Genomic DNA, 461,373 nt, shown 5'->3' with positions numbered 1-461,373 from the left:
CAACCGGGCCACTTCTGATCGGGCCGCGCCAGTGGGCGAGTCTCATGGTCTATCCACTGGTTCTCGGCCCACACAACGTGCCGCTGGTGACCGACGTCAGCGCAGCCATCGAGGACATTCCCCTCGCCACCCTGTCGGCGATCACTCACGCCAACCATCCGGGCATCGGTACGATATTGCATACTCTGGCCACTGCGTTGCAGGGTATCGATCAGGACGATGCGCTTATTTTCGCTGAGCTGACCGAACTCGGTTTGGGTAATAGCTTCGCCGCACCTATCTGGAGGAAGATGATGACCGTGGACCTGTCCTTCTTCCGCTCCGAGACGTCGCAGCGCATGCGCGCTGAAGCCCGTGCCAAAGGTATTGCAGACACGGTCTTCGCGCTTCTCGAATCGCGAGGCATTGAGATGACGCAGGCGGCTCGTGACCGAATCGTTTCCTGCTCCGATCCTGCGGTACTGCAGGTTTGGGCGGTCCGCTCAGCATCGGCCACCAACGTCGATGACCTCTTCGTAGACGAGTAGTGACAGCTGCGGTCGGTTCGTGTGCAGCTGCAGGCAGGTGCTCAGTCTTCGCCGAAGGTGATGGCTTGGGCTTCGGCGGGGGTATGGGCGGCGGGGGCGTGATCGTCCATGTGGGCGAGCAGTTTTCGGCCGGAGAGCAGGACGCCTACCGCGGCGGCGGTGCAGGCTGCGCCTACCCAGAAGGGGAGGGCCATGTGGTGTTCGCCGAGTTTGCCTGCCAGGTAGGGGGCGGCTGCGCCGCCGGCGAAGCGGACGAAGCTGTAGGCGGCGGAGGCGGTGGCGCGTTCCACGGGGGCCGATTCCATGACGGCCTCGGTGATGAGGGTGTTGTTGATGCCGAGGAACAGGCCCGAGACGATGGTGCCGACGACCAGGACGGGCTGGTGGTGGGCGTACGCCGCCATGATTGCCAGATCGGCGGCGAACAGGGCCAGGGACAGAGCCATCATGTGAACGGTTCCGAAGGCGCGCTGCAACTTCGGGGCCAGGAAGACCGAGGAGAAGGCGAGCAGCAGGCCCCAGCCGAAGAAGATGAAGCCGATTTGGTAGGTACCCATGTTCAGCGGGAACGGGGTGTAGGCGAGCAGGGTGAAGAAGCCGTAGTTGTAGAGCAGGGCGGTGATGCTCACCAGCAGAAGGCCGGGGTAGGTGAGCGCCTTGAAGGGTGCGGTGATGGAGGTCGGCTTGGCCGGTTTCGGGGCTTCGGGCAGCAGGACCACCAGGGCGATCATGGCGATGGCCATCAGGACCGAGACGCCGAAGAACGGTGCGCGCCAGCTGAAGTGGCCCAGGAAGCCGCCCACGAGCGGGCCGGTGGCAATGCCGATGCCGAGCGCCGCCTCGTAGAGGATGATGGCGCGGGCAGTGCCGCCGGACGCCGCACCGACAATGGTGGCGAGGGCGGTGGCGATGAACAGCGCATTGCCAAGACCCCAGCCCGCACGGAAGCCGACGATCTGGCTCACGGTGCCGGAACCGCCTGCGAGCGCGGCGAATACGACAATGACGGCCAGACCGGCGAGCAGTGTCTTCTTTGCGCCGAAGCGGCTGGAGATCACACCGGTGATGAGCATGGCAATGCCGGTGACCAGCATGTAGCTCGTGAACAGCAGCGTCACCTGCGACGGCGATGCGTGCAGCTGTTCGCCGATCGGCTTCAGGATCGGATCGACCAAACCGATTCCCATGAAGGCGATTACGGACGCGAAGGCCACGGCCCACACGGATTTCGGTTGCTTGGTACGGGTAGGGGTGCGGGCAAGTCCGTCGACGACGGGCCGGGTGTCCGACAAGGTGCTCACAATCAGTTCCTCATCTACGGGTTCTGTTGATTCGCAGCTGGTTTCGGGGTGAATCGGGTGGCGCGGGGTTTCAGCTCCCGGTCGCCTTCAGGGCCTCGATAGCTTCGCGGGTGATTGCCAGCCGGGCCCTGCCTGCGGATATGAGTTCGTCCGCGAGGCCGGCCCGGCTTCGGCCAGTCGGCCGATCAGCGCCGTTGCTGCCGGCTGTGAGCATCGCGGTGGATCGTCATCCCCGGTGCTCGACTGTACCCATATATTGTTGCATAAGCTAACTATGTATTTACATAGGCTAACGATATTTTCCAGGGTGAGATGGCACACAAAAGGCCGGGACCAGGGCTTGCGCCCCAGATCCCGGCCGCTGTCGTGCGGAGTATTGCCGCCTAGGCCGGGCGGGCCAGGGGGCGGGCGGGGGTGCCGAAGAGCTGGGCGTCGCCGTGTGCGCGTTTGAAGAACAGATGTGCGTCGTGTTCCCAGGTGATGGCGATGCCGCCGTGCATCTGGACCGTCTCCGAGACCACCGAGTTCAAGGTGGTGGTGGCGTGCAGGCGGGCCGAGGCCACATCGACGGGGTCGGCGGTGCCTTCGGCCAGGCCGGAGATGGCGAGATAGGCGATGGAGCGGGTCGACTCGACCAGGACGTACATATCGGCCATGCGGTGCTTCAGGGCTTGGAAGCTGCCTATGGGGCGGCCGAACTGCACGCGGGATTTGCTGTATTCGACGGTCATGTCGAGGCACTGCTCGGCCGCGCCGAGCTGTTCGGCGGTGACTGCGGCCCAGGCGATTTCGCGCAGTCGGCCGAGGTCGACCGCACCCAGGGCGCGGGCGGGAGCCGCGGCGAATTCGATCTTCGTGAGGCGGCGGGTCGGGTCCATGGTCGGCAGCACGGTGCGGGTCACGCCCGCGGCCGCGCCGTCGACCTCGAACAGGCCGTCGGCGGTCAGCACCAGCAGGGTGTTCGCATGTGCGCCGTCGACGACGTAATGCGCGGTGCCGGACACGGTTTCACCCTCGGCGCGGACACCGAAGGAATCCCAGCCCTGCGGCCCGGCCCAGCAGAGGGCGAGCGTGCGCACACCCTCGGCGACCTCCGGCAGCAGCCGCTCATTGGCTTCGGCATTGCCGGCCAGCAGCAGCGCCTGCACACCCAGCACGGCCGAGCCGAGCATGGGCGGCGCGATCAGCGTCCGGCCGAGCTCCTCGACCACCAGCAGGGCCTCGACCAGGCCGACCCCGACCCCGCCGAACTCCTCCGGAATGGCAAGGGCCGCAACGCCGACCTGCTCGCACAGCAGCTTCCACAGCTGCTCGTCATAGCCGCGTTCGGCGTCGAGCCCGCGCCGCATGGCCGCACTGTCACCGTGCTTGGCCAGCACCGCGCGCACGGTGGTCGCGAGTTCCTGCTGCTCGGCCGTAATGCTCATGCCTGCGCTCCCATCGTGCCGACCGGGTCGGTCGAATAGCGGCGCGCACTCGAATTGCCCAGCGCGCCAGCGGTATGAATTGTGTTCGGCACACACGTGGCGTGCCCGGAGCGCGCGGCCCGGTCTGGGCGCTCGCCGATCGAAAGGCGCGGCTGTACCGGTCGGCCCGTTGTTCCGCGGCCACGTGGGTGGTGCCCCCGGACCACCCGACTCGCCCGCTGTGCGGCGGCAATCACGCTGCCGCTCCGGTGCTTCCGGCGCGCAGGGCGGCGGCGATGCGGGCGCGGTGGAAATCCGTTGTGCCCCAGGCGGAACGGAGGGCAGTGACCTTGGTCAGCCAGAGGGACAGGTCGAATTCGGCGGTGTAGCCGATGGCGCCGTGTACCTGCAGGCCGATGCGGGCGGCCTGGTAGGCGGCCTCGCCGCAGGCGAGCTTGGCGGCGGAGATATCGCGGGCGCGGGTGGTGGCGCCGGCCTCGTCCCGGAGGGTGAGGGCGGCGCGGTAGAGCAGGGGCTGCGCCATCTCCAGGCCGATCATGACGTTCGCCAGGTGATGCTTGATCGCCTGGTACTGGCCGATCGGCTTGCCGAACTGCTGGCGCTGCTTCACATAGTCGACGCTGGTGTCCAGCAGCGCGCGGCCCGCGCCGAGCAGCTGGGCGGCGGCGGCCAGGGCCGCGGTGTCGAAGGCCAGATCGATTGCGGCGCCGACACCTTCGCCCTCGGCGAGCACGTTGCCGGTCTCGAGGGTGAACAGGCGGCGCGCGGCGTCGATGGACTTCGCCTGCTCGCCCGCACCGGCGAACGAGACCCGATCGCCCGCGGCGACCAGGATCAGGTCGGTGATATCGGCGTCCAGGGCGACGGGTGCGCCTGCCGCCGACTGCGCGCTGGGTCCGGCCGTGGAACCGGCAGCAGGTGCGTTATCCGTACGGGCAGAACCGGATCCCGATGTGCCGGCGATGGCGAGGGTGCCGAGCTTGGCTCCCTCGGCCAACTGCGGCAGCCATGTGGCAGCCGCGTCCGTATCCGGGAGTGCCTGCAGCAGTGCGGGAATCGCGGCCGCGGTCTCCACCAGCGGTCCGGGCACCGCGGCCCGGCCGATCTCGGTGAAGGCCACGATCAGTTCCACCGGCCCGGCGCCGAAGCCGCCGTTCTCCTCGGAGCTGATCAGGCCGAGTGCGCCCGCCTCACCGAGCTGGCCGATCAGCGCCAGTCCGGCGGCGGAATCGCCGGCACCCCAGGCCCGTACGGTGCCCGGCGTCTTGGCCGCCTCGCCCATCTTGCGCAGGCTGGTGGCGAAATCGAGTTGTTCTGCGGTCAGTGCGAATCGCATGGTCGTCCTCCGGGTGACTAGCGCGGCAGCCCGAGCAGGCGTTCGGCGATGATATTGCGCTGGATCTCATTGGTGCCCGCGTAGATCGGGCCCGCCAGCGAGAACAGGAAGCCGTCGGTCCAGGCCGACTCCTGTTCGGCGGCGGCGCCGTGCAGATCCAGCGCGGTCTCGTGCATGGCAATGTCCAGGTCCGACCAGAACACCTTGTTCACGGACGATTCCGCGCCCAATTGCCCGCCGTCGGCGAGCCGGGTGACGGTGGCCCAGGTGTTGAGCCGGTACGCCTCGGCGCCGACCCAGGCCTGCACCACGCGATTGCGCAGCGCGGTATCGGTGTCGGCCGCGGCGTGCTGCCACAGGTCGATGAGCTTGGTGGCGGTCGCATTGAACCGGCCGGGGGAGCGCAGCGAGAGCCCGCGCTCATTGCTGGAGGTCGCCATCGCGACCTTCCAGCCATTGTTGGCCTCACCGATCACATCGGCATCGGGCACGAACACATTGTCCAGGAAGATCTCCGCGAAACCGGGCTCCCCGTCCAGCTGCGGAATCGGCCGCACCGTAATGCCTGCGGACGTCAGCGGGAACATGAGGTAGGTGAGCCCCTTGTGCCGCTGCGCCTCCGGATCGCTGCGGAACAGGCCGAAGCCCCAATCCGCGAAGGACGCACGGGAACTCCAGGTCTTCTGGCCGTTGAGCAGCCAGCCGCCCTCGGTGCGCTTGGCGGTGGAGCGGATACCGGCGAGATCGCTACCGGCCTCCGGCTCAGACCACGCCTGCGCCCAGATGTCTTCGGCGCGCGCCATTCTCGGCATGAACCGGGCCAGCTGCTCCGGCGAACCGTGCTCGAAGAGCGTCGGGGCCAGCAGGAAGATGCCGTTCTGCGAGACGCGGCCGGGCGCTCCGGAGGCGTAGTACTCCTCTTCGAAGACGACCCATTCGGTCAGCGAGGCATCCCGGCCGCCGTATTCGGCAGGCCATGCGACACAGGACAATCGGGCGTCGGCCAGCTTGGCCTCCCACGCCCGGTGCGCCTCGAACCCCTCCTCGGTGTCCATGGACGGCAGGGGAGTGGCGGGCACATTGGCGGCCAGGAACTCGCGCACCTCGCGGCGGAATTCCTCTGTCTTGGCATCGAATTCGAGGTCCACTTACTTCGCCCCGTCCTTCTGGGTATCGCCCGCGGTGGTAGCGGTGGCTTTCATGGATTTGGCGTTCATCCCGCCCAGCGAGTCGGCGCCGACCTCGGCATTGTGCGCGTGCGCGAAGTGATGCAGCCCGAAGACCGAATCCATCCCCGAGCGCATACCCATGAGGTCCTCGCACTGGTTGACGGCCTTCTTGGCCAGCGCCAGCCCGAATTGCGGCATGGCGGAGATCTTCTCGGCCAGCGCGAAGGTCTCGGTCTCCAGATCGCCGCGCTCGACGACCCTGTTGACCATGCCCCACTCGTACGCCTGCGCGGCGGTGAAGCGGTCACCGGTGAACAGGATCTCCTTGGCCCGGCGTGGTCCGAGCACCCACGGGTGCGCGAAGTACTCGACGCCCGGAATGCCCATGCGGACAACCGGATCGGAGAAGAACGCGTCCTCGGAGGCGACGATCATGTCGCACGACCAGGCCAGCATGAGCGCACCGGCGATGCAGGCCCCCTGCACCATGGCGATGGTCGGCTTGGGGATCTCCCGCCAGCGGCGGCACATGTTCAGGTAGACCTCGGTCTCGCGTGCGAACCGCTGGTCACCGCCCGGCCGATCGGTGTGGTCCCACCACAGCGCGGCCTGGTTCTCGTACTTGATGTGATGGTCGCGGCCCGGTGTGCCGATATCGTGCCCGGCGCTGAAATGCTTTCCGGCGCCGGCCAGCACGATCACCTTGACCTCGGCATCCTCCACGGCTCGCACGAAGGCGGCATCGAGGGCGTAGGTCATGACCGAGTTCTGCGCATTGCGGTAGTCCGGCCGGTTCAGCGTGACGACCGCGATCGCGCCGCGCTTCTCGTAGAGGACGACGTCACCCTCATCGGGAATCGGGCCCAATCGCTGCGCTGAATTTCCACTGTCGTGGGCGCTCACGCCTTCTCCTCACGTAGTTGCCGCTTGAGTACCTTGCCGGCCGCGCTGTACGGCAGTTGGTCGCGGAATTCCACGAACTGCGGCACCTTGAACCGGGCCAGCAGCGTCTTGGCATGTGCCAGCACCTCTTCCGCGGTCAGCGCGGATCCGGGCTTGCGCACCACGAACACCTTGCCGACCTCGCCCATGCGCTCGTCCGGTACACCGATGACCGCGGTCTCGGCGACACCGTCGAGCCGGGCCATGGCCTGCTCCACCTCGGCGGGATACACATTGAAGCCGCCGGAGATGTACATATCCTTGAGCCGGTCGGTGATCTTCACGTAGCCGTGCTCATTGATCACCGCGACATCGCCGGTGTGCAGCCAGCCGTCCCGGTCGATGGTGTCGGCGGTGGCCTGCGGATCGTCCAGATAGCCGATCATGATCTGCGAACTGCGCAGCAGCAGTTCGCCATTGTCGGCGAGCTTGAGTTCGAAGCCCGCGATGGCGCGGCCGCAGGTATTGGCGATGGTCTCGCTGGAGTCCTCCGGACGGCACATGGTGCCGAATCCGCCGGATTCGGTCTGCCCGTAGGCGGTCAGCACCACATCGAAGCGCAGTTCGTCGCGCATTCGCTCGATGAGCACCACCGGCACGGTGGCGGCGCCGGTGACGGCGACCCGCAGCGTCGACAGATCCGCCGCGGCGCGAGCCGGATGCTCGAGCAGGGATTGGAAGATGGTCGGCGGCCCGGTGACCACGGTGATGCGCTCATCGTGAATGAGCCGCATGGATTCCGGCACGTCGAACACGGCCTGCGGGACGATGGTCGCACCGGTGACCAGGCAGGTGAGAATGCCCGCCTTGTAACCGAAGCTGTGGAAGAACGGCGGCACCACCAGAAAGCGGTCGCTGCTGTTCAGGGTCGCGCAGTCGGCCCAGGAGCGGGCGCTGGTCAGGACGCGCCCGTGCGGAATGAGTACGCCCTTGCTGCGCCCGGTGGTGCCGGAGGTGAAGAGAATGTCCGAGAGATCTTCCGGCTGTACGGATTCCGCGCGCGCGATGGCGTCCTCGAGCGAGACCGCCTCGGCCAGCTTCGGCAGCTCGGACCAGGCGATGGCGTCGACGGCCTCCACACCCTCGGCGGGAATGGAGATGACGGTGTCGATCACCAATTCCGGTGCGGTGGCGCGCAGTTCGGCCAGCCGGTCCCGGCCCAGGAAGGAGCCGGTGATGAACAGCGCCTTGGCATCGACCCGGCTCAGCACCTCGGCGACCTCATCGGCCACGTACCGCGTATTCAGCGGAACGATCACCGCGCCGACATAGTGGGTGGCCAGCAGTGCGGTCACCCAGTGGTGCGTATTGGGGGCCCAGATGCCGATCCGGTCGCCCCGCCGCACGCCGCGGGCAAGCAGCGCGCGGGCGGTCTCACGGACCGAATCGAGCAGCTGCTCCCAGCTCAGTGTCACGGCACCGTCGCAGACGGCAGGTGCTGAGCCGAAGGCGCTCGCGGCGTGGTGCAGCGCGAGCGGAGTGGTCTGCGGTGGGGATGTCACGGGGTCTCCGAGCGTCCGGGAATGGGTCTAACAAAGCAAGTGCTTGGTAGGTTACTCTACGGGGGTGAGCATGATCCAGACCCCCGAACCGGCCAGCGGGACCACGGTAAGTCGTGAATCCGGCCCGGATGCTGAATTCCGCGCTGAGGTGCGTGACTGGCTGACGGAGAACCTGAACGGGAAGTTCAGTCACCTGCGCGGTCTGGGCGGCCCGGGCCGTGAGCACGAAGCCTTCGAGGAGCGTCTCGAATGGGATCGCGCCCTCGCCGCCGCCGGACTCACCTGCCTCGGCTGGCCCAAGGAGTGGGGCGGCCGCGACGCCACCCTGCAGCAGCAGGTCATCTTCCACGAGGAGTACGCCAAGGCCGATGCGCCCAGCCGCGTCTCGCACCTCGGTGAGGAACTGCTCGGCCCGACCGTGCTGGCCTTCGGCACCGAGGAGCAGAAGCAGCGCTTCCTGCCCGGCATTCGCAATGTGACCGAGCTGTGGTGCCAGGGGTACTCCGAGCCCGGCGCGGGCTCGGATCTGGCCGCAGTCAGCACTTCTGCGTACCTGGATGGCGAAGAATGGTCGATTTCCGGACAAAAGGTGTGGACTTCGCTCGCGCATCTGTCTGATTGGTGCTTTGTCGTCGCGCGCACCGAGAAGGGCTCGAGCCGTCACCACGGTCTGTCCTATCTGCTGGTGCCGATGAAGCAGCCCGGTGTCGAGGTGCGGCCGATCATCCAGCTCACCGGGACCGCGGAGTTCAACGAGGTCTACTTCGACAATGCCCGCACCGCAGCCGATCTCGTGGTCGGCGCGCCCGGCGACGGGTGGAAGGTCGCGATGGGCACGCTCACCTTCGAGCGCGGCATCTCGACCGTCGGCCAGCAGATTCGGTACGCCGGTGAGCTCGCCGACCTGGAAGCCGTCGCGAAGCAGAACGGCGCACTCGAAAACGCCGTCATCGCAGACCGTTTCGATCAGGCCTGGGTCGGACTGCGGGTACTGCGCGCCCACGTGCTGCGCACCCTGGAAACCGGCCACGAGGGCGCGTCGGTCGATGCCCGCACGGCGGCCGGTCAGGCGTCGGTCACCAAACTGCTCTGGGCCAACTGGCACCGCGATCTCGGCGAGCTGGCCATGGACGTGCTCGGCGCGCCCGGCCTCATCGCCGACGCCGCCGGTGACGATCTGAATGCCTGGCAGCGCATGTTCCTTTTCACTCGCGCGGACACCATTTACGGCGGCTCGAACGAGATTCAGCGCAATATTATCTCCGAGCGTGTGCTCGGACTTCCCCGGGAGGCTCGTCCATGAGTGAGCGAAGCGAACGTCCGTCGAACGCTGTCGATTTGTCCATCGCCCCTGAAATCACGCCCGGCCACAACCTGCTCGCGGGCAAGGTCGCCGTGGTCACCGCCGCGGCCGGTACCGGAATCGGTTCGGCCACCGCGCGCCGGCTGCTGTCCGAGGGTGCGGATGTTGTCGTCTCCGATTGGCACGAGCGTCGCCTCGAGGAGACCGAAGAGGCGCTGCAGGCCGAATTCCCGGACCGCCGTGTGGCTTCCGCGCCCTGCGATGTGAGCTCCACCGAACAGGTGAATCAGCTCATCGCACAGGCGGTTTCGGCGCTGGGCCGCATCGACATCATGGTCAACAATGCCGGTCTGGGCGGTGAGACCCCCGTTGTGGATATGACCGACGAGCAGTGGGACAAGGTCATCGACATCACCCTCAACGGCACCTTCCGCGCGACTCGGGCCGCGCTCGCGTACTTCCGCGAGGCCGGGCACGGCGGCGTGATCGTCAATAACGCGAGCGTGCTCGGCTGGCGTGCCCAGCACGGCCAGGCGCACTATGCCGCCGCCAAGGCCGGCGTCATGGCGCTGACCCGCTGCTCGGCCGTCGAGGCCGCCGAATACGGCGTGCGCATCAATGCGGTGGCCCCGTCCATCGCGCGGCATGCGTTCTTGGACAAGGTGACCTCCGGTGATCTGCTGGATCGCCTGGCCGCGGGCGAGGCCTTCGGCCGGGCCGCCGAGCCGTGGGAGATCGCCGCGACCATCGCCATGCTGGCCAGCGATTACACCAGCTATCTCACCGGGGAGGTCGTCTCCATTTCGAGCCAGCGCGCCTGATTTGGATAGGCGAACCTGATTTCAGTTCAGCGCAGCCGAATTCGGATTGCCGGGTGATGTGGAAAGCCGTGTCACCCGGTCGCAGTATTTCTCACTGCCGCGTCCCGCGGGGGCGCGGCAGTGCTATTTTTCCGGCCCCCTGACGCCGACGAATTTATTCGGGGCGCAAAATGGCTGGCGCGCCGGTGCTGTCCTTGTGTAATCCTGGTTTAAGCCGGTTCCGCATAGTCGAAGGGCGCGACCCATGGGTCCGGATCGCCGACAACAAGCAGCTCCAGAGCAGCCCGATGACGGGCTGGAACTACAGCTGGTGCGTGAGGTCGTTCTCGCGCGCCGAAGGCTCGACAATGTCGTGCTCGCGGCGCTGACGCTGGGCGCCGAATTGCTCGACCACGATTCCGAACGCGCCACCGCCATGCGCGCGGCGCAGATTCTGGAACAGCATGCGGTGGACGAGGTGGAGATTTCCCGCGATCCGCGCGCCGCACTGCGCACCGACATGATTCGCGATCGCGATCGGGCCCGCCGTATCGGCCTGGTGCGCGAGTCCTGGCATCCGGTTTCCGAAGATGAGCGGCGGCGCCGGAAACAGGCGGTACTGCTGCGCGAAGTCCGCGCGGATCTGCTGGAGGTGGTGCGCGATTGCGGGCGGGTCAGCTACGACCGCATCGCGTTCGCGGATGGCATAGCGAAGGGATTGTGCGCGGCCACGGACAAATTGGTGGAGGGGGCCGATATGGAGACATATCGGGCATGGCAGCGGGGGATGGTGTTGAAACTCAGCGAAGTTCCCGCACACGAGGACAGCCCGGCGCATGTCATGGCAACGGTCGATGCCGGACCCGGCCTCGAACCACTGACCGTGGAGTGGGACAGTCCGGAAAGGCGGCTCGCACTGGTGGCCCGCATGGCCCGCGCCGGAATCTCGCCCATAGTCATCTGCGACCGCTTGCTGGCCGACTTATCCGTATCGTCACCCCTGCGCTACTCCGTCCGATAACGTCCGATAACGCGCCTCGAACTCGCCGGAGCGAAGCGTAGGCAAAAGACCCCTCTCGACCAAGCAAATGCTTGGTTGTATATTGGGGTTCGTGACCCCACCATCGGAGCCTTCCAAGTCGGCGCGTCGTAGCGAGCTGCTCGGCCTGGCCGCCAATCTCTTCGCCGAGCGAGGACTGCGCGCCACCACGGTTCGTGACATTGCCGATGCCGCGGGGATTCTATCCGGGAGTCTCTACCACCACTTCGATTCCAAAGAAGCCATGGTGGATGAAATCCTGCGCGGCTTCCTCGACGACCTCTTCGGGCGCTACCGCGAGATCGTCGGCTCGGGGCTCAGTGCCCGCGACACCCTCGAGGCGCTGGTGGTCGCGTCCTACGAATCCTTCGATCAGTGGCACGCCGCGGTAGCCATCTACCAGGCCGAGGCCAAACGGCTCAGCGGCACACCGCGATTCGGCTACATCGACGAATACAACAAAGAGTTCCGCGAGCTGTGGCACCAGGTGCTCGCGAACGGCGTCGAGGAGGGCGGCTTCCGCCCGGAGCTGGATATCGAACTGGCCTACCGCTTCCTGCGCGACACCGTGTGGGTGTCGGTGCGCTGGTATCAGCCCGGTGGCCGGATCACCGTCGACAGCCTCGCCAAGCAGTACCTCACCATCGTGCTCGACGGATTGACCAATCCCGAAGCGCGATAACTGGTTCCAACTCTCGGGACTCTCAGGGGCGCCGCCCCTGAAACCCCAACAGCAGCACCGGAAGCCCAAAGCACCAGCTCAGCCCGCAGCAGTAGGAGTTCACAATGTCAGCACCCTCTCGCCGTCAGTACGCACCCATGCGGGACGCGTATGTGGTCGACTCCGTTCGTACCGCGGTCGGTAAGCGCGGCGGGGCGCTCGCGGCCGTGCACCCGGCCGATCTGGGTGCGGCGGCGCTGCGTGGACTGATGGGCCGCAACGAGATCGACTCCGTGGTCGTCGATGATGTGGTGTTCGGCTGCTGCGACACCATCGGACCGCAGGCCGGAAATATCGCGCGCACCGCCTGGCTCGCGGCCGGCTACCCGGAGTCGGTACCCGGCGTGACCGTCGACCGCCAGTGCGGCTCCTCGCAGCAGGCCATCACCTTCGCCGCGCAGGCCATCATGTCCGGCACCTCCGAGGTCATCGTGGCCGGCGGCGTGCAGAACATGAGCGCCATCCCGATCTCCGCGGCCATGCTCGCGGGTCAGCAGTACGGCTTCGAGGGCCCGTTCGTCGGCGCGCAGGGCTGGGACCACCGCTACGGCACCGCCGAAGTGTCGCAGTTCAATTCGGCCAATATGATCGCCGAGAAGTGGGATATCTCCCGCCGCGATATGGAGGAGTGGGCGCTGCGCAGCCACGACCGCGCGCGCAAGGCCATCGCCGAGGGCAAGTTCGACCGGGAGATCGTGCCGGTCGGCGATTTCTGGATCGACCAGGGCCCGCGCGAGACCACACTGGAGAAGATGGCCGGGCTGCAGCCGCTCGCCGAGGGCAGCCGCATCACCGCCGCGCTCGCCAGCCAGATCTCCGACGGCGCCAGCGCGACCCTGCTCGCCTCGGACTGGGCGGTGCAGGAGTACGGCCTCACCCCGCGGGCCCGCATCCACCACGTGAGCGCGCGCGGCGCCGATCCGATCTACATGCTCACCGCGCCGATTCCGGCCACCAAGTGGGCGCTGGAGAAGACCGGCCTCACCATCGACGATATGGACGTCATCGAGATCAACGAGGCCTTCGCCTCGGTGGTGCTCGCGTGGCTCGAGGAGACCGGCGCGAACCCGGACAAGGTCAATGTCAACGGCGGCGCCATCGCGCTGGGCCACCCGCTCGGCGCCACCGGCGCCAAGCTCTTCGCCTCGCTGCTGAACGAGCTGGAGCGGGTGAACGGCCGCTACGGCATGCTCACCATCTGTGAGGGCGGCGGCACCGCCAACGTCACCATTATCGAGCGCCTCGGCTGAGTTCGACTGGGCCGAAAGGTCTTTCGGAGGTCGCCCACCCAATCCGGGTGGGCGGCCTGCTACCGATAGTCGAGACCCGTTCGGCAGCGGCAGAATTGACCGGCACCTCGGGGATTGATCGGTATCACCGCGATCTACCGGAAATGCGCAGCGGGGTTTCGGGCGGCCGGTATCGGGGCCGAAATCGAATGCGCGGCGTGATCAATTGGCGCGCATATCCTTTCAGAACGAGCTCAGCTCCCGTGTGCTGGCGGCACATGTGTCTCACGCAATGGGCATCACGCGGTTGAACATTCAGACCGGAATTGCCGGAATGTATTACCTGCGAGAGGAATTCGACGCCGGGCGCGGCGGACAACCCGCTCGGACTTCCCAGCGTGAATGCGAGATCGCTCATCGTGCAGACCGGACCGTCAATGCCGACGGCAGCCTGCAACCCATGATGGCCACCTATATTCCGAAGGGCTACAACCAATCCGGCAGTTCGGGGATGTGGGCCTGTGTCGACGGTATGGCGTGGCCGCTGCCCTGACCGGAGAAATGTGGACCGTCCGCGTGTGACTCGGAGCTGAAGGTTTGCTCGCACTACGATGGCCGGGATTGTCTCCGGATCGGTAGAAGGCGGGCTGTCATGGATCTGGGTGTCCGCTGGACCGTGCACGGCGACGGGCGCACGCCGGCGCCGGGCGCGGTGGTCCGGCCTGATGAGCGGCTGTCCTGGCCGCGCACACTGGGTTTGGGCGCCCAGCACGTGGTGGCGCCATGTTCGGTGCGAGTTTTGTCGCACCTGTACTGATGGGTCTGGATCCCAACCTGGCCATCATGATGTCGGGTGTCGCGACGACCATCTTCCTGCTCGCGACTCGTGGCCGGGTGCCCAATTACCTCGGGTGCTCGCTGTCGTTTGTCGGTGTGGCAGCGGTCATCCGCGCGCAGGGCGGCAGTAGCGCGCCGGTAACCGGTGCGTGCCTGGCCGTCGGAGCGGTGCTGTTTCTGATCGGTCTGGCGGTACAGCGGTTCGGGGCCTGGATCATTCACGCCGCCATGCCTCCGGTGGTGACCGGTGCGGTGGTCATGTTGATCGGATTCAACCTCGCGCCGGTGACGGCCTCCACCTATTGGCCGCAGGATCAGTGGACGGCCCTGCTGGTCATGCTTTGCACCGGACTGGCGGTGGTGGCTTTGCGTGGATTCTGGTCGCGCATCGCGATCTTTCTGGGGCTGGTGTTCGGGTACGTCTTCTCGTGGGTGCTCGACCGGGTGTTCGGCAAGATCCACTCGGCCGACGGCAGCGGCGCGGTCACCGACCATTGGCGGCTGGATCTGTCCGGCGTGGGCAGGGCGGATTGGATCTGGTGTGCTCGGCGGCATTCGGACGGAGGAGCCACTGCTCGACGAGGGCACCTCGTCCTATGACGAACCGGCGTAGCTCACTGCGGTTTGGCGAGCCACCGTCGTGAAACATGTTCGGTGCGTGCCTCGGCCAGTGCGACCGGGGGCCGCACCGGGGGCGGTGGGGCGGTGCGCGCATCGTGCGAGATCCGGATGAGCAGCGCGACGATAATGTAGTTGGCCAGCAGTGAAGACCCGCCGTACGACATGAACGGTGTGGTCAGACCGGTCAGCGGAATCAGTTTGGTGACACCGCCCACCACCACGAACAACTGCCAGCCGATGGAGAAGGACAGTCCGCCGCCGAGCAGCTTCCCGAACGCGTCGCGGGTATTGAGCGCGGCGGAGAAACCGCGAATGGTGAGGATCAGGAAGACCACGATCACCGCGGTCAAGCCGACCAGCCCGAGTTCCTCGCCGATGGTGGAGATGATGAAGTCGGTCTTCGCGAACGGCACCTCCTGCGGCCGTCCCGCACCGATGCCCGTGCCCAGCAGACCACCCGTGGCCATGCCGAACAACGCCTGCGAAATCTGGTATCCCGTCGTGTAATAGGTCGCGAACGGGTCGTGCCAGACTTCCACGCGCACCCGCACGTGCGGGAACAGCTGATAGGCCAGGGTGGCGCCGATCGCGAACATGATGAATCCGACGATCAGCCACGACACCCGATCGGTGGCGATATAGATCATGGCCAGCACCGTGCCGAAGACCAGCAGTGAGAAACCCAGGTTCTTCTCGTACATGAGCACCAGTACCGCGGCGACGGTGACCAGCAGCAGTGGACCCAGATCTCGCAGCCGGGGGAAGGTCATGCCGAGGAAGCGGTGGCCCGCCGAGGTGAACAGCTCCCGGTTCGCCACCAGGAACGAGGCGACGAAGATGAGCAGCAGCACCTTGGCGAATTCGCCGGGCTGAATCGAGAAGCCGTGCAGCAGAATCCAGCTCTTACCGCCGTTGACCTCGCTGAACCGGGAGGGCAGCAGGGCCGGGACGAGCAGTGCGCCCAGGCCGGCCAGCCCGCAGGTGTAGCCGAATTTCGCGGGGGTGGTGTGATCGCGGACCACGGCGAGGACCAGTGCGAAGAGCACGATTCCGATTCCGGTCCAGATCAACTGGTGTGCCGCGTCCGAGGATTGGGTGCTCCCGCTGGAGAGCGGATTCTCGTGATCGAGCCGCTCGATGAGCACCAGGCCCAGACCGTTGAGCAGTACCACGCAGGGCAGCAGCACCGGATCCGCGCTCGGCGCCCACCACCGGACCACCAGATGCGCGGCCAATGTGAGCACGGCGAACACCCCGAGCGAGCGCAGGGTGGACACGCCGGTGCCCGCGCCGTCGGCGGCGGACAAGATCATCGCCGCGAATGCCGTGACCGCCAGCGCACCCACGCATAACACCAGCTCAGCGCCACGATAGGTACGTCCGGGCGAGCCGGCCGCGTGCGAACTGTGCCGAAACCTGTTCACGCCCAACAGTAACGCGGGCGGCGAGGTGCGCGCAGCCGAGGCGTTTTTCCGGTGCCCGCCACGCGATTACCGATGCGGTCCGGCGGCGGACCGGGCGCGGTACCGGATGAGCAGCCACAGCAGCAGCGCCTCCGCCAGGTGCTGCCGCCGATTTTCGGATACCCGGACGCCATCAGGTACAGGCGGGTGATGACCACCGTCAACCCGAAGCAGACGGCCATGACGGTCACCAGTCGGCCCGCTTCGGGGCGCCATCTCATCTTTGCCACACGCGTGCCGAACATCCGGACAACGATGGCTCAGAACGAGGCTCGATGGGTCAGCGTCGGCGGAAGCGTTCGCTCAATTGCGGGTCGTTCTCCCACCACAGGCCGGTGGTCTGCGGCGGCACGTCTGCGGTCTCGGTCGAATCGGTCTCGGCCCCAGTGGATTTCGCCTGCTTCGCCGTGCTCGCGGCCGCATCGAGTGCGGCATCGACCTGTCGCGCCTTACGCCGTTCGTCATCGGCCCAGGAGTGCATGACCATGAGTGCGAACGGAATACCGAGCACATCGCCGAGCAACCACAGAATGCCCGCTCCAGCGGTCTGATCCATCCGCAGGCTCGGGCCCCAGGTGCGCCCGACCTCCTGGTAGTAATCGGTGAACAGCACCGGCCCCAGCCACACCACAATGCCCAGCACACCATCGGCCAGCGACTCCACCACCGTGATCAGCAGCGAGACCGACTGCGGGTAGCGCCGTGGTGTCGGATCGGCCTGCAGCCGTGAGTAGAAGTACACGAAGCCGATGACCACGAACCCCACCCGCGACACCGCATCGACCGTGCCGTTGCGCAGCATCGACTCGTACCAGGGCGAGAAGTAGAGCACCCACGGCGTCAACAGCATTGCCGCCGAAGGCACCAGCGGAAACGTCAGCCCGGTGACAATGCGGCTGTTCAGAATTCGATCCAGCCGCCCCTGCCCCTTCGGCCCGAGCGCCGCCCGCAAAACAGTGAACGGCATCCCCGCCGCCAACCCGAACGCCACCAGATACAGCAGCAGCAACGTCTGCAACGCCCGCACCCAGAACAGCGTGTCCGAGTAGACCCCGACCACCCCGACCCCGGTGTACAGCCACACCGCCAGCCCGACCAGCCCGAAACACCAAGCCCGCCCCACCGAAGGAAGATCCGCCCCCCGCCTCCGCCCCACGAACCAGGCCAGCCCATAACCCAACCCGACGACCGGCGTGATCACAACGGTCGGGACGTCCCACCGCCAAGACGTCAGCAAAGAGCCCATTGTCAGTGGTGTGTCGATCCAAGTCACGCCAGCCAGTATCACCCCGCCCCCGATCCGCCTTCCGCTCACCCGTAGCGAAGGCGACAACTGATCTCGTTCCGATCGGGGTAACTCCCCGGGTACCGGCTAACCCCTCCACCGCGTAACCGCCGCCGGCGGCCGACGCGACTGTTCCACCGCCTAGGTCTGGCTCGAAGATTCGGGGAGGCGGGATTGTGACAACTGATTTCGTGCCGATCGGGGGTAACTCCCCGGGTACCGGCGGTCTCCTCTGCCGCGTAACCGCCGGCGGCCGACGCGACTGTTCCACCGCCTAGGTCTGGCTCGAAGATTCGGGGAGGCGGGATTGTGACAACTGATTTCGTGCCGATCGGGGGTAACTCCCGGGGTACCAGCGATCTCCTCTACCGCGTAACCGCCGGCGGCCGACGCGACTGTTCCACCGCCTAGGTCTGGCTCGAAGATTCGGGGAGGCGGGAATGCGACGGTCCGTGGGAGTCTTCGCAGTGGGGGTCGGCGTCGCGGCCCAGGGTGAGGACATCGGATTGCGCGTGGTCGACCTGGAGGGTGGCGTGGTCTATGTGGTGGTCGTGGGCGAGGAAGTGGGCGAGGTCCTCGCGGACGGCGTGGCAGTCGTAGCCGGGTTCGACCAGGACGTGTGCGGAGAGGGCGGGGGAGCCGGAGGTGATTTCCCAGATGTGGAGGTCGTGCACCTCGACGACGTGGTCGCGGCCCGCCATGGCGGCGCCGATGACGGCCGGGTCCAGGTTCTCCGGTGCGGCCTCCAGGAAGATGCGGCCAGAGGCGCGCACCAGGCTGATTCCGGCCTTCACCATGAGCGCGACCACGATCAGGGTGGCGATCACGTCGGCCTGCACGAATCCGGTGAACATGATGACCGCGCCCGCGACGGCCGTGGCGATGAAGCCGTACATATCGGTGAGGATGTGCTGATACGCGCCTTCGACATTGAGGCTGGTCCGATTGGCGCGGCTGATCATGAGCGTCGCGAGCAGGTTGATCACCACACCGATGAGCGCGGTGATCAGCACCAGTCCGCCGGTGACCTCCGGCGGATCGAATAGTCGGCGCACCGCCTCGAAGGTCAGCCAGGCCGCGAGCACCAGCAGTGTCGCGCCATTGGCCATGGCGGAGAGGATCTCCACGCGCTTCCAGCCGAAGGTCATGCGTCCGGCGGCGGGCCGCGCGGCGAGTCGAATCGCCCACAGCGCGAGCACGATCGAGGCCGCATCGGTGAGCATATGCGCCGCATCGGAGAGCAGTGCCAGCGATCCGGACACCACGGCGACCACGACTTCGCCGATCATGTACGCCACGATCAGCGCCAGTGCGCCCGCCAGCCAGCGTTTATCGCTGTCGGCCGAAGCTCCGTGCGCATGCCCGTGACCGTGATCATGGCTGTGCTCGTGTCCTGCACCCACGTCGTTCTCCTCTCAATGCCGACCGCAGGAGATCATATGCACACATCGCTATGTATGCAAGGTTGAGGACGTGTCATCCAGGTCCAACCGTGTGTCTCGCACCGCCTGTTCCCGCTGCAAAGATGCACCGGCGGCGGCACTGCACGCGCTGCCACCCGAGTTCATTCGCCCAGTTCAGCCCGCCGCGGGTGCGGCGTACGCCGCCGGCGCGTGGGGGAGTTGCAGAACCGTCCAGGATTGTTCGACGGTATAGGCGGGGTGGTGTGAGGCGGCCGGATCGGCGGCCAGACCTTCGACGCGAGTCCAGTGGTCGGGCCCGGACGGGATGCTCTCGGTATAGCGGAAGTGCAGATGGCCGTGAAAGTGCAGGGCAGGCCGCAGCTGCTCGACAACCCGCTGGACGCGGTCCTGATTCGGGAAGCACTCTGCCTTGTTCTTGCGATTGAATTTCGGCGCGGAAGCGCGCGGTTTGTCGTGGGTGAGCAGAATGTCCACCGGTGAATCCTGTTCGGCGAGCAGGGTTTCCAACTCGTCATCGGTCATCTCCTCCTCCGGGAACCACAGCATTCCGGCCGTCTTCGGATGCCGCCCGGAGCCGTATCGCCGCCGCTGCGCCGCCTGCTCCTCCTTGCGCGCCTCGCGCGCCAGCCTCCAGCCCTTATCCGTGGACCGGGCCCCGCCGAAGGCCGCGAAGGTGGTGTCCTCCCAGGTCCAGCGATGTCCGCGCGGCGCGAACCGCAGTTGCTTGCGGCAGATGAGGAACCCCTCCGCATCACGCTGCTCGTCGTAGAGCTCGTGCAGCAGCGAGGATTTGTCGTGATTGCCGTCCAGGAAGTACACCGTCACGCCGGCCCGCCGCGCCGCCTTGTTCACCACATCGAAGTACCGCCGCCCCGAATGCATGTGCTCCCACGCGCCGAAATCACCCACCGCGAACACCCGCGAGCACCCGTTGTCCACCGCGACCTGCACCAGCTTCAGCGCATGCGCCGTGTTCCCGTGCACATCACCCACGATCAAGACATTCCCCATCGGGACATGCTCGCAGCTGCGCGTCTGCCCGGCATCACCTATTTGCCCCGGCGCGTCCGGAACGCCCGACCTAGGCTGGCCGTCATGAACTCTGTGTTGGTAACCGGCGCGGGCCGGGGGATCGGTAAGGCCGTCAGCGTGCGCCTGGCGCAGCAGGGCTGGCAGGTCTACGCCGGTGTCCGCAAACTGTCCGACGGCGACGCGCTGGTGGAACTGGACTCCCGCATCACCCCGGTGCTGCTGGACGTCACGAACAGCGAGCACATCGCAGCCCTCGACACCGTCCTCCCCGCCGACCTGACCGCCGTGGTCAACAATGCCGGCGTGGTCGCCGACGGCCCCGTCGAACTCCTCGAACTCGATGCCCTGCGCAATGAATTCGAGATCAACGTCTTCGGCACCCTCGCGGTCACCCAGGCCGTCCTCCCGCGCCTGCGCACCACTCGCGGCCGCATAGTCTTCATCTCCTCCCTCAGCGGCCGCATCTCCACCCCCGGTACCGGCGCCTACAACTCCTCCAAATTCGCCCTCGAGGGCCTGGTCGACGCCCTCCGAATCGAATTGCGCCCCTGGCGAATCCACACCTCCCTCATCGAACCCGGCCCCATCGCCACCGACATGTGGGCGGACGCCGTCGCCATGGTCGACACCACCACCGCCAAACTCACCCCCGCCCAACTCGACCTCTACGGCCCCCACATGTCCGGCATGCGCAAAATGGCCCAGCAGGTCCAGCGCACAGCGGCTTCCCCGGACACCGTCGTAGCCGAGGTGGAAAAAGCTCTCACCGCCCGAAACCCCAAGTCCCGCTACGTAGTAGGCCTAGCAGGCAAAGCCCAGGTAATCGCCACCCAACTAACCCCCACCCCCATCCTCGACGCCCTCCTGGCCATGGCCGCAGGCATCAAAGGCAAGCGTTGACCGCAGCATCGAGACAGGGCGCCGGCGGGAATCCGTTCTGTTCGGTTCGTCGCGGGGGTGACGACTGATTTCGCGCCGGTCGGGGTAACTCCTCGGGTACGGGCTAACCGGGCCGCCGTCTCCCCGCCGGCGGCCGACGCGACCGCAGTACCACCTGGATGGGGCTGAAAGTCCCGGGGAGGCGGAACAGCACGAAGACCGCCCCCGGGCGAGAGGTTCCGGGGACGGTCCTGTGCGCAGGCGGTACGGGTACCGGCCCACGACGGATCCGAGGTCGTTCGGATCCGCAGGTGCGCGGCCGATCGTGTCGGGCCGCGCAGCTGGGGGCACTGCGGGAGTCGGCCGCAGCGCTGGAGGGGGAGGGTCAGGCGGTGGCGGGGTCGGTTACGCGGTACGCGGCCAGGGCGTCGATGCGGGCGATCGCGTCGGTGATGATGCGGTCGATGAGGGCTTCGACGGTGGGGAGGTCGTCGATGATGCCGGCCACCTGGCCGGAGGCGAGGACACCCGCGTGGGTATTGCCTTCCACCAGACCGGCTTTCAGCAGCATGGGGGTGTTGGCGGCCATGATCACCTGGGACCAGGCGAGGTCCTTGTGCTTGCGCATGGCGATGCCGTCCTTGACGATGGTCGACCACTTCATGCCGGTCATGCCCTTGAACTTGAGGGCATTCGAGGCGGCGGCGGCGAATCCGCGGTAGCGGCCGGAGTTCTCCAGCTTCCGCACCAGTTCGGTATTGAGCACCCGGTGCGGCATGCCGTCGACCTTGGTGGAGACGATGGTGTCCTGCAGACCGCGCTGCAGGTACTCCTGCTTGACCGCCTCCGGCACTCTGCTCTCCTGCGTGAGCAGGAAGCGGGTACCCATGGCGACACCGGCCGCACCGTAGGACAGCGCGGCGGCGAGACCACGCCCGTCGAAGAAACCACCGCCGGCGATGACCGGAATATCCACCGCGTCCAGCACGGACGGCAGCAGCAGCGTGGTGGCCACGGAACCGGTGTGGCCACCGCCCTCACCACCCTGCACGATCACCGCGTCGGCGCCCCAGGAGGCCACCTTCACCGCGTGCTTGGCCGCGCCGATGGACGGAACCACCACCACGCCATTGTCTTTCAGCCGCGCGATGAGTTCCTTCTTGGGCGCGAGAGCGAAGGACGCGACCTTCACCTGCTCGCGGATCAGCAGCTCGATGCGCTCGGGAGCGTCGAAACCGTCGGCGCGGATATTCACGCCGAAGGGCTTGTCGGTCTGCGATTTGGTCTTGGCGATGGCCACTTCGAGTTCTTCGAAGGTCATGGTCGCCGAGGCCAGAATGCCCAGGCCGCCCGCATTGGCGGTGGCCGAGACCAGACTCGGTCCGGCGACCCAGCCCATACCGGTCTGCACGATCGGATGCTCGATGCCGACCAGTTCGGTCAGCGGAGTCTTCAGCCGAGCGGTCATGCCTGTACTTCCTTTTCGCGGAAGCCCTTGGGGTCGAGCACGGTTCGGATGATCCGCAGCTCTTCTTCGGTGGGGATGCGGGTTTCGCCGGCGTCGGCGAGGCCCGCGACCTCGAACGTGGTGTTCTCGGCGACCTCGTCGGCGGTCACGCCCGGGTGCAGTGACAGCGCGCGCAGGGTGTGGTCCGGTCCGTTGAAGTCGAACACGCCCAGGTTCGACACCACCCGGTGCAGGTGGTGGAACCGGTAGGCCGGGTTCTCGGGATCGATCTTGTCGTAACCGATTCCGGAGACGATATCGACGGTTTCGACGAACACCCGCTTATTGTGCTTGGGCACGAAGTAGCTGGTGGCGTGGTTGATGGTATTGCCCGGGGCGCCGCGCACACCGAACATCTGCCGCGACGGCTGCTGCAGCGGGCCGAAGGCGGACAGGTTCTGATTGCCGAACTTGTCGATCTGGTTGGCGCCCATGACCACATGGCGACGCCCGGAGGCGACCACGTCGAACACCTTGGAGAACGGAATCCAGCCTTCGACCGGAGCCTTGCCGCCGATGGGCGGGACCTCGGCGAACAACAGCGCCTCACCGTCGGACAGCAGCAGATCCGGCTCGAAGGTGAGCCGCGCCAGCCGGGCGCCGATGGTGGTGACGGTGGACATCGGGCTGGCCATGATCTCGCCCGCGCCGCGGAAGATCTCCGCCGCCGCGACAACGCAGATCTCGGCGCGAGTGATCGTGGTGGTCTCGGTCATTACTTCTGCTCCTCGGCGAAAGCGCGGACGGCAGCCTGGTATTCGTCCTCGGAGACGTCCAGGAAGCGGGCCTTGAACTCGGCCCAGGACTCGGGGGTCTTGGCGGCCTCGACATAGTGGCGCTGGAACTTCTCGTCACGGCCGTAGCTGCCGGAGAAGGTGAAGTGCGCGCCGCCGGGGGCCTCGACCACACCGTCGACCATCATGCGGTTGAGGATGATCGCCTGCTGCGGAACGGCTTTCACCAGCTCGTCGGTGTCGACCAGACGATCGACCGACAGGTAGCGGCGCTCGGCGGCCAAGCTGTAGAGGTCGTCGAAGTACGGGTCGACGCCGGTGTAAGCGGCATTGCCGTGCTTATCGCCCAGATCCAGGTGGACGAACGAGGCATCCAGGTTTAAAGCCGGCATGGCGATGAGGGTTTCGCTGCGGCCGTCGGCATCGGCGTAAGGGGACTGAACAGTCTTCAGCTCACCCTCCCAGAAATCGACGACCGCCGAGCCCAGCCCGGCGCGGATCGGCAGGAACGGCAGTCGCGCGGCGGCAGCCTGCAGACCGCACTTGACCATGCCCTCGTCCATTTCACGCACGGTGATCTCACCGCTGGTGCGCGCCTTGGAGAACCACGGATCGTAGAACGGCGCGGAATCCAGGGAGACGAAGCCGTAGTACGCCTTCTTGACCTTGCCCGCAGAGCACAGCAGACCCAGATCCGGTCCGCCGTAGGTGACAACCGTCAAATCCTTGATGTCCGAACGCAGAATCGCGCGGACGAAGGCCAGCGGCTTGCGGCGCGAACCCCAGCCGCCGATGCCGATGGTCATGCCGCTGCGCAGCTCGCCGACCACGTCGTCGAGGCTCATTCGTTTGTCGCGCATAGTTCTTACGCCCCCTTCTGCTGTGCTGATTTTTTCTGCGCAGCCAGGTCGTCATCGAACCGGGCGCGAATCTCATCGGCCACACCGGCGAGATTGAGCTCCATGGTGAAGCCCTGCTCGAACCGGTAGGACTTGTGCACGTCCTGCACGTCGATGCCGTTGAGCGCCTTCTTGGCGGCGCGAATGACGCGGCCGTCCTTGTTGGCGATGTTCTTGGCGACTTCCATTGCGGCAGCGTCGAGTTCGGGCCGCGGCACGACCTTGAACACCGAACCGTAGTGGTGCAGCTGCTGTGCGGTGAGCGTGCCCGCGGTGTAGAACATGGTCCGCATCAGGTGCTGGGGGACCAGGCGGGACAGGTGGGTGGCCGCACCGAGCGCGCCGCGGTCGACCTCGGGGAGGCCGAAGGTCGCGTCGTCGGAGGCGATGATGACATCGGAATTGCCGACCAGGCCGATGCCGCCGCCGAGGCAGAAGCCGTTGACGGCGGTGACGACCGGTACTTCACAGTCGTAGACCGCGGCGAAGGCGGCGAAGCAGCCGTGGTTCGCGCGAATGAGGGCGGTATGCCCGGTATCCGCGTTCATCTCCTTGATATCCACACCGGCGTTGAAGCCCCGGCCCTCGGCGCGCAGCACGACGACCTTGGTCTCCGGGTTGCGGCCGGCCGCGGTCACGGCATCGGCGAGCGCGAACCATCCGTCGGAGGGCAGAGCGTTGACCGGCGGGTAGTCGACAGTGACGACTTCCACGCCTTCGGTTTCGGTGTGACGGATGATTCCCATCGCGCCTCCTTTGAGTTGGAGCTGCCCATCGTTGGCAAAACAAGCAAGTGCTTGGTAGGTTAGCACGGTGGCAATCGAAGTGAACCTCTCCGGCTCGGTCGTCCTGGTCACCGGCGGCGTCCGCGGAGTCGGGGCCGGTATCAGCCGGGTATTCCTGGACGCCGGCGCGACCGTGGTGGCCTGTGCCCGCCGGCCCGCCGACATCCCCGTCGAGAGCAATGGGCGAGGCATCGACTTCCTGCCCTGCGATGTGCGCGACCCGGATTCGGTGCGCGAACTCGTCGATTCGATCGTGGCGAAGTACGGGCGGCTCGACACCGTGGTCAACAATGCGGGCGGTGCACCGTTCGCCCTGGCAGCCGATGCCAGCCCGAACTTCCACTCCAAGATCATTCAGTTGAATCTGCTCGCTCCGCTGCTGGTCTCGCAGGTCGCCAATGAGGTCATGCAAAAGCAGGACGATGGCGGCTCGATCGTGATGATCTCCAGCGTCTCGGGCCACCGCGCCTCGCCCGGCACCGCCGCCTATGGTGCCGCGAAAGCCGGTGTGGACAGCCTGGTTTCCTCGCTTTCGGTGGAGTGGGCGCCGAAGGTCCGGCTCAACTCGGTCATCGTCGGCCTGGTCAATACCGAGTCCTCGCACCTGCACTACGGCGACGATGACGGCATTGCCGCGGTGAGCAGCACGGTTCCCATGCAGCGCATGGCCGCTCCCGAGGACATCGGCCGTACCGCGGTCTTCCTCGCTTCGCCGCTGGCCTCCTACATCACCGGTGGTTCGCTGCTGGTGCACGGCGGCGGCGAGAAGCCGGCCTTCCTGCAGGCCTCCACCGCCGACGTCCCCGCCGTCTCCGGCCACTAGCCGGACCCCTTCCCCCTTTTCACTCACCCAGCGAGGTAATCGATATGACCGACAACAAGATCTGCGACGGCCGCGTCGTCATCGTGACCGGAGCGGGCCAGGGCATCGGCCGCGCGCACGCGCTGGCGTTCGCCGCCGCCGGAGCCAAGGTCGTGGTGAACGATCTGGGCGCCGAGCTCAACGGTGCACCGAGTGCCGATTCCGGCGCCGCCCGCGTCGTCGAGGAGATCCGTGCCGACGGCGGCGAAGCCGTGGTGAACGGTGACGACGTCTCCGACTGGGAGGGCGCGCGCCGTCTTGTCGCCACCGCGATCGAGACCTTCGGCCGACTGGATGTGCTGGTCAACAATGCCGGTATCGTCCGCGACCGCATGCTGGTCAACCTCGCCGAGGACGAGTGGGACGCCGTGATCAAGGTGCATCTGAAGGGCCACTTCGCCCCGATGCGCCATGCCGCCGACTACTGGCGCAACGAGTCCAAGGCCGGCCGTCAGCCCGAGGCCCGCATCATCAACACCAGCTCGGGCGCCGGCCTGCTCGGCTCGGTCGGCCAGGGCAACTACTCCGCCGCGAAGTCCGGCATCGCGGGCCTGACCCTCACCGCCTCGGCCGAATTCGCGCGTTACGGCATCACCGTGAACGCCATCGCCCCGGCCGCCCGCACCCGCATGACCGAAACGGTCTTCGCCGATATGATGGCCGCCCCCGAGGACGGCTTCGACGCCATGGCCCCGGAAAATGTCTCACCCCTGGTGGTCTGGCTGGGCAGCGCCGATTCCGCCGGTGTCACCGGCCGCATGTTCGAGGTCGAGGGCGGCAAGGTGACGGTCGCCGACGGCTGGCGGCACGGCGTCTCCACCGACCGCGGCGCCCGCTGGGAGCCGGCTGAGCTGGGCTCGGTGGTCCGCGACCTGCTTTCGCAGGCCACCACCCCGGAGCCGGTCTACGGCGCGTAAGAACTAACAAGATCAAATACACGGCAACACCCACATCGCCGGCACTCCCACGGGAGTGCCGGCGATTGTCGTTCAGCGAGGCGACAACTGATCTCGCGCCGATCGGGGTAACTCGTGGGGGACGAGCTAACTTGCCCCCACCTCACCGCCGGCGGCCAACGTAACTGTTGGCCCGCCTGGGTCCGGCCTGAATTTCCGGGGAGGCGGAACGGTAGCTGTCTTATTGGTCTGAAATGTCGCTGTTGGGTGGCTGAGGATGGCTCACCTTGGCCTTGTTCCGGGGGTGAGGCGGGGATTGCAGGTTGGCAGAGTCTGCCAAAAGTGCTGTCCCACTTGCTGATATTCGGTACAGGGGCTATACGGCAGGCGTACGGTTTGTTGAATCCCCTAATGGCGTACGGAGTTGTGCGGGGTGAGGTGGTGGCCGGTACGATGACCGCGTTCCGCAAAGGTCCGGCAATCAGGGCAGTCGGGACCGATGTGAATTGCTCCACACGGTTTGGGGCACGCAGACTGCGCAGTATCGATGAGGGGATGGCTGTCGCATGATCTTTGGTCGTGCATTGCGCTTGGCGGCGGTTGTCGGCGCCGTCACCGGTTCCGCGCTGCTCGGGCCGATCCCCGCCCAGGCGCAGACGGGCATCGATCTCGACCCCGCGCCGGGCACGGGCGCACAGCCCACCGTCGGAGCTCCCGCACCTGTCGCCGTGACCGCACCGGCGAATCCCGTTGCCGGGCCGCCTGATCTGCTGGCCGCGATCCTCGGTCTCGGCACCGGTTCGGCCGCCGTCGGTTCGGCAGGCGCCGGATCCGCCGCGGCCGGCTCGGCCGGAGCGGGCGCGACCGGCCTCGGCATTCTGCTCGGCGGCACCGGTTCGGCTGCGTTGGGCGCAGGTTCGGCCGCGGTCGGCTCCGCGGGCGCGGGCACCGGTTCCGCGGTGCTCGGCACCGGTTCCGCCGGACTGGCGACCGGTTCCGCGGCACTCGGAACAGGTTCCGCGGCAGTCGGATCCGCAGGCGCCGGGACCGGCTCCGCACTCGGCCTCGGTTCCGCGGCGGTAGGTTCCGCCGGTATCGGCACCGGCGCGACGCTGCTCGCCACACTTCTCGGAACAGGCTCCGCCGCAGTCGGTTCGGCGGCCGTTGGCTCCGCCGCCGTCGGCTCCGCCGGTCTGGGCGCGCTCTGCACCGGTTCCGCCGCCGTCGGCTCCGCCGGAATCGGTTCGGCCGCACTGGGCTCCACGGTCGGTGGCAGTTCCGGAGCCGGTTCCGCCGGTGCCGGTTCCGCCGCTGCCGGTTCGGCGGGCGCCGGTTCGGCCGGAATCGGTTCGGCCGGTGCGGGTTCCGCCGGAGCCGGTTCGGTAGGCGGTGGTTCGGCGGCATCGGGTTCCGCCGCCGCCGGTTCTGCCGCAGCGGGTTCCGCGGCGGTCGGCTCGGCCGCGGTCGGTTCCGCCGGAGTCTGTGCCTCACCGCTGCTGCTCCTGCTGATTCCGCCGCCGAGCCCGGCCGCCCCCGCGGTGCCGCCGGTGCCGCTGCAGATCCCGTCGGTGCCGGATGTGCCACTGCCCGCCATCGCGCCGGTGGTCGCGCCCGCGCCGCCGGCCCCCGCTCCCGAGGCCCCGCCGGCGCCCGCGCCGCCGCCTGCGCCGGCTCCGGCACCCGTTCTGGCACAACCGAACCCGGAGGTGCGGCCGACGTCGGCCAATACCCCGCTGCCGCCGGTGAAAATGCTGTCGGTGATCGGCGGATTGATCGCACTCACCCTGGCGGGCGCGGGCTCCGGCGCGGTGAGCTTCCAGGGCGCTTCGGCGGCGCAGGCGCGGGTCGACGCCGCGCGCGCCCTGTTCTTCGGACCGAGGGTATGAGGGGACCGAGATGACGGAGAGCCGGGCACATAGCATCGGGTCCTACCGGCGGGTGGCTGCGGCGGTGGACGCGGTGTGCGCGGTGGCCGCGGATTTCGACGCCACCAGCCTCGACGAGGTGGTACTCGCCATTTCCGCGGAGCGTTGCCGGATGATCGAGATCGCCAGCGCCCAATTGGGTCCCGGCGTCTGCGGTCAGCGCCGTTCCTATCCGGACAAGGATGTGATCGTGCTGGCCTCGGCGCTGCCGAGCCGCGATCACACGCTCGCACACGAGTTGGGGCATATCGTTTTCGACCATCCGGGTGAGGCGGCGACCGAGGTGGTGCTGGAGGCCAGCGACGATCTCATCGCCTACATGCTCAGTCAGCGTGCGCACCAGGCCGTTGATCTCGGCGAGGACGAGCAGTGCGAGTGGGAGGCGGAGACCTTCGCCAGCATGCTCATGACCCGCCTGCGCGTATTCAACAGCCGGGGCGCAGGCGTCTCGGTACTTCGATTCGATGAGGCGCTCGGATGACCGAGTCAGGGCCCGGAGGAGGCAGCTTGCGTAACCACGTAGGGCCCCTCGGGCATCCGAGAGAGGGCACCGCATGACCTTCTGGCTGACTGCCCTGTTGATTTGGATGGCCGCCGGGGCCCGGGTCGGCCGGGTGCTGGTGAAGCCCGCCACCACTTCTCGCGTCGCGATCGTCATCGCCGTCGCGTCGGTGGCGCTCGCCGCCACCGTCTGCATTCCGGAAGTCGCTGTGGCAGTGGATCATCTGCTGCCGAACGGCGTGCACGGCGACTGGTTCTCCGATCGCCTGACCACCGCCTCGTGGATTCTGTTCGGCAATTCCACCTCGGTGGTCGCGGCCGCCGCCTGGCCGGTGGTGTCGCGCCGGAATCTGCGCCATGTCGCATGGGCGATCTATGCGGTCGGCGCGGTCGCCATGGCGCTCACCCTGCTGTGGTCGATCACCTTCGGCTGGATCGCGGTGGCACTGGAATGCCTGTTCATCGTGATCACCGGTGTGCGGAACCTGGATTGGACCGCACTCGGCCGCGGTATCGCGCTCTACACCGCGGGCACCCTGGTGGTCGGCGTGCTCGCCGTACTGTCGGCATTTCGCGGTTTCCGGCACGAAGCGATGGCGAAGCCGGATGCGGGGGACTGGTTCTGGCCGGTCTGGCAGCTCGCGAGCCTGCTCGTGGCCGTCGGCGCGGTCTGGATCGTGATCGAGCTGTGGGCGCGAGCCCGGCTGCTGCTCAAGCAGATTCGCACTTTGCATCGTGTCCTGATCGCCCGTTTTCCCGAGGTGGTCTCGAAGGATCAGAGCGGAACCGCCACACAGCTCAAAGCTTCCGATCAGGTCGCCCAGATCATGGATGCCATGTATCTGCAGTCCGGCGGCGGTATGGAACTGCCCGGCGCCGGAACTCCGCCGGATGCGGTGGCCGAACGCGCGGTCAAGGTGGCCGAGTGGGCCCGAAATCCCTTCGGCGACGTAGTGATCGACGGCCGCTGGATCGCACCGCCGCCGGGAGTCGGTCCGCGGGGCTGGGTCCAGGCCATCGCCCGCGCCTTCGATGCCGGCGCCGCGAATACCGCAGCGCCCGTGGGCCGCAGCGCCGCGCAGCGCTAGCCGGGCTGGATGCTCTACTAGTCGAAGTTCACACTGTCCGGGCTGGAAGTTCACCCGGTGCTGGCCAGGAGTACCGGAGAGCGTCGGCCGGAGTACACACGGCGCGCTAATCGGAGTTACCCGCATTGTGATCGGACCCATGCGATCGCCGGGTCTATGGCTTAGTTGAGCCAATGTCTTATTTGTGTCTACAGAAAGACTTACTTGGGTTGCGCTTTACTTTGGCATGCCTTAGTTGGACGCATTGCCATGGCGGTCGGCACAATGCCGCGACCGATTTGCGCACTTCCTGTGTACTCGACACAACTGACTTTGTGCACGGGACCATATTTATTGTGCACACAGCACAATAGGGCACTTGTCGCAGATGGTGCATTGAGGGCGAAACGCTCACATCACACAAAACGACATAGTGCACATAACGAGGCGATCAAGGTCCGGGTCGAACCGGGTCGAGTAACGCCAGGTTTGTGCATAACGCACCAGCGCAGGGGTCTACGCCACATGGCCTCAGCATGCTGAGACCGGTGCAACACTCTTCATCCGAGCCGCATGGCTCAGCGGTGAGTGGCGCTGCCCTGCAAGCAGCGCCGTTCACCACACCGGGGCCAGGCACCTGCAGTACCTGGTCGGGCAGGGATCAGTCCTGAGACGAACCAGCACGATGCGACCTCCGAGTCGGCCACACCGTGATGCCTCGAATCAGGACCTATTCCGTGCCGTCAGGAGGAATTTCGGGCAGCCCTTCGCTGGCCCGCAACTTCTCCGCCATGGAGGTGAGGAGGTTCTGAGATTCCTCGGAGAGATCGAACGCCCTACTCGACAGACGACGGAGTCCATAGCCCTGCAGCTGGGACAACAGCTCGAGATCATGGTCGATCTTGGCTGCGTAGATGTCGTTGAAGAAGTAGTCCGGTTTGACCTTGAAGAACTTTGCCAGCGCAGCCACCGTCTCATCTGAGGGGTTCGTGCGCTGTCCCGACCGCAACTGCGAGAGATACGGTTTCGAGATCGGATGGCCGGAGGCCGTCAATGCGGCCGCCACCTCTGCGTTGGTGTGCGGCTTTCGCCCCGGGGGATGCACGGTTTCGAACAGCTTGTTCAGCCGCGCCGCGAAATCAGCCATTGTGAGCCGCCCAATTCCCTTCGCTGTACTAACAGTCGTTATCTCGGATACGTATCATTGATATTAGCGGCTCAGTAACTGAAAACCTACGCCTGATCCGCGATTTCCTTGAAGCTTCTAGGCGGTGATCCGGTGAACCGGCCGTGGCTTGGGTGTTTGCGGGCCAGCGCCACCGTTCTTGCGGAGGGCTTAAGAGTCCCGGTTCTGGCCCGTCGCGAAGGTCTTCCCCGACGGGCCGTCGGTAACCCTAAGATAGCTGACGTCTCATCTTCTTGTCTGTAGCGGAGTTTGTGTGGCGTACGCCACGTTTCGCGACAAGTGGGATGAACGTTCAACCTAGGCCGAAAATGATTGAAGTGACCTAGATCCGCTCGATGATGGTGCCCGTCGCGAGCGCGCCGCCGCAGCACATGAGGATCATGGCGGTCTGCTTGCCGGACCTTTCGAGCTCGTGCAAAGCCGTTGTGATGAGCCGGGTTCCGGTGCTGCCCACCGGATGTCCGATGGCGATCGCGCCGCCGTTGACGTTCACGCGATCCAGATCGGGCTTGTGCACCGACGCCCACGACAGCACCACGGACGCGAAAGCTTCATTGATCTCGAACAAGTCGATATCGCCGATGCTCATCCCGCTGCGCTCCAGCAGTCGCTGGCAGGCCTGCACCGGACCGTCCAGGTGGAATTCGGGCTCGCCGCCGACCAGGCACTGCGCCACGATGCGGGCGCGCGGGCGCAAACCCTCACGCAGCGCGGCATTTTCGTCCATGAGCAGCACGGCCGAGGCGCCGTCGGAAATCTGCGAGGAAGTACCGGCGGTGTGAATTCCGCCCTCCAGCACCGGCTTCAGCTTCAGCAGGCCCTCGCGGGTGGTCGCGCGCAGACCCTGATCGCGGCTGATGTCCGCGACCTCGCCGGTGAGATTGCCTTCCTTGTCGACCTGCGGGGCGCCCTTGATGGTCAGCACCTCGCGGTCGAACCGGCCCTGCTCCCACGCCTGCGCGGCCAGCCGCTGCGAGCGCTCGCCCCACTCGTCGACGTCGTCGCGAGTAATGCCGCGCCGCTTGGCAATTCGCTCGGCCGCCTCGAACTGGTTGGGCATATCGATATCCCACGACGCCGGACGGCGCGGCCCGGCGTGCGTTCCGACGTTGGCGCCCAACGGAACATGGCTCATGGACTCCAGGCCGCAGGCCAGTCCGGCCTCGATGGCGCCGGTGGAAATGAGGCCGGCGACCAGACCCGCGGCCTGCTGCGCCGAACCGCACTGATTGTCGATGGTGACCGCACCGGTCTGCCACGGCAGTCCGGCGTGCAGCCACGCGGTGCGGGTGACGTTGTTGGACTGCTCGCCGACCTGCATCACGCAGCCGCCGATGACCTGTTCGACCAGGGCCGGATCCAGCGGGGTCCGCGCGAGCAGTCCCTTCTGTGCTTCGCCCAAGAGCTCCGCGGCGTGCAGTCCGGCCAGCCAGCCGTTGCGCTTGCCGATGGGTGTACGTGCGGCCTCGACGATGACGGGGGTACCCACGATGTCATTCCTTCCGGATCAGAACTGGAACAAGTTCTCTACAGGTAATGTAAGACAATTTTGGTTCCTTCCCTAGTCTTACCGCCTGTGCTTGAATATAGGTAGAACGTGTTTCAGTTAGTCAAAGGAGACAGCTGGTGGTTGACACCCAAGCCCGGCCGAACGTGCCGCACGGTTTCGACGTCACGGACCCGGAAATGTGGCAGAAGGGAGTGCCCGACGCGGAACTCGCCGAACTGCGCGCCGCCGCGCCCATCTGGTGGAACGCCAAGTCCCCCGAAACAGGCGGCTTCCAGGACGACGGCTTCTGGGTGATCAACAAGCATGCCGACGTCAAGACCATCTCGCGCCGCGACGACGTGTTCTCCGTCTGGGAGAACACCGCCATCCCGCGGTTCAACGATGACATCACCCGCGAGCAGATCGAACTGCAGCGGTTCGTGATGCTGAACAAGGACGCCCCCGAGCACACCAAGCTGCGCAAGGTCATCGCCAAGGGTTTCACCCCGCGCGTGATCAACGGCCTGCGCGCCGAACTGACCGCCAGGGCCGAAGCCATCGTCAAGGCGGCCGTGGCCACCGGATCCGGTGATTTCGTCGAGCAGGTGGCCGCCGAGCTGCCGCTGCAGGCGATCGCGGAACTGATCGGTGTGCCGCAGGAAGACCGCATGAAGCTCTTCAAGTGGTCGAACGAGATGACCAGCTACGACGATCCGGACAGTGACGCCGATCCGGTGGTCGCCTCCACCGAGATCCTCGGCTACGCGTACCAGATGGCCGAGGCCCGCCGCGCCTGCCCGGCCGACGATATCGTGACCGAGCTGATCAATGCCGACGTCGACGGCGAATCGCTGCTGCCCGAGGAGTTCGGGTTCTTCGTCATGGTGCTGGCCGTCGCCGGCAACGAGACCACCCGCAATGCCACCACGCACGGCATGGTCGCGTTCCTGGAAAACCCGGACCAGTGGGAGCTTTTCAAGGCGCAGCGGCCGAAGACCATGGCGGACGAGGTCATTCGCTGGGCCACCCCGGTCAGCAGCTTCCAGCGGACCGCACTGGCGGATGTCGAGGTCGGCGGCGTGCTGATCAAGAAGGGCCAGCGGGTCGTGATGTCCTATCGGTCCGCCAATTTCGACGAGGAGGTGTTCGAGGATCCGCACACCTTCAATATCCTGCGCGATCCGAACCCGCACCTGTCCTTCGGCGGCACCGGCGCGCACTACTGCATCGGCGCGAACCTGGCCCGGCTCGAGGTCGAGATCATCTTCAATGCGATCGCCGACTACATGCCCGACATCACCCGACTCGGTGACCCGCAGCGACTGCGCTCCGGTTGGCTGAACGGCGTCAAGTCGTTCCAGGTCGACTACGGCACGAAGGGCGGCGGCTGCCCCGTGCAGCACTGAGCTGTGCCGCCTCTCCGGAACCTTGGGCCTGACCTGGGTGGTGGCGCGGTTGCGTCGGACGCTGGCGGTTGGGGCCGGGGACGGTTCGCCCGTACCCGGTGAGTTACCCCGACCTTACGAAATCAGTTGTCGCCCCTGGCGATAAGAGGAGCGGGAGACTGGATTCCAGTCTCCCGCTCCTCTTTTGTTCGGCCCGGTATGTCGTCCGCGGCTACGCGGGTTTCATTGTCCCCATGGCACGTTCGACTTCCCAGAAGGCGCGCAGCGCCAGAATCTGACCGCTCTCGTTCACCCGGTAGGTGAAAACGCCCTCGGCATCGATGATCTGGCCACCCATGGTGGTGCGGATGCGGCCCGGATAGACCACCTCACTGCCACAGGCGAACGAGTCGTCGAAGAGGAATTCGATGGAGTCGGTCTGCGCGATCGCCTTGTCCCAGAACGCCGCAATGGCTTCCGCGCCGCGGTGACCCTTGCCTTCGGGATCGAAGAACGACGGCCCGACGGGATCCTCGACAATGCCGTCGGCGGCGAACAGCGCCACCCACGCGTCCTTGTCCTTGGCGCGCACCGCGGCCTGCGAGGCGCGCCCGGCTACCCGTGCCGGATGCTGTTCGTCACTCACGGCTGCTCACTCCCGACCACCCACATCGAGAAGTACTGCGAGCCACCGCCGTACGCATGGCCGAAGGCCTTGCGCGCGTTCTCCACCTGGTAGTCGCCGGCCCGGCCCATGACCTGCTTGGCGGCCTCGGCGAAGCGGATCATGCCCGAGGCGCCGATCGGATTGGAGGACAGCACGCCACCGGACGGATTGACGGGAAGCTTTCCGCCGATGGCGGTTTCGCCCGCATCGGTGAGCTTCCAGCCCTCGCCCTCCGGCATGAAGCCGAGGTTCTCCAGCCACATGGGCTCGAACCACGAGAAGGGGACGTAGATTTCGGCCGCGTCGATCTCTTCCAGCGGATTGGTGATCCCGGCCTGCTTCCACAGTGCTGCGGCGGCGGCCTGTCCGGCTTTGGGATTCACCTGATCGCGCCCGGCGTAGGCGAGCGGTTCGGTGCGCATGGCGGTGCCGTGGATCCAGGCCACCTTCTTGCCGGTGGCCTCCACGGCCTTGGCCGCGGCTTCGTCACCGATCACGATGGCGCAGGCGCCGTCCGAGGACGGGCAGGTCTCGTCGAAACGAATGGGGTCCCACAGCATTTGGGACGCCATCACCGATTCCATGGTGATATCGGCCTGCTTGAGATGCGCGTACGGATTGCGCGCGCCATTGCGGCGATCCTTCACCGCGACCATGGCCCCGATGTGCAGGGGCGCGTTGGCGCGGCGGATGTAGGCGCGCACGTGCGGGGCGAAGTAGCCGCCCGCGCCCGCGCCGACCGGCATGGTGAAGGGCACCGGATTCGACAGCGCCCACATGGCGTTCGACTCCGACTGCTTCTCCCAGGAGATGGCGAGCACCTTGCCGTGCACACCGGCCTGCACATGGCTGGCGGCGACCACGGCGGTGGACCCGCCGACCGAACCGGCCGTATGCACGCGCAGCAGCGGTTTTCCGGTGGCGCCCAGCGCATCCGCGAGGAACAGCTCCGGCATCATGGAGCCCTCGAAGAAGTCCGGCGCCTTGCCGATCACCACGGCGTCGATATCGGCCATGGTCAGACCGGAGTCGATGAGCGCCCGGTCGATGGCCTCGCGGCACATCCCCGCCATCGACACATCGGACCGTTTGGTCACGTGATGAGTCTGACCGGTGCCGAGTACGGCGGCAGGGTTAGTCATGAGCGTGCCTCCAGGGTGGCGACCAGGTTCTGCTGCAGCGCGGGACCGCTACTGGCATGTGCCAGTGCGCGATTCGCGGTGCCATTGATGATTTCGGTGGCGGCGAAGCCGATGCGCTCCAGGCCGGCCGAGAACATGGGGTTGCCGGACAGCGGGCCGCCCGACGAGTTGATCCGGGTGGAGCCGCTCAGGCCCAGCGCCTGCGCGAGGATGAGTTCTTCGTGGCTGAACTGCGCATGCAATTCGGCGAGATCGAAATCGCCTGTGCTGCTGCCGATCGCTGCCTTCGCGGCACGAGAGGCGGACTGCGAGACGGTGAGATCGCGCGCACCCAGGATCGGGGTGTCGATGTAGTGCGCGATGCCGGTGAGCCAGGCCGGGCGCTCACACAGTTCGCGCGCCCGGTCGCCGACGGCCAGCACGATCGCGGCCGCGCCATCGGTGATGGGAGCGATGTCATGGGAGCGGAACGGATCGGCCACATACTCTGCGGCCAGCAGCTTTTCGATATCCGACTCGGTGCGCGCGGTGGCGCTGCCGCCACGGGCGGCGGCATTGGCGGCGCTGCGCGCGGCGACCTCGGCCATATCCCGCTCGGTCCAGCGTCCGGCGTCCAGACCGGCACGGGCCTGCAGGCCCGCCATGGACACCGAATCCGGGCCCAGCGGCGCGACCAGGTAGGGATCGGTCTGCAGGGTCAGCACCTGGCGCAGCACACCGGCCGACGCCTTGCCGAAGCCGTAGACCAGCGCGGTCTCGGCCTGCCCGGAGCGCAGCTTGACCCACGCCTCGTACAGCGCCCAGGCCGCGTCCATCTCCACATGCGATTCGTTGATCGGCGGCACCGCGCCGATGGCGTCGATGGCCGAGATGAACGAGAAGGCGCGCCCGGCAAGGTAATCGGAGGAGCCCGAGCACCAGAAGTCGATATCGGTCTGCTTGATGCCGAGCTTGTCGTACAGCTCGTGGAAGCAGGGCGCGAGCATCTCCACGCCATTGGTGGTGCCGAAGGTCTCCGGCACATGCGGTGCGTGGGCGAAACCCACCACCGCGATCTCAGTTGCGTTGCTCAACGTTGTCAGCCTTTACAGGTGGTGCGAGAAGGACTCGTACGTGGCATCGGGCTCGCCGGTGGGCTCGAAGTGGTCGATATTGGCCAGCCCCAGACCCCACTCCTCACGCGGCTTCCAGACGGCCTTGACCTTCATGCCCATCCGCACCTCGCTGGCATCCACGCCGAGCACCAGGTGCAGGAACGGGATATCGGTGCCGTCCAGCAGCACGTACGCGGCGACGTACGGGGGCTTGAGGCGCTGGCCCAGGAACGGCACGTTCACGATGCAGAAGGTGGTGACGATGCCGGTATCGGCGACCTCGACATAGTCCTCGGTCGGCGAACCGTCCCGCGGATCGGCGCCACGCGGCGGGAAGTACACCTTCCCATCGGATTCCGCGCGCGCACCGAGCAGTTTGCCCTCCAGGATCGCCTTCAGGAATTGGGTCTCCTGCGGTGAGGCGGTGTGCTTGAAGGACAGATCGACGGGCGTCACGATGCCGGTCACCGGTGCGTCCGAATCATCGGATTCGGCAGGCGCATCGGATGTTTCGCCCGGTTCGAAGCAGGCGATGTCATGGATGTCGCCGGTGCGCTCGGCGGCCCAGCGGACGCGCACCCGCAGGCCGGTGGAAATATCGGCCGGTGCGGCCACATCCACGGCGTGCAGGATCGCGGTGTCCGCGCCGTCGAGTTTGATGAGCGCGTAGGCGAACGGGCGGTCGAAGGGCTGCCCGGGCAGCGGTTCGGCCACCCAGCTCCACGACTGCACGGTGCCCACATCGGCCACGTCGACGAATTCGGTCAGCGGTTCCGCGGTGATCGGATCGAATTCCGCGGGCGGCACGATCACGCGCCCATCGGAGCCCCGCACCCCGACGACCCGCCCGGAACGCAGCCCGGTGAGGAAGCGTCCGATGGTCGGTCCGGTGGAGCGGGTGTAATCGAACTTCATCCGCAGCGGTGCGGCGAGTACTTCGGTGTTCCCCAGAGTCACGAGATCGAGTAGAACAGGTTCTAAAGAAGGGTGCAAGAGCCCACTTGGGAAGGGAACCGAACATGCGCTTTGGGTTGCAACTCGGATACTGGGGCGCGCAGCCGCCCACGAACACCGCAGAGTTGGTTGCCGCCGCCGAAGAGGCCGGATTCGACGCGGTGTTCACCGCCGAATCCTGGGGTTCGGATGCCTACACACCGCTGGCCTGGCTGGGGTCGAGCACCAGCCGGGTCCGGCTGGGCACCTCGGTGGTGCAGATGTCGGCACGCACGCCGACCGCCACCGCCATGGCGGCGCTGACCCTGGATCACCTCAGCGGCGGGCGGCACATTCTGGGCCTCGGCGTGTCCGGGCCGCAGGTGGTGGAGGGGTGGTACGGGCAGTCGTTTGCCAAGCCATTGCAGCGCACCCGCGAATACGTGTCCGTGATCCGGCAGGTGCTGGCTCGCGAAGGCAAGGTCCAGAACGACGGACCGCACTTCCCGCTGCCCTTCAACGGTCCGACCGCGACGGGATTCGGCAAGCCGCTCAAGTCGATCACCCACCCGCTGCGGTCCGATCTGCCGATCTGGCTGGGCGCGGAGGGTCCGAAGAATGTGGCGCTGACCGCGGAGATCGCCGACGGCTGGCTGGCCATCTACTACACCCCGCGACTCGCGGATATGTACAACCAGTGGCTCGACGAGGGCTTCGCGCGGGCCGGTGCCCGGCGTTCGCGGGCGGACTTCGAAATCGCCGCGACCGCGCAGGTGATCTTGACCGACGATACGAAGGCGGAACTCGACCGGCTGCGGCCCTTCATGGCCCTCTACATCGGCGGTATGGGCGCGGAGGACATGAATTTCCATGCCGAGGTGTACCGCCGGATGGGCTACGGCGAGCAGGTCGACGAGATCACCCGGCTGTTCCGGACCGGCCGCAAGGACGAGGCCGCCGCCGCGGTGCCCGACGAGCTGATCCTGGACACCACGATCATCGGCGACGAGGCGCACGTGCGGGAGCAGCTGGCGGTGTGGGAGAAGGCCGGCGTGACCATGCTGCTGGTCGGCGTGCGGGATGTGCGGCAGTTCGAGCGGCTGAAGCCGCTCATCCAGTCGTAGAACCTGTTTCAGAATTGGGCCCGCTCGGCACCGCCGGGCGGGTTCGTTCCGTTCTTGCTCCGCAGGCATTCGGGGCATTTCGGGCGTATGGTGTGGCGGGGGCCACACCGCATTGTCTGATGAGCGGGAACTCGCACCTTGCGATAAGCGAGAACACGTTCTATTTTCGACCTGTGAGCTACAACATAGCGGACCTTGTCGAGCACGCCATCGATCTGATGCCGGAGCGCGTAGCTCTGGTGGACGACACCCGTTCCTTCACGTACGCGGAGTTCGAGAAGCGGACCAACCAGTTGGCGCATTACCTGCAGGAACAGGGCGTGCAGCCCGGTGACAAGGTAGGCATCTACGCGCGCAACACCATCGAGGCCGTCGAGGCCATGGTCGCGATCTTCAAGATCCGCGCGGTGGTGATCAACGTGAACTACCGGTACGTCGAGAACGAGTTGCAGTACATCTTCGAGAACTCGGACCTGGTCGCCATCATTGCCGAGCGCCGCTACAGCGAGCGCATCGCCAATGTGCTGCCCAAGGTGCCGACCATCGAGACCGTGCTGACGGTCGAGGACGGCACCGATCTGCCGAAGCCTCCCGGCGCTGTCGAGTACGAGGCCGCCCTCGCGGCCAGCTCGGATGTGCGCGACTTCGAAGAGCGTTCCGCCGACGACATCTTCATGCTCTACACCGGCGGCACCACCGGTCTGCCCAAGGGCGTCATGTGGCGGCACGAGGACTGGTGGCGCGTGCTGGGCGGCGGCATCAACTTCGTCACCGGCGTCCGCATCGAGGACGAATGGCAGCAGGCCAAGGTCGGCGCCGGCAACGGCCAGCTGGTGCGCTACCCGATCCCGCCGCTGATCCACGGCGGCTCGCAGACCGCGGTGTTCCACAGCCTCTTCGACGGCGGCAAGGCCATCATGCTGCCCGAGTTCAGCGGGCATGGTGTCTGGCAGGCCATCGACAAGCACAACGTCAACCTGATCTTCATCACCGGTGACGCCATGGCGCGGCCGATGCTGGACGCGCTCAAGACCGGCAATCCGGAAACCGGTGAGCCGTACAAGCATGCGCAGCTATGGGCCATGGCCTCCAGTGCCGCGCTGTTCTCGCCCACGCTCAAGGACGAGTTCATCGAGCTGCTGACCACGACCATGATCACCGACTCCATCGGCTCCTCGGAGACCGGTTTCGGCGGTCTGTCCATCGCCTCCAAGGGCGCCACCCACACCGGCGGCCCGCGCGTGAAGATCGACGCCTCCACCAAGGTGATCGACGACGAGGGCAATGAGATCGAGGCCGGCTCCGGCAAGACCGGCCTGATCGCCCGCACCGGCCACATCCCGCTCGGCTACTACAACGACCCGGTCAAGACCGCGGCGACGTTCAAGGAGTTCAACGGGATTCGCTACTCCATCCCGGGCGACTTCGCCCGCGTGGAGGAGGACGGCAGCGTCACCATGCTCGGCCGCGGCAGCGTCAGCATCAACTCCGGCGGCGAGAAGATCTACCCCGAAGAGGTCGAGGGCGCGCTCAAGGCGCATCCGCAGATCTTCGACGCGCTCGTGGTCGGCGTGCCGGACGAGCGCTGGGGACAGCGTGTGGTCGCGGTGGTGCAGTGCCGCAGCGAGAACCGCCCGACCCTGGATGAGCTGCGCCCCACCCTGGTTCAGGAGATCTCCTCCTACAAGATGCCGCGCAGCATCTGGTACGTGGACGAGATCAAGCGCTCGCCCGCCGGCAAGCCCGACTACAAGTGGGCGCAGGCGCAGACCGAGGCCCGCGAGGCAGATGACCACGCGCACGCACCGACCACCAAGTGATGCTTGAACGTCACTGAGGCTCCCGTGCCCGCCTGCTGAGGCAGGCGGGCACGGTCGTTGCGGGTGATTGCCAACGTGACGACTGATTTCCGCATGGTCGGGTAACTCGTGGGGGACGTCCAGAACCCAGCCACCTCGGCAACGTAAGTCCGCGACGAAACTGGCGGCCCACCTAGTGCTCGGCAAAAGTTCCGGGGAGGCGGAGAGCCTATTTCTTGTCGGTGCCCTGTGCAAGAGTGTTTTGCATGAGCGAGACGGGCGGCCGGTCCACCACCATCACGGATGACGTATTGCGGTCATTCGAGGGACATCGGCGCGAGCTGTGCGCCTACGCGTATCGAATGCTCGGTTCCTCGTTCGAGGCCGAGGACGCGGTGCAGGAGACGTTCACGCGGGCGTGGAAGTCGTACGACTCGTTCGAGGGCCGCTCCAGTGTCCGGTCGTGGCTGTACAAGATCACCACCAATGTCTGCCTGGACATGCTCGACGGTCCGCAGCGGCGGGCCCGTCCGATGGATCTGTCCGGTCCCTCCACCCCGGATTCGCCGCTACCCGCGCCGGAGCCGGATTACGTATGGGTGGAACCGATTCCGAACGCGCTCGCCTTCGGCGCCGATCCGGCCGAGGCGGCCAGCGCCAAGGACACGCTGCGGCTGGCTTTCGTCTCCGCCGTGCAGCACCTGCCCGCCACCCAGCGCGCCATTCTGATCATGCGCGAGGTATTGCGTTTCTCGGCCAATGAGACCGCCGAAATGCTCAATGTCTCACCGGCTTCGGTGAACAGCGCGCTGCAGCGCGCCCGGGCCACCATGACCAAGGCGCAGGAGGTGGCCACCGTCTCCGGCGCCTACGACGAAACCGATGAGCAGCAGCGCAAACTCATCGATGATTTTGTCGCCGCTTTCGAGTCCTACGATATGAACGCGCTCACCCAGCTGCTGAAAGCCGATGTGGCACTGTCCATGCCGCCGCTCTCGCTGTGGATCTCCGGGCCGGAGAATGTGGCCGCCTTCATGCTCGGCACCGGTCAGGAGTGCCGGGATTCCCGCATGGTGCCGCTCGCGGGCGCGAACGGCCTGCCGGCCTTCGGCCACTACAAGCCGAGTGGCGAACCGGGACTGTGGACCCCGTGGTCGATCACCGTGCTCGAGCTCGACGGCGACCGGGTCGCTGGCCTCAATTTCTTTTTGGATACCGACCGCCTGTTCCCGCTTTTCGGACTTCCGGTGGAACTGCGGTAAAACTGGACCCCGTCGTCGCGTAGGTGGCTCTGTGCACCGCACGAGGTACCCGCCGGGGTGGTCCGGCGCAGCGCTGCGACATGCGTGAACGGCCCGCTGGGATACGTCCCGGCGGGCCGTTCGCATCCGGCTCGGCACATGACGAAGGACCGCTGAATCATCAGCGGTGCGTATGTTTTTCGAGCTTCAGTGTGTTTTTCGAGCTTCAGTGGGGTTTTCGAGCCTCAGTTGGCGCCGGGGTAGGCCATGTGGAAGGGCTCCCACTGGTGGCCGTCGGGATCGATGAAGGTGCGGCCGTGCATGCCGACCTGGGTCTCCTGCGCGCGCTTGTCGGCATTGACCTCCTCGGTGCCGCCGGCCGCGACCGCGGCGTCGACGAGCGTGTCCACTTCCGCGGGGCTGGCGAGGGATACGGCGTAGAGGCTGTTCACGGTGGTCCTGGCGTCGCCGATGGCACGGTCGGTGAAGGAGGTGAAGAAATCCTTGGACAGCAGCATCAGGCAGATGTTGTCGTCGACCACGATGCACGCCGCATTGCCGTCGGTGTACTGCTGATTCACCTTCCAGCCCAGGGCCTCGTAGAAGCTCTTGGAGCGTTCCAGTTCGGCGACGGGAAGGTTGATGAAGATCATCTTGCTGGCCATGGCGTTCGTCCTCTCGTGAGTGTCATAGGTGAGGACGGGCCCGCCTCCGAAAACTCATCGGTGTGGTCTGTGACACATCATTCGGTCATCGGGAAGTCGCGGGCCCGCCGACCGTGACAGAGTGGCGGGGGAGGAGGTGCCCGATGAAATACAGCTACCTGGTCGCCCTCACCGGCAGTGGCGGGACCGTGCCGCCGGAGCTGGGCGTGGTGCGCAGGCTCGTGGACCGCGGGCATCGGGTCACCGTGCTCGCCGAGGAGTCCCTGGCCGCGGAGGTGACGGCGACGGGGGCGCGGCTGCGTTCGCGGGCCGGGGCCGGATTCGCCCGCGATACCGTCGCCGAAATCGACGGGGAGCGGCCTGATCTGGTGCTCGCCTCCTATTTCGCCTTCGGGGCGATGGTGGCCGCGCAGGCCCGCGAGCTGCCGTTCATGGTGCTGATTCCGGGTATCTATCCATTGCCCGTGGAGGGCGGTCCGCCGCCGGGCACTGGATTCGGTCGCGCAGACGGCCCGGTCGGCCGCTGGCGGGACCGGGTGGTCGGTTCTATGGTGCAGCGCCGCTGGGATCAGGAACTGCTGCCGCAACTCAACGCGCTACGCGCGGATTTCGGCCTGGAGCGGCTGGCGCACTATCAGGATCAGGTGCAGCTGGCGCACCGGCAGCTCGTATTGTCCAGTGCGGCTTTCGATTTCCCGGCGCAGCGGCCGAACGGCGTGCGCTGTGTCGGCCCGATCCTGGACGATCCGTTCTGGACCCGGGATGCGGAATGGGTCCTGCCGGAAGGCGGCGATCCGCTGGTGCTGGTGTCGCTGTCCACCACCGCGCAGCGGCAGAGCGAATGTCTGCAGCGGATCGCCGATGCGCTCGGCCGGCTCCCGGTGCGTGCCATCGTGACGACCGGGCCCGCCGTCGATCCCGCCGATATCACCGCACCGGTGAATGTGCAGGTGCTGGCCGCGGCCCCGCATCAGGAGCTCATGCGGCACGCCAGTCTGGTGATCACGCACGGCGGGCACGGCACCCTGGTCAAGGCCTTCGCCGCCGACCTGCCGGTGGTACTGCTGCCGCACGGTCGCGACCACGCCGACAATGCCGCCCGGGTGCGGGCGCACCGTGCCGGAATCACGCTGTCCCGCACCGCATCTCCGCAGCAGATCACCGCCGCGGTCCGGCGCGTACTGCGCACGCCCGCGTACTATCGCGCCGCCGCCGAGCTGGGCCGGGTGCTGCGCCGCGATGCCATGAGCGATCTGCTCATGAACGAGTTGGAGCCCTCACCCGATCACCCCGACCCGGTGTTCGAGCGCATCTTCCCGGTCCGCGAGATGGAATCCTGATCTCCCGGGAACACGCGGGGGTTCGCGCCCCGGCGTGTGCCCCGGGCCTGTCCGGTTTACCGTGACAGGCATGGACTACCTGGCTCTGCTCTGCGCGAAGTTGACTGCTTTCGGCGATCTCATCACCGTGGATACCGATCTCGGGGCGCCGGTTCCGTCCTGCGGCGATTGGACCTTCTACGACCTCGCCGACCATGTCGGCAACGGCAATCTGTGGGTGGTGACCGCGGTCAGCGAGCTGCGCGGGGACCGGCAGGTCGAGTCCGCCCCGAAAGAGGCTGCCGCCCTGCGTGAATGGTATGACGAGACCGCCGACGCGATGGTCGCGGTGTTGTCCGGGGAACCGGACCGAGAGGCGTGGACTTTCTCCAGCACCATGCCCCGCACCGTCGCCTTCTGGCGCCGCCGCCGCGCCCACGAGACCCTCATGCACCTGTGGGACGGACAGAATACGTTCGGCCCGGCCGACCCGTTCGACACCGATCTGGCCGTCGACGGCATCACCGAGGTCTTCGAACTCTTCGCCCCCCGCATGATCAAACGCGGCCTGGCCACCGAGCCGGAGGTGGCACTGCACATCCGCGCCACCGATATCGCCGAGAGCTGGATCTACGGCCCCGGCGAACCCGTCGCCGAAATCTCCGGCGCCGCATCGGATCTGCTGCTCGCCCTCTGGCAGCGCAAGCCCCCCACCGGCCCGGCCCTCACCTGGGGCGGCGACCGCACCGCCGGCGAGCGCGTACTGGCGGGCCCGCTGGTGCCCTGAGCCGCCGGGTTCGGCCGCCCATCAGTCCGAGGTGCCTCCCGTAATCCCGGCATGCTCTTGGCCGGGATCTATCGGAACCGGCTGAGTCGCTGTGGATCCCGGTCACAAGCACGCTGGGATGACAGGGTGCTTGTGGTCGGGATGATGGGGTGCCCGTCGTATGTTCTTTTCCGGAGCTCGGAGAAATTCCGCGCGCGGAAGGAAATGCGGACGGCTCTTTCCCACTGTCGAATGTCCGCGCGCGGAATTCATTTCCAGTGACCAGGGTCGACCGACGGCAAAGGCGGCGGCACCGAATGGTGCCGCCGCCCTTGGGTATTCGTCGTGCGGTGCGGTCGCCGGTCAGTTGGCGGCGAGCAGGCCGCCGAGGGCGCGCAGGTGGTCGTGCGCGCCGCCGAGGGCGAATTCGTTGTGCTTGGCGGCGGTGAAGTACTGGTTGACGATGTGATCGCGGTCGATGCCGACGCCGCCGTGCACGTGCACGACGGTGTGGGCGACGCGGTGACCGGCATCGGCGGCCCAGAACTTGGCGGTGTGGACTTCCGCGGTGGCGGGCAGGCCCTCCGACAGCAGCCAGGCGGCCTGCTGGACGGCCAGGCGCACGCCCTGGACGTCGATGTAGGCATCGGCGAGGCGCTGGGCCACGGCCTGGAAGCTGCCGATCTTCCTACTGAACTGCTCGCGCTCGCGGGCGTAGTCCGCGACCAGCTCGAGGCCCTTCTCGAGGGTGCCGAGCTGCAGGGCGGCCAGGCCCAGCCAGGCCCGTTCCAGCAGCCAGTTCAGAATTTCGGCGCCCTGCTCCAGGGTGCCGACCAATTCGGCTGGGGTACCGGCGAATTCGATCTCGGCCTCGGGGGTGCGGTCGGTGACGATCTGGTCCGCGATACGGACCGAGGCGTGCGCCGGGTCGACCAGGAAGACGGCGGGGGAGCCGTCGACGCTGGCGGACACCAGGATTCGCGCCGCCTGCCGGGCGAACGGCACGGTGGTCTTGAGCCCGGTGAGCTGCCAGCCGCCATTGTCCGAGGCGGTGGTGACCGGCTTGGCCGGCTCCCAGTTCCGCTCTTCGGTCAGTGCCGCGGTGAGGATGAGGTCGCCGGTGCCGGCCTGTGCGGCCAGGGCCCGCTGGGCCTCGGTGCCGAACTGCGCCAGCGCGCCCGCGCCGAGCACGATCGACCACAGGTACGGCACGGGGGCGACGGACTTGCCGAGTTCCCGCAGGATCGACGTCTGCTCGAGCACGCCGAAACCGCTGCCGTCCGCCGTTTCCGGCAGGGCCGCTGCCAGCACGCCGGTCTCGGCGAGTGAGCTCCAGAGCGATTCGTCGAAGCGCAGCGTGGTGGTTCCGGCGGCGTCGGTGTTCTTGTCGAGTTCGCGCAGCCGGTCGGCGGTGACGAGCTTGCCGGTGACCTCGGCGGTCAGGCGGGCCAGATCCTGCTGCGCCTCGGTGAGAGTGAAATCCATGATGGTTACCTCGATTTCGCGCGATGTGAGGGTCAGGCCCGGAGGCGGCGGCTTGCGTAACCACGCAGGGCCCGCTCACATCGCTGATGGATGCTGCTAGCGCGCGGCGGCCGGCTGCTTGAGGGCGGTCATGGCGATGATGTCGCGCTGCACCTCGTTGGTGCCGCCGCCGAAGGTGAGGATCAGGCAGGCGCGGTGCATACGCTCCATGCGGCCGCGCAGCTGCGCACCGGCGGAATCCTGGCGCAGGTAGCCCTGCGGCCCGAGCACCTCCATGAGGGCGCGGTATACCTCGGTGGACAGTTCGGTGCCGTACACCTTGCAGGTGGAGGCGTTCCACGGGCGCGGCGCGGCGCCCGCGTCGGCGCCGGAGGCGAGCTCCCAGTTCATCAGCTTCAGGTATTCGACCTTGGCGTGCGTGCGGGCCAGCAAAATCTGTACCCACTCCTGGTCGATGACGCGGGAACCGTTGGAGTTCTTGGTGTTCCGCGCCCATTCGGTGACCTGGTCGACCGCGAGGGTGAGCGGTGCGGCGGAAGTCAGCGCGACCCGCTCGTGGTTGAGCTGATTGGTGATCAGCGACCAGCCGCCGTTTTCCGGCCCGACCATGTCGGAGTGCTTGACCCGCACATCCTGGTAGTAGGTGGCGCTGGTGTCCGGACCGGCCATGGTGTGCACCGGCGTCCAGGAGAAGCCCTCCGCCGTGGTCGGCAGGATGAACATCGAAATGCCCTTGTGCTTCTTGGCATTCGGATCGGTGCGGGCGGCGAGCCAGATGTAATCGGCGTAGGCGATGAGGGAGGTCCACATCTTCTGGCCGTTGATGATCCACTCGTCACCGTCGCGGACCGCGCCGGTGCGCAGTGAGGCGAGGTCGGTGCCCGCGCCCGGCTCCGAATAGCCGATGGCGAAGTGCAGCTGACCTGCGGCGATCTTGGGCAGGAAGAACTTCTTCTGCTCTTCGGTGCCGTAGTGCATGATCGTCGGCGCGACGGAGTTGATGGTCAGGAACGGCACCGGGGCGCCGGCGATGGCGGCCTCGTCGGTGAAGATCAACTGATCCATGGTGGGCCGGTCCTGGCCGCCGTACTCCTTGGGCCAGCCGAGCGCGAGCCAGCCGTCGCGGCCCATCTCTGCGACGACCTCGCGGTAGACGTTGCCTTCGCCGTACTCGCCGGTCTGAGCCGACAGCGCCGCTCGACGTTCCGGGGTGATCAGTTTGGCGAAATACTCACGCAGCTCAGCACGAAGCTGTTCCTGTTGCGGCGTGTATGCGATCCGCATAGCTGTTTCCTTTCTGCCGCGCCTGCGGCACGGCGGGTTCGCGGCCCTGGAGGTCTCGTTCTTCCCTCCCTCCGCTCCTCCGCTTCGCTCCCCCCGCTCCACTCAGTCCAGAACGAGACGGGCCACGAACCTTTGGGCTGGTCCGATCATTGCATATGGACTGAAACATGTTCCAGTATCAGGTGGTTGTAAGGCCGCGCTTGCTATCCCTGTGGGGCTGGTGTTGTTAGGCTCGGCCCACTGTTGTGGCAAAGGAGTTGGCTATGAAGGTCACTGTTGATCTCGACCAGTGCGAGGCGAACGGAATCTGTGTCGGAATCGCTCCCGACGTGTTCGAACTCGATGATGACGACGTCCTGCACATCATCGGCGCCGAGGTGGCCCCGGGTGATGAGGACGATGTGAAGACGGCGGTCGCGCAGTGCCCCAAGGCCGCTTTGAAGCTGGTCTGAACCCGGCCTTGCTCGCTAGGTGTAACACGTTCTAGAGTCGGCCCGGTGAGCGAAACTGATGTGAGTCTTGCCGGCCGAGTGGCCATCGTCACCGGCGCTGGTGCCGGGCTGGGCCGGGCCGAAGCCCTCGAGCTGGCCCGGGCCGGCGCTTCGGTCATTGTGAACGACCTTGCCGAGAACGACGCGGTCAGCGCAACCCTCGCCGATATTCGCGCGCTCGGCGCCAAGGCCGAATTCGTCGCGGGCAGCATTGCCGAGCGGTCCACCGCCGACGCGCTGCTGCAGACCGCCGAGGAAACCTTCGGCGGGCTGGACATCATCGTCAACAATGCCGGTATCACCCGGGACAAGATGCTGTTCAACATGTCCGACGAGGATTTCGACGCCGTCATCGCGGTGCATCTGCGCGGGCACTTCCTGCTCACCCGCAATGCGGGCGCGTACTGGCGGGCCAAGTCGAAGGAGGCGGGCGCGCCGGTCTACGGCCGCATCGTGAACACCTCGTCCGAGGCCGGACTGCTCGGCCCGGCGGGCCAGGCCAATTACGGCGCGGCCAAGGCCGGTATCACCGCACTGACGCTGTCGGCGTCGCGTGCGCTGTCGGCCTTCGGCGTCACCGCCAATGCGATCGCACCGCGCGCCCGGACCTCGATGACCGAAAAGGTCTTCTCGGCAGCTCCCGAAGAGGGGCCGGATCCGCTCTCCCCTGATCACGTGGCACGGCTGGTGGCCTTCCTGGCCGCACCGGCCGCCGCGGCGGTCAGTGGGCAGCTGTTCGTGGTGTACGGCCCCATGGTGGCGCTCATGGCCGCCCCCATCGTGGAGCAGCGTTTCGACGCCGAGGGGGAGTGGACCCGCGAAGGTCTGGCAGCCACCCTGGGCGGGTATTTCGCCGAACGTCCTTCCGGCGCCACATTTTCGGCGTCGGCGCTGATGGATCTCGGCTAGTTCAACCCCTTCTCCCGGTCGCGGGGGGTTTCGCCCCCGCGTCCAGGTTGATCACGCGATCAATCATTGGTAGGAATGGGGATCATCTATGTGTGGCGCCTCACAAAGGCGGCACGGCTGTGGTAGTCCTCACGGGGTGAACATGTTCTCGAAACTGGACAGCAGTTCAGAAAGATGACCTGTTCAAAACCGTCGAACCCTTCCCGGAGGGCACTGGAACGTGTTCTAATCTTCGGGCGGGACCGAGATCACATTCAGATCTCGGGTGCTATAGCTAGGCAGGGGCAGGAGGAATCGCAGGAATGAATGATGTCCTCGCCGTACCGTTGCGGGCAGTGGGTGGGTTCTTCGAACTCGCCGGCGCTGTTGCTCGCGCCTTGGTACGGCCACCATTCCAGCGACGCGAATTCGTCGATCAATCCTGGTTTGTCGCCAGCGTCTCGATGGTCCCAACTCTGTTGGTGGCCATTCCTTTCACCGTCCTGGTGCAGTTCACGCTCAACATCCTGCTTCGCGAAATCGGTGCGGGTGACCTCGCCGGCGCGGGCGCGGCGTTCGGTGCTGTGACCCAGGTCGGTCCCATGGTCACCGTGCTCATCGTGGCCGGTGCCGGCGCGACCGCCATCTGCGCGGATCTCGGCGCCCGAACCATTCGCGAAGAAATCGACGCGATGAAGGTTCTGGGCATCGATCCGATTCAGCGCCTGGTGGTTCCGCGCGTGCTCGCCTCCATGTTCGTGGCCATGCTGCTGAACGGCCTGGTGTGCACCATCGGCATCCTCGGCGGCTTCTTCTTCTCGGTGTACCTGCAGGGGGTCAATCCGGGCGCGTTCGTCAACGGCATCACGCTGCTGACCCATTTGCCCGAGATGGTCATCTCGGAGGTGAAGGCCACCCTGTTCGGTCTCGTCGCCGGACTGGTCGCCTGTTATCTGGGGCTGAATGTCAAAGGCGGGCCGAAGAGTGTGGGCGATGCGGTGAACCAGACCGTCGTCTTCTCCTTCATGGCCCTTTTCGTTATCAACGTGGTGGTAACCGCTGTTGGCATCAAGTTCACGGCAAGGTGATCACATGGCATTCGTGATCAACTCTCGTTTCCCGAAGGTCATGCGGCGCATGCGGCGTACGACCGACGGTCTGGATTCCGTCGGCAATCAAGCGGTCTTCTACGCGCGGTCGCTGGCCTCGGTTCCCAAGGCGCTGGTGCACTATCGAACCGAGACCATCCGGCTCATCGCCGAGATCTCGATGGGCACAGGTGCATTGGCCGTCATCGGCGGCACCGTCATCATCGTCGGCTTCCTGACCCTGGCCGCCGGTGGCACCATCGCGGTGCAGGGCTACAGCTCGCTCGGAAATATCGGTGTCGAGGCGCTCACCGGCTTCTTCGCGGCGTTCATCAATGTTCGCATTGCGGCGCCGGTCATTTCGGGCATCGGCCTGGCGGCCACGCTCGGCGCGGGTACCACCGCACAGCTCGGCGCGATGCGGGTCTCGGAAGAGATCGACGCGCTGGAGGTCATGGCCATCCGGCCGGTGCCGTTCCTCGTCGGTACCCGCCTGCTGGCGGGCATGCTCGCGATCATCCCGCTGTACTCGCTGGCCGTCATCGCATCCTTCATCGCCAGTCGTTTTGCGACAGTGGTGATCTACGGACAGTCCGCCGGTGTGTACGACCACTACTTCGATACATTCCTGATCCCCAGCGATATTCTGTGGTCGTTCGCCCAGGCGATCTTCATGGCCATCGCGGTCATGCTGATCCACACCTACTACGGCTTCCACGCTTCCGGCGGACCCGTCGGTGTGGGCGTCGCGGTGGGTAATGCGGTCCGTTCCTCGCTGGTCGCGGTCGTCATGGTGACGCTGCTGATCTCCCTTGCCATCTATGGCACGTCCGGCAATTTCCACCTCTCCGGGTAGGCAACGACACATGGTGACTCAACATGACGGGGTAGCGAGCCCGATCGGCGCGCCCTTCGTCGAAAAGCCAAGGCCCAAACGGCCTCTCGAACAACCCTGGGTCGTGCGACTGGCAGGGGCCGGCCTGGTGCTGGCTCTGGTCGCGGTGGTGGCCATCTGCATGGTCAGTTTCTCGGGCGGCTTCCTGAACACCGTCAAGGTGACCGTGGCCGCGCCGCGCAGCGGCCTGGTGCTCGATACGGACGCCAAGGTGAAGATCCGGGGCGTCGAGATCGGCCGCGTCACCGGTGTGCACAACTCCGGTGACGATGCGCGCATCGAATTGGCGGTGGACCCGGACAAATTGAAGATGGTGCCCGCCAATGCGGTTGTGGACATTCGCTCCACCACCGTCTTCGGTGCGAAGTACATCAACTTCATTGCTCCGCAGGATCCTTCGGCCGATTCGCTGCGCCCCGGTGCGACCGTGCAGGCGCAGGCGGTGACCGTCGAATTCAATACGATCTTCCAGCACCTCAACGATGTGCTCTCGAAAGTGGCGCCGGAGAAGCTGAATGCCACGCTGACGGCACTGGGCTCGGCGCTGCAGGGACGCGGTCAGAAGCTCGGGCAGCTGCTGTCCGATAGTGACGCCTTCCTGCGCGATATCAACCCCAGCCTGCCGACGCTGCAGGACGACCTGCAGAAGACCACCGCGGTGACCGGTCTCTACGCCGATACCGCGCCGGATCTGCTGAACACCACCAGTAATCTGGTGACCACCAGCGGCACCCTCGTGGACTCCGAGCAGAAGATCGATTCGCTGCTGACCAACCTGATCGGGTTGTCCGGCACCGCGACTCCGATTCTGAACGACACCGTTCCGCCGCTCACGGAGGCGCTGCGACTGCTGCGGCCGACCCTCGGGACGCTGAACGAATACCAGTCCGCGATCGGCTGCGTCATCAACGGCATCGGGCCGATGATGCCCATCTACGGTCAGCTCTTCGGTGGCCGTTATCCGGCGGTCTCCATGAACGCCAGCTTCATGCCCGCCGGCGAGCCCTACAAGTACCCGGAGGATCTGCCGAAGGTGAATGCCACCGGTGGCCCGCACTGTGAGGGCGTACTCGATCACAAGCCCGGTGATCTGCCCAACTACCTGCTCACCGATACCTCGGAGGGCCATATCTGGTCGCCGCCCACCACGCCGAGCATCAACGGCCCGAGCGTCTTCCAGCTGTTGTTCGCCGGACTGCCGGGGGTGAAGTAGGTGAAGTTCGCACCGCGCCCCGTCACGATCAAGCTCGGCATATTCACGCTCGTCATGGTTTTGGTGATGGGCATGCTCGGCGTGGTCCTGAGCCAGATGCGGTTCTCCCGAGAGAACGGTTACCACGCGATCTTCACCAACTCGTCGGGCATTCTGCCCGGCGCCAAGGTGCGCATCGCGGGTGTCCCGGTCGGCTCGATCAGCAAGGTGACCGTCGGCAAGGACAAGCTCGCACACGTCGATTTCGATGTGGACCGCAAGTACCGGCTCTACGCCAGCACGACCGCGACCATCCGCTACGAGAACCTCGTCGGTGACCGGTACCTGGAGCTGCTCGAAGGCCCCGGCACCGCGCAGCTGATGGCCAAGGGCTCGACGATGGGCACCGATCGGACCAAGCCCGCGCTCGATCTGGATATGCTGCTCGGCGGTTTCAAACCGCTGCTGCGCGGCCTGGATCCGACGCAGGTCAACGACCTCACCGAGGCACTGCTGCAGGTCTTCCAGGGCCAGGGAGGCACGCTCGTCTCGCTGCTCAACAGTGGCGGGTCCTTCGCCAAGACGCTCGCCGATCGAGATGCCTTGATCGGCAGTGTGATCAACAATCTGAAGACGGTGCTGGGCACCATCGACCAGCGGGACAAGGCGTTCGGCACCACGCTGGACGAATTGCAGCGCCTGGTCAGCGGTCTCGCGGCCGACAAGGATCCGATCGGTGACGCGATTCCGCGGATCTCCGGCGCCACCGGCGATCTCACCAATCTGCTCACCGAGGCCCGCCCCGATCTGAAGAACACGATCACGCAGCTGGGCCACACGGCGGAGAACGTGGACAACCAGTCCGACGAGATCCAGTGGATCATTCAGAACCTGCCGGACGCCTACAAGAAGCTGGTGCGTATCGGCTCCTACGGCTCCTTCCTGAATATTTACGTCTGTGGTACCGACTTCCTGGTCGACGGTCCCGAAGGCAAGCCGTCGCTGCTCAAGTTGCCCGCTGCGCAGACCAGCGGAAGGTGTGCGAAGTGAACGGAAATCGCCTGATCAATGTGGGCATCATCGGCATCGTGCTCGCGGTGACGATCTCCCTGGCGTCCCTGCAGTTCGACCGGTTGCCGTTCCTGGCCAACGGCGCGCACTACACCGCGTATTTCGGTGATGCGGGCGGCCTGCTGCCGGGTGACAATGTGCAGGTCGCGGGCGTCAAGGTCGGTCGCGTGGAAGATGTGAAGCTGGACGGCGCCAAGGTCGCCGTGCGCTTCGCGCTCGATTCCGCGATCGGCCTGGGCACCAAGTCGACCGCCGCCATCAAGACCAATACGGTGCTCGGCCGGAAGTCGCTGGAGGTGACTCCGGCCGGACCGGGCACGCTGCGCTCGAATGATCCGATTCCGTTGGAGCGCACCACTTCTCCGTACTCGCTCAACGACGCACTCGGTGATCTGTCCACGACCGTCAAGGGTCTGGACATGGGGCAGGTGAATACGACGCTGGACGCGCTGTCCGCGACATTCAAGGACACGCCCGCGCCGCTGCGGTCCGCACTGGACGGCATTACCGCCCTGTCGCGCAGTATCAATACTCGCGACCAGGCGCTGACCGATCTGCTCAGCAAGGCCCAAGGCGTCACCAAGGTGCTCGCCGATCGGGCGGACAAGATCAACGCTTTGCTGGTGGACGGCAACAGCCTGCTCGGCGAGCTCGATGCCCGGCGTACCGCGCTCGGTCAGATGATCACCTACATCAACCAGCTCGCGCAGCAGCTCACCGGCTTCGTCAACGACAACGAGGCGCAGCTCAAACCGACACTGGACAAACTGAATTCGGTGCTCGCCATGCTGCAGAAGAACAAGCAGAGCCTCTCCGACGCGCTCGACGCCCTCGGCCCGTACGCGGGTGCGCTGGGTGAGCAGGTCGGCAGCGGCCCGTACTTCCAGGCCTACATTTCGAACGCGACCAGTAAGGGCCTCCAGCCCCTGATCGACGCGCTGGTGTGGCCCGAGCATCTGCCCAGTGACCTGAAGTCCTACCTGGACAACGGGAATCAGCAGCCTCCGGGCCTTTACCCGGCGCAGACGGAGCCCGGCAAATGAACGCATTCAAGAACGCCGGCAAGCGTGTCGGCACACTGCCCCGCTGGGCGAAGATCGTCGCACTGCTGGCCGTCGTGGCCATTGTGGCCGGCATCGGATACTCGGCGCTGACCCGTATCGGCAAGACGCAGATCACCGCGTATTTCCCGTCAACCAGCGGCTTGTACGCCGGTGACCAGGTGCGGGTGCTCGGAGTGCATGTGGGCCGCATCGATTCGGTCGACCCGGGCAAGGACAAGGTCACGGTCAAGATGACCATCGACCGCGGCATCGACCTGCCCGCCGATGCCAAGGCTGTGATCGTGTCGCCGTCGCTGGTGTCCGCGCGCTTCATCCAGATCGCCCCCGCCTACACCGGTGGACCCAAGATGAAGGACGGTGGGAGTATTCCCATCGAGCACACCGCCGTTCCGGTGGAGTGGGACGACATCAAGGCCGAACTGTCCAAGCTGGCAACCACTCTCGGTCCCGTCGGTGAGGACAAGCAGGGTTCCTTCGGACGCTTCGTCGATACCGCCGCGAACAATCTCGACGGCAATGGCCAGGCGTTCCGCGACACCCTCAAGGAACTGTCCGGCGCGCTGAACACCCTGTCGGACGGGCGTACCGACCTGTTCGGGACCATTCGCAATCTGCAGCAGTTCGTGGACGTGCTCTCCAAGAGCGATGACCAGATCGTGCAGTTCGGCGGACGGCTCGCCTCGGTGTCCTCGGTGCTCGCGGGGGTGTCCGGCGATCTCGGTGCGGGACTGGACAATCTGGACTCCGCGGTGAGCGATGTGCAGCGTTTCATCGATTCGCGCGGCGGCGCGCTGACCGAGGGCGTGCAGCGGCTGTCCGATGTCACCCAGTTGCTCGTGGACAAGCGCCCCGAACTGGAGGAGGTGCTGCACTCCGGTCCCACCGCGCTGCTCAACTTCTATCAGATCTACAAGCCCGCCCTGGGCGCTGTGACCGGTTACCCGGTGCTGACCAACTTCGCCAATCCGCTGAGCTTCCTGTGCGGTTCGGTCGAGGCACTGGGCGCCAACGATTCCGACAAGTCCGCGAGCCTGTGCTCGACGATCCTCGGTCCGGTGCTGCAGAGCTTGGCTTTCAACTATCCGAACTTCATGCTCAGTACCCCCACCACCGCGACCGCCTATCCGGAGCAGATCAAGGCCAGTACTCCGGATGTGGCCGCGCGGGCCGCCAGTCAGGTCGTCGTGCCGAATAACCTTGCTGAGCTGGCTCTTCCGGGAGGCAACTGATGAAGACCATCATCGGACGCAGGCGGGCGGCAGGCCTGGCGATCGGTATCGCCGTTGCCTTGAGCGCCACCGGATGTGAATGGGACGGCCTGAACTCGCTGCCCATGCCGGGCACCCAGGGCACCGGCGACGGCTCCTGGCAGGTCAAGATCCAGATGCCGAATGTCACCACGCTGACCCGTAATTCGCCGGTCCGCGTCAATGACGTCACCGTCGGCTCGGTCACCGATATCGAGGTGGAGGGCTGGCACGCGCTGGTCACCATCGGCCTCAACAAGGGCGTCAAGGTGCCGGCCAACGCACTTGCCAAGATCGGCCAGACCAGTCTGCTCGGCAGCAATCATCTGGAGCTGGACCCGCCGACAGACGTTGCGCCGCAAGGGGAATTGAAGGCCGGTGACGTCATCCCGCTGGAGCGGGCGGGCGCCTACCCGACCACCGAGCAGGTGCTGTCGTCGCTGTCGGTCGTGCTCAACGGCGGCGGTATCAGCCAGCTGGAGAACATCACCGGTGAGCTGAACAAGGCCCTCGACGGCAATACCGACTCCGTGCGCGACCTGCTGCCACAGCTGAATACGCTCGCGACCACCCTGGACGGTCAGACCAAGGACATCATCGCCACCATGGGCGGGCTGGACCGGTTCGCGGGAGTCCTTGCGCAGCAGAAGGATCGGCTGGCGTCGGCCATCGACAATATTCACCCGGCGCTGACCGTCCTCGCCGACCGGCGGCAGAAGATCACCGAGGCACTCACCTCGCTGGGCGGTCTCAGCAATGTCATCTCACAGCTGGTGGACAAGGGCGGCGACAACCTCACCGCCGATCTGCATAATCTGTGGCCCGTGCTGCAAACGATCGGCGATACCGGCGAAAACCTCAGCAAGGCGCTCGGTATGCTGCTCACCTTCCCGTTCTCCATGCACGATATGGACGGCGCGGTGCGCGGCGACTACCTCAATGTGAAGATCACCTTTGACCTCACCTCGGCGCGACTGACGAAGAACTTCCTCATCGGCACTCCGCTCGGACCGCGGTACACCGGCGTGGAGGGCGCGCTCGGACAGCAGGGCGGCACCCCCGGTGATCCCGTTGATCCGAAGGTTGCTCCGCTGCAGCCGAAGCCGGAGTCGCAGCAGCCGAGTATTCCGGGTCTGCCGCCTATTCCGGGTCTGCCCGCGATCCCGGGGATCACCGTGCCGCAAGGGAGTGGAAAGTGAAACTCACCCGGTTCGTCAAGATCCAGCTCGTCATCTTCTCCGTGCTGACCCTCATCGGTCTCTCGGTGATGGGCGGCCAGTACATCAAGATTCCGGCCATGTTCGGCATCGGGCGCTATGACGTGACGGTGCTGCTGCAGGCCACCGGCGGGCTCTACGAGAACGCCAATGTGGCCTATCGCGGCACCAATATCGGCAAGGTGCAGGAGGTTCGGCTCACGCCGGACGGTGTCGCCGCCAAACTGTCCATCGACAGCGACTACAAGATCCCGTCCGATGTGGACGCCTGGGTCAAGAGTGTGTCCGCGATCGGTGAGCAGTACGTGGACCTGGTGCCGGTCGATAATCCCAAGGGCGGCAACCTGAAAGACGGCTCGGTCATTCAGGTCGATCGCACCAAGCTGCCGCAGGATGTCGGCACGCTGCTCGACCAGACCGACCGGTTGCTCAGCAGCGTCGCCGATACCAAGCTGCGCCAGGTCATCGACGACGCCTTCACCGCCTTCGACGGCGCCGGTCCGGATCTGCAGAAGTTCATCGACTCCGCATCGCTGCTGGTGCAGGAGGCGAAGAACAATACCGACGCCACCAAGGATCTGATCGACAAGATCGGCCCGCTGCTGGACACCCAGGTGCAGTCCGACTCGTCCATCCGGGAGTGGACCAAGGACCTGTCCACCGTGACAGATCAACTGCGCCAACATGATCCGGCGCTGCGCAGTGTCCTCAACAAGGCGCCCGGCACGCTCTCGGGTGCCACCAAGCTATTCCAGGACATGAAGCCGACGCTGCCGCTTCTCGCCCGCAATCTGGCGAGCGTCGGTCAGGTCAGCTACATCTACAACCCGAGCATCGAGCAGCTGCTGGTGGTCTTCCCGCCGCTGATCGCCGGACTGCTCGCCGTCGCGACGAACGGCCCGACCGAATACGGCGCCATGGTCGACTTCATGGTCAGCGTCAACGACCCGCAGGGCTGTCAGACCGGCTTCCTGCCGCCCGAGCAGCGGCGCTCGGCCGCCCTGCGCGATCATCCGGACACCCCGTCCGGGCTGTACTGCAAGGTGGCGCAGAACGCGCCGTTCGACGTCCGCGGTATCCGCAATACGCCGTGTATGGAATTCCCGGGCAAGCGCGCGCCCACGCCGGAACTGTGCCGCGACCCGCAGGGCTACCAGCCCGAGGGCGACAACCCGCAGTCCGGCCCGCCGCACCCGGTCGCACCGGCGAGCGACACCACCCCGGGCGCACCCGATGGGACCCAACCGGCCTCGGTGGAAACACGTCCGTACGATCCGAAGAGCGGAACCGTCCTCGATCAGGACGGCCGGTCCTTGCGGATCGCCAATGTCGGAGCCGACGGCTCCGGCGTGGTGCCGGCCAGCCTGACATCTATGGTCCAGGAGCAGTTGAAATGAGTGAAACCAGCGGGGTGAACAAGCGGACCCGACGGCGCGCCATCCGATCGGAGGGCCCGCCGCCGGACGAACCGGGAACCACACGGGTGTTCGTGGCCAAGGTTCCGGCGGCTGACGCCTCGCTGGTCGAGGAAGCCGTGGCCGAGCCGGCCGCGGGCGCGGACACCGCGGCCCTGGTGGAGGACGCGCCCGCCGCCGCAGCGGTGCAGGACGCGCCGCCCGTGGCAGCCGAGGACGCCGCGGAGCCGGTGGACCCGGATACCGAGACGGTGAGCCTGGTCAAGGGCGCCGCCGCCGAATCCACCGCGGGTGAGGCCGCCGAATCCGAAGCGCCCGCAGCTGTTTCGGCCGGAGCGACCAGTCGCTGGCAGTGGATCGTGGCGGCGGCAGCGCTCGTGCTGGCGTTGGCGGTGGGAGCCGGGACCGTGTTCATGGGCATCCAGCGCAACCATCTCGCCGATCAGGAGGCCATGCGCGCGGAGTACGTGCAGACCGCCAAGCAGGCCATGATCAACATTACGAATATCAGCGCGGACACCGCCCAGGACGACATCAAGCGCGTGCTCCAGGTGACCTCGGGTGATTTGGCGACCGAATACACCCAGCGCAAGGACGATTACGCGGCGATCGTGAAGAAGGCCGCGGTGCACGCCAAGGGCGAGGTCGTCGAGGCTGCCCTGCAGAGCGCCGACGATCAGTCCGCGATCGTGCTGGTCGCGGTCAAGCAGGTGCTGACCAATGCCGGCTCGGATGCCCCGCAGCAGCGCCAGTTTCGCTTCAAGGTGACCCTGGCCCGCAATGACAAGGGGATCACCGCGACCGGGATGGAGATGGTGGTATGAGCCCGAAACTGCGTTTCCGCCCGAAACTGCGAATCAGAGTGAGTCTGCGCAATCTGCTGATCGTGGGCGGTGCGCTCACACTGCTGGTCGCCAGCCTCGCCGCCGGGTCGTGGGTCGGCTACGGCTGGTGGCAGGACCGGAGTGTGGCCTCGGCCCGCGACGATTCCACGATCGTCGCCAAGCGCACCGTCGAGGGCATGTTCGGCTACAACTACCACAGCATCGACGATCAGATGAAGAAGGTCACCGGGGATATGACCCCGGACTTCAAGGCGGACTGGATGAAGGTGACCAACTCGGTCCTCGCACCCGGCGCCAAGGACAAGCAACTCGTCGTCGAGGCGACCGTGGTGGAGACCGGCGTGATCAGCGCCAGTGCGGACCACACCGAGATCATGATCTTCCTGAACCAGAAGAGCACCGGCAAGGACGCGAGCAAGGGCACCTACGACGCCAGTCGCCTCCGGGTCAAGATGGATCACAAGGGCGGTCACTGGCTGGTGGCGGACGTCAACCCGATCTAGCTGCCGCACAACATCATAAGCTGCAGCGCGCCGTGACCACGGTGCCCTGCAGCTTTTTCGTGGTACCGCGTAATGGGGCCGGAAGCGCTGTGCGGCAGGCGAAGCCGGGACCTGCCCCGGCGGTGGCCCAGCCTTCGTGCTGAAGGGCTGAGTCACCGCTACAGGTTGGTCAGTGCTGGACGTCCGGGTCCACGTCGTCGTCGGACAGCAGGGCGCTGCCTGCCACCCGATCCTGGGCCAGGGCGTCCAGGAAGGCGCGGGCCCAGCGGTCCACGTCGTGAGTGAGGACCTGCCTGCGCAGGGAGCGCATGCGGCGGCGGCGGGTGTCGCGGTCGTCTTCGATGGCGGAGACGATGGCGTCCTTGACGCTGTCCAGGTCGTGCGGGTTGCACAGGTAGGCCTGGCGCAATTCGGCTGCGGCGCCGGTGAATTCGCTCAGCACCAGGGCGCCGCTGAGGCCGCCCTGGCAGGCCACGTACTCCTTGGCCACCAGATTCATGCCGTCGCGCAGCGGGGTCACCAGCATGACGTCGGCCGCCACGAAGAACGACAGCAGTTCCTCGCGGGGGATCGGGCGGTGCAGGTAGTGCACGACCGGGTAGCCGACGCGGGCGTATTCGCCGTTGATGCGCCCGACCTGGCGTTCGATATCGCCGCGCATCTGGATGTAGGACTCCACCCGTTCGCGGCTCGGGGTGGCCAGCTGCACCACCACCGTGTCGGCGGGATCTATCCGGCCCTCCTGCAGCAGCTCCTCGAGCGCGGCCAGGCGGATATCGATGCCCTTGGTGTAGTCGAGGCGGTCGACGCCCAGCAGGATGGTCTTCGGATTGCCGAGCTCCGCACGGATTTTCGAGGCCCGCTCGCGCACGCTGCGGCGGCGCGACATCTCGTCCAGTTCGGTGGAGGTGATGGAGATGGGGAACGCGCCCACCCGCACGGTGCGGAAACCCACCTGCACCACACCGAGTTTCGAGCGCACACCCACGCTGCCACGTGAAGTCGGTTGCCCGGCAAGCCTTCTCGCCAGGTAGAGGAAGTTCTGCGCGCCCCCGGGCAGGTGGAACCCGATCAGGTCGGCGCCCAGCAGACCTTCGACGATCTCTGTGCGCCAAGGCATTTGCATGAACAGCTCGACCGGCGGGAACGGAATGTGCAGGAAGAAGCCGATGGTCAGATCCGGGCGCAGCATGCGCAGCATCTTCGGGACCAGCTGCAGCTGATAGTCCTGTACCCAGACGGTGGCGCCCTCGGCGGCCACCTTCGCGGTGTACTCGGCGAAACGGCGGTTCACCTGCACGTAGGCCTGCCACCACTTGCGGTCGTAGACCGGGCGCACGATCACATCGTGATACAGCGGCCACAGGGTGCCGTTGGAGAAACCCTCGTAGTAGTCGGCGACCTCATCGGCCGAGAGCGGTACCGGATGCAGTTCCAGCCCGTCTTCGACGATCGGGTCCATCTCGACATCGGGGACGCCCGCCCAGCCCACCCAGGCGCCCTTGTTGTTGCGCAGCACCGGTTCCAGAGCGGTCACCAGGCCACCGGGACTGCGTTTCCAGCGTGTGGTGCCGTCCGGCAGCTTCTCGAGGTCGACCGGTAACCGGTTCGCGACTACGACGAAACCTGAACCGGCGCTATCCGGGTTCACAGGCTCATTCGCCCCGCGTGGCGGGAGCGATGCCGAGCATCGAAAGGAGCATGCGGCATTCGTCTGCGTCGGTGGCGTATGCGGCCACTACGCGCTGGGCCTGACGTGCGGTTTCGTCGGCGAGTGGTTCCAGATCGTCGTCCGCGATGTCTTTGGCGCTGCTGTTCGCGGCCATCATCATGTCCTCTCGGGGATGTCTGCTCAGCTTACGAGGAACCCATCCTATCTGGATGCCTCACAGGAACTGGTCCCTCGGTGGACAGCGAGCTCGAAACGCAATGCTGTGCTGATTTGCCCTCCGCTTCGCTCCGGGCGGGTTCGCGGCCCTGGAGTCTCGTTCTTCCCTCCTTCCGCTCCTCCGCTGCGCTCCCCCGCTCCACTCAGTCCAGAACGAGACGGGCCGCGAACATGGGGTTGGCTATACGGTGGTTTGAGCAAGAGTGGGTTCGATTCGATGAAGGGGTCGCAGTAATGCCGTTGGCCACGGTGCACGGAATCTCGTTGAACTACCAGGTCAAAGGGTCCGGTCCGCTGGTCGTCATGATCATGGGGACGGGGAGCCCGGGACGGGTGTGGGAACTGCACCAGGTGCCCGCGCTGGTGGCGGCCGGATACAAGGTGTGCACGTTCGACAATCGCGGCATCGCACCGTCCTTCGAGGCCGCCCAGGGCATGACCATCGACGATCTGGTGGGCGATACCGCCGGGCTCATCGAATTCCTCGGCGAGGGTCCGGCTCTGGTGGTCGGTCAATCCATGGGCTCGCGGGTGGCGCAGGAATTGGCGCTCGCGCGGCCGGATCTGGTGCGCAAGGCCGTTTTCATGGCCGGGCACGCCCGGCTCGATCAGCTGCAGAAGACGCTCTCGCTCGGCGAGCACGAGCTGGACGTGTCCGGTGTGCGGCTGCCCGCCAAGTACGACGCCGCCATGACCGCGCTCATGAACCTGTCTCCGGCGACCCTGGCGGACCCGCACGCGGGCCGCGATTGGCTGGACCTGTTCGAATTCACCGGTGGCCCGGTGACGCCCGGTGTGCGCGCACAGCGGCGGATGGATCACGACTTCGACCGCACGGCCGCCTACCGCAAGATCACGGTGCCCTGTCTGTCCATGGGATTCGCCGATGACCGGATGATTCCGCCGTATCTGTCCCGCGAGGTCGCGGAGGCTATTCCGGGCGCGCGCTACCAAGAGGTCCCCGATGCCGGGCACTACGGCTACCTGGAACGACCCGAGATCGTGAACAAGATCCTGCTGGAATTCTTCGCGGGCTGAAGGTAACCGCCCAGGCGTAACGTCCGCCTTGCTAGGGTCGAATCAACGTCGGGGGTTCGTCCTAACGCTGCGGTACCCAAACCCAGCGGTCGGATGGTCCTTCAGCGTTCCTGTACACAGCGCCAGTATCCAGTGAGGTGAAATGAGCACCAATCCTTTCGATGACGAAGACGGCCGGTTCTTCGTCCTGGTCAACGACGAGGAACAGCATTCCCTGTGGCCGGCCTTCGCCGAGGTTCCGGCGGGTTGGCGGGTCGTGTTCGGCGAGGACTCGCGCGCCGCATGCGTCGAGTACGTCGAGAAGAATTGGACGGATATGCGTCCCAAGAGCCTTCGCGATGCCATGGCCGCCGATGACGCGGCACGTCAGGCGGCGCAGTCCTGATATTGGCGGTTGACCCGATACTGCGCAGGAACGGTTCCGAACGCGGCAGGTGGCGCCCCAGGCGCCCCTGACGCAGTTCGGCTCGTCTCCTGACGGTTATCGATCGGCCCGGACGTCGGCTTTTCCGCGCAGCCGACTCACCGGGTTATGATCGACACCGCCTTCGCCTCCTTAGCTCAGTGGTAGAGCACCGCTCTTGTAAAGCGAAGGTCGTCAGTTCAATCCTGACAGGGGGCTCTGTACCGCCTCCCCGGATCTTTCACGGTCACCGGGGAGGCGGTTACTTTTTGCGCGGGCCGGCGGTCGGGTGGTGGCGTAGTTCTGGGGGTGCCCCAGGAGTTACCCCGAATCTTGCGAGATCGGTTGTTGCGTTCCAGCGCCTGGTCCAGGTGGTGTGTTCCAGCTGGGATCGGTTGTCGCGGTTTGGATTCATCCCTCTCAGGAAACTCCCAGCGGAGGTCCAGGAACTTTGACGCCCGAGGCAGCAGGATGAGGTCATGACAGGTGTGCCCGCGCCCCGTGAGGCCGAAGCCAAAGTGCTGGTGGTCGATGACGAACCGATGATCGTCGAGTTGTTGTCGGTGAGTTTGCGTTATCAGGGGTTCGAGGTGGCTACGGCCAGTAGTGGGACCGAGGGGCTGGATCGGGCGAAGATGTTCCGGCCGGATGCGCTCATCGTGGATGTGATGATGCCGGGGATGGACGGTTTCGGGCTGCTGCGGCGGCTGCGGGCGGACGGGATCGATGCCCCGGTGCTGTTCCTGACCGCGCGTGACGAGGTCGAGGACAAGATCACCGGATTGACCCTCGGCGCCGACGATTACGTGACCAAGCCGTTCAGCCTCGAGGAAGTGGTGGCCCGGCTGCGGGTGATCCTGCGGCGGGCGGGACGTGCCGCGCCGGAGGAGAAGTCGTCGCGGCTGCGGTTCGCCGATATCGAACTCGACGACGATACGCACGAGGTGTGGAAGGCGGGGGAGCCGATTCCGTTGTCGCCCACCGAATTCACGCTGCTGCGCTACTTCATGGTGAATGCCGGCACGGTGCTGAGCAAGCCGCGCATTCTGGATCACGTGTGGCGCTACGACTTCGGCGGTGAGGTCGGCGTGGTCGAGACCTATGTGTCCTACCTGCGCAAGAAGGTGGACACCGGGCCGGATCGGCTCATTCACACTCTGCGCGGGGTCGGTTACGTCATGAGGGAGCCGCATCGCAGGTCGGCTGCGAAGTGAGCCCACGCGCCCGGCTGTCGGATCGGCTCGCGGCCGTTCCGCTGCGAACCACGCTGGCGCTGGCGCTGGTTTCGCTGGCCGGGCTCGGATTGCTGGTTTCCGGCCTGGCCGTGACCTCACTCATGCGCAATGTGCTGCTGGGTCGGCTCGATCAGTCGCTCTACGATGCCGCGCACGGCTGGGCGCAGCCGGGGCTCACGCGCCCGGAGCCGCTGCCCACGCCGCCCGGGAAGCGGGAACGCCCCGCGCAATTGCTCTATGTGCGCGTGGTGGATTCGTCCGGCAATCTGGTGCTGCACCTCGACGTGGGTTCGACCGAGCCCGATGTGCCCGCCGATCTCGGCCATCACCCGATCACGGTCGGTTCGATCGGTGACGGCGGTGAGCAGTGGCGGATCATGCGCACCACCAACCAATACGGCACCAGCACAGTCGGATTGCGGCTCGATGAGACCAAAGGCATTCTGGACCGGCTGATTCTGCTGCAGGCGGTGATCGGGGCGCTGGTGCTGGCGGCCCTGGCGGTCGTTGCGCGCCTGGTCATCCGGCGCAGTCTGAAACCCCTGGGCGAAGTCGAGAGAACCGCGGCCGCCATTGCCGGCGGCGATCTGCATCAGCGAGTTCCGGTGCGCGGCAACGACACCGAGGTGGATCATCTGTCGCAATCGCTGAACACCATGCTGACCCAGATTCAGCAGGCGTTCGCGGCGACCGAGGCCTCCGAGGAGGGCGCGCGCCGATCCGAGGCCAAGATGCGGCGTTTCATCGCCGATGCCAGTCATGAATTGCGCACGCCGCTGACCACCATCAAGGGGTTTTCGGAGCTGTATCGGCAGGGCGCGATCACCGAGCCCGGCATGCTCATGAATCGCATCGAGAGCGAATCCAAGCGGATGAGCCTGCTGGTGGAGGATCTGCTCATGCTGGCCCGGCTGGACGCGCAGCGGCCCGTCGAGCGGCGGCCGGTGGATCTGCTGGCGCTGGCCAGCGATGCGGTGCACAATGCCCGCGCGCAGGCGGCGGTGCAGAATCCGGATGCGGAACCGCGCCCGATCGATCTGGAGATCCGTTCCGGCGCGGGCACTCTGGAGATCGCGGGGGATGAGGCGCGACTGCGGCAGATCCTCGGCAATCTGGTGAGCAATGCCCTGGTGCACACGCCGCCCGATGCGGCGGTCACGGTGCGGCTCACGCCCTCCGAGCAGGAGGTGCTGATCGAGGTCAGCGATACCGGGCCCGGCCTGGAGCAGGAGCAGGCCGAGCGGGTCTTCGAGCGCTTCTATCGCACCGACAGCTCCCGCAGTCGCGTGAGCGGCGGTACCGGACTGGGACTTTCGATCGTGCAGGCCCTGGTCACCGCGCACGACGGCGCGGTGTCCGTGGCCAGTACGCCGGGCGCGGGCACCACCTTCAGCGTGTGCCTGCCCCGGACGGGTCAGTCGGGGACGTTGGCGCCGTAGCCGAGATCGCGCAGCGCCTGCTTGATCTTGGCCTGCGCCTCGTCCATGGATTCCTTGCTCGGCTCCGGATCGGCGCCGGTGATATCGAAATCACCGAGTTCGAAGGCCGGGAACACGTGCAGGTGCAGATGCGGCACCTCCAGTCCGGCGATGAGCAGACCCGCGCGCGGCGCGTCCCAGGCCGCGCGGACGGCCTTGCCGATGCGCTGGGCGACCGTGGTCATCCGGGAGAAGGTTTCGGGGTCCAGATCCTGCCACTGGTCGATCTCCTTGCGCGGCACGACCAGGGTGTGCCCCTGCGTCACCGGGGCAATGGTCAGGAAGGCGACGAATTCATCGTCCTCCCACACGAATCGGCCCGGCAGCTGACCTTCGATGATCAATGAGAAAACAGAAGCCATGAGCCTTATTTTGCCCCGCTCCGCTCCGCGCGGGGCGGAGCGGGGCATACACAGCCTCTGCCCTGAGAGACATCCGCCCGAAAGTTCGCGGCCCGTCTCGTTCTGGACCGAGTGGAGTGGGGGAGCGCAGCGGAGGCGCGGAGGGAGGGAAGAACGAGACATCAGGGGCCGCGAACCCGCCGCAGCGAAGCGGAGGCAGAAAATACAGTGCTCCGGGCACGCTTTAAGCTGTCTGCCGTGCGCGTACTCGTCATCGGATCCGGAGCCCGTGAACATGCCCTCGCCCTGGCTCTGCGCCGGGACCCGGCGGTGACCGCGGTGGCGGTCGCGCCCGGTAATGCGGGGATTGCTCAACATGTCGACGTGCGAGCGGTCGACCCCAGCTCGGGCGACGAGGTGGTCGCGCTGGCTCGGGAGTTGAAGTCGGACCTGGTCGTGATCGGTCCCGAGGTGCCGCTGGTGCTCGGTGTGGCCGATGCGGTGCGGGCCGCGGGCATCGCGGCCTTCGGGCCGTCGGCGGCCGCCGCGCGCATCGAGGGGTCCAAGGCTTTTGCCAAGGACGTCATGAACGCGGCGGGCGTGCGCACCGCGCACAGTGAGATCGTCGATCATCCGGGTGAGCTGGATGCCGCGCTCGATCGCTTCGGGCCCACCTGGGTCGTGAAGGACGACGGGCTGGCCGCGGGCAAGGGCGTGGTGGTGACCGCCGACCGCCGGATCGCGCGTGACCACGGCGCGGAGCTGCTGGAGAACGGGCATCCGGTGCTGCTGGAGTCCTTCCTCGACGGTCCCGAGGTGTCGCTGTTCTGTCTTGTCGACGGCGAGAATGTGGTGCCGCTGCTGCCCGCCCAGGATCACAAGCGGGTCGGCGACGGCGATACCGGGCCCAATACCGGCGGCATGGGCGCGTATACGCCGCTGCCGTGGCTGACCGACGAAACGCTGCGGGCCATTGTCGATGATGTGGTGAAACCCGTTGCGGCCGAAATGGTCCGGCGCGGCGTGCCGTTCAGCGGCCTGCTGTACGCGGGGCTGGCCATCGGGCAGTCCGGGCCCGCCGTCATCGAATTCAACTGCCGCTTCGGCGATCCCGAGACCCAGGCCGTGCTGGCCATGCTGGAAAGCCCGATCGGCGAGCTGCTGCACGCCACCGCCACCGGCACCCTCGATCAGGTCGCGGCGCCGCGCTGGAAGGACGGCTCGGCCGTCACCGTGGTGCTGGCTGCTGAGAACTACCCGGGCCGGCCGCGCAGCGGCGATGTCATCTCCGGAGCCGAATCCTCCGGCGCCGGAACCGAATCCGAGGTGCTGCACGCCGGTACCGCCCAGCGCGCGGACGGTTCGATCGTCTCCGCGGGCGGGCGTGTGCTGGCCATTGTCGGGCAGGGCGCCGACCTCGCCGAGGCTCGCAAGAACGCCTACGACCGGCTCGCGGGTATCAAACTGCCCGGCGGCCACTACCGCACCGATATCGCGCTCGCGGCCACCGAGGGACGGATCACCATCCCCGCACCGGCGGTCTGACACCGAACCTCTTCGCTCCCTTACGGATTCCGTGAGGGGGCGAAGTCCTGTCCGGGCGGACTACGGGGTCAGCTGGATGCCGCGCTGGGCGAGCCAGGGTTGGGGATCGACGTGCTGGCCGTTGATGATGATCTCGAAATGCAGGTGCGGACCGGTGGAGTCGCCGCGATTGCCGATACGGGCGATCTGCATGCCCGCCGGGACGCGTTCGCCGACCGAGACGAAGAAGTCGTACATGTGGCCGTAGACGGAGATGGTGCCGTCGTCGTGCCGGATGCGCACCCACAGCCCGAAGCCCTGTGCCGGGCCGGCGTCGATGACCGTGCCCGCCGCGACCGCGTAGATGGGCGAACCGATCGGGGCGGCGATGTCGACGCCCGCGTGGAAGGTGCCCCAGCGTGATCCGAATCCCGAGGTGAACGCGCCCTTGGCGGGGAGCGCGAAGCCGCCGATGCCGGGGATCGCGAAGCCGGGCGGCAGGGTGGCGTCGGGAGCGGGTGTCGTGACCATCCACGGTTGCGGCTGACCGGACACCGCCGCGGCCGCTTCGGCCTTGGCTCGATCCAGTGTGTCGCGCGCGGCGGCGGATACCACCGCGGACTCCCGCAGGCGTTCACCATTGCCGATGGCGTCGAGATATCGCTTCGTCGATGCGGGAACGGTATGTATCTGCAGTGGATTCGCCACCGGAACCCGCAGTGCCATACCGGGTTCCACGGTCGCATCGATCGGAATGCCCCCCAGCGCGCTGTCCGCCCCCGCGAACACGAGCACCGCCACCACCCCGCCGATCAGCACACGATGTCTGATCGCCCATGCCCGAGTCACCGGCCACTGCTGCCGCGCTTCGGTCTTCGTTTGCTCGACCAGCGCCCCGAACTCCGCCCGAGACCGTGGCCGCCGCCCCCACATGTCGACGCCCCGGGCGCGCACTATCGGCAGCTGCCGCCGCGCCCGTTCTGCGCCTCGTATCGATGCGTGCCCCGCCCGCGCCGCATATTCGCGCAGCCGTGACGGCGGCTCGTCCGGCCCGGACAGGTGGGCTCTGACCCCCGGGGTATATCTGTCGACCCCTGCCCGGAACCCCTGCGCCTCGGAGTCGCCCTCGATCTCCGATTCCGCGAACTCGAGCTCCGGGAGACTCGCGGCGCCGTCATCGTCCCCGGGTCTCGAGGCGACGGCCGCCGACTCCTCGCGTTCCGAATCCGCCGCGGCGGGAGTTGCCGGTTCGCCGCCGTTCGCGCTGGTCCCGGTGGTGGCGGCTGCCGATAGTCGTGCTGCCGAGTCCTCCTCGGTAGCCGCTGGTCCCCCCTGCATGCGAGCCTCCTCAGGCATTCCGGCGGCCATCTGCGGACAGCCGGGGGAGCGGGTGCTCTACCGTCTGTCGAGTGCGTATCGAATCTCGCCGGTCGACCATTCCACCTTTTTACGTGATGGATGTCTGGAAGGCAGCAGCTGAACGGGCGCGTTCCCATGGTGACGTACTTGTGCTGGCCGCGGGGCAGCCGTCCACGCCGGCCCCGCGGGCGGTATTGCGGGCCACCAAGGCGGCCATGGATTCCGAATTGCTCGGGTACACCGAGACTTTCGGGATCCTGGCGCTACGGGAGGCCATTGCCGAGCATCATCGGAGCACCTACGGGGTTCGGGTGAGCGCTGATGACGTGGTGGTGACGACCGGATCGTCCGGCGCGTTCACGCTGCTGTTCCTGGCCGCTTTCGATCTCGGGGACACCGTGGTGGTGGCGCGGCCGGGGTATCCCGCCTACCGCAATACGCTCACCGCGCTGGGTTGCCGGGTGGTCGAGCTCGATTGCGGCCCGGAGACGCGTTTTCAGCCCACCGTGGCCATGCTGGAGGCGCTGCCGGAGCCGCCCGCGGGCCTGATCGTGGCGAGTCCGGCCAATCCGACCGGGACCATGATCGCGCCCGCGGAGCTGGCGGCCCTGGCCCGCTGGTGCGATGAGCACGGGACACTGCTCATCTCGGACGAGATCTACCACGGCATCGTCTACGACACGGCGCTGTCCACAAGCACCGAGCCGACCTCCTCCGCCTGGGAGACCTCCCGGGAATCGGTGGTCATCGGATCGGTGTCCAAATACTTCTCCATGACGGGCTGGCGGCTCGGCTGGATGCTGGTGCCGGAGACCATGCGCCCGGCGCTGCAGCGGCTCGCCTCGAATATGACCGTCTGCCCGCCGGCTATTTCGCAGTATGCGGCCGTGCACGCCTTCGGTGCGGAGGCCAAGGCCGAACTCGACGGGCATGTGGCCCGCTATGCCGCCAATCGGCAGTTGCTGCTGACCGGTCTGCCGAAATTGGGCATCACCGATCTGGCTCCGGCGGACGGCGCCTTCTACGCATACGCGGATATTGCTCACCTGACCGATGATTCGATGCGATGGTGTACCGAGGTGCTCGACCACACGGGGGTGGCGCTTGCCCCGGGCATCGACTTCGACACGGTCAGCGGCACCCATACGGTGCGCTTCTCGTTCGCCGGAGCGAGCGCCGATATCGAAGAAGCACTGGACCGGTTGGAACGCTATCTGGCCTGAATTCGTCGCCGGAACGCCGTTCGAACCGGAATCACCACAGATCGCACAGATTTGGGTCAGATGAACCGATGATGACTGGCACGATTGCATCCGTGACCACTGCGACGACTCCGAAAGGCGAGAAGCGTCGCCAAGCGCTTGTATGTGCCGCCGCCGAGCTGCTCCTCGAGGGCGGCTTCGAGGCCGTACGACACCGCTCGGTGGCGACGCGCGCGGATCTGCCGCTGGCGTCCACCACCTACTACTTCGAATCGCTGGAGGATTTGATCGCGCGTGCGGTCGAATTCTCTGGTAATGCCGAACTCGATGCCATGCGCCGCCGGGTCGGCGAGGTGACCCACCGCCGGCGCGGCGCCGAGGCGACCGTGGATCTGGTGCTGGATCTGCTCGTCGGCCCGGATATGGCCGACGAGGACGCCCGCGGCCAGCTCATCGCCCGCTACGAGCGTTCGGTGGCCTCCGCCCGCCATCCGGAGCTACGCGAGGTGCAGTTCCGACTACGCGCCCAGCTCGACGAGCTGCTCGCCGACGTGCTGCGCCGCTCCGACCGCGTGGTGCGCCCGGAACAGACCCGCCGGCTCGTGGCCGTGGTCGACGGCGCGGTGGTGACGGCCCTCGGTGAACCCGACCCCCAGCCCCGCCGCATGGCCCGGGGCGCACTGCTGGAAGTGATAGACGTAGTCGCCCCACCTGCCTGAATGCTGATCACGGCGGGGGCGTGCGTTCGAAAGGCTCGACCCCCCAGGACAATCCAGCGCTCGCCCGCCCCGAGTTCGCGGCCCGTCTCGTTCTGGACTGAGTGGAGCGGGGGAGCGCAGCGGAGGAGCGGAGGGAGGGAAGAACGAGACTCCCAGGGCCGCGAACCGCCGGAGCGAAGCGGAGGCAAATTGAACACAGCACGAGACACCAGGGGCCGCGAACCGCCCGGAGCGAAGCGGAGGGCAAAATAAGCACAGTGACCTCTGTGCCGAACGTCCTCGCCACCCGTTATGCCAGCCCCGCGCTGGTTCAGTTGTGGTCGCCCGAGAACAAGATCGTTCTCGAGCGGCGGCTGTGGCTGGAGGTGCTGCGCGCTCAGTCCGAACTCGGTATCGAGGTGCCGGCCGGGGTCGTCGAGGACTACGAGCGGGTTGTCGATCAGGTCGATCTGAAGTCGATCGCCGAGCGGGAGCGCGTGACCCGGCACGATGTGAAGGCGCGCATCGAGGAGTTCAATGCCCTTGCCGGGCATGAGCATGTGCACAAGGGCATGACCTCGCGCGACCTCACCGAGAATGTCGAGCAGTTGCAGATCCGGCTCTCGCTGGAGCATGTGTACGCGCACGGCGTGGCGATCGCCGCCCGGCTGGCCGAGCGGGCAGCCGAATACCAGTCGCTGGTGATGGCCGGCCGCTCGCATAATGTGGCGGCGCAGGCCACCACCCTCGGCAAGCGTTTCGCCTCCGCGGCCGATGAGCTGCTCATCGCGCTCACCCGCGTGCAGGAGCTGATCGACCGCTATCCGCTGCGCGGCATCAAGGGCCCGATGGGCACCGCGCAGGACATGCTCGATCTGCTGGACGGCGATGCGGCCAAGCTGGCGCAGCTGGAGCAGAAGGTGGCGCACCACCTCGGTTTCAAGAATGTCTTCACCAGCGTCGGCCAGGTGTACCCGCGCTCGCTGGATCACGATGTGCTCTCCGCGCTGGTCCAGATCGGTGCGGGCCCTTCGTCTTTCGCGCACACCATTCGCCTGATGGCTGGAAACGAGCTGGTCACCGAGGGCTTCCAGAAGGGGCAGGTCGGTTCCTCGGCCATGCCGCACAAGATGAACTCCCGTTCCGCCGAGCGGGTCAACGGGCTGCAGGTCATTCTGCGCGGCTACGCCTCGATGGGCGCCGAGCTGGCGGGCGCGCAGTGGAACGAGGGCGATGTGTTCTGCTCGGTGGTGCGCCGGGTCGCGCTGCCGGACGCCTTCTTCGCCGTCGACGGCATGATGGAGACCTTCCTGACCATCCTGGCCGAATTCGGCGCCTACCCGGCCGTCATCGGCCGTGAGCTGGATCGGTACCTGCCGTTCCTGGCCACCACCCGCCTGCTGATGGCGGCGGTCCGGGCCGGTGTGGGCCGGGAGACCGCGCACGAGGTCATCAAGGAGCACGCCGTGGCCGTGGCCCTGGACATGCGCGAGCAGGGCCGGGAGCCGGATCTGCTGGATCGCCTGGCCGCCGACGATCGCATGCCGCTGGACCGCGCCGCCCTGGACGCGGCGCTGGCCGACCGCTCCGCCTTCATCGGCGCCGCCGAGGCGCAGACGGCCGCCGTGATCGCGCAGGTGCAGAAGCTGGTCGACGCCAATCCGGAGGCCGCGCGCTACACCCCGGCCCCGATTCTGTAGGCAGCGGCGAACTTTCGACTCTCGACCCCGGCCCATCGGTCCGGGGTCGAGGTGTTTCTGGCAGGCTGCGGGTATGAATCCGTACACGATCTTCTCGGAAATCGTTGCCGGGCAGGCGCCGGCGAGCAAGGTGTACGAGGACGACGATGTGCTGGCGTTCCTTGATATCCGCCCGGTGACGCCGGGGCATCTGCTGGTGATTCCGAAGGTTCCGGCGCGCAGTCTGGCCGAGCTGGATCCGGCCATGGGCGGCAAGCTCTTTCGGGTCGGGCAGCAGCTGGCGGCCGCGCTGCGGGCCTCCGAGGTGCAGTGCGACGGGGTGAATTTCTTCCTCGCCGACGGTGTCACAGCGGGGCAGGAGGTGTTCCATGTGCACCTGCATGTGATCCCGCGCACTCCGGGGGACGGTTTCGGGCTGCGGGCGCGGCCCACCTCTCCGGCCCGTGCGGACCTGGATTACCTGGCCGGATCTATTCGCGGGGTATTGGAGCGCGCCGCTGGCAATTCATAGCTGATTTGCATTAACATATGCGAACCAATTGGTTTGCCAGGGACACGCCATCGACCGAATAGTCCTCGCACCCCACGCGACTCGAGTTACGTTGGAACGCGATCGTGGTGGGCTGATGGAGGTGGGGCATGCGTAGAAGAGTTGTTTCCGCAGCGGTTTTAGCAGTAGCCGCAGGATTGCTCAGTCCGGCGTTAGCGCCACCGGCCACGGGCCACGCGGCCAGCGTCATCCGGGTCGACGACCTGAATGCCAACCGCTCCGCCATGTTCATCGATTCGCCCGCGATGGGCCGGACCATTCAGGTGCAGGTCCTGCATCCGGCCGGGGGCGGCTCCCGCCCCAGCTTCTATCTGCTCGACGGTCTCGATCCGGGCGCCACCCAGAGCACCTGGACCAATGCCACCGATGCCGAGCCCTTCTTCCGGGACAAGAACGTGAATGTGGTGCTGCCCATGGGCGGGCAGGCCAGCTACTACACCGACTGGATCTCCGATGATCCGCGCTTCGGCCGGTACAAGTGGGAAACCTTTCTGACAGAAGAGCTTCCGCCGCTCATCGACGATTATTTCTCCGGTAACGGGGTGAACGCCATCGGCGGTTTGTCCATGGGCGGCAATGCGGCCTTCACTCTCACGGTGCGGCATCCGGACCTGTATCGCGCCGTCGCCGGGTACAGCGCCTGCCCGGACACCACCATCGCGCAGGGCGCGACCATGTTCTCCATCGCCAATCGCGGCGGCAATCCGTTCAATATGTGGGGCGGGCCCACCAGTCCGGCCTGGGCCGAGCACAATCCGGCGCTGATGGCCGATCGGTTGCGCGGTAAGACCATCTACCTGTCCACCGGTACCGGCCTGCCCGGCCCGCACGAGCTGGAGATCAAACCGCAGCTGCCGGAGAACATCTTCTTCGGCGGTCCCATCGAATTCGGTGTGAACGCCTGCGTCGACACCTTCGCGCAGCGGCTGCGGGATCTGAATATCCCTGCGCGCGTGGACTACAGCCCGGTGGGCACGCACTCCTGGTCGTACTGGCAGGACGGACTGCACGATTCCTGGCCGACCATCGCCGGGGCGATCGGCGCCTAGCGCCGATCCGCTCCCCGGCGCGGATCAGGCTCCGGGACGGTTGAATTCGCCGTCCTTGGCGCCTGCCACGAACGCCCGCCACTCCCCGGGGGTGAACACCAGCACCGGCCCGTCCGGGTTGCGGGAATCCCGCAGGCCGATATTTCCGCTGGACAGGAAGGCGATTTCGACGCCCTCCGCATTGTCGTCGCCACGCCGCCAGACGGCGTCGGCCTCGATCTCGCGATTCTTCGCTGTTTCCAACTCCGGACTCCCTGTGCGATGAGCGGCGAGTACTGGACGGTGATGTGGATCGCACTCATAATGCCAGTGTTTGCGCGACCTCCGGATCGGATATTCCATTCTGTGTCGGCGGAAGGAGGTATGTGGTGCGCACGCCATGGTCCCAGCAGCGAGCTGCCCCCATCTCCGACAGCTGCGATGCCGTTCCGGAACGCTTCAACGTGGAACTGGCGGACAGCATTCTGCAGATCCACCGCAGCTGTCCCACCGATCAGTGCGCCCGGCGCAAAGCAGCGGTCTTCTACCTGTACGAGCACTGTCAGCACGTGGCCCCGGCCCGGCGCCGTCGCGCCTGACCGCCGGTTGTCGCGATGAGGTGGCAGGGTCCGCGGCGTGGCGGGGGTTCACACCACTAACCTGGTCGCCATGGCTCTGGACAGCAGTGGTAGCGCGACCTCCAATTCCGGCGCGGTTCTTTCGGCGCCGATCGCCAAGCGGGTGCCGACCGAGCGCGTGCACCACGGCGATGTCTTCGTAGACGACTACGAATGGTTGCGGGAGAAGAAGAATCCCGAGGTCATCTCCTATTTGGAGGAGGAGAACGCCTTTACGGATGCGCAGACGGAGGCGCTGGCCCCGCTGCGCGAGAAGATCTACGAGGAGATCAAGGGGCGCACCCGGGAGACCGATCTGTCGCTGCCCACCCGGATGGGCAAGTACTGGTACTACTCGCGCAGTTTCGAAGGCAAACAGTACGGCGTGTTCTGCCGCTGCCCGATCGCCGATGCGGACGACTGGACGCCGCCGCTGCTGGAGGTCGGTGTCGATATCCCGGGCGAGCAGGTGCTGCTGGATTCGAACGAATTGGCCGAGGGCCACGAATTCTTCTCACTCGGCGCCTCCTCGCTGAGCCAGGCGGGCGATCTGCTGGCCTATTCGGTCGATACGGTCGGCGACGAGCGGTACACCCTGCGCGTCAAGAATGTGGAGACCGGCGAACTGCTGCCCGACGAGATCCCGGGAACCGGCGGCGGCGCGACCTGGTCGCTGGACGGTACGCACGTCTTCTACGTGACCGTCGACGAGTCCTGGCGGCCCGACAGCATCTGGCGGCACCGGCTGGGCACCGAGCCGAGCGCCGATGTCCGGGTCTTCCACGAGGCCGATGAGCGCTTCGGGGTCGGGGTGGGCACCACTCGCTCGGAGAAATTCCTGGTGATCGGGGCCGATTCGAAACTCACCAGTGAGGTCTGGTTCCTGGAGTCCGATAATCCGGAGGGCGAGTTCCGGGTCCTGCTGCCGCGCCGTGAGGGTGTGTCGTACTCGGCCGATCACGCGGTGATCGGCGGCGAGGACAGGCTGCTCATCCTGCACAACGATGTCGTGGACGGGGTGAAGTCGGAGAACTTCCTGCTGTCGGAGGCGCCGCTCGCCGATCCGGCGGATCAGACGATTCTGATCCCGCATCGCGCGGATGTGCGGCTCGAGGATGTCGACGTCTTCTCCGACAAACTGGTACTCAGCTACCGCCGTGAGGCGCTGCCGCGAGTTGCGGTGTGGCCCTTGACCTCCGACGGCTACGGCGAGCTCAAAGAAGTCGATTTCGGGCTCACCCTGTTCTCCGCCGGACTCGGCGGCAATCCGGAGTGGGAGACGCCGACGCTGCGCATGGGACTCACCTCCTTCGTCACGCCGATGCAGATCTTCGACTACGTGCCCGAGACCGGAGAGCTGCTGCTGCGCAAGGAGCAGGTGGTGCTCGGCGAGTACAACGCGGACGATTACGAGCAGCGCCGGGATTGGGCGGTGGCCGCGGACGGCACCCGGATTCCGATCTCCATCGTGCAGCGCAAGGATGCCCCGGCGGGTCCGAAACCGTTGCTGCTCTACGGATACGGCTCCTACGAGGCCAGTATCGATCCGGGCTTCTCGATCGCCCGGCTGTCGGTGCTCGATCGCGGCATGGTGTTCGTGGTCGCGCATGTGCGCGGCGGCGGTGAGATGGGCCGGTTCTGGTACGACCAGGGCAAGATGCTCACCAAGAAGAACACCTTCACCGATTTCCTCTCCTGCGCACGGCATCTCGTCGACACCGGCGTCACCACCCCGGATCGGATGGTCGCCGACGGCGGTAGCGCGGGCGGCTTGCTCGTGGGTGCGGTGGCCAATCTCGCGCCCGAACTCTTCGCGGGCATTCTCACCAATGTGCCGTTCGTGGACCCGCTGACCTCCATGCTGCTTCCGGAGCTGCCGCTCACCACCTCCGAATGGGAGGAGTGGGGAAATCCGTTGGACGACAAGGACGTATACGACTACATGAAGTCGTACTCGCCGTACGAGAACGTCGAGGCCAAGGACTATCCGGCGATCCTGGCCATGACCGGTCTCAATGACACCCGGGTGTACTACGTGGAACCGGCCAAGTGGGTCGCGAAGCTGCGCGCCACCAAGACCGGCGATTCCCAGCTCATCCTCAAGACCGATATGACCTCCGGGCACGGCGGCCCCAGCGGCCGCTACGAGCGGTGGAAGGAAATCGCCTTCGAGTACTCCTGGCTGCTCGGCACCGTCGGCCTGGCCGAGGCCGAACCGGCGAACTGATCCGGCGCGGGGTTCGGGGGAGTACCTCGAACCCCGCCGCTATTCAGGGAGCTCCGCGGAAGGCACTGCCGCAGTGGCACTGTGGGTGAACCCGCCCGCTTCCTTGCGGGTGAGCGAGGTGCTGAGCGGGTGTGCGTTGAGTTGCTGCAGACTGCGCACCACATCGGTGAGCAGCAGATCGGCCATATCGCGGGTGAAGCCGTGCCGCAGCACCGCCCGCATGATGGTCTCGTCGCCGCGGTCGGCGGGCAGCGGATACGCCGCGATCAGCCAGCCGCGGGTGCGCAGCCGGTCGGACAGGTCGTAGAGATTGAAATTGCGGTCCCCGGTCAGCCGCCACGAGACGGCGGTGATGCCGCGCTCCGGATGGCCGTCATGGATCATCTCGAACATGCCCAGTTCGACCAGCCCGGCCGCGAGATGCTGGGCGGCCAGGTAGATCGCCGTCTGTACCTTGCGATAGCCGGTGCGGCCCAGGCGAATGAAGTCGTAGTACTGGGTGATGACCTGCCCGCCGGGCCGGGAGAAATTGAGATTGAAGGTGGCCATGCTGCCGCCGAGGTAATCCACATCGAAGATGAGTTCCTTGGGCAGATCGGCGGCGCTGCGCCACATGGCCCAGCCCGCGCCCAGCGGCGCCAGTCCGGTCTTGTGCCCGGAGGCATTGATCGATTTCACGCGCGGCAGCCGGAAGTCCCACACCAGATCGGGTGCGCAGAACGGGGCGAGGAAGCCGCCGCTGGCCGCGTCCACGTGTATGGGAATGTCGAGTCCGGTCTTCTGCTGTAGATCGTCGAGGGCCTTGCTGATGCCGGCGACATCCTCGAACAGTCCGGTGAAGGTCTGCCCGAAGGTGGGCACCACCATGATGGTGTTCGCATCGCAGTAGGCGGCCACATCGTCCGGGTGCATGGTGAGCCGGTTGCCGCGCAAGGGGATCTGGCGGATCTCCACATCGAAGTAGCGGGCGAATTTCTCCCAGCACACCTGCACCGGTCCGCAGACGAAATTGGGGGTGCCGGTGCCGCCGCGCTTGCGCCAGCGGAATTTCGCGGCCAGCCCGCCCAGCATGGCGGCCTCGCTGGATCCGGTGGTGGAGGTGCCGAGCGTGGTCTCCGGATCGGGCGCGTGCCACAGGTCGGCGATCATGCGGACGCAGCGCCGCTCGAGTTCGGCGGTCTGCGGGTACTCGTCCTTGTCGACGATGTTCTTGCCGATGGCCTCGTCCATGAGCCGCCGGGCCTGATCATCGACCCAGGTGGTGCAGAAGGTGGCCAGGTTCATCCGGGAGACGCCGTCCAGCAGCAATTCGCCGTGCACGATCTCATAGGCCGCGTCGGGCGCCATTTCCACCGCGGGGAAGCCGGCCTTGGGTGCGCCGCGGCTGAGGCCGGGCAGGGAGAATACGTCGTCGTCGGTGTGCGGATTGCCCGTCATCCAGCCTCCAGCGTCGGTACTAGCCATCTATTTGCTGAATGCATTCCGAACGCTCATTGATCAGTGAAAATGGTTGATGTGTGGACCGTTTCGTAATCAATTGATAGTTGCTGGACGGTTACTATTCAGCGCTATGGACTATCAGCATGTCATAGGGCAAGTGATGTCCGCCACGGTGCCACGCGGGGGGCGGACATGGCAACGGTGACCGCGGCGAAGGCCACCACGACCAAGTACATGTCCTGGGTGACGCTGGCCCTGATGACCACCAGTTCGGTGGCCAGCCTGCGGTCCTCGCCGACCATGGCGGTGTACGGCCTGGCATGCGTATTTCTCTACTTGATTCCGGCGCTGTTGTTCCTGCTCCCGACCGCCTTCGTGGCGGCGGAGCTGGCCTCGGGCTGGGCCGGCGGGGTCTACAAATGGGTGGGCGAGGGGCTCTCGCAGCCGATGGGATTTCTCGCGGTGTGGTGCCAGTTCGCCATGACCATTTTCTATTACCCGAGCCTGCTGGCCTATGTGGCAAGCACTTTCGCGTACATCATCAATCCGTCGCTGGCGGCCAATGGCACCTATGTGGCCATAGTCATCATCACCATCTACTGGGTGGCGGTCTTCGTCTCCTCGCAGGGCACCAAAACCGTTGCGGGACTGTCGAGTATGGGGCTCATTATCGGCACGCTGATTCCGGGCGCGCTGCTGGTGGTGCTGGGCCTGGTCTTCCTGGCGCAGGGCAATCCGTCGGCCGCGCCGATGGACGGCGGTCATCTGCTGCCCGCCTGGACCGGTGTGGCCAGCCTGGTGCTCATCGTGAACAACTTCCTGTCCTACGCGGGCATGGAGATGAACGCGGTGCACGTGTCCTCGCTGAAGAATCCGGGCAAGGAGTACCCGAAGGCCATGGCCCTGGCCGTCGGCCTGGTGCTGCTGATCTTCATCGTGCCCGCCGTGGTGATCAGCTGGGTGGTGCCGTCCAAGAACCTGAGCCTCACCGCCGGCGTCATGCAGGCCTTCGACGGCTTCTTCAATCACTTCGACATCGGTTTCCTGACACCGATATTGGGTGTGATGCTGGTGGCGGCGGCGCTGGGCGGCATGCTCACCTGGCTGGCCGGACCCTCCAAGGGGCTGCTGCTCATCGGCCGCCAGGAGGGCTATCTGCCGCCGATCCTGACGCGCCTGAACAAGCATGGCGTGCAACAGAACATGCTCGTCGCACAGGGTGTGGTGACCACACTGCTGGCGCTGCTGTACGCCTTCATCCCCGACGTCTCCAGCGCCTACTGGATTCTGTCGGTGATCACCACCCAGGTGTATCTGATCATGTACGTGCTCATGTTCGCCGCCGCGATTCGCCTGCGCCGCAACCAACCCGACCATCCGCGCGGCTATCGGGCGCCGGCGCTGGTCGCACTGTGCGGGCTGGGCGCGACCTCGTCGGTGGCGGCCTTCCTCATCGGCTTCGTGCCGCCCTCGCAGTACGGCAGCGGCAATGGCCTGAGCTATGTGGTGCTCATCGGGCTGGGCATGGGCATTGTCGGGCTGCTGATTCCCTACCTGTTCATGCGCTTCCGCAAACCCGGCTGGAAGATCGACGCACCCGAGGAGGCCATCGCATGACGACCGTGCATCCGGGGGCGCCCGACGCGACACGACGCCTGGTGTACCTGTCGGTGGCGGTGGTGCTGGTGGTCATCGCCATTGCCGGCGCGATCGCCTTCCACCGCGATCGGGACAGTGAAATCGCATTGCGCCGGGCGCAGGTACTGCAATCACGGTTGATCGCAGCGGGTTTCACCTCGCCGGAGCCGAAGGTCATCGCCGATTCACTCGGTGAGGACGGCGGACTGCTGTGCCAGGATCCGCACTCGCCGCTCATCAAGGCGCAGTATCAGGCGGCGATCACCAATGGCGCCGGCGGTCCCGGCACGCGTCCGGTCATCGCCGATCGCGATGTCTTCACCGCGACCTCGATCGCCATCGAAACCTATTGCCCGGACAAGCTTGCCGCGTATCTGGAGGAGACTGGCAACCTGAAGAAGGCACAGTGACATCGGATACGGAGCACTGATGGAGGAGACGAAATGACCGATACCGAAGCGTTGCGGTCCGCGGTGCGGGAACTCATGCCGCGGGCGAAAAGCGATCTCACCGAACTTGTTTCGTACAGGTCCGTGTACGACGCCCGGCAGTTCCCGGTGGAGGAGTGCCTGAAGACGGCGCAGTGGGTGGCCGATGCCTTTGCCGCCGAGGGACTCACGGATGTGGGGCTGCACGAGACGCCGGACGGCAGCAATGCGGTGGTCGCGCGCTATCCGGCCCCGCCCGGTGCGCCGACGATCATGCTCTACTGCCACTACGACGTGCAGCCGCCGCTCGGTGACGCCGAATGGCAGACTCCCGTCTGGGAGCTCACCGAGAAGGACGGCCGCTGGTACGGCCGTGGCAGCGCCGACTGCAAGGGCAATATCGTCACGCACCTCACCGCCCTGCGCGCACTGCGGAAGGTGTCCGGCGATAGGTTTCCCGTCGGATTGACGCTGGTGGCAGAGGGTTCCGAGGAGCAGGGCACGGGCGGGCTGGAAGCCTTCGTGCCGAAGAATGTGGAGCTGCTGCGCGCGGACACCCTGCTGATCTGCGACTGCGGCAATTTCGCGGTCGGCGTGCCCACCTTCACGCAGACCCTGCGCGGCAATGTGAACGTGGTGGTGACCGTCGAAACCCTCTCCGGTTCCATGCATTCCGGCATGTTCGGCGGTCCCGCCCCGGATGCGCTGGCGGCGCTGATCCAGCTGCTGTCCACCCTGCGCGATGCCGACGGCAATACCACCGTCGAGGGTCTCACCAGTGACCAGAAATGGGACGGCGCACAGTACCCCGAAGACCAATTCCGTTCCGACGCTGGTGTTCTCGAGGGCGTCGACCTGCTCGGCAGCGGCACCGTCTCCGATATGCTGTGGGCGCGACCGGCACTCACCGTGCTCGGTATGGACGTGCCGCCGGTGGTGGGCTCCGCCGCCGCCATCCAGCCCAAGGCCCGGGCCCGCCTGAATCTGCGCATCCCGCCCGGTACCGATCCGCAGCAGGCGCTGAAAGCCCTTACGGCGCACCTGCAATCGAATACGCCCTGGCATGCCAATGTGACCATCGAGACCGAGGCCACCGGCTCCCCGTTCGTCGGCAGCACGCACGGGCCCGCCCGCACCGCCATGGAGGGCGCCTTCGCCGCCGCCTACGGCCGCCCCTCCACCACCTCGGGCCAGGGCGGCTCCATCCCGCTCTGCAATGTCTTCGCCGACACCTACCCCGAGGCCGAGATCATGCTGATGGGCGTCGAAGAGCCCAAATGCCTGATCCACGCACCCAATGAGAGCGTCGACCCCACCGAGATCGAGCATATGGCCCTGGCGGAGGCCCTGTTCCTCGCCTCCTACACGGGGTAGCCGGAACCGGTAACCGCGCCGACGGACACGCGTGCCCGCTGCACAACGCAGCGGGCACGCGTATGTCTGTGGCGCAGCTCAGAACTCGGTGTGGTCCTCGGCCTGGATGACCTGGAATTCGGTGTTGGAGGGCGCCATTTCATTGAGGCGGCCGAAGTAGATGCCCTGTGCGGCCGGTTCGATGATGCCGAAGTGGATGGGGAAGGCGGTGCGCGGATTCACCGCGCGCAGGTAGTCGACCGCCTCGCTGATCCGCATCCACGGCGCGACCGCGGGCAGCGCTAGGACGCCCACCGGAACCGGCGGCACCCAGAGCGAGTCGCCGGGGTGCACCAGCTGGGCCGGATCGTCCGGGGTGCCGAGCTGGAAGACCGTGTTGTCGATGACCGGGATCTCCGGGTGGATGACCGCGTGCCGGCCACCGCCGCCGGTGATCTGCACATCCTTGACCTTCAGCACATTGCCCGCCTGCACGGCCTCCCACGGCTCCCCGCGCTGCTGGGCGGTCTGCGGGTCCGACAGCAGCCGGGCCTGCGGGTTGGCGTCGATGAGCGCCTCGATGCGATTGGGGCAGATGTGATCGGGATGCTGATGCGTGACGGCAATGGCGTCGAGTCCGGTGATGCCCTCGAACCCGTGCGAGAAATTACCGGGATCGAACAGGATCTTCGCGCCGTTCAGCTCCACCAGAATGCATGAGTGTCCGAAATGGGCTATCCGCATGAGGGAAACGGTAGTCCTCGACCCGGCGGAGGGCATCCGGGTCGCGCCAACTACGCTGATCTGCGAAACCCCCGCTCGGCCGCACTGTTGAAGAGCACTGCGCCCGGGCCCGCCCCACCAGCTGAGGAGCAACGCGTGGCACGTGTCGTGGTCGAGGTGATGCCGAAGGCCGAAATCCTGGATCCGCAGGGTCAGGCCATTGTCGGTGCGCTGGGGCGCCTGGGTCACCCCGGCATCTCGGAGGTGCGGCAGGGCAAGCGCTTCGAGCTGGATGTGGCCGAGGACGTGAGCGACGCCGAGCTCGAGCAGATCGCCGAATCGCTGCTCGCCAATACCGTCATCGAGGACTGGAAAGTGGTGCGGCTGTGACTGCGCGCATCGGAGTCATCACCTTCCCGGGCACCCTGGACGATGTCGACGCCGCCCGCGCGGTGAAGCTCGCCGGCGCCGAGGCGGTCAGCCTCTGGCACGGTGACGCCGACCTGAAGGGTGTCGACGCGGTCATCGTGCCCGGCGGCTTCTCCTACGGGGACTACCTGCGCACCGGCGCCATCGCCCGGTTCGCGCCGGTCATGGAGAAGGTCATCGAGGCCGCCGGCCAGGGCCTGCCGGTGCTGGGCATCTGCAACGGCTTCCAGATCCTGTGCGAGGCAGGTCTGCTGCCCGGTGTGCTGACCCGCAACGAGGGCCTGCACTTCATCTGCCGCGACCAGTGGCTGACCGTGGACAATGCGGACACCGCATGGACCTCGCGGTACGAGCCCGGCGCGCAGATCCTGGTCCCGCTCAAGTCCGGTGAGGGCCGCTACCAGGCGTCCCAGGCCACGCTCGACGAGCTCGAAGGCGAAGGCCGCGTGGTGTTCCGCTACTCGGGCGACAATCCGAACGGTTCGCAGCGCGGTATCGCGGGCATCACCTCGGCCAACGGCCGCATCGTGGGCCTCATGCCGCACCCGGAGCACGCCACCGAGGCGCTGACCGGTCCGAGCGATGACGGTCTCGGCATGTTCTTCTCGGTCCTGGACGCCCTCGTCTCGGCCTAGTCCGATACTCACGAGGGCCCGCGACACCATCGGTGTTGCGGGCCTTTCGTTTTCAGGCGCAGATGCGGTCCAGGACGTCGAATCGGATGCCGTCGGCGCGGGCTATGTAGCTCGGGAACAGCAATTGGCTGCCGTCGAAACCGAGCCTGCCCGAAGGTGTTTCGAGCACGGGCCCATTCGCGACCGCATTGTGCAGGCCTCGGACATCCAGGCTGCCCGCCGCATGTGCCATGGCCCGGAGCGCGTGCAGCGCCTCGTATTCGGTATTGCTGAAGTTGGTGAGGGCGGGTGCGAACTCGCCGTGCAGTCGCCGGTAGCGATCCAGCCGTTCCCGGTTGGCCGGACCGTTCACGAAGAAACTCGACGGCACATAGAGATTCCGGTTGGCATTGGCGCCCGCGGCGAGCAGCACATTGTCATCCACGGCCGGACTGACGCGCAGTTGCGACTCATCGCGTCCGATTAGGGCGAATTGTCGGTTAAATCGGGCAACGTCGGCGCCGACCAAGAGCACGATCACCCCATCACAACGGTCCAGTCGCGGATCGGCGAGAAAGTCGCCGAAATCCTCGGTACCGAATGGCACGAACTTCTCCAGCGGCACGAACTTCTCCAGCGCGATGCCCCCGTGCGCACCCAATTCCGCCCGCACCGCCGCGGCCGTACGCCGCGGCCACACATAATCGTTGCCGATGATCGCCCAGCGCCGCGCCCCCAGCTCCCGCCGCAGCCAGCGCAGCGCGGGCAGTAGTTGACGCGCCGGATCCGAGCCGACCAGGAACAGGCCGGGCGGCACCACGTCCAATCCCTCGTGGTCGGTGGCGAAAAGGTAGGGCACTCGCCCGGCGGTCACCCGCGTCACCGCCCGCCGCACCGCCGAGGTGTGCCAGCCGGTAATCGCATGCACCATTCCGGTGGCCAGCAACGCCGACACCTCGCGCGCCACCTCGGCCGGTTCCCGCCCGCCGTCAATGTGGGTGACACGCAATTCACGCCCGAGAATTCCTGTGCCACTGTTGATTTCTTCGGCAGCCAATGAAATGGCGGCCTCGCAGGAAGGGGCGAAGATACCGCCGGGGCCCTGTAGCGGAACTATGTTCAGGATCTCGATACAGTTTTCGGGGCTGCCGCGGAACGGGGTCATCGGATACCCTTCCCCTCGTTCGAGCAATTTGATGGGCGGGCTTATGGCGACAATTCTAGGTGGAATATCCACGTTGCACGGAGCGCTGCGGGCGGCGGAGCGCAGTTGGCTTCGTCACCTCGACGCCGCACTGTGCGCCAGGCGGCTGACCGCCGATCAATGGTGCATGCTGACGAACCTCTCCTGCGATACCGGTATCACCATGAGCGAACTGGCCGTGCGCACGCAACTTCCACCGTCCTCCGCTACCCGGCACGCCGACCATCTGGCCGAGCGCGGTCTCATCTTCCGGGTCGCCGCCGCCGATGACCGCCGCCGCATCCTCATCGGGCTGAGCCGGCGCGGGGCCGACCTGGTGGACGAGGTGCGCATCGAGGAGATGCGCGCCGAGGCCGAGCTGCGCCGCCACTTCGGCGGGGACGACTACGTGGAGCTGTTGCGGCTGCTGGAGCGGGTCTCGGATCTTCCGCTGTCGCATTGATTCCGGGGCAGTATGCGGATTCCGGGGCTACACGCGCGGGCGGGCGGATAGGCCGACCGTCGGCGAAAACTGAACTGTGAATGCTTAGGATCGCAGTCATGCCAGTTGCCGAGACCACCGCGACCGCCGCCGGACTGTGCGAATTCATCGACGCCTCTCCGTCGCCGTTTCATGTATGCCGCACCGTCGCCGCCGAACTCGACGATCACGGCTTCACCCGGCTCTCGGAATCCGCGCCCTGGCCCTCGAGTAGCGCGGGGCGCTACTACGTGGTGCGCAGCGGTTCGCTGGTCGCCTGGTCCGATGGCGGCCCGGGCGCGCCCACCGGATTCCGCACCGGGCAGGCCACCCCGTTCCGCGTGGTCGGCGCGCATACCGACAGCCCGAATCTGCGGGTCAAACAGCATCCCGATACCGCGGTGGCGGGCTGGCAGATGGTCGGCCTCGAACCCTACGGCGGGGCCTGGCTCAATTCGTGGCTGGACCGCGATCTCGGCATCTCCGGACGCCTGTCGATTCGCGACGGAAATATGGTGCGGGAGCGCCTGATTCGCATCGACGAACCGATCCTGCGGGTGCCGCAGCTGGCAATCCACCTGTCCGAGGACCGGCGCGGGGTCACCCTGGATCCGCAGCGGCATGTGAACGCGGTGTGGGGGATCGGCGGGGAGCCGCGCTCATTCCTGGCCTTCATCGCCGAACGCTCCGGCATCGAAGCGAATGCGGTGCTGGGCTGGGAGCTCATGACCCATGATCTGGTGCCGTCCAAGCTCATCGGCCGCGATCTGGATCTGATCAGCGCACCGCGCCTGGACAATCAGGGCACCTGCTACGCCGGATTGCGCGCCTTCCTGGCCGCCGTCGCCGAACCGGGCGCCGCGGTGCCGGTGCTCGCCATGTTCGATCACGAAGAGGTCGGCAGCCAATCCGATCGGGGCGCCCAATCCGGGCTGCTGCCCACGGTTTTGGAGCGCATTGTGCTGACTCGCGGCGGCGGCCGGGCCGAATACCTGGCGGCCATCGCCGGATCCGTCTGCGCCTCCGGCGATATGGCGCATGCGACCCACCCCAACTACCCCGACCGGCACGAGCCCATGCACCGCATCGAGGTCGGCGGCGGTCCGGTGCTGAAGGTCAATCAGAACCTGCGCTACGCGACCGATGCGGCCGGTGCGGGTGCGTTCGCCCTGGCCTGCGCGCAGGCAGGCGTACCGCTGCAGCGCTATGTCCACCGCGCCGATCTGCCCTGTGGTTCCACCATCGGGCCGATGACGGCGGCCGCCACCGGCATGCCGACCGTGGATGTGGGTGCGGCCCAGCTGGCCATGCACTCCGCCCGCGAAATGATGGGCGCCGCAGACGTTCCCGCCTACGCGGCCGCCCTGGCCGCGTTCCTCACGCCCGACGAGGCTCGGTAGAAAAAGATCGCGCCGACCGCAGCAAGCGGTCGGCGCGATCCGGAAGTGTTGTGGCAGTGGCTATGCCGGGCTCTCGGCCTGCTCTTCGAGCGACGCCGAGTCCCGCACCGGGCGGTAGGTCAGGGCGGCGACGATGAAGGCGCCCAGCGTGAACAGCACGTAGCTGCTCCCGATGATCTGCTGCCACCAGGCCCAGGCCAGTTCCCGATCGTGATCGTGCGGCAGCAACCACTGCGGGCCGATGGCGAACATGACGGTCGCCACGAACACCGCGGTGAGGAACGCCGGATTGCGGCGACCGCGGGCGATGGCATCGGCGGCCACCAGCAGCGCCGGCGCGATCCACACCCAGTGGTGTGACCACGACACCGGCGAAACCAGCAGTACGGCACCGGCATTCACCAGCAGTGCGGCGGCGTTCGCGTCCACGGAGAACAGCCGCTTCATCCAGATCGCGGCCAGCGCCACGGCCAGCACCGACAGCGCCAGCCAGATGAGCGTCGCCATCGAATCGGAGACACCCAGCCGGTAGGCGAAACCCTTCAGGGATTGATTGCCCGCGAACCAGGGCGGTCCGATGCGCCCGGTATCGGAGATGGTGTGGAACCAGTACTGCACCGAATCATGCGGGAACAGTGCGAAACCCACGATGACCGCACCGGCGGTGGAGAGCACCAGCGTGGCCGCGCCCTTCCAGTCCTTGCGCAGCAGGAAGTACAGCAGATAGCCCGCGGGCGTCAGCTTCACCGACACCGCGATGCCGATCAGCATGCCGCGCGGCCAGAACGGCTTGCGCACCAGGCAATCCAGGGTGATGGCCGCCATCAGCACCAGATTGATCTGCCCGAACCCGTAGGTCTGGCGAATCGGTTCCAGCAACTGCAGCAGACCGACCCCGCCGGCCACAACGGCCAGCCGGGTCGCCCGCGGCAGGCTCGGCCGCAGCCGATCCAGCACCACCCACAGCGTCACGCCCAGTGCGATGACCGAGGTCGCCAGCACCGCCCACTCGGAAATCACCAGCGGCATGATCGCCAGCGGCGCGAAGAACAGCGCGGCCAGCGGGGGATAGGTGAACGGCAGTCCGAGCCCGTACACCGGCGGCATCGGACCGTAGAGATCCTTGTTGTCGAGCCAGGCCCGCGCACCATTGCGGTACACCTGCAGGTCGATATATCCGTGCCAGAACTTGGCGGCATAACTGATCCCCGCCGACACCGCGAACAGCACCACGGCGATAGCGAGCAGCTGAACCTGCTGCCGCGACAGCGTAGAGCTTCTCGGCGTGGGCGCAGGCTTCTCCGCCGGATCCGCCAGCCCGGATCGTTCGTTCACCGGGACAGACTAGCTGTATCTTTGGCCTCCGCTCCGCTCCGGCGGGGTCGCGGCCCCTGGTCCCTGTCCTTCCCTCCCTCCGCTGCGCTCCCCCGCTCCACTCGGTCCAGAACCGGGACGGCCGCGACCTTGCGGCGGATGTCTTGGGGGTGTACTCCGTTCAGAGGGGACGGCCGCGACCTTTGGGTTGGTGCGGAGGGTGGTTCAGGCGGGGATTTGCCGGCACTTAGACTCTGGGGTATCTCTCGCCGACTTCCAGCTACGGGCTCTCGGTACTGCACCTGCCCGGCCGAAAGGACTCTGGTATTCCCGTGACCAGCCACGTCGATACCGTCAGCAACGCCGCGGCCACCTCGGACAGCCCGCAGCCCTATAAGGAACTCGGCCTCAAGGACGACGAGTACGCCCGCATCAAGGAAATCCTGGGCCGCCGCCCCACGGATGCCGAGCTGGCCATGTACTCGGTGATGTGGTCCGAGCACTGCTCGTACAAGTCCTCGAAGGTGCATCTGCGCTACTTCGGTGAGACCACCACCGAGGAGATGCGCAAGTCCATGCTCGCCGGGATCGGCGAGAACGCCGGTGTGGTGGATATCGGCGACGGCTGGGCGGTCACCTTCAAGGTGGAATCGCACAACCACCCCTCGTACGTGGAGCCCTATCAGGGTGCGGCCACCGGTGTCGGCGGCATCGTCCGCGACATCATGGCCATGGGCGCGCGCCCGATCGCGGTCATGGATCAGCTGCGTTTCGGTGCGGCGGATCACCCGGACACCCGGCGCGTCGTCGACGGTGTGGTGCGCGGTGTCGGCGGTTACGGCAATTCGCTGGGCCTGCCGAATGTGGGCGGCGAGACCGTGTTCGATGCTTCCTACCAGGGCAATCCGCTCGTGAACGCGCTGTGCGCGGGCGTCATGCGGGTCGAGGACCTGAAGCTGGCCTTCGCCTCCGGTGAGGGCAACAAGATCATTCTTTTCGGCGCGCGCACCGGCCTCGACGGCATCGGCGGCGTGTCGGTGCTCGCCTCGGACACCTTCTCCGGTGACGAATCCGGTTCGGGCCGTAAGAAACTGCCGAGCGTGCAGGTCGGCGACCCGTTCACCGAGAAGGTGCTCATCGAGTGCTGTCTCGAGCTGTACCACTCCGGCGTGGTCGTCGGCATCCAGGACCTCGGCGGCGCCGGCCTGTCCTGTGCCACCTCCGAACTGGCCGCGGCCGGTTCCGGCGGTATGCACATCGACCTGGATCAGGTGCCGCTGCGCGCCGCCAATATGACTCCCGCCGAGATTCTTTCGAGCGAATCGCAGGAGCGCATGTGCGCCGTGGTCGCCCCGGAGAATGTGGATCGCTTCATGGCGATCTGCAAGAAGTGGGAGACCAATGCCACCGTCATCGGTGAGGTCACCGACGGCGAGCACCTCGAAATCACCTGGCACGGCGAGGTTGTGGTGGATGTGCCGCCGCGCACCGTCGCCCACCACGGCCCGGTGTACGAGCGCCCCGTGCAGCGCCCGGCCGATCAGGACGCCCTCAACGCGGATTCGACTGCCGCGCTGAACCGCCCGAAGTCCGGCGACGAACTGCGCGCCACCCTGCTGAAGATGATCGCCAGCCCGCAGCTGTGCTCGCGCAAGTGGATCACCGAGCAGTACGACCGCTACGTGCGCGGCAACACCGTGCTGGCCGAGCACGCCGATGCGGGTGTCATTCGCATCGACGAGGAGTCCGGCCGCGGTATCGCGCTGGCCACCGACGCCTCGGGCCGCTACACCAAGCTGGACCCGTACACCGGTGCACAGCTGGCGCTGGCCGAGGCCTTCCGCAATGTGTCGACCACCGGCGCCACCCCGAAGGCCGTCACCAACTGCCTCAACTTCGGTTCGCCGGAGGATCCGGGCGTCATGTGGCAGTTCCAGCAGGCCGTGCGCGGTCTCGCGGACGGCTGTGTGGCGCTGGGCATTCCGGTCACCGGCGGCAATGTGTCCTTCTACAACCAGACCGGCCAGACCGCCATTCTGCCGACCCCCGTGGTCGGCGTGCTCGGCGTCATCGACGATGTGCACCGCCGCATCCCGACCGGCCTGGGCCTGGAGCCCGGCGAGACGCTGATTCTGCTCGGCGAGACCCACGACGAGCTGGACGGCTCCATCTGGGCGCAGGTCGAGCACGATCACCTCGGCGGGCTGCCGCCCAAGGTGGATTTCGCTCGCGAACAGCTGCTTTCGGAGATCCTCACCTCCGGCAGCCGCGACGGCATGATCAGCGCCGCGCACGATCTGTCGGAGGGCGGGCTCATCCAGTCCGTCGTCGAGGCCGCGCTGGCCGGTGAAACCGGTTGCCGCATCATCGTTCCCGAGGGCGAGGACCCGTTCGTCACCCTCTTCTCCGAATCCGCCGGGCGCGTACTGGTCGCTGTCCCGCGCTCGGAGGAGACCCGCTTCACCAAGATGTGCTCCGCGCGCGACCTCCCGTGGGTGCGCATCGGCGTCGTCGACCAGGGCTCGGATTCGGTCGAGGTGCAGGGCCAGTTCACCGCGACCCTGGAAGAACTCCGCACCGCCTTCGAAGGCACCCTCCCCGCCCTCTTCGGCCACTTCGAGCACTAGTAATCGCCGTCCGCCGGGATTTGCCCCGGCGTCCTGCGGGATTCCCCCGTCATACCTGCGTGCATTTGGCCGGGATCTACAGCAACAGCGTGGATCCCGGCCGAAAACATGCCGGGATGACGGGTGGCTTGCCTGGATGACAGGTTATCGAATGGACGCTCACCTCGACTCTCGAGGCCCCGGCCAAACTGCGCTGGACCGCGCAGCCGGCGGCCCCCGGGAATTTGCGGGCCACCACCGATTGGTACAGCCCGGTCGGTACCGGCGGTCGGTTAGCTGGAGCATTGCGTGACTGGCCCGTGCTCGCCTTCGAAGTCACCGAGGAACCCAGCGAAGGCTGTGCCTGGATGACGGGCAGCCTCGTGCAGCAACCACCCCGCCAGGCTCGGACCCCTCGTGCTACCGGGCCTCGGCGGGGTGTGTTCTGTGGGGGTTCGGGGGCGCGGCCCCGGCGCAGGGAGGTGGAGCCGCGAGCTCCCGAGAGTTTGGCTAACCGACGACTTTGAACGGGTCGTGTTCTGCCATCAGCTTTTCCAGGCGGGCTTCGTCGATGCGGCTGTGCACCTTCGAGGATTCGTGTTGGTCGCGGACCACTTTCGCGAGGGTGAAGCAGCTGCTCACCAGGAAAAGCGTGGTCATCAGGAGGAATCCGCGCTGCCAGATGTCCAGGGGCAGGTAGACGATGCCGATGGTGTTGGCGGAGAAGCTGATTCCGAACGCGATGGCAGCCTGGGCCAGAAAGGCGTTGGTGCTCTTGGTCTGTGCGCTGGTGGTGCTCATGCTGTGTGAGTCTGCTGACCGGGGCCGCGGCACGACCGCGTACTACTACTCGAGTGCGATGGGTAGTCTCGACACGCCGTGATCATGGTGCCGCTCACACCCGAGCATCCCCGGATTCCGCGCGCCGCCCTCCATACTTGACGGGTGTTCGACCCCGCCCAGGTTCTGACGCGGCTGCGCGCTCGTGGCGCCGCGTTGGCCCGTCGTGGCTGGGGACGCCGGATTGCGGTGGTGGCCAAGCGCGCCGAGGACGTCGTCGATCTCAATCACACCGGCCTGGTGGTCGCCACCGTCTTCTTCGCCCTGTCGGTCACGCCGTCGCTGCTGCCTCGCGACTGGCTCTTCCAGGGTCTCATCTCCGGTGTGAACGCGGCGCTCGGCTACGGGGTCGGCTGTGTGCTGCAGTGGTTGTTCCGCAAGTGGATTCGGCCCCGGCTGACGATCGGCGGCCCGCCCGAGTGGGTGCGCTACGTGCTGAAGGTCGCGGTGGTGCTGACCTGCGCCCTGGTGGCCGCCTACATGCTGGTGCTGTCCGCGGACTGGCAGCGCGAGATCACCGGCCTGATGGATATGGAGGGCACCACCCGCGCCGCCTATCTGCGCACCGGCGGACTCAGCTTCGCCGTCGGCGCGCTCGTGGTGGCGGTGTTCCGCACCCTGCGAGAACTGGTGCGGTTCATCGCTCGTCAGCTCAGCCGCTGGGTGCGGGTGCCGCCCAAGCTGGCACCGGCCACCGGTGTACTGCTGCTGACGATCCTCATCGTCACGCTCTTCAACGGTGTCGCCAGCCGCGCCTTCTTCGCGGTCGCCAACTCGGCGTTCAGCGTGCGCAACAACCAGACGACCCAGTTCGCGGTGCAACCCACCCTGCCGGAACGCTCGGGCAGCCCGCAATCATTGGCCAAATGGGAGACCCTCGGTTTCGAGGGCCGCTGGTTCGTCTCGCACGGACCCGACCCCATGCTGATCAGCGCGGTCACCGGAAAGCCCGCGCGCCAGCCCATTCGGGTGTACGTGGGCCTGCAGTCCGCGCCCGCGGCCACCACCGAGGAGGACCTGGCCGTCGCCGAACTGCAGCGTACGGGGGCCTTCGACCGCAAGGTGCTGGTCATCACCACGACCACCGGCACCGGCTGGGTGAACTCCATGAGCGCCGCAGCGCTCGAGTACATGTACGGCGGCGACACCGCCATTCTCGCCTCGCAGTACTCGTATCTGCCGAGTGTGCTGTCCTTCCTGGCGGACCGGCAGAAGGTGGCGATCGCGGGCAAGAAGATGTTCGACGCGGTCTACCGGGTGTGGTCGGCGCGCCCGCCGAACGCCCGGCCGAAACTGCTGGTCTACGGCGAGAGCCTGGGTTCGCAGGGCTCCGAAGCCGCTTTCGACGGTCTGGCCGATCTGCGCTCCAAGGTGGACGGCGCGCTGTGGGTGGGCCCGCCCAATTCGAATCGGCTGTGGCAGCAGTTCGTCTCCCGCCGCGATCCCGGCACCCGCGAGGTGGATCCGGTCTACGCGGACGGCCTGGTGGTGCGGTTCGCCGCCACCGCAACCGATCTGGACAAACCCTCGCCCGATTGGCGAAGACCGCGCATCGCCTATCTCATGCACCCGTCCGACCCCATCGTCTGGTGGTCGCCGGATCTGCTTTTCTCCCAACCGGATTGGCTCTCCGAGCCACGCGGCTCCGACGTCTCCCCGCAGATGCGCTGGTCGCCCGTGGTGACGTTCTGGCAGGTCGCCGCCGACCTCACCAACGCACAGGGTGTCAGCGACGGCCACGGGCACAATTACGGTTCCCTGGTGCTGGACGGCTGGGCCGCCGTCGCCGCCCCGCCGGAGTGGACGCCGGAGCTGCGCGAGAAGATCCGCACTCAGATCGAACTGGCCGAAGACTACGAGCGGGTGATCAAGTAGCCGTGCGCGCCGCCGTGATCTCGAAAGCCGCAGCCGCAGTGGCGCTTCCGCTGCTGTGGAGCAATCGCGCGCTGCCCGCGCTACGCCTGGGCATTCGCGGCCGCACAGCCGCGAACACCGCCTTCGCGACCGGCTATGCCCTTGTGTTCCAGGGCAATCCGAATTGGACCTCATCCCACGGCCGCCGCATCGGGGCGGCCACCGCCGGCATGGTGCTCTCAGGTTACGTTGCAGCACTTGCCATTCCGGACATTCGGCGGCACTTCGCCGAACTCGCCGACCGTGGGCCCGAGGTCTCCACAGCGGAGTGGGCGGGTGTGCACATCCCCGTCGGCACCGTCCTGAGCGAGGAGCTCGTCTACCGGGCTACCCTCACCCCGCTGCTCGAGGAAACCTTCGGCAATCGCGGAACCCTGCTGGGCGCACTGACATTCGGCCTCTCGCATATCCGGCCCGCGCGCGCCGCCGGTGACCCCGCTCCCGGAACGGTCGCCGTCACGACCCTGGCGGGCCTGGTGCTGGACCGGCTCTACCGCCGCACCGCCAGCGCTACCGCCCCGGCTCTGCTGCACCTAGCGTTGAATGCCGGCGGAGCCCTGACACCAGTGGCCGCCCGCCGCGTTGCCACAGCCACGCCACCACCGGCCGGAGCGCGACCGCGAGCAGCAGTAGCAGATACGCCCACACGATCACATTGAGCACGGTGCCCACCGGTTCGAATTTGGTGGTCAGCCGGCTCGGGTCCCAGGACCGCCGGATGTTCTCGCGGAACGGGTACGGAAAGCCGCGCATGGTCCGCCACACCACATCGCAGCAGCGATGCTGGGTCGCCACCTTCATGCTGGCGGCGCTCGCGCCGATACCGCCCAGCCCGGCGAGCAGGAATACCGGAATCGGCAGCGGCCGCGTGTAGAGCAGTGCGGCATTGGCGAGGCAGAGTACGAGGGCCGCGCCCAGCATCACTCGCGTGCTGGGCGTCCGCAGATCCGAGGTGACCGTGGGGTAGATCACGAGCGCGATCAGCCATAGCACCATGGAGACCGACCAGCACGCGAGGATCAGTCCGCGATCGCGTCGCGGTGCCTCGGAGTCGGTGGTCGCGATCAGCGGAAGCTGCTCCATCACACCATCATTCCCCGCTCGAAGTAGTCGACCGACCATGCTGTTCGTGGCACCGGCTCGGCGGACCCGATCCGGGACGGCCGTGCGCACACACGATCGCCAAGGTACCGGGCACCGGCGCGGGCCAGGTGACAGACCTCGGCGGTAGCCTCACCGGCATGGCAGGACGAGGTGCGGTGGATCCGGCGGCAGTGCGCGCGGCGCTGCTCGCGGTGCGGGAGTGGCTGCGCGACGAGACGACTCCGGCCCCCGCGCGCGCCGAGCTGGCCGCGGCCGTGCGCGGCACCGCCCGATCGCTGGCCGCCGACGCACCGGGCGGGGCCGTCGAGGTGCGGGTGCCGCCCTTCGTCGCGGTGCAGTGCATCGAGGGATTGCGGCATACCCGGGGCACACCGCCGAATGTCGTCGAAACCGATCCGCGCACCTGGCTGCTGCTCGCGACCGGACTGCTGGATTTCGACGCCGCGGTCGAATCGGGTGCGCTCACCGCATCCGGTTCGCGCGCCGCCGATGTGGCGCGCTGGTTGCCCATCGCCCAATTCTGACTGCCTATGCGACAGCGCCGGCCGGCTTGCGATCCAAACCCCTGCGGTCGTAGAAGCGGGTGATCACCAGGCCCAGCACGAGACCGATGGCCAGGCCCAGTGTGGACATCCACAGGCCCCGCGACAGTCCGGCCGTGCCGCCGCCGGAGAAATACAGAATCGACCGCGTCCCCAGGAACACCTGGTGCATGGGTTCGAAACTCGCCAGCCAGCCGAAATACTTCGGCGTCGCCTCGATCGGCACCGTGCCGCCCGAGGAAGGCAGCCCCAGAATGATGAAGATGATCAGATTGATGATCAGGCCGGCGGTGCCCACCGCCGCGAGCACCGAGGTGCAGGTGACCCCGACCGCGGTGATCACGAACGCGCCGTAGAGGAAAAGCAGCAGCGGCCGATCGATCGGCATGCCCAGCGCGGACCCGATGCCGAGCAGCGCGGCCGATACCGCGACCGCCATCACCACCACCGCCGACCACTTCAACAGCAGCGTGCGCGTCCGGGAAATCGGTGCGCGCGAATTGTGCACGTACCACGGACCCCATTCCGTCGGAATGAAGCCGAGGGCCGAATCGATGAGCTGATGGATGATCATCGCGCCGACCATGCCGGCCAGCAGCAGGAGCAGGCTGTAGAAGAACGCGGTCAGACCTTCACCGGAACCGCCTGGCAGCGGCCGGAATTGGTCGACCACGATATTCAGCGGCTGCGCCAGCGTGATCATCGTGGCCGCCGTCAGCTGCGGCGCGGGCGGACCGCCCGGCGGGGGCGTCAGCGTCGTCTTCACCTGATCGGTCAGCTGCTGCCCGACCTGCGCGTTCACCTGCGTGAGCGCTTGCGCGCCGAACTTCTGCACGATGGTGGTGCCGAAGGCGCCGGTGCGCGGATTGGTCTGCAGGGTGATGACCGGGCGCGTGATGTCCCCGGGGACAACGCTGCCCACCCCGAGAATGCCGAGCCGCTTGGAGAAGTCACTCGGAATGATGATGGTGCCGTACACCTGTGCCGACTGCATCTGCAGCTGCGCCTCGTTGATGCCGAGCACCCGCAGATCGATCTTGTCCGCGGGCACCGCCGTGCGCAGGCCGTCGGTGACCTGATCACCGAAGTTGACGTGCTTGACCGGACCACCCGTGCTGAGATCGTCGCCGACGTCCTGATTCACCAGTGCGATCGGGAAATCGTGCAGGTTCTTCTCGGGATCGACGATGTAATCGAGATACATCACACCCAGCAGCGAGGCCAGCAGCGTGACCACCACAATCGGGAATGCCCACCTGAAAGGGGTCAGACGCCGGGGAGTCGTACTCGATTCCGAAGTGTCGGTGCTCGCCACGGAGGAACGCTAACAGCAAATCCCCTGCCATCGGGGTTATCCCAGCGGTGGGTTGCGCGCCGGTTACCAGTACTATGGGCCTTGCCCCCCGCCCGTCGAACAGGGAGCAAACACGGTGACCCTGCCCCCCGCTGCCACCACCCCCGATCAGCCCGAAAACGAACCCCGCGAAGAGTGTGGAGTTTTCGGTGTCTGGGCCCCGGGCGAGGATGTGGCCAAGCTCACTTACTACGGACTCTATGCGCTGCAGCATCGCGGCCAGGAGGCAGCCGGTATCGCCGTCTCCGACGGTTCCCAGGTGCTGGTATTCAAGGATCTGGGCCTGGTGAGCCAGGTCTTCGATGAACAGACTCTCGCTGCAATGCCCGGCCACGTCGCGGTCGGGCATTGTCGTTATTCCACCACCGGCTCCACGAGCTGGGAGAACGCCCAGCCCATCTTCCGCACCACCACGGTGGGTACCGGAATTGCGCTGGGCCACAATGGAAATCTCGTCAATACCGCCGAATTGGGTTCGCGTGCACGGGAACTCGGTCTGATCAGTGGCCGGCTCGCCGGTCCGATCGCGGCCACCTCCGATTCGGATGTGATCACCGCGCTGCTCGCGCACGCCGCCGCGGACAAGTCCATCGAGCAGGCTGCGATGGAGCTACTACCCACGCTCGAGGGCGCCTTCTGCCTCACCTTCATGGATGAGCACACCCTCTATGCCGCGCGTGATCCGCACGGTGTGCGCCCGCTCTGCCTCGGCCGCCTGGATCGTGGCTGGGTGGTCGCCAGTGAAACCGCGGCGCTCGATATCGTCGGCGCCTCCTTCGTCCGGGAGATCGAGCCCGGCGAACTGCTGGCGATCGATGCCGACGGGGTCCGTTCACTGCGCTTCGCCAACCCGACGCCCAAGGGCTGCGTCTTCGAATTCGTGTACCTGGCCCGCCCGGACAGCACCATTTCCGGTCGTTCCGTGCATGCCACGCGTGTGGATATCGGCCGCCGCCTGGCCATCGAACATCCCGTCGAAGGCGATCTGGTCATCCCGGTCCCCGAATCGGGCACCCCGGCCGCCGTCGGTTACGCCCAGGGTTCGGGTGTGCCGTACGGGCAGGGCCTGATGAAGAACGCCTATGTGGGCCGCACCTTCATCCAGCCCAGCCAGACCATTCGCCAGCTCGGTATCCGGCTCAAGCTGAATCCGCTGCGCGAGGTGATCCGCGGTAAGCGGCTCATCGTGGTCGACGATTCCATCGTGCGCGGCAATACGCAGCGCGCGCTGATCCGGATGCTGCGGGAGGCGGGCGCGCTGGAGATCCACGTCCGCATCGCCTCGCCGCCGGTCAAGTGGCCGTGCTTCTACGGCATCGACTTCGCCTCGCGTGCGGAGTTGGTCGCCAACGGGGCCGGGCCGGACGGCATCGAGGGCACCAGCATCGCCGATATGGTGGAGGGTGTGCGCCGCTCCATCGGCGCCGACACCCTCGGCTACATCTCGCTGGAGAGCATGGTCGCCGCCACCGAACAGCCGCGGTCACGACTGTGCTGCGCCTGCTTCGACGGTGAGTACCCGATCGCGCTGCCGACCGAGATGGCGCTGGGCAAGAACGTGCTGGAAAGCGTCCTCAGCGGCGCCAAGGAGTCGGACCTGTTGGCCGACAATGCGAATGCGAGCGCACTCAGCCGCCCGTAGAACTGTCCCGATCCGTGCCCGTCCGCATCCTGCGGGCGGGCACGGGTCGTTTTCGGGGTCTGTGTGGATCATTTCGAGGTCGTAGGCATCGCCGCAGGTAGTCATGGGTGTGCCGAAATCCCTTGGCGTAGTTGCGCCATGGGCGTCGTCGCGCACGTGACATAAAAATGATCGGTTTGTCCGGAAACGCAACACGGCGGTTATAACCAGCCGATACTGTGCCCAGCCAAACGAAGTCCACCGCGATGCGGCGGGGCCGCGACCCGGCCCGTGCGTCGCGCGTTTCGAGAGTGGGGCAGTATGCGCGGGAAAAGAGTTGCGGCAGCAGGGGTTGCGGGACTCACGGTGCTGGCCATCGCCGGCTGCGGGTCGGGAAAGACCGGGGACGGCGGTGGCGGGGGAGCGGGCCTGGTGGTCGGCACCACCGATAAGGTCACCTCGCTGGACCCGGCCATGGCCTATGACAACGGGTCACTGCTGGCCGAGACCCAGGTGTACCAGTTCCTGCTGAATTTCCCCGCGGGAGAAGCGGCGCCGAAACCCGACGCGGCCGACAAATGCGAATTCACCACACCGACCGTCTACACCTGCACGCTCAAGCCGGGGCTGAAGTTCGCCAATGGCGATCCGCTCACCGCGAAGAGCGTGAAGTTCTCCTTCGACCGGATGGTGGGCATCAAGAACCCGCAGGGCCCGTCCGCGTTGCTGGTCGGCCTGGACCACACCGACGCCCCGGACGACAAGACCGTCGCCTTCACGCTGAAGAACGCGAATGATCAGACCTTCCCGGCGATTCTGCCGACGCAGGCCGCGGCCATCGTCGACGAGAAGGTCTTCCCCGCCGACAAGGTGCTCGCCGACGAGGACATCGTGAAGGCCAAACCCTTCTCCGGTCCGTACACCATCGCCAGCTACGACAAGAACAAGCTGGTGTCTTACCAGTCCAATCCGGATTACAACGGGCTGTTCGGCAAACCGAAGACAGATACCGTGACGGTGAAGTACTACGCCGAGGCCGCCAATCTGAAACTCGATGTGCAGCAGGGCAATGTGGATGTGGCATGGCATACGCTCACGCCCACCGATATCGATTCCCTGCGCAATAGCGACAAGGTGACGGTGCATCAGTCGCCCGGCGGCGACACCCGCTACATCGTGTTCAATCTCAATACCCAGCCCGGGGGCACTCCCGCGCAGAAGCTGGCCGTGCGCAAGGCCGTCGCCACGTCCGTCGACCGCGACGCGCTGTCCGCCGATGTCTTCAAGGGCACCTGGACGCCGCTGTATTCACCGGTGCCGCAGGGGCTTCCGGGCGCGACCGAGGCATTCAAGGATATCTACGGCGCCAAGCCGAACAAGGATGCTGCCACCAAACTCCTGGCCGATGCCGGAGTGGCCACACCGGTGACGCTGAACATCCAGTACAACACCGACCATTACGGCTCCACCAGCTCCGAGGAATACGCGGCCATCAAGAGCCAGTTGGAGTCGACCGGGCTGTTCAAGGTGAATCTGCAATCCACCGAATGGGTTTCGTACCAGAAGGCGCGCTCCACCGACGGATATCCGATCTTCCAGTTCGGCTGGTTCCCGGATTTCCCGGATGCCGACGACTACCTGACCCCGTTCTTCACCGCGGACAATTTCCTGCAGAACCACTTCACCGATCCCAAGATCACCGATGAGCTGAAAGCCGAAGTGACCGAGGCCGATCCGGCGAAGCGAGCGGCGGTGCTCGCGAGCATTCAGCACGATCTGATGGCCGATTTCATGCCCATCGTGCCGCTGCTCACCGGTAATCAGATCGCGGTCGCGGGTAAGAGTGTGCAGGGGGTGGACAAGACGCTCGATCCCTCCTCCAAGTTCCGCTTCGGTGTGCTGAGCAAGTGATCTCCGCGCGCCTGCTGCGCTACCTCGGGGTGCGATTGCTGCTGATCGTGCCCACCGCCTGGATTCTGGTGACCGTCGTGTTCTTCCTGATGCGGGTGGTGGGCGATCCGATCACGGCGGCGCTGGGCGGTCGGCTGCCACCCGACCAGCTCGCCCAGCGCAAGCACGATGCGGGCCTGGACCGGCCGATCCTGAGCCAGTACTGGGACTACATCTCGGGCCTGGCGCGCGGGGATTTCGGCCGCTCCCAGGACAATCGGGCTGTCAGCGACATCATCACCACCTATGGGGCCGCCACCCTGGAGCTGGTGTTCTGGTCGCTGCTGGTGGCCTTCGCCATCGGTGTGCCGCTGGGCCGGTACGCGGCCACCCACCGTGATACCGCCGCCGACGCGGGGCTGCGGCTGTTCGCCATCCTGGCCTACGCCGCACCGGTGTTCTTCGTGGGATTGCTGCTGAAACTGCTGTTCTCGGTGAAACTGGGCTGGCTGCCGGTGTCCGGGCGGGCCGGCACCAATGTGGAACTGGCGCTGCAGCACGTCTCGCCGAAGACGAATATTCTGTTCGTCGACGCAATCCTGTACGGGGACATGGGATATCTCGGCGATGTGCTGAAACACACCGTGCTCCCGGCCTTTTCGCTCGGACTGCTCACGGCGGGCGTCTTTCTTCGACTGGTGCGGATCAACCTGATCCAGACCCTGCGCAGTGATTACGTGGACGCCGCCCGCGCCCGCGGCCTGTCCGCCCGGGTGGTGACGCGGCGACATGCCTTCCGCAATGCGCTGATTCCCATTGTCACCGTCATGGGCATGTACATCGCCACCATGCTCGGCGGTGCGGTGCTCACCGAGCGAACCTTCGAATGGAAGGGGCTCGGGTATCAGCTCACCGAGCTGCTCACGGCCCGCGATTTCATTGCGGTGCAGGGGATTGTCGCCTTCATAGCACTGGTGGTCGCGGTCATGAGCTTCGTCATCGACGTGATCATCGCCTTGATCGACCCGAGGGTGAGGTTCTGATGACAGCACCTGAAGTAGTGACCGAACCGGCAGTCGCGCCGCTCGCAGTGAGGGGCAAGCGGCGCGGCCTGCCGGGGGTGCGGCTACTGGCCATGACGCACGGATTGCAGCGGGCCACACTGCTTTGCGGGCTCTTCCTGATCGCGGTATTCCTGATCTGCGCGGTGTTCGCACCGCTCATCGCGCCATACGGATTCGCCCAGAACCATGCCGACGGCGTGGATTTCGTCCGGCAGCAGGCGCCGTCGGCGCAGCACTGGTTCGGCACCTCGGTGCGCGGCGAGGATGTGTTCTCCCGCGTGGTCTTCGGCGCCCGCACCGCGCTCTACGTGATCGCGGTATCGCTGCTGCTGTCGCTGTTGACCGGTGTCCCACTGGGTTTGGTGTCGGGTTATGCCGGGCGCTGGCTGGACCGGGTGCTGGTGCTGTTCATGGACGCCATGTACGGCTTCCCGACACTGCTGCTGGCCATCGTGGTGTCCATCGTGGTGTCGGGCGGCAGCTCCAGCAAGCTCGGCGGCGTGCTGTCCGCGGCGGTGGCCATCACCGTCATCTTCATTCCGCAGTACTTCCGGGTGGTGCGCAATGCGACGGTGGCGGTGAAGAACGAACCGTACGTGGACGCGGCGCGGGTGAGCGGGGCGTCCACCACGCGAATCCTGTTCCGGCACATCCTCGCCAATGTCACGCAGTCGCTGCCGGTGATCATCACGCTCAATGGCGCGGAGGCCATTCTCACCCTGGCGGGACTCGGCTTCCTCGGCTTCGGCATCGAACCGACCCAGGCGGCGGAGTGGGGTTTCGATCTCAACAAGGCGCTTTCCGATGTGCCCGACGGCATCTGGTGGACCGGCGTCTTCCCGGGCGCGGCCATTGTCACCGTGGTGCTGGGCATGACCCTGGTGGGGGAGAGCCTCAACGAAGTATTCAACCCGCTGCTGCGCACCCGGCGCGGCGTGGAGGCCGGCGACCTCGCGGCGGACGCCGGCACCGATATCGCATCTGACACCGAGGAGGCCACCGATGCCGGGTAAAGCCGAGAACCGCGAAACAGGCGGGCCCGCACTGTCTGTCGATGCCCTGTCGGTCACCTTCGCCACCGATGCCGGACCCGTGTTCGCGGTCAGCGAGGTCTCCTACGAGGTGTTCCCGGGCGAGGTGCTCGCCGTGGTCGGCGAATCCGGCTCCGGCAAATCGGTGAGCTCCCGCACCGCCATGGGCCTGCTGCCCGCCTCCGCGCGGGTGCGGGGGCACATCACCCTCGGCAGCGCCGAGATCACCGCCATGACCGAACGGCAGCTCACCGCGGTGCGCGGCGGCGATATCGCGATGATCTTCCAGGAACCTGGCTCGGCCCTGGACGCCCTCTTCACCGTCGGCTACCAGATCATGGAAGCCCTTCGCGCGCACCGGCGCATGACCCGGATAGCCGCCCGCACCCGCGCCACCGATCTGCTCCGGCTGGTCGGCCTGCCCGAACCGGAACGGCGCGTCGACTACTACCCGCATCAACTCTCCGGCGGGCAGAAGCAGCGCGTCATGATCGCCATCGCCATCGCCTGCGAACCCAAGGTGATCATCGCCGATGAGCCGACCACCGCGCTCGATGTGACGGTGCAGGCCGAAATCCTGGAACTGCTGCGGGATCTGCGCGATCGTATCGGCAGTGCCATCGTCCTCATCACCCACAATATGGGCGTCGTCGCCGACCTCGCCGATCGCGTAGTCGTCATGCGCGCCGGGCGTGTTGTCGAAACAGCCACGGTGGACGACCTTTTCGCGCATCCCGCCCACGAATACACCCGGGCGCTGCTCGCGGCCGTCCCGCACCTCGGGGCATCGACCCGGCCGGACGCGATCGACGGCGCGGCAACCGACCCCGCGCCGGAGGCCGTTCTCGAGATCAGCGATCTGCGTGTCGAGTTCCCGAGTGGCCTGGGGCGGCCCGCATTTCAGGCGGTGCGCGGCGTGAGCCTCACCATCGCCCCGGGCGAAACCCTCGGCCTGGTCGGCGAATCCGGTTCCGGCAAATCGACTATCGGCCGCTGCGTCGCCGGACTGCAGCGCGCCTCGGCCGGATCGGTGCGCGTTCTCGGTTCCGAACTGACCGGACTGTCGGAGCGCCGCCTCCGACCCCTGCGCCGCAGATTGGGATTCGTCTTCCAAGATCCGGCAACCTCCCTGAACCCCCGCCTCACCGTCGGCGACTGCGTGGCCGAACCCTTGATCGTGCATCGCGCCGCCAAGGGCGCGGCCCTGCGCGACCGGGTCTGCCAACTCCTCGACGACGTCCAACTCCCCGCCGGCACCGCACAGCGCTACCCGCACGAATTGTCCGGCGGCCAGCGCCAGCGCGTCAGCCTCGCCCGGGCCCTGGTCCTCAACCCCGACCTGCTCATCGCCGACGAACCCACCAGCGCCCTCGACGTCTCCGTCCAAGCCACCGTCCTGGCCCTCTTCGCCGCCCTCCAGCGCGAACACGGCTGGGCCTGCCTCTTCATCAGCCACGACCTCGCCGTAGTAGACCAACTGGCCGACCGCATAGCCGTCCTCAACCACGGCGAAATAGTCGAACAAGGCAATCGCGACCAAATCCTCCGCCACCCCGCCCACGACTACACCCGCCGCCTGGTCGCCGCGGTCCCCGTCCCGGACCCGGTCGAACAGCGCTGCCGCCGCGCCGAAAGGCGCCAACTGATCTCGTAAGGTCCCGAAGGCGACGACTGATTTCGCAAGGATCGGGGTAACTCCTCGGGAACGTCCAAGATGGTTGGTTTCACCAAACCGCTGGTACGCGTCCCCAACGGTCAACGGCTCCCAGACTGTGCGCTTAAGTTCCGGGAAGGCGGATCGGCTAGTCTCAATAGGCATCTATCCACCCCGATTCGGCTTGGAGCTCTCCCCGACAATGACTGAACAGACACCCAGTGGCGCCGGTGCTTCCTACGCGGCGGCCGGAGTGGATATCGAAGCCGGCGACCGCGCAGTAGCACTGTTCGCACCGCTGGCCAAGAAGGCCAGCCGGCCCGAGGTTCAGGGTGGACTCGGCGGTTTCGCCGGACTGTTCGCGCTGAAGGGTGGATACAAGGAGCCGCTGCTGGCTGCCTCCACCGACGGCGTCGGCACCAAGATCGCGATCGCCCAGGCCATGGACAAGCACGACACCGTCGGCCTGGACCTGGTCGCCATGGTCGTCGACGATCTGGTGGTGTGTGGCGCGGAACCGCTGTTCCTGCAGGACTACATCGCTGTCGGCAAGGTTGTCCCGGAGCGCGTCGCCCAGATCGTCTCCGGCATCGCCGAAGGCTGCATCCTGGCCGGCTGCGCCCTGCTCGGTGGTGAGACCGCGGAGCACCCGGGCCTGATGGGCGCCGACGATTACGACATCTCCGGCACCGGCGTCGGCGTGGTGGAAGCCGACGCGGTCCTCGGTCCCGACCGCGTGCGCCCCGGCGACGTCATCATCGGCATGGGCTCCTCGGGCCTGCACTCCAATGGCTACAGCCTGGCCCGCAAGGTGCTGCTGGATATCGACCGCATGCAGCTGTCCGGGCATGTCGAGGAGTTCGGGCGCACCCTCGGCGAGGAGCTGCTCGAGCCGACCAAGATCTACGCCAAGGACTGCCTGGCCCTGATCGCCGAGACCGATGTGCGGACCTTCTCGCACGTCACCGGCGGCGGCCTGGCCAACAACCTGGCCCGCGTGCTCCCGGCCGGCCTGGTGGCCGAGCTGGACCGCGGCACCTGGAGCCCGGCTCCGGTCTTCAAGCTGATCGCGCAGCGCGGCCGCGTGGAGCGCGACGAGATGGAGAAGACCTTCAATATGGGCGTCGGCATGGTCGCCATCGTGGCGCCCGAGGATGCCGATCGCGCGCTCGCGGTGCTCACCGCCCGCCATATCGACTGCTGGACGCTGGGCACGGTGAAGAAGGCCAAGGACGCCGACGCCCCGCGCGCCGTGCTGCTGGGCGATCACCCGCGCTTCTGACGAACCGACAGCTTCTGACGAACCGACAGCAACGGCCCCGGTCACTCCTAGGAGTGACCGGGGCCGAGCTTTATGTCTGGAATGCCCGATGTCGTTGCAGCCCCGCCACTTTCGGGACCGCCGAGGCCGGAATGCCGAGAGCGCGCAATTCCGGTGTGCGAGTACAGAACACACATCGACGTCCCGTCCATGCGGACGGGACGCTTTGATCAGCAATCCTTCAGATATACCGTCGGAGCCTCGGTGACATCGCAGTGCCGAAGAAGGAGACCACTACGGCCTCCCCTTGGTACGTCGATCAATCCGAGTCAGCGGCGCCAGTCGTCGTAGTCGTCTTCGTCCCAGCTCGACTGCGAGTCCTTCGCGTCGTGCTCGTCGGAAAGCACACCGCTTCGCGGCAAGTCGGAGGGACTCCCCGACAGCTCACTCCCCGACAGCTCGCGCTGAAGGTTCTTGAAGTCGGTGGGCGCTGAGCTGTACTTGAGCTCGCGCGCCACCTTGGTCTGCTTTGCCTTAGCCCGGCCACGGCCCATGGCTGACCCCCTCGCGTCACTGCGGGGCGGCCTGGGGTGGTTTGGCGGCCCCGTTCGAATTAATAATCTTCCTGACAGACACTTTAGCGTGTGTCAGGCGGTCTCGCTTCCAGGAGTGGGGCAGAAACCATGGAAGTGCCTCCCGGCGCCGTCGCGAAGGGCGGCCCGGGGCCGCGTGGGACCGGGTTGTGAACGAGACGGGCGGAGCTACAGCACCCCCGGAACAGCCCGGATGATGCCCACCCGAGCGCCACCCCCGAGCACCGCCGGCGCCGCCAGTTCCGCGTGCTCGCCGGACCATTCGATACCCATACGCTGCAAGAGCGCGAGGGTCAGCGGCAGCCGGGCGCGATCCGCGCCGTCATCGATTTTGTAGGCGAAGGCGCTGCCGTCGGGCAGCGCACCCGCGTGCACGCCGTCCGCGCCGATCTTGCAGACCAGTCCGGGCGTCGCCGTCATCACCCGGAAATCCGGCCCGTCCGTGCCGGAAATCACTCGCGGATACGCGCGAATCGCGTCCGCGATCCGGCGTTCCGGACTACCTTCGGGCGCCGTCGCGAGAGTGGCGTAGGCGCGGGCCAGATTCACCAGGGAGACCGGGACGATCGGCAGCCCGCAGCCGTCGATGCCGAGATCGGTCTCCGGCTCACCGGTGAGCTCGGTGATCGTCTGCAGCACAGCCCGCTGCAGCGGATGCCCGATATCCAGGTAGCCGGTGGTCGGCCAATCGTTGATCTTGCAGGTGGCGAGCATGGCGGCATGCTTGCCGGAGCAGTTCATGAAGATCCGGCGGGCGGCCTTACCGCGGTCCGAGCCCGCGAGGACCTGCGCGCGCGCCTGGTCCTCGAACGGCAGATCGGGCGGGCACTCCAGTTGATCCTCGGTGAAACCGAAGCGGTCCAGCAGCCGCTGCACCAGCTCCACGTGATCGGCCTCGCCGAAATGCGAGGCGGTCGTGATGGCCAGTTCGGCCTCGTCGAACGGCTCGAAACCATTGCGCAGCAGGGTGAGCGCCTGCAGCGGCTTATTGGTGGAGCGCGGGAAGATCGGCAGGTGCACCTCGCCGGCCGAGACCAGCGGCTCACCGCCGGGGCGCAGCACGATCGCGGAACCGCGATGCACGCACTCCCGGAAACCGGAGCGCACCACCTCGACCAGATCTGTGCTCATTTTGCCTCCGCTCCGCTCCGGCTGTTCGCGGCCCCGCAAGCTCGGTTCTTCACTCCTGCACTCAGTCGCTGCGCTCCCTCGCTTCGTCGCTCCAGAACCGAGCCGGGCCGCGAACTGGGTGTATGCGCTTGAAGCGGACTCTCTTTCATCGGCTTGCTCCTACGTGGCGGCGGCGATGGCGGTCGATCTGCATGCGCACATCGTCGGAGATGGTCGGCTCGGTCTCCAGCAGTAGATCCAGGCGTGCCATATCGGCGCCGGCGAACAGTTCGCGCACGGTGACGCCGTGCGCGGGCAGGTGCACCAGCCGCACCTCGTCGCCCGCGCCGATGGTGCCCTCCGTCAGTACCCGGAAATAGGCGCCCGTATTCGCCTGTGCGGTGAACCTTTTCACCCACTGCTGCTCACCGGTCCAGCGCTGGAAGGTGGCGCACGGCACGCGCGGTGCGGACACCTCCAGCACGGTGTCGCCGATGGCCCAGCGACTGCCGAGCACCACATCGCTCACCGGAATGCCGCTGATGCGCAGGTTTTCGCCGAACCAGCCGACCGTGAGCTCGCGGTCCAATTCGGCCGCCCAGCGCTGCGCGTCCTCCTCGGCATAGGCGTAGACGGCCTGATGGACGCCGCCGTGATGTTCGGTATCGCAGACGTGATCACCCTCGAGACCCAGCGCCCGCACCGGAACCCGGTGCGGCACCGGACGTTTGTCGATGGCGGTGCGACCCACTCGCCCGGCGTCCTCGAGTTCCTCGTGCACCACACACACGGCGAGCACTCGGCCGGCGAGTGCGTTCATCGGCCGCGCAGCCTTTCGACGGCGAGCCGGCCGGCCTGCGGTTCATCGTGCGCGGGAACGGAATCCGGATCGATCGAGGCCGCGCACGGGCCCGCCTCGAGCGGGGTGTCCGCGGGGACATTGCGTTTGACCAGCGCCAGCGCGATCGGGCCGAGTTCGTAGTGGTCGATCACGGTGCCCAGCACGCCCACGGCGCGACCGCCGGCCGTCACCGCGTCACCGGGTGCCGGGCGGGAGTCGGCGGAGCCGTCCAGGTGCAGCAGCACCAGATTTCGCGGGGGCTTGCCGAGATTGTGGACGCGGGCCACCGTCTCCTGACCGCGGTAGCAGCCCTTGTTCAGGTGCACGGCTCCGTGCTCGTCGATGCCGCCGACCCAGTTCGCCTCGTGCGGAATGGTGCGGTCATCGGTGTCGATGCCGATGCGCGGGCGTAGTGCCGCCACCCGCAGCGCCTCGAAGGTCCAGCTGCCGGCGGCCTCCACCCCGGCGTCCCGCAGCCGCGTCCACCAGCTGACCAGCTGGGCGCGGGGGACGAGCAGGTCGAAAGAATCGGTCGTGGGCCAGGGCATCCGGCGGACGAAACCGCCGCCGGGCAGCGCCGCCGCCTGATAGACCTCGGGAAGGCTTGGGATGCCCAGGGTTTCAGCGGTCACGCGCGGACCCAGCAGGGTCAGCAGCGCGTGGTCGGGAGCGGCTTCGGGTTTGGCGTCCGCCCAGAAGACCATCTTCTGCAGGAAGCTCAGCAGATCCGGCCCGCGCTCGGCCTCGGTATCGATCCACACCGTGCCGTCCAGCTCGGTGAGCACGAAGTGGTGCAGCACCCGGCCGTTCAGATCCAGGTCCAGATTCTCGGCGGACTGTCCGTCCCGCAGATCGGCCACGGCCTGACTGGAGATGGTGTGCAGCCAGGTCAGGCGCTCTTTACCGGTGATGCTGATGACGAATCGATGCGATCTGTCCACCACTGCCGCGCGCTGAACCGCGGCGCGCTGTTCACCCAGTGGATCCCCGTAATGCCACGCGACCGCCGCATCCGGTGACTCGGGCGGCCCCGCGACAGCCCCTGGAACCTGCAGAATCGGACTGGGTGCTACCTCGAAGGACACCACCCCACCCTAGCGTGACCTACAGACGCCGTCCGCTCGCCCGGTCGCGTGCAGGGCCGTGACCTCGTCGAGTGTGTTAAGCGACACCACCCGAAGGTCGCGGCCGTCCCGGTTCTGGACTGAGTGGAGCGGGGGAGCGAAGCGGAGGAGCGGAGGGAGGGAAGAACCGGGACCAGGGGCCGCGACCCCGCCCGGAGCGAAGCGGAGGGCAAATAGGCACAGTGGCCGGATATCGCTCAATATTGTGGCGGCTGTCCTAGGCTCGCCTGCATGGTGGAACGGGTTTTGGTGACTATCGACGGCGCGATCCGGGATCCGGACGCGCCGCTTCTTTATGCGGACGATATCGGCGCACTGCGTGGTGACGGCATTTTCGAGACGGTGCTGGTCCGGGGTGGTACGCCCTGTGCGCTGGAGTTGCATCTGGCCCGACTACGCCGCTCGGCGGAGGCCTTGGAACTGCCCGCGCCGGATCTCGAGGCGTGGCGGTTCGCGGTGGAACTGGCGGCCGAGGAGTGGGGCGCCGAGCGCGAGGGATTACTGCGGATGGTGCTCACCCGCGGGCGTGACAGCGATCACGCGAAAGCGGATAGCAAATCATCAGCTAATGCGGGTGGCGGTCTTTCCGGTTCCGAACCCGCCACTACCGGTTACGTTTTGGTCGTCCCGGTGCACGCGCGTGTCGAAACCGCTCGCGCCGAAGGCGTTTCGGTCATCACCCTCTCGCGCGGCATCTCCATCGATCTCGCGCAGGCCGCGCCCTGGCAGTTGCTCGGCGCCAAAACCCTCTCGTACGCAACGAATATGGCAGCGCTGCGCTTCGCCCAGCGTATGAACGCCGATGACGTGATCTTCACCAGCACCGAGAACCGGGTGCTGGAGGGTCCGCGCTCGACAGTGGTTGTGGCACGCGGTAATCAGCTGGTCACGCCGCCCGCCCGCAATGGCGTCCTACCCGGCACCACACAGCGCGCGCTGTACGTGCAGGCCGAGAAGGCGGGCTGGGACTGCCGCTACGAGCCGCTGTTCACCGCCGACCTGATCACCGCGGACAGTGTCTGGATGCTGTCGAGCGTGACCCTGGCGGCCCGGGTGAAATCGCTGGACGGACTACGTTTGTCGGCTCCGGAGAATGCCCCCGAGATCGCGGCGCTGGTGGATCGCGGCATCGCGCTGCCCGGCAGCGCTGCCGACTGGTAGACCGTATTCCTCGGTGTTCGAACCCGGTCATCGCCATGTCGGAGGGCGGTGTCCGGGCGCGCAGGGAGCGCGGTATCACATTCCAGCTAATTTGTGGCGTACTGTGGCGCGGCACATGTTGATCTGAAGTCCGTAGGGCGTACTGTCATGTACTACGTCATGTCGTAGATCGGCTGGAGGTCGGATGAGCGTCGTGGATCTAGCGCGCTGGCAGTTCGGAATCACCACCGTCTATCACTTCATCTTCGTGCCGCTCACCATCGGTCTCGCACCACTGGTAGCGGGCATGCAGACCGCATGGGTGATTACGGGCAAAGAACACTGGTACCGCCTCACCAAATTCTTCGGGAAGCTGTTCCTGATCAATTTCGCGCTCGGCGTCGCCACCGGCATCGTGCAGGAATTCCAGTTCGGAATGAGCTGGAGCGAATACTCCCGCTTCGTCGGTGATGTGTTCGGCGCACCGCTCGCCATGGAGGCGCTGGTCGCGTTCTTCATGGAGTCGACCTTCCTCGGCCTGTGGATCTTCGGCTGGACCCGGCTGTCGAAAAAGGTGCACCTGGCCTGCATCTGGCTGGTCGCCATCGGCACCAATGCCTCGGCGTACTTCATCGTCGCGGCCAACTCGTTCATGCAGCACCCGGTCGGTGCGGAATACAACCCGAAGACCGGACGCGCTGAGCTGCACGACATCTGGGCGGTGCTCGGCAACAACACCACGGTCGCCGCCTTCCCGCACGTGATCGCCGGTTCCTTCCTCACCGCGGGCACCTTCGTGGCCGGTGTCGCGGGCTGGTGGATGGTCCGCAAGGCCCGGCAGGTGGAGACCACCGGCAATCTCGCGCCGACCGAAGAGGCCCGCACCATGTGGCGCCCGGCCGCCCGGCTCGGCCTGTACGTTGTCCTGGTCGCCGCTGTCGCACTGGTTTTCACCGGCGATGTCCAGGGCAAGCTCATGTTCAAACAGCAGCCCATGAAGATGGCGTCGGCGGAATCGTTGTGCCACACCGAAACCGATCCGGACTTCTCGGTCCTCACCATCGGCACCCACAACAACTGCGACAGCGTCACCCACCTCATCGAGGTGCCGTACGCGCTGCCGTGGCTGGCCGAGGGCAAATTCACCGGCGTGACGCTCGACGGCGTGAAGGATCTGCAGCTGTCGTACAACGAGAAGTACGGCGTCGGCGACTACCGGCCCAACCTGTTCGTCACCTACTGGACCTTCCGGGCGATGATCGGCCTCATGGCCGGCTCACTCCTGTTGGCGCTGGTCGGATTCTGGGTCACCAGGGGCGGCCGGGTGCCGAATCAACGGTGGTTCTCCTGGCTGTCGCTGCTCTGCATCCTGACGCCGTTCTTCGGCAATATCTCCGGCTGGATCTTCACCGAGATGGGCCGCCAGCCCTGGGTGGTCGCACCCAATCCGACCGGTGACCCGCACATCCGATTGACGGTGCAGCAGGGCGTCTCCGGCGTGACAGCGGGCACCATCGTCACCTCGCTGGTCGTCTTCACGCTGCTCTACGGCCTGCTCGCGGTCGCCTGGTTCTACCTCATGCGCCGCTATGTGATCGAGGGCCCGGAACAGCCGGCCCCGGACACCCCGCGCATGACCGGGGACAACGTCGACAAGCTTTCCTTCGCCTACTAGGAGCCCAGGATGAGTCTCCCCGAATTCTGGTTTCTACTGATCACGGTGCTGTTCACCGGCTACTTCGTGCTGGAGGGCTTCGACTACGGGGTCGGCATGCTCATGCCGATCCTGGGCCGGGGTTCCGAAGTGCGAAAGCGCGTGGTGCTCAACACCATCGGTCCCGTATGGGACGGCAATGAGGTGTGGCTGCTCACCGCCGGCGGCGCGCTGTTCGCGGCCTTCCCCGAGTGGTACGCCAGCCTGTTCTCCGGGTTCTACCTGGCGCTGCTGCTGATCCTGGTCGGCTTGATCGCCCGCGCCTGCGCCATCGAATGGCGCAGCAAGATCGACGACGACCGCTGGCGGCTCGGCTGCGATATCGGCATCGGGCTCGGCTCCTGGATCCCCGCCCTCGCTTGGGGATTGGCCTTCGCCAATATCGTGCGCGGCGTAAAGCTCAACGAGCACAGGCAGATCGGCGGCAATCTGCTCGACCTGCTGAACCCGTACGCACTGCTCGGCGGGCTCACCACACTGCTGCTGTTCCTGCTGCACGGTGCGCTGTTCATCGTGCTGAAGACCGGTAACGAGGTGCGCGACGAGGCACAGGCGCTGGTGCGCAAGCTGTTCGTGCCCACCGCCGTGGTGGTGGCGGCCTTCGGCATCTGGACCCAGCTCGCCTACGGTAAGGGCTGGACCTGGATTCCCTTGGTACTGGCCGTGATCGGGCTGCTGGTCGCGGGATTCGCGGCGACCCAGGGCCGCGACGGCTGGGCTTTCGCCGGTACCGCGCTCACCATCATCGGGGCCACGGTGCTGCTGTTCGGGTCGCTCTTCCCGAATGTGCTGCCCTCCACCATCGATTCGGCCTTCAGCCTCAGTGTGGACGGTCGCGGCGGCACTATCTCGGCGTCCTCCACGCACTACACGCTGGTCGTCATGAGCTGGGTGGCGGTGGCCATGGTTCCGGTGGTGCTGGTCTATCAGGCCTGGTCGTACTGGGTCTTCCGGCAGCGCCTCACCATCGAGCAGATTCCGGCGCCGATCGGACTGCCGATGGGAGCACCGCGCGGCTAGCTCGGCCCGCGGTTATTTCGGCGCGCAGTTATTTCGACACTGAATCCGACAGTACGGAACCGAAGAGATGGCACGACCGGTAGACCCGCGCCTGTGGCGGTACGCTCGCTCGGCACGCACATATCTCACGCTGAGCGTCGGCCTGTCGCTGATGATCACGAGTTGCATCGTGATCGCGGCCCTGGCCCTGGCGCGGGTCCTCGCCGGAGTCGTCACCGATCCGTCCCGGCGCCATATCGGCTCGTGGACAGTCGAACTGGTGATCTTCGCCATCGCGGTGCTGTGCCGGGTCACCGCCACCTGGTGGCAGTCCCGGCTCGCGCACCGGGCCGGGGCGAAGGTGGTCGCCGAGCTGGAGACCGCAGTCCTGCGCGCCGGGGCCGGGCTGCCGCCCCGCGAATTGGAGCGGCGCCGTACGGAATTGGCCGTCGTGGTCGGCTCCGGGCTGAACGGGCTACGCGCCTATCTCGCCGGATACCTGCCCGCACTGCTGCTTTCGGTGCTGGTGCCGCCGATCGTGCTGGCGGTCATCGCCGTTCACGACTGGGTCTCCGGGCTGATCATCGTGATCACCCTGCCGCTGATTCCGGTCTTCATGATCCTCATCGGGCTGCTCACGCAGGGGCGGGCCAAGGAGACCCTGGCGGCCACCACCAGGCTGTCGGATCAACTGCTGGATCTGTTCGCGGGCATGCCGACCCTGCGGGCGCTGGGCCGCGAGAGCGGCCACGCCGATCCGGCGGACGAGGACGCCGCCCGCACCACCATGCGGCACCGTGTTCGCGACCTCGGCGACGACCTGCATCGGCGCACCATGGCCGCACTGCGCATGGCATTCCTGTCCTCGATGGTGCTGGAGGCCCTGGCCACGCTGTCCGTGGCGCTGGTCGCGGTCTCCATCGGCCTGCGCCTGGTGTACGGCGATATGGGCCTGCACGCCGGGCTGCTGGCACTCATCCTCGCACCCGAGGTGTATCTGCCGCTGCGTGCGGTGGGGGAGCGCTTCCACGCGGCTCAGGACGGAATGGCCGCCGCCGAAAAGGCTTTCGCGGTGCTCGACCCACAGGCCGAGACGAACGCCACCGCGGATCGCCCGAAGGCCGGTGTGCGCACCGACCGGGAATTCCACGGCCGCATCGAGATTCGGAACCTGTCCGTCACGGCACGCGAGGGCGCCGCACCCGATTCACTCTCCGCGGTGCTGCGCCCCGGCGCGGTCACCGTGCTCACCGGCCCGAACGGCAGCGGTAAATCCACCGCGCTGCAGGCGATCCTGGGTCTCATCACCCCCGACGCGGGCGAAGCCCTGGTGGACGGCACCCCCGTTCCCGCCCTGGACCCCGAGCAGTGGTGGTCCCGCCTGGCCTGGCTGCCGCAGCGCCCCGTGCTGGTCCCCGGCACCCTCCGCGCCAATCTCGAACTCCTCGGCCCGCCCGCCGACCCCGCCCAACTCGACGAAGCCTGCCGCGCAACCGGATTCGACACCGTCCTGGCGGAAATGCCCGACGGCTGGAACACCCTGGTCGGCACCGGCGGCATCGGCCTCTCCCTCGGCCAGCGCCAGCGCCTGGCCCTCACCCGCACCCTGGCCGCCGACCGCTCCGTCCTCCTCCTCGACGAACCCACCGCCCACCTGGACCCAGCCGCCGAAGCGAGCGTCCTACAGGCACTGATCGCCCGAGCCCGAGCCGGCGTCACCGTAGTGATAGTCGGCCACCGCCCCGCCATCCTCGCCATCGCCGACCACCTTGTCCCTGTCCACGCCACTTCCGCGGCAACACAATCGGAGCCTGCTGCCCTCTCGCAGAAGTCGCTTGTCAGCGCCGCCACGCATCCGAACGACGCAGGCGTACCCGGCGACGAAGCCGGCGGTGATGGCGGCGCTCCAGAACCTGCTGCGGTGGACACAGCCGCGGGTGTGCACCCCGCAGCTCGCGGGGAATCCGCGACGCCCGGCGAACTGGATGCGCCGGCCGCCGCTGATTGTGTGCTGAGCGTGGCCCACTCGCCTCGCCCGGCGGCAGGACCGCCCGACGCGAGTGGCCTGGGGACGTCTGTGGATAAGTCGGAGGTGGGGGCTCGATGAGCGCCGCACCGGCCGGATGCCGACGGATTCGAGGCGTGATCCATGTCATCGCGGCAGCGGCGGCCGTCTCGCTGGGGATCGCTGTGGATAACTCTGAAGTGGGTGTGCGATGAGTGGGGTGCTGGCGGATTTCCGGCGGATTCGGGGGCTGCTCGAGTTGTCGCGGGGGCGGATGGCTTTATCGGTCGCCTGGGGGGTGGCGGCACTGGGGAGTGGGCTCGGGCTGGCCGCGCTGGCGGCGTGGCTGATTGCTCGGGCCTGGGAGATGCCGCCGGTACTGGACTTGAGCATTGCGGTGGTGACGGTGCGGGCGCTGGGTATTTCGCGTGGGCTGTGCCGGTATCTGGAGCGGCTGGCCACGCATGATGTGGCGCTGCGGTCGATGAGTCTGGCGCGCACCACGACCTACGGCACGCTTGCCGCGGCGGATGTCTGGCGGCCGCGGCGGACCGGCGAGAGCGCGGCGTCGAACGCCGCGGCACCGAGCGCCGGAAGCGATTCGCAGGCCGAAGGCACTGTGCGGCAGGGTGATCCGACGCAACTGCGGAGGGGTGAGCTGCTGGGCCGGGTCGGCGCCGATATCGATGATCTCGGCGCCGTGGTGGTGCGGGCGCTTGTTCCCATTGTGGTGGCGCTGGTGATTTCGGTGCTCGCGATTGGGCTGCTGGCGAGCATCTCGGTGCCTGCCGCCGTCATTCTCGCTGCGGCGCTGGCGGTTTCCGGGATCATCGCGCCCTGGATGTCGGCGCGCGCCGCGAGCGAGGCCGAGGTGGCCGTGCGCGCCGACCGCACCGAATTCACCGCCGAGGCATTGACGGTTCTCGATCACGCACCCGAATTGCGGGTCGCCGGACGCCTTTCCGAGGCGGTCGCGACGGCCGGGCGGGCGGGGCAGCGCGCGGTCGCCGCCGAGGACCGGGCCGCCGCGCGCAGCGCCTGGTCGGCCTCGGTGCTGCCGCTCGCCATCGGCGCGAGCGTGCTGGGGTCACTGCTGATCGGAATCGCGCTGTACGGCAACGGTTCCGGCCTCGCCTTCAAGGGGTTCCAGACGATATCGCCCGGCGGCATCACGCCGATGGCCTTCGCGGTCCTGGTGCTGGTCCCGCTGTCCGCCTTCGAAGCGGTCGCGGTGCTCCCGGCCGCCGCGCAGGCCCTCACCACCGGCCGCGCGGCCCTGCACCGCCTGGCCCGCCTCGAACAGTCCGAATCCGCCGATCCCGCACTCGATCTCCCATCGCTCCCGGAGGGGCGCCGCATTGCCGTCACCGGCCCCAGCGGCGCGGGCAAGACCACCCTGCTCATGTCCTGGGCCGGTCTGTTCGACACCCCCCGCCCCGGCATCACCTTCTTCGCCGAGGACGCCCACCTCTTCGGCACCACGGTCCTGGAAAACCTGCGGGTCGCACGCGGCGACATCACCGCGCCGGAGGCCGAAAACGCCCTGCGCGCAGTCGGAGCCGGTGACTGGCTGGACTCGCTTCCGGACGGCGTCGACACCGACTTGGTCGGCGGCGCGGCAGCGGTTTCCGGCGGTCAACGCCGCCGGCTCCTGCTCGCGCGGGCACTGCTCTCGCCGGCCCGCATGCTGCTGCTGGACGAGCCCACCGAACACCTGGAAGCTGAAGCGGGCGCGGATCTGCTGCGCCGCCTGCTCGACGTCTCCAGCGGCCTGGTGGACCCCGGCCGGACCGTTGTGGTTGTCACACACCAGCTTCCCCCGGAGCACCACGCCGACACCCTCGTCCGGGTCGCCGCGAACGGCACCGTCTCCATCGACACTTTTATTCCCGCAAACCAGCATTGACCTGGTATTTCGCGGACCGAGAAAATACGTTGCCGCCGATCCCGCAGACGACTAGTTTCGTCTGTACACAAGGAAGGAGGTGGTTCGAATAATGATTAGTTCGAGGACGCGTGAGGTGGCTGTCCGCTAAGGGCCACCGCTGCAACGGATTCTCGTAGCGCGAGCGCTGAGCGAATCCCAGGCAGTCACCCGGCCCCCGAGTCTCCGGTCTAGTCCGATCGGAATCGCGTGAGTTGCATCCGCGATAAGGCTCGGGGGCTGTGCCGCCTCTCCGGAACTTTTGCCGGCGGGTGAGCGCGGAGAGACTTACGCACCGGACCTGCGGGCCGGTGCATTATTTCGTTCTGGGGGTGCCCCGGGAGTTACCCTCGCCTCGCGAGATCACGAATTACGTTGGGAGAGAGACCTAACCGATGTAGCGTTTCAAGCGCGCAGACAGGCGCGGCTCGAGTGCGCCGTCCGGTCCGATGCGCTCCTCGACGTAACCCAGATCGCCGCCCTCGACAATGCCGTAGAGGCGTTTGGCCCCACCCACGACAATGCCGGACTGGCTGCGAATGACCACATCTGTGGCCAGTTCCCAGGACGACTGGGTCAGGGCCTGGCCGTAGAACAGCTCGACGATTCCGGACGCGTGCGTGAGCAGCAACTCCAGCACCTCGTCGTCACCGTCGATGCCGACCCGCCAGAAACCGCTCTCGCGCAGATCCGGGCCCGCGTAATTGCCCTCGGTGTCGATGACCCAGGAACGCGCTTCCCAGGTGAGATAGTCGCCACCGTCGTGCGACACCATGATCTGCTGACCGAAGCGGTAATCGCCGGTCTCGGGATCGTTGCCCTCGCCCTCACCGCGCCACACGCCCACCAGGGGCAGCAGCGCGAGCATGGAGGAGCTCAGGTCCGGACCCTGCCGCAGATTCGCGGTATCGATGGGTAGCGGAAGGTCGGGGAGCGAGGGGATGTTGGCGGCCGCCGTCACCTTGGCGCGCTCGGCGGCCTCGGCCACGGCCTGGTCGCCACTGCGGCGAGCGGCGAGCTCATCGCGCGCGGCATCGTCACGGCTCGCCGAAGCGTCCCGTGTCGCCGCGTCATCCGTATGTTCGACGTTCTCGCTCGCCGATTCGCTCACGACTCGGTGAACAGCCGGTAGAGAACGTACAGACCGAACCAGGCGATCAGCACGGAGACGAGAACCAGCAGAATCTCGAAGGTAAGCACCACGAATCGGATTCTAATCGCACCGCGTCGGAGACGCGAAAACGGCCCCGCGTCGGAGACGCGAAACGGCCCCGGGTATTGAATCCCGGGGCCGTTTTCGAGTGTTTGGACTTCCCGCCCAACGTAACTCGTGATCTCGCGAGCTACGGGTAACTCACCGGGTACCGGCTAACCCCACCAGCTACGTTGCCGTCAGCGGCCAACGCGACTGTTGTGGCACCTGAGTCCGGCTGAAAGTTCCGGGGAGGCGGGACAGTTACTTGGCGACGACGACATCCAGATTGTGGATGCCGTTGCCCTCCGGCGCGAGCTCGGCGGTGCCGTTGCCCGACGAGGACAGCGCGCGAATGGTCCACGAGCCCGGTGCCGCGAAGAAGCGGAAGTCGCCGGTGCCCGACGCCACGACCTCGGCGGTGAAATCGCCGTTGCCGTCCAGCAGGCGGACGAACGCGCCACCGACGGTCTGGCCGTCAGCGGTCAGGACGCGGCCGGTGATGACCGTCTCCTTCTCGACGTCGACGCCGGCCGGAATGGCCTGGCCCTGGGTAGGTGCTGCACACATATTTATTACGCTCCCAACTCGATCGGTGCACCGACGAGGGAGCCGTACTCGGTCCAGCTCCCGTCGTAGTTCTTGACGTTCTTGTGGCCCAGCAGCTCCTGCAGCACGAACCAGGTGTGCGAGGAACGCTCGCCGATACGGCAGTAGGCGATGGTCTCCTTCTCGCCGTCCAGGCCCGCTTCCTTGTACAGGGCAGCCAGGTCCGCATCGGACTTGAAGGTGCCGTCCTCGTTCGCGGCCTTGGACCACGGCACGTTGATGGCGGTCGGGATGTGGCCGGGACGCTGCGACTGCTCCTGCGGCAGGTGCGCCGGGGCCAGGATCTTGCCGGAGAACTCGTCCGGGGAGCGCACGTCGACCAGGTTCTTGGTGCCGATGGCGTTGATGGCCTCGTCACGGAACGCGCGGATGGTCAGATCCTGCTCGCTCGCCTTGTAGGCGGTGGCCGGGCGGACTACGACATCCTTGACCAGCGGGCGGCCGTCGAGCTCCCACTTCTTGCGGCCACCGTCGAGCAGCTTCACGTCCTGGTGGCCGTACAGCTTGAAGTACCAGTAGGCGTAGGCCGCGAACCAGTTGTTGTTGCCGCCGTACAGCACCACGGTGTCATCGTTGCCGATGCCGCGGGTGGAGAGCAGATCGGAGAACTGCTCGCGGTTGACGAAGTCGCGACGAACCTGATCCTGCAGGTCCTTCTTCCAATCGAGCCGGACAGCACCCTCGATATGGCCCAGGTCGTAAGCCGAGGTGTCCTCGTCGACCTCTACGAGGACGACTCCGGGCGTGTTCAGGTTCTCTTCGACCCAGTCTGCGGAGACCAGGACATCGGAGCGAGCCATGTTGTTCCTTTCGAGGTGGTGCCGGGGTCAGGCGTTGGAATTGGCGGAGGCTGGCACGGTCTTGAACCGTGCGGCGAGGGGGTAGATCTTGCAGCCCAGGCAGATGCCGAAGGCCGCATTGAGGAAGGCCGCGAACAAGGCGAAACCGGTGAAGATCACACCGGCTACCGGGCTGCCGGCCGCGAATCCGATCACGCCGAGCACCGCGAACAGCAGGCCGACGAGCTGCGCGAACCGCAGCGGCGCAACAGGTTCCAGCTCAGCGGGCGGGCCGACGCGCGGCGCTACCAGCGTGGCGTAGATGCGGCCGTACGGACTGCGCCGCGGACCCCGGGCCGCGCCGAGCGCGAACACCACGGCCTGCACGGCCAGCAGCACCGCGGCGGCGGGAACGGAGAAGGTGGCGATGATCAGCACGAGCGCCAGGACGACGGTGGTGATCCAGGCGGCGAAACGCGGGCCGCGGACATCGACCTGCCCGGCGGGCGGCCTGGTGGGATTCGGGTTCGACATGCGTACTCCTGCGCGATGAGGTCTATCGGTCATTTCGCCGGAGGATCGACACGATCTCTCATACGGCGGGACACACCCGGTCGGCGCGAAGAAAAGGGGAACGCGAAAGGCCGACCGGCTAGCGGCACAGGCAGCAACAACCACCGAGCCGGCACAGGTCAACTGTGCGGCGTCGGGTGAGCATCAGCTCGAGGTTGGTTTGCACGAGAGGAAGTTTACCCAATTTTCGGGGGAAATTGGACCCGGGGTCCGTAATACTGGTCACTCGGATCTGCCGGATCCCGTCAATTCGGCCAGTGACCTGCGCAAATCGGGCGCTTTTGGAACGCCGGCAATTCGGAACCTTTCCTGCCCTGTGGCGTCCAGCAGGAAAGTCGTCGGCAGCGACAGCACGTTCAGCTCGCGCGCCAGCGCCGGATTCGCGTCGATATCCACCTCGAGGTCCAGCGGGGGAGCCGCGGCGGTGGACAGTTCGGCCACCGCAGTGGCGACCACCCGGCGCACGGCCGCGCACGGACCGCACCAGTCCGCGGAGAAATGCAGCACCGTGGGACGGCCCGCGATCACACCGGCCTCGGAAAGGAGTGCGGAGCGCCCGCTTTCGGGCACGACCACCGCGGGTGCGCTGTCACGTACACGACCCTCGTTGCGGCGCACCAGGATTCCGATACCCGCGGCGGCCACGAGTACGACGGCGAGCACTCCGAGCGCGATCACGGCTGCTGCAACCTGTCCAGATCGACGGTCACATCGCTGCCCTTGCCCTCCACCACGATCTGGCCGCCACTGGCCTCCACCTTCTGCGGGTGCACGCCGAAGGGCAGATCGCGGGTATCGATGGTCCGGGTGAACAGCGCCAGCACCCGGGCCTTGTCCGATTCCGGAATCACGGTGACGGGCGAGGCGTCGCTGGTCTGGGTGGCGGCGCCGGGCCCACGATAGATATCGGTGGCGGTGATCCGGACCTGATCGTCGACCAGTCGCAGATCCGCCAGCACGCTCACGGTCTCGCCCTTGGTGCCCGGTACCGCGGGAATGTCGGAGTCCGACAAGGGAATTGTGCCGTTCAGGATGATCGCGCCCGCGGTGGTCATGCCGGAACCGCCGGAGCCGCCGGTGCCGTCGGACTTGTCGGCGGGCGGGCCGAACACCTGCAGATTGGGAATCTTGAACAGCCGTCCCAGTTCGACCGGCTCGATCCGCATGCGCGCCTCGACATTGTCCACCGGCACTCCGCGCACCTGGCCGTCGACCAGATTGCGCAGCGAGAGGTGCACACCCTTCAGATTCGCCTCGACCATGATCTCGCCCGGGATATCGGGCCGCATGGCACGCGCGCGAATGTCGACGTTCTTGTACTCGTCGTCGAGCGCCTGGGCCGTGAACGGGAATCCGTGGATGGTGACCTCCGGATCCGCGCTGAGATTCGAACCGTCGCGTAGCAACCGCGACACCCGGTACTCGGAATACGCCGCCACCCCGAAGTCCAGCACCACGGCCAGCCCTGCCAGGCAGAGCAGTGTGATGATCAGCCTCCGGACGGCCATTCCGCGCAGCCCGCCACGCCGTGACTCCGGCCGGCTCACGGCAGCCGCGGCGGTCTCGTCGAGGACCGGCGGCTGGACGCGGGGCTGGGTTTCGGGCGTGCCCGGTGAGTTACCCATACGGGCACATTATCTTCCGCTGCCCCGGGCGACGACAGACGTGCCCGTCGCCGAGCGCCGCGGCGGCCCTTCTCGAGGGCGCGCTGTGTGATCTCTGAATAGCCAGAGGCCGTTGCGCTGCCCGGATTGCGTGGTCGTCGGTCCGGACGCGCTAATGTAGCAACCGACTTACCTGTGATAACCAGCATGGAGTCGTGGCATACAGAGCAGTTGCCACACACATGCCAGATGGGATGGAGGGCCCTCCATGGAGCTGCTCCTGCTGACCTCCGACCCCAACCCCGAGGCGGTGCTGCCGTCGCTCGCGTTGCTGCCGCACCATGTGCGGCCCGCGCCGACCGAGGTGGCGTCCCTGCTCGAGGCCGGTTCCGCCGATGTAGCGCTGGTCGACGCCCGCACCGATCTGGCCGCCGCGCGCGGTCTGTGTCGTTTGCTGGGTAGCACCGGATCGTCGGTGCCGGTGGTAGCGGTGCTCACCGAAGGCGGATTGGTTGCGGTGAACGCGGACTGGGGACTGGATGACATCCTGCTGCCCGGGACGGGTCCGGCCGAACTGGACGCCCGCCTGCGACTGCTGGTCGCACGCAACGGTGGCGCCGCGAGTCCGGAGAACACCGGCAAGATCACCCTCGGTGAGCTGGTGATCGACGAGGGCACCTACACCGCCCGGCTGCGCGGTCGCCCGCTCGACCTCACCTATAAGGAGTTCGAGCTACTCAAATACCTCGCGCAGCATGCAGGCCGGGTGTTCACCCGCGCTCAGCTGCTGCAAGAGGTCTGGGGCTACGACTTCTTCGGTGGCACCCGCACCGTGGACGTCCATGTGCGACGGCTGCGCGCCAAGCTCGGTAGCGAATACGAATCGCTCATCGGCACGGTCCGCAATGTCGGCTACAAGGCCGTGCGCCCGGCGCGTGCCAGCGGTGCGAAGAGCGAGGCGCCCGCGCCCGCCTTCCCCGAGTCCGACGGTACCGACGATTCCGAATTGACCTCGGCGAACGGCATTATCTGATGATCTCCAGCACCGGCCGGCTGTCCTTCGAGACCGCGGCGGAGGTGCGGGGGGTCCTGGAGCGGGCCACTGCCGCGGATGGTGTCGCGCCGGTATCGGAACAGGCGGTGCTGTCCCTGGCCGCCGATGTTCCGGCGGAGCATCTGGTGCAGCAGTGGGACGGTGCGGTCGCCGGGTACGCGAATGTGGCTCCGGCGCACGGGGAACATCCGGCCATGGCGGAGGTCGCGGTCGATCCGCGCTTTCGCCGGCAGGGCCTCGGCGCGGGATTGGTCGCCGCCGCACTGGCGGCCGGCGGCCCGGACGCCCGGGTCTGGGCACACGGGAATCTGCCGCCCGCGCAGGCGGTCGCGGCTCGGCTCGGACTGCGGGTGGCGCGCGAACTCTGGCAGATGCGACGCGATCTGGCTACTCCCGAGCTACCGGAACTGGTCATTCCGGCCGGACTCGAATTGCGTACCTACGCCGGGCCTTCCGATGATGCCGAGATCCTGCGGGTCAATGGCGCCGCCTTCTCCTGGCATCCGGAACAGGGCGCCTGGACCGAGCGCGATATCGAGGCGCGCCGCGCGGAACCCTGGTTCGATCCCAAGGGTCTTTTCCTCGCCTTCGATCCGGCCGATCCCGATCGCATCCTCGGCTTCCATTGGACCAAGGTGCATTTCGACGAGGACCCGCAGATCGGTGAGGTCTACGTCGTCGGCGTCGATCCGCAGGCGCAGGGTCGCGGGCTGGGACGCCTGCTCACGCTGGCCGGGCTGCACTATCTCCGGGACCGCGGACTGGGCGCCGTGCTGCTCTATACCGAGGCCGACAATGCCGCCGCGGTGAATACCTATACGAAGCTCGGGTTCGGACCGGCCCATGTGGACGTGGCCTACGCGGCGGGCTCGTAACCAGTCCCTGTCCCACTCACCGGCACGCTCTGCAACGATGCGGCAAATGTCACATATCGTGCGGTGCAATCGCGCCGGGTTGTTCATCTCCCGTTCACCTTCCCAGGTCCAGTTGGCTACCAGCCGCCCTTACGTTTCTTTTGGGCAGCATTCAGCTGCCTGGTGCGCTAGTTCGCAGCGAACAGCCGCCACATCACGCCCGTCCGACCGTTGAGGGGTCGAACGTGCGACGTGATTCCCGGAGGAATTGGTGAATCTCAAGCGCAGCAGCGCCCTGCTCGGCGTGCTGGCAGTGGCCAGCACCCTTACGTTGTCCGCCTGTGGCAGTGACAACAACGACTCGTCTACGGGTGCCTCGAAGATCGACGTCGCCTGTGGCGGGAAGTCGGCGCTGAAGTCCAGTGGTTCGACCGCCCAGAAGAATGCGATGGACCGTTTCGTCGCCGCTTACGAGGCAAACTGCAGCAGCGCCAAGCTGGACTACACCGGTTCGGGTTCCGGTGCCGGTGTGAACGAGTTCATTGGCGGCCAGACCGATTTCGCGGGCTCCGACTCGCCGCTGGATGCCAAGAAGGGCGAGCCCGACAAGGCTGCCGCCCGCTGCGCCAGCCCGGCCTGGAACCTGCCGACCGTCTTCGGCCCGATCGCGGTTGCCTACAACGTTCCGGGCATCGACGACCTCGTCCTGGATCCGCCGACCATGGCGAAGATCTTCGACGGTGAGATCACCACTTGGGATGACGCCCACATCAAGGCGCTCAACACCGCCAAGGCCGACAAGCTTCCGTCGGACAAGATCGGCGTCGTGTTCCGCTCCGAGGAGTCCGGCACCACCGACAACTTCCAGAAGTACATGGAGTCGGCGGGTGGTTGGACCAAGGGCACCGGCAAGTCGTTCCAGGGTGGCGTCGGCGAGGGTGCCAAGGGGAGCGACGGCGTCACTGCCGCTGTCGCGAACACCAAGTTCACCATCGCTTACACGGAATGGTCCTTCGCCAAGGCGCAGAAGCTGTCGACCGTGCGCGTGCTGACCGCCGCCACCTCGAACGATCCGAAGCCGGTGGACCTGACCTCGGAGACCGCCGCCAAGGCGATCGACGCGGTCAAGGTCTCCGGTCAGGGCAATGACCTGGTGCTGGACAACAGCTCGATCTACAAGCCCACCACCGGCGGCGCTTACCCGATCATGCTGGCCACGTACGAGATCGTCTGCTCGAAGTACAGCGATGCGGACACCGCGAAGGCTGTCAAGGCGTTCCTGACCTCGGCAGTGGGCAACGGCCAGATCGGTCTGGCGGATCAGGGCTATGTGCCGCTGCCGGACTCGTTCAAGGCCAAGCTCACCACCGCGATCAACGCCATTTCCTGATCGACTGATCCGAGAAAAAGACGATGACCGTGCACGATGAAAAATCCACGGCGGGCCTTTCCGACACGATAGGCCCGCCGGAGGATCGTGCCCAGACGCCGGGGGATACTGCGCTCATGTCGACGGAACCCAGCACCAAACCGGCCATAGGGCGCAAAGCCCCGACGAAGTACGGTGCGGAGTTCGCATTCCGCTCGGCAGCCACGGCCGCCGGCGGAATCATCGTCGCCGCAATCGCTCTGATCGCGTTGTTCCTGCTCATCCGGGCCTGGCCCTCGGTGATGGCGAACAAGTCGAACTTCTTCACCAGCACCGAGTTCAACACCTCGGACGGGAACAATCTGCACTTCGGTATCAGGGACCTGTTGATGGTCACCGTGCTGAGTTCATTGTTCGCGCTGGTGATCGCGGTGCCGATCGGAGTGGGTATCGCGTTGTTCCTGACGCAGTATTCGCCGAAGGTGCTGGCGCGGCCTTTCTCGGCAGTCGTCGATCTGCTGGCGGCGGTGCCGTCGATCGTGTTCGGTCTGTGGGGATTTCTGATGCTGGCTCCCAAGCTGGAGCCGCTTCAGACCTTCCTGAACAACAACCTGAGCTGGTTGTTCCTGTTCAAAACCGGCAATGTCAGCATTGCCGGTGGCGGCACCATCTTCACCGCGGGCATTGTGCTGGCGGTGATGATCCTGCCGATCATCACCTCGGTGAGCCGTGAGGTGTTCGGTCTCACACCGCGTTCGCAGATCGAGGCGGCGCAGGCGCTCGGCGCCACCAAGTGGGAGGTCGTGCGGCTGACCGTGCTGCCTTTCGGCCGCTCCGGTGTGATCGCGGGTTCCATGCTCGGCCTCGGCCGTGCGCTCGGTGAGACCATCGCGGTGCTGATCGTGCTGCGCACCTCCTCGCAGGCCGGCAAGTGGTCGCTGTTCGACGGCGGCTATACCTTCGCCTCCAAAATCGCTTCGGCCGCTTCGGAATTCAGCTCGAAGCTGCCGACCGGCGCGTATATCGCCGCTGGCTTCGTGTTGTTCGCGCTGACCTTCGTGGTCAATGCACTGGCCCGGCTGGTGGCCGGCGGGAAGGTGAACGGATGACCGCCACACTGGACAAGCCGGTCAAGGCTCCGACCTTCCGGCACGTCAGCCCCGGCCGCCGTATTCGCAACAACCTCGCCACCGGTGTGGTGTGGGCGTGCTTCCTGCTGGCGCTGGTGCCGCTGCTCTGGGTGCTCTACACCGTCATCGACAACGGCTGGCACGCCATCGCTTCGCTGGACTGGTGGACGAAGTCGCAGAAGGGCGTACTGCCCGAACAGAGTTCGGGTGGCGTGTACCACGCCATCTACGGCACCATCGCGCAGTCCGCGGTGGCCGCGGTGATCGCGGTGCCGCTGGGCATCATGGCCGCGGTCTACCTGGTTGAATACGGTCGCGGCTGGCTGGCCAAGACCACCACCTTCATGGTGGACATTCTGGCCGGTGTGCCGTCGATCGTGGCGGCGCTGTTCATCTTCGCGCTGTGGATCGGCACCTTCGGCTTCCCGCAGAGCGCCTTCGCGGTATCGCTGGCCCTGGTGCTGCTCATGCTGCCGGTGGTGGTGCGCAGCACCGAGGAGATGCTCAAGCTGGTGCCGGACGAGCTGCGCGAGGCCGCGTACGCGCTCGGAGTTCCGAAGTGGAAAACGATCGTGCGCATCGTCATTCCGACCGCCGCGCCTGGCATGATCAGCGGCATGCTGCTGGCCGTGGCGCGCGTCATGGGCGAGACCGCACCGGTGCTGGTGCTGGTCGGCTACTCCAAATCGATCAATTTCGATCTCACCAACGGCAATATGGCTTCGCTCCCGCTGCTCATGTACCAGGAGCTGGCCAATCCGGAGCCGGCCGGCCGGGCCCGGGTCTGGGGCGCGGCGCTGACGCTGATCCTGATCATCGCGCTGCTGTACCTGGCCGCCGCCGGGGTCAACAAGCTGCTCACGCGGAACCGATAGAGCGAACGGATAAGACTGATGGCCAAGCGGATCGATCTCAAAGACATCAACATCTACTACGGCAAGTTCCACGCCGTCTCGGATGTGTCGCTGACCGTGCTGCCGCGTTCCGTGACCGCGTTCATCGGTCCGTCGGGCTGCGGTAAGTCCACGGTGCTGCGCTCGCTGAACCGCATGCACGAGGTGACGCCGGAGGCGCGCGTCGAGGGCGCGGTACTGCTCGACGGTGAGGACATCTACGGCGCGACCGTGGATCCGGTCGGCGTGCGCCGCACCATCGGCATGGTGTTCCAGCGGCCGAACCCGTTCCCCACCATGTCCATTCGCGACAATGTGGTGGCCGGGCTCAAGCTGCAGGGCGTGCGCGGCAAGAAGGAGCTCGACGAGGTCGCCGAGCGCTCGCTGCGCGGCGCCAACCTCTGGAACGAGGTCAAGGACCGGCTGGACAAGCCGGGCGGCGGACTCTCGGGTGGTCAGCAGCAGCGTCTGTGCATCGCGCGTGCCATCGCGGTGTCCCCGGATGTGCTGCTCATGGATGAGCCGTGTTCCGCCCTGGACCCCATCTCCACGCTCGCGATCGAGGATCTGATCTCCGAGCTGAAGAAGGAGTACACGATCGTCATCGTCACGCACAATATGCAGCAGGCTGCCCGCGTGAGTGATCAGACCGCCTTCTTCAACCTCGAGGCACAGGGCAAGCCCGGCCGCCTCATCGAAATCGACGAGACCGAGAAGATCTTCTCCAACCCGTCCACGAAGCAGACCGAGGATTACATCTCCGGTCGTTTCGGCTAGCTGATCCGCCTCCGCGGACCCGCCTCTCCGAACCTGTTGGCTGTTGAGGACGCGTGGTGCGGTGGGGAGCTGAAACGATTTTGGGGTACCCCGGGAGTTACCCGGATCCTTACGAGATCAGTGGCCGCGTTTCATACGTGATTCGCATCAGTGCGGCTCCGACCATTTGGTCGGGGCCGCATTTTGCTTTGGGTGCATGGTGTGGGCTGCGTCATATGGGGCGTGGGGGATTGTGTGCAACTCTCGGTCACAGATAGTCTGCTCGGGTAGGTAAACCGATCGGTCTACTAAGGAGGTGCCGAGATGACGGTGTCAATGGCGAGCCGGGAATCCGGCCGGGCGACAACATCGGGGTTGAGTCAGCGGGGGCGGATTGCCGCTCTGGTGGCGATCTGCCTCGCGGAACTACTTGTGGTGCTGGACAACACGCTGGTGAATGTGGCGCTGCCGTCGATGGCGGTGCAGCTGCAGGCCGATATGAGCGGCCTGCAGTGGATTGTGGACGCATTCACGCTGGCCTTCTCGGGACTGCTGCTCGCCATGGGTCATCTCGGCGACCGGTTCGGGCGGCGGCGGTTCATGGTCATCGGCCTGGCCGGTGTGGCGGTCATGTCGGCGGCGGGCGCGCTCTCCTCCGGGCTGGGGCAGGTCATTGCCGCCCGCGCGGGCATGGGCGTCTTCGCGGCGGTCGTGTTCCCGGCGACCCTGGCCCTGCTGATCAATATCTTCACCGAGCCGCGCCAGCGTGCCGCGGCGGTGGCGGCGTGGACGGCCATGGCCGGTATGGCCGTCGCCATCGGGCCGACCATCGGCGGCTGGCTGCTGGAGTACTTCTCCTGGCATTCGGTGTTCTGGATCAATGTCCCGGTGGCGCTCATCGCCATTGCGGCAGTGCTGATCACGGTTCCGGAATCGCGTGCCGATCATGTGGCCCGGCTGGACCGCATCGGCATCGTGCTGTCGCTGGTGGGTGTGACCGCACTGGTCTGGTCGATCATCGAGGCGCCCAAGCACGGCTGGCTGTCGGCGCAAAGCCTTGCGGGATACCTGCTTTCGATCATCACCCTGGCGGTGTTCGTGGGCTGGGAGCTGCGGGTGGCGTCTCCGGTGCTGAATATGCGGCTGTTCCGCAATCGCCGGTTCGCGCTGCCGTCGCTGGCGATCACCGTCTCCTACTTCGCCGCCTTCGGCTTCCTGTTCCTGATCACCCAGTACTTCCAGGGTGTGAAGGAGCTGACGCCGCTCGAATTCGGCATCCACTCATTGCCTTTCGCGGTTGCGGTGGGATTCGGCGCGCCGATCGCGACCATGATGGCGCAGCGGTTCGGCACCACGGCCATGGTGGTGAGCGGGTTGCTCATTCTCGCGGTGGCCATGTACATCGCCGGGCGCACCACGGTCGACACCGAGTACGTGGGACCGGTGGTCGTGTCCATGATTCTGATGGGCCTGGGCTTCGCGGTGGTGCAGGGCCCGGCGACCGAATCCATCATGGGCTCCGTGCCTTTGGACGAGGCGGGCGCGGGTTCGGCGGTCAACGACACCACGCGCGAGGTCGGTGGCGCGCTTGGCGTGGCCGTACTGGGTTCGATCATGACGTCGATCTACGCCGCGCATGTGAGCGGCCGGATCGCCGGGATTCCCGCGCAGATCATGAATCCGCAGCAGAAGGAATTGGCGGGCAATACGCCGATCAGCGTGCTGGAAATCGTGAAAGCGCCGGTGAATCCGCTACTCGCCCCGGCGAAAGCGGATCTCATCCACGCCATGAAGGTCGCAGCCCTGGAGGGTTCGCAAGCCGCCTCGTACGTCGCGGTGGGCACCCTGGTGGTGGCCGCGATCGTGGTGGCGCTGGCGCTGCCGTGGCGGGCCGAACGACTCCCGTCGGTACTGCTGGGCTGGCGCGAGAACGATACCGCGGCAGCCGATCCGGCAGCTGTGTCGTCCGATCAGGTTGGCGCGGTGGCGGATTCGATCAGCCGGTCTTGATACACCTCCGGCGCCCGCACCGTGTCGTGTGCGAGCGCCGGAGGGCGTTCAGATCTCGTGGTGCTTCAGATGCTTTCCTTCTCCGAATCCGGGTCGGGCGGAAGCACACCCGTGACGAGGAAGACGACGCGACGACCGATCTCCACGGCGTGGTCGGCGAAGCGTTCGTAGTAGCGGCCCAGCAGCGCCACGTCCACGGCCGCCGCGACGCCGAACTGCCAGTCGCGGTCCATGATCAGCGTGAACAGATGCTTGCGCAGATCGTCCATCGCCTCGTCGTCATCGGTGAGCTTGGCCGCGCGATCCGGATCGCGGGTCTCCAGCACCTCTTTGGCGGTGGCGCCCATCTTGACCGCGATGCGGCCCATCTCGGCGAAGTAGCTGTTCACGGCCGCGGGGACGGCGTGATTAGGGAAGCGCCGCCGCGTCATCTTGGCCACGTGCAGCGAGAGCACGCCCATGCGATTCACATCGGAGACGATCTGGATCGCGCTGACCACCTGGCGCAAATCGCCGGCAACGGGAGCCTGCAGCGCCAGCAGCGCGAACGCCTTCTCCTCGGCCAGCTGGATCATCTCGGCGATGCGGTCGTACTCGGTGATCACCTGCTCCGCGAGCTCGAGATCGGCATTGAGCAGCGAATTGGTCGCACGCTCCATAGCCGATCCGGCGAGCCCGGCCATGCCGCCGAGCAGATCGGCGAGCTCGGCCATTTGTTCGTTGTAGATGACACGCATGAAACAAGACATTAGTGGTAGCCGCTGACCAAGTCACCAACGGTGGGTGAATCATCGGTGCCGGTTGGTTGCGGCACAGTCGCCGCACGTCGGCCGGGTGCGACCATCCGCCTACTTGCAGGTGTCGTCCGCCGCGTTCACATGCTCCAGATCGGACGGCAGTGTGACCGGTGCCGCACCGGCGCCACCGGCATCGGTCGGCATATCGGGCAGCGGCTGGCCGAAGGCGGTCGGCGCGCGCACGGTGCCCGCGTAGTCGGTGCCGAGCACCACCTCGACAATGCTGCCCAGCCCGCTCGCCGGTTCCAGGGTCGCGCCCGGGAGGGAGCTGGCGACGGTGGCCGCCGCGGCCTCATGCCCGGTGGAGTAGCGGACGGTGGTCTTGGGTGAGGTGCCGTCCGCGTAATTGCCGGTGCTGTAGATCTGGAAGCTCTGATTCGCGAGTTTGGTTGCGGCGGTGGAGGCGACGCCCGCGACGCCCGAACCGTTGGAGACCTGCAGCGAGACGGTGCTCGGGTCGACGGCCATCAGCTTCGGCGCGGCGACCGGCGCCGCCGAGGTGGTGGTGACCGGATCGGCCTTTTTCTCACCGGGCAGCGGCTGGTCGTCGATGACGGCGCGGAAGATGGCCTTGATATCGGATTCGCGCGGAATCTCATTGCCGTAGGTCGTGGTGCCCGCGGTGGGCGCGGTCAGGAAGGTGATGGCGCCGGCCTGCACCTTCTGCATGGAGCGCCCGAGCATGAGCAGATCCTTGGTGCTCACATTGTCCATGAACGAGTGCTGGGCGAAGGCGTCGATGAATCCGTTCAGCTTGCCCGGATCGAAGAGCACCTTGCTGGAGAGCGCGCTGCGCAGCAGTGAGGACAGGAAGCGCTGCTGCCGGTTGATGCGGTCGTAGTCGCTGCGCTCCTCACCCTGCACGTGCCGGGCGCGCACATAGTCAAGAGCCGTGGAGCCGTTGATGATCTGCTTGCCCGGGGTGGTGAGCACCGTGCCGAGAACGTCGTCGACGAGTGGTTTGGTGGTGCAGACCTCGACGCCGCCGACCACGTCCACCATGGATTCGAAACCGGAGAAGTCGATGCCGACAAAGTGATTGATCTTGAGCCCGGAGAGTTTGGTGATCACCTTGGTCAGGCATTTCGGCCCGCCGAGGGCATAGGTGGCATTGAGTTTGTCGCCGATGGCGGACGGGAAGTTCTCGCCGGTGTAGGCGGCCTTGTCATTGTTCCAGCCTTCGCAGACCGGACGGCTGACATCGAGATCGCGCGGGAACGATACGGCGACCACGCGCGCCCGGTTGGCCGGAATGTTCACCAGCATGACGGTGTCGGACCGGGCGCCCTCGGCATCGGCCTCGGTGCCCGCGCCGAGTTGGGAGTTGGCGCCGGCGCGGGTATCGGTGCCGACGATGAGGAAGTTCTCGTCACCGGTCTGGCCGTCGGCGTCGACCACATCGGGGGAGTCGGGTTCGAGCGCGGACACCTGCTGGAAGTTATTGTCCTTGGCGCGCAGGTAACTCCAGCCGCCTCCGGTGATGAGCATGGCGATCACCGCGAACAGCGCGAGCGCGGAGCGCCCGGCCAGCCGCAGCCGCCGAGATTTGCGCCTGCGTCCGGCGGCCAAGCGGGACAACGGTTTTGCGCCGACGGGGGTCGGCAGTGCGGTGGCAGGCGGCGGTGTGGCCGGTGGTTCCGCGGCCGGCAGCGCGGTGGTCGGATAGTCGGCGGGGGACTCGACCTGCTTGGTGACGCGGAACGGCTTGGGGCGCTTGGCCCGCGGGGGAGCGGCGACCGGGGGTAGCTCTTCGGTGATCGGATCGGCCGTCGGGTCGGTGCGCGGCGGGGCGGGCACCGCGCGGCGCGCACCGGTGGCGGCCGCGGGAGCAGCGTCGGCGGCGGCCGGGTCCGGGACGGCGCGCTGGGATCCGGTGGCGTTCAACGTTTCCGGCGGCAGGGCGCGCTGTGCGCCGGTACCCGACGGCTGTGCGCCGGTACCCGACGGCAGTGCGCCGGTACCCGACGGCTGTGCGCCGGTACCCGACGGCAGTGCGCCGGTACCCGACGGCAGTGCGCCGGTACCCGACGGCAGTGCGCCGATGCCGGGCGGCAGTGCGCCGCTTCCGGACGGCTGGGCGGGCTGTGCACCGGTGCCCTCGTTCGCGTGCCGGGAAGTATTGGGGGCGAAGGGATTCGGCGGCGCTGTCGGTCGCCGCGCACCAGTGGCATCGGGCGGGGCGGCACGGCGGGCGGGGTCGGCGCCGGATTGTGCTGTGCGCCCGCCGGTCTCCGGCGTCTCGTCATCGCGGCGGCGGCGCCGGGTCTTGCGTTCGCTGTCGACGCGTTCGACCAGATCCTGCACCGAGATGGGCGCGGATTCCGGATCGGGATTGTCGGTGTGCCGGGATCGGCGGGAGGTGCGCGGCTGATCTTCGCCGGCATCCGCGGGATAGCGCTCCCACGGGGCGCGACCTCCGGGCCGTGGCGTACGCCCGTACCGATCGTCACCCACCAGCGAACCTCACTTTGCTTTTCGATGCCGACCGTCATGATAACGATTTCGCCACGATGGACCACCCGGAGCGAATTCGCCCGGGCTTGGCTCGCCCTGTTCCCGGTCCCGCCACGCCGAGGCTCGGACGCCGATTCTCGGCGAGTCGAGCGGCAGCGCGGCGGGTTGTTCCGGAGCAGTCTGCCAGGGCGGTGACCCTCGGTCGGGGAACATGGTCGGCGCGGTCACCGGCGGTGGCGCTGACCTGCGATTCTCATGCCGGTCGGCAGCGGCGGCCCGGTGGGCCGGGACGGGTGAATCCTCAGCCGCCGCTGTGCATTACGTCGGCGGCGCAGGGCACGGTGGGATCCTCGGGATCGTCGAGCCAGCCCTCGGGCAGGGCGACCTTGCCGGGCGAGCCCTGGCGGCCGCGCGGGCCCTCGGCATCCTTGGGGAACGGCACGGTGGGGTCGAGCTGCCCGATCAGCTCGATGAGCCGGTCCATGCTGCTGACGGTGGCGAAACTGCGCCGCAGGTCGCCGCCGATCGGGAAGCCCATCAGGTACCAGGCCATGTGCTTGCGGATATCGCGCATGGCCTTGTCCTCGCCGTCGTGCGCGACGAGCAATTCGGTGTGGCGTTGCAGAATCTCGCCGACCCGGCCCAGATTCGGCGCCTCGGGCAGCGGCTCACCGCGCAGTGCGGCCTGCAGTTCGGCGAAAAGCCAAGGGCGGCCGAGGCATCCGCGTCCGACCACAACGCCGTCGCAGCCGGTCTCGGCCATCATGCGCACCCCGTCGGCGGCGCTGAAGATATCGCCGTTGCCGAGTACAGGAATGCTGGTGACGGTCTCCTTGAGCCGCGCGATGGCGGTCCAGTCGGCCTCGCCGGAGTAGCGCTGGGCGGCGGTGCGGGCGTGCAGGGCGACCGCGGCCGCGCCCTCACCCTCGGCAATGCGCCCGGTATCGAGGTAGGTGTGGTGCTCGTCGTCGATGCCGATGCGGAATTTGAAGGTGATCGGCACCCCGGCGGGTTCGGCCGCGGAGACCATGGCCTTGACGATGTCGCGGAAGAGCTGCCGCTTGTAGGGCAGGGCCGCGCCGCCGCCGAGCCGGGTCACCTTGGGGACCGGGCAGCCGAGGTTGAGGTCGATATGGTCGGCCCAGCCCTCGCCGACGATGATGCGCACGGCCTCGCCGACGGTCTTCGGATCCACCGCATACAGCTGCATGGAGCGCGGGCTCTCGTCCGGGCCGAACGACATCATGTGCAACGTCTTCTCATTGCGCTCCACCACGGCGCGCGCGGTGATCATCTCGCACACGTAGATCGAAGTGGCACTGCCGAATTCGCGGCACAGGGTGCGGAAGGCGACATTGGTGATACCGGCCATCGGAGCCAGCACGACGGGCGGATCGACCGGGTACGGTCCGATCCGCAGCGCGGTTCGGGAGGCTTCGAGCGACGTTGTCACGGCATCCATTGTCTCATCGGTACGAAAGTGCCCCGGACCACATACCCGGTCCGGGGCCCTTCGTGCGGAATGCGAGGGTCAGCGAGAGGTGCTGGCGAGCGCCTTCTCGGCCTTGGCGGCCTCGCGGGCCAGCATGCGGTCGCGCTGCTCTTCGAACTTGGTGGCGTCCCGGCCCAGCTTCTCCAGGAAGAGGCCGAGGCGTTCGCGGGTCTGTTCGCCGCGGGCGGTGAAGTCGTCGCGTTCGAAGATGCGCCACTTCTTCAGCACCGGGTTCACGACTTCCTCCAGGTGCTGGCGGGTGTCGTAGATGCCGTGCTTGGCCATGAGCACGCCGTTGCGCCGGAAGTTGGGCATGCCCGCGCCCGGCATCTGGAAGTTCTCCAGGATGAGGGTGATGGCATCGAGGGTCTGGTCCGGCGACAGATCGAGGGCCGCGGAGCACATGTTCCGGTAGAAGATCATGTGCAGGTTCTCGTCGGCGGCGATGCGCTGCAGCATGCGGTCGGCGATGGGGTCGTCGCAGACCCGGCCGGTATTGCGGTGTGCGACACGGGTCGCGAGTTCCTGGAAGGTCACGTAGGCGACCGAGTACAGGAAGCCGGCGTCGATCTCGGATACCTCGGCGGGAGAGGCGAATCCGTTGGTCATATGGATCATGCGCGCCTGCTCGAGCGCGACCGGGTCGACGCCGCGGGTGACCACGAGGTAGTCGCGGATGGCGATACCGTGGCGGTTCTCCTCGGCGGTCCAGCGGCCGACCCAGGTGCCCCAGGCGCCGTCCTGGGAGAAGTTCTCGGCGATCTCACGGTGGTATGAGGGGAGGTTGTCCTCGGTGAGCAGGTTGGTGATCATGGCCGCCTTGGCCAGCTCGCTCAGCCGCGACTGCGACGGATCCCAGTCCACGCCACCCATTTCGGCGAAATTGCGGCCTTCGTCCCACGGCACGTAATCGTGCGGGTGCCATTCCTTGGCCATGGAGAGGTGGCGGTTGACGTTTTCCGCGGCAACCGGCTCCAACTCCGCCAGTAGCTCGAGTTGAGTCAGATCCTTTGCCATAAATAAGCCCTTCGTATATCTGCGATCCAGCTGTCTACCCTCGCCGGCCTGCCGCCGCGGCCCATACCTTACGGCACCGTAGAGTGATGTGAAACTCATCCGTGTGCCATTGCGGGGCTAGTGAGAGATGTCATAAGACGCGGCCCGCGGCGTTGTGTCTATCGCCGCGAGCCGCAGTTCGTTAGCCGCACACCGGCTCTGGGTGCTTTATCACTTCTTGTTGCCGAGCAAACCGCCCAGAACGTTGCCGAGCACGCTGCCGGCGTTCTGACCGACGGCCTTCCCGAGGATGTCCCCGAGACCGCCGCCGCCCTTGCCGCCGGTAGCGCCGCCGAGCAGGCTGCCGAGGATATCGCCGATGCCGCCGCCGCCACTGGCCGCGGCCTCGTTTCCGGCGGCCGCGCCGCCGCCCATTGCCTTCTTACCAAGATAGGCGAGCACGATCGGGGCGAGCATGGGCAGCAGCTTGGCCATCAGGTCCTGGCCGTTGCCGCCACCGACATTACCGAGGGCACTGATGACGGTGTTCTTCTCGGCGCCGAACGTCTGATCGACGATCTTGTCGCCGGAGTCCGTATCCACGTGATCGATATTGACGCCGCCATCGAGGAGGCCGGCGGGCTGGTTGGCGACTTCGCCCTCCAGATTCAGGCCTTCCTCGGGGTTGCCGGCCTGTGCCTGGAATCCGCCCAGGAGCACCGGAATAGCCGCATTGATGGCGCTGGTCGCGGTCGCTTCGTCGACGCCGAGCTTGTCGGCGATCTGTGCGACGGGCACATTGGAGAGCAGGTCATCGAAGGAAGTCATGAACTCCGCCTGTGGTGATGGGTCCCGGGAAAAGCCCTACTCCGGTCACGGTAGGCGAAATCCGGACAGATTGCCACGGATTCGCGGATGTGGCGCGGGGCCCGAATATAGGATCCGGGCCCCCGACAACTGTGCCCCCACCAGGGCTCGAACCTGGGACCTGCGGATTAAAAGTCCGTAGCTCTACCAACTGAGCTATAGGGGCGCGGTCGGTCAGTTTAGTGGTTCACCCGCCCAAGTGTTAAACGAGTATCCGATTGTGTTCCGGCAGGGCGTGTTTGCGCTGGTCATGCCGGTTTGAGCGGGGCGTGTCGGACTGGTCTGCGGGCGTTGCGCGCGTGTCGCGGTCCGCGGGCGGGTGACGCGCCGTGCCGATCGGCTGACGCGCTGTGCCGATCCCTCGCGCTTCGCCGGAATGGCATCGGTCCGCGGGAGGACCATGGGGGGCTGTGAGGGTTCGGACCGGTCGGTGGGGACTGTGACGGCATGGGCTCGCGCGCCGGGGGCGGAGGCGTGGGCCGGACGAGGGGTGCGACCCGCCTCCGTCCGGCGGCCGGCGATGGCCGGGCGCGCGGGCGCGCATGCCGGAACCGCCGCTGTACTGCTCCGGGGCAATCGCCTTGCCACTCAGATTGTTTCGATTCGCCTGATTGTGAATATCATCCAATGGTGATGTGTGGCAAGCATTTTGGTGCGGGGGTTGGGGACCGGGTAGCACCGGCGCCGAGTTGGCGGCGTCGGGCCGGTGGTGATGCCGCGTGGGCCGGGGTGGGTGCCGCGGAGACGTCCGGTATGCCGAACTTCCATGGGATATGGGCGAATTCGTCTTTTCGGACCATTCACCCAGTCGATAGCTGGGGAATTGCGGCTTTCGATAGGGGGCGTGCTGGCTAACTGACTCTCCGGTACACCTCACGCAGGGTGCGCATTCCGGGTACGGTGACCGACTGGTGAATTCCTGAAGAACCGGGATTGCCCCGGCAGCATGGGATTCGGCTTATCGTTGAAGTGCCCGAACGTGTCGCGAGCGGTTCCGGCCGATCGTGGCTCCAATAGATCAGGCTGCGGGAGGCGGATCCAGACGACGAGAACGCCCGGGTGCGCACCCCCTGCGGCGCACCCGGGCGGGAAAAACTATACCAGTTGGTGTGTTTCAAGTTTTTCGCGCTTTTTCGTACCAAAAGTTTGGTAATTCGGGCGAAGCCCGTTTTGAAGTATTTGAAAGACACGTAACTTTGCGTCGAGGGCGCCTTGGGAACTCCAGGGGTAGCCAGCGGCGGTAGCTAGCTTCGGAGGCGTTTCGAGCATGGCACGGCAGCAAGAGCGGGCCCGCCGGACACGCGCGGCGATCATTCGGTCCGCCGCCGTTGAGTTCGGGAAGAGCGGCTATGCCGCTGCATCGCTCAACCGCATATTGGAAGGTTCACGCGCCACCAAGGGCGCCATGTACTTTCACTTCGACTCCAAGGAGGACCTGGCTCGCGCGGTCTTGGAAGCGGCTGTGGACCGCTACCGCGTATCCACTGAAAGATGGCTCGGCAGAGGGGATCTCGGACCCCTGGACGTGCTGCACGGGATGATCGACGAGATCGCCCTGCGGCTCGAGAACGACATCATCATCCAGGCCGAGTTCCGGCTCATCATCGAGCCGGAGTTCTACCGCGACATCCAGGCCGGTGGCGGCCGCATTCTCGGGCGGTCCATCCGGCTGCTCGCGGTGCGTGCCACCGAACATAAACAGTTGCGCGGCGACACCGATGTCGATCGCTTCACCCGCACGCTGGCGGCGGCCCTGGCGGGCCAGCGCTATATCGCCGATGTGCTGGGTGGTCCGACCGATCTGCGTTCCCGGTTCACCGAGGCGCTCGAGATGATCGTGGAAGCCACCGCGACTCCCGAGTGGACCGAGGAGTTCCGGCGGGTCGGCTGGAAGGTCTCCGCTCGGCTGGAAGATCTCAATTTGGCAGTCTGACCAGCAGATTTGGGATTCGAGCGGATGCTGTCATAAGCTATCTCCGCTCCCAACGGAAGCCGTTGAGTGTAACGGTCCGGAGAAATCCGGCGGGCCCCCTTCGTCTAGCGGCCTAGGACGCCGCCCTTTCAAGGCGGTAGCGCGGGTTCGAATCCCGTAGGGGGTACAGCGGTGGAAACACTGTTGTTGTGGAGCAGAGCAAGGCCCTGTAGCGCAGTTGGTTAGCGCGCCGCCCTGTCACGGCGGAGGTCGCGGGTTCGAGTCCCGTCAGGGTCGCAGACCTATATCTTGGCATTCGTTCCGGGTGCTTCGGCCAGGTAGCTCAGTTGGTACGAGCGTCCGCCTGAAAAGCGGAAGGTCGCCGGTTCGATCCCGGCTCTGGCCACCAGTATCGAGAAGGCCGTACCCCAGGGTGCGGCCTTTTTCGTGTGTTCACCGCCGGGCATTCTGATCTTGGTGAGATGCTGGATTCATGGCTGACGAGGATACCCAGTGGTACTACTGCATCGATCATCAGAAGGCGGAGCAGGGCAAGCAGTGCTGGGTGGGCGGGCGGATGGGGCCCTATCCCGATAAGGCCACTGCGGAGCGGGCTTTGGAGATTGCCCGGGCGCGGAACAAGGCGGCTGATGAAGGTGACGACTGATTTCGTGAGTTGGGGGTAACTCCCCGGGTGCCCCTAAAATCGGGTTGACTCCCAACCGCCGGCACGCGTGCATGGCCGGTAACGGCTCTTATCCGGGCGCTAAAGTTCCGGGGAGGCGGGACAGGTAGGGTGCCGTGAGCAGAAAAGCGATGTGCCCGTCCGTACCGACGTGTGTACGGGCGAGAATCGAGCGGGAGGGCGACCCTTGAAGGTGACCGTGGTGGTGCCGACCTACAACGAGCGGGAGAACCTGCCGGTGGCGGTGGAGCGGCTGACCGCGCTACCGGTGGCCGACCTGCATGTGCTGGTTGTGGACGACAATTCGCCGGACGGCACGGGCGAGGTGGCCGACAAGCTGGCCGTCGACCTGCCGAATGTGGTGAGCGTGCTGCATCGCACCGAGAAGGACGGCCTGGGGAGGGCCTACATCGCGGGCATCACCCGGGCGCTCGACGAGGGTGCTGATGTGGTCATCCAGATGGACGCCGATCTCTCGCATCCGGCCGAGGTGATTCCGGCCATGCTGGAGAAGCTGGAGACCACGGACGCGGGCGTCGTGCTCGGATCCCGGTATGTCCCCGGCGGTTCCACGGCCGACGAGTGGAAGTGGCACCGCAAGGCGCTCTCCGCGTGGGCCAACTTCTACGTGAATCTGCTGCTGCGGCTCGGGGTGAAGGATGCCACCGCCGGATTCAAGGCGTGGAAGGCCGATACGCTGCGCGCCATCGATGTGGCCTCCATCAAGAGCAACGGATACTCGTTCCAGGTGGAGATGAACTACCGGACCGTCAAGAAGGGCATCGCGATCGCGGAGGTGCCGATCCGGTTCGAGGAGCGCACCAAGGGCGCGTCCAAGATGAGCCTGAAGGTACAGCTGGAGTCAGCCCTGATGCCCTGGAAGCTGTTGTTCGGCAAGCAGGTTTAGGCTGTCCCGCCGCCCCGAACCTTCAGCGCGCGGCTGAGAGCCGTTGACTGACTGACACGCGTGCCGGTGGTTGAGAGCCGAACCGATTTTTGGGGGTACCCCAGGAGTTACCCTCGTCTCCCGAGATCGGGAGTCGCGTTGGGAGACGGGGTAGTCATTCGTCCCGTGGCCAGTGCAGCAGGGTGTCGACGAACAGCTGACGGACCTGTGAGACTTCATCATCCATGTGGTCCGGGTTCCAGCCGCTGACGTCTATGGGTGGCAGGACGGCCACGTCTACGACGCCCTTGCGGACGACCGGTGAGTTGCGCCAGGAGATTTCGCCGGCATTGCGGATCACCACCGGGATGATCGGGACTCCGGCCTGGATGGCGATGTGGAAGGCCCCCTTCTTGAAGGGGCCGACGCGCGGTGTCATCGAGCGGGTGCCCTCTGGGGCGATCACGACGGACAGTCCGCCGCGCAGGGTGTCGACCACCGGCTCCAGGGCGGCCTTGGCGGCGGCGGTATCGCCCCGGTTGATGAATGTGACCTCCACGAAGCGCATGAGCGGTCCGAAGAGCGGGTTGTTGGCGACCTCGCGTTTGGCGATGCCGGTGAATCCGGCGCCGAGCACCTCGGCGATGACCACGATGTCGAATTGGCTCTGGTGGTTGAACAGGAACACGGCCGGCCGTGGGGCACGGGCATTTTCGGCGCCGACCACCCGGACCCGCACGCCGGTGCCGCGCAGGGTGGAGTCGGCGGCGACGGTCATCATCGAATCCGCCATCTGCCTGCGCTCTTTGGTGTACGCCTTGGCGGCGACGCCGAACAGCGCACCGCCCACCAGCGCCCCGAATCCGGTGAAGGTGCGGGCATAGTCGGTGGCCTTGGGCGCCTGCCTGGGCCGGAAATGCAGGACCGGCCAATCCTTTTCGGCGGCTTCGAGCACCACGCGCGGGTCCGGGTTGACGGCGACCGGATGCCCCGCGACCCCCAGCAGCGGCAGGTCTGCGGCACTGTCGGCGTACACCCAGCTGCTGGTCAGGTCGATATCGTGGGAGGCGGCGAAGCGCCGGACCGCATCGGCTTTGCCGTTGCGCCACAGCGGCTTCCCGTCCACATGCCCGGTGAGCACCCCGTCCTGCACCACCATGGTCGTGCACAGCACATTCGGGATGCCGAGTTCGGCGGCGACCGGCTGCACCTGATACCGGGTGAGCGAGCTCACGAGTACCAGTGTGTGCCCGGCGGTTTCGTGTTCACGAATGAGCCGCCAGGCCTCCGGATACAGGTGCCCGTGCACGGTCTTCACGAAAAGCGTCGCGCCGAGCTGTTCGAGTTCGCTCTCGGGCACTCCGGCCCAGGTCTGCATGGCCTGCTGCAGGAAGCGCTCGTATTCGCCCTCGCTGCGGGCGCCGCGAATACTGCCGAGCATGGTGGCGGCGAGGGCGGTGGAACCGCTGTGCCGCCGCAGGATTCGCCGTACGGCCGCGGGCGGGTTGAAGCCGTGCAGGACGGTGCCACCGAAGTCGAAGATGGCGGCGATCCCCGGCCCCTGCGGTCCGGAGCGGATGGCGGCGACGGCGGTCTCGAGATCGATGGTGTTGACGGGTTGTTCGATGATGCCGACGCCCGGCCGGGGCGGCGGCGACAGTAGCTCACCTGCGGCGCGGTGTGTCACAGCGCATCCCGCCGATTGGACGGGTCCAGCGTGGCGGCCCGGTTGATGCGGGCCCCGATGGCGCGCAGTTCCTCGGCGAAGCGGGTCCGCCGGGCGACCAGGTCTTCCGGATCGTCGGAAGGTTCGAGCAGTGCGTGATTATCGGCGAGTTTGAGTGCGCTGCCGAACAATTCGGAGGATACCGATTCGGGGCTGTGCAGCCGCTGCTGCAGCAGCATCTGCCTGCCGACCTGCAGACATTCGTCGAGGAACGCCTTCTTGTCGACGGCGAGCGCCGGATCGCGGGCGGCCAGGCGCTCGGCGACCACGAGCTGGGCGTCGAAGAAGGATCGCAGCACCCGGTGCGCCATCATGAATCCGGATTCTGCCAGCCTGGCGAGGATTTCGGAGCCGACGGTCCCGGCCGCGGTGCGCCGGTGCCACTCCGGGTCCACGCGCAGCATCTCGGCGGTGAGCTGGGTGGTGAACTCGGCGCGCTCCGGGAAGAAGAATTCGAATTTCAGCAGGTCCCGCAGCCGGTAGGCGGCTTCCCAGCCGACCCGCAGCTGATCGCCCTCGGGCGCCTCGACGGCGGTGAGAATGGCCAGCTCCAGGATGGCGCGATTGGCGAACCAGTGCACCGCGCTGTTGCGGTAGAAGGCGGCCTCCAGGTGCGCGCCCGCACCGATCGAGTAGACGGGCTCCAGCCCGCCGCGGTACACGGTGACCACCTTGGCCACGGCCAGCTGTTCGAGCACGACGGCGAGTCCGTGATCGTCCCGCAGGGTGACGAGTTCACCGCACGGCAGATCCCGGCTCCCGATGTAGTCCAGGACGGGTTCGATGGCGGTGCGCAGCTCACTGCGGGTGAGGGCGCGTTCGTGCACGCCGAGCAGGACCAGTGTGGTGAGTGCGTTGACGGTGATCGGGGTGACGTCGTTGATGCCGACGGCGACCTCGAAGGCGAGGCGCTGCACCGCCAGGTGTTCTCGCTCCACGATCTCCGGTGCGGCTTCGAAGTCGTGCGGGCGCAGCGGATCTCCGAGGGCGGCGAGCCGGTCGCGCGCCGACAGTGGATTCCCGAAGCGCACGTACACATGCCCCGCCGAATGTTGTTGATTGCGCACATAGCGCGCCAGCCAGGCCAATCCCTCGGCTTGTTTACTGCCGCCGGTCTGTTCGTCGGCAATGGCCCCGATTTCATTGAGCCGCTCATAGGTGATGGAGACCGGAACCAGCATGACATCGTCGATACGCGATGAACGCAATGCTGCCGCAAGGTAATTCAACAGACCATAGCGCGGCGGCCGGAGTTTACCGGTGCGGGTGCGCCCGCCTTCGAAATACCATTCGAGATTGAAGCGCTTGGCGAGTAGGTAGGCGAAGTATTCTTCGACAACCGCTTTGTACACTTCGTCATCGCCGAAACTGCGCCGAATGAATACGGTTCCGGTGCGCCGGGCAATGGGTCCGATCGGCCAGAATTTCAGGTTTGCTCCGCCGACCACATGATTGGGCGGAAAGTCATTGCGCGCCAGAATATCTCCGAGTACGAACGCGTCCACATAGGACCGGTGCGAGGGCAGGAATACCAGTGGATAACGGCGATTCAGGGCACGCAGCCGGTCCAGTCCGGCCGGATCGTCGTCGACCTTCCAGGTGGAGGCGTGCACCGGGCGCATGGCCTGGGTGAACAGATCGGACACCAGCCGGCTCTGCGCCGCGACCAGTTCCCGCAGTCCGCGTTCGGCCCGCCGGTACACCTCGCGCGCGGGCGTATCCGTCTGTTCCGCAATGGCATCGAGCCGCCGCAGGAATTCCGGCGAGTCCAGGATCTCCTCGACCACCAGGCGCGGCACCTTGTAGCGGTCGCCGATGACGGCGCGCTCGGCGCGTTCCAGGGCGACGATGCCGGCGCGAACGATGGCGCGCGCGAAGGCTTCCGGCGCTCCGGCCGCGCCCGGATTATTGGCGCGGAGCTCGCTCAGGCGCGCGGGTGCGCCGGTGAGGACCAGGTGCCGGTCGGGCGCGGTGGTGACGAGCCGCCGCTGCATGAGCCGGTTCGGCTTGCGCGGATTGGACAGGGTGAGCAGATCGCCGAAGCTGGTGCGCCGCACCCCATCGCGTTCGGGCGGCAGCCACAGCACCCGCACCGGCACCACCAGCGGGTCGTCATGGCGTCCGACGAGCCGGTCGCCGACGGCGCCGGCGTCCAGATCGAGTTGGGTGACGGGCGCGCTGGTGCCGAACTCCTGCGCGATCCCGCCCTCGGCCAGCCAGCTGCCGATGAGTTCGCGTTCGACCCGCCCGGTGGCATCGACGAGCGCCACCACCGAACCTGGGATGGTGGCGGCTTCCGGGAGCCGACTGTCGTGATCGAGCATCTGTAGTTCCCTCCGCGCGTGAACCGCCGCAACCCATTGAAGCGGAAAGAGGGGCGCCGGCACTGCGGGTCGCTCAATTCCTCGATCGTGGTGCGGGATTCGCGGGGTGACAGAGCTCGCTTTCGTCGCCTTCCTATTCGAACGAAGGTAATGCTAACCTCGCTCAAATAAGTTAGGTAAGCATAACCTTGGAGGACCGGTGGCAGCCACGGACGAACGGTTACGGCTCGACGAGCAGCAGCGGTGGGGCGAACACGTCACCGATCCGGTAGCGGCGGTATCCGCACTCGCGGCGGCCGATCGCTTCGGTGAGTATGTGGTTTACGAGAAGCCGGGCGCCTGGGTGTTCGCGGCCGATCCTCTCGGCGGCGTGGAACTGGACGCGGACGAACTGCGCTCCACCTGGGACGGGCAGACCACCGCCGGCGTCTGGACCGGCAGTCCGGCGCAGGCCGTGGATCGCGCCCTGGCCGAACTGCCGCTCGGGCAGCGGAACGCCTACGGCTGGATCGGTTTCGAGTTCTGCGCCTGGTCCCTCGGCGCGACCGCGCACGTGCACCCCCGCGCGACGCTGGCGCACCTGATGGTTCCGCGCATCGAGGTGCGCATCGACGAGGCCGGAGTCCGGGTTGCCGGGGCCACGCCCGCCGAGACCGCGGATATCCACGAGCTGATCGCCGCCTCGCAGGGCAGCGCGCTACCGGTGGCGCATCCGGTGGATATCACGATCGACCCGACCGCCTACGCCGACCGCGTCGCGACCGGCGTCGCCGAGATCCACGCCGGCAAATATCAGAAGGTGATCCTGTCGCGGAAGGTGGATCTGCCCTTCGCCGTGAACATTCCGGACACCTACCGGCTGGGGCGCATGCACAACACCCCCGCCCGCTCCTTCCTGCTGCGGCTCGGCGGCCTCGAAGCGGCCGGGTTCAGTCCCGAACTGGTGGCCGCCGTGGACGCCGATCGCAGGGTGACCACCGAACCGCTCGCGGGCACCCGGGCCTTCGGCCGCGGTGACGCCGTCGATACGGCGGCCCGCGCCGAGCTGATCGGCGATCCCAAAGAGATTGTCGAGCACGCCATTTCCGTGCAGACCTCGTTCTCGGAGATCGCCGCTGTCGCCGAACCGGAGACCACGGTCGTCTCGGATTTCATGGCGGTGCGCGAGCGCGGCAGCGTGCAGCATCTGGCCTCCACGGTGCAGGGCCTGCTGGCGGCCGGCCGGAGCCCGTGGGATGCGCTGGAAACCCTGTTCCCGTCGGTGACGGCGTCCGGGATTCCCAAGGCGGCCGGGGTGGACGCTGTCTTCCGCCTCGACCATGATCCGCGCGGCCTGTATTCCGGTGCGGTGGTGACGGTTTCACCGGACGGCGCGCTGGAGGCGACGCTGGTGCTGCGCGCCGTCTATCAGACCGGTGCGGGCGCGTGGCTGCGCGCGGGCGCGGGTGTGGTCGGCCAGTCCCGCCCGGAACGCGAATTCGAGGAGACCTGCGAGAAATTGGGCAGCGTCGCACCGTATGTCGTGCGGGCATAAGGCAACGTAGGTCGCACAGGCATGGGGCACTGTGGGTCGTGCAGGCATAGGGCACCGTGGGGTGTTCGGGTCCAAAGACCGTATGTCACACGCGCGCAATGCTGTTCGTCGTGCGTGACTCAGACCGGGAAGTCGACGCCGGTCAGTCGTTCGGCCAGCTCCCAGAGCTGGCGGGCGGTCTTCTCATCGTGCGAGGCGGCGCTGGAACCGACCAGGCCCGGCTGCCCGCGCCAGCCGAACCATTCGGAAGGCCCGTAGTAGCCGCCCGGTTCGGCATCGCCGACGGCGGCGAAAAGCGTCGGCAGCGCACCCGCCTCGGCGCTCTGCGCGATCAGTCGATTGCCCAGGTCGATGATCTGCTCCAGCAGATTCTGCGCCTTCGAATTGATCTCGGTGGCCGCGTATCCCGGATGCGCGGCCACCGCCAGTTTCGGCGACTCCACCGTGAACAGGCGCCGCTGCAGCTCGTAGGTGAACAGCAGCAGCGCCAGCTTCGACTGGGCGTACGCGCCGAAGCGCTGATAGGAGCGATGCTCCCAGTTCAGGTCGTCCAACTCGATGCGGCCGATGTAGTGCGTGACGCTGCTGACATTCACTATGCGAGTCGAGATGCGTTCCAGAAGTAGGCCGCTCAGCGCGAAGTGGCCGAGGAAATTGGTGCCGATCTGCAGTTCGAAGCCGTCGGCGGTGCGACTGTAGGGCACCGCCATCACACCGGCATTGTTGATCAGCACATCCGCGTGGTCCACGGTATCGGCGAAGGCGCGCACCGAGCGCAGATCGGCGAGGTCGAGCGAGCGCACCTGCACCCGGCCCCTGATGGTCTTGGCGACCGCCTGCCCCTTGATCTCATTGCGGCAGGCCATGATCACCAGCCCACCGGCCTCGGCCAGCGCCCGTGCGGTGGCCGCGCCCAACCCGCTGGTCGCTCCGGTGACGATGAAGGTCCGATCGGTCAGATCCGGAATATTCGACGTGCTCCACCCACCCATAGCCGAACTCTATGGTGTGGGTGGCGGCTTGTCTCGCCGAACGCGGTTCAGCTTCCGCGCAAGGCTTTCTTGTCGATCTTGCCCACGGCGGTGATCGGCAGCGTGTCCGCCTGGCGCAGCACATCGGGCAGTTTGTAGGTCGCGAGTCCGCGCTCGGTCAGGAAGGTCTTGATCGCGGCAAGCGCGGGCATCTCGCCGTCGACCACCAGTACCGCGCAGACTCTTTCGCCGAGCGTGGCATCGGGCAGGCCGACCGCGGCGGCGTGCCGGACCACCGGATGCGCCAGCAGGTGCTCCTCGAGTTCATCGCAGGAGATGTTCTCGCCGCCGCGATTGATCACATCCTTGATGCGCCCGGAGACCATGAGGTGCCCGCTCGGCAGGCGGCGCACCAGATCGCCGCTGCGGTAGTAGCCGTCGGGGGTGAAGGCGCGCGAATTATGTTCGGGGGCACGGTAGTAGCCGCGAATCGTGTACGGGCCGCGGGTGAGCAGCTCGCCCTCCTCGCCGTCCGGAACGTCCTTGCCGTCGGCGTCGACCACCCGAACCTCGTCGGCGGGGGAGAGCGGACGGCCCTGGGTGGTGCGGACGAGCTCGTCGGAATCGTCGAGGCGGGTGTAGTTGAGCAGGCCCTCCGCCATGCCGAACACCTGCTGCAACCGCACCTTCAGGGCCGGCTCCACGTCGCGCGCATTGACCTCGGCCAGCCGCGCGCCGCCGACCTGGAGCAGGCGTAGCGACGACAGCTCTGCCTCCTCCCATTCGACTGCGGCGCACCACAATTGCGCCAGCGGCGGGACCACGGCGGTGAGCGTCACGCCATGGCGTTCGATCGCGGCGAAGGCGTTCTCCGGGCTCGGATCGGTGATGAACACCATGCCGCCGCCGGTGGCGATGGTGCCGAGAATGCCGGGGCAGGACAGCGGAAAGTTGTGTGCGACAGGAAGTGTCGCGAGGTAGACGTCCTCGGGGCCGAGTTCGCAGAGCGCGGCGCTGGAGGTCGCGTTGTAGGTGTAGTCGTCGTGGGTGCGGGCGATCAGCTTCGGCAGTCCGGTGGTGCCGCCCGATACCAGCATGAGGGCGATATCGGCGGCGTCGATCTCCGGCAGCGAATCACCTTCCGCGGGAACGGAATGCAGATCGGTGAACGGGCCCGGCTCGCCGAGGACGAGCACATGCCGCAGCGTGGGCACGGCGGTGCGCACCTGTTCGGCCAGGGTGCGGTAGTCGAAGTCGCCGAGGCGATCGGCGATGACATACGCGACCGCGCCGGAGAGCCGGGTGAGGTGCTCGATCTCGGCCCGGCGATGCGCGGGCAGGGTCAGCACCGGAATGATTCCGGCCCGCAGCAGCCCGAACAGCACCGGCACGAACTCCAGCACATTGGGCAGCTGGACGACGACTCGATCGCCGGGGCGCAGGCCCAGCGCCAGCATTCCGTGCGCCATCCGGTCGGCGGCGACGTCCAGCTGGTCGTAGGTCGCACCGGCGCCGGGTGTGCCGGGATCGGCGAGCAGCGCCGGGCGTTCGGGCCACTGCCGTGCGGCCTCGCGCAGCAGTTCGCCCAGCGGGTGTCCGGCCCAGTACCCGGCCTGCCGGTAGCTCGCCGCGAGATCAGCGGGGAAGGGGACGAAGCCGTCACGGTGGTCCCGGACGGCGGACGGATTCGATGTCACAGCGACGACCTCTGGCGAGTAAGGGTTGCTTAGAAAGGTTAGGCAACCCTATCTCACCGTGCCGGCGTCAGTGCGCCACAGGCAGCACGCAGCCGTCTTTCAGCACTCCGATGTCATGGAAGAACTGATAGCAGGCGGGATCATCGGGCAGCTTCGCGTGGAAACCCTCGAGGAGGAACGTCGCGACGAAATTCACCACGATGACCAGCGCGAGGAATCCGATCGCGAATTTCCCGGCCATCCGGTGCGGCACATCGGGAATCGCGGTCGTCGCGGTCAGGTACGAAAACGACAGCACCACACCGATTGTCGTGATGGCGGCGGCGAACAGAATCCACGCCCACACGTACAGGTGCAGCCCGAACACCGCACCCATGTACCCGGGATCGCCCGGCGGGATGTGCAGCATGGTCTGCCGCCAGGCCGTGAATCCGCCACCGAAACAGGCCACGATCGCCAGGCCCCAGCCGACCGCGTAATCGCGCGGCGCGATGGTCCCGTTCATGCCCTTGCGCACGATGTACGCCCCGCCCAGCGCGGCCAGCATCATGAAATAGCGCTGCAGCATGCACAGCGGGCACGGGTACTCCCAATTGACGAACTGGAATCCCAGCCCGCCGCAGATGACGCCGGACCAGCCGGCGACGAAGATGACGGCCAGCCAGTACTGCGCCTGACCGAGTGCGCCGCTGCGGGTTTCGGCGCCCGCGGTCTCGGTCACCATGTCAGTCCCAGGCCGAGGCTGCTGGTGATGTGCAACTTCAGCAGTACGGCGCTCAGCAGGGCCACGATCCACCAGGCGGCCAGAATCGAGCGCCGGGAATTCTGTTGATAGATCAGGATCAAAACCCCCAGCAAACCCAAGAGTATGAGCGTGTCCATGGTTGCGGACGCTACCGCAATTTTCAGGCATTCCACCGTTGTGGGCGAGATCCGACGGTCGCGCCCGCCCGCCCCTAGACTCGATCAGGTGAGTGGTTGGGACATCGCCGACATCCCGGATCAGACCGGTCGAACGGTCATCGTCACGGGCGCCAACAGCGGGCTGGGTGCGGCGACGACGCGCGCGCTCGCCGAAGCCGGGGCGCAGGTGATCATGGCCTGTCGCAATGAGGTCAAGGCGCGGTCCGTCGCGGTCGACATCGGTAAGGGTGTGCAGGTGCGCCGCCTGGATCTCGCCGATCTGGCCTCGGTGCGCGAATTCGCCGACTCCATCGATGCGGTCGATGTGCTGATCAACAATGCGGGCGTCATGGCGGTGCCGCTGAAGCGCACCGCCGACGGCTTCGAAATGCAGATCGGCACAAACTATCTCGGCCATTTCGCGCTGACGGCTCTACTGCTGGACAAGGTGCGCGACCGCATCGTCACGCTGTCCAGCGGATTCCACGCGATGGGCAAGATCGATCTCGAGGATCTGAACTGGGAGCGCCGCCGCTATCAGCGCTGGGCCGCCTACGGGCAGTCCAAGCTGGCGGATCTGATGTTCGCCTATGAGCTGCAGCGCCGCCTGACCGCCGCCGGTTCATCGAAACTGTCACTGGCCGCGCACCCCGGTTATGCGGCCACCGACCTGCAGGCCCACACCGAGTCGGTGTACGACGCGCTGATGTCCGTGGGTAATCGGCTACTCGCGCAGAGTGCCCGGATGGGTGCGCTGCCAACGCTTTTCGCCGCCACCTCCGCCGCTGTGGAGCCGGGGCGGTACTACGGTCCGACCGGGCTGCGCGGGCTGCGCGGCCATCCCGGCCGCAGCGGCTCCAGCGCCGCGTCCCGCGACGAAGTGACCGCGCGCCGCCTGTGGGAGCTGTCGGAACAGCTGACCAAGGTCAGCTTCTCGTTCCCGCGCCGATAGCCGCCGGCAGCCATGAGTGTTCCGTTCGACCGCCGCGATCAGCTGGACAAGATACAAGCCGGATTGCTGCCGGGTGAGGCGATCATCGCCGTATACGACGCGATCGGGGTGGGCACCGGATTTCTGGGGCTCACCGACCGGCGCGTGATCATTCAGGACAATTCGTTCGTGGGGAAGAAGATCGCCATCACGAGCATTCCGTACGCGCGGATCAGCAGCGTCAGCATTCTCACCAACAAATCGTTCGCGGGGCAGTGGTTCTCCTCGGGGCATCTGGCCATCAGCACCGGGCATCACACCTATGAGGTGGAGTTCCGCGGCGATGACAAGACGCGGCACGCGCACGACGTGATCCTGCACTACATCGCCCGGTAGGCGGGGCCGAACGCGCGGCGGTGGCGTCCGAGCGGTGGGATGTGATCCCGGAATGTGGGATGCGTCGGCACGGCTGTGGTCACCGCCACAGGCACCCTTCGCGATTTCTGATACTCTGCCTGGCATGCAGCGCACGTATTTCTGGTTTAGCCAGCCGGCCCCGGGTGGGTCGCGCGGCGTGAACTTGCGCTGACCTCTTCCACCCCGAGCCGGACGAACACAGACCGGCGCCAAGGGGTTTCGCAGTAACTCTCCGTGGGTCGGCCTGAGACAAGGAACCCACGATCATGACTCTCGCAGCCGATATCGATCGGCATGCCGATCTTGATGACCAGCGCACCCTCAGCGTGAGCCCGCTCAACTCACCGCGTGAGGTCCGTACCGCGCACCCGATCGGCGATGTGCTCGCCGACACCGTGCGCGCCGGGCGCAAGGCCACCGTCGAGGTGCTCACCGGTGCCGACGACCGCCTGATGGTGATCGTCGGGCCGTGCTCGGTGCACGACACCGCCGCCGCCATGGAGTACGCGCACAAGCTGGCCGCCAAATCCGCGGAGCTCGGGGACCGGCTGCACGTGGTCATGCGCGTCTACTTCGAGAAGCCGCGCACCACGCTCGGGTGGAAGGGTCTGATCAACGATCCGCACCTCGACGGCAGCTTCGATATCAATACCGGGCTGAATGTCGGCCGTGAGCTGCTGGTGGACATCACCGCGCTCGGCCTGCCCGTGGCGTGTGAATTCCTCGACCCCATCACCCCGCAGTACATCGCGGACCTGGTGTCCTACGGTGCGATCGGCGCGCGGACCGCCGCCAGCCAAGTGCACCGGCAGCTCTCCAGTGCGCTGTCCATGCCGGTCGGCATCAAGAACGGCACCGACGGTGATGTGCAGGTCGCGGTCGACGGCGTGCGCGCCGCGGCGGCCAGCCACGTCTTCCCCGGCACCGACCTGGACGGGCGTTCGGCGCTCATTCGCACCGCGGGCAACCCGGACTGCCACGTCATCCTGCGCGGTGGCAGCAACGGCACCAATTACGATGCCGCCTCCTGCGCGGAAGCCCTTATCCGCCTGGAGAAGTCGTCGCTGCCGCAGCGCCTCGTCGTGGATGCCTCGCACGGCAACAGCAATAAGGACCACAACAAGCAGGTCGACGTCGTCACCGATATCGCCGAGCGCATTGCCGCCGGCGAACGGGGCGTAGTCGGCGTCATGCTGGAGAGCTTCCTCGTCGCCGGCCGCCAGGACCTCACCCTCGGCCACCCCGAAGACCTCACCTACGGCCGGTCCATCACCGACGCCTGCCTCGACTGGGACGTCACCGCAACCCAGCTCGACCGCCTCGCCGACGCCGTCACCGCCCGCCGCGCCCACCGCGCGTAGCGGGTAGCCGACCCGCCATCCCGGCGCGTTCTCGGCCGGGATCCACTGAAACCCGTTGGACCGCTTCGGGTGTGGATCCCGGCTGAAAGCATGCCGGGATGACGGGTGTGTGCCGGGACGGTGGCGGCTGGGTCGTGGTTGTCAGACGTTGGCGGGCCAGTCGGTGGCCGGTGCGGCGGGGTCGGTGTGCAGGCGGGAGGCTATCCAGCTGTCGCGGCGGGTGCCGCGTTGCAGGCAGCCGCCGCGGAGTAGGCCCTCGTAGTGGAAGCCGGCGCGGCGGGCCACGGCGGCGGAGGGGTGGTTGCCGACGATGGCGCGCCATTCGATGCGGGCCAGGGCGAGGAAGTCGCGGTGGAAGCCGGCCGCGCAGACCAGGTGCACGGCCTGGGTCATGAGGCCGCGGCCGCGTACGGCGCGCGAGAGCCAGAAGCCGATCTCGGCGGCGGCGTCCTCGCGGCGGGAATCGATGGGGCCCAGGCCGATCATGCCGATCACCGGTGCGTCCGCGGCCAGGCGCAGGGCCCAGGTGGGGCTGCGTGCGGCCCAGCCGGGAGTGACCATGTCGTAGACGAATTTCTCGGCGTCGGCCCGGATATAGGGCACCGGCATGGTGGTCCACTGCCCGACCGAAGGTTCCTGGCAGCAGGCGGTGATGTCGTCGATATCGCGCACCGTGGGCGGCGACAGCCAGAGGGTTCCGTTCGAGAGCGTCCGCGCATCCATCGAGTCATGCTGTCACGGAACCGGACACGGCTGGTTGTTTCGGGCGACCTGCACACAGTCGATTGCCGCATCGACTTTCCGGGACCGGTGCCCGGCTTGTCGGCATACGACCGTAGGATCGGCTCAATGGTTGCCGCTCTTCTCGCCGACTTGTTCGAAACCCATCGGGCGCACCTGCTCTCGGTGGCCTACCGGTTGACGGGCAGTGTCGCCGATGCCGAGGATGCGGTGCAGGAGAGCTGGTTACGGCTCGCGGTCGCCCGCCAGTACGAGATCGAGGACCTGCGCGCCTGGCTCACCACCGTCGTCTCCCGCATCTGCCTGGACCGCCTGCGCAGCGCCACCGTGCGGCGCGAGCAGTATGTGGGGCAATGGCTTCCGGAGCCCATCGTCACCAGCCCGCTGCCCTCGAGCATGCCCGATCCGCTGGCCGCGGTGGTCCGCAAACAGGATGCGCGCTTCGCCGCCCTGGTCGTGATGGATGCGCTCACCCCGCCGCAGCGGGTGGCCTTCGTGCTGCACGACGGTTTCGCGGTGCCCTTCGACGAGATCGCCGAGCTGCTCGGCGTCTCCGCCGAGGCCGCCCGGGCCCTGGCGACGCGCGCGCGGAAAGCCTTGGCGCACCTGCCGGAACCGGTCACCGACACCGAGCACAACGCGGCCGTGCAGCAGCTGATGGAGGCGCTGGCCCGCGGTGATGTGGACGGTGTGGTCGCCGCGCTGCATCCGGACGTGCGCACCATCGGCGATGCCGGCGGCACCACCGCCACCGCGATGAATGTGGTTGCGGGAGTGGAGAAGAACGCCCGGTTGTGGCTGGGCCTGCGCAGCAGGTACGGCTTCGACGAACCGGTGCAGCCGGAGGCGGGTGCGCTGGAACCGGTGCTCGTCAATGGTCAGCTGGGCCTGCTGGTGCACGAACGCGCCTCGTGGAACGGCCACCCGGGCACGCCGCAGCGGGTGTACGGGTTCACCGTTACCGGCGGAAAGGTCTGGGGCATTTACGATCTCGTCAATCCGGCCAAGCTGAAGGGCATCCGGCTGCCGCGCTGAGACGTCCCGAGCGCGCACTGAGACGTCCCGAGCGCGCGCACTGAGACGTCCCGAGCGCCGCGACGGCGCGGCCACGAAGGTTCGTGACCGCGCCGACGATCACCTCCGGCGGTTGGGCGGCATACCCCCGACTGGCCTGCCGCGCACCGGAAGTCGCTAGTTGTTGGGCGGCACGATGCCGGAGCCGGACGCGCCGCCGCAGGAAACGCCGCCGGACAGGCTCGCCGCCGATCCGGAGCCCATGCAATTGCCGATACCGGATCCGGTGCCGGAGCCGGTGCCCGAACCCGAGCCCGGCAGGCTGGAGCCGAGATCCAGGTTGGGGGTGGACGAACCACCGGTAATGGTGTCGATCAGCTGAATCGAGGCGTGGTGGAAGAGGTTGACGGTGGTCACCGGGTGGAGCAGAAGATCTATGTACGAGGCCATGTTTCGCCCTTTTCGAGAAGCTGCTTATCGGCAGTGTGAGATAAAACACGGGCACCGTAGCCGCCTTTGGGACAATGCACAACGGGCCAGGTAGAGGCTTCGAATTGAAAGTGAAACATAGGCATTCGCTATTGAATCGCAACCCTTTCCGCGGGTGGACTATCCTCCGAACATGCCCCACATTCCGACTGTCGCTCGGCTGCGCCCCTACGCATCGACGATCTTCGCCGAGATGACCGAACTCGCCGTTCGCCACGGCGCCGTCAATCTCGGGCAGGGCTTCCCGGACACCGACGGGCCGGCCGGAATGCTGCAGGTCGCACAGCAGGCGATTGCCGACGGCTTCAACCAATACCCGCCCGGCCGTGGCGTTCCCGCGCTGCGGCAGGCCATCGCCGCCGACCGCGCCCGCCGCTACGGCACCGAGTACGACCCCGATACCCAGGTGCTCGTCACGGTCGGCGCCACCGAGGCCATTGCCGCCACCGTGCTCGGCCTGGTCGAGCCGGGTGACGAGGTGGTGCTCATCGAGCCGTACTACGACTCGTACGCGGCAGCCGTCGCGCTGGCCGGGGCGCAGCGGCGCACCGCCCGCCTCGTTCCCGACGGCGACGGTTTCGCCCTCGACCTGGACAGTCTGCGCGCGGCCATCACCCCCGGAACCCGTCTGCTGCTGGTGAATTCACCGCACAATCCGACCGGCACCGTGCTGTCGCGCGCCGATCTGGCCGCCATCGCCGGGATCGCCATCGAACACGATCTGCTGGTCATGTCCGACGAGGCCTACGAGCACCTCACCTTCGACGGCCACGAGCACATCAGCATCTCCACACTCCCCGGCATGTTCGAGCGCACCATTGTGATCTCCAGCGCCGCAAAGACTTTCAGTGTCACCGGCTGGAAGATCGGCTGGGCCTGCGCCCCCGCGCCGCTGCTGGACGCCGTGCTCGCCGCGAAGCAGTTCCTCACCTTCGTGGGCGGCGGCCCCTTCCAGCCCGCCATCGCCTACGCCCTGAACAATGAGCAGCAGTGGATCTCGGCCCTGCGCGACACCCTCTCGGAGAAGCGCCTGCGCCTCTCCGCGGCGCTCGCCGAAGCCGGATTCGGCGTGAAGCGCAGTGACGGCACCTATTTCGTCTGCGCCGACATCACCCCGCTCGGCGCGACCGACGCCTACGACTTCTGCCGCGAACTCCCCGAACGCCTCGGCGTAGCCGCAGTGCCCGTCAGCGTCTTCGCCGACGACAAGCCCTCCTGGAACCGCCTGGTCCGCTTCACCTTCTGCAAAAAGGAGGAAACCATCGCCGAGGGCATCCGCCGCCTCCGCGCGGGGAAGACCGCCGCCTCGCGCTAGCGCGCCGCCGAGGAGTGCGCCTATGGCCCAGCAGGGCGGGCAGGCGTGTCGGCCTCGTCGTGAGCGGGTCCCCGGAGGGCCCCTCCGCGTCCCGGCGTGAGCAACCCTCGTCGTCTCGGCGCGCTTTGGCCGGGATCTACGTCGATGGGTGGATCCCGGCCGAAGCATGCCGGGATTGCAGGGCGGGGCGTGCCGAGATGACGGATGGGCATGACAGGGCAGGCGTGCCGGGATGACGGGGTGGGCTGCTGGGAGCGGGCCAGTGGGTGCTCAGTGGACCGCGACAGGGGCGGGGCGGTCGCGGAGGATCGGGGGATGATCGGAATGGCGGCGGTGCTGGGGGTTGCGGCGGCGGCGTTGGGGATGGTGCTGACGCCCGGGCCGAACATGATGTATCTGGTGTCGCGCACCGTTTCGCAGGGGCGGCGAGCCGGGTTTGTGTCGTTGACCGGAGTGGCGGCTGGGTTCGCGGTGTATTTGGCGGCGGCCACGGCGGGGATCACGGCCGTGTTCGGGATGGTGCCTGCGCTGTATCTGGCGCTGAAGCTGGCGGGTGCGGGGTATCTGGCCTGGCTGGCGTGGAAGACGGTGCGGCCGGGCGGGGTGTCGGCGTTCGCGCCCGAGGCGCTGCCGGTCGATCCGGCGCGGCGGCTGTTCGCCATGGGGTTCGTGACCAATCTGCTCAATCCCAAGATCGCCATCATGTACATGGCGCTCATTCCGCAGTTCGTCGTGCCGGAACACGGCCGGGTGTGGCTGCAGAGCCTCGGCCTGGGGGCGGTGCAGATCGCCGTGGCGCTGACCGTGAACTCGCTCATTGTGGTGAGTGCGGGTGCGGTGGCCGGTTTCCTTGCGGGACGGCCACTCTGGCTGCGCGCGCAACGCCTCGTCACCGGGACGGTGCTGGGTGCGATGGCGGCTCTGGTCGCCACCGACCGCGCCCGGCCGCTACCTGTGTGACCGCCCTACTGCCTGCGTGAGTGCCGTGCTGCGTGAGTGCGTGTGTCCGAGCGGCGGTCCTAGCCGAGCGGCGTCGCCGAGCGGCTCAGGACCGCAATGAGCCGGGGTAGAGGAACTCATCGGCCGGGCGATCGGTGCGATCGAGCCAGGCGCCGAAGAATCCGTCCAGGTTCACCGGCGTGCGGGACTGCACGAACTGCCGGAACTCCGGCATGGAGGCATTGCCGTACCGATGCGCTCCGGCAAAATCGTGCACGGCCGCGAAGAACGCAGCCTCACCCATGGTGCGGCGCAGCGCGTGCAGGAATAGCGGCCCGCGGTAGTAGACCGAGGTGAATTCGTTTCCGGCGCCGGGGTTTTGCAGCGCGATCTCCCAGAACTTGGGATTGTCGTGGTATTTGGTGACGGTCTCGCGGTACTGCGCGTCGACATCCTTGCCGTCCTTGCGCTCCGGCCACAGATAGTCGGCGGTGTAGCTGGCGAAGCATTCGTTCAGGCAGACATCGGACCAGTGCTGCACCGACATGGAGTCGCCCCACCACTGATGGGCGATCTCGTGCACCACGGTCCCCAGATCGGTCCAGGGCGCGTAGATGGGCCGCGATTGCGTCTCCAGCGAGAACTGCAGATCGGTATCCACATAGATGCCGCCCGCGGTATCGAACGGATACGGCCCGTACAGCTGCTCCTCGAAATCCAGAATCTCCGGCAGCCGCTGCTCGATTCCCTTGGCCTGCAGCGCATCGGGTGCGAAGGCGCTCAGCAGCGGAGTGCCGCCGGCGGTGCGCTGTTCCAGGAATTCGAACCGGTCGATGGCGATGGTGGTCAGATAGCCCGCGACCGGCTGCCGCATCTCCCAATCCACGGTCCGATTCCCGCCCTGCACCACATCGTGGGTCTTCACCCCGTTCGACATGACCTCCCACTCCGCGGGCACCGTCGCGTGCAGCGCGAAAGTCGCCTTGTTCGAAGGCGTGTCGTTGAGCGGATACCAGCTGCTCGCCGAATGTGGTTCGCCCGCAACAAAAGCCCCGCCGCTGGGGGAGAACACCCAGCCCGCGCCATCGGTTCCGGTGACCGCGCCCGCGTACTCCACCTGGACCGCGAAGGGCAGCCCGGGCAGCAGCGGCAGCATGGGCGTCACCACGAGTTCGTGCTCGTCGGTGCGATCGAACCCGGCGGGCAGGCCGTTGACCGTCACCTTCGACACCTGCGGCCCGCTGTAGTCGAGGTCGAATGTGTGCATGGCCTGGGTGGCCACCGCGTCCACCCGGGTCGAGCCCGTCAGCTGATGCCCGGCCGGGTTGTACCCGACGGTGACGTCGTAGTGCTCGGCGCGGTATCCGCCATTGCCGTCCAGCGGATAGTAGGGATCACCGGCCCCGGGCGCCCCCGCGAACGGATCGCCGGTATCCGCCTGCACCGGAGCCGTATTCGTCACCGTCACCAGCGCCGCACCCAGCACCGTGTACCGCACCCACCTGAGCCTCATGCGCTGCGTGACCCCTTTTTTCGACGTCCACCCCCGACCAGCAGAGATGCTAGTCGCCGCCGTGGTCAGCCACTGGTGCCCGACACGGCAACGGTGGCGCCCAGCCCGATGATCATCACCCCGCCCGCCGCGCCTAGGTTCTCCAGCCGCTTGGGGGAGCGGCCGAACCAGTCCCGCGCCAACCCGGCGGCGAGCGCCCAGGTGCTGTCGGAGACCAGCGCGATGGCCACGAAGATGAGGCCCAGAATCAGGATCTGCAACGGCACCCGGCCGGCGGACGGGGATACGAACTGCGGCAGCACCGCGGAGAAGAAGATGATGGCCTTCGGATTGCTGACGCCCACCAGGAAGGCCTGGCGCAGCAGCCGCACGCCCTGCGCCGGTTCGGCCCGCGACTCCCAGGCCTCGCGCAGCGACCGCCGCTCCCGAATCGCCTGTACCCCCAGGTAGATCAGGTATACCGCACCCGCCAGCTTCACCACGGTGAGCGCGATGGCCGAGGCCGCTACCACCGCCCCGAGTCCGGCCGCCACCAGCACCAGCATCGCCAGCACACCCAGGGAATGCCCCAGCACCGAGAGCAGTGCCGCTCGCCGCCCCGAACTGAGTGCGCGCCCGATGACGAAAAGTACACCGGGCCCGGGGATTACGATCAGAATGGTGCCGGCGACCAAAAACGCCAGCAGATTAGCGCCGGGGATCATCGACTCAGTCTACGCAGCGCCGCAAGGGATTTCGTGGAAATGGGGACGAGCAGACCGTCGGCTAACCGCGTAGCTCGTCCGGAAGCTGTTGCGGATCCAGCAGCAGCCGTTTGGCGTCCACATCCCGCACCTTGTCCGCCAGATCCAGATTGTCGGTGAGCAATTCCCACTCGACCTCGCGAATCTCGCCGCGAGCCCGCTCGATGACATTGAGATCGCGTGTTCCCCAGGCAATCGGCATGGCGCTCACCGACTGCCACAGATCGCCGACCGATCCGGGTGCGCGATCGATGCGCACGGTCACCGCGGGGACGCGCTCACCCACGCGAATGCGATGCCCGGGCAGCGCGCGCACGGTGCGGGTGACCAGGGCGTAGCGCGGGCCGTCGGTATTCGGCTTGGCCAGATCCACCAGCGCCAGCAGGGTGGCGCCCGGACCATCGGTCTCGGACACCACCGCGGGCACGAGTTCGCCTGCCGCGTAAAGCTTGTCGACACGGGCGCGATGCGGCGTCCACAGGCCGATGAACAGTGAGGTGGCCGCCCCGAGGACAAAGGCCACCGCCAGCAGATACGACCACGGATGGTTCACCCAGACCAGGAAGGCGGTGCCCAGGCCCAGCACGATGGCCGCGCCGATCCCGAGCACGCGCAACCGCCGCAACTGGGCGACGACTTCGTTGACCGCCCGGGCATGCTCACGGTCCACCGCGAATTCGAAGCGTCGCACGTGCGTTCTCTCCCACCTACCGGAGGTTATTCCTCCAGTTATCCTAACGTCGGCCCCAGCAGGTCGTCTGCATCGGTGATGCGATAGGCATACCCCTGCTCCGCCAGGAAACGCTGCCGGTGCGCGGCGTATTCGGCGTCCAGCGTGTCACGCGCGACCACGGAATAGAAGTGAGCCTGGCCGCCATCGTGTTTCGGCCGCAGCAGGCGCCCGAGCCGCTGCGCCTCCTCCTGCCGGGAACCGAAGGTGCCCGAAACCTGGACGGCCACAGACGCTTCCGGTAGGTCGATGGAGAAGTTGGCCACCTTGCTGACCACCAGCACCGGAATCTCCCCCTGCCGGAAGGCCTCGAACAGCGCCTCGCGCTCCTTGGTCCGGGTGGAGCCCTGGATGATCGGTGCGTTCAGGTGTTCGCCCAGCTCGTCCAGCTGATCCAGGTACGCGCCGATGACCAGCGTCGGGGAACCCCTGTGTTGAGCCAGAATCGATTCCACCACCGGAATCTTGGTGCGCGCGGTGGAGCACAGCTTGTAGCGCTCCTCCGGTTCGGCGGTGGCGTACGCCATCCGCTCGGCATCGGTGAGCGTCACCCGCACCTCGACACAGTCGGCCGGAGCGATCCAGCCCTGCGCCTCGATGTCCTTCCACGGGGCGTCGTAGCGCTTGGGACCTATGAGCGAGAACACATCTCCCTCGCGCCCGTCCTCGCGCACCAGGGTGGCCGTGAGGCCGAGCCGGCGACGCGATTGCAGATCCGCCGTCATGCGGAAGACCGGCGCGGGCAGCAGATGCACCTCGTCGTAGATGACCAGACCCCAGTCGCGGCTGTCGAACAGCTCCAGATGCCGGTATTCACCCTTCGTCTTGCGGGTGACCACCTGATACGTGGCAATGGTGACCGGCCGGATCTCCTTGCGCTCGCCCGAGTACTCGCCGATCTCGTCCTCGGTGAGCGAGGTGCGGGCCAGCAGCTCGCGCCGCCATTGCCGCCCGGCGACGGTATTGGTGACCAGAATCAGGGTGGTGGCCTTGGCTTTTGCCATGGCGGCCGCGCCGACCATGGTCTTGCCCGCGCCACACGGCAGCACGACCACGCCGGAGCCGCCCGCCCAGAACGAGTCGACGGCCATTTCCTGGTAGTCGCGCAGATGCCAGTGCCCGCCCTCGTAATCCAGGTCGATGGCGTGCGCCTCGCCGTCCACATAACCGGCCAGGTCCTCGGCGGGCCAGCCGATCTTCAGCAGCATCTGCTTGATCCGCCCGCGCTCGGACGGATGCACCACCACGGTGTCGTCATCGACGCGCGCGCCCAGCATGGGAGCGATCTTCTTGTGCCGGAGCACCTCCTCGAGCACCGCCCGATCCAGGCTCACCAGGGTCAGGCCGTGTACCGGGCTCTTCACCAGCTGCAGCCGCCCATAGCGGCCCATGGTGTCGACAATGTCCACCAGCAGCGGCTGCGGCACGGCGTACCGGGAGTACTTGACCAGGGCGTCGACCACCTGCTCGGCGTCATGACCGGCCGCGCGGGCGTTCCACAGTGCCAGCGGAGTGATGCGGTAGGTGTGCACATGCTCCGGTGCGCGCTCCAGCTCCGCGAACGGCGCGATGGACTGCCGGGCCGCGTTCGCGGCCTCGTGATCGACCTCGAGCAGCAGTGTCTTGTCGCTTTGAACGATGAGCGGTCCGTCGGTCACGGCACCTCCTGGCTTGTCGGGCCCGATCGGGCCGTTGTCCATTGTCCCTGATGGCACCGACAGTGCTGCGGCCGCCAATTCCGTGAAAACGGTCAAGCCCCGAGTTCCGGTGGCTACGATCACTCGAACTTGGGCATCTGTCCAACTATTTCTTGTTATTCCGAAAGCTGAATCAGAGGTGCCGATGCGCAGGGGAGTACGGGGCAGACAATGGACCGCGAGCCTGGTGGCCGTGGCGCTGGGAGGCGCGCTGCTGGTCACGACGCCGAGCGCGCAGGCCGCGCCGATCGACTCGATACACACCGACGGCACCGCGTTCGTCGATGATTCCGGGCGCGTCGTGGTGCTGCACGGCGTGAACAATGTGGACAAGGAGCCGCCCTATATCGAACCGGGGGACGGGTTCACCCTCACCGCCGACGATGCGGCGCTGCTGGCGGGGCACGGCTTCGATACCGTGCGGCTCGGCGTCTCCTTCGATGGGCTCATGCCTACCAGGGGTGTGGTCGACACCGCGTATCTGGACCGGGTCGCGGGTGTGGTGGATACGTTGGCGCAGTACGGGATTCACACCCTGCTGGACAATCACCAGGACGGCCTCTCGAAGATCTGGGGCGGCAACGGTTTTCCCGAATGGGCGCTGCAATCGCGGCCCGGTCCGCTGGAGCCGAGCCTCGGCTTCCCGCTCTACTACCTCGAACCCAGCATGAACAAGGGCTGGGATGAGGTGTGGAACAACAGCAATGGCGTTCTCGACTATCTGGGCCAGGCGCTAGGCGCACTGGCCGCCCGGGTGGACGGCCATGCCGGCGTGCTCGGCTTCGAGCTGCTGAACGAACCGTGGCCCGGTTCGGCTTTCCTGTCCTGCTATCCCAACGGCTGCCCGGGCTTCGACGTGAAATACCAAGCGGCCATGCAGAAGCTGACCGATGCGGTGCGGGCGCGCAATACCGGGACCATGGTGTTCTGGGAGCCCAATGTGACCTGGAACGAAACCATGCCGACCGATCTCGGCGAGAACCCGCCGATCACCGCGCCCGACATCGCCTTCGCGCCGCACGATTACTGCATTCCCAGTCAGCTCGCCATCTATCTGAATCTGCCGGCCTTCCTGAAGGGTCTGTGCCCGCCGCAGCAGGACAAGACCTGGGGCAATATCGACTCCTTCACCGCGCGTACGCATTTGCCCACCCTGGTCACCGAATTCGGCGACGGCGACCCGGCGGTGCTGAGCAATACCGTGTCGCGGGCCGATGACCGGTTCATCAGCTGGCAGTACTGGCATTACTCCTCCAGTTTCGGCGCGGGCGGTCCGCGACCGGATCCCTTCCTCGGCCCGATCGGGCAGCAATTGGTCCGTACCTATCCGCAGGCCACCGCGGGCACGCCCGGGCGGATGATCTTCGATCCGGCCACCGGCGATTTCGCCTACCGGTACACCCCGCGCCCCGGGCCGAAGCCGACCGAGATCTATGTCTCCGATGTGCATTACCCGGGCGGATATCAGGCCCGGGTGGACGGTGGCACCATTACGTCACCGCCGGGTGCGCGCGTGGTGACGGTGGAGGCGAATTCGTCATTGCCGGTCACCGTTCATATCAATCGGCCCGGTTCGAAGGGCGCCACCGTGCCCACCGGTCCGATCAGCACCGGTTCCGCCGGTTCGGGTTCCTCGGGGCTGTCGTCGGATTCGGGTTCGGGATCGGGCTCGTCGGGTTCCGGATCGGGGACGGGGTCCGGCGGATCAGGATCAGTGGGATGACGCCGCGATTTATCCACCGGAGTGTGTAACGATCCATGGGTGTCTCACGACACCTGACGAGGCGCGAGCACCTGGACATGCGCCCAAATCGAGAGGGAATCATGGCGTTTTACGGAATCGGGCTGTTCACCAGCCTCCTCCCCAGCATTCTCAACTACTCGCTGCTGGCCATGCGCGGCCTGCATATGTACTGATACCCGCTTACCTCTTGAAAGCCCGCTGCGCTGATGCGGCCGCCGCGGGCCCAAAGGTATCCTCACCGCGTTCACGGCAGCCGTGAACTGTTCGGTGAGAAAGGTTTTCACAGGTGAAGTTCACAGGGACGAGACCGCTGCTGCGCCTCGTACTGGCTCTCATGGCCCTGGCCGTGGCCGCACTGGCCGTGACCGGGTGTTCGATGATCAAGGACGCCAGCAAGTCCGATACCGCCAAATCCAAGGTCGGCGACTGTATCAACGTGATCTCGGGGTCGATGGTGGACTCCAAGACCGAGCCGGTCGACTGCTCCTCCGATAAAGCCGTCTACAAGGTCGCACAGGTCTACGACAAGAAGACCGACTGCAAAGACGAGCAGACCTCCTATGAGGAGACCCAGAACGGCGGCACCACCGCCTTTCTGTGCCTGACGCCCAACTTCAAAGAGGGCGCCTGCTACAACGAAAGCTCCACCACCGGATACAAAGCCGTGGACTGCACCGCGCCCGAAGCCTCTTTCAAGGTGACCAAGCGCATCGACGGTCAGGCCGATGAATTCCAGTGCGATGCGAGCACCTCGATCGGATTCCGGACCGTTTCGGATCCGAAGACCACGTTCTGCCTGGGAAATCCCAAGGGTTAAAACAACTCTCGAATCCCGGCAGTTCGCTAGTCGACCAGTGCGACCGTCGCGATCCGGTGCAGTGTGAAGTGCCGGATCGCGCCGGTGACCGGATCCAGCGCGTCCAGCTGACCGCCGCCCACCTTCAGGGGTTCGATCACCCGCTGTGAGGCCACCCCGGAGGCGTCCACATAGCCGATGTGTACCGAACGCCTTGTACGCGCGGCCAATTGGAGCAGATTGATGGTGGCGGTGGTGGTGGTCCGGCTGCCGTCGGAGCGGACCGTCTGACTGGAGCGGGTATGCGCGGCACGCTCGCCCGCGCGTAGTTCCGAGACCAAAGCCTGAAGTTGTTCCGGGCTGGGCGGATTCGGCCGCCAACTGGGTTTGTGATTATTGCGGGACGCGATGCGGGCGCCGCGCGGCCGCAGATCCACGATCGCACCCGACGAATCCTCGCCCGCCGGACTGAAACCCGCGGCCCGCAGCTTCTCCAGTACCTCGCCGAGCGGGGCCTGGGAAATCGCGACCGTCGGCGCCACCGCCCGTAGCGCCAGCAGACCCGAGACCGGTGCGGCCAGCACCTCCGCCAGCAGGGCCGGATCCTCGCTGCGCACAAAGGATTGCGCCATGCCCGCCCGCAAACGGCCGTGGCGGCGGGCCACATCGTCGATGAGATAGGTCAGCGACTGCGGCACCGGCGTGCGCGAGTGCGCGGTGAACAGATTGTGCAGTTCCGCGGCCGTCGCACCCGCGTCCAGGGCGCGGCGCACCGAGGTATCGCTGAGGCGGTACACCGTTGCGGCGCCGGCCGATTCGACATCGGCGACCAGCGATACCCGATCCTGCAGTTCGGGTGTCAGCGGTCCGGGCGCGATGATCGTCAGATCCGCCTGCACCAGTACGTGATCCACCGGTTCCGGCAGGGCCGCCGCCATCTCCGATTCGGCGTCCTCCGGGCGGCCGTGCAGCAGCGCCCGGCCCGCGGACGTCACCGCACCGCGCGCCACCAGTCCCAGCGTCTCCGCCTCGGCGAGCGTGCGTTCCACCGATTCCAGCCGGTAGTGCCGCCGCCAGCGCGGCTGCCGCCAGGCCAGGGCGCGGCCCAGATCCGGGGCCGTCACCGCATTGCCGGCCGGATACTCGGCCAGCAGGCCCAGGATGGCGCGGCGGTCGCGAATGGCGTGCACATTGCGCAGCTCCGCCGAAAGTGCCGCCAGCGGTTTGTCATTGGCGTCACGCAGCCCGATCATCCACGGGAAGCGGTCCAGATCCAGCCAGGCCTGGGCCAGCACCACCCAGCGGCGCGACGGGACCACGGCCAGCCAGGCGTCGGTGGTGGTGGTGGGCGCCCAGAAATCCTCGGTGCCGTCATCGGCGAGCGGTTCGGGGGAACCCTTGTCCAGCAGCCGGGCCGCCGCGAGCACCTCCGCGATCAGGCCGATCCGGGCCTCGTCGATACCGGTCTGCTTGACGATCCGGCGGATCTCCCGCACACCCAGCCCACCCGAGCGCAAGGCGGGCGCGGGCGCCTGGCCGAGGACATCGAGCACGGAAGCGCTGTGCCGCAGCAGTTCTCCGACCTCACCCGCCGCCGCGGCATTCACATCGGTGGTGCCCTGCTTGCGCAGCGCCGGCTGCGGGGCGGTCAGCACATGCGGATCGGTGACCGGCTCATCGCGCAGCAGCTGGCCGACGGAGATCGGCAGATCCACCGTCTCCTCGTCGATCCAGTTCAGCAGTCGCAGCGCCAGCAGCCGTTGCACCGGACGATCCTCCGGCGTGCCGGGCGCCGCATCGCGGGTGCGGCCGCGCGGGCCGGTGGCGGCCAGCTTGTCCAGCAGGCCCCGCTCCTGCGGCGAGAGTCCGATGAGGGCGGCGGTGATCTCGGGTTCGGTGAGCGCGTCCGGCAGTTCGGTGGCGCTGCCCAGCGGCCACGGCAGCGCCTCCTGGGCGGAGGGCGTCAGATGCAGGCCCGCGTCGGAACCCCAGACGAGGGCGCGGCCGAGTAGTCGGGCCACCGACGCGTCGAGGGCGGCGGCGGGCACCCGATCGCCGAGCAGGGTGCGGAGTTTCGCGCGCGGCAATGGATTCGGGCTGCGCTGATCGGCGGCGCCCTGCAGTACCAGGGTTTCGATGACCGCGAAATCGAGCGTGTCCAACTCGTCGGTGGCACGCAGCACCGAGGCGCGCTGTTCGGTCCGGGCGGCCAGCACGGCCATCGAAGCGGGCAGCGGCACAGCCAGATCCGGCCGCAGCTGCAGCAGCGCCACGAGTTCGGTGTCGGTGTGGGCGGCCAGCCATTCGGCGAGCGTCGCCGGGGGCGCGGCCTTCACGGCCCGGCTCTTGCGCGGCTTCGCCGTGGTGCTGGTGCGCGGCTTCGCCGTGGTGCCGGTGCGCGGCTTCGCCGCGGAGTCGGTGCCCAGCGTCGCCGCGGCGTCGCCGGGCGCGGTCTCGGACGCCTTTGCGGCAGCGCCGTTCTCGGCGGGATTGGCGGTATCGGTCACTTCACCCGATCCAGGCGGACGACGGCGGCGCGTGCGCGGCGGCAAAGGCCGCGAGCACGGCGAGAGGGCGGTGCGAGGCGCGGTGCAGCAGCCGCCGCCGCGACCGGAGTCGCATGCACGGCGGCCGCCGGAAAGCGGGCCGCGCCGTTCACCGCATGGTTATCGGTTGGGAGGCGGATCAGCGGTTGATGACCGTGTGCGGGTGCACGTAGGGCAGCTGATCGGCGGGAAGCGGGAACTCGGTCTCGTCGCCGTACGGCGAAAGGCCGCCAGAGCGAGTCGAAGAGAGTTCGGTGACCGCGTGATCGCCATTGGCCGTCTCCGGCCAGCCATTGTCGACGTAGGGCTTCTTCGATTTGTTCACCACGCGCCCATTCTGGCATGAGCGCTCTGTTTATTTTGCGTCGGCACTGTGCTTGTCTGCCTCCGCTTCGCTGCGGCGGGGTCGCGGCCTCTGGTCCCGGTTCTTCCCTCCCTCCGCTTCCCTCCGCTCCTCCGCTCCACTCAGTCCAGAACCGGGACGGCCGCGACCTTGTGGGTGGATGCGTTCGGGGTGGTTGGGCGCGCAACGACAAACGCCCCGCATCGACACTGATGCGGGGCGTATGTGCGCGAACGGGGGAGTGGCTCAGTTGGGGAGCAGACCCTTGTTCGCCTGGAAGAAGTTCACGATGGACGGATCGAGCTGAGTGTTGTTGGCCTTGCTCACATTCAGGAAGTCGAGCACCGGCTGCGGGACCTGGATGCCCTGCTGCTCGACAACCTGCACGGCGCGATCGACAGCCTGGTAGACCTGCTGGCTGCCGTCTGCGGCTTGCTGCGCGGGCGCCTGGCCCGGGTTCCAGCGCGGCGCGTCCTGCGAGGCGACGGCGGGACGGTCGCTGGCCTGGCTGTGGAGGCCGAGGCTCGAGGAGCAGGAGGGCCATGCGCCCCAGCCCTGCGTGGCGAGCACCTTCTCGGCGACGGTGATCTGCTGCTCGCGGGTGGCCTGGTTGGCGCTGGGGGCGTATTCGCCACCGCCGTGCGCGGTCCAGGTGCTCGGCGAGAACTGCAGTCCGCCCTGGAAACCGTTGCCGGTGTTGATGCCCCAGTTACCGCCGGCTTCGCACTGAGCGAGCTTGTCCCAGTCGGAGTCGGGTGCCGCGCTGGCGTTACCGGCCAGGGCCACACCGGCTCCACCGAGGGCGATGCCCGTCAGGGCAACCTTGGCGACCGTGCGACCGGTGTTACTCGGCTTGCGATGGCGTCCACTCATGTTCGGGTTTTCCTCTCGTACGCACTTGCGGGACCGACTACCGGCGACGAACTGAGAGGTCGTCCGTTCCGGCGCGCTAGTGCGCGCTGTCCTCGCCCTCACCCCTGATTCCAGTTGGGGGTCCGTGCCCGCGGGGTGAGGTTTTGTGCGGCGGGCCGGTGGCGCCGGGCTGACCCGACTGGAAGGGAACACTACGACGATCGCCGTGAAAAGTCTCCATTTGGTAACCGCCGTGTCTGTCCGGGTCACTATCCGGCGCAAGGGGTTCCGCATATCGTCTGCGCAGGTGATCGCGGCGAGTCTCACTTTGTAGCGGTCCGTTGCACGCCTGTGACCGTTCCGTTATGTGACCAGGATCACATGCATAGTTGGGTAACGAACGGGGCAATCGGTCGTGTCGCGGCACCCGTGTCGCGCACCGGTGCGTCAGTACGCGCGGCATCGCGGTCAGCGCGCGCGGCGGCCCGACCACAGGGCGAATACGATCGCCAGCAGGAAACCGAGGGGCGCTGCCATGGCGAGCAGATACAGCCACAGCCCCGGCTTGGAATCGGAGAGCAGGCCGACGCCGAAGATTGCCACAATTGCCAGCAATCCCACCGCGAACAAAGCCATGGCGAAATACAGCAGCCAGCTTCCGGACCTGCGCGGAGCCTGCTTCGAGGAAGAGTCGGACACGTGAAGACCGTAAAACTGAGGTGCCCGGCCTATTCACACCGGGGTAGACTCGTAGAGCATCGCGTCCTGCCATAGCTGTGGGGCGCGTTTTTTCGCAGATCCGACAGGTTGCGGACGATTCGGTCCGTTGATCAAGACTGTGCCCGGCGTGCCCGGGCATCGAATGACGAACAGGTGAGCGCAGTGCCGACCGGCAAGGTGAAGTGGTACGACGTCGAAAAGGGCTTCGGCTTCCTTTCCCAGGATGAGGGTGAGGACGTCTATGTTCGATCGTCGGCGTTGCCCGAGGGCGTCGACGCGCTCAAGCCCGGGCAGCGGGTCGAATTCGGAATGGCGGCGGGTCGTCGCGGTCCCCAGGCGCTGAGCCTCAAACTGCTCGAAACTCCCACGGTCCGTGGGCCGGAGCGTGAGCGCGGCGAACGTCGCGGGCGCGGCGGCGAGGCCCCGATCAACCGCAAGACCACCGATGAGCTGCACGGCCTCATCGAGGACATGATCACGCTCCTCGACACCAAGGTGCAGCCCGATCTGCGGGTCGGCCGGTATCCCGACCGCAAGCTCGCCCAGCGCATCGCCGAGGTGGTGCGCGGCGTCGCGCGGGAGCTCGACCACTAGGTCGAAGACCGAAGCGCCGGTAGGCCGAAGACCGAAAAGCCGACGGGCCCCGATGAGCTGATGCTCATCGAGGCCCGCTGCATTTCAGAAGTGTGTGGGCGGCACAGGTTTTCAGGCTGCGGTGTGGATCGCCCAGCGCGCGGAGGTGACGTAGCCCTCCTGGCCGCTCTCGTCCCGGGCCGGAATGGGCAGCTGCAGTTCGATACCCGTCAATTGCAGGCGCGGGTCCGTCGGTGTCGGCACGGTGATGGCGCGGGCGTCCTGCGGGAAATCGCGATGCGTGGCCAGGCGCTGGGCGTCCTGCCCGCCGGGCAACTGGTACACCAGCACCATCTGCCAGGGCGCGTCCGCGATCTCCTTGGGCAGCGACAATTGCAGCGGATAACCGGCCGGCACAGTCAGTTCCGCGATGTGCTGGCTGTTATCGCAATTGCGCAGATCGAGTTTGTTGTCCTCGATATGGACGTCGCAGTACAGGTACGGCGTCACGCTCACCGTCTTACCGTGCGCATAGGCGGTGATCTGCGGCTGCGGCTTGTCGGTATTGCGCGCCAGCACCACGATGACGGCGATATAGGCCACCCCCACCGCGAGCAGGGTCGCTGCCAGCAGAGCGACGATCGTGCGGGTGCTGGGTTTGCTCACCGTTGGTTTCCTGTCCTCACGGGGTGGGCTCCGCGGTGCCGTGAGCACCGGGAATCTCCTGCTGCGCGTGCTGCGGTCGGTTGCCGCCCAAACCGGGCAGCAGCGAATGACCACGGTAGCTGACCACCGTTTGGGCCAGCCCCAGCGCCATGACCGCCGTGACCGCAGCGAAACCGATCCACCAGTCGGTCGGCAGCAGGACGCCCATCGAACCGCCGATCACCCAGGACAGCTGCAGGACCGTTTCGGAGCGGCCGAAGCCCGAGGCGATGGATTCGGCGGGGAGGTCGTCCTGGATGGAGGCGTCCAGTGACACCTTCGCCAAAGCGCTTGCGCCCGAGGCCACCACGGTCGCGATGGCCGCGCCCATCAGGCTGTCCAGGAACGCCGCCATCGCACCCGCCGCGACGCAGGCGAGGGTGCAGACCAGGACGAGCTGGGTCGGGCGGCCCAGCTTCATGCGGGCGCCCGTGGCATTGCCTGCGAAGTTGCCGATGGCCGCACTCGCGCCGACGATGCCGAGCATGACGCCCAGTTGGGCCGGCCGGTGCTCGGTGGATTTGGCGACGAAAGGCACGTAGAAGGTAAGGAATCCGGTCAGTATTCGGACCGTGCCATTGCCCCACAGGCCCGTGACCACGGCCCGGCCCAGTGGCTGGCGGCGGCGGCTCGCCTGTACCTCTGCGGCAAGCTTGGCGTCCAGGACCTCGGTGTGCGAATCATCGCCGTGATAGGTGATGGTTGCCGGAACTTCGCCCTCGGTGACTTCCACCCACGACGGAATCTTCAGGCTCAGATAGCAACCCGCGCCGGCCAGCACCGCGGCAAAGGCCAGCGCGCCCGCCGAATGCGCGACGAAAGCGATGAGACCCGCGATGGCGCCGGCCCCGAGGGTGCCGCCGACCAGGCCGAAGACGGTGAGCCGGGAGTTGGTGCGCACCAGGTCGATTCCCGGCGGTAGTACGCGTGGAGTCACCGCACTCTTCAGCACCGAGAACGACTTACTGAGAATCATCATGCACAACGCGAGTGGATAGAGCGGCCAGCCGCTCACGTTGAAGATCAACAGGATAGCCACCAGCACGCGCACAGCGAATGAACCCGCCAGTGCGAGGCGGCGGCCCCGCTGCAAGCGATCGAGCGCCGGGCCGATCAGCGGTGCGATCACCGCGAACGGAGCAATGGTGATCAGCAGATACAGCGCGACCTTGGTCTTGGATTCCGCGGTGGCACTGGCGAAGAACAGCGTGTTCGCCAGCGCCACCGCGACCGCGGCATCCGTCGCGAAATTGGCCATGGTGGCGTAAACCAGTGCGGTCAGACCGGATTCCTCCGCGCCGTCGGCCTTGGCCGCGCGCTGGAATGTCGCGAAACCGCGCTCGGTGAGCTCCCGGCTGCGCCGCACCGCCACCCGGGTGACGGTCAGCTTCTTCGGTGGGTTGTGCAGGCCCGGAGTCGGCACGTCCGCCTGCTCCGCACCCAGATCATGCGAATGTGTCAGCGGGCGAGTCGTTTCCGGATTGCCGGTATGCCCCGACTCCTCGTACGGAGTAGGCGGCTGCGTGTTAGGCCGCGCGATCGTGTGCGGGTCGGACAGCTCGGGTCGCGGTGTGCCGGAGCGCGCGGGCAGCGGTGCGCCATGTCGGGCTCGCGACGGTGCGTCCGAGGGCGCGGGGGGCGGTGTGTCATACCGGGCGGTCGGCGGACCCGGGCGCGGTCCGGCGGCTCCCGATGGGGGCGGGCCGAGGAACTCGGTGGTCGGCGCGCTCTGCGGCCCGGAGGGGTGGTCAGAGGACACCGGACTGGTGGGCGGAGCCTCGGCGCGGGCCGGTGGCGACGGGTCCGGCCGGCGGCGCCGGGTCCAGCGCGAAGTACGGCTCGGCTCTTGCCCTTCCGAGGCGTGCGGCGGGTCCACCGGATGCGCGGGCTGGTGCCCGGCCAGGAACTCCGGTACCTCCGGCTCCTTGCCCCGGCCCCCGCGCGACGCGGTGTTGGCCGGCGGATATCGGTCGAATCCCGGATGCCGTTCGATGAGCGGAGACTCCTCGTCCCACCACCGACCGGAGTCGGCGCCTGAGTCCCGGGGAGTTGTCACGCCCCCAATTCTTGCAGTGTCGGAGAATGCCGGCTCCACTACCGCAGGTGTGCGCCGCCACATCGCGCGCTGCACCTGGGGGTGAGAGCCGCTTCACGCGCAGGATTTCCCGCCCCGCGCACGAAATCTGCTGCTGTTCGTGCGCGGCGCGGCAGCTGCTCAGGACGGGACGAAGCGGACTTCGAAGGTATACGGCCATTTCTTGCCGGTGAGCAGGAAATAGTCGGTGCCGGGGAGGTGGGTGATGCCGTTGAGGACGTCGGTGTCGGGGGTGCGGGAGCCCTTGGGGAGGAGGCCGGAGGCGTCGATAACGCCCAGTACAGCGCCGGTTTCGGGGTTGATGTGCAGGATGGTGTCGGTCGGCCAGGCGTTGGCGTAGACGGAACCGTCGGGGGCGCAATCCAGTTCGTTGAGGCGAGTGCCCGTGCGGCTGGTGAGGCTGATCGTCCCGGTGGGGGCGAAGGTCTGCGGGTCGCGGAAGGTGAGGGTGCTCGAACCATTGCTCATGAGAATTCGGCTGTCGCGGGTGCACAGGCCCCAGCCCTCGCCGTCGAAACCGGTGCGGCGCAGCTCGGTCAGGGTTTCCGGATCGCGGGCGAAGGCGATGTGGTCCTGATAGGTGATTTGCCAGAGCACGTTTCCGGCGCGGGTGATGCCCTCGCCGAACAGGGGGGCCGGTAGGTCGGCGCGGGCCAGCTCACTGCCGTCGGACAGCTTGCTCGCGCGGACGAAGGACTGTCCGGAAAGTCCGGTGCTCTCGTAGAGCGTGTCGCCGTCCGCCTCCAGGCCCTCGGTGAAGGCGGCGGTGTCGTGCGCGCGCGTCGCGACGACTTCGACACGCAGCTGCGGCGTGTCGTCCGGGCTGCTGCAGGCGGACATTGCGGCGGCCAGGCACACGACAGTGGACAGTGCAAGGGGGACGGCCGCTACCGGTGCACGGCGTTTGCGCTCCATACGGCAAAATGTAGGGCGTGAGCGCGGTTGGAGTTTCGGAGTCCGTTGTACGGCCGATCCTGGCGGAGGCGGTCGACCTGGCTCGCCGTGCGCTCTTGGAGTTGGAGCCGTTCGGCGTCGGCATGCATCTGGGCGTGACCACCGAGGACGATTCGGCGGCCACCCATCACTTCGAGGCCACCCTGCCGGGCTATCGGGGCTGGCAGTGGGCGGTGGTCGTCGCCGCCCCACCCGAGGCCACCCATGTCACGGTGAGCGAATCGGCGCTGCTACCCGGTCCGGACGCACTCGTCGCGCCCGACTTCCTGCCGTGGGATCAGCGCATTCGCCCCGGCGACCTTGGACCCGGCGACCTGCTGGCCCCGCTGCAGGACGATCCGCGCCTGGTGCCCGGGTATCTGATCACCGGCGATCCGGTCGTCGACGAGGTCGCGCTCGAACTCGGTCTGGGCCGCAGCCGGGTGCTGAGCCGCGAAGGCCGGGAGGACGCGGCCGACCGCTGGTTCTCCGAATTCGGGCCCGATACCGATATGGCCCGGGCGGCGCCCGCCGCCTGCGGTGTCTGTGGCTTCTTCGTGCCGCTGGCCGGGGCTCTGCGCGCCGGATTCGGCGTCTGCGCCAATGCCATGGGCGCGGACGGGCATGTGGTGCACCGCGAATACGGTTGCGGCGCGCACTCGGACACCGAACTCCCCACGGGCGCCGGATCCCCGGCCTTCGAGGCCTACGACGACGCCGCGTTCGATATCGTTCCCGAATCGGAATTCCGTACCCGGGAGCAGCTCGCAGCCATCGAAAGCGCTTCCCGCGAAACCGAATCCGCAGCCGAGAGTAATGAAACGTCCACGGCCGACACGAATGTCGGGCTCGTGGCTGATGCGGAAGTCGAGCTCGTGACTGATCTGAACGACGAATCCAAGGTAGACGCCGACGCCGAAACAACGGTCGACGCCAACGGCGAACCGGTGTCCGAGGTGGGTATCGAGCCTGCGGCCGCGGTGAGCATTCCGCCCGGAACCGAGGCGGGCGCCGAGTACGCCGCCGAGGTGAGCATCGAGCCCGCCACCGACCCGAGCGATACGCCCGCCGGTGTGGGAACGGCGTTGAATGATGTTGATGCCGAGGGTGATTCGGCCGGCTACGAGGGTGATGAGGCCGATATCGCCGATGCCGCGGCCGTCGATGTCGTCGCGGACTCCGTCTCCGTGGCCGGTGATGTGAACGCCGATGTGGTACCGGTGGAGTCGGCCGATGGTCCCTCTGCCCTCTTCGAGGTCGCCGATCCGGATGCGGAAGTCGATGACGCCTGGGGCGTCAGCGCGGTCCGCGTCGACTCCGAAACCGGTGCGGCACAGCCGGGCGACGCCGGAGCGCCGGAGTCCCACTGAGGTTCGCGTCCGGGACCTCGAACGTCGCCGCCGTGAGCTCGGCGACTCGTGCCGACCGGGCGAGAGCCGCCGCGCGACCGGGAGTCCGGTCGTTGCCCGGCGGGCGCCGACGGTTCGGAAAACCCGTGGCTGCACGGCGTTCCGAGTCCGGACGCGCCGGTAATCGGTCCAGCTGCAGTGCCCGGAAGCAGACGAGTTCCGCCGATGCGCGGTTTCTTCGGCGTCCGATGCTCTCGAGCAAGTCGGGTCTGGGCACGGTGTGCTGCGGCCGGTGTGGAAAATCTTGCGGTAGCGACGCGATCGGGGTCTGCCCCCGGGTAACGCGCCTACTGTGTGCTGTTCGCGTGCGGTACACGGACGGCGGTGCACGCCGTGCCGGTGTTGATGAGTGGAAGGGGTGCGTGGGTTGAACGGCGGTCTGGGAGTGGGGGATCCGTTCGATACCGCAGCGCTGCGGGCGGGGGTGGTCGCGGCGTGGCGAGGGTCGCCCACCCGGTTGCGGGAGGATGCGGCCACCGAGGCGGATCTGGTGCGGTCCGGATATCGCGACCGGCTGCTGACGGAATTGGCGCAGAATGCGGCGGATGCCGCGGCCAAGGCCGGTGTGGCCGGGCGGATCGCGGTGTGGCTCGAGGGGCGTGCGCTGCATATCGCGAATACCGGTGTGGAGCTGGATATTTCGGGTGTGCACGCGCTGACGGCGCTGCGTGCGTCCGCGAAGGGCGGCGCCGACGCCTCCGTGGGACGGTTCGGCGTGGGGTTCACCGCGGTGCTGGCGGTGGCGGATGAGATCGAATTCCGTTCCCGCGGTGGATCGGTGCGATTCTCACGGGCCGAGACGCGTGCGCTGCTCGGGACGGAGGGGATCGCGATCCCCGATGTCGAAGGCGAATTCGCGCCGCCCGCACTGCGGCTGGCGTGGCCGATCGAGGAGCGACCGGTCGACGGATTCGACAGTGAGGTCGTGCTCACGCTGCGTGCGGATATCGACACCGTCGGACTGCTCACGGCCATGCGGGCGGAGGCGGTGGATCTGCTGCTGGAACTGCCTGCACTGCATCACATTCGAATCGGTGACCAGGAAATATCCAGTGCGGTAACCGAACTCGAGAACGGTATTCAGGAAGTCCGCATCGCCGGCCCCGAGGCCGAGGACCGCCGCTGGTGGCAGTACCGGACCGAGCATGCCCGCTGGCTGCTGCCGGTGCGGGGTGGCCGCCCGGTCGTGACCACCCCCGATGTGCTGCGCGCGCCCACCCGGTCGGACGAGGAGCTGTCGCTGCCTGCGCTGCTCATCGCCGATATCGCCATGCAGCCGGACCGCCGCCGCCTGCTGCCCGGCGCCCGCATCGCCGACCTGGCCGCCGGCTACGCGGATTTCGCCCGCGCCCTGCCGCCGATCGACCGCCTCGTGCTGGTGCCCGCCCCGGCCTTCGCCCGCAGCGAGGCCGACAGCCTGCTGCGCGAGGCCCTGGTCGCCGAACTCCGCGAACATCCTTGGCTCCCGGTCCTGAGCACCTCGGACGAAGCGCCGGCCACCGACCCCGTCCTCGCCGCCGACCTGGCCCTCGCGGCGGATCCCGCGCACGAGCCGGACCCCGCGCACGAGCCCGGCAGTGCCGCCGAATCCGCACCCGACGCCGGCCGCCCGAGTGATTCGGACGATCTGCTCGACGACGACCTGCTGTTCGGTGCGGCGCGTAACGGGGCCGGATCCGCGGTGCGGACCGCCCTCTCGATCGAGCGGCCCAGCCGGGTGAGTGTGTTCCCCGGCGTCACAACGGAATTGGCGGCACTGCTCACCGAAATCGTGGGACCGCTGGTGATTCCGGAGTTGTCCGGGCGCGCGGGTTCCGATGCCCTGGCCGCGCTGGATGTGCATCGGCTCGGGCTGGCCCGGATAGCGGAGTTGTCGAGCAGCCTGGAACGCGCACCGCAGTGGTGGTATTCGCTGTACGACGCCCTGGAGCCGTTCGTCCTCGATCCACTGTCGGTGGAGGAGCTGGGCGCCCTCGCGGTGCCGCTGGCCGACGGCCGGGTGGTGACCGGTCCGCGCACGGTCGTGCTGGACGATCAGCTGCGCTCGCCGATTCCGGTGCACTGGGCGCGGCTGGCCCATCCGGAGGCCGCACACGAGCTGCTGGGGCGGCTGGGAGCGCGCGCTGCCACGCCGGAGGACCTGCTGAACGATCCGGCGCTGCAGGCGCAGCTGGAGGACGACCCGAGCGATCCCGATACCGTCGAGGCGGTACTGGGGCTGGCCGCGTATGCGGTATCCGTGCCGGGCGCGCTGCCGTCCTGGCTCGGTTCGCTCGAATTGCCGGACAGCACGGGCGAATTGCAGCCTGCCGATGAACTCCTGCTCCCGGGCGCGCCGCTGGGCCCGCTGCTGGACGCGGAGTCGCCCCTGGGCACCGTCGCCGCCGAAGAGGTCGAGCAGTACGGCCCGGAAGCCTTGCGCGCCATCGGTGTCGGCTGGAGTTTCACCGTGGTCACCGAATCGGATCCGACGGGCCCGGACCATCATCTCGACGATGAGGAATCCTGGTGGGACCGCCTCGCCGACGATCCGCGCGAGCTGCGCGCCGTCCGCGACCTCGATCTGGTCGACGACGACAAATGGCCGGAAGCCCTGCAGCTCTTGCTGTCCGACGAGAACACCCGCCCGCTGCTCGGCGACCGTGACGGCTACACCGCATGGTGGTTGCGCCGGCACGCGCATATCGACGGCATCGCGCTCGGCCGTATGCGGCATCCCGACGATACGACCTTCGACGGTCTGCTCCCGGTGATACCCGGCTTCGGCGCCCACGACCTGCGGGTGCTGCGCGCGGTCCTGGCCGATCCGGAGGTGATGTCCGCCGAGCTGGCAGAGGAACTCATGGACGCGCTCGCTGATCCAACGAGAATCCCTGTCCCCGAGGCGATTTCACAAACCCACCGCCGCCTCGCCGAGGGCCTCGCCGACGGCATCCTGGAGGTCGCGGACCTGGACGCACCCGACAGGGTCCGCGCCCTGACCGGAGCGGTCATCGACGCCGCCGACGCCCTGGTCCTGGACCAGCCCTGGTTCGGCCCCGCCCTGCCCGCCGACCGCCTGATAGTCGGCGATATCGAAACCGCCCCCTCCCTGGCGGCCCTGCTCGATCTCCCCCTGGCCTCGCAGGCGGTCACCGCCGAGATCCTCAGCAGCGGCCGCCGCACCACCTGGGCCGCCGAACCGCTCGGCGTCCTGCTCCGCCTGCAGTTCGGTTCCCCTACGCGCACAGGCGAACTCGTCATCCACGACGAACTCCGAGTCCGCCTCACCGGCGCAGTCGAAGCCACCGTCGCAGTCGCCTGGTGGCGCGAAGGCGACGTCACCCACGTCCAAGCACACCCGCACATCGCGGTACCGCACGCCTGACCCCGCGACCCCGCCGTAGCCTCCGTCACCCCGGCACGCGCTTGGCCGGAATCCATGGTGACCCATTGGGTCACCATGGATTCCGGCCAAAAACGCGCGGGCCAACGGGAAGTCTGCCGTGCCGGGCCAACGGGAAGTCTGCCGTGCCGGGCTAACGGGTGGTCTGCCGTGCCGGGCGGCCGATTGCTCTGTCGCGCTGGGCCGACGATTGGTCTGTCCCGCGGCGCCGATGGTTGGTCTGTCCCGCCGGGGGAGCACACCGAAATGCGTTCGGCGCGGGCACCCATCGGGGATGCTCGCGCCGAACGTGTTGGTATTGCCGGGAATTGCCGCCGGGTGGATCAGCTGGCGTAGGAGCACACCATGGTGGCGAGAACATCCAATTGCTCACGGACGGCGGCACTGTCGTTGTCGACGAGCCAGCGGAGCACGACGCCGTCGATGGTGGCGAGAATGAAGCGGCTGAGCGTGCCGACGGGGATGGACCACTGCGTCGACGTGGCTTCACGCGCATGCTCGACGATGTCGGCAAGGGTGGAGTCGTTGAACATGTACTGCTCGCGAGCAATCGCGAGTTTTGCCGGAGTTACTTCGCCTTCGCGTAGTGCGTAGGTGGTTGTTTCGTAGGTGAGTAGTTGGCGTTCGGGAGTGGCTTCGACATTGAGCCACATGAGTTCGAGTGCCGCGCGCACCAATCTTTGAAGTGCTTCTTTTCCAGTTCCGACGTCTTGCCATACTGCTTCGTTGGCGTCAACGGAATCTCGCAATTCCATCGAAAGCGCCTTGACCAGCTCTGTCATCAGCTGGTCCTTGTTTTCGAAACAGTAATGCACCACACCGAGCGAAACACCGGCTGCCTGAGCAACATCGCGCGTGGTAACTCCTGCCACGCCCTTTTTTTCGGCAAGGCCGATGGCCGCCTCGATAAGGTGGGCCCGTCGTTCTTCGACGCTCAATCGGGAGGACACTCCAGGGAGTTAAGCGTCCGCAACGCGTGCAGTCAATTCGCACGGTCGGAAATTTTCTGCTGGACGCTCGTCCGGGGGTTAGTCGAGCCCGAGTTGTGCGCCTTTGTCGCCACGACGGGCGCCCCGGCGCTGGATTGCGAAGAGGGTGTAGCCGAGCAATCCGACACCCAGACCCATCAGACAAACCGGGCGGGAGGTCGCCCAGCTGTCATTCAGCCAGACGGCGATGGTGGCGATCAGGAAGCCGATGCTGCCGATGGCCAGCACCGGACGCGGATCGGTGAAGCGCGGGGGAATCTCCGGCACGGGCTGGGTCACGTCTCCAGAGTAGAAGGTGCCGGGCCCGGGTGGGGGACAGGGCGCGTACCGGTGGGTCCGCCCCTGGTGGCGGGGGTCTGATACTGAACCGCCGTCCCCGGCGCGAGGTGTCACGTATCGTTTGGCTCTGTGACAACGCCTTCCGATATTCGAGCGCTCGCCGGTGAACTGTCGCTGGCGGTGGTGCGCTTGACGCGACATCTGCGAGGTAGGCGCGCCGATGCTCAGATTTCGCTGACTCAGCTCTCCGCCCTCGCCACCCTCAATCGTGACGGCGCCATGACGCCGGGCACGCTGGCCGCGAAGGAGCGGGTGCAACCGCCGTCCATGACCCGGGTGATCGCCTCCCTGTCGGAAATGGCTCTGGTGGTGCGCAATCCGCATCCCACCGACGGCCGGCAGATCATCGTGTCGCTCTCGGAGTCCGGCCGTGCCCTCGTCGCCGACGAGAACCACGCACGCGAAGCCTGGATGACCGAACAGCTTTCGGGTCTGACCTCGGACCAGCTGTCGGTACTGAGCCAGGCCGTCGCCATCATGAAGCAGATCGTCGACGAATCCGAGTAGCGCGGAACGGCTCTCGGGTCCGCGTCAGTCTCTCGGGCCCGCATCAATTCGGCGAGCGGCCGTACAGCGCGTATTCGTCCGTCAGTTCCGCCCGCAGCAGCGGCGTCAGGCGTTGGTACTCCGGCGTTTTCCCCGTGCCGAGGTAGATCGGATCGTCCGCCAGCCAGGACTCGCGGCGCAGCGCGGGCTTGTCGATCTTCCGGGTGGCGGTGACCGGCAGCGCGGCGGTGATCCGCACGAACCGCGGCGCCCACTTGGTGCCGAGATCGCTTTGCCGGGCCAGGAATCGGCCGAACTCCGACGGATCGAACTCCGCCCCCGCATCGAGTTCCAGGGTGGCCATCACCTGATCGCCGGTGCGCGGGTCCGGAACCGGGTACACCGCCGCCAGTTTCACGCCCGGGAAGCGCGCCAGAATCCGCTCCACCGGTGCGGACGAGAAGTTCTCGCTGTCCACCCGGATGCGATCGCTGGAACGTCCGGCGAAGTAGAAGAATCCGGCCTCGTCCTGATAACCGAGATCGCCGGTGCGGAAGATCTCGCCGTCGATGCGCTCCGCACTCGCCTGCTCATTGCGGTAGTAGCCCTCGAACATGGCCGCGCCCGTGATGTTCACGATCTCGCCGATCGCCTCCGCGGCATTGACCAGCGCACCGTGCTCATTGAAATACGCACGTGGACACTGCTTTCCGTGCTCGTCGTGAATTTCGATATTCATGAACTCGGGCGCGCGGCCGAGCGAATTCGGCGGTGAGTCCGGCGTCAGCCGAATCACCACCCCACCCTCGCTCGACCCGTAGCTCTCCACCGGCCGCACCCCGAATCGCCGCGCGAACTCGTCCCGGTCGCGCGGCGCGGCCTCGGTCCCGAAGGCGATGCGCAGCTTGGTATCCCGCTCCAGCGGCGATTCCGGGGCGGCCAGCAGATAGGCCAGCGACCGGCCGACATAGTTGAAATAGGTGGCCCCGAACCGGCGGATATCGGGCAGGAATCCGGAGACCGAGAAGCGGCGGCGCATGGTGAAGGTCGCGCCGGTGAACACCGACGGCGCCCAGCACGCCATGATCGCATTGCCGTGGAACAGCGGCATGGCGTTGTAGGTGACATCGTCGCGGGTCAGCGAACAGTGGTTCATGGCGCCGAGCGCCGCCAGCCGCCCGGTCGTGCAGATCACGGCCTTCGGGGCGCCGGTGGAGCCGGAGGTGAAGGTCAGCAGCAGCCGGGTGGAGCGCTCCCGCGCCTCGGGCGCGACCCGCACAGAAGTCTCGGGCGCGACCCGCACAGAAGTCTCGGGCGCGACCCGCACAGAATGGGTGGCTGCTGCGGAAAGACGTTCGAGCCACTCGGGTTCATCAACGGCCAGGATGCGGTCCGCGTCCACTCCGGTGGCCAGATCGGCGAGCAGGTCCCGCTGCTGCGCATCGGTGAGGATCAGATCGCAGTCCACGCCGCGAATATCGGCGGCCAGCTCGCCGCCCCGCCGGGTCGGATTGATGCCGATCAGCGTCGCACCCGACAGGGCGGCCGCACCGAGCAGGAAGATGTACTCGGGCACATTCTCCAGCAGGACCCCGAGGTGGAAGGGGTGGTCCGGGCGGCGCAGCGCGCCGAGCACCGCGGCGCGGGCGGCGCATTCGCGCACCACCTCGCCCCAGGTCCAGACCGAGTCCTCGAACCGCAGCCCCGGATGTTCGTCGTGCTCGCGAAGCAGCAGCAGATCGGCGAAGGTCAGACCGCGTTCGGCGACCTCGGCGGGTGTGAGCCGCGGGATCTCGGGGCCGGACGCCCACAGCGGATTGTCTTGCCTGGGCAGCGGATTGTCTTGCCTGGGCGAATTGTCGTGCATGACAACACTCTGCCTCGGACGCTGCCGCGCCGGAGCGGGTTCAGGCGCCGAAAGCCCGGTCACTGGGAACGATTTCGCGGCCGAGCGGCATCAGCGAGATCGGGATCAGCTTGAGGTTGGCCCAGGCGAACGGGATTCCGATAATGGTGATGGCCAGGGCAATGCTGGTGAACAGATGCCCGAGCGCCAGCCACCAGCCGGCCACGATGATCCAGATGACATTGCCGAGCATCGACGCCACCCCCGCACCCGGCTTCTCGACCGCCTCCCGCCCGAACGGGAAGAGCACGAACGAGGCGATGCGGAACGAGGCGATGCCCCAGGGAATGGTCACGATCAGCACGCAGCAGATGAGCCCGGCGATCACATAACCCACGGCCATCCAGAATCCGACCAGGACGAGCCACAGGACGTTCAGAATCAGCTGGATCGGTTTCACTCTTCCAGCATGCCAGCGTCGCGGGGGTGCCCACCACGGGGAGAACCCTGACTTATGGGTGGGGGTACCGCTCAGGGTATGCGGGATTCGCAGCGCGCTGTCCGAATCGTCCGCTTCTGGAATCCATTATTGCTAATATCCCGCTAATGATCTCGAGTGGCTCCTGGCGACTCGAGATTGCCTATTTCAGGCTCTCGGCATTGAAGATTCAAGTTCCGGTAGCACCCTGAGGCGCGAGTGCCGAATGCTTGCGCAGGTAGGAGCACACTATGGGCAAACTATTGCGCTGGCAGGCGGGAGCCGCCGCACTGGCACTCGTCGCGGCCGGCACGCTTTCCGCGTGCAGCAGTGACAGTTCATCGAATTCCGGAAGCGCCTCGACCACCTCCGGCGCGGCGAGCGCGGCGGGTTCCGGCCCCGCACGCAATCCGTACCTGGCCGCCGAGAAATTCGCGGTCACCCATATCGACCCGGCCCAGTCCGACAGCTTTCCGGCCGCGGTGCCGCGCGGCACCTTCCATGTCGACCCCGCGCAGCTGCCGCGCGTTCCGACCGGCCCGGTCAGCATCATGACCCTGGCCTCGCCGTCGCCGGACTACATGTGGATCTCCTCCACCTCCGGCCCGCGCTATGTGGACGTGTCGGGCGGCGGCTTCAAGGAAGTCGCGTCACTGGATGCGCCCGGCGTGCAACCGATTTCGCCGCAGCAGCTGGACCAGGTGCTGAACCAGCAGTTCACCGATACCGGGCAGATCCAGGCCGCGATCGCGCAGGACTGGGGCGGCGCCAACTGGCAGCGCATCGCCAACGGCGTGTACGCCATGGTGGACAAGGACAATCATTTCTACTTCCTGAACCAGAACGCGGAACTCATCGTCTTCGGCCTGAAGAACAAGGATCAGCCCGCCGACGGCATCGAGATCATCGCGCAGAAGGACTTCAAGCCCCTGCTGTCCACGGCCATGACGACGCTCGGCATTCCCGAGACGATCGTCGGCGCCGATATGACCTATGACGGGCACCTGGTGGTGCTTGCCTCACGCGCGCTGTACGTGCTGAACCGGGATCTCACCGGCGATCCGCAGCAGATCCGCATCGGCGACGACGAAACCGTCTCCAACTCCATGGCCGTGGATCCGGACGGCGGCATCTACTTCGCCTCCGACAAGATCATGCGCAAGGCGGTGTGGAAGAACGACAAGCTCTCGACAGATGAGGGCGATGGCGCGTGGGCCTCACCGTACGACTTCGGACGGCAGCCCCCGGCGGTGAAATTCGGCATCGGCACCGGATCCACCCCGACGCTCATGGGCTACGGCAGCGGTACCGACGAGCTGGTGGTGATCACCGACGGCTCCGATCATATGAAGCTGGTCGCGTTCTGGCGCAATAAGATTCCGGACGGCTTCCAGCAGAAGCCGAACACCGAGTCCAACCGGATCGCCGATCAGATCCAGGTCACCGCGGGCCTGGACAATCCGCCGGAATTCATCCAGTCGGAGCAGTCCGTGGTGGTGAACGGCTACGGCGCGTTCGTGGTGCAGAACATCGGGGCGGGCGGCTCCCCGGACCGGCTGGTCGACGTACTCGCCAATGGCCCGGTCGACGAACCGCCGCACGGTATGCAGCGCTTCGAATGGGATCCCAAGGCGCACCAGTGGAATTCGGTGTGGACCCGCGGTGACGTGGTTTCCACCTCCATGGTTCCGGCGGTCTCCACGGAGGGCGGCATGGTCTTCGTCAACGGTTACTCCAAGGCCGACGGCTGGGAGCTGACCGGCCTGGACTGGAAGACCGGGGAAACGGTGCACCGCACCATCTTCGGCCAATCCAATCTCGGCAATGGCGCGTACGCGATCGTCGAGGCGTTCCCGAACGGGGATCTGCTGTTCAACAGCATCGGCGGGCCCCTGCGCGTGAAGAACGGCTAGCTCGGCGACCGACGGCGGGGCGGCACCGATGGTGCCGCCCCGCCGTTGTCTTTCGGGCTCAGCGGAATTCGCGCGGGCTCAGAAGAACCAGCCGAGTTCCGGATCGCGTTCGGCGGTGAAGGCTGTGTCGAATGCCCGTAGCACTCCCGCGTCCTTGGCCTGGATTCGGTTGGCGGCGGCGAAGACTCGGGCCCGGTGCGCGCCGAAATACAGGCTGCCGAGCACGTCGATGCCGAGTTCCAGTTCGGCCGGACGGCTGGTGGGTGTGCATTCGGCGACCCCGTCGCGCACCCGCAGGGCGAAGGTGCCGCCCGCATCGCGGAACGGATCCTGCACTGCCAGTACGGTATCGAGGTCCTGCTGGTAGGTGCGGGCGGACAGCGCCGCCGGTACATCCATGACCCGGGCCCACAGTCCGTCGTAGCGGGCGGTGGTGCGGACCAGCCGTGGATTGGTCACCAGCAGGGGGAGCGGGTCGTCGTCGGTGAGTGACGCCTCCACCTTCTTCAACAGGTCCAGGCTCAGCAGTACCCGCCACAGTGCGGCATGCGCCTCGGGTGTGACCGCGCGGAACTCCGCGACGGTCGCGACGGATTCGTCATTGCGCCACTGACGGCGGTACAGCACATAGCCGTCCGGATGGGTGAGCACGAACAGTGAGGACGCGCCCTCGCGATGGCGCTCCGGATCGGCGAACCAGATATTCCAGTTGGCGTCCGGGCGGGCCTGACCACCGGGGACCAGACGCCGCCAGCGGTCGTACACCTCGCGGATATGATTCTTCGCCGCGGCCGGGGCGGAGGTCTGCACACCACCGGGATCCGGTGCGGTGGAACGGAATTCGGCCTGCGCCCGATCGATGCTGACCGCATTCTCCACCGTGGCCGGGCCGTAGCCGAAGCGCCCGTAGATGGTGCCCTCGCTGGCGGTGAAGATGGTGAGCGGTACGCCCTCGGCCTCGGTGCGCTCGTGCTGCGCGGTGTAGAGCGCGCGCAGAATGCCGCGCCGCCGATGGGTGGGCGCGACCGTCACCGCGGAAACACCGGCCGCCTGCACCGTGGCCGCACCGGGCACGGTGATCGTCATGGTCCGGTCCACGGTATGCCCGACGATCCGCCCCTCGTCGACCGCGACGATCGCCCGGTCGATGGGGAACAGACCCGGAATATTGTCGATTTCGGGCTGGTCGTAGCGCATGCCGAAGCACACTTCGGCCAGCTCCAGAATTGCCGGCCAGTCGCTCTCGGTGGCCGAACGCAGGATGATGCCATTCGTCGATGCCATGGTTCGACCATCCCATGAATCCGGCATCCCGCGCATTCGGTTTTCCCTCCGTGTGGCGCCACCCGCCCCCGATATCCCTCGGATGGCGCCACCCGCCCCCTGGTCCCCGGTCGAACACCAGGCCCCCCGACCTGGCGCGCCCCCGACCAGCGCCGCCCCCCGGCAACGCTGCCCACGTCCCCCCGGACCGGCGCTCGCCCCCCGGACCAGCCTCCGGCTGTCGCCCCCCAAGCCCCCCGGCTCGGTGTGCCCAGCCCCCCGAGTGTGTTGCTACCCCGTCTCCCGAACCGGCCTGTTCCCCCGAACGAGCCCGTCCCCCCGAACCGACTCGTCCCCCTGGCCGGCTGTTCCCCCTGATCAGCGCCTGTCCCCCGACAAGCGCTGACGGATTGTTGCCCCCGGCATCCCCCTTGATGTGAACCCCCGCCCCCGAGCTGTATCGCTACCCCCCGTCCCCCCGGACGGCGTCCCGGCGATCGGCGGATCAACTAGTGCGGAGCGAGTGCCATGATGATGTTGATGAGATTGCCGATTGCGGCGGTGGCATTTGCGGCGATGGAAGAGCCGGCATCGAGCAGGTACAGCATGATTATTCCCTCTCAGCTGTATGCGCCTGTGGCACATACTCTTTCGTTTCCCTGTGAGATCGTTTCGATCTCGTGAGAACAACAATGCCGGGGGTCGCTGTCGATCTTCTTAAGAAGACCTTGCAGTCCACGTTAACGCCGGGAACCACTGTGCGATAAGGGCTTCCGAAGCGACGAAACCCGCCTCCGTTGTGCCGGAGGCGGGTTCGATGTCAGGTACTGCGGGGCGGAGCTCAGCGCTCGGAGATGCCCTTGTAGTCACGCTCGGCGTAACCGGTGTAGATCTGGCGCGGACGGCCGATCTTCAGCGGCTCGCGGTGCATTTCCCGCCAGTGCGCGATCCAGCCCGGGAGCCGGCCCATGGCGAACAGCACGGTGAACATGCGGGTCGGGAAGCCCATGGCGCGGTAGACGACACCGGTGTAGAAGTCGACGTTCGGGTACAGGCGACGCTCGATGAAGTACTCATCGGTGAGCGCGGCTTCCTCGAGCGCCTTGGCGATATCGAAGAGCTGATCATCGCCGCCGAGCTTGCTCAGGATGGCGTCGGCGTGCTGCTTGGCGATGGTCGCGCGCGGGTCGTAATTGCGGTAGACGCGGTGCCCGAAGCCCATGAGCTTCACGCCGTCTTCCTTGTTCTTGACCTTGCGGATGAACTCCTTGACGTCGCCGCCGTTCGCCTTGATGTCGTCCAGCATCTCCAGCACGGCCTGGTTGGCGCCGCCGTGCAGCGGGCCCCAGAGTGCGTTGATGCCGCCGGAGACGGAGGTGAACAGGTTGGCGTCCGAGGAGCCGACCAGGCGCACGGTCGAGGTGGAGCAGTTCTGCTCGTGATCGGCGTGCAGCACCAGCAGCATGTCCAGCGCGGCGGCGACCTCGGGATCGACCTCGTACGGTTCGGCCGGGAAGCCGAAGGTCATGCGCAGGAAGTTCTCGACCAGGCTCAGCGAGTTGTCCGGGTACAGGAACGGCTGGCCGACCGACTTCTTGTAGGCGTAGGCCGCGATGGTCGGCAGCTTGGCCAGCAGTCGGATGGTGGAGAGCTCGACCTGCTCGGGATCGCGCGGGTCCAGCGAATCCTGGTAGTACGCCGACAGCGCGTTCACCGCGGACGAGAGCACCGGCATCGGGTGCGCATTGCGCGGGAAGCCGTCGAAGAACCGCTTCAGATCCTCGTGCAGCAGGGTGTGCCGGCGGATCCGGTCGGTGAAATCGTCCAGCTGGGCCTGCGTCGGCAGCTCACCGTAGATGAGCAGGTAGCTGACCTCGATGAAACTGGCCTTACCGGCCAGCTGCTCGATCGGGTAGCCGCGGTACCGCAGGATGCCGGCTTCGCCATCGATGTAGGTGATGGACGATTTGGTCGACGCGGTATTCATGAAACCCGGGTCGTAGGTGACGTACCCGGTGCTGGCCAGCAGCTTGCCCAGGTCTATCCCGTCATTTCCCTCGACCGCCTTGGCGACCGTCATGGGGTACTCGCCGCCGGGGTAAGTCAGCACCGGCTTGGCGTCGTCGTCGACGTTGATGATGTTCTCAGCGGGCACGGAAGGATCCCTCTCAGGCTTGAAACCATAGGCATCGGCGGGTGGCGACGACGCGCTTGCGTCAACGCTAGCCGCTGTCCAGTACGCCCGACTAACGAGGGTCACCAATAACTACCTCACAGTCACTTCGCTGCCAGGTGAGATTAGAGGCTCTCATGTGCTATTGGCATGAAACGCGCTCAGGTGGTCTGCAACTGCGAATGCGCACGTACCACCCGATAACGCACAAAAGCGGGGAAGACCAGCGCCGCGACGACCATGCCCAGTACCACCAGGACACCGCCGCCCGCCGCTGCGGCAGCAGTACCCACCGCGGCCGCCGCGAAACCGTGCGCAACATCACCGATTCGAGGTCCGCCCGCCACCACCACGATGAATACGCCCTGCAGGCGGCCGCGCATCTCGTCGGTGGCCACCGACTGCAGCATGGTGGTGCGCAATGCGGCGGAGAACATATCGACCGCACCGCCGAAGGCCAAGCAGGCGAACGCGATCCACAGCGCGACCGTGGTGCTCAGCGCATGCCCGGCCGCGCCGACGGCCAGGCCGAAGCCGACCATGCCGAGGCCCCACAGCACGATGCAGACCACAACGGCCAAGCCCTGCCTGCGAATTCGGGTCAGCCAGCCCGAGAAGACGCCGCCGAGCACCGCGCCCACCGACATGGCGGCGAAGAGCAGGCCCAGTGCGGTGCCGCCGGAATTGCTGCCGGGGAACGTATCCAGGGAGATCTGCGGGAACAGTGCGCGCGGCATGCCGAAGACCATGGCCACCACATCGACGGCGAAGGACGCCAACAGGATTCGCTGCGTGGCGAGGTAGACGAAACCGTCCAGCACCTCGCGCAATCCGGCCCGGCGGGCGGTGCCGGTGGGCGGGATCGGGGGCAGCTTCCAGATCGCCCACAGCGTGGCGAGCAGGAAGACCGAATCGATCAGATACAGCGTGGCCAGACCGCTGAACGGAATCAGCATGCCCGCCGTCACGGGTCCGGCGATCGCGCCGAACTGCATGACCGTCATGCTCAGCGAATTGGCCGCGGGCAATTGCTCCGGCGGCAGCAGGCGCGGGTAGATGGCCGCGCGGGCAGGCTGATTCATCGCGAAGAAGGCCTGCTGCACCGAGAACAGCACCAGCACCACCCACGGATTGTTCAGCCCCGCCGCCGCCTGCCCCCAGAAGGCGACCGAGGTCAGGCCGGTGCCGGTGCTGGTGATCAGCAGCATCTTCCGGCGATCCATGACATCGGCGAGCGCACCGCCCCAGAGCCCGAACACGATGAGCGGGATCAGGCCGAACAGTCCGGCCAGGCCGACGTAGGAGGAGCTGTGCGTCATGTCGTACAGCTGCTTGGGTACCGCGACCACCGAGAGCTGCGCGCCGATAACCGTGACGATGCCGGTGGTCCAGAGCCGCCGGTAGTCGGGGTTGCGTAAGGGGGTTATATCGGCGAGCAGCTTCACCGCGGTGACATTAGCCAGCCTAAACACAGCTTGGCTAGGCAATTTGGGAGAAACATCCCACCATTTGAGAGTGTTTTATCCCACGAGTTTTAACGTTGCCCTGACATGCGCGGATCCGCACTGTCGCGCGGAATTGTTCAGGGCTGTAAACGCTCGACCTTCATCGCCGAAACCTCGGTGGTGCCCGGCTCCAGCGTCATCTTGACGCGATTGTGCATGCGGCTGCGGCGTCCCTGCCAGAACTCCACCGTCTCCGGCTGAATCTGGAATCCGCCCCAGAAAGGCGGCACCGGAACGACATCCAGCTCGGCGAACCGCTCGGTGGTGGCCTCCCACTGCTCGTCCAGCCCGGCCCGCGAACCGATGGTCCGCGACTGCTGCGACGCCCACGCGCCCAGCTGCGAACCCCGCGGCCGCGAGCGCCAGTAGACCTCGGTGACCTCGGCCGCGACCCGGCGTACCGGACCGCGCACCGTCACCTGCCTGCCCAGCGCCGGCCAGACGAAAGTCGCCGACGCGTACGGCGTCGCCATGAGCTGACGGCCCTTGAACGATTCGTAATTCGTGTAAAAAGTCACACCTTCGGGCGAGAGACCCTTGCAGAGCACGGTCCGCGAAGACGGCTTCGGACCCGATTCGGTGATTTCCACGGTGGCCAGCACCATGGCATTCGAATCGGTGATCCCGGCACTGGTCGCGTGCTCGATCCAGTTGCGCAGCAACGGTTCCCAGCCGTCCGCCAGCCAGCTCTCGTCGAGGTCGGTATCCAGGCCCGGATGATTGTCTCCGGCGTCCACTCCGTACTCCACGCGCATGGCCGCGATATCGAGATCGGGAGTGGCGTAATTCTCCTGGTCGGGCATGGGCCAGACGTTACTCCGGAGTAATGCGCGCGTTAAGGTCTAAATGAACGGCGTGGCTGCCCAAAGATCGGGTGGCCCGACTTTGCAAGGAGAGTCACAACATGACTGCCAGCGCTGCGACCAGCCCTGTCATCCCAGCTGACTTCGTCAGCGGTCTCGAAGGCGTGGTGGCATTCACCACCGATATCGCCGAACCGGACAAGGACGGTGGTGCGCTCCGGTATCGCGGCGTCGATATCGAGGACCTGGTCGCGAACCGGGTCACCTTCGGCGACGTCTGGTCCCTCCTGGTGGACGGCGAATTCGGGCACGGGCTCCCGCCCGCCGAGCCGTTCCCGCTGCCGATCCACACCGGCGACGTGCGGGTCGACGTGCAGGCCGGCCTGGCCATGCTCGCCCCGATCTGGGGCTACCAGCCGCTGCTGGACATCGACGACGACACCGCCCGCGACAATCTGGCCCGCGCCTCGGTGATGGCGCTGTCCTATGTCGCCCAGTCGGCGCGCGGTATCTACCAGCCCGCCGTGCCGCAGCGGAAGATCGACGAGTGCACCACCATTACCGAGCGGTTCATGACCCGCTGGAAGGGTGACCCGGACCCCAGGCACACCGAGGCCATCGACGCCTACTGGGTGTCCGCCGCCGAGCACGGCATGAACGCCTCCACCTTCACCGCCCGCGTCATCGCCTCCACCGGCGCCGACGTGGCCGCCTCGCTGTCCGGCGCCATCGGCGCCATGTCCGGCCCGCTGCACGGCGGCGCCCCGGCCCGCGTGCTGCCCATGATCGAAGCGGTCGAGCAGTCCGGTGATGCTCGCGCGCTGGTCAAGGGCATCCTGGACCGTAAGGAAAAGCTCATGGGCTTCGGCCACCGGGTGTACCGGGCCGAGGATCCGCGTGCCCGCGTGCTGCGCGCCACCGCTCAGCGCCTGGACGCCCCGCGCTACGAGGTCGCCGCCGCACTCGAGCAGGCCGCCCTCGCCGAACTGCGCGAGCGCCGGCCCGACCGCGCCATCGAGACCAATGTCGAGTTCTGGGCCGCCGTCATCCTGGATTTCGCCGAGGTTCCGGCGCACATGATGCCCGCCATGTTCACCTGCGGCCGCACCGCCGGCTGGTGTGCGCACATCCTCGAGCAGAAGAAGCTCGGCAAGCTGGTCCGCCCGGCCGCCATCTACACCGGCCCGGCCCCGCGCCTGCCCGAGGCAGTGACCGGCTGGGAAACCGTCGTTCGCAAGTAATTAGGCATCCCGATAGGGAAGCGCCCCAAGACAGTTCGCGGCTCGCAACGGAATTCCGTTGCGAGCCGCGCTGTTTCGATCAGATGCTCTGATCAGGCCTTCACTACGACCGTGCCGACGATCTTGTCGGCGAAGGTCTGATTCTTGTCATCCCACAGCGGCCACAGGAAACCCAGGTAGCAGGGCAGTGCGTCCACGAAGTGCAGCAGCTTGCGACCGAATGCCAATCCGAAACCGAGCGGCTGGCCGGGGGCGGATTCGCGCACCAGGCGAATATTGAGCGCTCGCTTGCCGGGCGTCTGGCCGGTGGTGCCTTCCCGGTAGGCCAGGAACAGCATGCCCCCGACGCCGACGACGAAGCCCAGCAGCAGCAGGATTCCGCCGACCGCGGTGTAGCCGCCGCCGGAGCAGCTCGAGCTGTAGCTGTAGCTCGAATTGTCGACCGAGCACGTCATGGACGAGGTGCCGACCGTCGCCGCCAGGACGTTCAGGATCCCGCCGGGCAGGGCGAAGATCAGCGTGTCGATGAAGTACGCGCCCACCCGCGCACCCCAGCTCGCCAGTGGTTGCTGTGGTGCGCCGAAGGGGGAGTAGCCGTTGTATCCGGGTTGCGGGGCGCCATACGCCGGTTGCGGATATCCGGGCTGCACCGGAGCCTGCTGTGGATATCCGGGCTGCTGCTGGTAGCCGGCGTCCTGCTGCGGATAGCCGTAGCCCGGCTGCTGCTGTGGGGGATAGCCGTATCCAGGCTGCGGCTGCTGGGGCGGATAAGGGTTGTTCGGGTAGGTCATGTACTTCCTCGTTGCGAGTCGAAACGGTCGGCGCCGCAATGGGCGCGGGCCGACCGGCCCCCCGATTGCCGCTGATCGTCCGTCGACGGCAAGTGACATGGGCCGCTACATTCTGGAGTACTCCGGCGTCGCAGGCGCGCCGGGCGGGACGCATGCGGTGGGCCGGGGGTGTGAGATGGCGCTGGGGATGAGAATTCGCTGTGAACGCTGCGAGGTTGCGGAGCTGCCTGCCGACGGTCCGGCGCTGAGATGCGCGTACGAGTGCACATTCTGTGAGTCGTGTGGTCGAACAATGAATTACATTTGTCCGAATTGTGGTGGCGAATGGGTTGCCAGGCCGCGAATGTCGGAAGCACGCTGAGGCAAATCCTGGCGATGCCCTTTGGATTGGCATAGCCTGCGACGGTGTTCGATGCAGGACTTTCCCGGAGACGCCTACTCACCGCCGGCGCGGCCTTGGCCGCGGGCTTCGTCACCGCCGGATGCGGCTCTGCCACCGGTAATGCGGCCGAGCGGATTATGGATACCGCGCCGACCAGGACATCAAAACTGCCGCTGACCGCGACCGGAGTGACCCCCGACTCGGTGGCTGCCAAGTATGCGGGCAAAAAGCCGCAGCAGTGGGGGATGGATATCCCCGGCATCATCACGAATTTCAATGCCACCGGTAAGCAGTTCTCCGTCACCTTCGACGCATGCGGCGGCCCGGGCAACGACGACGTCGACGAGAATTTGCTGAGTCTGCTTATCGCACAGCAGATTCCAGCCACCCTCTTCGTCAACAGGCGCTGGATCGATGCCAATCAATTCCGTGCCGCCCAGCTGGCGGCCAATCCGCTTTTCGAGCTCGGCAATCACGGCACCGCGCACCGCCCGCTCTCGGTGAACGGTCGCGCCGTCTACGGAATCAACGGCACCGCGTCCCCGCAGGAGGCGGTCGACGAGGTGTGGGGCAATCACGAACGCCTCGTAGCCCTCACCGGCCATGCGCCACGCTTCTTCCGCACCGGTACCGCGCACTACGACGAGCTCGCGGTGTCGATCGTGCAGGATCTGGGCGAGACTCCGGTCGGGTTCTCCATCAATGCCGACTCGGGTGCCACCGCAACGGCCGCCCAGGTGCAGGCCAATATGATGAAGGCCCAGTCCGGGGGCATCTCCATCGCGCACATGCACCGACCCAAGTCCGGCACCGGGCCCGGTATGTACAACGCGATTCCGGCCTTGCGCTCCAGCGGATTCGCCTTCGTCCGACTGCCGTAGTTCCGCCTCCGCTTCGCCCGCAGAGGCATCCACTCCAATGTCGTGGCCCGCCCGGGTCTGGACTGACGGAGCGGGGGAGCGAAGCGGAGGAGCGGAGGAGGGAAGACCCGGGTAACAGGGCCACGACCCCGCCGCAGCGAAGCGGAGGCAGAAAATACAGCTCAGCGGTCGCGAGAGGCGTTCCAGTCGACGGCGACCGATTCGCCGCGGTCGACGGTGAAGAACGCGACCTCCAGTCGCCGCCCGAGGTCAACCAGTTCCAGTGCGGACAGCGGAACCGGGTGCACTATCCGGACTCGCCACGGGGCGGGCTCGTCCCAGGCATGCAATTCGAGGTCCAATCGCAGCACCGGATCATCACGCCCGGTGTAGTCGGCGGCCACCGGCGTGGTGGCGAGCACGGTGGCCTGCGCGCGGCGGCCGTCGCTGAGGATCTTGGCGATATTGGTGCGCGCCGTTTCGTTGACCGCGGGGACATAGAGCACCACGCGGTCGTGATCGCCCGGATCGACCCGGCAGGCGATGATGTCGCCGGGTTGCATCCACTCCTGATCAGGGGGGCTGACACGCTGCCGGACCCGGGTCTCGTAGGCGTGCTTGCCTTCCAATTGGATTCGGACCCAGTATTCGTGGCCGGAATCGGGCCCGTCGTCCTCCTCGGAAGTGCGCGCGCCGCGCACGCTCAGAACGGTGGCCGTGCCCTCGGTGCCGTGGATGAGCAGTTCGCGGCGCGCGGCATCGTCCAGCCCGGGGCCGCGATTCGGCGCCGCGAGATGCAGTCGTAAGCCGGGCGAACCGAATTGGGAGGACAGCCGCCGCCCCGACCATCGCCGGAACAATCCCGGGCGGGGCCCCTCACCTGGGCTGTCGCGTTGTGCACCTGCCGAATTCGGCAGGCCGTCGGATCTCTCGGCGGTGGGACTCGGTCGCTCGTGCGCGGCCATGCTCATGATGGTGAACGGTAATGCTCACCCACTCGTTTCGGCGGTAATACACAGCAACTACCCTTGTCGCCATGACCTCTGCGTTCCCGGCCATCCCCGACGATCTCAAGCCTGCCGACGGACGGTTCGGCTGCGGACCCTCCAAGGTGCGTCCCGAACAGCTGCAGTCCCTGGTGGATACCGGCGCCTCCGTATTCGGCACCTCGCACCGGCAGAAGCCGGTCAAGGACGTGGTGGCGCGGGTGCGCACCGGTCTACGCGAATTGTTCACCCTGCCCGACGGTTACGAGGTCGTGCTGGGCAACGGCGGCACCACCGCGTTCTGGGATGCGGCCGCGTTCGGCCTGATCCGGGAGAAGTCGCTGCACCTGAGCAACGGCGAGTTCTCCTCCAAGTTCGCCTCCGTGGCCAAAGGCAACCCGTTCATCGGCGACCCGATCGTGGTGAAGTCCGAGCCGGGCAGCGCGCCCGAGCCGACCTCCGATCCGTCGGTCGACCTCATCGGCTGGGCGCACAACGAGACCTCCACCGGTGTCGCCATCCCCGTCTCGCGTCCCGCGGGCTCGGAGAATGCGCTGATCGCCATCGACGCCACCTCCGGCGCGGGCGGTTTGCCGGTGAACGTCGCCGACTCCGATGTGTACTACTTCGCACCGCAGAAGTGCTTCGCCTCCGACGGCGGCCTGTGGATCGCGCTGATGAGCCCGGCCGCGCTGGCGCGGGTCGAGGAGATCAAGAACTCGGGTCGCTGGACCCCCGAATTCCTGTCGCTGCCTATCGCGGTCGACAACAGCACCAAAGATCAGACCTACAACACTCCGGCGCTCGCCACGCTGTTGCTGTTTGCGAATCAGATCGAATGGATGAATGGAAACGGCGGCCTGGATTGGGCCGTAAAGCGCACCGCGGATTCTTCCTCACGGCTGTACTCGTGGGCCGAGACCAGCGATTATGCGACTCCGTTCGTGGCGAACCCGGCGCACCGCTCGCAGGTTGTCGGCACCATCGACTTCGCGGACTCGGTGGATGCCGCACAGGTTGCGAAGGTGCTGCGCGCCAACGGAATCGTCGATACCGAGCCGTACCGTAAGCTGGGTCGTAACCAGCTGCGGGTAGGCATGTTCCCGGCCATCGATCCGGAGGATGTGTCGCAGCTGACCCGCTGCATTGATTGGGTCGTGGAAAAGATCGGCTGATACCGAAACTTAGACACAGTATGCGGCGCGGAGCTCTGGCGACAGATTTCCGCGCCGCGTGTCTTGCCCCACGAACCCCAGAAGTGCACTACTGTTCCATTATCGTGGGCGGTGTCTCGAGCCTGGCAGCTGTGATTGGAGGTAACGGTGCGTGAACTTCGAGTAATCGGATTGACGCCCGATTCCACACACATCGTGTGCATCGATACCGAAAGTGGTCAGAAGTACCGGCTTGCCGCCGATGACAAACTGCGTGCCGCTGCCCGCGGAGATCTTGCCAGGTTCGGCCAAATCGAGATCGAAACGGAAGCCACGATGCGCCCTCGCGATATCCAGGCCCGTGTTCGTGCCGGTGCCTCGGTGGAACAGGTGACCGAAGAGTCCGGCATGCCGGCCAGCCGGGTCGAGCGCTTCGCGTATCCCGTTCTGCTGGAACGTGCCCGGGCCGCTGAGCTGGCACAGAAGGCGCATCCGGTGCGCAATGACGGCCCCGCCGTCGAAACCCTCATCGAGATCATCTCCGCGGCCTTCGCCGAGCGCGGCCACAATATCGACGTCGCCGAGTGGGATGCCTGGAAGGACGAGAAGGGCTACTGGGTCGCCCAATTGCAGTGGCAGGCGGGTCGTTCCGTCATTGCCGCGCACTGGCGCTACCAGCCCGACGCGCACGGCGGTTCGGTAGTGCCGCTGGATGATCCGGCCTCCGATCTGATCGATCCGGACTTCGGCCGGGCCCTGCGCGGGCTCGCCACCATCCTGCCCGCCCAGAACGAGCCGGTCGCCGAGGCGCCCGCGCTGCGTACTCCGGCGCCCGCCCCGCGCGAAGAGCGGGCCGAATACGAGAGCTCACCCGCCCGGGTCGCCAGCCCGGCGAGCATGGACGGTTACTTCGAGCAGCGCGCCGCCGTCGGTGACGGCACGGTGCCCGCTGCCACGGTCGCCGCTCCGGCTCCGGTCCCGGTCGCACCCTCGGCTCCGGCAACACCGAATCCGCCTGCGGCTCCGGCACAGTCGGCGCCCGCGCCAGCTGCCCCGGCTCCGGTCGCTCCGTCGGCTCCGGCGCAGACAGCTCCGTCGGCTCCGGCTCCCGTTCCGGCCGCCCCCGTTCCAGCGGCTCCGGCTCCCGCTGCTCCGACTCCCGTTCCGGTGGCCGCGGAGGCTCCCGCTGCGGAACCGTCCGCCCCGGCTGCCGCGGCATCCGCCGCTCCGGCCGCTGCCAAACCGGCTCCGGCCAAGCCGAATCGCGCCAAGCGTGGCGGCAAGGCGCCTATGCCGTCCTGGGAAGACGTACTCCTAGGCGTACGCAGTTCCGGGCATTAACCGCGTCTCCGAGCCGCCTCTCTGAGCCGCCTCTCTGAACCTTTAGCGCGCGGCCTGGGAGCCGTCGGGGGTTGGGGACGCGTGGTGCGGTGGGGAGCCGCAACTATTTTGAGGTGCCCGGGGAGTTACCCGGATCTTACGAGATCGGTTGTTCGGTTCCTTATTTTGCAAACGTGCGGGGCGATGCTGCGCTATTTTCAGCTGAAAGTTTGCTGTATCCCTGAAATTGTTGCGGTGTGGTTGCGGGTTTGGTTGGTCGACTGTGTCGTGCGGATCTTTTTGTGGGGCTATGAGTTCGCCGCGCCGGGGGAGAGGTTGGCGAACAGCGACTTTTCCGGCGTTGGTGGGAGTAGATTTTGTAGTGGTGGCGGTGATTGCCGGGGCTGTCCACGCCGACGCCGCGTCACGGCCACTGAATGTTGCTCAAGAGTTGCTGTCCTTGGGTCGCGAGGAATTCGGGAGGTGCCGGAAGTGCCGTCCACAGTCTCGTCTCTCTGGTACATCGATGCCCCCGACCCGGTCGCGGTGCTGCGCGATCACCCCGGCCCGGATCCCGAGGCCGCCTGGGCGCTGGCACGGCAGCTCAATCCGGAGCGTGATGTGGTGCCTGCCGCCTCCGGCACCCTGAAGGTCTGGGCCGGACCAGATCCGGAATCCATCTATATCGGTTGCTATCCCGGTGTCACCGTCGTCTGCTCCACCCAGGCCGCGCTGCCGAGACCGACGGAACTGCCGGAGCTGCTGGTCCGTCCGCTCGCCTCGGAGCACACCTATCTGATCGCCTATGACCTCTCGCTGGGCTGGGGCGCGTTCGCGCAGTGGGAGCGCGGTGAATTCCGGCGGTCCTTCAGTTCCACACGCGTCAATATCCTCGAGGATCAGGGCCTGCCGCGGGTGTGGGAGCGGCCGCACTGGGCGGGGGAGTACCCCATCGAATTGGAACCGGGCGAAATGGCCGATCCGCAGATGCTGCCGTTCGATCCGCCGGACTTCGCGGACGCCGCCAATCAGGAATGGCTCGGATTCCGTTATCGCGGCAAGTTTTCCGAGGACGCGCTGACGCCGGATCAGATCGCGGTGTGCGGATTCTCGCTGTTCCCCAAGGGGCAGGCGCCCGCGCTCGATGCTGTGCCCGTGCCGGCGGTGACCGAGCGCACCACTGGCAAGCGCGGATTGTTCGGGTGGCTGCGCGGCCGCGATCGGGTCTCCTGAGAAGGCCGGTCCCGGTTACGAGACGAGCAGTGCGAGCCAGGCCACCAGCACGCCCGCGCCCAGTCCGCCGATCACCCAGCGGGTCACCGGCTGGAACCGCCAGCGCCATGCGGTCGGCGTCGCGCCGCCCACCGCAATGAGATTCACGGCCGCGGACAGCAGCGGATGCACCTGTGCCAGTGCGGAACCGAAGGCGTAGACACCCGTGGCGGTCAGCAGCCCGACGCAGACGATGACGGCGATGCCGGTCGCCCACGGGGTCGGTTCGGAGTACCCGTAGCCGTAGGGACCGTCCGGCGGATAACTCACTGGGCACGCACTCTTTCGTAGAAGGCCATGGCGGCCGCGGTCGCCACATTAAGCGAATCGGTGCCCGGTGTCATGGGGATACGCGCGCGAGTGTCGCTGGCCCGCATGGTTTCCTCGGTCAGGCCGGGGCCCTCCGCGCCGAGCAGCAGGGCCACCCGCTCGCCGGTCATGGCGGCGGCGAGCGTATCCGCCTTCGGGTCCGGGGTCAGGGCGATGATCTGGAAACACTTGTCGCGCAACATATCCAGACTGCCGGGCAGTGGAGGCAGTTGTGCGAACGGGATTCTCAGCACATGCCCCATGGACACCCGCACCGAGCGCCGATACAGCGGATCGGAGCAGCGATCACCGAAGAGCACCGCATCCGCGCCCAGTCCGGCCGCATTGCGGAAGATCGACCCGATGTTCTCGTGATCGTTCACGCCCTCCAGCACGGCCACCGTGCGCGCCCCGGCCAGCACCTGCTCGGCGGTGAGTTCGGGCGGCCGCCGCGCCGCCGCCAGCACCCCGCGATTGAGATGGAAGCCGACGATCTCCGCCATCACCTCGGCGGTCGCGCGGTAGTAGGGCACATCCACCCCCGCAAGCTGCTCGGCCAGCAGTTCGTACCGGCGCGCCACCCCGAGCACCGCGAAGGGTGCGAAACGCGAGGCCAGCATGCGTTCCACCACCACGGTGCCCTCGGCGATCACCAGCCCTTTGCCACCGGGCAGGTCCGGTCGCCGGTCCGCATTGCTGAGGTCGCGGAAATCGGCCACCCGCGGATCGGCGGGGTCGTCGATATCGATCACTTCGGCCACCGAGACATTCTCGCGTGACGTCGTTCGGGGTCCGTTCCCGGCACGGCCTAGAGTGATCACGATCCCGATCCCCTATCGAAGAGGACCACCCATGAGCAAGCCCGAAATCGAATTCCAGGACGGGCCCGCGCCCGCCACGCTGGTGATCAAGGACCTCGTCGTGGGCGAGGGCACGGAAGCCAAGCCCGGCGACACCGTCGATGTGCACTACGTGGGCGTCGAGTTCGACAGCGGCGAAGAGTTCGATTCCTCCTGGAACCGCGGCGAATCCATCACCTTCCCGCTGCGCGGCCTGATTCAGGGCTGGCAGGAAGGCATTCCGGGCATGAAGGTCGGCGGCCGCCGTCAGCTCACCATCCCGCCGGAGCTGGCCTACGGCCCCGCCGGCGCCGGTCACCACCTGTCGGGCAAGACCCTGGTCTTCGTCATCGACCTGCAGGACGTGCTGAACTGAGCACCAGCGGCCTGAAACCGCCCGCGCCCGCCTCGCATTCGCGAGGCGGGCGCAGCTGTATGGAATTCGGGCGCCGCCCTGTCGGAGCCGACGCGCCTGCCCTGCGGAACTGGGCTGCGAGGCGACTGTCCCGCGGAGCTGAGTCGCGATGTGCTTGTCTGGCGGAGCTGCGAGGGCGCCTGCCCGGCGGAGCTGAGTCGCGACGTGCCTGCCCGGCGGAGCTTGCCCGGCGGAGCTGAGCTGCGAGGCGGGGCCGATTCGCACTGGTGTGGGGGTTTCGGGGGCTCGCCCCCGAAACGCGACCGCCCCGGATTTGCCGGGGGTCTCGGGGGCTCGGCCCCCGAGTTACCCTGTCGGCTCTAGGAGCCGACGACCGTGTTCATGATGGTTCCGGCGCTGGTGGCGGTGGCTCCGCCGATCATGGCGTTGGCGACCATCTTCGGGGATCCGGATCCGCCGCCCCACTTCTCCCAGGCGAATTTGCCGCCACCGTAGGTGATGGCCGCGATTCCGGACATCTGGGTGAACCAGGTGAAGTAGCGGAACATCTTCATCATCTTGTCGGCCATGGGTGGCGTCTCGGATGTGGGATTGCCCATCTGGGCGAGGACTGTGCCGTACAGGTCGTGCGCGGACAACAGCATGCTCAAGATCGTTTCCTCTCCGGTACCTGGTGCGCGGGGGTTCGAGCCTTGGCGCGGTAGAGCGGTAGTGCAAACGGGTCGATTAGAGCAATTCGGGCATGATTCTATCTGGAAGAACCGCTGATTGTTGCTGATTGTTTGCGAACGTTTATTTGCGAACGATATCCACCGGGTCCGCCAGCGCGGTCGCGATCACGGACTGCTGCGGCACCCCGCGCAGCGGCAGCGCGGTCAGCGCCTTATCTGCCTGCGAGCCCAAAGTGGTCGTCACAGCCTGCAATTGGCCCACCCCGGAGGTCAGCGCCGACAGCGCGGCGAGCAGCTGTGTCTTACCCTCATCGGCCAGCTGCGGAATGCTCGCGGCCAGCTGTCCACCCTGATTCAATTGCGCACTCGCCTCACCCAGGCGCGTCGCGCCATCCCGCAGCAGCTGCCCGATCTGGGTATTCGGCGTGACCGCGGTTCCGACCAGCGTGCCCACCCCTTCGAGCTGTGTTCCCGCCTGGTTCGCGACGGTTTGCAGCCCCTGCAACTGCGTGATGATGCTCGCCAGCTGCGGATCGTTCGCGAACGGCAGTGCCTGCAACAGCGGCACGATGGAATTGATGCCCCCGCTGAGCTGGCTCGCGGCCTGCGAAACCTGCCCCACCGTCACCCCGGTCGAATCCAGTGCGGTGGCAAATTGATTCGCCTGCGTGGTGGCCGCCGCGACCGTGGTGTTCAGGCTGTTGATGGCCGAGGTGATCTGCCCGGCCCCGGCCTTCGCCTGATCCAGGAAGGCGAGCATCTGATCCGCCCCGGACCCGAACTGCTGCGCCCCGTCGGCGGCTGCTTTCACGCCCGCATTGAGCAGCATGGTGGTGAACTGCATCTGCGATACCTGCCCGCGTGCGGAGTTCATGGACGCGAAGACGGTGTCCAGTCCCGATGCGCTGATCTTGCGGGTCACCTCGGTCACCGCGTCGTTCACGGTATTCGCGTCGGCATGTTCGGCGGTGTCCACGGAAACCTGGGTGCGCTGTGGTTTATCGGTGGCCAGCGTGGCGACCGAGGTGGACAGGTTCGCGGGCAGCGTGATCACGGCCGCGTAGTCCTTGGTGGAGGCGGAATCCACCACATCCCAGTGGCCGGTCCCGCTGTCCTGCAGCGCCCGTGCGATCTTCGCGCCCATCGGTCCGGTGTCCTTATTGATCAGTGCCACCCCCGTCGGCGCCGGCGACAGCCGGAGATAGCCGATCACACCCGCCGTGACCGCGGCAGCGAGAATCAGAACGAGCAGGGCCCAGCGACTGCGTTTAGCGAACACTATTAGAACCGTAGAGGTCCGAAATGGCGCTAGCTCTGACGTTTGTCTGAGAGTTCGGTAAAGACTGGATTGTCCGGTATCTCCAGGACCAGTCGCACACCGCCGAGCAGCCCGTCGTCGAAATACGCCCGGCCACCGTGTAATTGCGCCTGCTGCGCCACCAGCGCCAGCCCGAGCCCGGACCCGCCCTTGATGGCCCGGCTGCCCCGGAAGAACCGCTCGAAGACCGCGGTCCGCTCCTCCACCGGAATACCGCGACCATTGTCGTCGACCGATATGACTATGTGCCCGTGGGCATCTCGATGCGCGGACACCAGCGCCTCGGTCGCCCCGCCGTGCCGCGCGGAATTGGTGAGCGCATTGTCGATCGCCAATCGCATGCCGGTCGGCAGACCACGCGTGACCAGCTCGGCATCGGTATCGACGCGTACCTTCAGCGTCGGAAAGTGCCGGCTCGCATCGTGCACGGCGGCATCGATGAGTTCGGCCACATCGGTGGCCACATGGTCGCGCACATTGGTGAGATCACCGGCCGCGAGCCGTTCCAGCGCGGCCAGGGTGGACTCCACCCGATTCTGCCCGCGATGCAGATCGGCCAGGATTTCCGCGCGCTGCGTCTCGTCCAGATCGAGCGTGCGCAGCACCTCGAGGTCGGTGCGCATGGCGGTCAGCGGCGTGCGCAGTTCGTGCGCGGACACGGCGGCGAAATCACGCGCGGTCTCCAGCGCCGCCGCGGTCTCGGCCTGCGCCCGGTCGATGCGCAGCAGCATGGTGTTGACCGCATCGGCGAGCTGTTCGGCCTCCCGCACGCCGGAGCCGTCGACCGGTTGCGGCACACCGGGTTTGCCGTGCCCGTCCAGCCGCTGTGTCAGATTCTCGATGGGCCGTACCGCCCGCCCGCCGAACAGCCAGCCGAGTCCGGCCGCCGCGGCGACCGCCAGCAGTGCGGCCCACAGCACCCAGCGGCGCTGCGCGGCGGTGGCGCGTTCGTTCTCGGTGGTCGGAAGACCAAGGGAGACAATGCGACCCGCAGGCTGATTCTGGGTCGTGGTCATCACGCGGTAGGTATTGCCGTCCACCGTGACGGTCTGATTGCCCACCGGCAGCGGGGGCAGCTGAACTCCGGTGCTCGCCAGGGATCCATCGGCATTGCGGACGGTCAGCGCCAGATCATTGGTGGGCCCGAGCACCCCGAGTACGGTCACCGCGAGCACCGGTTCGATCAATACCACCCGCGAGGTGACGGCCAGCTGCTGATCGGCCTGCGCCAGATTATTGCGCTCGATGGCGTACATGGTGAACCAACTCAGCACTGCCACAATGATTGTCGCGCCGAGCGCGGCCGCCGCGGCGACGCGGGCCCGCAGCGAATACGAGCGGCGGCGAGTGCGACGACGGAAGCGGGGCAGGCGAAGGGCGTTCATTTCGGTGCGCGCAACACGAATCCGACGCCGCGAATGGTGTGCAGCAGCCGCGGCGTGCCGTCGATCTCCAGCTTGCGGCGCAGATAGCCGACAAAAACGTCCACCACATTGGTGTCGGCCGCGAAGTCGTAGCCCCACACCAATTCCAGCAGCCGTTCCCGGCTGAGCACCACGCCGGCACTGCGGGCCAGTGTGGAAAGTAGTTCGAATTCCCTTTTGGTGAGCTCGATTTCGTCGCCGTGCAGCAGGGCGCGGTAACCCGCGACATCCACTTCGAGCGGGCCCACGGTGATCGCACCGGGAATGGTGGAGGCGGGCACATCACTGCGGCGGCGCAGCAGCGCCTTGATCCGCGCCACCAGTTCGGCGAGTACGAACGGCTTCACGAGATAGTCGTCGGCCCCTGATTCGAGACCGGAAATGCGATCGTCGACCGAACTGCGCGCGGACAGTACGCAGATCGGCACCTCATTGCCCATGGCGCGCAGCGCGGTGACCACGCCCGCACCGTCGAGGATGGGCATATTCATATCGAGCACGATCGCATCGGGGGCGGCCTCGGTCACGGCGCGCAGCGCGGCCGCACCGTCCCGGGCGATGACCACCCGGAACCCCGAGAGCCGGAGCCCGCGTTCGACCGAGACGAGCACGTCCTCATCGTCGTCGACGACCAGGACAGTCGGTACCGCTGTGTCCAATTTGCCCTCCGCTTCGCTCCGGGCGGGTTCGCGGCCCTGGAGGTCTCGTTCTTCCCTCCCTCCGCTCCTCCGCTTCGCTCCTCCGCTCCGCTCAGTCCAGAACGAGACGGGCCGCGAACCTCAGGGGTTCGCGGTCCAGTATTACGCCCTCGGTGTCAGTAGTTGTGGCAGGAGTCGGCGACCTGCTGGATCGAGGCGCCGATGCCGGAGGCGCGCGGGTCGTCGGTGTTGGCGGCCTCCGGGTGCTCGCTCATGTAGGCGTCGAATTCGGCCTGACGCTGGGTGACCGGCTGATCGAACTTGGCCTGCAGTTCGGCCTTGGCCGAGGGGTTCTGATCGAGGTAGGTGGCCAGCGACGGGGCCTTGTCGTGCAGCGCGGCATCCACCTGCGTGAAGGTGCAGGTCGAATTCAGCAGCGGTCCGGCCAGATCCGCCGGGCTGGCGGAGGCGGTGGCCGGGACGAGCGAGATGGCGAGGGTAGCGAGCGCACCGGCTCCGAAGACTGCGGCGATCCGGCGATTACGGACGAAACTCATGCATCGACCTTTCTCGGCTAGCACGCGGAACCACGGTGATCCGCGCCAGGACTGTGCGCGGATCCCTCGATCCGTGCCTGCCCGACGCTAGGCCATCGGCATGGGGGGCGCTTGAGCTCAGTCTGAGAAAACCGTGAGGGTGTGTGGCGACGGACACATGTCAGGCGGTCGGCGCGGGATCTCCGGCAGGCGCGGCGGCGGGGCCCTCGGTGGCATTCGGATCGATGCGGCGGAACGGCATGGTGGCGGCGGTCGCGGCATCGGCCGCCGCAATGCGCTCCTTATCCTCCATGAGCGTCACCGCATCCCGGATCTGCTTCTCCAGGGTGGTCAGCATGCCCGCGTCCTCGATGGTCGGCGGCACCTCGTACGCATCACCCGCCGCGATCTGACGCATGGTGCGGCGCAGGATCTTTCCGGAGCGGGTCTTGGGCAGTGCGGTCACCGCGACCACGTCGTAGAGGGTGGCGATCGCGCCCACCCGCTGGCGGACCCGGTCGATGATCTCGGCGCGCAGGCGTTCGGGCTCGATATCGACACCGGCCTTGAGTACCACGTATCCGATGGGCCGCTGCCCCTTCAGCTCGTCCGGCACCCCGACCACCGCGGTCTCGGCGACCAGTGGATGCCCGGCGATGGCGGCCTCGATGCCGCCGGCCGAGAGCCGGTGCCCGGCCATATTGATCACGTCATCGCTGCGCCCGAGGACGAACAGGTACCCGTCCTCGTCGAAGTAGCCGGAGTCGCCGCTCAGATAGTGGCCGGGATAGGCGGAGAGATAGGAGCGTTCGAAGCGCGCGTCGTCCCGCCACAGCGTGGTCAGGGTGCCGGGCGGCAGCGGCAGCCCGATGACGATATTGCCCTCTGTATTGGGCGGCACCGCATTGCCGTCCGAGTCCAGCACGCGCAGCCGGTATCCGGGCACCGGCACCGAGGCGGAACCGGCCTTGATCGGAAGTTGTTGCAGCCCGAGCGGATTGGCGCAAATAGGCCAGCCGGTCTCGGTCTGCCACCAGTGATCCACGACCGGGCAGTCGGGCCGGTCCGCGAGCAGGGTCTCGACGGACCACTCGTAAGTGGTCGGGTCCAGGCGCTCGCCCGCGCAGAACAGGGCGCGCAGCGAGGACAGGTCGTGGCGGCGGGCGGTCGCGGCCTCCGGATCGGCGCGGCGGATGGCGCGCAGTGCGGTCGGCGCGGTGAACATCACATCGACCTTGTATTCGTCGACCATGCGCCAGAAGGCGCCCGCGTCGGGCGTGCCGATCGGCTTGCCCTCGTACAGGACAGTGGTCGCGCCGACGAGCAGCGGCGCGTAGACGATGTAGGAGTGCCCGACGACCCAGCCGATATCGGAGGTCGTCAGCATGACCTGGCCGCCGTCGACGTCATAGATATTGCGCATGGACCAGGCCAGCGCGACCGCGTGCCCGCCGTTGTCGCGCACCACGCCCTTCGGCTTCCCGGTGGTTCCGGAGGTGTAGAGGATGTACAGCGGATCGGTCGCGGCCAGCGAGACGGGGGCGGCGGGTTCGGCGTCGCGGGTGGCGTCGTCCCAGTCCAGCCAGCGGGCGGCCACGGTCTCGGAGGAGGCGGGCAGGCTGTCGGTGGCGGCCTGATCGGCCGGAAAACGCATGGGGTCGAAGCCGTCGCGGTGCTTGACGATGACATTGCGGGCCGCGGTGGTCTGGGCGAGGTCGAGGGCCTGCAGCACGATCGGCGGGTATTCGATGCGCCGCCCCGGCTCGAGACCGCCGGAGGCTGTGATGATGAGCACAGGCTCGGCATCATCGATGCGGGCGGCCAATTCGTGGGCCGCGAAACCGCCGAAAACCACCGAGTGCACCGCGCCGATCCGGGCGCAGGCGAGCATGGCGATGACCGATTCCGGAATCATCGGCATATATATGACGACTCGATCGCCGGTTTTGACGCCGAGCCGCAGCATGGATCCGGCAAATCGGGCGACTTCGTCCAGTAGCTCCCTATATGTGTAAACCAGCCTGGCACCGGTCATAGCGGAGTCGTATATTAGGGCGGGCTGATCGGCGCGACCCCCCTCCTGACCCGGGGAACCCTCCTCGGATGGTGTGATCTCGCGCACATGTCGATCGAGCGCATTGTAGGAGGTGTTGAGGCGAGCGTCCGGAAACCAGCGGGCCGTCGGGCGCGCAGCCGAGTCGACAATGTGGGTGGGCGGCACATCCCAGCTGATGGACTCGGCCGCGGTGCGCCAGAACTCCGAGGGATCGACCAGGCTCAATTGATACGCCGGTCGGTACTCCTGCTTCACGTTCAACCCCGTGACTCCCTAGCTCCGCAGCACGCATGTGAAGGGCATGGATGCCCGCCTCGATAGATCAGCCTGATTGTGGCAGACTTCACGCGACGTCCGGGCGGACGCCGCGACCTTTGATTTTGCCTGCAAACGGCAGGTCAGCGGCCGGTGGTTGCCAGAAGGTCACACAAGAAGTTATTGATCCGTTAGAATCGCATGTCACATATTTCGGCCGTCATGGACGCAATTTCTCGGCCAGCCGCAGTTCTCGGTCAGCTCTGCTTGTCGAGCCCAGCGTGCGATCGCGGAGGCTCGCTGATAGCGCGTGGCAGGGGCCAGTTTGGAAAGTGAGTGGGAGATGCGTGACGCCGCTAGGTCCGGCAGCAATAAGCGCTGGGCGCTGAGCAACTGGGACCTGCGATGGAAGGTGACGGCGGTTCTCGCCGTCCCGCTTTTGGTCGCCGTCGTGCTGGGTGCGTCCAGGATCTCGGCCGAATTCGCCGACTCGAGCCGTCTTGCCACGGCTGTCGATCATGTCGGGGTCATCCCGGCGATCACCGGTCTCAGTGCTGCCGCCGGCCAGGTCTCCTCGGGCCAGGCCATCATGATTTCGCCGACTCAATCCATGACTTCGGACCCTGAGTTGGCCGCCTTGGACACCGCGATCCAATTCGCCGAGAAGGCGGCGCCGCGGGTGAGCGATATCCCCAGCGCGCGCTCCGCACTCGACGAGATGATCGTGAGCGCCAAGGCCGTCCGGGCCGAGGGCCTGGTTCCGACCAAGACGGTCGCCGACGCCACCGCCGCGACCGAGAAGATCCGCGGCGACAGCGTCAAGACGGTCGAGACGATCGTCGCCTCCGTCGCCGATAAGAATGTCGATCAATCCAAGCTGCGCCTGGTCGATTCGCTGAACACCCGCGCCATCATGGTCGGGGAGATCGCGGGCATCGCCGAGGCGCTACGCGGTAATTCCAAGGACGGCCTGCGCGACTTCACCATCAGCGCGAACACCGAACGCCAGATGCTCGGCGTGCTCGGGCACCGCTTCGCCGACGGTGACGCCTCCATCTCGGATCTGAACCGGCTCGTGGATACCCGCCTGCAGCTCACCACCGGTGCGCAGGCCACTTCGGGTCAGCTGCCGGTCGCCGATATCAAGGACTCGCTCGAGCAGAGCCTGAACATCTATCAAACGATCGTGAACAACTCCACCAAGGACATTGTGTCCCGGGTGGATTCGCTGGCGAGCACCGCGCGCACCGATGCCATCCGCTACTCGGTGATCGTCATCGCCACCATCCTCGGCGCGCTCGCGCTGGCCGTATTGATTGCGCGCGCGATGATCGTGCCGCTGCGCCGTCTGCGCCTGGCCGCGCTCCGTGTCGCCGAATACGACCTCGGCCAGGAGGCCACGCAACTGCGTGACGGCGCCGATCCGGAAGATGTGCCGCTGGAACCGATGCCGGTGCACACCGATGAGGAAATCGGCCAGCTGGCGCGCGCCATCGACGATATCCACGGGCAGGCGCTGCGCCTGGCCGCCGATCAGGCCACCATGCGTACCCAGGTCAACGATATGTTCGAGACCCTGGCGCGGCGCTCCAAGTCGCTTGTCGATCACCAGCTCTCGCTCATCGAGGCGATGGAGTACGACGAGAAGGACCCGCGCCTGCTCGAAAACCTCTTCCGCCTGGACCATCTCGCCGCGCGTATGCGCCGCAACGGTGACAACCTGCTGATTCTGGCCGGTACCACCAAGCAGCGCCGCGGCAAGTCGGCCCCGGTCGAGATCGCGGACGTGCTGCGCGCCGCCATCTCCGAGGTCGAGGACTACGAACGCGTGAAGCTGGGCGCCACCCCGCGCGGCGCGCTGACCGAACCGGCCGCCTCCGATATGGCGCACCTGTTCGCTGAGCTGCTGGACAACGCACTGCGTGCCTCGCCGCCGGAGACGGACGTGAAGTTCACCTTCGCACAGGCACACGATCAGGGGCTGCTCATCGAGGTCGCGGACCGCGGCATCGGTATGCCGCCGGCCGAAATGGCCGAGATCAACCGTCGTCTGGAAACCACCGCCGAGGTCGGCCCGGACACCGCGCGTCACATGGGCCTGTTCGTGGTCGGCCGTTTGGCCGAGCGCCACGGCCTGGTCGTGCGACTGCGCCCGACCTTCGATACCGCTCGCGATCCCGGCGTGACCGTGACCGTGCACGTACCCAAGCCGCTGATCGTCGGCACCACTGGGCCGATTGCGGTTCCGCCGCAGTCCAATCAGCAGCAGCCGGCTCCGGCCGTGCCGCAGGGCGCGGGCAATCAGGCCGGTGCGCCGTCCTCCATGCAGATGCGTGCGGTCACCCGTACCGCCACCGGCAATGTCATGGTCACGGTGGATCCCGGTGTGAGCGGGCCGATTCCGGCCGGTGCGCCGGCTCCGGCGGCGGCCAGTGCCTCCACCGGTCTTCCGACCCGGCAGCCCGGTGTTGCCATTCCGGGCGGTCTGCCCGGTAGTGGCGGCGGTCTGCCGCAGCGTCAGCCGGGCGTCAACGGCCCGACCGTCAAGCACACCGTGGCCGCCCCGGCGGTGGATAGACCGGGTGGCCTACCCCAGCGTGCTCCCGGCGCCAACGGTCCGGCCGCGCCGACCGCACAGCCGGGCGCCAACCTCCCGCAGCGCCAGCCGGGCGATGGTCCGGCCCGCCCGGGCGGCGGTCTCGCCGCCAATATGCTGCGCCGCCAAGGTGGTCCGGGTGCTCCCGGCGGACCGGGTGCCCCGGGTGCTCCGGGTCAGCCGCCGCGTCCGGGTGGCCTGGGTGGTCCGGGCGAGTCCGGCCTCCAGCAGCGCGGCCCCGTGCCGCCGCAGCGCGATGGGTCCGGTGGCCTGCCCCCCCGCGATCCGTCCGGTGGCCTGCCGCAGCGTGATGCTTCGGGCGGTCTGCCCCAGCGTGATGCGTCCGGTGGTCTGCCGCAGCGTGATGCCCCGGGTGGTCTGCCGCCGCGTGGTCCGTCCAATGGTCTGCCGCAGCGTGGCGATGCCGCCGGTGGTCTGCCGCAGCGTCAGCCGGGCGTGAACGGGGCACCCGGCCGGGAGCCGAGCGTCGGCCTGCCGCCGCAGCGCTCCACGCCGGGTGGCTTGCCGACTCGTGATCCGGGCAAGAATGGCGCCCCGCAGAACGGTCAGCCACTGGGTGGTGCCGCACCGCAGCGGGAAACCGGTCTGCCCCAGCGTGATTCCGCCCCGATCAACCGCCCGCCGCGTGATCCGGCCGCAGGCGGTCTGCCGCAGCGCGGCGACGCCGGGGGTGGTCTGCCGCCGCGTGATCCGTCCAATGGTCTGCCGCAGCGTGGCGATGCCTCCGGCGGTCTCCCGCAGCGTGATGCCTCGGGTGGTCTGCCCCAGCGTGATGCGTCCGGCAGCCTCCCGCAGCGTGATCCGGCCGCGGGTGGTCTACCGCAGCGCGACGCATTGGGTGGTCTCCCGCAGCGTGGCGACGCTCCCGGTGGTCTCCCGCAGCGTGGCGACGCTCCCGGTGGTCTCCCGCAGCGTGGCGACGCTCCCGGTGGTCTCCCGCAGCGTGATCCGTCCAACGGTCTGCCGCAGCGTGATCCGGCGTCCGGCGGTCTGCCGCAGCGTGATGCCTCGGGCCGCTTGCCGCAGCGTGGTGATGCGTCCGGTGGCTTGCCGCAGCGTGGCGACGCTTCGGGTGGTCTGCCGCAGCGTGATGCGTCCGGTGGACTCTCGCAGCGTGATGCCGCGGGTGGTCTGCCCCAGCGCGATGCCACGGGTGCGACCGGTCTGCCGCAGCGGGATACGGGCCGCCACGGCCTGCCGCCGCGCGATGCCGGTCTGCCGCCGCGCGATGTGGGCCAGACGAACCTGCCGGGCCGCGACGCCGGTGGCAATCGCTTGTCGCCGCGCGATCCTGCCGCCAATGGCTTGCCGCAGCGTGACTCCGGATCGACCGGTCTGCCGCAGCGCGGCGATGCCTCCGGTGGTCTGCCCCAGCGTGGGGATGCCTCGACCGGTCTTCCGCAGCGTGGGGATGCGTCCGGTGGTCTGCCGCAGCGTGATCCGGCTGCTGGTGGCGGCCTGCCGCGCCGTGCGCCGGGCGGCAATGGCGCGCCGCAGCAGGATGCCCCGTTCGGTGGTCTGCCACAGCGCGCCCCGACCGGCGGTCTGCCGCAGCGTGATCCGGCGAGTGGCGGTCTGCCGCAGCGCGACGGCGGTCTCCCGCAGCGTGGTGTGACCGGTCTGCCGCAGCGTGATCCGGGTGCGGGCCTCCCGCAGCGCCCGGCCCCGCTGCCCGGAATCGGTCTCCCGCAGAACGATTCCCTCGACCCGAAGGATCGCGGGCGGCACAGCTTCCGCTCGAATCCGCAGAAGGCGGCCTCGTTCTTCCAGACCCGTTTGCAGCCTGCGGGTGAGGCCGAAGCGTCCATGGGTACGCCGATTTTCGCCGAAATGATGTCGGCGTGGTTGACGGATCCCAGTGCGGACCGCTCCCAGGTGGCAAACTCCTTCGAATCACCGGGTGATGAGGGTTGGCAGGCCGCGCAGCGCGCCATCGAAGCCGAGCCGCAGCGGCGTACCCCTTCGGGTCTGCCGCAACGTGACCCGGGTAATCGTCTCGTGCCGGGCGGTGTGAACGGAAACGCTGACAAGCAGGCCCATCGCGACCCAGAATCCATCAGGTCGAGTCTGAGTCGGCATCAGCAGGGTGTCCGGGATGGCCGCGCAATGAAAGAAATGAACCTAACCGGAGATAAAGGAGACCGATGAACCCCGATCTAGGTGGTACGAAGCGTCAGCTGGATTGGCTGGTTTCGAATTTCGCCAATGAGGTTCCCGGCGTTGCGCATGCGGTTCTAGTTTCGGCGGACGGCCTGCTGATGGCCGCGAGCGCGCAGCTGCCCGTGGATCGCGCCGAGCAGCTGTCCGCCGTGACCGCGGGCCTCGCGAGCCTGTCGGTGGGTGTGTCCAATCTGTTCGAGGGCGGCACCGTGCTGCAGTCGGTCGTCGAGATGGAGCACGGATACCTGCTCCTGATGGCCGTCGGCGATGGCTCCTACCTCGCGGTGCTCACGAATACCTCGTGCGACATCGGACAGGTGGGATACGAAATGGCGTTGTTGGTCGAGCGAGTGGGCCAGACAGTCCAGGCCACACCTCGCGTCACGATGGGTTCCTGATGGCGGGATGGACATAGACAACGAACGTGTCGGTAGCGCCGAGCCGAGCCTCGTCCGCCCGTATTCCCTGACCGCCGGCCGTACCCGGCCGAAGGTGGAATTGGCGTTGGAGGCGCTCGTCGCATCGCATCCGGTCGCCCTCGAGCGGCAGTTCGAACTCACCAACATCGAGACGTCAATCGTGGAGTTGTGTAGAGAATCGCCGTCTGTCGCCGAGGTCGCCGCGCGCCTGGGTATCCCGATAGGGGTGGCCCGGGTGCTGGTCGCCGACCTCATCGATGCCGGCCATGTGCGGGTTTCGGCGACATTGAAAGACGATTCCAGCGACGATGAACGTCGCGAGCTGATCGAAAGGGTTCTCAGTGGACTCCGGCGTATTTGATTCGACGACACAGGTCGATACGCGCACAAGCAAGCCCACGTCGGCCAAGATCGTGGTCGCCGGTGGTTTCGGTGTGGGTAAGACGACCCTGGTAGGTGCCGTCTCGGAGATTGTTCCGCTGCGCACCGAGGCTTTGGTGACCAATGCCAGTGTCGGCGTGGACAGCCTCACGGGTGTCCCGTCGAAGGCCACCACCACGGTGGCCATGGACTTCGGCAGGATCAGTCTTGCCGACGACCTGGTGCTGTATCTGTTCGGCACGCCCGGCCAATACCGCTTCTGGTTCATGTGGGACGACCTCATCAAGGGCGCCATCGGCGCGGTGGTGCTGGTCGATACTCGCCGTCTGGAGGACAGTTTCGCCGCCGTCGATTATTTCGAGGCGCGGAACCTACCCTTCCTGGTGGCGATCAATGAATTCGATGATGCGCCAAGGTATCCGGTCGAGGACATTCGTCAGGCACTCGCTGTGCCCGCGGATGTGCCGATCCTGTCGATGGATGCCCGTCGACGGGAACCGGTGAAGCAGGCGCTCGTCGCCGTCACCGAGTACGCACTGCGCAAGGTAGTGCAGGGCTACTAGTTCGCGGCTCGAATCCGGACTGCGGCGATTCCCGCACGCGCCAGTCGGGCGCGGCGAAGGACTGCCGGTAGGAAAAGATTCGAGCTTCGAGGGCCGCGAACCAGCGTTGCCGCGGGCAACGCACGTGGTGCACAACTATGCTCGCGCCCGTGAAGATTTCGGCGCGCGAATTGCTCGGCGAATTGCTCGATCCCGGTTCCTTCGAGAGCTGGGATCGACCGCCGATCGAAGTCCCCGCTTCCCCGGCGTATCGGGCGGAGTTGGAGACGGCCGCGTTGTCGGCGGGCACCGACGAGTCGGTGCTCACCGGTGCCGGGTTGCTGCGTGGGCGGCGCATTGCCGTAATCGCCTGTGAATTCAGTTTTCTCGCCGGATCTGTCGGTGTGGCAGCGGCCGAACGCATTGTGTCGGCGGTGGAGCGCGCGACAGAGCTCGGCCTGCCGCTGCTGGCGTCGCCGACCTCCGGTGGCACTCGAATGCAAGAGGGCACAGTCGCTTTCGTGCAGATGGTGAAGATCGCCGGCGCCATCGCGGCACACAGGTCCGCAGGGCATCCGTATCTGGTGTATCTCCGAAATCCGACCATGGGTGGCGTATTCGCCTCGTGGGGATCGTTGGGGCACATGACTTTTGCCGAACCCGGGGCATTGATCGGCTTCCTGGGTCCGCGCGTGTACAAGGCACTGTACGGCCGCAACTTCCCTGAGGGTGTGCAGACCGCGGAAAATCTCTACCACAGCGGCGTCATCGACGGCGTGGTGCCGGTCTCGGTGTTTCGCCGCATCGCGCACCGCACCCTGAACGTGCTCTGCGACGGACCGCAGCCGCTCACCGAAATGGAAAGCGACACCCGCGAATTCGACAATGGCGTAGGGATCCTGCAGGCCGGGCACGAACTGCGCGGTCCGGCACTGCAGGTCGGTGACAATGTGCCGGCCTGGCAGTCGGTGCTCATCTCCCGCCGCGGCGACCGCCCGGGTATTCGTGACCTGCTCCGCCACGCGACCGATCGAGTTCCCCTGTCCGGCACCGGTCAAGGCGAATCCGACCGCACGGTGGTGCACGCCCTCGCTCGATTGCGGGGCCAGCCGTGCGTCCTCTTCGGCCACGATCGCGCCGGTCAATCGCCCGACCAGACAATGGGTCCCGCAGCGCTGCGGGAAGCCCGCCGCGCCATGCACCTGGCCGCCGAACTGCATGTACCGCTGGTACTTGTCATCGACACCATCGGCGCCTCACTCTCCCGTGAGGCGGAGGAGCGCGGCCTGGCTCCCGAAATCGCCCGCTGCATAGCCGATCTGGTGACCCTCGATACCCCGACGGTCTCGGTCCTGCTGGGCCAGGGCAGCGGCGGCGGCGCGCTCGCCCTGCTTCCCGCCGACCGGGTACTGGCCGCCGCCAATGGCTGGCTCGCCCCCCTCCCGCCCGAGGGCGCCAGCGCCATCGTCTACCGCGATACCCTGCACGCCCCGATAATGGCTGCGACGCAGGGCATTCGCGCGACGGAACTGCGCGCGGACGGCATAGTCGACACCATCGTCCCCGAATATCCCGATGCCGCCGATGAGCCCGTGGATTTCGCCCTCCGCATGGTCTCGGCGATCGCCGTCGAACTCGCCGAACTGACCTCGAAGCCGGTAGCAGAGCTCCGGGCCGTGCGGCACCGCCGCTATCGCCGCTTGGGCTTGCCCAGCTGAGTGCTGCGACCGATCTTGGTGGCACCGTTTTCGGGCGCTCACAGAAGCGCGCACATTTCACTACCGTGACGAAGCGACACAGACGGAAATACTTGCGGCGTAACAGAATTGCTTCGCGAGTCCGAATCGCGAAGGCTTCTCATGTGCCGAACTGCTCGTCTCATCACGATCGGCGCGGTCGCGGCGCTGACCACCGGCGTCACCACCGCTTCCGCGGATACGGCCTCCGCCGCCTCGGGTTCGGCCGGTTCGGGTTCGTCGAGCATGGTCGCCTCGATCGTGCGGGCGCTCGAGTACAGCCTGGGAGCGTCGTCCGGCAGCTCGGATGCGATGCGGAAGCTCCTCGCCGGCACTGGCTCTTTCAGTCCCTGTGATCTCACCGCCAGCCTTGATCCCGCCTGCACGTGGGGCGCGGGCCGGTAGCTGCTGAAAGTTAGCTCGTTCACATATCGATATCCGGGGCTGACACGCGCGGGCGCGTGGTTGACGCCCCGGTAAACCGCTTCTACGGTCGGAATGGTGACTTACCGGAGCGAGACCAGCGCAGTTCCTTCCATCGTCCTGAACGACGGGCAGGTCATGCCGAAGCTCGGCTACGGCGTGTTCAAGGTCGCCGCCGAGGAGGCCGTCGACGCGGTGGCGGCCGCACTGCAGGTCGGCTATCGGAGTATCGATACCGCGGCCATCTACGGCAATGAGTCCGAAGTGGGCAGCGCACTGCGGGAGTCGGGCCTGCCCCGCGACGAGCTCTTCGTCACCACCAAGCTGTGGAACAGCAATCAGGGCTACGACTCCACCTTGCGCGCGTTCGACGAGAGCATGAAGCGTCTCGAGCTGGACCGATTGGACCTCTACCTGATTCACTGGCCGATTGCTGAGGCCGGACTGTACGTCGATTCGTTCCGCGCGCTGCAGGCTCTCAAGGCGCAGGGCCGGGTCACCTCCATCGGCGTCTCCAACTTCACCCGGGCCAATCTGGAGCGGGTGATCGCCGAGACGGGTGAGGCCCCGACGGTGAATCAGATCGAGCTACACCCCTACCTGCCCCAGACCGAACTGCGCGCCTTCCATTCCGAGCACGGCATCATCACCGAAGCCTGGAGCCCCCTGGGCCGTGGCGCGGAGCTGGAGGATCCGGTCATCGCCGCCATTGCGGGCGAGACCGGCCGCACTGCCGCCCAGGTGATCCTGCGCTGGCATATGCAGCTCGGCAATGTGGCCATCCCCAAGTCGGTCACCCCGTCCCGGATCGCCGAGAACTTCGAGGTCTTCGATTTCGAACTGACCGACGAGCAGCTGTCGCGAATCAACAGCCTGGACAACGGCACTCGCATCGGACCCGACCCCGACACCTTCCAGATCGACGCGCCCGCCTGATTCCGCCCGCGCTCGCCTCACCGCTGTGGCCACCTGCTGTCGATGAGGTCGGTGAACATCCTGGTGACGCGGTCGGCGAGCGCGGCCGCGGTGGTGCCCATATGCGCGGCGCGCGCCTCGAGTTTGCCGTCGAGGGTGAGCGAGGCCAATCCGTGCGCGAGGCTCCACCAGGCCAGGGCCAGGGTTTCGGCGTCCTCGGCCGGTAGCTCGCCCGCCCGGGTGGCGTCGGCGAGCGTGTCCTCGAGGATCGCTCAGGCGGCGTCGCCCGCGTCCTCGGTGTCCGGATGGTTGTGCGGCTGGGAGAGTTCCGGGCGGAACATCAGCCGGAAATAGGTCGGGTGCTCGCGCGCGAATCCGACGTACCCCTCGGCCATCTGTCCCGCGAAATGCCCGGCGTTCCGGATTTCGGCTTCGCCACCGTGGACGTCCGCGATCTGGCCATCGCCCACCGCCTCGCCATGACCGCCCCTCGAGCGGCGGGCAGCCGCTATATCTGTGCAGGAGAACAGGTCTCACTCCCCACCATGGCCCGTATCCAGGCGACTACCTACCGCGTCCCCACCCGTGTCCTGCCCGATTGGCTGATCCGTCTCACCGCCCGTTTCACTCCGGCAGCTCGCACCGCCGCCCCGCTACCTCGGTCAGACGGAGCGAGTCAGCGCGGCCAAGGCGCGCGCCGAACTCGGCTGGACGATGCGCCCGGTCGAACAAACCCTCCTCGACACCGCCGCCGGCCTCATCCGCTTCGGCCTGGTCGCCGACCCGGGCGCACCCGGCGGGAAGAAGGCGTCCACCGCTCCCCGGGCTGTCGTGGCGTGAGCCCCGGCACGATCCGGAATTTCGGAATCGGCTGCCGGGCTGCGAATCCCGCTATTCGCCGGCCTTGTTCATCGGTGCGGCAGGCCCAGATAGGTGGTGAGTTCTACCGCGGCCGCGCGCCCCGCTCGATTGGCGCCGATGGTGCTGGCGGACGGTCCGTATCCGATCAGATGGATGCGCGGGTCTGCTGCCACCCGGGTGGCCAGCTGCCCGGTCATGGTGATGCCACCGCCGGGCCCGCGCAGGCGCAGCGGGGCCAGGTGATCGAGTGAGCTGCGGAATCCGGTGGCCCAGAGAATGACGTCGATATGCTGGAAAGTGCCGTCGGCCCAACGGATTCCGTCGGTTTCGAGGTGGTCGAACATGGGTTTCCGGTCGAGCACGCCGCGCGCCCGGGCGGCGCGGACGCGGTCGTCCTCGGGTAGTCCGGTCACCGATACCACCGAGCCGGGCGGCAGTCCGCGCCGCACCCGGTCCTCGACCATCGCGACCGCCGCACGACCGTCCTCGGGCCCGAAGCTCTTGTCGCGGAACACCGGTTCGCGCCGGGTGACCCATGTGGTCTTCGTCACCTGTGAGATTTCGTCGAGCAGCTGGATGGCGGTGATCCCGCCGCCGACCACGAGTACGTGCTTGCCCGCGAATTCCGCCGCGGTGCGGTAATCGTGCGCGTGCAGCTGCCTGCCCCGGAAGCGGTCGGCGCCGCGGTAGTAGGGGATGAACGGCTTGTCCCAGGTGCCCGTGGCATTGATGAGTCCGCGCGTGCGAATGCTGCTGTCCACCAAAGATGTAGAGACCGTTCGGTCTTCATCGCCGCTGCCACCCGGCCGGGTCTCCGCATGCAGCAGACCGTCGACCTGCTCATTCGGGCAGGTCACAGCACTGGCCCGATCGCACACCACCCGCACCGACACCGGCCGATGTACCCGCAGATCGAAGCGCTTCTCGTACAACTCGAAGTACTGCGGCACCGCCGTGGCTGCCTGCGCATGCTCCGAGCCGTCCGGCAGCGTCTCCTCGAACGACATGCCGGGCAGATCGTGCACCCGATTCACCGTGCTCAAAGTCAGTGACGGCCACCGGAACTGCCACGCCCCGCCCGCCGCGGGGGAGTGGTCCACAATCAGGAAATCCTCCTCGGGCCGCAGCCCGAGCCGCCGCAGGTGGTAGCCCACCGACAGACCGGCCTGGCCCGCACCGATCACCAGGATCTCGACATCGGGTGTTGCGGTCACGAACCAGACGGTACGCCCGCTTACAGTTGAGATGACCATGGGTACGCAGCACAGTGGGGAAGGACAAATGCTCGGAGTCAGCCGCGATGGCGAAGTTGTCACCATCGAACTGCAGCGTCCGCAACGACGGAACGCACTCAACGAAGAGCTGGTCGGGCTGTTGCGCGACGCGATCGAGCAGGCCGCCGAGTCGGCGCGCGTCATCGTGCTCACCGGCCAGGGACCGATCTTCAGCGCCGGCGCTGATCTGGACGGGGTCTACTCCGACACCTTCCTGGAGGGTCTACTAGGTATGTTGGCCACCATCCAGACGGTGCCGGTTCCGGTGATCTCCGCCATCAACGGCGGGGCGCTCGGCGCCGGGGTACAGCTGGCCATCGCCTCGGACCTGCGAGTGATGAGCCCGGATTCGTTCATTGCCGTGCCGGCGGCGAAACTCGGTATCTCCGTGGACCGTTGGACCGTGCGGCGCCTCTCGGCGCTGATCGGCCCGGGCCCGGCGCGCACCATTCTGCTGGGCGCGGATCGGATCACGGCGCAGGACGCCTACAACTTCGGCTTCGCCAACAAGCTCGGCACGCTGGCCGACGCACAGCAGTGGGCCAAGCAGATCGCCGAGCTCGCGCCGCTGTCGCTGCGGCATATGAAGCTGGTTTTCAATGATGACGGCAGCCGGACCACGGATACCGCCGAGCAGAGCGCGGCCCTGGCGGCAGCCTGGGCCAGCGACGATGCGAAGGAGGCGCGCGCGGCCCGGCTGGAGAAGCGCCCGGCGAAGTTCACCGGCCGATGAACGCAGAGCGCATGGCCGCAAACGCGCGCAGACTGGTGGGTATGGCTGCGGGTGCGTTCGGAATCTCCTGGTTGGTGCGGGCGGCCTGGGGCATCCCGTCGGCCATCGGCGCCTCGACGTCGGCCATCGCGCCGACGGCGACCGGCGCCACCACCTATCGCAAGGGGCAGTTCCACAACACCGAGCCCAGTTCACAGCTCACCGGCTCCGGGTTGGATCTGCTGTATCAGCTTGTGACACAGCGGGATACGGGCCGCCCGCCCGGGCAGATCCCGGTGGAGACCCCGGTTGTTCCCGATCAGGCCGCTGATCTGGCGGTCACCTGGTACGGCCACGCCTCCTGCCTGGTCGAGGTCGACGGCTATCGCGTACTGGCCGATCCGGTGTGGAGTGAGCGCGTCTCGCCGTCGCCGCTGGTCGGCCCGGCCCGCCTGCATCCGGTGCCGACGCCGCTGGAGGCGCTGCCGCCGCTGGACGCGGTGCTCATCTCGCACGATCACTACGACCATCTGGACCGCGACACCATCGATACGCTGGTGCGCACCCAGCGGGCGGTGTTCATCGTCCCGATCGGCATCGGCGCGCATCTGCGGCAGTGGTCGGTGCCGCCGCAGCGCATTGTCGAATTGGATTGGGGCTCTTCGGTTTCCCTCTCCGAACTGGAGCGCGAGCATGACGACGGCACCGATCTGGTCATCACCTGCTCCGAGGCCAGGCATTTCTCCGGGCGCGGGCTGGTGCGCAACACCACGCTGTGGGCGTCCTGGTCCATCGCCGGTCCGACCCGCCGGGTGTATTTCGGCGGCGATACCGGCTACACCAAGGCGTTCGCCGAGGCGGGTGCGCGGCTGGGCCCGTTCGATCTGACCCTGCTGCCCATCGGCGCATACGACCGGCACTGGCCGGACGTGCACATGAATCCGGAGGAGGCGGTGCGCGCACACGCCGATCTGTGTGTCGGAGACCCGGGCTACGGCCTGCTGGTGCCGATTCACTGGGCAACCTTCAATCTGGCCTTTCACGGCTGGTCGGAGCCGGTACGCCGGTTGGTCGCGGCAGCGCGGGAGGCGGGCACCGCGGTCGCCGTGCCGAAGCCGGGACAGCGGATCGACCCGATTGGCCTCCCACCACGGGATACCTGGTGGGAGGATGTCCGCGAATGACCTAGGACCGAGAGTGAAGGAGCAGGGGCTGTGAGTCTGATAGACACGCTCAAAGGATTGGTCGGTAAGGGCAAGGAAGTGGCGGCCCAGAACGCCGACAAGATCGAGCAAGCGGTCGACAAGGGCAAGGACGTCCTCAACGAGAAGACCGGCGGGAAGTACTCGTCGCAGATCGACAAGGGTGCCGACGCGGTCAAGAACGCCATCCCGGCCGATGCCGCGGCAGAGGCGGCGTCGGCCGCTCCCGCCGAGCCCGCACCGGCCGAGGCGGCGGCCGCGCCCGCCCCGGAGCCGGCGCCCGAGCCGGCTCCGGAACCCGCTCCGGGGGAGCAGCCTCCGGCGTAGTTCCAGCCAGGTCGTTGCGGGCCGTTCGGTTCCGGCTGAGAACGCGCCGGTGTCCTGAACGGCCCGTTGGCTTTTCATGCGCTCTAGACTGCAGGGATGGGGTCCCGGCGGGATTTCGGGGGCATCGAGGTTGGTCTGACCAACCTCGACAAGGTGCTGTACCCGGCCACCGGTACCACCAAGGGTGAGGTCATCGATTATTTCGCCGCTATTGCTCCGGCCCTGCTGCCGCATATCGCGGGCCGGCCGGTGACCCGCAAACGCTGGCCGAACGGGGTCGACGAGTCGTCCTTCTTCGAAAAGAATCTGCCCGAGCATGCGCCGAAATGGTTGCCGCGCCGCACCGTAGAGCATTCCGACCGGCCGGTGGTTTATCCGCTCATCGAATCGGTGGCCGCCATGGCCTGGCTGGGCCAGCAGGCGGCGCTGGAATTACATGTGCCGCAATGGATTTTCGACGGCACCGAGCGTGGTCCGATCACCCGGCTGGTCTTCGATCTGGACCCCGGGCCGGGCGCCGGACTGGCGCAGTGCGCGGAAGTCGCGCTCATTCTGCGGGATGTGGTGCGTGAGGTGGGCCTGGACGCCTATCCGGTGACCAGCGGCTCCAAGGGAATTCATATCTACGTGCCGCTGGATCGGCAGCTGGGCCCGAAAGGCGCATCCACCGTCGCCAAGCAGGTGGCCACCAATCTGCAGCAGCTGCGCCCGCAATTGGTGACGGCGAATATGGCCAAATCCGCGCGTGAGGGCAAGGTGCTACTGGATTGGAGCCAGAACAATCCGGCCAAGACCACCATCGCCCCGTATTCACTGCGCGGCCGCACCGAGCCGTGGGTCGCAGCGCCCCGCGGCTGGGAGGAGATCGAGGATCCGAAGCGGTTGCGGCACTTGCACTTCGGCGAGGTGCTGCGGCGGTGGCGGGAGAGCGGTGATCTGCTGTCGGGGTTGGACGAACCGCTGCCCGAGCGCACCGGCGATCGCCTCGACACCTACCGCTCCATGCGCGATGCGCAGCAGACTCCGGAGCCGGTGCCTGCCACCGCCCCGGTGCCGAGTGCCGGGAATCGCTATGTGATCCAACAGCATCGAGCGCGGCGGCTGCACTGGGATCTGCGCCTCGAGCGCGACGGCGTGCTGGTGTCCTGGGCCGTGCCCAAGGGTCCGCCGATCGACACCCACGAGAACCGGCTCGCCGTGCACACCGAGGATCATCCGCTCGAGTATCTGGACTTTCACGGTGCTATTCCCCAGGGGCAGTACGGGGCCGGGGAAATGGAGATCTGGGATTCCGGCGTCTACGAGACGGAGAAGTGGCGCCCGGACGAGGTCATCGTCCGGCTGCGCGGGCAGCGCCTGGACGGCCGATACGCGCTCATCCAGACCAACGGCAATCAGTGGCTCATGCATCTCATGAAGGATCAGGCCGCGCCGGATGCCGCGAAAGGACATGGTGCTCAACAGGTTTCAAAGCCCAAGGAGCCGGTGCCGCTACCGCACGGCCTGACGCCCATGCTCGCCACGCCGGGCGATGTCAGCACGCTCGACGCCGAGCGCTGGGCGTTCGAGACCAAGTGGGACGGCTTCCGCCTGATCGCCGAAATCGACGACGGCACGGTTTCGCTGCGCAGTCGGACCGGGCATGTGGTCACCGCCCGCTATCCCGGGCTGGCCGCACTCGGCAGCGAATTATCCGGTCACCGTGTGCTTTTGGACGGTGAGGCGGTGGTCTTCGACGATCACGGCATCGCGAACCAGGGCCTGCTGCGCGCCGATTCGCATCGCGCGGTCTTCGTGGCCTTCGACGTCCTGCACCTCGACGGCACCTCACTGCTGCGCAAGCGCTACGAGGATCGCCGCCTCGTCCTGGAGACCCTGGCGAAACAGGCTCCGTCCCTGGTGGTTCCGGCCCGCCTCTCGGGTTCGGGGGCGGATGCCCTCCGGTACAGCCAGGACAACGGCCTGGAAGGAGTGGTGGCCAAACGCCGCGATTCCGTCTATCTGCCCGGTCGTCGCGGTAGTTCCTGGATCAAGACCCGCAATTGGCGCACGCTGCCGGTGATGATCGGCGGCTATCGCAGTTCGGCGAACCGCCAATTCGCCTCGCTGCTGGTGGGCATTCCGCATGCGGGCGGCCTCTACTACCTGGGCCGGGTCGGCACCGGCTTCACCGATCGGGAGTTGACCGACCTGTCTGCCCAGCTCCGCCGCCTGGAGCGCAAGACCGGCCCGTTCGACAATGAGCTCACCGCCGAGGAGAGCAAGGACGCCGTCTGGGTGAGCCCGAAACTCACCGGCACGGTCCGCTTCATGAACTGGACCGAGGCCGGACGCCTGTGGCATCCGGCCTGGATTCCCGCCTCGGACTGAGCCTCAGCGCGCCGGCGGCCAGCCCGTCTTCTCCAGCAGCGGTGCGAGGGTGTCGGTATCGGTCACGACGGCATTGCCCTGGAAGGCGAATTCGTCCCAGGCGCGCGCCAGTCCGGCCTCGTCACGACCACCGACGGCATCGCGCACCACCACCGGAACGAATCCGAGGTCGGTCGAGTGCGCGACGGTCGGCGCAATGCCGATCTCCAGTGCCACGCCGGTAATGGCATACGCGCCGATGCCCAGATCGCGCAGCGTCGAGGCCAGCGGCGTGCCCTCGAACGCCGACATGGTGGTCTTGTCGAAGACGACCTCGTCCGGCTGCGGCCGCAATTCCGGCACGAGCTGGAAACCGGGCGAATCGGGCTGCAGAATCGGATTCACCTCGTCCACCGAATCCACGCCCTGCCAGTTCATGGCCATACGCAGCGCAAACGCTCCCATGAGCCGCTTGGGCAGAAACATGTGCCGCAGGAAGATCACCGGATACCCGCCGCGCCGGGCGGCCTCGACCACCTGCACCACCCGCTCCACCACCTGCTGCCCGTCCGGCAGCTGCCCGACCACCCCGACCTGCATGTCGTAGACGATCACCGCCAGCCGATCCGGCGCACACAGATCCTCGAGCGTCTCCGGAATCCGCACTCCATTACCGTGTCGCATCGCTCTCCGTAATCGGTAGCTCCCACAACAGCTTTCGAAATCCACAGTACTAGGGAGTTGCCACCGGGAGCGGAGCGGCGGCCGGACCGTGGTCGGCGGCCTGCGCGGGGACTTCCCGGAAGCCGGGTAGGAAGCGGTCGACGAAGGGGATGAGCAGGTGAATGAGGGGCCCGATCCCGAAGGCGTAGACCAGGGTTCCGATGCCGACGCTGCCGCCGAGTATCCAGCCGATCGCCAGCACGGTGACTTCCAGCGAGGTCCGAACAATCCAGACCGGCCGCCCGGTCCGGCGAACCAGTCCAGTCATCAGTCCATCACGCGGACCTGGACCCATGCCCGCGCCGATATAGAGCACGGTGGCTATCGCATTGAGCACCACCGCCGCACCCATGGCCCCGACCCGCAACCAGAGCCCGTCCAGCTGCGGTAGCACCCGCAGCCCGACGTCCACCGACACCCCGATCACCACGACATTGCTGATGGTCCCCAACCCCGGCATCTGCTGTAAAGGTATCCAGGCCAGCAATACCGCGGCCCCGGTGATGGCAACGATGGTCCCGAAACTCAGTGACACATGGTCGGCCACTCCCTGATGAAAAACATCCCAGGGATCCAGCCCGAGCGCCGCCCGCAGCATGACCGCCATAGACAAGCCGTACAACCACAACCCGACATAGAGGGCAACCAGCCGACGCAACAACATGCGCCAATCATCCCCACAGCTGGCCTTCTAAAACAGATCCACTTCCAGGTTACTGGCCTGAATTTGAATCGGCTCCGCACAACGAGCGTTTCAAGCCCTGACACGAGGCGAATAAGACCCCGGTCGTCGTCTGGTCGGCGCGCCGCGCGCAGGCCATGCCGGTCGCGCCAAATTCGTCGGCCGTTCGATGCGCGGCGTGCGAACCCGCGCGCGGTGATTGACGCCCGCCGTGGTCGATTACACGACCCGCACCCGAGCCGCACAGTTTGCCCGGGGGCCGTGCGGATCGGGTCGGGGTTGTGCGGATCGGGTCGGGGTTGTGCGGATCGGGTCGGGGTTGTGCGGATCGGGTCGGGGTTGTGCGGATCGGGTCGGGGTTGTGCGGATCGGGTCGGGGTTGTGCGGATCGGGTCGGGGTTGTGCGGATCGGGTCGGGGTTGTGCGGATCGGGTCGGGGTTGTGCGGATCGGGTCGGGGTTGTGCGGATCGGGTCGGGGTTGTGCGGTTTTCGTTCACGGCACGTCTGCGGAGCGAGCGCGCGTGCGGGCCGGCAGGGCGGTGCAGGAGTTGTGCTGGTACAGCTGTTGCTGGTGGGGTGTTGTTGCGGCGTGGCTTCTTTCGGGCGCGCGGGAAGGCGCTGACCTGGGGGTATGGTCGCAGTAATTGTGGTTCTCCGATGCGCTGGAGCTGTCGGTCGGCGCGGTCGAGTCCGTCGGGACTGGGGCGTCGGGGTATTCGACGCTGGAGGCCGGTATGCGGGGGAATGGCTCGACGGGGTTCGGACGAATCGCATGCGGGAGCGGTGGCACCGGGCCGGGCCGGTCGGTGGCGGCGACGGGGTTCGGGCGATTCGTGTGGCGCTGTGCGGTGCGGTGGCGGCTTGGGGTGGTCGGGATCGTGGCGATTCTGGCGGGGGCCGTGCTCGCGCCGGCCGCTTGGGCGGATGTGCCGTTTCCGGAAGACGATTCGTTTTATGCCGCGCCGGCGGCGGTCGGGTCTTTCCCCGAGGGTGCGGTGCTGAATTCGCGGCCGATCTCGGCGTGGGGGTTGCCGCTACCCGTTGCGGGGTGGCAATTGCAGTTCCGGAGTACGGATTCGGCGGGGACGGCCATTGCGGATGTGGCCACTGTGCTGGTGCCGGTGGTGCCGTGGTTCGGCGCGGGTGGGCGGCCGCTGCTGTCATATCAGGTGGCGGAGGACAGTCTCGGGACCCGGTGTGCGCCGTCGTTCGCGCTGGGTGGCGGGCGGGATCAGTCGATTATCAATACGGCGCTGGACATTCCGTTCCTCACCGCGATGCTGCTGCGGGGCTGGGCCGTTGTGGTCACCGATTACGAGGGACCGCAGTCGCGGTTCTTCGACGGGGTGAACTCGGGCCGAGGTGTGCTGGACGGGGTGCGCGCCGCCAAATCGTTTGCGCCGGTGGGCATTACCGCAAGCAGCCCGATCGGCGCCTGGGGCTACTCGGGCGGGGCCTTCGCCACGCTGTGGGCCATGCAGCAGCGGGCAGCCTATGCGCCGGAGCTGTCGTTCGCGGGCGTGGCTTCGGGCGGAGTGCCCGCCGGTATCGCGGATATCGCCCGCCGGGTCGACGGTCAGGCACAGGCAGGTCTGGCGGTCCTCATGCTGGTTGCGTTCGCGCGCAACGATGGGGGATCGGGATTGCTGGATGATTTGAATGATCGCGGTCGCGATCTCGTCGCGCAGGAGTCCACCGCCTGTGGTGCGGATTTGGTGCTGCGGCACGTGAATCAGCAGCTGGATGAATACTCCGATACGCCGAATCTGCTGTGGCATCCGCAGTTCGTGGCCGCCACGCAGCGTCAGGAGCTGGGCGCCAGCCCGCCCGACGTGCCGCTGTACCTGTACCACAGCACCGCTGACGACGTGATTCCCGTCGCGGGCTTCTCCGCCCTGGTGGATCGCTATTGCGCACTGGGAGCGGACATTACGGCCGTGCACTCCGCCATCCCCGGCCACAATCCCGCCGCCGCGGTGGAGTCCCTCGGCGCGATGAACTTCCTCGCCGACCGCTTCGCCGGACAACCGGTGGCCCCGGGCTGCACGGTGCGCTGAACCGGTCGGGGCGCACACCGAAAGGTGCGCGCCCCAACAGAATTCGGCACCTACGACTAGTTGACGGTGCTGTCGTTGTACTTGGTGGTGCCGGGAGCTGCCACGAGCGTGTTGACGAGGTCGATTCCGGCGATGAGCAGCGCGGGGCCGCCGACCACCAGGGTGCCGATAATGCCGCCGACCGCGGCGCCGGCGATAACGCTGGCGATGACGGTGGGCCCGGCGACAATTCCGGACAGGCCGACCAGTGCGCCGAGCGCGGTGCCGATGAGGCCGCCGATGGCGGTGGCAATGCCGAACTGGCTACTGAAAGTCTGCATGGCCAGCAGGTTTTCGGAAGGAGACGCCACCGGCTTGACCGCCACCGGGTACGCCGCGGCGACATTCTTGACCGCCGTCAGCGACAGCGTGTGGGAATCGTCGGCGAGCGAGCTCGTGAGCGGATACGCGGTGCCATTGTCCTCGAAGGACAGCGGCAGGCTCACCAAAGTGTTACCCGCGGTGTCCTTGATGTTCACCGCGGAGCCGGTCAGTTCGAACCGGCCATTCGTTAGAGTGGTCACCACGGTGTTGCCGACCAGGTTCGCCTGGTATCCGATATCGGGAACAGCGGAATCGGCATGTGCGACACCGGCTCCCGCGATGGCGACCGCAACTGCGATAGGTACGGCAACCGCGGTGATCTTGCGCAGCATCATTTGGCTTTCCAACTTTCATCAGGTCCTACGGGGCAAACCCGTGCTCAACACGATCAATTCCCTTCCATCCGGAAATGTGTTGAGCCCCCACGCGTTTGCAACTACCCCTTTGCTAGGGATTACGTTAGCGCGCCCCGCCGACAGGTCGAACCATTTTTGTCACCTGTGTCAGATCAGAGCAGTACTTCGGCCAGAATTCCGGCCGCGCAGAGCAGCACCAGCAACACCAGGGCCACCGCATCCGACCGACCCGGTGAGCTGGGCCGCGCGGTCAGCTCACCGGTGCCGCCGCGGGTGGTGATGGCCTCGCCGAGCTCGCCCGCACGCCGGCTGGAGACGGCCATACTCGCGGTCAGAATATCCACGAACGGGTTCTCCGAAGCCCGGTGCACCAGCGAGTCCTTCGGCCGCAGCTTGCGCGCCGCGCGCAGAATCCGCAGCTCCTCGAGCAGCAGCGGCAGCCCGCGCAGGGTCAGCGCGACCACCACGGCCCACTCGTCCACGGGCAGGCGGTGGGTAACGCCTCTGCGGGTCCAGCCGAGCCGGCGCAGCGGTGCGCCGAGCTTGGCCAGCGCGGGCGCGATCTCGCCCATGGGCGTGGTCCAGGCGACCAGGAACGAGGCGCCCAGCAGCAGGAATCCGAAGAGGATGATCTGCGCGTAGCGCAGCACCGCGTCCAGGCCGACCGGTGCGTTGATGCCCGCGCCGATCAGAATGCCGAACCATATCCACCACGGGAACCGCGGCAGCGTGCCGAGCGGTAACCGGGCGAGGAACCACACCGCGATCAGGAAGACCGCGCTGACCGCCAGCAGTCCCCAGGACGGCGTGAACATGAGCAGCACGCTGAAGACGAAGACGCCGACAATCTTGGTGCCGGCCCAGAGCCGGTGCACCGGACTGTCTACGGGAACCTCGCGGAGAATGACGCTCATCGGAGGCCTCCGGTGAAATCGTGCGCCGCGGCGGCGGCGGAATGGGTTGCGGCGGCATCGTTGTCGAGCAGATGTCCGTCGCGCAGGTGCACGATGCGGTCACAGACGACCGCCATATCGGCGACATCGTGCGAGATGACGATCAGCGTCAGCCCGGAATCCCGCAGTCGCGCAAGCAGTTCCACGACCCCCGCACGGCCTTTCGGATCGAGTCCGGCCAGTGGTTCGTCTAGCACCACCACCGCCGGGCGGCTCGCGACAATGGCGGCCAGCACCACGCGCTTGGCCTGCCCGCCGCTGAGCGATTCGATGGAACGCGAGGCCAGCGCCCGATCCAGGCCCACGGCATCGAGGGCGCGGGCCACGGCGGCGGTGCCGCGACCACCCCAGTCCTCGATTTCGCCGCCGACGGTCTGGCGCTGCAATTGCAGCCGGGAATGCTGAAATGCCAACTGCACGGCCCCGATTCGCTTGTGCGAGGGCCGGGCGCCGGTGAATTCGCGCAGCTCGCAACAGCCGCCGCTGGGGACGGTCAGCCCCGCCATGATCCACGCGAGCGTGGATTTGCCGGACCCGTTGCCGCCCACGATCAGCAGTGCCTCACCGCGCCGCACCGAAAGGTCGATGCCGTGCAGAGCGGGCGTCTCCCAGGGCGTGCCGTGGTTGTAGGTGTGCCGCACATCGCGCAGCTCGAGGACGGTATCGCCCATGGGCCGCTGCCGGCGATCCCGCACCGGCCGGGGCCACGCGGGCAGATGGTCGACCGAGCGCCCGCGTTCCAGATGCACCACCCGATCCGCGGCCGCCGCATCGGCCTCGTGATGGGTGACCAGCACAACCGCCATGGAGTGCCGGCGCGGCAGTTCGGCGAGCAGTGCGACCAGATCGCGCCGCCCCTCCGGATCGATCATGGAGGTGGCCTCGTCGGCCAGCAGCAGGGTGGGTTTGCGGGCGAGCGCGGCGGCGACGGCGAGCCGCTGCTGCTGTCCGCCGGAGAGCGTGGCGGTTTCGCGCCTGCCCATACCCGTCAATCCGACTTCGCCGAGCAGTCCGTCGATATCGACCTGCGCGGCCAGCTCGGTGGGCAGCCCCCACACCACGTCATCCTCGACGAGCACACCGAGCGTCTGACTTTCCGGGCGCTGCAACACCATTGCGGTTCCGCCGGTGACGCCGAGCCCCGCCGATCCGGGCCGGGTGACGGTACCGCCGGTCGGTGGCCGCCCCGCGAGAATCCTGGTGAGCGTGGACTTTCCGGACCCGTTGTGCCCGACGATCGCCACGAATTCGCCCACCTGCACGGTCAGGTCGATGCCGGACAGCGCGTCGGTGTGCGCTTCGGGATAGCGAAAAGCGACCTGCCGCAAGGTGATCGGCAATGGTGCGACGGGCCGATCGTCGGCGGGCGCATCGAGCAGATCATCGCGACCCGGCAGCCAGGCCAGCCGATCGAGCACCGATCCGAGCACGAACCAGGACACGATGCCGCTGACGAGCATGCCCGCGATGATGCCGCCCCCGATCCACGCCCACCACCAGTGCAGGACCGCTTCGGTGTACCCGGCGATGTGCCGCCCGAGCGGTTCGAGCAGGGCCTGCCGCGCCGCGAGATTCTGCAATCCCTTGGCGCTGTTGCGGATATTGTCGAACAGCAGATGCCGAGTCCCGGAGAGCACCAGCAGCATTCCGACCGAGAAGACCGCGAACACCAGCCCCGCCAGCGAGGACAGTCCGAGCACCGCGAGCAGCCCACCGCGCCGCCGCTTGACGATCCCGATGATCCCGCCGATCACCGCCACCCCGACCAGATTGATCGCAGGCGCCAGCCCCGCCGCCACAAACGTCACCAGCGTCCCGGCGACCGTGGCCGTGAACACCGCCCGCAGCCGATGCCGGTGCGCGAGCAGCCCGATGGGCACCGCCGCCACCAGTTGCAGCGCCGCCGCGAACGGCACCAGCGACCCCACGGTCACCAGCCCGACGGTCGCCCCGCCGAGCACCGCCCCGGTAGCGAGTTCGATCGGCCGAAGCGGCCCGTGCGCAAGAACGGACCCACCCAGCCGTTCCGGCATGGCATTACGAGTCTGGGACGAATCGGTCACGCTAACCAGTCTGCCGTGTCCCAGCGTGTCCCCAGGTAGACCTCACTACATTCACACAAGTTCGACAGCTTCTACATACATGCGCAACTATGCATGTATTGGATTGCGGCGGTGTGCCGCAACCTGTGCGGCCGGTCCTACTGCGCCGGATCCTTCGCGATGACCTTGACAAGGTGCCAGGTGAAAGCGGGGGCGTCGGCGGGAGGGTTGTGCCAGGGGCGCTGTTCGATGCGCAGTTGGTAGTGGAAGCCGGGCTGGTAGTCGAAGCCGGCTATGCCGGTGTAGTGCAGTTCCCAGGGGCCGTTGGGGGTGCGGCTGACCTGGAGGCAGGTGTGGGGGGCGACGCCGTTGCAGGGGACGGGCCGGTCGGCTACGTAGAGGTCGAATTGTTCGGTGCCGGGGTCCGTGGTGGTCGCGGCGGAGGTGGCCGCGGGCCGGTCGGGATTATCGGAGCCGCAGGCGGTGAGGGGTAGGACTGCCAGTAGTGCGAGCAGCGCTGAGAGCGGGAGGCGAGTGCGCATGGCGTGAATATGCCACAGGTTTGCTGTGGGTCGTGCTCATGCCGGGGTGAGTCGGTAGTCAGCGCGTCGGACCTTGCGGGTGCGGCGGCGGTAACTGCGGGTGGTGCCGGGCCAATTATTGGTGATGCGACCGGATTTCGTGCGATACCAGCTGGTGCAGAAGTTCCACGGAGTGCGAGCCAGCCGCCCCTGCAGCGCGGTGTTGTACTCGCGCTCGGTCTCCGGCAGCACTTCCAGACAGTGTCCGGGCTGTTCGGCCAGCAACTGCACGGCATGCCGGATATACCGAGCCTGCGACTCGATCATGTAAATGATCGATCCCACACCGAGATTCGTATTCGGGCCGTAGACCAGGAACATATTCGGGAAGTCCGGCACCGTGATTCCGAGATAGGCGTGCGCACCGCCCTCCCACACATCCGCCAGATTGCGGCCACCGCGCCCGCGAATCTTCATGGGCCACAGGAACTCCGTCCCCTTGAACCCGGTGCCGTAGATGATCGCATCGGCCGCGTGCAGCACGCCGTCGGCGGTCCGCACCCCCTCCGGCACGATCTCGCTGATGGCGGTCGTCTCCACCGCGACATTCGGCTGCGCCAAGGCTGGGTAGTAGTCATTGGAGAACAGCGCCCGCTTACACCCGATCGGATAATCCGGCGTCAACTTGGCCAGCAGTTCGGGATCGGTGACCTGCTCCGCGAGATGTTTCCCGGCCATCCGCGCCACGGCCCGCGTGATCCCCGGATACTCCACCAGCCCCAATGCCACGAACTCGGCGATCGCCCACCACGAGAAGCGTTCCGCCGCCGGCAATCCCGGCACATGCAACAGCACCCGCTGATGAATCGGCCGGTAATCGGTATCGAACTTGGGCAGCACCCAGGCTGCCGTCCGCTGGAACAGCGTCAGCTGCGCGACCTGCGGCTGGATCTCGGGAATGAACTGAATGGCACTGGCACCGGTCCCGATGCACGCCACCCGCTTCCCCCTCAGTTGCACACCGTGATCCCACCGCGCCGAATGAAACGACTCCCCGGCGAAGCTCTCGACCCCGGTGATCGCAGGCAGCGCGGGCCGCGACAATTGCCCGACCGCTGAGATCAGCACATCGGCGGTCCGCGCATTCCCGTCGGCGGTCTGCACCGTCCACTGCCCGCTGACCTCATCGAATTCCGCCTCGGTCACCTCCGCCCCGAACACGATCTGCTCGAACAGCCCGTGCCGCCCGGCCACCCCGCGGATATACGCGACAATGTCCTCCCGCCCCGAATACCGCTGCCGCCATTTGGGTTTCGGCTCATACGAGAACGAGTACAGCGGTGAAGGCACATCACACGCTGCCCCCGGATACGTATTCTCCCGCCACACCCCGCCCAGATCAGCCGCCCGCTCCAGAATGGTCACCTCCCGAAACCCATTCCGTTGCAGCTCGATAGCCATCCCGAGCCCACCGAATCCCGCACCGATGACAATGACCGAAGGCATATGGCCCACCTCACATCGAAGACCCCTCAACTGTAAGAGCGCGCCGTCAGGTTCGTGGGCGACCGGATCGAGAATTTCGGCCATAATCTGGCTATGAGTCAGGTGCAGGAGGCGGGGATTCGGGATTGGGACTTTCCGCGTGGGGTGGCGAGTGTTGCCCTGATGGTGGGGTTCGCGCGGGAGCAGGGGGTGGCGGCGGGGCGGATATTGCAGGGGAGTGGGCTCGGGGAGAAGGCGCTGGGGGATCCGGATGCGCAGATCGATGCGCATACCGAGCTCGCGGTGATCCGGAATCTGGTGCGCGAGCTGGGGGCGCGGCCGAACCTCGGGCTGGAGGTGGGGCGGCGGTATCGGATCACCACGTTCGGGATCTTCGGGTTCGCGTGTGTGAGCAGTCCGACGCTGGGGGAGGCGATCGCCTTCGCACTGCGGTATCTGGAGTTGAGCTTCACGTTCTGCATTCCGGTGGCGCGGTGGCAGCCGGGGGAGTTCGTGGCCCGGATTCATGATGAGCGCATCCCCGTCGATGTCCGGCGGTTCCTGGTGGAGCGGGACGTGACCGCCATGTTCCAGATGCTCTGCGATCTGCTGGGCGATCGGGTGGATCTGCTGCGGGCCGAATTCGATTTCCCGACACCGGCGAATATCGACCTGTACCACGAGATCTTCGGAGTGCTACCGCGGTTCGAGCAGCCGCACAATCTCTTCTCGCTGGATCCGGCCATCCTGGAGCAGCCACTGCCGCAGGCCAATGAGCACACCCTCGCCATGTGCCTGGCGCAGTGCCGGGAGCTGGTCTCGCGCCGCCGGGCGCGCACCGGCATCGCGGCGGATGTGCGCGAGCTGCTGGTCCCGCGCGGCGGCGCCGACGGTTTCGCCGCACCTCCCGGAATCGACGCGGTGGCAAGGGATCTCAATATGAGCACCCGCACCCTGCGCCGCCATCTGGATACCGCGGGCACCAGCTATCGGCAGCTACTGGACGAGGTGCGCCGAGCGCTGGCGGAGGAAATGCTCACCGCCACTCCGCTTTCGGTGAGCGATGTGGCGATCCGGCTCGGTTATGCGGAGGCCTCGACCTTCATCCACGCCTTCAAAAGATGGACGGGGACAACGCCTTCGGCCTATCGGCGCGGCGCCGTCAGTCCTGTGGTTCGCTGAGCCAGCCGCCCATGGCGACCGGCCGGAACATGGACAGCAGCCGGCCGTCCTGAATGGAGTGCATGACCAGCGCGGGATCCGGTGCGAAGTCGATCGGCACATGTCCCGATCGAGCCGTCTCCCATTCGCCGCCGATGGTGGAGGAGACGCTCGGCGCGACGATGAGCGGTTTGCCCGCGAACGACGTGACCAGGCCCGAATGCACATGCCCGGTGAGCACGCCGAGAATGCGATCGTCGCCGGACACGATGTTCTCCAGCCGCTCCGGATTCGTCAGCCGAATGGGGTCGACTACCGTGCTGAGCACCGGAACCGGCGGATGGTGCATGGCGATCAGCACCAGCTCGTCCGGCGGCGCGGCGGACAGCAGATCGATGAGCCAGGAATAGGTCTCGTCCTCGAGCAGCCCCTCGGGCTTGCCCGGAATGCTGGAGTCGAGCAGTGCCAGCGTGACACCGTCGACGCTGTGCGCCTGATTGATCGGCGCGTAACCCGCGGTGCCGTCCAGCAGCACCTTGCGCATATTGCCGCGATCATCGTGATTGCCGGGCATGATCACCACCGGCACATCGGCGACCAGGGCATTGCGGGCCTGCTGGTACTCCTCGATATCGCCCTCATCGGCGATATCCCCGGTCACGATGATGACGTCGGGGCGCTGCGGCAGCTCGGCCAGATAGGCCATCACCCGCTCGGCGCGTTCATTGTTCCTGGCGCCCATATTGAAGTGGGTGTCACTGAGCTGTGCCAGCAGAACCATCGGCATTCGCTTTCTGTGAAGGGCCGCATCATTGCGCCCGATCGTGCCGCGCCAGCGCGTCACGTCACCAGGCTAGATGCCCTACCGGTATGGATCTCAGTGAGACTCGCCACCGAATATAGCTGTGTCCAATTTGCCCTCCGCTCCGCTCCGGGCGGGTTCGCGGCCCTGAAGTCTCGGTCTTCCCTCCTCCCTCCTCCGCTTCGCTCCCCCGCTCGTCAGTCCAGACCGAGACGGGCCGCGAACCTTGATAGCTGATCAGGGGCGGGTGTAATCGAGGTCTCGCCCACTGTCCAGAAGTCTGGTCCCGGCTCGGCTTCCAGGTCCAGCACCGGGGGAGTGCGCCAATCCGCGTCCAGCAGCAGGCGCCATGAATGCAGATAGGTGCGGGCATGCGCACCGGATTTGTCGAAGAGCGGATCGCCGACGATGGGATGCCCGATCCAGGCCAGGTGCACCCGAATCTGATGCCGCCGCCCCGTGATCGGCCGCAGCGCCAGCACTGTCTGCGTCTCGGTACGGGCGACGGTCGCGAATTCGGTGACCGACGGATAGTTCTTGCCCGCCAGCACATCCCGCTCATCCACCTGCCAGCGTTCGCCCTCGCGCTGAATGCTCTCGCGCGGCGCGGCGATGCGCACCCGGTTCTTGCGCCCGACACTCAACGGCAGGTCGATGACCCCGCGGTCCGGCAGATCCGCCGGACCGGTGGTGACCGCCAGATACGCCTTCCGCGCCGTGCGCTTGTTGAACTGCCGGGTCAATTGCCCGTGTGCCGGCAGTTCTTTGGCGAGCAGCACCAGTCCGGAGGTCACCTTGTCGATGCGATGCACCGGGTACAGCGTCTCCCCGTGCGCTGCGGCGAGCTCCACGATGTCGGTGTCGTGGCGCTCGCCGGTGACCGAGATCCCGGCCGGCTTATTGAGCGCGAGGACATTGTCGTCCTCACTGATCAGGCACTGTTTCCGCAGTTCGGGCCAACGCGTATCCACAGTGCCCACCCTAGAGAGGGCCCGCGATCAGGCGATGGCCCGCTCCAGTTCGGCCAGCCCGTCCTCCATATGCCCGGGCAGCCGATCCAGATCCGGCACGGTGCGGCGGCAGCCGACAAACCCGAAATCGAGGTTCTCGCCATTGGTGGTGAGCGTGATGTTCATGGCCTGCGATTCGAACGGAATCGACAGCGGATAGTTGCTGTCCAGTCGCGCGCCCTGCATGTAGACCGGTTTACGCGGCCCGGGCACATTCGAGATGACGAGATTGAACGGCATGCGCGGCAGCGCCTCGAACCCCGGCAGCAGTGAGACGCCCAGCGGCGACATGAGCAGCGCCGAGAGCGCCATGGCCTCCAGCTTCGGCAGCTGGGTGAAGACCTGCTTGGCCTCGCGCATGGACGTGCTGATCGAGGTCAGCCGCGCCATCGGATCATCCAGGTGGGTGGCCAGATTCGCCAGGCAGGCCGCGACCATATTGCCCTCGGAGGCATCGGCCTCGGCGGCGGTGCGAATATTCACCGGCACCATGGCGATGAGCGGTTCGGCCGGCAGTCCGTCGTGCTCGATGAGATAGGAGCGCAGCCCGGCGGCGCTCATGGCCAGCACCACATCGTTGACGGTCGCACCGGTGGCCTGGCGCACCCGGTTGATGCGCTCCAGCGGCCAGGAGCGCACGGCAATGCGCCGCGCCCCGCCGATCGACACATTGAACATGGTGCGCGGCGCGGTCATCGGCATGGTGAGCCGGCCGTCGATAGCCCCGCGCAACGGCGCGGCAATCGATGCGGTGCTACGGACCATGCGCGGCAAGGCTTTTCGCAACTGCTGCCATGAGCTGGTGCGTTCGACCCCCGCGAGTTCGGCGCTTTCGCGAATCGGCGCGGTGCCCCACGGCACCCGCACCTGCGAATCCAGCGGATCGTCGGTGAGCGTGCGCTGTAGCAATCGCATGGCGGAGACGCCGTCGATGAGCGCGTGATGCATTTTCATATAGAGCGCGAAGCGCCCGTCGTCGAGGCCCTCGATGAGCCGGGCCTCCCACAGCGGCCGGTGCCGGTCGAGCAGGATGCCGTGTAGTCGTTCGGTGAGATCCAGCAGATCCTCCATGCCGCCGGGCCCCGGCAGCGCACTGCGCCGCAGGTGGTAGCCCAGATCGACATGTTCGGCATGGGACCAGGACACGCTGGAGAAGCCGCCGAAGGTGCGGCTGGGGTGTCTGCGGAAGCGGGTGCGCACCTCGGTGGAGGCGGACATGGCCGCATAGAGGTCGTGCACGAACTCGGGCCCCGCGTCGGCGGGCGGTTCGAACAGTTGCAGACCACCCACGTGCATCGGATGTTCGCGGGATTCGATCGCGAGGAAAATAGCGTCGAGAGGGTTCAGAAGGTCCATCGGTTCGCCTAACCGGTGGGGCAGCGCTGTTCGACATTCGGCACGCACAACTGCCCAGGGAGATACGGTCGAGCGACGCTGCCCCCCGCTGCGTTGACGGTGAATCAGATTATCACTGTGCTTGTTTCGTTATAACCGGAACTTCGGAATGCAAACCTCCGGCGGCTGTGCCATGAGTTTGCTCGCGACCCAGATCGTCGATCGACGCGAAGGACATGCCGACAATGGTACGACGGCCGTGCGCGAACGGATGGACCCTGTGCAGCGTCGTGTCGGACCGCATCAGATAGAGGTCGAGGGGGTGCAGTTCCCAGGACTGAATGGGATTGCGGGTGAGCGTTCGGTACACGTCGGAGTGGTCCCAGTCCCGCCGGGTGTGCGCCACCGTCTGTACGAAACCGCCCTCCTCCAGCGGCGGGCACTCCACCACCAGGATCAGTGCGAAAGCATGCTCATCCCAATGCCATTGGCTGTCCGCATCATCGTGCTGCCGTCGCCGCACCGCATACCGCTCCGGGCCCGGGCAGGGCAGCACCGGCTCCGTCGCCACGGTAGTCAGACTGTGCCGCAACAGTTCACAGTCGTACAGCTGCGGAATGCATTGGCCGCGCGCATCGACCTCCCGCGTGCCGAGGTCGATCGCATGCCGCTCGGGCGCCTCGGCGCCGGGTGCGATCCAGGACTGATGATGATCGAGCATGGTCAGCGCCTCGGCAGCCAGCGCCCGCTTGACCCGGTAGGGCAGCAGGAAACCCAGGCGCGCGATTCCGTTCTCGGCCAATCGGTCTCGCGCATGACGCAGGGCTGCGGGATCCACCGCCGTCAGATGTTTACGGGCGGCGTCCACGGAACTGTGGGGCTGCACCTGGTCGATTGTAATCCGTTGCCTGCCAACGAATATGGAATCAGGTTCCCGATTGATCACGATCGGGTGGCGAGCGCGCCTCGGGCGTCAGGCACCGACTCGCCGGAAGGACGGGGGTGTGCGGGGGCCGCAGGTCAGGTCGGCGTAGCTTGGAATTTGCTATGGCTGACTACGGGCATGAGCTGAGGTTCGGGATCTTCGTTCCGCCCGAGGCGGCGCGGGGCCGGTCGCTGCTGCGGCTCATTCAGCGCGCCGATGCCACCGCCGGGCTGGAAGTGCTGGCGGTTCAAGATCATCCGTATCAGCCCGCCTTTCTGGACACCTGGACGCTGCTGTCCTACGTCGCCGCCATGACCCGCACCTTGACCCTCATGCCCGCGGTGGCCAATCTGCCGCTGCGCCCTCCCGCGGTGCTGGCGCGCAGCGCGGCCAGCCTGGATCTGCTCAGCGGCGGCCGGGTGGAACTGGGCCTGGGCGCGGGTGCGTTCTGGGACGCCATCGAAGCCATGGGCGGGCAGCGGCGCACACCGGGGCAGGCGCTGACGGCACTGCGTGAGGCGATGGGCGTCATGCGTGCGCTGTGGGGTGAGGGACGCCCGAACCTCGAAGGCGAGTACTACGCACTGCACGGCGCCAAGGCCGGACCGGCCCCCGCACATCGGATAGGCATCTGGCTGGGCGTCTACGGTCCCCGCGCGCTGCGCATGACCGGCGAACTGGCCGACGGCTGGCTCGGCGGATTCTCCTATGCCCCACCGGATCTGCTCGCCGGGCTGATGTCCGCCATCGATACCGGCGCCCGGGAGGCGGGCCGCGTGCCCGCGCTCATCCGCCGCGCCTACATCATCGACGCGTCCATGCCGGTCGCACAGCTCGCGGAGGTGGCGCTGGTGCACGGCATCAGCGAATTCCTGCTACCGGTCGACCCGGATGGCGAAAGGGCGACAATGCAGTTCGCCGTCGACACGGCCCCGGCGGTACGTGCCGCGGTGGCCGCGGCGCGTCTCGCCTGAGCAGTGTTCGGTCCGTCAGCGCAGTTCGAAGAACGTGCTGTTGATGATCTGCCGCAGCGGTGACAGCGCACCGTCGTAGCTGACCCGATCGGAACGCACGGTGTGCAGTGAGCTGTCCCCGCGCAGGGGGTCCTCGCAGATGACGCGAATCCGCTTGGTATCGGTACGAATCGAGCCGAGGGTCAGGTCCACCGCGCCCGCGGTGTCGACAGATCCCCAGGGTCCGGCGATGTCCTTGCCCGCGATCTGACAGCGGGCGCCGGCCTTCTCGCCGGTGACGTGTGCGGTGACGGTGCTGCGGCCCTGGATGACGGCCTTGGGCTCACTGTTGGCGGTAGCCGCGCCGGCGGCGAGCAGGGTGCCGAGTGTCCCGATCACGACGGCGGTGGTGATGCGGGTGCGGAGCGATCGACTCATGGTTCCGATAGTGAAGCGCTTCATATGAGATTCTCGTGAGGTCGGGGGGTGAATTGGCGATGAACTTCGCGCCAAGACCTGTTCGGGCGAAGCAGTGACCGGGCTGTCTGCGGGACTTCCACCACGCCGACATTATCGAACATCGATCCGCTTGCCGTCGGCACCGGCTCGAGATGATTCCAAATCCGCCGGAGCCGAATCCGGCGGAGTGACCGCCCGGTCGGAGTGTTCTCTGCCAGAATCGAATAGCTGTGAGTACGCTGACCCCGTTCATCGTGGGTTCCGGAGCCGAGAAGACCCAGCTGCGGACCGACCTCGAGGAGGATGTGGTGACTGCCGTAGCTCCCAAGCCGGACCCGGGACTGGAGGCCGCTCGGCCTTACCCGGCACGGCTGGGCCCCAAGGGTTCGTTCATCTACAAGGCGGTGACGACGACCGACCCCAAGGTATTGGGCGTCATGTACATCACCACCGCGATTTCGTTCTTCCTCATCGGCGGTCTATTGGCGCTGCTCATGCGCGCGGAGCTGGCCCGGCCGGGCATGCAGTTCCTGTCGACGGAGCAGTTCAATCAGCTGTTCACCATGCACGGCACGATCATGCTGCTGTTCTATGCGACGGCCATCGTGTTCGGCTTCGCGAACCTGATCCTGCCGCTGCAGATCGGCGCGCCCGATGTGGCCTTCCCGCGACTGAACGCCTTCAGCTACTGGCTGTACCTGTTCGGTGCGTCGATGGCCACCGCCGGATTCGTGACTCCCGGCGGCGCGGCCGACTTCGGCTGGACCGCGTACACGCCGCTCTCGGACATCGTGCACTCGCCGGGTGTGGGCGGCGATCTGTGGATTCTGGGTCTGGCGGTGTCCGGTCTGGGCACCATCCTGGGTGGCGTGAACATGCTGACCACGGTGGTCTGCCTGCGCTGCCCCGGTATGACCATGTTCCGGATGCCCATATTCACCTGGAATATCGCCGTCACCAGTGTGCTTATCCTGCTGGCCTTCCCGCTGCTTACCGCGGCGCTGTTCGGGCTCGCCTACGACCGGCACCTGGGCGGGCACATCTACGATCCGGCCAATGGCGGGGCCATCCTGTACCAGCATTTGTTCTGGTACTTCGGGCATCCCGAGGTGTACATCATCGCGCTGCCGTTCTTCGGCATCGTCTCGGAGATCTATCCGGTGTTCTCGCGTAAGCCGATCTTCGGTTACACCACGCTGGTGTACGCGACGCTGGGTATCGCGGCGCTGTCCATCGCGGTGTGGGCGCACCACATGTACGCGACGGGATCGGTTCTGCTGCCGTACTTCTCGTTCATGACGTTCCTGATCGCGGTGCCCACCGGTGTGAAGTTCTTCAACTGGATCGGCACCATGTGGCGCGGGCAGCTGACCTTCGAAACGCCGATGCTGTGGTCGCTCGGCTTCCTCGTCACCTTCCTGTTCGGTGGCCTGTCGGGTGTCATCCTGGCCAGCCCGCCGCTCGACTTCCATGTCTCCGACAGCTATTTCGTCGTGGCGCACTTCCACTACGTGCTCTTCGGGACGATCGTGTTCGCGACCTTCGCGGGCATCTACTTCTGGTTCCCGAAGATGTCTGGCCGCCTGTTGGACGAGCGCCTGGGCAAGTGGCACTTCTGGGCGACCTTCGTCGGCTTCCACACCACATTCCTGGTGCAGCACTGGCTGGGGAACGAGGGCATGCCGCGCCGCTACGCGGACTACCTGCCGAGCGACGGATTCACCACGCTGAACACCATTTCCACCATCGGCTCCTTCATCCTGGGCGCGTCGATGCTGCCGTTCGTGTGGAACGTCTTCAAGAGCTACCGCTACGGGGAAGTGGTCACGGTCGACGATCCGTGGGGCTACGGCAACTCCCTGGAGTGGGCGACGTCCTGCCCGCCGCCGCGGCACAACTTCTACGAGCTGCCGCGCATCCGTTCCGAGCGTCCCGCGTTCGAGCTGCACTACCCGCACATGGTCGAGCGCATGCGCGCCGAGGCCCATGTCGGCTGGGGTTCCAGGTCCCACAATGTGGCCGAGGAAGCGAAGATCTCCAGCTGACAAATATTTAGGTTTGACATATGAATTACCTTCGTCCTAATCTTGTGTCCGTCACAAGTTAAGGATGAAGGGATACCGAAGTGCACAAGATTCATTTCACCGGCCGACCGGCACAGCTCACCGTGCCGGAGCCGGTGGCCGGTCCGGATCAGCTCCTGATCCGTACCGAACTGGCCGGTGTCCACCTCGGCATGCTCCGAATGATCAAGGCGGACACCGGCTCCGACCCGGGCGCGGAGGTCCTCGGCACCGTCGTCGCGGTCGGCCCAGGGGTCTCGGCGGGCTGGATCGGCAAGCGAGTCGGTGGCGTGGTCTTCGCAGGCGCCTACGCCGAATACGTGCTGGCCGCACCGGCATTGATGACCGAGATCCCGGCCGGAGTGCCATCCGCCGACGCTCTCGCGGTGGTACGCGGCGGCCTGGTCGCCCTGGGCGCCCTGCGCGCCGGCCGATTCACAGCGGGGGAGTCGGTCCTGATCACCGCCGCCGCCAGCGGAAGCGGCCATCTAGCAGTGCAATTGGCGAAGGCACTCGGTGCATCCAGGGTAGTGGCAGCAGTCGGCTCCGCCGACAAGGCGGAGTTCCTGCACGACTGCGGAGCCGACGCAGTACTCACCTACGACGAGCCCTGGACCGAATCCGCAGACATCATCCTGGACGGCGTAGGCGGCGCCCTCCTCCAGCGCAGCGTGGAAACCCTTGCGCCCCACGGCCGTCTGGTGGCCTACAGCGCAGGTGGCGGATCGGTCGACGCGAACACCCTGCTGGCCGACCTCAGAACCGTCACCGGCTTCTCAGTAGGCCTACTGAGCCGCACCCGACAGGATCTGATCGACTCCTACCGCGCCGACCTCTGGAAGTTGCTGGCATCAAACCGTTTACGCCCCCGCCACACCGTCCTACCACTGCAAGACATCACCGAAGCCGTCGAACTCATAGAATCCCGCCGCAACCTAGGCCGAGTCATCGTCCGAACCACCTGATTCGCTCACTCCGGATTTCGAACCGTGCGGCAGGTTCTCTTTCGAGCGCGCACCCGGCCGGAGCGGTCGAAAACCCCTCTGGGCGGCAAAAAAATGCCGTCCTGGTGCGAACTTTGTCCGCTCAGACCGGACTCTCCGTAAGGCCCGTCAGTAGGGTTCTGACGCGACCCTTCCGGCGTACCAGGGCCGATCCGATTAGCGGGGTAAGCGGATGCTGCTGGTCGCTACACGCGATACTGCCTTGCCGCCGACAGGTTCGATCGGCTGCCTTCGGCGGATGTGAATTCGCCTGCAGAAGTGAACTTCTCGTGCAACCAGTGCGTGAAAGGGTCGAAATTCAGTCGGTGAGGGCGATGGGTTGCACGAAAAACTCACCTCGGATAGATGCGCGGCATTCGGCAGGAAGCCTCGGCTTGCTCCTGACGTAGCGTCAGGTCCTAGCGGTTGGTGGGGCCGGCGCTACGTGTGTCGGTGGAAGCGATGCTGCAGGACCTGTACGCCTCGGTTGCGGCGCTGACGACAGCAGCGGAGAACCGCCCCGACCTCTCCGCGGCTCGCTTCCTGGAATTGATCAGGAGGACTGTCATGGTTGACGGCATCGTCAAGCAACGCTTCACCCGCGACAATGCCCAGGCATTCACCACGCTCTACTTCGCGCGGCTCGCGGCTAAACACAGGGCGCTGAAGCTTTGGTATGCCGAGGATTCGCAACTCGCGGTCGGGGCCACCGCAGGTGTGGGCACTGCGGCGATTTTCGAGCAGCTCGTCCGATTCCCTCCGCGGCGATCGCCGCGTTCATCCCGGTGCGCCATGCCGGAACAAGCAAGCGCTCGACCAGTAGTGCAGCGGTGGTTGCGGCCTGATCGTTCGTCCACTTACGGCACGACGAAAATGGCAGCAGACTTCCAGCAACTGTGCGGTACTGTCCGCAGTCGGGGCGCGCGAATCGGTATCCATTTGCGCCCCGGCTCATTCCGCCGCTCTCGACTTCGGGAGGGACAGTGCCAGCCCAGTCTCCGGATGTTTGCGACGCCGTACCGTTCGAATTGTCCCGAGCCCAAATGGAATTGTGGCTCGCCGATGATATCGAGGCCGGGAACAGCGCCGATCCGCGCGCGCTCCCCGGCCAGGCGCATTACCTGGAATTGCACGGGGAACTCGATGCGGAACTCTTCGATGCCGCGTCGCGCCGCGCCTTCGGGGAGTTCGGCGTGGGACGACTGCGCATCGGCCGGACCGGCGGGCGGCCGTACCAGTGGATCGCCCCGGATATCGGTGGCCCACTGGAACATGTCGATTTCACAGCCGAGCCCGAACCGCACCGGGCCGCACTGGAATGGATGAACCGGCGGCACCGGATTCCGATCGAACTGCTCGACGCTCCGCTGTGGGCGGCGGCGCTGCTGACGCTCGGACCCGAGCGGCACATCTGGTACGCGCAGATGCATCACGTCGCCATCGACGGCTACGGCGGACTGAGCCTGATCGCACGCATCGGGCAGTGGTACACGGCGCTGCTGCGCAATACCGAACCGGAACCCTTCAAAGGTCTGTCACCAGCGGAGATCCACGCCTGCGATACAGATTATCGGGCCTCGGCGCGCTATGCCGCAGACCGGGACTATTGGCGAGAACGCTTCTCGGACTGGACAGCTCCGCCGCCGGCGGCCGCGGCGATCCGGCCGCGTCGCCGTACCGCCGCGCCTGTCGCGCTGCGCGCCGCGGGTGCGCTGTCGGCATTCGAATGGGTGGCGCTGGACCAGTTGGCCGCCGATTGCGCGGTCAGTCCGGCGCAGGTGCTGGTTGCGGCAATCTGCGCATTCCAGGCGGGAACGGCGGGTACCACGGAACCCCTGGTGCAGTTGGCGGCCTCGGCGCGGACCACCGCCGCGCTCAAGCGGTCCGGCGGGCTGCTCGCCAATGTGCTGCCGATTCGATTGCACTGCGCGGGTGCGGTCACGCTGCGTGAGCTCATCGAGGCCGCCGCGCGGGAGACCATCGGCGGGCTGCGGCATCAGCGCTACCGTTTCGAGGAACTGCGCCGCGAACTCGGCGTCGGTGCGGATCAGGCGCTGGGGCCCAGCGTGAATATCATGTTCTTCGATCGCACCAGCCGATTCGGCCGTGCGGTAGGCGAATACAGCATTCTCTCCTCGGGCGCCGTGACGGATCTGCATTTCAATCTGTACCGCGCCGGGTCCGAGGAGGGCCTGTCGGTCGATATTCTCGCCAACCCGGAAAAGTACGACCAGCGGCAGCTCGACGACCATCTGAACCGCTTCCTGCTATTCCTCGGCAATTTCATTGCCGCCGACCCGGACCAACCAGTCGGCCGCATCTGTCTCCTCACCGACCCCGAGCGCGACCGAATCCTGCACGCCCCGAACCGCATAGACGAACCCGACGCCCTGCTCCTCCCGGATCTCCTGACCGCCACCGCCCGCCGAAACCCGGCGGCGCAGGCAGTCGTCTGCGACGCAGCAGCGCAAGCAGTGGCTGGTGCGTCAGCGGAGCAGGCCGTGGCCGGTGACCCAGCGGAGTCGGCCGTAGCCGGTGCTCCAGCCGAGCGGGCAGTGGCCGGTGACCTGGCGGCCCTCACCTACGCCCAGCTCGATGCCGCCTCGAATCGCCTGGCGCACAATCTGAGTCGCCGGGGCATCGGTCCCGGGGACGTCGTCGCCATCCGCGCCCAGCGCTCCCTCGAATGGGTGGCGGCAATCTGGGGCGTCATGAAGTCCGGCGCCGCCTACCTCCCTATCGACCCGCACCACCCCGCTCACCGCACCACCGTGATCCTCGAAGAAGCAGAGGTGTGCCTCGGAATCGACACCACCACAGCAGCATTGCCAGATGCCATCAGCGCCGACCGAGACTGGCTGACCCAAGCCGACCTCCTGCAGGTCCTCGATTACCCGGACGATGAGGCCGATGCTTTCACCGACTCCGATCGGGCTCGGCCGCTGCATGCCGGGCATCCGGCCTATGTGATCTATACGTCGGGATCGACCGGCAGGTCCAAAGGCGTGGTTGTCACCCATGGTGGGTGGGCCGGTCTTGTTGCGGCGCAGGCGGAGCAGTTGCCGGCGAAGGTCGGGGATCGTGTGCTGTGTGTGACCGCTCCGACGTTCGATGCCTCGCTCTGGGAGTTACTGCTTGCCGCGACCACCGGCGCGACGCTGGTGGTGGCCGCCGGCGACGCTTATGCGGGACCGCGGCTGGCGGACCTCATGCGCCGGGAACGGGTAACCCATGCGTTCGTGACGCCTGCGGTGCTGGCGAACACCGATCCGTCGGGACTGGAACGCCTGCAATATCTTTCGACCGGGGGTGAAGCCTGCCCGCAGACGGTGGTCGCGGCCTGGGCTCCGGGCCGGAATCTCGTGAATGTGTACGGCCCCACCGAGACCAGCATTGTCACCACTCTCGGCGGCCTCGAGCCCGATCGCCCGATCACGCTGGGTACGCCCGTCTCCGGTATGCGCTGCTATGTTCTCGACCCCTGGCTGCGTCCCGTGCCTCCCGGCGTCGTCGGCGAACTCTATCTGGGCGGCCCCGGTCTGGCGCGCGGCTACCTCGCCCGCCCCACTGCCACCGGCACCAGCTTCATTGCCGATCCCTTCGGCGCACCCGGCGAAAGGCTCTATCGCACCGGTGATCTCGTCACCTGGGACGAACGCGGCGAACTCGAATTCCGAGGCCGCGTCGATTCTCAGGTCAAGCTGCGCGGGCTCCGCATCGAACTCGGCGAGATCGAAGCGGTCCTCGCCGACTGCCCCGGCGTCGCGCAGGCTGTCGTCGTCGTGCACGCCGACACCCACGATTCCGAACCCGAAAGCGCAGCGGGTGTCGGCGTCGAATATCTTGCGGCGGCCGCCTTCCTGACAGGTCGAGAAATATCGACCGGCGGTGTTCCGTCCGTGCCCGGCGGCCGACCGATTGCGCCCCGAATCGTGGCATATGCCGTGCCGCACCCGGGCGTTTTGCTGACCAATCGTGAGCTGGAAGTCAGTGTGGCGCATCGGTTGCCGAGCTATATGGTGCCGACGATCGTGCTGCTGGATCGGTTGCCGATAACGGCGAACGGGAAGGTGGATCGGCGGGCGTTGCCTGCGCCGGTGTCGGCGGCGACTCGGTATCGGTCGCCTGTCACGCGTGCGGAAAAGATTGTGGCCGAAGCATTTGCGCAGGTGCTGGGAGTGGACAGCCCGGGCCTCGAGGACGATTTCTTTGTGCTGGGCGGTGATTCGCTGACCGCGACGCTGGTGGCGGCTCGGGTCGGCGCCGCGCTCGGGGTGGCGGCCGAAGTGCGGGAGCTGTTCGAGGCGAGCACGGTCGCGAGTTTCGCGGAGCGGGTGGGAGCGCGGGATCTGCTGGTCGATCGGGTGCGCCCCGCGCCTCGGATGCGGCTGGACCGGGTGCCGATCTCGTATGCGCAGCAACGGCTTTGGCTGCTGAACCGGCAGGATCCGGATTCGGCGGCGTGCAATATGCTGCTCGGCCTGCGGCTGACCGGCGCTGTCGATGTCAGCGCGCTGACGGCCGCACTGACCGATGTGGTCGGACGCCACGAGGCACTGCGCACATCCTTTCCCGAGCTCGATGGCCAGGTGTGCCAGCAGATCTCGCCGGTGGACGCCGTGATCGCCGGACTGGCGCCGGAACCGATCGAGGCGACGGACTTCGAGCGCACCATGGCCGAGTTCGGCGGCACCGGATTCGATCTCGCTGCTGCACCGCCGATTCGGGTGCGCCTGCTGCGGGTCCACGATGACTGTGACCGCCCCGATCATCATGTGCTCGCGGTGCTGGTGCATCATATGATCGCCGACGGACTCTCGCTCGGCCCGTTCGCGCGTGATCTGGCAACCGCGTACACGGCGCGGGTGCGCAGCACTTCACCGGAGTGGTCACCCCTGCCGCTGCAGTACGCGGACTACACCCTGTGGCAACATGCCGTGCTGGGTTCCGATTCCGATCCGGAGTCGGAGTTGTCCCGACAGCTCGGCTACTGGTCGGAGGTGTTGTCGGGGCTGCCGGTGGAATCGGCCCTGCCGCCGCATCATCCGCGTCCGGCGCACCCGTCGGGGCGTGCCGAGCGGGTGTGCACAGATCTTCCGGGCGATACTGTCCGGGGGTTGCAAGAGGTAGCGCAACGGCATGGCGCGACCTTGTTCATGGTGGTCCATGCCGGGCTGTCGGCCGTGCTGGCCGCGATATCGGGCGGAAGCGATATCGCGGTCGGCACGCCGGTGGCCGGACGGGGTGATGCCCGCCTGGACGACCTGATCGGCATGTTCGTCAATACGCTGGTACTGCGGGTGCCCGTCGATGCGGCGGAGTCGTTCGACGCGCTGCTGTCCCGGGTCCGGGATATCGATCTGAGCGCTTTCGCGCACGACGAGGTCCCGTTCGAACGCCTGGTGGAAGCCGTGCAGCTGCCGCGTTCCCGGTTCCGGCATCCGCTTTTCCAGGTCATGCTGTCGTTCCGCGCCGGTGGCCGCACCGAATTCGAACTGCCCGGCCTGCGGGTGGAATCCATCGAAATGCCTTTGCCCCTGGCCAAATTCGACCTCGAGTTCACGGTGGTGGAATCCCCGGCCGGGCTGTCGGTGACCGCGCAGTACGCCACGGATCTTTTCGATCGGCCCGCAATGGCGGCGCTGACCCAGCGACTGGTCCGGGTCCTCGACCAGATCGCCCGAGATTCGGCCGTCACCATCGGCGACATAGACCTGCTGGCGCCGGACGAACGGCGTGCCCTGCGGGACTGGAACGACACCAGTGAGGCCATCGCGGTCACCTGGCCGCAGCTGCTCATCCGCGCGGCGGCCTACGATCCGGACGCCACGGCGGTGACGTGCGAGGACGGCGCGCTGACCTATCGCGAGCTCGGCGACCGCTCGAACCATCTGGCCCGCAGGCTGATCGGCCTGGGCATCGGCCCCGAGGACATGGTCGCGGTGGCGCTGCCCCGATCGCTCGAATGGGTGGTGGCGGTCTGCGCGGTGGCGCACGCGGGTGCGGCGTATCTTCCCGTCGATCCGAATGCGCCCGCCGAGCGCATAGCACTCATGCTTTCCGATTCCGCTGCGGCCGTGGGCATTACCGCGGCCCGCAGGCAGGCGGATTTGCCCGCCCTCCCGAGCGGCGAGTGGCTGATCATCGACCGGGCGGAGCCGGTCGAACCGTCCGCGCAGCCGATCACCGATGCCGACCGGGTGCGTCCGCTGCACCTGCAGCATCCGGCGTATGTCGTCTACACCTCGGACTCGGCCGGAATCCCGAAGGCCGCCATCCTCACCCACGCCGGACTGGCGAATGTGGTGGTGACCCAGGCGCAGCGCTGCGACTCCGATCCCGGCACCCGGGTGCTCGCCGTCGCGTCCCCGAGCTTCGACGCATCGGTGTGGGAACTGCTGCTGGCCTTGGGTTCCGGCTCCACCCTGGTGGTCGCACCGCCGTGGGCCTACGCCGGTGACGGCCTGCTCGACCTCATGGACCGCGAGCGCATCACGCACGCCATGCTCACCCCGCACGTGCTGGCCACCCTCGACGCACCGGAGCGACTGCCGCACCTGCGACTGCTGGCCACCGCCGGTGCGGCCTGCCCACCGGAGCTGGCCGGAATCTGGTCTGCCGGACGCTGTTTCATCAATGCCTACGGGCCGGCCGAGGCCACCATCTGGGCCACCGTCAGCCGCCCGCTGCGCGCCGAGCCCGCCGTATCCGTCGGCGGTCCCGTCGTCGGCGCCCGCTGCTACGTGCTGGACAACCGCCTGCGGCCGGTCCCGCCGGGCGTGATCGGCGAAGTGTACGTAGCCGGAACAGGTCTGGCGCGCGGCTACCACCGCCGGCCGGGGCCGACCGGCGGCCGATTCGTGGCGAACGGCTTCGGCGCACCGGGCGAACGCATGTACCGCACCGGTGATCTCGGTTCCTGGCGCACCGACGGCGAGCTGGATTACCACGGCCGCAATGACTTCCAGGTCGAAGCGACCCGATCGGATGGGGAGATCCGCGCACCGCGTTCGGCGCTCGAAGAATCGGTGGCGCAGGTGTTCACGCAGGTCCTCGGGCTCGACCGGGTGGGCATCTGCGACGACTTCTTCGCGCTCGGCGGCAATTCGCTCAGCGCCACCCGTGTCGTCGCGCTGCTTCGTGCGGCGGGGTGGTCACTCGATCTGCGCGGCTTGTTCGACGAGCCCACCGTGGCGGGCCTGACCGCGCTGCTGCACACACGCGGGCACACCGCGTCGACGGGCCCGCTGCTCACCGGCACGCAGGAGCGATCCGAGCGCGTCCCCCTGTCGTATGCGCAGCAGGGCATTTGGCTGCTCGACCGCCGTGGCGCGGGCGCGGCCTGTCACATTCTGCTGGCCGTACGCCTGACCGGTGCGCTCGATGTGGTGGCCCTGGCCGCTGCCGTCTCCGATGTGGTGCAGCGGCACGAGGCGCTGCGCACCTACTACCCCGAGCATGACGGGGTGCCACATCAGGTGGTGTCGCACGAGGACGTCGGCGCATTGGAAATGCGCCGGATGCCCCCGATCAGGTTGCAGCGCGCGCTGGCCCAGTTCGAGGCCGCGCCTTTCGATCTCGCGGTGGCGCCGCCGATCCGGGTGCGGCTGTACGCGGTCGATTCCTCCATCCAGCCCGCGGCGTTCGCCGGTACCCGCGGGCAGTCCGAGTGGGTCCTGGCCGTAGCCGTCCATCATGTCAATGCGGATGGTTACTCACTGGGCCCGTTCACGCGCGATCTCGCGGCGGCCTATGTCGCCAGGGCCACCGGCGGGGAGCCGCGATGGCCCGCTCTCCCCATGCAGTACGCGGACTACTCGCTGCGCCGGAACGCGGCACTGGGTACCGCCGCTGATCCCGATTCGGAGCTGAATCGGCAGCTGGCGCACTGGGTTCGGGTGCTCGCCGACGCCCCCGTCGAAATCCCGCTGCCCCTCGATCGGCCACGCCCCGAATCCGCCGGATACCGCGGTGATCGCATCGAATGGGCGGTGCCGCAGGAGATTACCTCCACTCTGCGGGATATCGCGCGAGAGCACCGGGCCTCCCTGTTCATGGTCGTCCATGCCGCCCTGGCGGTACTGCTGGCGAAAATCTCCGGATCCGGCGACATTGTCATCGGCACGCCGACGGCCGGTCGTGACGCCTCCGGTCTGGACGAACTCGTGGGCATGTTCGTCAATCATGTTGCCTTGCGGACATCTATCGATACCGACGAGTCGTTCGCCCAGCTGCTCGACCGGGTGCGCGATATCGATGTGGAGGCCTTCGCACATGCCTGCACACCCTTCGAATGCATTGTGGAGGCGCTCGGCGTGGCCCGTTCGGCCGCACGGCATCCGCTGTTCCAGGTGGTGCTGGCCTTCCGGGATTTCGACGCGGCGCAGCTGCGCCTGCCCGGCGTCCGAGTCGAGCCGATAGCGCCGCCGCCGCGCACCGTGCGCTTCGATCTGGAATTCGGCATTGCCGAGGTCGATTCCCACCTCGCCCTCGAACTGCGCTACGACACCGCACTTTTCGACCGTGATACCGCCGAAGCCATGTTGCATCTCTTCGACCTGCTGCTCGCCCGGGTGGCTACCGATCCCGCCCGACGGGAGCCACTGCGCCACATCAGCCTGACGCTCGCCCGGCGGTGGGCGGTACCGGTGGTCGCTACAGCCCCGGCACGGTGACGAAGACGGCGCAGGCGCTGTCCTGCCGGAAGAAGACGTCGCCCGGCGGGGGCCGGTACGAATCCAGGTGCGAGTCGGGCAACCAGGTGTAGTCGACCAGCCGCAGGGGGAGTGGTCCGGCCGGTGCGGTCAGCTCCACCTCGATGCCGTCGGCGGTAGGGGCCTCGAAGCGAAAACCCTTGTCCGGCACCGGCGTCACCTCGCGCCCGGCCACGCGCAGCGACGTGACGGCGGTTTCCCAGCGCAACTCGATCCGGGTGGCCCCGCGCGTGGACCGCAGCCGCAGGCGAATGGTGCGCTGCCCGGAATCGGTGGTGTTGGAGACAATCTCGGCCACCGGTGGCGACAGGGCCTGTGCCGGTGCGGGTCCGCTGGATGTGGCACTCGACCACAGACTGGAGAAGGGTGCGTCAGGTGCGCTGTCGCCCACGAAGTTTCGCGTCCAGTCGTCGGGCGCCAGGCTCGACAGCCAGCGCGCCTCGTGCCGATCGGCATCGAGTGCGTACCCCAGCTCGGTAATGCGCGGATGCTGATCGTCATAGTGATCCACCGCCAGCCCGGCGCCGGCCAGCGCGACGGTGACCGCCAGCGCGGTGGCCGGAATCGTCCAGCCGCGCCGGGTCGGCCAGGACCGGCTGAGCGTCAGCGTCAGCAGCCCGCCGAGCAGCATGATGAGCGGTGTGGCCAGGAACGGTGCGGTGAGCAGCCCGGCCCGCATCCCGGACCAGGCGGTGCCGCCGAGGAATACCGCCGCGGGCAGCAGAAATACGGTGAGCGCCAGCAGTCGCCAGCGGTCGGGCAGCAGGAAGGTGACGGCCACCCCGAATGCCGCCGCGCAACCGGGCAGTACGAACATCTCGGCGGCCGCCGGAGAGTAGACGGTGGTCGCCGCGCCGACCACGACCGTGGCGGTCAGCAGTCCGACCGGCGGGGCCGTGGCCCCGAACAGGCGGTGCGCCACGGTATAGGAGGCGGCCAGTGCGCACACGCACAGCACGATCATCGAGACCTGGAAGAACTCCGGTCGATAGGGATCGACCGGAAATCCCCGATACGCGGGCCGGACGGCCTGCACCGCCCACCACAGCCCGTACGTCACGCCCACCGCGAGCGGAACGGTGGCCAATGCCAGTGCGGTGGCGCCGATCACGCCCTTGATCGAGGCCTCTCCGCTGTGCCGCACCTGCCGGATCACCCAGCCCACCGCCAGCAGCGCCAGCACCGCGAACGCGATGATCAGCCATGGCGGTGACACGATCAGCACGCCGAAAGGCAGTGTGAAATAGGCCGGATTCGACTGGTTGGAGGTGTCGGCGAGATCTCGCGCACCGAAATCCCGTGCCAGCGCGAGCGCATTGTCGCCCACCTGCTGCACGGTCGCGAGATTCACATGCTCGGGATCGTCCTTGGGATTGTGGTAGTACGCATTACGTCCGGCATAGGCCCAGTCCAGCACCCGCAGGCCGCCCGGCTTGAACGAGACGAAATCGGTGGTGCTGGACACGCCCGCCCCGGCCAGGGTGGTGGTCAGGGAATCGGTATTCGGATGCGGCGCGGCCTGCGCCCCGCCCATGAGCCCGCCGTCGGGCCGGGTGATCCGCCACAGCAGCGGCGGCCCGCCCGCACCGCGCGCATCGTGATTGATCACCACACCGTGCTTGTCGTAATCACCGGCCGCCACAAAGGCTTCCGCGCCCAGCAGCCCCGGTTCCTCGCCATCGGTGATCAGCGCGACCACATCATTGCGCAGCCCGGTCTCGCTGTCCCGCAGTGCGCGGACGGTTTCGAGAATGGCGGCGACCGCGACGCCGTCGTCATTGGCGCCGGGGCCCGATGGCACCGAATCATAATGTGCGACAAGGTATACGGTGCCGGTCGAATTGGTGCCGGGCAGCCGGGCCACAATATTGGAGACCCGGCCCAGACCGGCCTCGCCGTGCTGGAATGCTCCCGGCCAGCGCCCGACGCCCTCCCGAATATCGGTCTGCAGACCGAGCTTTCGGAGTTCCCCGGCGAGATAGTCACGGACGCGGTCGTGTTCGGCGCTGCCGACCGGATGGGTCGTATGCGCGATCTCCTGCACGGTCCGGAAGGCGCGCCCGGCGCTGAACACCTCGTTCGGCGCGGAGTCCGTCCGATATCCGTGCGGCTGCTGCTGCCAGGCGGTGGCCACCACCACCGCCAGCAGTACTGCGAATGCCAGAAACCCGGAAAGCCCTCGTCCCACCCGCATGGATCCGATAGTAGGCAAGAAAGAGGGCGTTGGGTCCGACTCGGCCCGCCGAGTCGAATCAAGCCTGCTGGGTCGGCAGCACGATCACCGGACGCAGATTCAGGCAACCCTGTCGCACAGCTCCCGGACAACTCGGCCGCATCGCTGCCGGGCAACTCCGTCGCACCGCGCTGAGGTGTGCGGATGACGGCACAGCACCAGGCTGATATCGACTGCACGGCTTCCCTGCCGCGCACCCTTTCACGTGGTAGACCGGCCTTATGACGGAGGTGGCCGGCGACGGCGCCGAGCCCTCGGCAGCGGGGCGCGCGGCGCCCACGGCAGCGGGGCGTTCGGCGGAATTCTGGGGTTACCTCATGTGGGGCCTCGCGGGACTGGCGATTGTCATTCCCGAACTGGCATCGGTATTCCGGTTGGCGGACTGGCCGACCATCTCATCGACGATCGGGCATCTGCAGGCTCAGCACGCGTGGGTGCGCCTGATCGTGGTGTTCGTCATCGTGGTCCTGGCGTATTACGCGGTGCCGCAATTGACGATGAATCCCGATCCGGCGCCCAGCAGCGTCGGGGGCCGGCCGGTGACCGCCAATGGCCGTATCACCACGAACAATGCGCCGGTCCAGTTGCTCGGGGTGGGGTACCTGGTGCTGGCCGCGGTGGTCTTCGTCTTCGGTGTGCTGTTCGCGGCCGGTGCGCGGCATATGGATCCGAACACCTACGTGGGCGCCTATGTGCTCTACGGCCTGATAGCGCTCGTCTGGGTGGTGATTCCCAGCGTGCTTTCGCTGGTATTCAGCCGCGATGTCCCGTTCCCCACGCTGTTCCGCACCATCGGCTATCTGGAGCGCCGCGCTCATCCCTTTGCCGCGGTCCTGCTCGCATTGCTGGTGGTGCTGCTCATTCATCTGGCCTTCTACCCGTGGCCGCGGGTGGTCGCGTAGCGCCGGGAAGTCTTTCCGTCGCTATCATCGCAATGGTGCGTGCATTGTCGGGAAAAGTGAGTGTGGCGCTGCTGGCCGTGCTGCTGCTCTCGGCCTGTGGCACGCAGGGTAGGGACACTCCCGCCGCCGCACCCGCCAGTTCCAAGCCGCGGGTGGCCGCGCCGTCGGTGGACGTCGGGCTCTGTGGTTCGGCGGATGCCGGTCAGGTCGGCACGCAGTCCGGGCTCGGTGCGGTGACCCTCGTTTCCAGCGACGCCCTGCTGTGCCGCTGGGAGGCGCGGGACGGATCGAGCGTCACCTTCCGCTGGTTCCGGGGCAGCCCGATCGACCAATATCACAGTGACACAGCGACTTCCGTGAAGCGAGACGGTGTAGACATCGTCGGCCGCTCCGGATACAGCTGGCGCGGTGCGCATTCCTGCGAGGCGGCGGTGCCCACCGGTGACGCCGATTTCATCGCCTGGACAGTCGATTCCGCCGCCGCCACGCCCGATGCCGCCTGCGCGGCCGTCGATCGACTGGCCTCGGCGACTCTGGCAAAGGGGTGAATCCCGTGCTCACCAAGACAATTGCGGCGATGGCGGTAGCCGTGGCCACCCTCGGCGTCGTGACCGGATGCTCGAGCCATCAGCAGGACACCGCGGTGCGCTCGGCCGACGACCCCGACCTGCTGGCCGGCTGCGGTCCACTGCCCGACCAGGTCATCGCCACCACCCTGCAGGTGCCGTCGGTGCACCAGCAGAGCGCGCCGACCATCTGCAACTGGATCGGCGACTATCCGTCCGGCGGCACCGTGGGCCTGACCTACGCCTGGCTGCGCAACGACAATCTGATGACCGAAACCAAGGTGGCCGGTGATTTCGGTTATCAGATCGAGCGGGTGGTGATCAAACACTTCGCGGGTATGTACGTGCGGGACCCGAACGATCCGGGCAGCTGTGCGGTGACCATCTCCGATACCGGAATAGTCACCTGGTGGGTGCACAATCGCAGCCACACCGCACAGCCGGACCCGTGCGCCGCCGCCATGAGCCTGATGCAGGCCACGCTGGCGATCGACGGCGTCTGATCAGCCGGTGATGGCCTGGAAGATCTTGACGCCCACCAGTATCACCGCCACGAGCAGATAGCCGCGCAGTGCGAGCATGCCCGTCATCCGCGCCGTGCTGAACACCGGACGCTCCAGCGTGTGCAGCGCCGGGGTGCGCCAGGTATCGCGATCCTGCTCCACAATCGCCTTGCGCTCGGCGCGGGTGAGCGGGGTCGCATCCAATTCCTCGATCTGGTCCGGGTCGATATCGCCGAGTTCCAGTGCGGTGCGCTCGATTTCGCGCCGCTTGGCGATCCGCCAGCTGATCAGCATGCCCGCGCCGCCGAGCAGGCCGATGCCCACCCCCGCGCCGAATCCGATTTCGAGGGCGCCGGTGGTCAGGCCGGGGAAGAAGGTCGCGGCGGTGAGTGCCAGCGACAGCAGCACCAGCGACCACACGATGACACCCGCGACAATGTTCTGCCGCACGGTATTCACCCACGGGCCGAGCACCGCCCGGTCATTGCAGAGCAGCACCAGAAACACTGTGGCGGAAGGCAGTAGGACACCGGCCAGCGCCTGCACACCCTGGGTCAGCAGGCCCAGCACATGATCCGGGCTGAACGACACCGCGGCCGCGATCGCCAGCAGCACCGCGTATCCCGCATAGAACATCGGCGCTTCGCTGATCTTCCAGTGCAGTGAGTGCCGCTTGCCCAGGGTGTCGCCGAGGGCATAGGTGGTGGCCAGGCCGACGGCATTCGCACCGATGAGCGAGGCGTCGAACAGCAGGATGGCGAACAGTGCGCCGACGGTCTTGCCCATGTGCTCGGACAGGCTCTGGGCAACGGCCCCGGCATCGGTGAAATTGCCGATGGCGCCGGTACCGGCGAGACCGAAGGCCGCGGCGGCCATGATGGCGATCGCACCGGCCATGACCACCACAATGCCGATCCACAGATCGATGCGCTCGTAGCGGATCCAGCGCGGGGTGATGCGCTTGTCGACGATGTTCGACTGCTGGAAGAACAGCTGCCAGGGCGCGACGGTGGTGCCGACAATGGCGACGATCAGCAGCAGCAGTGTGGAATTCAGCCCGCCGGGGAACGAGGGGAGCAGACCGTGCGCGGTGTCGCGCGCACTCGGATGCACCATGAAGGCCAGGGGGAGCATGACGATATTCACGGCGATGAGCCCGAAAAGGAAACGCTCCCAACGGCGGAACGAACCGCCTGCCACCATGGCGAACAGCAGTACCGCTGCCAGCGGCACCGAAATGCCCTTGGGCAGGCCGAAATAGCCCAGCGCCATGGAGACGCCGATGAATTCGGTGACGATGGTCAGCGCGTTCACGATGAACAGGTCGCCGACGCTGAACGCGCCCCAGAACTTGCCGAAGCGATCGAAGATCAAGCGCGCGTGCCCGACTCCGGCGACCGCGCCCAGCCGCACCACCATCTCCTGGTTCACGTACAGCACCGGGATGAGCAGCAGCAGCGTCCAGACCAGGGCCATACCGTAGTTCTGTCCGGCCTGCGCGTAGGTGGCCACGCCACCGGCGTCATTGTCGCCGACCATGACGATGAGGCCGGGGCCGATGATGGCGAGCAACATGCGCAGACGCTGTGTGCGGGTACGTCCTTCGAGGGTGTCGTGCTGGCCGATACTGCCCAGCGCGCCGACGATATCGCCCACATGGGCGGAGTCCATGGTGGCGGAGGTGGCGGCGGCTCCGGTGGGAGCCGCGGTGGTCACGGTACGGCGGTCGCCGCCATTCGAGAAGAAGGCCATTGCCGTTCCCTCGCTTTCGACATCAGGTGTTGCGGGCGTGCGGAATCAACCCGGTCACCTAGCGATTTCGGGCACACCGAAACTGCTCGCGGCACACGCCTACCACGCCGCCGGCAGTGCGCCGGAGGGTCGAATGTGCTCGCGGGTCAGCCGATTACCGAAATGCGGCAGGCCGGGGACGAGACGAATCGGAAATCCGTACTCGGATACGGACTATCGCCGGAACTCATGTGTCGTCCCTCACCTCCTTGCCGCCATGACGCACGAGGACGTCGTGAAACTCATCGCGTCAGACCGCGCGGGCAAGGGGGAAACATGGCCACGCACAACGGCGTAGCCCTGCACCCCTCTCGTCAGAGCTTCGGCACTGTACGACGTATCCGGGGGCTCGCGGCCCGGGGAAGCCACTTTGGATCAACCCTTAATCCGGGCTGATCTGTCCTAACCCTGGGCGTCTCTCGACGTCGTCGGATCAGTGGCCTGTGTTCGTACAGGAGCCTCGCCTAGCGAGGTGCTGACTCGGCAATGTTGAGCGTGCTCGGAGCGAATGTCAACTTCAGCCCGGTCGGTTCGGTTCGCGGATTGCCGGTTGACAAGCCGGGCGTAAGGGTTCTGAAACCGGGCGGGAACAGCATGAGGACACCCTCATCGACCACCCCAGAAGGATCCGAAGTCATGAAAGCGACATACTTTTCGACCGCCCTCGGTGCCGTCGCGGCGACCGTCACGGCCCTCGCGCTCAGCGCGGCCCCGGCGAATGCCGCGCAACTCGACCAGTTCGTCTCACCGTCCGGGAACATCGGCTGCCTCATCGGCCCGCACGGTGCGGAGTGCGAGATCAGGGACCACAGCTACGCCCAGCCGGTGGCGCCGGTCAACTGCCACGGCGCGTACGGCGATGTGTTCTCCGCACAGGACGGGACCTTCGCGCAGCTCAACTGTCACACCGATCAGCCCATCGACTTCCATTCTCGCGTAGTCGATTACGGCCAGCAGGTCCGCGAAGGCACCATGGTCTGCAGTGTCACCATGCAGTACGTCGAATGCGCCGACGGCACTACCGGCCACGGCTTCAAGGTGGCCCGCGAGTTCTACAACGTCTACTGAATCCGATTACCGGCCCGCGGTGGCAGACACTGACCGCGCTGGTTGGAATGTGCTGAGAGTCCGCTGTCACGCCTGGTGATAGCCGGATCATGACAATCTGCGTGCCCGCCGACCGGTGGGCACGCAGCGTTTTTCCGGGATAGGGTCGCCCCACCACCGGATTGCGCGAAGGTTTCACCGCTCGGCCGCATGGACAGGAGAGGAGCGTTGCTATAACGCTTCGTATTTGGCTGAGCAGTGCCGGGGCGGCAACCGCCCAGGTCATGCGCTTGCTGCGGGAGAACCCCGACGGGGTCGACGTCACCATGTACGCCAGCAATGTGGATCCGGGCGCGGCGGCGCTGTCGGTCTGCGATGTGCCGGCCGTCGAACCTCGCCACGTCGGTAATGACGAGTACGCGCAATTCGCGCTCGACTTCTGCCGGACCAACCGCATCGATGTCCTCATACCGCCGCGCCGCCTCGACGCCCTCGCCGGGCACGCCGCGGATTTCGCGGCGGTCGGTACCAGCCTGATGTGCTCGCCGCTGTCCGCGGTGCAGGTGCTGACCAGTAAAACGCGGACCTATGAAGCCGCCAGTGTCGCAGGCATTCCGGTGCCGCCGTGGCGCGTGGTGTCCGATGCCGACGGATTGCGTGCGGCCGTCGCGGAATTGTCAGCAGGAGGCGAGACCGTCTGCATCAAGCCGAGCGGTGAGTATTCGGCCTTCGGCTTCCGAATCCTGGACGATCGCCCGCTCAGCATGGCCAGCCTGCTGGCTCCGCCCCGCCCGGTGGCCTCGGTCGATGCGGTGGCCGAGGCCCTGCGGCGCTCGGCGGAGGAGGGCGAACCGGAGTTCGAACTGCTCGTCATGCCGTACCTCGATGCCCCCGAGATCAGCATCGACTGCCTCTCGGCGCCGGGAGGCGAACTGCTGGTCGGCATTCCGCGCTCGAAGCAGGGCCGCTTCCGCATGCTGCTGGACAACCCGGAGGTGGTCGACATCGCCCGCCAACTCGTCCGGCATTTCGAACTCGCCTATCTGACCAATGTGCAATTGCGCTACCGCAATGGCGAACCGGTACTGCTGGAAGCCAATCCGCGCCCCTCGGCGGGACTGTTCCAAACGGCCTTCGCCGATGTGAACCTGCCGTGGGCCGCGGTCCGGCTACTGCTGCAGGGCGATTCGGGCTTGCGTAATCCGCCGCGCCTGGGCGCCTGCCTCGCGGTGGCGGAAGCGGTCATGGAGGTCGCTCCGCGCCCGATCGTTCCTGATGCATTACCTCCGCCCGCGTCACCGATTCGAGTACCGGAACCGGCGGCCGATTCGTGGAGCGCCGGCCTCGCGGTCTGAGCCACCTGGCATTGTGGGATTCGGGATGTGGGCCCCACCATGATTGTGATTCATCCCGTATATCTGATGCTGTGATGTGTTCTGTGTCGACACCGCTTAACGTCGCGAGAGCATAAGAGTTGGTTGGAAGGTGGCAGTTAGCGTGATCGGTACCCAGGCCAAGCTTGATGAGCTGGCCAAGATCCTGGCGATCGCCGCGGAACCGGCGGGTGAGGCCGCGATCGCCAAGCGGGCGAAGAAGGGCATTCCCAGCGTTCGCGAGCGCGTGCACATGCTGCTCGACCCCGGGACGTTCATCGAGACCAGTGCGCTGGCCCGCCAGCCCGGTCAGCCGGATGCGCTCTACGGTGACGGACTGGTCACCGGTCGCGGGCGGATCGGCGGGCGTCCGGTAGTGGTGATCTCCCACGATCAGACCGTGTACGCCGGGACCGTCGGCGTCACCTCCGCCCAGAAGTTCATGCGGGCCTTGCAATTCGCGTTCGACAACGCGTGCCCCGTGGTGACGATCAACGATTCGGGCGGCGCCCGAATTCAGGACGCTGTGGGTTCCATCGCCTCGTTCGGCGATATTTCCCGGGTGCTGGAGAAACTGTCCGGCTACGTACCGCAGGTCTCGATCATTCTCGGCAAATGCGCCGCGGGATCGGTCTACGGGCCCATCAATACCGATGTGCTCATCGGCACCAAAGACTCCTACATGTTCGTCACCGGGCCGGACGTGATCAAGGCCGTCAACGGTGAGGACGTCAGCGCCGAGGAGCTCGGCGGCGCGGAGGTGCAGGCCAAACGCGGCACCCTGCATCACGTGGCCGAGACCGAGCAGGAGGCCTACGACTGGGCCCGCAATTACCTGAGCTACATGCCGACGAGCTGCGTCGAACAGCCGCCGATCGTGAATCCGGGCCTGGAACCGGAGATCACAGACTCTGACCGCGAGCTCGACAAGATCATCCCGGACTCCGATCGCGCCGGTTACGACATGCACGAGATCCTGCTGCGGCTCTTCGACGACGGTGAATTCCACGAGGTCCGCGAGAAGTTCGCGCAGAATCTGATCACGGGGTTCGCCAGGGTCGACGGTCGCCCCGTCGGTGTGATCGCCAGCCAGCCGCTGGTGCTCGGCGGTTCCATCGACGCCGCCTGCTCGGACAAGTCGACCTACTTCATCCGGCTCTGCGACGCGTTCAACATCCCCCTCATCTTCGTCGTCGATACCCCGGGCGTGCTGCCGGGCCTCGTGGAGGAAGCCAACGGCGTGATCATTCGCGGCGGTCGTGTCCCGCGCGCGATCATCGAGGCGACGGTGCCGATCATCAACCTGGTGGTGCGCAAGTCCTACGGCGGCGCGTACGGGATGATGGGCGCCCGTCAGGTCGGCGCCGATATCAGCTTCGCTTGGCCGACAGCGCGCATCGCTGTGATCGGCGCCGAAAGCGCGGTCGACCTCATCGGCAAGCGGCAATTGGCCGCCGTGGCCGAGGAACATCGAGCGGCCGCGCGCGAATTCATGATCAACCAGTACAACGCGACAATGGCCACCCCGTGGGTCGCCGCCGAACGCGGATACATCGACGCCGTCATCGAACCGGCGCGCACCCGCCTGGAGATCCGCCAAGCCCTCCGACTGCTGCGCGACAAATCACCGGTCAAGCCGGAGTTCAACCCCCGCAAGCACTCGATCTACCCGATGTAGGCCGGCTTCCGAGGGTGCCCTCCGTGGATCGGTCGACCCTGAGTTGGCAAGCCGCGGAGGGCCTTTCGCATATCTGGGAGTTCCCTCATCTGCCTTCCGCGGTCCGCCGGAACTGAGCGGGGCTGCAGCCGTGGTGTTTCCGGAACCATCGGGAGAAGTTTCCGAGTGCGGAGAACCAGCTGGACAATCGCTTCTCCACCATGACCGAGGTGCGCAAGGTCGCGTGGCCGGTCTACGAGACGCCGGAATACGATGCGGCGCATTTCCTTCAGGGCATCGCGGGCACTCTCGAACTGTTCCATCGCTCCACTCTCGATTTCCAGCGGGTGGCGCCACCCATCGAGTGCCCGACCAGCGTTACGCCTGTCAGCTCCAGCCGGTCCAGCAGTGCGGCCAGATCGTCTGCGAGAGTGTCGAATTCGTATCCGGCGCCCGGGTCGTCGGATCTGCCGTGCCCACGGCGATCGTAGGCGACGGCGCGGTGCCCGCGTGCGGCCAGATGCAACATCTGGTGCTGCCACATATCGCTGCTCATCAGCATGCTGTGCACGAAAACGACGGGGCTGCCGCTGCCGTAGTCACGGTAGAAGAGTTCGGTTCCATCCGGTACGGAGAAGTACGACATGTCAAGTCCCAATTCTGTGAAAGCTTCTTATTGTGAATAGGTTTGGCGCAGTGCGGCGGGAGTGACCCGGCGTCGGCTATTGAACGGCCAGTGCTTGTACGGTGATCTGGTAGTCCTCGCGGATTCTTCCGTCGCTGCCTAGCAGCAGGAAAACGCGTGCAGCCCAGGCGATTTCGCCCGCATCGGGGGTCGCCAATTGCAGGGTGAACAGGACCAGGTCGCCATGGCGGCGGGCATCAGCGGCGTTGACTGCGCGGTACAGGCCACTGGCGACGAATGCGTTGTGCGCCTCGGCAACTCGAGCATCGAGCTCGTCGAGTCCGGCGAAGTGGGCGCCCTCGACGTACTCCACGCCGCCGGCGGACCACAACGCGGCGATGGCCCGGCGCCGCAGTTCGGCGTCCGGCTCGTTCCAGAGCGTGGTGTAGTCCTCGACGAGGAGGGTGTGGTCGAAAGAAGTCGTTGTGTTTGTCATGCCATGACGATCGGCGCTGCCACTACAGGACAGTCAAGCCCGATGCGCGGGAAAACTCTCCCGTAGCGGGAGGCTGGCTTGGACCGCGCGCTATGCGCCACCGAGCGACATGGACGGCACCGTGGTCGTCGAGCAACCGTCTGGTGCGCCCTGCCCGGCCAGACGGTCATCGATCCAGCTCAAGGCTGCGGCAGTCGCGCTGAGTGCGAGACTGGCGTGCTCGCTCAATTGGTCTCGCGTATAGGTGATGTGCGCGCCCGATGCACACCACTGTGCCACCGCCCGGTCGGTCGGCGCGATGTGGACGATCTCGTCGTTCACGGCGTTGTAGAGGAACAGTGGCGCGGTCGGTGCCACGGGACCGAAGTCCAGGTCGGCAAACGATGCCTGTACCTGCTCGAACTGTCCAACCGCCCATGGAAACACCGGCCAGTCGTATTTCGGGAGCGTAGGTCGGGTGAACTTGCGCAACCCAGCGCGTACTGACCGCTCCGCCGGAATAGCCCATCGCAGCAACCGGAGTATCGGTGCCGGACAGGCCGAGCGGCGCGAAAGCCTCGGCGCTGGATCTCATCACGATCGAACAGATGTTGTCGTCCGGTCATGCGATTTCCGTACCCGACTGGGAGGGGCCGACAGGGTCGGTGTTTTCCCCGAGACAGCCGGGTTACGCCGCGCTCGACGGAGTGCGCGCACTGACCAGCGGTTTCTTAGCGGCCAACTGGTCGTCGACGCGGACTTCGCGCTGTGATCGCGGTTGGCGATCTCAGCCCCAATCATCGAGCCACAGTCCCGTCATGTTCCGGAACCGTTGCAGCCCCTTGGTGATGCAGGTCCCGAGACGTCACATCGAATCCAGGTTTGTGGCTATAATTCACTATCGATATATGGCTACATAGGAGTTGATCATGGACGTTGGAATTCGAGAACTGCGCGACAGTCTCAGCCGCCACCTGGCCGAGGTTCGCTCCGGCCATACCGTCACCATTACCGATCATGGACGGCCGATCGCCCGCATTGTTCCCGTCGAGCAGCCGACCAGGCTCGAACAGTTGCGGGCCGAAGGGCGTATACAACCGGCACGCAAGAAGAAGCAGCCGGCGCCGACGCCCGTCGATGGGCAGGGTGTCGTCAGCGAGCTTATCGCTGAGCAGCGCCGATGATCGGATACCTGGACACGTCGGCGTTCGTACCGCTACTGGTCAACGAACCGAGTAGTCAAGCTTGCCGCCGATTCTGGGATGATGCCGATGCCGTCGTCTCGAGCAGGATGCTCTATGTCGAAACCGCAGCCGCGCTAGCGCAGGCTCATCGCATGACACGCCTCGACGACGTGGGGTATGTAGCGTGTCGACGACTCCTCGACCAACTCTGGCCACAGATCGAGGTAACCGAGGTGGACGAGCCTCTGATCCTGCGCGCAGCGGAGTTGACGGACTCTCAGGCGCTTCGCGGTTATGACGCGGTCCATTGTGCGTCAGCCGAACAGTTGGAGGACGCAGATCTGGTCGCCGCATCGGGCGACAAACGTCTCCTCGAGGCGTGGAGAACGTTGGGAGTGGCGACCTTTGATACAAATGCGCCCGAGTCCGCGACCTGAGGTCGACGCTGGCTACGCGAGTTTCAGCGGGCGCTCTGAGCTGGGACTTGAGCTGACAGCTAGCACCCTGGGATTCGAACCTGCGACTCGCGCCTGCGGTTTCTTGGCCGCGCAAATCTACCTGCGAATCAGAAACATTGCCTGAACTGGGCGAATGGCGGTCTCAACTGTGCCCTCGGCAGGATTCGAACCTGCGACCTACCCTTTAGGAGAGGGTTGCTCTATCCCCTGAGCTACGAAGGCTGAGCCGGCGGCGCTGGGCCGACCTGAACGTCGGGGAGTCTACCTGGTTGGGGCTCGGGGGACAGCATCCCAGGGGTCGGGCGGGGTCAGGGTTTGGTGGCGACGGCGATGATGTAGTCGGCCCAGGGGCCCCAGGCGAGCAGGCTGGGGCGGCTGAAGGTGGCGTGCAGGACCGGGTTGACGCGGCGCAAGTCGCGGTCGCGGAGGCGTTTGCTGAGGTAGGTCGCCAGGGGTGAATAGACGTCGCGGCCAATCGAATACGCGCTGACGTTCTCGAAACCGGCGGCGGTGAGCGCCTTTCGGTAGTGGTGCAGGTCGTAGGCGGTGCGTTCGGCGCCGGGGCGGTGACCTTCCGGCACGCCCGGCCGCGGGCAGGGTTTCGGCCGGGGTGGCGGCGGTGGACTGTGCGGGCGAAGAAGGCGGCGTCGGTGAGACCCTCCGAAAGCTCGGATACGCCCCGGCGTTGTCGCCTGTGTCTCGGACGATCAATTGCCGGAGTGATGACAGTCTCAGACAGTTGAGTGGGGAGTCAAGGGTCCGCGCACACCCCCGCCGCCGCGTGTCACCGTCGTCCGGACTGTGTCTCCTCGTAGTCGGAAGGCTTGAATGTGTTTGTCTTCCAACGGAACAGCACCGTCGCACCGGGCCAGTTATTGGTGATGCGCCCGGAGGCGTTGCGGTACCAGCTGGAGCAGAAGTTCCACGGAGTGTCCTTCAAGCGGCGCTGCAGCCAGTCGTCCCAGGACTGTTCGACCTCGGCGCGCGCGGACAGGAATGTCCCGGGCTTGGGCGTCAGGTACTCCACCACCTGGCGGATGTACCGGGCCTGCGACTCCAGCATGTAGATGATCGAACCCGAGCCGACATTGGTGTTCGGCCCGTACATCATGAACAGATTGGGGAATTCCGGCACCGATATGCCGAGGTATGCGCGGGCGCCCTCCGCCGACCACGCATCGGCCAGCTTGCGACCGCCCACGCCGTAAATATTCATGGGCGCAAGGAATTCCGTGCCCTTGAAACCGGTGCCGTAGACGATCACGTCGACCGGATGCTCCACGCCGTCGGCGGTGCGAATGCCGGCGGGGGTGACGGCCTCGATGGCGGTGGTCTCCACGGTCACATTGTCCCGGCCGAGCGCGGGCATGTACTCGTTGGAGAACAGGCCGCGTTTACAGCCGGCCGCGTAATCGGGAGTCAGCTTGGCGCGCAAGGCCGGATCGGGCACCTGCTTCTCGCGATGCCGATCGGCCAGCTTGATCACCGGCGTCTTCATGGCGGGGATATCGGTGAGCGCCAAGGCGAGCACTTCGAAGAGCGACCAGATCGCGAAGCGTTCCGCCATGCGCGTGATCGGCACGTGTTTGAACAGGGCCTTGTGCATCGCGCTGTACTCGGTGTCGAACTTGGGCAGCACCCAGGCGGCCGAACGCTGGAACAGCGTCAGATGTGCGGCAAGCGGCACGATCGCCGGAATGTATTGAATGGCAGAGGCTCCCGTGCCGATGCATGCCACGCGTTTGCCCGTGAGGTCGACCGAGTGATCCCACTGGGCGGAGTGGAACGCGGCGCCGGTGAAACTGTCGATGCCGGGCAGGTTCGGCATGGCCGGACGCGAGAGCTGCCCCACCGCCGGGATGAGGATATCGGCGATATGGGTGACGCCATCGGTGGTGCGCACTCGCCAAATCCCGGCCTGCTCATCGAATTCCGCCTCGTCGACCTCGACGCCGAACTCGATCTTCGCAGGCAGGTCGTGTTTCTCCGCGACGGTGCGCATGTAGTTGTGGATATCGGCCTGATGCGAGAACCGGCGCGGCCAATCGGATTTCGGCTCGAAGGACCAGGAGTACAGCGGTGACGGGACATCGCAGGCCGCGCCCGGATAGGTGTTCTCGCGCCAGACGCCGCCCAGATCGGCCGCCTTCTCCAGGATGGTGAAGTTGGACACCCCGTGGCGCTGCAACTCCAGCGCCATGCCGAGGCCGGCGAATCCGGCGCCGATGATCAGGATGGACGGCTCACGATTCATAGCTCGACAGTAGAGGTATCAGCGCTGGTCAGTAAGGCATACCCGGACAATGAATCGGTATTTTCGGCCATTTCGACCGGGTTGGCCGCCGGGTGGGTAATCCGTGTCGGTGCGAGTGCGGGTCGCAGAAAAGCTTCTGGGACGGTGATCGCCGCCTGACCTGCGGTGCCGTACCCCGACTGGACAGCCTCCAGTCCCACTCCCTATATTCACGGAAGATCTTACTCCAATTTGCTTGTCCTGGTTAGTGATTGGCTATTCAGCGGCGCCGCAGGGGGCGTCGTTGCGACACCGGTCTTTTTCAGGACTTCGAGGCCGGCTGGTTGCCGCACAGGCGGTGGCGGGTCGGCGACAAGAACTGCGGGCGGCGAGAGTGGGGTTCGCCGCCCGCAGTTTCTTTTGCGGGCAGGTTGCCCTCAGTTGGTGCTCATCCCGGCCATGTCCGAATTCGGCTATTCTGCCGAGACGTGACTCAGTTCACTCGCACGTAGGGACATGTAGGGAGCGGTTGGGAAATGTTGAGCACCATGCAGGACGAGCAGCTGTCTCTCGCGACACTGCTGCGGTACGCCTCCACCTTTCAGGGCGACAGCACCGTGTCCACCTGGACCGGGGACGGGATTCGCACCCAGACTTACCGGGAGGTCGGCGCGGATGCGGCCCGCCTCGCCAATGCCCTGCGTGACCTGGGCATCGGCGAAGGTGACCGGGTCGGCACCTTCATGTGGAACAACAACGAGCACATGGTCGCGTACGTCGCCATCCCCGCCATGGGAGCGGTGCTGCACGCCCTGAACATTCGGTTGTTCCCCGAGCAGCTGGTGTACGTGGCCAATCACGCCGAGGACCAGGTGGTCATCGTCGACGGTTCGCTGCTGCCGATGTTCGCGCAGTATCTGCCGAATTTGAAGACGGTCCGGCACGTCATCGTCGCCAATGGCGATGCCGCCGCACTCACCGCGCCCGAGGGCGTGCAGGTGCACTCCTACGCCGAACTGCTTGCGGCACAGCCGGACACCTTCGACTTCCCGATCGTGGACGAGCGTTCCGCGGCGGGCATGTGCTACACCTCCGGCACCACCGGCGACCCCAAGGGCGTCGTGTACTCGCACCGGTCCAACTACCTGCACGCCATGCAGGTCATCTCGCCCAACGGCATGGGTTTCGACAATTCCGACACCGTGCTCGCCATCGTGCCGCTGTTCCACGCCAATGCCTGGGGCATTCCGTACGCGGCGCTCATGTCGGGCGCGAATGTGCTCATGCCCGACCGGTTCCTGCAGCCCGCACCGCTGCTGGAGATGATGGCGGTGGCCAAGCCGACCTTCGCGGCGGCCGTGCCGACAATCTGGGGCGGTGTACTGGCCGGATTGCAGGCCGCACCGCAGGACATCTCGCATCTGCGCACCTGCGTGGTGGGCGGCGCCGCGGTGCCGCCGTCCATGATGCGGGCCTTCCAGGAGCGGCACGGCGTCAAGCTGCTGCACGCGTGGGGCATGACCGAAACCTCCCCACTCGGCTCGGTGGCGCATCCGCCCGCCGGTGTCGAGGGCGAGGAAGAGTGGGCCTATCGCTATACGCAGGGTCGTTTCCCGGCGGGTGTGCAGGCGCGTCTGGTCGCCGACGACGGGACCGTGGTGGCCAATGACGGGCAGGCGCTCGGTGAGCTGGAGGTGAGGGGGCCCTGGATCACCGGGGCGTACTACTCGCCGACCGGCGCCGAGGTCGATCCGGACAAGTTTCACGACGGCTGGCTGCGTACCGGCGATGTCGGCAAGATCAGCGCCAATGGGTATCTGACGCTGGTGGACCGGTCCAAGGATGTCATCAAGTCCGGCGGTGAGTGGATCTCCTCGGTGGATCTGGAGAACGCGGTGGTGGGTCACCCCGCCGTCGCGGAGGCCGCGGTCATCGGCGTTCCGGACGAGAAGTGGGACGAGCGTCCCCTCGTCGCGGTGGTGCTGGCCGAGGGCGCCGAGGTGAAACCCGAAGAGCTGCGCGACTTCCTGTCCGACAAGTTCGCCAAGTGGCAGCTTCCGGAGCACTGGGCCTTCATCGACGAGGTGCCCAAGACCAGTGTCGGCAAGTTCGACAAGAAGCGGCTGCGTGCGCAGTACGCCGATGGTGCGCTGACGGTCACCACGCTGTCCTGATGCTGTGACGACGGTGCCCCGCCTCCCGGTTCCGGCGAGGCGGGGCACCGTGCGTCCGGCCGATTGTCCCTCTGGCGCGGGTACGCCCGTACCGTTAGTTTGAGGGCGGATGCCTGCAGTGGGGCGGGCACAGTGGTGATCGGGGCGCTTGTATGACACTCGGACTGATTCGTTCGCTAGGGGAGCGGGCCTATCTGGAGCTCGAGTCCGCGCGGCTGTTCATGGGCGCCGGGCTGGCGCGGATCGAATCGCCGGCCGCGCTGCTGTCGGCGGCCACCGCGCTGCTTCGCTACGGCACCCTCGCGGCCGGACTGCGGCTCTCCGCCGCGCGCTACGGCGGGCGGACGGCATTGATCGACGAGCTCGGCTCCCTGACCTTCGCGGAGCTGGAGGACCGATCCAACCGGCTCGCCAATGCCTGGCGTGAGCGCGGGCTGAAACCCCTTGAGGGCGTTGCCATTCTGGCGCGCAATCACCGCGGGATCGTGGATGCGATATTCGCGGCGTCCAAGTGCGGTGCGCGCATCATCCTGCTCAATACGGACTTCGCGGGTCCGCAGATTCGCGATGTGGCCACGCGTGAGGGCACCGATCTGCTCGTCTACGACGAGGAGTACGGCCATATGCTGGAGGAGGTTTCGCCGCGGCGGGGCAGCTATCTGGCGTGGACCCAGTCGCCCAGCGAGGACAGCCTGGAGGCGCTCATCGCCGCCGGCTCGCCCGATGCGCCACCGTCGCCCGGCGCCGAGCCCAAGATCATCCTGCTGACCAGCGGCACCACCGGCACGCCGAAGGGCGCACCGCGGCCGGAGCCGAAATCCCTTGCCTCCCTGGGCGGTCTGCTCTCCAAGGTGCCGTTCCGCGCGGGTGAGGTCACCGAATGCTGCGCGCCCATGTTCCATACGCTCGGATTCGCCTGCGGCATGCTGACTCTCGGCTTCGGATCCACCCTCGTGATCCGGCGGCGCTTCGACCCGCAGGTCGCCATCGACAGTGTGGCGCGCCATCATGCCAGCACGATGATCGTGGTGCCGGTCATGCTGTCCCGCATGGTGGATCTGGGCGGCAAGGGTGTCACCGGGCGTGATCTGTCCGCACTGCGCATTATCTTCGTGGCGGGGTCGCAGCTCGGCGCGCAGTTGTGCCGTGAGGTGACCGCCACCTTCGGTCCGGTCGTCTACAACCTGTACGGGTCGACGGAGGTCGCCTACGCGACCATCGCCACGCCTGAAGATCTGGCGGTGGAACCCGGCTGTGTCGGCCGCCCGGTGCTGGGTGCGCGCGTGGAAATCCTTGATACGCAAGGAAAGTCCGTACCGGTGGGGGAGACAGGTCGCATCTTCGTCGGCAATGTGATCCAGTTCGAGGGGTACACCGGCGGCGGGCACAAGGAGATCATCCGGGGCCTGATGTCCTCGGGGGACGTCGGCCACTTCGACACTGCCGGAAGGCTGTTCATCGACGGCCGCGATGACGACATGATCGTCTCCGGTGGGGAGAACGTCTTCCCCGCCGAGGTGGAGGAGTTGCTCTACACGCACGTCGCCGTCCGTGAAGTCGCCGTGATCGGCGTTCCGGACGAGCAATTCGGTTCTCGCCTCAAGGCTTTCGTCGTGGTGCACGAAGGGCAGGTCTTCAGCGAGGTCGAGGTGAAGGACTTCGTGAAGTCGAATCTGGCGCGGTACAAGGTGCCGCGCGAGGTGGTGTTCCTCGAGGAGCTGCCGCGCAACCCCACCGGCAAGGTGTTGAAGCGAAAGCTCCAGGAGGCATAACCACGGCTACCTGCCGGCGGGACTGTCTCAGCCCGCCAGCAAGGCCAGGAGTGCGGCGAATTCGGCCCGGGACAGGTAGCCGTCCCCGTCCAGATCCGCCTCGGCGATCAATGCCGCGGCCGAGTCGTCGCTCAGTGCGGGGCAGGTGCGCAGCAGCGATTCCAGCTCCTCCAGTTCGATCAGCTCGTTGCGATTCACATCGAACGTCTCGAAAGCCGCGTCCGCATCGGTGATCTCGACAGTCCGGCCGATCCTGGCGGCCTCGAACTCGGCCCGCGAGATCAGCCAGTCCCCGTCCGTGTCGGCCGCGGCTACCAGTCGCCCCACCGCATCGGCGTCGATATCCAGGCCCAAGGCCTCGATTCCGGCGAGGATGTCGCCGCTGGAGATCAACCCGTCGCCATCCTGATCCCACAGGTCGAAAGTATCGGTCGGCTCATCGGTCGCCACGGCTGCTCCTAGGAATGCTGTTTTCCGCTGTCCGGCTGCAGAATTGCGCACTCGGTGAGCAGCGGTCAAGGCCACGCGGGAATCGGCGCCGGATGGTCGTATGCTGAGCGCCTCGCGCATGGCAGGGATCGATGGGAGGACATGCGCCGGGAGAAGCCACACCGGGTCACTACCGACTCCGGAAGTTGCTCGGGCGGGGCGGCATGGGGCAGGTATGGCTGGCGGAGGACACTCGCATGGGGCGCGATGTGGCCCTCGAAGTACTACCGCCGGAACTGGTCGAGGACGAGGACTATCAGCGCCGGTTCCAACGGGAGGGACGGCTCGCCGCCCGGCTGCGCGGACCGCATATCGTTCCCATCCACAATTTTCGGTGAACTCGATGGGCGGCTGCGGCTGTGCCGCCGGTTGCCTCGTATTCGCCGTATTCGCCGGCTGCTCAGTACACGGACGAACGGCTGTCGAATGCGGCGGGTGTGGATTCGGGCAAGCCCAGGATCGACGCCGGCCGAGTGGCATGGTGGATCGTATTGTTCGTGCTCGTCATGTTTTTCGGGATGATGACGGTGGTGGGCATCATTATCTCCTTCACCGACCCGAAATTCGACGGGGGAGAGATCCTCATCGCGGCGGTGCTTTCGACCTGCCGTTCGCGATCTTCGTCTATCTGTTCGCTGTCGAGATCAAGAAGTTCCGGAAACGGTGAGCCGCGCGCATCGGCGCGGCCGGGGTTGCCGGTCGCGCCGATGCGGGGTTGCGCTCAGCAGTTACGTAGTTCGGGGCTCTGGTTGAGGAGCTGGGCGCGGGTGGAGATGAAGGTGCTGTAGGTGTCGCCGCCGACGGCGGTGAGCGGGAACGCTGCCACGCGATGGCAGTTCTGGAAGGCGAGCTTCACGCCGAAATGCCGTTCCAGCCCACCGCGAATGGCGTCGGAGGCCATGGCGCGCAGCAACTGGCCGCGTGCCACTTCGTCCGGCGGTGGAATGACATTGTCCGCGTATTCCTCGGCAGCACCGGAATGCAGGTCGGCAGCGACTCGGCTGACGACCTCATAGGCGTAGGGCAGCGAAGTCCGAACACATTCGACGAACTCTTCGTCGCTGACTTCACCGCGTTCGGCTCGCTCGAGCAGTGCGGTGGGTACGTCGAGTGACATATCGCTCTCCTCACGGGATGGCGGATGGTGTCAGCCGATTCTAGATGAAAAAGGTTGTCAACAACCCTGGATTCGAATCGAAAGTGCCTTGTTCAGAGCGGTTTTCGCATCCTCGGACAGTTGCCGCACCAGCTCGCCGGCCGGTAGCTCGGCTGCCAGTGAATGTGCCTGACCTGCCCAGAGATTCACTTCGTCGGCATTGCCCGAGGCGCGGGCGGCCGCACGCAAAGGCCCGGTGGCGTAATGGATTTCCGGATAGGCCGAGGGCGCGTCCCGGTGGTCGAGCATGAATTGATTGCGCAATCCGCGGGCGCGGCGACCGGTGAAGGCGCGCGTGAGCATGGTCGGGGTGTCGAGGGTGACGGCATCGCGGATCAGCGGCGCGGTGCCCGCCTCGTCGGTGCGCAGGAATGCGGTGCCGATCTGCGCGGCGGCGGCCCCGGCGACCAGCGCCGCCGCCACGGCCGCACCGGTGGCGATGCCGCCCGAGGCGATCAGGGGCAGGTCCACGGCGGCCCGCAGCAGCTGCAGCAGTGTCAGCAGCCCCAGCGGATCGGCGGTGTCGTCCTCCGGCCGGTCGGCGAAGCTGCCGCGGTGCCCGCCCGCCTCCGCACCCTGGGCGATCAGCACATCGGCCCCGACCTCGGCGGCAATGCGCGCCTCGGCGACCGAGGTGACGGTGACCCACACCTCCGATCCGGCCTCGTGCAGTCGCGCGATCTCCTTGCCCGAGGGGCAGCCGAAGGTGCACGACACGACCCGCACCGGATCGGTGATCAGCAGATCGAGCTTCGCGGCCCAGGCGTCGGTGTCGAATCTTGGCTCACCGATGGGGAATTCGCGGGCGAGGAGATCAACGTAGTCGCCGAAACTGGTCACAGGACTAGGTGCGGACGGGTAAAACAGATTCACACCGAATGCCGCGGAGGTGAGGGTGCGTGTCAGTTTTATCCGCCCACCGAGATCGTCCGCGCCGAGATATCCGGCGGCCAGGAATCCCAGTCCGCCCGCGTCGGAGACCGCAGCGGTCAATTCGGGTGTGGACGGTCCGCCCGCCATCGGGGCGAGCACGATCGGCGTATTCAGCTCGTCTAGAAGCACGCCGACAAGTGTGCGCTCCCGCCCCTTATTCGTGATCTACCGGTGGGCAGTACCACCTGGGATTTTCGAACGCAAGGTTGCGGAATGGTCACGGGCGAGTACTGTTTCCATCACAGCGATGCCGAATCGTTACCGGAACTTCGAACTCTAGGACGAACTTTGTCGCACCACAGAGAGACGGCGAACTCCGTATCCGTTCTGGATTTGCTCGATGATTCGGGCATCCACCGCATCGGGTCCGTCGCCCGAAAGCGACATCGGGCCGAACCCTCCACCGTCGACCGCGTCAAAGTAGCGGCCGGAGCCGCGGTCGCCGCGAGTGCCCTGATCGGCACCGCGACCCAAATGGTTCCGGCCCTCGCACACGCCGCACCGGTCGCCCCCAATCATGAGAACAAGCCGGCCGCTCAGGACTCCGACGCCGCCGTGCTGCGCGATGCCGCCCCGGCCGTCAAGCAGGCCGCCGAGGTCGCCGCCACCATCGCGGCTCCGGCCCCCGCCGGCGACGCACCCGTCGCGGCCCCGGCGCCCGCGCCCTTCGGTCTGCAGAACCTGCTGCCGGAGATCGCGAACCCGCTGGCGCAGGCCGAGGCGACGCTCAAGGATCTACAGCAGAAAATGGCACCCGCCGCCGCGGTGCGCCCGACCGCCGGTGTCATCAGCTCCGGCTTCGGCGCTCGCTGGGGCACCATGCACTACGGCATCGACTTCGCCGATGCGATCGGCACTCCTATCCACTCCGTCATGGGTGGAACCGTTCTGGATGCCGGTCCGGCACAGGGCTTCGGCCTCTGGGTGCGCGTCAAGCAGGACGACGGCACCACCGCTGTCTACGGCCACGTGAACGATATGTACGTGACCCGCGGACAGCGCGTCAACACCGGCGACGTGATCGCGACTGTCGGAAATCGCGGTGATTCCACCGGTCCCCACCTGCACCTGGAGATCTGGGACGCCGCTGGAACCAAGGAAGATCCGCTCCCATGGCTGGTCAGCAAGGGCGTAATCATGCAGCAGCAGTGGGGTCCGGACCAGTAGAGCGTTCACCCGCCCCGGCGAACGGGCGCTTCCCGGACCGGCGGATGCCGGTGGGCGCGGTGACGACACTGGATGATCTCTTCGACCCTGCCTCGCTGCACGGGCGCGCCTACGCGGTGCTCGTGCAGCATCCACGGTCGACCGCACTCGAAGTCGCCGAGCGTCTGGGGTGCCCGCCGCGCGTGGCAGAGGCGTCGCTGGAGGCGCTGTGCCAGTTGGAGGCCGCGGTGCGATTGACCGAAAGCAGCGGCACCGTGCGCTGGGATGCACATGCTCCGGAAGCCTTGTCGGAGGCCGAGACTCGGCGCCGCACCTCCGACGTGCTGCGCATGCAGTCGGCGGCGGCCCGCCTGGGTGAGACCTTCCGGTCGGTGCGGCGCACCACCGATGCCGATGGTGCCGTGGTGGCCGTCTACGAACGCCGGCAGCTGCTCGCCGATTTCGAGGATCTGCAGCACACCGCGCACACCTGTGTGAAGGTCGTGGAGCGCGGCCCGTTCCTCTCCGATGTGGAGACCGAGGAGCGGATGTTCGAGCTCAAGTCCGCGCGTATCACCTCGGGCATCGACTACCGCACGCTGTATCAGGAGACCATCTACCAGGACGCGGAACGGCTGCGGCATGTGCTCGCCACCAATGCCGCAGGCGCACAGGCGCGTACGCTGCCGGATCCGCCGATGAAGCTGATCGTGGCCGACGACCGCCGGGCGGTGCTGGTACTGCACTGCGATGAGCGGCGCGGTGATCCGATGGGTGTGCGGGTCGGCCCCTCGCCCACGCTGGATCTACTGGTGAAGACCTTCGATTCGCTGTGGTCCATGGCCACGCCGATTTCGGTGAACCCGTCCGAATCCCTCGACGAGCGCGATCGCGCCATCCTCACCCTCATGAGCATGGGCGCGACCGACGACACCATCGCGCGCCGGCTGGGGCTGTCCCGGCGGACCGTGGTGCGGCGGACCGCGAGCCTGCTGGAGCGGCTCGGTGCGAGCACCCGATTCCAGGCCGGGGTGCAGGCCACCCGACGTGGGTGGCTGTAATTGCCTGTGGTGCAGATCACAAGGCTGCAACGAAGGTCCCTGGTCCCCGATACTCTCTGAGCTCGAGCCGTCATCGCGGCACCGCGCGCCCGATATGATTGCTCAGTCCGCCAGCGTGGTTCGACCACCATTGTTCGTGGGTTGGCCGAAGGTCTTCGGCATGCGGACCAGCTAGACCCGAGAGGTGAATGCACTCGAATGGATACTGCCCGCCGTACAGCTCGCGGTAATCGTCGGCGTCGGTCCGGCAGCCCTCTTTTCGGGCAGCTCCTCACCGCCGCGGTCGAGTCCGCGGCCGATGCCATCGCCGTCCGGTTCAATCCGACCGGTGATCCGGCCGATCAGCGTGAGATCAGCTATCACGACCTGGACGCCCGTTCGTCCCAGCTGGCGCGGGAACTGATCGGGCGCGGAGTCGGCCCCGGCGATATGGTCGCCATCGGCATCACCCGGTCCATCGAATCGGTGCTGGCGGTGTGGGCCGTCGCCAAGACCGGTGCGGCGTACGTCCCCGTCGATCCCGCGTATCCGCCGGATCGCATCGAACATCTGCTGACCGACTCGGGCGCGGTGCTCGGACTGACGACGCGGGAGTACCGCGGAGCGCTCGGGACCTCCACCTACTGGATCGAATTGGACGATCCGGTGTGGACCGGGCGGATCGACGCGCATCCCGCGCACCCTATCTCCTATGCGGACCGGGTGCGGTCGCTGACCGAACAGCATCCGGCCTACGTCATCTATACCTCCGGCTCGACGGGTAAGCCCAAGGGCGTCGTCGTCACCCACACCGGCCTCGCCGGTCTCGCCGCCGCGGAGCGCGAGCACTACGGCGTCACCTCGGATTCGCGTGTGCTGCACGTGTGTTCGCCCAGCTTCGATGTGTCGGTGCTGGAGTTGCTGCTGGCTTTCACGGCCGGTGCGACCCTGGTGGTCGCCCCCGCCGGTGTGTTCGGCGGCGTGGAACTGGCGGACCTGCTCGGCCGCGAACGTGTCACCCATGTGCTGATCACGCCCGGCGCGCTGGAATCGGTGGACCCGTCCGGACTGGACGAGCTGAGCACCGTCGTGGTCGCCGGCGATAAGTTCGGGCCGGAGCTGGTCGGTCGCTGGGCGACCGGCATCCGCTCCTTCTACAACGGGTACGGGCCCACCGAGGCAACGATTCTCGCGACCAGCAGCGCACCGCTGCTGCCGCACGAGGGCATCACCATCGGTTCGGCGGTACCGGGTGTCGGTGCGTACGTGCTGGATTCGCGGCTGCGGCCGGTGCCGGACGGCGTGGTGGGTGAGCTGTACCTGTCGGGTCCCGCGCTGGCGCAGGGCTACAACCAGCGGCCGGGGCTGACCTCGGAACGCTTTGTGGCCAGTCCTTTCGGCGAGGCGACGGGTACGCCGGGGGCGCGCCTGTACCGCACCGGCGACCTGGTGAAGCGCACCTCCGCCGCGGGCGGCGACGCGGAGGCCGGCGGTGTCATCGAGTACCTGGGCCGCTCGGATTTCCAGGTGAAGATTCGCGGTCTGCGCATCGAGCTCGGCGAGATCGACAATGCGCTGACCGCACACGCCGATGTGGATTACGCTGCGACGCTGGGCAAGACGCTGCCGTCGGGTGTGACCGCGCTGGTCTCCTATGTATTGCCGCGTCCCGGAACCACTCTCGATACCGCCGAGCTGGCGAGCTTCATCGGTGAATCGCTGCCCGCGTACATGGTGCCCACCGCCATTGTGGTGCTGGAGGAGATCCCGCTGACCCCGGTCGGCAAGCTGGATCGGGCGGCACTGCCGGAACCGGTGTTCGCGGCCCGCGAGTTCCGCGCGCCGTCCACTCCCGCCGAAGAGGCTGTGGCACAGGTCTTCGCGACATTGTTGATTCCGGACAACCCGGAGGCGCGGGTCGGCGCGGACGACGACTTCTTCGAACTCGGCGGCAACTCGCTGCTCGCGGCGCAGGCCGCGGCGCGCATCGGCACCGCGCTGGGTACCCGGGTGCCCGTGCACGTGCTGTTCGAGGCGTCGACGGTCGCCGCCCTGGCTGCGCAACTCGACGGCGGCGCGGCCGTGACCGCGGGTCCGGCACTGGGTTCGCTGCCCCGGCCGGAACGGATTCCGCTGTCCTTCGCGCAGCAGCGCATGTGGTTCCTGAACCGTTTCGATCCCGACAGCGCGGTGGACAATATTCCGCTCGCGGTGCGGTTGAGCGGCGCCATCGATGTCGAGGCGCTGCGTGCGGCCGCGCGGGATCTGGTTGCGCGGCACGAGGTCCTGCGCACCATCTATCCCGAGGTCGACGGCGAGGGCTACCAGTTGGTGCTGGCCGCCGACGATCCCCGTGCGGTGCCGGAACTTTCACTGCTCGATATCACCGCGGCCGAGATTCCGGAGCGGGTCGCCGAGGTGGTCGGCGCCGGTTTCGACGTCACCGCCGCACCGCCGATTCGCCTGCGACTGCTGCGGACCGCCGCGCAGGAGCATGTGCTCGTCGCGACCGTGCACCACATTTCCGGTGACGGCGTCTCCATGGGTCCGCTCGCGCGCGATCTGGTGACCGCCTATGCCGAGCGGGCGCGCGGCGGGGAACCGCAGTGGACGCCGCTCGAGGTGCACTACGCCGATTACGCGGTGTGGCAGCGCGAGACGCTGGGCAGCGAGGACGATCCGGATTCGGTGCTGGCGCAGCAGATCGCGTTCTGGCGCGCAGCACTCGACGATCTGCCCGATGAGCTGGTGCTGCCCGCCGACCGGCCGCGGCCGCCGGTGGCCTCGTACCGGGGCGGGACCTTCGGATTCCGGATCACCGACGAAACCTATGCGGCGGCACGGCATCTGGCCGAAGCCCGCGGCACCACGCTCTTCATGGTGGTGCACGCGACGCTCGCCATCCTGCTGGCGCGACTGTCCGGCACCCGCGATATCGCCATCGGCACCCCGGTGGCGGGACGCGGTGCGGCCGAACTCGACGATCTCATCGGCATGTTCGTCAATACGCTGGTGCTGCGGACCGATATCGATCCCGCCACCAGCTTCGAGGATCTGCTGCACCAGGTGCGCGATACCGATATTCGGGCCTTCGGGCATGCCGACGTGCCGTTCGAGCGCCTGGTGGAACTGCTGGATCCGGCGCGCTCGCAGGCGCGCAATCCGCTGTTCCAGGTCATGCTGGCCTTCCAGAACATGGCGCCCACCCGGCTGGAGCTGCCCGGGCTGAGCGTGGCGGGCGCGGATCTGCAGATTCCGTTCGCCAAGTTCGATCTGCAGCTGACCATGCAGGAATCGCACGACGAGCACGGCGACGCCGATGGTCTGGCCGGCGAATTCTCCTATGCGCTGGATCTTTTCGACGAGCCGACGGTGGCGGTGTTCGCCGAGCGCTTCGAGCGGGTGCTGTCGGCCGTGACCGCCGATCCGGGCGCCTCGGTCGGAGATGTCACGGTCTTCGGCGCCCGGGAACGGCAGCAGGTCGTCAGCGACTGGAATGCCACCGGATTCGATCTGGAGGCGGCCGTCGGTCTGCCGCACGGTATTCCGGCGACGCTGGTGTCGATGTTCGACGCACAGGTCGCGGCCACCCCGAATGCCATTGCGGTGGTATTCGAGGACGAGCGGCTCACCTACCGCGAGTTGCAGCAGCGCGCAAATCGCCTGGCCCGCCGGCTCATGATGGGCGGCTTCGCCGCCGGTCCGGAATCGACTGTGGCACTGGCCATTCGGCGCTCCACCGAGCTCGTGGTGGCCATGTACGCTGTGGTGCAGACGGGCGCGGCGTATCTGCCGATCGATCCGGATCAGCCGCTCGACCGCATCGGCCACATTCTCGATACCGCGCAGCCGCGCCTGATTCTGACCACGCGCGCAGACGATTTCAGCTCGGGACGCGTGATCAATACGGCCCGGGTCGAGGATCTGGAGCAGGCCGCACAGGGTCTGAGCGCCGCGCCGATCGCCGATACCGAACGCACGGAACCGCTGCGGCCGGACAACACCGCCTACGTGATCTTCACATCCGGTTCGACGGGCAAGCCCAAGGGTGTGGCCGTGAGCCACCGGGCCATTGTCAATCGCCTGGTGTGGATGCAGGCGCGGTACCGCCTCGCCGCCGATGACGCGGTGCTGCAGAAGACTCCGGCCACCTTCGACGTCTCGGTGTGGGAGTTCTTCTGGCCGCTGCAGGCCGGTGCGCGACTGGTGGTCGCGAAACCGGACGGGCATCGCGATCCGGTGTACCTGGCGCAGATCATCGCCGAACAGGGCATCACCACAGCCCATTTCGTGCCCTCCATGCTCTCGATGTTCGCAGCTGCCCTCGGCGAGGTCGCAGAACCCCCACTCCAAGTTCGTGGCCCGTCTCGTTCTGGACTGAGTGGAGCGGGGGAGCGAAGCGGAGGAGCGGAGGGAGGGAAGAACGAGACTCCCGGGGCCACGAACCCCGCCGGAGCGGAGCGTAGGCAGAAGATCCAGCACCCCGCCGGAGCGGAGCGTAGGCAGAAGATCCAGCACCCCGCCGGAGCGGAGCGTAGGCAGAAAATACAGCACCCCGCCGGAGCGGAGCGTAGGCAGAAGATCCAGCACCCCGCCGGAGCGGAGCGTAGGCAGAAAATACAGCACCCCGCCGGAGCGGAGCGTAGGCAGAAGATCCAGCTGCGGCAGGTGTTCGCCTCCGGTGAGGCGCTGCCCGGCAGCACCGCGCAGAAGATCCGCGAGCTGACCGGTGCGCGGGTGCACAATCTGTACGGCCCGACCGAGGCCGCGGTCGACGTCACCTATCACGAGGTCACCGACGCGGACATCACCTCGGTGCCGATCGGCGCTCCCGTCTTCAATACCCAGGTGTACGTGCTGGATTCGCGACTGAACCCGGTTCCGCCGGGTGTCGCGGGCGAGCTGTATCTCGCGGGTGTGCAGCTGGCGCGCGGATATGTGGAGCGACCGGATCTGACCGCCGATCGGTTCGTGGCCGATCCGTTCGGCATCGGCGCGCGCATGTACCGCACCGGCGATCTGGTGAAGTGGGATGCGGCCGGTGCGCTGGAGTACCTGGGCCGCACCGACTTCCAAGTGAAGCTGCGCGGGCTGCGGATCGAGCTGGGCGAGATCGAGGCGGCGCTGCTGGCGCAGCCCGGTGTCTCGCAGGCGGTGGTCGTGGTGCGCGCCGATGTGCACACCGGCGATCAGCTCATCGGTTACGTGGTCGCGGATGCCGATGGTGAAGAGCTGAAAACGGCTCTCGCACAGTCTCTTCCGGATTACATGGTGCCGTCCGCACTGCTGGTGCTCGACGAGTTCCCGCTCAATGCCTCGGGCAAGCTGGACCGGAAGGCGTTGCCCGCACCGGTTTTCGAGGCCAAGGTGTTCCGGGCGCCGTCGACTCCCATCGAGGAGATCGTGGCCGGTGTCTTCGCCGAACTGCTCGGTGCGGACCGGGTCGGCGCGGACGACGACTTCTTCGAGCTGGGCGGTAATTCGCTCATCGCCACCCGGGCCGTGGCGCGGGTGAACGAGGCGCTCGATACCAATGTCGCGGTGCGCGAACTGTTCGAGACCTCCACGGTCGCCGGACTGGCCGCGCGTGTGGTGCCCGGTTCGGGCGTGGGCGCGCGGCCGCCGCTGGTGGCGGGCGAGCGCCCGGCGCGGGTGCCGCTGTCGCTGGCACAGCAGCGCATGTGGGTGCTGAACCAGTTCGATCCGGAGTCGGCGGCCTACAACATCCCTATGGCAATCCGCCTGCAGGGCGCGCTCGATGTGCCCGCGCTGCGGCAGGCGGTCGAGGACGTGCTGACCAGGCACGAGGTCCTGCGCACGTGGTATCCGGAATCGGCGCCGGGCGCGGCGGCGTATCAGGAGATCCTGTCGGTGGCCGAGGTGCTGCCGGACGGTCTCGAGGTGGAGCGGGCCGAGGACATCGGCGCCCGGGTGGCCGAGCTGGTCTTCACCGGATTCGATGTGGCGCAGCGTGTTCCGCTGCGGGTGCGGCTGATCACCGGCGATGATCCGGACGACTACCTGCTGGTGCTGGTCGCCCATCACATCGCGGCCGACGGTGCCTCCATGGCTCCGCTGGCGCGCGATCTCATGGCCGCGTACCTGGCGCGCAGTGCGGGCCGGGAGATCGGCTGGTCGCCGCTGTCGGTGCAGTACGCCGATTTCGCGGTGTGGCAGCGCGCGGTGGTCGGCGTCGACGAGGACGAGAACTCCCTGGCCGCACAGCAATTGGCGTTCTGGCGTGAGCAACTGGCGGACCTGCCGGCTCCGAGTCTGCCGCTGGACCGGCCGCGCACCGCGGCCTCCTCCACGGCGGGCGCGTTCGCGGACTTCCGGCTGCCCGCCGAGGTGCACGTCGCACTGAATCGTATTGCGCGACAGCACAATGCCTCGCTGTTCATGGTGGTGCACGCGGCCGTGGCGGCCTGGCTGGCCCGGCTGTCGGGTAGTACCGATGTGGTCATCGGCACCGCCGTCGCCGGTCGCGGTGAACGGGCCCTCGACGATCTGGTCGGCATGTTCGTCAATACCTTGACGCTGCGCACCCCGGTCGATCTCGATGCGCCGTTCGATGTGCTGGTCGCGCAGGCCCGGGAGACCGACCTGAACGCCTTCGGTAATGCCGATGTCCCGTTCGAGCGGGTTTCCGAGGTGGCGGCCGCCGGTCGCGGCGCCGCGAATCCGCTACTGCAGGTGGTGCTTTCGCTGCAGAACACCGAGACTCCGGTGCTGGAACTGCCGGGGCTGCGGGTGTCAGCCATCGATACCGAACTGGCGGCGGCCAAGTTCGATCTGCAGATCAGCATGGAGCCGCGGTCCGGCGCCGACGGTGCGCTGGGCGTGCTCGACGTGATCTTCGCCTATGCCACCGACCTTTTCGACGAGGCGACCATCGACTCGTTCGGCCGGGTGCTGGAGCGGATCCTGCTGGCCGTGGCCGCCGATCCGCATGCGGTGGTCGGGGATATCGAACTGCTCGGCACACCGGGTTCCGGGGTGGCCGCGGCACCGCGGCCGATTCCCGAACCGGCGGCTCCGGCCGCCCGGGGCGCCGCGCTGACACAGGTCCTGACCTCCGCGGTCGAGGATGATCCGGACAGTCCGGCGCTGGTGTGGGGCGAGGACTCGGTGACCTATCAGGAACTCGACGCCCGCTCCTCGCGGCTGGCCCGGGTGCTGATCGCGCACGGCAGCGGACCGGGCGCGGGTGTGGTGGTCGGTCTGCCGCGCAGTGTGGATCAGGCCGTGGCGACCTGGGCCGTGCTCAAGACCGGCGCCATGCTGGTGCCGCTCGCGGCGGCCGATGCACCGGGTCTGGACGTCAAGGTGGGTATTACCGTGGGCGTCGTGCCCGCGACGGCGGCGGGCATCGATTGGCTGGTGCTCGACGATGCGGAAGTGGCCGCTCGAGTTGCCGCCGAATCCGCGCGCCCGGTCACCTACGCCAGTCGCACGCGCGCGCTGCGTGGGGTGGATCCGGCGTACCTCGCGTCCGGTGGCGTCCTGACCTACGACGCACTGGCCGCCGCCGCGGATCGCGCCCGCGACACCGCCGAAATCACCTTCGAATCCCGGACCTTCCACCAGGGTGCGCCGGGATCGGCGCTGGCCCTGGTGGAGCTGGTCGCAGCCGGTGCGGCGGGAGCCTCGTTCGTACTCGTCGATCCGGCAGCCGCCGACCTGTCCGCGGCGCTGGGCGATGAGTGGGTTACCCATCTGTTCGCCGACGCGTCCGGTCTGGCCGACCTGGACCCTGCCCCGTTCGAAGATTTACAAACTGTGATTCTCGCCTCGCGTGCCGATGCGGAGGCATGGACGTCCAGCGTGGTAGTACTCCCGGGGCTAGCAGATGTTGACTTGCACTGAGCTGAAGTACCGGCCGTAGCCGCGCTCGGAACCCGGTTGCCGGTGCGCGCCTGCCGACCGCGCTGCGGATCACCGGGCCGCTGGAGGTGCCCGCGCTGCGGGCCGCCGTGTACGACCTGGTCGACCGGCACGAAGTGCTGCGCACCGTGTACCGGGAGCACGACGGCATCGGCTGTCAGGTGGTGCCGGCCGAGGGAGACCCCGAGGTGCTGCCCGCCGTCCCGCTGCGTGATGGCACCGAGGCCGAACCCGCCGCGTATGTCACCGAGGCCGTGGTCGCCGGTCTGGTCGCCCGCTTCGACTTCGCGGGCGCGGTGCTGGACCTGGAGCAGATCAAGCGACTTGTGGAGGGCTGGGTACAGGCATTGGGCGGACTCGCCGACCACGGGCGCGCGAACAATCCGTAATATCGAGCGTTATCGGAGAGGCACCCCGATAACCCTGTTTCGATGTTGCAGGTCGCTCCCGGCGGCCGTGCACGGTGATTACCGGCTGTCCCCGGCTGGCCGAGTAACACACCCCGCGCACACTCGATTCATTTCGGGGGGTGTACCGGCGGCACGAGCAACAACGGACAGGATGAGGGACATCTTCATGATTCGGGTGGTCGGCCAGCGGCACAGCGCGATTCGGGCGGTGCGCGCATGACCCGTACAGCTCGTGTACGGCCCACCCGCACCAGACGTCCCCGCGTCCCCACGCTGCCACAGCTGCTCTCGGCCGCGGTCGAGGCCAACCCGACCGGGGTTGCCCTCGTCCTGGCCGATGCCGTACAGGCATATGACCAGCTCAGCTATGCCGAGCTCGATGAGCGCTCGACCCGGCTGGCCCGGCTGCTGATCGACCGGGGCGTGGGGCCCGAGGACCTGGTGGCCCTCGCCATCCCGCGTTCGGTCGAATCGGTGCTCGCCATCTGGGCGGTCGCCAAGACCGGCGCCGGATTCGTCCCGGTCGACCCGAACTATCCGGCCGACCGGGTACTGCACATGGTCACCGATTCGCAGGCGGTGCTGGGTCTGACCGTCGGCGGCCGGGGCGCCGAGCTGCCGGACGCGGTGACGTGGCTGGAACTGGACACCGCCGACCTCGGCGAGCAGCTGCAGAGCTACCCGGCCGAACCGGTGACCAATGCCGACCGGGTGCAGCCGCTGCGGGCCGAACATCCGGCGTACACGATCTACACCTCCGGATCGACCGGTCTGCCCAAGGGCGTGGTCGTCTCGCATACGGGTCTGTCCGGCGTGACCGAGGAGCTGCGCGAGCGGTTCGGGGTCACGCCCGAATCCCGGGTGCTGCAGGTGGCGTCCCCGTCGTTCGACGCCTCGATCTACGAGCAGCTCATCGCCCTCGGTTCGGCGGCCACCCTCGTCGTCGCCACGCCCGAGGTCTACGGCGGCGAGGATCTGGGTGCGCTGCTGGCCCGGGAGTCGGTCAGCCATGCGGTGATCACGCCGTCGGTGCTGGCCTCACTGGACCCGAACGGGCTGGACGAACTGCGGGTCGTGGTGGCCGTCGGCGAGGCCTGCCCGCCCGAGGTGGTGCGGCGCTGGGTGACTCCGATCGCCGACGGCGAGCGGTCGCTGCTCAATGGCTACGGACCCACCGAGACCACCATCTGGACCAATAGCGCCGAACTGTCGCCGGAGCGTCCGGTCACCATCGGCACGCCCATTCGCAGTGCCGTCGAGTACGTGCTGGACGAGCGGTTGCGGCCGGTCGCACCGGGCGTGGCAGGCGAGCTGTATGTGGCCGGCGTGCTGCTGGCGCGCGGTTACCATCGGCGGCCCGGGCTCACCGCGACCAGGTTCGTGGCGAATCCGTTCGACGACAGTGGTTCCCGGCTGTACCGCACCGGCGACCTGGTGCGCTGGACGGCCGACGGTGAGCTGGAATACCTGGGGCGCAATGACTTCCAGGTGAAGATCCGCGGGCTCCGGATCGAGCTCGGCGAGATCGACGCCGTGCTCGCCGGGCACGAGTCCGTCGATTTCGCGGTGACCGTCGGTCACCAGGTGCAGGACCGCGCAACGGTTCTGGTGTCCTACGTGCATGCCGCACCCGGCGCCACCGTGGATGTGGCCGAACTGACGGCGCTGGCCGAGAGCGCGCTGCCGCCGCATATGGTGCCCGCCGGGATCACGCTGCTCGACGAGATCCCGCTGACGCCCGTCGGCAAGCTCGATCGCGCCGCACTGCCCGCGCCGGAACTGGCCGTGACCGCCTACCGGGCTCCGGAAACACCTGCGCAGCAACTGATCTCGGAGATCTTCGCCGAGGTGCTCCGGGTCGAGCAGGTCGGGCTGGACGATGATTTCTTCGCCCTCGGCGTCGACAGCATCACCTCCATTCAGATCGTGTCCCGGGCGCGGGCACAGGGTTTGGCGTTCAAGGCCAAGGACGTTTTCGCCGCGCGCACCGTGGCGGGGCTGGCGGAGATCGCCGAATCGGTGACACCGGGCTCGGGCGAGCCGGAGCTGTCCACCGGTCCGCTGGTGCGGATCAGTGACGTGGATCGGGAACGGCTGCAAGAGATCTACCCGGCCATGTCGGATGTCTGGCCGCTCACGCCGCTGCAGTCGGGCATGCTCTTCCACGCGCTGCTGGCCGAATCGTCGGTCGACGCGTACATGGTGCAGTTCACCGTCGAGCTCGGCGGTGAACTCGATATTCCGCGACTGCGCGCTGCCGCACAGGCCATGCTGGACCGGCATGTGAACCTGCGTGTGGCCTTCGCGGAAGACTCCGCGGGCAACCCGCTGCAGGTGGTCGTCGACGATCTCGAAGTGCCTTGGCGCTACCTGGATCTCGGCGATCGTGAGCCGGGCGCCGCGCCCGCGCGCACCGACTGGCTGATGGCCGCCGAGATGAGCGGCCACTTCGATATGCGGTCCGCGCCGCTGCTGCGGTTCACCCTGGTGCGCACCGCGCCGGAGCGGTACCGGCTGTTCGTCACCAGCCATCACATTCTGCTCGACGGCTGGTCGCTGCCGCTGCTCATGCAGGACATGCTGGCGTTCTACGCGCTCGGCGGGGATCCGGCGCTGCTGCCGCCGGTGCGCTCCTACCGGGACTATCTGGCCTGGCTGGTCGCGCAGGATCGCGATGCCGCGCGGGCGGCCTGGCAGGAGGCGCTCGCCGGATTCACCGAGCCGTCGCCGCTGGCGCCGGTCGACCGGTCGCGCGAAATCTCCGCGGGCATCGGCGAATTGGGCTTCGAACTGTCCGCCGCGGAGACCGCCGCGCTGAGCGCGGTCGCCGCCGAGACCGGCGTCACGGTGAACACCATCGTGCAGGCGGCCTGGGGTCTGCTCATCGGGCGCAGCACCGATCGTGACGACGTGGTCTTCGGTGCGACGGTCTCCGGCCGCCCGCCGCAGCTGGCGGGCATCGAGACCATGGTCGGCCTGTTCCTCAATGCCATTCCGGTGCGGGTGCGGCTCGATGCCGCCGACACCCTCGCCGATGTGCTGCGGCAGCTGCAGGACGAGCAGGCGGCGCTGCTGGATCACCACTACCTCGGCCTCGGCGAAATCCAGGAAATCACCGGCATAGACGGGATTTTCGATTCGCTGGTGGTGTTCGCCTCCTTCCCGGTGGACGATGCGGCGCTGGACGAGGCGGCCGCGCCCATCGAGGGGGTGGGCCTGCTCGGCACCTCGGCGGCCAATGGCACGCACTATCCGGTGACCGTCATGGTGACGCCGGGGAAGACGCTGCGGGTCGATCTCAAGTACCTGCGCGATCTGTTCGACAATGCGGCGGCGGAAGCGCTCGCGCAGCGGCTCGCACTGCTGCTGGGCCGCTTCGGCGCCGATCCGCGGGCGCGGGTCGCCGATGTGGACGCGCTCCTGGACAGCGAGCGCGAAGCGCTCGACACCGTCAATGCCACCGAAGTGGCCGAGCTGCTCGATGATTCGACGCTGCTGACACTGTTCGACGCGCAGGCGGCGCGTACGCCCGATGCGCTCGCGGTGATGTTCGGCGACACCACGCTGACCTATGCCGAACTCGATGCGCGCTCGCGGCGGCTGGCGCAGGAACTCACGCTGCGCGGCGTGCGGCCGGAGTCTCGGGTCGCGGTCGCCATGCGGCGCAGCATCGACCTCGTTGTCGCCCTCTATGCCGTGCTGCGAGCCGGCGGTGCGTACGTGCCGGTCGATCCCGATCATCCGGCGGAGCGCAATGAATACGTGCTGGCCGGTTCGGCCCCGGTATGCGTGCTGACCCGCGGCGATGATTCGTTCGAAACCGCTTCGGGGGTACCGCTTTTCTTCATCGAAGCCGTGGCGGGCGCCGACGATATCGAGTTCGTCGGTGCGGCCGCGGTACGGCCGGATCATGCGGCATACGTCATGTACACCTCCGGTTCCACCGGTCGTCCCAAGGGCGTGGTGATCACGCACCGGCAGATGGCCAATCAGTTCCGCTGGGCCCAGCGCACCTACCCGCACGGTGCGGGGGATGTGGTGCTGCACAAGACGCCGATCACGTTCGACATCTCCACGTGGGAGTTGTTCTGGCCGTTGCAGACCGGTGCGGCGGTGGTCGTCGCGGAGCCGGATGGGCATCGCGATCCGGCCTACATCGCGCGCATGATCGCCGACTACGGCGTCACCTCGGTGCATTTCGTGCCGTCCATGCTCGAGGCGTACCTCGATGGTGCGGCGACCTCGGCGGTGCCCGCCTCGGCGCAGCTGCGCTGGGTGTTCGCCGCCGGTGAGGCGCTGTCCGCCGAGACCGCCGTGAAGTTCGGTGCGGCGCTGCCGGATGCGGCGCTGGTGAACTGGTACGGCCCGGCCGAGGCGACCGTGGTCACCGCGCATCCCGCGGACCGGTCGGCGGGTGTCGCGGTGCCGATCGGCAGCCCGGTCGCCAATACCCGTGTGCACGTGCTGGATCGGCAGTTGCGGCCGGTGCCGTTCGGCGCGGCGGGGGAGTTGTATGTGGCCGGTGTGCAGTTGGCGCGCGGTTATCTCGGTGCGCCCGCGCTGACCGCGGAGCGCTTTGTCGCGCACTCCGGTGGGGAGCGGTTGTATCGCACCGGTGATGTGGTGCGCTGGGTGGCCGACCCGGACGTCGAGGGTTATGCGCTGGAGTACCTGGGCCGCAGCGACTTCCAGGTCAAGCTGCGCGGTCAGCGGGTCGAGCTCGGTGAGATCGAGACGGTGCTGCTGAGCCACAGTGCGGTGCATCGCGCCGCGGTATCGCTGGTGCGGGCCGCGACGGGCGATCGGCTCGTGGCCTATGTGGTGCTCGAATCCGGTGCGCGAGTGGGTGATGCCGCGCTGCTGGCGCATGCCCGGGCGGCGCTGCCGTCGTACATGGTGCCCGCCACCGTGGTCCGGCTCGCGGCCCTGCCGCTCAATGCCAGCGGCAAGCTGGACCGAAAAGCGCTGCCGATCCCCGAGTTCCAGGCGCGGGCCTACCGGGCCCCGTCCACCACCGCCGAGCGAACCGTGGCCGAGGTGTTCGCCTCGGTGCTCGGTGCCGAACGCGTCGGTGCGGACGACGACTTCTTCGAGCTCGGCGGCAATTCGCTCAGCGCCACCCAGGTGGTCGGACGGCTGGGTGCTGCCATCGGCGCGCGGGTGCCGGTGCGGGCGCTCTTCGATGCGCCGACCGTGGCGGAACTCGCCGGGACGCTCGGTGAACACGTCGGCGCCCTGGTCGCACCGCTGCGCACCATGGAACGGCCGGAACGGATTCCGCTGTCCTACGCCCAGCAGCGCATGTGGTTCCTGAACCGCTTCGACACCGGCTCGGCGACCTACAATCTGCCCACCGCGCTGCGCATCACCGGACCGCTGGACGTCCCCGCACTGCGCGCCGCCGTTCGTGATCTGGTGGAGCGGCACGAGGTGCTGCGCACCATCTACCCCGAGTACGACGGTGTCGGGCACCAGGTGGTGCTCTCCGGCGACGATCCCGAGGCCATGCCCTCGCTGCCGATGGTGGATGCCACCGAGGCGAACCTTGTTGCCGCCGTGGCCGAGGCGGCCATCGCCGGTTTCGATGTGACCACCGCGCCGCCGCTGCGCCTGCGCCTGCTGCGGCTGGCCGCCGACGATCACGTACTGGTGTGCGTGGTCCACCACATCGCCGGTGACGGTTTCTCCGCCGGACCGCTCACCCGCGACCTCATGACCGCGTACCTGAGCCGCCTGCAGAGCCGGGAACCGGAGTGGACGCCGCTGCCGGTGCAGTACGCCGATTACGCGCTGTGGCAGCGCGAAATCCTCGGCGAGGAAAGCGATCCCGACTCACTGCTGACCCGGCAGCTGGACCACTGGCGCACCGCGCTGGCGGGACTGCCGGACCAGCTCGAACTGCCGGGCGACCGCCCGCGCCCCGCCGTGGCCTCCGGGCGCGGCGCCACCCTGGTCTTCGAGATCGACGCGCTCGTGCATGCCGGACTGCACCGGGTGGCGCAGGAGCACAGTGCCACCCTGTTCATGGTGGTGCACGCGGCCTTCGCGACCCTGCTGGCGCGGCTGTCGGGCACCGGTGACATCGCCATCGGCGCACCGGTCGCCGGCCGCGGCGACGCCGCGCTCGACGACCTCATCGGCATGTTCGTCAATACCCTGGTACTGCGCGCGGAGATCGATCCGGCCGACTCCTTCGGGGAACTGCTGAATACGGTGCGCGACAGCGATATCGCCGCCTTCGGCCACGCCGATGTGCCGTTCGAGCGCCTGGTGGAGGTGCTGGACCCGGCCCGCTCGCAGGCCCGGCATCCGCTGTTCCAGACCATGCTGACCTTCCAGAACCTGGCCACCTCGGAACTGGAACTGCCCGGCGTCTCGGTCTCGGCGGTGGAACTGGATGTGCCGCTGGCCAAGTTCGATCTGCAGCTGACCGTCGGCGAGCGCGCCGACGCCGACGGCACGCCGCAGGGCATGACCGGGCTGTTCACCTATGCCACCGATCTTTTCGACGAGGCGACGGTGCAGCACTTCGCCGACCGCTTCCGGCGGATACTGGTCGCGGTCACCGCCGATGCCAACCGGATCGTCGGCGATATCGACGTGCTCGGCTTCGACGAGCGCCGAAAGGTGCTCACCGACTGGAACGATACGGCGCTGGAACTGCCTGCGGGACAGTTGTTCTCGAAGTTCGAGGCGCGGGCCGTGCTGACTCCGGACGCCGCGGCGCTGCGTTACCAGGGCGGCCGGGAAGTGTCCTACGATGAGCTGGCATCGCGGGTGCATCGCCTGGCGCGGCATCTGATCGCCGCGGGCGTGGGCCCGGAATCACTGGTGGCGCTGGGTATTCGGCGTTCGGTGGATCTGGTGGTCGCCATCTACGCCGTCCTGGAGGCCGGTGGCGCCTATGTGCCGCTGGATCTGGATCAGCCGGCCGATCGTCTCGAGCACGTGCTCGAGACGGCGCGGCCCGCGTGCGTACTCACCACGCGCGGTGATGATTTCGCCTACGACGGCCCGGTCGCGGTCATCGATGCGATCGAGCTGTCGGGCTACTCCGACGCCCCGATCCGGGATGCCGAACGCCTCGCACCGCTGCACGGGGCGAATACCGCGTACGTCATCTTCACCTCCGGCTCGACCGGACGGCCCAAGGGTGTCGCGGTCTCGCACGCCGCGGCTGTCAACCAGATCGGCTGGATCACCGGCGAATACGCGATCGGCGCCGATGATGTGGTGCTGCTCAAGACCCCGGCCACCTTCGATGTCTCGGTGTGGGAGCTCTTCGGCCCGCTCGCCGTCGGCGCCCGACTGGTGATCGCCGCGCCCGACGGGCACCGCGATCCGGCGTACCTGGCCGAGGTGATCGCCGCCGAGCGGGTCACCATGACCTCGTTCGTGCCGTCCATGCTGAATGCTTTCACCGACAGCGCCGATCCGGCGGCGCTCACCTCGCTGCGCACGCTGCTGGTCGCGGGTGAGGCCTTCACCGGAGATGCGGTCGCCGCCTTCCGGCACATCTCCGGTGCGGAACTGCACAACCTCTACGGACCCACCGAATTCACCGTGCACGCCACCTATGCCGCTGTCGGCGAACAGGTTTCGGGTGCAGTGCCGATCGGTGCGCCGGTGTGGAACGCGCAGACGTACGTGCTCGACGCGCGGCTGCATCCGGTCGCCCCGGGTATGGCGGGTGAGCTGTATCTGGCCGGTGCGCAATTGGCGCGCGGGTACTACGGTCGCGCAGACCTGACCGCGGACCGGTTCGTGGCCGACCCGTTCGGTGAGCGCGGCGCGCGCATGTACCGCACCGGTGACCTGGTGCGATGGACCGATCGCGGTCAACTGGTGTATCTGGGCCGCACCGACTTCCAGGTGAAGCTGCGCGGCCTGCGGATCGAGCTCGGCGAGATCGAGGCGGCGCTCACGGCACAGGATTCCGTCGCGCGAGCGGTGGTGGTGCTGCGGGGTGACGAGCGGCTCGGTGATCAGCTGGTCGGCTACGTTGTGCCCGTCGCCGGGCATGCGGTCGATACTTCGGAGCTGAAAGCCGCACTCGTGGAACGGCTTCCGGGCTACATGGTGCCCGCCGCGTTCGTGGTGCTGGACGAGTTCCCGGTCAATCCCTCCGGCAAGCTGGATCGCCGGGCGCTGCCCGCCCCGGACTTCGCGGGCGCGCACGAATTCCGGGCTCCGGTCACCGACGCCGAACAGACCGTGGCGGAGGTGTACGCCCAGGTGCTCGGGCTCGAGCAGGTCGGTCTGGACGACGACTTCTTCGCGCTCGGCGGTAACTCGCTGGTCGCCACCCGCGTCATCGCGCGTGTGAACGCCGCGCTCGATACCGGTCTCGGAGTACGGGACCTGTTCGAGGTGCCGTCGGTTGCCGCACTCGCACAGCGGATTTCGGGTTCCGAGGCCGCTGCGCCGCGACCCAGGCTGGTGGCCGGACCGCGTCCCGAGCAGGTGCCGCTGTCCCTCGCACAGCAGCGCATGTGGTTCCTGAACCAGTTCGATCCCACCTCCTCGGCCTACAACCTGCCGATCGCGCTGCGGCTCACCGGTGCGCTGGATACCGATGCGCTGCAGCAGGCCGTCGCGGATCTGGTGCGGCGGCACGAGACGCTGCGGACCATCTATCCGGAGACCGGGGGTGCGCCGCAGCAGGTGGTGCTGCCCGCCGAACAGGCGGTGCCGCAGCTCGCACCCGAGGTGATCGGCGTCGATGCGGTGGCCGAGCGGGTGGGCGCACTGCTCACCGCCGGGTTCGAGGTGACGCGCGATACTCCGTTGCGGGTCAAACTTTTCCGCCTGGATGTCGCCGAGACGATCGAACACGTGCTGGTGGTGGTCACGCATCACATCAGCTCGGACGGCTGGTCGATGGGCCCGCTGGCCCGCGATCTGGTCATGGCCTATATGGCGCGGTCGGCACACACCGCCCCGGCCTGGACGCCGCTGCCGGTGCAGTACGCCGACTACGCGCTGTGGCAGCGCGAACTGCTCGGGTCCGAGGACGATCCGGACAGCCTGATCTCGCGGCAGACCGCGTACTGGCGGACCGAACTCGCCGGACTGCCCGACGAATTGAATCTGCCCGCCGATCGCCCGCGCCCGCCGGTGCAGTCTTTCCGTGGCGGCAGTGTGCAATTCGCGATCGACGACGCGACACACGAGGGTCTGCAGCGGATCGCACGGGAGCAGCACGCCACGCTGTTCATGGTGGTGCACACCGCGCTGGCGATCTTCCTGGCCCGGCTGTCCGGGACCGATGACATCGCCATCGGCACACCCGTCGCCGGTCGCGGCGCGGCCGAGCTGGACAACGTCATCGGCATGTTCGTGAACACGCTGGTACTGCGCACCCAGGTGCCGGGCGAGCTGCGCTTCGAGGAGCTGCTGGCCCGTACCAAGGACGCCGATCTGCGCGCCTTCGCACATGCCGAGGTGCCGTTCGAGCGGCTGGTGGATCTGCTCAATCCGGAGCGCTCCACCGCCCGCAATCCGCTGTACCAGGTCATGCTGGCCTTCCAGAACCTGCCGGACAATGATGTCGAGCTGCCCGAACTGCGCATTGCCGCACTGGAATCCGAGGTCGAGACCTCGCAGGTCGATCTGTCGCTGACCATGAGCAGCAGCGATCAGGCGGGCCTGCAGGCGGCCTTCACCTTCGCGCACGACCTGTTCGACTACGCCACCATCGGGGTCTTCGCGGACCGCTTCCAGCGGCTGCTCGCCGCCATCGCCGGCAGCCCCGAGACGCCCGTCGGCGATCTCGCGCTGCTCGGCGACGAGGAATATCAGCTGCTCACCCATGTGCACGGCGATGAGGTCATGGCGACCGGGCTGCTGCCCGATCTGCTCACCGCCGGTCTGCGCCTGGGCCGGGACCGGATCGCGGTGCGCTACCGCGGGCACTCCATCACCTACGGCGAGCTGGACGATTACTCGTCGCAGCTGGCGCGGGTGCTCATCGATCGCGGTGTCGGCCCGGAAAAGCTTGTCGCCGTGGCCTTCCCGCGGTCATTCGAGACCGTCGCGGCCGTGCTCGCGGTCGCCAAGGCGGGTGGCGCGCACGTACCGATCGACCCGACGTATCCGGCGGATCGGGTGCGGCACATGGTGATCGACTCCGGCGCCATTATCGGCATCACCGGTAAGGCCCATCTGGACGGTCTGCCCGAGACGCTCGAATGGCTCTGCCTGGACGATCCGGCGACCGATCAGCAGTGCGTCGCCCACTCGGCCGCGCCCGTCACCGACGCGGATCGCCTTGCGCCACTGCGCATGCAGCATCCTGCCTACGTCATCTACACCTCCGGCTCCACCGGTATGCCCAAGGGTGTCACCGTCACCCATGCCGGCATGGGTGGCCTCGCCGACTACGCGGTGGCCCGGTACGAGCTCGACCCCGGGCACCGGGTGCTGCACAACTGCTCACCCAGCTTCGATCCGTCGGTGCTGGAGTGGGTGTGCGCCTTCTACATAGGTGCGACCCTGGTGATCGTACCCAAGGAGATCCTGGGCGGCGCCGAGCTCGGTGAGCTCATGCGCAGCGAGAACGTGACGCACGCACTGCTCACCCCGGCGGTGTTGAGCACCCTCGATCCGGCCGAACAGCCGCAGCTCGTCATGCTGTCGATCGGCGGCGATGTGACCTCGCCGGAGCTGGTCAGCCGCTGGAAGGCCCTGGGCCGGGTCTATCACAATGCCTACGGCCCGACCGAGACCACGATCATCTCCACCTACGCGCAGCTCACACCGGGCCGCCACATCACCATCGGCACACCGGTGCACGGTATGTCGGCACTGGTGCTGGACGGCCGCCTCAACCCGGTGCCGCCGGGTGTCGCGGGGGAGCTGTACCTGGCCGGTGGCGCGCTCGCGCGCGGCTATCGCAATCGGGCGGGGCTCTCGGCCGAGCGCTTCGTCGCAAACCCCTGGGGCGCAGCGGGATCACGCATGTACCGCACCGGCGATGTGGTGCGCTGGTACGCCGATCCGGCGGACCGGGGTGGCAATACCGCACTGCCGGATACGAAGTGGGAACTCGACTACGTCGGGCGCTCCGACTTCCAGGTGAAGATCCGCGGCTTCCGCATCGAACTCGGTGAGATCGACGCGGTGCTCGGCGGGCATCCGGATGTGGACTTCGTCATCACGGTCGGGCGCAAGAATGCCTCCGGGGCAACGGTTCTGGTGTCGTACGTACTCGGCAACGCCCTCGAACCGGAGCATTTGCAGGCGTACGCCGCGCTGAGCCTGCCGCCGCATATGGTGCCCACCGCGATTGTCGTGCTCGACGAGATTCCGCTCACCCCGGTCGGCAAGCTCGATCGCAAGGCGCTGCCGGAACCCGTACTGCGGCAACGCGAATACCGGGCGCCGTCCACGTCGCTGGAGGAGACCATCGCGGCCGCCTTCGCCGAGGTGCTCGAGGTGGAGCGGGTCAGCGCCGACGACGACTTCTTCGCGCTCGGCGGTAATTCGCTGCTGGCCACCCAGATCGTGAGCAAGCTGCGCAAGCTGTCCGGGGCGCAGGTCATGGTCGCGTGGTTCTTCGCCGATCCGACCGTCACCGGGCTCGCCGCCCGCATCGCCGCGGCGCTGGAGAACAGCCACGACTACGATTCGGCCGCCGACGGCGCCATGGCCGTGGTGCTGCCGATCCGCGCCACCGGCAGCCGGACACCGCTGTTCTGCGCGCCGCCCATGGTCGGAATGTCGTGGTGCTACGCAGGTTTGGTGGGCTTCCTGCCCGCCGATCAGCCGGTGTACGGCCTGCAATCCCCGGCGCTCACCGAGGCCGACTATCTGCCCGCCTCCCTCGAAGAGGTGGCGCGGCGGTACGTCGGCGCCATGCGCGAGGTGCAGCCGGAGGGGCCGTACCGGCTGCTCGGCTACTCGCTCGGCGGCATTCTGGCCCACGCCATCGCCACCGAACTGCAGGCCGAGGGCGAAAGGGTCGACGTCCTCGCCAATCTCGACGCCTACCCCGATGCCGAATTCGCGGACTTCACCGCCGCGGTGCGGGATGAGTTCGCGGCGCTCGGCGTCGGCGAGGAAGCCTTCCCCGACGGGGATATGAGCGATCTGAGCGATGAGGCGCTGGCCGCACTGCACGCGGCCATCCCCGCCGACCTCGCGGTGCTCACCGTCGAACGGCTGCGCCGGATCTACCGGGGCGCGGTGCACACCGTCGAGCTCGGCTCGCGGTACCGGCCGAAGGTTTTCCAGGGGCAGATGGACCTGTTCTCCGCCGAGCAGGGGCGCGGCGACGATCACGCGCACTCGCCCGACGACTGGCGGGGATTCGTCACCGGAACCATTACCGATCACGTCGTGCCGATCACGCATCAGCTGCTGACCACGGCGGAGGCCTACGCCGTCATCGGGCCGCAGCTGGCTGCGCTGCTGGAACGCGAAAGTGTCCCTGCCACAAGGGAAGAGGCCACGGAAGAGGTGACTGAGGACGCCGACTGGGCCACCACCCAGGTGCTGCCGATCATCACCTTCGACGCACCGTCGGCGGGTGTGAAACTGCGCGCGGCCGACGGGACGCTCCCGGCTCCGGACAGCGACGCGGGCTCGGGCTACAGCGCTGCCTCGGATTACGTTGCCGCCGAGGAATTCCCGGCCGCCGATGCGGAAGCGTTCGTCGACAAGCTCTTCTCCGGCTTCGACACCGGCGAGATCGCCGCCTCGGCGCCGGGCTCGCCTGCCGCCGAAGCAGTCTCGGCCGCAAGGGAAATCGGAGACTCTGCCTCGGGCGCCGGTCCGGAGGCATCCGCCGAGGAAGCTCCGCAGGTCTCGGCCGAGGGATCGCAGCCGGCTGACGGAGGGGAATCGCTGGACGCCCGCCGCCGGGGAACTCCGGATGTTGACGGAGGGGAATCGCTGGACGCTCGTCGCCGGGGAACTCCGGATGTTGACGGAGGGGAATCGCTGGACGCTCGTCGCCGGGGAACTCCGGATGTTGACGGAGGGGAATCGCTGGACGCTCGCCGCCAGGGAATTCTGGGCGCTGACAGCGCAGGATCTCCCGACGCTGACGGCGCAGGAGCTCTGGACGCTGACGGCGCGGGAACTTCGGACGCCATCGATCCGGAAGCGCAGGAGATCTCCGGCGCGGAAGTGGCGGAAGCCCCTGCACAGGTTGCGGCTGCTACGGCCGCGCCGCCGATCATGGGTCCGCGACTCACCGCGGTGGGCAAGGTTTCTCCGCTGCCCGCGGGCGCTGTGAGCCTGCTCGATGTCGAGCCGTCCGGTCTCTGGGTTCGGGCCATCACGCTCGATATCGCGGCAGATGTCTCCGGGTCCCGGGTGCGGCGTTCGGTGCGCACTCTGCTGGACCGGCATCCGGCACTGTGGTCGCGACTGCGCCGGGACGGCGAAGCGGCCGTCATGGACATTCCGGCACAGGCCAATTCGAGCGATGCCCAGGTCTGGCAGCTGGATCCGGCCGTCGAGGCGGTGGGCGATCCGATCGAAGCGGTCATCCACGCCGCCGCGGCGGAGCTGGATCCGGAGAAGGGCCGCAATATTCGCTTCGTGCTCATGGCCGGCGCGCAGGCCGACCCGACCCTCGATCCGATCGACTGCCCCGCAGCCGTACTGGTCGCGGTCGCCAATGGCCTGGTGGTGGACGACACCTCGTGGCGCACCATCATCGAGGACCTGACGGCCTCGTGGTCCGGTGGACATGCCACGCCGCCCAGTGCGGACGCGCATCCGGTCGGCATCGCCCAGGCGCTCGCGGACCGGGCGGTCGCCGCCCCGACGGTCATCGAATTGGAGTGGTGGCGTGCCTCTTTGACCTCGGCCACCGAGGGCCGGGATCCGGCGGAGGTGTTCGGCTCCGACGAGGGGCCGATCGCCCGCGGCCGGGTATCGGTCTCCATCACCGGTGAGGGCGCGGCGGCCGTGGATACCGTGGCCCGCCGCTACGACGCCACCATCGACGAGGTGCTGCTCGGCGCGCTCGCCGTCACCCTGCTCGACGACAGCGGCGAATCGGTCCGGCGCGCACTGGGTTCGGTGGTGCAGCTGGTCGCCGACGGGCGGGTGCCGGGCGATCCCGCCGGACATCGCACCGTGGGCGCGTTCAGCACGCCCTACCCCTTCGCGCTGCGGGTGTACGGCGTGGACTTCGACGAGGTGCGGCGCGGCGGGCCCGCCGCCGGATCCGTGCTCGAGCAGATTCGCGACCGCTGCCGCGAGGTGCCCGCACAGGGCGTCGGCTTCGGCCTGCTGCAGCATCTGAACCCCGACACAGCGGCCGCAATCGCCGGACTTCCGGTGGGTCGCATCGGTTTCCGCTACCGTGATCTGCGACCCGCCCGGGTGTATCCGGAGCCGGTCGCCGACGACCTCTATCTGGACGTCACGGTGGATACCACCCAGGACGGTCTCGTCGCCCGCTTCGACTTCGCGGGCGCGGTACTCGACCTGGAGCAGATCAAGCGACTCGTCGAGGGCTGGGTGCAGGCCCTGGGCGGACTCGCCGAGCACGGTCGCGAGACCACTCCGTAATATCGGCCGATACCGCGTCGATTGCACAGGCCGTAGACCGGCACCAACGAACCACAGCGAAGGTGTGAACATTGATTCGGAGACATGTCCGGAACGGGCTTGCCGGTCGCCGGCGCGGTGCACGAGCCGCTGCCTTCCTCGCCGTCACAGCAGTTCTCACCGGCATGGTCGCCGGTGTCGGCGGTCCCACCGCGAGCGCCGACCCGATCATCGACAGCAAGAAGCTGCTCGCCGATCCGGTCGCCCCGGACGGGTCGAAGATCACCAAGGCGGAGATGAAGGACGGCCGGAACATCCGGTTGTACGTCCACTCCGCGGCCATGGACGCGACCTACCCGGTCGATGTGCAGCGCCCGGCCGACGCCACCGTGCCGCAGCCGACGCTCTACCTCCTCAATGGCGCCGGCGGCGGTCAGGACGACGCCTCCTGGGTCAAGAAGACGAATATCGTCAACGGCTTCCTCGCCGATAAGAACGTCAATGTCGTGCAGCCCATCGGCGGCAAGTGGAGCTACTACCAGGACTGGGACACCACCGATCCGACGCTCGGCGTCAACAAGTGGCAGACCTTCTTCACCGATGAGCTGCCCCCGCTGATCGACGCGGCCCTGGGCACCAACGGCGTGAACGCGGTCGCCGGCATCTCCACCTCCGGCACCACCGTGCTGCAGCTGCCCGAAATGCGACCGGGCCTGTTCAAGGCCGCCGCCGCGTACAGCGGTTGCGCCCAGATGTCCGATCCGGTCGGCCAGGAATTCATGCGCCTCACCGTCGAGACCTGGGGCGGCGGCAAGCTCACGAATATGCACGGCCCGATGGATTCGCCGGAATGGGCGGCCAACGATCCGGTCGTCAATGCCGAGAAGCTGCGTGGCACAGCCCTTTACATCTCCTCCGGCAGCGGTCTGCCCGGCCAGTACGACGCCCTCGACGGTCCGTACGCGCTGCCCGGTCAGTACGGCCTGGCCAACCAGATGATCATCGGCGGGGCCATCGAGGCCGGCACCAACTACTGCAGCCACAATCTGGCGGCCAAGCTGGACTCGCTCGGCATTCCGGCCACCTACAACTTCCGGGCGACCGGCACGCACTCCTGGGGCTACTGGAACGACGAGTTCCTCAACTCCTGGCCGGTGCTGGCCCGGGGCCTCGGGATCTGATTCCCGAACCTGCGGGGCAGTAGCCCGAACAGTGCACTCGAACGCCCCGGCAACGCCGGGGCGTTCGGCGTTTTCGTGAGTGTTGAGGTGACCTTCAGGAGAGTCAGCGCTGATCTCCAGAGGAGCAGGAGTCGATCTGCGGGAGAACGGTGGCGGGGCGCCGCTATCAGCCTGATCACTTTCTTGAAGGTAGCTCTAAACAAAAAGTTCGGTTAGCCGTAATCTATTGTTGTGAGTACCAGCCTGGCCGATACGCGCTCCAAATTCCAGCGAGCGAGATCAGCCACGGTCTTGCTCGGACCAGCTTTCGTCGCCGCCATCGCCTATGTCGATCCGGGCAATGTTGCCTCGAATATCAGCGGTGGCGCACAGTTCGGATACCTGCTGGTGTGGGTCATCGTGATGGCCAATGCCATGGCCGGGCTGGTGCAATTCCTCTCGGCCAAACTCGGCCTGGTGACCGGTATGTCACTGCCGGAGGTGGTGCGGGAGCGGGCGAGTCGCGGTGTCCGGCTGGCCTATTGGGGGCAGGCCGAAACCGTCGCCATCGCAACGGATCTCGCGGAGGTGGTCGGCGGCGCCATCGCACTCAACCTGCTGTTCGGGCTGCCGCTGCTGCTCGGCGGCGTGATCACCGGCATGGTATCGCTGGGCCTGCTGCTGGTGCAGAATCGGCGCGGGCAGCAGCCGTTCGAACGCATCATCCTGGGCATGCTCGGCATTATCGCCATCGGATTCATTGCCTCCGTGGTGATTTCACCGCCCTCGGTCTCCTCCACCATCGGCGGGCTGGTGCCCCGCTTCGACGGCACCGAGAGCGTGCTGCTCGCCGCCGCCATGATCGGCGCGACCGTCATGCCGCACGCGGTATATCTGCACTCCGGACTGGCCCGGGATCGGCACGGCCGGCCCGAGGCCGGTGCGGCCCGCGCCCGGCTGCTGCGCATCACTCGCTACGACGTCGGGCTGGCCATGCTGCTGGCGGGCGCGGTGAATCTGGCCATGCTGCTCATGGCCGCCACAACGCTGCGCGGACGGCAGGATGTGGACTCGCTCGAATCCGCGCACGCCGCGGTGCGGGACACGCTCGGCCCGGCGGCCGGACTACTGCTCGCCATCGGACTGCTCGCCTCCGGCCTGGCCTCCACCTCGGTCGGCGCCTACGCGGGAGCCATGATCATGCAGGGACTGCTGCACCACCGCATCCCGCTGCTCGTGCGCCGCGTGGTGACCCTGATTCCCGCGCTGGTGGTGCTCGGCCTCGGCGTGGATCCGACTCGGGCGCTGATCATTTCGCAGGTGGTGCTGTCGTTTGGCATTCCGTTCGCGCTGATCCCCCTGGTGCGCTTCACCACCGACCGCACCCTCATGGGCGACGACGTGAACGGGCGCATCACCACCCTGCTCGCCTGGCTGGTGGCCGCGATCATCACGGCTTTGAACGTCGCGCTCATCTATCTGACCGTCGCCGGGAACTGACCGTCGCCGGGAGATAGCGGCGCTGCCGGCAAGCCCCGTCATCCCGGCAGACCCCTCGTCATCCCGGCATGCTTTCGGCCGGGATCTACTCCGCGAAAACGGCCTTGCGCTTCTGCAGCATGGCCGTCGCACCCTCGGCGAAATCGGCCCCGCGCAACAACTCCGGCTGACCGATCCCTTCCGCGGCCAGTGCGGCGTCGAGAGCGGGAAGTGCCGCGGCGTTCAGCGCACGCTTGGTGAGCTCGATGGCACGGCGCGGGCCGTGCGCCAGCTTGGCGGCGGCGGCCTCGACCTTCGCATCCAGATCCGCATCGGAGTAGACGCCGGTGATCAAACCGCGGCGCTGCGCCTCGGCGCAGGGCAGGCGATCGCCGAGCAATGCCATCTCGGCGGCCAGCGGGCGACCGGCGGCCGCCGCGACCATGGCCGCCGCCCCGCCGTCCGGCATCAGGCCGATATTGATGAAGGCCAGCAGCAGGTAGGCGTCCTCGGCGGCGTAGGTCAGGTCGGCGGCCAAGGCGAAGGCGACGCCGACACCGGCGGCCGCACCCTTCATCCGGGCGATGACCGGGATCGGCGCGTCCACGATCGCCTTGATCATCCGATTGGCCGCGACCATGGTGTCCTCGGGCGTGATTCCGCGTGCCGCCTCGCCGGGGCTGGCGGACAGATCCGCGCCGGTACAGAAGTCGCCGCCCTCGCCGGTGAGCACGATCACCCGCACCGCGGGATTGTCGTATGCCGAAAGCACCGTCTCACCGAGCCCGAGCATGGTGTCGTAGTCGATGGCGTTCTTGCGCTTGGGATTGGTGATGGTGATACGCAGTACCCGGCCGTCGAGCACGGCGGTATAGCCCGGGGTCGTCGCGGTGTTGCTCATGAGTGCTCCCGGTGATGTGTTCGGCTGTGCGAATTGTGGTTAACTTAGGTGGATTCGTCCGGCACTGTCAACAGCCGGTGCCGTGGAAAAGGAGAAAGTGCATGGTCGCCGATCGCAGCGAGGTGGGACTCGCTTCCGCGCGACCTTCCGGCGAACCTGGGCCCCGGCGCCGACCCAAGAATCGCAAGGCCCAGATTGTCGGCGTCGCCGCGCGGGCCTTTGCTGAGCGGGGTTATCACCCGGTCGGCGTGGACGAGATCGCCGCCGAGGTCGGCATATCCGGGCCCGCGCTGTACCGGCACTTCAGCAATAAATACGCCATGCTGGTCGCCGCCGCCGAGATGGGCGCGCAGCAATTGGTCGATGCCGCCCACGCCGCCGACCACCCCGAGCTGGAACCGGAACCGCGACTCACCGCACTGATCCGCGGCATCACCGAGCACACCATCGACTGCCGCCGCGAGGGCGGACTGTACCGCTGGGAGCGGCGGTATCTGGAGAGTGCGGATCGCGCTCGAATCCGGGTCATCTACGCCGATCTGCACGACACCTTCACCGCGCCCATCGCCGAGCTGTACCCCGAGGCCGACCCGGCCGACAACAGCCTGCGCGCCGCGGCCGTGCTCAGTGCCATCGGCAGCGTGACCGGGCACCGCACGGCGCTGTCCAACGCGCGCCTGGTGAGCCTGCTCAACGACATCTGCTGGGACATCCTGCGCGCCGACCTGCCGCCCGCGCCCGCACCCGTCACCGGCGACCCGATCGTGCGCGGCCTGCCCGTCATCTCCAAACGCGAACAGCTGCTCACCGAGGCCATCCGGATCTTCGGGCGGCAGGGGTATCACGAAGCCAGTATCGAGGAGATCGGCGCCGCTGCGGGCATCAACGCCTCCAGCGTCTACCGCTACTTCAGCAGCAAATCCGATCTACTCGCCGCCGCCTTCCACCGCACCGGCGAACGCGTGGCCATCGCCAATGCCGAAGCGCTGTCGGAGGCCACCAGCCGCGCCGACGCCGCCGTGCGCATTGCCGAACGCTTCGCCCGCATGACCTTCACCATGCCGGAGATCCTCCCGGTCTACTTCGCCGAATTCTCCAATCTGCCCGCCTCCGAACAGCATCGGCTCCGCTCCATCCAGCGCCAGAACGTCCTGGAATGGGCCAACCTGCTCGAAGGCGACCAGATCGAAGCCCGCTTCCGCGTCCACGCCGCCATCGGCCAGGTCATCGACGTAGGCCGCCGCCTCCGCTTCGACACCAGGCCCCAAAACCTCGCCCGAGTCCGCGCCCTGATGAGCGCCGTCCTTCTGGGTGGCCACGCCCCCGGGGAGGGCTGAGCGCCTGCGCGGAAATCTGCACAACTCGCTCTCGCGTATTGTCATTCCGGCCTGCCATCGGCGGTATCTGTGCTTCTTCTTGGTGCTTTGTATTCGGCCCAGGGCGACTTCGTCGGATAGCCCGCATCGTTGAATTTCATCTCGGAGCCGTGACCGAGAATGACATTGCCATACTGTTTCACCAGGGAGCCTGACTGGCTTTCGAAGGTATTGAAATGGGTGTTCTCGGTGGCATGCACATCGAATCCCAATCCTGCGGAATGCAATGATTCTGCAGACTTACGTGCGGCTGACCGGCCGGCGGGCGAGCATGACATCTGAATAAGTCTAGCCATTGATTTCGTCTTGACGGCCTGCTTGAAATGTTCGCTGGATGCGAGAATCTTGCCATATGTCTTGCCGTCGACCTGCATGGGCGTCCACCTGCTCCATTTCGTCAGAGGAATTTTCTCCTTGACCTGGATGAAGTATCCTCTCTTGCCTGCATGTGCCCGCGCGAACACCAGATTCTCCGACTCATCCGATGCCCAGGGCGCCGGCCATGATCTACCGAAGGTCCACGCCGGCTTTCGCGTCAGCAGTCCCTTCGGGGGCCATAAACTGCGTGTTCTTTCAGCTTGGTAATACTCGCTTTTTATGGATTCAAGCCCTTTGTGACTGATCCATATCGGCTCTTTGCTATCGCTGACTTTCAGTGGAAAATTCACCCCGACGACGTTTCCGTCGAAATCGAATATGGGCTGGCTGCGGATTTGCTCGGGAGTGAATATATGAGGCATTCCCGTAGCGGGGTTCATGCCTGTGAAATGTGGTGTTTCGCTCGGGTCGAAACGCGGAACGATTTTCGAATCGGCTGTCACGATATTATCCGCCACGGTGCGCATATCATTCGGCAATTCGGATGCGATCTTTCGCAGCGCACCCCCCGCGTCGACGACCGCTGCCCGAAGTCGCCCGGCCATCCGAGTCAGGCCGGCAGAGAGCTCCACAGCGGTAAGCGTAGGTCGATTCGCAGGCGGAAAAGCGCACTATTCCCAGGTCCGGGAAGCCTGGTCGCTACTCGGTCGGGGCAGGCTTCGAGTGCGGAGCAGGAATTGTGCGGAACTGCCCGGATTGAGCAGGATGTCGACGCCGGCGGGCACGATGTCAGGCAGTTCGGCACCCAGCACCGGCCACCATCGGTCGGCCTTCACGCGGTGCCTGTGCACAGTGGCGGTGGCGACCGCAACACACGGCACTCCGTCCGGAGCCGGTCCGACCAGGGGATGGTCGTGGTTGTCGCATCCGATCTCCACCACGGCATCACGCAGTGCCGCAATGACTTCGCCGCCGGTGATGGCATCGCCGTTCGCGACCCGTCTCAGCACGGCGTCGAGGGGATCGGTCGGCATCGAGTCGTCGGCGGGGACATAATTCGGATTGGGCTCGAACGGACCAGGCACGCCCTTCTCGCCTACCTGCCAGCCGCCGAGAATCGCCCCTTGCGGCGGCAGCAACTCCGGTGCGGTTTCCTGCCAGCTCGGATCGACGAGCACCAACCAGTCACCCTGTTGAACGACATTGCCTGCCGGGTTTTCCATGGTGCTGATCAGACCTTGTGGCGGAGGCGGAAGAGTGCTCTTGCCAGGCGGAGGCGCTGTGGATGGTTGTCGAAGGTGCTCAGCCCCACCGGTTCTCGGTGGCGTTTGTCGATGATCGCTTGGGCGCGGGCGAATTCGAGCAGGGACTGCGGGTCGCGGATGCGGCCGGGGCCGTGGATGCCGTAGACCGGGGTGGCATTGACTGTCACCAGTTCGGTGCGGAGGCGGTCGGCGAATTCGGGGACGCTGCGGATGTCGCGGGTGAAAACGGCTACGGGGAGCACTCTTTCAGGGGCGTTGACGCGTTCCACCGCCTCGTCCATCGAGGCGACCCGGTTGACGATCAGCACCGGGCCCACCGCCTCACCGGTAATGGCGAGGCTGATCTCCGGGACCTCGGTGAGCACCACCGGTTCGATATACGGCTCGCGAATGGATTCCAGGCTGCCGACCACCGCGCGACCACCGCGGGTCAGCGCATCGCGGACCTGGCGGCGCACCACATCGAGATGGGCGTCGAGCACCATCGGCCCGTAGGAGGCGCGCTTGTCCGCGGCGGGGCGCAGCTTGCGGGCGTGATAGGCCACCATTTCCAGGAACGGCTCGTACACCGAGTCCGCCACGTACACGCACTGCACGCCCGACGGATGCTGCCCGGCATTGGCCATGGCGCCGTATACCGCTGCGGCCGCGGCGGTGTCGAGACGGGCGTCGACCTGGACGATCATGGCGCCGCGGCCGCCCTGCTCGATCACCAGGGGAGTGGCGGTCTGCGCGCACAGCGCGGTGACCTCGCGGGCGCCGGCGGCCGATCCGGCGTAGGCGATCTTGTCCACCCGCGCCCGGCAGAGGGCGGCGGCGGTGGAGCTGTCACCGGTAACCACCTGCAGCACAGGCTGATTCGGGGACAGGCGATTCCAGGTGTCGGCCAGCCACGCCCCGACGCCGGGGGTGAGCTCGCTCGGCTTGAACACCACGGCATTGCCCGCGGCCATGGCGGAGGCGATCGAATTCATCGGTGCGAGAACGGGATTCTGCCAGGGGCCCAGCACGCCGATCACGCCCAGCGGCAGTCGCCCGATCGACCCGTCCCGGCCGTGCCGGAACCAGGCCGTGCTGCGGGTCGAGCGGCCCAGCGTCTTCTCGGCATGGCGCGCAACCCAATCCAGATGCTCCACGGCCAGCGTCACTTCGACGGCCGCGTCCATGCGCGGTTTGCCGGTCTCACTGCTGATGAGTTCGACGAGCTCACGGGTGCCGCGCGCGATGGCGCGCTTCCAGTCCAGCAGCCAGCGTTTGCGTCCGGCGAATCCCAGTGCCGCCCACCACTGTTCGGTGGTGCGGGCGGCGCGGACGGCACGGGTCAGCTCACCGGCGCCCATGATGGCGTAATCGCCCACGACCTCCCCGGTGCGCGGATCATACGATGTCAGCACCTTCGGTCGGCCCGCTCCGGTGCGCGCTGCCCGTGGCTGCTGCGCAGGCTCGGCCATGGTTACCCTCTCGTGGCCATGAATGTCTCCCCGCCTGTCAGCCTATGGTTCGGCGAGCACCCCCGACAAGGTGCGGAAATATCAGCAGACCGTCTGGTCTGGGTCTGGATCAGCGGCTATTCGCAGACCTGCCAGTTTGTGACCAAGGACACGTTTGGCGGATGGCTGCTTCGGCAAAGGAACGACCCCGTATCCGTACCGCCGGTAACATCACGCGCGACGGAGTGGATCATCCCCGAGGGGATGTGGGGACCCGCCGCCCGGGGCGAACTGAATTGCCCGCCCAGCCGATAGTGGAGAGTTGATGCCGAGCTTGGACAAACCGGATTCGCACACAGCGGAAGTGCGCAGCGCAGGGAGCGATCCGGCGGTATATGTCGAAGACATCCGCAAGTCGTTCGGCGAGGTGCACGCGCTGCAGGGCATCAGCTTCACCGCCGTCCGCGGCCAGGTCCTCGGCATCCTCGGCCCCAATGGCGCGGGTAAGACCACCGCGGTGAAGGTCCTGTCCACCCTGCTGCGTCCCGACTCCGGCATCGCCCGGGTCGCCGGACACGATGTGCGCAAGGATCCCGCGGCCGTCCGCCGGTCCATCATGATGACCGGTCAGTACGCCGCCCTTGACGAAAATCTTTCCGGACGCGAGAACATCGAACTGTTCGGCCGGCTCATGGGCCTGCCCCGCAAGGCGGCCCGGCAGCGCGCCGACGACCTGCTCGAGGAATTCGACCTCACCGGCGCCGGCCGGCGCGCGGTCCGGCACTACTCCGGCGGCATGCGCCGCCGGGTCGACATCGCCTGCGGACTCGTGGTGCGACCGGAGGTGGTGTTCCTCGACGAACCCACCACCGGACTCGACCCGCGCAGCCGTCAGGGCGTGTGGGATCTGGTGACCGCGCTCAAGACCCAGGGCATCACCGTCCTGCTGACCACGCAGTACCTCGAAGAGGCCGACGTGCTCAGCGACAACATCATCGTCATCGACAAGGGCGCGGTGATCGCCGAGGGCACCGCGGACGCGCTCAAGCAGAAGACCGGCGGCAGCTACTGCGAGGTCGTGCCGCTGGATCCGACCCATCTGATCGCGGCCGCGGACGCCCTGGGCGATCTGATTCCCCAAGCCACGCGCTCCGAAATCGGCAGTGGCGATCGGCTTTCGATCCCCGCGCCGGACGGGGCCTCGACACTCGCCGAGGCACTGCGCCGACTCGACGGCGCCGGAATCGAACTCGCGGACATCGGGCTGCGGCGGCCCTCGCTCGACGATGTGTTCCTCTCACTCACCGGGCATTCGGGCGGCATCCAATGAGCGCGCCGGCCGCGGCCGAAGTGGGCCGCGCCGATCTGTTCGCCGGTCTGCCCAAGGCCAAGCCGAACAGCCTGCAGCAGTGGCAGGCGCTCACCGGCCGCATTCTCTGGGTGATGGCCACCAAGGGTGAACTCGCCTTCGCGGCTGTCACCCCGCTGGTCATCACCCTCGGCTTCTACCTGCCGCTCAAGTACGTCATGCAGTTCCGCGGCATCGACTACGCGCAGTTCGTCATGCCGATCATCGTGCTGCAGACCATGACCGTCACCATGATGTCGAATGCGCAGATGGCCGCCTTCGAGGCCATGACCGGATTCAACACCCGGATGCAGAGCATGCCGGTCGGCAAGATGGTGCCGCTGGTCTCGCGCCTGAGCGCCGGTCTGGTGCGATCGATCGTCTCGCTGACCGCGGCCATCGGCTGGGGTCATATGATCGGCTTCCGGTTCGTGGCCGGTTGGGGACAGACGGTGCTGTTCTGCGTGTTCTCACTGGCCGTCGGCACCGTGCTGGCCGTCGGCGCGGATGCGCTCGGCTCGCTGACCAAGAATCCCGAATCGCTGAGTCAGGCCCTGACACTGCCGACGCTGATCTTCGGCATGCTCTCCTGCGGATTCGTGCCGGAATCCGGCTTCCCGGTGTGGGTTCGGCCGTTCGTGCGCAATCAGCCCATCTCCCAGTTCTCCTTCGCGCTGCGGGATATGGCCGCGCACGGGGTGACCTGGCAGGTGTTCTGGGTGCCGATGGTGTGGCTGATCGGCGCCGCGGTGTTCTTCCTGCCGGCGGCGGTCTGGGCGAGTATGAGGCGGTCATGAGTTCTGTTGTGGAAGTCCAGTCCGCCAAGGGCGATACGGATTCGTGGGCAGGGCATCAGCCGCTGCCTCGGGTCCGGCAGCGGTCCGAGCGGACGCTGTCGATCTGGTTGGAGCAGAGCTTCATCCAGTGCAAGCGACTGCTGATCGGCTGGGCCCGCGACCCCGCCACCACCATTCAGACCATCGCCTATCCGGCGGCCACCCTGCTCATGTTCCGTGTGGTGCTGGGTGATTCGATCACCTCCGCCACCGGCGCGCCCAGCATCTACGGCACCGTGCCAATGGTCATGCTGGTCGCGGCCATGGCGGGCTCGGTGGTCTCGGCGCTCGGCTTCAAGGTCGAGAAGGCGACCGGACTGCTCGGCCGGTTCTGGACCATGCCCGTACATCGCGCCGCCGGACTCACCGGACGCCTGCTGGCCGAGGCGATCCGCGTGCTGCTCACCTCGCTGATCGTGCTCGCGGTGGGTGTCTGCCTGGGCTTCCGATTCTGGTACGGCGCGGCCGCGGGCATTGCCATGCTGGGGATTCCGATCATTTTCGGCATCGGCTTCGCGGTGCTGGTGACGGCGCTCGCGACCATCACCGAGGGCATCCTGCTGGTGCAGGTCATCGGTGTCATCAACAGCCTGCTCATGTTCTTCAACTCAGGTTTCGTGCCGGTCTTCGCGTACCCCACGTGGTTGCAGATGACCGTCCAGAACCAGCCCATGAGTACGGCCATCGACGCCATGCGCGGGTTGTCCTTCGACGGGCCGATCGCGGTGCCGCTGCTGAAGACCGTCGCCTGGGCGGTCGGCATGGTGGTGGTGTTCGGTTATCCGGCGATTCGCGGCTATCGCAAGGCGGCCGAAACCGGCGCCTGAGCTACTGCCTCGGCGGGGCGGTATCCGGTACTCCGGGTACCGCCCCGTTGCTGTTGCTGGATGGTAGCCAGACGCGAAAATGCGTCCCGCATGCGAGTTTTGGGTGTTATGCGGTACCGCAGTCGGAGTGTGGTGTGCGTCACGCTAGGGTGTGCGCATGGCTTACCTGGTTACCGGGGCAACTGGGTTCATCGGGCGGTTTCTGATTCCCGAACTTCTCACACGCGGCGAAGACGTTCATGTGCTCGTACGCCCCGGCGAAGACTCGATACTGCGTTTCAACCGATGCCTGCGCGCCTGGGATGCCGGAGACCGCGTGCGGCCGGTGCGCGGCGACCTGAGCGCGCCCGGAATCGGCATCGAACCGAGCTGGATTGCCGCGCACCGGGGTTCGATCGAGCATGTGTTCCACCTGGCGGGCGGACTGGACTCCGTCCTGCCCGGCGGCGGCACGCGGCGCGTCGCCGAACTGGCCGGGGAACTGGAAGCCGGACTGCTGCACCATGTTTCGACGGTGCGGGTCGCGGGCGGCTGGGAGGGGCTTTTCACCGAGGACATGTTCGACGTCGGGCAGCCGCTGCCCGCGCCCTATCAGCGGGCCATGCTCGCGGCCGAACAGGCCGTGCGGGACCAGGACCGGGTGCCGTGGCGGATCTATCGGCCGTCCATCGTCATCGGGCATTCGCGCACGGGGGAAATCGACCGGATCGACGGGCCCTACTACTTCTTCCGGCTGCTGCGCATGGCCGCGCAACTGCCGCGCATCCTGCCGGTGGTCTCGCCGAAACTGGGCGATACCAATATGGTTCCGGTCGATTTCGTGGCACGCGCGCTCGACCACATCGCGCACCGGCCCGGCGGCGGGGGCAGCACCTACCACCTGGTGGATCCGCGGAAACAGAGTGTGGCCGACGTGTTCAACCTCTTCGCCGACGAGGCGGGGGCGCCGCACCTCATGGAGGTCATGCCCAAGCAGGCCCTCGATATGACGCTGCGGGTACCCGGTATGGGATGGATGCTGCGGCAGGTCGGAGTGCCCATGGATGTGATCGCGCACAGCGAGATCGGCTGCCGGTTCGACTCCCGGCGCACCGCGGACGCGCTCGCCGGGACCGATATCAGGGTGCCGCCGCTGGCAGGGTACGGGTCGGTGATCTGGAAGTACTGGATCGAGAACTGGGTCTGACCCGCTGCTCTCACGACGTGGCGGTGCCCTCGGGCGCCGCCGGGGAGTTCCGCGGCTCCGGCCGGGCGTAATCCCAACCCACCCAGCGGTTTCGGTGCGTCCAGCCGACCAGGTCGTAGCGCCAGTGGAACGGCCAGGTGCGAGCCACCGTCAGGAACAATCCCGCACCGAGCGCGGCGAAATCGTCATGCGCGGAGAGCAGTGCGCGCTGCTGCCGCGGGGAACCGGTGAAGAACGCCTCGAACATGGAGATCGATTGCGGTGTGGTCAGCCGGCCCAGTCCGTAGACGCCGCGCATCCGCATCCAGTACACCAGTCGCGCCTGCCACGGCCACAGCGCTTCGACCGGATCGTCGCCGCGCTGCAGGGCGGCGAGCGCGATATCGACCTGTGAGAGCGAATCGGCAACACAGTAGCCGGTGATGGGATGCATCTGCCCGCCGCGCGAACCGAACGGAATCACCTGTCCGCGACCGGTTTTCGGCGGCATATCATCGAGTGGGTAGTGCGCGGCCTCGCTCGGTTCGTCACCACGTAGTCGAATGCCGTGCGCCGCAAGCCGATTCAGGGTCCGGCGGCGTAGCTCGTGCTGCGGCATACCGCCCCGCAGCCCCAGGCTGGTCTCCTCGAAGATGACCGTCCCGTCGCCCAGCGGCACCGCGTAGAGAAACGACGGCGGCTCGTCCGGACCCGCACCGTTCTCGCTGCGCCAGTCCAGCAGCAAGCCCTCGCCCGGAGTGACCATGGGCGCGGCGACATCCTCGTCCACGAAAATGCCGTGCGCACTGGCGGTACGGCGCTGTCCCGGCGACGCCTGCCCCCGAGTGTCGAACACCGTCGCGGCCCGCACCTCGGTGCCGTCGGCCAATTCCACCCGATGCGCCTCGACCACCCGCGCCCGCCCGGTGATCACCGTGGCATCGTCCAGCGGCAGCGCATCCCGCAACCCCTGCTTCGACAGCACGCAGTACGGCCGCGCGATCCGATGCTCGCTCTGCGTCCACACCACCGGCGCTTCGATCCGGCTCGCAATCACGCTGTGCGGCAACCACTCCGGCAACTCGTCGATCCAGCACGAATACGTGGGTCCCCACAGCCGCTCCGGCCGCGGATCCACCGCAACCACCCGCAACCCCGCCACCGCAGCCCGATGCGCCAGCGCCCGCCCCGTAGGCCCGAGCCCCACCACACAAACATCGGCAGCCCCGCCGACCTCACTCATACCCGCATTCAAACAGCCCCACCCCGCCCCCGCCACCTTCCTCCCCGGATGGCGGGGGCCGGGTGCTATTTGGGGGTGATCCAGGTGGTGATGTCGGCGTGGACTACCTCGACGCCGGACTTGTCGTAGATGGAGACGGGGACGATGAGGTTCCGGCCCTCGGTGATGGCCGAGAAGTCCGGCAGCTCGGGCAGTTCGGCCACGGCGCGCAGGCCGGAGTTGGCCTTCGCCAGGTACTGGACGTTCATGGCCTTGGGGATCCAGCGGTGGGTGCCGGGAACGGTGGCTTCGGACAGCATGCCCATGGCCACCTCGGCGAGGTTGCAGGCGGCGATGGCATGGAAGGTGCCCAGGTGATTGTGGATACCGAACCACTTGGGTGCGGTCACCTCACACAGGCCGGGCTCGAGTCGCACGACGTTCGGCAGCACGGTGCCGAAGTAGGGGACGCGCGCGACCATGCCGAGGGAGAACAGGGTGTGGCCGAGCCGATTGTCCGGCAGTTTCTTCCAGCCGCGGTAGGTGGCGGTCTCTTTCGTCATGCCGCGTATCTTACTCAGAAGTAAGTTATCCGGTGGTGGGGCCCGGTTCAACTCGCCGAAACGAGCATTTGCTTGGTAACTTGACACGCTGCGTGAAGGGCGCGGCTGGGGCCGGCGCCATTTCGCCGGTATCTCGGGGGATAGGACTCTCACTACATGCGCATTCGTACTGCTGCCGCCGCACTTGGCATTGCCCTGGCCGGCGTAGCTTTCGCTACCACCGCGGGGGCCGGCTCGGCCTCGGCGATCACGCCGATCATCGATCCGAGCAATGGGGTCTATCTCGCCGTACTGTTCGACCAGGGCGACACCGCCGCGCTGAACAACAGCCCCATTCCGGGCGTACTCGAACAGCTCGCACCGGACGGGCGGACGACCATGCTGATCGATCCGGCATCAAGTCTGCCGCGCGATGACCACACCGTCTACGCAACCGTCCCCGCCGTCGTCGCCGAGGCGGCCGGGCGTCACGGCGAGTTCGGCTTCGGGTGGTACGACCCCAACGTCAACGCGGGCAACCCGGTCCGGGTCATCCAGGTCCTGCCCTGATATACCGGCTGCGGGCGTTCCATTGGCGCCCGCAGCCGTCCGGTTGATCCGGAAACGGGTGTGACCAGCGCCATCCCCGCAGGGAGCGAGGGGGGCGATTTGAAGTCACCCATAGCCCTGGTGCATACTATTCAGGTTGCCCGGACCGGGTTGTGTCTTTCTTCGGAATAGACGCAGGTGGTGGCGGGTGAGAAGGACACTCTTGCACCCCGCTGATTACGGCGGCGGTGCGTCCGGGACAAAGGTTCTTCCGGCCAAGTGGGATTCGATTCCAGGGCCGAAGAATGAGCGGATGGGCGACACGCCCGACCGCGTGGACCGGAAGAACCATGACAGATGAACAGCGGCGATGGATCGGGCCCACACGTGGCCCCGGTCGTGTGGTGGCTGATGCGTCTTCGTGTGTTCGGACTGTGCAAATGAGGGTGCTTCGAGAGCGAAAGCTCTTGGGGCACAAACGTTAAGCGGAGAAAAGGACACTCAGCGTGGCGGGACAGAAGATCCGCATCAGGCTCAAGGCCTACGACCATGAGGCGATCGACGCGTCTGCGCGCAAGATCGTCGAGACGGTGACCCGCACGGGCGCTCGTGTCGTTGGCCCGGTGCCGTTGCCCACCGAAAAGAACGTGTACTGCGTCATCCGTTCGCCGCACAAGTACAAAGACTCGCGCGAGCACTTCGAGATGCGTACTCACAAGCGGCTGATTGACATCCTCGACCCCACGCCGAAGACGGTCGACGCGCTTATGCGCATCGATCTTCCGGCCAGTGTCGACGTCAACATTCAGTGACGGGGATTCCAGATATGACTGACAACAAGAGCAGGCCGGCTGCCGGCATCCTGGGAACCAAGCTCGGTATGACCCAGGTCTTCGACGAGAAGAACCGCGTTGTTCCGGTGACCGTCGTCAAGGCCGGTCCGAACGTCGTGACCCAGATCCGCACCGCCGAGCGCGATGGCTACGCCGCCATCCAGATCGCTTACGGCGCCATCGACCCGCGCAAGGTGAACAAGCCGGTTTCCGGCCAGTTCTCCAAGGCCGGTGTCACCCCTCGCCGTCACATCACGGAGATCCGCGTCGCTGACGTCGCCTCCTTCGAGGTCGGCCAGGAAATCGGCGCGGAGGCCTTCGCCGAAGGCAGCTTCGTCGACGTGACGGGCACCTCCAAGGGCAAGGGCTTCGCCGGCACCATGAAGCGTCACGGCTTCAAGGGCCAGGGCGCCTCCCACGGTGCGCAGGCTGTGCACCGCCGGCCGGGTTCCATCGGTGGTTGCTCCACCCCGGGCCGCGTGTTCAAGGGCATGCGCATGTCCGGCCGGATGGGTAACGACCGCGTCACCACGCAGAACCTCACGGTCCACAAGGTGGATGCCGAGAACGGTCTGCTGCTGATCAAGGGTGCGATCCCGGGCCGTCGCGGCCACGTCGTGATCGTCAAGAGTGCAGTGAAGGGTGGTGCCCGGGCATGAGCACCGAGACCAAGACCAACCTGACGCTCCCGGTCAAGGCCGCGGGCGGTAAGACTGAAGGAACCGTCGAGCTCCCCGCGGAGATCTTCGACGTGACCGCCAATATCGCGCTGATGCACCAGGTTGTCGTGGCCCAGCAGGCCGCGGCTCGCCAGGGCACGCATTCGACCAAGACCCGCGGTGAAGTCCGCGGTGGTGGTCGTAAGCCGTACCGGCAGAAGGGCACCGGCCGCGCCCGTCAGGGTTCGACCCGTGCACCGCAGTTCGTCGGCGGTGGCACCGTCCACGGCCCGCAGCCGCGCGATTACACCCAGCGCCTGCCCAAGAAGATGAAGGTCGCCGCACTGCGTGGCGCTCTCTCCGACCGGGCCCGCAACGAGCGCATCCACGTGATCACCGAACTGGTCCCGGGTCAGACCCCGTCGACCAAGATCGCCAAGACCTTCCTTGCCGAGCTTTCGAGCCGCAAGCAGCTCCTGGTCGTCGTCGGTCGCGAGGACATCGCCACGTGGAAGAGCGTTGCGAACCTGGAGAACGTGCACCCGATCGCTCCCGATCAGCTGAACACCTACGACGTGCTGAAGGCCGATGAGGTCATCTTCTCCGTCGAGGCGCTCAATGCCTTCGTGCACGGCCCCGCCGAAGCTGCACAGGAGGAGAGCAAGTGACCACGATCGCCGACCCCCGCGACATTCTGCTGGCGCCGGTCATCTCCGAGAAGTCCTACGGACTGATCGAAGAGGGTACCTACACCTTCATCGTGCACCCGGACTCCAACAAGACGCAGATCAAGATCGCCGTCGAGAAGGTCTTCGGCGTCACGGTGACCAGCGTCAACACTGCTAACCGTCAGGGCAAGCGCAAGCGGACCAAGGCCGGTTACGGAAAGCGCAAGAACACCAAGCGCGCGCTCGTGACCCTCTCGGCCGACAGCAAGCCCATCGAGATCTTCGGAGGCCCGGTCGCGTAAGCGCCTGGGAATCCAGAAAGTAGAGAAGAACTCATGGCAATTCGTAAATACAAGCCGACTACCCCGGGTCGTCGTGGCGCTTCGGTCTCGGACTTCGCCGAGATCACCCGCTCCACCCCCGAGAAGTCGCTGCTGCGTCCGCTCACCAAGACCGGTGGCCGTAACGCTCAGGGCCGCATCACCACTCGTCACAAGGGTGGCGGCCACAAGCGTGCCTACCGTCTGATCGACTTCCGTCGGATGGACAAGGACGGCATCCCGGCCAAGGTCGCTCACATCGAGTACGACCCCAACCGCACCGCCAATATCGCCCTCCTGCACTTCGCGGATGGCGAGAAGCGCTACATCATCGCGCCCAAGGGCATTGCCCAGGGCACGAAGATCGAGTCCGGCGCGGGCGCCGACATCAAGCCGGGCAACAACCTGCCGATGCGCTCGATCCCGACCGGTACCACCATTCACGCGGTGGAGCTGCGTCCGGGTGGCGGCGCCAAGCTGGCCCGTTCCGCCGGTATGAGCATTCAGCTGCTGGGTAAGGAAGGCGCCTACGCCGTCCTGCGTATGCCCTCCGGTGAAATCCGCCGCGTCGATGTGCGCTGCCGCGCCACCATCGGCGAGGTCGGCAATGCCGAACAGTCGAACATCAACTGGGGCAAGGCCGGCCGTATGCGGTGGAAGGGCGTTCGCCCGACCGTCCGTGGTGTCGTCATGAACCCGGTCGACCACCCGCACGGTGGTGGTGAAGGTAAGACCTCCGGTGGTCGCCACCCGGTCTCGCCGTGGGGTAAGCCGGAAGGCCGTACCCGCAAGCCCAACCGTCCCAGCGACAAGCTCATCGTCCGCCGCCGCGGCAAGAAGCGTTAAGGAGGAGGTTAAAGATGCCACGCAGCCTCAAGAAGGGCCCGTTCGTAGACGATCACCTCCTCAAGAAGGTGGACGTTCAGAACGAGAAGGGCACGAAGCAGGTCATCAAGACCTGGTCGCGTCGTTCGACCATCATTCCCGATTTCATCGGGCACACGTTCTCGGTGCACGACGGCCGCAAGCACGTTCCGGTCTTCGTCTCGGACAACATGGTCGGGCACAAGCTCGGTGAGTTCGCGCCGACCAGGACGTTCAAGAGCCACGTCAAGGACGATCGGAAGAGCAAGCGGCGATGAGCACTGAAACTCAGAACCAGACTGCGCGCGCCACTGCCAAGCACGTGCGCGTGACGCCGATGAAGGCTCGTCGTGTTGTGGACCTGGTCCGCGGCAAGCGAGTCGAGGACGCGCTGAACATTCTGCGGTTCGCCCCGCAGGCTGCCAGCGAGCCGGTCGCCAAGGTGGTGGCTTCGGCCGCGGCCAACGCCGAGAACAACCTCGGTCTGAACCCGGCCACCCTGGTCATCTCGACGGCATTCGTCGACGAGGGCGCGACCATGAAGCGTTTCCAGCCGCGGGCCCAGGGCCGTGCGTTCCGGATCCGCAAGCGCACCAGCCACATCACCATCGAGGTCGAGAGCGTGCCTGAGCTCAGCACTGCCCCTCGCAACCGCCGGAAGGGAGGGGCAAAGTAAATGGGACAGAAAATTAATCCCCATGGCTTCCGCCTCGGTATCACGACCGACTGGAAGTCGCGTTGGTACGCCGATAAGCAGTACAAGGAATACGTCGGCGAAGACGTCAAGATCCGCAAGCTCCTCGCCACCGGCATGGAGCGGGCCGGCATCTCGAAGGTCGAGATCGAGCGCACCCGTGACCGTGTGCGTGTGGATATCCACACCGCTCGTCCGGGCATCGTCATCGGCCGCCGCGGCGCCGAGGCCGACCGTATCCGCGCCGAGCTGGAGAAGCTCACCGGCAAGCAGGTGCAGCTGAACATCCTCGAGGTCAAGAACCCCGAATCGGATGCGCAGCTCGTTGCTCAGGGTGTTGCCGAGCAGCTGTCGAACCGTGTGGCGTTCCGTCGTGCGATGCGTAAGGCCATTCAGTCGGCCATGCGTTCGCCGAACGTCAAGGGCATCCGCGTGCAGTGCTCGGGCCGCCTCGGTGGCGCCGAAATGTCGCGCTCGGAGTTCTACCGCGAAGGCCGTGTGCCCCTGCACACCCTTCGTGCGGACATCGACTACGGCCTGTACGAGGCCCGCACCACCTTCGGCCGTATCGGCGTGAAGGTGTGGATCTACAAGGGCGACATCGTCGGTGGCAAGCGTGAGGTCACTGCGACCGCCGCGCCGGCCGGCGACCGTGATCGTCCGCGTCGTGAGCGGCCCAGCCGCCCGCGTCGCTCGGGTGCCCAGGGCACCACTGCCACCAGTACTGAGGCCGGGCGTGCCGCGACTGCGGTCGCGGAGGCTCCGGCAGAGACGACCCAGGAGGGCTGACCTATGTTGATGCCTCGCAAGGTCAAGCACCGTAAGCAGCATCACCCGGGCCGTTCGGGCATGTCCAAGGGCGGCACGGCGGTTACCTTCGGTGAGTTCGGCATCCAGGCTCTGGAGCCGGCCTACGTGACCAACCGCCAGATCGAGTCGGCGCGTATCGCGATGACCCGCCACATCAAGCGTGGCGGCAAGATCTGGATCAACATCTACCCCGATCGCCCGCTCACGAAGAAGCCGGCCGAAACCCGCATGGGTTCCGGTAAGGGTTCTCCGGAGTGGTGGATCGCGAACGTGAAGCCGGGACGGATCATGTTCGAGATGTCTTACCCGAATGAGGAGACCGCTCGTGAGGCCCTGCGCCGCGCGATGCACAAGCTCCCCATGAAGTGCAGGATCGTGACGCGAGAGGAGCAGTTCTGATGGCTACCGGAACTCCGGCTGCAGAGCTGCGCGAGCTGACTGAGGACGAGCTCGTCGCGAAACTGCGTGAAGGCAAGGAAGAGCTGTTCAACCTGCGCTTCCAGATGGCGACGGGCCAGTTGCAGAACAACCGTCGTCTGCGTGTGGTCCGCCACGAGATCGCGCGCCTCTACACGGTTATGCGTGAGCGTGAGCTCGGGCTGGCCACCGGTCCTGAAGGCAAGGGAGATGCGGCATGAGTGACGCAAAAGGCCCGGCCAAGACGCCGGCAAAGGTTGAGGAGCGGGGCCAGCGCAAGATCCGCAAGGGCTACGTTGTCTCCGACAAGATGACCAAGACCATCGTGGTCGAGCTGGAGAATCGCGTGAAGCACAAGCTTTACGGCAAGATCATCCGCACCACCTCGAAGGTCAAGGCCCACGACGAGAACGAGAGCGCCAATGTCGGCGACCTCGTGCAGCTGATGGAGACCCGTCCGCTGTCCGCCACCAAGCGCTGGCGTCTGGTCGAGGTCCTGGAGCGGGCGAAGTAGCCGTAACGACTGCTTGCAGGTCGTTCGAAACGGCCAGCCCCCTCCACGGCTGACAAGTCGTAAAACGAAGGCCCGCTTCCCTTTTGGGACGCGGGCCTTCGTCGTTTCCGGGGACGGGTCAGCCCGAACCGGTCAGAACGCGCCCATATCGGCCGATAGCCAGTGTTCCGGGCTCATGAAGACCGCGGACTGCGGGCCGATGGATTCGGCGTACTTCAGGTAGCCGTCGACCTTGTCGGCGGGCAGATAGCGGGCGGCCATTTCGTGGTGCTGCGCATCGGTCATCGGGGTCACCCTGGTGATAGGGCCCTCGACAGTCACGTAGCGGACGGTAGGTTCGAGGACTTCGACCATGAGGCTGAAGCGCCCGGATTCCTTCAGCAGCCGCATCTTCTGCGATTCGGGCCCCGTCAGCACCCACAGCTCACCGCCGGGCGAGTACTGGTACCAGATGGGCACGGTCAGGGGTGCGCGTCCCGGCCGGTTGTTCACGGCCAGCGCCCCGATATGTGGTTGTGCGAGGAAACTCTGTCGTTCTTCCAACGTCAGTGCCATGTCTCCCACGGTACCGAGGGGGTACGACGTTCCTGTTTCTTCAACACGCAGAGCGCAATACTGCGTTCGGCGTTTCGCGAGGAAGAGCGGATTCCGTACCGCGCGTTCTTGTATGGGATCGGTGACCTCGCTACTCTCGGCGACGTGCCCGCTACCGGGTGCGGATCTGCGGGCGCGATCGGTGAGTGGATGCTCGACAATGTGGTTCGGATTGCGATCGTCGGAATGGGACCTCGCGGTCTGAATGTCTGTGAACGAATTTGTGCCAATGCTCGGCAGCTCGGTAATTCGGCGGGCGTCGAGCTGATTCTGCTGGACTCGAAACAGGTTGGCACCGGGGCGGTCTGGCGTACCGACCAGCCTGCCCAACTGCTGATGAATACGGTGTCCGAGCAGGTCACGGTGTTCACCGATGACACCGTCGAGATGGCCGGTCCGGTCGATCGCGGTCCGAGTCTGCATGAATGGGCCAATTTCATCGCCAAGATCGGCAATTTCGCCGGATTGCCCGCACGGGCTTATCGAGAAGCCCTCCGGATACGCGCGGAAAGCTATCCGCCGCGCTACTTCTACGGCCATTATCTGCGCTGGGCATTCGAACGAACGCGCGACCGCTATGCCGAATGGGTGCATCTGCGCGAAATTGTGGCTACCGCAGTGGATTTGCGAGACGGCCCCGGCGGATTGCAGGAACTGGAGTTGAGCACCGGGGAGCGGGTGCGCGGCCTGCACGCCGTGGTGCTCACCCAGGGCCATCTGGGGGAGGAGCAGCCGGAATCGCCTGGCTCGCTGCCGGATTCGGCGCGCCGCCTCGGACTCGGCTACGTGCCGCCGGCCAATGCCGCCGATATCGACGTGGACCGGATTCCGGAGGGCGATCCCGTGCTCATCCGGGGTCTGGGGCTCACCTTCTTCGACTATCTGGTGCTGTTGACCGCCGGACGCGGCGGTGTCTTCAAGGAGGCCGATACCGAACTGGAGTACGTGGCGTCCGACCGCGAACCGGTCATTATCGCGGGCTGTCGCCGGGGTATCCCGCACCATGCCCGCGGCGAGAACCAGAAGGGCGTGGACGGCCGGTACGCGCCGCTGCTGTTGAATCCCGCGCGCATCGACCGATTGCGCAGTCGCTCAAGGAAATTGGGCGATGTCTCCTTCCGCCGGGATGTGTGGCCGCTGATCGCCCGCGAGGTCGAATCGGTGTACTACGCGGCGCTGCTGTCCGAGCAGCTGAGCCCGCAGCGACTGGAGTCCTTCCGGGATCGGTATCTCACCGTGCCCACCGATCAGGACGCGGCGGAGTTGTTGCAGCGCTTCCATATTCGGCCGCAGGAGCGGTGGAATTGGGACAGCCTGGTGGATCCGACGGGTGGCCGCCGCTTCGACCGGCCCGGCGATTTTCACGACTGGCTGCTGGCCTATCTGGATACGGATGTGCGCGAGGCCCGCCTGGGCAATGTCCGGGGTCCGGTGAAGGCGGCGCTGGATGTGCTGCGGGATCTGCGCAATGAGGTCCGGCTCGTGGTCGACTACGGCGGTATCTCGGAGTCGTCGTATCGGGACGATCTGGATCGCTGGTACACGCCGATGAACGCCTTCCTCTCGATCGGCCCGCCCGCCAGCCGCATTGCCGAATTGGCGGCGCTGATCCGGGCGGGTGTCGTGCGGGTGGTCGGCCCCGGTATGCAGGTGGATATCGATGCCGAGCGCGGGCTCTTCGTCGCCGGTTCACCGCAGGTGCGCGGATCGCAGGTGCAGGGCCGGTATCTCATCGACGCCTGGCTGCCGGCGCCCGATCTGCGCCGCACGGCGGACCCGCTGCTGCGAAACCTACTGGACCGCAATGATGTGCGCGGTTATGCCATCGGCTCTCCGGACGGCAGCAGCTATCGGACCGGCGGTCTCACCATCGCGCCGAACACCCATCACCTGGTGGACGGCGAGGGCCGAATCCACCCGCGCCGCTATGCCTTCGGTGTTCCCACCGAGTCCGTCCGCTGGGTGACCGCGGCGGGCCCGCGCCCCGGCGTCAATTCGGTCACCCTGTCCGACGGCGACGGCATCGCCCGCGAAATCCTCACCACCCACCGCTACGACGAGTATGCGAATACTCCTGAAAGGCACGACGATATGGCGATCGAATGCGGGCTGCTGTCTCCGGTGAGCGTCGGCGTCCCGGTGGAATCCCTGCTGGGCGATGACGCGTGGATCGAGGCCATGCTGGAGGTGGAGCTCGCGCTGGCCCGCGCCGAGGCCCGGCTCGGCATGGTTCCGGACAGTGTCGCCGAGCATATGGCGATCGCGGTGCGCGAGCACGAGTTCAGCGCCCGGGATATCGCCGAAGCCGCACGGGGAGCGGCCAATCCGGTGGTCACCTTCGTGGAGCGACTGCACCGCGCGGTCGCCGATATCGACCCGGTGAGCGCGAATTACGTGCACTACGGTTCGACCAGTCAGGACATTCTGGATACGGCGACCATGGTGATCGCCGCACGGGTGCTGTCGATCATCATCACCGATCTCAACACCATGCTCGGCTCCCTCGCGGAATTGGCGCGGCGCCACCGGGATACGCCGATTGCCGGGCGGACGCTGGCCATGCAGGCCGTGCCGACCACCTTCGGCGCCAAGGTGGCGGTGTGGATGCAGGGCCTGCTCGACGCCCGCGACCGGCTGTGCCAGGTGCGGACCGGCCTGCCGGTGCAATTGGGCGGTGCGGCAGGCACTTTGGCGTCGTACATCGAATGCGCCCGCGGTGCGGATTCGCCGCTGTCGCAGGCGCCCGCCGGTGAGATCGTCGAGCGCCTCACCGAGGAGTTCGCGGCCGAACTGTCCCTCACCGTCACCGCGACCCCCTGGCATACCGTGCGCACCCCGATCGCCGATCTGGCCGGTGCGCTGGCGCTCACCTCGGGTGTGCTCGGCAAGCTCGCGGTGGATGTGATCTCTCAGTCCCGCACCGAGATCGCCGAACTGTGCGAACCCGCGGCGGCCGGTCGCGGCGAATCGTCCGCCATGCCGCAGAAGCGAAATCCGGTATTGAGCACCATGATTCGCGGCGCGGCTCTCCAGGTGCCGGGCCTGGCCTCGACACTCTTCGGTGCACTGCTGGCCGAGGACGAGCGTCCGGCGGGCTCCTGGCATTCCGAATGGCAGCCGCTGCGCGAGTGCCTGCTGCTGGTGGGCGGCGCGGCGCATACGGCGGTGGAGCTGGCCGCCGGTCTGACCGCGGACGCCGATCGGATGACCACGAATCTCACGCTCACCGACGGCCAGATCGTCTCCGAGCGTCTCTCGATCCGCCTGGCCCCGCTGCTCGGCAAGCCGGTCGCGAAGAAGACGCTACAGGCGGCCGCATATGAATCGCAGTCCACGGCGCGCCCGCTGGCCGACATCCTGGCCGAATGCCCGGATATCGCCATGCATATCGGCCGGCCGGAGCTGGCCGAGCTGTTGCGCCCCGAAAACTATCTCGGCGCAGCCCCGGATCTGGTCGATCGGGTGCTGCGCCGGATGTGAGTGTGTGCCGGTACTACCAGTTCTTGGCCGGGCGGTTGGTGGCTGCGCGTCGTTCGGCGTCCTTGGCCTTGACGCGCTCGGCCTCCTTGCGCACCTCGGCGAAGTTCTCCCGTTCCTTCACCAGCCATTCCGGTGGTGCGGCGATCAGGGCGTCGATCTCGGCGCTGGTCAGCGCGTCCTCGACACCGGCGCGGCCCAGCCCGGAGTTCGAGATGCCGAGTTTGCGGGCGACCACATCGCGCGGGAAGGGTCCGTCGGCGCGCAGGTCGAGCAGCCACTGCGGCGGATTCGTGCGCAGCTCTTCGAGCTGTGCGCGGGTGACGGGTGAGTTCCGGAACTCCTCGGGGGTTGCGGGGAGGTAGATGCCGAGTTTGGCCGCCGCGGTCAGCGGCTTCATGTTCTGGGGTTTCTTGTCCGGGCTCACATGATGAGGGTATCGGTCGGGGAGAGGTGAACCGGCCGCGCGGTGCAATAACCTCGCTCGCCGTGCAATAACCTGGGTGGAATGAGCCGGTTCGAGTCGATCGATATCCCGCGTCTGCGCTGGTTCGCCGCGGTTGCGGAACAGTTGCACTTCGCGCGCGCGGCGCAGAGTCTCGGCATTGCCCGGCAGCGCCTGAGCCGGACGATCATCGAGTTGGAGGAGGAGCTCGGCACCAAATTGTTCGTGCCGGGTGCGCAGCCGACCCAGCTCACCACCGACGGCGAGGAACTGCTGGTGGCCGCCCGCGAGCTGATCGCGAATGCCCCGGAGCCCGAACCGGTGGCGCCCGGCGAGGGTGAGCGGCTGCGGGTCGGATTTGTGCCCGGCGTGACCGTGACCAAATGGGATCGGATCTGGCGCGAGCGTTTTCCCGAGATTCCGGTCGAGATGATCCCGGTGCCGATGCGCGAGCAGGACGCGGCGCTGCGGGACGGCCGCGTCGATATGTGCTTCGTCCGCCTGCCGATCGACCGGGACGGAATCAGCGCCATCCCGCTCTATCGCGAATTGCCGGTGGTGGTGGTGCCCAAGGATCATCCGCTGTCGGTCTTCGATCAGGTGAGCATGGCCGAGCTGACCGAGGAGCGCATGCAGGACGCCGCCGATCTCGACGAGGCGGCCATGACCATGGAGTTGGTGGCGGCGGTCAGCGGTGCGGCCATCGTGCCGCATTCCATTGCGCGCCTGCACAGTCGCAAGGATCTGGTCTACCGGACCATGACCGGGGTGCCGGAGACCGAGATCGTGCTGGCCTGGCCGGATGAGCGGACCACCGAATTGGTCGAGGAGTTCGTCGGCGTGGTGCGCGGGCGTTCGGCGCGCAGTTCGCGGTCGCCGTCGGGGCAGGAGGCGGCCAAGCCGCGCCGCGCCGCGGGTCCGGGTAAGAAGCCGGCCGCCGGTGCGAAGAAGTCCGCCGGGGGTGCGAAGAAGCCGGCCGGGGCCAAGGCGAAATCGGCTGGGGCCAAGGCGAAATCGGCTGGGGCCGTGAAGAAGCCGGGCAAGCGCCGCGGAAAGTAGTAGCGGCCGAAGCTGATCCGAGGGCCTGTCTCCCGAGTGGGAGGCGGGCCCTTCGTCATGTCCGGGGTGAAGTCGGGGGATATCTCAGGGTGAAGTCAGGGTTGCGCTATACGTATACGTCTACTTATAGTGATTTCAGGTGGTGGGTAGCTCGGCCGCTGCGGAACCGGTATCCGGGAACCGTTGACGCACAGTGGATTTCGAACCCGCTGTGGGTGGACGTAGAAACATGCCCGTATGCGCATCCGCTAATGAATAATTCGTCAACCAACGGTTGACTGAAACTGAATAGTCAACCTAGTGTTGACGGATGACCGGAACTGGAGCAGATCATGGACATCGATATGCAAAAGCCTGCCGACGACGCCGCCCCCGGCACCGTGGTGACGCAGACCCTGCCTGACGGCATGACGGAGATCGAAGTGCGCGTCGGCCCCGGCGGCGCTCGCACCCAGAGCTTCGTCGGCCGCCGGCTGGCGAAATCGCAGCAGGTCACCGCGGCCGGCGCCGAGAATATTCGGATCTACCAGAGTCGCAAGGGCAAGCTGGTGGTGCACCGCCACTACCTGGACTGGTCCGATTTCTCGACGGCGACCAAGCACGTCTACGCGGAGACGAAGGACCACTTCAATGCCCGGCGGGAAGAGTTCGTCGCGGCCCGCCGCAATGCAGACGGCTCCCACGTTCCGCTGATTGCCAACTGGGCCACCGAATTCAAGGGCTGGCGCGACCTGGTCGATGTCGGTCAGGATGGCTATGGCGACTACACACTCGAAATCGTGGATTCGCTGGGGGAGTTGCGTGACCGAGTGCCTGCCAAGGCGTACCGGACAGTTGCCGATGCGGTGGAAAACCCGTCTGCGCAGTTTCTCGACATCTGACAGCTCTGCCGGAACAGATTCTGCACGCGGTCGAAACCCTGAAAGGACTTCCCCCGCATGTTCTCCCGACTGGGACGCTTCGTCGTCAAACAGCCGTGGCTGGTCATCGGCGTCTGGCTGATCGCCATCATCGCGGTGGTGGCCACGGCGCCCAAGCTCACCGCCACCACCGACCAATCCGACTTCCTGCCTTCGCATTACGAGTCCATCCAGGCGATGGAGTTGCAGCAAAAGGCATTTCCCAACAGCAACACCCCGGCCGCGCTGATCGTCTTCGAGCGCACCGACGGTGCTCCGCTGACCGACAGTGACGTGGCCACGGTGCAGGCCGCCGCGGGCAAGCTGGACGACCTGCACCTGAAGGACGTCCTCAAGGTGCAGGCGGCTCCCGCCGCGGACAATCGCTCGATTCAGATTGCCGCAGTGGCGATGACGAAGGTGACCAGTCAGGGCGATACCAAGCAGACCGATGCGGTCAAGGCATTGCGTACGGCCTTGAAGGATCAGACCAACGGCACCGATCTGAAGGCGGGTGTCACCGGCGCCGCGGCCCAGCAGCTGGATCAGCAGGAGTCCGGCAATAACGCGCTGGCCATCATCGGCATCGCCACCATCGCGCTGATTCTGATTCTGCTGCTGGTGATCTTCCGCAGTCCGGTGATCGCGTTCCTGCCGATCATTGTGATCGGGGTGGTCTCGCTCGGCGTCAATGGCCTGATTGCCATGGTGAGCAAGGCTTTCGACCTCAAGGTCGACTCCTCCGTGCAGTCACTGCTGATCGTGGTGCTGTTCGGCGTCGGCACCGACTACATCCTCTTCCTCATGTTCCGCTACCGCGAGCGCCTGCGTGCCGGTGAGGATCCCAAGACCGCCATGGTCAGCGCGGTCACCCGGGTCGGCGAGGCGATCAGTTCGGCCGCGGCCGCGGTGATCATCGCCTTCGGTGCGCTCATGCTGTCGACGCTGGGCATGTTCCGTTCGCTCGGCCCGGCGCTGGCGATCGCCGTCGCGGTGGCGCTGCTGGCGGGTCTGACGCTGGTTCCGGCCATTGTTTCGCTGTTGGGCACCAAGGTGTTCTGGCCGTCGAAGGCCTGGAAGCAGGAGCCGACGGGTGCGCGGTTCGCTTCGGTCGGTGCGGCGCTGGGCAAGCGGCCCGGTGTGTTCGCGGTGGCCTCCGGCGGTGTGCTGCTCGCGCTCGGCATTGTGGCGTTCGGTTTCAATCCGACCTTCGATCTGAGCTCGAGTTCGACTTCGGATACCTCCGAATCCACGGTCTACAGCAAGGAATTGCTGAAGGGCGAGCCCGCGGGCACCACCCAGCCGTCGCAGGTCTACCTGCGTACCGATGGCGCCGAGCTGACCGCCGAGCAGCTGACCGCCTACCGTCAGGCGCTGACCGGCGTCTCCGGTGTGGGCCAGGTGTCGGAGCCGAAACTCTCGACCGACAAGTCGGTGGCCGAGTACCAGGTGACGCTCAATGACACTCCGGAATCGGATGCCGCACTGGCGACGATCAAGGGCCCGCTGCGCGATACCGCGCATTCGGCCGCGCCGCCGGGATCCACGGCCGTGGTGGGCGGTATGACCTCGGTGTTCGTCGACTTCAAGGCCGCCATGAACCGGGATTACTCGGTGGTGTTCCCGGTGGCCGCGGTGCTCATCATGCTGGTGCTGGGTTTGCTGCTGCGCAGTCTGGTGGCGCCCTGGTATCTGATCGCGTCGGTCTTCCTCGGCTTCGCGGCCACGCTCGGTGCGGCGGTGCTGGTCTTCCAGCACATCCAGGGGAATTCGGGCTTGATCTTCACCTTGCCGCTGATCATGTATCTGTTCGTGGTCGCACTCGGGACCGACTACAACATCCTCATGGTGGCCCGATTGCGGGAGGAGGCCCGCGAGGGCCACGATCCGCACAAGGCCGCGGCCGAGGCGGTCAAGCACACGGGTCCGACGATCGCCGCTGCCGGTCTCATCCTGGCGGGCACCTTCGCCTCGATGATGCTGGCGGGCAATACCGCGCTCTCGCAGATGGGTTTCGCCATCTCGGTGGGCATCGGTATCGCGGCCTTCGTCATGGCGATGTTCTTCACGCCGTCGGTGACCGCGCTGATCGGCCGCCGGGCCTGGTGGCCGGGTCACGGCGGGGACGCCGACCCGGCGATCTCGCTGGAGAAGCAGGATTGGGACGACCCGCGGTGGTCGCAGCCTGATTCGGCGCGGCGGTAGTCGCGAATCTGTTCCGTAGTTCGGCCGGGCCCGTCTCCTTTTCCGGGGGCGGGCCTGGTCTTTTGCCGTCGCCGACAGGGTCTGACAGAAACGCGTTTCAGTTTTTTCCCGAAAGTGCCACCGCCCGAACTGGACAACCGATATGGTTCGCCGGACCGTACAGCAAGGGAGTTTCGCATGACCGTGACCGTGAACAAGCACATCGCCCGGCGGGCCGGCGTCGGCGTCACCGCCCTGGCCGCGATGGCCTGTTCGGCGGCCCTGACGGCGCCCTACGCGTCGGCGTCGCCCACCGGCCTGTCGGTCAATGCCAGCAATGTCTACGCCGCCTGCACCTACCAGGTGACCGCGACCTACGACAGCTGGATCCAGGTCTGGTTCTACGACAACGGCCTGGTCATCGGCGGTAGCCCGATCAACCCGTCGAACGGCACCGCCACCATCCAGTGGACCCCGAAGGGCGCGGGCACCCACACCCTGTCCACCCTGCAGGGTTCGGCCTGGGAGCTGAAGGTCAATGTTCTGCAGCCCACCCTGACCGGCAGCGCCACCTGCGGTGCGGGCCCGCTCGGCTTCATGGGCTCCTGATACTCGATTCGGTCGCGGCCCGACCGCACCGAATCGTCCCCGGGCCGGCTGATGCCAATCCTCTGTTCCCTAGTCAGCCGGTCCGGCCCCTCCGAAGTGCTTGCGGCGCTGTAATTTCAGCGCATCGTCGTATGCCAGACCACGGCGGCGGCGAGTGCGCCCGCGCCGTTCAGCGACCAGTGCAGTGCGATGGGTGCGAGCAGGCTGCCGCTGCGGCGGCGCAGCCAGGTGAAGACGACTCCGGCTGCGGCCGTTGCCAATACGGCGAGTGCGATACCGGCGATCTGCCCGGCGACACCACCGCCGAGGAAACTGCTCAATCCCTTGTTGCCACTGGTGAGACCCAGTGACGAGGCCACATGCCAGAGTCCGAAAAGCAGTGATCCGGTGGCGAATACGCCGCGCGCCCCGTAGGCGCGATCGAGCGTGCCGTGCAGCACGCCGCGGAAGGCGAGCTCTTCCGGAATGGCCGTCTGCAGCGGAATGACGATCATGGACGCGATGAGCGCACCGGAGATGGTGGCGTACCGATCGGCCAGGAAGAACGGCCGGGTGATCGGCAGCATCGCGCCGATGGCCACCGCCCCGAGCACGATCCCCACCGCGGCCAGCGCCCAGATTGTGCCGCGCCGCCACTGTCGCGGATCGAGTCCGAGCTCGCCCCAGCCGAGTCCGCGGCGGCGGACCAGGGCCAGCAGCACCAGTGCGGCTACCGGCACCGTGACAATGCTGGCCCAGCTGGTGGTGAAGTGCGCAATGAGATTTGTGCAGATCAAGGCCATGACAACGACCGCTACATCGATGTAGGCGTGCAGGCGAAGGCGCAGTGGCGCGGGTGCGTCGGGAAGCACAGCGACCGCACCGTTATCTGATCGAGACATCCCGGCCAGCGTACGCCGGGATTCTGAGAACGGGCCTCGAATGTGGTCGAGGCCGCTGGATGTCAGCCTCCGATTCCGCGCGCCCAGCCCTCGGGGTCGTTCCAGGCCTGCAGTGTGCGACGGGTTTCGAAGCGGCGCGGGAGCTTGGTGATCGGATCGGTGAATTCGAGCGCACCGGCCAGCAATTGCAGCGGCCGGCTGAAATCGCCGACCGGCTTGTCGGTGAGTTCCGGATAGAAGTCGTCACCGAGGATCGGTATGCCGAGCCCGTTCATATGCAGTCGCAGCTGATGGGTGCGACCGGTCCTGGGCCGCAGCCGATATCGCGCGAGGCCGTCGCGCTCTTCGATCAGTTCGATATGGGTTTCGGCATTGGGTTCGCCGGGCTCCTCGAAGGCGCGCAGCACCTGCCGCTCCTTGACGATCCGGCTGATGATCGTGCGCGGCAGTTCGAGTTCCGGATCGAAGCGGGCGATGGCTTCGTATTCCTTGTGCACCACGCGTTTGTGGAACATGGTCTGGTACGCGCCGCGGCGTGCGGGATTGACGATGAACAGCACCAGTCCGGCGGTGACCCGGTCCAGCCGGTGCGCGGGCACCAGATCCGGGAGGTCGAGTTCACGCCGCAGGCGGACCAGCGCGGTCTGCAGAATGTGCTGTCCGCGCGGAATCGTGGACAGGAAGTGCGGTTTGTCGATGACGAGCAGATCGTCGTCGCGGTGCACGATGCCGATCTCGAACGGTACATCGGTCTCCACCGGCAGATCCCGGTGGAACCAGATCGCGCCGCCGGGCACATAGGCCGCGTCGGGGGCGATGGGTCCGGCCAGATCCACGATGCCGCCTTCGCGCAGCAGTTCGTCGATGCGCGCGGCGGGCACCCGGGGCAGTCGCTCGACGAGGTGGTCGCGAATGGTCGCCCACTCGCCGTCCTCGGGCAGCCGCAATCGTGCCGGGTCCAACCCGTGCCGCTTGGGTAGCGGCGGCTGCTGCCTGCGTCTCACCTGGAAGACCCTAGTCGTGCCACCGCGACCCGCCTTCCCCGGATGGCAAAGTTAGCCTAACCTACCTTCCGGGGCCCCGGTGTGACGACGAGGCCATTCCGACAATGGTGGAGGAGCAGAACTGATGACGGTCGAGGTCGTACCGCCGCAGGCGGCCGAACCCGATCCGCGGCCCACCGCGGAGACCGAGGGGGGCGTGCAGCCTGATAAGGCCGAGGTGAAAGCCCGGCGCCGACGAGAAGCCGCCGCCCGCAAGGAGATTCTCGCTCCGGTCGCTGGCACGCTCACGATCGCGAGCCTGATCATGGCGATCGCCTCGGTATGTGCGGTGGTCCCGTTCATTCTGATCGTCGAAGCGTGCCGGGAGCTGCTGGCCACCACGATCGACACCGACCGCGTGTGGCGGCTGCTGCTCATCGCCGTGCTGGTGCTCGTGGTCCGCGCGCTGCTGCAGGCGGCGGCGCTGACCTGGTCGCATCTGACCGATGCCCGCTACCAGCTGACCCTGCGCCGGTTGCTCGCCGACAAACTGACCCGGGTTCCCCTGGGCTGGTTCGGTGTTCGCACCTCCGCCGAGGTCAAGAAGTACCTCCAGGACGATGTGGAGGCGCTGCACTATCTGGTCGCGCACGCGCGGCTGGATTTCATCGGCTCGGTCACCGTGCCGCTGGTGACGCTAGTCTACCTCTGCACCGTCGACTGGCGTCTCACCCTGGTGCTGCTGGTGCCGCTGGTGATCTACGTGCTGTGCATGAAGAAGATGCTGGACGAGCCCGGCCGTGAACGCATGCTGGTCTACAACGCCGCCGAACAGCGCACCCGTGAGGCGACCGTCGAATTCGTGGACGGGATCCAGGTGGTGCGGGCATTCGGCCGGGCGGGCAAGGCGCACAGCGTCTTCCAGGACGCGGTGGATCATCGGACCGACAGTCTGCGCCGGCTGAAGCTGCCGATCCTGTCGGTGCAGTCGCTGTCGGAGGCGGTGGTCGCGCCGGTGTTCGTCATGCTGCTGGTGGTGCTCGCGGGCCTGACCGGTGTGGGCGCGGGCTGGGTGGCCCCGGTCGATGTGCTGCCGTTCCTGCTGGTCGGGCTGGGTCTGGGCAGTTCGCTGCTGGGCCTCGGTTACGGTGCGCAGGCGCTGCGGGCCGCCGGTGACGCCGCGCTGCGGCTGCACGAGCTCATGGCGACGCCCGAACTGGCTTCCAGCGCACCGGAATCCGAGACGGCGCCGGCCGCGGCTCCGGCCGGACTGGTGCGTTTCGAGGGCGTGAACTTCGGTTATCGCGCCGATCATCAGGTGCTGCGCGGGCTCGATCTGGAGCTTGCGCCGGGCACGCTGACCGCGCTGGTCGGCCCGAGCGGTTCGGGCAAATCCACGCTCGCCAAGCTGCTGCCGCGCTTCTATGACATCGACGCGGGCCGAATCTCCATCGGTGGCCGCGATATTCGCGATTTCACCACCGAAGAGCTGTATCGCACCGTCGGATTCGTCTTCCAGGACGTGCGCCTGATTCGTGGCAGCGTCCGCGAGAATCTCCTGCTCGCCAGCCCCGAGGCCGATGATGCCGCGCTGGAGCGGGCGGCCCGCGCCGCGCAGATCCACGAGCGAATTCTCACCCTGCCGCGCGGTTACGACTCCGAGATCGGTGTGGACGCCACCCTGTCCGGCGGTGAGGCGCAACGGCTTTCCATCGCCCGCGCACTGCTGGCCGATACCCCGGTGCTGGTGCTGGACGAGGCCACCGCCTTCGCCGATCCGGAATCGGAAGCGGCGGTGCAGGATGCGCTGGCCGCACTGGTGGCCGGTCGCACCGTGCTGGTGATCGCGCACCGGCTGCACACCATCACGGGTGTGGACCGAATCCTGGTGCTGGAGAACGGAACCCTGGTCGAACAGGGTGATCACGCGAGTCTGCGCGAGGCCGGCGGTCTCTATCAGCGGCTGTGGGAGATCAATGAGGCGGCGCTGGACGTGGTCATGGAGGGAACACGATGATTCGCAAGGTCTTCGCACTGGTGCCACGCGAGTTCGCCGCGCTGACACCGAAACTGCTGGCGGCGATCACTGTGCAGGCGCTGCTGCAGGCCGCGGCGTATGTGCTGCTGGTGCCGGTGCTGCAGGCGCTGTTCGACGGCGATACCGCGAGCGCCTGGCGCTGGACGATCGCGCTGGCCGCCGCGGTGGCGGGTCAGGTCGGCTTCAGCTTCCTGCAGTCGGTGCTGGGCCTGCGCATCGGTGTGGGCATGTCGCACGGGTTGCAGACCCGGCTCGGCGATCATCTGAACGCCTTGCCGCTGGGCTGGTTCGAGACGCGGAACGCCGGTGCGCTGTCGCGGCTGGTCGTCGAGAGCGTGCGTGAGGTGCAGGGCCTGATCGCGTACCTGCTGGCCAAAATGCTGACCGGCGCCATCGTCCCGCTGGGCGTGGCGGCCGGAATGTTGTTCGTGGACTGGCGGATATCGCTCGCCATGCTGCTGGCCGCGCCGGTGCTGTATCTGGTGAATCTGTGGGCCAATCGGTCCTACACCGCCTCCGATGCGCGATTGCACGAGGCGTCGGGCGAGGCCAATGCCCGGGTGCTGGAATTCGCGCAGGCGCAGCCGGTGCTGCGGGCCTTCGGCGCCGTGGGCTCCGGGAACAAGGCTTTGGATACGGCGCTCGCCCGGCAGCGCAAGGCCGCCACCGGTCTGCTGTTCGCGAGTGTGCCGGGCCTGATCGTCTTCTCGCTGTGCGTACAGGCGGTCTTCCTGGTGCTGGTGTACCTGGTGGTCGGCCAGGTGACCGGCGGCAGCATCTCGGCGGCGGCGGCCATCGCGCTGATCGCGGTGAGCAGCCGTTTCATCGAACCGCTGAATCAGGCGGCACAGCTGGGCACGGCGCTGCGTTCGGCAGCGGCCGCGGCCGACCGGGTGACCGCCCTGCTGGCCGAACCCGCACTGCCGCAGCCGGATTCCGAGGTGACCCCGGGCACCCCGAGCGTGGTGTTCGAGAATGTCGGCTTCGCCTACCGGACCGGCGCGCAGGTGCTGTCGGAGGTGTCGTTCACCGTCCCGGCCGGTACCACCACCGCGATTGTCGGGCCGAGCGGCGCGGGCAAGTCCACGGTGCTGCGGCTGGCCGCCCGCTTCCACGACGCCGATTCCGGCCGAGTCCTGGTGAGCGGCCACGATGTTCGTGATCAGCCGTCGCACACCCTGCTGGGGCAGCTGTCGCTGGTGTTCCAGAACGTGTATCTCTTCAATCGCTCGGTGCTGGAGAATATTCGGGCCGGACACCTGGACGCCACCGATGCGCAGGTGCGCGCCGCGGTCGCGGCGGCCCGGGTGGACGAGATCGCCGAACGCCTGCCGGAGGGCTGGGACACCACCGTCGGCGAGGGCGGCGCGGCACTGTCCGGCGGTGAGCGCCAGCGGGTTTCGATCGCGCGCGCTCTGCTCAAGGACGCACCGGTGGTACTGCTGGACGAGGCCACCAGTGCCCTCGATCCGCAGAACGAGGCGGTGGTGGTGCGCGGTGTGCATCAGCTGACCCGCGACCGCACGGTCATTGTGGTGGCGCATCGCCTGGCCACCATCGCGCACGCGGATCAGATCCTGTTCATGGAGGCGGGCCGCATTGCCGAGCGCGGTACGCACGAGGAGCTGCTCGCGCTGGACGGCCGCTATGCCGCCTTCTGGAACGAGCGCAGTCGCGCGGCGGGCTGGCGACTGGAATCGGTGCACGTGTAACAGCTTTCGCCAGAACAGCCGTGAAACAAGCACAAGTCCCGGGCATTCCGCGGAATGCCCGGGACTTGTGTAGCGGTGGAACGAATTACAGGTTGCAGGACAGTCCCGCGTAGTACGCCACCGAGCACTCGGATTCGCGAGTCAGCTTCCAGGTGCCGTCGATCTCACGCCAGCCCATTTCGATATTCGGGAAGGTGCCGTAGCCGTCGACGCTCACCTGCAGATTGGCGGTGGTGGTGTCGCCATTGCTGTTCACCGGTCCGGCGAGCTGCCAGCGCAGGCTCGGGACGGTGTTGATGACCCCGCCGACCTGATCGAGCAGCGGCAGACCGGCCTCGCCTGCCTCCAGTTCATTGGCGCGCGCGCCGCGGTCGGCGCCGGTGTTCAACGCCAGCCGCAGCTTCGACTGCAGATCGCCCAGGCCGGGCTGCGCGGTGCGCAGCGGCGCGACCAGCGGGGCGGCCTGGGCCGGTGCGACGGCTGCCACGTTGAACCCGCCGATGAGGGCAGCGGCAGTGAAAACCGCTGCTCCCAGCTTGTTTCGGGTGGTGTTGATCATGTGTTCATCCAATCGTTCACATCGGTGAGCCGCCGGCGGCGCTCTGGCGGTTGGTAAGCAATATAAGGTAAGCCTATGCAAACATGGGAGGGGACCTGGCGGCTGTGACGCGATCGCCAGTCGTTCGTCGAGGAAAGTGAGTGAACCGGTGCAGACTCTTCTGGTTGTCGGCGCGGGGCCGAAAGCCCTTGCGGTAGCCGCCAAAGCGCATGTCCTGCGGAAACTGGGCCTGCCCGCACCCCGGGTCGTGGTCGTCGAACCGCATGCGGTGGGCGGAAACTGGCTGCCCAGCGGCGGCTGGACCGACGGCAGGCACCGGCTCGGCACCAGCCCCGAGAAGGATGTGGGCTTCCCGTACCACTCGACCTGGGCGCGGGGCCGCAATCGCGAGATCAACGAGGCTATGCACGCTTTCAGCTGGACCGCCTTCCTGGTGGATCAGGGCGGCTACGCGGAGTGGATCGATCGCGGCCGGCCCAGTCCGCACCATCACGTCTGGGCCAAGTATCTGCAGTGGGTCGGGCATCGGATCGAGCTGGAAGTGGTGTCCGGAAGGGTGGATTCGATCGCACCCGCGGCCGACGGCTGGCTGGTGTCGGTGCTCGGCGAGGACGGGGTGCGCACGCAGCTGGACGCCGATGAGCTCATGATCACCGGTCCGGGCCGCAGTACCCGCGCCCTCGCCGATCATCCGAAAGTGCTGAGCATCTCCGAGTTCTGGGAGCTCGCGGGCAAGCGCGCGCTGCCGGTGTCCTCGCGGGTGGCGGTGATCGGCGGTGGTGAGACCGCGGGTTCGGCGCTGGACGAGCTGGTCTGCCACGACATGCTGACCGTCTCGGTGATCTCGCCGATGGCCACGCTCTACACCCGTGGTGAGAGCTATTTCGAGAATTCGCTCTACAGCGATCCGGGCAAGTGGGCCGGGCTGAATCTGGAGCAGCGCCGGGATGTCATCCGCCGCACCGATCGTGGCGTGTTCTCGGTGCGGGTGCAGGAGAGCCTGCTGGGCGACAATCGCGTCCATCACCTGCAGGGCCGGGTGATGCGGGTGACCGATCGGCACGAGGGTGTCGAACTGACGCTGCGCAATCCCTTGCGCGCGGATCAGGTGCATGCCTTCGATCTGGTGGTGGATGCGACCGGTGGGCAGCCGCTGTGGTTCCTGGAGCTCTTCGATGCCGATGCCGCGGATCTGCTGGAGCTGTCGGTGGGCGGTCCGCTCACGCGGGCCCGGATCGAGGCGGCGATCGGCTATGACCTGGCGGTATCGAATCTGGAGTCCAAGCTCTACCTGCCGAATCTGGCCGCGCTGACGCAGGGTCCGGGATTCCCGAATCTCAGCTGCCTGGGCGAACTTTCGGATCGGGTGCTGCGGCCGGTGGCGGGTGGCTCGGAGGTTGCCGCGCGTGCGGCGGTGTCCGGGGTGGAACCCCTTCGGCTTGGTAAGTAGGCTAGGCTAGCCTTATTTAACGAGATGAGGTTCGGTTCATGCGTATCGTGTCGTTCGGCTTCCAGACGTGGGGCCGCAAAACCCTTCAGGCCCTGATCGATTCGGATCACGAGGTGGTGCTCGCGGTCACCCATCCGGCGAGCGAGTCGTCCTATAAGGCGATCTGGAACGATTCGGTCGAGGAGCTGGCCCGCGAGCACGGCATTCCGGTGCATCTCACCGAGCGCGCCGATGCCGCGACCATCGATCTGGTAAAGCGCGCCGAACCCGATGTGATCGTGGTGAACAGCTGGTACACCTGGATGCCCGCCGAGCTGTACAGCCTGCCGCCCTACGGCACGCTGAACCTGCACGATTCGCTGCTGCCCAAGTTCACCGGATTCTCGCCGGTGCTGTGGGCATTGATCAGCGGCGTCGAGGAATTCGGGCTCACCGTGCACCGCATGGACGAGCAGCTCGACACCGGCGACATCCTGGTGCAGCACAAGCTGCCGATCCCCGCGTGCGCGACCGGCACCGAACTGGTGCTGGCCGGAATGGAATTGATTCCGGGCGCGGTGAACGAGGCGCTGGCCGCACTGGTCTCGGGCAATCCGCGGTGGACGCCGCAGAACAAGGCCGAGCGCACCTACTTTCACAAGCGCTCCGATCGGGACAGCCGCATCGACTGGTCGTCGGACGCGGTAGATCTGGAGCGTTTCGTGCGGGCGCTGTCGGCGCCGTATCCGCGGGCCTTCTCGCACTACCGGGGTGAGCGCGTCGAGGTGCTCGCCGCGTCGATCTCCGAGGCGAGCTACGGCGGCACCACCGGCCGGGTGGTCGTGCAGGAGGGCGGCGGCGTGGTGGTGTGCGGCCCGAATGCGTTGCGCGGCAACAATCGTGGCCTGTTGATCACCCGGGTGCGCACCGCCGACGGCGTCGAGCGCGACGGCGCCGAATTCTTCGTGCGCGGCGGCTATCTCACCGACGCTCCCGAATGAGACCCGGCCTCATGTCGACCAGGGCCGATGAGACCGCGGCGCAGCCGCGCCGCGCCTTGGCTCCGGGCCAGCGCCGCGCCTGGTACCTGCAGCATCGCGCACCGGCGGACGCCAGCCTCAATGTCGGTATCACCTATCGGCTGACCGGAGCCCTGGACGCCGCGCTGCTGCGGGCCGCGGTCGGCGAGGTGCTCGCCCGCCACGAGATCCTGCGCACCGTCTACGGCGCCGGCGCCGACGGCGAGCCCTTCCAAGCCGTGCTCGCCGACCCCGAAATCGCCTGGCGGGAAGACGATCTCTCGGACCTGCTGTCCCCGAGCCGCGCCCGCCGCGCCGAGGTCCTGATCCGCCGCGTACTCGGCGAACCCTTCGACCCGTCCGCCGCACCCCCGATCCGCTTCGCACTGATCCGCACGGGCGCAGACGAATTCGCCTTCGTCCTGGTGGCGCACGCGCTCTGCTGGGACGACGAATCCTGGGAGATCTTCTCCCGCGAACTGACCCACGCCTACAACGGCATACTCCCCACCGGCCCCGCGACCCAGTACGCAGATCTGACTGTCGGCCACATCGATTCGCGCCCACCGCACCCGGCCGCCACCTTGCCGAGTGCAGCGGACGTAGGTTCGGCTGAACCAACTGCTGCGAACACTGCCTCATCGAGTGCCGCAGGCGCGAGCGCCGCCTCACCGAATGCCGTAGGCGTGAGCCCGGCCTCATCGAGTGCCGCGGGCGTGAGCCCTGCCCTGCCGAGTGCTGCGGAGGTGAGCGCTCCGGGCACGAGTGGCTCTGGGCCGGATGCCGGATACCTCGGCGTCGCGGATTCCGGGTCCGAGGGCTCGGACGCCGCCGGGATCGATTACTGGCGGGCGGAGCTTTCGCCGCTGCCGGAGCCGCTGGATCTGCCGAGCGGTAGTGCACCGGCGCCCCGATCCGCGGCCGCGCGGCGGTCGGTGCGGGAACTGCCTGGTGAATTGCTTTCCAGTGTCGATGATTTCGCACGGCAGTCCGGCACGACAGCGTTGCCCGTGCTGCTGGCCGCGTTCGATGTGCTGGTGCGCCGCTATACCGGTGCGGCGGATTTCCTGGTGTCGGTGCCGGTCACCACCCGTGACGAGCACTCGGCTCCGGACAGTCCGACCGCGCCCATCGGATACTTCGGCAATACCGTGCTCTTGCGCGCCGAGGTCGACGATCATCTGTCATTCGCGGATCTTGTTGCCGTCGTGCGGGGTTCGTGGGAGCGGGCGCATCGGCATCGTGCGGTCGGCATCGACGAGGTGGTGCGGGCGGTCAATCCCGATCGCACGGCGGACCGGGACGGACTGGATCAGCTGGTGCGGCTGGGTTTCGGGGTGCGCACCGCCGCCGCCGGGCCCGCGTTGGACGGCGTCGTCGCGGCGCGACTGGATCTGGGCAGCCCGGTACCACGAGTGCCCTTGCGGCTCACCGTGGTTCGGGACGGTGCGGGTGCGTATCTGGAGGCCGAGTATCCGTCCGGCCGGTTCACGCCCGAGCTCATGGAGCAGCTGCTCACCCACTATCTGCGACTGCTCGCCGAGGCGACGGCCGCTCCCGGGCGATTGATCGGCGAGCTCGATCTGCTGGGCCCGGCCGAACAGGCTCGGCTGCTGGAACTTTCCCGTGGTGACCAGATTCCGGTCGTGCCGACCACTGTCGTCGCGCTGTTCGAGGAGCGCGCGCAGCTGCACGCGACCGCACTCGCGCTGGTCGCTCCCGGTGACACCGAGACCGTGCAGCTGACCTACCGCGAGCTGAACCGGCGCGCGAATCGACTGGCGCACTGGCTGATCGGCCAGGATGTGGGCGCCGAGGATCTGGTGGCGCTGCGACTGTCGAATTCGGTGGAGTTCGTGGTGGCGGTGCTGGCGGTGCTCAAGTCCGGCGCGGCCTATCTGCCGATCGATCCGGCGTATCCGGACGAGCGCGTCGACTATCTGATCGCCGACGCCCTCCCGAGCATGATCCTGGGCCGGGTCGAAGTGGATGCCGCCGAGGCGGCCGCCTCCGTTGCCCCCGAACATGATCCGTCCGACGCCGATCGGGTGCGGCCGCTGCGCCCCGGCAATCTGGCCTATGTCATCTACACCTCCGGTTCGACCGGTCAGCCCAAGGGCGTTCCGGTCGCGCACGAGGCGATCGCCGATCATCTGGTCGGCTTCCGCGCCCAGTGGGGTATGACCGCCGAGGATCGCCTGCTGCAATCGTCGTCGGTGAGCTTCGACGCCTCGCTGCTGGATGTCTTCGTGACCCTGACTCTCGGTGCGCGCCTGATCATTCCGCGTCCGGGCGGTTTCTCCGATCTCGCCTATATCGCGGATCTGGTGACCCGTTACGAGGTCACCGTGCTGCACATGGTGCCGTCGCTGCTGCGCACCTTCCTGTCGCTGCCGCAGGTGAGTGATTGGCGCTCACTGCGTTTCGTCCCGGTGGGCGGTGAGGCGCTGCCCGGTGAGATCGCCGATCGGCTCACCGGCGTCCTGGACGCCGAACTGCGCAATCACTACGGCCCCACCGAAGCGGTGGTCAGTGCCACGCATATGCCGGTGGAGGGCCCGCAGGGCAATCGAATCGTGCCGATCGGCCGCCCGAACCGCAATGTGGACCTCTACCTGCTGGACGAGCGGCTGCGCCTGGTGCCGCCCGGTGTGGCCGGCGAAATCTATCTCGGCGGTGCGCAATTGGCGCGCGGCTACCTGGATCGCGGCGCGGCCACCGCGGAGCGGTTCCTCGCCGATCCTTTCACCGCGGGCGGGCGGCTCTATCGCACCGGCGATCTGGCCCGCCGCGATCTCGACGGTGCGGTCGAATTCATCGGCCGCGCCGACGAACAGGTGAAGGTGCGCGGCTACCGGATCGAATTGGGCGAGGTGCAGGCCGCGCTCACCGGTGATCCCGAGATCCGCGACTGTGTGGTGGCGGTGATCGGCGATGCCGCATCCGGGCCCATGCTCGCCGCCTACCTGGTGCCGGAATCCGCTGCGCCGGATGTGATTCGGGTGCGGGCGCGCGCCGCCACGGTGCTGCCGGACTACATGGTGCCCACGGCCTACGCGGTGATCGACGCGATCCCGCTGACCGAGCACGGCAAGCTGGACCGCCGCGCCCTGCCCGCACCGGTGTGCGTGACCGCGCGCCCGTATCGGGAGCCGGTGACCGCCGCCGAGATCCGGCTGGCGGCCCTGTTCGGGCAGCTGTTCGACCGCGACCGGATCGGTGCGGATGATTCGTTCTTCGAACTCGGCGGGCATTCGCTGCTGGCCAATCAGCTGGTGGCGCGCGTTCGCGCCGAGTTCGGTGTCGAGATCGACGTGCGGGCGGTGTTCGACACCCCGGCGGTGAGCGGGCTGGCCGCGGTTCTGGAGGCGACCGCCCGAGATGAGGAGTACGAGAGATGAATACCCGAGGATTTCTGCGGCGCAGCGGTTTCGCCCTGCTGGCGGTGGGACTGGTGGCCGGTGCGGCCGCATGCGGTTCCAGCGACTCCGGCAGTGATTCCGGTGCGCTGACGATCGAACACGTCATGGGGGAGACCAAGATCGACGGCACCCCGTCGCGCGTGGTGGTGTTCGGCCCGCAGTGGCTGGACGCGACGATCGCGCTGGGCGTGACGCCCGTGGGCTATCTGGTGCCGGGGATGACGGCGACCACGAAGGTGCCGTGGGAGCCGTCGATTCCGGATTCGGCCAAACGCCTCGATATGACCGGTGACTATCTCGAGCAGATCGCCGCGCTCAATCCGGATCTGATTCTGGCGCCCGCCTTCATGGCCGATCGGACCATGTACGACAAGCTCTCGAAGCTGGCCCCGACCATCGATTCGCTCTCCTCCGCGCAGATCGATCCGTGGCAGGACCAGGTGACCGCGCTGGGCAAGGTGCTGCGCAAGGAGCCCGAGGCCGCCAAGGTGATCGCCGATGTGGACGGCAAGATCGACGCGGTGGCCGCGAAGCATCCGGGCCTGAAGGGCAAGACCTTCCTGACCTGCATGCTCACCGGACCGTCGCAGCTCATGGTGCTGGCCGATCCCAAGGACGGCTCCGCCGAGCTCTTCACCCGCCTCGGCATGACCATGCCGGAGAAGCTCGTCAAGGAGGCCCCCACCGGCGGCCGCTTGTCGCTGTCGCCGGAACGCCTGAGCGACTTGACCTCCGATCTGCTGGTCTGCGGCGCCATGCCCAGCCTGGAGTCGAAGTTCAAGCAGCTGCCGGGTTACGCCGATCTCCCGGCGGTGCGCAGCGGCGGTATCTCCTTCGTCGATGTGGTCGCCATCAATGCCATCAATCAGCCGACCGCGCTGTCGGTGCCGTACGTGCTGCAGACGCTGGAGCCGGCGTTCGCGAATATCGCCGGTAGCTAGACCACCGGTAGCCAGGAAGGACCTCACGTCATGACGCTCGATACCCACGCCGTACCCGCCGCCCCGGCGCGCCCCGCCGAGCGCGGGCTGCCGCTGTCCCCGGCTCAGCAGGCGGCCTTGCTGCCGGAACGGCTGGCCCGGACCGCTGCCGCCAATGTGTATGTGGCTCTGGAGATTCCGGCCGGGCTCGCCGACGGTGTGGCGGTGCGGGCCGCCGAGGTGACGGCCGCGCACGACCTCCTGCGCGCGGTCTACCCGGATGACCGCCGAGTGCCGTATCAGCGTGTGGAATCCGCTCCGCCGACGGTGGCCGAGATCGTCGAGATCGCCGGCACCGCACTCCCGGCTGCTCTACTGGCCGACGCCGGTCACGCCTTCGATCTGGCGCGCGAGTTCCCGATTCGAATCCGGCTGTACCGGCTCGCCGATCACGCGGTGCTCTCCCTCGCGGCCCATCCCGTCGCCGCCGACGACCGCACCATGGAACTGCTGGTCACCGCTCTCTGCTCGAACGAGCCGGTGCGCGCCACCCCGCAGTACCGCGATTTCGCCGCCGAGCAGATGAAATCCCTGGCCGCCGAGAACGATTCGCTGACCTTCTGGAAACAGCGACTGGCGGACCTGCCCGAACAACTGCTGCTCGTGGGCGAACGCCCCGCCCTCCCGCGCAGCACCCGCGCCGTCGTCCAGATCCCAGCCCCCGTCATCCCCACCCCCGTCATCCCGGCGCGGGTTTGGCCGGGATCCACGCCGGATGCGCTCGAACAGGTTTCGGTGGATCCCGGCCAAGAGCATGCCGGGATGACGGGGGCAGTCGGCGACTCAGGGGCCGAAGCTGAGCCGCTCGCGGTGCTGGCGGCGCTGGTGGCCGCCGCACTGCGGCAGCTCGGGGCGGATGCTGATATTCCGCTCGGCGTCGCGACCGAGGCCCGGCCGGAAAGCGCCGCCGATGTCCTCGGAAATTTCGCCGATTACCTGGTGCTGCGGGTTGATTCGCCGCGTAGCGGGGCGCCGTCACAGCTGGTCGCCGATGCCGAACGGATTCTCGATGAGGCCCGTGTGCATGCCGGTACCCGCATCGAACGGCTCACCCATGAGCTGCGCGGCCCGGGCGGCGCGGCCAAGGGCGGCCTGTTCCAGGTACAGCTCGCGGTGCGTTCGAATGTGCTCGAATTCGATGCTGCCGGTGGCAGGGTTCGGGAGATCGCTCGTGCGGTGGCCCGTCCGCACGGGGTGGAACTGATCGTCGATGTGATCGCGACCGCGGATGGCTGGACCGTGACCGTCGATCTGGCGGAGGCCCTGTCCCGGCGCTATGCGGCGGGGGAGTTCGCGCAGCTGCTGCGCGCGACGGCCGAATCCTGGTCGGCCGCACCGGATACCGCGCTCTCTTCGGCGGAAGCGTCGGAGCCGTGCGACTGGTTCGTGCCCGATGCCGAGGCCGGGGAGCTGGATCCGTACGCGATCTCCGGGCTCGGTGGCCCGCCTCAGACCGATGCGGAGCGGGCGGTCGCCGCCGTGCTGCGCGAGGTGCTGGAGCTGGACGAGGAGGACGAGGTCGGTCGCGAGGACAATTTCTTCGCGCTCGGCGGCGACAGCGTGGCCGCACTGCGCTTTGTCACCCTGCTCGCCGAGCAGGGCCATATCGTCGATGTGCAGAAGGTGTTCGAATTCCCGGCCGTGCACGAGATCGCCGCGAGCCTGACCGCTGAGAATGCCACTGCCGCAGCACCTGCCGAGCCCGCCGCCGTCGCCCCGATGGCGGCCTCCGGCCTCGACGCGGCCGCCCTGCAGGCCCTGGCCGGAAAGCTTGCCGGCCGGTGAGCGCGGAGATTCTCGATATCGTCGCGCTGTCCCCGCTGCAGCGCGGCCTGTACTCGGTCAGTGTCGCCTCGGGCGCGGTCGATCCGTATCTGGTCACCTTCGCGGTGCGCGTCGAGGGCCTGGCCGAATTGGCCACGCTGCATACGGCTTTCGATCAGCTGCTGGAGCGCTACCCGCATCTGGGCGGCGCGGTACTGACCGACGGCCTGCCGCATCCGGTGCTGGTCACCACCTCCGGCGGCCGCATCGGCTGGCGCGAGCTGGATCTGCGCTCGGCCGCCGACCCGGAAGCCGCGGCCCGGCAACTGTATTGGGACGAGGGCCGCCGCCGCATCGATCTGGATCGCGGCCCGCTGTTCCGGGTCGTCGCCGCGCGGGTGGGTGAGGATGCCTACGAACTCGTCTGCACCGCACATCACATCATCATCGACGGCTGGTCCATCCCACTGCTGTTCGCGGATCTCATTGCGCTGCACAGCGGTACGGGTGCGGCGCTCCCGCCCGCCCCGCCGCTGCGCGAGCACGCCGCCTGGCTCGCCACCCGCGATACCGCCGCCTCCCTCGAGGTGTGGCGCCGGGCCCTCGCCGGTTTCGCACCCATGTCCATGCTCGCCGCTCCCGCCCCCGCCGATATCCCGGCGCTGGGTGAGGCCCGCATCGACCGCGCCGACACCGATCGCGTGACGGCATGGGCGCGCGGCCACGGCCTGACGCTCAATACGGTGCTCCAAATGGCTTGGGCCCAAATACTTTCCGGCCTCACCGGCCGCGACGACGTGGTCTTCGGCCAGACCACCTCCGGCCGCGACGCCTCGCTCCCCAATGCGGAACGCTTGGTGGGTGCACTGGTCACCACCATCCCGGTCCGAGTCCGCATGGACGATCGCGCCCCCGCCGATATCGGCGCCGCCCTGCAACGCGAAGTGGCGCAGTTGCGCGCCCACGAATACCTGGGCATCGCCGAGATCACCCGCCACACCGGCGGCAGCCAACTCTTCGACACCCTCCTGGTCTTCGAGAACACCCCCATGGGCGCGCTCACCGCCGATATGCCCCTGGGCGGCGGCGCCCGCCTCATGCCCCGCCGAGTCGATTCCCCCAGCCACTACCCCCTCGCCGTAGTCCCAGTCGTCGAACAGGGCGAACTCATCACCCGAGTGGAAATCCGCCCGGACCTCGTCTCCCGCTTCGACCCCGGCCGCCTGGCCCGCCGCATGCTCGCCGTCGTCCGCCGCCTGGTCGACGCCGACACAGCCTGCGATATCGACCTCCTCCTCGACGACGAACCCGCCGCCCTGACCACCGAGCCCCCGCAGCTATCCGCGCAGACCGACACGTCCGCACAGCCCGGCGAATCGGGGGAGACACCCTCCGGTTCGGGGCAGACACCCTCCGGTTCGGGGCAGACACCCTCCGGTTCGGGGCAGACACCCCCCGGCTCGGGGCAGACACCCCCCGTCATCCCGGCACGCTTTTGGCCGGGATCCACATCTGAAGTACTCCACGACGATTCGGGGTATTCCGGCCAAAAGCATGCCGGAATGACGGGGTCGGGATCCACATCTGCACTACTCCACGACGATTCGGGGGATTCGGGCCGAAGGCACGCCGGGATGACGGGGCCGGGCTCCGCCGAGCTGGTATCCGGCAAATCGGCGTCGGCAGGCCTGGTGTCGGACGTACTGCTCGCGGCAGCGGCGCGTTCCGCGGATTCGATCGCCGTCATCGATGCCGAAGGCGAGCACTCCTTCGCCGACTTCGGCGCCGCTGTACGCACTCTGGCCGCTGATCTCCGCGCGAACGGCGTGCGGCCGGGCGACTCCGTGGCCGTGGTCCTGCCACGTGACCGCCGAGTTCTGCACGCCCCCTTCGCCATTGCGCACGCGGGCGGTGTCTGCGTGCACGTCGATCCGGCGACCCCACCCGACCGGCTGGCCTATCTCCTGGAAACCTCCGGCGCGACACTGGTGCTCGCCGACGAGGCGCTGGTGGATGTCCTGGCGCAGGTGCGCGCCCAGGGCATCGACTGCGTGCACGGCATTCCCACCGCCGCAGGCGAATTGCGTTTCGTCGGCCCTGCGCCCGAGGTCTCTGCTCTGGCCCCGCGCCAGGTCAGCACGGCGGATTCCCCGTTCTATGTCATCTTCACCTCGGGCACCACAGGCCGCCCGAAGGGTGTTGTGGTCCCGCATCGTGCGCTCCTCAACCACTGGGCCAATCACGAACGCCGCATCTTCGCCCCGGCAGCGGTTCAGCTGGGCAGGCAGCTGCGGATCGGCCACGGCTGGTCCACCGGTTTCGACGCCGCCTGGCAGCCGGCGGTAGCCCTGCTCAGCGGCCATACCGTCGTCATGCTGGGCGAGCACGTCCGCACCGACGCCGAGCAGATCGCCGCCGCCATCGCCCGGCACGGCATCGATATCTTCGACACCTCCCCGTCGATGTTGCCGCGCCTCATCGCCTTCGGGCTCTTCACCGAACGCGATGGTGTCGAGCACTGCCCGCTGGCGGTACTCGCCCTCGGCGGTGAAGCCATCAATCCGGATACCTGGAAGCGCCTGCAGGGCCTGCCGGACACCCGCGTCATCAACTTCTACGGTCCCACCGAAACCACGGTGGAAGCGCTGATGGCCGATGTGCACGACCATATTTCGCCGACCATCGGCCGAACCTTCGACGGTATGACCGCCGAGGTGCTCGATCACCGCCTGCGGCCGGTGCCGCCGGGCGGACAGGGTGAGCTCTACCTGTCGGGCCCGCAACTCGCCCTGGGCTACCTGGGCCGTCCGGCCACGACTGCCGCTACCTTCGTCGCCGGTCCGTCCGGAAGGCGTTATCGCACAGGCGATCTGGTACGCCGCGCCACCGACGGCTCCCTCGTCTACGAGGGCCGCATCGACAGCCAGGTCAAGATCAACGGCTACCGGGTGGAACCGGATGAGGCCGCCGTGGTGCTGCGCGAACTCGACGGCGTCGAGCACGCCGCGGTCCTGGCCTACATCGACAACGGCCGGACCCGCCTGGGCGCACTCGTGGTCAGCGCTGTGCCGGTCCCGCAGCTGCGCGCCGCTCTGTCGCAGCGCCTGCCGCGCTTCCTGGTGCCCACCCGCATCGTCGCGGTGCCCGAGATCCCGTTGAACCGCAATGACAAATTGGATGTGCACGCGGCCACCGCCCTGCTCACCGCACCGGTGACCGGATCCGGCGGCAGCGATCCCGCGACCGAGACCGAGCGCACCCTGCTCGGCGTGATCTCCGCACTCGGCGCGGCGGGCACCGGCCCAGGCATCACCGACAGCCTGGTCGATCTCGGCATCGACAGCATCGGCGTCATCGATCTCGTATCCCGTTTGCGCGGTGCGGGTTTCCGTGTCGCCGCCCGGGACGTCCTGGCCGCCGGTGATCTTCGAGAGCTGGCCGCCCGGCTGGACGAACTCGCCGTCGCGGGGGAGGACCGCTCGGAGGCGGCGGTCACGCCGGCCGGTACGGTACTGCCGCTGACAGCACTGGCCCGCGAGATCATCGCCAATGGCGACTATCGCTATCTGGCGCAGTCCCAAGTGATTTCGCTGCCGGACCATGCCTCGCCCGACGAGGTGGTGGCCCGGCTGACCGCCCTCGCCACCGCCCATCCGACCCTTCGCTCCCGCCTGGTCCGCGGCTCCGGCGAGATCCCCGCCCTGGTCGTCGACGAGCTGCCACCGTTCTCGGTATGGCTCGATACGGTCGACGGAACCGGCTCGCCCGCAACCTATCTGGCAGACACGGTCGCCCGCCTGGATCCGGCGGCGGGCCGCATGCTGGCGGCCACGGTACTGGCCGGGCCGCAGCGCCGACTGCTGCTGTCCATCCACCACCTCGCCGTGGACGTGGTGTCCTGGCTGATCCTGGTCGACGATCTGCGCCGCCTGGAACAGGGCGACGCACCCCTGAACGAGGAGCCGAGCGAGCAAACAGTCACGGCCGCAGTCACTTCCGGAACAGAGATCCTGGGCACTCCATTGGCGGGCCGCTTCACCGACCCGTCCACGGACCGCGCGGGCAAGGTCGCACAGCGCATTGTGGAGCTGGGCCCGGACCTGACCGAACAGCTGTTGTCGGAATGCGCGGAGTCGGGTGTCCCGCTCGAGGATGCGCTGATTCTGGCCTGCGCCCGCACCTTCCCCGATATCGCCGATGCCGACGGCCGCATCGCGATCACCAGGGAGTCGCACGGTCGCCCCGACGAGGATGATTCCCGCCGTGTCGGCTGGTTCACCGTGGAGGAAACGGTGCTGGTCCCGGCCGTCGACCGAGCGGGCTGTCCCGATCTCTCGGAACGCACCTTCGCCGCCCGCGGCCAATTGCGCATCAACCACCTGGGCCGCTTCGATGTGCTCCAGTTCGGCAGTGGCCCTTGGTCACCCGCACCGCTGTCGGAGTTCACCGGCGAGTTCGGCGTGGCCGCCCATCCGGATCTGCCCCTGCGCTTCAGCGTGGATATCACCACGGCGGTGGTCCCGCGCGCCGGCAGACCGTCCCTGGTCGCCCAGTTCGATGTCAATTCAGCAGTACTCGACGAGCCATCGGTAGACGCACGCGCAGCTCACTGGGCAGCGCGGCTCTCGGAGCTCGCCCCGTCCCACGCCCTCTGATAGACCGCACAGCCCGTGACTGATCCGTACAGCCCCGGCAAGGGCGGTGGGGGCTGGACACGGGCTGTTTCGTTATTGGAACAGCCCATCTCGGGTGGGCTCCATCGGTGTATTCGCTTGTCAGAGCGGTGCAACTGATGATTTAGGTTAGCCAAACCACACCACTATTCCGCGCCCGGTGGTATGAGCTACCATCCTCGTAAGGTTAGGCAAGCCTACCTTTGGTGTCTCGACCGAGGCCGACCGTTCGCTGGATGAGGAGTTCGATGCTCGACAAGGCTGAGATTCGCGTGCTCGTGGCGGCGGCGCTGGACATCGCGCCCGAATCGATCGGCGACGACGCCGATCTCGTGAGCCTGGGGATGCATTCGATGCTGCTCATGCACCTCTCCGCCAAGTGGCGTAAGCAGGGCTACGAGGTACGCAGCTCGGCCCTGGCCCTGGAGCCGACCATCGACGCCTGGACCGCCCTGTTGAACGCCGGTCGTCTCGAGACCGCCCTCGCGCCCGCCCCGGCCGTCGAATCCGCCACGCCGGGCGAGGAATTCGCCCTGGCCACCATGCAGCACGCCTACTGGATGGGCCGCCGTCAGGATCAGGCCCTCGGCGGCGTCGCCGCGCACCTCTATGTCGAATTCGACGGCGACGGACTCGATCCGGAGCGACTGCGCCGCGCGGTGACCCGCCTGGTGCACCGCCACGAGCAGCTGCGCGCCCGATTCACCGACAGCGGCACCCAGCAGACCCTGCCCGAACCGCTGCGCCCGGTCTTCGAGGCCGTCACCCTGAGTGCGGACGCCGAAACCGTCGAACTGGAACGCATTCGCCAGCTCAAGAGCCATCAGCGCATGGAGGTCGAGGCCGCGCAGGTCATCGATATCGCACTGTCGCTGCTCTCCGGCGGTGGCCACCGCCTGCACGTGGATGTCGATATGCTCGCCGCCGACGCCCAGAGCTACCGCCGCATTCTCGAGGACCTCGCCACCCTGTACGAGACGGACGCGGACCTCGCGACCTCGCTCGACTACACCTTCCGTGATTACCTGGCCGCGAAAGACGCTGCCGCCCCCGGCAATTCGTCCGACCGCGCCTGGTGGTCCGAGCGCCTCGGCGACCTGCCCGATATCCCGGCCCTGCCGGTGCTCCCCGAGGAGCAGCGCCGCGACCCGAGTCGCAGTGTGCGCCTGCACCATTGGTTCGATCCGCAGGCCAGGCAGCGCCTGCACCAGGCTGCGCACAGCCACGGCGTGACCCCCGCGATCGCGCTGGCGACGGTGTACTCCGAGGCCATCGCCCGCTGGTCGGCCCGCCAGCGCTTCCTGCTCAATGTGCCGCTGTTCAACCGGGAACCGCTGCACGACAGTATCGATCAGGTGGTCGGTGACTTCACCAACTCCGTGCTGGTCGACGTCGACGCCGAACACCGGGAGTCCATGGTCGAGCGCGCCAAGCGCCTGCAGCGCGAATTGCACACCTGCGCCGCGAACTCCCGGTACGAGGGCCTGGATGTGCTGCGCGATCTGGGCCGCCTGCGCGGCGCGCCGGTGACCCCGTCGGTGGTGTTCACCTCCGGTCTCGATCTCGGTGAACTGTTCTCGGAGCGGGTTCTGCGGGTCTTCGGTGCACCGGTGTGGATTATTTCGCAGGGCCCGCAGGTGGACTTGGACGCTCAGGTCGTCGAGCTCAATGGCGGCCTGCTGGTGAACTGGGATATCCGCCGGGACGCCCTGCCCGCCGGAGTCGCCGAGGCCATGTTCTCCGAATTCCGTTCGCTGCTGGACGCTTTGGTGGAACCCGAGGCGGACTGGCACGCCGATCTGGCCATCGCCCTGCCGCCCGCCCAGCGGGCCGTGCGCGCGGCGGTCAATGCCACCGATACCGATCCGGTCGGTGCGCGCACCCTGCACGAGGCGTTCTTCGCACTCGCGCAGCAGCATCCGAATCGCCCGGCCCTGCGCTGGCGCGGCGGCGGTGTCAGCACCTACGGTGAACTGGCCGAGCAGGCGCTTGCCGTCGGCCAGGCGCTGACCACCGCCGGCGTGCGACCCGGCGATACGGTCGCGGTCATTGTGCCCAAGGGACATCAGCAGATTCCCGCCGTCCTCGGTGTACTCGCCGCGGGCGCGACGTATCTGCCGATCAGCACCGAGCAGCCCCGGGCTCGCCGCGATCGCATTCTGGAGCGCGGTGGCGTCCGGGTGGCCCTGGTCGGTACCGAGGCCGAGCTGCCCGCGCAGGTCACCGCGGTATCCCTGGCCGAGGCGAGCGCCGGGCCGCGCCTGCGCGCGGCGCACATTCCGTCCGCCGATGCCGTGGCCTACGTCCTGTTCACCTCCGGCTCCACCGGCGAACCGAAGGGCGTCGAGGTGAGCCACCGCGCCGCCGCCAATACGCTCGACGCCCTCACCGCGTACTTCGGTCTGGGCGCGGATGATCACACCATCGGACTGTCCGCCCTGGAATTCGATCTGTCGGTCTTCGATATCTTCGCCCCGCTGGCTCTGGGTGGCGCGGTGGTCGCGGTCGAGGCCGATATCGAACGCGATGCGGCGGCCTGGTCCGGGCTGATCGCGGAAACCGGTGTGACCGTGGTGAACTGCGCTCCCGGCCTGATCACCATGCTGCTCGATACCGCCGTCCGCGAGCAGCTGCGCTCGGTGCGCGTGGTCATCACCGGTGGCGACCGCGTGAAATCCCAGCAGGGACACCGCTTCCGGGAACTGGTTCCGGGCGTGCGCTTCGCCGGCCTGGGCGGCACCACCGAAACCGCCATCCACTCCACTGTTTACGAGGTCACCGACGATTACCCAGCCGACTGGGCCAATGTCCCCTACGGCACGCCGATGGCGAATGTGCGCTGCCGCGTGGTGAACGGCCGCGGTGAGGACTGCCCGGACTGGGTGGCGGGGGAGCTGTGGATCGGCGGCCGCGGCGTGGCCGACGGCTACCGCGGCGATCCGGAGCGCACGGCCGATCGCTTTGTCACCGTCGACGGCATTCGCTGGTACCGCACCGGCGATCTGGCGCGCTACCTGCCCGACGGCACCCTGGACTTTCTGGGCCGCGCCGATCACCAGGTGAAGATTCGCGGCTTCCGAGTCGAGCTCGGCGAGGTGGAATCCGCCCTCGCCGCACAGCCGGGGATCGGTGAAGCCGTTGCGCTCGTGACGACTTCGGGCCGGCTGGCTGCCGTGGCCGCGGCCGGCGATGGGGTCACCGCCGTGCGGATCACCGCCGGACTGCGGGAACTGCTGCCCGCGCATATGATTCCGGACATCCTGGAGCTGGTTCCCGCGATTCCCTTGACCAGCAACGGAAAACTGGATCGTGCCGCCATTCGCCGCATGGTGGCCGCCGGTGACGACAGCGAGCGCTATGCCTATGTCGCACCGGAGAATCCGCTGGAGGCGGCGGTCGAGTACATCGCCGCTCAGGTACTCGGCCTCGAGAAGCTCGGCGCGACAACGGATTTCTTCGATGCGGGCGGCAATTCGATTCTCGCCACCACCCTGACCGCGAAACTGCGCGGATTGCTCGCCGTCGACAGGGCCGGTGTCACCGCGGTACTGGAGGGCCGCACGGTACGCGGCATCTGCGCCGCCCTGCTCGCCGCGGAGCCCGCGCCCGATCGACTCGATCAGGTCGCCCGGATTCTGCTCGAGCTCGCCGAGATTCCGCTCCCGGAGCCGGTGGGCGCGCGCTGACCGTCCCGGCCACCGGAATCCGCAGGCTCGAAGTACAAGGATTGGTTCTCACCTGATGAAGTCGCTGGAAGACCTACAGGCAGCAATGGCGACCCGGCTCGCGCAGGCCGGCCTGGCGGCCGCCCCCGCGGTGCCGGTGCGCCGTGATCCGGCGCGCGCCGCCCTGTCCTTCGGACAGCGCTACGTCTGGGCGCATCAGCAGATAGCACCCGACAGCGCCGCCTACAACCTCTGCCTGGCACTGACTTTCGACGGTGACGTCGACGGCCCGGCGCTGCGCCGGGCGTTCCTGGCGCTGGTGGCCAAGCATGAGGTGCTGCGCACCACGTACCACAATGATGAGCAGGGCGACCCCTACCAGCGCATTCATCCCGAGCTGCCGCCCCGCCTCACCGATGTCGACCTCGCCGGGCTCGATCCGGCGGCGGCTGATGCCCGGCTCGCGGAGCTCACCCGCGCCGCCGCGCACGAGACCTTCGATCTGTCCGGCGAGTCCTCGCTGCGGATCACCTTCGCCCGCACCCGCCCCGATCGGCTGATAGCGGTCGTGGTCATCCAGCACATCGCCTGGGACGGTATGACACTGCCGGCGCTCTCCCGTGACGTGGAGGACTTCTACCGGCAGGCCCGCGCCGGCGAGATCCGGATCGAACCGCTGCGCCTGCAGGTCGCCGACTTCGCCGAATGGGAGCAGGACCGCTACCGCGCGGACGACCACAGCGCCGATATCGGTTTCTGGGAGAGCCAGTTCGACGGTGAGGTGCCCGAACTCCAGCTGCCCTACGACCGCCGCCCGATCACGGTCACCGAGCGCGGGGATCGCTTCGACCGCCTGCTCGGCGAGCGCGCGGACGCGAACCTGCGGCGGTTGAGCACGCAGTTGCGCAGCACCCCGTTCTCGATCTTCCTGGCCGCCTACTACCTCGCGCTGCGCCGGACCACCGGCCGCCGCGACGTCGTGGTCGGCACCACGGTCGCCAATCGCGAGGAATCCGGTCAGGAGCTGCTGATCGGAAACCTGAGCAATATGATCCCGCTGCACTTCACCGGCGCAGGCGCTGACACCTTCGCGCAGCTGGTCGATCAGGTACGCGGCATCACCACGGAAGCGTTTCGGCACAAACACTTTCCGCAGGAGGGCATCGTCCGTGCGGCCAACAGCGCGACCGGACATGTCGGCTCCCAACTCTTCGACACCATGGTCCTGTTTCTGCACCAGAAGATCGACGGCCCGCAGCTGCCCGGCGCGGTCACCAGCTGGGAACTGATCGACAATGGCGGCGCCCTGCTGCCGCTGGTGGTCGAAACCTTCATGCACGCCGACCGCACCGACGTCCAGATCACCTATCGCACCGACCTTTTCGATCTCGGCACCATCGAGCGCCTGCACGAGTACATCGATCAGATCCTGGCCGCCGCCACCCCCGGCGCCGCGCTCGCCACAGTGGAAACGCTGTCCGCCTCCGACCGCGCCCGCCTGGACTCGTGGTCGTACGGCGACAGTGTGGACATCGCCGCCGAGACCGTCGACGCCATGATCCGAACCTCGGCACAGGATCATCCCACCCGGGTGGCGGTGATATTCGAGGGCATCGAGCTCACCTACGCCGAATTCGATTCCCGTGTCAACGGACTCACCCGCCTGCTGCTGAAACGCGGTGTCCGCAACGGTGACCGGGTCGGCGTCTACGCCGAGCGCAGCGAATGGCTCCCCGTAGTCTTCGCCGCAGTCCTGCGCGCCGGCGCGGTCTACGTCCCCGCCGACCCGAGCTACCCCGTCGACCGCATCGAGTACATGCTCGGCGACTCCGCGCTCACACTGATGATCACCACGATCTCAGCAGAATCCCCCCGTCATCCCGGCGCGCTTCTGGCCGGGATCCACAGCAACGGGTCATCCACTCACGGTGTGGATCCCGGCCACAGGCATGCCGGGATGACGGGGGTCTCTCTCGTGGATCTCGCTGACCCCGCCGTCCAGGCCGAACTGGCTGCCGCTGACAGCACGCCGGTGCGCGCCGACGAGCTGGCGCGGCCCATTCACCCGCTCGATGCCGCCTACCTGCTCTACACCTCCGGCACCACCGGCCGCCCCAAGGGCGTGGTGATCAATCACCGCGCCGTCGCCAATCACGTGCAGTGGATGCGCGATTACCTGGGCTTCGGCGAGGAACGCATTCTCCAGAAGGCCCCCATAGGCTTCGACGTCTCGGTCTTCGAACTGGTGAACGCCCTGTGCACCGGTTCCGCCACGGTGCTACCGCATCCGGAGTGGTGGCAGGCCGATGTCGAAGCTCTCGCCGGAATCATCCACCGGCACAAGGTGACTCAGCTGTCCCTGGTACCGAGCGTCACCCGCGCCTTCCTGGACGCCAATCCGGATCCGGCCCGATTGCAGTCGATGCGCTATGTCTACCTGGGCGGCGAATCCGTGCCGCCCGCCCTCGTCGAGGAGGCGAGCCGGGTCTTCGGCGGCACCGTGCTCGGCCTGTACGGGCCGACCGAGGCCGCCATGGACCTGACCCACGAGGACTTCGCGGGCACCCGGGGCAGCGATGAGATCCGCTCCGCGCTCATCGGTGTCCCCGAGGCGAATTCGTCGGTCTTCGTGCTGGACGAACAGCTGCGGCAGGTCCCGCCCGGCGTCACCGGTGAGCTGTACCTGGCCGGTGTCCAGCTGGCGCAGGGCTATCACAATCGGCCCGGCCTCAGTGCCGCGACCTTCGTGGCCAGCCCGTTCAGCATCGAACCCGCCGCCCGCATGTACCGCACCGGCGATATCGTGCGCTGGAATTCGCGCGGCCGGCTGGAATACCTGGGCCGCGTGGACGATCAGGTGAAAATCCGAGGCCACCGCATCGAACTCGGTGAGGTCGGCACCACCCTGCGCCGCATGCCCGGCATCGGCTCGGCCGCGGCCGTCACGCTGACCCGCGGCAATGACGCGGTCCTGGTGGCCTACTACGTGGCCGAGCCGGATTCGGTGTGCGCCACCGATTCCGAGACCGCCACGGCCGGACGTATTCGCGCCTACCTTGCCGAACGCCTGCCGGACTACATGATCCCCGCCGCGCTGGTACGCCTGGCCGCCCTGCCGCTCACCGCCAACGGCAAGCTGGACCGCCGCGCCCTGCCGGAGCCGGATCTCGGCGGCAGCACCGGACGAGGACGCGAGCTGAGCCGGGGCCCGGAGGAACTGGTGGCCCAGGTGGTCCGCCAGGTGCTCGGCCTGAACGAGGACCTCGGCCTCGCCGCCGATGACGACTTCCTCGCCCTGGGCGGCGATTCCATCACCGCCATCCGCATGGCCTCCGCCCTCAAGAAGCGCGGCCTCGCCATCACCACCAGCGCCCTCTTCGACGCCCGCACCATTGCCGCCATCGCCGCGGCCACCGAGCCCCTCGCCGATGCCGCCGCTCCCGCCCTGATCGACGCGGGCGCGGCCACCGGCTGGATACCGCTGCAGCCGATCGCCGCCATGCTGGTCGAAAAGGTCGGCGAATACACCGGATACAGCCAGGCCACCGCCGTGGTGACCCCGCCCGGCGCCACCGCCGAACAACTCACGACCGCCCTGCGCGCCCTGCTCGACCGGCACCCGCTACTCCGTGCCCGCCTGGCCCCGATGCCAGGGGACGCTACGAGGGAGGAGCTCGGCTATTACGTTCCCGAGGATGGTGAATCCCAGCCGCCCCTCCAGCTCGCCGAGGTCGAAATCGCCTCGGAAAACTGGGATTTCGCCGCCGCGGACCTGCTGCAGGAGCAGTTGCACGCGGTGGGTGCCGGACTCGATCCGGCCGTCGGCCGCATGGTCGGTGCGGTCTGGGCCCGCACCCCGGATCGTGCCACCGGCCGCCTGCTGCTGGTCGTGCACCACCTCGTGGTGGACGGCGTCTCCTGGCGCATCCTGCACGACGATCTGCGCCAGCTCTGGCAGGACGGTGTGCTCGCACCCGAGACCGGCACCTCGGTGAAGACCTGGAATACCAACCTGATTCGCTACGCCCAGGGCGAGACCCTGGCCGCCGAACTGCCCCGCTGGCGGGAGATCGCCGAGAGCGCGGATCCGCTGCTCGGCCATCGCGCCTTCGATCCGGCGCTGGACACCGTCGCGACCCTGCACGAGGTCACCGCCGAACTCGATGCCGAGGACACCCGCTTCCTCACCACCACCGGCGCGCAGACCTTCGGCTGCGATTTCCTCGATATCCAGGTGGCCGCGCTCGCCGTCGCCGTGCACCGCTTCCGGCGCTCCCACGACCGGGACGCCGAGTCCGTCTCGCTCACCATGGAGCGGCACGGGCGCGCCGAAACCCTGTTCGCCGGAGCCGATCTCGCCAATACCGTGGGCTGGTTCACCAGCGCCTACCCGGTGGCGCTGCGGGTGCTGCACGGCGGCGAGGCCGAGGTGGTGGCCGCGGTGAAGGCGGTCAAGGAGCAGCTGCTCGCGGTGCCGGAATCCGGGATCGGCTGGGGTCTGCTGCGCTGGCTCGAGCCCGAGGCGCGGGCGCAGCTGGAAGTGCCTGCCGCACCGCAGATCAGCTTCAACTACATGGGCCGCTTCGCCGTAGCCCAGGGCGCAGCCGAAGCATGGGATGCCGCACCGGAATTCGGCTACCTCGGCGGTCATGCCGACCCGGCCATGCCGGTCGCCGCGGTACTCGATGTGAACACCGTGACCATCACCGACGGCGATCAGGCGACGTTGCGCGCCTCCTTCCGATTCCCGGCCGGAGTGCTCGCCGACGGCGAGGTGCACGAACTGGCAGACCTGTGGACCGGTGCGCTGCACGATCTGGCGAAGACGGTGCGCGACAACCCCGTTCGTCAGTTCACCCCCAGCGATGTGCTGGCCCGTGAGGTCAGCCAGCTCGATCTGGACCGCTGGCAGGGCCTGTACGGCGCCTTCGCCGACGTGCATCCGCTCGCGCCCATGCAGGCCGGGCTGTACTTCACCGCGCTGGGCTCGGGCGGTAAGGATTTCTACAATGTGCAGACCATGATCGCCGTGCGCGGCGATCTGGAGGTACCGCGCCTGACGACCGCGCTGGACACCGTGCTCAATCGCTATCCCAATCTGCGCGTGGCGATTTCGGTCTCGCACGCCGGACAGCCATACGCGATCGTCAACGAGCGCATGACCTTCCAGGTCCGCGAGGTCGACTTCGCGCAGCTGCCGGATGCGCAGCAGCGCTTGCGGGATTTCCTGCTCGCGGATCAGGGCGAGCAGTTCGATCTCTCGCGCGGACCGCTCAGCCGGGCCACGGTCGTGCACCTGCCCGAATCGGTGCACATGCTGGTGCTCACCTCACACCACCTGCTCACCGACGGCTGGTCCGGACAGCTGCTGCCGCAGGAGATCTTCGCCGCGTACACGACCGCAGGGGCTGCCGCACCGCTCGGCGATCCGGACACCTTCGCGGCCTTCCTGCGGCTGACCCAGGATCGCGAGGCCGCCACCGAGGCCGCCTGGTCGGGCTATCTGGACGGCGTCCAGCCCTGCCTGGTCGCACCCAACCGGGTGCCCGAGGGCGGCGGCGTCCCCACCGGCCGCTCGGCCGCCATCGACCCCGCGGTGGTCGAACGCCTCACCGAGCTGGCCGCCGAGCTGGGCACCACCTTCAGCGTCATCTGCCAGCTGGCCTGGGCCAATGTGCTGCGCTACGTCACCGGTGCGGACACAGCGGTTTTCGGTGAAGTGGTCTCGGGCCGCCCCGCCGACCTCGACGACGTCGACAATGCCATCGGCTGCTTCGCCAATACCATTCCGGTCGCGGTCGGCCTGCGCGGCGAAGCGACCTGGCGCGAACATCTGGCCGAAATCCAGCACCGCCGGGTGGAACTCATGGAGTTCCACCAGTACCGCCTCACCTCGGCCATTCGCGCGACGGGCATGCGCAAGATCTTCGACAGCATGTTCGTCTTCCAGTCCTACCCGCCCGGCCGGGAAGAGCTGGAAAGCCTGCTGGCACAGGAGAATCTGGAGCTGGTGACCTTCGAGGGCGGCGGCGCGACAGATAACGCCCTGCTGGTCATGATCTTCCCCGCCAATTCGCTGCTGCCCGCCGACGGAGTACAGGCGGTGGTCTTCTACGCCGAGGACTCCTTCGACGCGACCGAGGCCGAAATCATCGAAGCCGCCTTCCACGACACCCTGCGCGCCATTGCCGAGGCCCCGGACGATCGGGTCGACGCCGCCGCGGTGCTCGGCGATGAGGACCACGGCCTGCTGGTCATGCGCCGGATGTGGCAATGAGAAACAGGAGTAGAGACCTATGAGCAACACCCTCGGATGGATTCGGAAGTTCCATCGCCCGAGCGCGGCCGGTAATCCACCGCTGGTGATCTGCCCGCACGCCGGCGGCGGGGCCTCCACCTACCGCCCGTTCTCCAAGCCGCTGAGTGAGAACTTCGATGTCGCGGTCTTCCAGTACCCGGGCCGTCAGGACCGCTCTCGCGAAGCCGCGCTGGGTTCGGTGCCGGAGATCGCGCTCGGCGCGTTCGAGGAATTCGCCCGCTCACCGATGAATCGGGGCGAGGCCGTCACGGTGTACGGCCACAGCATGGGTTCGGTGGTGGCCTTCGAATTCGCGCGACTGGCCGAATCCGCCGGAATCCCGGTGCGGCTGCTCGCGGTATCCGGTGCGGTCGCACCGTGGCGCGTGGCCGATATGCCCTCGCATCCGACCGAGGACGAACAACTGCTCGACCACGTCGGCGGACTGCAGGGCACCGGGGCCGACGTGCTGGCCAATCGCGAGCTCATGCGCATGGCGCTGCCCGCGCTGAAGGCCGACTACGCCGCCTTCGACGCCTACACCTGCGCGAAAGACGTCACGCTGGAGGCCCCGCTACACGCCATGGGCGGCAGTGACGACGAATTCGTCTCCATCGGCGACCTGTACGGCTGGCAGCAGCACACCCCGCACGAACTGCAGGTCACCATGTTCGACGGCGGGCACTTCTTTCTGCACGACCATATCGCCGCCATCGCGGAAACCCTGTCCGCCGAACCGATCCGGGAGCCGGTGGCGCGATGAGCACGATCGACAACGACCCCATCGTCATCACCGGTATGGCCGTCGAGGCGCCCGGTGGCATCGAAACCCTCGGGCAGTACTGGACGGCGCTGGCCGAATCCCGGGATCTGCTCGGGCCTTTCCCGCGCGATCGCGGCTGGCCGCTGGAGCGCCTGCTGAATCTGGCGGCCACCGAAGGCTGGGGCGAGGTGCGGGATGTGGGTGGATTCCTATACGGCGCAGCCGATTTCGATCCGCTGTTCTTCGGCATCACCCCGCGCGAAGCGGTCGCCATGGATCCGCAGCAGCGGGTGGCACTGCGGGTGGCCTGGCGCGCGCTGGAGAACGCGGGCATCAATCCCGCCGCACTCGGTGACGGCGACGATATCGGCTGCTACATGGGCGCTTCGGCCACCGAATACGGTCCGCACGGCGCGGAGGTCAACGAGCACAGCGGTTATCGCGCCGCCGGTTCGGCGCTGGGTGCGGTCGCCGGGCGCATTTCCAACTGCCTGGGCCTGGGCGGACCGTCGGTGGTGGTGGATGTGGCCTGCGCATCCTCGCTGGCCGCAGTGCATTTGGCCGCCTCGGGCATTCGCAACGGCGACTGTGAGTGGGCGCTGGCGGGCGCGGCCTGCGTCATGGGCTCGCCCGGAGCGTTCTTCGAATTCTCCAAAAACAATGCCCTTGCCGCCGATGGCCAGTGCAAGCCCTACTCCGACGACGCACTCGGCACCCTGTGGGGCGAGGGCGTCGGAGTTGTTGTGCTGGAGCGGGAATCACGCGCCCGCGCGCACGGACACCGGATCTACGCCCGCCTGCTCGGCTCCCGCGTCAATCACAATGGCACGGGTGCGCCCATCGCGGTGCCCAGTGCCGCCGCACAGGAACGCCTGGTTCGCGCGACCGTGGCCGCCGCGGGCATCGAGCCAGGTCTGGTCGATATGATCGAGGGCCACGGCACCGGTACCGCTGTCGGTGATCCGCTGGAATTGGCCGCACTGCAAGAGGTTTACGGCGCTGCCCGCGCGGACGGCACCGCCCCGCTGCTCGGTTCGGTCAAATCCAATCTGGGCCACGCCCAGGCCGCCGCCGGCATGCTCGGCCTGATCAAGGTCCTGCTCAGCGGTCTGCACGGGCAGATCGCCCCCACCCGCCACGCGGACAACCCCACCACCCGCGTCGACTGGAACGCCGGGAGCCTGCGCCTGGCCGCGAAGCTGACCGACTGGGAGCCGCGCGACGGGGTTCGCTACGGCGCGGTGTCCTCTTTCGGCGTCAGCGGTACCAATGCGCATGCCGTACTGGCCATGCCCGTGGAAGGAACCCATGCCTGACTATCGACTTCCCGACGGCAGCACCCCGATCCTGCTGTCCTCCGACGCCGCCGATTCGCTGCGCCGCGAGGCCGCCGCCCTGGTCGCGTATCTGGAGGAGCGGCCGGACGTCACCCCGGATGCCGTGGCGGACATGCTGTTCCGCACCCGCGCCCCGCGCCGGCAGCGTGCGCTGATCATGGTGACCGGCCGGGATCAGCTGATCGACGCGCTGCACGCCGTCGCCGGCGGCCGGCCGCATCAGGCCGTGGTCGCCGGGGACCGCGCCGCCACCGCCCGCCGCATCGGCTACGTCTTCCCGGGGCAGGGCAGTCAGCGCCCCGGCATGGGTCTGCTCTACTACCGTCATTCGCCGGTATACCGCACCGCCGTCGACGACTGCGATGCGACATTCCAGGAGCTGCACGGTATTTCGCCGCTGGCCTATCTGCTGGACGAGACCGGGCAGTTCGGCGACGAGGTGGAGGTCGTCCAGCCCGCACTATTCATGCAGATGCTCGGACTCGCGGCCATGTGGCGCGCGGCCGGGGTGGAACCCGCCGTGACCGTCGGGCACAGCCAGGGCGAGATCGCCGCCGCCGTGGTCTCCGGCATCATCTCGCTCGCCGACGGCATTCGTGTTGTCACGCTGCGCGCGAATCTCGTCGGATCGCTGGAGCGCGACAATGATTGGGCCGGGCAGTGGGCCATGGCCGTACTGGGCGTGGACCGCGACGAATGCGAGGCGCTGCTGGCCCGCAATTCCGGCTGGGCCGAACTGGCCGTGGTCAATTCCGCGCACGTGCTGGCCATCTCCGGTGAGCGCGGGGCGGTATCCGAACTGGTCGCCTCGCTGACCGCACAGGGCAAATTCGCCAAGGAGATCCGCGTCGCCTACCCGGCGCACACCTCCTTCGTCAGCAAATTCCGCGGGGACCTCGAAGGCACGCTGCAGGACACTCTCGACTCGCCCGTCTTCGCACCCACCGAGATCGACTGCCTCGGTGCCACTCTCGGCGCCGCAGTCACTCCGGACCTGCCGGCCAGTGAGTACTGGTACTGGAATCTGCGCAATCGGGTGCGCTTCGATCTCGCCGTCGCCGAGGCGGCGGCGCGCGATATCGACATCTTCCTGGAGATCGCCGACCATCCCGCCCTCATGCTCGCCATGCAGGAGACTCTGTCCGGAGTCGTTGCGCAGCAGGACTTCCGGACCATCGGCACCTCCCGGCGCACCGCCCTCGACCTCGGTGAATTCACCAGGAACCTGGCTCAGGTCGCAGTGCTGGACACCGGATTCCCCTGGGAATCGCTGCGGGACGACAGCAGTGACATCGTGCGGCTGCCGCTGCTGGACTTCCCCAATACCCAGACCAATCCCAAGCAGCTGTGGGCCCCGTTCCGCTACCGAGCAGACCTTCCCGTGGCAGTGGAAAGCACCACAGCCGCAGCACAATCCGACGCCTCGGAGGGAGCCGTGCCGCCGCAGCGCCTGGCCGAACGCTGGGTGCGGCTGGAGCGGCGCAAGCTGGTACCGCCGGGCACCTTGGCTGTCATCGACCACACCGGTCGCTGCGGTGAACTCGCCGATGCCATCGAAACCTCCGCCGCACGGCACGGCGCGGCTGTCGTCGGCGCCGAGAGCGGTACGTCCTACGAAACGGCGGTCATCCTGCTGCCCTGCCCCGACGACGGCGAAATCGCCACTGCGGTAAGGGAATCCGCTGATTTTATCGGCGATCGCCGGTGGCTGCCCGAACCCGACGGCCTCCGCGACGTCTGGCTGGTGACCATCGGTGGTGAGCGGGTGCTCGACGCCGAGGCCCCGGATATCGCACACGCCGCCGCACAGGCCGGATTCCGCTGCCTCGCATCGGAATACCCGGGTGTGGGCTTCCGGCATCTGGATCTGGAAGCCGGACAGTCGCTTCCGGAGGCCGCCAAGGCGGTGCTCGGCGCGATCCATACCTCCGGTGAGCCGGAACTGGCCGTCCGCGCCGGTGGCTGGTACGCCAAACGCCTGGTCCTCGACGAGACGCCCGACGACTGCGCGCTCACCGCGGCTGAGCTGACCGAGGTCGTGATCATCGGCGGCACCGGCAAACTCGGCCTGGACTGCGCCGCCGATTTCGCCCGGTCCGGAGCCCGGCGCATCACCCTGATCAGCCGCTCCGGCGGTGCCCCGGCCGCCGTGCAGCGGGTGCGCGAACTGTCCGGACTCGGTGCGGCCATCGACATCCGTCAGTGCGACGTGACCGACGACAATGCGGTCCGCGCGCTCGGCGAGGCCTTCCGCGATACGCCCGTGAGCCTGGTCGTACACGCCGCTGTCGATTACGAGGCCGCGGCCGCCGAACCCACGCCCGAAACAGTGCACGCCGCAGCCGAATCCAAGGTGATCGCCCTGGACCGCCTGATCCGCGAACTCCCGCTCACCCCGGATGCCCGGGTGGTGCTGTGCTCCTCGCTCTCGGCCACCATCGGCGGGCGCGGGCACGCGGTCTACGCGGCGGTCAATCGCATGCTCGACGCCGCCGCCACCGGATACCGCCGCGACGGCGTCGGCGTCACCTCCGTGCAGTGGGGCCTGTGGCGCGCGGTCGGCGCCGATCACACCGAGGCGCTGGCGCGGATCAGCGGCACCGGTCTGCTGCCCATGGAACCCGGCGCGGCCATCGCGGCCGGATTCTCCGCACCGGGCAACAGCATTGTGGTGGCCGCCGAATGGTCTACGCTGCGCGCGATTTTCGCGCTCTTCGGCCAGGATCCGCTCTTCGCCGAACTGCCGGACCAGCCCGTGCACGCGGCGGTCGCGCCCGCGCCCGAGACGCCGGAACCCGCGGCGGCACCGGTGGCAGCGCCTGTGGCCCAGGACATTTCCGGGCACGTCCGCGATGCCCTGCGCTTGGTCATGGGCATGGACGCCACCGAACCCATCGACGGCTCCATGCCGCTGGTGGCGCTCGGCCTGGATTCGCTGCAGGCACTGGATCTGCGCAAGCGCATCGAATCCGATCTGCGGCGCGATCTGCCCGTCACGGCCATTCTAGGCGGCGCGTCACTGGACGAAGTGGTATCGCTGCTCGGCTAGACCGCACCATCCGCAATGCCAAGGGAGCAGGGGGAATTCGAAGAATATGAGGACGGAGAACACGGTGCCGGAACCGGATGACGCAATCGTCGTCGAGTCCGTGGAAAAGTCGTTCGGGACGGTGAAAGCGCTGCGGGGCATCAGCATCACCGTGCCCGCGGGCACGGTGATGGGGGTGCTCGGGCCCAATGGCGCGGGCAAGACCACCACGGTCTCGGTGCTGTCCACCCTGGTGCGACCGGATGCGGGGCGGGCGCTGGTGGCCGGATACGACGTGGTCCGTCAGCCTACCGAGGTCCGCGCCTCCATCATGCTGACCGGCCAGTACGCCGCCCTCGACGAGGTGCTGACCGGCCGCGAGAATCTGGTGCTGTTCGGGCGACTGCTCGGCCTGCACCGCAAGCAGGCGAAGGTGCGCGCCGACGAACTGCTCGAACAGTTCGCGCTCGCCGAGGCGGCCGATCGCCGAGTCGGCCAGTACTCCGGCGGTATGCGGCGGCGCATCGATATCGCCTGCGGTCTGGTGCGCCCGCCGCGCGTGGTCTTCCTCGACGAGCCGACCACCGGTCTGGACCCGGTCAGCCGGCAGAGCCTGTGGGCGCTGGTGCGCGAACTCAAGCGGCAGGGCGTCACGGTACTGCTCACCACGCAGTACCTGGAGGAGGCGGATGCGCTGAGCGACAACATCATCGTGGTCGACCAGGGCGCCGTCATCGCCGAGGGCACCGCCGATCAGCTCAAGGCCCGCTCCGGTTCCAGCTACTGCGAGGTGGTCCCGGCCGACCCCGCCGATGTGCCGCGACTGGTCACCGCACTGGCCGGACTGGGCGAGGTCACCGTCCCCGATTCCGCGGACCGGGTGGCACTGCCCGCTCCCGGCGGCGCCGCCACCCTGACCGAGGCGCTGCACCGAATCACCGGCAGCGGTATCGAATTGATCGATATCGCGCTGCGCCGCCCCTCGCTCGACGAGGTCTTCATCGAACTGACCAAGCCCGCCGCGGTGGAGTCTCCGGCATGAATCAGGCTCCGATCATTCGTATTCCAGCCGGGCTGCAGTGGAGCGCCCTGAGCGAGCGCGGTATTCGCGCCGCCTTCCGCGAGGGCGATGTGGTGCTGGCGCTGGCCGCGCCGGTGGTCATCTACATCTGCTTCTACATTCCGCTGCGAAAGTCCATGCTGGCGACCGGAATCGACTTCGCCCAGTATCTGCTGCCGCTGACCGCCGTGTACGCCATGTTCTTCACCGCCATGTTCGCCGGTGACCGTGCCGGACGGGAGCAGACGGGCGGTATGGCCACTCGGCTGCGCTCGCTGCCGGTGCACCCGTGGGTGCCGGTGGCCGCCCGCATGTCCGCGAATCTGGTGCGCGGCTGTGCCGCGTTGATCAGCGCTCTCGTCGTGGGCATCGCCTTCGGCTTCCGATTCCACGACATCACAGCGGCATTGGTGTTCGTACTGGTGGCGCTGGCGTTCGGGACCGCGGTGGTGATCGGCGCGGACGCGCTCGGTACCGCCACCCGCAATCCGGAACTCGGCGCCACGGTGCTGTTCGTCCCGCAATTGCTGCTGGTCATGACCTCCACGGGATTCGTTCCCGCCGAAGGCTTCCCGGGATGGATCCGGGGCTGGGTGCGCAATCAGCCGGTCTCCCAGGTGACCGCCGCACTGCGCGGCCTGGCCGACGGCCGGTACCCGCCGGAACTCTGGGTGGCCGCACTGTGGATCGGCGGACTGCTGATCGTGGGTGCGGTACTGGCGATTCGAGCCGAAGGACGGCGGGCATGAGCGCGGAAACCACGGCGACAGTACAGCTTCCGGCCGATGCCGGATCCCTGCTGAGCCAATCGCTCATCGAAACCGGCCGGCTGCTGCGCCGCTGGACCCGGCAGCAGGAGGTGATGACCAGCACCCTGATGCTGCCGGTCCTGCTGCTGCTCATGTTCGATCTGGTGCTGAAGCGCTCCCTGGGCGCCGCCGCCGGCGTCGATCCGATCTACGGATTCGTGCCCATGATCGCCATCGCCGGCGCCATGTACGGCGCGATGGGCACCGGCCTGTCGCTCTACGGTGAACGGCAGAGCGGGCTGCTGCGCCGCTTCTGGGTGCTGCCCATTCACCGTTCCGCGGGCATGCTCGGCCGCCTGCTCGCCGAATGTGTGCGCGCCGCCGTGGTCACCCTCGTCGTCGTGGCCATCGGCATGCTGCTCGGCCTGCGCTTCCAGCAGGGGTGGCCCGGTTTCTTCGGCGTGCTGGCGGTGCCGGTCATCGTCATCGCGGGTTTCACCCCGGCGGTGATCCTGGTCGGCGTCAGCCGAATCGGTGACAAGGTGGTGCAGCTGGCCGCCATCGTGGTGCTCATCGCCATGTTCTTCAATTCGGGGTTCGTCCCGCTGGACAACTACCCGGAAGTCATTCAGCCGATGGTCCGCGCCCAGCCCATGAGCTGTGCCATCGAGGCCATGCGCGGTTTCGTCCTGGGCGGCCCGATCGCGACCCCGCTGTTGCAGACCGCCGCCTGGTCGGCCGGTCTGGCCGCCGTGTTCGGCGTGCTCGCCGTCCGCGGCTACCGCGCGGCCGCCGAGAGCTGATACGACAGCACCGGCCGACTCTGCCGGGGTCGGCCGGTGCTGCCTCGATACCGCTGTGTCAGTGCGTGATCAGCTGCCAATCGTCGGGCAGATTCGAGGTCGTGACCCGATCACCCTCCACTACCAAATCGATCATCGCGCCGCCCAGCCGCAGATCGGTGAGTTCGACCCGGCCCCACCGTGCGGGCAGATGCGGCAGCACTGTGAGCGAGCGGCGCGGCACATCCGGATCCAGTCCGAGGAACGACCGGACCAGCAGCAGCGGTGCCGCGCTGGCCCAGGCCTGCGGTGAGCAGGAGGTCGGGTAGGGGACCGGCGCCGCGAACTTGGATCGCGGGAAACCACAGAACAATTCGGGCAGTCGGCCGCCGAAGGCCCCGGCCGCATCGAGCAGCCCCTCGGCCAGGCGGGTGGCCAGGTCGACAGCGCCGGGAATATGGCGGTAGCGCAGCAGCCCGGCCACCGCGATGGCGGTGTCGTGCGGCCACACCGAACCATTGTGGTAACTCATCGGATTGAACGCACCCATGCTGGAAGACAAAGTGCGCAAACCGAATCCGGTATCCATATCGTCCGAGGCGAGATGCCGGATCACTTCGGTCGCATGCTCGTCGGAGACGATGCCCGACCACAGGCAGTGCCCGATATTGCTGGTGAGCGAATCCAGCCGCCGCTTGTTGCCGTCCACAGCCACTGCGAACCAGCCCTTTTCGGGCAACCAGAAGGCTTCCGCGAACTTGGTCCGCAATTCGGCCGCGCGGTCGCGCAGATGCTCGGCGGTGGTGCCGTCACCGAACTCCTCGGCCAGCTCGGCGCGCGCCTGCAGCGCGGCATATACGTAACCCTGCACCTCGCACAGTGCGATCGGCGGTTCCGGCAGATGTCCGGCGGCATCGTTGATGCCGTCGAAACTGTCCTTCCAGCCCTGATTGATCAGGCCGCGATCAGTGGCGCGCCGGTACTCCACAAAGCCGTCGCCGTCACGATCCCCGTAATCGGCGATCCACTCGAGCGCGGCATCGGCGGCGGGCAGCAGCGCCTGCACCGCCTCGGCATCGGCGCCCCAGCGCCGCGCCTGCGCCAGCAGCATGACAAAAAGCGGTGTGGCATCGATGGTTCCGTAATAGGTCTCACCGCCGAGCACCTGCCCGCTGGCCGGACCGCGCCGCATCTCGTGCATGATGCGGCCCGGCTCCTCCTCGGTCAGGGGATCCTCGTGCTGCCCCTGCATCTCCGCCAGTTGCTGCATGGTGCCGAGCGCCAGGCCGACATCCAGCGGCAGCGCCATCCATGCCGTGAGCAGTGAATCGCGGCCGAACAGGGTCATGAACCACGGCGCACCGGCGGCCACGAAGGGCCGGCCGCCCCGCGCGGCATCGTGAATCTGCAGGGCGCCCAGATCGCTCTCGGTGCGCTGCAGCACCAGGGCGAGCTGCGGATCGGCCGCGGTGATATTGGCGGCGGTATCGCGCCAGGCGCGCATATTGCGGCTCGGTTCGCTGAATTCGAACTCCTCACCGGCCCGCAGTGGCGAGTGCGCGGGCTGACTACCGAGTGTCGGCTGCGCCACGATCTCGGTTTTCCAGCTGCCCCCGGCGGGCACCACCGCCCGCCAGGACAGCGAACCCGGCAGCACCACAGGCTCTTCCGAGGAGGAGACCGACAAGCCGCGCGATCGATCCGACCGGTCAGTTAGTAGCAACTCCGTATCCGCGACCAGGATCTCGGCGCGGGCGCTGGCCGTGCGGCCTTCCTTCACCGCGAACAGATCCACAAAATCCGCGTCGATATGCAATTGCAGGTCGACAGCGGTGGTTTCGCGCCCCATGTTCTCCACCGTGATGGTTTCGCGGAGCCCGTCCGCGACCAGCCGCTCCCGCACGATGAGCACGGTGCTGTCCGCTGCGCCGGCCCGTGGGGGCCGGCGCAGTATGAACCGGGCGGTGAAGGCCTCCGGGCTCAATACCGACAGCGGCTCCGGCCGCTGCCCGTCCAGCCGCAGTTCCCATCGGGATATGACGCGCGCATCCCGATGGAACAAGCCGTACGGGGTGCCCGGCTCCACATCCCCGAGCCGATCCGACAGGCAGAAGGTGCTGCCCGCCACCAGCGTCACCGCACCACCGGAGCCACCCAGGGCGGATGGCTCACCGGCGTTCAGTGCGGCCGGAACCTCTTCGTTCAATGCAGACCCTTCCTCATATGGGCTTTCAGGTAATAGCGGTGCGGCTCACCTTGTTCGGCGCCGCGCGTCCCGGACCGGTGCCGGCGCCGCGTGCGGGAGCCGGCAGCGATTGATGTGCGGCATTGGCGGACCAGCCGTGCGGCGTCGCGGCGCGTCCGCTGCGCTGCGGTTTGTGTGCCCCGACGACCCGGCGGTAGATGTCCTCGTAGCCGCGGCCGAGCGTGTCCGAACCGAAGTGGGCGATCACGTGATCACGCATGGTCAGCGGATCGTAGGTCTGGACTTCCTTGATGGCCGTGGCCAATTCGGACGGATCGTCGCAGATGCGGCCGGTGACACCGTCGACGATCACCTCGGCGACAGCGCCGCCGCGCAGCGCCACCACGGGGGTGCCGCAGACCATCGCCTCGATCATCACCATGCCGAACGGTTCCTCCCAGAGCACCGGGAACAGCAGAGCGCGCGCCCCCGCGAGCAGTCTGCGTTTGGCGGCGGCATCGGCCATACCGAACATGTGATCGCGCTCGGTCAGCAATGGCTTCACCGCACTGTCGAAATAGCGCAGTTCGGGCGGTTCCGCACACTTTCCGGCGAGTACCAGCGGAATATCGGCGGCATGCGCCGCCTCCAACGCCAGATGCGGCGCCTTTTCCTCGGTGAACCGACCCAGGAAGAGAGCGTAGTCCTCTTTCTCCGGCTGATAGGGCCAATCTTCCACACGCACCGCATTGTGTACGCGGCCAACCCAATTCAGGTCCGGAGCGAGCGAGCGCTGCCGATCACTGATGGCCACCAGATGCGCATCACCGCCCAGTTCGCTGTAGTAGGTGTACGGATCGCCGTTCACCGGACCGTGCACGGTGACCACCATCGGCAGTCCGAGGTCCCGGTACACCGGCATATTGAGCGGTCCGGCGAAGGTGTGATCGTGCACCAGATCCAGGCCGTCGGTCACCGCCAATCGTTCCAGCGCGCGCCGAACCTTCAAGGCGTGCAGGACTTCCGGAAACGGATCACCCAACCGGTCGGCTTGTATCCGATCCCACAGCGGCAGCAGCCGACCCTTGGTCCCGTTCTCGCCCGCGCCGAGCAGCGTGACGTGGTGACCGCGCTCGACGAGGGCGTCCACCAGATCCGCGACCACGGACTCGACGCCGCCGTACGCCTTGGGCGGAATATCGAAATACGGGGGGACCACCATCGCGATGCGAAGTCGTTCACGCGGGTTCGGTGCTGATTCGAATGTGGCGCTCATAGCCACTCCTTCCGGAACACAACCATCGGCGCCCGGGGTTATTCGGGCGTCGACCTGGCGACCATGGCCGGGGGAATACCGTCCGGTGCGCTCGACTCGGCAGCACCGCATGCGGATTCGGCGTGGACGACTCCAACACCGTTGAGGGGGACGTCACCGTCGGGAACGGTGAGAACCAAGTTCGATGGCACCCGGGCGCTTCCTCGCACCCGGTGGCCACTGGGTGAGTTCCACGATATCGCCGGAGATCACCCGTTCAGGGCAGATCGCGATGTTCCGTTGTCTATTCGCGCAAAGTTCAGGCCGCGTAGTCGACTTCGTCGTCCGTGACCGGAATTATCCGATCTGCCACGGTGGAAGCGACCGTCATATCGAGAGATTCGGCCGGGTCGAGGACCAGCCAGCCGTCGGCCGTCCAGCGGCCGCGGGCATCGGTGCGGGTCAGGCGACCGCCGGGGACAAACGGGTCGGCGACGAATCCCATTGCGGATTCGGCCGCCAGCGCCGCGCCGCCGAGATAGATCGCGCCGGACGTACCCGGCGCGACCGGTCGCAGCGCCGAGTCCAGCACCAGCACGCGAGCGCCCGGAATCGGCCGGACCCGGCCCGAGCCGTCGAGCGGCCCACGCGCGGCGACACCGGCGTATTCGGGTGCGGTATAGGCGAATCCGGCCACCGAACCCGCGGCGAGGGCGCGCAGCAGACCGGAAAGTATTACCGGGCAGTCGGTTCCGGTGACATCCCAGCGCCGCACCGTCGGCAGCGCGGGCGCGGGCAGATCCGCCAGCCTGGTCAGTGTGCGCGCATCGGCGACCACATGGGTCGCCGCGCAGGTGGCGATGAGTTCGGCCAGCGCCGCCGGGGCCCGGCGCTGCGCCTCGGTGGCCAGCACCAGGGTCGCACCGTCGGCGAGCGCGGCGAGCAGTTCCACCGCGGCGTCGGCGCAGTCCCAGCGGGTGGCGAACAGACGGACGTCGGCGGAACCGAAGGCGCGATCGACGCGGCATTCGCGGTGCGCGGCGACCACGGCGCGGCGATCGTCCGCGGCGGCGGCCAGCGCCTCGGCCGTCAGGCCGATGCCCGAATCACCGAGCATGAGGGTGGAGTCATTGTTCGCGGCGGCGGCGATTTCGCAGAGCAGCCGGGCCAGGCCGTCCAGCGAGGGTCCGGCGGAGCCGATGACGCCGCCGTCCAGGCGATCGAAGAGTTCGGCATAGGTGAGGATGTGCCCGCCGTAGCGCACGGCCGTCCGCAATACCGGCACTCGACGCCCGTATTCGATCAGGCTCTCCACGGACGGCACGTCGTACAGGTCGACTCCGTTGGCCCATTCGTCCACCAGCCGAAGACGCTCGACGGTGGACATGCTCTCCGGCACCAAACGCTCCATTGCTCAATCTCCCGAACGCGTACTTATGCAACCCTAACCTAATCGACCAGGATTGCGATAGACCGCCCCTTCCGGGATCGAACCGGCAACAGCTTCCGGCGCCCGCCCGTGGCCGGTCTGTCGTACTCGGCTGGGAAGATCGCGGGCATGACGGTGAGTGCGGATGAGGTTCGGGCGGCGGTGCTCGCACTGCCACAGGTGCGGGAGCTGTTCGAGTGGGGGATGCCCACGTTCCGGGTGGCCGGGAAACTGTTCCTGACCCTGCCCGAGGCGGAGACGTCGATGGCGGTGCGCTGCCCGATGGCCGATCGGGACGAGCTGGTATTGGCCGAACCGGACAAATTCTGGGTGGCCGGGCACGAGGCGTACAGCGCGTGGGTGCGGGTGCGGCTGCACGCCCTCGATGACCTCGCGGAACTGGAGGCCATCGTGGCGGACTCCTGGCGGCTGGCCGCGCCGGCGCAGCTGGTGGACCAGCATTTCGCCGACCCGGCCTGAACCGCAATCGTTTTCGGTTCCCGCCGTCAGAAGCTGACGCGCTGATCCTCCGGCAGGAAGAGCTTGTCGCCCTCTTTCACGCCGAAGGTGGCGTAGTACTCCGCCTGATTGCGCACGACCTGATTGGCCCGGCACTCACCGGGGGAGTGCACGTCCTCCAGGCGGTTCTCGGAGGCCTCTTTGGTGGACTTCTCCCGCCAATTACGGCCCCACGCCTCGAACATGGGCGTGTAATCCACCTTGTCGATCTTGTTGCGCTGCTGGGAAATACGGTAGGCCGCCAGGGCCATCTGCAGTCCGCGGTTGTCGGCCACATTCTCACCGAGGGTGAGTTCGCCGTTCACATGCTGATCGGGTGTCAGCCCGGCCGGCACCAGCGCGTTGTACTGATCGACCAGCTTCCGGGTGCGCGCCTCGAAGGCCGCCCGGTCCGCCGGCGGCCACCAATCCTTCAGATTGCCGTCGGCGTCGTACTTGGACCCCTGATCGTCGAAGCCGTGCCCGATCTCGTGCCCGATGACCGCGCCGCCCGCACCGTAGTTCACGGCGGCCTCGGCCGCGAGGTCGAAGAACGGCGGTTGCAGGAAAGCAGCGGGGAACGAGATCTCATTGTTGACAGGCGTATACGAGGCATTGACCGTCTGCGGGGTCATGCCCCACTCGGATTTGTCGACCGGTGTGCCCAGCCGATCGAAGGCCCGCTTGTTGTCGAAAGCGCCGACGGCGCGCAATGATTCGATGAGCTTGCCGCGCGTGATCTTCAGTCCGGAGTAGTCGTCCCACTTGTCGGGGTAGCCGATCTTGACGCCCATCTTCGCGAGCTTGGCCACGGCGAGATCGCGGGTCGGGGGCGACATCCACGTCGAGTTCATGAAATTGTCCTTGTAGGCGGCCCGCAGATCGTCCACCATGGCCAGCGCCTGCTTCTTGGCCTCGGGCGGAAAATGCTTGTCCACGTACAGTTTTCCGAGCTGTTCGCCGAGATTGCCGTCCACGATGGCGACGCCGTACTCCCACAGCTGCCGCCGCTGCGACTGCCCCTGCATCACCCGGCCGAAGAAGTCGAAGTTGATGTCGACAATGGCCTGCGGCAGATACAGCGCGAAGGTGCGGACCAGATACAGCTTCAGATACTCGCGCCAGATGCCGAGGTCCACATCGTGCCAGAGCCCTCCGGCATGCGTCAGATACGACGGCTGTGCGACGATCACGGTGTCGAACAGCGACTTCGACCGACCGGTGGAGCCCGCCAGCCACGGATCCCAATCGAATTGCGGTGCGAGCGCGACCATCTCGCTCCACGCCATCTTGTTGTAGGTGGCATCGGAATTGCGCATCTTCACGCTGTCCCAGAAACCCGCGGCGATCCTGGTCTCCAGATCCATTACCCGCCCGGCCATCCCGCCTGGATCGGCGAAACCCGCGGCGGCCGCGACCTTCTCCAGATAGGTGCGGTATCCGGCGACCTTCGTCGCGAACTCCGGTTTGCGGAAGTACTGCTCCGGCAGCCCGATCCCGGACTGGCTGACCGATGCCACATACGCCGTCGAATTCTTGCGGTCGATGGTGACGCCGATCCCGATGAGCCCGCCGATCGGCAGCGCGCCCATCACCTTGGCCAATTCCGGTTTGCCCGCCGCCTTGTCGATCTGGTCGAAGAGATCGGCCAGCGGTGTCATGCCGAGCTTCTCGATCTGATCCAAATCCACCCGCGCGTCGTACAGATCGCGGATCTGCTCGGCCTCGGAACCGGCCTTCGGATCCTTGATGCCGTCGATGATCTCGCGCAGCTGCTGCTGCACCCGATCGTTCACCTCATTGAAGGTGCCGAACGAAACCTTGTCCGGCGGCAGCTGATAGTCCTGCAGCCACTTGCCGTTGATGAACCGGTAGAGATCGTCCTGCGGCCGCACCGCCGCATCCGAGCCGGACATATCGGGGCCGGTGAGCGGCGCGCTCGGCGTCTTGTTCGCCGTATCACTGCTGCACGACACGAGCGCTACCGCCGCGGGCGCCAGCCCCAGCGCGACCAGGAATGCTCGTCGATCGAACCGGACCGGACCCGATGTCACGTGTTCCCTCTATCTTTCGGTGGGTTGTTCTCGACTAGAGACTTACACGCTGATCCGGCGGCAGGAACGCCTTATCGCTCTCCCGCACCCCGTACGTGGCGTAGAAATCGGCGAGATTGCGCACCACCTGATTGCACCGGAACTCCGCGGGGGAGTGCGGATCACCGGCGATCTGCGTCTCGGTCGATTCATCTGTCTGCTTGGTGCGCCAGGTCCGTCCCCACGATTCGAACATCGGCTTGAAGTCGGGAGTATCCGTGCCGCCCCGCTTTTCGAGCAGACGGTACGCGGACAGCGAGATCTCCAGCCCGCGCAGATCCGCCAGATTCTCACCGACGGTCAGCTCGCCGTTCACATGCTTGTCCGCGGGCAGCCCCTCCGGCACCAGCGCGTTGTACTGCGCGATGAGCGCCTTGGTCTTGGCCTCGAACGCCGCCTTGTCCTCCGGCGTCCACCAGTCGTGCAGATTCCCGTCGCCGTCGTACTTTGCGCCCTGATCATCGAAGCCGTGGCCGATCTCGTGGCCGATAACCGCCCCGCCCGCACCATAATTCACCGCCGGCTGCGCATCCTTGTCGAAGAAGGGCGGCTGCAGGAAGGCGGCAGGGAAGACGATCTCATTGCCGCTGGCGTTGTAGTAGGCATTCACCGTCTGCGGCGACATGCCCCATTCGGATTTGTCCACAGGCGTCCCCAGCCGTCCGAACATGCGCTTCGACCCGTATTCGTCCACGGCGCGCAGGGATTGGATCAGCTTGCCCCGGGTGATCGTGACCGAGGAGTAGTCCTCCCACTTGTCCGGATAACCGATCTTCGCGGTGATCTTCTCCAGTTTGGCGATGGCCGCGGCCCGGGTCGGGGGCGACATCCAGCTGGAGTTCGTGAAGTTGTCCTTGTACGCGGCCCGCAGATCGTCCACCATGGCCAGCGCGCGCTGCTTGGCCTCCGGCGGAAAGTGTTTGTCCACGTACAGCTTTCCCAGCGGATCGCCCAGACTGCCGCTCACCGTCGACACCGCGGACTTCCACCGGTCCGGCCGCTGCTGCATACCGCTCATCACCTTGCCGAAGAAATCGAAATTCGGATCGGCAACGGCCTTGGGCAGATTCGCCGCGAACGCGCGCACCAGCCCCAGCTTCAGATATTCGCGCCAGCCGGCGATATCGACCTGCTGCCACAGCTGCCCGGCGGCGGTAATGAACGACGGCTGCCCGACATTGAGGTTCGCGAACAGGTCGCGGGGCCGGTCGGTACTGCCCGCCAACCACGGTTCCCAGTCGAATTCCGGTGCCAGCGCGGTCATTTCGGCCCAGCTGCGCAGATTGTAGGTGGCGTCGGTATCGCGCAGCTTCACATTGTCCCACTGCCCCGCCGCGATCCGGCCCTCCAGCGCCACTACCCGATCGGCCAGCGCCGCCGGATCCGCGAAGCCCGCGCCGGCGGCGATCTGCTCCATGAATTTCCGGTAGGCGCCGAGCTTTTCGGCATTCTCGGGCTTCAGGTAGTACTGCTGATCCAGCCCGGTACCGGCCTGATCCACCTCGGGCAGATAGGCATTGGAGTTCTTGGGATCCACGCTCACGCCGAGCCCGATGAGCCCGACCCCGGGTAGCGAGCCCATGACGTGCGCCAGATCGGCCTTGGTCGCCGCCGCATCGATCTTCGCGAACAGATCGTCCAGCGGGGTCATACCGAGCCGCTCGATATCGGTGTCGTCGAGTCGCGCGTCGTAGAGATCGCGGATCTTCTGCGCATCGGTCCCGGACGCCGGATTGTGAATGCCCTCGATGATCTCCCGCAGCTGCCCTTCGATCCGGTCCGCGACCTCGTCGAAGGTTCCGAACTGCGTCTTGTCCGGCGGCAGTTGATATTCGCGCAGCCACGTGCCGTTCATGAACCGGTACAGATCGTCCTGCGGCCTCATGGCCGGATCCGAACCCGCCATATCCGGTCCGGTCAGCGGCGCGGACGTGCCCGAATTCGCGGCTTCCGAATCGGAACAGGCGGGCAGCAGCGCGGTGGCGGGCAACACCCCCAGCGCGATCAGGAACTTACGGCGATCGAGAGCGAAGGGGCGCTCGGACGTCAACGCGAATCTCCTCTACCGGATGGTCGGACGATTGCTCGAACAATGCTCGCTCCGACGCTAGTGGACCGTCCTGAGCAATACCTGAAACAACATCCACTCCAAGGTCGTGGCCCGCCCGGGTCTGGACTGACGGAGCGGGGGAGCGAAGCGGAGGAGCGGAGGAGGGAAGACCCGGGTAACAGGGCCACGACCCGCCCGGAGCGAAGCGGAGGGCAAATTGAACACAGCACCCGCCGGAGCGAAGCGGAGGCAGAAATTGAACACAGCACCCGCCGGAGCGAAGCGGAGGCAGAAAATACAGCCCCGGTTTGGGCCCCACCTGGGGTTTGGCTACACTTGACCGGTTGCCCGCGGGAGCTATGCCCGCAATCCGGCCGCGAACCCCCTGTGGTTGCCCGATCTCGATCGAGCAAAACCGCAGGCAGGCGCGCGTTTCGGTGGCTAACTGACCATGCGCGTCCGGGTCGGCAATCCGGCGTGTATTTCGTCCAGGTCTAGGAGGAGCTGAAGTGATTCAGCAAGAGTCGCGACTGCGCGTCGCCGACAACACGGGTGCCAAGGAAATCCTTTGCATCCGCGTGCTCGGTGGTTCGTCGCGTCGCTATGCCGGTATCGGCGACATCATCGTCGCCACCGTGAAGGACGCCATCCCCGGTGGCAACGTCAAGAAGGGCGAGGTCGTCAAGGCCGTCGTCGTTCGCACCACCAAGGAGCGTCGTCGCCCGGATGGTTCGTACATCCGTTTCGACGAGAACGCCGCGGTGCTGATCAAGCCGGATCACGATCCGCGCGGCACCCGCATCTTCGGCCCGGTCGGCCGTGAGCTGCGCGAGAAGAAGTTCATGAAGATCGTTTCGCTGGCCCCGGAGGTGCTCTAGCCATGAAGGTGCACAAGGGCGACACCGTGATCGTCGTTTCGGGCAAGGACAAGGGCGCCAAGGGCAAGGTCATTCAGGCCTACCCCGCGACCGGCAAGGTCCTCGTCGAAGGCGTGAACCGGATCAAGAAGCACGTCGCGAACTCCGCGAACCAGCGTGGCGCCAGCTCCGGCGGCATCGTGACCCAGGAAGCGCCGATCCAGGCCTCCAACGTGATGGTTGTGGACTCGGACGGCAAGCCGACCCGCGTCGGCTTCCGCACCGATGACAACGGCAAGCGGGTTCGTATCTCCCGTCGCAACGGGAAGGACATCTGAGATGACTTCTACTGAGAACAAGGTGCAGCCGCGCCTCAAGGCGCGCTACCGCGCCGAGATCAAGGACGCGCTCAACAGCGAGTTCAACTACGCCAACGTGATGCAGATCCCGGGCGTCGTCAAGGTCGTCGTGAACATGGGTGTCGGCGACGCCGCCCGTGACGCGAAGCTGATCAACGGCGCCGTCGCGGACCTGACCCTGATCACGGGCCAGAAGCCGGAAATCCGGAAGGCCACGAAGTCCATCGCGCAGTTCAAGCTGCGTGAGGGCATGCCGATCGGCGCGAAGGTCACCCTTCGTGGCGACCGCATGTGGGAGTTCCTGGACCGCCTGATCTCCATCGCGCTGCCCCGTATCCGCGACTTCCGCGGCCTTTCGCCGAAGCAGTTCGACGGCAACGGCAACTACACGTTCGGCCTGAGCGAGCAGTCGATGTTCCACGAGATCGACGTGGACCGCATCGACCGTCCGCGTGGTATGGACATCACCGTGGTGACGACCGCGACCAATAACGAAGAAGGCCGCGCCCTGCTCAAGCACCTCGGCTTCCCGTTCAAGGAGAACTGAGAATGGCCAAGAAAGCCCTCGTCAACAAGGCCAACGCCAAGCCGAAGTTCGCGGTGCGCGCCTACACCCGCTGCCAGCGCTGCGGCCGCCCGCACGCCGTCTACCGCAAGTTCGGCCTCTGCCGCATCTGCCTCCGTGAGATGGCCCACCGCGGCGAACTCCCGGGCGTGCACAAGTCCTCCTGGTGAGCTGAGCTCCCCAAGGACTGACCCGTTCTAGACCCGCAGGCCCCCTCCCGAAGCAATTCGGAAGGGGGCCTGCGGCTATCGCTTCTGCTCGGTGAGGTTCACTCATCGATTCGGTCTTCACCGAAACCGGCATCGATTTCAGCCCGCTCCTCCGCGCTGGTGTCGTGGCCGATGCCAATAACGCGAGCCTTCAATTCGGCAACGGTCATATCCCGGTGCGGCTCTCCCTCGCTGATCGTTCTTGTCATGCGTAGATGATGGCAACCCGGTGCTATTCTGTATATATAGATCATATATTCCATATATGTACGGAGGCTCGATGTCCAAGCTGCTGATCGAGGTCGACGACGAAGCGCTCGCTGAGGCGCAGCGACTGCTCGGCACGTCTACCAAGAAGGACACCGTGAACGCTGCTCTCATCGAGGTCGCGAAGCGGATCAAGCGGGCCAAAGCACTCGCCGAGCTAGCCGACATGGGGGAGCGAGGTGACTTCGACATCCTTTTGGAGAAGGGCAACTACCGCCCATGATCGAGTACCTCATCGATACGTCAGCCATAGCGCGCCTGCTCACCAACTCATCGGTCCGTAAGGCGTGGCAGGAGCCGATCACTGCCGGCGTCGTGGCCGTCTGTGATGTCGTCGAACTCGAATTCCTCTTCAGCGCAACCTCATTGGCTGATCGTCTCCGCAAGAAAGAACTCCTTACCGAACTGTTCGGGTGGGTCGTCGTGCCGGACGACGCCTGGGTTCGTACTCACCGAATCCAGCAGTCCCTCACCGAGCGCGGTCAGCACCGCAGCGCAGGCGTCGTCGATCTCCTCGTCGCGGTGACCGCCGAGGTGAACAGCCTGACAATCCTGCACTACGACCATGATTTCGAAACGGTCGCAAAGGTGACTGGTCAAGCAGTCCAATGGATCTCGGCTCCAGGTTCGATTTCCTGAGCGCCCTGGGCAACCCGCGGGTCTCGGTTCCCGAGGTCGAGACACGCGCTGTGTGATGCATCCGTTCAAGTATTGGGAGGACGGCTATCGGGTCTACGGCTACGGCGACGGTGTGCTGCACGGTGGGTATCAAGCGCTGGTCGCGTCCCTCGCCGCGGATCCGACCATCGAACCGAACGCTCCCGTGCGCCGAATGGAGCTGGACGACAACGGAGTCCGCGTCAGTACCGCCGACACCGTCTTCGAGGCCGACAAGGTACTGGTCACTGTCCCGCTCGGGGTGCTCGAATCCGGCGATCTGGTATTCGGCCCGCCCCTGCCGCCGGCCGAACAGCGGGCCTTGGGCCGGCTGGGCTTCGGCAGCCTCAACAAGATCGCGCTGCACTATCCCGAAAGGTTCTGGCCCGCAGAGCAATACGTCGTCGTTTACCTGTGTCGCGAGACCGATGGCCACCCCACCGTGGTCATCGGCATGTGGAAGTCGCACGACAAGCCGATCCTGGTCCTGCTGCTGGGAGCATCCCTGGGCCGCGCCCTGGAATCCTGGTCTGACCAGCAGGTGCACGACTACTGGACAACCGTGGTGCGCGATATCTTCTGCCCCGATGCCCCGATGCCCCGATGCCCCGATGCCCCGATGCCCCGATGCCCCGATGCCCCGATGCCCCGATGCCCCGATGCCCCGATGCCCCGATGCCCCGGCACCCCGGCGTATTTCGCGCACGGCATGGTCATCGGACGCCTTCGTCCGCGGCTCCTACGCCCGCATCGATGTGGACGCCTCCCTGTACGATCTCGACACCCTCGTCGAGCCGGTTGGGGATCATTTCGCCTACTGTTCGTCTATCCCCGTCGGGGCAGACGGCGCTGCAGGTCGGAGAAGGTGATTGCCAAGGTAACGGGCTCGGTGAGAACCAGTGCGTTGTAATGTGTTTGGCGTGTGACATAGCGGTGCCCGGACCAATCGAGCCGGCATTCTTCGATCTCGGTGATCTGCTGCCAGTCCTTGGCGAAATGCACGATCAGGTAGACCGGGATTCCCTCTCGCGCATACAGTTCCCGCTTGATGCCGATGTCCGTGTCGACAGTGTCCGCTGAGGTGGCCTCGACGACGAGAAGTGTTTGCTGGGCGATCTTTTGGACGTCGTACGGCCCATCGGCGCAGTCGCGCAGGACCAGATCCGGATATCGGACTCGAAGGCGGCGAGACTGATCAACCAGTTCCGCATCGGCAAGGCGCATCGGCGTATCGCTGCGCACCTCACGACAGGGTCCGTCTGGGTCGATCGCGTATTCGACTGCCGCTGCCAGTCGCCTGATGACGAGGTCGTGTTCCGGCGACTGCGCCATCGCAGTAGTCAGAGTGCCATCGTGGATCTCGGTGAAGGAGCCTGGCTGACCTTCCAGGAACTCGTCCACGGAAACGAGGCGCACCGGCTCATCCTGCGGGGTCGGCATGCGGATCACCCTACCCAGCTGATGCTTTTCACCGTTCCTGAACGTGGCCCGCTCGTCGCCACTTCGAAGCTGGTGCAGTGGGATCGGTTACCCCGATTTGGTCGCTGATCTGCCCTTGTCTACACTTGTGCGGTTGCCTGGGCACTTCTATGTCCGCATGCGTCTGCGTGTGGCTTGCTTCCAGGCACAAGCGAATGATCCGGTCGAGCGATCTCGACCGGACCGCCCCGAATTGTCGTAGGCCCACGACCGCCGATCTCTGACGGTGCTGAATGGGAACCGCGGCGAGAAAGGTACCGGTCAAACACATGACCATGACTGACCCAATCGCAGACTTCTTGACCCGTCTGCGCAACGCCAATTCGGCGTACCACGACCAGGTGAAGGCTCCGCACTCGAAGATCAAGGTGAACATCGCCGAGATCCTCAAGCGTGAGGGCTACATCGCCGACTACCGCATCGAAGATGCGACCGTCGGCAAGGCGCTTGTCGTCGACCTCAAGTACGGCCCGAGCCGTGAGCGCAGCCTTCAGGGTGTGCGTCGCGTTTCCAAGCCGGGTCTGCGCGTGTACGCGAAGTCCACCAACCTGCCCAAGGTGCTCGGCGGCCTCGGCGTGGCGATCATCTCCACGTCCGCTGGTCTGCTCACGGACCGTCAGGCCAAGCAGCAGAGTGTAGGCGGGGAAGTCCTCGCCTACGTCTGGTAAGGGAGGTAGGAACCAATGTCGCGTATCGGTAAGAAGCCGATTCCCGTTCCCGCCGGCGTCGAGATCACCATCGACGGCCAGAACGTCGCGGTCAAGGGCCCGAAGGGCACCCTGACGCACGTGGTCGCCGAGCCGATCGTCGTCACCAAGGCGGAGTCCGGTGAGCTCGAGGTCGTTCGTCCGAACGACGAGCGTCAGAACCGCTCGCTGCACGGCCTGACCCGCACCCTGATCGCCAACATGATCGTCGGTGTGACCACAGGCTACGAAAAGAAGATGGAAATCTTCGGCGTCGGTTACCGCGTGCAGGCCAAGGGCTCGAACCTCGAGTTCGCCCTGGGCTACAGCCACGCTGTCCCGATCGAGGCTCCTGAGGGCATCACCTTCGCGGTCGAGGCTCCCACCAAGTTCTCGGTGTCGGGCATCGACAAGCAGAAGGTCGGCCAGATCGCAGCGGTTATTCACGGCCTGCGCAAGCCCGACCCGTACAAGGGCAAGGGCATCCGCTACGCCGGCGAGGTCGTTCGCCGCAAGGTCGGAAAGACGGGTAAGTAAGCAATGGCACAAACAGCAAACCAGAAGGCTCGGCGTAAGCCGGTCGGTACGGATGCCTCGACCGCGCGTCGTCTCTCCAAGACGCGCCGCCACTTCCGTCTGCGCAAGAAGATCGAAGGAACCACCGCGCGCCCGCGCCTGGTGGTCAACCGTTCTGCGCGCCACATCCACGCTCAGCTGATCGACGACTCGGTGGGTAAGACCATCGCGTTCGCCTCGACCACCGAAGCCGATGTGCGTGCCGCCGAGGGTGACAAGTCCGCCAAGGGCGCCAAGGTCGGCGAGCTCATCGCCGCCCGCGCCAAGGCTGCCGGCATCGAAGCCGTCGTGTTCGACCGTGGTGGTCACGACTACCACGGCCGTATCGCGGCGCTCGCGGATGCCGCCCGTGAAGGTGGGCTGAAGTTCTGATGATCAACTCTGCGCACATTGCAGGCACCGCCTGCGCGAACGGAAGGAACGTCTGATGCCGGGACGTCAACGGCGTGACGGCGGAAACAACGGTCCCGCCGGAAACAACAATGCTGGTCCCAACGCCGGCGGCAATGACCGCGACAACCGTGGCCGTGGCCGCGGTGGCCGCGATCAGGCCCCTGCCGAGAAGACCAACCAGCTCGAGCGCGTGGTCGCGATCAACCGCGTCTCCAAGGTCGTGAAGGGTGGTCGTCGCTTCAGCTTCACCGCCCTCGTGATCGTCGGTGACGGCAACGGTCTGGTCGGCGTCGGCTACGGCAAGGCCAAGGAAGTTCCCGCGGCCATTCAGAAGGGTGTCGAGGAGGCTCGCAAGAGCTTCTTCCGCGTTCCGATGATCGGTTCCACCATCGTCCACCCGGTTCAGGGTGAGGCGGCGGCCGGTGTCGTCATGCTGCGTCCGGCTTCGCCCGGTACCGGTGTGATCGCCGGTGGCGCGGCGCGTGCCGTTCTGGAATGCGCTGGCATCCACGACATTCTGGCGAAGTCGCTCGGTAGCGATAACGCCATCAACGTTGTGCACGCCACCGTTGCTGCTCTCAAGATGCTGCAGCGTCCGGAGGAGGTGGCCGCTCGTCGTGGTCTGCCTCTCGAGGATGTGGCTCCTGCGGGCATGCTGCGTGCGCGTGCGGGACAGGGAGTCTGACATGGCAGATCTCAAGGTGACCCAGACTAAGAGCTCCATTGGCGCCCTGCGTAACCAGCGCGAGTCGCTGCGGACCCTCGGCCTGCGTGGCATTCGCCAGGAAGTTGTCCGTGAGGACAATGCGCAGAACCGTGGTCTGATCAACGTCGTGCGCCACCTCGTTCAGGTTGAGGAGGTTTAAGCATGACCATCAAGTTGCACCACCTGCGTCCTGCCCCCGGTTCCAAGACCGAGAAGACCCGTCTGGGTCGCGGTGAAGGTTCCAAGGGTAAGACCGCGGGCCGCGGTACCAAGGGTACGAAGGCTCGCAAGAATGTTCCGGTCCGCTTCGAGGGTGGACAGATGCCGCTGCATATGCGTCTGCCCAAGCTCAAGGGCTTCAAGAACCCGTTCCGCACCGAGTACCAGGTCGTGAACGTGTCCGATATCGCCCGCGTGTTCCCCGAGGGCGGCACCATCGGCAAGGCCGAGCTCGTCGCCTCGGGTCTCGTTCGCAAGAACGAGCTCGTGAAGGTGCTCGGCGAGGGCGAAATCGGTGTGGCCGTTCAGGTCTCCGCCGATAAGTTCTCCGGTTCCGCCACGGCGAAGATCGCCGCGGCCGGTGGCACCGCCACCGCACTGGGCTGATCGTCTCGAGCGACCTGCAAGCAATCGCTACGGGCACGGTAACCTGAAACAGCAGAGACACCGGACGAGTCGCGAGCTCGTCCGGTGTCACTGTTAGAGTTCAGTTGTTGTCTGCCAACACCGTCATGGGGATTCGGCGTTTCCGTCGTTGTAGCCATGGCCTGACCTATGTCGTTCGCCAGGAGGATCTGTGCTTTCCGCCTTCGTGTCGGCTTTCCGGACCCCGGACTTACGGCGGAAGATTCTCTTCACGCTGGGGCTGATCGCCCTCTACCGGCTGGGTGCGTCTCTGCCCTCCCCGGGCGTCAGTTACAAAAATGTCCAAGACTGTGTGGCGCTGGTCAACGGCGGGGATTCCGCCGGCATCTATCAGCTCATCAATCTCTTCTCCGGCGGCGCGCTACTGCAGCTTTCCGTGTTCGCGATCGGCATCATGCCGTACATCACCGCGAGCATCATTATCCAGCTGCTGACCGTTGTGATCCCGCGGTTCGAGGAACTGCGAAAAGAAGGCCAATCGGGTCAGAACAAGATGACCCAGTACACCCGCTATCTGGCGGTCGCGCTGGCGATCCTGCAGTCGACCGGTCTGGTCGCGCTGGCTTCCCGCGGTCAGCTGCTGCGCGGGTGCCCCAAGGACATTCTCGACGACACCTCCGTCTTCGGCATGATCATCATCGTGCTGGTCATGACCGCCGGTGCGTCCCTGGTCATGTGGTTCGGCGAGCAGATCACCGAGCGCGGTGTCGGTAACGGCATGTCGCTCTTGATCTTCGCCGGTATCGCCGCTCGTATCCCGTCCGAGGGCAAGACGATCTACGACGGCCGCGGCTGGGGAGTCACCGCCATGGTGGCCGCCGCCGCACTCGTGGTGATCGTCGGCGTCATCTTCGTGGAGCAGGGCCAGCGCCGGATTCCGGTGCAGTACGCCAAGCGCGTGGTGGGCCGGAAGATGTACGGCGGTTCGTCGACCTATCTGCCGCTGAAGGTCAATCAGGCCGGTGTCATCCCGGTGATCTTCGCGTCCTCTCTGCTCTATCTGCCGAACCTGTTGGCGCAGTTGACCCAGAAGAATTCGGGCAATCCCGCCGAGTGGCAGCAGCTCATCCAGAAGTATCTGGTCAATCCGAGCAACCCGGTGTACGTCGCGATCTACTTCGCGCTCATCGTGTTCTTCACCTACTTCTATGTCGCGATCACCTTCAACCCGGAGGAACGCGCGGACGAAATGAAGAAGTTCGGTGGCTTCATCCCCGGCTATCGCCCGGGTAAGCCCACCGCGGACTACCTCAACTACGTCCTCAGCCGGATCACCCTGCCCGGTTCGATCTACCTCGGTGCTGTCGCCGTACTGCCGAACCTGCTGCTGGGTCTCGGCACCAACACCGGCGTACAGAGCCTGCCGTTCGGTGGCACCGCGGTGTTGATCATTGTGAGCGTCGGCCTCGATACGGTGAAACAGATCGAGAGCCAGTTGATGAATCGAAATTACGAAGGGTTCCTCAAGTGAGAGTTGTTCTGCTCGGGCCGCCCGGTGCCGGCAAAGGCACCCAGGCCGTTCTACTGTCGGAAAAGCTGGGTGTACCGCACATCTCCACCGGGGATCTGTTCCGCGCGAACATCAGCCAGCAGACTCCGCTGGGCCGCGAAGCCCAGAAGTACATGGACGCGGGCGATCTGGTTCCCAGCGATGTGACCAACCGTATGGTCGAGGCCCGCATCGCCGAGCCGGACGCCACCAACGGCTTTGTGCTGGACGGCTATCCGCGCACCGTGGATCAGGCCGATGCCCTCGAGCGCATGCTCAAGGAGTCGAACCTGGCGATCGACGCCGTGATCTGCTTTGTGGTTCCCGAGGACGTCGTGGTCGAACGCATGCTGGCCCGCGGCCGTGGCGACGACACCGAGGAGACCATCCGCAACCGCATGCGCGTGTACCGCGAGGAGACCGAACCGCTGCTCGATCACTATGACGGCCTGGTCGTCACGGTGGAGGGCGTCGGCGAGATCGAAGACGTGAACACGCGCGCACTCGCGGCGCTGGGTCGCTGAATGGTCTTCGGCCGTAAGAACAAGAAGGTGGTGCCGTTCCGCACCGCCGGTGAACTGGACGCCATGGCGGCGGCCGGCGCTATCGTCGGCCGTGCCCTGGTGGCAGTGCGTGCCGCCGCCAAGCCCGGGGTTTCCACCCTGGAATTGGACGAGGTCGCCGAACAGCTCATCCGCGAATCCGGAGCCGTCCCCTCGTTCAAGGGCTATCACGGTTTCCCGGGGTCGATCTGCTCCTCGGTGAACGATCGCGTCGTGCACGGCATCCCGTCCAAGGACGATGTGCTGGCCGAGGGCGATCTGGTCTCCATCGACTGCGGCGCGATTCTCGAAGGCTGGCACGGAGATTCGGCGTGGACCTTCGGTGTGGGAAACATTATCGAGGCCGATCGCCTGCTCAGTGAGGCGACCAAGCTCTCGATGGAAGCGGGCATCGCGGTCATGCTTCCCGGCAATCGATTGACGGATGTGTCACACGCCATCGAGCTCGGCACCTATGCCGCGGCGGCCGATCACGGTCGCTCCTACGGCATTGTCGACGGCTATGGCGGTCACGCCATCGGCCGCGAAATGCATATGGATCCGTTCCTGCCCAATGAGGGCGCGCCCGGTAAGGGCCCGCAACTCGTGGTCGGTTCGGTCCTGGCCATCGAGCCCATGCTCACCCTCGGCACCACGGAAACCAAGACCCTGGACGACGATTGGACCGTCGTCACCACCGACGGCACCCGCGCCGCCCACTGGGAACACACGGTTGCCGTCACCGAGGACGGCCCGCGCATCCTGACCCTCCGCCCGGAGTAGTCACCCGCGCAACCACTTCCGCACCCGCCCCGGCTCAGCCGAGGCGGGTGCGTTCGTCTGTGCCCCTGCAGATTTCCGGGCGCTCAATCTCGCACCCACCGGCGACGGCGCCAAGGCCTGGGTCACCGTCGAACTGCGCGCTGGCCGAATGCGGATCGCTGGTGCGAGCCATCGCAACGGTGTACTTGTCGTTGCGCAGGCCGTTGCTCGCCTCGTTCTCGTCGGCACAGACCCGAACCAGTTTCATTAGCGCGTGGTGAAACAGTGCTGTTCCTTTTGCGGAGGCTACGCGGGCCGGATAGTTTGGGCCCGAATGTGATCGACCGAGGAGGGGCATGTCCGGCGATGCCAGCGGCGCGAACCGTGATCCGGAACGGTTGCGGCGCATTACCGAGACGGCCCGGGTCCATGGTCTCGGCAGGCACCGCAGGGGTTATCCCGCGGCGAAAGGCGATGCGCGGCTTGATCTGTACGAGAACGGCTGCACCGTCATCGTCGGCAGGGATGTTCGGGTAGCACGCTACGACTCGACCGAGGTGCGGCAGAAGATCGTTCGCATGCACCGCAACGGTGTCCACACGCACACCTCGCACGAGTATCGGATCATCGATACCTGTGGTGCGGAGCTGAAGGTGACCGAGGCGATCACGGGTCCGGGGGAGTGGGGCCCGCAATTGGTGGAGGCCGTCGCCGTGCGGCAGGCCGGCGGTGCGAGCGATGCCGTATGGGCTGGTCATCGGGTGCAGTTCGGGCCGTGGTGGATCTCCGCGTACGAGGTCGGGGCCGGCCGGAAAACCCTTGCCCTGCAGGAGCTTCGCGCCTTCCGCGTGCACCAGGGCCAGGCGGTCATCGAAGCCGGTGCGCAGACCCGCGTCACCCAGGGCATCGATGAGATTCCCAACTTCCCGGTGTTCCGGCACCTGCTCCGGCAGGTTCGCCCGGACCTGCCGGAGTCAGCGGGCAGAGTTTTCGGCAGGCGGCGCATGGTGCGCCAAATGAATCAGCTGATCGCCGTCGCCGCGGTGGCAGCCTTCGGTCTGGCCTGCATGGTCGGCTGGCCGGTGCAGCAGGCGGAGTTGTGCGGAAAGCTGTCCAGACTGCAGGCGGCGCGTTCCGAATTGACCGGTCAGCTCAAGGATTTGCGCAATGCGGCGGCGAACTATCGCGGCGCCGACCAGGACGGCGTCCGCGCCGACAGCGATAAGCTGGGCAAATTCACCTCCTCCGGATTCCACTGGCTGAAAGCGCAGGATCTGGACGGGGCAACCACATCGATTCGCACTGTCTGCCAGGCGAATTCGTTCTCGAAGTAGGCCGCACAGATGAACCGTGATTGCCAGAGCCTGCTGCTGGGCGCCGGCACCCTGATTCTCGGCATTCTGGCCATGGTCCTCACCACCAGCTGGATATGGCCGATCGTCATTCTCGTGCTCGGCATCATCGGCCTGGTCCTCGCCCTGATCACCCCCGCCCGAGATTGAGCACTGATGAACTGAGCACCGATGAACTCAGCCGAAACGAATGTGCTTGACCCCGACCAGCGCCCGCCGCAGCCGCGTGCGCACCGGGCCATCGGCATCGGGCAGCAGACTCAATCCGCTGGAGGCGGCAATACGGTCGGCCACGTCGACGATATCGATGGAGTCGGTGTGAATATGCTCGGCGAATTCCGGTTCTCGCAGGTTGTTCAGACATCGATCCACCTGCCCCACCGCGAAGCTCTCGTGCCGCAGCCCGAACAGCGACCGTTCGCGCAATCTTCGCAGCACGGTCTCTCGTTCAGCGAGCAGGGTGAAATGCCTTACGTCGTGGCCCTTTTCGCGTAGCCGCCCCACGGTTTCGGCGAAGTAGGCCGGTTCCACCACGGTCATGGGCGCGATCACCGGCCCGATGTGTTTGCGCAGCACGATGTCCAGCACCTCGAATACGCCCTGCCGCCAGGCCGGCAGATTCTGAAAGTCCTCCCGCAATTGTTTGGGCATGGTCCGATGCAGTCCGAACCCCACCATCTCCGGATCGCAGACCACACTCCCCGGCAGTCGCCGCAGCAATTCGTGCGCGGTCTGTGTCTTACCGCCTCCGAACGGCCCATTGATCCACAGCAGCATGCCCGCCACCCTAGCGACGCCCGGACGCGGCCGCCGTTCGCGCAGTTCAGCCCTCGAGTAGCAGTGTCACGGGCCCGTCATTGATCAGCTCCACATGCATATGCGCCCCGAAGCGTCCGGTCGCCACCGTGGCTCCCAGTTCGCGCAGAGTGGTCGCGAAGACCTCGACCAGCGGTTCGGCGACCGCACCGGGCGCAGCGGCATTCCATGAGGGCCGCCGCCCCTTGGCGGTGTCGGCGTAGAGCGTGAACTGGCTGATCACCAGAATCGGCGCACCCAGATCAGCGGCCGACCGTTCCCCGTCGAGTATGCGCAGCCGGAACAGTTTGTCGGCCAATGCCTTCGCAGTGGTGCCGCTGTCACCGTGCGTCACTCCGACCAGCGCGACCAGCCCTTGCGGCGCGCCGTGTGCGGCCGGATCGATCCGCCCCACGACCTCATCGTCGACCGTCACCTGCGCCGAACTCACCCGCTGCACCAGTACTCGCACGACTGCAGATCTTCGCAGATGATGTTTCTCAGACGTTGAATTTCCTTGCGCGCCATCGGTAGTTTACGAACGTACGGTGTGCTGGCAGGCACAGCTGAAACGGGCGGAGCGGCAGTAATTACCGATGGCACCTGACATTAAAGACCTCACGGCATGGGCGGGCCTGCGAACGTCGGCGGGGGCGTCCGCGGACCCCCTGCTCTTCAATCCCAAGGCGGCCACACAGGCGATTCAGGCGTGCGCCGACATGGTGGGCGCCATGCGCAAGTTCCGCAAGATGGCCACCGACGGCAAGCTCAACAGTATGGATCCGATCGGCGATCTGACCTCCGGCTCGCTGCTCGCCGCGGCGTACAGCAATCACGGCACCGAGTTGCTGGATTCGATCGACGCCCACATCACGATCCTGACGGATATGGCGGAGACGTTCCGGGCGGCGTCCAAGTCGTACCTGGCGGCGGACAATGCCTCGAAGGAGGCGTTCCAGGCCGCGGACCTGGACAAGATCCAGATGCCCACGACTCCGGCGGCGCTGGACTACAAGGCGCCGCAGAAGTCGGCGCCGGGAGCCTACGAGGAGCAGAGCCTGCCCAAGGGACTCCAGAACTATTCGGGCGCCAAGGAATCCGTGCCTATTCACCTGGAGAACAAGGATTCGATGAGCTGGGAACAGCTCTACGATCTGGGGCAGTCACTGGCTCCCGATACGTATTCCAATGCGGGCGAGCTCTGGAAGTCGATGTCCGGCTGGGTGGATGACAAACTCGGCACGTTCGGGAACCAGATGCAGTCGCTCAACAAGGACTGGTCGGGCGGGGGCTTCGACAAGGCGCAGGCGGCGATCACGGCCTATGCCGGACAGGTCGAGCCGCTCCGGAACACCATGGAGCTGCTGGGCGAGAGCATGCATTACACCTCGGCCTGGATGTCCTCCACGAAGTTCTCCATGCCGACGCAGCGCAAGCAGCCGTGGAATTGCGATAAGAGCGGGGCACTGCACGATGAGCAGCACTACTTCGATCGCGACTACCTGCAGCCGCTGAAGGCGACGGCGGCGGTGATTCCGGTGGTGTCGAATCCGATTCCGGTAGCCAAGCCCGCGATGATTCCAGCGAACGATCCGGGCAAGGATCCAGGGAAAGACCCGGGCAAGGATCCGGGGAAAGACCCGGGCAAGGATCCAGGGAAAGACCCGGGGAAGGATCCAGGGAAAGATCCAGGCACGGACCCGGGGAAAGATCCCGGGAAGGATCCGGGCACAAATCCCGGTGCCAATCCTGGTGCGGGCCCGGGAACTTCACCCGGCTCCTCGCCGAAGTCGAACGTAGCCGCGCCGAAGCTCCCGGCCGGCCTCGCGTCCGACCCGAATGCCAATCCGGCCGCGACGACCGACCCGAACGCCGCGAAGCCGCAGGCCTCCGTTCCCGCCTACCCGAATCCGGCGGCGACCACACCGGCGGCGGCGACCCCGGTGTCCGCCGGTACCTCGACCTCGGACAGCGGCCAGGGCCTTTCGACGCTCACCAGTCTGCTGGGCACCCTGGCGAGCGCGGGATCGACCGTGATGCAGCAGCTTCCGACGCTGCTCACACAGCTCGACTCCGCGCTGCAGACGGGCAATACCTCCGAGCTCTCGCAGTTGCTCGGGGTGTCCCAGGACAAGGTGACGGCGGCGCTCGCGCAGATTCAACAGTCGCCCGACAAGCTGGCCGAGTTGTCGCAACTCATGGGCCTGACGTCCGCGCCGGATGCCGCGGTCCCCGCCGCGGGACTGCCCGCCGACGTCACGTCCTCCGGTGCCGCGCTGGCGACGCCCGACGCGGCACAGGTGACGGGCACACCCTCGCTGACCAATCTCTTCCCGCGCGCGGGCATTGACGGCAGCCTGGTGCAGCCGGTTTTCGGTGTGACAGCAGGGCTTTCGGACGGCGTTCTGTCCGATTCCGTGACGTCGGGTGCGGATGCGGATGCGGAAGTACAGCCGGTCGACTTCCTCAGTGCCCTGACCCATATCGGTGAGGCGCCGGCCGACATCCCGGCGGTCGAGGCATGAGGTGGGAGTTCACCGACGTCGAATTCAAGGTGCTGTGCAATCGGTACCGGTCCGGGGCGATGCCCTCGCCCTTCCTGTACCTCAGTCGCACACCGCTGCTCGACGACTATCTGCGTGAGCTCGCGGAGATCGGGGACGGTCTCGACGAGCGGCTGGAGCCGGGTTTCGCCGCCGTCTTCGAGACGGTGGCGCGCCCGGAAGTCTTTGTCGGCATGCATGGCTGGCGGGACAGCGATATCGACAATCCGAAAACGCACCTGCGGGTGCACGGGGTGCGGAGCGGCAGGCGGGCCTGCGTTCTCACGCAGCAGCCGGGTGAAACCGTGGATCACGGTGGGGCGGTGACGATGGTCGAATGCGAGCCGGAGGAGCTGCCCGGCCTCCTGGTCGCCCAGCTGCCCGAGGTCGAGGCCGGGCGTTTGCCCGAGATCTCGATCGTGACCGAACCGCCAGAACCCGATCCGTACGCGAATTCCCGCTCGGCGGCGTTCGACAGTTTCGACGACACCACCGAAAGCCGCAGTCTCACTTTCCTGTCCACGCCCGCGGAGCTGACCGGCGCCCTGCAGATCCTGCAGGGCCGCTCCAAGTACGGTCCGCGCGGCATCGCGGAATCGACCGTGGTGTGGCGTGATCTGCCGGGCGACGGCCGCTATCTCATCGACCTGGACAGCCCGGCGCGCTCGGCGGTCGGGGTGACCACCCGCCGGTTCGCCGATCACATCGAGCGGACCATCGACCGGATTCTGTGGCATATGGAAGCCCGGGGCGAAGAAGAAGAGCACTGAGGGGCGGTCGGCGCCGCCCCGGCTCTTTGTGCCGAAAGAGGTTCTGCCTCCGGGTCGAATCGGCACTCTCCGTTCATATTCCGGCAACTGTCAGGTTGCCGGGGCCTGAAAAGGTCGGCATGCCCGCAGCACCTGTCCGAGTTCTGGAGGTTCTCATGGCTGACCGGCTGACGGCCTACACGGACCTGCTGCGCACCGCGGCGGGGAAGACGGCTGCGGTGCGGGACGGTATCCAGCAGGTGGTGAACACCCTGGTGAGCTCCAGTGATTCGCGTGGGGAGCCGTGGGGCGACGATTCGCTCGGGAACCAGTTCGCGAACGGCGCCAACGGTTACCTCACGAGCAAGACGAACATTCTCGAGGGCGCGAACAATATGTCCGGCACCTTCGGCAATTTCTCGCAGGGCCAGTTGGACGCGGTGACCGAGCTGACCAATATGGACCACGGCAACGCCGCCGGGCTCGAGTGAGTCTGCCGCGGTGACAAACGAATTCGCCAAGGCGGATCTGAACTCGATCCTCGAGGATTTCGCGGATCAGATGCGCACCATCACCCGCCTGCAGCAGCAGCGTGCCGCGCTGACCGCCTCGGCCACCGTGCGCGGCAAGCGGGTCACGGTGACGGTGAACGCGGAAGGCACCGTGATCGAGACCCGTTTCCGTTCCGGCATCGAGGATCTCGACTATCCGGAAATCGCGAAGGCGGTCACCGAGGCCGCCCAGCAGGCCGCCGCCGAGGTGGCACGCCTGAGCGCGGAACTCATGGCGCCGGTGTCGCAGAACCGTAAACGCCTGCCCAAGCTGACCGATCTGATTCCGGGCATGCCGGATCTGAGCAGCGAGCTGGTGGCGCCGCCGCCCCCGGTGATCTCCACCGCTCCGCCGGGTTCCGCCGAACGTGTTGCAGGGCAACAGAATTCCGGCGATTCAGGAGTGAGCCCGCGCGGCGGGGCGATCGACTCCGGATGGTGACCGGCCTGCCATGATGGAATTTCCCTCCGGGCTCGAGTGGCTGGGCTACCTGGTCGGCATGGAGTGGCCCCAGGGCAATGAGGACCAGATGTGGGCTCTGGCCCAGGACTGGCACACCGGCGGTGACGGATTGCGCAATCTGCTCGACGCCATCGCCGAGGCCAAGTCCAGTACGCTCGCCGCCTATCCGGACGGCGATGGCGTCCAGGCGATGTCGAATGCGTTCGACCTGCTGAGCGGTCAGGCCAGCGCCGACGGGAACACCTCGATCGTCGATCTGGCGGGGTTTTTCGATCAGGTCGGTGATTCGACCTACGACAGCGGCACCCAGATCCAATACACGAAGATCATGTTCTATTCGACGCTGGCCTGGCTGGCGGCGGAAATGATTGCGGTGTGGGCGTTTCCGCCGACGGCTCCCGAGGAGGAGGCCATAGCCGTGGCGTCCGGGCGGGTGGCGGTGCGCGTCATCGCCCGGGATGCCACGGCGGCGATCGAGCGCGCCCTGACCAAGCTGGTCGGTCCGGCGCTGGCGAAGTTCCTGCTCAGGCACGTCGCGCTCAATATGGCGATCGGCACTGTTCAGGATCTCGGCGCTCAGGAGATCCAGGTGCTGCAGGGGCACCGCAGCGGGATCAACTGGGAGCAGACGGCGGTCACCGCGGTCGGCGCGGGCGCGGGCGGCGCGGTCGCGGGTCCGTTCGGCAAATGGCTGGGCGGCAAACTGGCTTCCAGGGGCATGACCGGCCTGCTCAGCCAGTTGGTGACGCACGCCGGTTCCGGACTGGTCGGCGCCGGTGCGGGATTCGTCGGCGGGACGGCTACACAGTTCGGCTTCGACGTCGCCCAGCACGGCCTGAGCGATGCCGTGAAGAACCTGGAGAACACCCACTTCGATCCGCGCATGCTGACGGCGGGTTTCGGAGCCGGCGCCGTCTCCTCGCTGAATCATGCCGGCGCACACAGCTTCGGTGGCCACGGTCCGGCCACGACGCCCCACATCGGGGATCTGTCACTGGGCGACGGCACACACCCCAGGGTGAGCGACCCCGCAGCCCTCAATACCACTGGAACCCATTCCGGCACTCCGGACGAGACACATGCGGGCGACCTGAACGGTTCCGGCGGCGTCCACTCCGGGGACCCGGGCGCTTCGAGCGGCGGTCACCAACCCGGCGATCCCCAGACCGCCCCCGGCGCCGACTCGAACCACAGGTCCGGCGACGCCGGCAATTCCGATGGCGGCAACCCATCCAAGCCGGGCGACCCGCAAACCGTCACCGCCGGCGACGACACCACGCATCGCAGCGGAGCCCCCGATCCCGGGAATGCCAACGGGGACAAGGCACACCAACCCGCCGATTCCCAACCCGGTGCCAACGCGGGTGCCGCGCATCCGCCCGCGGATTCCCAGCCCGGTGCCAACGTGGGTGCCGCGCATCCGCCTGCGGATTCCCAGCCCGGTGCCAACGTGGGTGCCGCGCATCCGCCTGCGGATTCCCAGCCCGGTGCCAACGTGGGTGCCGCGCATCCGCCTGCGGATTCCCAGCCCGGTGCCAACGTGGGTCCTGGCCATCAGCCCGCGGACTCTCAACCTGCCAACGCGGGCAATGGTCATCAGCCCGAACCTTCGCGGAACGGTGCCGACTCGCCGCAGCCGGTGGTGTCGCAGAATGCCGGCGATGGGAACTCGGGCGGTGCGAGCACTTCCGGTATGAATTCCGGTGTTTCGGCGCCCGCCGGTTCGCCTGGCCCCGCCACCGATCCGGCAGGCGCCGGCCCGACGCTGTCACCCGCGAGCGCGTCCGCCCCGCCGGAAGCCGCCCCCCAGGCGCAGCCGGCCCCGGATGAGCCCGCGGAGAACTCGAACAGCGCGCCCGCCGCCCAGCCCGCCCCCGAGATCACGCCTGTCGCTGATTCCAACGCCCCCCGCGACGCGGCCGACCCGGAGCCCGCGACCTCCGTATCCGCAGACGGGAGCGGCTCGCACGCCGCCGCCCCGCACTCATCCGCCCCCGCCGTCGATTCCCCAGCACCTGTCGCCGCCGTGCCGGAATCCCGTGCGGGAGTCCCCCTCCTGGCCGAAGCCCCGGTGGTCGCGCCGAGCGGCCCCGATCACGCCGCGGCTCCTGCGGATCAGCGCACCCCCGCCCCCGAATCCCGAGCCCCCGCCGCCAACCCCGATTCCTCCCGTACCTCGCCCCCACCCCGCGCTCCCGAGCCCCCACGCCCGGACTCGACCAGGCCCCCCGCCGTATCCGATCCGACCGCACCCCGCGCCGGCAGCGCTTCCCCGCGTCCCGGCATCGGTGAATCCAAGGCCGGAATCGACACGACCACAACAAAATCCGCCCATGACCCCGCACCCGGCGTGCAATCCGAACCCCGGGCACCCGAATCACCCGTCCGCGCACCCAACTCCGACGGCTCCGCCCCCCACCCCGGAATCCACAGCGACCCAGCCGAACCCACCCCGCCCGCCGAACAGCAGCCGGAGTCTCAGCCCGCCGAACGGCAGCCGGAATCCCTGCCCGCCGAACGGCAGCCGGAGTCTCAGCCCGCCGAACGGCAGCCGGAATCCCTGCCCGCCGAACGGCAGCCGGAGTCTCAGCCCGCCGAACGGCAGCCGGAGTCTCAGCCCGCCGAACGGCAGCCGGAGTCTCAGCCCGCCGAACGGCAGCCGGAGTCTCAGCCCGCCGAACGGCAGCCGGAATCCCTGCCCGCCGAACGGCAGCCGGAATCCCTGCCCGCCGAACAGCAGCCCGAGTTCCTGCCCGCCGAACGGCAGCCGGAGTCGTCGCTCGCCGAACGGCAGCCGGAGTCCTCGCTCGCCGAACGGCAGCTCGAATCCCCGCCCGCTGAACGGCAGCCCGAGCCCCCGCGCGCCGGTATCGCAGACCCGTCCGCGCCCGCGACGGATCGTTCCCTCCCGCATGATCCGCCAGCGGACGACACGCCCGAACCGCAGCGCGACCCCATGGAGTCGCGCGCACCCGGCCCCGACGAACAGCAACCACCGCGCGCGCCGCACGACGAAGAAGCAGTGGCCGACAACAGCAATCCGGCCGATACGCCCTCCGGCGAGCCTCGTCCGGAGGACTCCGCAGCCAGCGGCCAGCACCCAGATCCGTTGGCCCCCCGCGAATCCGGCCCGGCCGAGCCGCACGAACTCACCGACCCGCGCCCCGAAGATCCCGCCGCGCCCGACCGCGTCCCGGAAGATTCACATCCCGAGGAACTTTCGGCCCCCACCGAGCCCCGAGCCGACGGCTCGCAGCCTGAAGCCCTGCGGCCGGAGGATCACCGGCCCGAGGACCTGCAACCGGAGGACTCGCCTCCCGAGGACTTGAAGCCGCAGGATCAGCGGCCTGAAGACTTGAGTTCGGGGGATCAGCGGCCTGAGGATTCGCGTTTGGGGGATCAGCGGCTCGAGGATTCGCGTTCGGGGGATCAGCGGCTCGAGGATTCGCGTTCGGGGGATCAGCGGCCCGAAGATTCGCATCCGGAGGATCAGCGGCCCAAGGACTCTCGTCCCACGGATCCGGCGCAAGCGCCGGAGCACACCGGCGCCCCCGACCGGGAGCACTCGAGCGGCAAGCACGATGACGAAGGTCCGGAGTACTTCGGCGGGGACGACTGGGGTACGGATCCTTCCGCCGGGTTGGTACCGCTGGTGCCGGTGGATCCCGTGGTGGAGCATCCGGCCACGCGCCCGTCCGACACCGCGCCGTCACCGGCCGGGCACGACGGCTCGCCGAGTAACCATGACGCACCGCGTGATTGGTCGCCGCGCCCGGACGATCACTGGTCGGGCCTGGATCCTCGCGAGGTGAAAGAGGAGCTCGAACGTCGCTGGAACTTGGACGTGCGAGGCTTCGAACTCCCCGGTGTCGACCCGGAGGCGGTTCGTGAGTTCGCCCGCGCGATCGACGAGATGATGGGCCGCTACCCGGACGGCAGGAATCTCGAGATCGTCTCGATCGAGGCGATACCCGACCGGGATACGTTCGCCTACCACCGGCCGCGCCGTGAATATGTCGGCGCGGAACGCTATCTCCGCTTCGGCGCGGGCAAGATCACGCTGAGTCTGCACTACGCCTCCCATCCCGAGGCGCTGGCTCGCACGATCGCCGAGGCCGAGGCCGAGGCCAACGGCCACCTGGTTCCGGGTTCGGCTGCGCGCCCGGTGTATTCGACGATCGTGCACGAGTACGCGCACGCACTCGACGCCGAGGCGCAGGAGGTGTGGCACACCGCCGAGCGAGCCCTGCGCGAGCACTTCGAGAGCACCCGCCCCACCATGGACGCGCAGGAGTTCCAGGACAAATACCGGGAGTGGCTGAATCAGCTCAGCGGCTACAGCTTCGATGCGAACGGCCGGTTCGACGAGGCCGAGGCGCTGGCCGAGGCCTTCACGGATGTCGAGTACAACGGCGAAGCCGCGACCGAGCCCGCCAAGGTCCTCTACTGGCACCTCATGGACGAGATCACCAGATTCGGCCCCGACCCCGAATCCGCCGACCACGTCCCCGCCGACACAATCTCCCGCCTCCCGTCCCCGGAACCAGTCGCCGAGCCCCGCCCCGCCCCCGACGCCGCCGAGCCTCACCCCGACCGCCTCCCGTCGGAGGACACCACCTTCACCGAACCGAAGCCCGACCACCCCGCATCGGACCTTCCTGACGAGCGCCCCCATCCTGACGAACCTCACCCCGAGGACCCGTCGGCGACCGAGCACGATCCCAATGCTGACCATCCAAATGATCAGCGACCGAACGACTCTGATCCGGCCGAGGCCCCGCCACGCGACGAATCCCGACTGCCGGATAAGGCTGTGCCGCGCGACGAGGCTGTGCCCCGCGATGAAGCTGTGCCGCGTGACGAGACGCTGCCGCGCGATGAGACGCTGCCGCGCGATGAGGCTGTGCCCCGCGATGAGGCTGTGCCGCGCGATGAAGCTGTGCCGCGCGATGAGGCTGTGCCGCGCGATGAGGCTGTGCCGCAGGATGATTCCCCGCCGCGAGACGACACCTCTGTTGCCGAGCGGAGGTTGCCGGACGCTGAGCCGAAGCCCGCCGACCGGTCGCCGCAGCCCGAGACATCGCGCCCGGGGGAGCGCCCTGCGAGTGATACCCGTCCCAGCAGCGCGCGGACACCCGACGAGGCGCGCCCGGAACCGCAGCAAGCGCGCGATGTTCGCCCGGCGGCCGAACCTCCGATCGAGCAGACCCATCCCGCCGGAGCCCGGAGGGATGACGCCGCGCCCGGCGACTCGCGCCGATCCGAGGGCAATCGCCCCTCGCTCGAGCCGGTCTTCTCCGATGGATCCGAGCACATTCCGTTGGCAGCTCACGACGGCGCGACCCCGCCCGGCGAGCGGCCCGCAGGCGATGGCGTCCCGGAATCCCCGTCCCGCAAGCCTGATTGGACGTCCAGCCACGACGACGAATGGTCGGCGCGGAACGCGGACGAGATCGTCAAGACGCTCAAGGACCGCTGGGGTATCCAGGCCTACGGCTTCGACCCGGCGATCCATCCCGAGGTGCTCCGCGAGTTCGCCCGAGCCATCGACGACATGATGAAGAAGTACCCCGCTACCCGCCTGATGTCGATCCGCATCGACAATCTGGGGGACAGGACCTTCGCGGAGGCGAACGCCATCCGCGATGCCTCGGGGAACAAGCGCGCCCGGAACATCATCCTGAACAGGAAGTTCGCCCTCGATCCGGAACATCTCGCCACCCGGATCACCGAGAACGAGCAGGACGGTGAGCTGGTGCCCGGCTCCGGCGACCGTCCGGTCTACTCGACGATCGTGCACGAGTTCGCGCACGCCATCGACTTCACCACCGAGGGCAAGGCCCGCGAGGAAGCCCTCTCCGTCTTGCTCGACCACCACATGGCCGACAAGAGCTTGAAAGGCGGCTTCACCCGCTGGATGCGCCAGGAGCTCAGTGGATACAGCTTCGACGAGCACGGCATGCTCGACCGCCCCGAAGCCCTCGCCGAGGCCTTCACCGACGTAGAACTCAACGGCGCCAATGCAAGTGACGGCTCCAAGCTGCTGCACAAACTGCTCGTGGACACCCTCGCCGACCACGCCGCATCGACCCGCCCCCGAACCGACCCCTCCGCTCCCGGAGCCCCCCTCCGCATTCGTGACACAGCGGAAGGCCCCGGCCCGGCGGTCGCCCGTGATCCCGCCGATGCCCACGAGCCCCCCGGCGCCCGTGGCCCGGAGGCCGCACCCCGGCCCGAGACTCCCCATGACGCCGCGAACGTGGATCCGGCTGCCTCCCTGGACCATTCGGGCGAGCACACCGAACCGTCTCCCGGCCATGACCCGTCGGACGAGTCGCGATCGGAGACGGACGGCGCCGGGAATCCGGAGCTCAGGGTCGAGCCGGAGGACCAGACGAGCGAGCCGCTCATGCGCCGCGCGTCGGACCCGAACGATCCGGACACCTGGATCGATCGCATGAATGCCGAGCACGCCGACATCTCGGCTCGGGCGGACGCGAACGATGCCCGCTACCTCCACGATCTGGCCGACCGCGAGGTGCCGGGCACACCGGAGGCCTACGAGGCCCGCCTCCGAGCCGAGCAGGCGGACCTACTCGCCCGCATCTCCGCCGAGCGCGCGGACTACCTCTGGGAGATGGCCGGCGGCCGCCCGGAAGACCCCGCCGCAGGCGCATCCGAAAGCCTCACCGCCGGTGCGGAACCGGTGCAGGGCGGCGAGTCGAACGCATCCGCTCCGAAGGGTGAACTCCCACCAGCCGCCGACGGCGCCGGAGACGGCGGAAAGAAGCCCCCCGCTCCGCCCCGCAGCAGCGAGCCCGAGCCCGAGCCTGGCGACGAAAAGTCAACGCCCGCAAGCGAGAACGAGACACCTGCACCGGACGGCCGGAACACTCCGCCCGCCGGCGAGGGTGAGAAGCCGGCGGCCGAGCAGGGTGTGAACGCCGGGCCCGAAGGTGAAAAGTCCACGCCGCCAGGGCAGCCGAAGCCCGCAGGTGAGCACGAGGCTCCTGCGGCCGAGCAGACGCCGGACCCGGTGCACGCCGCGAACGCCGAGGAGAAGGCGCCCCCGGGCGGGGAGATGGTGCCCGCGTCGGAGGCGCCGACCGCGGAGATTGCTCCTGCGGGAGAGGGCGCGCCGGACGAGTCGGGCCCGCGTTCGGTGGATCCGGCCAAGGTGTCGCCCACACTGCGGGCGGTGCTGGACTTCCTGGCGAAAGCGCCGCTGGAGCACAATGCCCATCAGCGCACGCCGGAGGAGCTGCAGTACCTGGCCCGCCTGGCGGACGCATTGGGTCTGTCCGATGCGCTGAACCGGCGTCCGGACGCCCTGGCGTCGCTGCAGGAACTGGCCGAAATAGCCAGGGCGCGTGGCTTCTTCGGTGACCCCGACACCGGTCGTCCACCGGCGTCGATGCGGAATCCGGAGGAATTCGACCCGCTCTCCCTCGACGAGCGGTACGGCGGTGAGGAGTACTGGCGGAACGAGGTCGATCCCGACGAATTGCGTGCGACCGAGGCCGAGCTCCGTGACCTGGGTATCGCCGACCGCTTGAACGACGCCGCCGCAGCAGAGGCCGCGGCGGGCCGACCGGCGCTGGAGCGCAATGCTTCTCGCCCCCCGGACGAGCATGCCGGTCTGCCGCTGGAGCCGTGGTCGGATCCGGCCCACAATGCGGATGCCGCCCCGCGTGCCTTGACCATGGATGAGCTTCGCGAGGACATCGCGCGCCGTCTGGGCTTGTCCGATGAGCAGATCTCGCCCGAACGCCTACCGGAGACAGCGGGCGAGCTGCAGTACCGGAATATGTTGCGCGCCGGTGCGATCGAGGCCCTGGACGAGGTCTCCGCCCGCCATGACGCGGCGACCGATCCTGGACAGCGCGCGCAGCTGGCGCAGATCCGCGACGAGTGGGCACGCCTGCTGCGCGTCGATCCGGATCTGCTGGCTCCCGGAGTGCGCGAGCAGACGCTGGCCGATCTGCGCAATGAAACCCTCCGCCGCACAGCGGATGTCGCGGATCTCATGGCCGTCACGTTCCACACCCCCGACCCGTCCGGCCCGCAGCATCTGGTGCTGGAGGCCGACGGCGAGCGCGTCCACGTCACGGTGCGCACCGACGAGAACGGCGTCAAGCATCTCGAGCCCGCCACCCGCCCGTCCCTGCCCGGCGATCGGGTTCCGGCGAAAACCGAGCCGGTGCGCCCGCCGTTCCTACAGCGACTCTGGAAATTCATCCGGGGTGGATTCCACGATCAGTACCCGAAATACGCCTCGGGCTCGGGTCTCGACGGCACCGGCCAGAAGCAGATCATCCACGAGATCGGCGGCTGGCTGCACAACGACTTCCTGCACGAACTCGATATCAACCCGTCTCGCCTGGCCAAGGAATTCGCGACCTTCTGGAAGGCGCGCGAGGATCTTCCCCTGGTCAACCGGCTCACCGCCAAGATCGCGAACGTGACGTCGGAGGTTGTTCCGATGCGCACCAGGGACGGTGGCGAGTACGAGCCGTGGTTCAGCGAGGTCGACCCGGCCACCCGTGCGCGGGCGGCGGCGGACCTGCTCGCAGCGGGTATCTCGAACGAGGATCCGCCCTCCGCTCGACCGGTCGAGAAACCGCCCGCACTCGCCCCCACCGAGGATCCGGCGGCGGTCGCACAGCGTCCGCCCTTGCCCGAGTTGACAACTGGTGAGCATCCCGCCGAACTGCCTGGCGGACAGCATGATCCAGAGCCCCAGCCGCATCTGGATGATTCGGCCGGCACCCGCGAGGTGCTGCCGAAGGCGCTCGCCGATCAGCTCGACATCCGCGACGACGCCCTGCGGGAGGTGCTGAAACAGGCTGCACGACAGGGCATCGACCTGACTACGGCCGACCCGGAAACACTGCGCAAATTCGTCGACAGAGCGAACTACGTGATGATGCGCCGCGCGGGCGCGGTGGAAGCACTGGCCGATGCCGCGCGCAGCTACAACCTCCAGGACGGTCGTGTTCCCTACAGCAGGGAGATGAACTTCTTCGACAAGGATCCGCTGGGCCGTTACCTGCGTGAGCTGGTGCACAGCGATCCGACTCGAAAAGAATGGGCGATCAGCAAACTGGCCCGCAAAATCGGTTTGATCGGCAAGGACGATCCGCTGGTCACTGCGCTCGAGTGGGAGAGCAAGCCGAATGGTGGCGATCCGGCACGCCACTTCGACAGCCTGTCTCCCGAGGAGATGTCGACGCGCAAGGAGGGCATCCTCTTCGACCGCGCCCTCATGCGCGACCAGATTCGCGAGGAACGGTCGAATTGGGCGCAGATGCTCGGTGTCGGCCTGGACGAACTGACTCCCGAACGACTGCCGCACACCCTCGCCGAATTGCGCATGGCGGTGCGCGAGCACGCCGATCAGGTGGTCGATTTCCGGCACGCGGTCGACGACTATGTGAACGCTGACGACCAGGTGCGCGCGACGGCCAACGGCATCGCCGATGATGTCGCCAGATCCTGGGTCGACGAGCACGGCGGCGTGACCCTGGACGACAGCGTGAGCATTCTCGCCGGTGATCCGCCCCGCCTGACGGTGATTCGGGGCGGTGCCGACCACGCGGAGGTACTGGCCACCTTCCTCGCCGAGCATCCGGAGATCGGTCACCAGCTCAACGACGGCCGCCTCGCACTGGATTTCCGCGCGGTCAAGCTCGACGAGCTCGGCAACCTGCACGTTGTCGGCGAGCCGACCCCCGAGGTGCGCTTCCACGAGCTCGACCTGAACGGTGAGCGGGTCCCGGCCACCATGCTGCGCGGCGATCCGGCCGCACCCTGGCGCATGCCCGAGCCCTCGGCGCCCGGCCCGGTGGCAGCCGCGGAGCCGCACACCTCCCCGCGCTCAGCCGACGAATTGCTCGCCGAGCGCAATGCGCTGGCGAAGAAGCTGCTCGTCTACCGCGACGATCTGTCCCCGGATGAGCTGGCCGCGACCATCAAGGCCATGCAGCACGAGAACGCCCTGCGTGCCGCCCAGATCGAGGGCATGGCCGACTTCATCCAGAGCAGCGACAAGATCGAGGGGTTCCACGGCCTCAATGAGGCGCTGCAGGAACTGGCCCACCGGCTGGGGCTCGATCCCGCCGAGCTCACGCCCGAGCGGATGGCCGCGGCCATGGCCGATCCGGGTGTGCGTAATGTGCGCCGACTGCAGGCGGTGGAGGATCTGCTCGCGTACGCGAAGGCGCTGGGCAAACCCAATCTCGATGCCGCCCTTGCGGCGCGGGCGAAGCTGGCCGAGCGTCTCGGTGTCGCGCCCGAGGATCTATACGGCGAAAAGTACAACAAGAAGGCGGATCTGTTCGAAGCGGATCCCGAATCCGCCGACCCCAAGGCGACACTGCGAGCGATCAACGATCTGCTGCATCGGTCCCTGGAGCGGCCGGAACTGCTTGCGGCGCTGACCGAATACGCACGCACCCTGGGCAATCTGGATCCGTTCCACAACGATTTCCAATTCGACCCGAGGTCGGATCCGCGGATTGCCGAGGGCGAGCTGCCCATTCACGATCCGGACGCGCCCAATCACCTGCGCGGCTTCGCTCCCGACCTGATGGGCGAGGCGCCGCGGGTGGACGAACCGCCCCAGGACGGGCCGGTGTGGGCGCGGCTGCAGGGTTTGGAGCTCGGTGACGATCCGGTACGGAAGACCAAGGCCTACGAGGCTTATCTCGACGGCAAGATCGAGAAATTCGAACGCCCGACGGATGAGGACACCAAGCAGACGATCGAGGACCTGCGCGCCGAAGTCAGTGCGCGCGCTGCCGATATCGAGGCGCTGAAGCAGGTTTCCGAGCATTACAACCAGGCGGTCGCGCCACTCGAGGCGGAGCTTCCGCCCGCCCGTCCGAGCCTTGCCGCCGCCCAACTCGACAGCGCGCGAACCGGTTTCGAGCACGCGGGGAACAGTCTTGACGCGGCACTGAACCGGGTCACGCAACCCGATGCGCACGCACCGCATCTGGAGGCGGCTCCGGGCCGTCCGATTCGCCCCGAGGATCTGACGCCGCAGCGGCTGGCGTCCACGCTCGAACATCTCGAGCAGCTGCCCGTCCCAGAGGCGTTGCGCTCCAGCCACGAGGCGCGGATAGCCGAATTACGCGCTGCCGCAGAGGATTACCACGCCGCCGAGGAACGCGTTCGAGTGGCCGAGCGGGAGCTGGATCGCTCGCTCGCGGCCGGCGCGCGGCCGGGCGAGGCTCCGATAGACACCCTGCGCCGTGAGCACGACCAGGCGGTGCGCGACCGCAAACAGGCGATGAGCGGTGTCCGCGTCAATGAATCCGACCTGACCCCCGAACACTTCCGCGATGCCCTGGACGAGGCCGCCCAGCACGCCCGAACTCCCGATGAGCAGGCCGCGGCCACCCCGCGAATCAATCGGCTGCACGACGCGACCGTGCGGGTGCATCAGATCGAGGAATTGATCGCCCGCCACGAGGCCGAGGCTCAGTCGCAGGCTCGCGCCGCGGAGTCCCCACTCGATACCGCCCGCCGCGAATCCGCCTCGGCCCAGCGGGAACTCGATGCCGCGAAGGCCGCCCGCGATGCGGTCCTGAACGAACCGAAACCCTCCGGCGCCGCCGAATTCGAGGCGCACACCGACGCCCTCCGAGAAGCCGTACACCGCGTCGACGAGGCACAGACCGCCGCCGACCGCTGGTCAACCGAGGTAGATCGGCTACAGTCCGCCGCCGATCGCGCCGCCGTCTCACCCCACGAGGCCGCAGCCCTCGCCCGCGACGCCGCCCAGACCGCCCTGAAGCAGGCGATCACCGACTTCCGCGCCGCCACCGGCCTGAACCGCGTCGCCGAATCCGACCTCACCCCAGAACATCTCGACGCCACCCTCGACACCCTCCGCGGTGAAACCGTCCTATCCAACGCCCCCGGCAGCCGCACCGCCTTCGAAGACCTCCGCGCCGCCGCCGAAAACCTCCACCGCGCCGAAGACCTCGCCACCTGGGTCGACGAAAACATCCCCCGCCCCACCGACCCCACGTCGCCGCCCCCCAAAGGCCCTGGCCCGGACGGGGATGGCTCCGGTCCGGACGGGGATGGCCCTGGCCCGGACGGGGATGGCTCCGGTCCGGACGGGGATGGCCCTGGCCCGGACGGGGATGGCTCCGGTCCGGACGGGGATGGCCCTGGCCCGGACGGGGATGGCTCCGGTCCGGACGGGGATGGCTCCGGTCCGGACGGGGATGGCTCCGGTCCGGACGGGGATGGCTCCGGTCCGGACGGGGATGGCTCCGGCCCGGACGGGGATGGCTCCGGTCCGGACGGGGATGGCTCCGGCTCGGACGGTAGTGGTCCTCACCCCGCGGGGGATGGCCCGACCGGCGGCGCACCGGAAACACATGTAGGCCCTGGGCAACCAGGCGGGGACGGTCCTGGTCAGGACGCGAAGGGTCCTCGCCCTGCCGGGGACGGCCCGACCGGCGGTACGCCTGAGACGCCTGTGGGGGCTGAGGAATCGGGCACCGACCCCGGCGATCCGAGTGGTGAATCTCTGAAACCCTTTGTCGATCCGGCTGCGAATGCTGGTGCCGAGGGTGCGGGTCTCGGCCAGTCCGAACACGCTGGTGCGAATCCTGTTGCGGCTCAGCATGACCCGAGCGAGTCAGCGGGTGGTCGACTGGAGGCCGGCGCCGATCCTGCCGGGACCGGGGCCGAGGTTGGAGCCCAGGCCGGAGCGGGGCCGGCTCCGGAGTCCGGCGGCTGGCGTGCGGCGGGGCCCGCCCACACGCACGAGCCGACCACCCCGGATATTGCGGCCCGGTTGACGGAGCAGGGGCAGCTGGAGGAGCAGCGCGCGCAGGCTGCGCTGGCCGCAGCCGGTGACCTGGCCCGCACCCTGGACCCGACCCTCGACCCGCGCGGCATGAGCGCGCACGACCTCGAGGCCGCGATCAACACCAGGCTCGCCGCCGAGGCGACCCGCATCGACGAGATCATGAACCGCGCCCACGTTCCCAAGGAACAGATGGTGCGGTACTTCGAGGAGCGCGACGAGGCCCAGCAGCGCATGGCGGAACTGACCAGACTCCGTGCGCGCCTGGCCCAGCACTTCGGCGACTACCACCAGTCGCACCGCGATTCCGTCGACGCGATGACCCGCGCGCAAATGCTGGCAGCCGAGGACGTACTCACCCGCGCCGGCGCCGCCAACCTCGCCCCCGGCGTCGGACTCCTCGCCGCCGACCGCGAGGTCCTGGTAGTCAGCCCACTCTCCGACCCAAGCGCCGTACTCGACGAAAATCTGCGCACCACCCTCGCCGCCCAAGGCATCTCGGTCCACTACCAGCAGATCCACCTCGCCCCCGACGGCACCGTCACCGTAGTCGACCTCCTACCCCCGGAACCCCCCTCATCCGGCCCCGCCTCCGAACCGCCACCACCCCCCGGCCCCGACGGTTCCGGCCCGCTACACCCGAATCCGCCTCCGCCCCAGGGCCCCTCGCCCGCCCCGACTACCGGCGCGGAGCCGTTGCCTGGGCGTGGTCGCGGCCGGGCCGACGATTCCGGCCCGGTTGGAGCCGCGCGGGCCGAGGACGCCGGGGCGGGTGACGATCCGCGGTGGTTGCGGGATTTCGCCCGTGAGCGCTCACATATGCCGATCGTGCCGCACAACCTGCGGACAAACTTCCCGAACTACACTCCGCAGCCGTCGCAACAGCCGTATCCGTGGACGCCGCCTGCGGATTTGGTGCCCGGCCCGCAGCAGCCGCAGCCCCCGGTCCCGCCCCCACCCCCGACAATCCCGCCGCCCCCGAGCGCGCCGCCCAACCCGGCGCCCCCACACACGCCGACCCCGGCACCGCCGAGCAATCCGGCACCGTCGGCCCCTCCCATGCCGAAACCGCCTGCGCCTCGGACGGTTCCGCCTGCGCCTCCGGCGGTTCCACCTGTACCGCCGACGGTTCCGCCCGCACCCCCGACGGTTCCGCCTGCGCCTCCGGCGGTTCCACCTGTACCGCCGACGGTTCCCCCGCCGCCTGTGCCGCCGTCCCCGCCGAGTGAGCCGTGCCCGCCTGGCTCCCCGTACCCTCCTCCGGGTTGGCCACCCGGCCAACCGGTTTCGCCCCCTGGCGCCTGGCCACCCGGTGGTTCACAGCCCCCGTCCGGGGGAGCCCCCGGCGGTGGTGCGCCGTGGAATGATGGCGGCCATCCGCCGACCTCACCCTGGCCGAATGATGTTGTGCCACAACAGCCACACGGTTCGCCGGATGGCCCCGGCAGCGGCCCGCACGGTGGCGCGCCGCACGGACCGGGTAGCCCTTACGCCTCCGGGCCGGACGGGACAGGCACGCCGCACGGATTCGCGCCGGACGGGTCGGGCGGACTCGCCTCGGATGGTGGTCCAGCCTCCGCAGCCGGCGGCCCGGGCAACCAGCCCACGGCCGCGCCACCGATGGGTGCGCCGCCGATGGGTGGCGCACCCGGCCATGGCAACGGTGACGGAGCCAAGCCGCGGCAGCGGTTCCCGCGCGCCTCCGGTCCGGCCAACAGCGGCGGGGAGCTGTATCTGCGTTCGCATTCCGGGTTCGGCGAGTGCGCGCTCTTCGATCCTGCGACGGGCACGATGCGCTCGGCTCCGCCGGGCGGTGGCTCGATGGCAGGTGTCTACGGAGATATGGACGGCGTGCCCGTGATCCTCTACCGCGATGCCCAGTACGGATTGGTGCTGCGCGTCGCGGACCAGGTGTTCCCGGTGGATCGTCTGGGCGCGGACGCGATCTGGGAGCGCACCAGGGATTTCCATCGATTCGCGGTGCGGGTGGAGGCCCGCCCCCACTGCGAGGTGCGGTACCGCCCGGTGTCGTCCGACGCGGATCTGGGCATGCTCATTCGAGACGTGCTCGCCGACCCGGCCCGCAGGTCGGGCATCTTCGGGTGATCGAGGTGAGTTGGCCAATTCTTACGACTTCGGTCACCCCACGGTCATCCGGCATATGTGATGCTGACAAGCAACGAGGGAGGATACGGACGTGCGCGACGGCTATCCCAGCCACGACGAGTTGCGGGAGAACTTCGACCAGGTGCTGGCGGACGTGCTGGCAGGGCAGGGCCCCCGCAGCGCCACCGGCCTCGACGACGACACCCAGACCGCCCTGTGGGCGATCTTCAAGGCCTATCCGGACGTCACCCCCGAGATGGTCGAGGCCGCGCGGCAGGCCCTCGCCGGCCAGCTCGACGGCAGCAATGCCGCGCGCTGGGAGCAGGACATGGAGAAGTGGTTCGAGGAGCGTGAACAGCGCAAAAACGCCCGCGAGCAGCAGGAGCACCCGGACTAGCGGGCTACCGATCGAAGCGGGACGATTCGCACCGGAGGTGAAGTCGGAGAACACTTTCCGCCCGGCCCGGCGCGGCATCGTCGCGTCGTGAATTCGCCGATATTTCCGGATTCAGCAACCACACGGTCGGCCGGGATATGTGATGCTGGCAGTCGGTTAGTCGACAGCCGAGGAGGATGGACGTGCGCACTGGCTGCCCGATGCCGCGCATCGGGGCATGGAGACGACGACCCCCGAGAGGAGCCGATCGCCCATGACCACGTCGCACGATGCCAGCGAAACCCGCACCGGTGAACAGGATCCCAGCACCGCCGCTCCGGGCGCGGTCGGCCCGGACCTCGAATCCGTCCCGGATGTCGGCTTCAATATCTCCTCGGACGGCGTCGTCACCGATGTCATCGATCCCGCCGAGCAGTCCAGGCAATTGGCGCATCGTATTGCGCGCGAACTGATGTCGATCGCCCCCGAGGGCTGGCACCACGTGGATGCCGCATTCTCGCTGACTGTCACCGGCAGCCTGGCCCACGTGGTCTTCCACGACGACCAGCAGCGACAGGCCCGGATTTCCCCGCCGCAGGAAGTACTTTCGCTGGTCGCGGAGCATCGTGGGGTCGCGGCCCAGCTGGGCGACGGTCCGTGGTGGCGCCTACTGCTGTCGGTCACCACGACCGGCGAGCTGACCGTCGACCACGACTACGGCGACGAGCCCTTCCCCGACGATCAGCTCTTCGCCCCGCAGGACTATCTCGCGGACCTCGGCGCTCACCCGCGCGCTGTCCTGCCCACCTGGCTGGGCGCCTATGTGCGCCACGACAATCGGCAGTCGCGCACTCCGAAGCAGGCGGCCGTCGCCGCTCGCGCCGATCGCGAATCCGGTGTGCTGCCGACACTCTCGCAGGATGATTTCCCGGATCTCCCGCTGCTCTGGGCGCGCTGGTCGGCCATCGCTGCGGCCTTCGTCGCGGTCGGTTCGGACTGGGGTCCGCGTGCGCTGCCGTCCTTCGGCTGGTTCGAAGGCTCCCGCCGCTCCGGCTCTTCGCTGTACCTCCTGCCGGGTGGCCGCGCGGTGCTTTCGGGAGGTGTGTGGGACGCCCCGGAGTTGTCGGCCGCCTACAACGGCAGAGCGCCGCTGCCGCAGCTGTACTCGGGTGCGCCGGAGTGGGTCGCGAATTCGGTGTTGAACGCCCGCGCCGCAGGCGGTCTGCTTAGTTTCTGCTACTGGTGGGAGCGCGGTCGCTGGTATCGCGGCGAGTCTCCGGCAGCGGCCGATCTCGCCGCCGCGGTGCCCGGTATCTGGACCTCGACCACGGTCTCCGATGTGATCGCCGGCCTGGTGGCCGAGGACCCCACTCCCGAACAGCGCACTGCGATAGCCGAATTCGTCGCCGCCGCCGAGCGAGGCGATATCACCCGCGCCCTGCTGGCCGAAACATTCGGTCCCGCAGCATATCTGGATGAGGCGCACTACCAGCTGACCCTGGCGGGCCTGATCCGCACCGACCCGGACCCGCTGCCGGAGTCCGAAGTGCATTCGACGAGTTGGACGAGTTAGGAGCGGGACATGGGTACCGAATCCGTCAACCCCTGGCTTGGCACCGCGCAGGCGGCGCACGATGGCACGCTGACACTCGACAAGGGTGCGGCGACAAAGGCCGCCGGCTACGCGGCGGACCTGTCGCACTCATTGACCATGACCAAGCAGTGGGTCTTCGTGGTCAAGGAGCACAAGGGTTTCAGCGATAACGGCTATCTGCCGAAGGCGGTGGCGCTCGCGGGCCGTTTCGATACTGAGGGCGGCCGCCTCGCCACGATCATCGACCACTACATCACCCTGGTGGACGCGCTGGGTGACACCCTGGTGACGGCGGGCAAGCTGTACGACGCTACGGAGGAGGATTCGACCACCGCCTTCAACGACTTCAAACGGACCTCCGACGGCAACTACCCGGTCCTGAACCTGACGCCGAACGGCAAGGCCGCCATCCCGACCTGGAGTCAGCCGACGGCGGATGCCGCTTTCGACAAGAACAGCGGATACGGCGGTCTGAAGGGCATCGGCAAGACCGATCTCGCGCACTACACCGACGCGATCGGCGCCGAGGATCCGACAGGCCATGGCGGCCAGTGGTTCTACGAGGTCGGAGTCGGCATCAATCCGCAGACGGTGGCCGATCGCAGCGATGACTGGAAGACCATGGCCGGTTGGATCTCCAGGGATTTCAACACTCTCGATACCCTCATGGCGGGGTTCGAGAAGGACAAGTCGTGGACCGGCGCCGGCGCCAAGGGTGCGATCGCGGCGGTCAAGCAGTTCAAGACCCAGGCCGATGATCTCGTCACCGAGATGGGCCTGATGTCATCGAATCTGGACTTCACCGCCGGCTTCCTGCGCAATACCAAGGCCGCGCTGCCCGAGGGCTGGGACGGCGACAAACTGAACGGCACTCCCACCGAAGACGCCGTGGTCAAGGTGGCGATAGCCGGTTTCAAGGCCTGGTACATCCCCGGAATGCCGCACGCCAGCACCGCGATTCCGAAACTCTCCGATCCCACCGCACCGCCGCCCAGCCTGCAGACGCCGCCGACCCATCAGCCCAGGACCGGGCCGGGTAGTCAGCCGTCGACCGGGCCGGGTTCCTCGCCCGGAGCCGGTCCGTCGGCGATGCCGTCGCTGGGCGGCCAGTTGCAGAGCCTTTCGAACGCGGCACTGACCCCCAAAGAGGCGAAGCTCCAGACGGATCCGAGCAAGACAGATCCCAGCAAGACCGATCCGAGTAAGTCAGATCCGGGTACGTCCGGCCAGCCGGATCCAAATCAGTCGGACCTTGGTCAGAACACCAATCCCGCTGCGACGAGCCAGGACTCGAGCTCGCAGGCGTCCCAGCTGCAAAGCGCCCTGCAGCAGGCCGCCCAGAGCATGCAGTCGGCACAGACGACCACCGCGCAGCAGCAACAGCAGCAGACCCAGGATCAGCTGAAAGATATGACCCTGGCCGGAATGCCCAATCTGCTCAATCAGCTGTCCAAGGATCTGCCGGGCGGCGGCGGGCCCGGGGGCGGTGGTCCCGGCGGCCTCGGAGTGGCCCCTCTCAAAGAGCTCAACTCACGCCTGTTCCCGCGTGCGGCCGTCGCCATCGAATCCGCCGACGCCGCCATCGCCCGGGCCGGAATCGCCGCCGGTTCCGCGACCGCGGCGCCGATGGGCGGCATGGGCGGCGGCATGGGCGGTATGGGTCACGGCGCCGGTGGCCATGGCGGTCAGGGCAAGGAGCACAAGCGCGCCGAATTCCTCGATTCGACCGAGGCTCTCGAGACCGCCATGGGCGAGGCGCCGATCGTGGCGAAGCCCGTGGTGGAGGGCTGACCTCGGTGCAACGATCCTGGACCCTCACCGATCTGGAATTCCTGGTCCTGTGGGAGGAGCTCGGCGAGGAATTCCTGCCGATCCCGCTCATGTACGCCGGCCGCACCGAGTGGTGGGACGACCACCTGGCGAACGTGGTGCGCACCAAAGAGGCACTGCGCGAGCGAGATCCGGCGCTGGCCGAGGTGCTGCCCGTACTGCGCATGCCCGATGTCCGGGTGGAGGTGCGCGGCTGGGACGGCCGCGACCGCACCAGCCCCGAGGCCAGCATTCGCATGCTCGGCATCCGATCCGGCGATTTCGGGTATCTGGTGGTGCAGCACCCCGGCGAAACCGTGCGGCACAGTGCGGGATTCACCGTGACCGAATTCGACGCCCGCGAACTGGCGGCACAGATCGTCGCCGCACTGCCGGATACCGCCGCGGGTCGCGGCCGCGAGATCGTACTGGCCGAATCTGAGCACACCGACGAATTCGACTACGGCTACGGCCTGTCCCCGGCGCATGAAACCATGGAGGGCACGGTGATCGACCGCGCCTCCGACTTCCTGGCGGCCCCCGCGCCGAGCATGGGCACCATCGATGTGGTGCAGGGTCGTTCGCGATTCGGCCCGCGCGGCATCATCCGTCTCCAGCTGGAGTGGCGCGATCTGATCGATGACGGCCGCTATGTCGTCACCGCGGATTTCCCGCCCGTCGCCGCGCCCGCCGATCGCAAGCGCATGACCACGGCCGTGGACACCCGCATCACCGAGGTGCTCATGGCCATCGAGGACGAATGAGTGTGAAAGGCAGGTATCTCAGTGCAATCCGATAGTGCGCCGTTCCCGACCGAGTTCACCGTCGCCTCCCGGACGGGAGCGGTGGTGGTGTGCACCACCGAACAGGGCCTGCCGCTGGCCGTCAGCGTAGAGCGGGACCAGCTGCGCAATGATCCACAGGCACTGGCCGGTGAGCTTCTGCGCCTGTGCAAACAGTCTGCCAATCGAGCCGGTCTGCAGCGGCGCGAGCAGCTGCGCGCCGCGGGCCTGGCGCCGGAGCTGCTGGCCCTGACCGGTCTGCCGACGGTCGCCGAGGTGACCCGCCAGGAGTACGTCGAGGAGCAGGATTACGAGACCGAACCGGACAGTTGGTTGCGGCCCATCTAAACTGGACGAAAGCCGCAGTGCGGCAGGCTGATACCGATTTCCGGGCATAACCTGGGGAACACCGGTTGTTCACCGAACAGGTCCGGAGTTGGTGAACACTTTCCTATGTCCGCTGAATATTCGCTCTGTATAGTTCATTTCGAGTTGATCTTCCCGATGGGGGTCTCATGAGCAACCTCGTTGCAACGCCCGACGCGATCCGCCACTACGGTGACGCCTCGGCCGCGATGGCATCGACGATCGCCGGCGCCGCCGGGGCCGATCAGGTCGCCACCGTCGCAGCCCTGGTTCCGGTTTTCGGCCTGATCGGCCAGGACTTCCTGCTGAGTTTCGCTGGCGCGCAGGGCAATCACTTCGCCTCGAGCGCCGAACTGGCGGCCGTGCACGCCGCCACCGCGGTCACCGCGCACGAAGCCGCCGCCACCTACGACGGTGTCGAGGAGCAGTCCAGCGTCGACTTCATCGCACTGTCGAAGGAGTCATGAGCACGCCGGAGGTGCCGGGCTTACCCGATACCACCGTGGCGGATGTGCTGCGCGGCACCGCACTCGGTCCCATGCTGGACCGTCCGATCAATGACATCCTGCGCGATATGGGCCTGTCGGCGCTGCCCCAGCTGCCGCCCGCACCGCCGCTGCCGGGTCTGCCGCCGCTGCCGGTGATCGACCTGTCCGCGCTCACCCGCCCGCTCACCGATCTGGCGCAGTCCTTCGGCACCGGCCAGATCAGCGGTGCGAGCGTGGATCCCATGCAGGTGCTCTCGGGTGTGTCGAGCGCGCTGCAGCAGGTCGTCTCGATGGCCTCCTCGCTCATGTCCGTGGCCTCCAGCCTCTGGCAGGGTCAGGGCGCCACCGGCGCGGTCGACAAAGGCGCTGCGGCACAGTCGGATGCGCTGGAGTTGCAGACGCAGAACGTGCGGCAGAAGACCGTACTGGGCGGCGCGGCGACCACGGTCGGCATAGGCGCGGCGCAGATGGCGGCGATCATCACCAAGTTCGTCACGGCTGTCACCGTTTCCGCGCCCTTCCTGGTGACGCCGCCCGGCCAGGCGTTCCTGCTGTCGATGGCGAGCGAGACCGCCGCCGAGGCGACGGCCGTGGTCGCGCACACCCGCGTCCAATTGACCGTGCACAGCGCCAATATGGCTGTGGCGGGTCAGAAGGTGGCGGTCACCAACGCGCCCTCGGGTGTCGATTCGCTCTCCCAGGTCACCCAGTTGCTGAGTGGTCTCGGGACGCTGGTGAGCTCGGCGGGCTCCGGTGCGCAACAGCTGCAATCGATTGCGCAGACGCTCACCGCTGATCCCGTGGACGACACCACCGCGCCCATTGATCAGTCGATCACCACGCCCGGCGGCATCGCGCCCGGCGGTGCCGTTCCGATCAGCGGCGGTCTGGGCGCGGTGGCCCCCGCCCAGCTCGGCCAGTGGACCGGCACCCGCTCGACCGCGGCCCCCGGCGGATCCCCGGCTCCGGCCGCCGAACCGGTGGCCGCCTCGCGTGCCGCCACCTCCGGCCCCGGCATGGCGCCCCCGATCGGTGCCGGAGGTGCCGGTTTGGCGCCCCGCGACGGGGAAGCCGACGGCGACAGCGATATCCGCACCAACCTGGTGACGGGTGAACACGGCGACGACGTGGTCGGTGAGCTCGGCAATACCGGTGTCCCGGTGGTCGGCGCGACCGGATCCGCCACCCCGCGCGTCCCCACCACCAATCTCTGATGACCCGGTCCGCAGGCGAATTCGATTCGCCTGCGGGCGGATTCAGTAGCGGATGATCTCGCCCCGATTGATGAGTTGTTCGCGGTGGTCGCCCTCGATATCGAGATAGGGGCACTCGGCCGTGCCCTCGTGCAATGCGGCATCGGTATCGCCGGGCGCGATCCAGAGCAGCCGTCCGGCCTCCAGCCAGGGGCGCAGATCGAAGTCGTGGTCGCTGGGTTTCGGCACGTGCTCACTCGAATCCCGTTCCAGCCCACGCGGATCGTGGATCTCATTGGTCCGGCTGCCCCAGACATTCTCCAGCGCAATGTCCTCGGGACGCCTATTACCGAAATAGGTGATCGCCCAACCGGTATGGCGGCCGATCGGCGACTCCGACAGCACCGCGCGCACCTCGGGATCCTCCAGCAGGCGCGGGACGACATAGGGCGCGGCCGGTCCCGGCATGGCGTGGAAAGGCGCGGCGGTCACCGGCTCGGCGAGGCGTACCGCGCCCTCCATGGTCAGCCAGCTGAACGGCAATCCGGCCACGTGCCGGCGGATGGGCTGGTCCCAATCCCAGTACCAGCCATCGAGATCGACATTGTCCAGCGGCCAGCGCACCACCGCATCGGTGAACGGGCAGCGCGCGACAATGACCTCGGGTAGTTGCCGGCGGTATTCGTCCTGGAGGTCGAACACCCGATAGATGGCGTCCTTCCCCTCCGGGGTATATCCGACCTCTCGATACAGCGTGTGCAGCCGATTGCCCTCGTCGAGCAGGGCCAGTCTTTCCCGCATGCTCCAGCCTCCGGTGATGCTCCGTCACCTGTAGTAATCAGCGACCAGTAATGCTCAGCCACCAGTAATGCTCAGCCACCAGTAATGCTCAGCCGCCAGTAATGATCTGGACCGCCGATTCCTTGGCCGCCTCGTCCACTGCGCCGAGCTCGCAACCGCGCCCCATAATGTGCCGCACCAGCTCACCCTCCGGCGGCAGCCCGTGTTTGCGCAGATAGTGCGGCACCGCGCCCGACCAGATCCACACCCCGTCGGTGCGAAAGTTCAGCGGCACATCCCGCTCCTGCGGCGCGAACTCATCCACCTCGAAACTGCGCGCCGCCAGCACCACCGGCGCCGCCTCCAGATAGGCCAGCACATCGTCCTGGAACCACGGCACGATGGCCGCCCGATCACCGGCCAGCGGCCGCCCGTCCGCGTCCCGCCCCTCGTACACCCGCGCCAGCCGCAGCGCTTCCCCGGATCGCTCAACCATGGGTCGCAGCATATTCGATGTCGCTGTTCGCTATTCGGCTTCGATATCGGCGGCCCAGAGATCGACTGTGCCGCAGGGCCACCGGCCGGATCGATGTGAATCGTGCATGAAAGCCGCTGGCGCACGCCATCTCTCCGTCGGCCGGTGATTGCCGAGGGTTCACGCGATTGCCGTTCAGAGGGGCTGGCAACTCCTCCCATACCGTGGTGGTCCATAGTCCGACCAGGCATTCGGCAGGTGATAGTGTCCCGCCAGAAGGGAGTTCGCATGGGTGAGATACCGGGCGCGCGGGCGGAACTGGACCGCCTGGGCCGAGTGCTGCGTACCCAGGTTGTCGCGCTCATCGAACAGCTCACTCCGGGTGCGGACCTCATGCTGCTCTTCCTCAGCGAACCGACCGTCTCGGAGTGGTCCGAACCGGCGAAATACCGCTATTCGACCACCTTCCGGGGACAGCGACCCGAATCGGTCGGCGCCGCCGACACCGTGCGCCGCGGCGCCGCCATGCTGGCCGACGCGGGCTGGGAGGTATCCGAGTCACGGGAGGTGAACCGCACCCTCGTCACCGGTTACCGAGACGGCAGCACCATCGAACTCCGCGTGCCGGACCACACGCCCACGGTGCTGTACAGCGCCAGCTCACCGGCACTGGTCCTGTCCACACCGCAGGCGGACGAGCAGCCGGACCCGTCCCGCACCTCGGACACCGTCACCGCGGGCTACGTGCTCTGCTACGAATGCGACGGCCTGGGCGTCTGCCCCGAATGCGGTGGGCGCGGCTGGCTGCCCGACGCGGCCGCCGGACAACGCAAATGCCCTGAATGCGCGGGGGAGCGGGTCTGCCCGATCTGCCGTGGGGCCGGACAGCTGGCTGTCTCGCAATTGCAGCCTTTCCAGCGCGGCTACTACCCCGAGCTGCGGTCCGAGTAGCTCGAGCAGTTCACCAACCTCGGCTCGTGGGCCCGCCGCCGTCCTGCGCCGACTGCCAGTCCTCATAGTCCACAGCGTCACTGAACTCCGGCGCCGGTTCGACCCGCTGCGCCAGCCGCTCCCGCGCATTCGGCGGTGCCAGCGATACCGGCGGCGGTGTCGGCGCCTCGGCCTGGAGGTCGGGCATACCGTCGAAGAGCTCCGACAGCCTGGGCATCTTCGCGCGCTGATCATTGATCGGACGCAGCAACTCCTCGGTCTTGCGCCGCACATCCGCCGCGGCGTTCTGCGCCGCGCTCGTGACCGCCTTGCCGATCTCCTCGAGGGACAGCTCGTCGGCATCGGAGGCGAAACGAGTAGCGATCACCACGCAATCGGCATTAACGGTGACGGTAACCCGCCCACCAGCCGCACTGGCGCTGCCCGTCAGCTGCACGCGCTGCCGGGAAACCTCGGCGATAGCGCGCATCTGCCGGGAGAATCCCTCCAGAATCGATGCCGACTCGGCTTCCCCACGGTCCCTAGACATTTCGGCTGATCGATCGCGCTTGCGCCTGCAGTCTTCCAGTCATCGCGAGCCCTCCGAATCCACCGGTGTCTCCGCCGCAACTAGCACAGCGAGATCGACTCTGCCACAGCAACATAGTGAGCACAATATGAACAGCAGGATGCCGCAGCGCAGCATCTCCCGCCGCCGTTCCCACGGTTGTCTAAGCTCGACTACGCAATACGGCCTGACAGGTAGCAAAGGAGTCGCAGTGCCAGACCTTCCACCCCTGGCCCGAACCAACGCCGAAGCCCGCCTCTACCTGACCCTGCAACCCTGCCCCACCTGCCGCAGCACCCGCTGCGCCTTCCGCAGCTCGGTCATCACCATCGACGGCGTCCTGGCCAGCCGGTACACCGGCGAATGCCTGCGGTGTCATGCGCAGCGAGCCCACGAATTCCTGCTCCCCGAGGAAGTTCTCCCACCTCCCAGTGGCACAGTGCAATTCGGTGCGGACAACCCCTCCGAACTCCTGGACCCCGGTGTCTGGCTCTGGTACGCGGACATCTGCATCCGCCAAGTGCCTTCCGACACAGCCGATCTCGATGACCGATCGCTCCGCGCGGCCCGCCACGCCCTGGCCACCGCGCTCGCCGCGACCGAGGAAGCCCTGAAGTTCATCCCCCCTCACGCTGACCGAGTCCCCCTCTCCGCCTTCACCTCCGCCGACGGCCTGGCAATGCACGAACGCGAGTCCGGCCGCTTCACCCGTCCCCGCCTGGAAGCAGTCCGCGACACGTACGCCACCGCCCTGGCCCACTGGTAGCCCGTACCCCCCGATCGCCCACATCAGGCCGGTCACGGTGCTCGTTTATGCTGTCCGGGCAGTGCGTAGATCGACATGCAAGGGGGACCGTCGTGCAGCTGGGCGTGGGCCAGTCGTTCGCGGGGTACACGCTCGACGGCCTTCTCGGGCAAGGGGGAATGGGCCGCGTCTATCTGGCACGGCACCCGCGTTCCGGGCGCTATCCGGCCATGCACCACCGGTAGCGCCCAGCGCTCCGACGGTGGTCTGGCCACAGTCGACCGGTCCATATCAACCAGGCTTCATCGGCGATTCGGAACTGCCGGGTCCCGTGGCCGGCCCTCGAACACGGTTGCGGCCGGCGGCAATTGCCGCCGCGGTATTCGCGGCACTTTCCGCACTGATCGCGACAGCGGGCGCAATCCGCCTGTATACCCTCTACGCCGACCAGAAAGCCCGTGTCAGCCGAGCCTCGGCGATCGGCGGCGGCTACAACAGTGATCTCTACCCGCTCACCTATCTCGGAGTCGGCACGCTGGTAGCGGCGGTTGTCGCACTCCTGCTGTTCGCTGGATCCGGCCAACTGCTTGCCCGCAATGTGTCCGGTCGGCCATTGGTCGTGGCCGGCGCGGTGCTCTACACGCTGGCAGCGCTCCTCGGCCGCACCACCGACAACCGCCCCTTCGAGATCTACGGTCTGGCCATCGAAACCGCCGTGTGCGTCCTGGGTGCAATTCTCTCCATCATCGGAGCGGGATACGCTCTCGCACCGTCGGCAGCGCCAGTCGCCGATCCAGCCGAAATGCCCAGTGTCCCTGGCGGATCGAGAGTCCTTCTCATTGCAACAGGTTGCGCCGCCGTCGTCTGCGCGATACTCGCGGCGTTCGTCACCTACGGCTTCTCCAACCAGATCACCTACTCACCCAAACCGATAACCTGCCGAGTGTTGATGGTCGCCGCAGCGGTAATGACCCTGCTGCTCTTCGCCGGCGGCATCGCGCTGCTGGCCCGAATCCCCGCCGGCCGCTTCATGGTCGCCGCGGGCGGCACCGGATTGCTCGGCACAGCCACCACCGAACTCATCACCCGCCACGTATCGAACCTCCCGCTGGAGGTGATGGGCGCGGAAATCCTCCCGTACTTCCAAGAACCACTGGCAACGGTGATTTACGGTGCCGTGGCGGCCTTTTCGCTACTTGTCACCGTGTCCGCCCTGTCCAAGGTGACCGGAAAAGCACTTCGCTGAGGTGCGATCCGCACGGTCAGCAACGTTCGTCATCGATCCGCTGAATGACCGTTGCGATGTAATCGTCGAGCACGGAGACGAATCGTGGTTCATCCACTGCGAGAGCCTGTTCCGGGTTCGAGGTGAGGGCGTACCGGCCGTCGTCGACGAGGTCTCGGAAGCGAACCTCGAAGTGAGCGATACCGCGAGGACCGAAGGCCGAGCTGCCTTGCGCGATGTGGACGATGCCCGCCGTCGTGAACGGAGTTTCGAGGAATTCGGCGCTTCGCGATATCACGGTATCCGATCGCGCGGCGATGCCGGAATGCCCGAAGTCGTAGTCCAGGTTCTCATCCCGGGAGACGAGGGCTACATCTCCCCGGCGGCCGCGGGGAGCGGACGGCAGGGCCGCGGCAACGGCATCGGAGAGCTGGAGCGGGTCGCACTCGACAACGGTGTACCCCCCGCGACGCCAATACGTCGCACCCGGAAGCTGGCTTATCACATAACCTTTCGGTCCCTTCCTGACTGCGCGCAGGCGAATCTGGGAGCCCGCGCCCCACGGTTCCTGCTCGCTCCACCCGTAGGCGGTCAGGTACAGGTCGGGCTGGAAGAGTACGTCGAAGACGCGGTGAAAGTCGCTGTCCAGCTTGTGGTTCAAGCGCCTACGTGCCTCCCGCAGTTCGCGGTGGAAGTCTTCCGCGGTCCTGGTCGCCGACGTGAAGACGAACGGTTCGGGCGGCTCTTCTCCCGCCTGATCCATCCACAGGACGTAGAACTCGGCTTCGGTGAACTGCCAGGACGCTGTCATTGCTCGGCAACCGGTGTGATGTCGTCGGACAGCGCTCCGAGCACCTCACCGAGATGCTGACCGGCCGTGAGGAATTCGGCAGGCTGCTCCGTCGGGCCGTCGGACCCGGTAGTCGCCGCCAACCCGGCGCGAGGAGTGCTGACGACCGTCGGATCGTCCGTCGCCACCGGAGCGGCGGCGCGGGGGAACAGTTGAGAATTCGGAGGTGTACCAACCAGATTGCTGAGGGCCGCAGGGCCGCCGCCGGACGACCCTCCGGACGGATTGCCACCACCCGGGACCAGCCCCAGTTGCTGCAGTTGCTGGTCGACCAAATTCTGAGCCGTGCCGGCGCCGGTTTTAAGACCGTCTTGAATGTCCGTCGTGGCCTTCTGCACAGCCGATTCCGCGGCCTGGACGCCCGCCTGTATCACCGTGCCGGCCTGAGTGACCAGAGATTGGAGGGTCGGGTCGGTGGTCGTGCTGTCCGTTTTCGTGTCCGTCGTCGTATCGGGACTGGTCGGGTTCGAGTCCGTGGCATCGTTCGAAGTGTCGCCACCCTGCGAGGGATTCTCCTGTTGCGCCGGAGCGGTATCGACCTTCGCCGTCGCCGCCGGCACCGCGATCGAAGCACTCGGGTCGGGCAGGATGGGAATATTGGCGCTGGAATCCTTCACGCCCGCGACATAGTAGGTCTCCCACGCCTGCCGCATGGCCTTCATCGCCTGTTCGACTTCTGACTTGTGCGAGGTATCCGGGTAGGTGTCGGCAATGCTCTTGTGCGGCAGGAAGTTCTGCAGATTGGTGAGCCAGCTCTGAGCGGAGGTGAGAGTGGTGCTCATGTACTCCATCGAGCCGGTCAGAGCGCCCAGATTCTCGAGATACTTCTGGACCGCGGCTTTGGCTATCTTCGCGGCCGGTGACGCCCAAACCCCTTCCTCGGTCGCGGCCGATCCCTGATAGTCCTGGAGGTACTTCTGTGTGGCACTCCGGAAGTTGTTCGACTGAGACCCCAAATAGGTCTGGGCCGTGAGCCAGTCCTGCGCCAGATTCGTGAGCTGGTCGCCGATCCGCTGCCCATTGACGTAGTCCCAATGATTATGAAAGTCGTCCCACTCGTATTGCGCGCTGTACTCCGGCTCCACCCCCGCCGAATCGAGCGCAACCTGGTCCTTGGCGCCGGCGAGTACGGCCGACTGGTTCGCGCCGGGTTGCGTACCCGGCTGTGCTGCCAGTCCGGGTTGTCCGCCGGGTTGCACAGCTAATCCGGGTTGTCCGGCGGGCTGTACCGCAAGTCCGGGTTGCCCGGTCGCGGATACCGCCAGAGTCGGCTGCCCGCCTGCCTGTACCGCCAACCCAGGTTGGCCACTGACGGAACGGTACTTCTGAAAGGCAAGCGTCGCTTGCTGATCGGTGAACGTCCCATTCTTGAACACGTCAGCCGATGCCTGATCCACCCCGGTGAATATCTGACCGGCCGCACCGAACGACTCACCCATCGTGGTGAGCACCTGCTTGTGATCCTCCAACACCGTATCGATCAGATTCCTGGCGACAGCATTGAACTTATCCGCCAACTTGGCCCCCGACCCCCGCTGATTCAACGGCTGCACGTCTTTCGCCCGCTGAAACACCCCGATAGCCGACTCCACCGCGGAAAGCATCCCCGCACACTGCTGAGCCATCGTGCTCGCCGCGGTCGCATCAAAGAAAACACCCGCGTGCGCATCGTTCCGCAGCCCACTCAAGGCGTTGTCCTCAGCCATCCCTATCCTCTCCGGGATCTGCTCGCACCCGCCGCTGACCATATCGGCACCTGCCGCTGTCCGCCACGGGTTGCGGATGAGTCCGGCTTACCTGCACCAGAAGCGAGACTGCCTTGCCGGCTTCGGCAATGGCATAGTGGCTGTAATTTTCGAGGGAGCGGAAGCTGTTAGCACTGTGTGCAATGCTGGAGTTCGTCCGACAGAGGAGGTGAACGGACATGCGGCGTGGTCGTCCCACCAAGGAACAGTTGCGGCAGAGCTTCGATCGTGCACTGCTGCGGAGCATGACCGAGGGCGGTGTCTCCAGCGAGACCGGGCTGGACGGCGAAACCCAGAACGCGCTGTGGGCTGTCGCCCGTGCCTATCCCAACGCCACTGACGAACTTGTGGAAGCTGCTCACCGGGCCTTCGCCGGTCAGCTGGACGGCAGTAATACCGCACGCTGGCGGGCGGAGAGGCACCGGCGGTTTACGGGGGAGCAGGAGCAATAATCCGCCTCGGGTGGACGCGGCCCTGGGCGCCGCCGCCGAGCGCATTGCGGCAGTGGTCGTCGAACAGCACGCGGCCACAAGCGCCCTCGCCGAGATCGTGCTCAGCGTATTCTTCCCGGACCAGCGCCGAAGCCTTTCGATGTGGTACGAATTCGTGCGCCTCGAAGCGCGATCGAAGCGTTCGGAGCAGGACGTACCCGCGGAGTGGCCCGATGTCGCTTTCTGGGTGGGCACAGATTGCGGGGCTGGTTAGGATCGGGGTGGCGGTATTGGGGGAGCAGGAAGGCTTTCGGGCTATGGGTGAGGGATCCGATCAGCTGCGCACGGCGCGGGTTTATGACGGGCTGGACGACGGTGGGCGCCCTATGGCGGTGCGGGAGGTGCTGCCGGATCGGGTGTGGGACGAGCTTCTTACGTATTTGGAGAGCGCGCCGGTAGTGCTGGCTGCGCGCAGCTTCGATGAGGACGAGTTCATTCCTGGCGATCGTGATGTGCCGCTGAAATTTCGGACCGACGGAGACTGGATTTGGTCGGGCTCGGTGCCGCACTATCTGCGCAAGCACGGGTTGCCGCCGGAGCCGGAGTTGGTGCAGCACATTATTGATCGCGAGTATCGGCTCGGCGAGATCGATGAGGCAACAAAGGAACTCGCGACGGATCATTACGGGTGGATGGGAGGGTGAGGTCCGATGACAGTGCTGAACAGTGCGTCGATCGCTCTGCGTGCCGAGCTGCTGCGGGAGAGCTGGCGGCTGATCGAAGAAGCGGTTGAGCTCGAGTGGGTGCGCGATGTCGAGGCGGCGCGTGCGCTCCGGCGCCGCGCCTCGGAGGTGAAGAAGCAATACACCGAGACGCTGCCTGATATCGCGGTGGCGCGTTGCCCGGAAACCGATGCGGTCGTGGAGTATCCGATCGACGTTGTCGATTTCGACGGCTGGTACTGGGATTCCGGGAATCCGTGGCGGCGGGTGCCGGCGGTGCCGAAGAACTGGTTGACAATGTGCGGCGCGGTAATATTGAGCGAGCCCGTGGCTTTCGCACCTTTCAGGTGCGAGCCGGGGCCCGGTCTCCCATATGTGATTCCGCGGATTCTCACGCACGACGGAGTACGCGCGGTGCTCAAGCAGGTCCCGATCGGACCGCACATCGGGTGGACCATCAGCTACTTCGGGCCGCGGCCCGAAGGGGTCGAGCTGGAGAACACCTGGGGGTCGAATGTTTACGACATCTACGGTGACGACGGTGAGTGGCTCGGCTGGGGTGAGTACGAATCCGAGGTCGAGGACTACGATTTCGACCTGGTGCCGTGGCTGGAGTCCGAGAAACTGCTCTGGATCGCACCGGGCGACGTGGATGTCCGGTTGCATACCGGAGTTGCGGGATGTCCGTACGTCGGCCTCGAAGGAGAGCGCCGTAAAGCCGGGATCTTCCGCGGAGCGCTGCACCGGCACAGCTGAGATCCACGCCGACACGGCACGAGAGATGTGCACCGTGCGCGCCGGAATCGATGGCTCAACTGTCGGATTGCTCCGATGATTTGTAGTGGTCGCGTACCTCGCCCGGCACGATGGTGTTCTCGGGCGTCACCGGACCGAATCCCTTGTTGAACTTTGGATTGTCATCGACGATCCGGTCGGCGGGGCTAAATGCCTTACGGGCGCGTATATCTGCCGCAACCTGCTCGTCGATCTCATGTAATCGCTCGACGGTGATTCCCATACGTGCGGCGGCCTTTTCGTCGATCTCCCGCTGCTTGTCCGTTTCAGCAGGTTTCATCCACGGTGGCAAGGGTAGTGGTTGCATGAACGGCTCCTCGCTCAGAAATAGGCCGTGATCGCGGCGTCGAATTTGACGTCGGACACGTCGACGTCGCTACTGGGCCGGTAGTTCCGGCCGCGCACATGATCGAGGAACTCGGCCGGAATCTCCAGCGCATAGTTCTCCAGATAGTGGACCGAATCTACCCGCCAGATCCACTCCCCGTCCGAGACCAACGACGGCCCACTGCGGATCGACTTGGTGACATCTAGCAGATCGGTGACATCCCCCGGTACATCGAACACTGGCGTCGCCGCCCTCATGTACTCCGCCACCAGGTTTCGATCGTCGACCGGCTGATCGGTGCGAGAGCTCCGCAACAGTGGAAGCTCCTCGCGCACCTGTCGGTACATCTCACGGTAAATCCCGACGGGCTTCAACCCGCCAGCTGTAGCTTCGGTCACTGTGCTACCCCCAATATGACATGACCATGGACTTCGCCCAGCCTACTGGGTCGGCGCGGCAGGCACGTGGATCGAAGCGCTCCTCTCCCATTCCCGATCACTCCGAAATAACTTGCACGCCAAGGGCGTCCAGTAAGTTCTGGCAGATCCAGCACGGCTCAGTCAGTTGCCCGTGTTCAGGATTGCCGTGCGGCCGGATCTTCTTCGAGACGAGGATTGCTCCTCTGAAGTGCCGCAACGCCTCCTCGAGGGAGGTGCAGTCTTGGTCGGTGCGAGTAGTGTCAAGCCCCCATAGCTGGTCTGATATCAATGCAAGTTCTGCACAGTTGCCCGCGAAGCGCTGCGGTCGCGCGGCCAGTTGCGTATGAAGGAACGAATCAACCGATGGGTGATGGTTTGGTACCCCCTCGCCGAACATGCTGGTCTGGCTGAATATTTTCCCATTGATTAACAGGGACGATGCGAATGCGGGAAAAGGATCAGACAAAATACCCCTCCGCATCGGAGAGTGTGTTTCCGGATAGTATCGATGAAAAGGCTTCGTATGCGTTCATTCCGAGAAAGTAGCCGCCGGTATGATGAAGATAGAAGAATCTACCGATATCATCGATAAGCCATACTCCGAACTCGTATGTCTCAACCCCGATTGGAAATATTTTTCGATTCAAATCACTGGCGAGCTGTGCAAAATCTTCTGCATCGCCTTCATATCCAACCGTTGGATCCAGCATCAATACCGCCTCGGGCGATTTGTGTGGTAACGGTAATTCCAGTTCTCCATAAGAGCGTGTAAATTGGATCGCGGTATCGGGCGCAACTATTTGCCAGCCTTGACGCGACGCGTCATCAATTCTTATTTGTATGAACTCCTCTGCTTGCTGGCCAATATCCCGCCCGGGAAACCATCCGGCCTCGGTGAGCCATCGGTCTATTTCGTCAGGTTCGAAATCTTTTTTCACCATGTTCCTTTCGGCGTCGCCGTGGTCTAGATCGGATCGATCCCGAGCTGGGGAAGGACATGCTTACAAGTATCGCAGGGAGGTATGTACTCATTGTGACGGCGCAGCACGATACCAGTCCTCCGCTGTATCAATTCACCAACCGTACGAGTATGGATCTGGGCCCCTTCCAGGAATGCCTTGGCGGCGGCTAGGCTCGATATTCTCGCACCGCTATCTTCCAGCTTCGCCAGCCGGTCGCTGATGAGGGCAATCTCGGCACACTTACCGTGGCCCATCCCGATCTTATCGATTCGACCTGCATCGCGGCCCGCCTTGATCTCATCGAGGAGATGTTGAATGACTGGATGGGTGTCAGGCGTCACATGGTTGCCCAATTTTGTCATGCTCGTATGTGCAGTCAGAAGGCCGTCATGCAGCAGCGTTCCAGCACATCCATCCTTGATTTTGGTCTGCCCCTTTGGAACGTTCAATCGGTTCGCAGCATCAGCCTCCGCCGCTGTCATCGGAGGTTTGAGCGCGTCATCCGCGAGTTCGTGGGCTCGATATTTGAGTGCAGCGACCTGTTCGTCGGGATTCAACGTAGAAATGTCTTCCACGGGCAGCCGGTAGTGCCTCATTTCACCGGCCGCCGATCCATGCCAGGGCGGCTGGGGTTCCAGTGGTTCGCCTCTGGGCTCGCTGGCGTCTGCACTCCCGGCGCGGTCGCGCGCCTCGTTGGGTTTGATGTCGTGTTTGTCTGTGTCATGAGTGCCTGGTGCGAAGCCGTCGTCGGTGGCGGTGGTTTTGCTGCCGTCGGGGTGGTGGGTTTCCCATTCGCCGTCGGGTGGGATGCGGGGGCGGCGGGTGCCGTCGGGGTGGGATTCTGCGGTGCTGGTGTAGAGGCGGCCTTGGTGGTCGGTCCATGCGGGTTTGGTGGGGGCCAGGACATCTACGTCGAGGTGGGCGGCCAGGCGCGCGGCGAAGCCGTTGGTTGCTGCGTCACAGCCGATGAGGCGGATGGGGGTTTCGCCGTCCCAGCCGTTGTGGTGCAGGAGGTCGCCGAATTCTTCGGGGGTGTAGGTGCGGTCACCTATGCGGGCGTTGCCATTTTCGTCGATGTGGACGTCGGCAGTGAAGTGGTCGGGGTCTTTGGGGACTTGGTCGGCGAGGTTGGAGAGGACTTCGTCGTCGGGGTGGAAGGAGGCGCCCGCCTCGGTTTCTTTGCCGGGATGGGTGTGGTCGCCAGACTCGATCTCCGTCGGTGAGTGGGCCGGCTCGTCGACAGCCGGCGCTTCTTCGGAGTTGGGCTGGACATGTTCCTGGTGCTGCTCGGCCTCGGGTGCCGATGTTTGCTTCGCATCGGGTGTCAGCGGCGCACTGCTGTCCTCGGGCAGGGTGAACGGCTTGTCGTGCTCGGATGGTGCATTGGTCGGTTCGAGGCTTGTATCGTGCGGAAGTTCGGCGGGCGCATCGATTTCCGGCTGGGTGGCGTTGTCGACGGTATGCGGGACCGGGATCGAAGAGTCGATCAGTATCGGGCCCGCGTCCGGGCTGAATCGAATAAGCGGTTCGCCGCCGGGGCCGTGGCTGTTGACGATCTTTTGGTAGATATCCTCGTTGACCGGCGGATCCATCTCCGGCCAATAACGATGCGGACCGTGCATGACGCCCATGTTCTCGTCGATCATGCGGTTGGTGACCTCGGTGACCTCCTCGAGTGACAGCCTGTCTCCGTTGGGCTTTCGGATGTCGAAGAGGTCGTGGTCGCCGGTCAGCGGCCGAGGTTCGCCAGTGTCCTTGTCATAGGCATATACGACCTTGTCCTCGACAAAGAACTCCCTCTTGTCGGCGAACTTCGCCATTTTCTCGCCGTCTCGGTTCCATTCGTTGAGACGCTCGGTGTATCGCGAATTGACTTTGTCCCACAGCTCGGGGGGTACCTCTGCCTTCGCGGGCATTTCCGGTTCGAAGAAGCCGACCAGGCCGATCTTGTCCTCGGGTGCTCCGAGGTAGACGTCGAACTCATTGATGGACTTGGCTTTGATGGGCTTAGGTTTCGGCATCGCGCCCTCTTCGAGCCAGCGCACAGCACTGGGCGTGGTGGGGCGAACGTCCATGACGTAGTTGAACTCTTCGCAGATCCGTTGGAAGGCACGCTGATTCGCCACCGGCATACCGCGCTGGTTGAGGAGTTCGTCCTCGGTTACCGGCCGAGGGATTCCATCTTCGTCGTCGTGCCTGGTGTGGGTGTTCTCCTCGGGAGTCGGCTGGTGCGTGGCAGCAGTAGGATCCGAATCCACCTCGTTGCGATGCTTGGGTGGCTCGTCTCGCGGCTCGGCGGGAGTGGTCTCCTGCTGCTGCGGGTCCGGACCCGGTTTGTTCAGGGCCTCGGACTTGTTGTCGTTTGGCTGTTGTTCCCGCTCCGGCGCACGTTCGGCCTCGAGCCCTTCGGTCGTTCGAGGCTGCTCTTTGTCATTTCGAATCGGTGCTTCATCCTGGCGCGGCTGCTGCTCGACATCCCGTGCGGGTTGCCCATCGGCTGGAAGATCCTGGCGGGGGCCCTGTTCCGGGCGTGGTTCCTCGATCGCAGGTCGATCGATATCGCGTGGATGTGGCGGTTCGGTTGTGTCGTTCGACCGCTCCGGCGCTCGTTCTTCGGACGGCGCCGGGCGCTCGGATGCCAGCTCTTCCTCCGACATCGGGGGCTTCGGCACTTCGGAAGTGCGGGGTGGATCCGATGTGGGCTCGGCCGGCTCAGTCGCAGGCTTGTCTTCAGGGCTCCGATCCGACGCGGGAGTTGTTTCATCGCCGGTCTTTTCGTCGCCGAGGATGTCCCAGTTCTCGCGGGAATCCTCCTCGTACTTCGGGAGCTGCCCTTCCGGCTGGTCGATCGGTTTGTGGACAGCGGGCTGTGGCGTGGTGCCGTCGGCCTCGGCAGGCTGGAACGTTCTCCATTCGGCAGTGTTGTGGAGGGTCGCGGGTGAGTCGGGTAGTGCGCGGACGCCAACCAGATCCGACGGCGCACGCACCGGGACGCTGAGTTCGTTGGCGATGTGCTGAGCCCAGCCGATGTCATTGCCACTGTGACATGAGAGCAGGCGGACGGGAGTGCCTTCGACGTAGTCGGGATTGCTGCGGATGGCCTCGACGACCTGCTGTGGATCAACCTCGAAATTGCCGTTGGTGGTGGGCTTTCCGAAACGGTCGCCGTGTATTACGACGTCGTGTTCGCCCTCGTTGCGGACGTTGTCGAACACGCGCTGGACTTCGGGGGAGTCGCCGAGGGCGGTCCGGTCGGAACCGTGGCGGACCGGCAGCTCCTCGGAGGGATGAACGTCGCCACCCGGAGTCGAAGAATGATCGCCCGGCTGTCCCTCGTGCCCGGTGTGATCGGCCGGTGTTTCGTGGATCGGGGCAGGTTCGGCCGACTCGTACAGGTAGATCCGGGTGACACCGAACAGCCCCGCGTCCGGGTCCCTGACCACGCCGCGCACCTCGAAGTTGGTGCCAGGCTTGAACAGCACCTCCTTCTCGCCCGGCCGCGCGGAGAGGGCGCTGATATCGCGGCCGGTTTCCGAGTGGATGATGAATTCGACATTGCTGGTGAAGATTCGCCGCGGATCACGCGAAGTGCTGGTGAACGAAGACTCCGGGACCGTCTCTCCCTCGATGTAGCGGGCGATCTCCTCTTTACTGAGATGCGTACCACGCCAGACGGTTCCGTCGTAAGTCGGCATTTTCTCGAGTCCCGACACCATATCGGAGACAAGCCTGTGCTGTTCCGGGCTGAGTTCGAGCCCGTTGCGGAGACGGTTGTTCAAATCGCTGTAGACGTCCGCGTCCGGATCGGTGTAGCGGTGCAGGGCGCCCTGCTCGTCGGCGGTAGGCTCCGTCGCAGGTTCGGCTTCGGGAATCTCGTTGTGCAGCTGCGTATCCGGGGTGTCGGGGTGCGGTTCGTCCTTCGGGTGTTCGTTGTGCTGCTCTTCGGCCGACTCGTGTTCCGACGGCTTTGAGTGCGGCTCTACATGAGATTCGGCAAGATCTTCCGGGCGAGGTAGCAGATGCTTGTAGTTTTGCTCTATGTACTGAGCGAGCGTGGCATCGCGATCTTTGAACGACTGCCACGCGGTGGCCCCGGTCTCCAGGTCGCGCAGGCCGAACTCGTCGAAGAGTTCGCCGATTCTGGCGCGCAGTTCAGGCAATTCGGATGCGCGCGCGGGATCGTGGGAGGCCGCGAAGATATCGTTGATGCGCTCCCGGATCTGTTGGAGAGTGTCCTTCGGGTGCGGAGTCGACTGCGGATCCAGATCGGGGTGGTGCCCGGATTCGTCTGCGGATTGCTCGGGTGCGGGGCTCTCGGATTTCGCTTCGTCCGGATGCGGTGTCTCGGTCTCGGCCGGGCTGTGTGTTTCCACGTGCGCGGGTGCTTCCTCGGCTGGAGGGAGCAACTCGTCGCCGTAGTTGGCGAGGTATTCGGCCATTCCGGAGTCGTGTTCGACGAACTTTTGCCAGATATCAGGATCGCCTAGGCCGAGGTCGTCGACCCGGTTCGCGAATTCCTCACGCAGCTCCGATAGCTCATCGGATCTTGCCGGATCGTTATGAGCCTCAATGATCTTCAGGACGTTGCCGCGGAGGTCGTCGAACCCCTGGTGCAACTCCGCCGTCAGTTTCGCAGCGGGAGCAGCAGTTTCGGGGTGATTTGGCTCGCCCGCATTATGTGCTGATGCGTCCGGGCCGTTCGGTCGAGCGATTCTGTCTTCTGGGAGATGAGTGAACCCGTTCGGGGCGGTGCTGTGTTGGTTGGCGCTGTCCAGAAGATGCCAGTACAAGACCTTGGCCGGTTCGGTCGCGCCTTCGCCATTGTATTCAACATCGGTGAACGCCTCGGCCAGCGCTTCGGCGGCATCGAACTTGCCATCCTCATGGAAGCTGTAATCGCTGAGCTGATTGAGCCATTTGTCGAACGCAGCCTCGTCCACTCCACCACGGGTGGACTTGTAGTAGTTCTCCAGCGCCTGTTCAGCAGTATCGCCAGCGCGTCCTTGGCTCTCGAAGTCGATTGCGTGCCCGAACTCGTGTACGAGTGTCGAATGGATCGGGCGATCGCCGGAGCCGCGTACAAAATGGCCGCTAGCCTCGTCATCCGCGATTGTGTGGGCCAACGTCTCGGGGTCGAGGGCGTGGAGCTCATTCAGGGCAAGCTTCTCAGTATCTACCCGGCCGTCGGGCCTCACCCACGCAACGGCTTCGGCGTAATTTTCCTCGGGCATCGGCTCGATGACGACTTTGGGCAAATCGACGTCCGGGTAGCGAGACAGCATGTCGTCGACAGCGCGGGCGAATTCGCGCAACACCTCTGGCTGCACGTTCGGATTGTCGAAGCCAACTGTTTCGACTCCCCAGCGTCTGGACAATTCGTCGGAGATCTCCTGGGAACTCATCCGTGACCAGTCATCGTCGGGGCGCGGAGACCAATCACCCTCGTGCGGATGGGCTTCGACGGGATGGGCCTCGGACTCAGGCGACTGTGGGTCGGACTTCCGAGGATGTTCCGAAGAGCGCTCATCCGAATGCTCGTCAGCTGCGGCCCTGGGCTGGTTGTCGCGGCGAGAGCCGTCCTCGATGTTTCGGCTCGGTGCGGCCCGGGGACCTTCAGCAGGTTCGATGTAGGGGAACGGGGCCACCGGCTGATCCGACGCGGGATTGGCGTCATGCTGATCGCTGTCCGCTGCAGGGTCTTTCGAATCCTTGTCCGGGGTACGGGTATTCGTCTCTGGTTTCGTGGTCGCGGTGTTCGGCCGAGCTTGGTTCAGGTCTCGGTCAGCAGGTGGGTCGGTCCGCGGTGCATTGTCGCTGGGCGCCGGTCGGATGGGCGGCGCGTCGTCGCTCTTCTGGTCGGGCCGCAGGCCCTCCGGCGCGGGCGACGCTTCCGGTCGAGGCGCCACGACATCGTTGGTTCGTACAATCGACGGCTGAACGGCGGCTTCGGAGCGAGCCGGGAGTGCTTCGGGTCTCGGCGCAGCGGCCTGAACCTCCGGCGCTCGAACCTCCGGCGCCCGGGCGCCAGGTCCCTGCACGGGCTTGTCCTGGGCGCCGGCAACGAAATTCGCCTTCTGATCGGCGGGCGCGGCGTTGGCGACGCGCGCTGAATTATCGGCTGCAGGGCGCGGGGTCGCTCCGTCCTTCGGAGCCTGTGCCTCGCCTGGGCGATCGTTCACTGCCGCCGGGCGTGCCCCGCTGTCGGATGGTTTGGCAGCGGCATCTGCGGGTTTCGCGGCTTCGGCGCTCGGGCGGTTCGTGTCACCGGCACCGTTGCGGCTATCCGAATTCGGTTGACCGCCTCGGTGTTCCGGTGCGTTCGCCTGGCCATTATTCGGAATACTCTCCTGCCCAGGAGAATTCGGTCGATGTCCATCGCCCTGTTGAACGGCATCGCCGGGCTGTGGGTGGATGACCTGCTCATCAGAAGGCTTCTGAGGCGCGTCTATCGCTTGTGGGCTATCGGCTTTGGTCACGGCGGCGGGCTCGACAGGAGCTTGATTCGTATCGGCTTCGAGTTTGGCGGCCTGATCTATACGGTTCTGTTCCCCCAGTCCGTGTCCACCGCCACCCATGGTGCCCATCGCCAGTCCACCGATGAGCAGCTGCGGGCTGAAACTCTTGTCGACCTTGTTCCAGTCGCCTTTATTGTCGTAGAGCTGGGTGCCGAGGCCCGCGCCGTACATACCGCCCGCGCCGGCCAGCCCGCCGACGCCTCCTGTGAGAGTTCCACCCAGCCATTTCGGAAGCTGCTTCTGATCCTTCAGAAGTTTGGTCATGATGTCGTGCCCCGGCCCGCCGAGTGCGCCGCCCGCGCCCCACTGAATGGCCGTCTGAAAGGTCTGTTTCAGATTGAAGCCGTCGTCGCGATGATTCTCCATGATCTGGACGACCTGAGAGCCGGCGTCGAGCCCGGCGCCCATCATGCCGCCCTTGAGAGCTGCGACGGGGTAGCGGACCAGCGGTCCGCTATCGGCGATGGTTTGATTCAGCGCCCGCCACTTGTTGCCACCGGCCGCCAGCTTTTCACCGGCCGCAGTGAGCTTTTCGCCCAGCGGAGCGACTCGCTCACCGAGTGGAACAATGACTTCGCGAACCAGTGGCGCCGCTAGTTCTTTCAGACCTGATTCCAACATGATCGCGCTGATTCGGTCGGCGACCTCTGCGGCGAATTTGGCGAGGACCCCGCGCGCCGCCAGAAGATACGCGGGGACGGCAGTCGACCCGACCAAGGACGACATCAGTGACGTGACCGTCCACAACGTCATGACCGCGAAGATCTCCGACTGAATCTTCGCGAACTCGATTTCCGTTGCGGTGGAACGCGCGTCATGACCGAGGGCTTGCATGCCTTCGATCAGTTTCGGGATCGAGTGCTCACCGTCGAAGAAGGTGGCGAATGCGGCAGTCGCAGCGGTCGCACCATCGCCGACGTAGTGTTTCGGAACCTGGTCGGTAATGCCTTTGAGCGTCGGCTCGAGTTTTTCGAGCTCGGCCGCCGCATGTTTCCAGGCATCACCGAGCGCGAACAGTTCGTCCTGGTCGCCCTTCGGGTAAGCCATCCCGAAGTTGAGTCCCGTCATCAGCCAGCCGGGGAAGAAGTCCCCAACCGCCGTCGTCCAACCCATGCGCCGGCCCGCGCGTCGCTAGCTCACCATTCCGGGGCGGCGATTGTGGATCGGGTGGGCTTATCGTGATCCCACTCCTCGACATTTGTAAAGCGCACGGGCTCTTCCATTTCCGGTGCGATGCGCTCTGGTGAGCCAGGGGGCGCAGTGGAAACCTTTGGTGGCGTGGGCATCATGGCCTTAATGTCCGGCATGGCGGGGAAGAACTCCGACAGTGCCGGGATACGCGCCTGTTCTTCCAGCGCGGCTTCCTGGATTGTCTGCGCCTGCTTCTGTACCTGGGCGGCGGCGTCCTGGGTGGCGGTGGTCACAGCGGCAGCGATCTCGGAGTAGGTGAGATCGTCTATGTCATCGGAAAACTCGGTCTTGATGACGATGCAATCGGCATTCACTGTGATGGTGACTCGGCGGCCCGCGGCATGTGCGGTCGCGGTGAGCCGGGCGCGCTCCTCCTGCGCACGAGCAATGGATGCCATCCCGCCCTGAACCAGCTCCACCAGTTCGGCCAAGTGCCCCTTGGCGGCCTCGTTCGCCATGTTTCTCCTCCCCAGCCCACCAGACGACCGCGACAAGCGCCGCGCATGCAGGCCTTTACGTCCGGTTAGCGGAAGCTGTCGGTGTTGTTCTCTTCGGCCCGCTCGAGGGTGTTCGCACTGTCGCTCAGGCCGACCGAGTACTTCTGCATCTGAGCCACCATCGCGGTGAACGTGTCCTCCAGGGCGGGTCGGCGCTTTGTGTAGCCACTGTCGCCGTCCGCGAACCGTTCACCGTATTCGTCGTTGCCCCAGCAGCCCGCGTAGCTCTTTGCCGCAGCGTCGAGAGCAGTCCTGATGGCGTCGAGCGACCTGGCGCCATCGTCGAGACCGGTTGCTGTCGAACGCAACCCCGCAATCTCGACCTTCACGACTTCGGCCATGGTCAACCCCCCGGTAAGATCATTGGAGCAAATTCTCGACGATCATATACGCCCTGCGGTTTCGATGGCGATGTCAATACCCCCAATGGCTTTGCGCCTATTCGGATGTGACGACCCCGGCCAACATAAGCTGGAAGTACGCATTATGAGTGTCCGCTCCGTTCCCGCCGAGGATCGGCGCGGCAAACGACCGCGTCAGAGTGCGGCCCTCGGCCGCAGTCACCAAATCCACTGCCGCAGCTGTAGGGACTCGCTCATTCAGTTGGGTGACTACATCGGCAGTGCTCCGAGTGCTCCAAACACCGGGCAGGGCGGGACGCAACGCGGTGGCAGCCGGTGACTCACCGCAATGCCACTCTGCACCGTCCCACCAGTAGCAAAACGACAACAATCCGTTTGCGGCACGAGGATTCAGCACGGGATCGGCAACCCAGTCGGGCGCGCCCCGATACAGCTGTGGCAAGGCGACACCGCCGTTGTACGCGGCTTCGAGCCTTGGATCGTTCCATAGTCCGCCAGAGAGGACCGCACGTCCCTGTGGAAGCAGATGCAGGGTGGACCCGCTCCGTGACGTTCCTTCGAACCAGCCGAACGCCGCCGTGATTCTCGGCCCCAACGGTGAGTCCGCTGCTACGAAGGCGGCGGCAATCGTTGCCCAGCGTGCCCACATCAAAGGCAGCGGGGGAAGGTCGATTTCGACCTGTGGCGCGGATGCGCCATCATCAGCTCCAGCCTGCGCGGCAATGCTGGGCGTCCGGACCTGCCGGTCAGCATGGCCTACGTAGGCCGCCAGCCACACCGGAAGTCTCGGCCGCGGATATGTCTGGAGATCCGCACGGTACGCCTGTGGCGGAAACAGTTGGTGATCAGGGAAAGGCTCTGTGCCATAGTCATATTCGATCTGCGCCGAACCGGCCCGGGTGACCGAAGCCAGAAACCGCCACCAGGGACCGCTGGCCGACCCGGCCGACTCATGCCGAAGCTCCCGCAGTAGCTTCACCATTCGCGCCGACAGCGGCACCGGCGCCGCGTGCTGTCCGTCCGACACGATCACCTGGGCTGTCTCGTCACTGACGGTCATGGCGACCGCCGCATCCAGCCGATCCCACCCCTCCGGCAGCAGCGTGAGCAGCTCCTCGGCGACTTGCTCGGCTAAATTGTCCTGTGCTGTCGATTGACCCGAATCGCCATTTCGATGAAGAGTGGATCCGATTTCAGATGCAGGCGCAGCAGCTTGCCCGGTCAATCGAAACCCGACATCCGGCGATTCTGCAGTCGAATTATTCTGACTCACACTTTCCTCGGTATCCACTCTCGTCGAGCTTCGAGCTCATCCAAGTCTGGTCTACTCCTGAATCGCCACAGCAATCCACCTTCTCTTTTGTCCGCGCTGCGGCGCCCGTAGAATCCGTCGAAATCACCGCTCGTCCTTGATCGCGCTCACAACCGCTGCGATTTTCGTATTTATCAGGATGGTGAGCCTTTTCGCATCCATCGATGTTACCCTGCGCGGGTTTTCATCGCTGATCGTGTATCGACCGTCACCTTCGATATCGCGCCATTCGATATGGTGCCGAGTAATGCCGCGAGGACCATAAACTGACCGGCCCTGGATGATTTCGATAGTCCCGATGCGCACGGCGGGGGCCGACATGAAAGATGCTGAAGTGGTGTAAGCCGACTTATTTGTGTCATCGCTGACCGGAGATTTGCCGAAATCATAGTCGAGTTGAACCCGGCTATCGGCGATCGGTAAGGAGAAGTCTTCTCTCTGCCCGCGCTCTGCGGTGGGCAGAGAATTCACAACGGCAGTTGCCAGCGCTATGGCGTCACACTCTTCCACTGTGAATCCTGCTGCATGAATCAGTGTTTCCCCGGGCTCTTGTGATACCAGCACACCTCGACTTCCCCGTCGTGCTGCGAGTAGTGACAGGCGGCCTTTGGCCTCGAGCTCATTCTTGCCGTTCCAGCCGCGCACCTCGATACGAATATCGGGCACTTGAATACAGTCGAGAACCTCACGAAAGTCCGAACGGGTAATCTCCGGCAAACTCGCTCGAATGCGAGCCATTTCCTCGTTGTGCATTACGTGGGACTCGATGCGGGACGTGTAGAAGAGGGGTTCCGGGAGAAATTCTTCTGTCCGATCGCGCCAAAGTGTCCAGAATTCTGTGTCGGTAAATTTCCACATCGGAATCATTTCTCCGCGACCGGAACCACTGCGGAAATAATTTCTCCCACGACTTCCTCGAGATTTTCAGTGGAATTGAGATAGCTGGCGCGCTTGTATTCTTTGCTCTGGCCCTGTGCTCCGCCCGCGCCGGCAGCTCCCGGGCTCATTCCACCCGATGAGCCGGTTGAAGAAGTGGACGCGGAGGTCGAGGCCAAGCCGGCTCGGCTGACAACTGTCGACTCGGCTTCCTTGTCGACGGCAACGGTGGCTCTGGGGAAGAGGCGTGACTGCGCCTTGTCCTGGAGTCCATCCGACTTCAGCCCAGTCCCTGCTGGGGAGCCTCCGCCGGGAGAACCGCCGTTCGGAGAGTCTCCGGAGGGGAGACCTGCGCCTTGCGATTGCAACAGCGAGCTCAGTTGCGACTGAAGCTCGGACTGGAGCTGCGACTGATCTTGGTCGCTGGTGGTGGTCGTCTTGTCTTTGGTCGTCGCTGTGGTCAGTGCAGTCAGTCCCTGCTCGAGCACAGTCGAACCCTGCTGGATCAGGGTCTGCAACGCTGAGGACCCTGCGGAGATCAACGTTGAAAGCGTCGAGTCGTTGGTGCTGGTAGTCGACGCCGGGTTGTTGTTGTTGTTCGGGTTGTTGTTATTCGGTTGATCATTGGCAGGCGTCCCATCGGTTGGTGGGGTGTCCGCGGGAATCGCAGGCGTGCCTGGGGTGCCCGGTGAGTCGCCGGGATTGCTTCCCCCGCCTTTGTTGTCGGGTGCGCCGCCTCCGCCTCCCAGGTTGCTGGGCCCTGGCCCTGGCCCTGGGCCGGGGCCAGGGCCAGGCCCGGCAGCGATCGGCGTCAGCGGATTCACGATATTTTCAGGGCTGGGCAGCGTAGGAACCGCTGAAAGTGTCTGCTGCCATGGATCGTGGTACGCAAGCTGGAAAACCGGCCGGAAAGACGTCAGTAATTTCAGGTCGTCCTTCGATTTCGGATACGAGTCCAATGCATCCTTGGCATAGGATTGAGTCGTCTCGACCCACCCTGAGGAATAAACCAGGAGTTCGTTGACATACAGCATGGATTCGATCAGTGAGCTGACTTGATTCTTGTAATTATCGAGTGCAGCGATTGTGGAGTTTGCGGCAGGTCCTACCCACATGTCCTGCTTATTCATATCTTTGATATTTTGAATAAAATCCGTGTATCCAGAAGAGAGCACATTGGCGCAGAAGCTCCATTCGCGGGAGTCGTAATACAGCGTTGCGGGGTTGAGTTTGTCCCGCAGGGTCTCGATATCTGCCCGCTTGATGTACTGAGTCTCTTCGAGGCTGTTTTGTAGATCCGTGTCGGCGCCGTGCCCGCCCGGCTGGGCGGAATGCGTCGAATTAAATTTCTTTGTATGGTCGGAACCGATTTTATTATTTGATCGATCATCGTTCGAGCCCATATCCCATTTGTCTACAGGCGCTGATGAACTGAAACTGATGTTGATCCCGTTCTCGTCGCCTCCCGCGGTGATCTTCAGATCGTCCAGCGGGTTCGGCGCCGAATTCTTCTCCCAATCCGGGATGCTATTGTGCGACGATAAATCATTGAACGCTGCGCGAGTTTCTTCTTCGGATGCGTCGTAGGTTTGCGCTGCGTGCATGAATGCGTAGCCGATCTCATTGAGAACGTTTACCTGCGTCCGCAGCTCGTCCAGAAGCGAATTTTGAAGCTTTACAAAAAGATCAGTCATCGCTTTTCCGGATTTGAGCTCGCCGAATCCTGTGTACGGCGGCGCCTCAATTCCGCTACCGTAATTCTGCCATCTCGATATAACCGTCTGTATGGCAAATTCGGCATCCGAAGCATGTCCTGCCGCTTTTGCTAGGGCGCCCTTATCGACCTTGATGGTCAAGGCTCCGCTATATACCGATCCGGAAAAACCATTGAACGGATCCGTGACAGCCACGAAGCCCCCTCCCTCCGCTTGGCGCTCCGATGCAGCGCCACCCCGACGACTTGATGGCCCGCAGTCTACTGGTGCTGATGAACGAGGGCGATGCAGACTGGGGGCTTCTGCGGGTACGCAAGCTCAATAGATATTGGCGCGAGATGATGCTCATGTGGTATCCCTACGCGTAGCGATCATTGGGGAGGGAGCTACTGATGGCAGACACTGGGGCGGGGGCTTTCGGCACGGCCGAACAGGAATGGGCTTCGGTTGGGGCGGCGACGCCTTCCGGGGCGATTCGAGTGAAGACCACTGAGCAAGGTCTGCCCCTCGCCGTGAAGGTTGATCAGGCTGAGCTGCATCGAGATCCATCGCAGTTGGCTGGAGAACTGCTGCGGCTGTGTCAGCGGGCTGCTGCTCGGGCGGGATTGGCGCGGCGGAAGCAGATGGAAGCTGCGGGGATGAGTGCGGCTGCATTGGCAGCCACCGGTTTGCCTACTGAGGCTGATGTCGCTCGACAAGAAATGCTTGAGGAGCAGGACTACGATACGGAGCCGCAGAGCTGGCTCCGGACTGTGTAGGGAGGGGGACACGTGGTCGGGTCTATGGATGAGCTCGAGGATCGGGTCAAGCGGCAGCTGTACAGGTTTCAGGATCTGGCGGAGCAGATGGCGGCGGTTCGGGGGCGGGAGACGTCCGAGGACGGCGCTGTGATGGCCGAGGTCGACGGGAACGGGGCACTACAGGATCTGCAGTTCAGCCATGCTGTGTCGCGGATGTCTCCGGAGGAATTCGAACGGGTCGTGGTGGCGACGGCGGCTGCGGCCGCGCGGGCGGCGTTCACGCGGCGGGCTGAAGTGGTCGATCGGTTCAATGAGGAGATGTCCGGTTAAGCCGGTCTGTTAACGCAATCTTGAACCAGAGTTTGCGTCATGTGCTCTGGCACAACCAATTTCGTGCTTGTAATATCTGTCAAGATCGATGCACCTGGGAGGGACCAGCCATGGCTGATTACGTGAAGGCGGACTTCGGACCCATCTTGGAGTACGGCACCACACATGCGGGGATTGCGGCGCAGGTCGCAGGGGCAGCCGCGGCGGACTCGGCCGGTGCCATGGCTTCGGCAATCCCGATGTTCGGGCTGATCGCGCAGGATTTCCTGCTGGCCTTCGCCGGCGCGCAGGGATCCTATCTCTCATCGGCAGCGGAAATCGCTGCCGTGCACGGGGAAACCGCGGTCAGTGCACTCGCGGCGGTCGGCGCGTACTCCACCAGTGAACTGGCATCAGCGACAAACTTCCTCAGCGCCCTGTGAGTGAATCTGTCGGCTCGGTAACCGCGACACCGAACCCCACCGTTCTGGACGTGCTGCGTACCAGTCCGGTTGGGGCGCTGGTGGATACGCCGGTATCGGATGTGATCAGCGGACTGGGACTGCCGCAATTGCCGCAGCTTCCCGCGATCAGCCTGCCTGATCTGTCCGGGCTGCAGATGCCGACGCTGCCGACGATCGATCTGTCGACGCTCATCCAGCCGGTGATCAGTCTGCTGTCTGCCTTCGGCACCGGCGCCGCGAGCATGGGCACCGAGCTCATCTCGATCTTCTCCTCGGTCGCGAAGGCGCTCACCTCGGCGGTGGACACCAGTAAGCAAGCGACGAGCGCGGTTTCGAGCAGCTGGCAGGGTGATGCGGCGAATGCGGCGCAGAACAAGAGCAATGCGGTCGAGTCCGACGCTCCGAAGGTCGTTGCGCAGGGCGATCAGCTGAAGATGATCCTGCTGGAGGCCGAACGGGTGGTCGCGGAGGGTTATGCCGAAATCAGCGGGGTCATTTCGGGATTCATCAGCTCGGTGATCGCCGGCGGTGTCTTCTTGTTCTCCCCGCCGGGCATCCCGTTCCTGATCACTCTGGCAACGAATGCGATCACCGACGCCGGCGTCATCGCTGCCCGAACCCGGGGCGAGCTGACGGTGAATACCGCCCAGGTGGTCTCGGCCGGAATGAAGATCCCGATCACCGGCGCGCCCAATGTGGGGGATCTCGCCAATCTGGCGAACCAGGTCACCCAGGCGGTCCAGCCGTTCCTGAGCGTCGGTTCGACGGCTGTCGAGAAGGTTGCCGAAAAGGGCAGCGAGGTGGTGTCTTCCAGCTCGTCCGCGCTGAGCAGCGTCGGCACGGCCGGTCAGCAGCTCGTCAGCGCCCTGACCACATCGAACACCAATACCGATACGTCCACGACAGCCAATAAGACCACCACAACCAACACCGATAAGACGACCGACGGAAAACCGCTCGACACCACCACCGTGAAGACGGATGATTCGACCGGCGGGGGCGGCGGGGGGATTCCGAACGGCATGCCGATGGGGGCGGGGCTGGGATCGAATCCGCTGAATCCTTCGTCCGGAGCAAAGCTTCCGACTGCTGAGGGGCTCGGTTCGGGTTCGCCGATCTCGCGCGCAGGAGCTCAAACCGAACCTGTTCAGTCTCGCTCCACCACGAGCATGCCCGGCATGTCCTCGGGTGCGGGTCTGGCGAACAAAAGCGGAGACGAAGAATCGAGCGGTGAGCGTACCGCTCTGGTCACCGGCGCACACGGCGACGAAGTGGTCGGCGTTATCGAAGGCGTTTCCATACCGGTGGTCGGCGCGGTCGAGGCCGTCGACGAGCCACCGGACAAAGCGCTCACGCTCTGAGATCAGGGGTTAGAGGAGGATTGGTATGAGCACCAACGAATTCGCGGGCGTGCGTTTCGACGCGACGACCGCATTGCAGACTGCCGCGCAGCTCGAGGCGCTGGCCGACCGGATCTCCGGCGGAATGACGGTCGAGCAGCCGAAGCTCGATGTCGCTCCCGCAGGTGCGGACGAGGTCTCCGTGCGCGCAGCGCAGACGCTGACCTCGGTCGCCGCTTCGTTCCGGACATCCGGTGACGCCGGTGTCGACGAGGTCCGCAAGCTGGCTGCCGCATTGCGTGCACAGGTCAGCCAGTTCGGTCAGGTCGAGGAGCAGAGCGCGCTCGGCTTCGCGTTGCCGACGGTCTGATCGGACAGTATTCGATGCTGGAAGCGACGAAACCTGGCTTCACCGGGACTGTCTGGGAAGCCAGACCGCCCGAGCAGCTGGCCCGAGACCTGGTGGCGGGGGCGGGCGCAGTGCCCGCCGCCGAGGCCGGTGTTGCCTGGGCGCGCCTCAGCGCGGGTTTCGGCGCTGCCGCACTGGATTACGAACGCATACTCGAAACCCTCGACAGTGCTTGGGAATCGGTGAACAGCAAGGCGTTCATCGAACGCATCCGCGCCCTGCGGGATTGGCTGGCTTCTGCTGCGGCGGAAGCGGCAACCAATGCGGCACAAGCCGAAGCACACGCTGCCGCATATGAAATCGCGCGATTGGCAATGCCGGACGCCGGTGACGTCGAGCGGATCAAGCAGTTGCGGGAAACGCTGGAGCAGCTGGGTACCGCGATCGGCGCGCCCATGCTCGCCAAACTCGCAATGGCAGATTCCGATGCCGACGAGGCAAAGGCCGTGGCGGCGCGGGTAATGCGCACCTACGAAGGCGCGACGGAGGGTTTGGCGACTCCGTGGGAACATCAAGCGCCCCCGCAGATTACCGCGGGAATGAATATCGGTGACCAGAACTCGCCGCCCGCAGAATCTGGCGATGCCACCACAGCAGAGTCGCCCGGCGTCCTGCCTGAACCTTCGTTGGGGCCGATCGACATCCCATTCGTGCCGACCGCCTTCCGGGCCAGCAGCAATATCCAGACCGCCGGGACGACGTCGGAAATAGTTGTGGCGCAACCGGTTACGGCGCACCAGTCTTCCTCTATGCCAATGGGCGCCGGCGCTCCGGGCGCCTCCGGATCGAGCGACGAAGAGCACACCGTGCGCCCCGGTCTGGCCGGGATGCCGACCGGCGACACGGATCTCGGCTTGACCTCGGGCATGCAGGTCGCACCGGCAGTGCTCGGTGGTGTAGACCCCAATGCCCAGCGTGTGCCTGACATTGCGTTCAACGCGTCCAGCACCGGAGTCGAAGGCGCGAAGTCTGTCGATTCTACTGTGCGCGAGGAGATGCCATCGTGACGACTATCGCCGACCCGACCCTGGGTTCAGACGCAGATGGTTGTTGCGCGCCTGACTTCGATCTTCGGTCCGCTTCCGCGATCTCCGATCTGATCGAAACATCGCCTTGGGGGAGGTGGGTGCATTGGCTCGCGCATAACCCGTGAGCCGACTGTTCGAAATCTACTCGAGCGCGAACTGAAGACAATCACTGCGACATCAGAAGTGAAAGGTTTCGACAATGACGATCAATTTCGAGGCGATCGGCGCGAAGCAGGCCGCCGATGACATGGTGGATGCCGTCAACGCCATCCACGTGACCATCAACAAGGTGACGGAAGCCATCGGCCACTCCAAGGGTGGCTGGGGCGGTGACGCTGCGGACGCCTGTGGAGTGGCTGCCAGCAGCTGGGAAGACGAGTCCCACCGTCTGAAGTCCATCCTCAACGACATCACCACCGAGGTCGGCGAAGGCAACAGGGGCTACCAGTCCATGGAAGCCGATAACAAAGACTTCTTCACCAACCTGCACTGACAGCAGCAAACACGGTCTTCGAAAGGAATCACATGAAATACGATCCCGCGATCCTCACTCAGCTCTCCCAAGACCTCGACACTCTGCACAAGCAGTTGACACAGCAGGCGTCAACGCTGCAGTCCGCTGCCAAGACGCTGTCCGTCGCGTGGGAGGGTAACGAGGGCTACTCGGCCTTCGCCGCCACGAAGAGCAAGTGGGACGGCGAGTTCGGTAGCGAGGAGGACACCAGCCCGCAGACCGCCATCGGTAAGCTCAAGTACATGTCTACAGCGGTGGCGAACGCACTCACCAACGCGCAGAACGCCGATGGCGGCGTCGCCGGCGCCTTCGGCGGCGGCAGGGTCTGACCAGATCTGAACGACAAAGGGCGGCCGCCCGTTCGCTCGCCGATGCGCGCGAGCGGGCGGCACTCTGGGTCAGGTGCCAGTACTTGTCCCTGTTCAGACTAGATCGAGGGGCTAGCGATGACCCAGGGCGGAAGCGGAGTTCGATCGGTCCGTGTAGCGGAACCCGGCGGAACGTCAGGCAGACCGTTATGACGACCATGACCAATGACGGTCTGGTTGCACTCGCCAGGCAACTAGGCGTGCAGACTTTACCTTTGGTGCTTTCGGTTGGCCCTGGACAGGACTCGTACCATGAACTCTCACGTGCACAGGAGCGAGCGCGCAACGAACTGATAGCGGGCAAGGTCCTTGATGCCAGCGGCGACGTCGATCCTGAAGTCGCTGGTGCGCTGCATGTTCTGGCGCAGCCCGATCGCGAGATCGCACTGCGCGCCGCTACAGCGAGTGGGCTGGTAAGGCTGTGTATCGCTCGTCGTGGTGAGAGTCATGTCGTGGCTATCCGTCGTGGCGACGACCTCGATGTCCACTCGATCTGGGTCGACGGATCGGGTGACTCGCTGGCCCGGCCGATTCTCGATGCACTGGGGACATGTGCGTCTGCCCAGGTGGCTCCGTTCAGTGCGCTATCGGCTCGGCTGAGTGAGAGCCTCGACGAGGCGATGACGTCCGGGGGATTCTCGAATGCTCTATATCGCCTCGGCGCGCCGGAAATCGATGCCACCGCTTACGGACTCGCGCTCGCGTCCTGCCATGCCCACGCTGAGGTGGTGGCCTACGCCTACACCGATGGCGCGACTGAACGATCACCAGGGGCGGTTGTGGTGTACGACACCGCGCGTGGCCGGATTGTGGCTGCTCCCGCGATGGCCTCGGATCAGCAATTGTGGGCAACGTTGACGCCGGGCACCGATCACCGTATCGCGCAGGCCATTTCATCGCTGATCGAAGCCTTGCCCGGGGGTAGGTGGCTGCCGTGAGCGGCGTCCGTGGCATTCTGCACACCTGAGGCGGATCGGCGTTGGGGAGAAGTACGCGCGCGACAGCGGATAGCTGTCGCGATCTGCCGGTGTTCGTTGGATTGATGGAGGATTCGTGCCAGCACAGTTGACTACGCGTGCCCAGGTCAATGGGTACCGTTTCCTGCTACGGCGGCTCGACCATGCCTTGATCCGCCGGGATGTGCGTATGCTGCACGACCCGATGCGCGCACAGTTCCGGTCGTTGATCTCGGGTGCGGTGCTGGCGGTGCTGGTGGTGGCGGGCGCCGCCATCATGGCGTTCATCCGTCCCCAGGGGTCGATCGGCAATGCGAACATTGTGATGGGCAAGGACAGCGGTGCGCTCTATGCGGTGGTCCGGGACAAGAACGACAAGAGCAAGATGATCCTGTACCCGGCGCTGAATCTCGCATCGGCGCGGTTGATCACGGGTACCAGTGAAACTCCGCAATCGGTCAAGGACAGCAAGCTCAGCTCCGTGCCACGCGGACCACTCCGCGGAATTCCCGGTGCACCAGCAGCTTTGCCCGGGACCGGACAGGGCGACCGAGCTCAATGGACATTGTGTGATGCGGTGCAGTTGTCCGCATCCGGTGGGGCAGCATCGTCGACGGGCGCGGTCACCACGATCATCTCCGGTGGGCTCGGGCTCAGTGACCGGATCGAAGCAGCCGATCAGAGTTCGGCCGTGTTCGCTCACAAGGTTGACGGGAAGGGGATCGACCACACCTACCTGATCTACGACGGCAAGCGCGCCGAGTTCAGCATGCAGAGCGATGTCATCATGCAATCGCTGGATCTGACGGGTAAACGACCCCGACCAGCTTCGACGGATCTGGTGGACGCGGCGATCAAAGTGCCGCCGTTGGCCGTTCCCACGATCCCGCATGCCGGTGATGCCGGTCCTGGACGCCTGAGCGGTGTGCCGGTGGGTGGTGTCATTCGGTTGGCGGCATCGAACGGGTCGGATCGGTCCACTATGTATGTCGTACTGGCTGATGGCGTGCAGCCTGTTTCGTTGTTCACCGCGCAGATGATCCGCAATGCCAATTCCCAGAACATGGACGACATGAGGTCCGTGACGCCGGATATGTTGTCCGGAATTCCAGTAGTGCATTCCCTGCCGGTCGACGATTTTCCGAATGTCGTACCGAAGATCATTACCGCGGAGGATGACCCGATCGCCTGCATTACCTGGTCGAAGAACAGCGCTGCTGGAAACGCGCAGGCGGATGCCACCGAGGGGCCTGCCGACCGAGCATCGGTCCAGTTGCTGGTCGGCACACGCTTGCCGCTCCGGGATGCACAGACGCCGGTTGCGCTGGCGACCGCGGATGGCCCGACCGGGGACCGGGTCGACGCGGTCTTCGTACCACCGTCCACCGGTGAATTCGTCCGCACCACCGGAATCGAACCGGGCAGCCAGCGCCGCGAAAATCTCTTCTACATCGCTGACAACGGAATTCGTTATGGCATACCGGATCTCGCTACCGCACAGATTCTCGGATTGGGCGCGACGCCGCGCCTGGCTCCTTGGGAGATCGTCGGCCAGTTGGTCCCCGGCCCGACGCTGTCCACGCAGGATGCCTTGACCGTTCGCGACACCCTGCCGACTGGTCAATAATCGACGGCCTACCGGATGACGCTGCGACCTGGCGGTCGCATTCTGAATTCGGCGGATATCGACCCGGACTGATGGGGGCACGGCGGCGGAGTTCAAGATGCGCGATGAGGCTGCCGCTCAGCTTCGGCTCGAGGCTCCGGTGCGGAATCCGACTTACGAGAGATCGCTGGCAAGCTTCCGAAGCGCTGAGCCACCGATGACCGTTACAGGTTGAAACCTGACTTGGGCTCGAAGATTACAGCTCTGATAGTTGTAATGCGCAAAAGCCACCATATGGATTCAGCGGTAGCTGATGTCTCCGCCGATGTAATGCTGCTCGGTTGGTGTGGTGACGAGCTGTGCGGTGGTTCTCCGCGCCGGGGTGTGCACCGTGACGGTGTGGGGCGCGTCGGGGTGCTGGACGATCGTCACGTCGGAGTCGGGCTGATAGTTCAGGGGAAGGGATTCGTGCAGGGTTATGACCGTGGCGGAGCCGGGCGGAGTCGTGGAGGGGACGCCGTCGAAGACGATGACGGTGGCGGCGGGGTTCGGGGCGCGGGAGGTCATGACGCTGTTGCGGGAGCTGTGGGTGACCGAGGAGGCCAGGGAGAGGGCGTGGGTGGCACCGACATTGGTGACCATGCTCTGCCAGGCCCAGGGGCGGGCGGTGTGGACTACGGCGCCGGCGCCGAGGGCGATAGCGCGGAGGATGACCTGTTGGGCCAGGTGGAGGTCGGAGATGATGTCGATGCGGCGGGAACCGTTGCCGATGAGCGGCACTGCGATTCCTCGGCCGGTGGCGTCGGCGCCTATGAGCTGGCCGCAGCCTGCCGTGGGCACCGCGATATCGGCCAGGGCGCTCACCGGGCCGCGGTGGGTGCGGGTCTGGAGTTCCTGGGCGCCGAAGGCGAGAGTGTCCGTGAGGGACCACAATTGGCGCTGGGGGAGTTCGCGGAGGCCGAGGACGGGCGGCTCGTCGAAGGACTGGGGGGTGTCGTAGCGGACTCGGGCGTCGACCTCGATGAACTCGTCCTGGCGGTCGGGCGTGGTGGACGGGGCGGGGCGCAGGCGCACGGTGACTGTGGTGGCCAGGCTGCGTACCGACCAGACCGAGGCCAGGCCGTCCGCGGTGAAGAGCGCGGGGTCGACCTGGAAGCTGGTGAGGTGAACACCGTTGTGTTCGAGGTACTTCGGGGTTTCCACGAATTCGTTCAGCGGGATGCCCCGGGTCAATTCGCGGGTGGCGGCCGTCATTTCGGACGTGGTGAGCACCGAGGCCGTAATGCCGCGGGCGGCAAGGCGATTGGCGACTCGGCGGGTGGCGACGATCGCCGCGCGCAGTGCGCCCTCCGGGCCGCCGCCGCGGTTGTGCACGGCCTTGGTATTGGTCAGCGGGTTCAGGCGCAGCACCAGCCACACCGTGCGGTGTGCGATAGCCGGTAGCGGGCCGAGGATTTCGTCGTACAGCCGGCCCAGCGGCGCGATGCTGGCCGCGTAGCCCGACAGCACGGCCTCGGTGCCCGCCGTGCGGGTGCCGGTGCTGATCACATCGGCCGAATCCAGCTCGACATCGTATTGCCTGAGGCAGGAAGCGATTTCGGCCAGCGGCAGCAGCTGATCGGTGCTCAGTGAGCCGCGGCGGAGCAGCGTCAGGGTGTCGGGCGGGGTGTCGATGCGCAGCATGGTGGTGAGCAGCGTTCCGTCCCAGCGCAATCCGTAGCTGCCGCCGTCGGGCAGCGGCACGTCGAACTGGGTCGACTCGTCGACTGTGCGGTTCCCGAACTGCCGCCAGCGGAAGGCCACCCAGCTGCCCAGGCGCAGGCCGATCGCCTTGCCGCGCACCGGCGCCAGGCCGATCAATACGGGCAGTGCTCCCGCCAAAGCTATTGCCCACCAGGGCGTATGGCAGGCGACGGTCACAAGCGAAGCCAGTACCCCCACCAGCGCTACCGGTATGACCAGGCGCAGTGGTAGCACCCGGAACAACCAGAGTTCATCCGAACGCAGTTCGGGATTGGTCACAGCGAGCCCCCTCAGTCTGTGGCAGATGACAGGCCGAGCGAGGTGAGCAGCGTGGTCAGCGCGGCCTTCATATCGGGGGCTTCGATGCGCATGAGCGCGGCCTCGTCGATCTCGCTCAGGTCGATCGACTCGTCATTGGCGAGCCGGAATTCGCGTTCTTCCTCAGCGGCTTCGATGAGGTTGCGGATGAAACGGCCGTTGCCGGCCATATCCACGCCGCGGCGGGACAGTCCGCTCTGATCGGTGCTCTCCAGGTCGTACAGCTTCTGGCAGGTGTGCACCAGCTGCTGCAGCGCGCCCTCGGACAGCTCCGAATCGCGCGAATTGGCAATGACCTGACCGATTTCGCCGAGTTCGGGCGCGGTGTAGGACGGGAATTGCAGGCGCTTGGAGAAGCGGGACGCCAGGCCGTCATTGGCGGCCAGGAAGCGATCGATCTCGCCGTCGTAGCCGGCGATGATGACCACCAGGCGCGAGCGGTCGTTCTCCATGCGGGCCAGCAGTGTGTCCACGGCCTCGCGGCCGAAGGCGTCACCGCCCGAAAGTCCGGTCTGGATAAGCGTGTACGCCTCATCGATGAAGAGCACACCGTCCATGGCGGTATCGATCAGCTTGTCGGTCTTGATGGCCGTCGAGCCGAGGTGCTGGCCGACGAAGTCGGAGCGCTTGGTCTCGACGACCTTCTCGGTCTTGAGAATGCCCAGGCCGCAATAGATTTTGGCGACCACGCGGGCAATGGTGGTCTTACCGGTTCCGGGCGGGCCGGTGAAGGCCAGGTGCTGACCGCGCGCGGAGCTCGACAGACCCTTCTCCGCGCGGATGCGGGCCAGCTGCGCACTCGACTGCAGCTTGGCCACCTGGGTCTTCACCGCGGTGAGCCCGATCTGCCTATCCAGTTCGGCACGCGCCTCGGCCAGGATCGTCTTGGCGCGGTCCTCGTTCTCGGCCTGCTTCTTCTCCTCCAGGGATGCGGCGGTGGCCGGATCCCACTTATCGGTGCGGGCGTCGATCACCTCCTTGGAGGTGATCGTGATGCGGTAGGTGCGGTCGCGCATGGCGGCGGTATTGGCATCGAAATCCGGTGCCTGCGAATACACCTTCTCGAACAGCGATTGCGCCTCATCGGCCTCGCCGTTCTCGCGCAGGCACAGGCCGCGGCAGAACATGGCGGCGGTGCGGGCCGCCGGAATCGGACCGGCCTCGGCCTTTTCCATCCGGCGAATGGCCTCGCCGAAAAGTCCCAATTGCGCGCAGGCTGTGCCGACCATCACATGTGCGCCAGCGGCCAGATAGGGATCTTCCCAGGCGTCCGATCCGGCCAGCACGGTCATGACGTCCGGCCAGCGCTGGGTGTTGTAGTGCAGGATGCCGCGCACGTAAGAGCTGACCCGGCCGTCGATTTCGAAGTCCGGTTCGCCGGCTCGCGCTCGACGGTGCTTGGCCAGCTCGTCGAGCACGATCTCGGCCTCGTCGAACTGCTTGTCGGTGATGAGATGTGCGGCGTACGCGAGCCAGATTTCGGTGAAACTGGACAGTGGGTAATCGATGTAGAGGCCCGGCAGGAAACGTCCAGCAAGCATCCGCGGCGGCAGCCCCAACCGGCGCTGCTCCCGGGCCAGCGAGGTGGTGCTGGTCTTGTACAGGTTGTACAGAACGTCCTTGGTTACCTCACCGGCGACGGCCCGGCCGAGCCAGGCGTCGCACATGGTGGGGTCCCACTCGGTCGCGCGCTGAAAGGCCAGCTTCGCGTACTCGAGATCCTTGTTGGACTCCTGCCCGTCGATGCTCAACCCCAGAGAGAGCACCCCCGCGTCGAAGGCGCGTTGTGCCTGGCGAGTGTCGATCATCGTAGTCGAACCCCGAATTCGTTGAACCTGGTTAGGCTTTCGTTCACAATCCCCACCCACCCGTGCAGATCGCACAGTAGCGGTCAGTCGGATACATTATGGTTAACCGCCCTGGGGCGGCAACTGTTACTAAGGGTGAGGGAGCAGTTCAACACGTGACCGCACAGTCGATCAGCGGCTTGGGCGCCGCTGAACCCGAATTGTGCCGAGTGTCCGTCATCGGGGGGAATACCCAGCTCGACGTCGGTCTGCCGGCAAACGCACCGATCGCCGCTTTCATCGGCGATCTGGTGCAGCTCATCGAATCTCGCAATCCGGATCCGACCGGAGGCGAGGAGGGGGGAACACCGCTGCAGCCGCAGCATTGGACGCTGGCCAAACTCGGTCGCGACATGATCGCGCCGAGCCAGACGCTCAATGATGCCGAGGTGTACGACGGTGAGCTGCTCGTGCTGCGATCCGTCGCCGCCAAGGAAGCGCCTGCGCTCTTCGACGATGTGATCGATGCCGTATCCCGGCTCACCACAGAGGAATTCCGTGGCTGGTCGGCCGGCGCCGCGCGCTGGACCGGGCTGTCCGCCGCCGTCGTGGCTGTGGTGTTCGCGCTGGTGCTCGGTGCGATATCGCGTGGTGCGGGCGACAATTTTGTCGCACCGATCATGCTGCTGGGCGTGGGCATCGGCGCATTGGTCGCGGCCATCATCGCCGAACGCAAATACGCCGATGAGCTGACCGCAACAGTGCTCATGCTGTGCTTGCTGCTGCTCACCTTCGGTGGCGCCGCGCTGGCGGTGCCCGGCTCGCTCGGCAGTCCGCATGTGCTGCTGGGCGCTTCGGCCGCGCTGCTGGTCGCCATCATCGGTTATCGGATGGTCCGGGCGGGCGCTGCGATTGTCGCGGCGGTGGTCACCACCGCCGTGTTCCTCGGCGTGGCCGCCGCGGTTCGCATGGTCTGGGACACCGACCTGCCGAAACTCGCAGCGGGCGTGCTGGTTGCCTCGATCGTGCTGCTGTCGATGGTGCCGCGACTGGCTGCCATGCTGGCCAGGCTGCCGGTGCCGCCGGTGCCGTCCGCGGGTGAAGCCATCGATCCCGCCGACCACGAACCGCGGCCGACCATCGAAGGCATCGGCGCCATCGGCGCGACCGTACTGCCGTCGGCGCACGGGCTCGGATTGCGTGCTCGCACCGCCAATCACTTCCAGACCGGCATGATTGTGGGCAGTGCCATCGGTGCGACCGCCGGTGCGCTCGGGGCCGCCGATCCACTCGGTGCGACGCGCTGGCAGGGCATCGCGCTCGCGGTTGTCGTCACCATCATTCTGTGTCTGCGAGGCCGCGCCTTCGCGGATCTCACGCAGGCGTGCGTCCTGATCGCCGGTGGCTGCGCCACTTTCATCGCACTCGTGGTGCTGCTGGCGCTCGACGATTCAGATAATCTGCTCGTCTCGGCCGGACTGCTGCTCGCCTTCGCCATAGGCGCGATCGTGTTCGGCGTGATCGGTCCGCACATCGAGGTGACTCCGGTGACCCGGCGCTTGAACGAGATTTTCGAATACGGCCTGATCGTGTCGATCGTCCCGCTGGTGCTGTGGCTCGCCGATGTCTACTCGATGGCGCGCAACATATGAGATCGCTCTCCGGGAGCTGGGCGCGAATAGTGTGCGCCGCAGCCGTTCTCGGCGTTGCGCTGCTGAGCCCGCAGGGGACGGCGACGGCGCGGCCGCTGGAAACGGTGGCGCCGCCGACCGTGGATCTCGGCGCGCTGGCGCAGGCGCAGGCGCTCAGTAGCAAGCCCGCGCCGCTGGTGACCACCCAACAAAATCAAACCTGCGCCGAACCCGCGCTGAACGGCGCTGCGCCGCGTGATGAACCAGTTTCGCAGCGGGTGCTCGATCTGTCCGCGGCATGGCAGTTCAGCCGGGGTGCGGGGCAGAAGGTCGCGGTCATCGATACCGGTGTGAACCGGCATCCGCGGCTGCCCGGTCTGCAGGCCGGTGGTGACTACGTCTCGTCCGATAGCGACGGCACGGTTGATTGCGATGGCCACGGCACCTTTGTCGCGGGCATCATCGCCGCGCAACCCAGCCCGGACGATGCCTTTGTCGGCGTCGCACCGGATGCTCAGATTTTGGCCATACGGCAGTTCAGTGAGGCCTACAAGGCCAAGGACGCGAACACCGACTCACAGCCCGGGGCCATCAGCACGTCCGGCTACGGCAATATGCTCACCCTCGCGGCGGCCGTGGTACGTGCCGTCGATATGGGTGCGACGGTCATCAATATTTCCGAAGTCGCCTGTTCCACAGCGGGAGGCGACAATGCCGACGGTGCGCTCGGGGCCGCTACTCGCTATGCCTACGACCGCAATGTGGTTGTGGTGGTCGCTGCCGGAAATGTGGACAGCAGCACCGGATGTGGCACGCAGAACGACGAAAACGGCTGGGGCAAGGTGAAAACCGTGGCCAGTCCGGCCTGGTTCAACCCGTATGTGCTGACCGTCGGATCCGTCGATCCTGATGGCAGTCCGTCGAAGTTCACGCTGTACGGGCCCTGGGTGGATGTGGCCGCGGTGGGGCGCAATATCACTTCGCTCGACAGCAAGCCCGGTGGTACCGGGCTGGTCAATGCTGTTGTGGGTCAGTCGGGTCTGGCGCCGATCAATGGCACCAGTTTCGCCGCGCCCTACGTTGCCGGGCTCGCCGCACTCGTGCGTGCCAAGTTTCCGGATATGACCGCACAGCAGGTCATGGATCGGATCACCCGTACCGCGCACGGTCCCGGCACCGGGCGTGACGATCGCATCGGGTACGGACTCATCGATCCGCTCGCCGCCCTCACCGCACAGCTGCCCGACCAACCGGTGAGCGCCGGAGCCGATAAGGCCCGTGCCTTCCCCGCGCCCGAGAAACCGGCGGGCCCCGCGCGGCTGCCGCGTCTCGTCGCCACCATCGGGTCCCTCGTCTGCCTCGCCGCGCTGGGAATCGGTCTCGCACTGTCGATTCCATTCCGCCGCGCACGCCGCGACGACGAGCTGCCCGACCTCGACTCGTAACGACCGGAGAAACACTCATGGCTACCGAAGGTTTCGTCCGCAGACCCCGCATCGCACCGCCGCGCGCGCCCGGCGGCGAGATGGCGCTCACACCGCCGCCGGAAATCCCACGGGCGGTGGCGGGTTCGCTGCTGAGCAAGCTCATGCCGGTGGTGATGATCGTCGCGATGGTCGGCATGATCGGAATGATGGCCATGATGGGCAAATCCATCCTGACCAACCCGATGATGATGATGTTCCCGATGATGATGATCATGTCGATGGCGGGCATGTTCATGGGTAAGAGCGGCGGGGCCAAGAGCGCCGGTGAGCTCAACGAGGAGCGCAAGGACTACTTCCGGTATCTGGACCAGACTCGACGGGAGGTGCGGCGCACCGCGCTCAAGCAGTTGGAAACGCTGGTGTGGAGTCATCCGGAGCCCGCCGACCTGCTTTCGGTAATCGGCACTCGGCGTATGTGGGAGCGACGGCCGAACGATCCGGACTTCGGGCATGTGCGCGTCGGCATCGGAACTCACCGGCTCGCAGCCAAACTCGCGCGGCCCGAGACCGGGCCGCTGGAAGATCTGGAGCCGGTCTCCACTGTGGCGCTTCGCCGTTTTGTGCGCACCCACTCGGTCGTTCATCATCTGCCGACCGCCGTTTCGCTGCGTGCCTTTCCTGCCATCAACGTCGAGGGACCGGCCGCGGATACGCGAAGCATGGTGTGGGCCATGCTCATCGAACTCACCGCATTTCACGGGCCCGACCATGTTGCCGTTGCGATCGTGTGCGCGGATCCGGATTCGGAGAATTGGTCATGGGCGAAATGGCTTCCGCACCTGCAACATACGAGCCAGCGCGATGGTATGGGCGCGGCCCGTATGATCTACCGTTCGCTCGGTGAGCTGGAGACAGCGCTGGCGGACGATCTGCTCGAGCGCGGCCGATTCATGCGGAATCCGCAACCGACACAGGGGCGTTTGCACCTCGTCGTGATCATCGATGACGGATATGTGAGTGGTACCGAACGACTCATCAGTGAATCCGGGCTAGACGCGGTCACTGTGATCGATCTCAGTTCTTCCGAAAACAGTCTCGCGGCGCGGCGCGGTCTGCAATTGGTCGCGTCCGGCGGCGATGTCTTCGCCAAGAGCTCAGCTGGTATCGAGAAGTTCGCCACTGCGGATCAGGTGAGCCTTGCAGAGGCGGAGGCCTTTTCGCGAACCCTCGCCCGCTTCCGTATTGCCACCGCCGCACAGATCGTCAGCCTCGGTGACAACACCACGACCACCGATCCAGGCCTCATGTCGCTGTTGAAGATTCCGGATGCCGCGCAGATCGACCCGTCGAAAGTGTGGCGGCCGCGTCAGGGGCGTGAGCGCTTGCGAGTGCCGATCGGCGTCACACCGGACGGCACGCCTGTCGAGATCGACATCAAGGAATCGGCTGAGAACGGAATGGGCCCGCACGGTCTGTGCATCGGTGCGACCGGATCGGGCAAGTCGGAATTTCTTCGTACCCTGCTGTTATCGATGGTCGCCACGCACTCGCCAGATCAGCTGAATCTGGTGCTGGTCGACTTCAAGGGCGGTGCGACGTTCCTGGGTATGGATCCGCTACCGCATGTCGCGGCTGTCATTACCAACCTCGAGGAAGAACTCTCACTCGTCGACCGTATGCGTGACGCGCTCGCCGGTGAGATGAACCGGCGTCAGGAATTGCTGCGCACCGCAGGCAATTTCGCGAATGTCACGGAGTACGAGAAGGCCCGTTCGGCTGGTGTGCCGCTCGATCCGCTACCCGCGTTGTTCGTCGTTATCGACGAGTTCTCCGAACTTCTCTCGCAGAAACCGGATTTCGCCGATCTGTTCGTGATGATCGGCCGACTGGGGCGGTCGCTACACGTTCACCTCCTGCTGGCGTCGCAGCGCCTGGAAGAGAACAAGATGCGCGGGCTCGACTCGCACCTGTCCTATCGGATCGGCCTGCGCACGTTCTCCGCCAATGAATCTCGGGCCGTCCTAGGTATTACCGATGCCTACCACCTGCCTGGTGTGCCCGGTTCAGGCTATCTGAAGAGCGACTCGTCGGATCCCCTGCGGTTCAACGCGACCTATGTGTCAGGGCCCTATGTCGCACCGCGCACCGCCAGGCAGGCGGGGGGCCGCGAGGTCGCCGAGGCGCCCCCACGTGAATTCACCGCCGGACCAGTCGCGCTGCTGGCGTTGCCGGAAACGCCCTCCGACCCGCTCGATCTGTTGCCGCCTCCACCACCCACCGACGAAGGCATTCCTGACAGTCTGCTGCAAGTCGTCGTCAAGCGCCTTACCGGACATGGCCGACCGGCCCACGAGGTGTGGCTGCCGCCGCTCGAGGAATCGCCGACCGTCGATATGCTGCTGCCGGATCCGGACTGGCGATCCTCCGTCAATCGGCATGGGCAACTGTGGATGCCGATCGGTATCATCGACAAGCCGTACGAGCAACGGCGCGATGTGCTGACCATCAACCTTGCGGGTGCACAGGGCAATGTGGCTGTGGTGGGCGGTCCGCAGGCCGGTAAATCCACCACACTGCGCACCATCATCATGTCCGCAGCGGCCACTCATACGCCCGAACAGGTGCAGTTCTACTGCCTCGATTTCGGTGGCGGAAGTATGGCGGGTCTGTCCGGACTGCCGCACGTCGGTTCGGTAGCCAATAAACTCGACTCCGACCGGGTACGGCGCACTGTCGCTGAACTCGTCACTCTGCTACACCAGCGGGAAGAGCGCTTCGGTCAGCTCGGGATCGAATCCATGACCGAATTCCGGCGGCGCAAGCACGCGGCGCTGACACAGGGCATCGCCGATCCGATCCTGCAGGATCGGTTCGGCGATGTATTCCTCGTCGTCGATGGATGGGGTGTAATTCGAGAAGACTTCGATATGCTCGAACCGCAGATCAATGCCATTGGCTCTCAGGGGCTTTCCTACGGAATTCACGTTGTGCTGGGTACCTCCCGCTGGGCCGAGATTCGCCCGGCGATCAAGGACCAGATCGGTACGCGCATCGAACTGCGACTCGGCGATCCTTCCGATTCGGAGATGGGGCGGCGAGCGGCGGTGAATGTTCCGCTGAACAAGCCCGGGCGTGGTCTCACCGCCGACCAGTTGCACCTGCTGATCGCCCTGCCACGGCTGGATTCCGATACCGATTCGAACTCGCTGGCCGCAGGCGTGTCCGAGGCCAAGTCTCAGATGGTCGCGCTGTACGGCGCTAGGCGGGCTCAGGAAGTCCGGATGTTGCCGCTGAATGTTCCGAGGGAAGAGGTTCTGCAACTGGCCCGCGGCTACGGCATCCAGCAGGGGCCGACCAAGGTTGTCGTCGGCATCGGAGAATCCGAATTGCAGCCATTGGTAATCGATTTCGGTACTGACCCCCACCTCATGGCCTTCTCTGACGTGGAGAGCGGAAAGACCACGCTGCTCCGTAACATCATTCGCGGCATTGCGGACAACTCGAACGCCGAACAAGCCCGGGTCATCCTCATCGACTATCGGCGAACCCTGCTGGGCGTGTTGGAAGGTGAACAGTTGGCAGGGTATTCGACCTCGTCACAGACTTCTGGCGGCATGATCATGGAGGTCGTCAACTACCTGTCCAAGCGCATCCCAGGATCGGATATCACGCCACAGCAGCTGCGTGACCGCAGTTGGTGGAGTGGGCCCGAAATCTACATCATCGTCGATGACTACGACATGGTTGCCGTCTCCGGGCAGAATCCGCTGGCGCCTTTGGCCGAATATCTGCCGCAGGCCCGCGACATCGGCATGCACGTGATCATCACCCGGATGATGGGCGGTGTGTCGCGCGCACTGTTCGACGGTGTCCTCGGCGCCATGAAGAATATGTCGGTCGATGCCCTGATCATGTCCGGTCCGCGTGATGAGGGCAAGATTATCGGCGACGTCCGTCCCTCGAAGATGCCCCCTGGTCGCGGCATCCTGGTCTCCCGCACCCGGGGACACGAGATGGTACAAATCGCCGACCTCCCGGGTCTGTAGTCTGCCCAGCAGGAAGGGGTACACGTGATCATCGGGACCGGATCTATCCTGGGCGGCTACCGGATCGAGCGGACGCTCGGTAGTGGGGGGATGGGGACGGTTTATCTGGCTGAACATCCCACGTTGGGGCGGTATGTCGCGCTGAAGGTGTTGTGGCCGCAGTTGGCGTTCGATCCGGAGTATCGGGCTCGGTTCGAGCGGGAGGCGAAACTGGCTGCGGGGCTGGATCATCCGAATGTGGTGGCGGTGCAGAACAAGGGGGAGGATCGGGGGTATCTGTGGATTGCGCTGCAGTATGTGAACGGGATGGATGCTGCTACCGCGCTGGAGCTTGATCCGGAGGCGATGAGTCCTGGTCGGGCGCTTCGGATTGTGGGGGAGATCGGTAAGGGGCTGGATTATGCCCACCGGAGTGGGCTGCTGCATCGGGATGTGAAACCTGCCAACTTTCTGCTCGCGCCGCAGGAGAGCGGGGAGGAGCGGGTGCTGCTGGCGGATTTCGGGATTGCCAAGCCTTCGGATGACGACAGTCAGTTGACTCGCACCGGGACGTTTCTGGCGACGGTGGCTTATGCGTCGCCGGAGCAGCTGTCGGGGGAACCGCTGGACTCTCGCAGCGATGTCTACAGTCTCGGGTGCTCGTTCTACCGGCTCTTGACCGGCGAAAACCCTTATCGCGGAGCGCAACCGCTGGCTGTGATGATGGGGCATATCAATGCGCCGCCGCCGCGGATCACCGATGTGCGGCCGGATCTGCCGGCTGAGCTGGATGAGGTGCTGGCTCGGGTGCTGGCCAAGAATCCGGGCGACAGGTATGACGATTGTGCGCAATTCTTCGAAGCCGCGGGGGTGGCGCTAGCTCGGGTGGGAGCCCCTGGTGCCGGGTATAACGGGCACGGCGACAACAGTTACGGCGACAACAGCGGGCACGGCGACAGCGGTTACGGCGACAACAACAGGTACAGCGAGATCAAGGGACACGGCGAGACCCAGGGGTATGGCGAGACCAAGGTGAGTACCGCGTCGTGGCCGGTCGCCGGTACGTCGCGGATGGACACCGGCAGGAGTGCTACGCGCAGGGAATCGCGCGATGGGTTCGGAGTCACCACCGCTGCGGCCGGGCCGGCCGGTCCGGACTCGCACTCGCGCGATTCCGCGCGGAAGGAGTTCAGCGGCAAGCGGTCTCAGCGGGCACCGTGGAAGGTTGTCAGCGCGGTGTTCACCGGCGGGATCGTCGTCCTGGCAGTCGCGGTCCTCGCGATCAACCATTCCGGGAAGACGGACGGTGGCGTCCGGCATGCGGCGGCGCCTACCACTGTTGCCGCACCGCCCCCGACCACATTCGTACCTGTCGTACCAGCGGCGCCGACCACGACGGCGATGGCCGCGGCGCAGCTGCAGGACCCGTGCCAGCTGGTCACGCCGGAGTTGCGGCGGCGGTCGGACCTCGGCGAATCCAGTGCTCCGACAACTACATCGGCCGATCGCACCTGTAGTTGGGAGACGTCGGGTAAGCCGCACGTCACCGCGAAGGTGTCGATCAGCACGGAATTCATGCAGGCCGAGCCGGGCGCGCGGAATGTTCGGGTCGGGAACGGGGTCAGCGGACGCGAGACCTCGCATGAGCGTGATGGCGACGGGCACGGTGACGATCGGGGCTTCGCGGTCTGCTTCGTGCAGTGGCCGACTTCCTACGGGCACATCCGCGTCACCATGGCGGGCCGCGCGGGCGCGACCGATACCGACGACTTGTGCAGTGCCGCCGAAGATCTGGCCGACGGGATCTTCGACAACGTCAAGCGATGAGCTGTCGCCGTGACGCCCCGCGTGCTCGGGCAGTGACGCCCCGCGCGAGGTTGGGCAGTGACGTCCCCGCGTGCTTGGGCCGTGACGCCCCGCGCGAGGTTGGGCAGTGACGCCCCGCGCGAGGTTGGGCAGTGACGTCCCCGCGTGCTCGGGCAGTGACGCCCCGCGCGAGGTTGGGCAGTGACGTCCCCGCGTGCTTGGGCAGTGACGTCCCCGCGTGCTCGGGCAGTGACATCCCGCGCGAGGTTGGGCAGTGACGCCCGCGCGAGGTTGGGCAGTGACGTCCACTCGAGGTCATCTCGTGCGTCAGGCGATGTCGGCCCGAAGCTGCGGGTGTGCCGCGAGGGGGAGGGGCTCGGGGTGGAGCTTGCGGGTGGAAAGCCAGCTGGCGGTTGGCCGTTCGAAGAGTGCGCCCGACGGGCCGGTGGCTTCGGGCCCGGCGAAGCGGGCTTGGCGGAAGCCCGCCCGGATGTAGTAGTCGTGCAGGCCGCCATTGGTGGTCCAGGCATCCAGGCGGACCCAGTCCCGGTTGCTTTGCGCAGCCAGGGTCGCGGCATGCTCCAGCAGGGCATGACCGATGCGGTGGCCGGCGAAGCGGAGATCCACGATCATGTAGTGCACGATCACGGCCTCGGCGATTTCGCCCGGCGACCAAAGACCTTCGTCGGCACGGTCGTTCACGGTGATGGTGCCGGCGGGCTCACCGTCGATCTCGGCCATCCAGGTCTCGCCATTGCGGACGGCGCGGGCCACGGACCGGACGAAGGTCTCGATGGGCAGACCTCGGCCGGCCCGGGTCCATTGATCGCTACCGCGGGCTGCCAGCCAGCTGGTGCGTTGGAGCCGGAACCGGGTGATGGTTCCTATGTCTGAATGATGAGCCGGGCGTAGATGCGGTGTCATGGTGAGCCGGGTAGCAGGGAACTCTCGAAGGAGTGGGAATTGCCGGGCGGCGGTGGGGCGCCGAGAGTTTTGCGAATGATATCCGTACCTGGGTCGTCGCCCAGCTCGTAAGCCAGACGGTTGCGGGCCGCCGTGGATCGATGGCGGGTGACGCGGGTGATGCGTTCATGGTTTGCGCCGATCCGCAGGTGATCGAGCAGGATGGTGCCGGGCCCGACACCGAGCACGGCCGCCTCCTCAGCAGTGGCTGGGCGCGCGACGACGGTATCCCGATGCGCGGTTTCCGCGAAACCACGCTCGGCGAGTCGGCGTGTCGTGCCCTCCGGAATGTCGTGCGGTATGTCGATTCCGGTGGCCTCCGCCAGATCTCGCGGGTAGAAGCTGACCTCCCACGACCACGGCTCATTGTCCAGATACTGCATGACCGTGCGCGAGACCACCCACGCATCACGTTCCACGCCCAGCCAGTGCGCCACCTCCGGACTCGCCGGTTCCATGCGCGCGCTGAACTGTTTGGACGGCTCCCGGCCGGCGGCCCGCGCGATTTCCACGAAGATATCGTGGGCAGCACGGGGCCGATCGGGGCGAATGTGGTTGGTGACAACCGATTCCAGCACTTCCTGGCTGCGCACAATGGTGCCGCGGGAAGTCGCTGTGTACACCAGGTTTTCGGCAACCAGGAGCTGAATCGCATTGCGAGCGGTGGTGATCGAGACCTGCATCTGATCGGCCAGCTCATTGTGGCTTGGTAGTCGATCGCCCGGGTTCCACTTGCCGGCGCGGATCTCCTCGCGGAGGAGGTCTGCGATCCGTTGGTATCTCGGACCGTCCGCCATCTCGCTCCTCGGTTGTTGCTTCAAGGCCCCGAAGTCTACTCCGGGTGCCGAATCGCCGTGTAAGGCTTGACAGGCACATTCTGAGGTTTATTGTAATGAACGTCCTGAATGCGGTGTTGTACGTCGATGAACGTGAGGCAGCGTGGCTGGTTCGGAGACATCTAATACGGTCGTTGTGGCATTGCCCGACATGTCCGATCAGTATGCGGACGTCGGTTCACAAGCGCTAACGTCCGGCCTATTGCCGACTTCGGACCTACTTTTGCGCGCGTGCCGCGGTCATCGCGTCGTCGGCGGACCACTGCTGTGGTTCGCCCATGACCTCGCGGTGCTGCACGAGCGACGCGTGGTGGGACGCGGTGGCACCGGGCCGGAAACCGATCCGACCGCCATTATCGAGAACAAGCGGCGGCGCATCGAATTGGTGATGGCCATTGACGATTGGATCGCGCGCTCCGTGCCCCAGCATCGGCTGGGCGCCACGTTGCACACCGAAACGGTCGGATCGGTCATAGATAGATTGGCCGAGGCGTCTATTCGCGCACACCACGCGTTGATGACCCTCGACGCCAATGATGAAATGCTGCACGGCACTTGGCACCATTTGGCTGAATTGTCCGATGCCTACGATGATCTCGTGCGTGATGTGCTCGCCGGAAGGCGTCGACTTCCCGCTTGGTAGGGAGCATCTGCGCGGTCCGGACCCGAGGGTGGCCCGGACCGCGCAGGTGTTGGCGGCCTCGATCAGCTCGGCTTCGGCAGTCTGCCGATGACCGACTGGAGAAGCGATTTGGTTGCGGTGCAGAGCTTGTCGTGGTCACCGTCTCTGCCGTCCAGAGTCACCACTACGATCTCCCGCTCGAACTCCACGGTGCGATACGGGTAGAAGAGGGCGCAGAGGGCATCCACGGGGTATCCGGCGGTATATACGCGTATGCCATTGTCCAGATCCACAGGTGACTGGACGGCAGGGTACGACGAATCCGCCAGGTGCAGTTCCAGCTTGACCGAGGCCGATCCCTGCCACTGGCAGGAGTGCGCGTCCTGTACCGGGTCGGAGCTGGCGAGCGGGCCGACCAGAGCGTTCAACTCGTCGTGCGTCGTGAGTCCGCACGGATCGACCTCTGCCAGGGAATGGGAGTCGGCGGTTTGCGGCGGGCTTTCCCGAGTGGGCAGTAGAGCTGCGAGGATCTTCTCGGCAAAATCGCACGAGCTCGCCCTATTGAGTTGTACTTTGATACCCCAGTTCTGTTCTGGTGCACTGAGATTCACGGCACGTTCGCAGGACGTCGGGGGGGCATTGTCATCCCGGACCAGGAGGGGCAGCCCGCCCACTGTCCGACCCGTCGGATGCAATGTGGTGATATCGGCGCCAGGCGTGACGACCAGCGACTGTCCGGTGGTCGCTGCCTGGCATCCCCAGATCCAGTCCTGGCTCCACTTCCATGTCGACATATCGGCGGGCCAACCAGACTCCGGCGGCACCGATCCTTGCATGGCCTGTCGCAACCATGCGCAAGTATCGGCGGTACGCAAGCGGGTGAGCAGCGATCCGGCGGCGTCCGGCTGGGAGGGGCTGCTGGACAGGCTGATCCAAGTGAGTCCAGCGGCCACGAGGATCATTGTCAGCATTACGGAAAGGAGCACGTTCCGCCGGAGTCTGCGTCGACCAGCCGTGCCGCCTGCTCTCCGCGTCGCGAACCCTGTCGCTCCGGTCTGTGCTGAGCCATTCCGTGAAAATATTTGGGTGGCAAGGGGGTCAGCGGTCAGCGAGGCCAGCGAATCCTCTTGGCGCTGAATGGCCTGCTGTACCGGAACGGGCCAGGACGCAGTCCCCTCCGGTAACCAGCCTATTCGATTCAGCAATTGGGCGGGAGTCGGTCGCTGCCGTGGATCCTTGTGCAGGCAGGCGGACACGATCTCGCGCAACTCAGGTGGCACCCGTTCCAGATCGGGCTCGATGTGCACAATGCTGAACAGGGTGTAGGCCAGCGATTGCCCGGCGAAGGGACTCTGTCCGGTCGTTGCCATAACCAGCAACGAGCCGAGCGAGAACATGTCGCTGGCGGCCGTGACCGTCTCGGACGAAGCCTGCTCGGGCGACATATACGCGGGAGACCCCAGTGTGGAACCGGTTTCGGTCAGGCCGCCCGGACTTTCCGTCATCTGCGCGATCCCGAAGTCGATTACGCGCGGCCCGTTCGCGGTCAGCATGACATTGGCAGGCTTGAGATCTCGATGCACCAGTCCGACGCGATGGATGTCCTGCAGCGCCACTGCCAGGCCGGCGGCCAGGGCAAGAACTGCGGGCGGCGGTAGTGGGCCGAACTCCGAGATCACCGTGTCCAGTGACACACCTACAACGAAAACCGAAGCCAGCCAAGGATTCCCGCTATCGACATCGAAATCGACGACTGGAGCGGTGAATGCACCCGACACCCTGGTGCTGGCGGTCACTTCGCGCCGGAACCGAGCCCGGTACTCGTGTTCGCCGAGCAGATGTGGATGCACCTGCTTGATCGCGACGAACCTTCCATCGGGACCGATACCCAGGAGAACTCGACCCATGCCGCCCGAACCCAGCAGGCCGAGAACGTGGTACCGGCCGATGATTCGAGGTTCTGTTGCGGCGAGCGGCTGGACCATCATGACTTCGGTAGTCGTGGGATCAAGTCGGCCAACACTGTTTTGACCTTGTCGCATGAATCTGTGGCCGGCGACCAGTTGTCCACGTGAACAGTGACCAGCTCCGCGTTGTCCCCTGTGGTCGGCCTGGCCATGTATCCGATTTCACAGGACTTCCCCGGTGACTTCAGCCAGACATTCCTGATGTAGGAGGTGAATTGGCCAGTCTGCACAGTGCTGTTCAGGCTGTCCTTGTCCGGTCGCATCGCCTCCTCGAGATTGACGCTGAGGTATGCGTCGCTCCCGTCCACCACGCAGTACGACGAGGTCTCCTCGCGGCGAGCGGGATCGCCGCTAATGCTCTGCGCCAGCCTCTCATCGAGCAGGGAACACGGCGGGACACGCAAGATCGAATTCCGTGGCAGCGGTAGCAGTGGCACATAGCGCGTCAGCTGCTGCACGATGGCGGTCAGTCCCTGCTGTGCGAGCGGACAGCCGTCACCGTCGGTGACGTCCGTGGACAGCGTCAGCACGGACGGCCCGCCGCTCTGGGTGATGATGGAGCGCTTGCACATTCGGCCCGTGATTTTGTCTCCCAGGATCGGAGTCCATGCCACGGCGGCGCCGATCGGCTTCGAATACTTCTCGGTCTCCGAGACCGAGGCGATTGTGCTCAGATCCATCCGTACCTTCCGATTGCCGGCATCGGTGATCTGGGTGCCACACCCGTCGCCGGTCTTGTTCAAATCCGCGGTCCGTGTGCCAAGTTTCGGGATCGTCAAATCCAGCACTTTGCAGGCATCGAGCATCTGCAGTTCCATTGGGGTGAGGGTCAGTGACGGATCCGCCTGAGGCTGTGCGTGCCCACTCATCGTCGCCCACCGGCTCACCGCCACGATGGCGGCACCCATCAGCAGTACGAGGACTGCGGCGAAAGCGATTCGCTTCAGTAGAGCGCGACGGCGAATCGTGAGGTTTTCCAGCTGCTCTCGGTTCCGCAGCTCTCTCTCCGACGTCTGCACCCACCAGTCGGAATCGGCTCGATGCGCGGCTATCCGGGATTTCGCCGTCGCCGGCCATGCCGGTTCGGCGGGAATGCGAGCCGCCGCTGTCAGCAGGTCTTCCGCAGTCGGCCGTTGCTCGGGATTCTGAGACAGGCAGGCATCGACCAGACCGCGCAATGGCTCCGGCACCCCTTCTGTATTCGGGGGCGTGTGCATGAGGTTGTACAGAATCTGCGGGGTGGAACTGCCGGGGAAGGGGCTCGCGCCGGTTGCGGCCATCGTCAGCATCGCACCGACCGAGAACACGTCGGAGGCAGGCGTCAGCGGCCTGCCCTCGGCCTGCTCCGGAGACATGTACGCGGGTGAGCCGACTACGGCGCCGGTGGCAGTGAGTTGCGCCGCCCCGTCCTGTGCGCGGGCAATGCCGAAATCGATGACCCGAGGTCCCTCCGGTGTGAGCAGGACGTTGCCGGGCTTCAGATCTCGATGAACCAGGCCGGCTCGGTGAATCTCCACCAGGGCGGAGGCCAGTCCGGCGGCCAGTAGGCGCAGGCCGCCCAAATGCAGGGGACCGCATTCCTTGACGACCGTCTCCAGGTCCGGCCCATCGATGTATTCGGTTGCCAGCCAAGGACTCTCCGGCACGATATCGCTGTCGAGGACAGCGGCGGTGTATGCACCGGTTACCTGCCGACTCGACTCCACCTCCTGGCTGAACCGCGCGCGGAAGGACGGATCTCCGGCCAGATGGGCGTGAATCTGCTTGACCGCCACGAGTCTTCCAGTGGGCGTGCGGCCCAGTAGCACCCTGCCCATGCCGCCGCGGCCGATGACCGCGATCATGCGATTGGATCCCAGCGAGCGCGGGTCCTGTGGCGTCAGAGACTTCATGCTGCCCCTCCCATTACCGAGTACTGAGCTGCGGCCAGCTCCCGTGCATCGGTGTCGGCATTGCTGTAGACCATGGCCACGTATTCGCCCCGTACGACGAGGCAGCGGAAGCGGCGTGCATCCAGGGTCTGCGTCAACTGTTTCGTCGCTTGGTAGCACGTAACAGCGGAGTTGCCGGTGCCATTGCGAATCGGCGCGTAGTCCGCGTCGGAGTGCATACCGGCGAGATAGCCCGCGTACGCTTCGGCGCCGGCTTCGTCGCGCAGCCGAAAGAGATGTTTGTTGTACGATACCGCGATCGCGCTCACGCCACGCTCCGCGTTCGCCGCGAAATCGGTTGCGGGAGAGCCGAGCAGAGCGGAATACGCGTGCGGTCCGTAAACCGCGAAGTCGTGATCGTCGGGCGTGTAATCTCCGGTCTTCACCAGACGGGGCAACATATGATCCGGGTCCAGCGGAAGCTTCGCCAACTCGCTGGCCGCTGTCGGCGTGAAGGTCGACAGCAGATCCAATTGCCGTTGATAGGTTTTCGTCACGACATCGACCAGTCGGCCGAGGTCCGGGTCCGGTAGTTGCGCATAGACGCGGATCACCAGCGACTTCCACGCCATGATGCTGCCCAGAGTAGGAACTCCCGGCCGCCAGTGGCTCAATGCCGCGGGATAGGCTTCCACGGCAACGGGAGCGTTGTCGGTATTCGCCTCGAAATCCGCTCGCGCCATATCGCCCGCCGCCGCAGCGGCCTTCTGCTCGTCCGTGAAGGCAATGATCGAGACACCAAGGAACTTCGTCTGCTGATCGTCGTTGCTGGAATACGGTTTGTTTGCGGCCATCGCGCCGAACGCGCCGAGTACATCGGCGCTATTGGTGGCGTTCGCCTCCGGTGCCGAGATGACCGTGGAATTCAGGCCGTGAAAGTCGGCTGACACACCGCCGCCCCGACCGGTCGTCAACTCCGGGTCGATGTCCGTGGCGTAGACGATGCGCTCGCCCAGCCGTAGTGACTCTGCGAGGACACCGCGGGCTCTGCTCAGCTGCTGGTCGTAGTCTCCATTGACTTGATGCGATGGATACGCGCCGTATTCCGAAGCGTCACTGGCGTTTCCGCAGGCCGCAGATGTGGCCATCATGGCAAGTCCGAGTGTCACGGCGGCGAACCGATCGAGATTGAAACGCATGTGCCCTCCCCACCCGCCGTCGACGAACACCGCTGGCGGGCCCCATGTAGATCCAGCTCATGCCGTCACACTTAAATCGGCACGGACGAGCCAGAACCTAGCATCGGACCACCAGCAAGACAATCTGACGGCGGACGGTGGATGGTGAGGCGAATCAGCGTGCTGCCACAATGGCGCCGGCGGCCCGGCGGCCCATGCGGATCGCGCCGTCCACGTGCTGGAAGCCGTGGCCCGCGAGGTCCGAACAGGCGAAGTGCAGGGGGCCGACCGGGTCGCGATGGTCGTGGCCGTAGCGGGTCATACCGCCGAGGTCGAAGCTGACGCCGTAGGCGCCGCGCGTCCATTCCTCTGCGCCCCAGTCGGATTCGTAGTACACAGCGGGTTCGGCGGCCTCGGGGCCCAGGTAGCGGACCAGGCAGTCCAGTGCCGCCTGTTTGCGCTGGGCGGCGTCCATGGCGAAGTACGCGTCGGCCTGCTCGTGGGCGATGAATCCGGCCAGTGCGCCGTTGTCCATGCCGTGGTTGGTGTTGTCGTAGATCTCCGAGACCATATCGGTATCACTGAAACCTGTTCCAGATAAACCGCTTTCGCGCCAGAACGGGGTCGGGTAGACCGCGTGCACCTTGACCACGAATCCGAACGACATGTGCTGGTACATCTGGTGGCGGCGGCGCGGCAGCGGCGGGTCGAAGCTGATGCACGAGTACAGGTTCGGCGGTACCGCCAGGATGACCTGACCGGCCCGCACCTCGAGATCGCCGTCGGCGAAGACGGTGACGCCGTTGCCGGACCACTGGATACGCCGTGCCGGGGAGTTCAGGTGCAGATCATCGCCGATCACCTCGGCCAGCCGCTGCGATACCTGCTGCATACCGCCGACGACGCGCTTGTCGAGCATGAAGGTGTCGGTCGCGAGATTGGTGAAAGAGCCCTGGGCAGCGGCCATGTGGAGCGCCTGCAGGGTCGAGAAGGTGTGTGCGGGCTTGGTCAGCATGGCGCCGGCGACATAGAAGGCGACCGTCTCACGGGCGTATTCGTCCGCGGACTGCCCCTCCAGCCAGATGCTGAACGGCACCGAATCCAGTTCTGCCGCTTGCGGATGCGCCCACGGCTCTTCGGCGCCGACCGCCGCGGCCAGCTCGTCCAGCAGTCCCAGCAGGCGGTCGATCTCCTTCGAGGTCGCCTCGGGCGCCGGGAAGACATCGCCGGTGAAGCGGTGCC

The 461,373-nt window shown here is 66.6% G+C and carries 378 protein-coding genes, 6 tRNA genes, 5 pseudogenes and 1 riboswitch (2 of these 390 cut by a window edge); of the genes and pseudogenes, 230 read left to right on the top strand and 159 right to left on the bottom strand.

All coding sequences use genetic code 11. The annotated features are described in order from the left end of the window. Nucleotides 1-527: the 3' portion of a hypothetical protein gene (locus OG716_RS28925; RefSeq protein WP_405133738.1), read on the top strand. The gene continues 343 nt to the left of window position 1, outside the view; the window shows 527 of its 870 coding nt (coding positions 344-870); its start codon lies off the left edge, out of view; it ends in the stop codon at nt 525-527. 41 nt (nt 528-568) lie between these two features. On the opposite strand, the gene OG716_RS28920 is transcribed toward OG716_RS28925, so the two are convergent. From OG716_RS28920 to OG716_RS28895, 6 genes are all read right to left on the bottom strand, one after another. Next, nucleotides 569-1,834, bottom strand: coding sequence for an MFS transporter (locus tag OG716_RS28920; RefSeq protein WP_405139971.1), 1,266 nt, complete (start codon nt 1,832-1,834; stop codon nt 569-571). 377 nt (nt 1,835-2,211) lie between these two features. After that, entirely contained in the window at nt 2,212-3,255 is a 1,044-nt protein-coding gene (locus OG716_RS28915) for an acyl-CoA dehydrogenase family protein (RefSeq protein WP_405133737.1), read from the bottom strand. Nucleotides 3,256-3,487: 232 nt separating this feature from the next. Continuing rightward, entirely contained in the window at nt 3,488-4,591 is a 1,104-nt protein-coding gene (locus OG716_RS28910) for an acyl-CoA dehydrogenase family protein (RefSeq protein ID WP_405133736.1), read from the bottom strand. 17 nt (nt 4,592-4,608) lie between these two features. Beyond that, nucleotides 4,609-5,739, bottom strand: coding sequence for an acyl-CoA dehydrogenase family protein (locus OG716_RS28905; protein ID WP_405133735.1), 1,131 nt, complete (start codon nt 5,737-5,739; stop codon nt 4,609-4,611). Beyond that, nucleotides 5,740-6,663 (bottom strand): enoyl-CoA hydratase, encoded by a 924-nt coding sequence (locus OG716_RS28900; protein WP_405133734.1) that lies wholly within the window; start codon nt 6,661-6,663, stop codon nt 5,740-5,742. Next, nucleotides 6,660-8,204 carry a FadD3 family acyl-CoA ligase gene (locus OG716_RS28895; RefSeq protein ID WP_405133733.1) on the bottom strand — a complete coding sequence of 515 codons (1,545 nt, stop codon included), beginning with the start codon at nt 8,202-8,204 and terminating at the stop codon, nt 6,660-6,662. The genes OG716_RS28900 and OG716_RS28895 overlap by 4 nt, the downstream gene beginning before the upstream one ends. A 70-nt stretch (nt 8,205-8,274) precedes the next feature. On the opposite strand from OG716_RS28895, the gene OG716_RS28890 reads away from it, so the two are divergent. The 7 genes and pseudogenes from OG716_RS28890 to OG716_RS28860 all read left to right on the top strand — a co-directional run. Continuing rightward, nucleotides 8,275-9,507, top strand: a complete 1,233-nt coding sequence (locus OG716_RS28890; RefSeq protein ID WP_405139969.1) for an acyl-CoA dehydrogenase family protein — start codon at nt 8,275-8,277, stop codon at nt 9,505-9,507. Then, nucleotides 9,504-10,328 carry an SDR family oxidoreductase gene (locus tag OG716_RS28885; RefSeq protein ID WP_405133732.1) on the top strand — a complete coding sequence of 275 codons (825 nt, stop codon included), beginning with the start codon at nt 9,504-9,506 and terminating at the stop codon, nt 10,326-10,328. Before OG716_RS28890 ends, OG716_RS28885 begins: the two co-directional genes overlap by 4 nt. A 244-nt stretch (nt 10,329-10,572) precedes the next feature. Continuing rightward, nucleotides 10,573-11,328, top strand: coding sequence for a hypothetical protein (locus OG716_RS28880; protein ID WP_405133731.1), 756 nt, complete (start codon nt 10,573-10,575; stop codon nt 11,326-11,328). A gap of 91 nt (nt 11,329-11,419) precedes the next feature. After that, a complete protein-coding gene (locus tag OG716_RS28875; protein ID WP_405133730.1) occupies nt 11,420-12,028 on the top strand; it encodes a TetR/AcrR family transcriptional regulator in 609 nt (202 codons plus the stop codon). A 137-nt stretch (nt 12,029-12,165) separates the two neighbouring features. Then, a complete protein-coding gene (locus OG716_RS28870; RefSeq protein ID WP_405139967.1) occupies nt 12,166-13,317 on the top strand; it encodes an acetyl-CoA C-acetyltransferase in 1,152 nt (383 codons plus the stop codon). A 271-nt stretch (nt 13,318-13,588) separates the two neighbouring features. Continuing rightward, nucleotides 13,589-13,849 carry a hypothetical protein gene (locus OG716_RS28865; protein WP_405133729.1) on the top strand — a complete coding sequence of 87 codons (261 nt, stop codon included), beginning with the start codon at nt 13,589-13,591 and terminating at the stop codon, nt 13,847-13,849. A gap of 99 nt (nt 13,850-13,948) precedes the next feature. Continuing rightward, nucleotides 13,949-14,667: pseudogene (locus OG716_RS28860) on the top strand (solute carrier family 23 protein); the annotation flags it as partial. A gap of 80 nt (nt 14,668-14,747) precedes the next feature. Here the strand turns inward: OG716_RS28860 and OG716_RS28855 are convergent. From OG716_RS28855 to OG716_RS28840, 4 genes are all read right to left on the bottom strand, one after another. Then, nucleotides 14,748-16,100: an FtsW/RodA/SpoVE family cell cycle protein gene (locus OG716_RS28855; RefSeq protein ID WP_405133728.1), complete on the bottom strand. Its 1,353-nt coding sequence runs from the start codon at nt 16,098-16,100 to the stop codon at nt 14,748-14,750. Nucleotides 16,101-16,497: 397 nt separating this feature from the next. Beyond that, nucleotides 16,498-17,463: a cytochrome c oxidase assembly protein gene (locus OG716_RS28850; RefSeq protein ID WP_405139965.1), complete on the bottom strand. Its 966-nt coding sequence runs from the start codon at nt 17,461-17,463 to the stop codon at nt 16,498-16,500. Between the two features lie 446 nt (nt 17,464-17,909). Continuing rightward, nucleotides 17,910-18,905, bottom strand: coding sequence for a cation diffusion facilitator family transporter (locus OG716_RS28845; RefSeq protein WP_405133727.1), 996 nt, complete (start codon nt 18,903-18,905; stop codon nt 17,910-17,912). A gap of 174 nt (nt 18,906-19,079) precedes the next feature. Beyond that, complete coding sequence (locus OG716_RS28840; RefSeq protein ID WP_405133726.1) at nt 19,080-19,937, bottom strand: metallophosphoesterase; 858 nt, start codon at nt 19,935-19,937, stop codon at nt 19,080-19,082. A gap of 84 nt (nt 19,938-20,021) precedes the next feature. Between OG716_RS28840 and OG716_RS28835 the strand changes: the two genes are divergently transcribed. After that, nucleotides 20,022-20,858, top strand: a complete 837-nt coding sequence (locus tag OG716_RS28835; protein WP_405133725.1) for an SDR family oxidoreductase — start codon at nt 20,022-20,024, stop codon at nt 20,856-20,858. Nucleotides 20,859-21,222: 364 nt separating this feature from the next. On the opposite strand, the gene OG716_RS28830 is transcribed toward OG716_RS28835, so the two are convergent. From OG716_RS28830 to OG716_RS28815, 4 genes are read right to left on the bottom strand one after another with little or no spacing between them, the layout of a single operon-like run. Continuing rightward, complete coding sequence (locus OG716_RS28830; RefSeq protein WP_405133724.1) at nt 21,223-22,305, bottom strand: NAD(P)H-dependent flavin oxidoreductase; 1,083 nt, start codon at nt 22,303-22,305, stop codon at nt 21,223-21,225. Next, entirely contained in the window at nt 22,302-23,060 is a 759-nt protein-coding gene (locus OG716_RS28825; protein WP_405133723.1) for a CoA-transferase subunit beta, read from the bottom strand. The genes OG716_RS28830 and OG716_RS28825 overlap by 4 nt, the downstream gene beginning before the upstream one ends. Beyond that, nucleotides 23,060-23,938 carry a CoA transferase subunit A gene (locus tag OG716_RS28820; protein ID WP_405133722.1) on the bottom strand — a complete coding sequence of 293 codons (879 nt, stop codon included), beginning with the start codon at nt 23,936-23,938 and terminating at the stop codon, nt 23,060-23,062. The genes OG716_RS28825 and OG716_RS28820 overlap by 1 nt, the downstream gene beginning before the upstream one ends. Nucleotides 23,939-23,943: 5 nt before the next feature. Next, the gene (locus OG716_RS28815) at nt 23,944-24,723 is read right to left on the bottom strand and encodes an enoyl-CoA hydratase family protein (RefSeq protein ID WP_405133721.1); all 780 of its coding nucleotides are present in this window, start codon (nt 24,721-24,723) and stop codon (nt 23,944-23,946) included. Between the two features lie 67 nt (nt 24,724-24,790). On the opposite strand from OG716_RS28815, the gene OG716_RS28810 reads away from it, so the two are divergent. The 5 genes from OG716_RS28810 (at nt 24,791) to OG716_RS28790 (ending at nt 30,034) form a co-directional block, all read left to right on the top strand. After that, entirely contained in the window at nt 24,791-25,585 is a 795-nt protein-coding gene (locus OG716_RS28810) for an SDR family oxidoreductase (protein ID WP_405133720.1), read from the top strand. 44 nt (nt 25,586-25,629) lie between these two features. After that, nucleotides 25,630-26,541 (top strand): SDR family oxidoreductase, encoded by a 912-nt coding sequence (locus OG716_RS28805; protein ID WP_405133719.1) that lies wholly within the window; start codon nt 25,630-25,632, stop codon nt 26,539-26,541. A 545-nt stretch (nt 26,542-27,086) separates the two neighbouring features. Beyond that, the gene (locus tag OG716_RS28800; RefSeq protein ID WP_405133718.1) at nt 27,087-28,406 is read left to right on the top strand and encodes a hypothetical protein; all 1,320 of its coding nucleotides are present in this window, start codon (nt 27,087-27,089) and stop codon (nt 28,404-28,406) included. Between the two features lie 10 nt (nt 28,407-28,416). Beyond that, nucleotides 28,417-28,926, top strand: a complete 510-nt coding sequence (locus tag OG716_RS28795) for an ImmA/IrrE family metallo-endopeptidase (RefSeq protein ID WP_405133717.1) — start codon at nt 28,417-28,419, stop codon at nt 28,924-28,926. 73 nt (nt 28,927-28,999) lie between these two features. Continuing rightward, nucleotides 29,000-30,034, top strand: a complete 1,035-nt coding sequence (locus OG716_RS28790) for a hypothetical protein (RefSeq protein WP_405133716.1) — start codon at nt 29,000-29,002, stop codon at nt 30,032-30,034. A gap of 709 nt (nt 30,035-30,743) precedes the next feature. Here the strand turns inward: OG716_RS28790 and OG716_RS28785 are convergent. Then, nucleotides 30,744-31,160 (bottom strand): helix-turn-helix domain-containing protein, encoded by a 417-nt coding sequence (locus OG716_RS28785; protein WP_011207048.1) that lies wholly within the window; start codon nt 31,158-31,160, stop codon nt 30,744-30,746. Nucleotides 31,161-31,521: 361 nt separating this feature from the next. Next, nucleotides 31,522-32,688 (bottom strand): steroid 3-ketoacyl-CoA thiolase, encoded by a 1,167-nt coding sequence (locus OG716_RS28780; RefSeq protein WP_355123960.1) that lies wholly within the window; start codon nt 32,686-32,688, stop codon nt 31,522-31,524. Nucleotides 32,689-32,885: 197 nt separating this feature from the next. Here OG716_RS28780 and OG716_RS28775 point away from each other — a divergent pair, with 197 nt between their 5' ends. After that, on the top strand, nt 32,886-34,094 hold the full coding sequence (locus OG716_RS28775) for a cytochrome P450 (RefSeq protein ID WP_355124837.1): 1,209 nt from the start codon (nt 32,886-32,888) through the stop codon (nt 34,092-34,094). Nucleotides 34,095-34,305: 211 nt separating this feature from the next. On the opposite strand, the gene OG716_RS28770 is transcribed toward OG716_RS28775, so the two are convergent. From OG716_RS28770 to OG716_RS28755, 4 genes are read right to left on the bottom strand one after another with little or no spacing between them, the layout of a single operon-like run. Further along, nucleotides 34,306-34,719: a nuclear transport factor 2 family protein gene (locus OG716_RS28770; protein WP_405133715.1), complete on the bottom strand. Its 414-nt coding sequence runs from the start codon at nt 34,717-34,719 to the stop codon at nt 34,306-34,308. Then, entirely contained in the window at nt 34,716-35,882 is a 1,167-nt protein-coding gene (locus tag OG716_RS28765; protein ID WP_355123963.1) for a thiolase domain-containing protein, read from the bottom strand. The genes OG716_RS28770 and OG716_RS28765 overlap by 4 nt, the downstream gene beginning before the upstream one ends. Then, a complete protein-coding gene (locus OG716_RS28760; RefSeq protein ID WP_405133714.1) occupies nt 35,879-36,955 on the bottom strand; it encodes a thiolase domain-containing protein in 1,077 nt (358 codons plus the stop codon). Before OG716_RS28760 ends, OG716_RS28765 begins: the two co-directional genes overlap by 4 nt. 12 nt (nt 36,956-36,967) lie before the next feature. Next, nucleotides 36,968-37,891, bottom strand: a complete 924-nt coding sequence (locus OG716_RS28755) for a Zn-ribbon domain-containing OB-fold protein (RefSeq protein ID WP_405139963.1) — start codon at nt 37,889-37,891, stop codon at nt 36,968-36,970. A gap of 104 nt (nt 37,892-37,995) precedes the next feature. Here OG716_RS28755 and OG716_RS28750 point away from each other — a divergent pair, with 104 nt between their 5' ends. From OG716_RS28750 to OG716_RS28740, 3 genes are all read left to right on the top strand, one after another. Further along, entirely contained in the window at nt 37,996-39,033 is a 1,038-nt protein-coding gene (locus OG716_RS28750; RefSeq protein ID WP_355123969.1) for an LLM class F420-dependent oxidoreductase, read from the top strand. 173 nt (nt 39,034-39,206) lie between these two features. Next, nucleotides 39,207-40,853, top strand: coding sequence for an acyl-CoA synthetase (locus OG716_RS28745; protein WP_405133713.1), 1,647 nt, complete (start codon nt 39,207-39,209; stop codon nt 40,851-40,853). A 245-nt stretch (nt 40,854-41,098) separates the two neighbouring features. Next, nucleotides 41,099-42,094, top strand: coding sequence for a sigma-70 family RNA polymerase sigma factor (locus OG716_RS28740; RefSeq protein WP_405133712.1), 996 nt, complete (start codon nt 41,099-41,101; stop codon nt 42,092-42,094). Between the two features lie 224 nt (nt 42,095-42,318). Here the strand turns inward: OG716_RS28740 and OG716_RS28735 are convergent, their stop codons facing one another. Continuing rightward, entirely contained in the window at nt 42,319-42,738 is a 420-nt protein-coding gene (locus OG716_RS28735; protein WP_405133711.1) for a VOC family protein, read from the bottom strand. A gap of 143 nt (nt 42,739-42,881) precedes the next feature. Between OG716_RS28735 and OG716_RS28730 the strand changes: the two genes are divergently transcribed. Together OG716_RS28730 and OG716_RS28725 are read left to right on the top strand one after the other, a co-directional pair. Continuing rightward, nucleotides 42,882-44,078, top strand: a complete 1,197-nt coding sequence (locus OG716_RS28730) for a glycosyltransferase (protein ID WP_405133710.1) — start codon at nt 42,882-42,884, stop codon at nt 44,076-44,078. Between the two features lie 70 nt (nt 44,079-44,148). Continuing rightward, nucleotides 44,149-44,844 carry a maleylpyruvate isomerase family mycothiol-dependent enzyme gene (locus tag OG716_RS28725; RefSeq protein ID WP_405133709.1) on the top strand — a complete coding sequence of 232 codons (696 nt, stop codon included), beginning with the start codon at nt 44,149-44,151 and terminating at the stop codon, nt 44,842-44,844. Nucleotides 44,845-45,186: 342 nt separating this feature from the next. Here the strand turns inward: OG716_RS28725 and OG716_RS28720 are convergent, their stop codons facing one another. Then, entirely contained in the window at nt 45,187-46,308 is a 1,122-nt protein-coding gene (locus OG716_RS28720; protein ID WP_405133708.1) for an acyl-CoA dehydrogenase family protein, read from the bottom strand. A 96-nt stretch (nt 46,309-46,404) separates the two neighbouring features. Beyond that, complete coding sequence (locus OG716_RS28715; protein WP_405133707.1) at nt 46,405-47,592, bottom strand: acyl-CoA dehydrogenase family protein; 1,188 nt, start codon at nt 47,590-47,592, stop codon at nt 46,405-46,407. Between the two features lie 263 nt (nt 47,593-47,855). Here OG716_RS28715 and OG716_RS28710 point away from each other — a divergent pair, with 263 nt between their 5' ends. The 12 genes from OG716_RS28710 to OG716_RS28655 all read left to right on the top strand — a co-directional run bounded on the left by OG716_RS28710 (nt 47,856) and on the right by OG716_RS28655 (nt 59,508). Continuing rightward, a complete protein-coding gene (locus OG716_RS28710; protein WP_327143448.1) occupies nt 47,856-48,044 on the top strand; it encodes a ferredoxin in 189 nt (62 codons plus the stop codon). Between the two features lie 45 nt (nt 48,045-48,089). Beyond that, the gene (locus tag OG716_RS28705) at nt 48,090-48,992 is read left to right on the top strand and encodes a 3-oxoacyl-ACP reductase (protein WP_405133706.1); all 903 of its coding nucleotides are present in this window, start codon (nt 48,090-48,092) and stop codon (nt 48,990-48,992) included. Between the two features lie 302 nt (nt 48,993-49,294). Next, nucleotides 49,295-50,059, top strand: a complete 765-nt coding sequence (locus OG716_RS28700; RefSeq protein ID WP_327143450.1) for an ABC transporter permease — start codon at nt 49,295-49,297, stop codon at nt 50,057-50,059. A 4-nt stretch (nt 50,060-50,063) separates the two neighbouring features. Then, nucleotides 50,064-50,915 carry an MlaE family ABC transporter permease gene (locus tag OG716_RS28695; protein WP_405133705.1) on the top strand — a complete coding sequence of 284 codons (852 nt, stop codon included), beginning with the start codon at nt 50,064-50,066 and terminating at the stop codon, nt 50,913-50,915. Between the two features lie 103 nt (nt 50,916-51,018). Next, nucleotides 51,019-52,167: an MCE family protein gene (locus tag OG716_RS28690; RefSeq protein ID WP_405133704.1), complete on the top strand. Its 1,149-nt coding sequence runs from the start codon at nt 51,019-51,021 to the stop codon at nt 52,165-52,167. Beyond that, nucleotides 52,168-53,196 (top strand): MCE family protein, encoded by a 1,029-nt coding sequence (locus OG716_RS28685; RefSeq protein WP_405133703.1) that lies wholly within the window; start codon nt 52,168-52,170, stop codon nt 53,194-53,196. Beyond that, the gene (locus OG716_RS28680) at nt 53,193-54,260 is read left to right on the top strand and encodes an MCE family protein (RefSeq protein WP_405133702.1); all 1,068 of its coding nucleotides are present in this window, start codon (nt 53,193-53,195) and stop codon (nt 54,258-54,260) included. The genes OG716_RS28685 and OG716_RS28680 overlap by 4 nt, the downstream gene beginning before the upstream one ends. Beyond that, nucleotides 54,257-55,510: an MCE family protein gene (locus tag OG716_RS28675; protein ID WP_405133701.1), complete on the top strand. Its 1,254-nt coding sequence runs from the start codon at nt 54,257-54,259 to the stop codon at nt 55,508-55,510. Before OG716_RS28680 ends, OG716_RS28675 begins: the two co-directional genes overlap by 4 nt. Continuing rightward, nucleotides 55,510-56,727 carry an MCE family protein gene (locus OG716_RS28670; RefSeq protein ID WP_405133700.1) on the top strand — a complete coding sequence of 406 codons (1,218 nt, stop codon included), beginning with the start codon at nt 55,510-55,512 and terminating at the stop codon, nt 56,725-56,727. The genes OG716_RS28675 and OG716_RS28670 overlap by 1 nt, the downstream gene beginning before the upstream one ends. Then, nucleotides 56,724-58,142 carry an MCE family protein gene (locus tag OG716_RS28665; RefSeq protein WP_405133699.1) on the top strand — a complete coding sequence of 473 codons (1,419 nt, stop codon included), beginning with the start codon at nt 56,724-56,726 and terminating at the stop codon, nt 58,140-58,142. Before OG716_RS28670 ends, OG716_RS28665 begins: the two co-directional genes overlap by 4 nt. Further along, the gene (locus OG716_RS28660; protein ID WP_405133698.1) at nt 58,139-58,984 is read left to right on the top strand and encodes a hypothetical protein; all 846 of its coding nucleotides are present in this window, start codon (nt 58,139-58,141) and stop codon (nt 58,982-58,984) included. The genes OG716_RS28665 and OG716_RS28660 overlap by 4 nt, the downstream gene beginning before the upstream one ends. After that, nucleotides 58,981-59,508, top strand: a complete 528-nt coding sequence (locus OG716_RS28655; protein WP_405133697.1) for a hypothetical protein — start codon at nt 58,981-58,983, stop codon at nt 59,506-59,508. The genes OG716_RS28660 and OG716_RS28655 overlap by 4 nt, the downstream gene beginning before the upstream one ends. A gap of 169 nt (nt 59,509-59,677) precedes the next feature. Here the strand turns inward: OG716_RS28655 and OG716_RS28650 are convergent, their stop codons facing one another. Both OG716_RS28650 and OG716_RS28645 read right to left on the bottom strand, forming a co-directional pair. Then, complete coding sequence (locus OG716_RS28650; protein WP_405133696.1) at nt 59,678-61,159, bottom strand: trehalose-6-phosphate synthase; 1,482 nt, start codon at nt 61,157-61,159, stop codon at nt 59,678-59,680. A 4-nt stretch (nt 61,160-61,163) separates the two neighbouring features. Next, entirely contained in the window at nt 61,164-61,334 is a 171-nt protein-coding gene (locus tag OG716_RS28645) for a hypothetical protein (protein ID WP_297627155.1), read from the bottom strand. Between the two features lie 296 nt (nt 61,335-61,630). Between OG716_RS28645 and OG716_RS28640 the strand changes: the two genes are divergently transcribed. From OG716_RS28640 to OG716_RS28620, 5 genes are all read left to right on the top strand, one after another. Then, nucleotides 61,631-62,434, top strand: a complete 804-nt coding sequence (locus tag OG716_RS28640; protein WP_405133695.1) for an alpha/beta fold hydrolase — start codon at nt 61,631-61,633, stop codon at nt 62,432-62,434. Nucleotides 62,435-62,576: 142 nt separating this feature from the next. Then, nucleotides 62,577-62,819, top strand: a complete 243-nt coding sequence (locus OG716_RS28635; protein WP_019931522.1) for an MbtH family protein — start codon at nt 62,577-62,579, stop codon at nt 62,817-62,819. 165 nt (nt 62,820-62,984) lie between these two features. Then, nucleotides 62,985-63,056, top strand: a tRNA-Thr gene (locus tag OG716_RS28630). Between the two features lie 260 nt (nt 63,057-63,316). Further along, complete coding sequence (locus OG716_RS28625) at nt 63,317-64,051, top strand: response regulator transcription factor (protein ID WP_355124006.1); 735 nt, start codon at nt 63,317-63,319, stop codon at nt 64,049-64,051. Beyond that, nucleotides 64,048-65,511, top strand: a complete 1,464-nt coding sequence (locus tag OG716_RS28620; RefSeq protein WP_405133694.1) for a sensor histidine kinase — start codon at nt 64,048-64,050, stop codon at nt 65,509-65,511. The genes OG716_RS28625 and OG716_RS28620 overlap by 4 nt, the downstream gene beginning before the upstream one ends. Here the strand turns inward: OG716_RS28620 and OG716_RS28615 are convergent. Further along, nucleotides 65,487-65,912 (bottom strand): HIT family protein, encoded by a 426-nt coding sequence (locus tag OG716_RS28615; protein ID WP_297623368.1) that lies wholly within the window; start codon nt 65,910-65,912, stop codon nt 65,487-65,489. The two genes, OG716_RS28620 and OG716_RS28615, sit on opposite strands and share 25 nt — an antisense overlap. A 237-nt stretch (nt 65,913-66,149) precedes the next feature. Between OG716_RS28615 and purD the strand changes: the two genes are divergently transcribed. Beyond that, nucleotides 66,150-67,436, top strand: coding sequence for a phosphoribosylamine--glycine ligase (gene purD / locus OG716_RS28610; RefSeq protein ID WP_405133693.1), 1,287 nt, complete (start codon nt 66,150-66,152; stop codon nt 67,434-67,436). A 60-nt stretch (nt 67,437-67,496) separates the two neighbouring features. Here purD and OG716_RS28605 read toward each other — a convergent pair whose 3' ends face one another. Further along, nucleotides 67,497-68,753 carry a M23 family metallopeptidase gene (locus OG716_RS28605; RefSeq protein WP_405133692.1) on the bottom strand — a complete coding sequence of 419 codons (1,257 nt, stop codon included), beginning with the start codon at nt 68,751-68,753 and terminating at the stop codon, nt 67,497-67,499. Nucleotides 68,754-68,824: 71 nt separating this feature from the next. Between OG716_RS28605 and OG716_RS28600 the strand changes: the two genes are divergently transcribed. The 5 genes from OG716_RS28600 (at nt 68,825) to OG716_RS28580 (ending at nt 73,973) form a co-directional block, all read left to right on the top strand. Further along, nucleotides 68,825-69,997, top strand: a complete 1,173-nt coding sequence (locus OG716_RS28600) for a pyridoxal phosphate-dependent aminotransferase (protein WP_405133691.1) — start codon at nt 68,825-68,827, stop codon at nt 69,995-69,997. A 92-nt stretch (nt 69,998-70,089) separates the two neighbouring features. After that, on the top strand, nt 70,090-70,695 hold the full coding sequence (locus OG716_RS28595) for a TetR family transcriptional regulator (protein WP_327143464.1): 606 nt from the start codon (nt 70,090-70,092) through the stop codon (nt 70,693-70,695). A gap of 257 nt (nt 70,696-70,952) precedes the next feature. Then, nucleotides 70,953-72,374, top strand: coding sequence for an adenylosuccinate lyase (purB, locus tag OG716_RS28590; RefSeq protein ID WP_405133690.1), 1,422 nt, complete (start codon nt 70,953-70,955; stop codon nt 72,372-72,374). A 73-nt stretch (nt 72,375-72,447) separates the two neighbouring features. Next, on the top strand, nt 72,448-72,885 hold the full coding sequence (locus OG716_RS28585) for an HIT domain-containing protein (protein ID WP_355124017.1): 438 nt from the start codon (nt 72,448-72,450) through the stop codon (nt 72,883-72,885). Nucleotides 72,886-73,013: 128 nt separating this feature from the next. Further along, complete coding sequence (locus OG716_RS28580; protein ID WP_405133689.1) at nt 73,014-73,973, top strand: alpha/beta hydrolase; 960 nt, start codon at nt 73,014-73,016, stop codon at nt 73,971-73,973. A gap of 24 nt (nt 73,974-73,997) precedes the next feature. On the opposite strand, the gene OG716_RS28575 is transcribed toward OG716_RS28580, so the two are convergent. After that, the gene (locus OG716_RS28575) at nt 73,998-74,216 is read right to left on the bottom strand and encodes a DUF397 domain-containing protein (RefSeq protein WP_405133688.1); all 219 of its coding nucleotides are present in this window, start codon (nt 74,214-74,216) and stop codon (nt 73,998-74,000) included. 125 nt (nt 74,217-74,341) lie between these two features. On the opposite strand from OG716_RS28575, the gene OG716_RS28570 reads away from it, so the two are divergent. Both OG716_RS28570 and OG716_RS28565 read left to right on the top strand, forming a co-directional pair. Then, complete coding sequence (locus OG716_RS28570) at nt 74,342-74,551, top strand: hypothetical protein (protein ID WP_355124021.1); 210 nt, start codon at nt 74,342-74,344, stop codon at nt 74,549-74,551. A gap of 70 nt (nt 74,552-74,621) precedes the next feature. Continuing rightward, nucleotides 74,622-76,796 (top strand): S9 family peptidase, encoded by a 2,175-nt coding sequence (locus OG716_RS28565; protein ID WP_405133687.1) that lies wholly within the window; start codon nt 74,622-74,624, stop codon nt 76,794-76,796. 39 nt (nt 76,797-76,835) lie between these two features. On the opposite strand, the gene OG716_RS28560 is transcribed toward OG716_RS28565, so the two are convergent. After that, complete coding sequence (locus OG716_RS28560) at nt 76,836-78,233, bottom strand: glutamate decarboxylase (RefSeq protein WP_405133686.1); 1,398 nt, start codon at nt 78,231-78,233, stop codon at nt 76,836-76,838. A 195-nt stretch (nt 78,234-78,428) separates the two neighbouring features. Here OG716_RS28560 and OG716_RS28555 point away from each other — a divergent pair, with 195 nt between their 5' ends. Genes OG716_RS28555 through OG716_RS28545 form a run of 3 tightly spaced genes read left to right on the top strand, consistent with a single transcriptional unit; the run spans nt 78,429 to nt 81,676 of the window. Beyond that, complete coding sequence (locus OG716_RS28555) at nt 78,429-79,853, top strand: APC family permease (RefSeq protein ID WP_405133685.1); 1,425 nt, start codon at nt 78,429-78,431, stop codon at nt 79,851-79,853. Continuing rightward, nucleotides 79,850-80,284 carry a hypothetical protein gene (locus tag OG716_RS28550; protein WP_405133684.1) on the top strand — a complete coding sequence of 145 codons (435 nt, stop codon included), beginning with the start codon at nt 79,850-79,852 and terminating at the stop codon, nt 80,282-80,284. The genes OG716_RS28555 and OG716_RS28550 overlap by 4 nt, the downstream gene beginning before the upstream one ends. Before the next feature lie 33 nt (nt 80,285-80,317). Beyond that, nucleotides 80,318-81,676, top strand: a complete 1,359-nt coding sequence (locus OG716_RS28545; RefSeq protein ID WP_405133683.1) for a dipeptidase — start codon at nt 80,318-80,320, stop codon at nt 81,674-81,676. 78 nt (nt 81,677-81,754) lie between these two features. On the opposite strand, the gene OG716_RS28540 is transcribed toward OG716_RS28545, so the two are convergent. Next, nucleotides 81,755-82,399, bottom strand: coding sequence for an MBL fold metallo-hydrolase (locus OG716_RS28540; protein ID WP_355124033.1), 645 nt, complete (start codon nt 82,397-82,399; stop codon nt 81,755-81,757). 135 nt (nt 82,400-82,534) lie between these two features. Here OG716_RS28540 and purS point away from each other — a divergent pair, with 135 nt between their 5' ends. Then, nucleotides 82,535-82,768 (top strand): phosphoribosylformylglycinamidine synthase subunit PurS, encoded by a 234-nt coding sequence (purS, locus tag OG716_RS28535; RefSeq protein ID WP_327143475.1) that lies wholly within the window; start codon nt 82,535-82,537, stop codon nt 82,766-82,768. Next, nucleotides 82,765-83,442, top strand: coding sequence for a phosphoribosylformylglycinamidine synthase subunit PurQ (gene purQ / locus OG716_RS28530; RefSeq protein WP_327143476.1), 678 nt, complete (start codon nt 82,765-82,767; stop codon nt 83,440-83,442). Before purS ends, purQ begins: the two co-directional genes overlap by 4 nt. Nucleotides 83,443-83,494: 52 nt before the next feature. Here purQ and OG716_RS28525 read toward each other — a convergent pair whose 3' ends face one another. Beyond that, nucleotides 83,495-84,586: a substrate-binding domain-containing protein gene (locus OG716_RS28525; RefSeq protein WP_405133682.1), complete on the bottom strand. Its 1,092-nt coding sequence runs from the start codon at nt 84,584-84,586 to the stop codon at nt 83,495-83,497. Nucleotides 84,587-84,629: 43 nt separating this feature from the next. Between OG716_RS28525 and OG716_RS28520 the strand changes: the two genes are divergently transcribed. After that, nucleotides 84,630-85,067, top strand: coding sequence for a MarR family transcriptional regulator (locus tag OG716_RS28520; RefSeq protein WP_355124039.1), 438 nt, complete (start codon nt 84,630-84,632; stop codon nt 85,065-85,067). A 98-nt stretch (nt 85,068-85,165) separates the two neighbouring features. Further along, nucleotides 85,166-86,485 (top strand): M18 family aminopeptidase, encoded by a 1,320-nt coding sequence (locus OG716_RS28515; protein ID WP_355124041.1) that lies wholly within the window; start codon nt 85,166-85,168, stop codon nt 86,483-86,485. Between the two features lie 60 nt (nt 86,486-86,545). On the opposite strand, the gene OG716_RS28510 is transcribed toward OG716_RS28515, so the two are convergent. Further along, entirely contained in the window at nt 86,546-87,820 is a 1,275-nt protein-coding gene (locus OG716_RS28510; RefSeq protein WP_405133681.1) for a glycosyltransferase 87 family protein, read from the bottom strand. 311 nt (nt 87,821-88,131) lie between these two features. Between OG716_RS28510 and purL the strand changes: the two genes are divergently transcribed. Next, nucleotides 88,132-90,426, top strand: coding sequence for a phosphoribosylformylglycinamidine synthase subunit PurL (gene purL / locus OG716_RS28505; RefSeq protein WP_405133680.1), 2,295 nt, complete (start codon nt 88,132-88,134; stop codon nt 90,424-90,426). Between the two features lie 146 nt (nt 90,427-90,572). Next, the gene (locus OG716_RS28500; RefSeq protein WP_405139961.1) at nt 90,573-90,932 is read left to right on the top strand and encodes a DUF3145 family protein; all 360 of its coding nucleotides are present in this window, start codon (nt 90,573-90,575) and stop codon (nt 90,930-90,932) included. Here the strand turns inward: OG716_RS28500 and OG716_RS28495 are convergent. Next, a complete protein-coding gene (locus tag OG716_RS28495; protein WP_405133679.1) occupies nt 90,916-91,206 on the bottom strand; it encodes a YiaA/YiaB family inner membrane protein in 291 nt (96 codons plus the stop codon). The genes OG716_RS28500 and OG716_RS28495 overlap by 17 nt on opposite strands. Before the next feature lie 144 nt (nt 91,207-91,350). Between OG716_RS28495 and OG716_RS28490 the strand changes: the two genes are divergently transcribed. From OG716_RS28490 to OG716_RS28480, 3 genes are all read left to right on the top strand, one after another. After that, entirely contained in the window at nt 91,351-93,120 is a 1,770-nt protein-coding gene (locus OG716_RS28490; protein ID WP_405133678.1) for an alpha/beta hydrolase, read from the top strand. A gap of 2 nt (nt 93,121-93,122) precedes the next feature. Continuing rightward, nucleotides 93,123-93,818: a CPBP family intramembrane glutamic endopeptidase gene (locus OG716_RS28485; RefSeq protein WP_405133677.1), complete on the top strand. Its 696-nt coding sequence runs from the start codon at nt 93,123-93,125 to the stop codon at nt 93,816-93,818. Between the two features lie 582 nt (nt 93,819-94,400). Further along, nucleotides 94,401-94,787, top strand: a complete 387-nt coding sequence (locus tag OG716_RS28480; protein WP_355124051.1) for a sterol carrier family protein — start codon at nt 94,401-94,403, stop codon at nt 94,785-94,787. A 4-nt stretch (nt 94,788-94,791) separates the two neighbouring features. Here OG716_RS28480 and OG716_RS28475 read toward each other — a convergent pair whose 3' ends face one another. Beyond that, nucleotides 94,792-96,120, bottom strand: a complete 1,329-nt coding sequence (locus tag OG716_RS28475; RefSeq protein ID WP_405133676.1) for a YhgE/Pip domain-containing protein — start codon at nt 96,118-96,120, stop codon at nt 94,792-94,794. Nucleotides 96,121-96,235: 115 nt separating this feature from the next. Between OG716_RS28475 and purF the strand changes: the two genes are divergently transcribed. The 6 genes from purF (at nt 96,236) to purM (ending at nt 104,701) form a co-directional block, all read left to right on the top strand. Further along, the gene (gene purF / locus OG716_RS28470) at nt 96,236-97,801 is read left to right on the top strand and encodes an amidophosphoribosyltransferase (RefSeq protein WP_405133675.1); all 1,566 of its coding nucleotides are present in this window, start codon (nt 96,236-96,238) and stop codon (nt 97,799-97,801) included. 300 nt (nt 97,802-98,101) lie between these two features. After that, nucleotides 98,102-99,691 carry an ABC transporter substrate-binding protein gene (locus OG716_RS28465; RefSeq protein ID WP_405133674.1) on the top strand — a complete coding sequence of 530 codons (1,590 nt, stop codon included), beginning with the start codon at nt 98,102-98,104 and terminating at the stop codon, nt 99,689-99,691. Then, nucleotides 99,691-100,713, top strand: a complete 1,023-nt coding sequence (locus tag OG716_RS28460; protein WP_405139959.1) for an ABC transporter permease — start codon at nt 99,691-99,693, stop codon at nt 100,711-100,713. The genes OG716_RS28465 and OG716_RS28460 overlap by 1 nt, the downstream gene beginning before the upstream one ends. Nucleotides 100,714-100,805: 92 nt before the next feature. Next, a complete protein-coding gene (locus OG716_RS28455) occupies nt 100,806-101,747 on the top strand; it encodes an ABC transporter permease (protein ID WP_405139957.1) in 942 nt (313 codons plus the stop codon). Beyond that, on the top strand, nt 101,737-103,419 hold the full coding sequence (locus tag OG716_RS28450) for an ABC transporter ATP-binding protein (protein WP_405133673.1): 1,683 nt from the start codon (nt 101,737-101,739) through the stop codon (nt 103,417-103,419). The genes OG716_RS28455 and OG716_RS28450 overlap by 11 nt, the downstream gene beginning before the upstream one ends. Nucleotides 103,420-103,621: 202 nt before the next feature. After that, nucleotides 103,622-104,701: a phosphoribosylformylglycinamidine cyclo-ligase gene (gene purM / locus OG716_RS28445; RefSeq protein WP_327143490.1), complete on the top strand. Its 1,080-nt coding sequence runs from the start codon at nt 103,622-103,624 to the stop codon at nt 104,699-104,701. Between the two features lie 308 nt (nt 104,702-105,009). Here the strand turns inward: purM and OG716_RS28440 are convergent, their stop codons facing one another. The 4 genes from OG716_RS28440 to OG716_RS28425 form a co-directional block, all read right to left on the bottom strand. Further along, nucleotides 105,010-105,234, bottom strand: coding sequence for a DUF3073 domain-containing protein (locus OG716_RS28440; RefSeq protein WP_327143491.1), 225 nt, complete (start codon nt 105,232-105,234; stop codon nt 105,010-105,012). Nucleotides 105,235-105,441: 207 nt separating this feature from the next. Beyond that, complete coding sequence (locus tag OG716_RS28435; protein ID WP_405133672.1) at nt 105,442-106,404, bottom strand: asparaginase; 963 nt, start codon at nt 106,402-106,404, stop codon at nt 105,442-105,444. A 145-nt stretch (nt 106,405-106,549) separates the two neighbouring features. Beyond that, nucleotides 106,550-107,203 carry an MOSC domain-containing protein gene (locus OG716_RS28430; protein ID WP_405133671.1) on the bottom strand — a complete coding sequence of 218 codons (654 nt, stop codon included), beginning with the start codon at nt 107,201-107,203 and terminating at the stop codon, nt 106,550-106,552. Next, nucleotides 107,200-108,309 (bottom strand): YgfZ/GcvT domain-containing protein, encoded by a 1,110-nt coding sequence (locus OG716_RS28425; protein ID WP_405133670.1) that lies wholly within the window; start codon nt 108,307-108,309, stop codon nt 107,200-107,202. The genes OG716_RS28430 and OG716_RS28425 overlap by 4 nt, the downstream gene beginning before the upstream one ends. 270 nt (nt 108,310-108,579) lie before the next feature. Between OG716_RS28425 and OG716_RS28420 the strand changes: the two genes are divergently transcribed. From OG716_RS28420 to OG716_RS28400, 5 genes and pseudogenes are all read left to right on the top strand, one after another. After that, entirely contained in the window at nt 108,580-109,509 is a 930-nt protein-coding gene (locus tag OG716_RS28420; protein WP_405133669.1) for an aminodeoxychorismate lyase, read from the top strand. Between the two features lie 184 nt (nt 109,510-109,693). Next, nucleotides 109,694-111,163, top strand: a complete 1,470-nt coding sequence (locus tag OG716_RS28415; RefSeq protein WP_405133668.1) for a cytochrome ubiquinol oxidase subunit I — start codon at nt 109,694-109,696, stop codon at nt 111,161-111,163. 9 nt (nt 111,164-111,172) lie between these two features. Next, nucleotides 111,173-112,222, top strand: coding sequence for a cytochrome d ubiquinol oxidase subunit II (gene cydB, locus OG716_RS28410; RefSeq protein WP_405133667.1), 1,050 nt, complete (start codon nt 111,173-111,175; stop codon nt 112,220-112,222). A 67-nt stretch (nt 112,223-112,289) separates the two neighbouring features. Next, nucleotides 112,290-113,996, top strand: a pseudogene (gene cydD / locus OG716_RS28405) (thiol reductant ABC exporter subunit CydD); the annotation flags it as partial. Nucleotides 113,997-114,417: 421 nt separating this feature from the next. Then, nucleotides 114,418-116,112 (top strand): ATP-binding cassette domain-containing protein, encoded by a 1,695-nt coding sequence (locus tag OG716_RS28400; protein WP_405133666.1) that lies wholly within the window; start codon nt 114,418-114,420, stop codon nt 116,110-116,112. A gap of 406 nt (nt 116,113-116,518) precedes the next feature. Here OG716_RS28400 and OG716_RS28395 read toward each other — a convergent pair whose 3' ends face one another. The 6 genes from OG716_RS28395 to OG716_RS28370 all read right to left on the bottom strand — a co-directional run bounded on the left by OG716_RS28395 (nt 116,519) and on the right by OG716_RS28370 (nt 120,791). Next, nucleotides 116,519-117,241 (bottom strand): FABP family protein, encoded by a 723-nt coding sequence (locus tag OG716_RS28395; RefSeq protein ID WP_405133665.1) that lies wholly within the window; start codon nt 117,239-117,241, stop codon nt 116,519-116,521. Nucleotides 117,242-117,586: 345 nt separating this feature from the next. After that, complete coding sequence (locus tag OG716_RS28390) at nt 117,587-117,892, bottom strand: DUF1416 domain-containing protein (RefSeq protein ID WP_355124076.1); 306 nt, start codon at nt 117,890-117,892, stop codon at nt 117,587-117,589. A gap of 5 nt (nt 117,893-117,897) precedes the next feature. After that, on the bottom strand, nt 117,898-118,731 hold the full coding sequence (locus OG716_RS28385) for a sulfurtransferase (protein ID WP_327143499.1): 834 nt from the start codon (nt 118,729-118,731) through the stop codon (nt 117,898-117,900). Nucleotides 118,732-118,758: 27 nt separating this feature from the next. Next, nucleotides 118,759-119,244 (bottom strand): DUF4395 domain-containing protein, encoded by a 486-nt coding sequence (locus OG716_RS28380; RefSeq protein ID WP_405133664.1) that lies wholly within the window; start codon nt 119,242-119,244, stop codon nt 118,759-118,761. A gap of 261 nt (nt 119,245-119,505) precedes the next feature. Continuing rightward, nucleotides 119,506-119,961 (bottom strand): thioredoxin family protein, encoded by a 456-nt coding sequence (locus OG716_RS28375; RefSeq protein ID WP_405133663.1) that lies wholly within the window; start codon nt 119,959-119,961, stop codon nt 119,506-119,508. Continuing rightward, a complete protein-coding gene (locus tag OG716_RS28370) occupies nt 119,958-120,791 on the bottom strand; it encodes an LmeA family phospholipid-binding protein (protein ID WP_405139955.1) in 834 nt (277 codons plus the stop codon). Before OG716_RS28370 ends, OG716_RS28375 begins: the two co-directional genes overlap by 4 nt. Nucleotides 120,792-121,155: 364 nt before the next feature. On the opposite strand from OG716_RS28370, the gene OG716_RS28365 reads away from it, so the two are divergent. From OG716_RS28365 to OG716_RS28335, 7 genes are all read left to right on the top strand, one after another. Then, nucleotides 121,156-121,920 carry a response regulator transcription factor gene (locus OG716_RS28365; protein WP_327143502.1) on the top strand — a complete coding sequence of 255 codons (765 nt, stop codon included), beginning with the start codon at nt 121,156-121,158 and terminating at the stop codon, nt 121,918-121,920. After that, a complete protein-coding gene (mshD, locus tag OG716_RS28360) occupies nt 121,920-122,816 on the top strand; it encodes a mycothiol synthase (RefSeq protein WP_405133662.1) in 897 nt (298 codons plus the stop codon). The genes OG716_RS28365 and mshD overlap by 1 nt, the downstream gene beginning before the upstream one ends. 250 nt (nt 122,817-123,066) lie before the next feature. Next, the gene (pstS, locus tag OG716_RS28355; protein WP_405133661.1) at nt 123,067-124,185 is read left to right on the top strand and encodes a phosphate ABC transporter substrate-binding protein PstS; all 1,119 of its coding nucleotides are present in this window, start codon (nt 123,067-123,069) and stop codon (nt 124,183-124,185) included. Between the two features lie 116 nt (nt 124,186-124,301). Then, nucleotides 124,302-125,273, top strand: a complete 972-nt coding sequence (pstC, locus tag OG716_RS28350; RefSeq protein ID WP_405133660.1) for a phosphate ABC transporter permease subunit PstC — start codon at nt 124,302-124,304, stop codon at nt 125,271-125,273. Then, nucleotides 125,270-126,169 (top strand): phosphate ABC transporter permease PstA, encoded by a 900-nt coding sequence (gene pstA / locus OG716_RS28345; RefSeq protein WP_355124086.1) that lies wholly within the window; start codon nt 125,270-125,272, stop codon nt 126,167-126,169. The genes pstC and pstA overlap by 4 nt, the downstream gene beginning before the upstream one ends. Before the next feature lie 18 nt (nt 126,170-126,187). Then, entirely contained in the window at nt 126,188-126,964 is a 777-nt protein-coding gene (pstB, locus tag OG716_RS28340) for a phosphate ABC transporter ATP-binding protein PstB (RefSeq protein WP_327143507.1), read from the top strand. Between the two features lie 303 nt (nt 126,965-127,267). Continuing rightward, on the top strand, nt 127,268-128,953 hold the full coding sequence (locus OG716_RS28335) for an MFS transporter (RefSeq protein ID WP_405133659.1): 1,686 nt from the start codon (nt 127,268-127,270) through the stop codon (nt 128,951-128,953). Between the two features lie 65 nt (nt 128,954-129,018). Here the strand turns inward: OG716_RS28335 and phoU are convergent, their stop codons facing one another. The 6 genes from phoU to OG716_RS28305 all read right to left on the bottom strand — a co-directional run bounded on the left by phoU (nt 129,019) and on the right by OG716_RS28305 (nt 135,725). Further along, nucleotides 129,019-129,690, bottom strand: coding sequence for a phosphate signaling complex protein PhoU (gene phoU / locus OG716_RS28330; RefSeq protein ID WP_297623266.1), 672 nt, complete (start codon nt 129,688-129,690; stop codon nt 129,019-129,021). A gap of 111 nt (nt 129,691-129,801) precedes the next feature. Next, nucleotides 129,802-132,204 (bottom strand): LCP family protein, encoded by a 2,403-nt coding sequence (locus OG716_RS28325; protein WP_405133658.1) that lies wholly within the window; start codon nt 132,202-132,204, stop codon nt 129,802-129,804. Between the two features lie 301 nt (nt 132,205-132,505). Next, nucleotides 132,506-133,666 carry a tRNA dihydrouridine synthase DusB gene (gene dusB, locus OG716_RS28320; protein ID WP_405133657.1) on the bottom strand — a complete coding sequence of 387 codons (1,161 nt, stop codon included), beginning with the start codon at nt 133,664-133,666 and terminating at the stop codon, nt 132,506-132,508. Nucleotides 133,667-133,735: 69 nt separating this feature from the next. Then, nucleotides 133,736-134,713: an acyl-ACP desaturase gene (locus OG716_RS28315; RefSeq protein WP_355124102.1), complete on the bottom strand. Its 978-nt coding sequence runs from the start codon at nt 134,711-134,713 to the stop codon at nt 133,736-133,738. A gap of 210 nt (nt 134,714-134,923) precedes the next feature. Beyond that, nucleotides 134,924-135,520, bottom strand: a complete 597-nt coding sequence (locus OG716_RS28310; protein WP_355124104.1) for a DUF937 domain-containing protein — start codon at nt 135,518-135,520, stop codon at nt 134,924-134,926. A 132-nt stretch (nt 135,521-135,652) separates the two neighbouring features. Continuing rightward, nucleotides 135,653-135,725: transfer RNA gene (locus OG716_RS28305), tRNA-Lys, on the bottom strand. Between the two features lie 1,101 nt (nt 135,726-136,826). Here OG716_RS28305 and OG716_RS28300 point away from each other — a divergent pair. The 6 genes from OG716_RS28300 (at nt 136,827) to OG716_RS28275 (ending at nt 139,063) form a co-directional block, all read left to right on the top strand. Further along, entirely contained in the window at nt 136,827-137,492 is a 666-nt protein-coding gene (locus OG716_RS28300; protein ID WP_355124106.1) for a TetR/AcrR family transcriptional regulator, read from the top strand. Between the two features lie 93 nt (nt 137,493-137,585). Then, a tRNA-Glu gene (locus OG716_RS28295) sits at nt 137,586-137,658 on the top strand. Between the two features lie 36 nt (nt 137,659-137,694). Continuing rightward, a tRNA-Asp gene (locus OG716_RS28290) sits at nt 137,695-137,768 on the top strand. A gap of 35 nt (nt 137,769-137,803) precedes the next feature. Then, nucleotides 137,804-137,880, top strand: a tRNA-Phe gene (locus tag OG716_RS28285). 84 nt (nt 137,881-137,964) lie between these two features. Further along, nucleotides 137,965-138,138, top strand: coding sequence for a hypothetical protein (locus tag OG716_RS28280; RefSeq protein WP_405133656.1), 174 nt, complete (start codon nt 137,965-137,967; stop codon nt 138,136-138,138). A gap of 223 nt (nt 138,139-138,361) precedes the next feature. Continuing rightward, a complete protein-coding gene (locus OG716_RS28275; RefSeq protein ID WP_327146387.1) occupies nt 138,362-139,063 on the top strand; it encodes a polyprenol monophosphomannose synthase in 702 nt (233 codons plus the stop codon). 154 nt (nt 139,064-139,217) lie between these two features. On the opposite strand, the gene OG716_RS28270 is transcribed toward OG716_RS28275, so the two are convergent. Together OG716_RS28270 and OG716_RS28265 are read right to left on the bottom strand one after the other, a co-directional pair. Beyond that, nucleotides 139,218-140,729: an HAD-IB family hydrolase gene (locus tag OG716_RS28270; RefSeq protein WP_405133655.1), complete on the bottom strand. Its 1,512-nt coding sequence runs from the start codon at nt 140,727-140,729 to the stop codon at nt 139,218-139,220. Further along, a complete protein-coding gene (locus tag OG716_RS28265) occupies nt 140,726-143,092 on the bottom strand; it encodes a glycerol-3-phosphate 1-O-acyltransferase (RefSeq protein ID WP_405133654.1) in 2,367 nt (788 codons plus the stop codon). The genes OG716_RS28270 and OG716_RS28265 overlap by 4 nt, the downstream gene beginning before the upstream one ends. A 199-nt stretch (nt 143,093-143,291) precedes the next feature. On the opposite strand from OG716_RS28265, the gene OG716_RS28260 reads away from it, so the two are divergent. Continuing rightward, nucleotides 143,292-144,626, top strand: a complete 1,335-nt coding sequence (locus OG716_RS28260) for a salicylate synthase (RefSeq protein ID WP_405133653.1) — start codon at nt 143,292-143,294, stop codon at nt 144,624-144,626. 119 nt (nt 144,627-144,745) lie between these two features. On the opposite strand, the gene OG716_RS28255 is transcribed toward OG716_RS28260, so the two are convergent. The 4 genes from OG716_RS28255 to OG716_RS28240 all read right to left on the bottom strand — a co-directional run bounded on the left by OG716_RS28255 (nt 144,746) and on the right by OG716_RS28240 (nt 148,176). Further along, nucleotides 144,746-145,618, bottom strand: a complete 873-nt coding sequence (locus OG716_RS28255) for an oxidoreductase (protein WP_405133652.1) — start codon at nt 145,616-145,618, stop codon at nt 144,746-144,748. A 47-nt stretch (nt 145,619-145,665) separates the two neighbouring features. Next, nucleotides 145,666-147,294 carry a (2,3-dihydroxybenzoyl)adenylate synthase gene (locus OG716_RS28250; protein ID WP_405133651.1) on the bottom strand — a complete coding sequence of 543 codons (1,629 nt, stop codon included), beginning with the start codon at nt 147,292-147,294 and terminating at the stop codon, nt 145,666-145,668. A gap of 67 nt (nt 147,295-147,361) precedes the next feature. Next, nucleotides 147,362-148,015: a disulfide bond formation protein B gene (locus tag OG716_RS28245; RefSeq protein ID WP_405133650.1), complete on the bottom strand. Its 654-nt coding sequence runs from the start codon at nt 148,013-148,015 to the stop codon at nt 147,362-147,364. After that, nucleotides 148,012-148,176: a DUF5993 family protein gene (locus tag OG716_RS28240; protein ID WP_405133649.1), complete on the bottom strand. Its 165-nt coding sequence runs from the start codon at nt 148,174-148,176 to the stop codon at nt 148,012-148,014. Before OG716_RS28240 ends, OG716_RS28245 begins: the two co-directional genes overlap by 4 nt. 88 nt (nt 148,177-148,264) lie before the next feature. On the opposite strand from OG716_RS28240, the gene OG716_RS28235 reads away from it, so the two are divergent. The 3 genes from OG716_RS28235 (at nt 148,265) to OG716_RS28225 (ending at nt 150,906) form a co-directional block, all read left to right on the top strand. Continuing rightward, nucleotides 148,265-149,149, top strand: coding sequence for an oxidoreductase (locus tag OG716_RS28235; RefSeq protein ID WP_405133648.1), 885 nt, complete (start codon nt 148,265-148,267; stop codon nt 149,147-149,149). A gap of 12 nt (nt 149,150-149,161) precedes the next feature. Then, the gene (locus OG716_RS28230; RefSeq protein ID WP_405133647.1) at nt 149,162-149,524 is read left to right on the top strand and encodes a PH domain-containing protein; all 363 of its coding nucleotides are present in this window, start codon (nt 149,162-149,164) and stop codon (nt 149,522-149,524) included. A gap of 287 nt (nt 149,525-149,811) precedes the next feature. Then, nucleotides 149,812-150,906: a 3-deoxy-7-phosphoheptulonate synthase gene (locus OG716_RS28225; RefSeq protein ID WP_405133646.1), complete on the top strand. Its 1,095-nt coding sequence runs from the start codon at nt 149,812-149,814 to the stop codon at nt 150,904-150,906. 141 nt (nt 150,907-151,047) lie between these two features. Here the strand turns inward: OG716_RS28225 and OG716_RS28220 are convergent, their stop codons facing one another. Further along, a complete protein-coding gene (locus OG716_RS28220; protein ID WP_405133645.1) occupies nt 151,048-151,629 on the bottom strand; it encodes a GNAT family N-acetyltransferase in 582 nt (193 codons plus the stop codon). A gap of 126 nt (nt 151,630-151,755) precedes the next feature. On the opposite strand from OG716_RS28220, the gene sigJ reads away from it, so the two are divergent. Next, the gene (gene sigJ / locus OG716_RS28215) at nt 151,756-152,682 is read left to right on the top strand and encodes an RNA polymerase sigma factor SigJ (RefSeq protein ID WP_405133644.1); all 927 of its coding nucleotides are present in this window, start codon (nt 151,756-151,758) and stop codon (nt 152,680-152,682) included. Between the two features lie 156 nt (nt 152,683-152,838). On the opposite strand, the gene OG716_RS28210 is transcribed toward sigJ, so the two are convergent. Next, on the bottom strand, nt 152,839-153,078 hold the full coding sequence (locus OG716_RS28210) for a hypothetical protein (RefSeq protein WP_355124136.1): 240 nt from the start codon (nt 153,076-153,078) through the stop codon (nt 152,839-152,841). 205 nt (nt 153,079-153,283) lie between these two features. On the opposite strand from OG716_RS28210, the gene OG716_RS28205 reads away from it, so the two are divergent. Both OG716_RS28205 and OG716_RS28200 read left to right on the top strand, forming a co-directional pair. Next, the gene (locus tag OG716_RS28205; RefSeq protein WP_405133643.1) at nt 153,284-154,465 is read left to right on the top strand and encodes a pyridoxal phosphate-dependent aminotransferase; all 1,182 of its coding nucleotides are present in this window, start codon (nt 153,284-153,286) and stop codon (nt 154,463-154,465) included. Nucleotides 154,466-154,780: 315 nt separating this feature from the next. Beyond that, complete coding sequence (locus OG716_RS28200; RefSeq protein ID WP_405133642.1) at nt 154,781-155,425, top strand: LysE family translocator; 645 nt, start codon at nt 154,781-154,783, stop codon at nt 155,423-155,425. Between the two features lie 85 nt (nt 155,426-155,510). On the opposite strand, the gene OG716_RS28195 is transcribed toward OG716_RS28200, so the two are convergent. The 4 genes from OG716_RS28195 to OG716_RS28180 all read right to left on the bottom strand — a co-directional run bounded on the left by OG716_RS28195 (nt 155,511) and on the right by OG716_RS28180 (nt 160,048). Next, the gene (locus OG716_RS28195) at nt 155,511-156,917 is read right to left on the bottom strand and encodes a M1 family metallopeptidase (RefSeq protein WP_405133641.1); all 1,407 of its coding nucleotides are present in this window, start codon (nt 156,915-156,917) and stop codon (nt 155,511-155,513) included. A gap of 65 nt (nt 156,918-156,982) precedes the next feature. Beyond that, nucleotides 156,983-157,621, bottom strand: coding sequence for a LysE family translocator (locus tag OG716_RS28190; RefSeq protein WP_405133640.1), 639 nt, complete (start codon nt 157,619-157,621; stop codon nt 156,983-156,985). Nucleotides 157,622-157,682: 61 nt separating this feature from the next. Further along, nucleotides 157,683-158,351 carry a DUF3239 domain-containing protein gene (locus tag OG716_RS28185; protein WP_405133639.1) on the bottom strand — a complete coding sequence of 223 codons (669 nt, stop codon included), beginning with the start codon at nt 158,349-158,351 and terminating at the stop codon, nt 157,683-157,685. A gap of 38 nt (nt 158,352-158,389) precedes the next feature. Further along, the gene (locus tag OG716_RS28180) at nt 158,390-160,048 is read right to left on the bottom strand and encodes a DNA repair helicase XPB (protein WP_327143536.1); all 1,659 of its coding nucleotides are present in this window, start codon (nt 160,046-160,048) and stop codon (nt 158,390-158,392) included. Between the two features lie 184 nt (nt 160,049-160,232). Between OG716_RS28180 and OG716_RS28175 the strand changes: the two genes are divergently transcribed. After that, nucleotides 160,233-161,810 (top strand): cellulase family glycosylhydrolase, encoded by a 1,578-nt coding sequence (locus tag OG716_RS28175; protein ID WP_405133638.1) that lies wholly within the window; start codon nt 160,233-160,235, stop codon nt 161,808-161,810. Between the two features lie 307 nt (nt 161,811-162,117). Beyond that, nucleotides 162,118-162,648 (top strand): hypothetical protein, encoded by a 531-nt coding sequence (locus OG716_RS28170; RefSeq protein ID WP_355124151.1) that lies wholly within the window; start codon nt 162,118-162,120, stop codon nt 162,646-162,648. Between the two features lie 26 nt (nt 162,649-162,674). On the opposite strand, the gene OG716_RS28165 is transcribed toward OG716_RS28170, so the two are convergent. The 4 genes from OG716_RS28165 to OG716_RS28150 form a co-directional block, all read right to left on the bottom strand. Then, nucleotides 162,675-164,963, bottom strand: coding sequence for a helicase-associated domain-containing protein (locus OG716_RS28165; RefSeq protein WP_405139953.1), 2,289 nt, complete (start codon nt 164,961-164,963; stop codon nt 162,675-162,677). A 349-nt stretch (nt 164,964-165,312) separates the two neighbouring features. Beyond that, nucleotides 165,313-165,501: a hypothetical protein gene (locus OG716_RS28160; protein ID WP_327143539.1), complete on the bottom strand. Its 189-nt coding sequence runs from the start codon at nt 165,499-165,501 to the stop codon at nt 165,313-165,315. Nucleotides 165,502-165,762: 261 nt separating this feature from the next. Then, on the bottom strand, nt 165,763-166,389 hold the full coding sequence (locus OG716_RS28155) for a resuscitation-promoting factor Rpf1 domain-containing protein (protein WP_327143540.1): 627 nt from the start codon (nt 166,387-166,389) through the stop codon (nt 165,763-165,765). A gap of 447 nt (nt 166,390-166,836) precedes the next feature. Next, complete coding sequence (locus tag OG716_RS28150; RefSeq protein WP_355124885.1) at nt 166,837-167,067, bottom strand: hypothetical protein; 231 nt, start codon at nt 167,065-167,067, stop codon at nt 166,837-166,839. Nucleotides 167,068-167,250: 183 nt separating this feature from the next. On the opposite strand from OG716_RS28150, the gene OG716_RS28145 reads away from it, so the two are divergent. Next, nucleotides 167,251-167,682, top strand: coding sequence for a cold-shock protein (locus OG716_RS28145; protein WP_355124854.1), 432 nt, complete (start codon nt 167,251-167,253; stop codon nt 167,680-167,682). A 111-nt stretch (nt 167,683-167,793) separates the two neighbouring features. Here the strand turns inward: OG716_RS28145 and OG716_RS28140 are convergent, their stop codons facing one another. The 3 genes from OG716_RS28140 to OG716_RS28130 all read right to left on the bottom strand — a co-directional run bounded on the left by OG716_RS28140 (nt 167,794) and on the right by OG716_RS28130 (nt 171,376). After that, entirely contained in the window at nt 167,794-168,327 is a 534-nt protein-coding gene (locus OG716_RS28140; protein WP_405133637.1) for a DUF2771 domain-containing protein, read from the bottom strand. A 16-nt stretch (nt 168,328-168,343) separates the two neighbouring features. Next, entirely contained in the window at nt 168,344-169,957 is a 1,614-nt protein-coding gene (locus tag OG716_RS28135) for an MFS transporter (protein ID WP_405139950.1), read from the bottom strand. A 624-nt stretch (nt 169,958-170,581) separates the two neighbouring features. Next, nucleotides 170,582-171,376, bottom strand: a complete 795-nt coding sequence (locus OG716_RS28130; protein WP_405133636.1) for a glutaminyl-peptide cyclotransferase — start codon at nt 171,374-171,376, stop codon at nt 170,582-170,584. Between the two features lie 17 nt (nt 171,377-171,393). Between OG716_RS28130 and OG716_RS28125 the strand changes: the two are divergent. Both OG716_RS28125 and OG716_RS28120 read left to right on the top strand, forming a co-directional pair. After that, a pseudogene (locus OG716_RS28125) lies at nt 171,394-172,120 on the top strand (DUF3027 domain-containing protein); the annotation flags it as partial. A 1,107-nt stretch (nt 172,121-173,227) separates the two neighbouring features. Continuing rightward, nucleotides 173,228-176,170, top strand: a complete 2,943-nt coding sequence (locus tag OG716_RS28120; RefSeq protein ID WP_405139948.1) for a sacsin N-terminal ATP-binding-like domain-containing protein — start codon at nt 173,228-173,230, stop codon at nt 176,168-176,170. Nucleotides 176,171-176,511: 341 nt separating this feature from the next. On the opposite strand, the gene OG716_RS28115 is transcribed toward OG716_RS28120, so the two are convergent. Continuing rightward, nucleotides 176,512-177,126, bottom strand: coding sequence for a TetR/AcrR family transcriptional regulator (locus OG716_RS28115; protein ID WP_327143545.1), 615 nt, complete (start codon nt 177,124-177,126; stop codon nt 176,512-176,514). 90 nt (nt 177,127-177,216) lie between these two features. Next, entirely contained in the window at nt 177,217-177,456 is a 240-nt protein-coding gene (locus OG716_RS28110) for a DUF2530 domain-containing protein (protein WP_327143546.1), read from the bottom strand. Between the two features lie 129 nt (nt 177,457-177,585). Between OG716_RS28110 and OG716_RS28105 the strand changes: the two genes are divergently transcribed. Next, a complete protein-coding gene (locus tag OG716_RS28105) occupies nt 177,586-178,023 on the top strand; it encodes a MarR family transcriptional regulator (protein WP_355124160.1) in 438 nt (145 codons plus the stop codon). Nucleotides 178,024-178,066: 43 nt separating this feature from the next. Here the strand turns inward: OG716_RS28105 and OG716_RS28100 are convergent, their stop codons facing one another. Both OG716_RS28100 and OG716_RS28095 read right to left on the bottom strand, forming a co-directional pair. After that, nucleotides 178,067-179,869: an AMP-binding protein gene (locus OG716_RS28100; protein ID WP_405133635.1), complete on the bottom strand. Its 1,803-nt coding sequence runs from the start codon at nt 179,867-179,869 to the stop codon at nt 178,067-178,069. A 40-nt stretch (nt 179,870-179,909) separates the two neighbouring features. Continuing rightward, entirely contained in the window at nt 179,910-180,299 is a 390-nt protein-coding gene (locus OG716_RS28095) for a YccF domain-containing protein (RefSeq protein WP_327146390.1), read from the bottom strand. A gap of 278 nt (nt 180,300-180,577) precedes the next feature. Here OG716_RS28095 and OG716_RS28090 point away from each other — a divergent pair, with 278 nt between their 5' ends. Then, on the top strand, nt 180,578-182,239 hold the full coding sequence (locus OG716_RS28090) for a hypothetical protein (protein WP_405133634.1): 1,662 nt from the start codon (nt 180,578-180,580) through the stop codon (nt 182,237-182,239). Nucleotides 182,240-182,317: 78 nt separating this feature from the next. Here the strand turns inward: OG716_RS28090 and OG716_RS28085 are convergent, their stop codons facing one another. The 4 genes from OG716_RS28085 to pdxH all read right to left on the bottom strand — a co-directional run bounded on the left by OG716_RS28085 (nt 182,318) and on the right by pdxH (nt 187,983). Next, nucleotides 182,318-183,523 (bottom strand): GNAT family N-acetyltransferase, encoded by a 1,206-nt coding sequence (locus OG716_RS28085; protein ID WP_405133633.1) that lies wholly within the window; start codon nt 183,521-183,523, stop codon nt 182,318-182,320. An 820-nt stretch (nt 183,524-184,343) separates the two neighbouring features. Continuing rightward, the gene (locus tag OG716_RS28080; protein WP_327143550.1) at nt 184,344-185,657 is read right to left on the bottom strand and encodes a citrate synthase; all 1,314 of its coding nucleotides are present in this window, start codon (nt 185,655-185,657) and stop codon (nt 184,344-184,346) included. A gap of 179 nt (nt 185,658-185,836) precedes the next feature. After that, nucleotides 185,837-187,120, bottom strand: a complete 1,284-nt coding sequence (locus OG716_RS28075) for an MFS transporter (RefSeq protein WP_405133632.1) — start codon at nt 187,118-187,120, stop codon at nt 185,837-185,839. A gap of 137 nt (nt 187,121-187,257) precedes the next feature. Continuing rightward, nucleotides 187,258-187,983, bottom strand: coding sequence for a pyridoxamine 5'-phosphate oxidase (gene pdxH, locus OG716_RS28070; RefSeq protein WP_405133631.1), 726 nt, complete (start codon nt 187,981-187,983; stop codon nt 187,258-187,260). A 101-nt stretch (nt 187,984-188,084) separates the two neighbouring features. Between pdxH and OG716_RS28065 the strand changes: the two genes are divergently transcribed. Continuing rightward, on the top strand, nt 188,085-189,224 hold the full coding sequence (locus OG716_RS28065; RefSeq protein ID WP_405133630.1) for a citrate synthase 2: 1,140 nt from the start codon (nt 188,085-188,087) through the stop codon (nt 189,222-189,224). 92 nt (nt 189,225-189,316) lie between these two features. Here the strand turns inward: OG716_RS28065 and OG716_RS28060 are convergent, their stop codons facing one another. Then, nucleotides 189,317-190,015 carry an RDD family protein gene (locus tag OG716_RS28060; protein ID WP_405133629.1) on the bottom strand — a complete coding sequence of 233 codons (699 nt, stop codon included), beginning with the start codon at nt 190,013-190,015 and terminating at the stop codon, nt 189,317-189,319. Here OG716_RS28060 and OG716_RS28055 point away from each other — a divergent pair. Together OG716_RS28055 and OG716_RS28050 are read left to right on the top strand one after the other, a co-directional pair. After that, on the top strand, nt 190,014-190,376 hold the full coding sequence (locus OG716_RS28055) for a DUF1272 domain-containing protein (protein WP_405133628.1): 363 nt from the start codon (nt 190,014-190,016) through the stop codon (nt 190,374-190,376). The genes OG716_RS28060 and OG716_RS28055 overlap by 2 nt on opposite strands. 44 nt (nt 190,377-190,420) lie before the next feature. Beyond that, nucleotides 190,421-191,278, top strand: coding sequence for a polysaccharide deacetylase family protein (locus tag OG716_RS28050; protein WP_405133627.1), 858 nt, complete (start codon nt 190,421-190,423; stop codon nt 191,276-191,278). Nucleotides 191,279-191,439: 161 nt separating this feature from the next. On the opposite strand, the gene OG716_RS28045 is transcribed toward OG716_RS28050, so the two are convergent. Beyond that, entirely contained in the window at nt 191,440-192,228 is a 789-nt protein-coding gene (locus OG716_RS28045; protein WP_405133626.1) for a hypothetical protein, read from the bottom strand. A gap of 65 nt (nt 192,229-192,293) precedes the next feature. On the opposite strand from OG716_RS28045, the gene serC reads away from it, so the two are divergent. From serC to OG716_RS28030, 3 genes are all read left to right on the top strand, one after another. Then, complete coding sequence (gene serC, locus OG716_RS28040) at nt 192,294-193,418, top strand: phosphoserine transaminase (RefSeq protein WP_405133625.1); 1,125 nt, start codon at nt 192,294-192,296, stop codon at nt 193,416-193,418. 147 nt (nt 193,419-193,565) lie between these two features. Further along, entirely contained in the window at nt 193,566-194,738 is a 1,173-nt protein-coding gene (gene sepH, locus OG716_RS28035) for a septation protein SepH (RefSeq protein WP_405133624.1), read from the top strand. A 471-nt stretch (nt 194,739-195,209) separates the two neighbouring features. Beyond that, nucleotides 195,210-195,950 carry a DUF6928 family protein gene (locus OG716_RS28030; protein ID WP_405133623.1) on the top strand — a complete coding sequence of 247 codons (741 nt, stop codon included), beginning with the start codon at nt 195,210-195,212 and terminating at the stop codon, nt 195,948-195,950. Nucleotides 195,951-195,965: 15 nt separating this feature from the next. On the opposite strand, the gene OG716_RS28025 is transcribed toward OG716_RS28030, so the two are convergent. Then, entirely contained in the window at nt 195,966-196,259 is a 294-nt protein-coding gene (locus tag OG716_RS28025; protein WP_355124185.1) for a DUF2537 domain-containing protein, read from the bottom strand. Next, nucleotides 196,256-197,059, bottom strand: coding sequence for a TrmH family RNA methyltransferase (locus OG716_RS28020; protein WP_405133622.1), 804 nt, complete (start codon nt 197,057-197,059; stop codon nt 196,256-196,258). The genes OG716_RS28025 and OG716_RS28020 overlap by 4 nt, the downstream gene beginning before the upstream one ends. A 91-nt stretch (nt 197,060-197,150) precedes the next feature. Between OG716_RS28020 and OG716_RS28015 the strand changes: the two genes are divergently transcribed. Continuing rightward, nucleotides 197,151-197,513: an FKBP-type peptidyl-prolyl cis-trans isomerase gene (locus OG716_RS28015; RefSeq protein ID WP_297623128.1), complete on the top strand. Its 363-nt coding sequence runs from the start codon at nt 197,151-197,153 to the stop codon at nt 197,511-197,513. Between the two features lie 359 nt (nt 197,514-197,872). On the opposite strand, the gene OG716_RS28010 is transcribed toward OG716_RS28015, so the two are convergent. From OG716_RS28010 to OG716_RS27985, 6 genes are all read right to left on the bottom strand, one after another. Further along, a complete protein-coding gene (locus OG716_RS28010; RefSeq protein ID WP_405139946.1) occupies nt 197,873-198,157 on the bottom strand; it encodes a hypothetical protein in 285 nt (94 codons plus the stop codon). Nucleotides 198,158-198,305: 148 nt separating this feature from the next. Then, nucleotides 198,306-199,463 (bottom strand): hypothetical protein, encoded by a 1,158-nt coding sequence (locus OG716_RS28005; RefSeq protein WP_405133621.1) that lies wholly within the window; start codon nt 199,461-199,463, stop codon nt 198,306-198,308. 29 nt (nt 199,464-199,492) lie between these two features. After that, nucleotides 199,493-200,887, bottom strand: coding sequence for a sensor histidine kinase (locus tag OG716_RS28000; protein WP_405133620.1), 1,395 nt, complete (start codon nt 200,885-200,887; stop codon nt 199,493-199,495). Then, complete coding sequence (locus tag OG716_RS27995; protein WP_405133619.1) at nt 200,884-201,585, bottom strand: response regulator transcription factor; 702 nt, start codon at nt 201,583-201,585, stop codon at nt 200,884-200,886. The genes OG716_RS28000 and OG716_RS27995 overlap by 4 nt, the downstream gene beginning before the upstream one ends. 155 nt (nt 201,586-201,740) lie before the next feature. Then, complete coding sequence (locus OG716_RS27990) at nt 201,741-202,121, bottom strand: hemophore-related protein (RefSeq protein ID WP_405133618.1); 381 nt, start codon at nt 202,119-202,121, stop codon at nt 201,741-201,743. A 160-nt stretch (nt 202,122-202,281) separates the two neighbouring features. Continuing rightward, entirely contained in the window at nt 202,282-204,417 is a 2,136-nt protein-coding gene (locus OG716_RS27985) for an AMP-binding protein (protein WP_405133617.1), read from the bottom strand. A 337-nt stretch (nt 204,418-204,754) separates the two neighbouring features. Here OG716_RS27985 and OG716_RS27980 point away from each other — a divergent pair, with 337 nt between their 5' ends. The 7 genes from OG716_RS27980 to OG716_RS27950 all read left to right on the top strand — a co-directional run bounded on the left by OG716_RS27980 (nt 204,755) and on the right by OG716_RS27950 (nt 213,625). Continuing rightward, nucleotides 204,755-209,176, top strand: a complete 4,422-nt coding sequence (locus tag OG716_RS27980) for an ATP-binding protein (RefSeq protein ID WP_405133616.1) — start codon at nt 204,755-204,757, stop codon at nt 209,174-209,176. Then, on the top strand, nt 209,173-209,586 hold the full coding sequence (locus tag OG716_RS27975) for a roadblock/LC7 domain-containing protein (RefSeq protein ID WP_029930951.1): 414 nt from the start codon (nt 209,173-209,175) through the stop codon (nt 209,584-209,586). The genes OG716_RS27980 and OG716_RS27975 overlap by 4 nt, the downstream gene beginning before the upstream one ends. 7 nt (nt 209,587-209,593) lie before the next feature. Next, nucleotides 209,594-209,968 (top strand): DUF742 domain-containing protein, encoded by a 375-nt coding sequence (locus OG716_RS27970; protein WP_297623103.1) that lies wholly within the window; start codon nt 209,594-209,596, stop codon nt 209,966-209,968. After that, nucleotides 209,949-210,551: an ATP/GTP-binding protein gene (locus OG716_RS27965; protein ID WP_297623101.1), complete on the top strand. Its 603-nt coding sequence runs from the start codon at nt 209,949-209,951 to the stop codon at nt 210,549-210,551. Before OG716_RS27970 ends, OG716_RS27965 begins: the two co-directional genes overlap by 20 nt. A 137-nt stretch (nt 210,552-210,688) precedes the next feature. Then, a complete protein-coding gene (locus OG716_RS27960; protein WP_405133615.1) occupies nt 210,689-212,248 on the top strand; it encodes a carboxyl transferase domain-containing protein in 1,560 nt (519 codons plus the stop codon). A 141-nt stretch (nt 212,249-212,389) separates the two neighbouring features. Next, nucleotides 212,390-212,671: a hypothetical protein gene (locus OG716_RS27955; RefSeq protein ID WP_405133614.1), complete on the top strand. Its 282-nt coding sequence runs from the start codon at nt 212,390-212,392 to the stop codon at nt 212,669-212,671. Between the two features lie 96 nt (nt 212,672-212,767). Next, entirely contained in the window at nt 212,768-213,625 is an 858-nt protein-coding gene (locus tag OG716_RS27950; protein WP_355124204.1) for an aldo/keto reductase, read from the top strand. A gap of 17 nt (nt 213,626-213,642) precedes the next feature. On the opposite strand, the gene OG716_RS27945 is transcribed toward OG716_RS27950, so the two are convergent. Next, nucleotides 213,643-213,873: a WHG domain-containing protein gene (locus OG716_RS27945; protein WP_405139944.1), complete on the bottom strand. Its 231-nt coding sequence runs from the start codon at nt 213,871-213,873 to the stop codon at nt 213,643-213,645. Between the two features lie 3 nt (nt 213,874-213,876). Then, nucleotides 213,877-214,074: a TetR-like C-terminal domain-containing protein gene (locus tag OG716_RS27940; RefSeq protein WP_405133613.1), complete on the bottom strand. Its 198-nt coding sequence runs from the start codon at nt 214,072-214,074 to the stop codon at nt 213,877-213,879. Nucleotides 214,075-214,318: 244 nt separating this feature from the next. Between OG716_RS27940 and OG716_RS27935 the strand changes: the two genes are divergently transcribed. Next, nucleotides 214,319-214,444: a hypothetical protein gene (locus OG716_RS27935; RefSeq protein WP_405133612.1), complete on the top strand. Its 126-nt coding sequence runs from the start codon at nt 214,319-214,321 to the stop codon at nt 214,442-214,444. Nucleotides 214,445-214,512: 68 nt separating this feature from the next. Here the strand turns inward: OG716_RS27935 and OG716_RS27930 are convergent, their stop codons facing one another. After that, nucleotides 214,513-215,718, bottom strand: a complete 1,206-nt coding sequence (locus OG716_RS27930; protein ID WP_405133611.1) for an NAD(P)-binding domain-containing protein — start codon at nt 215,716-215,718, stop codon at nt 214,513-214,515. A gap of 28 nt (nt 215,719-215,746) precedes the next feature. Here OG716_RS27930 and OG716_RS27925 point away from each other — a divergent pair, with 28 nt between their 5' ends. The 4 genes from OG716_RS27925 to OG716_RS27910 all read left to right on the top strand — a co-directional run bounded on the left by OG716_RS27925 (nt 215,747) and on the right by OG716_RS27910 (nt 220,350). Then, nucleotides 215,747-216,472, top strand: coding sequence for an enoyl-CoA hydratase (locus OG716_RS27925; RefSeq protein ID WP_327143576.1), 726 nt, complete (start codon nt 215,747-215,749; stop codon nt 216,470-216,472). Between the two features lie 41 nt (nt 216,473-216,513). After that, on the top strand, nt 216,514-217,635 hold the full coding sequence (locus OG716_RS27920) for an MBL fold metallo-hydrolase (protein WP_405133610.1): 1,122 nt from the start codon (nt 216,514-216,516) through the stop codon (nt 217,633-217,635). A gap of 30 nt (nt 217,636-217,665) precedes the next feature. Next, nucleotides 217,666-217,980 carry an antitoxin gene (locus OG716_RS27915; protein WP_405133609.1) on the top strand — a complete coding sequence of 105 codons (315 nt, stop codon included), beginning with the start codon at nt 217,666-217,668 and terminating at the stop codon, nt 217,978-217,980. Nucleotides 217,981-218,076: 96 nt separating this feature from the next. Further along, nucleotides 218,077-220,350 carry an ATP-dependent DNA ligase gene (locus tag OG716_RS27910; RefSeq protein ID WP_405133608.1) on the top strand — a complete coding sequence of 758 codons (2,274 nt, stop codon included), beginning with the start codon at nt 218,077-218,079 and terminating at the stop codon, nt 220,348-220,350. Nucleotides 220,351-220,353: 3 nt separating this feature from the next. On the opposite strand, the gene OG716_RS27905 is transcribed toward OG716_RS27910, so the two are convergent. Both OG716_RS27905 and OG716_RS27900 read right to left on the bottom strand, forming a co-directional pair. Beyond that, nucleotides 220,354-221,013, bottom strand: a complete 660-nt coding sequence (locus OG716_RS27905; protein ID WP_405133607.1) for a cysteine hydrolase family protein — start codon at nt 221,011-221,013, stop codon at nt 220,354-220,356. Between the two features lie 49 nt (nt 221,014-221,062). Continuing rightward, on the bottom strand, nt 221,063-221,716 hold the full coding sequence (locus OG716_RS27900) for a YitT family protein (RefSeq protein WP_405133606.1): 654 nt from the start codon (nt 221,714-221,716) through the stop codon (nt 221,063-221,065). An 897-nt stretch (nt 221,717-222,613) separates the two neighbouring features. Here OG716_RS27900 and OG716_RS27895 point away from each other — a divergent pair. After that, entirely contained in the window at nt 222,614-223,792 is a 1,179-nt protein-coding gene (locus OG716_RS27895) for a lipase family protein (RefSeq protein WP_405133605.1), read from the top strand. Nucleotides 223,793-223,848: 56 nt separating this feature from the next. Here OG716_RS27895 and OG716_RS27890 read toward each other — a convergent pair whose 3' ends face one another. The 5 genes from OG716_RS27890 to OG716_RS27870 all read right to left on the bottom strand — a co-directional run bounded on the left by OG716_RS27890 (nt 223,849) and on the right by OG716_RS27870 (nt 229,533). Further along, nucleotides 223,849-224,490, bottom strand: coding sequence for an ammonium transporter (locus tag OG716_RS27890; protein ID WP_405133604.1), 642 nt, complete (start codon nt 224,488-224,490; stop codon nt 223,849-223,851). A gap of 173 nt (nt 224,491-224,663) precedes the next feature. Next, nucleotides 224,664-225,425 (bottom strand): energy-coupling factor transporter transmembrane component T family protein, encoded by a 762-nt coding sequence (locus OG716_RS27885; protein ID WP_405133603.1) that lies wholly within the window; start codon nt 225,423-225,425, stop codon nt 224,664-224,666. Then, on the bottom strand, nt 225,422-227,497 hold the full coding sequence (locus OG716_RS27880; RefSeq protein ID WP_405139942.1) for an ABC transporter ATP-binding protein: 2,076 nt from the start codon (nt 227,495-227,497) through the stop codon (nt 225,422-225,424). Before OG716_RS27880 ends, OG716_RS27885 begins: the two co-directional genes overlap by 4 nt. A gap of 167 nt (nt 227,498-227,664) precedes the next feature. After that, nucleotides 227,665-228,048, bottom strand: a complete 384-nt coding sequence (locus tag OG716_RS27875) for a DUF4377 domain-containing protein (protein ID WP_405133602.1) — start codon at nt 228,046-228,048, stop codon at nt 227,665-227,667. 36 nt (nt 228,049-228,084) lie between these two features. Continuing rightward, nucleotides 228,085-229,533 carry a flavin-containing monooxygenase gene (locus tag OG716_RS27870; protein ID WP_405133601.1) on the bottom strand — a complete coding sequence of 483 codons (1,449 nt, stop codon included), beginning with the start codon at nt 229,531-229,533 and terminating at the stop codon, nt 228,085-228,087. A gap of 93 nt (nt 229,534-229,626) precedes the next feature. Here OG716_RS27870 and OG716_RS27865 point away from each other — a divergent pair, with 93 nt between their 5' ends. Next, entirely contained in the window at nt 229,627-230,694 is a 1,068-nt protein-coding gene (locus OG716_RS27865) for an AraC family transcriptional regulator (RefSeq protein ID WP_405133600.1), read from the top strand. Here the strand turns inward: OG716_RS27865 and OG716_RS27860 are convergent. The 4 genes from OG716_RS27860 to OG716_RS27845 all read right to left on the bottom strand — a co-directional run bounded on the left by OG716_RS27860 (nt 230,675) and on the right by OG716_RS27845 (nt 234,706). Beyond that, nucleotides 230,675-231,460 (bottom strand): metallophosphoesterase, encoded by a 786-nt coding sequence (locus OG716_RS27860; protein WP_355124236.1) that lies wholly within the window; start codon nt 231,458-231,460, stop codon nt 230,675-230,677. The two genes, OG716_RS27865 and OG716_RS27860, sit on opposite strands and share 20 nt — an antisense overlap. Before the next feature lie 212 nt (nt 231,461-231,672). Beyond that, nucleotides 231,673-232,446: an RluA family pseudouridine synthase gene (locus tag OG716_RS27855; protein ID WP_405133599.1), complete on the bottom strand. Its 774-nt coding sequence runs from the start codon at nt 232,444-232,446 to the stop codon at nt 231,673-231,675. Between the two features lie 27 nt (nt 232,447-232,473). Then, nucleotides 232,474-233,841, bottom strand: coding sequence for a WS/DGAT/MGAT family O-acyltransferase (locus tag OG716_RS27850; protein ID WP_405133598.1), 1,368 nt, complete (start codon nt 233,839-233,841; stop codon nt 232,474-232,476). 112 nt (nt 233,842-233,953) lie between these two features. Beyond that, nucleotides 233,954-234,706, bottom strand: a complete 753-nt coding sequence (locus tag OG716_RS27845; RefSeq protein ID WP_405133597.1) for a hypothetical protein — start codon at nt 234,704-234,706, stop codon at nt 233,954-233,956. Nucleotides 234,707-234,867: 161 nt separating this feature from the next. On the opposite strand from OG716_RS27845, the gene OG716_RS27840 reads away from it, so the two are divergent. Further along, a complete protein-coding gene (locus OG716_RS27840; protein WP_405133596.1) occupies nt 234,868-235,719 on the top strand; it encodes an LLM class flavin-dependent oxidoreductase in 852 nt (283 codons plus the stop codon). A gap of 15 nt (nt 235,720-235,734) precedes the next feature. Here OG716_RS27840 and OG716_RS27835 read toward each other — a convergent pair whose 3' ends face one another. Next, nucleotides 235,735-236,136 carry a hypothetical protein gene (locus OG716_RS27835; protein ID WP_355124245.1) on the bottom strand — a complete coding sequence of 134 codons (402 nt, stop codon included), beginning with the start codon at nt 236,134-236,136 and terminating at the stop codon, nt 235,735-235,737. Between the two features lie 329 nt (nt 236,137-236,465). On the opposite strand from OG716_RS27835, the gene ctaD reads away from it, so the two are divergent. From ctaD to OG716_RS27820, 3 genes are all read left to right on the top strand, one after another. After that, nucleotides 236,466-238,202 (top strand): cytochrome c oxidase subunit I, encoded by a 1,737-nt coding sequence (gene ctaD, locus OG716_RS27830; protein WP_355124863.1) that lies wholly within the window; start codon nt 236,466-236,468, stop codon nt 238,200-238,202. Between the two features lie 80 nt (nt 238,203-238,282). After that, complete coding sequence (locus OG716_RS27825) at nt 238,283-239,185, top strand: zinc-binding alcohol dehydrogenase family protein (protein WP_405133595.1); 903 nt, start codon at nt 238,283-238,285, stop codon at nt 239,183-239,185. A 1,061-nt stretch (nt 239,186-240,246) separates the two neighbouring features. Then, entirely contained in the window at nt 240,247-247,878 is a 7,632-nt protein-coding gene (locus tag OG716_RS27820; protein WP_405133594.1) for an amino acid adenylation domain-containing protein, read from the top strand. On the opposite strand, the gene OG716_RS27815 is transcribed toward OG716_RS27820, so the two are convergent. Beyond that, nucleotides 247,859-250,111 carry a M28 family peptidase gene (locus OG716_RS27815; protein WP_405133593.1) on the bottom strand — a complete coding sequence of 751 codons (2,253 nt, stop codon included), beginning with the start codon at nt 250,109-250,111 and terminating at the stop codon, nt 247,859-247,861. The genes OG716_RS27820 and OG716_RS27815 overlap by 20 nt on opposite strands. Before the next feature lie 260 nt (nt 250,112-250,371). Between OG716_RS27815 and OG716_RS27810 the strand changes: the two genes are divergently transcribed. Genes OG716_RS27810 through OG716_RS27800 form a run of 3 tightly spaced genes read left to right on the top strand, consistent with a single transcriptional unit; the run spans nt 250,372 to nt 252,121 of the window. Continuing rightward, nucleotides 250,372-251,052, top strand: a complete 681-nt coding sequence (locus OG716_RS27810; RefSeq protein WP_405133592.1) for a hypothetical protein — start codon at nt 250,372-250,374, stop codon at nt 251,050-251,052. 35 nt (nt 251,053-251,087) lie between these two features. Further along, nucleotides 251,088-251,600: a DUF3558 family protein gene (locus OG716_RS27805; protein WP_405133591.1), complete on the top strand. Its 513-nt coding sequence runs from the start codon at nt 251,088-251,090 to the stop codon at nt 251,598-251,600. A 5-nt stretch (nt 251,601-251,605) separates the two neighbouring features. Further along, a complete protein-coding gene (locus OG716_RS27800; protein WP_405133590.1) occupies nt 251,606-252,121 on the top strand; it encodes a DUF3558 domain-containing protein in 516 nt (171 codons plus the stop codon). Here the strand turns inward: OG716_RS27800 and OG716_RS27795 are convergent, their stop codons facing one another. Continuing rightward, nucleotides 252,122-253,873, bottom strand: a complete 1,752-nt coding sequence (locus tag OG716_RS27795) for an NRAMP family divalent metal transporter (protein ID WP_405133589.1) — start codon at nt 253,871-253,873, stop codon at nt 252,122-252,124. It lies immediately after the preceding gene. A gap of 338 nt (nt 253,874-254,211) precedes the next feature. Then, a riboswitch (M-box (ykoK) riboswitch) is annotated at nt 254,212-254,391 on the bottom strand. Nucleotides 254,392-254,548: 157 nt separating this feature from the next. On the opposite strand from OG716_RS27795, the gene OG716_RS27790 reads away from it, so the two are divergent. From OG716_RS27790 to OG716_RS27780, 3 genes are all read left to right on the top strand, one after another. After that, complete coding sequence (locus OG716_RS27790; protein WP_405133588.1) at nt 254,549-254,980, top strand: DUF6636 domain-containing protein; 432 nt, start codon at nt 254,549-254,551, stop codon at nt 254,978-254,980. A 263-nt stretch (nt 254,981-255,243) separates the two neighbouring features. Next, nucleotides 255,244-256,314, top strand: a complete 1,071-nt coding sequence (locus tag OG716_RS27785) for an ATP-grasp domain-containing protein (RefSeq protein WP_405133587.1) — start codon at nt 255,244-255,246, stop codon at nt 256,312-256,314. Between the two features lie 142 nt (nt 256,315-256,456). Then, nucleotides 256,457-258,010, top strand: coding sequence for an acyl-CoA carboxylase subunit beta (locus OG716_RS27780; protein WP_405133586.1), 1,554 nt, complete (start codon nt 256,457-256,459; stop codon nt 258,008-258,010). A 268-nt stretch (nt 258,011-258,278) separates the two neighbouring features. On the opposite strand, the gene OG716_RS27775 is transcribed toward OG716_RS27780, so the two are convergent. The 4 genes and pseudogenes from OG716_RS27775 to OG716_RS27760 form a co-directional block, all read right to left on the bottom strand. Next, complete coding sequence (locus tag OG716_RS27775; RefSeq protein ID WP_405139939.1) at nt 258,279-258,518, bottom strand: alpha/beta fold hydrolase; 240 nt, start codon at nt 258,516-258,518, stop codon at nt 258,279-258,281. 193 nt (nt 258,519-258,711) lie between these two features. Beyond that, a complete protein-coding gene (locus tag OG716_RS27770) occupies nt 258,712-259,110 on the bottom strand; it encodes a hypothetical protein (protein ID WP_405133585.1) in 399 nt (132 codons plus the stop codon). 90 nt (nt 259,111-259,200) lie between these two features. Further along, a complete protein-coding gene (locus OG716_RS27765; protein WP_405133584.1) occupies nt 259,201-259,467 on the bottom strand; it encodes a lipase family protein in 267 nt (88 codons plus the stop codon). A 106-nt stretch (nt 259,468-259,573) separates the two neighbouring features. Then, nucleotides 259,574-259,618, bottom strand: a pseudogene (locus OG716_RS27760) (hypothetical protein); the annotation flags it as partial. A gap of 79 nt (nt 259,619-259,697) precedes the next feature. Here OG716_RS27760 and OG716_RS27755 point away from each other — a divergent pair. Genes OG716_RS27755 through OG716_RS27745 form a run of 3 tightly spaced genes read left to right on the top strand, consistent with a single transcriptional unit; the run spans nt 259,698 to nt 260,710 of the window. Continuing rightward, complete coding sequence (locus OG716_RS27755) at nt 259,698-260,009, top strand: lipase family protein (RefSeq protein WP_405139937.1); 312 nt, start codon at nt 259,698-259,700, stop codon at nt 260,007-260,009. 9 nt (nt 260,010-260,018) lie between these two features. Then, nucleotides 260,019-260,273, top strand: coding sequence for a type II toxin-antitoxin system Phd/YefM family antitoxin (locus OG716_RS27750; protein ID WP_405133583.1), 255 nt, complete (start codon nt 260,019-260,021; stop codon nt 260,271-260,273). Further along, nucleotides 260,270-260,710, top strand: a complete 441-nt coding sequence (locus OG716_RS27745) for a type II toxin-antitoxin system VapC family toxin (RefSeq protein WP_405133582.1) — start codon at nt 260,270-260,272, stop codon at nt 260,708-260,710. The genes OG716_RS27750 and OG716_RS27745 overlap by 4 nt, the downstream gene beginning before the upstream one ends. Nucleotides 260,711-260,880: 170 nt before the next feature. Here the strand turns inward: OG716_RS27745 and OG716_RS27740 are convergent. The 3 genes from OG716_RS27740 to OG716_RS27730 all read right to left on the bottom strand — a co-directional run bounded on the left by OG716_RS27740 (nt 260,881) and on the right by OG716_RS27730 (nt 262,985). Beyond that, nucleotides 260,881-260,953 (bottom strand) — tRNA-Arg (locus OG716_RS27740). An 86-nt stretch (nt 260,954-261,039) separates the two neighbouring features. After that, nucleotides 261,040-261,312, bottom strand: a complete 273-nt coding sequence (locus OG716_RS27735; RefSeq protein ID WP_405133581.1) for a hypothetical protein — start codon at nt 261,310-261,312, stop codon at nt 261,040-261,042. A 203-nt stretch (nt 261,313-261,515) separates the two neighbouring features. Then, nucleotides 261,516-262,985, bottom strand: a complete 1,470-nt coding sequence (locus tag OG716_RS27730; protein WP_405133580.1) for a flavin-containing monooxygenase — start codon at nt 262,983-262,985, stop codon at nt 261,516-261,518. Between the two features lie 515 nt (nt 262,986-263,500). Here OG716_RS27730 and OG716_RS27725 point away from each other — a divergent pair. Then, entirely contained in the window at nt 263,501-265,138 is a 1,638-nt protein-coding gene (locus OG716_RS27725; RefSeq protein ID WP_405133579.1) for a long-chain fatty acid--CoA ligase, read from the top strand. A gap of 152 nt (nt 265,139-265,290) precedes the next feature. Next, a complete protein-coding gene (locus tag OG716_RS27720) occupies nt 265,291-266,910 on the top strand; it encodes an acyl-CoA synthetase (protein WP_405133578.1) in 1,620 nt (539 codons plus the stop codon). Between the two features lie 27 nt (nt 266,911-266,937). Here the strand turns inward: OG716_RS27720 and OG716_RS27715 are convergent, their stop codons facing one another. Next, on the bottom strand, nt 266,938-267,360 hold the full coding sequence (locus tag OG716_RS27715) for an EF-hand domain-containing protein (protein ID WP_405133577.1): 423 nt from the start codon (nt 267,358-267,360) through the stop codon (nt 266,938-266,940). Nucleotides 267,361-267,563: 203 nt separating this feature from the next. On the opposite strand from OG716_RS27715, the gene OG716_RS27710 reads away from it, so the two are divergent. Beyond that, entirely contained in the window at nt 267,564-267,737 is a 174-nt protein-coding gene (locus tag OG716_RS27710) for a hypothetical protein (RefSeq protein WP_405133576.1), read from the top strand. 62 nt (nt 267,738-267,799) lie between these two features. On the opposite strand, the gene OG716_RS27705 is transcribed toward OG716_RS27710, so the two are convergent. The 3 genes from OG716_RS27705 to OG716_RS27695 form a co-directional block, all read right to left on the bottom strand. Beyond that, nucleotides 267,800-267,937, bottom strand: a complete 138-nt coding sequence (locus tag OG716_RS27705; protein WP_405133575.1) for a hypothetical protein — start codon at nt 267,935-267,937, stop codon at nt 267,800-267,802. Nucleotides 267,938-268,120: 183 nt separating this feature from the next. Further along, nucleotides 268,121-268,516: an SCO5389 family protein gene (locus OG716_RS27700; RefSeq protein WP_405133574.1), complete on the bottom strand. Its 396-nt coding sequence runs from the start codon at nt 268,514-268,516 to the stop codon at nt 268,121-268,123. A 57-nt stretch (nt 268,517-268,573) separates the two neighbouring features. Next, nucleotides 268,574-269,617 (bottom strand): nitronate monooxygenase, encoded by a 1,044-nt coding sequence (locus tag OG716_RS27695; protein ID WP_405133573.1) that lies wholly within the window; start codon nt 269,615-269,617, stop codon nt 268,574-268,576. A gap of 159 nt (nt 269,618-269,776) precedes the next feature. Here OG716_RS27695 and OG716_RS27690 point away from each other — a divergent pair, with 159 nt between their 5' ends. The 7 genes and pseudogenes from OG716_RS27690 to OG716_RS27660 all read left to right on the top strand — a co-directional run bounded on the left by OG716_RS27690 (nt 269,777) and on the right by OG716_RS27660 (nt 297,136). After that, nucleotides 269,777-270,655 carry a M23 family metallopeptidase gene (locus OG716_RS27690; protein WP_405133572.1) on the top strand — a complete coding sequence of 293 codons (879 nt, stop codon included), beginning with the start codon at nt 269,777-269,779 and terminating at the stop codon, nt 270,653-270,655. A 59-nt stretch (nt 270,656-270,714) separates the two neighbouring features. Continuing rightward, nucleotides 270,715-271,695 carry a LuxR C-terminal-related transcriptional regulator gene (locus OG716_RS27685; RefSeq protein ID WP_405133571.1) on the top strand — a complete coding sequence of 327 codons (981 nt, stop codon included), beginning with the start codon at nt 270,715-270,717 and terminating at the stop codon, nt 271,693-271,695. 198 nt (nt 271,696-271,893) lie between these two features. Next, a complete protein-coding gene (locus tag OG716_RS27680; protein WP_405133570.1) occupies nt 271,894-279,540 on the top strand; it encodes an amino acid adenylation domain-containing protein in 7,647 nt (2,548 codons plus the stop codon). A gap of 86 nt (nt 279,541-279,626) precedes the next feature. Continuing rightward, nucleotides 279,627-279,947, top strand: a complete 321-nt coding sequence (locus OG716_RS27675; RefSeq protein ID WP_405133569.1) for a hypothetical protein — start codon at nt 279,627-279,629, stop codon at nt 279,945-279,947. 237 nt (nt 279,948-280,184) lie between these two features. Beyond that, nucleotides 280,185-294,497, top strand: a pseudogene (locus OG716_RS27670) (amino acid adenylation domain-containing protein); the annotation flags it as partial. 164 nt (nt 294,498-294,661) lie between these two features. Continuing rightward, nucleotides 294,662-295,657 (top strand): alpha/beta hydrolase family protein, encoded by a 996-nt coding sequence (locus OG716_RS27665; RefSeq protein ID WP_355124867.1) that lies wholly within the window; start codon nt 294,662-294,664, stop codon nt 295,655-295,657. A gap of 231 nt (nt 295,658-295,888) precedes the next feature. After that, nucleotides 295,889-297,136, top strand: coding sequence for an Nramp family divalent metal transporter (locus OG716_RS27660; protein WP_405133568.1), 1,248 nt, complete (start codon nt 295,889-295,891; stop codon nt 297,134-297,136). An 85-nt stretch (nt 297,137-297,221) separates the two neighbouring features. On the opposite strand, the gene OG716_RS27655 is transcribed toward OG716_RS27660, so the two are convergent. Then, the gene (locus OG716_RS27655) at nt 297,222-298,016 is read right to left on the bottom strand and encodes an enoyl-CoA hydratase-related protein (protein ID WP_405133567.1); all 795 of its coding nucleotides are present in this window, start codon (nt 298,014-298,016) and stop codon (nt 297,222-297,224) included. Nucleotides 298,017-298,117: 101 nt separating this feature from the next. Here OG716_RS27655 and OG716_RS27650 point away from each other — a divergent pair, with 101 nt between their 5' ends. Beyond that, nucleotides 298,118-299,353: a TetR/AcrR family transcriptional regulator gene (locus tag OG716_RS27650; protein WP_405133566.1), complete on the top strand. Its 1,236-nt coding sequence runs from the start codon at nt 298,118-298,120 to the stop codon at nt 299,351-299,353. Between the two features lie 41 nt (nt 299,354-299,394). Here the strand turns inward: OG716_RS27650 and OG716_RS27645 are convergent, their stop codons facing one another. The 3 genes from OG716_RS27645 to OG716_RS27635 are packed head-to-tail and all read right to left on the bottom strand — an operon-like array spanning nt 299,395 to nt 302,426. Further along, nucleotides 299,395-300,342, bottom strand: a complete 948-nt coding sequence (locus tag OG716_RS27645; RefSeq protein ID WP_405133565.1) for a hypothetical protein — start codon at nt 300,340-300,342, stop codon at nt 299,395-299,397. A gap of 39 nt (nt 300,343-300,381) precedes the next feature. Beyond that, nucleotides 300,382-300,933 carry a type VII secretion system-associated protein gene (locus OG716_RS27640; RefSeq protein ID WP_405133564.1) on the bottom strand — a complete coding sequence of 184 codons (552 nt, stop codon included), beginning with the start codon at nt 300,931-300,933 and terminating at the stop codon, nt 300,382-300,384. Between the two features lie 8 nt (nt 300,934-300,941). Next, nucleotides 300,942-302,426: an aldehyde dehydrogenase family protein gene (locus OG716_RS27635; RefSeq protein ID WP_405133563.1), complete on the bottom strand. Its 1,485-nt coding sequence runs from the start codon at nt 302,424-302,426 to the stop codon at nt 300,942-300,944. A 304-nt stretch (nt 302,427-302,730) separates the two neighbouring features. Between OG716_RS27635 and OG716_RS27630 the strand changes: the two genes are divergently transcribed. From OG716_RS27630 to OG716_RS27615, 4 genes are all read left to right on the top strand, one after another. After that, the gene (locus tag OG716_RS27630; RefSeq protein ID WP_405133562.1) at nt 302,731-303,735 is read left to right on the top strand and encodes an ATP-binding cassette domain-containing protein; all 1,005 of its coding nucleotides are present in this window, start codon (nt 302,731-302,733) and stop codon (nt 303,733-303,735) included. After that, nucleotides 303,732-304,550 (top strand): ABC transporter permease, encoded by an 819-nt coding sequence (locus OG716_RS27625; protein WP_405133561.1) that lies wholly within the window; start codon nt 303,732-303,734, stop codon nt 304,548-304,550. The genes OG716_RS27630 and OG716_RS27625 overlap by 4 nt, the downstream gene beginning before the upstream one ends. After that, nucleotides 304,547-305,416, top strand: a complete 870-nt coding sequence (locus OG716_RS27620; protein WP_405133560.1) for an ABC transporter permease — start codon at nt 304,547-304,549, stop codon at nt 305,414-305,416. Before OG716_RS27625 ends, OG716_RS27620 begins: the two co-directional genes overlap by 4 nt. A 157-nt stretch (nt 305,417-305,573) precedes the next feature. Further along, nucleotides 305,574-306,602, top strand: a complete 1,029-nt coding sequence (locus OG716_RS27615; RefSeq protein ID WP_405133559.1) for an SDR family oxidoreductase — start codon at nt 305,574-305,576, stop codon at nt 306,600-306,602. A 10-nt stretch (nt 306,603-306,612) separates the two neighbouring features. On the opposite strand, the gene OG716_RS27610 is transcribed toward OG716_RS27615, so the two are convergent. Then, a complete protein-coding gene (locus OG716_RS27610) occupies nt 306,613-307,824 on the bottom strand; it encodes a lycopene cyclase family protein (RefSeq protein ID WP_405133558.1) in 1,212 nt (403 codons plus the stop codon). A 65-nt stretch (nt 307,825-307,889) separates the two neighbouring features. Beyond that, on the bottom strand, nt 307,890-308,366 hold the full coding sequence (locus OG716_RS27605; RefSeq protein ID WP_405133557.1) for a hotdog fold domain-containing protein: 477 nt from the start codon (nt 308,364-308,366) through the stop codon (nt 307,890-307,892). Between the two features lie 156 nt (nt 308,367-308,522). Between OG716_RS27605 and OG716_RS27600 the strand changes: the two genes are divergently transcribed. From OG716_RS27600 to rpsQ, 12 genes are all read left to right on the top strand, one after another. Continuing rightward, nucleotides 308,523-308,915, top strand: coding sequence for a hypothetical protein (locus tag OG716_RS27600; RefSeq protein WP_405133556.1), 393 nt, complete (start codon nt 308,523-308,525; stop codon nt 308,913-308,915). A 485-nt stretch (nt 308,916-309,400) separates the two neighbouring features. Next, nucleotides 309,401-309,706, top strand: coding sequence for a 30S ribosomal protein S10 (gene rpsJ, locus OG716_RS27595; protein ID WP_003938093.1), 306 nt, complete (start codon nt 309,401-309,403; stop codon nt 309,704-309,706). A 14-nt stretch (nt 309,707-309,720) separates the two neighbouring features. Beyond that, nucleotides 309,721-310,386 (top strand): 50S ribosomal protein L3, encoded by a 666-nt coding sequence (rplC, locus tag OG716_RS27590; protein WP_297609487.1) that lies wholly within the window; start codon nt 309,721-309,723, stop codon nt 310,384-310,386. After that, complete coding sequence (rplD, locus tag OG716_RS27585) at nt 310,383-311,054, top strand: 50S ribosomal protein L4 (RefSeq protein ID WP_327143667.1); 672 nt, start codon at nt 310,383-310,385, stop codon at nt 311,052-311,054. The genes rplC and rplD overlap by 4 nt, the downstream gene beginning before the upstream one ends. Continuing rightward, nucleotides 311,051-311,356, top strand: a complete 306-nt coding sequence (gene rplW / locus OG716_RS27580; RefSeq protein WP_297609492.1) for a 50S ribosomal protein L23 — start codon at nt 311,051-311,053, stop codon at nt 311,354-311,356. The genes rplD and rplW overlap by 4 nt, the downstream gene beginning before the upstream one ends. A gap of 33 nt (nt 311,357-311,389) precedes the next feature. After that, a complete protein-coding gene (gene rplB / locus OG716_RS27575; RefSeq protein ID WP_405133555.1) occupies nt 311,390-312,220 on the top strand; it encodes a 50S ribosomal protein L2 in 831 nt (276 codons plus the stop codon). A gap of 14 nt (nt 312,221-312,234) precedes the next feature. Then, on the top strand, nt 312,235-312,516 hold the full coding sequence (rpsS, locus tag OG716_RS27570; protein WP_327143669.1) for a 30S ribosomal protein S19: 282 nt from the start codon (nt 312,235-312,237) through the stop codon (nt 312,514-312,516). After that, complete coding sequence (rplV, locus tag OG716_RS27565) at nt 312,513-312,914, top strand: 50S ribosomal protein L22 (RefSeq protein WP_327143670.1); 402 nt, start codon at nt 312,513-312,515, stop codon at nt 312,912-312,914. The genes rpsS and rplV overlap by 4 nt, the downstream gene beginning before the upstream one ends. Next, nucleotides 312,915-313,721, top strand: a complete 807-nt coding sequence (gene rpsC, locus OG716_RS27560) for a 30S ribosomal protein S3 (RefSeq protein ID WP_297609504.1) — start codon at nt 312,915-312,917, stop codon at nt 313,719-313,721. It abuts the gene before it with no gap. 3 nt (nt 313,722-313,724) lie between these two features. Next, nucleotides 313,725-314,141, top strand: coding sequence for a 50S ribosomal protein L16 (rplP, locus tag OG716_RS27555; protein ID WP_327143671.1), 417 nt, complete (start codon nt 313,725-313,727; stop codon nt 314,139-314,141). Next, nucleotides 314,141-314,380: a 50S ribosomal protein L29 gene (gene rpmC / locus OG716_RS27550; RefSeq protein WP_327143672.1), complete on the top strand. Its 240-nt coding sequence runs from the start codon at nt 314,141-314,143 to the stop codon at nt 314,378-314,380. The genes rplP and rpmC overlap by 1 nt, the downstream gene beginning before the upstream one ends. Then, nucleotides 314,377-314,673, top strand: coding sequence for a 30S ribosomal protein S17 (rpsQ, locus tag OG716_RS27545; protein ID WP_327143673.1), 297 nt, complete (start codon nt 314,377-314,379; stop codon nt 314,671-314,673). The genes rpmC and rpsQ overlap by 4 nt, the downstream gene beginning before the upstream one ends. 132 nt (nt 314,674-314,805) lie before the next feature. Here the strand turns inward: rpsQ and OG716_RS27540 are convergent, their stop codons facing one another. Then, the gene (locus OG716_RS27540; RefSeq protein ID WP_405133554.1) at nt 314,806-315,228 is read right to left on the bottom strand and encodes a pyridoxamine 5'-phosphate oxidase family protein; all 423 of its coding nucleotides are present in this window, start codon (nt 315,226-315,228) and stop codon (nt 314,806-314,808) included. A 144-nt stretch (nt 315,229-315,372) separates the two neighbouring features. On the opposite strand from OG716_RS27540, the gene OG716_RS27535 reads away from it, so the two are divergent. After that, nucleotides 315,373-318,747 carry an FAD/NAD(P)-binding protein gene (locus OG716_RS27535; RefSeq protein WP_405133553.1) on the top strand — a complete coding sequence of 1,125 codons (3,375 nt, stop codon included), beginning with the start codon at nt 315,373-315,375 and terminating at the stop codon, nt 318,745-318,747. A 13-nt stretch (nt 318,748-318,760) separates the two neighbouring features. On the opposite strand, the gene OG716_RS27530 is transcribed toward OG716_RS27535, so the two are convergent. Next, nucleotides 318,761-319,171 (bottom strand): DUF5997 family protein, encoded by a 411-nt coding sequence (locus OG716_RS27530; protein ID WP_327143676.1) that lies wholly within the window; start codon nt 319,169-319,171, stop codon nt 318,761-318,763. A gap of 81 nt (nt 319,172-319,252) precedes the next feature. Here OG716_RS27530 and OG716_RS27525 point away from each other — a divergent pair, with 81 nt between their 5' ends. The 4 genes from OG716_RS27525 (at nt 319,253) to OG716_RS27510 (ending at nt 323,940) form a co-directional block, all read left to right on the top strand. Continuing rightward, nucleotides 319,253-320,248 carry a LysR family transcriptional regulator gene (locus OG716_RS27525; RefSeq protein WP_405133552.1) on the top strand — a complete coding sequence of 332 codons (996 nt, stop codon included), beginning with the start codon at nt 319,253-319,255 and terminating at the stop codon, nt 320,246-320,248. Between the two features lie 332 nt (nt 320,249-320,580). Further along, a complete protein-coding gene (locus tag OG716_RS27520; protein WP_405133551.1) occupies nt 320,581-321,129 on the top strand; it encodes an EXLDI protein in 549 nt (182 codons plus the stop codon). A gap of 57 nt (nt 321,130-321,186) precedes the next feature. After that, nucleotides 321,187-323,352 carry an MMPL family transporter gene (locus OG716_RS27515; RefSeq protein WP_405133550.1) on the top strand — a complete coding sequence of 722 codons (2,166 nt, stop codon included), beginning with the start codon at nt 321,187-321,189 and terminating at the stop codon, nt 323,350-323,352. A gap of 177 nt (nt 323,353-323,529) precedes the next feature. Further along, nucleotides 323,530-323,940, top strand: a complete 411-nt coding sequence (locus OG716_RS27510; protein ID WP_405133549.1) for a hypothetical protein — start codon at nt 323,530-323,532, stop codon at nt 323,938-323,940. Nucleotides 323,941-324,056: 116 nt separating this feature from the next. Here OG716_RS27510 and OG716_RS27505 read toward each other — a convergent pair whose 3' ends face one another. Together OG716_RS27505 and OG716_RS27500 are read right to left on the bottom strand one after the other, a co-directional pair. Further along, a complete protein-coding gene (locus tag OG716_RS27505; protein ID WP_405139935.1) occupies nt 324,057-324,722 on the bottom strand; it encodes a CPBP family intramembrane glutamic endopeptidase in 666 nt (221 codons plus the stop codon). 161 nt (nt 324,723-324,883) lie between these two features. Next, complete coding sequence (locus tag OG716_RS27500) at nt 324,884-325,825, bottom strand: RluA family pseudouridine synthase (protein ID WP_355124350.1); 942 nt, start codon at nt 325,823-325,825, stop codon at nt 324,884-324,886. A gap of 124 nt (nt 325,826-325,949) precedes the next feature. Between OG716_RS27500 and OG716_RS27495 the strand changes: the two genes are divergently transcribed. Together OG716_RS27495 and OG716_RS27490 are read left to right on the top strand one after the other, a co-directional pair. After that, nucleotides 325,950-327,821, top strand: coding sequence for an ABC transporter ATP-binding protein (locus tag OG716_RS27495; protein ID WP_405133548.1), 1,872 nt, complete (start codon nt 325,950-325,952; stop codon nt 327,819-327,821). Next, on the top strand, nt 327,818-329,554 hold the full coding sequence (locus OG716_RS27490) for an ABC transporter ATP-binding protein (RefSeq protein ID WP_405133547.1): 1,737 nt from the start codon (nt 327,818-327,820) through the stop codon (nt 329,552-329,554). The genes OG716_RS27495 and OG716_RS27490 overlap by 4 nt, the downstream gene beginning before the upstream one ends. Before the next feature lie 85 nt (nt 329,555-329,639). Here the strand turns inward: OG716_RS27490 and OG716_RS27485 are convergent, their stop codons facing one another. Then, on the bottom strand, nt 329,640-330,113 hold the full coding sequence (locus tag OG716_RS27485; RefSeq protein ID WP_405133546.1) for a hypothetical protein: 474 nt from the start codon (nt 330,111-330,113) through the stop codon (nt 329,640-329,642). 148 nt (nt 330,114-330,261) lie between these two features. On the opposite strand from OG716_RS27485, the gene OG716_RS27480 reads away from it, so the two are divergent. From OG716_RS27480 to OG716_RS27415, 14 genes are all read left to right on the top strand, one after another. After that, on the top strand, nt 330,262-331,563 hold the full coding sequence (locus OG716_RS27480) for a SidA/IucD/PvdA family monooxygenase (protein WP_405133545.1): 1,302 nt from the start codon (nt 330,262-330,264) through the stop codon (nt 331,561-331,563). Between the two features lie 38 nt (nt 331,564-331,601). Continuing rightward, nucleotides 331,602-332,543 (top strand): methionyl-tRNA formyltransferase, encoded by a 942-nt coding sequence (locus OG716_RS27475; RefSeq protein ID WP_405133544.1) that lies wholly within the window; start codon nt 331,602-331,604, stop codon nt 332,541-332,543. Between the two features lie 11 nt (nt 332,544-332,554). After that, complete coding sequence (locus OG716_RS27470; RefSeq protein ID WP_405133543.1) at nt 332,555-335,962, top strand: non-ribosomal peptide synthetase; 3,408 nt, start codon at nt 332,555-332,557, stop codon at nt 335,960-335,962. Beyond that, a complete protein-coding gene (locus tag OG716_RS27465) occupies nt 335,959-336,924 on the top strand; it encodes an ABC transporter substrate-binding protein (protein ID WP_405133542.1) in 966 nt (321 codons plus the stop codon). Before OG716_RS27470 ends, OG716_RS27465 begins: the two co-directional genes overlap by 4 nt. 30 nt (nt 336,925-336,954) lie before the next feature. Further along, complete coding sequence (locus OG716_RS27460; protein WP_405133541.1) at nt 336,955-338,748, top strand: condensation domain-containing protein; 1,794 nt, start codon at nt 336,955-336,957, stop codon at nt 338,746-338,748. Then, entirely contained in the window at nt 338,745-343,382 is a 4,638-nt protein-coding gene (locus OG716_RS27455) for an AMP-binding protein (RefSeq protein WP_405133540.1), read from the top strand. The genes OG716_RS27460 and OG716_RS27455 overlap by 4 nt, the downstream gene beginning before the upstream one ends. A 266-nt stretch (nt 343,383-343,648) precedes the next feature. Further along, nucleotides 343,649-347,086 carry an amino acid adenylation domain-containing protein gene (locus OG716_RS27450; RefSeq protein WP_405133539.1) on the top strand — a complete coding sequence of 1,146 codons (3,438 nt, stop codon included), beginning with the start codon at nt 343,649-343,651 and terminating at the stop codon, nt 347,084-347,086. Nucleotides 347,087-347,141: 55 nt separating this feature from the next. After that, nucleotides 347,142-353,342: an amino acid adenylation domain-containing protein gene (locus OG716_RS27445; RefSeq protein ID WP_405133538.1), complete on the top strand. Its 6,201-nt coding sequence runs from the start codon at nt 347,142-347,144 to the stop codon at nt 353,340-353,342. A 19-nt stretch (nt 353,343-353,361) separates the two neighbouring features. Then, nucleotides 353,362-354,126, top strand: coding sequence for a thioesterase II family protein (locus OG716_RS27440; RefSeq protein ID WP_405133537.1), 765 nt, complete (start codon nt 353,362-353,364; stop codon nt 354,124-354,126). Then, nucleotides 354,123-355,442, top strand: coding sequence for a polyketide synthase (locus OG716_RS27435; protein ID WP_405133536.1), 1,320 nt, complete (start codon nt 354,123-354,125; stop codon nt 355,440-355,442). Before OG716_RS27440 ends, OG716_RS27435 begins: the two co-directional genes overlap by 4 nt. After that, nucleotides 355,435-358,512, top strand: a complete 3,078-nt coding sequence (nbtC, locus tag OG716_RS27430) for a nocobactin polyketide synthase NbtC (protein ID WP_405133535.1) — start codon at nt 355,435-355,437, stop codon at nt 358,510-358,512. Before OG716_RS27435 ends, nbtC begins: the two co-directional genes overlap by 8 nt. Before the next feature lie 46 nt (nt 358,513-358,558). Then, complete coding sequence (locus OG716_RS27425) at nt 358,559-359,533, top strand: ATP-binding cassette domain-containing protein (RefSeq protein ID WP_405133534.1); 975 nt, start codon at nt 358,559-358,561, stop codon at nt 359,531-359,533. Beyond that, nucleotides 359,530-360,300: an ABC transporter permease gene (locus OG716_RS27420; protein ID WP_405133533.1), complete on the top strand. Its 771-nt coding sequence runs from the start codon at nt 359,530-359,532 to the stop codon at nt 360,298-360,300. Before OG716_RS27425 ends, OG716_RS27420 begins: the two co-directional genes overlap by 4 nt. Next, the gene (locus OG716_RS27415; protein WP_405133532.1) at nt 360,297-361,103 is read left to right on the top strand and encodes an ABC transporter permease; all 807 of its coding nucleotides are present in this window, start codon (nt 360,297-360,299) and stop codon (nt 361,101-361,103) included. The genes OG716_RS27420 and OG716_RS27415 overlap by 4 nt, the downstream gene beginning before the upstream one ends. A gap of 58 nt (nt 361,104-361,161) precedes the next feature. Here OG716_RS27415 and OG716_RS27410 read toward each other — a convergent pair whose 3' ends face one another. The 3 genes from OG716_RS27410 to OG716_RS27400 form a co-directional block, all read right to left on the bottom strand. Beyond that, nucleotides 361,162-363,288: a glycogen debranching N-terminal domain-containing protein gene (locus OG716_RS27410; protein ID WP_405133531.1), complete on the bottom strand. Its 2,127-nt coding sequence runs from the start codon at nt 363,286-363,288 to the stop codon at nt 361,162-361,164. Nucleotides 363,289-363,313: 25 nt separating this feature from the next. After that, complete coding sequence (locus tag OG716_RS27405; RefSeq protein WP_405133530.1) at nt 363,314-364,543, bottom strand: glycosyltransferase family 4 protein; 1,230 nt, start codon at nt 364,541-364,543, stop codon at nt 363,314-363,316. Nucleotides 364,544-364,841: 298 nt separating this feature from the next. Then, on the bottom strand, nt 364,842-365,933 hold the full coding sequence (locus OG716_RS27400) for an AMP-binding protein (RefSeq protein WP_405133529.1): 1,092 nt from the start codon (nt 365,931-365,933) through the stop codon (nt 364,842-364,844). A gap of 147 nt (nt 365,934-366,080) precedes the next feature. On the opposite strand from OG716_RS27400, the gene OG716_RS27395 reads away from it, so the two are divergent. Beyond that, the gene (locus tag OG716_RS27395) at nt 366,081-366,431 is read left to right on the top strand and encodes an MmcQ/YjbR family DNA-binding protein (RefSeq protein ID WP_405133528.1); all 351 of its coding nucleotides are present in this window, start codon (nt 366,081-366,083) and stop codon (nt 366,429-366,431) included. A gap of 26 nt (nt 366,432-366,457) precedes the next feature. Here the strand turns inward: OG716_RS27395 and OG716_RS27390 are convergent, their stop codons facing one another. Both OG716_RS27390 and OG716_RS27385 read right to left on the bottom strand, forming a co-directional pair. Beyond that, nucleotides 366,458-368,503, bottom strand: a complete 2,046-nt coding sequence (locus OG716_RS27390) for a M13 family metallopeptidase (protein WP_405133527.1) — start codon at nt 368,501-368,503, stop codon at nt 366,458-366,460. A gap of 34 nt (nt 368,504-368,537) precedes the next feature. Next, on the bottom strand, nt 368,538-370,592 hold the full coding sequence (locus OG716_RS27385; protein WP_405133526.1) for a M13 family metallopeptidase: 2,055 nt from the start codon (nt 370,590-370,592) through the stop codon (nt 368,538-368,540). 509 nt (nt 370,593-371,101) lie between these two features. Here OG716_RS27385 and rplN point away from each other — a divergent pair. From rplN to OG716_RS27365, 4 genes are read left to right on the top strand one after another with little or no spacing between them, the layout of a single operon-like run. Next, nucleotides 371,102-371,470 (top strand): 50S ribosomal protein L14, encoded by a 369-nt coding sequence (gene rplN / locus OG716_RS27380; RefSeq protein WP_297622674.1) that lies wholly within the window; start codon nt 371,102-371,104, stop codon nt 371,468-371,470. A 2-nt stretch (nt 371,471-371,472) separates the two neighbouring features. Beyond that, entirely contained in the window at nt 371,473-371,787 is a 315-nt protein-coding gene (gene rplX, locus OG716_RS27375) for a 50S ribosomal protein L24 (protein ID WP_327143706.1), read from the top strand. Between the two features lies 1 nt (nt 371,788). Further along, nucleotides 371,789-372,355 carry a 50S ribosomal protein L5 gene (gene rplE, locus OG716_RS27370; RefSeq protein ID WP_153808456.1) on the top strand — a complete coding sequence of 189 codons (567 nt, stop codon included), beginning with the start codon at nt 371,789-371,791 and terminating at the stop codon, nt 372,353-372,355. A 2-nt stretch (nt 372,356-372,357) separates the two neighbouring features. After that, a complete protein-coding gene (locus OG716_RS27365) occupies nt 372,358-372,543 on the top strand; it encodes a type Z 30S ribosomal protein S14 (RefSeq protein WP_067695781.1) in 186 nt (61 codons plus the stop codon). Between the two features lie 98 nt (nt 372,544-372,641). On the opposite strand, the gene OG716_RS27360 is transcribed toward OG716_RS27365, so the two are convergent. Then, nucleotides 372,642-372,791 carry a hypothetical protein gene (locus OG716_RS27360; RefSeq protein ID WP_405133525.1) on the bottom strand — a complete coding sequence of 50 codons (150 nt, stop codon included), beginning with the start codon at nt 372,789-372,791 and terminating at the stop codon, nt 372,642-372,644. Between the two features lie 71 nt (nt 372,792-372,862). Between OG716_RS27360 and OG716_RS27355 the strand changes: the two genes are divergently transcribed. From OG716_RS27355 to OG716_RS27345, 3 genes are read left to right on the top strand one after another with little or no spacing between them, the layout of a single operon-like run. Continuing rightward, nucleotides 372,863-373,072 carry a type II toxin-antitoxin system VapB family antitoxin gene (locus OG716_RS27355; RefSeq protein WP_405133524.1) on the top strand — a complete coding sequence of 70 codons (210 nt, stop codon included), beginning with the start codon at nt 372,863-372,865 and terminating at the stop codon, nt 373,070-373,072. Continuing rightward, nucleotides 373,069-373,488 (top strand): PIN domain nuclease, encoded by a 420-nt coding sequence (locus OG716_RS27350; RefSeq protein ID WP_405133523.1) that lies wholly within the window; start codon nt 373,069-373,071, stop codon nt 373,486-373,488. Before OG716_RS27355 ends, OG716_RS27350 begins: the two co-directional genes overlap by 4 nt. A gap of 55 nt (nt 373,489-373,543) precedes the next feature. Then, entirely contained in the window at nt 373,544-374,416 is an 873-nt protein-coding gene (locus tag OG716_RS27345; RefSeq protein WP_405133522.1) for an FAD-dependent oxidoreductase, read from the top strand. Here OG716_RS27345 and OG716_RS27340 read toward each other — a convergent pair. After that, nucleotides 374,332-374,907 (bottom strand): Uma2 family endonuclease, encoded by a 576-nt coding sequence (locus tag OG716_RS27340; RefSeq protein WP_405133521.1) that lies wholly within the window; start codon nt 374,905-374,907, stop codon nt 374,332-374,334. The two genes, OG716_RS27345 and OG716_RS27340, sit on opposite strands and share 85 nt — an antisense overlap. Before the next feature lie 347 nt (nt 374,908-375,254). Here OG716_RS27340 and rpsH point away from each other — a divergent pair, with 347 nt between their 5' ends. From rpsH to map, 9 genes are all read left to right on the top strand, one after another. Beyond that, a complete protein-coding gene (gene rpsH / locus OG716_RS27335; protein ID WP_327143707.1) occupies nt 375,255-375,653 on the top strand; it encodes a 30S ribosomal protein S8 in 399 nt (132 codons plus the stop codon). Nucleotides 375,654-375,668: 15 nt separating this feature from the next. Next, entirely contained in the window at nt 375,669-376,208 is a 540-nt protein-coding gene (gene rplF / locus OG716_RS27330) for a 50S ribosomal protein L6 (RefSeq protein ID WP_355124406.1), read from the top strand. A 3-nt stretch (nt 376,209-376,211) separates the two neighbouring features. Continuing rightward, nucleotides 376,212-376,619, top strand: coding sequence for a 50S ribosomal protein L18 (gene rplR / locus OG716_RS27325; RefSeq protein WP_405133520.1), 408 nt, complete (start codon nt 376,212-376,214; stop codon nt 376,617-376,619). 55 nt (nt 376,620-376,674) lie between these two features. Further along, nucleotides 376,675-377,325, top strand: coding sequence for a 30S ribosomal protein S5 (gene rpsE, locus OG716_RS27320; protein WP_355124408.1), 651 nt, complete (start codon nt 376,675-376,677; stop codon nt 377,323-377,325). A 1-nt stretch (nt 377,326) separates the two neighbouring features. Further along, nucleotides 377,327-377,506 carry a 50S ribosomal protein L30 gene (gene rpmD / locus OG716_RS27315; RefSeq protein ID WP_297616246.1) on the top strand — a complete coding sequence of 60 codons (180 nt, stop codon included), beginning with the start codon at nt 377,327-377,329 and terminating at the stop codon, nt 377,504-377,506. Between the two features lie 2 nt (nt 377,507-377,508). Next, nucleotides 377,509-377,952 (top strand): 50S ribosomal protein L15, encoded by a 444-nt coding sequence (rplO, locus tag OG716_RS27310; protein ID WP_405133519.1) that lies wholly within the window; start codon nt 377,509-377,511, stop codon nt 377,950-377,952. A 190-nt stretch (nt 377,953-378,142) separates the two neighbouring features. Continuing rightward, nucleotides 378,143-379,462: a preprotein translocase subunit SecY gene (secY, locus tag OG716_RS27305; protein ID WP_327143710.1), complete on the top strand. Its 1,320-nt coding sequence runs from the start codon at nt 378,143-378,145 to the stop codon at nt 379,460-379,462. Next, nucleotides 379,459-380,004, top strand: a complete 546-nt coding sequence (locus tag OG716_RS27300; protein WP_297616236.1) for an adenylate kinase — start codon at nt 379,459-379,461, stop codon at nt 380,002-380,004. The genes secY and OG716_RS27300 overlap by 4 nt, the downstream gene beginning before the upstream one ends. Then, a complete protein-coding gene (gene map, locus OG716_RS27295; RefSeq protein ID WP_355124411.1) occupies nt 380,005-380,805 on the top strand; it encodes a type I methionyl aminopeptidase in 801 nt (266 codons plus the stop codon). 34 nt (nt 380,806-380,839) lie between these two features. Here the strand turns inward: map and OG716_RS27290 are convergent, their stop codons facing one another. Beyond that, on the bottom strand, nt 380,840-381,052 hold the full coding sequence (locus OG716_RS27290; protein WP_405133518.1) for a hypothetical protein: 213 nt from the start codon (nt 381,050-381,052) through the stop codon (nt 380,840-380,842). Between the two features lie 88 nt (nt 381,053-381,140). Here OG716_RS27290 and OG716_RS27285 point away from each other — a divergent pair, with 88 nt between their 5' ends. After that, a complete protein-coding gene (locus OG716_RS27285; RefSeq protein ID WP_405133517.1) occupies nt 381,141-382,118 on the top strand; it encodes a DUF6585 family protein in 978 nt (325 codons plus the stop codon). A 9-nt stretch (nt 382,119-382,127) separates the two neighbouring features. Beyond that, nucleotides 382,128-382,286, top strand: coding sequence for a hypothetical protein (locus tag OG716_RS27280; protein WP_355124415.1), 159 nt, complete (start codon nt 382,128-382,130; stop codon nt 382,284-382,286). A 27-nt stretch (nt 382,287-382,313) separates the two neighbouring features. Here OG716_RS27280 and OG716_RS27275 read toward each other — a convergent pair whose 3' ends face one another. Both OG716_RS27275 and dtd read right to left on the bottom strand, forming a co-directional pair. Next, a complete protein-coding gene (locus OG716_RS27275) occupies nt 382,314-382,913 on the bottom strand; it encodes an AAA family ATPase (protein ID WP_405133516.1) in 600 nt (199 codons plus the stop codon). A gap of 46 nt (nt 382,914-382,959) precedes the next feature. Beyond that, nucleotides 382,960-383,403: a D-aminoacyl-tRNA deacylase gene (gene dtd, locus OG716_RS27270; protein WP_405133515.1), complete on the bottom strand. Its 444-nt coding sequence runs from the start codon at nt 383,401-383,403 to the stop codon at nt 382,960-382,962. Between the two features lie 124 nt (nt 383,404-383,527). Between dtd and OG716_RS27265 the strand changes: the two genes are divergently transcribed. The 12 genes from OG716_RS27265 (at nt 383,528) to OG716_RS27210 (ending at nt 408,801) form a co-directional block, all read left to right on the top strand. Continuing rightward, a complete protein-coding gene (locus tag OG716_RS27265; RefSeq protein ID WP_405133514.1) occupies nt 383,528-385,456 on the top strand; it encodes a hypothetical protein in 1,929 nt (642 codons plus the stop codon). After that, nucleotides 385,453-386,244 carry an ESX secretion-associated protein EspG gene (locus OG716_RS27260; protein WP_405133513.1) on the top strand — a complete coding sequence of 264 codons (792 nt, stop codon included), beginning with the start codon at nt 385,453-385,455 and terminating at the stop codon, nt 386,242-386,244. The genes OG716_RS27265 and OG716_RS27260 overlap by 4 nt, the downstream gene beginning before the upstream one ends. A gap of 155 nt (nt 386,245-386,399) precedes the next feature. Continuing rightward, nucleotides 386,400-386,714, top strand: a complete 315-nt coding sequence (locus OG716_RS27255; protein ID WP_405133512.1) for a hypothetical protein — start codon at nt 386,400-386,402, stop codon at nt 386,712-386,714. A 10-nt stretch (nt 386,715-386,724) separates the two neighbouring features. Continuing rightward, the gene (locus tag OG716_RS27250) at nt 386,725-387,216 is read left to right on the top strand and encodes a YbaB/EbfC family nucleoid-associated protein (RefSeq protein ID WP_405133511.1); all 492 of its coding nucleotides are present in this window, start codon (nt 386,725-386,727) and stop codon (nt 387,214-387,216) included. Nucleotides 387,217-387,226: 10 nt separating this feature from the next. Further along, nucleotides 387,227-402,172 carry a hypothetical protein gene (locus OG716_RS27245; RefSeq protein WP_405133510.1) on the top strand — a complete coding sequence of 4,982 codons (14,946 nt, stop codon included), beginning with the start codon at nt 387,227-387,229 and terminating at the stop codon, nt 402,170-402,172. Nucleotides 402,173-402,263: 91 nt separating this feature from the next. Beyond that, nucleotides 402,264-402,569 carry a hypothetical protein gene (locus tag OG716_RS27240; protein ID WP_355124430.1) on the top strand — a complete coding sequence of 102 codons (306 nt, stop codon included), beginning with the start codon at nt 402,264-402,266 and terminating at the stop codon, nt 402,567-402,569. A gap of 253 nt (nt 402,570-402,822) precedes the next feature. Continuing rightward, nucleotides 402,823-404,121 carry a hypothetical protein gene (locus OG716_RS27235; protein ID WP_405133509.1) on the top strand — a complete coding sequence of 433 codons (1,299 nt, stop codon included), beginning with the start codon at nt 402,823-402,825 and terminating at the stop codon, nt 404,119-404,121. Between the two features lie 9 nt (nt 404,122-404,130). After that, complete coding sequence (locus OG716_RS27230; protein ID WP_405133508.1) at nt 404,131-405,933, top strand: hypothetical protein; 1,803 nt, start codon at nt 404,131-404,133, stop codon at nt 405,931-405,933. 5 nt (nt 405,934-405,938) lie between these two features. Beyond that, complete coding sequence (locus OG716_RS27225; RefSeq protein WP_405133507.1) at nt 405,939-406,715, top strand: ESX secretion-associated protein EspG; 777 nt, start codon at nt 405,939-405,941, stop codon at nt 406,713-406,715. Between the two features lie 21 nt (nt 406,716-406,736). Beyond that, a complete protein-coding gene (locus tag OG716_RS27220) occupies nt 406,737-407,081 on the top strand; it encodes a hypothetical protein (RefSeq protein WP_405133506.1) in 345 nt (114 codons plus the stop codon). A gap of 167 nt (nt 407,082-407,248) precedes the next feature. Beyond that, the gene (locus tag OG716_RS27215; RefSeq protein ID WP_355124440.1) at nt 407,249-407,566 is read left to right on the top strand and encodes a type VII secretion target; all 318 of its coding nucleotides are present in this window, start codon (nt 407,249-407,251) and stop codon (nt 407,564-407,566) included. Then, nucleotides 407,563-408,801 carry a hypothetical protein gene (locus tag OG716_RS27210; RefSeq protein ID WP_405133505.1) on the top strand — a complete coding sequence of 413 codons (1,239 nt, stop codon included), beginning with the start codon at nt 407,563-407,565 and terminating at the stop codon, nt 408,799-408,801. The genes OG716_RS27215 and OG716_RS27210 overlap by 4 nt, the downstream gene beginning before the upstream one ends. A gap of 42 nt (nt 408,802-408,843) precedes the next feature. Here OG716_RS27210 and OG716_RS27205 read toward each other — a convergent pair whose 3' ends face one another. Further along, nucleotides 408,844-409,581, bottom strand: coding sequence for a hypothetical protein (locus OG716_RS27205; protein ID WP_405133504.1), 738 nt, complete (start codon nt 409,579-409,581; stop codon nt 408,844-408,846). Between the two features lie 88 nt (nt 409,582-409,669). After that, nucleotides 409,670-410,056, bottom strand: a complete 387-nt coding sequence (locus tag OG716_RS27200; protein ID WP_405133503.1) for a hypothetical protein — start codon at nt 410,054-410,056, stop codon at nt 409,670-409,672. Between the two features lie 267 nt (nt 410,057-410,323). On the opposite strand from OG716_RS27200, the gene OG716_RS27195 reads away from it, so the two are divergent. Further along, nucleotides 410,324-410,986, top strand: a complete 663-nt coding sequence (locus OG716_RS27195) for a hypothetical protein (protein WP_405133502.1) — start codon at nt 410,324-410,326, stop codon at nt 410,984-410,986. A 10-nt stretch (nt 410,987-410,996) separates the two neighbouring features. On the opposite strand, the gene OG716_RS27190 is transcribed toward OG716_RS27195, so the two are convergent. Next, nucleotides 410,997-411,515, bottom strand: a complete 519-nt coding sequence (locus OG716_RS27190; RefSeq protein WP_405133501.1) for a YbaB/EbfC family nucleoid-associated protein — start codon at nt 411,513-411,515, stop codon at nt 410,997-410,999. Between the two features lie 229 nt (nt 411,516-411,744). Between OG716_RS27190 and OG716_RS27185 the strand changes: the two genes are divergently transcribed. Both OG716_RS27185 and OG716_RS27180 read left to right on the top strand, forming a co-directional pair. Next, nucleotides 411,745-412,299 (top strand): hypothetical protein, encoded by a 555-nt coding sequence (locus OG716_RS27185; protein WP_405133500.1) that lies wholly within the window; start codon nt 411,745-411,747, stop codon nt 412,297-412,299. 310 nt (nt 412,300-412,609) lie between these two features. Continuing rightward, the gene (locus OG716_RS27180; protein WP_405133499.1) at nt 412,610-413,524 is read left to right on the top strand and encodes a hypothetical protein; all 915 of its coding nucleotides are present in this window, start codon (nt 412,610-412,612) and stop codon (nt 413,522-413,524) included. 16 nt (nt 413,525-413,540) lie between these two features. Here OG716_RS27180 and OG716_RS27175 read toward each other — a convergent pair whose 3' ends face one another. Together OG716_RS27175 and OG716_RS27170 are read right to left on the bottom strand one after the other, a co-directional pair. Further along, nucleotides 413,541-414,314, bottom strand: a complete 774-nt coding sequence (locus OG716_RS27175; protein ID WP_405133498.1) for an ESX secretion-associated protein EspG — start codon at nt 414,312-414,314, stop codon at nt 413,541-413,543. Continuing rightward, on the bottom strand, nt 414,311-416,101 hold the full coding sequence (locus OG716_RS27170) for a hypothetical protein (protein ID WP_405133497.1): 1,791 nt from the start codon (nt 416,099-416,101) through the stop codon (nt 414,311-414,313). The genes OG716_RS27175 and OG716_RS27170 overlap by 4 nt, the downstream gene beginning before the upstream one ends. 176 nt (nt 416,102-416,277) lie before the next feature. On the opposite strand from OG716_RS27170, the gene OG716_RS27165 reads away from it, so the two are divergent. From OG716_RS27165 to OG716_RS27150, 4 genes are read left to right on the top strand one after another with little or no spacing between them, the layout of a single operon-like run. Continuing rightward, a complete protein-coding gene (locus tag OG716_RS27165) occupies nt 416,278-416,550 on the top strand; it encodes a hypothetical protein (protein WP_405133496.1) in 273 nt (90 codons plus the stop codon). A gap of 10 nt (nt 416,551-416,560) precedes the next feature. After that, on the top strand, nt 416,561-416,803 hold the full coding sequence (locus OG716_RS27160; protein WP_405133495.1) for a hypothetical protein: 243 nt from the start codon (nt 416,561-416,563) through the stop codon (nt 416,801-416,803). Nucleotides 416,804-416,810: 7 nt separating this feature from the next. Next, a complete protein-coding gene (locus OG716_RS27155) occupies nt 416,811-417,233 on the top strand; it encodes a hypothetical protein (protein ID WP_405133494.1) in 423 nt (140 codons plus the stop codon). A 6-nt stretch (nt 417,234-417,239) separates the two neighbouring features. Beyond that, nucleotides 417,240-418,007 carry a hypothetical protein gene (locus OG716_RS27150; RefSeq protein ID WP_405133493.1) on the top strand — a complete coding sequence of 256 codons (768 nt, stop codon included), beginning with the start codon at nt 417,240-417,242 and terminating at the stop codon, nt 418,005-418,007. Nucleotides 418,008-418,062: 55 nt separating this feature from the next. Here OG716_RS27150 and OG716_RS27145 read toward each other — a convergent pair whose 3' ends face one another. From OG716_RS27145 to OG716_RS27100, 10 genes are all read right to left on the bottom strand, one after another. Then, nucleotides 418,063-418,353 (bottom strand): hypothetical protein, encoded by a 291-nt coding sequence (locus OG716_RS27145; protein ID WP_405133492.1) that lies wholly within the window; start codon nt 418,351-418,353, stop codon nt 418,063-418,065. Nucleotides 418,354-418,367: 14 nt separating this feature from the next. Next, nucleotides 418,368-418,688: a hypothetical protein gene (locus tag OG716_RS27140; protein ID WP_405133491.1), complete on the bottom strand. Its 321-nt coding sequence runs from the start codon at nt 418,686-418,688 to the stop codon at nt 418,368-418,370. 181 nt (nt 418,689-418,869) lie between these two features. After that, nucleotides 418,870-419,259 (bottom strand): YwqJ-related putative deaminase, encoded by a 390-nt coding sequence (locus OG716_RS27135; protein ID WP_405133490.1) that lies wholly within the window; start codon nt 419,257-419,259, stop codon nt 418,870-418,872. Beyond that, entirely contained in the window at nt 419,252-419,731 is a 480-nt protein-coding gene (locus tag OG716_RS27130) for an SUKH-3 domain-containing protein (RefSeq protein WP_405133489.1), read from the bottom strand. Before OG716_RS27130 ends, OG716_RS27135 begins: the two co-directional genes overlap by 8 nt. A 26-nt stretch (nt 419,732-419,757) precedes the next feature. Then, nucleotides 419,758-427,383, bottom strand: coding sequence for a YwqJ-related putative deaminase (locus tag OG716_RS27125; RefSeq protein WP_405133488.1), 7,626 nt, complete (start codon nt 427,381-427,383; stop codon nt 419,758-419,760). 23 nt (nt 427,384-427,406) lie between these two features. Then, nucleotides 427,407-427,919, bottom strand: a complete 513-nt coding sequence (locus tag OG716_RS27120) for a YbaB/EbfC family nucleoid-associated protein (protein ID WP_405133487.1) — start codon at nt 427,917-427,919, stop codon at nt 427,407-427,409. Between the two features lie 65 nt (nt 427,920-427,984). Further along, nucleotides 427,985-428,299: a hypothetical protein gene (locus tag OG716_RS27115; protein WP_405133486.1), complete on the bottom strand. Its 315-nt coding sequence runs from the start codon at nt 428,297-428,299 to the stop codon at nt 427,985-427,987. 97 nt (nt 428,300-428,396) lie between these two features. After that, nucleotides 428,397-429,611, bottom strand: coding sequence for a hypothetical protein (locus tag OG716_RS27110; protein WP_405133485.1), 1,215 nt, complete (start codon nt 429,609-429,611; stop codon nt 428,397-428,399). Nucleotides 429,612-429,716: 105 nt separating this feature from the next. Next, nucleotides 429,717-430,499 (bottom strand): ESX secretion-associated protein EspG, encoded by a 783-nt coding sequence (locus OG716_RS27105; protein WP_405133484.1) that lies wholly within the window; start codon nt 430,497-430,499, stop codon nt 429,717-429,719. Next, nucleotides 430,496-432,418 (bottom strand): hypothetical protein, encoded by a 1,923-nt coding sequence (locus OG716_RS27100; RefSeq protein ID WP_405133483.1) that lies wholly within the window; start codon nt 432,416-432,418, stop codon nt 430,496-430,498. The genes OG716_RS27105 and OG716_RS27100 overlap by 4 nt, the downstream gene beginning before the upstream one ends. Before the next feature lie 197 nt (nt 432,419-432,615). Between OG716_RS27100 and OG716_RS27095 the strand changes: the two genes are divergently transcribed. The 10 genes from OG716_RS27095 to eccB all read left to right on the top strand — a co-directional run bounded on the left by OG716_RS27095 (nt 432,616) and on the right by eccB (nt 439,978). Then, nucleotides 432,616-432,981 carry a hypothetical protein gene (locus tag OG716_RS27095; RefSeq protein WP_405133482.1) on the top strand — a complete coding sequence of 122 codons (366 nt, stop codon included), beginning with the start codon at nt 432,616-432,618 and terminating at the stop codon, nt 432,979-432,981. Between the two features lie 12 nt (nt 432,982-432,993). Next, nucleotides 432,994-433,293, top strand: coding sequence for a YbaB/EbfC family nucleoid-associated protein (locus tag OG716_RS27090; protein ID WP_405133481.1), 300 nt, complete (start codon nt 432,994-432,996; stop codon nt 433,291-433,293). A 110-nt stretch (nt 433,294-433,403) separates the two neighbouring features. Continuing rightward, entirely contained in the window at nt 433,404-433,715 is a 312-nt protein-coding gene (locus OG716_RS27085) for a hypothetical protein (protein ID WP_405133480.1), read from the top strand. Nucleotides 433,716-433,765: 50 nt separating this feature from the next. Next, nucleotides 433,766-435,097, top strand: a complete 1,332-nt coding sequence (locus tag OG716_RS27080; protein WP_405133479.1) for a hypothetical protein — start codon at nt 433,766-433,768, stop codon at nt 435,095-435,097. A gap of 25 nt (nt 435,098-435,122) precedes the next feature. Then, nucleotides 435,123-435,446 (top strand): PE domain-containing protein, encoded by a 324-nt coding sequence (locus OG716_RS27075; protein ID WP_405133478.1) that lies wholly within the window; start codon nt 435,123-435,125, stop codon nt 435,444-435,446. Nucleotides 435,447-435,460: 14 nt separating this feature from the next. Continuing rightward, nucleotides 435,461-436,492, top strand: a complete 1,032-nt coding sequence (locus OG716_RS27070; protein WP_405133477.1) for a PPE domain-containing protein — start codon at nt 435,461-435,463, stop codon at nt 436,490-436,492. A 220-nt stretch (nt 436,493-436,712) separates the two neighbouring features. Continuing rightward, nucleotides 436,713-437,006 (top strand): WXG100 family type VII secretion target, encoded by a 294-nt coding sequence (locus OG716_RS27065; protein WP_405133476.1) that lies wholly within the window; start codon nt 436,713-436,715, stop codon nt 437,004-437,006. Between the two features lie 32 nt (nt 437,007-437,038). Beyond that, complete coding sequence (locus OG716_RS27060) at nt 437,039-437,356, top strand: WXG100 family type VII secretion target (RefSeq protein ID WP_405133475.1); 318 nt, start codon at nt 437,039-437,041, stop codon at nt 437,354-437,356. A 188-nt stretch (nt 437,357-437,544) separates the two neighbouring features. Continuing rightward, a complete protein-coding gene (locus OG716_RS27055) occupies nt 437,545-438,333 on the top strand; it encodes an ESX secretion-associated protein EspG (RefSeq protein ID WP_405133474.1) in 789 nt (262 codons plus the stop codon). 115 nt (nt 438,334-438,448) lie between these two features. Next, nucleotides 438,449-439,978, top strand: a complete 1,530-nt coding sequence (gene eccB, locus OG716_RS27050) for a type VII secretion protein EccB (RefSeq protein ID WP_405133473.1) — start codon at nt 438,449-438,451, stop codon at nt 439,976-439,978. A gap of 279 nt (nt 439,979-440,257) precedes the next feature. On the opposite strand, the gene eccE is transcribed toward eccB, so the two are convergent. Together eccE and eccA are read right to left on the bottom strand one after the other, a co-directional pair. Next, complete coding sequence (eccE, locus tag OG716_RS27045; RefSeq protein ID WP_405133472.1) at nt 440,258-441,979, bottom strand: type VII secretion protein EccE; 1,722 nt, start codon at nt 441,977-441,979, stop codon at nt 440,258-440,260. A gap of 11 nt (nt 441,980-441,990) precedes the next feature. Next, nucleotides 441,991-443,826 carry a type VII secretion AAA-ATPase EccA gene (gene eccA, locus OG716_RS27040; RefSeq protein WP_405133471.1) on the bottom strand — a complete coding sequence of 612 codons (1,836 nt, stop codon included), beginning with the start codon at nt 443,824-443,826 and terminating at the stop codon, nt 441,991-441,993. Nucleotides 443,827-443,981: 155 nt separating this feature from the next. Between eccA and eccD the strand changes: the two genes are divergently transcribed. From eccD to OG716_RS27020, 4 genes are read left to right on the top strand one after another with little or no spacing between them, the layout of a single operon-like run. After that, nucleotides 443,982-445,457, top strand: a complete 1,476-nt coding sequence (gene eccD / locus OG716_RS27035; RefSeq protein ID WP_405133470.1) for a type VII secretion integral membrane protein EccD — start codon at nt 443,982-443,984, stop codon at nt 445,455-445,457. Then, nucleotides 445,454-446,881 carry a type VII secretion-associated serine protease mycosin gene (gene mycP / locus OG716_RS27030; RefSeq protein WP_405133469.1) on the top strand — a complete coding sequence of 476 codons (1,428 nt, stop codon included), beginning with the start codon at nt 445,454-445,456 and terminating at the stop codon, nt 446,879-446,881. Before eccD ends, mycP begins: the two co-directional genes overlap by 4 nt. A 17-nt stretch (nt 446,882-446,898) precedes the next feature. Further along, nucleotides 446,899-450,909: a type VII secretion protein EccCa gene (gene eccCa, locus OG716_RS27025; RefSeq protein WP_405133468.1), complete on the top strand. Its 4,011-nt coding sequence runs from the start codon at nt 446,899-446,901 to the stop codon at nt 450,907-450,909. 24 nt (nt 450,910-450,933) lie between these two features. Next, a complete protein-coding gene (locus OG716_RS27020; RefSeq protein WP_405133467.1) occupies nt 450,934-452,715 on the top strand; it encodes a serine/threonine-protein kinase in 1,782 nt (593 codons plus the stop codon). A gap of 306 nt (nt 452,716-453,021) precedes the next feature. Here the strand turns inward: OG716_RS27020 and OG716_RS27015 are convergent, their stop codons facing one another. After that, nucleotides 453,022-453,618, bottom strand: coding sequence for a GNAT family N-acetyltransferase (locus OG716_RS27015; protein WP_405133466.1), 597 nt, complete (start codon nt 453,616-453,618; stop codon nt 453,022-453,024). Further along, nucleotides 453,615-454,454 carry a GntR family transcriptional regulator gene (locus OG716_RS27010; RefSeq protein ID WP_405133465.1) on the bottom strand — a complete coding sequence of 280 codons (840 nt, stop codon included), beginning with the start codon at nt 454,452-454,454 and terminating at the stop codon, nt 453,615-453,617. The genes OG716_RS27015 and OG716_RS27010 overlap by 4 nt, the downstream gene beginning before the upstream one ends. 175 nt (nt 454,455-454,629) lie before the next feature. Between OG716_RS27010 and OG716_RS27005 the strand changes: the two genes are divergently transcribed. Next, nucleotides 454,630-455,136 (top strand): DUF4254 domain-containing protein, encoded by a 507-nt coding sequence (locus tag OG716_RS27005; RefSeq protein WP_405133464.1) that lies wholly within the window; start codon nt 454,630-454,632, stop codon nt 455,134-455,136. 62 nt (nt 455,137-455,198) lie between these two features. On the opposite strand, the gene OG716_RS27000 is transcribed toward OG716_RS27005, so the two are convergent. From OG716_RS27000 to OG716_RS26985, 4 genes are all read right to left on the bottom strand, one after another. Continuing rightward, nucleotides 455,199-457,100 carry a serine/threonine-protein kinase gene (locus OG716_RS27000; RefSeq protein WP_405133463.1) on the bottom strand — a complete coding sequence of 634 codons (1,902 nt, stop codon included), beginning with the start codon at nt 457,098-457,100 and terminating at the stop codon, nt 455,199-455,201. Continuing rightward, on the bottom strand, nt 457,100-458,974 hold the full coding sequence (locus tag OG716_RS26995) for a serine/threonine-protein kinase (protein ID WP_405133462.1): 1,875 nt from the start codon (nt 458,972-458,974) through the stop codon (nt 457,100-457,102). Before OG716_RS26995 ends, OG716_RS27000 begins: the two co-directional genes overlap by 1 nt. Continuing rightward, a complete protein-coding gene (locus tag OG716_RS26990) occupies nt 458,971-460,182 on the bottom strand; it encodes a hypothetical protein (protein ID WP_405133461.1) in 1,212 nt (403 codons plus the stop codon). Before OG716_RS26990 ends, OG716_RS26995 begins: the two co-directional genes overlap by 4 nt. A gap of 124 nt (nt 460,183-460,306) precedes the next feature. Beyond that, on the bottom strand, nt 460,307-461,373 hold the 3' portion of the coding sequence (locus OG716_RS26985; RefSeq protein ID WP_405133460.1) for a flavin monoamine oxidase family protein. Its footprint extends 289 nt past the window's final position; only the last 1,067 of its 1,356 coding nucleotides appear in the window; the start codon falls outside the window, past its right edge — the gene reads right to left on this strand; the stop codon is at nt 460,307-460,309.

The organism is Nocardia sp. NBC_01388 (assembly GCF_045040085.1).
Taxonomy (GTDB): Bacteria; Actinomycetota; Actinomycetes; order Mycobacteriales; family Mycobacteriaceae; genus Nocardia.
Note: the sequence above shows the minus strand (reverse complement) of the source record. Positions and strands in the feature narration are given on the sequence as shown.

Excerpts from the sequence above, each read along its gene's own strand:
- rplX (WP_327143706.1), top strand. The coding sequence starts at position 371,473 with ATGAAGGTGCACAAGGGCGACACCGTGATCGTCGTTTCGGGCAAGGAC.
- rpsH (WP_327143707.1), top strand. The coding sequence starts at position 375,255 with ATGACCATGACTGACCCAATCGCAGACTTCTTGACCCGTCTGCGCAAC.
- OG716_RS27665 (WP_355124867.1), top strand. The coding sequence starts at position 294,662 with ATGGTCGCCGGTGTCGGCGGTCCCACCGCGAGCGCCGACCCGATCATC.
- OG716_RS28280 (WP_405133656.1), top strand. The coding sequence starts at position 137,965 with ATGGCTGACGAGGATACCCAGTGGTACTACTGCATCGATCATCAGAAG.
- OG716_RS28495 (WP_405133679.1), bottom strand. The coding sequence starts at position 91,206 with ATGAGCACCACCAGCGCACAGACCAAGAGCACCAACGCCTTTCTGGCC.
- OG716_RS28615 (WP_297623368.1), bottom strand. The coding sequence starts at position 65,912 with ATGGCTTCTGTTTTCTCATTGATCATCGAAGGTCAGCTGCCGGGCCGA.
- OG716_RS28765 (WP_355123963.1), bottom strand. The coding sequence starts at position 35,882 with ATGACTAACCCTGCCGCCGTACTCGGCACCGGTCAGACTCATCACGTG.
- OG716_RS27485 (WP_405133546.1), bottom strand. The coding sequence starts at position 330,113 with ATGATCAACACCACCCGAAACAAGCTGGGAGCAGCGGTTTTCACTGCC.
- OG716_RS27880 (WP_405139942.1), bottom strand. The coding sequence starts at position 227,497 with ATGCCGGAACGGCTGGGTGGGTCCGTTCTTGCGCACGGGCCGCTTCGG.
- OG716_RS28605 (WP_405133692.1), bottom strand. The coding sequence starts at position 68,753 with ATGCAGGGGGGACCAGCGGCTACCGAGGAGGACTCGGCAGCACGACTA.
- OG716_RS27890 (WP_405133604.1), bottom strand. The coding sequence starts at position 224,490 with ATGATGCTGCGCAAGATCACCGCGGTTGCCGTACCTATCGCAGTTGCG.
- rpsS (WP_327143669.1), top strand. The coding sequence starts at position 312,235 with ATGCCACGCAGCCTCAAGAAGGGCCCGTTCGTAGACGATCACCTCCTC.
- OG716_RS27730 (WP_405133580.1), bottom strand. The coding sequence starts at position 262,985 with ATGAATCGTGAGCCGTCCATCCTGATCATCGGCGCCGGATTCGCCGGC.
- OG716_RS27520 (WP_405133551.1), top strand. The coding sequence starts at position 320,581 with ATGGACATCGATATGCAAAAGCCTGCCGACGACGCCGCCCCCGGCACC.
- OG716_RS28385 (WP_327143499.1), bottom strand. The coding sequence starts at position 118,731 with ATGGCTCGCTCCGATGTCCTGGTCTCCGCAGACTGGGTCGAAGAGAAC.
- OG716_RS28735 (WP_405133711.1), bottom strand. The coding sequence starts at position 42,738 with ATGGCCAGCAAGATGATCTTCATCAACCTTCCCGTCGCCGAACTGGAA.
- OG716_RS27150 (WP_405133493.1), top strand. The coding sequence starts at position 417,240 with ATGACAGTGCTGAACAGTGCGTCGATCGCTCTGCGTGCCGAGCTGCTG.
- OG716_RS28335 (WP_405133659.1), top strand. The coding sequence starts at position 127,268 with ATGACGGTGTCAATGGCGAGCCGGGAATCCGGCCGGGCGACAACATCG.
- OG716_RS28090 (WP_405133634.1), top strand. The coding sequence starts at position 180,578 with ATGGGCAAACTATTGCGCTGGCAGGCGGGAGCCGCCGCACTGGCACTC.
- OG716_RS27910 (WP_405133608.1), top strand. The coding sequence starts at position 218,077 with ATGGGGTCCCGGCGGGATTTCGGGGGCATCGAGGTTGGTCTGACCAAC.
- rplO (WP_405133519.1), top strand. The coding sequence starts at position 377,509 with ATGACCATCAAGTTGCACCACCTGCGTCCTGCCCCCGGTTCCAAGACC.
- OG716_RS27355 (WP_405133524.1), top strand. The coding sequence starts at position 372,863 with ATGTCCAAGCTGCTGATCGAGGTCGACGACGAAGCGCTCGCTGAGGCG.
- OG716_RS27420 (WP_405133533.1), top strand. The coding sequence starts at position 359,530 with ATGAATCAGGCTCCGATCATTCGTATTCCAGCCGGGCTGCAGTGGAGC.
- OG716_RS28190 (WP_405133640.1), bottom strand. The coding sequence starts at position 157,621 with ATGATCCCCGGCGCTAATCTGCTGGCGTTTTTGGTCGCCGGCACCATT.
- OG716_RS27255 (WP_405133512.1), top strand. The coding sequence starts at position 386,400 with ATGGCTGACCGGCTGACGGCCTACACGGACCTGCTGCGCACCGCGGCG.
- OG716_RS27275 (WP_405133516.1), bottom strand. The coding sequence starts at position 382,913 with ATGCTGCTGTGGATCAATGGGCCGTTCGGAGGCGGTAAGACACAGACC.
- OG716_RS27975 (WP_029930951.1), top strand. The coding sequence starts at position 209,173 with ATGAACCCCGATCTAGGTGGTACGAAGCGTCAGCTGGATTGGCTGGTT.
- OG716_RS28055 (WP_405133628.1), top strand. The coding sequence starts at position 190,014 with ATGTACTTCCTCGTTGCGAGTCGAAACGGTCGGCGCCGCAATGGGCGC.
- OG716_RS28085 (WP_405133633.1), bottom strand. The coding sequence starts at position 183,523 with ATGGCATCGACGAATGGCATCATCCTGCGTTCGGCCACCGAGAGCGAC.
- eccCa (WP_405133468.1), top strand. The coding sequence starts at position 446,899 with ATGGCTACCGAAGGTTTCGTCCGCAGACCCCGCATCGCACCGCCGCGC.
- pstC (WP_405133660.1), top strand. The coding sequence starts at position 124,302 with ATGTCGACGGAACCCAGCACCAAACCGGCCATAGGGCGCAAAGCCCCG.
- OG716_RS28175 (WP_405133638.1), top strand. The coding sequence starts at position 160,233 with ATGCGCAGGGGAGTACGGGGCAGACAATGGACCGCGAGCCTGGTGGCC.
- OG716_RS28725 (WP_405133709.1), top strand. The coding sequence starts at position 44,149 with ATGGACTACCTGGCTCTGCTCTGCGCGAAGTTGACTGCTTTCGGCGAT.
- OG716_RS27870 (WP_405133601.1), bottom strand. The coding sequence starts at position 229,533 with ATGCCTTCGGTCATTGTCATCGGTGCGGGATTCGGTGGGCTCGGGATG.
- OG716_RS28195 (WP_405133641.1), bottom strand. The coding sequence starts at position 156,917 with ATGAGGCTCAGGTGGGTGCGGTACACGGTGCTGGGTGCGGCGCTGGTG.
- OG716_RS27440 (WP_405133537.1), top strand. The coding sequence starts at position 353,362 with ATGAGCAACACCCTCGGATGGATTCGGAAGTTCCATCGCCCGAGCGCG.
- OG716_RS28450 (WP_405133673.1), top strand. The coding sequence starts at position 101,737 with ATGCCGGGTAAAGCCGAGAACCGCGAAACAGGCGGGCCCGCACTGTCT.
- OG716_RS28240 (WP_405133649.1), bottom strand. The coding sequence starts at position 148,176 with ATGGACACGCTCATACTCTTGGGTTTGCTGGGGGTTTTGATCCTGATC.
- OG716_RS28815 (WP_405133721.1), bottom strand. The coding sequence starts at position 24,723 with ATGGGAATCATCCGTCACACCGAAACCGAAGGCGTGGAAGTCGTCACT.
- OG716_RS27835 (WP_355124245.1), bottom strand. The coding sequence starts at position 236,136 with ATGAGTCGATCGCTCCGCACCCGCATCACCACCGCCGTCGTGATCGGG.
- rplR (WP_405133520.1), top strand. The coding sequence starts at position 376,212 with ATGGCACAAACAGCAAACCAGAAGGCTCGGCGTAAGCCGGTCGGTACG.
- rpsC (WP_297609504.1), top strand. The coding sequence starts at position 312,915 with ATGGGACAGAAAATTAATCCCCATGGCTTCCGCCTCGGTATCACGACC.
- OG716_RS28455 (WP_405139957.1), top strand. The coding sequence starts at position 100,806 with ATGACGCACGGATTGCAGCGGGCCACACTGCTTTGCGGGCTCTTCCTG.
- OG716_RS28865 (WP_405133729.1), top strand. The coding sequence starts at position 13,589 with ATGGGCATCACGCGGTTGAACATTCAGACCGGAATTGCCGGAATGTAT.
- OG716_RS27955 (WP_405133614.1), top strand. The coding sequence starts at position 212,390 with ATGTGCCGAACTGCTCGTCTCATCACGATCGGCGCGGTCGCGGCGCTG.
- rplD (WP_327143667.1), top strand. The coding sequence starts at position 310,383 with ATGAGCACCGAGACCAAGACCAACCTGACGCTCCCGGTCAAGGCCGCG.
- OG716_RS28440 (WP_327143491.1), bottom strand. The coding sequence starts at position 105,234 with ATGGGCCGTGGCCGGGCTAAGGCAAAGCAGACCAAGGTGGCGCGCGAG.
- OG716_RS27605 (WP_405133557.1), bottom strand. The coding sequence starts at position 308,366 with ATGACGAAAGAGACCGCCACCTACCGCGGCTGGAAGAAACTGCCGGAC.
- OG716_RS27260 (WP_405133513.1), top strand. The coding sequence starts at position 385,453 with ATGAGGTGGGAGTTCACCGACGTCGAATTCAAGGTGCTGTGCAATCGG.
- OG716_RS28565 (WP_405133687.1), top strand. The coding sequence starts at position 74,622 with ATGGCTCTGGACAGCAGTGGTAGCGCGACCTCCAATTCCGGCGCGGTT.
- OG716_RS27145 (WP_405133492.1), bottom strand. The coding sequence starts at position 418,353 with ATGCAACCACTACCCTTGCCACCGTGGATGAAACCTGCTGAAACGGAC.
- OG716_RS27745 (WP_405133582.1), top strand. The coding sequence starts at position 260,270 with ATGATCGGATACCTGGACACGTCGGCGTTCGTACCGCTACTGGTCAAC.
- OG716_RS28790 (WP_405133716.1), top strand. The coding sequence starts at position 29,000 with ATGACCTTCTGGCTGACTGCCCTGTTGATTTGGATGGCCGCCGGGGCC.
- OG716_RS27230 (WP_405133508.1), top strand. The coding sequence starts at position 404,131 with ATGGGTACCGAATCCGTCAACCCCTGGCTTGGCACCGCGCAGGCGGCG.
- OG716_RS27515 (WP_405133550.1), top strand. The coding sequence starts at position 321,187 with ATGTTCTCCCGACTGGGACGCTTCGTCGTCAAACAGCCGTGGCTGGTC.
- OG716_RS27785 (WP_405133587.1), top strand. The coding sequence starts at position 255,244 with ATGCGCTTGCTGCGGGAGAACCCCGACGGGGTCGACGTCACCATGTAC.
- rpmD (WP_297616246.1), top strand. The coding sequence starts at position 377,327 with ATGGCAGATCTCAAGGTGACCCAGACTAAGAGCTCCATTGGCGCCCTG.
- OG716_RS27395 (WP_405133528.1), top strand. The coding sequence starts at position 366,081 with ATGACGGTGAGTGCGGATGAGGTTCGGGCGGCGGTGCTCGCACTGCCA.
- OG716_RS27920 (WP_405133610.1), top strand. The coding sequence starts at position 216,514 with ATGGCTGCGGGTGCGTTCGGAATCTCCTGGTTGGTGCGGGCGGCCTGG.
- OG716_RS28155 (WP_327143540.1), bottom strand. The coding sequence starts at position 166,389 with ATGAGTGGACGCCATCGCAAGCCGAGTAACACCGGTCGCACGGTCGCC.
- OG716_RS28555 (WP_405133685.1), top strand. The coding sequence starts at position 78,429 with ATGGCAACGGTGACCGCGGCGAAGGCCACCACGACCAAGTACATGTCC.
- OG716_RS28130 (WP_405133636.1), bottom strand. The coding sequence starts at position 171,376 with ATGGAGCGCAAACGCCGTGCACCGGTAGCGGCCGTCCCCCTTGCACTG.
- serC (WP_405133625.1), top strand. The coding sequence starts at position 192,294 with ATGACCTCTGCGTTCCCGGCCATCCCCGACGATCTCAAGCCTGCCGAC.
- OG716_RS28625 (WP_355124006.1), top strand. The coding sequence starts at position 63,317 with ATGACAGGTGTGCCCGCGCCCCGTGAGGCCGAAGCCAAAGTGCTGGTG.
- OG716_RS27840 (WP_405133596.1), top strand. The coding sequence starts at position 234,868 with ATGGCTGACTACGGGCATGAGCTGAGGTTCGGGATCTTCGTTCCGCCC.
- OG716_RS27195 (WP_405133502.1), top strand. The coding sequence starts at position 410,324 with ATGGGTGAGATACCGGGCGCGCGGGCGGAACTGGACCGCCTGGGCCGA.
- OG716_RS28550 (WP_405133684.1), top strand. The coding sequence starts at position 79,850 with ATGACGACCGTGCATCCGGGGGCGCCCGACGCGACACGACGCCTGGTG.
- OG716_RS28750 (WP_355123969.1), top strand. The coding sequence starts at position 37,996 with ATGCGCTTTGGGTTGCAACTCGGATACTGGGGCGCGCAGCCGCCCACG.
- OG716_RS27245 (WP_405133510.1), top strand. The coding sequence starts at position 387,227 with ATGATGGAATTTCCCTCCGGGCTCGAGTGGCTGGGCTACCTGGTCGGC.
- OG716_RS28465 (WP_405133674.1), top strand. The coding sequence starts at position 98,102 with ATGCGCGGGAAAAGAGTTGCGGCAGCAGGGGTTGCGGGACTCACGGTG.
- OG716_RS28880 (WP_405133731.1), top strand. The coding sequence starts at position 10,573 with ATGGGTCCGGATCGCCGACAACAAGCAGCTCCAGAGCAGCCCGATGAC.
- OG716_RS28670 (WP_405133700.1), top strand. The coding sequence starts at position 55,510 with ATGAAGACCATCATCGGACGCAGGCGGGCGGCAGGCCTGGCGATCGGT.
- OG716_RS27060 (WP_405133475.1), top strand. The coding sequence starts at position 437,039 with ATGAAATACGATCCCGCGATCCTCACTCAGCTCTCCCAAGACCTCGAC.
- OG716_RS28715 (WP_405133707.1), bottom strand. The coding sequence starts at position 47,592 with ATGCGGATCGCATACACGCCGCAACAGGAACAGCTTCGTGCTGAGCTG.
- OG716_RS28655 (WP_405133697.1), top strand. The coding sequence starts at position 58,981 with ATGAGCCCGAAACTGCGTTTCCGCCCGAAACTGCGAATCAGAGTGAGT.
- rpmC (WP_327143672.1), top strand. The coding sequence starts at position 314,141 with ATGGCTACCGGAACTCCGGCTGCAGAGCTGCGCGAGCTGACTGAGGAC.
- rplF (WP_355124406.1), top strand. The coding sequence starts at position 375,669 with ATGTCGCGTATCGGTAAGAAGCCGATTCCCGTTCCCGCCGGCGTCGAG.
- OG716_RS27540 (WP_405133554.1), bottom strand. The coding sequence starts at position 315,228 with ATGGCACTGACGTTGGAAGAACGACAGAGTTTCCTCGCACAACCACAT.
- OG716_RS27125 (WP_405133488.1), bottom strand. The coding sequence starts at position 427,383 with ATGGGTTGGACGACGGCGGTTGGGGACTTCTTCCCCGGCTGGCTGATG.
- OG716_RS28430 (WP_405133671.1), bottom strand. The coding sequence starts at position 107,203 with ATGAACGCACTCGCCGGCCGAGTGCTCGCCGTGTGTGTGGTGCACGAG.
- OG716_RS27865 (WP_405133600.1), top strand. The coding sequence starts at position 229,627 with ATGAGTCAGGTGCAGGAGGCGGGGATTCGGGATTGGGACTTTCCGCGT.
- OG716_RS27720 (WP_405133578.1), top strand. The coding sequence starts at position 265,291 with ATGACACTCGGACTGATTCGTTCGCTAGGGGAGCGGGCCTATCTGGAG.
- OG716_RS28435 (WP_405133672.1), bottom strand. The coding sequence starts at position 106,404 with ATGAGCACAGATCTGGTCGAGGTGGTGCGCTCCGGTTTCCGGGAGTGC.
- dusB (WP_405133657.1), bottom strand. The coding sequence starts at position 133,666 with ATGGATGCCGTGACAACGTCGCTCGAAGCCTCCCGAACCGCGCTGCGG.
- OG716_RS28365 (WP_327143502.1), top strand. The coding sequence starts at position 121,156 with ATGGAGCTGCTCCTGCTGACCTCCGACCCCAACCCCGAGGCGGTGCTG.
- OG716_RS27510 (WP_405133549.1), top strand. The coding sequence starts at position 323,530 with ATGACCGTGACCGTGAACAAGCACATCGCCCGGCGGGCCGGCGTCGGC.
- OG716_RS28700 (WP_327143450.1), top strand. The coding sequence starts at position 49,295 with ATGAATGATGTCCTCGCCGTACCGTTGCGGGCAGTGGGTGGGTTCTTC.
- OG716_RS27210 (WP_405133505.1), top strand. The coding sequence starts at position 407,563 with ATGAGCACGCCGGAGGTGCCGGGCTTACCCGATACCACCGTGGCGGAT.
- OG716_RS27490 (WP_405133547.1), top strand. The coding sequence starts at position 327,818 with ATGATTCGCAAGGTCTTCGCACTGGTGCCACGCGAGTTCGCCGCGCTG.
- OG716_RS27475 (WP_405133544.1), top strand. The coding sequence starts at position 331,602 with ATGCGTATCGTGTCGTTCGGCTTCCAGACGTGGGGCCGCAAAACCCTT.
- OG716_RS28010 (WP_405139946.1), bottom strand. The coding sequence starts at position 198,157 with ATGCTGTTGTCCGCGCACGACCTGTACGGCACAGTCCTCGCCCAGATG.
- OG716_RS27400 (WP_405133529.1), bottom strand. The coding sequence starts at position 365,933 with ATGGAGCGTTTGGTGCCGGAGAGCATGTCCACCGTCGAGCGTCTTCGG.
- OG716_RS27795 (WP_405133589.1), bottom strand. The coding sequence starts at position 253,873 with ATGGCCTTCTTCTCGAATGGCGGCGACCGCCGTACCGTGACCACCGCG.
- OG716_RS28645 (WP_297627155.1), bottom strand. The coding sequence starts at position 61,334 with ATGGCCGCGAACAGCAGCGCCAAAGACATCGCGGACGACGATCTGGAA.
- OG716_RS28220 (WP_405133645.1), bottom strand. The coding sequence starts at position 151,629 with ATGGATGCGCGGACGCTCTCGAACGGAACCCTCTGGCTGTCGCCGCCC.
- OG716_RS28315 (WP_355124102.1), bottom strand. The coding sequence starts at position 134,713 with ATGGCAAAGGATCTGACTCAACTCGAGCTACTGGCGGAGTTGGAGCCG.
- OG716_RS28755 (WP_405139963.1), bottom strand. The coding sequence starts at position 37,891 with ATGAAGTTCGATTACACCCGCTCCACCGGACCGACCATCGGACGCTTC.
- pstA (WP_355124086.1), top strand. The coding sequence starts at position 125,270 with ATGACCGCCACACTGGACAAGCCGGTCAAGGCTCCGACCTTCCGGCAC.
- OG716_RS28675 (WP_405133701.1), top strand. The coding sequence starts at position 54,257 with ATGAACGCATTCAAGAACGCCGGCAAGCGTGTCGGCACACTGCCCCGC.
- OG716_RS28710 (WP_327143448.1), top strand. The coding sequence starts at position 47,856 with ATGAAGGTCACTGTTGATCTCGACCAGTGCGAGGCGAACGGAATCTGT.
- OG716_RS28730 (WP_405133710.1), top strand. The coding sequence starts at position 42,882 with ATGAAATACAGCTACCTGGTCGCCCTCACCGGCAGTGGCGGGACCGTG.
- OG716_RS27170 (WP_405133497.1), bottom strand. The coding sequence starts at position 416,101 with ATGGTCAGCGGCGGGTGCGAGCAGATCCCGGAGAGGATAGGGATGGCT.
- OG716_RS28225 (WP_405133646.1), top strand. The coding sequence starts at position 149,812 with ATGACTCTCGCAGCCGATATCGATCGGCATGCCGATCTTGATGACCAG.
- OG716_RS28885 (WP_405133732.1), top strand. The coding sequence starts at position 9,504 with ATGAGTGAGCGAAGCGAACGTCCGTCGAACGCTGTCGATTTGTCCATC.
- OG716_RS27505 (WP_405139935.1), bottom strand. The coding sequence starts at position 324,722 with ATGGCCTTGATCTGCACAAATCTCATTGCGCACTTCACCACCAGCTGG.
- OG716_RS27790 (WP_405133588.1), top strand. The coding sequence starts at position 254,549 with ATGAAAGCGACATACTTTTCGACCGCCCTCGGTGCCGTCGCGGCGACC.
- OG716_RS28255 (WP_405133652.1), bottom strand. The coding sequence starts at position 145,618 with ATGGGTGGGTGGAGCACGTCGAATATTCCGGATCTGACCGATCGGACC.
- OG716_RS27650 (WP_405133566.1), top strand. The coding sequence starts at position 298,118 with ATGGTCGCCGATCGCAGCGAGGTGGGACTCGCTTCCGCGCGACCTTCC.
- OG716_RS28805 (WP_405133719.1), top strand. The coding sequence starts at position 25,630 with ATGACCGACAACAAGATCTGCGACGGCCGCGTCGTCATCGTGACCGGA.
- OG716_RS27445 (WP_405133538.1), top strand. The coding sequence starts at position 347,142 with ATGAAGTCGCTGGAAGACCTACAGGCAGCAATGGCGACCCGGCTCGCG.
- OG716_RS27280 (WP_355124415.1), top strand. The coding sequence starts at position 382,128 with ATGAACCGTGATTGCCAGAGCCTGCTGCTGGGCGCCGGCACCCTGATT.
- OG716_RS28230 (WP_405133647.1), top strand. The coding sequence starts at position 149,162 with ATGAGTGTTCCGTTCGACCGCCGCGATCAGCTGGACAAGATACAAGCC.
- OG716_RS28835 (WP_405133725.1), top strand. The coding sequence starts at position 20,022 with ATGAACTCTGTGTTGGTAACCGGCGCGGGCCGGGGGATCGGTAAGGCC.
- OG716_RS27190 (WP_405133501.1), bottom strand. The coding sequence starts at position 411,515 with ATGTCTAGGGACCGTGGGGAAGCCGAGTCGGCATCGATTCTGGAGGGA.
- OG716_RS28695 (WP_405133705.1), top strand. The coding sequence starts at position 50,064 with ATGGCATTCGTGATCAACTCTCGTTTCCCGAAGGTCATGCGGCGCATG.
- OG716_RS28000 (WP_405133620.1), bottom strand. The coding sequence starts at position 200,887 with ATGAACGCCCTTCGCCTGCCCCGCTTCCGTCGTCGCACTCGCCGCCGC.
- OG716_RS28660 (WP_405133698.1), top strand. The coding sequence starts at position 58,139 with ATGAGTGAAACCAGCGGGGTGAACAAGCGGACCCGACGGCGCGCCATC.
- OG716_RS28870 (WP_405139967.1), top strand. The coding sequence starts at position 12,166 with ATGCGGGACGCGTATGTGGTCGACTCCGTTCGTACCGCGGTCGGTAAG.
- OG716_RS27015 (WP_405133466.1), bottom strand. The coding sequence starts at position 453,618 with ATGACACCGCATCTACGCCCGGCTCATCATTCAGACATAGGAACCATC.
- OG716_RS27775 (WP_405139939.1), bottom strand. The coding sequence starts at position 258,518 with ATGTTGCATCTGGCCGCACGCGGGCACCGCGCCGTCGCCTACGATCGC.
- OG716_RS27860 (WP_355124236.1), bottom strand. The coding sequence starts at position 231,460 with ATGCCGATGGTTCTGCTGGCACAGCTCAGTGACACCCACTTCAATATG.
- cydB (WP_405133667.1), top strand. The coding sequence starts at position 111,173 with ATGAGTCTCCCCGAATTCTGGTTTCTACTGATCACGGTGCTGTTCACC.
- OG716_RS28915 (WP_405133737.1), bottom strand. The coding sequence starts at position 3,255 with ATGAGCATTACGGCCGAGCAGCAGGAACTCGCGACCACCGTGCGCGCG.
- mshD (WP_405133662.1), top strand. The coding sequence starts at position 121,920 with ATGATCTCCAGCACCGGCCGGCTGTCCTTCGAGACCGCGGCGGAGGTG.
- sigJ (WP_405133644.1), top strand. The coding sequence starts at position 151,756 with ATGGTTGCCGCTCTTCTCGCCGACTTGTTCGAAACCCATCGGGCGCAC.
- OG716_RS28640 (WP_405133695.1), top strand. The coding sequence starts at position 61,631 with ATGCCGTTGGCCACGGTGCACGGAATCTCGTTGAACTACCAGGTCAAA.
- OG716_RS27655 (WP_405133567.1), bottom strand. The coding sequence starts at position 298,016 with ATGAGCAACACCGCGACGACCCCGGGCTATACCGCCGTGCTCGACGGC.
- OG716_RS27850 (WP_405133598.1), bottom strand. The coding sequence starts at position 233,841 with ATGGACCTTCTGAACCCTCTCGACGCTATTTTCCTCGCGATCGAATCC.
- OG716_RS28840 (WP_405133726.1), bottom strand. The coding sequence starts at position 19,937 with ATGGGGAATGTCTTGATCGTGGGTGATGTGCACGGGAACACGGCGCAT.
- OG716_RS28265 (WP_405133654.1), bottom strand. The coding sequence starts at position 143,092 with ATGCTCGATCACGACAGTCGGCTCCCGGAAGCCGCCACCATCCCAGGT.
- OG716_RS27705 (WP_405133575.1), bottom strand. The coding sequence starts at position 267,937 with ATGCCCACCACCGTCATCATCCCGAAAAACATGACGAGCACGAACAAT.
- OG716_RS27120 (WP_405133487.1), bottom strand. The coding sequence starts at position 427,919 with ATGGCGAACGAGGCCGCCAAGGGGCACTTGGCCGAACTGGTGGAGCTG.
- OG716_RS27885 (WP_405133603.1), bottom strand. The coding sequence starts at position 225,425 with ATGAGCGTCATTCTCCGCGAGGTTCCCGTAGACAGTCCGGTGCACCGG.
- OG716_RS28850 (WP_405139965.1), bottom strand. The coding sequence starts at position 17,463 with ATGGGCTCTTTGCTGACGTCTTGGCGGTGGGACGTCCCGACCGTTGTG.
- rpsE (WP_355124408.1), top strand. The coding sequence starts at position 376,675 with ATGCCGGGACGTCAACGGCGTGACGGCGGAAACAACGGTCCCGCCGGA.
- OG716_RS28635 (WP_019931522.1), top strand. The coding sequence starts at position 62,577 with ATGAGCACCAATCCTTTCGATGACGAAGACGGCCGGTTCTTCGTCCTG.
- OG716_RS27610 (WP_405133558.1), bottom strand. The coding sequence starts at position 307,824 with ATGAGTGAGGTCGGCGGGGCTGCCGATGTTTGTGTGGTGGGGCTCGGG.
- OG716_RS27935 (WP_405133612.1), top strand. The coding sequence starts at position 214,319 with ATGCGCCCGGTCGAACAAACCCTCCTCGACACCGCCGCCGGCCTCATC.
- OG716_RS27460 (WP_405133541.1), top strand. The coding sequence starts at position 336,955 with ATGACGCTCGATACCCACGCCGTACCCGCCGCCCCGGCGCGCCCCGCC.
- rplC (WP_297609487.1), top strand. The coding sequence starts at position 309,721 with ATGACTGACAACAAGAGCAGGCCGGCTGCCGGCATCCTGGGAACCAAG.
- OG716_RS27405 (WP_405133530.1), bottom strand. The coding sequence starts at position 364,543 with ATGAGCGCCACATTCGAATCAGCACCGAACCCGCGTGAACGACTTCGC.
- rplB (WP_405133555.1), top strand. The coding sequence starts at position 311,390 with ATGGCAATTCGTAAATACAAGCCGACTACCCCGGGTCGTCGTGGCGCT.
- OG716_RS28775 (WP_355124837.1), top strand. The coding sequence starts at position 32,886 with ATGTGGCAGAAGGGAGTGCCCGACGCGGAACTCGCCGAACTGCGCGCC.
- OG716_RS27815 (WP_405133593.1), bottom strand. The coding sequence starts at position 250,111 with ATGCGGGTGGGACGAGGGCTTTCCGGGTTTCTGGCATTCGCAGTACTG.
- OG716_RS27620 (WP_405133560.1), top strand. The coding sequence starts at position 304,547 with ATGAGTTCTGTTGTGGAAGTCCAGTCCGCCAAGGGCGATACGGATTCG.
- OG716_RS27725 (WP_405133579.1), top strand. The coding sequence starts at position 263,501 with ATGTTGAGCACCATGCAGGACGAGCAGCTGTCTCTCGCGACACTGCTG.
- OG716_RS28720 (WP_405133708.1), bottom strand. The coding sequence starts at position 46,308 with ATGGATTTCACTCTCACCGAGGCGCAGCAGGATCTGGCCCGCCTGACC.
- OG716_RS27960 (WP_405133615.1), top strand. The coding sequence starts at position 210,689 with ATGCTCGCGCCCGTGAAGATTTCGGCGCGCGAATTGCTCGGCGAATTG.
- OG716_RS27075 (WP_405133478.1), top strand. The coding sequence starts at position 435,123 with ATGAGCACCAACGAATTCGCGGGCGTGCGTTTCGACGCGACGACCGCA.
- OG716_RS28310 (WP_355124104.1), bottom strand. The coding sequence starts at position 135,520 with ATGACTTCCTTCGATGACCTGCTCTCCAATGTGCCCGTCGCACAGATC.
- OG716_RS27930 (WP_405133611.1), bottom strand. The coding sequence starts at position 215,718 with ATGGTCATCTCAACTGTAAGCGGGCGTACCGTCTGGTTCGTGACCGCA.
- OG716_RS27360 (WP_405133525.1), bottom strand. The coding sequence starts at position 372,791 with ATGACAAGAACGATCAGCGAGGGAGAGCCGCACCGGGATATGACCGTT.
- OG716_RS27630 (WP_405133562.1), top strand. The coding sequence starts at position 302,731 with ATGCCGAGCTTGGACAAACCGGATTCGCACACAGCGGAAGTGCGCAGC.
- OG716_RS28585 (WP_355124017.1), top strand. The coding sequence starts at position 72,448 with ATGAATCCGTACACGATCTTCTCGGAAATCGTTGCCGGGCAGGCGCCG.
- OG716_RS27205 (WP_405133504.1), bottom strand. The coding sequence starts at position 409,581 with ATGCGGGAAAGACTGGCCCTGCTCGACGAGGGCAATCGGCTGCACACG.
- rplV (WP_327143670.1), top strand. The coding sequence starts at position 312,513 with ATGAGCACTGAAACTCAGAACCAGACTGCGCGCGCCACTGCCAAGCAC.
- OG716_RS28795 (WP_405133717.1), top strand. The coding sequence starts at position 28,417 with ATGACGGAGAGCCGGGCACATAGCATCGGGTCCTACCGGCGGGTGGCT.
- pdxH (WP_405133631.1), bottom strand. The coding sequence starts at position 187,983 with ATGCCCGACCAGGAGAATTACGCCACTCCCGATCTCGATATCGCGGCC.
- mycP (WP_405133469.1), top strand. The coding sequence starts at position 445,454 with ATGAGATCGCTCTCCGGGAGCTGGGCGCGAATAGTGTGCGCCGCAGCC.
- OG716_RS28825 (WP_405133723.1), bottom strand. The coding sequence starts at position 23,060 with ATGACCGAGACCACCACGATCACTCGCGCCGAGATCTGCGTTGTCGCG.
- eccA (WP_405133471.1), bottom strand. The coding sequence starts at position 443,826 with ATGATCGACACTCGCCAGGCACAACGCGCCTTCGACGCGGGGGTGCTC.
- OG716_RS27115 (WP_405133486.1), bottom strand. The coding sequence starts at position 428,299 with ATGGCCGAAGTCGTGAAGGTCGAGATTGCGGGGTTGCGTTCGACAGCA.
- OG716_RS27990 (WP_405133618.1), bottom strand. The coding sequence starts at position 202,121 with ATGAGTTTCGTCCGTAATCGCCGGATCGCCGCAGTCTTCGGAGCCGGT.
- OG716_RS27980 (WP_405133616.1), top strand. The coding sequence starts at position 204,755 with ATGCGTGACGCCGCTAGGTCCGGCAGCAATAAGCGCTGGGCGCTGAGC.
- OG716_RS28205 (WP_405133643.1), top strand. The coding sequence starts at position 153,284 with ATGCCCCACATTCCGACTGTCGCTCGGCTGCGCCCCTACGCATCGACG.
- OG716_RS28480 (WP_355124051.1), top strand. The coding sequence starts at position 94,401 with ATGGCAGGACGAGGTGCGGTGGATCCGGCGGCAGTGCGCGCGGCGCTG.
- OG716_RS27970 (WP_297623103.1), top strand. The coding sequence starts at position 209,594 with ATGGACATAGACAACGAACGTGTCGGTAGCGCCGAGCCGAGCCTCGTC.
- OG716_RS28100 (WP_405133635.1), bottom strand. The coding sequence starts at position 179,869 with ATGCACGACAATTCGCCCAGGCAAGACAATCCGCTGCCCAGGCAAGAC.
- OG716_RS27085 (WP_405133480.1), top strand. The coding sequence starts at position 433,404 with ATGGCTGATTACGTGAAGGCGGACTTCGGACCCATCTTGGAGTACGGC.
- OG716_RS27770 (WP_405133585.1), bottom strand. The coding sequence starts at position 259,110 with ATGACAAACACAACGACTTCTTTCGACCACACCCTCCTCGTCGAGGAC.
- OG716_RS26995 (WP_405133462.1), bottom strand. The coding sequence starts at position 458,974 with ATGAAGTCTCTGACGCCACAGGACCCGCGCTCGCTGGGATCCAATCGC.
- OG716_RS27750 (WP_405133583.1), top strand. The coding sequence starts at position 260,019 with ATGGACGTTGGAATTCGAGAACTGCGCGACAGTCTCAGCCGCCACCTG.
- OG716_RS27755 (WP_405139937.1), top strand. The coding sequence starts at position 259,698 with ATGTTGTCGTCCGGTCATGCGATTTCCGTACCCGACTGGGAGGGGCCG.
- OG716_RS28200 (WP_405133642.1), top strand. The coding sequence starts at position 154,781 with ATGATCGGAATGGCGGCGGTGCTGGGGGTTGCGGCGGCGGCGTTGGGG.
- OG716_RS28820 (WP_405133722.1), bottom strand. The coding sequence starts at position 23,938 with ATGCGCGACAAACGAATGAGCCTCGACGACGTGGTCGGCGAGCTGCGC.
- OG716_RS27285 (WP_405133517.1), top strand. The coding sequence starts at position 381,141 with ATGTCCGGCGATGCCAGCGGCGCGAACCGTGATCCGGAACGGTTGCGG.
- OG716_RS27680 (WP_405133570.1), top strand. The coding sequence starts at position 271,894 with ATGGATACTGCCCGCCGTACAGCTCGCGGTAATCGTCGGCGTCGGTCC.
- OG716_RS27640 (WP_405133564.1), bottom strand. The coding sequence starts at position 300,933 with ATGGAAAACCCGGCAGGCAATGTCGTTCAACAGGGTGACTGGTTGGTG.
- OG716_RS27105 (WP_405133484.1), bottom strand. The coding sequence starts at position 430,499 with ATGATTCCGATGTGGAAATTTACCGACACAGAATTCTGGACACTTTGG.
- OG716_RS27925 (WP_327143576.1), top strand. The coding sequence starts at position 215,747 with ATGCTCGGAGTCAGCCGCGATGGCGAAGTTGTCACCATCGAACTGCAG.
- OG716_RS27435 (WP_405133536.1), top strand. The coding sequence starts at position 354,123 with ATGAGCACGATCGACAACGACCCCATCGTCATCACCGGTATGGCCGTC.
- OG716_RS27290 (WP_405133518.1), bottom strand. The coding sequence starts at position 381,052 with ATGAAACTGGTTCGGGTCTGTGCCGACGAGAACGAGGCGAGCAACGGC.
- nbtC (WP_405133535.1), top strand. The coding sequence starts at position 355,435 with ATGCCTGACTATCGACTTCCCGACGGCAGCACCCCGATCCTGCTGTCC.
- OG716_RS27635 (WP_405133563.1), bottom strand. The coding sequence starts at position 302,426 with ATGGCCGAGCCTGCGCAGCAGCCACGGGCAGCGCGCACCGGAGCGGGC.
- OG716_RS28800 (WP_405133718.1), top strand. The coding sequence starts at position 27,087 with ATGATCTTTGGTCGTGCATTGCGCTTGGCGGCGGTTGTCGGCGCCGTC.
- OG716_RS28740 (WP_405133712.1), top strand. The coding sequence starts at position 41,099 with ATGAGCGAGACGGGCGGCCGGTCCACCACCATCACGGATGACGTATTG.
- purM (WP_327143490.1), top strand. The coding sequence starts at position 103,622 with ATGACTGAACAGACACCCAGTGGCGCCGGTGCTTCCTACGCGGCGGCC.
- OG716_RS28390 (WP_355124076.1), bottom strand. The coding sequence starts at position 117,892 with ATGTGTGCAGCACCTACCCAGGGCCAGGCCATTCCGGCCGGCGTCGAC.
- OG716_RS27495 (WP_405133548.1), top strand. The coding sequence starts at position 325,950 with ATGACGGTCGAGGTCGTACCGCCGCAGGCGGCCGAACCCGATCCGCGG.
- OG716_RS27905 (WP_405133607.1), bottom strand. The coding sequence starts at position 221,013 with ATGCGACACGGTAATGGAGTGCGGATTCCGGAGACGCTCGAGGATCTG.
- pstB (WP_327143507.1), top strand. The coding sequence starts at position 126,188 with ATGGCCAAGCGGATCGATCTCAAAGACATCAACATCTACTACGGCAAG.
- OG716_RS27710 (WP_405133576.1), top strand. The coding sequence starts at position 267,564 with ATGGGGCAGGTATGGCTGGCGGAGGACACTCGCATGGGGCGCGATGTG.
- map (WP_355124411.1), top strand. The coding sequence starts at position 380,005 with ATGGTCTTCGGCCGTAAGAACAAGAAGGTGGTGCCGTTCCGCACCGCC.
- OG716_RS27450 (WP_405133539.1), top strand. The coding sequence starts at position 343,649 with ATGCTCGACAAGGCTGAGATTCGCGTGCTCGTGGCGGCGGCGCTGGAC.
- OG716_RS27345 (WP_405133522.1), top strand. The coding sequence starts at position 373,544 with ATGCATCCGTTCAAGTATTGGGAGGACGGCTATCGGGTCTACGGCTAC.
- OG716_RS27615 (WP_405133559.1), top strand. The coding sequence starts at position 305,574 with ATGGCTTACCTGGTTACCGGGGCAACTGGGTTCATCGGGCGGTTTCTG.
- OG716_RS28045 (WP_405133626.1), bottom strand. The coding sequence starts at position 192,228 with ATGAGCATGGCCGCGCACGAGCGACCGAGTCCCACCGCCGAGAGATCC.
- OG716_RS27810 (WP_405133592.1), top strand. The coding sequence starts at position 250,372 with ATGACGGAGGTGGCCGGCGACGGCGCCGAGCCCTCGGCAGCGGGGCGC.
- OG716_RS27175 (WP_405133498.1), bottom strand. The coding sequence starts at position 414,314 with ATGACAGCGTCCTGGCAGTTCACCGAAGCCGAGTTCTACGTCCTGTGG.
- OG716_RS27875 (WP_405133602.1), bottom strand. The coding sequence starts at position 228,048 with ATGCGCACTCGCCTCCCGCTCTCAGCGCTGCTCGCACTACTGGCAGTC.
- OG716_RS27425 (WP_405133534.1), top strand. The coding sequence starts at position 358,559 with ATGAGGACGGAGAACACGGTGCCGGAACCGGATGACGCAATCGTCGTC.
- OG716_RS27700 (WP_405133574.1), bottom strand. The coding sequence starts at position 268,516 with ATGTCACTCGACGTACCCACCGCACTGCTCGAGCGAGCCGAACGCGGT.
- OG716_RS27265 (WP_405133514.1), top strand. The coding sequence starts at position 383,528 with ATGGCACCTGACATTAAAGACCTCACGGCATGGGCGGGCCTGCGAACG.
- OG716_RS27625 (WP_405133561.1), top strand. The coding sequence starts at position 303,732 with ATGAGCGCGCCGGCCGCGGCCGAAGTGGGCCGCGCCGATCTGTTCGCC.
- OG716_RS28420 (WP_405133669.1), top strand. The coding sequence starts at position 108,580 with ATGGTGGAACGGGTTTTGGTGACTATCGACGGCGCGATCCGGGATCCG.
- OG716_RS27000 (WP_405133463.1), bottom strand. The coding sequence starts at position 457,100 with ATGGTCCAGCCGCTCGCCGCAACAGAACCTCGAATCATCGGCCGGTAC.
- OG716_RS28890 (WP_405139969.1), top strand. The coding sequence starts at position 8,275 with ATGATCCAGACCCCCGAACCGGCCAGCGGGACCACGGTAAGTCGTGAA.
- OG716_RS27600 (WP_405133556.1), top strand. The coding sequence starts at position 308,523 with ATGCGCATTCGTACTGCTGCCGCCGCACTTGGCATTGCCCTGGCCGGC.
- OG716_RS27415 (WP_405133532.1), top strand. The coding sequence starts at position 360,297 with ATGAGCGCGGAAACCACGGCGACAGTACAGCTTCCGGCCGATGCCGGA.
- OG716_RS28370 (WP_405139955.1), bottom strand. The coding sequence starts at position 120,791 with ATGGCCGTCCGGAGGCTGATCATCACACTGCTCTGCCTGGCAGGGCTG.
- OG716_RS27055 (WP_405133474.1), top strand. The coding sequence starts at position 437,545 with ATGACGACCATGACCAATGACGGTCTGGTTGCACTCGCCAGGCAACTA.
- OG716_RS27200 (WP_405133503.1), bottom strand. The coding sequence starts at position 410,056 with ATGGTTGAGCGATCCGGGGAAGCGCTGCGGCTGGCGCGGGTGTACGAG.
- phoU (WP_297623266.1), bottom strand. The coding sequence starts at position 129,690 with ATGCGTGTCATCTACAACGAACAAATGGCCGAGCTCGCCGATCTGCTC.
- OG716_RS28580 (WP_405133689.1), top strand. The coding sequence starts at position 73,014 with ATGCGTAGAAGAGTTGTTTCCGCAGCGGTTTTAGCAGTAGCCGCAGGA.
- OG716_RS27065 (WP_405133476.1), top strand. The coding sequence starts at position 436,713 with ATGACGATCAATTTCGAGGCGATCGGCGCGAAGCAGGCCGCCGATGAC.
- OG716_RS28380 (WP_405133664.1), bottom strand. The coding sequence starts at position 119,244 with ATGTCGAACCCGAATCCCACCAGGCCGCCCGCCGGGCAGGTCGATGTC.
- OG716_RS27465 (WP_405133542.1), top strand. The coding sequence starts at position 335,959 with ATGAATACCCGAGGATTTCTGCGGCGCAGCGGTTTCGCCCTGCTGGCG.
- OG716_RS28830 (WP_405133724.1), bottom strand. The coding sequence starts at position 22,305 with ATGACCGCTCGGCTGAAGACTCCGCTGACCGAACTGGTCGGCATCGAG.
- OG716_RS28525 (WP_405133682.1), bottom strand. The coding sequence starts at position 84,586 with ATGACCCCGTTCCGCGGCAGCCCCGAAAACTGTATCGAGATCCTGAAC.
- OG716_RS28545 (WP_405133683.1), top strand. The coding sequence starts at position 80,318 with ATGACCGATACCGAAGCGTTGCGGTCCGCGGTGCGGGAACTCATGCCG.
- OG716_RS28400 (WP_405133666.1), top strand. The coding sequence starts at position 114,418 with ATGAGTGGGGTGCTGGCGGATTTCCGGCGGATTCGGGGGCTGCTCGAG.
- OG716_RS27525 (WP_405133552.1), top strand. The coding sequence starts at position 319,253 with ATGAGCCGGTTCGAGTCGATCGATATCCCGCGTCTGCGCTGGTTCGCC.
- OG716_RS28520 (WP_355124039.1), top strand. The coding sequence starts at position 84,630 with ATGGCGACAATTCTAGGTGGAATATCCACGTTGCACGGAGCGCTGCGG.
- OG716_RS28560 (WP_405133686.1), bottom strand. The coding sequence starts at position 78,233 with ATGACGGGCAATCCGCACACCGACGACGACGTATTCTCCCTGCCCGGC.
- OG716_RS27365 (WP_067695781.1), top strand. The coding sequence starts at position 372,358 with ATGGCCAAGAAAGCCCTCGTCAACAAGGCCAACGCCAAGCCGAAGTTC.
- OG716_RS28065 (WP_405133630.1), top strand. The coding sequence starts at position 188,085 with ATGACTGCCAGCGCTGCGACCAGCCCTGTCATCCCAGCTGACTTCGTC.
- OG716_RS28515 (WP_355124041.1), top strand. The coding sequence starts at position 85,166 with ATGCCAGTTGCCGAGACCACCGCGACCGCCGCCGGACTGTGCGAATTC.
- OG716_RS28540 (WP_355124033.1), bottom strand. The coding sequence starts at position 82,399 with ATGCGGATAGCCCATTTCGGACACTCATGCATTCTGGTGGAGCTGAAC.
- OG716_RS27470 (WP_405133543.1), top strand. The coding sequence starts at position 332,555 with ATGTCGACCAGGGCCGATGAGACCGCGGCGCAGCCGCGCCGCGCCTTG.
- OG716_RS27820 (WP_405133594.1), top strand. The coding sequence starts at position 240,247 with ATGGAATTGTGGCTCGCCGATGATATCGAGGCCGGGAACAGCGCCGAT.
- rpsQ (WP_327143673.1), top strand. The coding sequence starts at position 314,377 with ATGAGTGACGCAAAAGGCCCGGCCAAGACGCCGGCAAAGGTTGAGGAG.
- OG716_RS27095 (WP_405133482.1), top strand. The coding sequence starts at position 432,616 with ATGGCAGACACTGGGGCGGGGGCTTTCGGCACGGCCGAACAGGAATGG.
- OG716_RS28060 (WP_405133629.1), bottom strand. The coding sequence starts at position 190,015 with ATGACCTACCCGAACAACCCTTATCCGCCCCAGCAGCCGCAGCCTGGA.
- OG716_RS27900 (WP_405133606.1), bottom strand. The coding sequence starts at position 221,716 with ATGTTGTTGCGTCGGCTGGTTGCCCTCTATGTCGGGTTGTGGTTGTAC.
- OG716_RS28015 (WP_297623128.1), top strand. The coding sequence starts at position 197,151 with ATGAGCAAGCCCGAAATCGAATTCCAGGACGGGCCCGCGCCCGCCACG.
- OG716_RS28300 (WP_355124106.1), top strand. The coding sequence starts at position 136,827 with ATGGCACGGCAGCAAGAGCGGGCCCGCCGGACACGCGCGGCGATCATT.
- OG716_RS27070 (WP_405133477.1), top strand. The coding sequence starts at position 435,461 with ATGCTGGAAGCGACGAAACCTGGCTTCACCGGGACTGTCTGGGAAGCC.
- OG716_RS27010 (WP_405133465.1), bottom strand. The coding sequence starts at position 454,454 with ATGGCGGACGGTCCGAGATACCAACGGATCGCAGACCTCCTCCGCGAG.
- OG716_RS27235 (WP_405133509.1), top strand. The coding sequence starts at position 402,823 with ATGACCACGTCGCACGATGCCAGCGAAACCCGCACCGGTGAACAGGAT.
- rplE (WP_153808456.1), top strand. The coding sequence starts at position 371,789 with ATGACTTCTACTGAGAACAAGGTGCAGCCGCGCCTCAAGGCGCGCTAC.
- OG716_RS27165 (WP_405133496.1), top strand. The coding sequence starts at position 416,278 with ATGCGGCGTGGTCGTCCCACCAAGGAACAGTTGCGGCAGAGCTTCGAT.
- OG716_RS28910 (WP_405133736.1), bottom strand. The coding sequence starts at position 4,591 with ATGCGATTCGCACTGACCGCAGAACAACTCGATTTCGCCACCAGCCTG.
- OG716_RS28415 (WP_405133668.1), top strand. The coding sequence starts at position 109,694 with ATGAGCGTCGTGGATCTAGCGCGCTGGCAGTTCGGAATCACCACCGTC.
- rplP (WP_327143671.1), top strand. The coding sequence starts at position 313,725 with ATGTTGATGCCTCGCAAGGTCAAGCACCGTAAGCAGCATCACCCGGGC.
- OG716_RS28785 (WP_011207048.1), bottom strand. The coding sequence starts at position 31,160 with ATGGCTGATTTCGCGGCGCGGCTGAACAAGCTGTTCGAAACCGTGCAT.
- OG716_RS27350 (WP_405133523.1), top strand. The coding sequence starts at position 373,069 with ATGATCGAGTACCTCATCGATACGTCAGCCATAGCGCGCCTGCTCACC.
- OG716_RS27215 (WP_355124440.1), top strand. The coding sequence starts at position 407,249 with ATGAGCAACCTCGTTGCAACGCCCGACGCGATCCGCCACTACGGTGAC.